The following is a 456,323-nucleotide window of genomic DNA, read 5'->3' as shown; positions in this document are numbered from 1 at the left end:
GATTGCCCAGGGCGAGCACATCGGCCGGAATGTCCTTGGTGACGACCGCCCCGGCGCCGATGACGGAGTTGTCGCCGATGGTGACCCCCGGCAGCACGATCACGCCACCGCCGAGCCACACGTTGTCGCCGATGGTGATCGGCTTGGCCGCCTCCAGCTTGTCACGCCGAGGCCCCGGCTCCAGGGGGTGGGTGGGGGTCAGCAACTGCACCTGGGGGCCGATCTGGCAGTCCTGCCCAATGGTGATCCGCGCCACGTCCAGGGCGGTGAAGTTGTAGTTGATGAAGGTGCGGTCGCCGACCGAGATATAGGTGCCGTAGTCGACGAAGAGCGGTGGCCTGATGTGGGCGTCCGTGCCGAGATCGCCGATCAGCTCGCGGATGATCGGCTGCGCGCCCTCGACGTCGGCGGCGTACGCCGCCTGGTAGTCGGCGGCCAGGCGGGCCGCGCGCTGCTGAGCGCGGAGGATCTCCGGGTCATCGGCGATATAGAGATCCCCGGCGAGCATGCGCTCGTGGTTGGTGCGGGAGTCCCCGGCGAAGTAGTCCGTCACCCAGCCGAGACTACACCCCGGGTGTACGAACGTACATCCGTCCTGACCAGGCGCTTTGTTTCCGAACGCGGCCGGTCGTCGGCGGATCGCCAGGCGTCCGCCTCGCTGACCGGCCACTGTGCCGCCTCCGCACGGGCCACGGAAACCGGTCACTCGACGGTGGGCGCCGGCCGTCGGCCGCACCGGCTCCACGCGGGTGTCCGTCCGCGTCCCGGCCCCGTTGTCCATAAGTCAACTCTGGGCGCAAATCGACTTGGTGACCGTGGGCAAGCATGCTACGGCTGTCCGTATGGACACCTCACCCAAGCATGTGGCGATCGTGACCGGCGCCAACCACGGCATCGGAGCCGCCGTCGCCGAGATGCTCGCCGACAACGACATCGCCGTGCTGTGCACCTATCTGCGCACCAAGGACGAGGAGGGCGGCGCCCACGCCGACAAACGCGCCGGCCACTACGCCCGCTACTACAAGGACCGCACCACCTCCGGCGAGGAGGTCGCCCTGGAGATCCGCGACCGGGGCGGCCGGGCCGCCGCCCTTGAGGTCGACCTCCGGGACCCCACCGCCCCGGCCCGGATCTTCGACACGGCGGAGGAACTCCTCGGCCCCGTCGACATTCTGATCAACAACGCGTCAGGTTGGGTTCAGGACACCTTCCGGTTCGATGGCGAACCCGATCAGTTCGGTCGCACCACGGTCCCGGTCAACCACGAGACGATCAGCCAGCAGTTCGCGGTGGACGCCCACGCCCCGGCCCTGCTGATCGCCGAACTCGCCCGCCGCCATCGGGCCCGCGAGGCCAACTGGGGCCGGGTCGTCGGCCTCACCTCGGGCGCCGAACTCGGCTTTCCCGGCGAGGTCTCCTACGGCGCGGCGAAGGCCGCCCAGACCCACTACACGATGTCGGCCGCGGTCGAGCTGGCCCCCGAGGGGATCACGGCCAATATCGTGCACCCGCCGGTCACCGACACCGGCTGGGTCACGGAGGAGGTCCGCGACTCCGTGCGGGCCAGCTCGACCCACTTCCATATCGCCAACCCGGCGGAGGTCGCGGCCACCATCCGGTTCCTGATCTCCTACGACGCCGACCTGATCAGCGGCAACGTCATCACCATGCGCTGACCCCCGCCACCCACCCAGGCCGCCGGCCCCTCGGGGCCGGCGGCCGTTTACATCAGGTTCATGTGGTGGGGAGTTGAATGCTGATGTTGGCGTCGGCGGCGTCCAGGGCTTCCTGGATGGCCTGGTTCTCGCCGAGGGTGGTGATGGGGGCCCAGCGGGCGTGGGGGTGGGTGTCCTCGGTGGCGTCGGGGACGGTGTCGTGGACGCCGCCGTCGAGGATCCAGAGTTCGCCGTCGTTGTCGGGGCCGATGGAGCGGACGGTCCAGGCGTGGGTGATGTCGGCGAGGTGTCCGGTCTGGCGGGCGAGGGTGAGCCTGCCGGTGAGGGCGAGGTTGCCGTGGTTGGGGACGGTGGCCTGCGGCAGTTGGTCGCGGTGGAGGAGGACGTATCCGTTGCGGGTGATGACGAGGACGATCACTCGGGTCTGCGGTGCCATGTTCTTCTCTCTGCTCAGGTGTAGGCGGCGTCGGGGCGTTCGCCGTTGATGAGTACGGGCACGCGGCGCCGCTGTGCGGCGGCGGTGAGGGCGTAGCGGACGATCGGGGGTGGTTCGTGGAGTTCGCGTAGCGGGAGCCAGCCGGCGTTGGGCGGGAGGTGCTTGTGCGCGCCGGCGGGGATGGTGGGGGTGTGTCCGCCGTCGAGCACATAGGTGAGGGACACCGGGTCGGTGTGGGTGACGCTGATCGCGTAGGCGTCGGTCACCCCTCGGTCGTAGCCGGTGGTGTCCATCAACGTCTGCCGGGCGGTCAGGACGGGACAACTGCCGGGCGGGACCGTGCCGTTGGGCAGCGTCCAGCCGTCAGGTCCCTGGACCATGAGGAGGTGGCCGTCCCGTGTGGTGGACAGCGTCATAAAAGTGATGCGCACGAAAGGGGGTTGTCCTTGCTGGTCAGTTGAGGGCGATGAGATAGCCGGTCAGGGCGGTGCAGAGACACATCAACCCGACGAACGCGGGCCCGAACGCGCGGTCCAGAAACGCGACCACGGGCTTCTGCGGCGCCGGCCCCGGGCTCTCGTCCTCGTGCCGACGGCGTACGACACGCCAGTGCTTCTCGGCGCGGGCCAGGAACAGGTCATGGTCCGGCTGTTGGGCGGTGTGCTGGATCGCCCAAACGGCAACCGGGTGCGCGTCGTTGTCGAACAGCGGCGAACGAGCGGTGCACGTCATGCACTCGACGGCATAGATGCCATCGGGCGCCCCGGGTCCGAGCTCGTCGGTGAGCACCCAGTCCGCACCCTTGATAATCGGCTCGCCGCTCACGTCCCCATCGCCTCGAACCGGTAGGCCCGCGTAATGTGTTCGCGATAGGCGAGGTGCTCCGGATGCAGGGCCAGGTGCTGCCCGGCCCACTCCGCCCCGTCCTCCACGTCCTGCCCCTTCGGCCCGAAGAACCCACAGGCAGTGCATTCCATGACGAACGAGGTCGGCTGATCCGAATCGAGAACGAGCTCCGCCAACCTCACGGCAACTCCCCGCTCTTGATCCGATAGTTGATCTCACTGGCCGCATTCCGCTCCCGCAACCGTGCGAGCAACTCCGCATGCGGGTCGGGCTCCGACTCGGCTTCCGGCGGCTCGTCCTCGATGTCAGGCGAGGAAACCGAGTCCTCTCTAGGTGTGGTCATCCCGCTCACCCATCCTTCTCGTGCTCCTGGTCTGTGGCGGGAGACGGATTCGTCATCCCGCTGCGTGGTGATCCGGTCACAGCGTGATGTGTCGGTCGCTACGCTGACCAGAGGAAATGGCCTGACAACATCTGGGTCAGGTACGGAAGTTCAGCTAGGAGATCCGCAGATGGCCGCTCGACAACCCCCCACACTGCGTAAGAAGTACGGTGACGAGCTGCGCCGACGCCGCCTCGCCGCCGGGATGACCCAGGAGGAGCTCGCCCTCGAAGTGGTCTGCTCGCCGACCTTGATCAGCCACTTCGAAGCCGGTCGCCGCCTCCCCAACCCCGACGACGCCAAGCGGATCGACAAGGCGCTGAACACTGACGGCTGGTTCTCCCGGTGGCTGGAGGACTTGAATCAGCGGTACGCCGACCATTTCGCCGAGGCGGCGGAGCTTCAGCAACAGGCCACGGAGATCCGACAGTTCAGCGGTCTGCTGATCCCCGGCCTGCTCCAGACCGAGGCGTATGCCCGTGCGGTCTTCCAGACGTTTCAGCCGAACTACCGGCCCGAGGTGGTTGACCAGCAGGTAGTCAATCGAATGGAGCGGGGCCGCATCCTGGAAGGCGCGCAGGCGCCAGTACTGTGGGTGGTGCTCGATGAGGGGGCGCTTCGCCGGAGGGTGGGCGGAGGCCGGGCCATGGCCGAACAACTGGGCAAGGTCTCGGATATGGCGGAGTCGGGTCGGCTACGTCTCCACGTACTCCCCTTCGCTGTCGGGGCGCATTCCCTGCTGGAGGGCATGATGATGCTGATGAGCTTTGAGGACGCCGCGCCGGTGGCCTATGCCGAGAGTGTTCTGTCGGGACATCTCCTAGACGATCCGGCCCTGTTGGCCAAGTGCCATGCGGCCTACGATGTCGCTCTGAGCGATGCTCTGCCCCAACGCGAGTCCCTAGCCCTCACCAGGGCTATTGCAGAGGAACACGATGAACCCTGAACCGACCTCCGTACCCGACGCTTCCGCACTCACGGGCTGGCGCAAGTCCAGCTACAGCGGCGGCAGCAATGGAGACTGCCTGGAGGTCTGCCCCGACCACGCCACCGCCGTTCCGGTTCGCGACAGCAAGCGACCGACCGGGCCGGCGGTGGTCTTCTCCCGTGCCTCTTGGACGGCCTTCGTCACTGCCGTCCGCTGACAGCGGCCAGCGACAAAGGACGAGGCGACCACCGGCCGCCTCGTCCAGTTTCACTCCCAACGGTACCCGTGTGATCACACTGAGGCGCAGAGAGTCAGGTTCTTGTGATCACTTCGGCCAACTCCGTCAGGCTGTCCACGCTCCAGGTTGTCGTCGCTCGTACCTCAGGGGCGTCCGCCCAGAGGTGGCCCCACGGCCCACGTCGCAGGTGTGCTGTGGCCAGGCCAGCTTCCCGGGCTGGGTAGATGTCGTTCGCCGGATGGTCGCCGACGTAGACGATCTCGTCAGGTTCGGCTTCCGCCAGGGCGATGACCCGGGCGAAGAACTGATGGCTGGGCTTGGCGGCACCCCACTCGGCGGAGACCGTGAGAGCGTCCACCGGTAGGTCCATCGCACGCAGCAACTCGCCTGCGCGTGAGGTCTGGTTGCCGGCCACAACCACCCGCACCCCTGAGCTGCGGAGTGCGGACAGCGCTGGTCGCACGTCCGGGTAGAGGTCGGCTTCCCCCAGTTGCTCACCGCGCCCAGCGGCCTCCCGCGCGGAGTACTCCGCCGCCAGATCGATACCGGGCCGCAGCATCCGCAACGCGTCGGCGTTGTCCCTTCCCTGGGCCACCACCGCACCGACCAGGGCGGACAACGTGTGGCGCGGTACCTCCAGCCATTCCGCCCAAGCTGCCCAGTACCGATCGTCACGGGTCAACGTCTCGCCGATGTCCAGAGCCACACACTTGATCACGGCGCACAGCCTAAAGCGCCCACGCCCAGTGGCGAGGCACCGCCGAAGAGCCACTGACCTGCCCCTGGCGCTACCTGATCAGTCCCGAGCGGGTACAGCGGGAGTGGTTCTTGGCAAGCGCACCGAGTGGCAACGCACCTACCTCCGCACCACCCCGCCGCGCAGGGTTCACCCAGCTGGAACTTGCTGACGCCGTCAACGCCGACCTCTGTGCTGCCGGCTACGAGGGGACCGTGAGCGACCGCACCGTTCGAAACTGGCTGACCGGAAAGACCAGGTGGCCGCACCAACGCCAACGGGCAGCCTTAGAGGCAGTATTCAACTGCCCGATCAGCGAGTTGGGCTTCGCCCCGCGAAGTGGGCCGCCCACCTCGCGTCAGGTATCACAGGAGGACCCTGTGCGTCGACGCCGTTTCATCTCCGCCGCCACCGGTACGGCCATAGCCGTCACGACGCCGGCTGGTGCCGTGCAACCCCGGGTGGGGAGGAGCGACGTGGACCGACTCCTGGGCAAGTTTGCCTCTCTCATCGCCAGCGATCACCGACACGGTGGCAAGCTGACCATCGAGGCACGAGCCTCCGCCTTCTCCAGTGAGGCACTCGCGCTTCAGTCCCGGGGCGCGGCAAGCCAACGCGTTCGGTCTGCCCTGTACAGCTGTGCCGCGTCCTTTACTTCCAGTGCCATGTGGGCCGCGATCGACGGCCGGCGCTTCGACACCGCCCAACGTCACTTCGACCGCGCCGCGAGCCTCGCTGCCATGTCCGGGGACCCGGCCATCCAGTTCCGCATCTGGTCACATGCGGGCAGCCTCTATCGTCACCTGGAGCGGCCCGCTGACGCACTGGCGGCGAATGATGTGGCTCGCCGCCTCCCGATTGCCCGCCGTGACCCCTTCTTCGCCTCTCTCGGGCACGCTCGGCATGCCGCCATTCACGGCCTGACCGGGGACACCCGAGCCGTCCGACAGGTGCTCGGCCACGCACAGGAGGCGCTCCAGCAAGCCGATCCGTCCGAACAACGCCCCTTGTGGGCGAGCGCGTCCTACGATCAGGCGGAACTCGATGGTCTCGCCCAGACCGCGTTCCTCGCTCTCGGAAGCTATGGGGAATCGGAGGCCCACGCCCACCGGAGTCTCGCGTTCCTTCCCCCTCACATGCGGCGTGATCGAGCCATCGTCACGGCACGGCTCGCCCAGGCACAACTAGGGCAGGGCGACATCGAGCAAGCCGTAGAGACCGCCAGATCCCTGTATGACGACACCACCAGCCAGCATCCCCGAGTACAGGACATGTTGCAGGAGTTCACCAGCGCGCTGCACATTGTCGCAGCCGGGGCCCAGGTCACTCGGGACTGGGACTGCTTTATTCGCGAACAGCGGGCTTTTCGGTGACCAACGCTGTCTTTGGGATCTGCTGTGACGCCCCACTCCGAAGCATGTCCGCTCGTGTCCGGGGGAATTCACGCGATCGTGGAGGAGGGTGGGACCGGGAACTCGCCGGGGGGTGAAGTCGTTCAGGGGGCGGACGAGTTGGAGCGGCTGTTCCAGGGCAGTGGCGGGGCATCTGTGCTGGTGGGGGCTCCCGGAGGGCGAATCGAGCGGGGCCGAGTCGCGCTCCACGGCGGCGTTGAGCCATGGGCTTCGGGCGGGATGCCGGCCGGTCTCCATCTCGTGCGAAAAAGGGAAGTTCCCACTTATGGACAGGAGACGGGGCCATGGACGTGATGGTGTATCAATCGCCGGACGAGCGACTGGCAGTTCGTCATATGCGTATTCATGGAAGCAACGAAGAGATCGGGGAATCGCTTGGCCATATCGCTCGGTCCCGGTATCGGGTAGCGGCGGAAGAGCTGCTGCTGCCCGAGGGTGTGGCGGAAAGCCGCCGTGCGTGGGCTGTGCGGCACTATCCGGAGTTGGTCGCCCGTGGCGTGGGGATCGCGCGTGCGTTTGGATTGGACCCGGCGGACCCGAAGGTTGATGCGCTCGGTGTCGGCTACCACATGCAATTGCCCACGCCGCCTCAGAGGGTGGGCTGCTCGGTGCTCGCCGCGCCGACCGTGGATGCCGGCACGGTGGTGCAGCGGAACTTCGACTTCGGCTTTCTCTCGTTGCCGGACGCGGTCTTCGGCCCTGGTGCCTTTCCCGAAGCGCCCGCGATGCTGAGCGAGCCGTATGTGATGGAGATCCACCCCACCGACGGGGGGATGAGCGCGCTGTTCCTGTGTGCCTTCGATCTCTGCAACGGAGTGATCGACGGCATGAACGAGGCTGGCCTCGTCGTATCGATGATGCAGCTCATCGATCGAACGGCGTCGACCTTCAGCCCTCCGGATATCGAGCCGGGGTTGAACGAGTTGGAGGTGCTTCGGTTCATCCTTGACCGCTGTCGCACCGTCGAGGACGCCCAGCGTGTATTCGAGGAGCAGCAGACATATCTGTCCTGGATGCCCTGCCATTACATCATCGCCGATGCCGAGGGAGTCGTGATGTTGGCTGAGCCCGGAGACGACAACACGACGCACACGGTGGTGAAGCGCGACGGGACGATGCGATCCACCAACCACAGCCTGCTCCGGCAGATCCCCGAATCATGGGAGAACGACCCGGATATCCGCGGGTCCATCGAGCGTCTACAGCGGATGGACGCGCATGTCGCGGTCGACCCCGAGCATCCGTTCACCGCCGACCGCCTCGTCGATATCGCCGATCAGGTCGCCGTGAGCACCCAATGGCCCGAGTCCGGCGCGGTGCTCGGCGGAACTCTCTGGTCGGCTTCGTATCGACCACGAAGCCGTGCGCTCGCGATCCGATTCTGGACGGGCCCCGGGGCGGCCGGAAGCACACCGGATCTGTCACCCGAGATGCACTTCCGGCTTGACCCGGCCGCGTGACGACGCTTCTCCAGGGCGAACCCCCCGTCAGCGGTGGCCCAGTTGAGGCAGCCGTGTCCCGGTGAGGGTGGCGCGGAGGGCGGTTCCAAGCCGGTAGGCGATGGCGAGCCCCTCGACCGGCGACGCCGCGAGGTGGTGCACCGGGGCCGGGATCGTCCCGGCGTCGGTGTGGCTGGCGAACCCGCCGTCCCGGTAGGGGAATGCCGGGAGGGCGTCGGGAGTTGGGGCGTGGCATGAAGGCTATTGGTGTGTATGACTTCGGCGGTCCCGACGTGCTGCGTGTGCTCGATCTGCCGGAGCCGGTCGCGGGGCCGGGGGAGGTGCGGATTCGGGTGCGTGCGGCGGCGGTGAATCCGACGGATGTGCTGCTAAGGACCGGCGGGCACGCCGTGCGGATGGCGGACCGGCCGGGTCCGTTCGTGCCGGGGATGGACGCCGCGGGGGTGATCGACCAGGTGGGGCCCGGGGTCGGCGATCGGCTCGCCGTGGGGCAACGGGTCGCGGCCATGGTGCTGTTCACCAGCGAGCATGGCGGGGCCTATGCCGAGCAGGTCGTGGTGCCCGCCGCTTCGGTGGTGCCGGCGCCCGCCGGGGTGGACTTCCCGGCCGCGTCCACGCTGCTGATGAACGCGATGACCGCGCGGCTCGCGCTGGACGCGGTGGCGGTGCCGGCCGGGGGAACCGTCGCCGTGACCGGTGCGGCCGGTGCCGTCGGAGGGTACGCGGTCGAGTTGGCCAAGGCCGACGGGCTGACCGTCATCGCTGACGCCGCGCCCCAGGACGTCGAACGCGTTCGGGGGTTCGGCGCCGACCATGTCGTCGAGCGCGGTGCCGATGTCGCCGCCCGGATCAGGAAGGTGGCGCCCGAGGGGGTGCCGGGGCTGGTGGACGGTTCGACGCAGACGACCGAGGTGGTGCCGGCCGTCGCCGACGGTGGGACGGTGGCCGAGCTGCGGGGCTGGGCGGGTCCGGCCGAACGCGGCGTCCGGATACACCCGTTGATGGTGACGGACGGCATCACGGACACCCGTGGTCTGGACGCGCTGTGCCGTCAGGTCGAGGCCGGAACCCTCTCCCTGCACGTGGCCGAGGTGCTGCCCGCGGAGGAGGCGGCCGAGGCCCACCGCAGGCTGGAGGCCGGCGGGTTGCGCGGCCGGCTGGTGCTGGACTTCTCCTGACCGCCCCGGCCGAAGTCCGTGGGCGGCGGGGCACGCTGTCACCCACGGGCACCCATCGGGCCGGCACGCACCGGGCCAGGACGGCGACGTCGACCAGGCGCCGGAGCCGACCCACCTGAGCCGGAGTCACGCCCCGAGGGCGGCGTCGGCGAGGATCTCGTGGATCACATGGCGGGAGTTGGCCGCGAGGAGCGGGTTGGTGAGCCGGTAGTAGGGGAGCTGGATCAGCGAGATGGACAGCGCCCACGCCCGGCCCCGCGCCCAGGTCACCTCGTCGGAGCCCAGCAGCGAACGGAACGTCGGGCGGGCCTCGGCGGGCAACAGGTTCCACGCGACCATCTGTTCCACGCTGGGGTCACCGATGCCGACCACACCGAAGTCGATCACCGCGTTCAGCCGTCCGTCGGGGCCGACGAGCACATTGCCGGGCGAGAGGTCCCCGTGCAGCCAGTGGTCCCGGCCCTCGTACGGGGGCAGCGTCAGGGCCTCGTCCCAGATCCGCGTGATGGCTTCGAGGTCCAGCGGCTCGTCCTCCCGGTCCAGCGCGGCGAGTTGGGCCAGCGCGTCCCTGGTCGGCCCGTCCCGGTGGGCCAGCGGCACCCCACGACCGGCGCGAGGGCCCTCCCGGGCGTCGACGGCGCGCAGCGCGTTGACGAACTCGCCCAGATCCTCGGCGAGATGCAGCGGGGCGACGACCTCGCCCGCCACCGGATTGACGCCCGGCAGCCAGCGGTGCACCGACCAACGCCAGGGATAGCCCTCCGCCGGCTCGCCCACCTCCAGCGGGACGGGGATCGACACCGGCAGATGGCTGGCCAGCACCGTCGGCCAGCGGTCCTCGGTCTCCACGGTGCCCGCGGCCCAGGCGGTGCGGGGCAACCGCACCACCAGCGCCTTGCCCAGCCGGAACATCGCGTTGTCCGTGCCGGAGGACGGCACGGGCACGACGGGGAGCCCGTCCCACCGGGGGAACGTGACGGCGATCAGCCGGCTGACCAGCGACGCATCGATATCGGGCTCATCGTCGTGCATCTTCGCCGCACACATAGGTACCTTCTCTGGCCGGTCCTGAGGGCTTCTCAACGGTCACGGGGGGAACGGTCGTTCCTGGTCCGTCGCGCCCGACGGCCGCCCCGGCGGCGGAGCGCCGACGGCGCGCGGGGCAGGGGCGAACGGCGGGTCGTCCTGCCGCCGAGCCGCACCATCCGACCAGGTCACGAGGGCCCTGTCGAGCTGATTTCCCCCGCCGATAATCCTTGGACAACGGGCGGGCCCCGGCAGTTGGATGGTTCGGCTCGGCGGCGCCGGCCCGCGCGACGACGCCTGACCGGGAGAAGCGGGGCAGGAAAGGAACCGGATCACCGTTGGCCGTCACAGAACCCCCCACCCCCACCACGCCGGAGATCGACGAGGGACTCGTCAGGCGACTGCTGGCCGACCAGTATCCGAGCGTGGCCGAACTGCCGCTGCGGCGCTTGACCCCGGGCGGATCCGACCATGTCATCCACCGCCTGGGCGACACCATGTCCGTGCGGCTCCCCAGGGGCGACTGGGCCGCCGGGCAGGCGGAGAAGGAGAGCCTCTGGCTGCCGCTGCTCGCCCCCCGGCTGCCGCTCGCCATCCCCGAACCGCTCTTCGTCGGCCGCCCCGACCACGGCTACCCGTGGCGCTGGTCCGTCACCCGCTGGCTGGACGGCGCGCAGGCCACTCCCGCCGCCCTCGTCGACCCGGCCCGGACCGCGCGGCGGCTGGCCGAGTTCCTCACGGCGCTGCACCGACTGCCGCCCGCCGAGACCCTGGCCCCCGGGCACGCCGGGCAGGACCTGGCCGACGTCGGCCTCCCGGAGCGCGACGAGGCGACCCGCGCCGACATCGAGGCGCTGAAGGACACGTTCCCGGCCGAAGCGCTCACCGACCTGTGGGAGGCCGCGCTGCGCGCACCGGCCTGGGACCACCCACCCATGTGGTTCCACGGCGACTTCCACGTCGGCAACCTGCTCACCCGCGACGGCGACATCAGCGCCGTGATCGACTTCGGCGGCCTGGGGCAGGGCGACCCGGCCTGCGACCTGGTGATCGCCTGGACGCTGCTCACCCCCGAGGCCAGGCCCCTCTTCCGCGAGACCCTCGGCATCGACGACGCCACCTGGACCAGGGGCCGCGCCTGGGCCCTGACCACCGGCCTCAACGCCCACCGCGGCTACGCCGCCACCCGCCCCGACGTGGCCCTGGCCACCGCCCACCAGATCACCGAGGCCCTGCGCGGCTGACCCCGGCGCGCGGCACTACGACAACCACAGCTCGCCGATCACCTGCCCGCCCATCGTCTCCCCCGTCGGCCGGAAACCGAGGCGGAGATAGAACTCCTCGGGGCCGTGCTCGTGCGGCAGCCACATGACCGTCACCCGCCGCTGCCCCCGGCGGCGGGCCTCCGCACAGACCGCCTCGACCGCGAACCGGCCATAGCCCTTGCCCTGATGCCCCGCGGCTATGTTGAGCCGCCAGATGCCGCACCGGAACGCGTCCACCGGGCAGTCCGGCTCGAATCCGCCCATGACGAAGCCCACCAGCTCCGCACCGTCGAAGACCACCCGGGGCCAGGCGGTCTCGGGCGACGCGTACGCCTCGGCCAGCGACATGACGACCGGGGCCACCACCTTCTCCTGCTCCGGGCGTATCCGCAGGGCACAGGCGGCCTTGACGTTCTCCGGGGTGACCTTCTTCAGGGACAGTGCTGAGGACATGTGGCCACCCTAGAGGCGGGCACTGACAATCCCTGGCGTGCTCAGTCGAGTTGGGTGGCCGCGTTCCAGTACTCGGCGAAGCGGCCGTCGCGGATGCGAAGAATGTCGTTGCCGACAAAGCGCGCCTCACCGCCGGGGGTGTCCAGCCGCCCCCGCCAGCGGCCCGCCACCAGATCACCGGCGGCGAACGGGCCGACCTCGATCTCGAAGTGCGCCGAGTCGGCGATGTCATGGGTCTCCGCGATCGCCGCGACCAGCTCGTCCGGACCCCTGACCTCGTAGTCCGGCCAGTGCCCCACGAAGTCCTCGGTCACCAGCGCCCGCGCGGCCTCGGGATACCCGTTCCACACCTCGTCGATCCACCGTTGGAAGAGCGCCTGAGCTTCGTTTGCCGGGGTTTGCGTCATGGAACACACCCTAGTGCCGCATCAGCCAGGGTTTGCCCCGCGCAAACCCCGACCGACGCGGCACTGGAGTCCGCAGCGGGCGGACCGTACCGAAGCGGCCAGCGTGGCATGGGCCTAGGCTGCCCACATGATCGGGTTTCTGCATACCGCGGCCGTGCACCAAGCCTCGTTCCAGGGTCTGCTCGACGAGCTGGCACCGGGGACACCCGCCGAGCATCTGATCTCCGAACGGCACCTGGAGCGCGCCCGGGAACACGGCCTCGACGAGGTGACCCGCGCCGAGGTGCGCCGCGATCTGGACCAACTCGCCGAGAACGGCGCCGAGGTGATCGTCTGCACCTGCTCCAGCATCGCCGGCCTCGCCGAGGAGTACGGCGCCCAGGCCGGCGGCCCGCTGCCCGTGCCGGTCCTCCGTGTGGACCGGCCGATGGCCGAGGCCGCCGTCCGCGCCGGCCGCCGGATCGCGATCATCGCCACCAGCGCCTCCAGCATCGACCCCACCAGCCAACTGCTCGACGCGTGCGCCCGAGCCGCCGGCCGCGAGGTCGAACTGGTGCCCGCGCCCTGCCTCAGCGCCTGGGAGCTGTTCACGGCCGGCGACACCGACGGCTACGCCCGCGAAGTGGCCACCCACGCCCGTCGACTGGCGACGGACGTCGACGTGCTGGTGCTGGCCCAGGCGTCCATGGCCCCGGCCAAGGACCTGCTGACCGACCTCCCAACCCCCGTCCTCAGCACCCCGAGGCTCGGCGTCGAGGGCGCACTGCGACACCGCGCCGCCTGACCACGCGAGACGACGGTCGGCGGTACGGCGTCAGCGGTGGTGGTAGTGCGCGCCGCCATGTCCCGGCCAGTCGAGGTTCCAGCCGTCGGTCCGCCACCGCCGCCCCGGCGGCAGCCGCACGATCAACAGCACCACGGGGATCGCGACCACCACCGACCAGCCGATCCGCTGCGTCCTCTTGGCGTCACACGCGGCGTTGATCCTCCCCTGTTCCTCGCCGCTCACCCGGCCCGACTGCCTGTCCCAGGCGGTGCCCAACGCATCGGAAGGGCCGCCGAACAGGACGGCGTCGCAGCTGATCGACCGCGCGTCAGGGCCGCCGCGCAGGCCACCCGTCGGCCAGCCGTTCGCGGGCAGCGCCAGCAGCGATATCAGCGCCGCCACCCCCACCGTGATCAGCGACAGATGGCCCCGTCGACGCCAGGGGGACGGCTCTTCCTCGGTGGTTGGCTCCATGGCCGACACCCTAGGTTCCACCCCCGAACCCCGGCCAGGGACGTCAACACCGCTCGGGAGCCCCGCCTTCGCGCGCACCCCCGTCCCTCTCGGCATCCTTCTCGACGGCGACCGCGCCGGCCGAGAGAAGCGTCGCACCGGCCAGACCACCCCAGAGCGCGACCGAGCCATGAGGGGCCAACGCGGTGAAGACCATCGGCGACACCGCGAGACCGAAGCCCGTCGACAGCTCGAACCGCGCGAGCGTACGCCCCAACACCCGCGCCGGGGCAAGGACCGTGACCAACGCCGTGGCGGTGCCCGCGTAGACGATCTCCCCGAGCGTGCAGACCACCGAGACCAGGGCGACGGCCGGCGGCCCCCAGCCGGGACCCAACGAGGTCGCCGCGAGAAAGCCCAGGTAGGACACGGTGAGCACCACACCACCCGAGGCCAACACCGCCCGCCGGGAGAAACGGGACAACAGCAGGGTGACCGGCACCTGGAGGGTCACCACCAGCACCGTGTTGGCCACGAAGATCGCCGCCGACCACATCGGGGACGCGTCCAACCTCGTGACCAAGATCAGCGGCAGCGCGATCTCGGGCACCTGGAGGCAGAAGGCGTAGATCACGTTGGCGGCCAACAGCGCGCGCATCCGGGGCGCCGCCCCCTCATCCCCACCCCCGGCCGGCGGAGCGACCGGCCGCACCCGCAGCCGCACCGACCACGTCAGAGCCGCGGCGGCCAGACACGCGAGCCCGGTGATAGCCGCCAACACCCGCAGCGCGGCGGGGCCGCCCGCCAGACACACGGTCGCGAGCAGCGCGCCCACCCCCATGCCGGCGTTGCGCAGCGCACGGCCCCCGGCCAGCGCGGTGTCACGTTCCCTGCCATGCGCGACCGTGGCCACCAGAGCCGCATGGGCGGCCGGCCACGCCTGGTTGCCGACGCCGAGCAGCAGCGCCGCCGCCGCGAACAGCCAGACGTTCCCCACCGGCGTGGCCAGCAGCAGCGCCACCCCCAGCACCCGCACCAGCATCGACGCCGCCACCACCGCGCTGCGCGCGCCCCGGTCCAACCACCAGCCCACCGCCGGCATGCACACCAGACCCATGACGATGCCGAGCGTCATGGCGATGCCGGTGGCCGGCGCCGAAAGCCCCAGCACCAGCACGCCGTAGAGCAGCAGAAACGGCCGCAGCAGGCCCGTGCCGAGCGCGTCGACGGCCAGCGCGACGGCATAGCGCGGCCCCCCGGAGGCGCGGACGAGCGCGCTGAGCCTGAACGTGGTGGTGGACGCCATGGCGGCAACGGTGCGTCCGGCCGCCGCGCGGGCCATGTCGGTTGACCGACAACGTCAACCGACGCCGACCCCGACCGTCCGACCGGTGATGATGAATGGGTGACGTTGAGGATCGACATCAGCGGCCCGCCGTCCCAACGGCTGTGGTTCGCCGCCTCCCCGCTGGCCGAACTGACCGCGATGCTGCATGTGCTGGCCGAACCGGGACACCATCAGCGACGCGCCGGCTGGGCCGCGGACACCTGGGCGGAACTGCGGCCCGAGCTGGCCGAGCGGCTGCGGGAGGCCGAGTTCCTCTGGCGCTCCTCCCAGGCCGACTTCCTGATCCCCGCCCGGCCCCGACCCACCCTCGCCGAGGAACTGGACGACGTCGACCGGATCGACGACGAGGCATATGTGACCGCCGCGCTCGTCGCCACCTGTAGCAGCAGCCGCGTCCCCCTCGCCCGTTCTTCGCCGCTCACCGACGCGACCGCGCGCGAGCGGGCCCTGTACCTGGCCCAGGCCGGCGGCGCGCGACAGGAAGCGTTCGCGGAACGGCTGCTCGCGGACCCCAAGGTGGTGCGGGCCTGGGTGCGCGAGACGCTCGAACAGTGCGCCGAGGCCTTCTTCGACGCCGCCTGGGCCGGCGCCGCCGCACGGCTCGCCACCGACGTGCGCCTGAAGAACGACCTGCTCAAGCGGCAGGGCATCGGCCCCGCACTCGCCTCCGTCTCCGGGGCGATCACTCTGGCCCCCGGCGGCGACCGGATCGTCATCGACAAGCTTCAGGACCGGGCCACCGCCCCCGACGGCTCCGGGGTCACCTTCATCCCCAGCGTCTTCGTCCGCCCCCATCTGGTGGTGGTCCAGGCCCCCGGATGGCAGCCGGTGGTGCAGTACCCCGTGGCGGAACCCAGCCCCTCCGAACCAGTTTCGCTGGAAACCGTCACCGCACGGTTGGACGCGGTCGCCCACCCGCTGCGGCTGCGGCTGCTGCGCACCCTGGCCCGCGGCCCGCACACCACGGGGGAGCTGGCCCACGCCTGGGAACTCACACCGCCCGAGGTGTCCCGCCACCTCGCAGTGCTGCGCCGATCGGGACTGCTCACGGCCAGACGGGACGGTCGGTATGTTCGTTACACCCTCAACGTTCCCGATCTGACGGCGCTGGGCACCGACCTGCTGGCAGCCGTGCTGCGCTGACGTTCCTCAGCCGCGCTCCCCGTTGCCCACCGCCGCCTCGATCACCTGGTCGAGGACCTCCCGACTGATCTCCAACTCGGCGATCAGCCGGTCGAGCCGGGCACGGTGCTCGGTCAGATCGGACATCAGCAGCGGCGTCGCACGGCCGGAGGGGCCGCCGTCCTCGTCCCGCAGGCAGGGCAGCACCTGCTCGATCTTCGAACTGCACATCCCGGCCGCGAAAAGCTCCTGGATGCGGATCACCCGGTGCACCGCGCGCTCCGGATACCGCCGATGCCCGCCGGGCGAACGTTCGGCCACCAGCAGGCCCTGCTGCTCGTAGTAGCGCAGCGACCGCTCGCTCACCCCGGTGTGACGCGCCAACGCGCCGATGGTGAGCCGGGGTTCGGCGCCCCCGCCCTCGCCCATGGCCGGCGCCGGAACCGGACTTGAATCTGACACTGGTGTCACCTCCTACCGTCCAGCCATGACCAACACCACGCTTTTCACTCCGTATTCCCTCGGCCCGCTGACCCTCCCGAACCGGCTGGTCATGGCCCCGATGACACGCTACCGAGGTACCGAGGACGGCGACCCGCTTCCGATCGTCGCCACCTACTACGCGCAGCGCGCCAGCGCCGGACTGATCATCACCGAAGGGCTCTGGCCCAGCGTCCGAGGGCAGAGCGGATGGCGGATCCCCGGCCTTCAGACCCCGGCCCACGCCGCCGCCTGGCGCCGCGTCACCGACGAGGTCCACGCGGCCGGCGGACGGATCTTCGCCCAGCTGATGCACGGGGGACGGCTCGGCCACCCCGGCGGACGCATCGACGGCTCGCAACCGGCGGGACCCTCCGCCGTCGCCCCGCCCGAACGCGTCACCCTGCGCGGCGGCGAACGGGAACTCGCCCCGGTGCCAAGGGAGATGACGGAGGAGGACCTGGACATCGCCGTCGCCGACTATGTCAACTCGGCCCGACTCGCGGTCGGCCCCGCCGGATTCGACGGGATCGAGCTCCACGGTGCCAACAGCTACCTGCTGCACCAGTTCCTCGCCGACAACACCAACCTGCGCACCGACGCCTTCGGCGGTTCCCCCGAGAACCGGACCCGGTTCCCGCTGCGGGTGGTGCGCGCGGTGGCTGACGCGGTGGGCGGCGCACGCGTCGCGCTGCGCATCTCGCCGGGAAACCCGCAGTTCGGGATGGTGGAGGCGGACCCGGGGCCGGTCTACCGACTCCTGGTCGACGCGCTGCGTGAGGTCGACCTCGCCTATCTGCATCTGACCGACAACGACCGCTATCCGGCCCTCGAAGAGCTGGGCCCGCGCTGGTCGGGCACGCTGATCGCCAACGTGGGGGAGAACGGGCCGGCCACCACCAGGGAACAGGGAGCCGAACTGCTCGCCTCCGGCCGCGCCGACCTGGTCTCCTACGGGCGCGCGTTCCTCGCCAACCCCGACCTGCCGGCGCGGTTCGCCGCCGGCGCCGAACTCAACGCGATCGACACCGGGCGGCTCTACACGCGGGGGGCCGAGGGCTACACCGACTACCCCTCGTTGGCGGAGGCCGACCGCGAGGCGACGCCGGCGGGTTGAGGGAACGGCGGGGGCGGGATCGCGGGCGGGGCCGAGGGGGGTGGTGGGACGGTGGGGCGGGGCGGTGCCGGAGGCCGTAACGGCAGCGGCGGGAACGCGGGCGGGGGCGGGACACGTATCGCCCCGTCGCCGCCACCGGAGTCGGCCGCGTCGCTGCCGGCGGCATCCCCGCCAACGGCGGAACCACCTGCAACGGCGGAACCACCGGCAACGGCGGAACCACCGGCAACGGCGGAACCACCGGCCGCCGGGCGCGACGAAGCGGCGTTCGGCGGTGATGTGTTCGGCGGGGACATGTTTGGTGGTGAAGGGGTGTTCGGCGGTGATGTGTTGGGCGACGAAGCGGCGTTCGGTGGTGATGTGTTCGGCGGCGACGTGTTCGGCGGGGACATGTTTGGTGGGGGCGACGGCGGCGGGGCCGGCGCTGGCCCGCCGGGTACGAGACCGTTTCGTTCCCGCTGGCCCTCGGGGGTGCCCTGCGCCGAAGGCGGGCCGCCCGGTACGACACCGTTTCGTTCCCGTTCGTTCTCCGAGGCCCGATCGCCCTGCGGTGACCCCTCGGGTACGACACCGTTTCGTTCCGTTCCCCCCTTTCGGGGACGGCCTGCCGGCGGTGCGCCAACTGGTACGAAACGGTTCCGTTTCGCTTCCTCGGTGCCGGTCGCGGTGAGCGATCCCCGCGCCGACTTGGCCAGTTCCGCGTTGAACTGGGCGCCCGAGAGCAGGGCCAGGTTCGACACCCAGAGCCACACCAGGAAGACCACGATGCCGGCCAACGAGCCATAGAGCCGGTTGTAGGTGGTGACCTGCGAGGCATAGAGCGCGAAGCCCGCCGAGGCCACCAGCCACAGCGTCACGGCCAACGCGCCACCCGGCAGCCCCCGGTAGGGCGGCCTGGCCCGGTCGGGACCGGTGCGGAAGAGCATGAGCACCAGCGTCGCCACCAGAACGACCAGCAGTGGCCATTTGAGGACCGTCCATGCCGTGGTGCCGCCCTCGCCCATGCCCAGTATCCGGCCGATCGCCCGCACCGCGCCGCTGGTCAGGATCAGCGCCGCCGCGCTGGCCACCAGCAGGCCGAGCAGGCCGAGGGCGGTCAGCGTGGTGCGCGGGATGGCGCGCAGCGGCGGGCGCTGGTCGGCGACGCCGTGCATCGCGTGCAGCACCCGTCGGAAGATGCTCAGATAGTTGTACGCGGCGAGCACCGCGCTGGCCGCGCCGATCACCGTCAACAGCCAGACACCGGAACCGGGTTCGGCCACATCGGTCAGCGCGTTGTAGACGTCCTCCCGGGAGTTGGCCGGAACCAGCGCGCTGACATGCCCGATCAGTTCGGGTCCTGCCGCCGGATGAGCGAAGTTGAGCAGTGAGAGCGCGACAAAGAGCGTGGGGAAGATCGCCAGCACCGAGTAGTAGGTGAGGGCGGCGGCCCAGTGGTCGATGTCGTCCCGCCACAGCGACACCGGGGTGCGGCGGAGCGCCAGCCACCAGCGGCGGCTCCCGCCCCCCGCACCTTCCGGGTCACGCGGATCGGCGTCGGGCCGGTCCGGGGTTCGTGCTTCGGTCACCTGCCGGCCGCCTGGACCATCTGAACCAGCCAGATCGCGAGCCCGGTAAACACCACGGCCAGCGCGGGGAGGCGACGTCGCGACCAGTGGTCCTGATGCGCCCCGCCGTCGCCGTGGCGGACCGCGCCGCCACCACGGCCGGGGTCACCGCCACCGTGCTCGCCCAGGCCACCGTGCCCGCCCAGGCCGCCGTGCCCGCCCAGGCCACCGTGTCCGCCCAGGCTCCCGTGCCCGCCCGGGCCGCCGCCGTCCTCGCGGCGGGCGGCGCCGAGGTCTCCACCGTGCTCATCCCAGCTGTGCATTGTTGCCCCTTACCGGTCCGCACCACTCCGCATCGGTTCCCACACGGTCGTTCTCACTGCACCCGAGGCTCGTCGTCGTGGAGTTCCTCGTCCGGCAGCCGGACATCCACAATCGCGATATTGACTTCGATCACCTCAAGGCCGGTCATTCGTTCAACGGCCACGATCACGTTCTCTCGCACCTCGCGGGCGAGATCGGCGATCGGCACGCCGTACTCCACCATCACATCGAGGTCGATGGCGGTCTGCCGCTGGCCGACCTCCACCTTGACACCCCGGCTGACCTGGGCCCGGCCGCCGGGAACCCGGTCCCGGACGGCGCCAAGGGTGCGGGAGAGGGTGCCGCCGAGGGCGTGCACACCGGGAACCTCGCGCGCCGCCATTCCGGCGATCTTCTCCACGACCCCGCCGGCGATCGAGGTGCGCCCCCGCGTCTCGGCGGGCTCCTGCGCGCCCGACGCGCCCTCGCTGACGGTGGTCTCACTCTCGCGGCCGGCGTTCTGCTGGGGGAGGCGAGCCTCGCCGGTCTTCCCCTCCCCGCTCTTCCCCTCAGGGGCTTGCTCCGCCGTGCGGTCGGTGGCGCTGTGGGAGGCTGTCTTGGTTGCCATGGCCTGCCTTTCGTTGCGTTGGCCGCGACCAGGTGCGGTCGCGCTGACACCTGGTAGGACACCGGAGTACCGGAAACGTCACGCACAATCCGGAATCCCGTTGTCTTTCGGCCAAGGAGCCTGGCCACGGGGCTATGGCCAGGCGCTGAGGACATGGTGCGCCTCGGGAGGCGATGGGTAAAGCCGGGAGCGGAAGACGTCAGTCAGCGTCAATCAGCATGGAGGACGAGCAATGACCACCGAAGACGACTGAGAATCGACTGAGAGACGATAAGGGTCATCGTGGACCACAAAGGAGCCATGGGTGGCGGTTGAGGCCGATGACGCGCTGTTGGCGGTGCGTGCCGCCGAGGGTGACGAGGCCGCGTTCGAGGTGTTGGTGCGACGGCACGGTCCGCCGCTCCTGCGGCTGGCGGGACACCTGTTGGGCGGTTCGGCCGACGCCGAGGACGCCGTGCAGGACGCGCTGGTCAGCGCGTGGCGGCGGCTGCCTGAGTTCCGTGGGGACTCGTCCTTCCGGAGCTGGATGTACCGCATCGTCACCAATCGCTGTCTCAATCTGCTGCGCTCCCGACGGCCGGTCGCGCAGCTTGAGGCGGTGCCCGAACCGGCCGCACCGGCCGCGCAGGCATCTCCGGAACGCACGGTGGAGAACCTGGTGGCGGTGCGGGCGCTGCGTGAGGCGCTCACCGGGCTGTCGCCGGAGCAGCGTGCCTGCTGGGTGCTGCGCGAGTTCCACGGGCTGTCCTACGACGAGATAGCCGAAGCGGTCGGCATCACCCGACAAGCCGTCCGGGGCCGGCTCTTCAGAGCCAGGCGTTACCTGATGGAGGCGATGGAAGCATGGCGCTAGACGGAGACGGCGCCTGGGGCGAGGACGAGGGCGACGCGCCGCGACGGCGTCGGGACGACGACCGGGGCGGTCAGGACGGCCTGGACGGTCAGGGCGGTCCTGAGGGGCGGGGCGGTCCGGAGGGACTGCCGCACGAGGCGGAGCTCTGGCCATCCGCCGTGCCCGCCGATGACGAGGAACTGTTGGCCTGCGGGCGTTCGCTGGTCGAGTTGTGGGAGGCGTGGGACGAGGGCCGTGCCACGCGGGACCCCCATGTGGTGGGCTGCCCCTACTGCGGTGCCGCGCTGGCGGAGCTGCGTTCGCTCGGCGAGTTGGTGGCGCGCAGCCGCGCCGAGGAGGACCGGGTGCCCGAGGCGCCCGGCCTGGCGTCGCGGGTGACCGCCCGCGTGATGGAGATCGTCCGTCTGGAGCTGCGTCCGGGCCGGACGCTGCCGCTCGGCGAGCCCAACGAGGACGCCTGGATCGTGGAGGCGGCCGTCTCCCGGGTGTTCCGTTCCGCCGTCGAGGAGTTGGACGGGGTGCGGGCCGGCAGCTGTCGGATCGCGCCGATCAGCCGGGTGCCGGTGGGTGAGGGTCCGCCGCGTGGGCCGGTCGCGGTGCGGATCGAGGTGGTGGCGGCGCTGTCCTGGTCGGTGCCGGTGCTGGCCGAGGCGATCCGCCGCCGGCTGGCCGTGGCCGCGGACGAGGAACTTGGCCTGGATGTTCGCACCATCGATGTGCATGTGCTGGATCTCACGGACGAACCGCCGCGTGGCGACAGGAGGTTGCGGTGACCCGGAACGGGTGGGAAGGACGGCCGCGGCGCGCGGCGGGCTCGGGCACCGTTCGGGAGGTGGCGCGGTGAGCGGCGGGGAGACGGAGGCCCGGTTGCGCGAGGTGGTGGCGTCGGCGGTGCGCCGGGTGCCGGGGGTGGCGTTTCCGGCCTCCGGCATCGGCGGGTTGCTGCGTGGCGGGCAGCGGCCGGTGGGCGGGCGCTCCTCGGGCGGGGTGCGGGTCACCGCGCTGCCCGGCGGCGGCTTCGGGATCCGGGTGGCGGTCGCGGTGCGCCGGGGCCATCGGGCGCTTGAGGTGACCCGCGCGGTACGGCGCGCGGTGACGGCGGCGGTGGGCGACGAGGCCCCCGGCGGTCCGTTGGGCGTCACCGTCACGGTGACCAGCGTCGGCTGAGCCCTGCCGGGCCAGCGGATTGCGATCACCAGGGCGCGGCTCCCGATCGCGTTCTGATCATCTCCGACCGTTCCGTCCGGCCAACTGACCGTTCTGCCCGGCCGACTGGCTGTCCCGACCGGCCCGGCGGCCGGCCCGGCGACCGGCCACCGTCGGTGGACGGGCTCCGTTCGCTAAACCAGTCGGGCGTCGGATGAGACACGGATCACGCCGCCCGATCCGCGGCCGAAGCGGGCGCCGCGGGGGCGTCCGATGCCGCCGCGCCCGCCCGGCCCCCACGCCACGGTGGCCCGCTGGCCAGCGCGAACGCCGGCCGGGACGGTCTCCAGGACCGGCCACGGCGGCCCGCCCGTGGCGGTCATCGGACGGGCTAAACCCAGAGGCGTGAGGAGCGGGTCATGGGATGATTGGATCGTCCTAACGATTCCCGGAGAGGTGCATGACTCAGCTCGGCCAGACCCCAACGGCCGTACCAGGTCCCGACGTTCGCCCACCCAACGCTTCCGAGATATCCACCGGGATCACTCCCGGGATATCCACCGCCGCTCTCACCACCCCGCAGCCCGCTCCCCAACTCTCCAGGCGCCGGCGCGCCGGACTGCTGATCGTCCTCATCCTCGGCAGCCTCTCCGCCCTCCCCCCGCTCTCCATCGACATGTACCTGCCGGCCCTGCCGGAGGTCGGCAACGCGCTGGGCACCGGCGCGGCCACCGTTCAACTCACCCTCACCGCCTGCCTGTTGGGCCTCGGCCTCGGGCAGCTGGTGGTCGGCCCGATGAGCGACCAACTCGGTCGTCGCTGGCCGCTGATCGGCGGCATGAGCTGCTATGTCATCGCCTCCCTGGCCTGCGCCTTCGCGCCCAACGTCGAATCGCTGACGGTGTTCAGGTTCCTCCAGGGGCTGGCCGGCTCGGCCGGTGTGGTGATCGCCCGCGCCGTGGTCCGCGACCTCTACTCGGGCGTCGCGATGGCCAGGTTCTTCTCCACCCTGATGCTGGTCTCCGGCGTGGCGCCCATCCTCGCGCCGGTCTTCGGCGGGCAGTTGATGCGGTTCACCGACTGGCGCGGGATCTTCCTCGTGCTCTCCGGCACCGGTCTTGTGCTGATCCTGGTGGTGCTCCGCTGGCTGCCCGAGACGCTGCCGCCGGAGCGACGCCACAGCGGGGGAGTGCCGGCGGCGCTGCGCGCCATGGGCGGGCTCTTCAGGGACCGCGTCTTCGTCGGCCATCTGCTCGTCGGCAGCCTGGTCTTCGCCGCGCTGTTCGCCTACGTCGCCGCCTCGCCCTTCGTGGTCCAGGAGATCTACGGCGCCTCGCCGCAGACCTACAGCATGCTGTTCATGGCCAACTCCATCTCGCTTGTGCTGATGAGCCAGGTCAACGGCAAGATCCTGGTCGGCCGGGTGCCCGTGCACCGGATCATGTCCGTCGGTCTCGTCCTCGTGTTCCTCTCCGCCGTCGCGCTGCTCGTCATGACCAGCGGACTCTTCGGCGAGGCGAGCCTGCTGGCGATCTCCATCGGCCTGTTCTGCCTGATGGGCGCGATGCCGCTGGTGCTGCCCAACGCCAACTCCGAGGGGCTCGACCGCACACCCCACGCGGCCGGCGCCGCCTCGGCGCTGCTCGGCGCCTCGCAGTTCTTCGTCGGCGCCATCGCCTCCCCGCTGGTGGGCGTCGCCGGCGAGGAGACGGCCGTCCCGATGGCCGTGGTGCAGGTCTCCTTCGTGCTGGCCGCCATCGGCTGCTACGTCGCGCTCTGCCGGCCGAGGCGCTCACCCACCGGGCCTACACTTCCCGGGTGACCAGCACGTCCCAACAGTTGCGCGCCGCTCTCGACGGGCTGCTCGACGGCCTGCCGCCCAGCCGGGCGGCGGGCGCGGTCGAGCGGCTGATGGCCGGCTACCGAGGCACGACGCCGGGGCCGGCCCCCGAGCTCAGGGACCGCGCCGACGCGGCTGCCTACGCCGCCTACCGGATGCCGGCCACCTTCGAGGCGGTCTCGTCGGCCCTGGCCGAGCTGGCCGCCCGGCTGCCCGACTGGGCACCGAGCGGCCATCTCGACCTCGGCGGCGGCACCGGCGCCGCCGCCTGGGCCGCCGCCGGCGTCTGGCCGGGGGAGCGGCCCACCCAGGTCCTGGACCGGGCGGGGCCAGCGCTCGACCTCGGCCGCGAGCTGGCCGGCGCGGCCGGCGCCCCGCCGCCGCTGCGCGGCGCGGACTGGCGGCAACACCGGATCGGCGCCGCCCTGCCGGCCGCCGAGCTGGTCACCGTCTCCTATGTGCTGGGCGAACTGCCCGAACCCGAGCGGACGGCCACCGTCGAGGCGGTGGCCGCCGCCGGCCGGGCCGTGGTGCTCGTCGAGCCCGGCACCCCGGACGGGTATCTGCGCATCAGGGCCGCCAGGGACCAGCTGCTCGCCGCCGGGCTCACCGTGCTGGCGCCCTGCCCGCACGGCGCCGGCTGCCCGATCGCGGTGGGCGACGACTGGTGCCACTTCGCCGCCCGGGTCAGCCGCTCGGCGCTCCACCGCCGGGTCAAGGGTGGGCAACTGCCCTACGAGGATGAGAAGTTCAGCTATGTCGCGGCGTTCAGGGACCCGCCGGCGCCGGCCCCGCCTGCCCCCCGGGTGGTCCGCCGCCCCCGCCTCCGCAAGGGCCAGGTCCTGCTGGACCTCTGCCACCCGGACGGCACCCTGGCGGACGAGGTGATCACCCGACGCCGGGGCGCCACGGCCTACCGTCAGGCCCGCGACACCGCCTGGGGCGACGCCTTCCCCTACCCCTAGGCGAGCTAGGCGAGCCGCCGGGCGGGGGGCCGGCACGGTCCGGCCCCCCGCGCGGTCAACGTAGCTCAGCCGTGCAACATTTGACGCTCCCGCCGCCCTTCAGCAGTTCGCTGAGGTCGATCGGGATCGGCTCGTAGCCACGGGTGCGCAGGGTCGTGAAGAGGCCCTGGGCGGCCTGCGGCACCACCACGTGGTGGCCGTCCGAGACCGCGTTGAGGCCGAGGGCCAGGGCGTCCGCCTCGCGGGCGAGGATCGCGTCGGGGAAGAGCCGCGCCAACACCGCTCGGCTGCCGGGCGAGAACGCCTCCGGGTAGTACATGACGGCGTCGTCGCGCTGGTCGTCCAGCACACACAGGGCCGTGTCGAGGTGGTAGAACCTCGGGTCGACCAGGTCGAGCCCGATGACCGGACGGCCGAAGAACTCCTGGGCCTCCTGGTGCGCCTGCGGGCTGCTGCGGAAGCCGTGTCCGGCCAGCACCCAGCTGGCCGTCACCGTGAAGTCGCCCTCCCCCTCGTTGGTGTGTTGAGCGCGTTGAAACTCTCCGTGGCCGTGCGCGAGATGCCACTCCTCGTGCACCCTGGCCTCGCCGAACCGCTCGGGGTGGGCGAAACGCGCGCCCAGCACCCGGCCGTCCAGCACCAGCGCGCCGTTGGCGGCGAAGACCAGATCCGGCAGCTCGGGGCGCGGCTCCAGCTCCGCCACCGTGTGGCCGAGCGAACGATAGAGGTCGCGCAGATCGCTCCACTGCGCCAGGGCCAGCCGAGAATCGACAGGCTTGGTCAGATCCATCCACGGATTGATCGAATACGTGACACGGAAGTGCTCCGGCGGGCACATCAGATAGCGACGAGCTGTATACACCGAGGCTCCTTGAGGGTGTAAGGGGCGGCGCGCGGATGCGGTGTGCACAGTGTGCCCAGTCCCGGGGCGCGATCACCAGGGTTCCCCCGATTACCCATCCCGGGACGTGACAGGGCAGGATGAGCGCCAACCCGGTGGAATAAGACCGGGCCCCCGAGCGCTGGTGTGCACACGGGACGGAAGTGAGGCGGTAGGCACCTGATGGCACGCGAGAGCAGAATTCCCCGCTGGATGCGTCGTGGAGGACGAGGTGCCGGCGATGGGGCCGCTGCCGCGCTGCTGCGTGAGGAGTCACTGCTCGCCGTCGCCGAGGCCGGGCTGCCGGTCGCCCCGGCCGCGCACCCCGAGGGGTTCGGCTGTTCCTGTGCGCGGATCGGCTGTCCGACGCCGGCGCGCCACCCCGTCTCGCTCACCTGGAACAACGAGGCGACCACCGAACGTGAGCAGGTGCTGCGCTGGCTGCGGGCCGCCCCGGAGGCGAACTTCGTCACCGCGACCGGGCGGATCCACGATGTGCTGGACGTACCGGTACCCGCCGGTCAGGCCGCGCTGGAACGTTTGGCCGCCGACGGCGTCGAGGTGGGCCCCGTGGCCGTGGTCGACCCCGACCGGATGCTCTTCTTCACCGCCACCCGGGGCACCCCCGACGACGAGGACGAGTGGTGGCCCTGCGAGCTGGACTGCCACCCCGAGACGATGGACGAGCACCCCGGGCTGCGCTGGCACTGCCGGGGCAGCTATGTGCTGCTGCCGCCCTCCAGGCTGAGCGAGGACGGCGCGGAGGGCGTGCGCTGGCTGCGCGGCCCGGAGCACCCGCTGCCCGACCCGCTGGCGCTGCTCGAAACCCTCACCGACGCCTGCGCCAGCCACCGCGAGCCCGCCTGGCCCGCCGGCTGACGAACGCCGGCCCGTTGGCGAACGCCGGCAGGCGCACCCGCCCGCCGACACACGACGAGGGCGGCACCCCGTGGGGGCACCGCCCTCGGCCATATCCCGTCCGGGACCTGACCGTTGCTCGCGTCGGTCGCTCGCCTCGGTCGCTCGCCCCGGTTACTCGCCCAGCGCGTTGAACACGCCCATATGCCGGGCTCGCAGGTCCACCGGGTCCTCGCCCTCGGGCACATAGGCGGTGAAGTTGGCGTACCGCTGGAGCGTGACCGCGCGGTCGGCCGTTCCCTGCATCAGCGGCTTCACCATCGGGTCCACCACCGGCGTCTCGCCCTCGGCCCAGGTCTGCTTGTCGTCCATCCGCAGGGCGAACAGCACCAGCGCGCCGCCGTCCTCGGTGCGCACCGCGACCGTGGGGTACTCGTCCTCCGAGGTCGTGGTGTCCGAGAACTGCGTCTGCGACGCCGGGCTCTCGTTGGCCGCCTCCCGGGCCGCCACCACGTCCGTGGTGTAACGGCCGCCGAGGAACGGGCCGTTGCCGGTGTTCAGATACTCGGTGTAGGCGGTGCCCAGCTCGCCGGGCGCCACGGAGAGCCCGGTGGACTCGCTGGCCACCTGCAACTCCTGGAGATAGCCGTCGTCGTCCGTCGCGAACTCCGGGATGGCGGACGGCTCAAGCGCCGACACATAGCGGACGTTCCAGGGCTCGTCGACGCTGTGCCGGGTGAAGGTGAGCAGCCAGTGGGTCTCGTTGTCCACGATCTCCGCGTCCACCATGAAGAACTTGGGCCAGCCGGCCTGCTGCGGAATGTGGAAGCGCGGGTTCTCGTACTCGATCGGGGTGAAGTCGTCCTCGGCGGCCTCCTCCTGCGCCGCCCCGTCCTCGCTGGCCTCCTCCTCGGCCGCCGCCTCCTCGTTGACGGCCCCCTGGGCGATCAGCACGGCGCCGTTGATGTCGGCCAGGGCGCCCGTCTCCACCGTGGCGTTCAGCTCGGCGTCATAGGTCCTTCGAGCCTCGTTGCGGACCTCGAAGTAGCGTTCCAGGGCTTGTTCGGCCTCCGTCTCGGTGGCCGCCGGTACCACGGCGGTCTCGCCGCGCACCGTCATGCAGCCCGACAGGGACGTGACCGTCGCCAGGGCCACCAACAGCCCCGTCGTGGTCGTCGTCAGTCGTGCGCGCAGCCGCATTCTGGGCCCTCCCCGTCGTTTTTCGCTCCGGCCCACGCATCGTATCCGTGTGACGGGTCCGCCGGAGCAGCGGATGCGCGGGCGACGGGCCGTGGAACGCCGTGGAAGGATGCCACCCATGGTGGGGACGGGGCGGGCCATGGGTTACCGGACGGCGCTGGAGCGGCTGCGTGCGGCGCAGAAGTCCGCCAAGGGGGTGTCCCTCTACTCCCGTTATGTCAACCGGCCGGTCGGCCGGCGGTTGGCGGCGGCGGCCTACCGGCTCGGCCTCACACCCGACCACGTCACGTTGCTCAGCGCGCTGTGCAGCGGCGCCGCGCTGGCGGCCGTGGCGCTGTGCGCGCCGTCCTGGCCGTTGGGCGTCGCGGTCTGGGCCGGGCTCTTCCTGGGCTTCGCGCTGGACTCGGCCGACGGCCAACTGGCCAGGCTGCGGGGCGTGTCCAGCCCGGCGGGCGAGTGGCTCGACCATGTGGTGGACTGCGCCAAGATCACCGCGCTGCACGGCGTGGTGCTGATCTCCTTCTACCGTTTCTTCGAACTCCCGGGCGACGGCTGGCTGTTGCTGCCCCTCGGCTTCCAACTCGCGGCCGTGGTGATCTTCTTCGGCGGTCTGCTGACCGACCAGCTCAAGCGCCGCGCGCCGCGTCCCGACGGGCCGGGCGCGCCCGTCTCCCGGCTGCGCGCGGTGGCGCTGCTGCCGGTCGACTACGGGGCGCTCTGCCTGCTGTTCCTGCTGCTCGGCGACGAACGGGCGTTCCGCTTCGGCTACGCCGCCCTCGCCCTGGTCTACGGCCTGTTCTGCGCGGCGTTCTCCGTGAAGTGGTTCCGCGAGCTGTCGGCGCTCAGCGCGTCCAGCGCGCCGCGCAGCTGAGTGCTTGAGGTGTGGACGGTGTAGGGGAAGTAGACGACGCGCACCCCGACCTCGGCGAAGTCGCGTTCCAACTTCTCGCCCTTGGCCGTGCCGCGCCAGTCGTCGCCCTTGAACAGCACGTCGAACCTGACCTGTTGCCAGGTGTCCAGCTTGTCGGGCACGGTCTCCACGAACGCGGCGTCCACATGGCGGATGCTGCGGACGATCTCCAGCCGCTCCACCAGCGGGATCACCGGCGGCCTGCCCTTGGCCAGGAGCGCCATCTCGTCGGAGACCACGCCGGCGACGAGGTAGTCGCAGTGGCCGCGCGCATGGCGAAGGATGTTGAGGTGCCCCACATGGAAGAGGTCGTAGACCCCCGGTGCATAGCCCACGGTCTGCATACGCCCGAACCCCCCATGGCCGGTCGTGAAGCGGAACTCGCCCTGTCGATCCCCGTATACGGACCACTCGCCCTGTCCGTCCCCCGTCCCGCAGCCTAACCCGGACGGTCGGCCGGCCGGACCGGAATGGCGAGACCCGCCCGGGATGGTCCAGGATGGCGGGCAACGCGGCCCGCGCGTCCGGGTCCTGACGCACAGTAGTGTTCTCCCATGAGGCGCGGATAGGCTGGGCGCCACCGCTGCCGGGGGAGTTCTCCGCTGCCAGGGGAGGGCCCAGAGGGAGGACAGTCGTGCGCAATCCGCCGGGCTCTGGCGGCGAACGTCTGCTGCTGGTATCCACCAACTTCGCCCCGGAGCAGGCCGGGATCGGCCCCTACGCCACCCAGCTCGCCGAGCACTGGGCGCACGAGCGGGGCGCGGAGGTCCATGTCCTCGCCGGCCTTCCGCACTACCCGGCCTGGCGCACCGACCCCGACTACCGGGGGCGTTGGCGGCTCGTCGACGATCACGCCGGCGTGCTGGTGCACCGCCGAAGACACTATGTGCCGGCGCGCCAGAGCGCGCTTCGGCGCGCCGCCTACGAGGGCACCATCCTGGGCCACGGGCTGCTGGCCCCGCCCCGGATCGCGCGCCCCGACGCGGTGGTCGCCCAGGTGCCGAGCCTGGCCGGCGGGTTGCTGGCCGCCCGCCTCGCCCGCCGCTACGGCGTCCCGTTCCTGCCCGTCGTGCAGGATCTGATGGGCGCGGCTGCCGCGCAGAGCGGCATCAGCGGCGGGGGGCGGGTGGCCTCGGTCGCCTCCTCGGTCGAGCGGCGGATGCTGGCCGGCGCCACCCTGGTCGGGGTGATCCACGAGAGCTTCCGGGAGCGCGTGCGGGCCCTCGGCGTGCCGGCGCACCGCATCCGGCTCACCCCCAACTGGTCGCATGTGCGCCCCCCTTCGCGCCCGCGCGCGGAGACCAGGGCCGCCCTGGGCTGGCCCGAGGGCCGGACGGTGCTGCTGCACTCCGGCAACATGGGCCTCAAGCAGGGCCTCGACGTGCTGATCGACGCCGCCAGGATCGCCCCCGAGCTGCTGGTGGTGCTGATGGGCGACGGCAGCGTCCGTGGCCATCTCGAACGGCTGGCCGCGCCGCTGCCCAACGTCCGGCTGCTGGACCCGGCCCCGGCCGACGAGTTCCCCGAGATCCTCGCCGCCGCCGACGCGCTGGTCGTCACCCAGCGGGCCAGCGTCCTGGACATGAGCGTGCCCTCCAAGCTGACCTCCTACTTCGTGGCCGCCCGCCCGGTGATCGCCTCCGTCGCCGGCAACGGAGGCACTGCCCAGGAGCTGCGCCGGTCCGCCGCCGGCCGGCTCGTGCCGCCCGAGGACCCCGGCGAACTCGTCGCCGCCGCCCGGGCGTTGGCCGCCGACCCGGCGGCGGCCGACGCGCTGGGCGCGCGCGGCGCCGCCTACGCCGCCAGCCACCTCTCCCGCGCGGCCGGCCTGGGGCGGCTCTCCGCGCTGCTGGACGAGGCCCTCGCCACCGAGCCGGCGCCCGTGCGCGCCGCGCGCCGCGCCGCGCCGCCCGAGGGAGCGCCCGCGTGAGCGCCGGCGGCGGCCAGGAGCCGCGCGCCGGCGGTCACCAGCACCAGCCGCACGACGAACCCGACCTGCTGCGCGACCAGTTCCGCCAGCTGCTGCGCTACCGCACGCTGATCATCTGCGGCATCCTCATCGGCCTGGCCGGCGGCGCCTGGCTCGGCCTGACCGCCAACGAGAGCTACGTCGCGACCAGCGAGGTCACCGTCCGCACGCCCACCGCCGACCCGTTCACCGCCACCTCCATGGACCGGGTCGCCATGGGGTCCGAACGCCGCACCGCCGTCAGCGACATCGTCGCCGAGCGCGCCGCCCAGGCGCTCAACACCTCCGAGAGCCTCGGCCGCCTCAAGCGCGGTCTCCAGGTCACCAACCCGCCCAACACCGAGGTGCTGCGCTTCGCCTACTCGGCGAGCGACCCCGAGGTCGCCGCCCAGCGCGCCAACGCCTTCGTCGCCGCCTACCTCGCCAACCGGCAGGCCGACGCCGACGACACCATCGCGCGGAACGTCGCATCCCTGGAGGGCCAGCGCGAACCCCTGCTGGAGCGACGCGACCAGCTCCAGGCCGAGTTGGAGACCCTGGTCGAGGGCGGCTCCGCCTACGACCTGGCCGTCGCCGACCTCTCCCAGGTGGTCGGCCGGATCTCCGAGCTCAACTCCGACATCTCCGCCGCGCGCGCCCTGGACACCAGCGGCGGCCGGGTCATCACCGAGGCCACCCCGCCCGGCAGCCCGGCCGGCCCGGGGCTGCCGCTGCTGCTCGGCCTCGGCTATGTCGTCGGCATCGGCCTCGGCCTGCTCGCCGCCTGGGTGCGGCTGGTCTTCGACCCCACCGTGCGCTCCGCCGGCGATGTCACCCGCGCGCTGCGCGCCCCCGTCCTCGGCGTCCTGCCGCGCGCCGGGCGCGGCGACCCCGAGCAACTCCTCGCCGAGGGCCGCCTCGCCGAGGAGTACCGCTCCATCGCCTTCCGCCTCGCCTACGACGAGGCGTTCGCCGGGCGCCGCCGGCTGCTGGTGCTCGCCCCGCGCGGTGGCATCGAGACGCCGCTCGCCGCCGCCGTCAACATCACCGCCGCGTTCGCCGAGATGGGGATGGACGCGCTGCTGGTCGAGGCCGATCTGCGTACCCCCACGCTGATCAACCAACTCCGGCACGCCGACGGCGTCCGCCCCGGCTGGGCACGCACCCCCGCGCGGCTGGACGGCGGCGGCTGGCCGGCCGGGCTGCGCGTCCCCATCGACGCCGGCGAGTCCGGCATCTTCGACCTGGTCCCCGGGCGGCGCGTGCGCAATGTGCCGCGCGCCCTCACCTCGCGCGCCGCCACCGAACTCATCGGCCACGCCGAGGCCAAGGGCGCCGTCGTCGTGGTCCTCGCCCCGCCCGTCCTCTCCTACGCCGACGCCATCGCGCTCACCGACCGCGTCGACGGCGTGCTGGTCGTCTGCGACCCGAGCGAGGTGCGCCGCGAGGACCTCGCCCGGGTCCGCGAACTGGTCGTCGGCGCCGGCGGGTTGCTGCTCGGCGCCGTGCTCCACTCGTGGGGCAACGGCTCCGACGACCCACGCGGCCAGGCCACCGGCGCCTCCCCCGATCCGCCGCCCCCAGCCCACCAGCCGAGGTCCGAACGGCCCGCCGGCTCCCACCGGGCCACCGCGCCCGACCACCACCGCGACCCCAACTCGGAGACCATGGGCCTGCGCGTCCTCGACCCCGCCGACCTGGAGGACGGCTCCTCCCGGTAGCGCACGCCCGCCGCGCCCCGCCGCCGGCCGGAGTGGCGTGGCCACGCGGTGCCCGGAGAACACACCAGAAAGTGCCAAGAGAAAACAGACAGTGACCAGAGAAACCGGCGCGAACACGCCATCGGCCGCGACACCCGCCCCCCGAACGTCCCTCACCTCGCTGGCGGCCGTCGCCGACCAGGGCGTCTCCGCGCTCACCAACATCGTCGTGGTGATCTTTGTCGCCCGCCAGTCGACGGCCGACGACTTCGCCTCCTTCGCCGTGGTCTACACGGTCATCGCGCTGCTGCTCGGCGCCACCGGCGCCTACGTCGGGCAGCCGCTGGTGCTCCGCAAGGGCGCCGACCTCACCCTGCACCGGCACTGCCGCGAGGCCGCCGCCTTCACCCTCGTCGGCGCGGTCGCGCTCGGCGCCCCGCTCGCGCTGGTCACGTTCGCCCTGCCGGGTGAGACGGCGGCCGGCTTCACCTCCGTCGGCCTGGTGCTGCCCATCGTCCTCACCCAGGACGCGCTGCGCTACGCCTGCTCCCTCCTCCTGCTTCCCCACCTCGCGCTGGCCGGCGACGTGCTGCGGCTGGCCGTCGTGGTGCCGGTCCTGGCCGCCCAGTCCCACGGCACGGGCCCGGGACAACTCCTGCTGCTCTGGGGCCTTTCGGCGCTGCCGGCGCTGCTGCTGTGCGGCGGGGTGCTCGCCTGGCGCACGCGGGGCGTGCGGGGCGTGCGCCCCACCCGGCTGCTCGGCCACCGCCATCTGGGGCGCCGCTTCGTCGTGGAGTTCGGGGTCGGCAACGCCGGCTCCCAACTGGCCATCGTCGGCCTCGGGTTGCTCGCCAACCCGCTCGCGGTCGGCGCCCTGCGGGGGGCCAGCACGCTCTTCGGACCGCTCAATGTGCTGCTCAACTCGGTCACCGCCTTCGGCCCGCCGCTGCTGAACCGCAAGCCGGGCGCGCACCACCAGGCGCGCGCCGCGTTGGGCGCCGGCGGGGGCCTCGCCGCCTTCGCGGTCTGCTGGGCGCTGGTGCTCACCGTGCTGCCCGACAGCGTCGGCCGCGAACTCCTCGGCGACACCTGGGACTCCGTCTCCGGCATCCTCACGGCCACCGGCAGCCAGTACGCCTTCATAGCCCTGGGCACGTGCGCGCTGCTGCTGCTGCGGGTCCTCACTCCTCGTGCCACCCTGCCCATCCAGCTGATCTTCTCCGCGGTGTCGGTGATCGCCCTGCTCACCGGCTACGCCATCGGCGGCATCCTCGGCGCCGCCTGGGGCCTGGCCATCGGCTCGGCCGCCAAGGCCGCGGCCTCCTGGCTCCGGGCCGCGCTGGAACTGCGCACCGTCGTCCGGGCCTGACCGCGCAGGCCGGCCCTTCGCGCAGGCGGTTTGCGAAGCTGGGGGTGAACGGAGGTGGCCGCCATGCCCCCACTCCCACGCGGGACGCCGGACATCGAGATCCCGCCGTCGCTGGTCGCCGCGCACGGCACCTACTTCGGCGCGGCGGGGCGCCCCTGGCTGGGCGCGCTGCCGGCCCTGGCCCGAAGCTGCCTGCGCCGCTGGGAGCTTCGGCTCGACGGGCCGGCCGGCAGCGGCGCCGTCGCCCTGGTGCTGCCGGTGCGGCGGCTCGACGGATCGCCGGCGGTGCTCAAGCTCCAGCCCGTCGACGAGGAGACCGCGGGGGAGCCCGCCGCCCTGCGGGCCTGGGACGGCGACGGCGCGGTGCGGCTCCTCGCGCACGACCCAGGGTCCGGCTCGATGCTGCTGGAACGTCTCGACGCCGGCCGCTCGTTGGGCGGCGTCGTCGACGAGGAGGCCGCCCTCACCACCCTCTGCGAGCTGCTGCTGCGGCTCAACGCGCCGCCGGCTCCCGCCGGGACGCGGCGGCTCGCCGACATCGCGGCCGATCTGCTGGACCGTGCTTCGCGCGCCGGCGCCGGAGCCGGCTTGGACGCGGGCGTGCGCGCCGGTTCGCGCGCCCGCCTGGGCGCCGGCTCCGGGGACGTTCGGGCGCTGATCGGGTGCTGCGCCGGGGCGCTGGCCGAGGTCGCCGGCGACGGCTGCGGTGACCGGCTGCTCCACTGGGACCTGCACTACGACAACGTGCTCGCGCCCCTCCCGGACGGCGACCGCCGCGCCCCCTGGCTGGCCATCGACCCCAAACCGCTCGCCGGCGACCCGGCGTTCGAACTGCTGCCGGCCCTCCACAACCGCTGGGACGGCGTGCTCGCCACCGGCGATGTCACCCGGGCCGTGCTGCGGCGCTTCGACCTGATGACCGACGTCCTCGGGCTCGACAGGCCAGGGGCCGTGGCCTGGACGCTGGCCCGCGTCCTGGAGAACCTGCTCTGGGCCGCTGAACGGGACGACGGCAGCGCGCACCTCGACCCGGACCGTGCGATCGCCGAGGCGCTGCTGACGCATCGCGCCGGCGTTGTCAGACCCCTGCTCTAGGGTCCCGGACATGAACAACTTCGTACTGGTACCGGGTGCCTGGCTGGGTGCCGAAGTCTGGGACGACGTGGTGGCCGAGCTGCGGGCCGCCGGGCAGGAAGCACATGCGCTGACGCTCCCCGGCCTCGCCGAGCGGAGCGCCGAGCCGGCAGGGCAGCAGGCCCATGTGCGGGCCGTCGTCGACGAGATCGAGCGCCTCGATCTGCGGAACGTCGTCCTCGTCGGCCACAGCTACTCGGGGACTCCGGTGGGCCAGGCGGCCCTGCGGATCGGCGACCGGCTGGCCCGCGTCGTCTTCGTGGACGCCAATGTGCCGGCCGACGGCGAGCCGTTCGCCAACCCGGCCCGCGGCTTCGCCGCCGCCGTGGTCGACGCCGTCGTCGACAACGACGGCTGGTGGCCCCCGCCGCCGGCCGAGGAGTTCGCGGGGCAGGGCCTCACCGAGGAGGAGATCGGCCGCCTCCTGGCCGGCGCCACCCCGCACCCGGGCGCCAGCCTCACGGAGCCGGCCGTCCTGGAAGGATCGCTGGCCGAGCTGCCCGCCAGCTACGTCAAATGCCTCCTCGACGGCGAGCAGCCCACGCCGGACGTGGTCGAGCTGCTCGCGGGCGAGAGCTGGCGCCTGGTCCGGATGGACACCGGCCACTGGCCGATGTTCTCCCAGCCGCGCGAGCTGGCCCGCGTCCTGCTCGACGAGACGGCCCCGGGCCGTGGCTAGGCTTCGCCCCGGCCCACCAGCAGGGCGGCGAACTCCTCCGGGGCGGTGGCCCGATGCAGATCGCTGACCTGGGCGTCGCCGACCTCCACCACCCGCCAGCCGCCGTCGTCCCGGCGGGCGACATCCGTGGTGACAAAGCGGGCGCCCAAGTCCCGCACGGGGCCTCGGAGATGATCGAGCTCCGGCGTGGCCACGGCGTGCGCGTCGCTGTCCGGGTGCGGGGTCAGCAGGCGCGGCTCGCCGTCCAGCCACCACACCCGCGCCTCCTCCCCGACGAACCGCTCGAACGCGCGGAGCACCACCCCACCGGCGAGGAACTCCCCCTGCGACTCCACCAGCCGGGCCACCACCCGCCGCAGCCCCGCCACATCCGTCAGATCGGGCACGAAACACGCCTCGTCCCACTCGTGCTTACGGGACTTGACATAGTCCTTCACGATGCCGGGCCCGGCGGGCAGCGCCTTCGCCACCCGGGCCAGCTCCGCCGCGTCGGGGACGACGCCCGGCGCGGTCGGCAGCCAGGCGCTCGCCGGCGTCACGGCGGCGAACGTCTCGTACCAGCCGGGGAGATGGTGCGCGGAACGATAGCGCTCGGGCGGGACGACCAGATCGGCGTCACGCGCCCGAAGGGCCAGGTGCAGCGCGGCGTAGTCGTCCGCCGGGATCATCCAGCCGCGATACCAGAGCTGGCCGAGGCCGCGCGGCACCCGGGCCACGGCCAGGGCGGCGTCCCCGGCCAGCAGCGCGTCATGGTCGATCAGCGCGACGCTCCCGCCCAGCGCGCGCACCTGACGGGCCTCGGGCGCGAAGTGCCCGTCCACCGTGCGGGGGTTGAGCGGGTCAGCACAGAAGAGCACCGGTGTCGACGACATGCCCCCACGCTACGTCGTCCGGGCGCCCCGGGCTCAGCGGAGCTCGGCGCGCGGATGGTGACGGAAGGTGGTGACCAGCGCGAGACAGAGCACGGCGATGCCGATCCGTCCTGACGCCTGGAGAAGCGACCCCCGCAGCAGGATGAAGCTGTAGCCGGCGAGCACGGGCACCACCACGGCCAGCACATTCCCCGGCGAGGGATCGTCCAGTGTGCGGCGCACATAGCGGCGGTCCGTGCGGGCCGAGAGGTAGCCGATCCCGACGAAGGCCAGCGTCATGCCCAACGGGCCGAAGTCCAGCCAGAGTTCCGCCCACAGAGGGGAGGAGAGATTGGCGCTGTCGGTGCCCATCCAGCCACCGACGAGAAAGCCGGTGTCCTCCGGCTTGTCACCCCAGACGCCACGCGGCACGAAGAACAGCGCCGCGCCCGCCAGCTGCTCGCCGTACGAGTGGCCATGGCCGTCCCCGGCGAAGGTGATGGTGTTGGCGAACATGTTGAGCTGGTCGTAGTCCTTGACGACCAGCGGCTCCAACACCGAGTCCGTCTCCAGCGGCCTGCGTCCCTCGTCGTCGTAGCGGAAGCGGTCGGTGAAGGGGAAGACCAGCAGCGCCACTGCCAACCCCAGGGCCAGCGCCGCCCGGTACATCACCGAACTGCGGGGGAAGACCGTGAACAGCAACGCGAACATCACCGTGAGAAACCAGTAACGCGGGTTGGAGATCGGGTTGTTGACGATCGCGTTGATCACCAGCAACCCAGCCCAGGGCAGCAGCACGGCCGGCCGGTGCCGGGCCGCCCTTGAGGTGACCAGCCAGCGGGTCAGGAACAGCAGCGCCAGCATCGCGGGCACCGTGCCGAAGCCGCGCAGCAGCGCGCTGCCCGCCTCCCCGCCGCCCTCGGCGCCGGGCCCGCCGGGGGCGCCCGTCGCCTCGGCCAGGCTGGCGCTGATCTCCTGCCGGCTGCTGAAGAAGACGGCGGGCCCGCCGAGTTGGACGATCAGCAGCCCGCTGGCCGCGTAGGCGAACACCACCAGGCAGGCCAGCCTGCCCCGGTGGACCGTCGCGGGACGCCGCCGCTCCCGCCCCGCCGGGCGCTGCCGCGCCAGCAGCGCGCCCACGTCGAAGGCCACCATGCCGCACAGCACCAGCGCCGTCGCCAGCTGGGTGTCCTCGCGCGGCCCGAGCACCGGCGTCGGATCGCGCCCCAACACGCTCTGCGCCAACGGCGCGATGCCCATGGCCAGATAGCCGAAGAGCCAGAACGCGCCCTGCACCAGGCGCCGTCGTCCGGAGAGCACCATCGCGCACAGCCGCACTCCGGCGTAGCAGGCCACCACCAGCTGGAGCCAGAAGGTCGTGTCCCGCAGCCCGGTGCCCGGCTGCGCGGCCACGGCCAGGGGTAACGCGCCGACCACCGTGGCGATCAGCGGAACCGAGAGCGGTCGGGAGAGCACCGCCCTGCGGGGCACCTCGATCGCCACCCGTTCCCCCTCCGCCGGGCCGCCCAGTCTATGCGGAGGGGGCGGTCGCCGAGGCGGTCTCCCGGGCCCGGCCATGGCCTCAGGGGACGACCGCATAGGAGACTGAAGGCTCACCTTCCCACGGAATCGCACACAACCAGACGAGGTGCCGTGACCGCCATGACCGAACCGCACCCCCATGACCCGGAATCCGCCCCGTCCCAGGACGCCCCCGAAGAGCCCCGACTCCTCGACTACAACGGCTGGCTGTTCTGGCAACGGGCCGACGACGAGCAGAAGGCCGCCCAACTCGCCCGGCAGCAGGCCATCCTCGCCCGCTGCCCGGGCCGGATCGGCCCGCGCGGCTTCGTCTCCGAACTGGCCATGGTCAGCCCGAGCAGCCTGCGCCTGGGGGCCGACTGCTATGTCGCCGCGCACGCCTATGTGACGGGCACCATCCACGCCGGGGACGACTGCACCGTCAACCCGTTCACCGTGCTGCGCGGCACGGTCACCCTCGGGAACGGGGTGCGGATCGGGGCGCACAGCTCGATCCTCGGCTTCAACCACTCCATGGCGCCCGACCGGCCCGTCCACCGCCAGCCCACCAGCGAACGCGGCATCACCATCGGCGACGACGTCTGGATCGGCTCCAACGCGGTGCTGCTGGACGGGATCACCGTCGGCTCGCACGCCGTGATCGGCGCCGGCGCCGTGGTCACCCGCGACGTCCAGGACTGGGCCGTGGTCGGCGGCAACCCGGCCAGGTTCATCCGCGACCGGCGCACCCCCAAGGGCGCGCCGGCGCCCGACCCGCGCGCGAAGCTGGCCGCGCGCCTCGCGGAACTCGCCGACCGGGCCAGGGAACAGAGCGACACGCTGATCGCCCGCAACTGGGAGCCGGCGGGCATCGCACCCGACGGCACCCCCACGGGGCGTTACCTCGACGCCCCCGACGCCCCGCCCACGCTGCGCGCCCACGCCGACGCCGTCGAGATCTCCTTCCTGCTGGGCGGCCGGCCCCCGGCCCAACTGCCGGCCGAGGAACACGTGCGCCGGCTGCGGCGGGGCCAGGATCCGACGACCGGGCTCACCCCGCCGCTCGGCCGGGACGGCCGGCCGGGGCCGCCCGTCGCCGGGCTCGGCGCGGACGGCGACGCCGACTACCACCTGCTGAGCCTCGGCTACGCGCTGGACCTGCTCGGCTCCGGATTCGCCCACCCGATCGGCGCCCTCGCCGCCCTCGGCTCCGACGAGCTGGCCGACTGGCTCGCGGCGTTGCCCTGGCGCGACGCCGGCTGGGCGGCGGGCGCCGGCGTCGACACCCTCGGCACGGCGCTGCTGTGGAACCGCGACCGGCCCGGGGCGCGGCGCCAACTCGACACCTTCTTCGGCTGGTTGCTCACCCGCGCCCGCCCGGACAGCGGGCTCTGGAGCCCGCCGAGGGCCGGCGACGGACTGCTCCAACCGGTCAACGGCTACTACCGGGCCACCCGCGGCTCGTTCGCCCAGTTCGGCCTGCCCGTGCCGCACCCCGACCTGGTGATCGACACGGTGCTCCGCCACGCCGAGGACCAGCGCCACTTCGGTCCGGGGCGCACCACGGCCTGCAATGTCCTCGACGTGGCCCACCCGCTGTGGCTGGCCCGCCGCCAACTCCCCGACCACCGAAGGGAGGACGTCGCCGCCTGGGCCGCGGAACAGGCCGGCCAGCTGTGCGAACGCTGGGTCGACAACGAGGGCTTCCCGTTCCGTTTCCCCCCGCTGGCCGGCCCCCGCGACCGCTCACACCGCCCCGGCGCCCAGGGCACCGAGATGTGGCTCGCCACCCTCTGGTACCTCGCCGACCTCCTGGACGTCGCCGAATCCCTCAGCTACCGCCCCCGGGGCGTCCACCGCCCGGAACCGGCGATCACTCTGGACTAGGCCGTGTCGTCTCCCGCTCGTGGCGGCGGCGGGCCTCCAGGACCGCCGGCATCTGGGATTCGAGGTGGTCGATGAAGGCCAGCAGGTGGTCGGCGGTGCTCTCGCCCATGGGGGTGAGGGAGTAGTTCACCTTGGGCGGCAGCACGGCGAGCACCTCGCGGTGTACGAAACCGTCTCGTTCCAGGGCCTGGAGGGTCTGCGCGAGCATCTTCTCGCTGACTCCGTCGACCCGGCGGCGCAGGTGGTTGAAGCGGGCGGGGCCCTTGCGGAGGCCGGCGAGGACGAGGGCGCCCCAGCGGCCCGTGACATGCTCCAGCACCCCCCGGGACGGGCACTCGCGGGCGAAGACATCGAACGCGAACTCTGCCGCCCGGCGCTCCTCCTCGGCGCTCAGCTCCGTCATGCGCACCCACCTCCCTGACGTCCGTTCCCTGGCCAGCCTACCGCCGGGGTGCACTGTCGAAAAGTTTGTGCTTTCTTTTTGAGTGTGTACCTTGGGGTGGCAACCAGAAGCGGGCTCACGAGGAAGAAGGCATGACGTGATCGTTGTCACCGGAGCCACCGGCGGCCTTGGCCGCGCGACCGTCGAGGGGCTGCTCGCGCGCGGCGTGCCCGCCGAGCGGATAGCGGCCGTGGTGCGGGCGCCCGAGCGGGCGGCGGACCTCGCGGCCCTGGGCGTCCAGGTGCGGCGGGCCGACTACACGCGCCCCGAGACGCTCGCGCCGGCGTTCGGTGACGCGGAGAAGCTGCTGTTCGTCTCCTCGACCGGCCCCGACGAGGCGCGCGTCGCGCAGCACCGCGCCGTCGTGGCCGCGGCCACCGAGGCCCGGGTCGGACTGCTCGCCTACACCTCCGTGTTCGCCGCCGACACCAGCCCGCTGGCGCTGGCCGAGGTGCACCGGGACACCGAGCGGGCCATCGCCGAGAGCGGGCTGCCCTCGGTGCTGCTGCGCAACGGCTGGTACACGGAGAACCACGCCGCCGGCCTGCCGAGGGCCGTGGACAGCGGCGTGCTGCTCGGCAGCGCCGGCGAGGGCCGCGTCGCGTTCGCCGCCAGGGCGGACTACGCCGAGGCAGCCGCCACCGTCCTGACCCGCGACGACCAGGCCGGGAAGGTCCACGAGCTCACCGGCGACACCGCCTATGGCCTCGCCGACCTGGCCGCCGAGGCCGCCTCCCTCTCGGGCCGGCCCGTCGGCTACGAGGACCTCGCCCCCGAGCGGTACGCCGAACTCCTCGGCTCCGCCGGGGTGCCCGACTTCGGCGTCGCCCTCCTCGTGGACGCCGATCTGCGCATCGCCGAGGGGGCCCTGGCGACGGTGACCGGGGATCTCGCCGAGCTGCTGGGGCGCCCCACCACCCCGCCGTCCGTCACCATCGCGAACATCCTGGCCGCAGCCTGACCGCGCCCGGCCGGCCGCCCGCCCGCCCGGCCGCCCGGAAGATGACCTCGGAAGACGAAGAAGGAGTCGAGGAGTCGAGATGACCATGCGCGTCGACATCTGGGGGGACATCGTCTGCCCCTGGTGCTATATCGGGACCGCCCGCTTCGATCGGGCGCTGGCCGGGTTCGAGCACCGGGAGCGGGTCACCGTCGCCCACCGCTCCTTCGAGCTCGACCCGACCCGCGACCCGGGGCGGACCGAGCCGATCGAGCGGATGCTGGCCCGGAAGTACGGCCCCCGAGCCGCCGAAATGGAGAGCCGGGTCGCCGAGTTGGCGCGCGACGAGGGGCTCGACTACCGCACCGACCGGATGGTCGGCGGCACCAGGGACGCCCACCGGCTGCTGCACTTCGCCGACGAGCACGGATTGCGCCACCGGCTGCTCACCCAGCTCTACGAGGCCAACTTCGGCCAGGGCGAGAGCGTCTTCACCTCGGACGCGCTGGTGGCCGTCGCCGAGCGGGTCGGCCTGGACGCCGACGCCGCGCGCGCGGTCCTCGACGACCCCGAGCGCTATCTGGACGCGGTCCACGCGGATCAGCGGGAGGCGGCCCGACTCGGCGCGAACGGCGTGCCGTTCTTCGTGCTCGACGGGCGCTACGCCGTCTCCGGCGGGCAGTCGGTCGACACCTTCGAACAGGCCCTGCGCCGCGCCTGGGGCGACCGTCCGCTGGACACCCTCGGCGACGCAGACGGCGACGTCTGCGGCCCCGACGGCGCCTGCTGACCGCGCCCAGCCGACGGGCGTCGCGCCAGGACCCGGCGGTGGCGGGACGAGGGCGCGGCGTCGGCACCGGGAGCGGGATGTGCCCGTGCTGGTACGGCCGTTGGGCGGCCCCGCCCCTTCCGGGCCGAGGGCCCCGTGCCACCCCCCGCCCGTCACCGCCTCGGTGCGGCGTCGTTACCGTGATCGGTGCGGCGTTCGCCGTCAGGCCGGTGACCAGGGAGGAACGGTGGCCATGCCCCGGATCAGCGCGTTGTTCAGCTACCCGATCAAGGGGTGCGCCGGGGTGCCGCTGAGCACCGCCGCGCTCACCCCGGCGGGGCTGCCCTACGACCGGTCCTGGATGGTGACCGACCCGGCCGGCACCTTCCGCAGCCAGCGCGCCGACCCCCGGCTCGCCCTGGCCCGCCCCTCGCTGACGGAGGACGGCGGCCGGCTCACGCTCCGCGCCGAGGGCCTGGAGCCGGTCGCGTTCGAGGTGGACGCCACCGGGCCAAGCCGGCCCGTCTCGCTCTTCGGGCAGCCGTTCACCGGCATCGACCAGGGGCCCGAGGCCGCCGACTGGTTCACCGAACTCCTGGGCCGCCCGAGCCGGTTGGTGCGGGTCCCGCCCGACCACCGGCGGGTCACCGACGGCCGCACCCCCGGCACCTGCGGCTACGCGGACAGCGGCGCGGTGCTGGTGGCGAGCCTCGCCTCGCTCGCCGAGCTGAACCGGCGGATCGTCGCCGGCGGCGGGCGACCGCTGCCGATGGACCGCTTCCGCCCCAACGTGGTGCTCGACGGCCTGGATCTACCGCACGGCGAGGACGGCCACGCCGCGCTGGAGACGGACACGGCCCGCCTGGAGCACGCCAAACTGGCCATCCGCTGTGCCGTCACGTTGGTCGACCAGCGCGCCGGGGTGCGCGGCGGCCCCGAGCCACTGCGCACCCTTGCCCACTATCGGCGCATGGCGGGCGGCGGGGTCGCCTTCGGCGTCAAGTTCTCCGTCACCCGGTGCGGCACCCTCGCGGTGGGGGACAGGCCCCGGATCACCGCCCTCGACGCGGCGGAGGTCTGACCCGGGAACCTCGACGCCGTGCCCGCTGACATCATGGCCGGATGAACGGACCGAACAGGGACGAACGGCTGGTCGAGGCGATCCGCGTCCGCGCGGCCGGACAGCACCAGCTGGCCAGGGAACAACTGGTCGCGCTGGCCGGCGAGTTCCCCGACGATGTCGAAGTGGCCTTCCACACCGCCTGGGCGCATGATCTGCTGGGCCTGGAGGCAGCGGCCGTGCCCTTCTACGAACGCGCGCTCAGCCAGGAGGGGTTGTCCCCGGAGGACCGTCAGGGCGCCTTGCTGGGCCTCGGCAGCACCTACCGGGTCCTCGGCCGGTACGAGAGCGCCGTGGCCACCCTGCGGCGCGGCGTCGACGAGTTCCCCGACCACGCCGGCCTGCGCACCTTCCTCGCGATGGCCCTCTACAACACCGGCGAGCACCGGGAGTCCACCGGACTGCTGCTCCACCTCCTCGCCACCACCAGCCAGGACCCGACGATCACCGACTACCGGCAGGCCCTCGACCGCTACGCCGACCACCTCGACGAGACCACCGACTGACCGCCGACGCCGGGCTCATCCCCGGCTTGACGGCGCCGGCACACCCTGGACCGGCACCGGCCGCGTTCGCCGGCCGAGCGGGGCGAGGCGCGGCGTCCTGGGGGGCGAGCCGACTGGTTAGGGTGGCCGGATGTCCACCCCCGCGCCCGTGCTCCGCCCCGCCACCCCGGACGATCTGCCGGCCGTCGCGGAGATCTACGCGCACTATGTCGCCCACACCGTGGCCACCTTCGACGAGCAGCCGCCGGCCCTCGACGCCTGGCGCATCCGGCTGGCCGACGCCGGCGAACGAGGGCTCCCGTTCCTGGTGGCCGAGACGGTGGCCGAGACGGCGGGGGAGATCGCGGGGGAGATCGCCGGCTACGCCTACGCGGGGCCCTGGCGGCCCAAGCCCGCCTATCGGCACACCGTCGAGGACAGCGTCTACCTCGCCCCTGGCCGGACCGGGAACGGTCTGGGCGGTCTGCTGCTCGCCGCCCTGATCACCGGCGCGACCGAGGCCGGGGCCCGGCAGATGGTGGCCGTGATCGCCGACGGCGGCGGACGCACCTCCGTCGGACTCCACCGCCGCCTCGGCTTCGCCGAGGTCGGCCGGCTGGTCGGCGTCGGGCACAAGCACGGCCGCTGGGTCGACACCCTGCTGATGCAGCGTCCCCTCGCCGTCGACCGGGCCGCCACCGGATGAGCCGTCCCCGGGGCGCGGCCGGGCCCTGATCCGGTGCATGCCACCGGGACGCGCCTGCCATGCTAGGAGTGGCACCCGCGCACGCGAGGTGCGGATCGACTCCCCGGGGAAGAAGTACACGAAACATGGTGGAACAGGTACGGCCGCTGGCCGACGAGGTGGCCGCGGCGGTCTCCGCCGCGATGGAGAAGACCCTGCCGGCCGAGCTGGCCTCGGCCGACCCGCTGGTGCGCCCCTCCGACCGCGCGGACTTCCAGGCCAACGTCGCACTGTCCATGGCCAAGCGCCTGGGGCAGAACCCGCGCGAGCTGGCCGGCGCGCTCCGTGACCACCTGCTCGCCAACGGTCAGGGCATCGCCTCGGTCGAGGTGTCCGGGCCCGGCTTCCTGAACATCGACCTCACCGACGCCGCCCTGCTGGAGCGGCTGGCCGTCCGGCTGACCGCGCCCCGCCTCGGCGTTCCCGCGTCGCAGTCCGGCGAGTGCGCCGTGATCGACTACTCGGCGCCCAACGTCGCCAAGGAGATGCACGTCGGGCATCTGCGGTCCACCCTGATCGGCGACGCGCTGGTGCGGGTGCTCGGCTATCTCGGCGCCCGGGTGGTGCGGCAGAACCACATCGGCGACTGGGGCACCCAGTTCGGCATGCTGATCCAGTACATCTTCGAGCACCCCGAGGCCAGTTGGCGCAGCGAGGACGCGGATGTCGCCGACGCCGGCACGGGCGGCGCGGTCTCCGCGCTCGACGCGCTCTACCGCGCCTCGCGGCAGGAGTTCGACGCCGACGCCGAGTTCAAGGAGCGCGCCCAGCGGCGGGTCGTCGCCCTCCAGTCGGGCGACGAGGAGACGGTCACCGCCTGGCGGGAGATCGTCGCCGAGTCCGCGCGGGCGTTCCAGCAGGTCTACGAACGGCTCGGGGTGCTGCTCACCCAGGACGACATCGCCGGCGAGTCGTTCTACAACCCCTGGCTGGACGAGGTTGTCGACGAACTGACCGACAAGGGCATCCTTGAGGACAGCGAGGGCGCCAAGGTTGTCTTCTTCGACGACATCAGGGGCCCGGAGGACAAGCCGGTGCCGATGCTGGTGCGCAAGCGGGACGGCGGCTACGGCTACGCCGCCACCGACCTGGCCACCCTCCGCCACAGCGTCCAGGAGCACGGGGCCACCCGCCTCATCTATGTGGTGGACGCCCGGCAGTCGCAGCACTTCGACATGCTGTTCCGCGTCTCCCGGCGGGCCGGCTGGCTCACCGACGAGGTCGAGGCCGTGCACGCCGCCAACGGCACCATCAACGGCCCCGACGGGCGCCCGTTCAAGACCCGCGCCGGCGGCACCGTCCGGCTGGCCGACCTGCTGGACGACGCGCTCGCCCAGGCACGCCAGGTCGTCGCGGAGAAGGACCCGGGGCTGACCCAGGAGGAGCTGGACCAGGTCGCCGAGGTGGCCAGCGTCGGCGCCGTCAAGTACGCCGAGCTGTCCACCTCCCGGGTCAAGGACTACTCCTTCGACGTCTCCCGGATGGTGTCCTTCAACGGCCAGACGGGCGTCTACCTCCAGTACACCCACACCCGGATCGCCTCCATCCTGCGCAAGGCGGAGAGCGTGGAGGGCCCCTCCGCCGCGTTCCACCCCGAGCTGACGCTGGAGCCGGCCGAGCACTCCCTCGGCCTGGCCCTGGACGCCTTCGGCCGCGCGCTCACCGAGGTCGCCGACACCCTGGAGCCGCACCAACTCGCCGGCTACCTCTACAACCTGGCGAAGTCGTTCACCGGCTTCTACGAGTCCTGCCCGGTGCTGAAGGGCGTGGCGCCCGAGGTGCGGGCCAACCGGTTGGCGCTCTGCGAGCTGACCCGGGCGACCCTGGCGCAGGGCCTGGGGCTGCTGGGCATCGCCGCGCCCGACCGGATGTGAGGCGCGGGTGCGGGTCCTGCACGCGGTGACGTTGCACACCCCGAGCCACGCGTTCGGCGGGCCCACCAGGGTCGCCCTCGGCCTGTGCCGCGGGCTCGCCGAACGCGGGGACGACGCCGTTCTGTTGGCGCTCGGGGACGGGTTCCCCGCCGGGCCGCTGCCGCGCGCCGTGGAGGGCGCGCGGGTCAGGCTCCACCGGGCGCGGCATGTGCTGCCCCGCTTCGAGGTCAGCGGGATCACCTCGCCCTCGCTGCTGGCCGGCGCGGCGCGCGCGGTGCGGACCGCCGATCTGGTGCACGTCCACCTGATGCGGGACCTGGTGACGCTGCCCGTGGCGCTGCTGGCGCTGCGCGCCGGCACCCCCCTGGTGTTGCAGACCCACGGCATGATCGACCCGACGGAGAACCGGGTGGCGCGGCTGGTCGACGGTCTTGGCGTGCGGCGGGTGCTGCGCCGCGCGGACACGGTGCTGCACCTCACGGAACGGGAGCGGCGGGAGACGGCGGCCGTGGTGGCGCCGGCGCCCATCGCGCCGGCCCGCCGCCTGGTCAACGGGGTGCCGGCGCGGGAGCGGGCGGCGGCGCCGCAGGGGCCGCCCCGGCTGCTCTATCTGGCCAGGGTGCAGGAGGGGAAGCGGCCGGGGGACTTCGTCGGCGCGATGCCGACGGTGCTCGCCGAGCATCCACAGGCGCGCTTCGTCCTGGCCGGGCCCGACACCGGGGCGCTCCCCGAAACCCTCGCCCGCGCCGAGGAGTTGGGGGTGCGGCACGCGCTGGACGTGGTCGGCGCGCTGGACGGGCCCGAGGTGCTCGACGCGCTGCGCGGCGCGAGCGCCCTGGTGCTCCCTTCGGTCCAGGACGCCTTTCCGCTTTCCGTGCTGGAGGCGATGTCGGTGGGCACGCCCGTGGTGGTCACGGACACGACCGGGCTCGCCCCGGATGTGGCCAGGGCCGGCGCGGGGCGCGTGGTGCCGGCCCGCCCGGGGGGCGAGAACGGCCAGGCCATCGGGCGCGCGGTGCTGGAGCTGCTGGCACCGGCGGCCAGGGAACGGGCGTCCAGGGCCGCCTGGGAGCTGGCGCGCGCGGAGTTCACCCTGGACACGGTGCTCGACCGACTGACCGGGATCTACCGCGAGGTCCTGGCCGCCCGCTGAACCGATGGCCCGCCGGGCGGACCTGCCACGGGCTCACACCTTCGGCTCCGCCTCGCTCCGGAGAGCGCCGCTCGGCGGCTTCGGTCGGGCGCTGTCAGGCGGCTGTTCGGCGGTGGCCGTCTCGCGGGCCTTGAGGCCGATCTGCCAGCGGTAGAAGCTCATCGCGAGGGCGTAGTCGAGGCCGGCGCGGCCGTCGAGGAAACCCCGGCGGTAGAGGTAGGCGTAGCCGAAGGAGAGCAGCGGCTTCAGCGGGGCCCGGTGGAACAGCTGGCCCTGTCGGGTCTTGGCGACCCTGATCTCCTCGCGCACCTCGGGGTGCCGCTCCAGCCAGGCCTCCCAGTCGGAGTAGCGGTTGTGCCGCTCGAACCAGGTGCGGACCGGATCCAGATCCCGGTGCTCGATGGTGACCCGCAGCCGATGCACCGGATCGGCCAACGGCTGGTAGTGGCCCTCCTGTTCGCCCATGCCGGGCGCGGCCAGATCGGCCGGCTCGGGGAAGCGGGCCCGGGTGCGGTCGAGCAGGGCGCGCTTGACGATGGTGTGGCCGTGCCGCAGCCGGCGGCCGGCGAACCAGTAGCCGAGCGGGATGTCGAAGGCGGCCGGGCGCACCCGCCGTCCGGCCAGGAAGATTCGGCGCAGCTCGGCCAGCAGCTCGCCGCTGGGCGTCTCGTCGCCGTCCAGGAAGAGCACCCAGTCGATGTCGGTGCGCACCCGGTCCAGGCACCACTGCTTCTTCTTCGGGTAACCGCCGTCCCAGGTGTAGGAGATGACCTCGGCGCCCTCTGCCTTGGCGAGCTCCCTGGTGTCGTCGTCGCTGTCGGAGTCCACCACGATCACGGCCGCGAAGTGGCCTGTGACCGACCGCACCGTGGAGACGATGTTGGCCGCCTCGTTCTTGGTGGGGATCACGACCGCTATCGGTAGTCGGGTCACGCTGCTCCTATCTCCGTAAGAAGGGCTCGGGCGGACGGGGGGCCGCGCCGCCGACCGGCGGCGGCGCGGCGCTCAACGGGTGGGCGCCAGCAGTTCGGCGTGCTCCGGGCAGAGATGCTCGACGGCGGCCTCGGCCCCCGGGATCTCGCCGGCCTCGACGGCCGGCGCCGCCGCGGCCGGATCGTGGCGGGAGAGATAGCCGAGGCGATCGCAGGCTGCCATCCCCAGATCCAGGATGGCGCCGGGCTCGACCCCGGTGGGGACCCGCTCGGCCAGGTAGTCCCGCTGCTCCTCGGTGAACTCGCCGTCGGGCGGGGCGAGATCCTCGGCGGAGAGGGTCTCATCGGGCACGCCGTCGTCCGCCGACGCCGCCGGGCCCTCGCCGTCCGGAGCCGGATCGGAGGGATCGGACGGGTCAGCCGGCTCGGACGGTGCCGTGGCGGAGGGCTCGGCCGACGCGGTGGCCTCGCCCTCGGGAGCGGCGCCGTCGTCGGACGAACCGCCGCAGGCCGTCAGCGTCGCGAGCAGCAGGGCCACGAGCGGCACCAGGGCACGGGCGGGGGCGCGGCGCATCAGGGCGCTCCGAAGGTCAGCAGCAACTGGGGGCGCACGGCCGTCTGTTGGCTCTCCCGGGCGCGGAGCCACAGGCTGTCCGTGCCCTCGCCGGTGAGCGCCAGGCTCAGCTCCTCGCCGAGGGAGGAGGCTATCTCCGCCGTGTCGAGCGGCGCCGTATAGGAGCCGCCCACCGCCTCGGGGGCGCTGAGCGTGCCCAGCACCTCATCCGCCAGGGCCGGGCGGTTGGCCCAGGTGGTCTCGGCCTCCGACCAGGCTTCGGCGGTGCGCCGCACGGCGAAGTCGTCGGCCGAGCCGGCCGCCGCGTCGTCGCTGACCCGCACGCGCAGCGTCGCGTCCTTGAGCACCGTCCCGGCCGGCGCCTCCGGCAGGGTGAAGGAGAGATAGCTCTCGTAGGGGCTGGAGCCGCGCACCGCGAGCTGTTGGTGGGTGCCGTGGTTGGCGTTGGCCGCCGCGCCGTTGACGTAGGTGTCGGCGTCCGGGGTGAGCTGGGTGAGGGTGTCGGTGGGCTGGGAGGCCGCCGCGTAGTGCGCCGCGATCCTGGCGGCGGGCAGCTGCGGGGCGTAGACGGCCGTCTCGTCCAACAGGCCCTGGTAGTGGTCGCTGCTGGGGCGGTTCGGCCAGCTCTGGAGGCTGTCGCCGCCCGTGCGCCAGTATCCTTCGACCTCCCGGCTGGCGGTGATCGAGGTGTTCACGGCGACCTGCTCGCCGTCCAGATAGAGCCGCATCCCGGCCGGGCCGACGGAGGCCGCCGCGTGGTGCCACTCCCCGTCGTGGTAGCTGTTCTGGCTGATCACCGTGTGGTAGCGGCCGTCGTAGACGCCGAAGGCCACCCGGCCGTCGTTGAGCAGATAGATGTTGTTGTCCCGGTTGGCGCTTGGCTGGAGCGTGCGGTCGCCGAGGCCGATCAGCTTGCCGCCCCTGGTGGTCGTGGTGTTGAACCAGGTCTCCAGGGTGAACTCGCTCATCCCGCCGTAGCGGACGTTCCCGTAGGTGTAGTCGTCGGAGCCGTCGTAGCCGATGGCGGCGGCGCCGGGGCCCGGCACCGCGGGCGGGGTGGCGCCGCGCTGGGGGCCGCCCCGGTGCACGCCGCCCGAGTCGTTCCCCGAGGAGTCGGAGGCGAAGTTGTTCGCCGGCTCGTCGTACCGCCAGTAGAGGAGCGGATCGTCCGCCAACACGGCCTCCACATAGGGCTGTTCGCCACTGGCCGTGGTCACGGAGACCGGCGCGGAGAGCGCGCTGGTGTTGCCGGCGCCGTCCGTGGCCGTGACGCGGTAGCTGTGGCTCAGGCCCGGGCTGGTGTCCGTGTCGGTGAAGCTGAGCTGCGGGCGGCGCCAGGGCACGGACGACTCCCGCACCGTGTGGATGGGCGTCGCCCGGCCGTCCCGGTAGACCTGGTAGGTGAGCAGGCTGTCGTCCAGATCGACACTGGCGCGCCAGCGCAGCTCGACCTCCCCGGCCGCCGTGGACACGGCGTGCGCCTCGGGGACCGTGGGCGCGCCGATGTCCGGCTCGGAGGCGAACCGCGTCAGCCCCCACTGCGGCTGGCCGTTGACCGTGGTGAAGCCGCCGCCCACCCACAGGAAGTCCCGCTCGTCCTCGGGGTGGTCGGTGACCACGGCGAGGGCGCGGGGCCCGAGCTGCTCGCCGAGGCCGTCGTTGGTGTTGGGGAACCAGCCCAGCAGCGCGGGGTCGTCCACGCCCTGCCCGAAGAGGTGGTAGCGCTCCTGGTTGGGGAACTCGCCCATGCTGGAGCAGTCGTGCGCGTGGTGGGCGCTGTAGAGGACCTCCTGATGGACGGCCACGGCCTGGGTGGCGCCCAGGCAGGTGTCCCGCCAGCGTTCCTCGAAGGTGTCCAGATCGAGCGCGATCCGGCCGTCGAAGACGCCGCCGCCGGTGCCCTCGTTGCCGGTGTAGAAGCCGTCGGCGTCCACCTCGATGGCCTGCACGGTGGAGCGGGGGTCGATGAAGCCGTCCGAGTAGGCGTGGGCGATCGAGCCGGTGGCCGCGCTGACCACGGCGAGGGCGTGCGACCTGGTGCCGTTGACCGTGAAGAAGTCCCCGCCGAGCAGCACATGCTCGCCGTCGGGGGTGACCCGGACGGCCTTGCCCGCCTCGTCGGCGTCGGCGCGCCAGCCCAGCACCTGGCCGGCGGCGTCGACCGCGCCGAACTTCGCTCGCGGCTGACCGCTCAACTGGCCGAAGTCGCCCCCGAGATAGACCGTGTCGTCGGTGGCCGTGAGCGCGCGGACGATGCCGTTGGCCGCCACGGGGAAGGGCTTGCGGGCGCAGCCGGGAAGCTCGAAGGCGGCCACGCTTGAGGCGCCGGCGCCGGCCACCGTGCCGAAGGTGCCGCCGGCGTAGAGGGTGGAGCCGTCGGGGGAGACGGCCAGGGCGCGCACCGAGGCGCTGCCCGAGCCGACCGTGAACGCCAGGGAGCAGTCGGCGACGGGCGCTCCGGTGGCGGCGTCCAGCGCGACGAAGTTCACCGCCGGCTGCTCCTGGGTGCCCGAGCCGGCTCCCGGCGGCCTGACGGTGGAGAAGGTGCCGCCGACATAGACCACACCGTCGGACTCGGCCAGCGCGTAGACGATGCCGTTGGTCTGCCAGGTGGGCAGCTCGTCGGCCGTGATGGCGACCGGGGGCGTGACGGCGCCGGCGCCACCGGAGACGGCGCCCTGCGTCAACAGGCCGGCGCCCAGCGCCAGCGCTGCCCCCACCGCCACGGCCCGCCGCGAGCGGCGCCCGCGGTGCCGGGCGGACGCGCCGCCCGAGCGGCCCGACGTGCGTGCGTACCACGCGATCCGCGACGGCCGCGAACGATGCGTCAGTCGACGCCAACCACCCCTGAGACTCACCTAAGTCGCCCCTTTCACAACCACGTCCCCCATACTCCTTCACGGCACTGACACTCGACAGCCGAAAGGGGCTTTGCCCGGGTACTGGACCCCTGGGACAGGGCGCACGTTGTCGGCGCACGGTGGTGCGAAGGGCGCATTCAGCCTCATGCGCCCCGCGGTTCACGCCCCACCGCTCGTCTCCCGAGTGCCTCGGCGGTCCCACCAGACCCTCCAATCCCGGCGGCCCCACCGCCCCCCGGTGCCCTCGGTCTCACCGGTCGACCCGCACCCTGCTGCCGCTCAACTCCGCTGCCAGCACCTCGACATCGGCGGCGACCATCAGCTCGGCCAGCTCCCGCCAGTGGGTACGGGGCCGCCAGTCGAGCAGCTCGGCCGCCTTGCTCGGGTCGCCGATGAGCGCGTCGACCTCGCTGGGCCGCTCGTACTTCGGGTCGAAGCGGACATGTTCCTCCCAGTTAAGGCCGCCGGCGGCGAACGCCGCGTGGAGGAAGTCCCGCACGCTGGCCGCCACTCCGGTGGCCACCACGTAGTCGTCGGGCGTCTCCCGCTGGAGCATCAGCCACATCGCCTCGACATACTCGGGCGCGTAGCCCCAGTCCCGAACCGCGTCCAGATTGCCCAGATAGAGGCGGTCCTGGAGCCCCGCCCTGATCCTGGCGACGGCGCGGGTGATCTTCCGGGTGACGAAGGTCTCGCCCCGGCGCGGCGACTCGTGGTTGAAGAGAATGCCGTTCACCGCGAACAGGCCGTACGCCTCCCGGTAGTTGACGGCCGACCAGTAGCCGTAGACCTTGGCGCAGCCATAGGGGCTGCGCGGATGGAACGGGGTTCCCTCATGCTGGGGTGGCGGCGCCGCGCCGAACATCTCCGACGAGGACGCCTGGTAGAGCCGGGTGTCGATGCCGCTGGCCCGGACCGCCTCCAACAGCCGCAGGGTGCCGAGCCCGGTGGCGTCGGCCGTGTACAGCGGCGCGTCGAAGGAGACCCGCACATGCGACTGGGCACCCAGGTTGTACATCTCGTCCGGGCGAATCTCCCGCAGCAGATTGACGAGGGCGACGCCATCCGTCAGATCCGCGTGGTGCAGCACCAGGGTGCGCTCGGGGTGCTGCGGGCCCTGGTAGATATGGTCGATCCGCTCGGTGTTGAACGACGACGAGCGACGCAACAAGCCGTGCACCGTGTACCCCTTGGCCAGCAGCAGCTCGGCCAGATACGAGCCGTCCTGCCCGGTGATTCCGCTGATCAACGCCGTCTTGGGCATGGTGCGCCCTCTCTCGTTGGTGTCTTCGGCCGAGTCGGCCCGAACGGCCCCTCGGGACCGGTCGCGCGGTGCGACCGCCTCGGCACTGTCAGTGCCGCCTGGCAGAATCCCGTGGCATGGAAACGCTGTTGCCGCCGAACGCGCGGATCTTCGTCGCCGGGCACCGCGGGTTGGCCGGCTCCGCCATCGCCGCCGAGCTGGCGGGCGCCGGCCATGAGGTGATCACCAGGACCAGGGAGCTGTTGGATCTCCGCGACGCGGAGGCGACGGAGAGCTTCCTGCGCGCCACCCGGCCGGACGCGGTGGTGCTGGCCGCCGCCCGGGTGGGCGGCATCATGGCCAACGCCATGGAGCCGGTGGCCTTCATCGAGGACAACCTCCGCATCCAGCTGAGCGTCATCGCCGGCGCCCACGCGGCGGACGTCAACCGGCTGCTCTTCCTCGGCTCCTCCTGCATCTACCCGCGGCTGGCGCCCCAGCCGATCCCCGAGGAGGCGTTGCTCACCGGCCCGTTGGAGCCGACCAACGAGCCCTACGCCCTGGCCAAGATCGCCGGCATATCCCAACTGCGCTCCTACCGCAGGCAGTACGGCCGCTCCTATGTGGCCGCCATGCCCACCAACCTCTACGGCCCGGGGGACAACTTCGACCCGCGCACCGCCCATGTGCTGCCCGCCCTGTTGCGCCGGTTGGACGAGGCCAGGCGGGACGGGCGCGATGAGGTGACGCTCTGGGGCAGCGGCACGCCGCGCCGCGAGTTCCTGCACAGCCGGGATCTGGCCCGTGCCTGCCTGCTGATGCTGCGCGTCTACGACGAGGAGTTGCCGCTCAACGTGGGCTGTGGCGCCGATCTGTCGATCGCCGAGTTGGCCGACGCGATCGCCTCGGTGGTCGGCTTCCGGGGCCGGATCGGCTGGGACACCGGGAAACCGGACGGCACCCCGCGCAAGTTGCTGGACATATCCCGGCTGCGCGCGCTGGGCTTCGAGCCCCACGTCCCGCTGGCCGACGGCCTGGCCGACACCTATGCCTGGTGGCGGGAGCGGCCCGCCGGATGAACGTGCCATCAGTAGGCGCCCCGCCCGTTGACCACCGCGCGGACGGTGCGCGCCAGCACATCCAGATCGCCGGTCAGGGTCCAGTTGTCGGTGTAGGACAGGTCCAGCGCCAGCCCCTCGTCCCAGGACAGCTCGGAGCGCCCGCCCACCTGCCAGGGCCCGGTCAGCCCGGGTTTGACGCGCAGCCGCCGCAGCTCGACCGCGCTGTAGCGGGCCACCTCGTCCGGCAGCGGGGGCCGGGGCCCGACGAGCGCCATCTCGCCACGCACCACGTTGACCAGCTGGGGGAGTTCGTCCAGCGAGGTGCGCCGCAGCAGGCGGCCCACGCGGGTGATCCTGGGGTCGGAGCGGATCTTGAAGAGTGGCGTCGCGGCGTGCTCGTTGGCCGCCTCAAGCGCCGGCCGGTGGCGCTCCGCGTCGGGCACCATGGTCCGGAACTTCCACAGCGTGAACGGTGTGCCCCGGTGGCCGATGCGGGTCTGCCGATAGAGCACGGGCCCCTTGGAGTCCCACCGCACGGCCAGTGCCAGCAGCGCCAACAGCGGGGCGAGCAGGACCAGCGCCCCCGCCGCCACCACCCGGTCCGCGGCGGATTTGACGGTGGTCCTGGTGCCCGAGCGCGGCGGCGGGGCGACATGGAGCAGATTGAGCCCGGCGGCGCTGGTCAGCGTCAGCCGGTGGCGTGCCACCTCGGTCAGTCCCGAGGCGACGACCAGGCTGAGCCCGGCGTCCTGCACCGACCAGCTGAGCCGGCGCAGCCGCTCCCCGGCCAGCCGGGCGCCAGGCACGAGAAGCACCAGGTCGGCGCACTGCTGGCGGGCGGCGGCGAGTACGCGGGAGCCGTCGGTGCCGGCCGGGATGAGATCGGGGATGTCGGGGTCCGGCGCCGGCGCCTGGAGCGGCAGCCGCGCCAACGGCGTCACCCCGCTGGTGAGTTCGCCGGGGCCGAGCAGCACGGCGCCGACCGTCACATAGGCGTGGTCGGTTCCCGCGGCCAGCCGCGCCGTCACCAGGTCGACCGTGTTCGGCTCGCCCACCACCAGCACCCGGCGCACGGCCTGCGCCTGGTGGCGCTGTCCGGTCAGGTGCCGGTGCAGTCCGGCGGCGGTCAGTCCCGTCACCAACGGGGCCCAGACCAGCGCCAGCAGCGCCGCCGACACCTCGGAGCTCTCCCCGGTCAGGGCCCGTGCCACGGCCAACAGGCCGAGCAGCGACAGCCAGTCGCGGGCGGAGGCGAGGAGCCCCCGGCTCTCGCCCAGGCCATGGCGTCGATAGCGGTGGTGCGCCGCGCGTAACCCCAGCCACCCCAGGGTGGCGACCAACGCCGAGGCCAGCGGGCGCGGTTGGGCGGTGAGGTGGTAGACCAGCAGGACCGGCACGAGGACGCCGAGCGTGTCGGCGGTCAGCGCGACCGGCGCGTACCAGCGTGCCGTACCCGGCGGCGACGCCGTGCGACCGGCGGCGACCCGCGGTCTTCGTGCGGCTCCGGAGCGTGAGATGTCTGGATGGCGCATATCCCCCCCGAACGGTGATGTGAGCGGCGCCGGGCGACGAACGACGGGACCGACGAACGACGGGCCGGGCGATCGAGGTGAGTGAGGCGAGGGACCGTGCGGATGACACGGACGGGCGAAGGCGGGGCTCCTACGAGCGGAGGCGGGGCTCCTACGAGCGAAGCGGGGCTACTACGAGCGAAGCGGGGCTACATCGAGCGACAGCGGACTACAGCGCGAAGGCGCGTCCTCATCTCCCCGTGAGTGCGCGCCCTTGCCGCAGAAAAGGCTAGGGCATCGCACCGCCGTTTGCCCGCGGTTCGCCGGAACTTCCCGCCGACCACGGCGCGCGCCGGCCGCCGTTCACCTGGCTCAGTCGTGCGCGGGAGGGCCGGGGCGCGCCGGGCGTTCGGGGACGATCAGCGGGGCGTCGGTGTCCGGGTCCCGCAGCACCCGCACCGGATGCTGGTACACCTCGCTCAACAGCCCCTCGGTGAACACCTCGTCGGGGGTGCCGGTGGCGGCGAGCAGCCCGTCGTGCAGCACGGCGGTGCGGTCGGCCCAGGCGGCGGCCAGGCCCAGGTCGTGCAGGACCACCACCACTCCGCGTCCCACGGCGGCCCGCTCGCGGCAGATCCGCAGCACCTGCTCCTGGTGGCGCAGGTCGAGCGCGGCGGTCGGCTCGTCGAGCAGCAGCAGCGCGGTGCGCTGCGCCAGGACCCGGGCCAGCGCGACCCGGGCGCGCTCCCCGCCGGAGAGCGCGGCGAACGGTCGGTCGGCGAAGGGCAGGACCTCGGTCAGGTCCATCGCCTCGGCGACCGCCTCGTCGTCCTCGTCCTCCGCCTCGGTGCCCACCCATGGCGCGCGGCCCATCCGGACCACCTCGGTCACGGTGAACGGGAAGGACAGCGTGGCGGCCTGCGGCAACACGGCGCGGCGCAGCGCCAGTTCACGCGGCGTCCAGTCGGCGGTCGGCCGTCCGTCGATCAGCAGCTCGCCGTCCGAGGGCGTCAGGTCGGCGGCCAGGGCGGCCAGCAGCGTGGACTTGCCCGCGCCGTTCGGGCCGACCAGCGCCAGCACCTCGCCGGCCCGCACGGTCAGGTCGATGTCGCGCAGCACCTGGCGCTCGCCCAGCGACACGGCCAGCCCGGCCACCTCGGCCAGCACCGCGCCCACGGCCGGTTCGGTTGGCCGTTCGACGATCCGGGAACGGAACCTGATCACGCCCAACCTCCCTGGCGACGGCGGGTTCTGCGGAGCAGCCAGAAGAAGAAGGGGCTGCCGATCAGCGCGGTCAGCACGCCGAGCGGCAGCTCGGCCGGCGCGGCGGCGGTGCGTGCCACCAGGTCGGCGCCGAGCAGCACCAGGGCGCCGCCCAGCGCGCTGCCCGGCAGCAGGAAGCGGTGCCCGGGGCCGGCGACCATGCGCAGCAGATGCGGGACCAGCAGCCCCACGAAGGTGACGATTCCGGCCATGGACACGGCCGCCGCCGTCAACAGCGCGGTGACCAGGATCAGCGTCACCCGCAGCCGCTCCACGTCCACGCCCAGGTGCCGGGCCGGCCGTTCGCCCAGCGCCAGCAGGTCGAGGCGGCGCGCGTACCAGGGGGCGACCACCAGGCCGACGAGCGCGCAGGGCAGCACGGCCAGCACCTTGGGCCAGGTGGCCTGGGCCAGCGAGCCCAACTGCCAGAAGGTGATCTCGGAGATCTGCGCGTTGTCGGCGAAGAAGATGAACAGACCGATCAGGGCGCCGGCGAAGGCGTTCACCGCGATGCCGGTCAGGATCAGCGTGACCACTTCCGTGCGGCCGTCCGATCGGGAGAGGACATAGACCAACATCACCGTGCCAAGGCCGGCGATAAAGGCAAACACGGTGATCGTCCAGTTGCCCAGGAAGTCAAGGCCGAAAGCGATCGCCGCCACCGCGCCCACCGCGGCGCCCGAGGAGATCCCGATCACCCCCGGCTCGGCCAGCGGGTTGCCGAAGACGCCCTGCATCAGCGCGCCAGCGCACCCCAACGAGGCACCCACCAGCAGCGCCAACACCACGCGCGGCATACGCGCGTTCCACAGCACGCTCTCGCCGACCTGGTCCAGCGGCTCGCCGCCGAGACCGACCCGGTGCAGCACGGAGTCGATCACATCGCCCAGCGGGATGGCGTAGGCGCCGGTGGCCACGGCGACCAGCGCGAGCACCACCAGGGCCCCGCTCAACCCCACCGTCAGCGCGGTGATGCGCCCCACCCGCCCGGAGCGTGGCACCCGCGGCTTCTCGGCCCGGCCCGCCGGCCCGGACGGCGCGCCCCGTTCGACCGCGGTCGGCGCGGTCACGCCGCCGGGCCTTCGTCGTGGATCTGTTCGGCGAGCGAGGCGAGCACCGCGTCCGTGCGCGGCCCGTAGTTCAGCAGCACGCCGTCGTCGACGGAGGCCACCCTGCGGTTCATCCCGGCCGGGGTCTGCGCGATCCCGGGGATCTCCACGAGGCCGTCGACCCCACCGACCGATTCGAGCCCCTTGGTCATCACGAGGATCACATCGGGCGCGGCGGCGGCCAGCGCCTCGCTGGTGATCGGCGTGAAGTCCTTGTCGAGCCCCGACTCCTGGCCCGCGTCCACGCCGCCGGCCGCCTCGATCAGCGAGACCGCGCCCGACTCGGCGCCGCCCAGCAGATACACCGAGGCGCTGCCCCGCAGGTAGAGGAACGCGACACGCGGCCGGTCCCCTTCCGTCGGCAGCTCGGCGCGGACCGCCTCGATCCGCTCGTCCGTGCGGGTCGCCAGCGCCTCGCCGGCCTCGGGGACGCCCAACGCCTCGGCCACCGCCTGGATTCGGCGGTTGACGTCGTCGAGTTCGAGCGCGGGTTCCAGGACCACCAGCGGCACGCCGGCGGCGCGGATCTGGTCGATGGCCTCGTCGGGCCCGGTGGTGGACTCGGCCAGCACCAGATCGGGGCGCATGGAGAGCACGCCCTCGGCCGAGACGTCATGCCCCCTGGTCACCACCGGGAGGTCGGCGGCCTGTTCGAAGGTGGCCGAGACGTCGCGGGCCACGACCCGGTCGCCGTGCCCCAGGCTGAAGACGAGCTCGGCCAGCGACCCGGAGAGCGGCACCACCTTGTCGATGGCCGTCACGGTGACCTCGTTGCCGTCGGCGGACTCCACCGTCACCGGCAACGTCGGCTCGGCCGGCGGCCCTTCGAGCGGCTCCACCCGGTCCGGCGTCCGCGCCGGCGCGTCGTCCGCGTCGTTCCCGCCGCCCTTGGCGTCGCCGCCGCAGCCGGTGACGGTCAGGGCCAGCGCCAGCAGGGCCGCCCATGTGCTGAGCAGTCGTCCGGATCGAAGGGCCACCGTGCGTCCGCCTTTCTGGCTGTTGTGGTGGGCGGGTTGGGGTGAGGGGGTACCACCCGAGCCCGGGAGTAGCTTAGGTTAGCCTAACCTGGCTAATTGATCCCGGGTTGCCCTAGGAGGACGTTCGATGCTGCCCACGATGCCGCGCAAAGCCGCATTCATGCTGCTGGCCATCCTCCTCTCCCTGGCCCTGATGCCCGGCACCGCTCTCGCCGCGCACGCCGCCGCCGAGCGTCCGGTGGCCGGCGGACGGTTGGACTGGGGGATCAAGACCTCGTTCCAGACCTATATCACCGGCCCGATAGCCAGCGGGAGTTGGAGCCTGTCCGGCGGCGCCGCCACGGTGGGGCAGAACCAGTTCCGGTTCCACTCGGCCAACGGGGGCTACGACCCCGACAGCGGCACGCTCGACGCCGCGTACAGCGGGGGCGTTCACTTTGTCGGCCACCAGAAGGACGACGGCAGCTATGAACTGGACCTCACCATCAGCAACCCGTCACTGTCGATATCGGGCCAGAGCGGGACGCTCTTCGCGGACATGCGCTCCAAGGAACGCGGCACGGGACAGGTCACCGAGAGCAGCCAGGTGCCGCTGGCCTCGCTGGATCTGAGCGGCGTCGACCTGCGCGGCGGCACCCAGATCGCGGTCACCGGCGTGCCCGCCACCCTCACCGGCGAGGGCGCCACCGCCTTCGCCGGCTACTACCAGGCCGGCGACCCGCTGGACCCGGTGAGCTTCACCGCCGACAGCCAGGAGCCCACGGAGCCGGAACCCGACCCCGAGCCCGAGCCCGACGACACCGACAACGACGGCGCGGACGAGGACGAGGACGAGAACCCGGACGCCGCGGCCGAACTCGCCGACGGAGCGGTGGACTGGGGAGTGCGGCGCACCTTCCGCGAGTACGTCACAGGCCCGATCGCCGAGGGCGCCTGGGAGCTGACCGACGGTGCCCAGGACGGCGGCGCGCTCTTCCGCTTCGGCGCGGGCGAGGGCACCGTCGACCCCGAGGCCGGCACCGCCGAGGCCGCGTTCACCGGCGCGGTCCGGTTCACCGGCACCGATCTCGACCTGAGCCTCGGCACGTTGCGGGTCACCGTCGCCGACGGCGTCGGCACCCTCCACGCGGATGTCACCAACGCCGGTGAGACCGCCGACGACCAGCCGTTGATCACCTTCGCCGCCGAGGACCTCACCCCGGAGGACGGCCTGGTGCTGCTCGCCGAGGTGCCGGCCGAGCTGACGGAGGAGGGCTCCGCCGCCTTCGGCGGCCTCTACCCGGCCGGCACCGCCATGGACCCGCTGACGTTGGCGCTGGCCGTGGCCGACGGCGCCGAACTGCCGCCGCTGCCCGACCTGGGCGCCGAGCCCTCGGCGCCCGCCGAGCCCGCCGCCGACCCCGAGCCGGCCGCCGAACCCGAGGCCACGTCCTCAGGGGACGGCGGCAGCAACACCCCCACCCTGATCGCGACCGGAGCGGGCGCCCTGCTGGCCCTCGCCGCCGCCGCGTACTGGTTCACGCGCCGCAACCGCCGCGCCGCCCCCACAGCCGAACCGGCTGACTCGTCAGCCACATCCGAGAACTCCGAGGAGACACCGCGCTCATGACCCCGCCCACGATCCCGGCCACGGCCGACAGACCTCACAGGACCCGCGCGGCGCGCGGGGGCGTGACCATGCTCACCGTGGCCTGCGCGACGGTGCTCGGCGTCACCGCCCTCGCCGGCCCGGCGGCGGCGGACGACACCCGCCCGGCGCAGGTCATCGACCTGGTCGACGGCACCCTCGACTGGGGTGTCAAGGACTCCTTCCGCCGCTACATCACCGGCCCCATCGCCGGCGGTTCCATCGACCTCGCCGACGGCGCCGAGACCACCGACACCGGTTTCCGCTTCACCGGCGGCACCGGCAGCTACGACCTGACCACGCATGGCGTCGACACCGCGTTCGACGGCAGCGTCCACTTCACCGGCCACCACGGTGAACTCGACCTGAGACTTGCCGATCTGAAGGTCGTGACCGAGGGCACCACCGGTGCCATCGTCGCCGATGTCACCGTCGCCGGTCAGACCACGGAGGACGTCGAGTTCGCCGCGCTGGACCTCAGCGGCGCGACGCGCGGCTCCGGCGAGGACGGCGCGATGGTGTTCGCCGACATCCCCGCCACCCTCACCGCCGACGGCGCCACCGCCTTCGAGTACAACGGCAGCCCGATGTACGCCGAGGGCACCGAGCTGGACCCGGCGACCCTCTCCGTCACCCCCGACAGCGGCGATCCCGGCACCGACCCCGGCACGGACCCGGGCACCGACCCCGGCACGGACCCGGGCACCGATCCGGGCACCGACCCCGGCACCGATCCGGGCACGGACCCCGGCACGGATCCGGCGGACGTGCCGGGCACGGTGGTGGACGGGCAGCTGGACTGGGGCGTCAAGGAGTCCTTCCGCACCTACGTCACCGGGCCCATCGCCAACGGCGAGGTCGAACTCTCCGGCGGCGCCACCGAGTTGGTCGACGGCTACCGTTTCCCCGACGGCAGCGGCCAGTTGGACGCCGAGGCCGAGACGCTGGACACCTCCTTCGCCGGCGGCGTCCGCTTCACCGGCCACGACGGTGCCCTGGACCTCCAGTTCAGCGATCTGGCCGTCGAGATCAACGGCGCCGAGGGCGAGTTGCTCGCCGATGTGTCCTCCAAGGACCGGGAGACCGGTGAGGTCAGCGAGTACGACGACATCATCGTCGCCGAGTTCGAGGTGCCGGCCGACGCGCTGAACCCCGAGGACGACGTGCTGACGCTCTCCGGGCTGCCCGCCTACCTCACCGCCGACGGCGCCCAGGCGTTCGCCGGCTTCTACGAGGAGGGCGACGAACTCGACCCGGTCAACTTCTCGTTGGCGCTCAGCGACGACGCCCAGCTCCCCGGCGGCAACGGCCCGGGCGGCGGTGACGGCAACGGTTCGAGCGGCGGCCCCGGCCCGCAGGGCGGTGCCTCGGGCGGCGCCCTGGCCGCGACCGGCGCGGGCGAGACGCAACTCGCGCTCTTCGCCGGCGCCGGCGTGCTCCTCCTGGCGGGAGCCGCCACCGTGGGCCTCTCCCGCAACCGGCTGCGTCACCAGGTCTGACGGGCCCGACAGAGAAGGAGAGCCGACGCCGGCGGCTGGGCCCCACCTCGGGGGGAGGGCCCAGCCGCCGGCGTCCGTTCACGGGCTGGGCCGCCCGTTCCGGCGGGCGAGATGAACGGTGAGGTCCGCGTCGATCGCCACCGTCTCGGGCAGCACCCGCGCGATCTCGTCGAGCGCCCGCTCGCGCTTGGCCGGCGGCAGCACCAGATAGGCCGAGACGGTCGAGAGATGGCCGACCCAGTCGTCAGCGGTCATCGTCAATCGCCGTTCGATCAGGGACTGCTGCACATCGGAGAACCACGGGGATCGCAGCAGCTCCGTGCCCGGCCACTGCATCAGCTCCTCCGGGGGCGTCCCGTCCGGCGACGGCACCTCGTCGCTCGCCAGATACGGCGACCGCGCCGCCAGGACCGCCTCCTCGACGGCCGGGTCCGCCAACCGGACGGGCCCGCCGAACGACGCGAACACGCCACCGGGAGCCAGCAGTTCGGCCATCCGCGCCCACCGCCCCTCGGGGGCCGTCCAGTGCAGCGCCGCCGCCGCGTAGACCAGCCCGTACCGCTCATCCGTCGGCAGCTCCTCGAACGCGGCCCGCACCGTGCGGACCGTCGCGGGGACATGCCGACGCAGCGCGGCGAGCATGGACTCGTCCGGCTCCGTCGCCGTGACCGCGAGCCCCCGGCCGGCGAACAACCGGGTCGCCTTCCCCGTTCCCGCGCCGATCTCCAGCACGGTCCGCACCGGCCGGCCCGCATAGGCCAGCACCACCCCGGCGAGCTCCTCCGGATACCCGGGCCGGAACCGCTCGTACGCTTCCGCCATCACTCCGAAACTCAACGCGCGACCAGGCATGCCGTGCATCCTGACACGGACCGCGCCGCTTCCGGCGCGCGATGGTGCTCAGTCCGGCTCGGTCCAACGCTGCTCGGCGACCGTGTCCGCCAGCACCGCGCCGAACGCCGCCACCGGCTCGGCCGGCGGCGAGGTGCCGTAGACGGCGAGCGAGACCCGCCGGGTCTCGTCCGACAGCCGCTCCACCCGCACCCGCTCGTTCCGGTGCGCCGCCAGCGTCAGCCCCGGCAGCACGCTCACCCCCAGACCCGCCGCCACCAGCGACTGGACCGCCACATAGTCGTCCGTCTCGAAGGTGATCCGAGGGGTGAACCCGGCCCGCTCGCATATCGAGACCAGATGCGCCCGGCACCGCTCGCAGCCGGCGATCCAGCTCTTGTCGGCGTGCCGGGCCAACTCCCCTGGCGTGGCCGCCGGTTCGCAGTCGGCCGGGGTCACGAGAAAGAGGGGCTCCCGCATCAGCGGCACCAGCGTGGTGTTGCGCTGGTCACCGGCCGGCGGCTCGTCATGGGCGAAGACCAGCGCGGCGTCCACATCGGCGTTGCGCAGCGCGGTCAACGCGGCCGGCGGCTCCGCCTCCGTCAACGCCAGCTCGACGCCCGGGTGTTCGGCCGCCAACCGGGCCACGGCCGGCGGCACCAGGGTGGCCAGCGACGAGGGGAACGCCGCCAGCCGCACCCGCCCCGTGCGCAGCCCGGCGTGCGCGGCCACCTCGGCCCGCGCCGACTCCACCCGCCCCAGGATCTCCTCCGCCCGCGCCACCAGCAGCCGGCCCGCGTCCGTCAGCAGCACCCCGCGCCCCGCCCGGCGCACCAGCACCACACCCACCTCGGCCTCCAGCCTCGCCAGGTGGTGGCTCACCGAGGGCTGGGCATAGTGCAGCGCCTCGGCCGCCCCCGTGACCGAGCCCTCCCTGGCCACCGCGACCAGCACCCGCAGCCGGGTCAGATTCCACATACCCGCAGGGTAGGCACAACCCATAGATCAGATCTATGGAAGCAGAGAAATTCAGCATTGGAGCTATGTGTCCCCTTCGTGGGACAGTGCCGACATGCGCCCGCCGACCATCTCCGACGCGCTGGCCGCCCGCCACACCCTCGCCGGTCAGCTGCCCCCCACCCCCATGTGGAACTATCCGGCCCTCGACGCGAGCGTCGGAGCCGAGGTCCTGGTCAAACACGAGAACGTGCAGCCCACCGGTGCCTTCAAGGTGCGCGGCGGGCTGACCCTGCTCGCCGGACTGGACGCGGACGAACGCGCGGCCGGCATCGTCGGCTACTCCACGGGCAACCATGCCCAGTCACTGGCCTACGCGGCCAAGCGGTACGGGGTGCCCTGCACCATCGTGATGCCCACCGACCCCAACCCGACCAAGGCCGCCGCGGTGCGCGCGCTGGGCGCCGAGCTGATCGAGGCCGGCCGGGACATGACCGAGGCCGCCGAGCGGGCCCGGGGGATCGCCGAGGAGCGCGGCAGCCGGCTGGTCAGCGCGGCCGACGAGCCGGCGCTGGTCGCCGGCGTCGCCACCACCTATCTGGAGATCTTCGAACAGGCGCCCGATCTGGACGCGGTCGTGGTGCCGGTCGGCGGCGGCAGCGGCGCGGCGGCGGCCTGCCTGGTCGCGGCGGCGCTGGCGCCCCGCTGCCGGGTGATCGCCGTCCAGTCCGCCGCCTCCCCGGCCGCCCACGACTCCTGGCGCGCCGGCACCCTGCTCAGCCGCCCCAACCGCACCCGCGCCGAGGGCCTGGCGATCGGCAGCGGCTTCGCCCTCACCCAGGGCTTCCTCCGGTCCCACCTCGCCGATTTCCTGCTGGTCGACGACGCGACCATCGGCGCGGCGCAGTGGCTCCTGCTCCGCGACGCCCACACCCTCGCCGAGGGCGCCGGCGCGGCCGGTCTTGCCGCCCTGATCGCCCACCCCACCGTCTTCACGGACCAACGCGTCGCCGTCGTCTGCACCGGCGCCAACGCGAGCGAACACGAACTCCGCACCCTGCCCCTGGCCACGGCGGCCTGACGGCGCGCGCTCCGCTCAGGCGAGCGGCACCCGCCGGAGCGCCGCCCTGATCGTCTCGGCGGGATCGGGCACGGCCACGCCGAGCTGGCGCAGCCAGGAGACCACCTGCGTGAGGGAGGTCTCCCGTTCCAGGGCGGCGTGGTGGAGGTAGTGGAGCGGGAAGTGGCCGGGCTCGGGGGGTTCGTACTCCTCCAACTCGTGGGCCCGGAGGAGATCCAGGGCATCGATGAATGTGAGGCCCCGCGGAAGATCCTCGCGGGACGTTCCCACGCCATAGGCCTTCAGCCGTCCGGCGATCTCCCGTGGTGTCGCGCCCAACTCGCGTGACGCCAGGAGGACGCGGTTGAACGGAACCGGTTCGTCGGTGGGGAGGCGCCACCAGATGAAGGGGCCGGAGCCGCTCAGAATCTCCCGATCCAGGCGGCTCGGGTAGTCAGGCACCCGCAACGGGATGTCGAACCCGTAGTCCCGCAGGCGGCTCAGCTTGTGGCGCAGTTCCTCCAGGTCAGCCGTCTTCTCGACGACGGCATCGTAGGAGAGGGGCCCGGGAGGGCGCGCGGGAGCCTCGGCTGACTCGTCATACAGGTACGGCAGGTCGGCGGGGCTCGCATCGGCCGGCGGTGGCACCGAGGGCGCAAAGCCCAGTTCGGCCAGCTGCTCCACTACCTGACCCACCGGGAGTTGGAGGGTCTCCGCTGCTCGGAGCACGGCTTCGGGGACCACCCGTTCCCCCGGGGCCAACCAGGGAGGCCGCCCGTCTCCGTCCTGGCTCAGCAGCACCGTCATGGCCGGGGCAGGACGGTGTGGCAGCGGGCCCTGGTCTATCTGCAGCCCATAGGCCGCGAGCCGTCGGCGGACCTCCGGCACAGGTAGGTCGAAGGCCCGACTCACGTTCGCCACATGGCCCAGAGAGACAGGCACTTGGGGGTCGAGACAGCCGAGGGAGGAGTTGGCGGGGTCCTTCCACAGCAGTCCATCGCCCTCCAGGGCGGCATGGGCGACTCGCACGTCCTCGTCCGTTACCAGGACCCCGAACTCCCTGAGCCGGGCGGCCACCACGGCCGGGCTCTTCTCGGCGTCCCGAGCCGCTGCGAGCAGGTCGCTCGCGGGGAACGGTTCGCCCGGCGCGGGGAGGGAGGTGTTGACGAACCCCCTGGCCAGCTCCCCGGTAAGGGGCGCCGCCGCTGACCAGCGTTGGGGTTCGGTCTTGACAAGTCCCAGAGCCAGCAGTCGCCGTGCGATGACCGGCGGGGTCGACCTCAGCGTCTCGCTGATCCCTGCCAGTTGGCGCAGTTCCAGAGTCAGCGGCGCAGCCATGAACGTTCGACCGCCACCCCACCGCCGGTAGATCAGCCACTGGTCGGATGGTCTCGCCCTGTGCACGGGCCCCACGGCGTCGATCTCCGGGCAGAGCGCGGTCAGCTGGGCGAGCAACCGGGTGGGGCGGTGGGCGAGTAGCCGCCAGAGGTAGATATGGTCCGGGAGGGAACCTAGCCTCCTGGTCCAGCCGTTGGCGGAGTATCCGGAACCCCTGATCAGCCCGGAGCGGAGTAGGTCGGGGTCGCCGGGGAAGAGGCCGCTCTCGGCGACATCGATCCTCCAAGCCCGGTCGGCGAACCCTCTGCCCGCTGCCAGGAGGGCCTCTCCCAGGAGGTCGGCCAGCAGAACACCGAAGTCGGCGACCCGGCAGAACCACTCGAAGCTGGGCAGTTCACTCGTCATCAGGGCGTCCGTGCCCGCACTCAACAGGTCGTCCAGGACCGGCCGAAGGTCGTCGATCACCTCTCTGCGGTCCACCGACAGCTGAGCGGGGGCACGCCGCCCGATGAGGTTGACGACCGCGCCGACCAGCTTGCCCCCGTACCGGTTGTTGGTCCCCACCAGCAGGCCGTCCACCAGTACCGCGCCGCCGTGTTCGCACCAGATGATCTGGCTGTCCTCGGGCGGGTCCGGGCAGGGGACCAGCGCGCCGTGGGCGTTGAGACCGAAGTCCTCCCGGTGCGGATCCACCTTCCTGGTCCGCAACACCCCTGGCTCCCAGACGCTGTTCCTGGACCCCTTCCGCGCGATGGTCGTGAACTCCGCGATGCCCAGGAGGCGTTCGAGCACATCCACGGCCGACCAGTCGGCCGGCAGGACGTCAGCGCGGAGGAACAGCCGGACCGTGGTGCCGGGGTGGCCCCGGTCGGAGAGTCGGACGATGCGGAAGAGATGGTCCGGGCCGCAGATCGAGACTTCGAGGAGGGGGCCGGGGACGCCGTTCTGGCCCATGCGGCAGGTGGTGACGCGGATCTCGTCGGCCAGCATGAAGTAGCTCAACACCCCGATGCCGAAACGGCTGTTGGGGTGGAGCCGCACCGGCGGGTCCAGGGCCTCCCACTCCGCGCGTTCCAGGGTGAACTCCAGCTGTTCGGCGAAGCGCGCGCCCGCGCGGGAGAAGACGCCGCGCAGTTCGGACTCGCCCATGCCGACGCCGTTGTCCACGCAGTCCAGGAACGGCCGGCCCTCCTCGTCCACGCCCTGCTCGAAGGCGATCTCGCCGGAGTAGACCGTCTCGCCCCCGCCCGTGCGGCCGAGGTACTCGGTGCGGGCCCTGCGGTAGCGGCAGGCGTCGAGCGCGTTCTGGTACAACTCCCGGACCGCCAGGTCACGTTCCTTGTAGAGCTGAACGCCCATCGCCATGTTGAGCAACTGGCGGCCTTCGTCGCGGAACTGGCCGTAGTTGTCGAACGTGCCCTGGGCCGGGGCGACCTCGTGAGCGGAGAGGCGGGTCGGCAGGGTGGGCATCGGTGGCGGGACGCGTTCCCGCACCGTGCGGCGCACCGCGTGCAGCAGTTCGTCGACGCGGCCCGCGTACTCGCGTAGCCCCTCGACCACCGCCTCGTGGTGGCATTCGGCGCGCAGCACGGGGAGTTCGGGGGAACCACCCCAGTGTGCCGCGTCCAGCGTGGCGCGCAGCGCGGCGAGGTCCACGGGGTGGGGGGTCGCCAGATGCTCGACCACGATATCGGGGAGGGCGGTCATCTCGATCGCCATCCCGTGGGCCAACGCCGCGATCAGGGCGAGGCGTTGGTCCCTGATCCGCTGGTGTCCGCTGATACAGCGGACCGTGTCCTCGGCGGGGAGCGTGCCGAGGAACTCCGGATGGCAGACGTCGGGGCCCCGCCGCAGGCCATGGAGCAGTGCGGTGACCCGGCGCGGGGCGAGCGCTTCGCCCAACTCCCGGGCGCAGGGGCCGAGATCGGTCAGCAGAAGGCTCAGTCCGGACAGGTCGTCCCGCTGGGCCAGCCGCCGGTGGTGGAGCCACCAGCCGACCGCCGGCTCGGCGCCCGGCCTGCGCAGGGCGCGTCGGACCAGGGACCGGTGCGCGTCGGCGAACGCCTCGAAAGCCTTCCGTTCGTCCTCGGGCGCGGTCGCGGGCGCGGGCTCGGGAGTCAGCGAGTCGGGGCGGGCGCTCGGCGCCGACTCCGCCGCGCGGCGCAGGTTGTGCGCCTGATGGAGAAAGGGCAGCAGGACCAGCAGCGCGGCCTCGGCCGGGTAGAGGTCCAGGCCGGGGGGTGGGGCGTCCAGCAGGCGTCCCAGGTTCTCCAGGAAGCGGTGCGGGAATCCTTCGTCGGACCATGGGTCCTCGGCGAGCGGCTCGCTCGACGCGTCGCGCAGCCGGGCCAGTTCGACGGCGGTGGCGACGGCCGCCCGTCGGTGGTCGGTGTGCTCCCGGTCCGAGGGGATCCGCCGCCACACGGGGGAGTCGGCGACCGCGCGTGCCCACGGGTCCACGGGCACGGGCGCCGCCGGCGGTTGCTGCCCGTGGAAGTGCACGGACCCGACCGTCTGAGCCTGGACCAGGCCGCCGACGCTCGCGTTCCCCCCGACCACGTTCCGGGTCCCATCCTGCCGCAACGCCCCGCCTCCCCACTGTCCCCGTCCGAACCTAGACCAACGACGGTAAGCCGAGGGCCACTTCGGTCACCCGAACGAGTGAGGGACAGCGGGGGGTGGCGGTGCGCCGGAGGCTAGTAGCGGCGGAGGCGGGCTGCCGCGAAGTTGCCGATGAGGGCGTAGACCACGGCCGCCAGACCGTAGCCGCCCACGACGCGGGCCCATTCCTGATCGAAGGTAAAGAGGTCGTGTGACCAGCTTGCCAACCAGCGCGACGCGTCATGGCTGAAATCGACCAGGGCGTTATCGGGGTTGGCGTCCAGGAGGTAGAGCAGTATCCACAGGCCGATGATGGAGGCCACCACGTTGGCGACAACCGCGATCACCGATGCCAGCGGTCCGAGCTTCACTCTTGAAGAGGCCATGCCTATCGCCTAGCCGCTTCCGGCTGGCTCAAACGCAACGGTTCGCAAGTCGCGACCCTTCGAGGCCCGCGCCCGGTCACAGCGTCCGCCCGCGCAGTCGGGTGTGGCCGATGAGGGTCACCGCGCCGGAGGCGGCGGCTGCCAGGGCCATCGGCAGGGCCAGATGGGCGTGGAGCAGCAGGGCGCCCACCACGGCGCCGAGGAAGATGGCGAGGATGGCCGCCATCCTGCGGTTGAACAGGGCCGCCCGGCCGCCCCGGGGGAAGGACTCGCTGGCCAACATCGTCAGCGTCGAGGTGACGACCACCGTGGTCATCTCGGCCACCCCGACCCTGCGGGCCACCGCCGCCTGGCTGCCCATCGGCGCGGCCGTGCCGGCGGCGATGGCGAGTTGGGCCAGCGAGCCGGGGTGCTCGTCCACCAGCGCCAACGCCAGGGTCAGCGCCGCGAGGATGCCGGTTTGCGCCCCCAACAGCGCGGTGACGCGGCCCGACCAGCCGGCGGGGCTCGCCCGGAGCAGCAGGCCGGCCGTCAGCGCGCCCGCCGCGAAGGCCACCAGCGCCACCGAGGGGCCCAGCACCGGCAGTTCGTCGGCGCCGGCCGCGCCCATGCCGAGGATGACGATATTGCCGGTCATATTGCCGGTGAAGACCCGGTCAAGCCCCAGAAAGCCCACGGCGTCCACCACGCCGGTGACAAAGGTGAGCACCACCATCAGCACCAGCGCCAGCCGCGCCGGTCGCGTCGAACCCACCGAAGACTCCTCCATCAGAACCGGTCAGTACTTTTCGGCACTCGTCAGGACGCCAGCGCGGCCAGGGCCGCCCGGGTCAGGGCACCGTCGGGGGAGGCCAGTTCCCCCAGCACAGTGAAATGGTCGCGATCGCGAATCGGCATCAGATCGCCCGGGGCGCCGGCCGCCGCCCGCAGCCGCGCCAGCGCCTCGGCGTCGGCGACCAGGGCCGGCAGCTCCCCGGTGCCGTGGGCGATCGTCAGCGGCTTGGGCACGGGCGGCAGCCGCAGCGGGGAGAGCCGTGCCACCTCGTCGTCGGTCAGGGCCAGCGCCTCGTTGAGCGCCGTGTCCCGCAGCGGGCCCAACTCGTAGACGCCGGAGATCGCCAGCCCGGCGCGCACCCCCGGGTGGTCGAGGACGAGCGCGGCCAGCTGCGCGCCGGCCGACCAGCCGGCCAGCAGCAGCGGGCCGGCGATGCCATGGGCGGGGCCGTTCGCGGTCAGCCAGTCGAGGGCCAGCCTGACCTCGGCGACGATCTCCGTCAACGAGGCGGCCGGGGCCAGGGTGTAGCCGGGCAGCGCGGCCGACCAGCCGTGCCGGCGCACGCCGGCCGCGACGGCGGCGAAGCCCTCCCGGCCGTTGCGCTGCCAGTAGCCGCCGTGCAGGAAGACCAGGCAGGGCGCCTCGGGGTGGGCCCCCCGATAGAGGTCGACGCGGTTCCTCTCCCGTTCGCCATAGGGAATATCCAGGCCGTGGGGATGCGCCGAACGGTAGGCGGCGGAGGCCGCGTCGCGCTCCCGGACCAGGGCGGCGCTGTCCGCGACGGCCGCGTTGTTGTCATAGGCGGCGGTCCGGTCCGGCCGGGACCGGCGGGCCCCGGGATCAGCGCCGCTCACGCCGGCACGGGCTCGGGCGTCGGCAGCAGCGGCGAGTCCGCGTCGAACCGCTCCCCGGCGCGCAGGCAGAACGCGGGGCGGAGCAGCCGGTCGGTGACGACCTCGGTGCCCTCGTTGTCCCGCAGCAGGAAGGCGCCGCGCTCGTCGTCGAGCACCGTGACATCGGCGGTCCGGCCGGGTGCCAGTGAGCCCAACTCGTCCTGGAGGCCCAGCATCCGTGCCGGGTTGGTCGTCACCATGGGCACCACCTCGTTCAGTGGCAGCCCCAGGGCCAGCAGCGAGCTCATCGCCTGCACCAGGCTGAAGCGGGCCTGTCCGAGGAACGGGTGGTTCTCGTCGTCCGGATGCTCCTCGGGTGTCCCCGGGGGTGCCGGCACATGAGTGTTGTAACCGTGCATATCGGCGCCCAGTGTGTCAGGTATGACACCGGCCCGAAGCGCGGTGCGGGCCAGCCGGTAGGAGAAGTGGCTGCCGTGGCCGACGTCCACCTTGAGCCCCCGGTCCAGCGCGGCCCTGATCACCGTGTGCACCTGGCCCTCCCGGTTGACGAAGCCGCCCGGGTGCCGGGTGAACGGGTGCGCCAGCACATCGCCCTCGTCCAGCAGGGGGATGACCCGCTCGATGATGGTGTCCGCGTCCTCCCCGTTGTTGCCGCTCTCCGGAAGGCCCCAGAGCTGACCGAAGTGAACATAGAGGGGCAGCTGTGCCTGGTGGGCGATGTCCGCCGCCAGTTCGATGACCCGGATGCCCCAGCGGGCGAAGCCGCCGATCTCGGCGTGTGCCTTGATGCCGCGCACCAGGTCCTGGTTGGCCAGCGCCGACGCGACGGTCGCCGCGACATCGACGCCATCGGGGCTGTAGAGCTGGCTGTAGAGGTGCCCTTCGAGCCCTCCGACCAGGTAGGCGGAGAGAAAGGCCAGGCAGCGGGTGCGCGAGGTCTCGGCGACATGGTGGCGGTAGCCCGGCAGCGTCATGCAGGACGGGCCGCCCTGGTCCACCACCGTGGTCACGCCCGAACGCACCCCGACCAGATCGGCGTTGAGGCCGAAGCGGCCGGTGACATGCTGGTAGATATGGCCGTGGGTGTCGATCAGTCCGGGCAGCACCAGTCGGCCGCCGACCTCCACGACCGTGCGGGCGCCGGCGGGGGAGAGGTCGGGGGCGACGGCGACGATCCGTCCCTCGGCGATCGCCACATCGCGCACCTCGTCGATGCCGGCGGCCGGATCGACGACCCGTCCGCCTCTCAGCAGCAGGTCGAACGGTCCCTCGGGGGCGTGGGGCTGGGGCATGGTGGCTCTCGTTCCTGAGGTGGTGACGGGGGGTGGGTCAGGCCGCGGCGGCCTCGTTGCCCTGGTGGACCAGGGCGTCGATGCGGCGCTTGAGCGCGTTGAACTCGGGTGAGGTGGTGTCGCGTCCGGCCGGCAGCTCGATGCCCACGACCTCCCTGACATAGCCGGCGTTGCCGTGCGCCGAGCCGCCGGCCATCACCACCACCCGGTCGGCGAGGTAGACGGCCTCCTCGATGCTGTGGGTGACGAAGACGACGGTCACCCCGGCCTCGCGGTGGATGCGCTGGAGCTCGGCCTGCATGGCGGAACGGGTCAGCGCGTCCAGCGCGCCGAACGGCTCGTCCATCAGCAGGACGGCGGGGTTGTTGGCCAACACCCGGGCGATGGCCACGCGTTGCTGCATGCCGCCGGAGAGCTGATGGGGGAACGACCGCTCGACCCTGGCCAGCCCGACGGCGTCCAGCGCCCGCGCGGTGCGCTCGCGCACGGTCGCCTTGGGCAACCCGGCCTGCTTGGGCCCGTAGGCGATGTTCTCGGCGACGGTCAGCCAGGGGAAGAGCCCGTAGTCCTGGAAGACGACGGCCCGGTCGGGCCCCGGGCCCTTCACCGGCTGGCCACCGACCCGGACGGTGCCCTTGGTCGCGGTCTCGAAGCCGGCCAGGATGCGCAGCAGGGTTGACTTTCCGCACCCGCTGGCTCCGACCACGCAGATGAACTCGCCCTCGGCGATATCGATGGTCACCCCGTCCATGGCGAAGGCGGCCGAGCCCGGGTAACGCTTGCCCAGGTCGTCGATCGCGATGCCGGCCGGCACGGCCTGCGGGGTGGATGGGGATGTCGGCACGGTGGCGCGCTCCTTCGCTCGTCGTGGTCCGGTACACGCGGTCCTCCGGGAACGGGGGGCCGCCGGGGGTCAGTTGATCAATGGGCGCCGGCCGCCGATCAGGCGGACGAGCAACATCAGAAGCCGGTCCGCCAGGAAGCCGGCCAGACCGATCACGATCATTACGGCCACGATCAGATCCGTGCGGGACTGCTCCCTGGCCTGGGTGATCATCGCGCCGAGACCGGTGCTGATCCCCACGGTCTCGCCGACCACCAGGATCACCCAGGCCAGGCCGAGCGCGATCCGCAGCCCGCCGATGATGCTGGGGATGGCGGCCGGCAGCACCACCTTGTAGAGCGCCCGCGCCGGCCGGGTGCCCAGCATCGCCGCCGCCTCGATCAGCCGCTCCGGCACCTCCCTGACCCCGGCGATGGTGTTCAGCAGGATCGCGAACACCGAGGCCAGGAAGACCAGGAAGATCGTCGACTGGTCGCCGAAGCCGATGATCAGCAGCGACAGCGGCGCCCAGGCGGTCACCGGAATGGGCCGCACCAGGTTGATCGTCGGCTCCAACAGGCGGAAGACCGTGCGGGATCGGCCCATCACGATGCCCAGCGGAATGGCCACCGCCGCCGCCAGGGCGAACCCCTGGAGCACCCGCTTGGTGCTGGCCCAGAGGTGTTCCCAGAGCGTTCCGCTGTAGGAGTCGTCGATGATGCCGCCGACGGCCAGGTCGGCGAACCGGCGGGCGACCTCGTACGGCGTCGGCAGATGTTCCATCTGGATGCCGAACGGCAGCAGCCAGGCGCCCTCGACGCCCCGGTCCCAGAGGATCACCAGCAGCACGGGGACGGGCAGCGCGTACAGGGTGGAGACCAGCGCGGAGCGGACACGGCCGGCGCGGCGGGGCGGGATCCCGGCGGGCCCCGCCGGCTTCGACGCGGCGGTCGGCGGCGCGGCCGACGCCACGGGCGCGGTTTCGAGGGATCCGGTCGAGGTGGTCAAGGGAACTCCTTCGGGTCGCGGCGGCAGGGTCAGTCGGCGAAGCTGCTCGCCTCGACGAAGGTGCTGTCGAAGACGGTCTCCAGATCCGGCTCGCCGGAGATCTGGTCGAAGGCCACCATCTGTTCGGCGAGCGCGGTGGCCTGGGCCCGGTACTCCTCGTCGAGCGCGTAGCGGGGCGTGATGTTCTCGACGGAGCTGGCCGTCACCTCCGGGTCGAGACCGAAGGTCTCCACCACGCCGTCGACCCACGCCTGGGGGTCCTCGTTCATCAGGCCGATCGCCTGGATGAACGAGTCGGTGACGGACTGGACCAGCTCGGGATCGTCCTCGATGGTGTCGGCGCCGGTGGCGAAGACGATGTTCACGCCGCCGATGGGCGTGTCATAGGGCGAGAGGATCTCGTGCGCGCCCGCGTGGAGGGCGATGGAGACGCCGGTCTCGGCGCCGAGGAAGGCGTCGATCTGCCCGGACTCGTAGGCCGGGGCCATGTCGGGGTAGGGCAGGTTGACCAACTCGACGTCCTCGTCGGGGTCGATCCCGTTGGCCTCCAGGGTGAGCTTCAGCAGGATCTCCTGGGACGAGCCCGCCGGGAAGCCGATGGTGGCGCCCCTGAGGTCCTCAGGGCCGGTGATGTCGGGGCTGCCGACGAAGCCGGAACCGCCGTTGGCCGCCGAGCCGATGATCCGGATGTCCTCCCCGGCCGCCGAGCCGGCGAGCATCGAGGGGGCGCCCAGCACGGCGAAGTCGATGGCCCCGCTGGAGAGGGCGTTCTTGATGTCGGGGGAGTTGTCGAAGGTGGCGATCTCGTAGGTGACGCCGTCCTCGGCGAACTGCTGCATGAAGTAGGGGGAGTAGAGATGGGGCTGGCTGCGCAGGGTGCCGATCTTGACGGTGCCGCCCGCGTCGCCCCCGTCGCCCGCCTCGCCCGACGAGGTTCCGCAGCCAGCGAGGCCGGCCGTCAGGGAGAGGCCGAGCACGGCGGTCACGCTGGTCTTGAGCAGTCGGTGGTTCATCGGGGTTCCTCCTGTGGTGCGTGGGACGAGCGGCCGGCCGCCTTGGCCGTGGCGCTCAGGGCGAAGCGGATCAACGCGCGGTCGGAGCCGGGCGGGCCCACCAGCCCGAGGCCGACGGGCAGCCCGGAGGCACGTCCGGCGGGCACGCCGGCCGGCATGGTGAGCGCGGGCAGGCCCGCCAGGGACGCCAGGCAGGTCAGCCGCAGGGTGCGGTCCCTGACCTCGGCCAGCGCCTCGGGGGCGGTTCCGGTCGCCGGCGGCGGCCCGGTGGGCGTGGCGGGCAGCAGCAGGAACCGGCCCTCGACCGTGGTGCGGATGGCTTCGCTGGCATCCGCCAACTCCCGTCGCGCGGAAGCGTGTTCTTCTTCGGTGAGCAGGGCGGCCCGGTGGAAACGGGCCGCCACGTCGGCGCTCAGCGCGCCGGGGTGGGCGGCGATCCAGGAGCCGTGGGCCCGCCATGCCTCCCAGCCCTGGACGGTGCGGAAGGCCGCGTACCAGGAGTCGAGATCCCACGCCGGGTCCAGGGGGACGGCGCCCAGGGCATCCGCCATGCCCTGTACCGCCTCGGTGATCTCCCGGTCGGCCTCGGAGTTGAGCGCGGGCATGGTGACCAGCTCGGCGTGCCCGGTGAGGGCATCCACCGGCAGCAGCGCCTCGGCCACCGCCAGCAGCGTCTCGCCGTCCCTGGCGAGCCAGCCGACCGCGTCGAAGGACGGCGCCAGCGGCAGCAGCCCCTCGGTGTCGACACTCCCCGTGGTGGTCCTGATGCCCCAGAGCCCCTGGTACGAGCCGGGCACCCGGATCGATCCGGCGGTGTCGGTGCCCAGGCCGAAGGCCACCTCGCCCCTGGCGACCGCGACCGCCGGGCCGCTGGTCGAGCCGCCGGGCAGCCGTCCTGGCGCGGCCGGGTTGTCCGGGGTGCCCTGCCGCCCGCCGCGCCCGTGGACGCTGTAGGCGAACTCGTCGGTCTGGGCGATCCCGGCGACCGAGGCGCCCGCGTCCAGCAACGCGCCGACCGCGTGGGCGTGTTCGGTCCGCACGGGGGCCTGGGCCAGGTAGTCGGCGACACCGGCGCCGACAGCGTGCCCCGCCACCGCGAAGAGGTCCTTGACGGCGAAGGTCAGCCCCCGCAGCGGCCCCGCGTCGCGCCCCGGCACCAGCGGGGCGCCCAGCACCCGCCACACCGTGCCGTCCAACGGCCGTGCCGGCGCCGTCACATGGGCGGCGCCGACCCGCCAGCCGTCCGCGCCGCGCTGCCAGAGCTGGGTCTGGAGCCCCGGCGCCCCCGCCGGCGAGACCACCTCGGCGACGATCAGCGCCACCCCGTCGGCCGGCAGCCGCACATGGACCCGCGCCACCCGGCGGTCCGGGACGGCGGTGCGCGCGGCCCGGAACTCGCTGATCGCCAGGTGGCCGACGACGACCCCGGAGCCGTCGGCCCGCAGGGTGTCGGCGCCCGCCGCGAAACTGCCGTCCAGCGCCGGGACATCGTTGGCGAGCAGGGCGCGGTCATAGGCCCAGAAGGCGTCCATCAACCCCGCCGGAAGGGGGCCTGGGCCCAGGATCTCCACGCTCGTCGCCGCGCTCATCGGGCGTGCTCCAGGATCCGCCGCGCGAGCCGGCCGGTGCCGCCGGCCTCGGCCACGAAGTCGGCCACCCGCAGCTCGCCGTGCACGCCGGCCACCAGGTCGACGGCCTGCGACACCTGGAAGTCCGCCGCGGCGCTCAGATAGAGGTACGCCTGCCGTCGCTCCATGCCGAACACCGCGCCGAGCAGCGCCACCGCGTTGCGCACACAGCGGCGCAGCGCCTCGTTGAGGTCGGCGTCGAGCCCGGTGGGGATCAGCAGCCCGTGCCCGGCGGCGAACGGGCCCCTGACGCCGCCGAGTTCCTCCTGGACCTCGTCCGCCGGGAGCAGTTCGACGCTGATCCTGGCCCGCAGCGGCGCCTCGAAAGCGGTCAGTGCCACCTCGCCGTTGCCCTGCGCGTAGTGCGGATCGCCCACATAGAGCAGCGCCTCGGGCACCTGCACCGGCAGGAAGAGGGTGGCGCCCGGGGTCAGCAGCCGGATGTCGACGTTCCCGCCGTGCGGGCCGGGCGGCACCGAGTTGGCGCGTTCCGCGGTGTCGGTGGCGACGCCCACCAGGCCGAGAAAGGGCTCCAGGGGGAACGTCGCCATCGCCTCGTCGTCCCGTCCGGTGGGCAGGGTGCCGAGCCAGCGGCCCCCCGGGCCGGCCAGCACCCCGCAGAACGCGTGGTAGTCGCCACCCAGTCGGGGGTCGTCGGCGAGCACGCCCCGGCCGTGGCGGGTGGAGATCACCCCGTAGGGCGCGCGCATGGTGAGCTGCTCGGTGCGGACCGCCAGCAGATCCCCCGGACGGGCCCCCTCGACCGCGATCGGCCCGGTGACCACGTGTGGACCGTCCGAGCCCGCGTTCCGTCGCCCCGTCGCGGTGATCTCGACGGCGTCGGCGAGCACCTGGTCCGGCTCGACGCCATGGCGCCCGAAGAAGGCGACGGGATCGGAGCCCTGGTCCTCCAGGATGCCCTCATGGCTGACCGTGTCGACCACGATGCTCCCGCCCGAACGCAGCGTCGCCACCGGCTTGTCCCCGGCGCGGGGGAGGCGGCCCCAGAGCACCCGGTCGGGGTCTGCGGGCAGGTAGTCGACGCCCGTGGGGAGCCCCTCGCCCGGTTGGAGAACGGGGAAGGCCCCCGCTGCCGTTGTCTTCACTGGTTCTCGCGCCCCTCGCTGCTCGCCCGCTGAGTCCCGCCTGCGACGTCCGCCGGCCCGAGCTGATTGGTCTGACCATCCGACGTCCCGGCCACAGTAAGTGGGCCCCGGTGGGGGGAGTCCAGGGCCGGCGGCGAACGTAATGGCGCTTTTACCTGGCCGAAACGGCGCCGGCCGCAGGGGCGTCGACCCAGGTGGGAACGGAAACGCGCCGGATATCCACGGTTCCAGGCCAACCGGGAGGGCGCGCGTCAACACGCCTTGCGGCGCCGCGAGTCGGGGTGGTACAGATTGGTCAGACCAGTGGTCCTTGCCGGGTGGCCCCCAACAGATGGAGCCGGAATTGAGCTTCGCGTCCATCCCACCCATGCTGCGTCGTTCGCGCAGCGTCGGCGCCGAGGTGGCGGCGCATCTGGAGCGGCTGATCACCAGCGGGGAGCTGGCCGCTGGCGATCGCCTGCCCGCCGAGCGGGAGTTGGCCGCCAGCCTCCAGGTCTCCCGGGCGTCGCTGCGGGAGGCGATGTTCGAGCTGGAGTCCAAGAAGCTGATCGAGCGCCATCAGGGGCGCGGCAGCGTGGTCGCCGACATCTCCGAGGATGTCGCCCAACTCTACGAGAACCTCTCGGAGTTGGATGTCGAGATCGCCAACGCCACCGAGCTGAGGGATCTGGTGGAGCCGCGGATAGCGCAGCTCGCCGCGCTGCGCGCCGCCGACTCCAACCTGCTCTCCCTGGAGGACGTGCTGGCCCGCTCCCAGGAGGATCTCGGCCCGGCCGAATCCCTCGCGCTGGATGTGGAGTTCCACACCCTGCTGGCGCACGCCGCACAGAACCCGCTGCTGGTCACGCTCTGCACGATGACCACCAACTGGACGCGGAGGACGCGCGAGCTCTCCCATGAGACGGAACAAGGCCGCCGGATCTCCGTCGAGGGCCATCGGGCGATCTACGGGGCGGTGGTGGCGCGCCGGCCGGCGCCGGCCGGCGCCGCCATGGAGCGGCATCTGCGGGAGATCCGTGCCATCAGCACCGAGCACGGCCATCGCCGCGCCCCGTCCTGACCGGGGGGCCGGCGCCGTCGCCGGCCCCCCTGGCCGGCCGTCAGCCGCGCAGGTCGAAGACGCCGTAGCCGAAGCCGGCCGCCGAGATCCCGTCCGGGCCCACCGTGACGCCCTCGCCCAGCAGCTCGCGGGCGGTCGCCAGATCCGGCCGGGGCAGTGGGTGGTCGGCCCGCTCGCGGCGCGGGTTGACGACCACGAGGAAGCGCTCGCCCCGCAGATAGACCAGCGGATAGCCGGTGTGGAAGACCTCCACGCCGCAGTGCGCGCCCAGCTCGGCGTGCGAGCGCCGCAGCGCGATCAGCCGCCGCACCAGGTGCAACAGCGAGCGCTCGTCGGCCCGTTGGGCGGCGACGTTGGGCCGCTCCGGATCCGGGTCGATCGGCAGATAGAGCTGGTCGGCCGGTGCGCTGGAGAAGCCGGCGTTGGGCGAGCCGTCCCACTGCATCGGGGTGCGCGAACCGGCCCGGTTGTAGCGGGGGCCGAGCCGGCTCCCCTCGTGGTCGGGCAGGTCGGGGATATAGCGCATCCCGATCTCGTCGCCGTAGTAGATCGCCGGCAGCGACGGCCAGGTCAGATGGAAGGCGAACGCCGCCGGCAGCTGCTCGGCGGTGCGGTCACCGCAGGACAGCCGGGAGAAGTCGTGGTTGGCGGTGGGCAGGGTGACATAGCCCAGGTCGGCGACGACCGCGCCGACCGACTCCCAGGCGCTGACAAAGGTGCCGGCCGAGGCGGAGCCCTCGGCGGCAAAGTAACAGTGCTCCTGAGTCCAGTGTTCGGCCACCGTGCCCTGGCCGTTGTTCCACAGCGACCGCAGCGGCAGTCCGTCCGATGGCCCGCCGAACTGGAGGAAGAAGTCGGAGTGGAACCCGGCCGGCACGGAGACCGAGGGATCGCCCCACTCGGCCAGCAGCGCGGCGCTCGGATGCGCCTCGTCCAGCCAACCGCGCAACTCCGCCCAGAGTTTGCTGGTCTCCACCATGCCCTGATCGTCCTTGACCAGGGAATGCGCCATGTCCACCCGGAAGCCGGCCAGGCCGAGCCCCAGCCAGTGGTCCATCACCTCGCGCAGCGCCGCCCGGTTGGCCCGTGGGCCCGCCGCGTCCACCGGCTGCCGCCAGGGCTCGTCCGGGTCGGTGCGCGCATAGCCGAAGTTCAGGGCGGGCTGGCTGTCGAAGAAGTTGGGCAGATAGCCGCCCGGCCGGCTGCCCGGCGAGGTGACGAAGCCCTTCGGCAGCCGCTCGTCGGCCAGCGCGGTCCAGATGTAGCGGTGGTCGTCCGGATCGTCCACGGCGGCCTGGAACCACGGGTGCTGGTCGGAGGTGTGCCCGGCCACCAGGTCCAGCATCACCCGGATCGACCGCCGCGCCGCCGCCTCGACCAGCTCGCCCAGCTGCTCCTCGGTGCCGTAGCGGGGCGCCACCGACAGATAGTCGGAGACGTCGTAGCCGGCGTCGTTGAACGGCGAGGCGAAGCACGGGTTGAGCCAGATCGTGTTCACGCCCAGCCAGGCCAGATGGTCGAGACGCTCGGTGATGCCGGCGAAGTCGCCGATCCCGTCGCCGTTGGAGTCGGCGAAGCTCTGCGGATAGATCTGGTAGAGAACGGCGTCGGCGAGCCAGCTGGGAGCGGGGCGGAAGGGCGACATGCGGGGGACGACCTTTCGTACGGTACGGGGCCGCGTCGCGCGGCGGTCCGGGACGTTCGACACCGTCTCAGACGTTCGACACAAACGAGACGATCATCGCCGATCACCCCCCGCCCGGCCTAGGCCCCGGGTGAGGCCCCGTCAGCCCTTGACCGCGCCCGAGGTGAGGCCGGAGACGACCGCGCGCCGGAAGACCAGGACCAGGAGCGCGATGGGGAGGACGGAGACCGTCGCGGCGGCGAAGATCGTGCCGTAGGGGACGGTGAAGGTGCTGCCGAAGAGGGCCACGCCCACCGGCATCGTCCGGTAGCTGTCGGCGGTGTTGAGGGTGAGCCCGATCAGGAACTCCGTCCAGCAGGCGGTGAACGTGAAGATCGCGGCCGTGAACATCCCGGGCCGTGCCTGCGGCAGGATCACCTTCAGCACGGTGCGCACCGGCGACGCGCCGTCCACCCAGGCGACCTCCTCCATCTCCTTGGGGATCTGGAGGAAGAAGTTCCGCAGGATCCAGATCGCGAACGGCACGTTGAGCGCCGTGTAGACGAGGATCAGCCCCTGATAGCTGTTCAGCCAGCCGATCTCCCGCATCAGCAGGAAGAGCGGCGCGGCCAGCGCGATGGTGGGGAAGAGCGAGATCATCAGCAGCGCGATCATGATGGGCGACTTGCCGCGCAGTGGCAGCCGGGCCAGCGCGTAGCCGGCGAACGAGCTCAGCGCCAGCACGACGCCGGTGGCCAGCAGCGAGATGATCGCGGAGTTCAGCAGATAGACCCCGAAGTGGTTGTCGGCGAACGCCTGCCGGTAGTTCTCGAAGGTGAAGCGTTCCGGCCAGGCGGTCGGCGGGTTGGCGCCGACCTCCTCCATGGGCTTGAGCGAGCTGACCGCCATCCAGTACAGCGGGGCGGCGACGAAGAGCGCCACCAGCAGGGCTGCCAGGTGGACCCACCGGAACTGGAACCGCACAGCGGGCCGTCTCACGTCTGTGTCTCCTCGTCTCCGACCCGGGCCGTGAAGGCCCGGAGAAAGATCAGGCAGCCGACCAGCACCAGAGCCGCCGTGCTGGCGGCCACGGCCGCGCCAGGGCCGAAGTCCAGGTTGGTGAACATCACATGCCAGCCCAGCAGCGCCAGCGACTCCGTGGCGTCCCCCGGGCCGCCGCCGGTCAGCACGAACGGCAGGTCGAAGATGCCGAACGCCTGGAGGATGCGGAAGAGCACGGCGATCACCAACGCCGGGCGCAGCAGCGGGAGTCGAACCTTCCAGAACGCCGTCCAGGCGCTGGCGCCGTCCACCCGGGCGGCCTCCACCACATCGCTGGGCAGCATCATCAGGCCGGCCAGCACGATGATCGCCACGAACGGGGTGGTCTTCCAGATGTCGGCGGCGGCCATCGACAGCACGGCGGGCGTCGGCGTGCCGAGGAACTGGAACGGGGTGCCGGTGAGCCATTCGGAGAGGGCGGTCAGCACCCCGTAGACCCCGTTGTACATGTAGGCCCACAGCTGGGCGGAGACCACCGTGATCATCGCCCAGGGCAGCAGGAGCAGGGCCATCATCCAGCCCCGGCCGCCGGAGAGCTGCTCCAGCACCAGGGCGATCAGCGTGCCGAGCACCAGCTCGGCGATCACCGTGCCGATGGTGTAGAGCACGGTGAAGACCACGGCGTGGCGCCAGCGGTCGGAGCCCAGCAGCAGCGAGTAGTGGTCGGTGGTCATCCCCGACAGCTGGAACCCGTTCGCCGAGACCGTCACATGGCTCAGGCTCATGGCCACCGAGAAGGCGATCGGGAAGAGCGTGACGGCGAGTACCACCACCAGCGCGGGTGTGGCGAAGCCCCAGCCCAGGCGCGCGAACTTCCGGTCGAGCGCGGATCGTCCGGACTCCCGCGGCGTCGCCCGACGCACAGTGCCACCGCTCATAGGGCCCGGTCCTCCAGCGCGCGTTGGATGTCGTCCGCCGCCGAGCGCAGCGCGCTCGCTGAGGTTGCCGAACCGGCGAGCGAGCCGTTGATGTTGGTGTAGATGCCGTGGCTGATCTGGGGGTAGCGGGGGGTCTTCGCCGGTCGGGCGACGAGGTCGAGATCGGCGGCGACCTCAAGGACCGGGTTCTCCCGCTGCAACGCGCGGTCGTTGAGGACCTCTTCGCTGGCCGGCAGGACCGAGTTCTCCGCCATCATCCGCTGCGCGTCAGGCCCGGTCATCCAGTCGATGAAGACCAGGGAGGCGCCGATGGCCTTGCTGTGCGGGTTGACCATCAGGTTCCAGCCGCCGGCCGCCGACGGGCCGACCTCCTCGCCGCCGTCGAAGCCCGGCAGCGGCATCACGCCGACCTTCTCCACGACCTGCGAGGCCAGCGGATCGTTGGCCATGCCCCAGCCGTGGGACCAGTTGCGGTGGAAGGCGGCCTCGCCCTCGACGAAGGTCTGGAGGGACTGCTGTTCCTGGAAGCTGGTGCTGGCCGACGGGACGATGCCCTCGTCCATCAGCCGCCGCATGAAGTCCAGCACCCGGCGGTTCTCCGGTGAGTCGATGGCCGCCTCGTCGTTGTCCGGGGCGACGCTGCGCCCGCCGGCGGCGGCCGACAGCTCCGTCCAGTTGACGGTGAGGCCCTCGTAGTTGGCCCACTGCCCGACATAGCCGTAGTCGACCTCGTTCTCGTCCTGGAGGAACTTGGCGGTCTCGGCCAGCTCCTGCCAGGTCCCCGGCACCGGCAGATCGTGCTTCTCCAGCAGGTCCTCGCGGTAGTAGAGGAAGCCCGAGTCCACATAGAGCGGCGCCGCCAGGTGTTCGCCCTGGTACTCCGTGAGGTCGGCGCGCTCGTCCGGGTAGCGGTCCCAGAAGTCGTCCGGGAGGTGTTCGTCCAGCGGCATCGCCAGTTGGGCGTCGCCGAACTGGGCGGGCCAGACGAGATCGGCGTTGTAGACGTCGATGCTGCTGGAGCCGCCGGTGATCTCGGTGGTGAGGGTGGCCCGCATGGTGTCGGTGTTGTTGGGCGCCGGCTGGAAGTCCACGCTGATCTCGGGGTGGGCCTTCTCGAAGGCCGCGATCAGCTGTTCGGGGAAGCCCTCGGGGCCGAAGTTGATGGCGTACCAGGTGATGTCGCCGCTGGCCGGCCCGACGTTCCGGGGATCGACCGATGCCGCGTTGGCACCGGCCGAGCCACAGGCGGTGGCGGTCAGCAGAACGGACACGGCCCAGAACGCCCCTGCGCTGCTGCCGATCGACGTACTCAGGGCGTGCTCCTTGAGGAAGACCCGCGTTCCAAGGAGCCTCAGCGTCCCGTGTCCACCACCTCATACCAAGCTAAAAACGCGCTTATCAGAAATATTCACCGAAAAGGCCCCCGGCACCACCGGGTTCCCTTCCGGTGGCGCCGGGGGCCTCGATCGGGCGTCCCGGGGGAACGCGCGGGTCAGCGCGTGGCGGTGGCGAGGTCGGCGAAGAGCGCGGTGTTGAGCGCGAACGCGCGGCGGCACTCGTCCACTATCCGCAGCCGCTCCGGCGCGTCCACCGGCACCGCGTCCAACAGGGCGCGGTACTCGCGCTTGAACGAGGCCGGGTTGGCGATGCCGTCGAAGACGTAGAACCGCACGCCGTCGCCCTTGTGTTCGAAGCCCCAGGTCTTCTCCGCGATGGAGCGGATCACCTGGCCGCCGGAGAGATCGCCCAGGTAGCGCGTGTAGTGGTGGGCGACATAGCCGCCCGGCCAGCCGTTCGCCACCTCGAGGACGCGGGCCGCGTAGGTCTCGGTCGCGGGCAGCGGGCGGAGCGAGGAGCGCCAGTCGGCGCCCTCGTGCAGATGGTCGAGGTCGCGTTCGAGGGCCGAGGTGCGGAAGAGCTCGGGGCGGAGGAAGGGCGCGGCCACCGGATCGCCGGCCAGGGTGTCGGTGACGCCCTCAAGGGCGCGGTAGACGAACCACAGCTGCTCGGTGTACCGGCGGTAGGCGGAGACGCCGAGCCGGCCGGAGAGCAGATCGCTCATGAAGGTCGAGTTCTCCGCCTCGGTGTGCTGCGCCTGCGAGGCTTCGCGAATCTGGGTGGAGAAGGGGGCGGTGGCGTCGAGCACGGACACGGGTGACCTCCAGGGCCGTGGCGGCGGGGCGCGCCCAGGGCGGGCCGCGCCTCGCCATCCTGTCGACTTAGGCTTACCTAAGTCAAGCAGTTGCCGACAGTCTGTCGGTAAAACATGTCGGCGGACGTGCGACGGGACCCGCCCCCACCGGGGCTCAGGGCAGCGTCAACACCTCGGCGCCCTGCTCCGTGACCACCAGGGTGTGCTCGAACTGGGCCGAGCGGGCACGGTCCTTGGTGACCACCGTCCACTCGTCGGCCCACATCTCCCACTCGTGGGTGCCCAGATTGAGCATCGGCTCGATGGTGAACGTCATCCCCGGCACCAGCACCGTGTCCGCGCTGGGCTCGTCGTAGTGCGGGATGATCAGCCCCGAATGGAACGAGCTGTTGATCCCATGGCCGGTGAAGTCACGGACCACGCCGTAGCCGAACCGTTTCGCGTAGGACTCGATCACCCGGCCGATCACATTGACCCGACGGCCCGGGCGCACCGCCTTGATGGCCCGGTTCAACGCCTCCTCGGTGCGCTCGACCAGCAGCCGGGACTCCTCGTCCAGCGCCTCGGGACCGCCCACCGGATAGGTGGCGTTCGTGTCGCCGTGCACCCCGCCGACAAACGCCGTGATGTCCAGGTTCACGATGTCGCCGTCCCGCAGCACCGTGGAGTCGGGGATGCCGTGGCAGATCACCTCGTTCACCGACGTGCACAGCGACTTGGGGAAGTTCCGGTAGCCGAGCGTGGACGGGTAGGCCCCGTGGTCGCAGAGGAACGCGTGCGCCACCGCGTCCAACGCGTCGGTGGTGACGCCCGCTTCGATATGCCGGGCGGTCTCGGCCATCGCCCGCGCGGCGATCCGGCCGGCCACCCGCATGCGCTCGATCGTCTCCTGATCCTGCGCGTCGGGCCCGGTGTAACGGGCGGGGGCGGCCTTGCCCACATAGGCGGGGCGAGGGATGACGGAGGGAACGGAGCGCCGCGGCGAGACCGTGCCGGGCTGGAGAAGCGACTGGCCAGACATGCGCCCGAGTCTACGGGCGGGCGGAATTGCGGGCAGGATAAGGGACATGGCTCTCTTCAAGCGCAAGGCCACCGGCCAACCCGGCGAGTGGTACTACTGCCTCAAGCACCGCAAGGTCGAGGAAGGCCCGGAGTGCCCGGCCAAGGACCGGCTCGGCCCCTATCCGAGCCGCGCCGAGGCGGCCCAGGCCATCGAGACCGCCAGGGAACGCGACGACGCCTGGCGCAACGACCCGCGTTGGGCCGAGAACCCCGACGAGGCCGAGGACGCCGGCGAGGCCGAGGACGCCGGCGAGGCCGAGGACGCCGGTACCGCCGAGGACGCCGGCGAGCCCGGCAAGGCAGGCAAGGCCGACAAGCCCGACACCGGGGGCCGGGGGCCGGCCGACACGGAGTGATCAGCGCGACAGTCCATCGGGAAACTCTCCCCCCGGTGGCACCATTTGGCGTATGACCACACGTGATGACGCCGCACCCCCCAAGCGGGACCCCTGGGACCTCCCCGACGTGTCCGGGCTGGTGATCGGCGTACTCGGCGGCACCGGCGACCAGGGGCGCGGCCTCGCCTACCGGCTGGCCAGGGCCGGCCAACAGGTGATCATCGGCTCCCGCTCGGCCGAGCGCGCCACCGCGGCGGCCGAGGAACTCGGCAACGGCGTGCGGGGCGCCGACAACGCGAGCTGCGCGGCCCAGGCGGACGTGGTGATCGTGGCCGTCCCCTGGGACGGGCACGCCAGGACCCTCTCCTCGCTCACCGCCGAACTCGCCGGCAAGCTGGTCGTCGACTGCGTCAACCCGCTCGGCTTCGACAAGCGCGGCGCCTACCCGATCGTCCCCGAGGAGGGCAGCGCCGCCCAGCAGGCCGCCGCCCTGCTGCCGGAGTCCCGGGTCACCGCCGCCTTCCACCACCTCTCGGCCGTGCTGCTCCAGGACCCGTCGATCGAGCGGATCGACACCGATGTGATGGTGCTCGGCGAGTCCCGCGACGACTGCGCCGTGGTCCAGGCCGTCGCCCAGCTGATCCCCGGGATGCGCGGCGTCTTCGCCGGCCGGCTGCGCAACGCGCACCAGGTCGAGGCGCTGGTCGCCAACCTGATCTCGGTGAACCGCCGCTACAAGGCGCACGCCGGTATCCGGCTCACCGACATCTGACCCCACGCGCGACAATGGCGGTCGTACGCCGTGCGCGTACGACCGCCATCCGCCGTCTCCCAGCGCTCCGGAGCCTCGCCCATGTCCTCACCGGCCCCGACCGGCAACCCTCGCCGGCTCGCCAGCTATGCCGCCGTGCTCTGCCTGCTCACCGCCGTGGCGGCGGTGGTCTCCTTCACACAGGGCCACTGGCTCGGGATCGTCTGGGTGCTGATGGCCGGGCTCTCCTCCAACATGGCCTGGTACTACGGGCGGAAGGCCAGGGCCGCCTGAGCCCCGTCAGTGGAAGCTGTGCTCCTCGGCGGGGTAGGCGCCGCCCACCACGTCCTCGGCGAACGCCCTGGCCGCGTCGCCGAGCGCCGTGCGCAGCTGCCCGTACTGCTTGATGAAACGGGGCGTCCGGCCGCCGGGCCAGTCCGTCATCCCCGCCATGTCCGTCCAGACCAGCACCTGGGCGTCGCAGTCGGCGCCCGAGCCGATGCCCACGGTCGGGATGTAGAGGCTGCGCGTCACCTCGGCGGCCAGCTCGGCCGTCACCAGCTCAAGCACCACGGCGAACGCGCCCGCGTCCTGCACCGCCTTGGCGTCCCGCAGCAGCTGCGCCGCCGCCTCCTCGCCGCGCCCCTGCACGGGGTGGCCGCCGAAGGCGTGGACGGACTGCGGGGTCAGGCCCACATGGGCCATCACCGGGATGCCGGACTCGACCAGCAGCCGCACCTGGTCGGCCGAACGCTCGCCGCCCTCCAGCTTGACCGCGCCGACGCCCGCCTCCTTCACCAGGTGCGTGGCGCTGCGCAGCGCCTGCGTGGGCCCCTCCTGGAAGGTGCCGAACGGCAGATCGCCCACGATCAGCGCCCGGCTGGTGCCGCGCACCACCGCCGCCGACAGCATCGTCATCTGCTCCAGGGTGACCGGCACCGTGCTCTCGTAGCCGAGCGCCGTGTTCCCCATGGAGTCGCCCACCAGCATCACCGGGATGCCCGCCTCGTCGAAGACCGAGGCGGTCATCGCGTCGTAGGCGGTGAGCATGGGCCACTTCTCGCCGCGCCGCTTGGCCGCCGCGATGTCCCTGACCGTGATCCGACGGCTGCTCTTGCCGCCGTAGAGCCCTGGCCGCTCCGGCTTGGCCGGTACCTGGGCAGGAGTGTGCTGCGTCATCACGCTGCTCCCTGTTCTTGGTGATCTCGAAGCGCCGTAACGGCGTCCCCGGACTTCCTCCATCGTCGCACCGACCGCCGACGGCGGGAAGTGGGGGGCGAAGATCGCGACTGATATAACGGAACCCCGCGCCGTTCCGTGGCCGTCTTGTCCCTTTGAAGCAGCGCGGATTCGAGCGGCGGAGCCCGGACGAATGCACGACGGTCAGCGAGGGCGCGAATGGCACATGTGGACACCCCGAAGGCAGGCCGGAGGGCGCTCGACGTGACAGCCGAGACGACCACCGACGAAGCGGGTGCCCCGAAGCCACGGTGGAGCGATCGGGTGGGGCGCTGGCGGCGCGGCCTGGTGCCCGCCGGGCTCGCCCTGGCCCTGGCGCTGCTGCTCATCGTGCACGCCAGGGTGCCCAACAAGATCGGCAACCTGGGCAGCCTGCTGGAGACGTTCCTCCCCTGGACCGGCCTCGCCGTCCCCGTGCTGGCGCTCTGCGCGGTGCTGCGCCGCTCCACCACGGCGCTGGCGGCGCTGCTGGCCCCGGTCCTGGTGTGGAGCAACCTCTTCGGCGGCCTGCTGTTGGACAAGACGGGGTCGGGCGGCGCGTTGATGGTGGTCAGCCACAACGTGGACGAGGGCAACGCCGACCACGCCGCCACGGCGGGCCAGCTGGCCGAGAGCGGCGCCGACGTGATCGCTCTCCAGGAGGTGCCGCAGCGGGAGCTGGCCACCTATGAGGAGGGGCTGGCGCGGGCCTATCCCTACCACGCCGTCGAGGGCACCATCGGGCTGTGGAGCCGCCATCCGATCGACGATGTGGCGCCGGTGGACACCGGGATGGGCTGGACGCGCGCGTTCCGTGGCACGGTGGCGACGGACAACGGTCCCGTCGCCGTCTATGTGGCCCATCTGCCGTCGGTGCGGGTGGAGTTCAGGTCGGGCTTCACCGCCGAGCGGCGGGACGAGGCGGCCGAGCTGCTCGGTCAGGCCATCGCGGACGAGCCGGTGGAGCACGCGGTGCTGCTCGGCGATCTCAACGGCACCATGAACGACCGGGCGCTGGCCCCGCTCACCTCCCAGCTGCGGTCCACCCAGGGGGCCGCGGGCGCCGGCTTCGGCTTCAGCTGGCCGGCTGACTTCCCCATGGCCAGGATCGATCAGATCCTGGTGCGGAGCCTGGAGCCGGTGTCCTCCTGGACGCTGCCATCGACCGGAAGTGATCATCTGCCGGTCGCCGCCCGCGTGGACTTCTGACGCGGTTCCGGCCCGGGGGTGACCGTTCGCACGGGGACGGTTGCCCTGGGTTGTCCCGGTCTCGTGCGCCCGCTCCCGCCTTCTCCCGTTGTTCTGGTTTTTGCTCCGGTTGTTTTACTTTTGAGAGACGTCCGGGAGTTGTGAGCTTCTTGGGAAGGGAGCGGTATGGCACGCACGCGGTTCGCCTCCGATCACGGCCTCACCCGTCGCATGGTGCTCACCATGTTCCTGATCGGGCTGTTGTACGTGGTCTTCGTGGGTGTGCTGATCGCCGCCTTCGGCCAGGCCTGGCCCCTGATCCTGGTCCTCGCCGGCGGGTTGTTCTTCGTCCAGTTCTGGTTCAGCGACCGGATCGCCGCCTACAGCATGGGCGCCCGGGAGGTCACCCCCGAACAGGCCCCCGAGCTGCACGGCGCCGTCGACCGGCTGTGCGCGCTGGCCGATATGCCCAAGCCCAAGGTGGCCATCGCCGACACCGACGTCCCCAACGCCTTCGCCACCGGGCGGAGCCAGAAGAAGTCCATGGTGTGTGCCACCACGGGCCTGCTCCGCCGGCTGGAGCCCGACGAGCTGGAGGGGGTGCTGGCGCACGAGCTGTCCCATGTGGCACACCGGGATGTGGCGGTGATGACGATCGCCGCGTTCCTGGGCGTGCTGGCCGGTCTGATCACCAGAATGGCCCTGTGGACGGGGCTCACTCGCGGTGGGCGTAACAATCAGAATGTGCTCTTCCTGCTGATCCCCCTGATCAGCGCTGTCGTCTATGTGATCAGTTTCCTGCTGACCCGGCTGCTCTCCCGCTACCGCGAGCTCTCCGCCGACCGCGCCGGGGCGCTGCTCACCGGCCGTCCCTCGGCGCTGGCCTCCGCGCTCACCAAGGTCTCGGGGCAGATGGGCCGCATCCCCACCCGCGATCTGCGGCAGGCCGAGCCGTTCAACGCGTTCTACTTCGCCCCCGCGCTCTCCGGGAACGGGGTGAGCAAGCTCTTCGCCTCGCATCCCACGCTTGAGCAGCGGCTCGACCGCCTCGGCCGGCTCTCCGCCGAGCTGGGCCGCCCCTGACCCGCCGGCCCCGCTGCCCCCCGACCCGACGGCCCTCTGACCCGCCGGCCCACTGACCCGCCGGCCTCGCTGGCCTCAACGAACCGACAGAAAGGCAGGCAAGCGACCACGTGGGCTTTCTCGACGCGATCCTTGGCCGACGCAAACCGGTCAAACCCGATCTGGACCAGCTCTTCGCCGTTCCCTCGGCCGCCATCACCCTTCAGGCCGGCGGGGGCTTCACCCCCACCGGGGCCGGCTCCGTCTGCTTCGCCAGCGTGGAGGGCGGGGCCTTCGCCGGGGTCCGCGACGAGGTGCACCAGCTGCTGGACGCCGATGTCGCCCAGGGGTCGACGCCCGTGGAGTTCAGCCAGGACGACCACGGCTACACCTGGCTGCTCGCCCGCCACCCCGCCGAGCGGCTCGCCGATCTGGTCAACGACCTGCACGCGGTCAACACGCTGCTGAAGGACGCCGGGTTCGGGCCCCAACTGCTCTGCTCGCTGGTCGGCTTCCGCGACCCCGAGGGCCAGCCGCTGGCCCTGGTCTACCTCTACAAGCGCGGCACCTTCTACCCGTTCGCGCCGCTGGCCGGCGGCAAGGAGCGCCGGGACAACGGCCTTGAGCTGCGGGTCCGCGCGCTGCTCGCCGACGACCTCAGGGTGGAGAACGACCTCAGCCGCTGGTTCCCCGTCTGGGGCGCGCCCGGCCTGTAGAGGCCGGGGCCGGTGAACGGCGGGCCGCCGCCCGAGGGGACGGCGGCCCACCGCGCGTGTCAGGCGGTGTGCAGGGTCAGCCCGTAGACCGAGAGGATCTCGTTGAGCGGCTGGTACCAGGTCTCACCGCCGCTGGAGCAGTTGCCCCAGCCGCCCGAGGTCACGCCCTGGCCCTGGTCGCCGCTGATATAGGCGCCGCCCGAGTCGCCGCCCTCGGCGCAGACGCTGGTCTTGGTCAGCTCGTGGACGAGATCGCCGTTGCCGTAGTTGACCGTCTCGTTCTTGGCCAGCAGGGTGCCGCAGTGCCAGCCGGTGGTCGAGCCCGAGCGGCAGATCGAGGCGCCGACCGGCGCCTCGGCCGAGCCGCGGACGAGCTGGTCGGAGACCGCGCCCCAGCCCAGTACGACCGGCTCCGTCCACCAGCCGCTGCCCACGCTCACCCAGGCGTAGTCGTTGCCGGGGAAGGACGAGCCCTGGAACTGCCCGATGTGCGAGCGGTCCCAGCCGAACACGTCCGCGCCCCGCGGTCCGCAGTGCCCGGCGGTGACGAAGCCGCCGTGCACGGAGAAGCCGATGGAACAGCGGACGTTGCCGGTGTAGTACGGGTCGCCGCCCACCGTGCCGGCGGCGAACGTCTGCGGCGCCTCGCCCACGGTGCGGACGGCGACGGGGCCCGCCTCCCGCGCCTCGTCGAGGAAGGCCGCGACCTCGGCCGTCGACTCGGTGCCCTCGACGACGTTGACCACCACGCTGTTGGCGCGGGGGTCGACCTGCCAGCTGGCCACCGCGTCGGGCGCGCCGACGCTGCCGGCGAGGGTGTCGATGGAGGCCATGGTGGTGTTCAGGGCCGCCTCGCTGTGCCGGACCAGCGTCGTCCTGGCGCCGGCCTCCTCGACCGCGCCCGCGTGGTCGTCGTCGGTGACGGCGACCACCAGGTCGCCGCTGGCCGGGTCGAACCAGCTGCCGCCGAACGCCGAGCCAGCCGCCTGCCGGGCGGCTGGCTCGATCTCGGTGGCGGCGGCCTCGTCGGCGAGCCGCTGCTCGGCCTGCTCGGCGGTGAGGCCGTAGTCCTGCTGGAGGGCCGTCAACAGGCCCTCGCCGGCGACCGGTTCGTCCGCCGAAGCGGTGGCGGCGCCGGTGCCGGCCAGCGCGCCGGCGACGAGCAGCGCGGACAGGCCAAGGCGCATGCCTCTGGTGCGTCTCATGGTGGGGGTTCTCCTTCGAGTGCTCTACCTGTGATGGGGCGGAACAGCGGAGACCGAGAGCGCTCTCATACTCTGCGGGGAGCAGCGTAGAACTATGTCGTGGACATGTCTAGACCAAGGGCGCCAACGACGGACACGGGCAACGAGGGGGTTCGAAACGGGCAACGGGCAACGGCCCGGTGCAGGCGGCGCGTTCAGTCGCCCTCGCGCCAGCCGTTGGTGATGGGCAGCCTGCGGTCCTTGCCGAAGCCCTTGGGGGAGATCTTGGTGCCCGGCGGGTACTGGCGGCGCTTGTACTCCGCCCGGTCGACGAGCCGCAGCACCCGGGTCACCAGCTCGGGGTCGAAGCCGTCGTCCACGATCGAGGCGCGGCCCTGGTCCCGGTCCACATAGCGCTCCAGGATCGCGTCCAGGGTGTCGTAGTCGGGCAGCGAGTCCGTGTCCACCTGCCCTGGGCGCAGTTCGGCGCTCGGCGGCTTGGCGATGGAGTTCTCCGGGATCGGCGGCGTCTCGCCGCGCCTGGCCGCCGCCTCGTTGCGCCATCGGGCCAGCCGGTAGACGCCGGTCTTGTAGAGGTCCTTGATCGGACCGAACGCGCCGACCGAATCGCCGTAGAGCGTGGAGTAGCCGACGGCCAACTCGCTCTTGTTGCCGGGGGCCAGCACGATCTGGCCCTCCTGGTTGGAGACCGCCATCAGCAGCGTGCCGCGCAGCCGGGACTGGAGGTTCTCCTCGGCGAGCCCGGTCAGCTCCACCTGGCTCAGATAGGCGTCGAACATGCCGCCGATCGGCACCGTCCGCAGGTGGAGGCCGGTGCGCCTCGCCAACTCCCGCGCGTCGTCGACGGAGTGCTCCGAGGAGTAGCGCGAGGGCATCGCCAGCCCGAAGACCCGTTCGGCGCCCAGCGCGTCGACGGCGATGGCCGCGCAGAGCGCCGAGTCGATGCCGCCGGAGAGCCCGATCAGCACCGAGTCGAAGCCGTTCTTCACCGTGTAGGCGCGCAGCCCCGTGACCAGCGCCCGGTATGTCTCCTCCGCCTCGTCGAGCCGTTCGGCCAACCCGCCGGGGTACGCGGGTTCATAGGGCGCGAGCGGCTCGGCGGTCAGCGTCAGATGGTCGATGGTGAGCCCGTCGTCGGCGCGCCCGGTGGGCGGCTCGTCGGGCGCCGCCGGCAGCGACAGATCCACCAGCAGGCACTCCTCGGCGAACTGCGGGCCCCTGGCGAGGACTTCGCCGTCCGCGTCCACCACCAGCGAGTCCCCGTCGAAGACCAGCTCGTCCTGGCCGCCGATCATCGCCAGATAGGCCAGCGCGCAGCCCGCCTCCCTGGCCCGCTTGCGCACCAGCTCCAGGCGGGTGTCCTCCTTGGCCACCTCGTAGGGCGAGGCGTTGATGGCCAGCAGCAGGCCGGCCCCCGCGGCGCGGGTGGCCGGCACCCGGCCGCCGTCCTGCCAGAGGTCCTCGCAGATCGCCAACGCCACGTCGACGCCGTGCACCCGCACCACGGGGAGCGTGTCGCCCGGGACGAAGTAGCGGTACTCGTCGAACACCCCGTAGTTGGGGAGGTGGTGCTTGGCGAAGGCCAGCCGCACCCGGCCGCCCTGGAGCACCGCCGCGGCGTTGCGCGGGGCGCCGGCCGGCTGCCCCACCTGCGGCTCGGCCTGCTCGGTGCGGTCCAGATAGCCGACCACCACCGGCACCTCGCCGAGGCCCTCGGCGTCCAGCCGGGCGGCCAGCTCGCGCAGCGCGGCCCGGCTGGCGGCGACGAACGAGCCGCGCAGCGCCAGGTCCTCCACCGGATAGCCGGTGAGCGTCATCTCGGGGAAGGCCACGAGGTGCGCGCCCCGCTGGACGCTGTGCCGGGTCCAGCGCAGCACCGCTTCCGCGTTGCCGGCCAGATCACCGACCCGGGAGTCGATCTGATTGAGGGCAAGTCGTAGCTGAGGCACGGGAGCGAGTGTAATCGTCCGACTGACGCAATGGGGGGCGTGGACGTCTCGTTTCGGTCGTAATGCGTGCCGGCGCGCGCCCCGTCACCTGCGGTGATCTCGCGACTACCGAAGCGATCCGGCCAGCGGCGGAAGGGTCCGCCGGTTGCCCGTGCGGCGGTTGGGGCAGAGCTTGGGCACGCGCATAAGGGGGTTGGCACATGCCGCAGGACGTGCGGTTCTTCCTGCCGTTCCCGCGCCGGGTCAATCCGCTGGGCGAGCGGTCGCGGGCGCACCACCTCGCCTGGGTCCGCGCCCATGGGCTGGTGGCCGAGGGGCCCGCGCTGCGCGCCTACGCCGACTGGCGCCTCACCGATCTGGCCGCCTACGCCTATCCGGACGCGAACGCCGAGGACATCGAGCTGGCCACGGACGCGGTCTGTCTCGGCTTCCCGCTGGACGACCAGTTCGACGGTGAGCTGGGGCGCAGCCCGAGCAGCGCGTCGCGGCTGAGCACCGCGCTGGCCGGCATCCCCTACCGGCCGCCGGGCGAGCGCCCGGCCGTGGATCTGCCGCTCACCCGCGCCTACGCCGACATGTGGCGGCGTGCCTCGGCCGGCATGTCCGACGCCTGGCGGCAGCGCGCCGCCGGCAACCTCACCCGCTTCTTCCGCTCCTATGTGGGCGAGGCGCGCAACCGCCTCTCGGGCGCCCCGCTGGACGAGAACGCCTATCTGTCGCTGCGCCGCCAGGCCGTCGGCACCGCCCCCTGCTTCGACCTGATCGAGCGCGCCGGCCGCTTCGAGGTGCCGGCCCGCGCCTACTGGAGCCGCGAGGTGCAGATCCTCACCCGCTGCGCCGGCGACGTGATCTTCCTCTGCAACGACGTCCACTCCCTGGAGCGCGAGGAGGCCCAGGGCGATCCGCACAACCTCGTGCTGATCCGGCAGCGCGCCCAGGGCTGCACCAGGGCCCAGGCGGTGCGCCAGGTCACCGCGCTGGTGCGGGGGCGTGTCGAGATGTTCCTCGAACTGTCGGGCCGGGTGCCCAGGATCGCCGCCCGCCTCGGCCTGGACACGGCGGGCCGGGTGGCCGTCGAGCGCTATCTGGAGGGGCTGAGCTGCTGGATGGCGGGGAACCAGCGCTGGGGCGTGGCCTCCGCCCGCTACGGGGGCGGCGCCGCCGGCCGGAGCGTGATCGGCGATCTCACCGTGCCGGGGGCCGCCCTGGGGCCCGCGGCCCCGCCATCCGGCGAGGTCAGCGGCCCCGCCGTTCCGGTGGGTGCTCGGCCCGCCGCTCCGCCGGCGCCGCCTCCGCCGAGCGGCTCAGCAGGCCGCGCAGCGCCGCCCAGAGCGACCGTCGCCCGCTAGCCGCCGGCGCGGCCCGCGCCGTCTCGGCCGCGTCGGGCGGCCCGGAGCGGCGCCGCCCAGGCGCCGCGCGGCGGCCGGGCGCCGGCGGCACGAGCGACAGCCGCTCGGCCCGGACGCGTGGCGTGAACTCCACGGGCAGCGCGACGAGATGGCGGGACCAGGTGGACGAGGACCAGGTCAGTTCGTCGGGCTCCAGCATCAGCCGCAGATCGGGCAGCCGGGAGAGGAGCACCTCGATGCCCGTCACGGTGATGGCCCGTCCGATGTCCTGGCCAGGACACTCGTGCGGCCCGCTGGTGAAGGAGAGATGCGAACGGTTGCCGTGCATCGGGGTGCTGGGGGAGGGGCGGATGGCGGGATCGGCGTTGGCCGCCGCCAGGCCGAGCAGTAAGAGATCACCCTTCCGGACGTTCTGTCCGCCCAACTCCACGTCCTCGCTGGCGAATCCGCCGGGGCAGACGGAGATCGGCGGCTCGTCCCAGAGGACCTGCTCCACCGCGGCCGGCAGCGTCATCCGGCCGCCGTGGAGCGAGCCACGGAACCTGGGGTGGGTGAAGACCACCCGCAGGGTGTTGACGATGAGGTTGGTGGTGGTCTCGTTGGCCGCGACCATCACCAGCCGAAGATGGTGCAGCACCTCGTCGTCGGAGAGGTCGGCCGGGTGCGCGATCAGCCAGGACGCCAGGTCGTGGCCGGGGGTGGTGTGCTTGGTGGCCACCAACTCCGTGAGGGCGTGCTGGAGATAGCGGTCGGCCTCCACCGCCTTCTCGGTGCCGATCAGCAGCTGTCGGCTGGCCTCGACCAGCTTCGGCCCCTCCTCCTCCGGCAGGCCGAGCACCACGGTCAGCACCAGCATCGGCAGCTGCTGCGCGTACTGGCTGAGGATCTCGGCCCGGCCCTCCGACGCGAAGCGGTCGATCAACTGGTGCCCGTAGACCTGCACATAGCGCCGCAGCCCGCGCCGGTCGAAGCGTTCGAGCGACTCGTTGACCGCGCCGCGCAGCCGCTGGTGGGTGCCGCCGTCCTGGTGGGTGCAGTCCGGGCCCCACAGCAGCACCGGGCCGATCGGGGAGTCGGCGCCGATCTCGCCGCGCTGCCACGGCGACCAGGCCCTGCCGTCCCTGCGGAACCGCCTGGGGTTGCGGGTGACCTGCAGGATCTCGTCGTAGCCGAGCACCAGCCAGGCCGGCAGGTCCCCTTCGAGCAGCACCGGGGCGACGGGCCCGTGCTCGGTGCGCAGCCGTTCGTACAGGCCCATCGGATCCGCCGAGGCGGCGGGGCCGTAGAGCCGTTGCACGCCGCCGGGGCCAGGGGCGCTCTGGTGGGCGGGGCAGCCGGGCGGCGGGCCGCCGGGCGGGCCAAAGGCGCGTGGCGGTTCGGGTGTGGCGGTCACGGTGCCTCCGAGGGGTGTGGGGGAGTGGCGGTGGATGCGGGCGCGGGTGTGGGGCCGGGGTCGGCCGGGGCGTTCTCGGTGGCTCGGCTGTAGAGGTGGCGCAGCAGGGTCAGCAGCACGTCCCGGCTGGAGTCGAACTTGCGGGCGTCGCAGCTGACCACCGGCACCCCCGTCGGCAGATCGAGGGCGGCACGCAGCTCGGGCACCGGGTACAGCGGGGCGTCGGGGAAGTTGTTGACCGCGACGACGAAGGGGACGCCGCACTCCTCCAGGCGGTCCATCGCCTGGAAGCTGTCCTCCAGGCGCCGGCTGTCGACCAGCACCACCGCGCCGAGCGCGCCCTCGATGACGCCGTTCCACAGGAACCAGAACCGCTGCTGCCCCGGGGTGCCGAAGAGGTAGAGCACCAGCCGTTCGTTGAAGGTGATCCGGCCGAAGTCCATGGCGACGGTCGTCTCCGTCTTCCGCTCCACGCCGGCCAGGTCGTCCACCCCTGCCCCCGCCTGGGTCATGGTCTCCTCGGTGGTCAGCGGGCGGATCTCGCTGACCGCGCCGACCATGGTGGTCTTGCCCACGCCGAAGCCGCCGACGACGACCACCTTGACCGACTGCTCGGCCGAGCTGGGCAGCAGGTCCTCCTCGCGGGGCCCAGGGGTGAACTCAGAGTCGTTGTAGGCCATCGATCAGTGCCTTCAGGGTGTCGAGGTCGGGATCGGCGGCGGCTGCGTGCTGTTCCACCCGGGTCTGCCTGACGTCCACCTGGGAGGTGTCGAGCAGATCCATGAGCAGCACGATCACCGCACTGAACGGAAGGCCGACGTAGGCCGAGATCTCCGCCACCGAGATGGGGTAGCGACACATGCGCAGCAGCGCGGCGTGCTCGGGGGACTGGCCGGCCTGGGGACCGGCCCTGGCCACCACGAGGGTGACCAGGTCGAGCGCCACGGCGTCCTTGGACTCGCTGCGGCCACCGGTCACCACATAGAGCGGAACGGGCTGGTCGTCGTCCGGCTTGCGGCGCGACGGCGATTCGTCCTCCTGTCCCCCGTCGGCGACGATCACGGGGTGGCCTGCTCGGGTGTCCTGGTGCCGGTGGAGAGGTGCTCGCCGATCCGCAGCACCAGATCGCGCATCCGCTGGCTGATCAGCCCCGGGTCCACCTCGGCGTCGGCGGTCACCGCCAGATAGGAGCGGTCCCCGGCCGACATCAGATAGAAGAAGCCGCCGGTCAGCTCCAGCAGCACCATCTTCACATCGCCCTCGTCGCCCGGGAGTTCGGTGGCGATGGACTGGGCCAGGCTCTTGATCCCGGAGGCGGCGGCTGCCAGCCGGTCCCCGCTGTCCCGCTCGCTGCCGTGCTGGGCCATGCACAGCCCGTCCGCCGACAGCACCACGATGTGCCGGATACACGGGACGGAGGCGGCCAGGTCCCTGAGCATCCAGTCCATGTCCTTGAACCGACGCTGTGTCACGTGCTTCTCACCCTTAATTCCGACTTGATCCGAGATGTGCGCCTTCGAGATAGCTTTCGAGGCAGCCTGAGCGACGGCCTTCGAGCCGCGTTCTGAGGCGGCGGTTGAGGCGGCGGCGAAGCGGCGACGGCGCCGTGCGGGTGCCATGGCCGCCGCGGCCCCGGCGCCCTCCTGGGCGCCCTCGCTAGGGGCTCGGCCGGTCGGCCTCGCCCGGCCCCTCGGCGGGCGGCGAGCCGTCGGGCTCCGACCTGATGCCGGCGAAGAACGCGTCCACCCACAGGCCCGACTCCCGCCGTTCGGGCGCCGGGCGCCGCGCGGCCTTGCGGGGCGGCGCCTGCCGGGGGGCCGGCCCGCCGCCGTTCGGCTCGGCGTGCCGACGCCTGCGGCGCTGCGGCAGACCGTTGGCGTTCCGCTCGTACTGCGGGGCGTCCTCGTCCAGTTCGCCGATCGGCAGATGCCACTGCGGGGTGGGGCGGATCGCCGGGATCGGGTACTTGGGCGGTGGGACGGCGGTGAGCAGGTCGTTGGGCAGGAAGACCACGGCGCGAACCCCCGCGCAGGTGGAGGGGCGCAGCGAGATCCGGACGCCGTGGTGGCTGGCCAGGATGCCGGCGACCCGCAGCCCGATGCGGGCCGTCTCGCCCAGGTCCTCCAGATCCAGACCGTCCACACCCTGTTGCAGCAGGAACTCGGCGCGCCGCCGCGACTCGTCGGTGAGGCCGGCGCCCTTGTCCTCGATGGACACCTCGATGCCCGACGCCACCTCCTCGGTGTTCATCACCACGCTGCTGCTGGGCGGGGAGTAACGGGTGGCGTTGTCGAGCAGCTCGCCCATGATCATGATCAGCGGTTCGACGGCGTGGCCGACCACCGCCGTCTCGATGACGCGGTGCTGCTCGACCCGGAGGTACTCGTTGATCGGGCCCGAGCCGGCGCGCATCACGTCGTGCAGCGAGATGGGCCTGGCCCAGCGCCGCACCGGGGCGCCGCCGCCGACCACAGCGAGGCTGGTGGCGAACCGGCCGGTGACGTTGATGCGGTGCTCCAGATGCATCAGATCGCTGAGCACGTCGGGGGTGCCGTGCCGGAACTGCATCTTGGCGATGTCGTCCTGGAGGCGGTGGATCTCGGACTGGATGCGGTGCGCGATGTTGACGATGGCCCGCTTGGCCGAGTCCCGCTGCAACTCCTTCTCCCGCAGCACGTCGAGGATGCCGTAGGCCATGCCCTCGAAGGCGGCGACGAGTTGGGGGTCCGAGGTGGTCTCCTCCGGCAGCTGGGGGATGACGTCGTCCTCCAGATCGCCGTTCTTCATCCGGTCGAGCGCCACCGGCAGCAGGTCGTAGGCCATCAGGTCGGCGTCGGCGAGATGGCGGCTCAGCCGGTCCTCGAGAAAGGCTATGGCCCTGCCCCGGCGCGCGGTCTCGCCGACGATCAGCAGCACCGCCGCCGTGGCCAGTCCGCCGCACCAGAGCACAGCGAGGCGGGCGTCGGCCGGGACCACGAACACGGCGCCCAGCGCGCCGAGCGCCACCAGGACCGGCGGCACGAACCACCGTCCGCTGGGCGGGACGGGTCGGCTGGTTCGCTGTAATGAACCGACGTGCACCATGGGGCTTCCTCACTGGCCTGCGACGGACGGACGGATACGACGGTGGCCCATGCCACTGACATAGGCGACAACTGGCCGTAGCGACCACAACTCGCTATGTGACACAGGAGAGTAGAGGTCCGCCGTCCCGCGCCGCAGGGACTTGCGCGAAGCTCCCCCGATCGGGCGGCCCGATCCACCGCCGAACGCCGTTCCGCTCCCGGAAGGCCCGGCGCTGACCTGCCGGTTCGCGCGAGCGCCCGGGTCGTCGGGGACGAGTGAGGCCAAGGCCCGAACTTTCCGGGTGCCGGCCCGGTGACCGCCGGCTGACCGGCCGGTCGCTGACCGCCGCCCGATCTCGGTCGACTTCGGCGCGGTGCCCCACAATGGACTCGAACGGCTCCCGGGCCGTCCGGTCGTCGAACCGCAATGCGGCGGAAATCCTGTGATGGGATGCTCTTCGGGCCCCGTCGGGCCCCGCAGCCGGGGACAGAGCCGTCTTACCAGCGAGGATGGGTGGAAATGGAGAAGCAGCAGGAGTTCGTGCTCCGCACGCTGGAGGAGCGGGACATCCGTTTCGTGCGGCTGTGGTTCACCGACGTGTTGGGCTTCCTCAAGTCCGTCGCGGTCGCTCCCGCCGAGCTGGAGCAGGCCTTCGAGGAGGGCATCGGCTTCGACGGCTCCGCGATCGAGGGCTTCGCCCGGGTGTACGAGTCCGACATGATCGCCAAGCCCGCGCCCAGCACCTTCCAGATCCTGCCCTGGCGCGCCGAATCCCCCGGCACCGCCCGGATGTTCTGCGACATCCTGATGCCGGACGGCTCCCCCTCCTACGCGGACCCGCGCTATGTGCTCAAGCGCGCGCTGGCCAGAAGCTCCGATCTGGGCTTCACCTTCTACACGCACCCCGAGATCGAGTTCTTCCTGCTCAACAAGAAGCCGGTGGACGGCACCCGGCCGACCCCCGCCGACTCCTCCGGCTACTTCGACCACACCCCGCAGAACGTCGGGATGGACTTCCGCCGGCAGGCCATCACCATGCTGGAGTCGATGGGGATCTCGGTGGAGTTCTCCCACCACGAGGGCGCCCCGGGGCAGCAGGAGATCGACCTGCGCTACGCCGACGCACTCTCGACGGCCGACAACATCATGACGTTCCGGCTGGTGATGAAGCAGGTGGCGCTGGAGCAGGGCGTGCAGGCCACGTTCATGCCCAAGCCGTTCTCCGAGTTCCCCGGCTCCGGGATGCACACCCACCTCTCGCTCTTCGAGGGCGACCGCAACGCCTTCCACGAGACCGGCGCGGAGTACCAACTCTCCAAGGTCGGCCGTTCGTTCATCGCCGGCCTGCTCCGGCACGCGGGGGAGATCTCGGCCATCACCAACCAGTGGGTCAACTCCTACAAGCGGATCTGGGGTGGCGCCCAGCGCACGGCCGGGGCCGGCGGCGAGGCCCCCAGCTACATCTGCTGGGGCCACAACAACCGCTCCGCGCTGATTCGGGTGCCGATGTACAAGCCGGGCAAGACCGTCTCGACGCGGGTCGAGGTGCGCTCGCTGGACTCGGGCGCCAACCCCTACCTCGCCTACGCGGCGCTGCTGGCCGCGGGCCTCAAGGGGGTCGAGGAGGGGTACGAGCTCCCGCCGGGCGCCGAGGACGACGTCTGGGCGCTGACCGACCGGGAGCGCAGCGCCCTGGGCATCGAGCCGCTGCCGCAGAACCTGGGGGAAGCCATTCAGCTGATGCAGCGCAGCGAACTGGTCGCCGAGACCCTCGGCGAACATGTCTTTGATTTCTTCCTCCGCAACAAGCGCCAGGAGTGGGAGGAGTACCGCTCCGAGGTGACCGCCTTCGAGTTGCGCAAGAACCTGCCGGTCCTCTAAAGGGTCGGCGGCCGGCGGGTGGGCGTACCCGGGGGCGCGCGTGGGTAGCCGTGCGCTCCCTGGTGATGCGGCGACGCTCATACGAGGGATGTAAGACGGCCCTCCTGGCCTCAAGACTGTGTGCTCCCCAGCGCACTTCCGAGAGGACCTCACGTGCCCGCCCATCCGCTCGCCGAGCAGCTCGCCCGGCACCTGCGCGGCGCCGTGTTCGACCCGGGCGACGCGAGCAGCGCCGCCTCCGAACCCGCCGCCCCGCCCGCCCCCTTCAACGGCATCGCCCGCCACCGCCCCGCGCTGACCGTCGCCGCCGAGGACCGGGACGACATCCGCACCGCCGTCGCGCACGCCGCCGAGCAGGGGCTGCCGGTCGCCGTCCGGGCCACGGGGCACGGCATCACCAGGCCGGCCGACGGGGGCCTGTTGATCAGCACCCACCGGATGAACGAGGTCCGCGTCGACCCGGCCACCCGCACCGCGCGGGCCGCCGCCGGGGTCCGCTGGGAGCAGGTGATCAGGGCCGCCTGGGCACACGGCCTGGCCCCGCTCAACGGATCGTCCCCGCTGGTCGGCGTCGTCGGCTACACCCTGGGCGGCGGCCTGGGGCCGCTGGCCAGGCGCTACGGCTACGCGGCCGACCTGGTCACCCGGATCGAGGTGATCACCGCCGACGCCCGGGTCCGACAGGTCAGCGCCGGCGACGACGCCGACCTCCACTGGGGGCTGCGGGGCAGCAAGGACAACCTCGGCATCGTCACCGAGCTGGAGTTCGGCCTGGTCCCCGTCGACCGGTTCTACGGCGGCGGCCTCTACTTCCCGGGATGGGCGGCGGCGGAGGTCTCCCACACCTGGCGGCAGTGGACGGCCACCGTCCCCGAGACCATGACCAGCTCGCTGGCCCTGGTGCGGCTCCCCGACTGGCCCCAGCTCCCCGAGCCGCTGCGCGGCGCGCACACCGTCCATCTGCGGGTCGCCCACACCGGTCCTGTCGCCGAGGGCGAGGCGCTGCTCGCCCCGCTGCGCGCCGTCACCAGGCCGCTCTACGACACCGTCACCGAACGCCCCTATCTGGAGATCGCCCGGGTGCACGACGACCCCGTCGAACCGCTGGACCACCACGCGCACTCGGTGATGCTGCGCGACCTCGACGCGGCGGCCGTCGACCAGGTGCTGACCCTGGTCGGGCCCGAGGTGTCCCAGTGCCCCGCCTACATGGTCGAACTGCGGCACCTGGGCGGCGCCGCCGGACGTCCCCCCGCCGTGCCCAGCGCCGTCGGCAACCGGGACGCCGCGTTCAGCCTGATGGTGATCTCCCCGCCCGGCAGCACCAGCGCCTACGCCGACGCGCTGCTCAAGCGCATGATCCCGTGGTCCACCGGCCGCGCCTACGTCAACTTCCTCACCGGGCCGCTCGCCATCTCCTCGGCCCCCGAGGTCCACGACCCCTGCGATCTGGCGCGGCTCGCCGAGCTGAAGCGCCGCCACGACCCGGACAACATGTTCCGTTTCAACCACAACATCACCCCGGCCAGGGAGCGCGGTGCCTGAACCGGCGAGCCCGGAGCATGGTTACCCTCTATGCCGGAGACGCCGACAGGACCGGCCGGCGAGAACGGGCGGCCGGTCGTCGGGTCAGCGACCGAGAGGGGACGACCACGGTGCCGGTCGGAGGGCGACGGGACAGCCGCTTTGGACAACTGGCGCGCCGCGGGTTCACGGACCCGTCCGCCGCCGAACGCCTGCTGGAGACGACCCCGCTGCGCCCCGCGGCCCAGCACACCGCGCTGCTTGACGCGCTGGGCGCCACCGCCGACCCCGACCAGGCGCTGCGCGCCCTCGCCCGGCTGGTCGAGGCCCAACCCACGGACGAGCGCGCCCGCCTGCTGGACACCCTGCTGGCCGCCAAACCCCTGCGCGACCGGCTGCTCGCCGTGCTGGGCGCCTCCGAGGGGCTGGCCGACGAACTGGTGCGGCACCCGGCCACCTGGAAGGCGCTGCACGCTTTCGAGACCGCCGACCTCCACCCCGGTACCGAGGAGTTCGGCGCCGCGCTCGCCACCGCCCACGACCGGGACGCCCTCCGCGTCGGCTACCACCGCGCGCTGCTCACCATCGCCGCCCGCGACCTCACCGGCACCGCCGGCTTCACCGAGACCGCCGCCGAACTCGCGGACCTGGCCACCGCCACCCTCAGGGCCGCGCTCCGGATCGCGGGCGCCGGCGCCCCCGCCGACGTCGCCCAGTGCCGTCTCGCGGTGATCGCCATGGGCAAGGCGGGCGGCCGGGAGCTCAACTACGTCTCCGACGTCGACGTGATCTTCGTCGCCGAACCCTTCGAGGGCGTCGAGGAGGAGGTCGCCCTGCGCGCCGCCACCCGGCTGGCCTCGGCGATGATGCGGATCTGCTCCGACCGCACAGCCGAGGGCACCATCTGGGAGGTCGACGCCAACCTCCGCCCCGAGGGGCGCAACGGCCCGCTGGTGCGCACCCTCAGCAGCCATCTCGCGTACTACCGGCGCTGGGCCAAGACCTGGGAGTTCCAGGCGCTGCTCAAGGCCCGCCCGGTCGCCGGCGACCCCGAGCTCGGCGCCGCCTACTGCTCGGCCGTCGCCCCCCTGGTGTGGCAGGCGGCCGAACGGGAGAACTTCGTCCCCGACGTGCAGCGGATGCGGCGCCGGGTGGAGAGCTCCATCCCCGCGGCCCAGCTGGAGCGCGAACTCAAGCTCGGCCCCGGCGGGCTGCGCGACGTGGAGTTCGCCGTCCAACTCCTCCAGCTGGTCCACGGCCGCGCCGACCCCGAGCTGCGGGACGCCACCACCCTGGACGCGCTGGCCGCGCTCGCCGCCGGCGGCTATGTCGGCCGCACGGACGCCGCCGACCTCGACCGCTCCTACCGCTTCCTGCGCACCGTCGAGCACCGCATACAGCTCTACCGGCTGCGCCGCACCCACCTGATGCCCACCGACGCCGCCGACCTGCGCCGACTCGGCCGCTCCCTCGGCTTCACCGTCGACCCCGTCAAGGAGCTCACCGACACCTGGCGCCGGCACACCTCGGGCGTCAGGCGACTCCACGAGAAGCTGTTCTACCGGCCGCTGCTGGACGCGGTCGCGCGCCTTGAGGTCGGCCAGCAGGTCAGGCTCGGCGAGGGCGCGGCCAAGGAACGCCTTGAGGCCCTCGGCTACACCGACCCGGCCGCCGCGCTGCGCCACCTCTCCGCCCTCGCCTCCGGCGTGACCCGCAAGGCGGCCATCCAACGCACCCTGCTGCCCGTCCTGTTGGACCGGTTCGCCGACTCGGCCGACCCGGACGCCGGACTGCTCGGCTTCCGCAAGGTCTCCGACGCGCTGGGCAGCAGCCCCTGGTACCTGCGGCTGCTGCGGGACGAGGGCGCGGCGGCCGAGAACCTCGCCCGGGTGCTCTCCGCCGGCCGGCTCGCCCCCGACCTGCTGCTGCGCGCGCCCGAGGCCGTCGCCCTGCTCGGCGACCCCGCCGGGCTCGAACCGCGCGGCCGGACCGCGCTCACCCAGGAGGTGCGCGCCGCCACCCGCCGGGCCAGCGGCCCCGAGGCCGCCGCCACCGCGGCGCGCGGCGTGCGCCGACGCGAGCTCTTCCGCACGTCGGCCGCCGACATCATCGGCGCCTACGCCCCCGAGGGCACGCCAGGCTCGGCCGCCGACGTCGCCGCCGGCCTCGACCAGGTGGGCGACGCGCTCACCGATATCAACGCGGCGACGCTGGTCGGCGCGTTGGACGCGGCCCTCGCCGCGCGCGGCGACGCCGAGCCGCTGACCCGCCTCGCGGTGATCGCCATGGGCCGGTTCGGCGGCGGGGAGCTGTCCTACGGCTCGGACGCGGACGTCGTCCTCGTCCACGAGCCGCTGCCAGGCGTCGACGAGCGGGCCGCGGCCGACGCCGCCAGAAGCCTGGCCAACGAGATGATCCGGCTCCTCCAACTGCCCAGCGTCGACCCGCCGTTGCTGGTTGACACCGATCTGCGCCCCGAGGGCCGCAACGGGCCGCTCGTCCGCTCGTTGGCCAGCTACGCCGCCTACTACCGGCGCTGGTCGCTGATCTGGGAGAGCCAGGCCCTGCTGCGCGCCGAACCGGTCGCCGGGGACGCCGGATTGGGCCGGCGGTTCATCGAGCTGATCGACCCGATGCGCTATCCGCGCGAGGGCGTCAGCCAGGACGCGGTGCTGGAGATCCGGCGCGTCAAGGCCCGGATGGAGGCCGAACGGCTGCCGCGCGGCGCCGACCCCACCACCCACACCAAGCTGGGCAGGGGCGGCCTCTCCGACATCGAGTGGACGGTCCAACTCCTCCAGCTGCGCCACGCGGCGGAGGTGCCCGAGCTCCGCGTCACGGGCACCCGTCCCGCGCTGGCCGCCGCGACCTCCGCCGGCCTGCTGGCCGCCGACGACGCGGAGATCCTCGACGAGGCGTGGGTGCTGGCCTCCCGGGTGCGCAACGCGGTGATGCTGGTGCGGGGCCGCCCGCTGGACACGTTCCCCAACGACACCAGGGAGACGGCGGCGGTCGCCCGCTACCTCGGCTACGAGCCGGGCACGGCGGGGCGCATGCTCGACGACTACCGCCGCGTCACGCGCCGAGCGCGCGCCGTGGTGGAACGCCTCTTCTACGAATCCTGACCCGCGGCGCCCTCGCCGGGCCGGCCAGCCGCCACCGGGTCGGTGCCCTGGCGCCCCTCGCCTCGGCCGGCCCGGCCAGGGCCTACCGGGCCGTGTCCGGAAAGTCCCGGCCGGGCCCGCGACTCTCCCAGCGGATGGGGGCGCCCCCCAGACCGCGTCAGGCCCCAAGGGCCTGGGAGAGCACCGCGTCTGACACCGCGGGCCGATCCGACGGGATTTTCGGGGACACGGCCTAGCCGGGCCTACTGGTCCGGGCCGGCGCGCTCGGCGCCGGTCGCCGTGCCACCGCCGGAGGCGACCTCGCGGGGGAGGCGGTAGCAGAGACGGCCGTACCAGACGCGGGCGATCAGGTAGCCGGCGGCGAGGCAGATCACGCCGCCGACCGCGTCCAGCCAGAAGTGGTTGGCGGTGGCGACGATCACCAGCAGGGTGACGATCGGGTAGAGCACCCCGAGCGCCTTGATCCACAGCGGCCTGGCCAGCACGGCTATCGTGATGCCGCACCAGACGGACCAGCCGATGTGCATGGACGGCATCGCGGCGTACTGGTTGGAGACCGAGGCCATCGCGCTGTCCTCGGCGGAGAGCGAGCCCCAGGTGTCGTGGACGAGCGCGGTGTCGATGAAGTCCATGCCCTCCATCAGCCGGGGCGGCGCCAGGGGGAAGAAGTAGTAGCCGAGCAGCGCCACGCCCGTGGTGGCGAAGAGCACCAGGCGGGTGGGCCCGTAGCGGCCCGGGTGGCCGCGGAAGAGCCAGACCAGCACGGCGATGGTGACCACGAAGTGCAGCGTGGCGTAGTAGTAGTTCATCGAGACGATCAGCCAGGTCACGCCCTCCACCGCGTGGTTGACCGAAAGCTCGAACGCCAGCCCGAGATGCCCCTGGATGTCCCAGATCCACTGGGCGTGTTTCTGGGCGTCGCCCACCCGGTCGGGGGCGGCGTTGCGGATCGCCGAGTAGATGGCGTAACTGACGCCGATCAGCAGCAGTTCGAACCAGATGCGCGGTCTGCCGGGCAGCCGCGAACGGGAGAATCGTCTGGTGGGGGCGGTCTGGCTCGCTTCTCGGTCGGGCACGGACACGGCCGCTTCTACTCGTTCACTTTCAGGACTGACGCTGGTTGCCCCCATGGGCCACTAGTCTGCCAGAGCGATGCCGTCCGCCCGATCATCCTCCGGTCTGGTCTTCGGCCCGGTGGTTCTCCGTCGTACGGGGGAGATGTCCCGGTCAGGGTCGCCGGCCCGCCGGCGCGGCGGCGGTGGAGCCGCGCACCACCAGCTCGGGGAGGAAGACGAACTCGCTGGGCGGCGCCGGGGTGCCCCCGACCTCCTCCAGCAGCGCCCGCACCGCGGCCTGGCCCATGGCCGTGACCGGCTGGCGAATGGTGGTCAGCGGCGGGTCGGTGAAGGCGATCAGCGGCGAGTCGTCGAAGCCGATCACGGAGCAGTCCCCCGGGGCGGCGAGCCCGCGCTGCCTGGCCGCGCGGATCGCGCCCAGGGCCATCATGTCGCTGGCGCAGATCACCGCGGTGCAGCCGGCGTCCAACAGGGCGCCGGCCGCGGCCTGTCCGCCCTCCAGGGTGAAGAGCGAGTGCTCGATCAGCCGCTCGGCCCGTTCGGCCGGCACGTCGAGCTCGGCCGCCATGGCGCTGAGGAAGCCCTCGACCTTGCGCCGCACCGGGACGAACCGGATGGGCCCGAGGGCGAGGCCGATCTCGCGGTGCCCGAGCGACGCGAGATGCGTCACGGCCAGGCTCATCGCCGTCCGGTCGTCGGGGGAGACGAACGGGGCGCGCACGCTGGGGGCGTAGCCGTTGATCAGGACGAAGGGAACGCCGCCGGCGCGCAGTCGGTCGTAGCGCTCCATGTCGGCCGAGGTGTCGGCGTGCAGGCCCGAGATGAAGATGATCCCGGCGACGCCACGCTCCACCAGCATGCTGGTCAGCTCGTCCTCCGTCGAGCCGCCCGGGGTCTGGGTGGCGAGCACGGGCGTGTAGCCCTGACGGGTGAGCGCCTGGCAGATGACCTGGGCGAACGCGGGGAAGATCGGGTTCTCCAGCTCGGGGGTGATCAGCCCGACGAGGCCGGCGCTGTGCTTCTGGAGGCGGGAGGGGCGTTCGTAGCCCAGCAGATCGAGCGCGGCCAGCACGGATTCGCGGGTGCCCGAGGCGACGCCCGGCTTGCCGTTCAACACCCGGCTGACGGTTGCCTCACTGACCCCCGCCTGGGCTGCGATATCGGCTAGCCGTGCGGTCACGCTTCCGGACCTTACCGGTCGCCGCCGACCGTGCCCACCGCCCTGGGGAGTCTGTGGGTGAATGTGGTGATTTCTCGGAACCCTGACGGGGGGAACGCCGTCCGCCGGGCGGACAACTGTGCGCTCCGTGGTGGGAAAAGACCTGTACAGCGCACCCTTGCAGAAATTTGCCGCAAGGTCTTTCCAAAATCTTGCGGCACTGTTACGTTCCTGCTCGGCCCGGCGTCGCAGTGGCGCGGCGCATAGGGTGGGACATATCGCCCTGATTCGGGCGTAACGGTTGAAGGAGTTCACATGCGGCGCAGCATAGGGACCACGGCCGTGCTGGCAGCACTGGCTGTTGCGGCAACAGCTTGCGGCGGGGACGACGGTGGCGACGGCGGGGGTAACGGCGGGGGCAGCAGCTCCGAGGGGGACGGCAAGCTCTCCGGCACGGTCACCTACTGGGACACCTCCAACGAGACCGAGGCCGCGGTCTTCCAGGCCGTCGCCGAGGAGTTCGCCGACGAGCACCCCGGGGTCACGGTCGACTACGTGAACGTCGGTTTCGACGACGCGCAGAACCGGTTCAAGAACGCGGCCGGCGCCAACGAGGCCCCCGACGTGATGCGCACCGAGGTGGCCTGGGTCGCCGACTTCGCCAGCCTGGGCTACCTCTACCCGCTGGACGACACGGCCGCCCTGGACAACCAGGACGACTTCCTCGACGAGCCCTGGGCCAGCACCCAGTACGACGGCCAGACCTGGGCGGTGCCGCAGGTCACCGACACCCTGGCGCTCTTCTACAACAAGGAGCTGCTGGCGGAGGCCGGGGTCGAGGTGCCCGAGTCGCTCGACCAGATCCGGCAGGACGCCGACGCCTACGAGGCCGTCGGCACCGTCCCGCTCTATGTGCGCGGCGACGACCCGTACTGGTTCTTCCCCTTCCTCTACGGCGAGGGCGGCGACTTGGTGGACGCCGACGCCGAGCGGGTCACCATCGACGACGAAGCCGGCGTCGCCGCCTTCGAGCAGATGAACGACCTGATCGAGTCCGGTGCCGCGATCACCGACACCAGCGACGGCTGGGAGAACATGATGTCCGGGTTCGCCGGCGGCGACGTGGCCATGATGATCAACGGTCCCTGGGCGATCGCCGACGCCACCGAGGCGCTGGGCGACAACCTCGGCGTGGCCCCCGTGCCGGCCGGCAGCCAGGCGCAGGGCTCCCCGCTGGGCGGCTGGAACTACGGCATCTACGCGGGCACCCCGGACGCCGAGGCGTCCATGGAGTTCGTCAAGTACATGAGCTCGGCCGAGACCCAGGCGCGGATCACCGAGGAGCTGAGCCTCCTGCCCACCCGCGAGTCCGTCTACGCGGAGCCGGCGGTCGAGGCCAACGAGATGGTGCAGTTCTTCAAGCCGGCGGTCGACGTCGCCCACGAGCGGCCCTGGATCCCGCAGGCGCAGTCGCTCTTCGAGCCGCTGCGGATCTCCATCGAGTCCATGCTGACCGGCTCCGCCTCCCCCCAGGAAGCGGCCCAGGACACCGGGAACACCTACCGTGACCTGCTCGAAGACTGGAGCTGACCGGGGCCTCGGCAGGACGGAGGGCCGACACCATGGCTGACGCTGTGCACACTCCCAGCACGCCGACTCCCGAGCCGGGCCCGGCTCCGGCCGGGGCGGAGGGCGCCCCGCGCGCCCGCCGCCCCGGCGCGGGGCGCCCGCCGCTCCGCCACCGGCTGGGCGACTACTGGTACGCCTGGGCGATGATCGCCCCGGTGGTCGCCGTGATCACGGTGATCATCGGCTGGCCGCTGGTGCGGGGGGTCTATCTCTCGCTCACCGACGCGGACGAGTCCAACGTCGAGCGGCGGATCGGTGTCAACACCATCGAGGCGACCTACGAGTTCGTGGGGCTGGAGAACTACAAGGACATCCTCACCGACAACACCTTCTGGGACCGGCTCGGTTGGACCGTGCTGTGGACGGTGGCCTGTGTCGGCATCACCTTCTGTATCGGCCTCGGCCTGGCCAACATGCTCAACCGGGCGTTCCGGGGCCGCACGCTCTACCGGATGGCGCTGATCCTGCCCTGGGCGATCCCGGCCTTCGTGTCGATCTTCGCCTGGCGGATGCTCTTCAACGAGCGCAACGGCATCCTCAACGGGATGTTGGAGAAGGGCGGCATCGAGGGCATCGCCTGGCTCTCCGACCCGACCTGGGCCAAGATCGCCGTGATCGGGGTCAACGTCTGGCTGGGCGTCCCGTTCATGCTGATCGCCATGCTGGGCGCGCTCCAGTCCATCCCCGCCGAGCAGTACGAGGCGGCCGAGATGGACGGGGCCAACCCCTGGCAGCGGTTCCGCAACATCACGCTGCCCGGGGTGCGTCCGGTCGCCATGACGGTGGTGCTGCTGAGCACCATCTGGACGTTCAACATGTTCCCGGTGATCTTCCTGCTGACCCGGGGCGGCCCGGCGGGCTCCACCGACATCCTGGTGACCGAGGCGTACCGCCTGGCCTTTATCGCCAGCCCACGGGACTTCGCCTCCTCGGCGGCCTGGGGCGTGTTGATTCTGCTGCTACTGGTGCTGTTCGCGATCGCCTACCGCAGAGCGCTGCGCCGACAGGGAGAGGTGTGGTGAACATGGCGACCGATACCACCCGGGTTGACGGCTCCGAGCCGCTGCCGGTGCCGGGTCCGGCGCGCCCCGCCGGCGGCGGCCGGGACGCCGGGCGTCCCCGGCGCGTCAGGCGGCGCGGCGAGCGCGGCCCGCTGGCCTCCTTCGGGCTGCACGCGACCCTGCTGGTCGCCGCGGTGATCGCGGTGTTCCCGCCGCTGTGGCTGCTGGTGACCTCGTTCAAGCCGAAGAGCGAGACGTTCTCGCTCTCGCTGATCGCCGACTTCACCACGGACAACTACGACCATGTGATCAACAACACCGCGTTTCTGACCTGGTTCGGCAACTCGGTGCTGATCGTCGCCATCACCACCGTGATCGGCGTGCTGATCTCCTCCACCACCGGCTACGCGCTCAGCCGCTTCAGGTTCCCCGGGATGCGTTCGCTGATGTGGACGCTGCTGATCACGCAGATGTTCCCGATGGCGGTGCTGATCGTGCCGCTGTACAACCTGATGGCGCGCTACGGCCTGCTCAACCAGCCGGTCGCGCTGATCGTCACCTACCTCACCATCGCGGTGCCGTTCTGCGCCTGGATGATGAAGGGCTTCTTCGACACCATCCCGATCTCCATCGACGAGTCGGGACGGGTGGACGGCCTCAACCCGTTCGGCACCTTCTGGCGGCTCATCATGCCGCTGGCCCGTCCGGGGCTCGCCGTCACCGGCTTCTACACCTTCGTCACCGCCTGGGCCGAGGTGGCCTATGCCACCGCCTTCATGACGGGCGAGGACAACCTCACCCTGGCCGGCGGTCTCCAGACGTTCGTCAACCAGCACACCCAGGACTGGCATCTGATGACGGCCGCCGCCGTGCTGATCGCCGTCCCCGCGACGCTGGTCTTCGGATACGCCCAACGACATTTGCAGTCCGGGCTCACCGCCGGCGCCACCAAGTCCTGACGCCGGCCCCTCGCCCCCCGACTGCCCGAACCCACAGGGATGTCATGACCCAGCACCTCGCTGACCGCACCCAGCCGACCAGCGATGCCCCCACCCCGAACCCCGGGGCCCACGCGGCCACGCCGGGCGTCCCCACCCCGCCGGAGTGGTGGCGGCACGCGGTGATCTACCAGGTGTATCCGCGGTCCTTCGCCGACGCCAACGGCGACGGGATGGGCGATCTGGCCGGGATCAGGGCGCGGCTGCCCTATCTGGCCGGGCTCGGCGTCGACGCCGTCTGGCTCAGCCCGTTCTACGCCTCCCCCCAGGCGGACGCGGGCTACGACGTGGCCGACTACCGGGCCATCGACCCGATGTTCGGCGATCTGCACGACGCCGACGCGCTGATCCGCGACGCCCACGACCTGGGCCTGCGGATCATCGTGGACCTGGTGCCCAACCACTCCTCCGACCAGCACGAGTGGTTCCAACGCGCGCTGCGCGACGGCCCCGGCTCCCCGCTGCGCGACCGCTACCACTTCCGGGCCGGCAAGGGCGAGTACGGCGAAGCGCCGCCCAACGACTGGGAGTCCATCTTCGGTGGCCCCGCCTGGACCAGGGTGGCCGACCCGGACGGCACCCCCGGCCAGTGGTATCTGCACCTCTTCGCGCCCGAACAGCCCGACTTCAACTGGGAGAACCCGGCGGTCAGGGACGAGTTCCGCTCCGTGCTGCGGTTCTGGCTGGACATGGGCGTCGACGGGTTCCGGATCGATGTGGCCCACGGCCTGGTCAAGGCCCCGGGGCTGCCCGACATGGGTCACGCGGGACAACTGCGCCTGCTGGGCACCCAGAAGCTGCCGTTCTTCGACCAGGACGGGGTGCACGAGATCTACCGCTCCTGGCGGGAGATCCTCGACGAGTACCCGGACCAGCGGATCGGCGTGGCCGAGGCGTGGACGCCGACGGAGGACCGCACGGCGCTCTACGTCCGCCGCGAGGAGCTGAACCAGGCGTTCAACTTCCACTATCTGAACACCCCGTGGGACGCGGCCGAGCTGCGCCGGGTGATCGACTCCTCGTTGGACTCGATGCGCCCGGTCGGCGCCCCCACCACCTGGGTGCTCTCCAACCACGACGTGGTGCGGCACCGCACCCGGCTCGGCGGCGGCGTCGAACGGGCCCGCGCCGCCTCGCTGTTGATGCTGGCGCTGCCCGGTTCCGCCTATGTCTACCAGGGCGAGGAGCTCGGCCTGCCCGAGGTCACCGACCTGCCGGACGAGGCGCGCCAGGACCCGGCGTTCTTCCGGCGCGGCGCGGGTGGCGACGGCCAGGACGGCCAGGACGGGCTGCGGGACGGCTGTCGGGTGCCGATGCCGTGGAGTCGGGACGGCGCCTCGTTCGGCTTCGGCGGCGTGGGCGGCTGGCTGCCGCAGCCGGGCGACTGGGGCGCGCTCTCCGTCGAGGCGCAGACCGACGACCCCGGGTCCACGCTGGAGCTGTACCGGCGGGCGTTGGCCGAGCGGCGGGCGCGCTCCGCGCTCGGCGCCGGCGACGGCGTCGAGTGGCTGGAAGCGGCGGACGGCGTGCTGGCGTTCCGCCGGGTCGGCGCGGACGGCCGGGCGGTGCTGGTCGCCGCCAACACCACGGACCGCGCCGCCCCGTTGCCCGGGGCCTGCGCCTCGGCGCGCGGCCAGGTGCTGGCCAGCGGCCCCTACCGCCAGGGTGAGCCGCTGCCGGCGGACACCACCGTCTGGTGGGAGGAGTGACCCTGCCCGCGTCCGCGCTTCCGCAGCCGGCCCGGCTCGCCGACATAGCCGGGCAGGCGGGGGTCAGCGAGGCCACCGTGAGCCGGGTGCTCAACGGCAAGCCAGGCGTGGCCGCCGGCACCCGGCAGCGGGTGCTGGCGGCGCTGGACATCCTCGGCTACGAGCGGCCCGTCCGGCTGCGGCAACGCAGTGCCGGGCTGGTCGGGTTGGTGATCCCCGAGCTCACCAACCCGATCTTCCCCGCCTTCGCCCAGGTCATCGAGCAGACCCTGGCCGGCTACGGCTATACCCCCGTGCTCTGTACGCAGAGCCCGGGGGGCGCCACCGAGGACGAGTTGGTCGACCAGCTGGTCGAGCGCGGGGTCACCGGCATCGTCTTCATGTCGGGGCTGCACGCCGACACCTCGGCCGATCCGTCCCGCTACGCCAGGCTGGCCGGGCAGGGAGTGCCGTTCGTCCTGATCAACGGCTTCAACGACCGCGTCAAGGCGCCGTTCGTGTCGCCCGACGACGCGGCGGCCAGCCGGATCGCGGTGCGTCATCTGCGCGCCCTCGGCCACCGCAGGATCGGCCTCGCGGTCGGCCCGCAGCGGTTCGTCCCGGTGCGCCGGAAGGTCGCCGGGTTCGAGGGCGAGATCGAGGAGCAGCGGGAGCGGGCGCTGGCCGCGGGCGAGCCGCCGGTGGACGGCGTGGTGCGCCACACCCTCTTCAGCGTGGAGGGCGGACAGGCCGCGACCGCCGCGCTGTTGGACGCCGGCTGCACGGGCGTGGTCTGCGGCAGCGACATGATGGCGCTCGGCGCGGTGCGCGCCGCGCGGCAGCGCGGGCTCACCGTCCCAGACGACTGCTCGGTGATCGGCTTCGACGACTCCCAGCTGATCGCCTTCACCGACCCGCCGCTGACCACCGTCCGCCAGCCCGTCACCGCGATGGCCAACGCGGCGGTCAACGCGCTGCTGGAGGAGGTCGGCGGCAACCCGGCGCAACACACCGAGTTCGTCTTCCAGCCCGAGCTGGTGGTGCGCGGCTCCACGGCCGTCGCCCCCGGCTGAGCCGGCCGACGCGCTGGCCGTCAGACGGCGGCCAGCGCGTCGATCTCCACCAGCATGGCCTCGTTGGGGAGTTCGACGAACACGGTGGTGCGGCAGGGCAGCACCCCGCTGGGGCAGTGCTCGCCGACGAACGCGCCATAGGCGTCGTTCATCGCGGCGAAGTCCGCCCGGCGGGTGAGATAGACGCGGAACATCAGCACGTCCTCCACGTCGGCGCCGCCCGCGTTGAGGATCGCGCGCACGTTGCGCAGCGTGCGCAGCGTCTGCTCCCGGACGTCGCCCGGGTACAGATAGGCGCCGGTGGCCGGATCCTGCGGGCCCTGGCCCGACACCTGGAGCAGCGGGCCCTTGCGCACGCCCTGGGAGAAGTTCCACGCCGGCGCGGGGGCCTGGTCGGTGGTCAGCCGGGTCTTCCGCTCCTGCGGGCGCTCGTCCATGGTGCCTCTCGCCTTCCGTCGGGCTTTCTCACGCGGTCGCCGTCACGGTAGCGGGTGTCGCCCTCTGGTTCGTTCCGTGAATGATCTCTAACCTGTGCGCAATAGTCGCGTACATGTCACTAGGGAGACCGTCTCGATGCGTCCGAACCGACGAAGTCCGCTGGCCGTGACCGGTATGACCCTGCTGTTCGCCTTGCTGCTCGGGGCCCTCGTGCCCGCGTCGACGGCGCAGGCCCTGCCGGCCTGGCCGTCCATCAGCCAGGGCGCCAGCGGCGCGAATGTCACCACCGCGCAGTATCTGCTGCGCCACCACGGCCATGACATCGCCGCCGACGGCCAGTTCGGGCCCGCCACCGCCGCGGCCGTGACCGGCTTCCAGAGCAGCAGGGGCCTGGCCGCCGACGGAGTGGTGGGCGCCCGGACCTGGCCGCAGCTGGTCGTCACCGTCCAACAGGGCGCCGGCGGGGACGCGGTCAGAGCGGCCCAGACCCAGCTCAACAAGTACGGCGCCGGGCTGTCCGTCGACGGGAACTTCGGCGCGCTGACCGACAGCGCCGTGCGTTCGTTCCAGAGCTCACAGGGCCTGGCCGTGGACGGCCAGGTGGGGCCCGCGACCTGGCAGAGCCTGCTCGGCGGCGGCGGAGGCGGCGGCCCGTCAGGACACGCGCTGCCGCTGGACCGTTCCGCCGCGCCCCGGAGCGACTACGCCCAACCGCACTGGGGCACCACCCCAGCCATCGACCTGATCGTGACCAACCTCCCCACCTACGCCGTCACCGGCGGACGGGTCGAGCACTACAGCAGCACCAGTTGCGGCATCGGCATCCGGCTGCTCCAGCCGGACGGTTCGCGGTTCGTCTACTGCCACCTCTCCGCCCGCTCCACGGCCGACGGCGCCCAGGTGTCCGCGGGGACCCGGGTCGGCACCACGGGCGACACCGGCAACTCAGGGGCCCCGCACCTGCATATCGAGATCAGGACCAGCGACGGCCTCGCCCGCTGCCCGCAGAACTACCTGCTGGCGATCTGGGACGGCCGACAGCCGCCCGGCCTCACCAGCCTGCCGACCAGCGGCTGCACCACGGGCTGAAACCTCCGAGGGTCCGCCCCGACCGGGGTGCGGCAGGCTGGGGGCATGACCGATCTGGTGATCAGGGGTGCGCGGCTGTTCGACGGGACGGGCGGGCCCGAGCGGCGGGCGGACGTCGCGGTCACCGCCGGGCGGATCGAGGCCGTGGGCGGCCCGCGGCTCGGCGGGCGCCGGGTGCTGGACGCCGAAGGGCTCGCGCTCGGCCCCGGCTTTGTCGACATGCACGCGCACTCCGATCTGGCGCTGCTCACCGAGCCCGACCACGCGGCCAAGGTCGCCCAGGGCGTCACCTGCGAGGTGCTGGGCCAGGACGGGCTCTCCTACGCCCCCGTCGACGAGCGGACCCTGCCCCAGGTGCGGCGGGCCGTCGCCGGCTGGAACGGGGACCCGCCCGGGTTCGACTGGGACTGGCGGAGCGTCGGCGGCTATCTGGACCGGCTGGACCGGGGGATCGCCGTCAACGCCTGCTATCTGGTGCCGCACGGCAGCGTCCGGATGCTCGCCATGGGCTGGGAGGCCAGGCCCGCCGACGAGGCCGAACTGGCCCGGATGCGGCAGCTGGTGGCCCAGGGTCTGACGGAGGGCGCCGTCGGCCTCTCCGCCGGGCTCACCTACCCGCCGGGCATGTACGCGCCCGACACCGAACTCGTCGCGCTCTGCGCGGTGGTGGCCGCCCACGGCGGTTTCTTCGCCCCGCACCACCGCTCCTACGGCGCGGGCGCGCTGGCCGCCTACGCGCAGATGATCGAGGTGGCCAGGCGCGCCGGCTGCCCCCTGCACCTGGCCCACGCCACGCTCAACTTCGCCGTCAACAGGGGGCGTTCGGGCGAGCTGCTGGCGCTCCTCGACGCCGCCCTGGACGCCGGCCTCGATCTGACGTTGGACAGCTACCCCTACCTCCCGGGATCCACCACGCTGGCCGCGCTGTTGCCCAGCTGGGCAGCCGAGGGCGGCCCCGAGGCCACCCTGGCGCGGCTGCGCGACCCCGCGGCGCTCGCCAGGATCCGGCACGATCTGGAGGTGGTCGGCTCGGACGGCTGCCACGGGGTGCCGGTGGAGTGGGAGACCCTCAGCGTCTCGGGGTCGCGCGATCCGTCGGCCGTCGGCCGCACCCTCGCCGAGCTGGCGGCCCGCGCCCGCCGGGCCCCGTTCGACATCTACCGCGAGCTGCTGCTGGCGGACGAACTCTCCACCACCATCCTCCAGTCGGTCGGCGACGAGGCGAACGTGCGCGCCGTGATGCGGCACCGCGCGCACACCGGCGGCAGCGACGGGCTGCTCGGCGTCGCCCGCCCGCACCCCCGCGCCTTCGGCACCTTCCCGCGCTATCTCGGGCACTACGTCAGGGAGTTGGGCGTGCTGGGCCTGGCCGAGTGCGTGGCGCACCTCACCGGCCGGCCGGCCCGCCGGCTCGGCCTGGCCGGCCGCGGCCTCGTCCGCCCCGGCCACCACGCGGATCTGGTGCTCTTCGATCCGGACACGGTCGCCGACACCGCTACCTTCGAGGAGCCGGGGCAACGGCCGGTCGGGCTGCCGTTCGTCCTGGTCGGCGGCGTCGCCGTGGTCGACGAAGGACGCCTCACCGGCGCCCTGCCCGGCCGCGCCCTACGCCGCCGCCCCGACGGCACGGTGCGCTAGAACACGTCGTTCGGATCCTCACCGACGCGCACCCGCCGGGCCCGGGGGAGCCGCGCGCCGGCCACGGACGACGCACCCCGGTGGCGCGTCAGGCCCAGGCGCCGGCGGCTGCCGCGTCGGCGGCGAAGGCCGCGAAGCTTCGGGGCTCCCGGCCCAGGGCCCTCCGCACGCCGTCGGAGAGATGCGCGTCAAGCCCCCTGGCCAGCGGGGTCAGCGCCAGCCCGAACTCCCTGGCGTCCTCGGCGTCCCAGCCGTCCGCGACCAGCTCGGCGGTGAACGCGTCGAGGGTCAGCGGGGTGTAGCCGACCTTCGTCCCGCTGGCCTCGGAGATCTCCGCCATGGCCTCGGCGAGGGTGAGCGCGGCGGGCCCCGACAGCTCGTAGGTCGCGCCCTGGTGCCCGTCCTCGGTGAGCGCGGCCACCGCGACGTCCGCGATGTCCTCGGCGTCCACGAACGCCGCCGCGGCGTCGCCCCCGGGAATCCGCAGATCCCCCGAGCGCACCCCGTCGCTGAGGAAGCCCTCGCTGAAGTTCTGGCTGAACCACGAGGGACGGATCACCGTCCACTCCAGATCGCTCGCCCGCAGCGCCTCCTCGCCCGTGACATGGACGATCCCGCCCGGGTGCCCGGCCGGCAGGTAGTCCGGGTTGTCCACGCCGCGCCCGGAGAGCAGCACCACGCGCTCCACACCGGCCTCGGCGGCCCGCTGGAGGAAGGGGCCGGTGAGCCGCGTCCCCTCCAACGGGACGAGATAGAGGCGCCGCACCCCGGCCAGGGCGGCGGGCCAGGTGTCGGGGGCGTGCCAGTCGAAGGGCCTGGCGGCGGAACGGGAGGCGACGCGCACGGGGTGCCCCGCCGCGGTCAGCCGCGCGGCCACCCGCCGGCCGGTGACGCCGGTGCCGCCCACCACGAGTATCGGGTTCTCGCTCGTCCTGGCTGTCTTGGCTGTCTGGGTCTCGGTCATGTCACCAGCCAACGGGACCGCGCGGCGCCCGGCCATGTCCAGCCGGCTCGTGGGGATGTCCAGGCGTCTACCGTGAAGGCATGACGCGGATCGTCGCCGACCGGCCGGCCGAGGCGCCCGACGTGCTGGCCCAACTCCTCGACGGGGTGCGGGCCAGGGGCGCGCTCTTCGGCGAGGCCGGGCTCGACCCGCCGTGGGGCCTGCGGTTCGCCACCGGCGCCTCGGTGACGCTCACCACCCTGCGCAGCGGCGCCGGCTGGGTGGTCCCGGCCAGCGGGGCTCCGGTCGCGATCGGCCCCGGCGACGTGGTCCTCTCCCGGGGCCCCGCCCCCTTCACCGTCGCCGACCGGCCGGCGACCCCGCCGCCCCGGCGGGTGACGGGCGCCGACTACTGCGCGGACCCGCCCGGCCGCTCCTGCCGGGTGGGTCCGCGCGGCGACACGGTGCTGTTGAGCGGTGCCTACCAGGGCGGCGGCGCGGTCGCCGAACGGCTGCTGCGGACGCTGCCCGAGACCATCCTGCTGCCGGCGGCGGCCCGCCCCGAGCCGGTGCTCGACCTCCTGGCGACCGAGCTGCGGCGCGAAGGAGCCGGCCAACAGGCCGTGCTGGACCGGCTGTTGGACCTCGCGCTGGTTTCCGTGCTGCGCGCCTGGCTGGAGAACGCCGGGCCGGCCGCGCCCCGCTGGCACACGGCGGGCGCCGACCCCGTGGTCGGCCGGGCCCAGGCCCTGCTGCACGCGGCGCCAGAGCACCCCTGGACGGTGGCGGGGCTGGCCCGGGCGACGGGGGTGTCGCGGGCCTCCCTGGCCCGCAGGTTCGCCGGCGCGGTCGGCGAGCCGCCGATGGCCTATCTGACGGGGTGGCGGATCGCCCGCGCCGCCGACCTGCTCCGCGAGACCGACGCGACGGTGGCCTCCGTGGCGCGCGAGGTCGGCTACGCCGACGCGTTCGCGCTGAGCGCGGCGTTCAAACGGCTGCGCGGCGTCTCCCCGTCCGCCTACCGCCGCGCGGTCGCCGGCTGAACCCGGGAGCCGAAGCGGACACCAACGACGTCGGGCCCCTCCCTGCCGGAGAGGGGCCCGACGCGCCCGTGCGCCGGGCCTGTTGAGATCTGAGGGGGAGGCCGCCGAGGGCATCAGGATCACACAGACCGCTGATGGAACACACCAGAAAGTAACGGAAGAACGCGAAGTTGACTAGGCAACACGTTCACATCCGTTGGTACCTGAGCACTTCGCGGCCCAGGGGGACACCACGACCCCGGCCGAGCGGGCGCGTGAGGCCCTGACGGCCCTCCGCTCGACCGGGATCCGACAGGCAAGCTAGCAGCCCGCAAGATTTTGCGAAAGACTTTGCGAAGCGGGTGACTTCGATGCCGCCGACTGTGCGCGCCGCCGGCCCGGGAGGTAGAACCTGGTCATGCAGAACTTCGCGATCACTCCGATAGGCACGGTCCGCAACGACCGTACGGACATTCAGCACACGGACAACTGGGGTGCCGTCCGCAGCACGATCACTGTCGACGAGCGCTTCGGCGAGGCATGCCTCCAGGGCCTCGACGGCTTCTCCCATGTGGAGGTCCTCTTCGTCTTCGACCAGTTCCCCGAGGTCGACGACCACCGCGAACCCCGGCCCTACCGAGGCCGTTCCGATCTCCCGCCCGTCGGGGTCTTCGCCGGCCGTGGTCCCCGCAGGCCGAACCGCATCGGGGTGACCTGCTGCGCCATCGAATCCGTCCACGGCCGGTCACTGATGGTGGTGGGCCTCGACGCGGTCTCCGGCACCCCGGTCATCGACCTCAAGCCGGCGATGGTGGAGTTCGGCGCGGTGGACATCAGGCAGCCGGAGTGGGTCAGCGATCTGATGTCGGAGTACTTCCAGCCGTAGCCAGCAGTACTAGTCGCCCAGCATCGCCAGCTCGCCGCCGTCCGTCAGCTTCCCCGTCAACCGGGACTGGGCGCCCTCATCGGCGGGCAGCGCCAGCGTCCGGCCCTCGCCGCGCCCCGTCACCCCGCCGTGCGCGACGATCTCCGTGACCTGTTCGCTCCCCGCCGCCAACAGGAACCACGACTCCTCGGGCGAACGCCACAGCAGCCCGCTGAGCACCCCGGGATCGCGCGGTCCGCAGGCCGTCCCGTCCTCGACCCTCGCCGTCACCACCCCCTGGCCGCCCGCCTCCGCCGACGGCTCGACGAACTGCGTCCACGTCCGCGCCCCCGTGCCCCGCCAGGTCTCCGCCCGGCCGCACACCCAGCGCGCCGTGCCCCCGTCCTGCGGCAGCGTCTGCTCGGCGAACTCCCAGGCGTTCACGGACCGCACCCCGGCCCCGCTCACCTGCGGCAGCTCGCAGGCCACCCGCGCCCACTGCCCTCGGGACGAGGCCAGGGACGCGCCGTCCTGGCCCACGCCCGGCGCCCCGTGCGTCAGCAGCGCCGGCGTCAACTCGCCGAGATCCGCCAGCAGATACGGCCGCTCCACGCCCTCCGCCGTCAACTCCAGGGCCGCGAAACCAGAGCACTCGGCGGCCCCGGCCGAGGTGTGGATCGGATCCGTCACGCCCTGTTCGTCCACCGCCAACCCGGCCGCCGGACGCTGCGGGTCGAGCAACTCGGCCACCGAGGCGCCCGTCACCCAGGGGGCCGTCAGATAGCGGGTGTTGCCGTCCCCGCGGTGCAGCACCACCGCCGACGAACCGGCCAGCTCGGCGCCGTCCACCCGGGCCAGATCCAGCGCCACGGCGCCCTCCCTGGCACCGCTCGGCTCCGCGTAGCGCACCAGCCGCAGCCCGTCGTACAACAGCACGACGGAGACGCCGCCCGTCTCACCGGCGAACAGCAGCTGCGCGGGGCCCGGCGGCGGACCCGTCTGCGTCCCCGGCGTCGACGACACCGTCACCTCGTCGCCCGGCCGCGCCCAGACCGCCAACGCCCGGCGCAGCAGGCCCGTGTCGTCCAACGACGAGCCGCGCGCCGGCCACACCGAGAAGTCGGTGCGCGCCGCGTGGAGCCAGCCGTCCGCCGGGATCCGCCGCAGCCCCTGCGGATCGAGCGCCGCCTCGGCCGCCGTGTTCTCGCTGTACAGCGGCGCGGCCGGCCCGTCGGGGCCCCAACCCTCCGGCAGAAACGCCATGGTGGACAGCACCAGCGCCAACGCGCCCCCACCGATCAGCGCCGTCCTGGTGTACTGGCGGCGGCGCAGCAGATCCGTCGGCCGCGCCTGGAGCGCGCACGGATCCGTCAACGGCACCGCGCCCTCCACCCCGTCGGCGGCCCGCAGCGCCGCGTCGATCCGCTCCTCCGGCTCGCCGGCCGCAGCCAGCAACAGCCGCGCCTCCGAGGCCGCCAGGCCGTCGATCCGCCGCAGCGCGTAGACCGCGCGCGCCGCGGGATCCAGCGTGCCGAGCCGCTGCTCCCACGCGATCTCGTCCGTCTCGCCGGCCCGGGGGAACAGCCGCAGCCCCCACACCCGGGGCAGCGGCGAAGGCGCCCTCGGCAGCCAGCGCAGCTCGCGCCCCGCCACCCGCGCCGGCCGCTGCGCGGCGAGCGCGGCGCGCACCACCCGCAGCCGCAGGAAGACATAGCCGGCGTCGGTGCCGCGCCCCTGCTCCGCCGAGCCGTCGCGCTGCGCCGGCAGCACCGGCGGCACCTCGTCGGCCTCCGTCGACTTGCCGCGCGGCAGCGCCCGTTGGGCCAGCGCGTGGGCGCTGAGCACCCGTCGATGCCGGCCCAGGGAGTGCGGCAGAATCAGATAGCCGAGCCTGACCAACCTCGGGTAGTGCTCGACCAGCGCGGCCTCGGCCTGCTCAAGCGCCAGGGCGGGCGCGGCGCGCCGGGTGTCCACGGGGGAGATGTCACTGGAAGCCACACCCGCCCAAACGAGCCGCCCACCGGACGGTTACGCGTCACGGCCTGCCAGCCGCCGGGGCCTGAGGACACCGCCGGGCCGTCATCTGGCGTGAAAGTACCCCATGGTGTCATCGCAGACTCTGCCCCGCCGTGGTCGGCGCACGGCACGGTGGCAGGCATGAACCCCGAGATCCTCGCGCAGGAGGGCTACACCTCCGTCGCGGTCGACGAAGCCCCGGTCCGTGAGCTCTTCCCCGGAATCCGGCTGCGCCCCCTGTGGCGGGGGCCGTCCGGATCGCACGCGGGCGTGCTGGAGATGGACCCGGGCACCTCCTGGCCCCACCGCGACCGCCACGACCCCGGCCCCGAGGAGGTCTATGTGATCGCCGGCACCTTCAACGACGGAGCCCGCGACTACCCACCCGGCACCTTCCTCCACGCCCCCGCCGGCTCCTGGCACATCCCCTCGACCACCACCGGCTGCACCCTCTTCCTCTTCTACCCCGCGGGCTGATCCACCCACGGCCCGTTGCCGGGCATGACGTGCCGGCGCTTGCTCCGGCAGGTGGGGCCGCCGCCTGCTCCAGCCCCGGCCGGTGGCCGGGCACGGTCCGCCGCCCCTGCGGTCTGCCGGTGCGTGTCGGGCCCGCGGCCTGGTGCGGCTCTGGCGTGCCGGCCTCGGTCAACCGGCCCGGCTCACGGAGACCTGCGGCCCGCAGCCCACCGACCGGTATCCGCCCGGCACTTCCGCGTACCGCCCACTGGCCCCGGCCTACGCGGCCTCCTCCCACCCCCCCGGCCCCTGCCTGTTCCGGCCTACCGCCCCGGCCCACCGGGTCGGGCGGGCCGTCGGGTGGCCAGGCGCTGCCCGCGTTCGGGCCCGCGCTCGGGCCTCAGCGTTCGAGGTACGCCAGGACGGCGAGGACGCGGCGGTTGTCGTCGTCGGACGGGGGGAGGCCCAGCTTGGCGAAGATGTTGGACGTGTGCTTGGCGACCGCGCGCTCCGTCACCACCAGCCGTTCGGCGATCGCCGCGTTCGAACGGCCCTGCGCCATCAGCTCGATGACCTCCAGCTCGCGCGGAGTCAGCTTCTCCAGCGGCGAGTTGTGGCTCTTCTGCGCCAACAGCTGCTGGATCACCTGCGGATCCATCGCCGTGCCGCCGCTGGCGACGCGGCGGACCGCGTCGATGAACTGTTCTGCGTCGAAGACCCGGTCCTTCAGCAGATAGCCGACCCCGCCGTGGCCGTCGGCCAGCAACTCCCGCGCGTAGAGCCGCTCCACATGCTGGGAGAGGACCAGCACCGGCAGCCCCGGCTGCTCGCGGCGCGCCTGAAGCGCGCACTGGAGGCCCTCGTCGGTGAACGACGGCGGCAGCCGGACGTCGACCACCGCGACGTCCGGCTTCAACTCGGCCAGCGCGCGGGTGAGTTCGGGCCCGTTGTCGACGGCTGCCGCCAGCTGGAAGTCATGCGCCTCCAGGAGCCGGACCAGACCGTCCCGGAGTAGAAACAGGTCTTCGGCGACCACAACCCGCACGGAACTCTCCGTCTCTCGAACCAAGCCCGACCGGCCCCACCCTATGCGGTCCGGGGCCGGTCTCCCCGCCTTCCCGCCACGCCGGCGGGCACCCCGCTCAGTGCGGGACGACGGTCGCCAGGACGGACGGCAGCCCGTGCCAGTCGGAGCTGGCCACGGCCGCGCCACCGGCCGCCAGCTCGTTCACCCGGCCGAGCGCCTCGGCCTCGGTCGGGTTGGTCGCGTCGATCGGCGGCGCGACGTTGTGCGCGTTGGTCATGACCAGCAGATAGCCGCGCTCGGTGTACCAGCCGGTGTCGACGTCGGGGCCGAGGAAGACGTTCGCGTCGCCGTCGAAGACGACGAACCACGGCCGGATGGACTCCTCCGGGTAACGGGTCTCCCGGGGGTCGCCCGCCTCCGCGTGGTGGACCGCGGGGAACGCCGTGGCCTGTGCCAACGAACCAGAGGCGGCCAGATCCCGCAGGTGCCGGGCGTACTCCACGTCCGTCCAGAGGTTGTCGAACGGGTTCCCCTCCTCGACCGTGCCGGGTATCAGGTGGATCAGGAACCTGCCCGCCAGCTCGTCCCTGGTCGGCCAGCCTTCGGCGGTCACGGCCGCGTCCAGCGTCGGGTGGCCGCCGGCCAGGTCGCCAGGGCCGAAGACCGCGTCGCCGAGGGCCTCGTTCACCAGGGAGTCGAAGGCGGCGGGGCCGCGCCCGAGGTTGTCGGCGAAGCCGTCCTTCATCTCGATCTTCAACAGGATCGGGCGGTGGCCCGGGTTGGCGTCGTGCCAGGTCCTGATGTCGGCCAGGCAGCCGGCCAGGTTCTGGTTCCGCGAGCCGGACCTGAGGTCCTCGGGGCTTGTCGCGCCCACGCAGTTGTTCTGGTTGCCGAACGGGTTGTCGTGGCCGACGCGCCAGCCGGAGCCGAAGAAGTTGGTCCAGACGTCGATCTCCAACATGCCGGCGCCCGAGTCCAGGGCGTCGGCGAAGTAGGGAAAGGCACTCTGCAGATAGGCGTTGTGCACGCCGACCGAGGTGCTCGCCGAGTAGGCCGCCTGGCCCGGCTCGGCGGCGTGCACCCCGCTCGCCGCGACGAGCACCCCGACACCGCCGGCGGCCACCGCTCCGCCGACCCATCGCATCCTTGTCGTCCGCCGCATCGAATCCGCCTTCGCTGTGTGGGTGGGGGAGAGCCGCAACACGGCGTCAGCGTAGGACAGTTGGCATGCACGCGAAATGATCCGGAGCCAAACACCCGGGACACACCGGATGTCGGACACCCCCCGGCCCCAACTCGGGCCTATTCGAACTCGTACTGAAGCTCGTACAGATGTCCCGCCTTCACCATCACAGTGGCCTCGATCGGACGCTCGCCCTCGCTGTAGACCACGCGGAGCGTACGTAGAACGGGGAGGTCGGTGGGGAGTTCGAGGAGCTCGTACTGCTCCTGGGTCGGCACCCGCGCCGATACCCGATCGACGGTGAGCTGAGGGGGATGGCCCAGCTCCGACAGCAGGGTCGGGGTTCCCCCACGGATCTTGCGTGAGCCCGCCAGTGGAGTGCCGGCGGCAAGGGAGAGCGGGTAGTAGGAGTGCACCAACTCGACGGGTTCGCCGTTGAGCGAGAGCACCTGGCGGCGCACGATCGCCGTTCCGTCGTCGGGCAGTTCGAGACAGGCCGCCACATCCCGAGGCGGGCGCACCTCTGAGACGGCCAGCAGTTTGGCGCTGCCCTTCCTGCCTCTCCCGCTGGCCTCCGTGAGCCACCGATAGGGCTTGCCCTGTTCGACCGGCCTCCCGAAGTCGGCGGGCCGCACCGTCCCTTGGCGGTGCTCTCGAACGGTGACGGCGGCTCCGGCTCGCCCCACGACCAGGCCCTCGTCCTTCAGGAGTTGCAACGCCTTCTGGATCGTGGCGTTGGAGGCCCCGAAACGTTCGCGCAAGCGGAGCGTGGAAGGCAGGCTCGCGCCGGGCGCGGGAGTCCCCGACAGTATGTCGTCGCGCAGGTCGGCAGCGATCCGTTCGTGAAGAGGCCGCCGATCGGCGGCCCGCTCATCGGGCATCGGCATTCAGGGCATCCTTGGCTCGGGGCGTCAGGCCAACTCGTGGTCGGCAGTGAGTTCGCGACCGCTTCCCAAGTAGTCGATCGCGTACTCGGTCACGTCCCCGTGCTGATCCCAGTAACAGTTCGTCATGGTCAACACCGGCGTGCCAGCGGGTACTTCGAGGATCTCGGCGACGTCATCCGGGGCGGGCCTGATCGCCACCACATCCCGGCGGCGGACAGCGCGGCGCCCGGTCCGTTCCTCGATCAGGCCGAAGGTCATCGTCGGCAGCGGGGTGACATCCAACAACTCCGGTGCCGACTCGGCGAACGGCCCCGGCAGCCACGAGGCGGAGAGGGCGACCACACCCTGGCCGTCGGTGTACACCCGCTCGCGCTGCACCACGGCCACGCCCTCGGGAACGCCGAGAGCCTTCGCGACGGTGTCGGGCGCCGGGACCAACTCCGCTCCCAGCACCTTGGCCTCCTCGCCCGACCGGAATCCGTCCCCGCCGGACCTGAGCAGGGCGAGCCGGTCCGGGCCGGTGGTCTGCCTCGGCCGTGCCGTGACGATGGTGCCGATGCCGGGCACCGACTCCGCGAGTCCCTCGCTCCGCAGCACCGCCGCGACTCGGGTCGCAGTGGCGGTCGAGACGCCTTCGGTGCGCTCGATCTCCCGCACTGACGGCACCTTGTCGCCGGGACGCAGCGCTCCCTGCTCGATCTGCCGTCGGATCTTCGCGGCGATGCGCTTGTACGGCGCCAGCGCCTGAGCCTCCTCGACCATGACCCTCCGCTCCATAGTGCTCTAGCACAGTCTTGACTTCGCGTAGTGCTCTAGAACACTCTAGAGCTGCGTTCGGCGGAGGAACAGTCCGGGACAAGCCAAGCTGCGCGCTCGCGCGCAAGTGGGGCGCGGTGACTGCCGGCCAAAGCGAACACCGCGCCCCCTGATCCCTCGAAAGGGGTGACCCCATCATGCATGAGTTGAGGGCCGACCTGTCGTACGCCGATCGGGGCCGAAGCACCGCCGGAGGGGGTGGCGTGAACGGGCCGCCCCTTGGCACGCTTCCCCGGCCCGACATCGTGCCGTACATCGCCCAGTGGAGCGAGGAGCGCGACGTGGACGCGGTGGTCGTCTGCCGGGCGGGGGGCATCGGGTACGCGGACGAGATCCTTCAGGACCGTGACGAGGACGGCGTTCTGTGGTCGCGCATCGGTTCCCGTCCGGGGCGGGGGCGGCCGGAGTTCGGCAGGGTTCACGGCCTGCGTCAGCGCAGGGCCATGCGCAAGGTGTTGTGTCAGGTGTGCGCCGAGCCGGCTGAACGAGAGCGAGGACGGTGTGCTCTGGCTGCTCGGTGAGGACCCTGACGACCCGGCGTCCTGGCCCGAGGAGCTGCTCACTTCGCACCCGCCCGTCTGTCTCCCGTGTGCGGTGAAGGCGGTGCGGTTCTGTCCCCATCTGGCCCGACGGTATGTGGCGCTTCGAGTCTGGCAGTTCTCCATCGTCGGCGTGTGGGCCGCGCTCTACCGGCCGGGGTTCCCGTTGCCCGTCGCGGTTGACGCGGCGGGTGTGGCGTATGACGACACTCGTGTCCGCTGGCTCAGGGCGAGTCAACTCATCACTCGCCTGGAGACGTTCACGGTGGTGGACCTTCCGGGGGCGGTGGTCTGAACGTTGGCGCCCCAGCCGGCGCCTGAGGAGGCGCCGGCGCCGGCGGCGTCAGCCGCTTCCGCCGTTGACGGACGCGGTGCCGATGCCGGATTCGGGGATGCCCCAGCGGTCGAGGAGGGTGGCGTAGGTGCCGTCCTGGATCAGCAGGTCGACGGCCGCGGCCAGGGCGTCGCGCAGTGCCGGCTGGTCCGGGGGGACGCCGATGCCGCGGAATCCCTTCTCCGCGGAGTCCAGCGCGACGGACAGCCCCAGGTCGCCGTGTTCGTGGGCGTAGCGGGCGCCCTGCGAGTAGAGCAGCACCGCGACGTCCGCCTCGTCCAAGGCGATGGCCTCCGCCATGTCGTCCCTGCTGGGGACGGGCAGCCACGTGGGCGGCTCCGCGCAGCCCCCGGTGTTCTCCTCGATCACCTCATGGAGGAACTCGTCGTCGTAGGAGGTGACCCGCAGCCCGCAGAGCAGGCCCAACTCGCCGGAGCGGCCGGGATCGTCGCTCAGCACGGCGAAGCCGTCGGCGAAGTGGTTGACGAAGTCGAGGCCCAACTCCGCGCGCCGCTGCGGGGCGTCGGTGAACCCCGACATCACCACGTGCCCCGGGGCCTCCGCGCTGTTGCGCAGTGCGCCGTCGACGGCGGTCGGCCGGTCGTCGACCAGGGTGAACACCGGCTCGACGCCCAGCCGTTGGGCCATCGCCACGGCGAGGTCCACCTCGAAACCCACCGGCGCACCCTCCTCCTCGAAGAGCACCGGGTTGTGCCGTTCGGCGACCCAGACCGTGAGCTCGCCGGCCGCCCGCACCTCGGCCGGCAGCAGGTCGGCCAGTGGCGCCTCGGCGGGGTCGCCGCCGGCGCCGTCCGAACCGCCGTCGTCACCACCGGAGTTGGCCAGCGCGATCAGCGGTAGGGCGACCCCGACGGCCACCGCCCCCGCCACGGCCGCCAGCACCGCGCGCCGCCGCTTCCCGGGGACGGGAACCGGAACGGTGACGGGGGCGGCGGAGGGGGCGGGCCCGGTCGAAGGGGCCGGGCCAGGGGGCGGGACGGCCGGCGGTTCGTCGAACTCCAGCAGGGCGGCGGCGTCCTGGCCCAGCCGCGCGGTCAGCGACGCCGGCAGCCAGAAGTCCGCGCCGACCCGCTCCCTGGCCAGCGGCCCGATCTCGGCCAGCGTCGGCCGCGCCCCCGCGTCCCTGGCCAGGCAGCGCGCCACCAGCGCCCGCAGCTCCCCCGTCAACGGACCAGCGTCGGGCCCGAGGGCGGGCTCCTCGTGGAGCACGCGATAGAGCACGGTGTGGGTGGCCGCGCCGTCCCAGCTGAACGCGTGCTGTCCGGTCGCCGCGTACGCCAGCAGCGCGCCCAGCGCGAACACGTCGCTGGCGCCGCTCAGCGGCTCGCCCCTGATCTGCTCAGGCGGCATGTAGCCGGGGGAGCCCACCATCGACCCGGTGCGCGTCACCACGCTGGCGTCCACGGCCCGGGCGATCCCGAAGTCGATGACCTTCGGCCCCTCCAGCGTCACCATCACGTTCGACGGCTTCAGATCGCGGTGGATCAGCCCGACCGCGTGGATGTCCCGCAGGGCCTGCGCCAGGCCCGATGCCAGCCCTCACAGCGAACCCTCGGGCAGGGGACCGTGCAGCGACTCCACGACCCTGGTGAGCGGCGGGCCGGCCACATAGCCGGTGGCCACCCAGGGCACGGGCGACTCGGTGTCGCTGTCCAGCACCGGCGCCGTCCACGGGCCGCCGACCCGGCGCGCCGCCTCGACCTCGGCCCGGAACCGCCGGCGGAACTCGGGCTCGGCCGCCAGATCGCCGCGCACCACCTTGAGCGCCACCATCCGGCCGCCGATCGACCGACCCAGATAGACCTGGCCCATCCCGCCGGCGCCCAGCCGCCCCAGCAGCCGGTAGGGGCCGATGTCCCTCGGGTCCCCGGGGCCCAGGGGCGCGGGCCCTGAGGCGCCACCCGGTCGCGTCTCGGCCACGCCGCCTCCTCCTGGACGGCCACCGCGCCCGTCCGTCGCCAAGCGATGGTAACGGTCCGACTCCGCAGCGCGAGGAATCTCCACAGAACCCGCCGCTACCGGCACAGTTGACCGGTCGGTCGGTGGCTTCCGCTGGTGGCCGGGTGCGTCGCCTCGTCCGGGGGAGGGCCGGCGTCAGTCCGTCCTGACCTGGCCCTGCTGGGTCAGCGCGCAGGGGATCTCGATGGTGACCAGCGTGGGGCCGCCCTCCGGGCTGCTGACGGCGAGGACCCCGTCGAAGGCGCCCAGACGGCGCTGGAGGCCACGCAGTCCGCTGCCGCCCTCCAGCGTCGCCCCGCCCTGACCGTCGTCGGTGACGGCGATCCGCAGGGTGTGTTCCTTGTGGTTGTAGTAGATGTCCAGCCAGGCGCGTTCGGCCTGGGCGTGCTTGGCCGCGTTGGTGAGCACCTCGCTGATCGCGAAGTAGGCGGCCGACTCCACCGACTCGTCGAGGCGCCCCGGCAGCTCCACATCCACCTCGACCGGCAGTTGCATCCGCAGCGCCAGCGCCCTGGCCGCGTCGCCCAGGCCGCGTTCGGCCAGCACCGGCGGGTGGATGCCGCGCACCAGGTCGCGGAGTTCGGTGAGCGCCTCGGCCGAGTTGGCACGCGCCTGCGCCAGCAGCTTCTTGGCCTGGTCGGGATCCTTCTCGATCAGCGCCTCGACCGCGCCCAGGCTCATGCCCATCGCGACCAGCCTGGCCTGCGCCCCGTCGTGCAGATCCCGTTCGATGCGGCGGAGTTCGGCCGCGGAGTTGTCCAGCGCGTCGTGGCGGGTCTCCTGGAGCCTGGCCACCCGCTGCGCCAGCAGCTGCTTCTCCGGCGCGCCGATCAGCACCCGGGTGAAGTGGAAGTGCACATGCAGGATGAGCGGGTTGTACCGCAGCCCCGCGGTCAGCAGCAGGAGGCCGATCAGGCCGGCCAGCAGGGCGGTGAGCAGGTTGCTCACCGGGACGAAGGCCCACCAGTAGGTGCCCATCGCGTTCACGATGGGCACCCAGACGCCGGCCGCGAGGACGGGACCCCAGAGGCCGTAGCCGAGCAGCATGAACGGCAGCATGGCCAGGGTGAAGCCGACGACCGCGTCGGGCAGCAGCCACAGCCCGTCGCGCCAGGTGGCCGGGTCCTTCAGCAGCCGGATCGCCCGGTCGACCTGGCCGGCGATCCCGCCGCGCGCATCGTGCGGCACCGGCCGGTAGGCGACCGGAATCGTGATGTCGTACCAGTCGCCCGAGTACCTCCTGCGCAGGTTGGCGTGCGCCCGGATGGCGGCGATCACCACCGGCATGGCCAGCAGCCCGACGCCCAGCGGCACCAGGACCAGGCACACCACGAACAGGACGAACAGCAGCAGCGACGCGCCGATCGTCAACACCATCAGCAGCAGTCCGCGTGCCGCCGCCAACAGGCCGTCTCGCGCCCGGTACCGGTTCATTGTGCCTGTCCAACCCTTTCGTACCTCGCCGTGCGGCGCGGTGCTCCGTCCGCGACCACCCGCGACCACAGTCTGTCGCGTTCCCGATGCGAACGTAACGGGGGGAGACCCCGGGAGGGCGGTGGTGCTGAGTACACCCGGTGTGCGCCGTGTGCGCCGGGTGAGGGGGCGCGCGGGCATACCGAAGGCGCCCGCCGAGCCGGCGAGCGCCTTCGGTGTCCCTCCGATGCCACGCCCGAGCTGCGACCGTGGGCCGAAGGGAGTCCGGGGGTTGCTCAGGAACCCCGGGGGAGCAGGGTCAGACCAGGCCCGCCCTGTCCAGTTCGGTGCAGCAGGTGTCCACCATCAGCCTGGTCACCACATACGGGTCACAGTTGGCGTTGGGGCGACGGTCCTCGATGTAGCCCTTCTTGTCCCGCTCCACCTGCCACGGGATGCGGACGGAGGCGCCCCGGTTGGAGACGCCGTAGCTGTACTCGTTCCAGGGGGCGGTCTCGTGCGCGCCGGTCAGCCGGTCCTCGACGCCCACGCCGTAGTTGGTCACATGCTCCAACGGCTTGCCCTCAAGGCCCAGGGCGTCGCAGGCGGCGATGATCGCGTCATAGCCCTCGCGCATCGCCTTGGTGGAGAAGTTGGTGTGCGCGCCGGCGCCGTTCCAGTCGCCCTTGGCCGGCTTGGGGTCCAGGGTGGCGGAGACGCCGTAGTCCTCGGCGGTGCGGTAGAGCAGCCAGCGGGCCACCCACAGCTGGTCGGAGACCTCCAGCGGGGAGAGCGGGCCGACCTGGAACTCCCACTGGCCCGGCATGACCTCGGCGTTGATGCCGGAGATGCCGAGACCGGCCTTGAGACAGTTCTCCAGATGCGCCTCGACGATCTCCCGGCCGTAGATCTCGTCCGCGCCGACGCCGCAGTAGTAGCCGCCCTGCGGCGCGGGGAAGCCGTTCTCGGGGAAGCCGAGCGGGCGGGAGCCCTTGAAGAAGGTGTACTCCTGCTCTATGCCGAAGACCGGCTCCTGGGCCGCGAACCGCTCGGCCAACGGGCGCAGCAGCGCACGGGTGTTGGAGGCGTGGGGCGTGTCGTCGCCCGTGTTGTAGACCTCGCACAGCACCAGCCGGTGCGCGCCGCCGCGGATCGGGTCCGGGTAGCTGGCGACGGGCTTGAGGACGCAGTCCGAGGCGTGGCCCTCGGCCTGGTTGGTGCTGGACCCGTCGAAGCCCCACTCCGGCGGCTCCGTGCCGTCCGCCAGGATCTTGGTCTTGGAGCGGAGCTTCGCGGTCGGCTCCGTGCCGTCGATCCAGATGTACTCGGCCTTGTAGCTCACGGTCCTGCTCCTTGGGAGGTCGACGGGGTCAACGGGTCAACGGGTCAACGGGTCAACGGGGAGGTCTTCGCGGGTGCGTCCTACGCCTGCCGCCACCTTCGCCAGGGACGATTGCCTTCCAGTTGCCCGGTTGTTAAGGCGTTGTGAACGAGGGCTCAGGTTGCCCGGGGCGGCTCCGTGCGGGGCCGGGCGTCCGCCTGGTTAGGGTGGGGCCGCGGTCGAAACGGAGGATCGCGTTCAGGGGGAGACGGCCGGGGGACGCCCGTGGGGCGGCCGTGGGAACCCCGGGAAGATCAAGGAACACCAAGCAACACCGACGAACACCAAGGAAGAGGGGCACACCGGGATGAGGATCGGCCTGCTCGGCACCGGACCATGGGCCCAGCGCACGCAGGGCCCCGGGCTCGCCGGGCATCCCGAGGTGGATCTGGTCGGCGTCTGGGGGCGCCGCCCCGAGGCGGCCGGCGAGCTGGCGACGACGCTGGGGAGCCGTGCCTACGCGGACGCCGACGCGCTCTTCGCCGACTGCGACGCGGTCAGCTTCGCGCTGCCGCCGGACGTCCAGGCGCCGCTCGCGGTGCGCGCCGCGCGGGCCGGCTGCCATGTGCTGCTGGACAAGCCGGTGGCCACCTCGGTCGCCGCCGCCCGCGAGGTGGCGGACGCGGTCGCCGAGGCGGAACGCGCCTCCGTCGTCTTCTGCACGCTGCGGTTCGCTCCGGAGACGGCCGCCTGGGTGGCCGCGCAGCGTGGCTCAGACGACTGGCTGACGGGGCGGGCCGACTGGTACTCGGCGGCGTTCGGCGGCGCGGACTCGCCGTATGCCGACTCGGTCTGGCGCCGGGAGCGCGGCGCGCTCTGGGACATCGGGCCGCACGCCCTCTCCCTGCTGCTTCCGCCGCTCGGCGATGTGGCCGACCTCGGGGCGGTGCGCGCGGCGCACGGCCCCGGCGACATGGTGCACGCCACCCTGCGGCATGTCTCGGGGGCGTCGAGCACGATATCGCTGAGCCTCACGGTGCCCCCGCAGGCCGCCGGCGTCACCGTCGAACTGCGGGGCGCCGCTGGGGTCTCGACCCTTCCCGAACGGGGGGACGGCGGGCCGGTCCGCCCGTTCCAGCGGGCCGTGGACGCGCTGATCGAGTCGGCCGGCGGCGGCGCCGCCCACCCGTGCGACGTCCGGTTCGGGCTGCGGATCACGGAGATCCTGGCGGCGGTGGAGCTGGCCCTTCCCGGCGAGGTCGACGGCTGAGGTCGAGGGTCCAGTTCTGGCCGATCTCGGGGCGGCCGAAGGCGGTGTGGGGGGCGCTGTCGGTCAGGGTGAAGCCGGCGGCCAGATAGATGCTCCGGGCGTGGGCGAGGGACTCGTTGGTCCACAGGGTCAGCCGCGCGTATCCGGCGGTCCTGGCGAAGTCGACACACCGCTCGGTCAGCGCCGCGCCGATGCCCAGGCCCCTGGCGTGCGGCTCGACCAGCAGCAGGCGCAGCCGGGCGGTCCCCCGGGAGCGCCCGGGACCGTCCGCGTCGTCCGGCTGGTCCGGCTGGTCCGGCTGGTCCGGCTGGTCCGGCTGGTCCGGCTGGTCCCGGCGGTCCGGCTGGTCGGCGACGCAGAGGACCGAGCCGACGGGTTCTCCGTCCGACTCGGCGATCCAGGCGGCCTCCCTGGCCGGGTCGCGGTGCTTGGCGTAGCGGGCGACGACCTCGGCGACCAGCGCCTCGAAGGCGCCGTTCCAGCCGTACTCCGCCGCGTAGAGCGCGCCGTGCCGCTGCACCACCCAGCCCAACTCGCCGGGCGCCGGCGGCCGGAGCCGGAGGGGGCCGGCGGGGCGCCCGGCCAGGCCGAGCAGCCGCGACAGGGTGCGCAGCGCGGCCAGCAGGCTGTCCCGCTCGGCGGGCGAGAGCCGCCGCACCAGGGCGCCGGTGACCTCGTCCGACCTGCGGTCCAGCAGCGCCGCCGCCTCCCGGCCCGCGCCGCTGAGCGCGATCAGCTGCCGACGGCCGTCGTCCGCGTCCCGCTCCCTGACCAGCAGGCCGGCCGCCTCGGCGCGCGTCAGCAGCCGGCTGAGCTGGCCGGCGTCCATGTCCAGCCGCTCCCGCAGCGAGCCGACCGGCACCCGGCGGCCCGCGGCCAACTCGTAGAGCACGCGCGCCTCGGGCAGCGAGTACGGCGTGTCCAGCCGGTGCCGGTAGTCGAGGGCGCCGATCAGACGGGTGTAGTCCCGGTTGAACTCCCTGAGGGCACCGATGGCCTCCGCAAGTGCTTCACCGTTCATTGACTCAGTCAAACGTATACGGCGGACCCTCGTCAACGCCCCCGCGGTCGCTGCCTGTCACCGAGGGGCCGGCCGGCCGCCGGCGGGTGTCCGACCGGCGGCCGGCCCCTCGCGTCCGGGGCCTCAGGCCCGGGGGTGATGGCCGAGAGCGACGGCCACCTCCTGCACGTTGTGGTAGGCGTGCTCGCTCGGCAGATCGTGGCGCACCGTCTCGACCAGCGGCTCCGGGGCGTGGTTCTGGTCGAGCGCGGCCAGCACCTCGGGCCGGTCGGCCGGAAAGTCCGTACGCCGCAGATAGCGGGCGAGTTCGAAGCGGAACGCCTCGTCGTCCCGTTCCCGCGCGTCGTTGCCCGTGCCGGGCCGCACGGGGCCAGCGGCCAGCGGCGGATCGTCGTCCGCGGCCGGTTCGGGGTCGTGCCACTCCTCGGCCCTGGTCGGTTTCTCGCCCCGCAGCATGCCCTGAAGCTCATGCTTCATCTCGTCGTCGAGACGCGGGCTGTGCTGGTCGCTACCACGCTGTCGCATGGCTTCCTCCTAGCCGTTCGGGAGCGCCCCGGGTACCCGGGGCGGCGCGTTCCACACGGGTTCGCGCCCCGCTCCCTCGGGCCGTCGGACCACGGAGGTGTTTGCCCCGCCGCCGGGCGGGGAACTCGATCAATCCGGGTCGGTGAGCGGCCTTGCAGAAGAGAAAGAGGCTCCGGGGCGGGGAAATCAGGGGCCCCTCCCGGAGTGCTTCTCGCGTGAAACCGCCACCGGTCCGTCCGAAGTCCCCCGGGGACGCGACACCCACCGCGCCTCGCGTCCTCCGGCCGGGACCCGCCGCTGGTTCAGTCCTCGCCGCGTCCGGTGCCGGCGCCCAGCAGGGACGCCAACTCCGAGTCCAGGCAACGGTCCTCGTCCAGCACGGCGTCCGGCAGGACGCCCGGTATGGCGCGGGCCAACTGCGCCCGGCCCAGCTGGCCGCAGTAGGCGCGTGACGCGCGCAGCCTGGCGTCCTCGTCCGAGAGGTTGAGTGCCGAGCGCAGCAGGCCGGTCAGCGCGTCGAGGCGCAGCGCTATCACCCGCTCCAGGACGGCCGCCACCCGTGGCTGGTCGGCGGCGGCGAGCAGGGCGACCTCGGACCGGTCCAGGGTGGCCCGTTCGGTGATCGTGCGGAGCAACTCCCTTACCCGCCCCGCTGGTTCGATCCCGTCGGTGTCCAGGGTCTGGCTCAGCTCGCGGGCCGAGCGGGCCTCCCACTCGGCGAGCGCGGCGTCGATCAGCGCGTCCCGGCTGGCGAAGTGCCAGTAGAAGCTGCCCTTGGTCGCGCCGAGCCGCGCCGCCAGCGGCTCGATGGCGATGGCGTTGAGGCTTCCCTCGTCCCGCAGCGCTTCGAGCGCCGCGTCAGCCCAGTCCGCAGCCGTCAAACGGCGTCGGTCTCCCCGTCGTTGTGGCATGGGAGAAAGGTAACGTAAAGTTAAAACCATGCGGTTGCGTATGGCTGTTTGTCCGCATATCCGCATGTCTACCACCGGGAACGGCGCGAGGGGCGCGACCCGGCCGGGCCCCTCGCGGCGGAGCACTAACGGTCCTGCTTCTCCAACGCGCTGCCCTCAAGGCCGTCCAGCGTGGCCGGCGCCGGGCCCTCCGTGCGGACCTGCTCCACCCCGTGCAACGACTCGCGCAGATCGGCGAGCCAGGTGTCCGTGTGCCGCTCCACCAGGCGCACGCACCAGGCCAGCGCGTCGCTGCGGCTGCGGGCCACGCCCCCGGCGATCAGCGTGTCGAGGACCAGCCGCTCGGGCTGCTTGAGCCGGGTCATCACCGGAGCCGAGATGTGGGTGAACATCTCCTGGCTGTGGCCGCAGCGCGCACCCCACGAGAGCTGCCGCCGGAAGCGGAGTTGCGCCTCCCGCGCCACCTCGACGCGCTGCATCCTGGTGCGCTCGCGGAACTCCGTGATGCGGCCCTCGCAGGCGGCCTCGAACTCGGTCGTCGGGGTCCCGGGGGGCAGCTGTGGCTCAGGTATCCGGCCGATGAGAGTGATCTCCTCGCGGTCGGCCGAGACCTCCACGAGTTCGGTGAACCAGGACTCCGGCAGCCGCCCGGCGAACCAACCACGCAACTCCTGCCGCCCCTTGTCTGTAATCATGTAATCAATATTACGCCAGCGTCGGTGCGGCAGCCGGGGCAGGGGTGCCACAGGTTTGTACCAACGCCCCGTGAGCGCCCGGCAGTTGGCCGAACGCCCACGGGGACGGCGGGATCAGCGCTGTCGGTCGCGGAACTGGTAGGTCGCCCGCTGGTGCCGGACGATGGCCTTCCGCCGCTGCGCCAGCTCGGCGCGCAGGCGCGCGTCGGTCCTGGACGCGGACCAGACGTTCTCCCGCAACAGCTTGCGGTAGCTGGCCAGTCGCCGCTCCGGCAGCTCGCCGGCGTCGATGGCGGCCAGCACCGCGCAGCCGGGTTCGGCCTCGTGCGCGCAGTCGGCGAACCGGCAGTCGGCCGCCAACTCCTCGATGTCGGCGAAGACCTGCCCAAGGCCCTCGGCGGCGTCGAAGGGGCCCACACCGCGCAGCCCCGGGGTGTCGATCAGCACCCCGCCGTTCGGCAGCGGCACCAACTCGCGGCGCACCGTGGTGTGCCGGCCCTTGCCGTCCTGGTGGCGCACTGAGCCGGTGGCGAGCAGCTCCTCGCCGAGCAGGGCGTTCCCCAGCGTCGACTTGCCGGCGCCCGAGGCCCCGAGCAGGGCCACCGTCCCGGTGAGCAGCGCCAACAGAACGTCGATGCCCTCGCCGCTGACGGCGCTGGTGGCCACCACATCGGCGCCCGGCGCCACCGCGCCGGCCTCCTCGGCCAACTCGGGCCCGGCGACGGCCTGATCCATCTTGGTGAGCGCCACCACGGGGTGGGCGCCGCTCTCCCAGGCCAGGGCCAGCAGGCGTTCAAGCCGGCCGGCGTCCAGGCGCTGGGCGGCGGAGACCGCGAGCACCACGGTGTCCACGTTGGCGGCCAGCACCTGGCCGCGGGAGTCGCGGGCCGCCGAGGCCCGCACGATCGCCGTCCGGCGGGGCAGCAGCGCCACCAGCCGGGGTTCGGCGCCCGGACGCAGCGCCGCCCAGTCGCCGGTGCAGGCGCCGGGCACCGCGCCGCTCTCGGCGCGGGACGCGCCCTCGGCGGTGAGCACCTCGCACTGGCCGCGATCGACCCGCACCACCCGGGCGGGCACCAGCCCGTCCCGCCGGTGCGCGGCGAACGCCCCGTTCAGGGATTCGTCCCAACCGTAGGCGGACAGCCCGGAGTCGGGGGAGTGCACATCAGAAGTCATGAAGGAGAGACCCTTGGGAAAGGGGTCCCGCGCGTGGCGACGTCCGTCAGGCCGGGACCCGGGAAACGAGGACTTTCCGGGTGCTGCGCAGGGCAGCCGTCATCAGCACAGTCACAGTCCTCACCTCCCGTCCTCAGGGCGCCCTCATGCGGGCCGCCGCCGTCAGTGCCGGGCAAATCTACCACCGCTGCGCCCCGCCGCCCATGGCGAAGGGCGGGCGGGGCACGGTCCCGGGCACCTCGGTGCTCGCTCAGTGCTTGAGGAACGTCAGCAGGTCCTCGTTGAACTTCTCCTTGAAGCCGGGCACGCTGGCCAGCCCGTGCGGTGCGCCCGGGTAGACCTTGAGGGTCGCGTCCGGGATGATCTCCGCCGACTTGCGGGCGGACGCGTCGATCGGCACGATCTGGTCGTCGTCGCCGTGGATCACCAGCGTCGGGACGTCGATCCGGCGCAGGTCCTCGGTGAAGTCGGTCTCCGAGAAGGCCGCCACACAGTCCAGCGCGCCCCGGACGCCCAGCTGCATGGACATCCGCCAGAACGCGTCCCTGTTGCCCTGGGTGACGTTGTTCCCCGGGCGGTTGGCGCCGAAGAACATCTCCGACAGGTCGATGTAGAACTGCGACCGCTCGTTGCGGATGCCGTCCCTGATGCCGTCGAACACGTCGATCGGCGTGCCCTCCGGGTTCTGCGGGGTCTTGAGCATCAGCGGGGGCACCGCGCCCAGCAGCAGGAGCCGGCTGACCCGGTCGGTGCCGTGCCGGCCGATGTAGCGGGTGACCTCGCCGCCGCCGGTGGAGTGGCCGACCAGCGTGATGTCCCGCAGGTCGAGCTGTTCGATCACCTCGGCCAGGTCGTCGGCGTAGGTGTCCATGTTGTTGCCGTGCCACGTCTGGGTGGAACGGCCGTGTCCGCGTCGGTCGTGGGCGACGGCACGGTAGCCGTTCTCGGCGACCAGGTTGAGCTGGTCGTCCCACACGTCGGCCTGGAGCGGCCAGCCGTGCGAGAAGACCACGGGTGGGCCGATGCCCCAGTCCTTGTAGTAGAGATGCGCCCCGTCGCGGGCCTTCACAAAGCTCATCGGTGCCTCCTTGAGCGCCGTTCGGGCGGTCGTACGGTTCGACGGACCGCGCGCTGTCCCGCGCGCAAGGGCCGTCCCTTCGAACGTAGGAGCATCCGCCATTCGGCGCAAAAGCGGGGATACCGGCCGGTAGCGGGCGGGTCCGGCTCCCGTGCGACGTGCGACGTGCGACGTGCGGCGTTCGGCGTGCGGCTGGACAGCGCGCGGGGAGATTTGACACCGTGGGGCCGCCGTCCGATATCGAACGTGTGAGCGATGTCTGCCGGTCTACTCGCGCTTCTCGCACGTCTTCGACTCCGGGGGCCGCCGTGCCGTCAGCCGTTCGCCTCGACCCCGAGGCCGCCGCCTTCTACACCGCCCAGAGCGTCTTCTCCGACCCCGGCGCGCTGGTCGCGCGCTACGCGGACCTGCCGGCCGATCCGACCCGACTCGCCCATATCGCGCGGGGGTTGGTGATCCACCGGCTGGAGGGGGACCACCTCGACCACGCCATACCGACCGAACGGCTGCACCACGACGCCGAGACGCGGTACGTCGACGACATCCTGCGGATCATCGTGGAACGCGACGATGCGCCACTGGATCGGGAACGCCCGTACTCCGACCGCTTCGTGGGCATCTGCCGCGACTTCGCGCTGCTGTTCTGTTCGTTCCTGCGCCATGTCGGCATCCCGGCCCGGCTGCGCTCCGGCTTCGCCGACTACTTCGCCGACGACGGCTTCCACGCCGACCACGTGGTCACGGAGTACTGGGACGGGGCCAGGGGCTGGCTGCTGGCCGACCCGAACGTCGTGGCCTCGCCGCCGGACGGCGTCGACCCGCTGGACGTCCCCCGCGACCGCTTCGTGGTCGCCGGCGCGGCCTGGCGCGCCATCCGCGAGGGCCGGGCCGACCCGGCCGCCTTCGGCCTGCGGCTCCCGGACCTCTCCCTGGTGGGGGAGTGGTTCGTCTGCGGCAACGTCCGCCTCGACCTCGCGGCGCTCAACCGCGCCGAGACCCTGCTCTGGGACATCTGGGGCGAGGGCGCGGACGACGACGCGTCGATGACGGACGAGATCCGCGTCCTCTACGACCGCGTCGCCGAACTCACCCACGACGCCGTCCCGTTCGCCGCCGCCCGGGAGCTGTACACCACCCACGACGGCCTCCGCACCCCGAGGACCGTCCTCTCGCGCGCCCCCTACAACGGCCCGTCCCTGGTCACCCTCAGATGACGCCGCGAGGGCCGCCACCCCCAGCCGTGGGGTGGCGGCCCTCGCCGTTCGGCGCCGTGCGCGGCTCACACGTCGAAGTACAGCTCGAACTCGTGCGGGTGCGGGCGCAGCTGCATCGGCGCGATCTCCTTCTCGCGCTTGAAGTCGATCCAGGTCTCGATCAGGTCGGAGGTGAAGACGCCGCCGGCCTGGAGGTACTCGTTGTCCTGCTCCAGGGCCTCCAGGACGGCCGGCAGCGAGGTCGGCACCTGCGGGACCCCGGCGTGCTCCTCGGGGGCCAGCTCGTAGAGGTCCTTGTCGATCGGCTCGGCCGGCTCGATCTTGTTCTTGATGCCGTCCAGACCCGCCAGCATCAGCGCCGAGAAGGCGAGATACGGGTTCGACGAGGGGTCGGGCGCGCGGAACTCGACGCGCTTGGCCTTCGGGTTGGAGCCGGTGATCGGGATCCGCATCGCCGCGGAGCGGTTGCGCTGCGAGTAGACCAGGTTGACCGGGGCCTCGAAGCCGGGGACCAGCCGGTGGTACGAGTTGACCGTCGGGTTGGTGAACGCCAGCAGCGACGGCGCGTGCTTGAGGACGCCGCCGATGTAGAAGCGCGCGGTGTCCGAAAGACCGGCGTAGCCCTGCTCGTCGTAGAAGAGCGGGGTCTCGCCCTGCCAGAGCGACTGGTGGACGTGCATCCCTGAGCCGTTGTCGCCGAAGATCGGCTTCGGCATGAAGGTGGCGGTCTTCCCGTTGCGCCAGGCGACGTTCTTCACGATGTACTTGAAGAGCATCAGGTCGTCGGCGGCGGCCAGCAGGGTGTTGTACTTGTAGTTGATCTCCGCCTGGCCGGCCGTGCCCACCTCGTGGTGCTGGCGCTCGACCTCAAGGCCGGCGGCGGCCAGTTCGAGGGAGATCTCGGCCCGCAGGTCGGCGAAGTGGTCCACCGGCGGGGCCGGGAAGTAGCCGCCCTTGTAACGGACCTTGTAACCCCGGTTGCCGCCCTCCTCGATGGCGCCGGTGTTCCAGGCGCCGGCCTCGGAGTCGATGTAGTAGTAACCGGCGTTCGACCTGGTCTCGAAGCGCACGTCGTCGAAGACGTAGAACTCCGCCTCGGGGCCGAAGTAGGCCGTGTCGGCGATACCGGAGGAGGCCAGGTACGCCTCGGCCTTCTTCGCCACGTTCCGCGGGTCGCGGCTGTATGCCTCGCCCGTGATCGGGTCGTGAATAAAGAAGTTGATGTTGACCGTCTTGTCCTTGCGGAAAGGGTCAACCCGCGACGTCGAAAGATCGGGAACGAGCGCCATGTCGGACTCGTGGATGGCCTGGAAGCCACGGATCGACGATCCGTCGAACATCAGGCTGGCCGTCGGGTCGAAAGCCTCGGCCGGGACGGTCACATGCTGCATGATGCCCGGCAGGTCGCAGAAGCGGACGTCGATGAACTTGACGTCGTTGTCCGCGATGTACTTCTTGATCTCGTCGGCGTTTCGGAACATCCGGATGTCCTCCTAGCCCCGACCCGGGAAGGCGGGGGATGTGCAGCTCGGGAATGGCCCGTCGCGCGGGCCTGCCGGGGCCGACCCTAAGGACAGGCCATTTCTCGGGCATGACCCACTTGTTTCCCCAGTGTTAACCGGACTTCTCGCCGGATACCGGCGGCACGCCGGGAGGCGGCGCGCGCTACGGTGGGGGTGTGGACAACGGGCAGGCAATGGGATCGCGGCCCTCCGACCCCCGTGCGGCGGCCGAAGGAGTGGGAAACGACCTCGACTATCGAGGTGAGCGGCTGGGGTTGCCCCAGGAGGGCCCCGGCTCCGCCGCCTCGCTCGGCCGCCGCCTCGCGGCGATCTGTGTGGACTGGGGGCTCAGCGCGCTGATCGCATACGGTCTCATCGCCGACGGCTCCGTCACCGCCACCAACAACTGGACGCTGGTCGTCTTCACCCTGATGGCCATGTCGACCGTGGGAACGGTGGGCATGACACCGGGCAAGCGCCTGTTGGGGGTGCGCCTGGTGCACCTCAGCGGGCAGCGGCTGACCTTCCCCCGCGCCGTCCTCCGCACCGCGCTGCTGGCGCTCGCCATCCCCGCGCTGATCTGGGACCGCGACGGACGCGGCCTCCACGACCGCGCGGTGGGCTCCGTCCAGGTGCGGCTCGGCGGCACGGTGGCGGCACGGCCGCCGGAAGCGGCGGCCTGACCGGTTCGCCCCGGTTCAGTCATGGGGCGGTCGACTCCGATCATTCCGGCGACCGCGTCCCGGTGGGAGCCCGGGGAAGAACGATCACCTCTGCGCACCAGCGAAAGCCTGCCGGTGGACCGGTTCGGCCCGGTTCGGCGCGAGGTGATCGACTCCGATCATTCCGGGCGCTGAGGCCCGGCGGGAGCCTGGTCGAGAACGATCGTCTCCCTGGGACAGCGGAGGCCGCCGGCTGACCCGTTCGGCCCGGGCGGAGCGCGCCGCCGCTCAGGAGGCGCGGAAGCTCACGAACTCGCCAGCCGCGAAGGTCCGCAGGGTGCCAAGCCCGGTGGCCTGTCCCGAGCAGTCGGCGGTCCGGTACGCGGTCACATCGGTGACACCGCTCCAGCCGATCAGCAGCGTGGCGGTGGCCGGGAACGCGGTGCACTCGCCCGACGGGTCGGGGAAGTGCGCGACCGGCGAGCCGGTGTCGCCGGCATAGAAGACGAGACCGGACGCGTCCGCGGGAGCGGACGCCGAGGCGGGGGAGGCCGAGGCGGGGGAGGCCGCGAACCACAGCGCGGCGGCAGCGGTGGCGGCGGCGACAAGGCCCAGGGCGTTGCGCGGGACGTTTCCGGACATGGGGTTCCCTCCTGAGTCACCTACGGGACCCCATGATTGTTGCGGATTCAACGACAAAGACAACCCCCTCGGGAGGCACCAAACGGCCGTTGGCCGTGGTCCCGGACCCCTGAGGTCCGGCACCACGGCCAACGGCCGCGTGCGATTCGTCGCCGGCGGGCTCAGCGGCCCCGGCGGGGTGCCTGGTTGTTGCCCTTGAGCCGCATCCCGCCCTTGGGCAACGGGCCCTTCGGGATCGGCATGTTGTTCATCAGATCGCCCATGGCGCGCAGCCGGTCGTTGACCTCGGTGACCCGGGGGCCGGCCAGCACCTTGGGGTACTTGACGATCTTCTTGCGCAGGTTCTTCAACTCCACCTGGCCCTCGCCGGTGCCCACCACCACGTCATGCACCGGAACGTCGGAGACCACGCGGTTCATCCGGCGCTTCTCCGCCGCGATCAGGCCCTTGACCCGGTTGGGGTTGCCCTCGGCGACCAGCACCACCCCGACCTTGCTGACGGCGCGGTGCACCACGTCCTGCTGGCGGTTGACCGCGACGGCCGGAGTGAAGACGACGCCCCGCTTCATGTTCTCCAGGACGGCCGCCGCCGCGCCCGGCTGCCCCTCCATCTGGCTGAACGCCGCCCGCTCGGCTCGGCGGCCGAAGACGATCGCCGTGGTCAGCAGCGCGACCAGGAAGCCGAGGATGCCCAGGTAGATCGGGTGTCCCCAGAGAATGCCAATGCCAAGAATGATCCCGAACGTGCCCAGGAAGACCAGAATCAGCCACAGGCCGATCCATCGATCGACCCGCTTGGCCATCTTGTATGTCAGGCCGATCTGCTTCAATCGCCCCGGGTTCTCGGAATCCTGTTCCTTTTTTTCCTTCCGCGCCATGCGGGCAAGTCTACGGCGCCGCAGGGCCTGTGGACGCCCGGGGCGTCGGCTGGGGGGCGGGCGCCGCCGCCGGCGCGGCGGGGACGGCCCCCGTCGCGCGCAGCGCGCGCTCCGCGTCCCGGTGCGCCGCCGCCCGCTCCTGGTCCTCCCGCACCGCGGACCAGGCATTGCGCAGCGCCGTGCGCTGACCGCCGGCCAGCAGCCGTTGTTCCAGCGCCCGCAGCGCCCCGCCCACCGTGGGCCGCTCGCGGTGAACCTGATGAATGTGCCGCACCATTCCCACCACCGCGCCCCCACCCAGCCGATCGGACTGCCAGGACTGCCTGGACAACACTTTCCCCCTCATCGTCCTCGAACGGTGTTTCCACCCCATGACCCCGGGGTCAACAACGGGCTGCCGCCGCCTTGCCGACCCCCGACATCAGGCCGCCCGCGCCGCCGCACGCCGCTCCATCGCCTGCCGGTAGAGCCGACCGGCGCGGTAGGACGAACGGACCAGCGGACCGGAGAGCACTCCGGCGAAACCGATCTCCTCCGCCTCCTGTTGCAGCTCCACGAACTCCTCCGGCTTCACCCAGCGCTCCACCGGGTGGTGCCTCGGGGTCGGCCGCAGGTACTGCGTGATGGTGATCAACTCGCAGCCGGCCTCGTGCAGATCGCGCAGCGCCTGGCTGACCTCGTCCCTGGTCTCGCCAAGCCCCAGGATCAGGTTGGACTTGGTGACAAGGCCCGCCTCCCGGGAGCTGGTCAGCACCCCGAGCGACCGCTCGTAGCGGAACGCCGGCCGGATGCGCTTGAAGATCCGGGGCACCGTCTCCACGTTGTGGGCCAGCACCTCGGGGCGGGCGGCGAAGACCTCGGCGAGCTGCTCGGGGACCGCGTTGAAGTCCGGGATCAGCAGCTCGACGCCGATGCCGGGCATCGCCGCGTGGATCTGCCGCACCGTCTCGGCGTACAGCCAGGCGCCGCCGTCCTCAAGATCGTCCCGGGCGACGCCGGTGACCGTGGCGTACTTGAGACCCATCTGACGCACCGAGTCGGCCACCCGGCGCGGCTCGTCACGGTCCAGATCGGCGGGCTTGCCCGTGTCGATCTGACAGAAGTCGCAGCGCCGGGTGCACTGTTCCCCGCCGATCAGGAACGTGGCCTCCCGGTCCTCCCAACATTCGAAGATGTTCGGGCAGCCGGCCTCCTGGCAGACCGTGTGCAGACCCTCGCGCTTCACCAGGCCGTGCAGCGCCTGATATTCGGGGCCCATCTTGGCCCGGGTCTTGATCCACTCCGGCTTACGTTCGATCGGGGTCTGACTGTTCCGGACCTCAAGACGCAGCATCTTGCGGCCGTCAGGCGCGACAGCGGACACGTCCGGCTCCCTACCACTTTCGATTCTGATGCGATCTACAGCCTACGCCTCTGGATATGTGGGTGATTCGGGTCACACGGCCCGGGGCAGCAGGGTGGCGCCCGCCCATACCTCCCGCAGCTGCCGCTCGACCACGGGCAGCACCTCGGTCACCCCGATATCCCGCCCCAACTCCTGTGAGAGCGACGTCACTCCGGCGTCCCTGATGCCGCACGGCACGATCCGGTCGAACCACGTGTTGTCCGGATCGCAGTTCAACGAGAAGCCGTGCATCGTGACGCCCTTGGCCACCCTGATGCCGATCGCGGCCAACTTGCGGTCCTCGTGCCGCTGGCCCGCGTTGGACGGCGCGTACTCGGGCCCGTTCAGCCGCGGGTCGAACTCCTCGTCGTTGAGGCGGGGATCGAAGTCCAACGCGAGACCGCCCAGCTCGGGCCGCGCCCCGCCCGGCATCTCCTCGCCCAGCACCCAGACGCCGCTGCGCCCCTCGATCCGCGTGGTCGCCAGACCGAACTCGGCGCAGACCCGGATCAGGGCGTCCTCCAGACGGCGGACATGGGCCACCACATCGACCGGACGTGGCAACTTCATGATCGGATAGCCCACCAACTGGCCAGGCCCGTGCCAGGTGATCTTTCCGCCGCGATCGACATCGATCACCGGGGTTCCATCGAGGGGGCGCTCGTTCTCCTCCGTGCGCCGGCCGGCGGTGTACACCGGCTGGTGCTCCAGGAGCAGACAGGTGTCGGGGATCTCCTCGGCGAACCGGGCGGTGTGCACCCGGCGCTGCTCCTGCCAGGCGGTGTGGTAATCCACCGCCTCGGCTCCGAACCCCAGATGGACAAAGCGCAGCTCGTCCACTGCAACTCTCTCTTTCCGTACACGTGCTTGGCATACACGTTCTGGTGAGACGCACTGGCGTCCCGGAATCAACTCTAAGCCCGTCCCGAGGCGACGATGGGGGTGGCCTCCGGCTCACACATACGGATGAATCATCGGCCGCTGCGGCGTTGCGACCTGGCAGGACCGGTACGTTCACGCCGTTCCAGCCGCACAGCCGTAAGGCAGGAGACCGCATCGCCGATGTCTACGGAACGACCCGGAGGCCCGGCCTCCCCGCAGTCCGCCACGCCGCGCAACCCGAACCGCCAGCTGGCCGCCCTGATCGCCGAAGCCGGCTTCTCCCACGCGGGGCTGGCCAGACGAGTCGACCAGCTCGGCCTTGAACACGGCCTCGACCTCCGGTACGACAAGACCTCGGTCACCCGCTGGCTACGCGGTCAGCGCCCGCGCGGCACCACCCCGGCGCTGATCGCCGAGGTGTTCACCCGACGGCTCGGCCGACGTCTCTCCGCCCAGGACCTGGGCCTTGAGGCGTGCGCCCCCGTCTACGCGGGTCTGGAGTTCGCCGGCAGCCCGGCCGAGGCGGTGGACATCGTCGCCGGCCTCTGGCGCAAGGACACCGGCGGCTACGCGGAGCTGCGCAAGATCGCGTTCACCCCCGCCGGCCTCGTGGTCCCCAGCCGGGACTGGCTGATCGGCCGCCCCGACGAACGGGTCGCCAGGGGCGAGACCCTCGACGGCGGCACCGCGCACGACCCCCCGCCACCCACCATCCGCGTCCCCGAACAGCTCCGTGGCCACGGCCCGTTGGCCCCCGGCGGCCGGCCGACGGCCAGGGTGGGCCGCCCCAACCGCATCGACCGGGTGGAACGCGGCCCGGGCCAGCGGGTCACCGCGGGGGACATCGCCGCGCTGCGCTCGGTCGCCGACCTCTTCCGCGGCCTCGACCAGTCCTACGGCGGCGGCCACGCCCGTCAGGCGCTGGTGCGCTATCTGGAGCACGAGCTGGAGCCGATACTGCGCGGCGGCTACGGCGAGCAGACCGGCCGAAAACTGTTCTCCGCGGCGGCGGAGTTGACCCGGCTGGCCGGCTGGACGGCCTACGACATCGCCGCCCACGGGCTCGCCCAGCGGTACTTCGTGCAGGCCCTCCGGCTGGCCCAGGCGGCGGGCGACCGCGGCTACGGCAGCTATGTGCTGGTCTCCATGAGTCGGCAGGCGGTCTATCTCGGCCATGGCCGCGAGGCCGTCCAGCTGGCGCGGGTCGCCCAGCAGGGCATCGCCAGCTCGGTCGCGCCCGTGGTGCAGGCGCTGCTGCACTCGGCCGAGGCGCGCGGGCACAGCCTGCTCGGCGAGGTCAGATCCTGCACCGCCGCCATGGCCAGAGCGGAACGGGCCCTGGAGGCGGCGCGACCGGGCGAGGACGTTCCCCGCTGGGCGCGGTTCTTCGACGAGGCGCAGCTGGCCGACGAGTTCGGGCACTGCAACCGCGACCTCAAGCAGTATCGGGCCGCGGCCCGGCACGCCGAACGCTCCCTCCAGCTGCGTCCTCCCGAGTACGCGCGCAGCCGGCTCTTCTGCCGGGTCGTCCTGGCCTCGGCCCGGCTCGGCCTCGGCGACGTCGAACAGGCCTGCGTGCTGGCCGCCGAGGCGGCCCAACAGGCCAACGAGATGCGCTCCGCCCGCGCCCACGAGTACGTACAGGAGTTCGAACGCCGCCTGGAGCCCTTCCGCGACGCCGCAGCGGTCCGCACCTACCGCGAGAAGACGTCGGTCCTCCGCTAGGCCGGGGGCCCGGCGGCCTCAGCAGCGCCCCCGGCCCTGGCTCTGGCCGCCGTCCGGGGGGCCGGGGTGCGTTCGTCTGGATCCTCGTGGACAGCTCTCGTGACGCGGGTGCGTCGCAAGGCCCCGAGGGACTGGGGCCCGATCGTTGCTCGTACGGGTGGGGCCCGGACGAGGTCCGGGGGAGCCCTCGCGCGATCCGGTGGCCGCCTGGGGCCTGGGAGGTGCCCCCACCCGCCGGGGGCGCCGTGCCCGGGCCCGGGCGGGCTGAGCACGGCACGCCAGGTACGCCGGACGTCCCTGCCCCGGGGCGGGCTGTGCGCGGTATACCAACCGGTGGTTGGGGCGTGCCGGGTGCGTCGGGCTTCCCTGGTCGCGGCAGGGGTCGTGCGGACGGGATGCGCCCGGGGTGGTGCCGGGCATGCCGTGGTGAGCACGGGTACGCCAGCCGGCGGTCGGGGCGTGCCGGGTGCGTTGGGCTTCCCTGGTCCGGGGCGGGCTGTGCGTGGTCCACCGGCCGGTGGTTGGGGCGTGCCGGGTGCGTTGGGCTTCCCTGGTCCGGGGCGGGCTGAGCGCGGCATGTCGGCCGGCGTCGCCGCACCGGGGTGACCGGTCCCGGGGTGGTGGTGGCGGCGAGGCGGAGCGCGGGTGAGCGCCGACGCTCGGGGCTCCGGCTGCCGGGCGGGCCCGTTCCGTGACGTGGGCTGTTGCCCCGGCGAGTTCTCTCCCTTCCCCCAGGCCGCCCCGCCGCCCCCCTTGGCCCGGTCCCGGCCGGGGGCGTGGTTGCTTGGCAGCCGGGCTCCGGCTACGCCGCGTGGGTGGTGGGGAGGCCGAGGTCGGTGAGGAGGGCCTCGGTGGTGCGGCGGGCGGAGGCGAGGTCGCCGGTGATGCCGGGGGTGTCGCGGTGGTCGCCGCAGACGTACAGGCCGTCCAGCAGCCGGACCGGGCGGCGGCCGGGGTGGGGCGGGGGGAGGGCGGGGACGGCCCAGGGGTCGTGGTGGGCCGCCAGGAGCCGCCAGTCGTCGGCGGACACGCCGTACAGCTCGCCCAGTTGGGGCCGCGCGGCCTTGTCCAGCAGATCGGCTGGCTCGGCCGCCTGGGGGCCGAGGATCACGGAGGTCAGCAGGGTGAAGCCGGCGGGTGCCCGGGTGGGGTCGGCCGCCGAGGCCGCCATCGTGTGGGCCACCGGCCCCCGCGCGCCCGCCTCGACCAGCAGCGCCGGCCTGGCCACCGGCAGGGCCGGCGCCGCGTGGTGGAGGACGGTCATCTGGTGGAAGCTCGGTATCCGCAGCCCGGGCAGCAGCCGCGCCGCGGTCGCCGCGCCGGTGGCGACCACCACGGCGCGGCAGCGGAACTCCCCGTGGGACTCCGTCTCCACCACCGTGGTCGCCGCCGAGGTGACCCTGGTGCCGGTGCGGACCGAGCCGGGCGGCAGTTGGGCCGCGAGGGCCTCGGGCAGCGCGGCGGCGCCGCCCTCGGCGAGGGCCAGCCCGCGCCGCGCGAAGGCGCGGAGCACGGCGTCGCCCAGGCGGCTCGACGTGGCCAGCTCGGGGTCGTGCAGCAGCGCGGCCAGCAGTGGCCGCAGGATCTCCTCCGCGATCCTGGCGGGGATGTCCCGGCTGGTCAGGGCCTCGGCGGCGGTGACCTCCGGACGTGCGTCGAGCTGTTCGTCCGGCAGCTGGCCGAGACGCGCGAGGTTGGCGCGCAGCCACAGCTGGTCGAACGAGGCGGGGGCCGCTTCCTGGGTGTCGGCGGTGGCTCCGAGCCGCGTGGTGGGGCCGGCGCCGTGCAGCTGGACGCCGCCGGTCAGTCTGCGCAGCGGGACCTGACGCGGCAGCTCGGCCAGCGCGGGGGAGTCGGGGAAGGCGAGCTGGCTGGTGCGGTCCAGGCGGAAGCCGTCCCTGTGGTCGGTGACCAGCCGGCCGCCGATCCGGGGGGCCGCTTCGAGGACGGTCACCGCGAGCCCGGCGGCGCTCAGGCGGTGGGCCGTGGCCAGCCCGGCCGGGCCGCCTCCGATGATGACAACGTCGGTGTCCGTGCGTCGCGTTCGGCTGCTGAGCACTGGGCCTCCTGGTGAGGTGGTCGGTGCGTCGGAGCGGCTGTTCAGGCGAGTGACCGGTCGGCCTTCGTACCTGATGCCCACTGAGGGGCGAGCAATGCGTTCCGAACCGGAGCCGACCCTCTCACGCCGTACCGAAACCGACAGAGCGCATGGACCGGGCATGGGCGCACGGGGGTGGCACGGTTGCCGCCCCCAGCGTCCCGCGGCGCCTCGGAGCTCAGCGCGACGGTTCCGCCAGGGCGGCGGTGACCGCGTCCGCCACGGTCGGGTGCTGGAAGGTGAAGCCGGCGGACTGGAGCCTCGCGGGCAGCACCCGTTGGCTGCCCGTGACGTCCTGGGCGAACTCGCCGAGCACCAGGCGCAGCGCGGCAGCGGGCACGGGGAAGAGCGTCGGACGGTGCAGCACCCGGCCCATGACCTTGGTGACCTCACGGTTGGTGGCCGGGTGGGGGCCCGTGAGGTTGACGGGCCCGGCCAGCTCGTTGTCCGCCTGGAGCAGGAAGCGCAGCGCCGCCACATGGTCGGTGAGGGAGATCGCGCTCCAGTACTGTCGCCCGTTGCCGAGCCGGCCGCCCAGGCCGGCGCGGAAGATCGGGAACAACTTGCCCCAGGCGCCGCCCTTGCGGGCGACCACCAGGCCGGTCCTCAGCTGGACCGTGCGGACGCCGGCGCGCCGCGCGGGCTCGGCCGCGGCCTCCCACTCCTGCGAGAGGTCGGCGAGGAAGCCGGTGCCTGGGCCCGCGTCCTCGTCCACCGCGCGGTCCCCGGTGTAGCCGTAGTAGCCGATGGCGCTGCCGCACAGGAAGACGCGCGGCGGCGTGGGCTGGGCGGCGATGGCGTCGGCGATCGCGGTGGTGCCCAGCACCCGGCTGTCCCTGATCCGCCGCTTGTAGCCCTTGGTCCAACGGCGGTCGGAGACGCCGGCGCCGGCCAGGTGCACCACGGCGTCGCAGCCCTGGAGCGCGGCGACGTTCGCCGCCCGGTCCTGGCCGCTCGGGTCCCAGCGGGCCTCCTGGTCGTCCCGGGGCGCGCGGCGGACCAGGCGGCGCACCTCCGTGCCGCCCTGGGCGCGGAGGGAGGCGACGAGCGCGCCGCCGATCAGCCCCGAGGCGCCGGTGACCGCGACGTGTTGGGGGAGCCGGGAGGTGTACGGGGTGTCAGCTGCCATGGCGTCATCCTGGCCGATCAGACGGTGGCCGGGCCACCCGGGACGCCCGGGATGTCGGGCCTGGCGCGAAACCGCGCCCACAGCCGCGGGTAGGCGTCGGCCAGCCCGGGCTCGTCCGCCAGGTCGACGGGCTCGCCCCCTGGCTCGACGCCGGGCTCGGGCAGTCCCGGGTCGGGGAGTTCGAGGCCGGTGAGCTGCTCGTAGGCGTCGAACGCGGCGTAGCCGATCTCCTCGGCCTCGCCGTCGACGCGTTCGTCGAACGTGGGGAGCAGCTCGGCGAGCGCGTCCGCGTCGGCCAGCGCGCCCTCGAAGACGCGCCGGCCCTGGGCGATCAGCCAGCAGCGGAAGTTCTCGAAGGTGTCCTCGTCGGCGCCGCCCAGCAGCACCAGGGCGGCTCCCCTGAGGTCCCAGCGGTAGGCGCGGCTGAACCTGGTCTCGAAGTGCCGCGCGAAGTCGTGGACCGTCTCGGGGTCCAGCTCGACGAGTCGTTCCACCAGCAGCTCGGCGTGCGTGTCCGGGTCGCCGCCGGCCGCGACCCGGGTGCGGTCGATCAGCGCCCAGAACTCCGTCTCGTCCATCACGGAAACAGGATCGGTGCCGGGGCGCCCCGCCGCACGCCGGGTTCACCCGTTCGGCCGCCGGTCGGGGCGCGAAAGGGGCGAGGGTTCCCGGAAAGCCGGACAGAAGGTGTCGGGATTGGCTGTCAGGGTCGCATCCATGGGGCCGAGCGAGGCTTCGAACGGATCGACAAGTCGATCAACCGACTGTGGAGGACATGCGCGTGACGGAGCAGGACAGGCCGCTGGCCGGACGGATCGCCCTGGTGGCGGGGGCGACGCGGGGCGCGGGCCGTGCGATGGCGGTGGAGCTGGGCCGGGCGGGGGCGACCGTCTATGTCACCGGTCGCACCACCCGCTCCCGGGTGAGCGAGGTGGGGCGGACCACCGAGACCATCGAGGAGACGGGGGAGCTGGTCACGGCGGCCGGTGGCGAGGGCGTCGCCGTGCCGACCGACCATCTGGAGCAGGACCAGGTGCGGGCGCTGGTGGACCGGATCGACCGGGAGCGTGGGCGGCTCGACATCCTGGTGAACGACGTCTGGGGGGCGGACCATCTGCTGGATGTCGCCTTCGCCAGGAAGCTCTGGGAGCTGGATCTGAAGGAGGGCCTGCGGATGCTCAGGCTCGGTGTGGAGACGCACGTCGTCACCAGCTACTTCGCCCTCCCGCTGCTGATCAGGAACCCGGGCGGGCTGGTCGTCGAGGTGACGGACGGCACGGCGGAGACCAACAGCGCGTACCGCGAGCAGTTCTTCTACGACCTCGCGAAGTACGCGCCGCTGCGGATGGCGCTGGGGCTCGCCGAGGAGCTGAAGGGGTCCGACTGCACGGCGGTCTGCGTCTCGCCCGGCTTTCTGCGCTCCGAGGCGATGTTGGACACCCACTTCGAGGTCACGGAGGAGAACTGGCGCGACGGGATCGCCAAGGACCCGCACTTCGCGATCTCGGAGACGCCGACCTACCTCGGGCGCTGCGTCGCCGCGCTGGCCGCCGACCCGGAGCGGCACCGGTGGAACGGTCGCTCGCTGGACAGCGGCGGGCTGGCCAAGGAGTACGGCGTGACGGATGTGGACGGTTCGCAGCCGGACAGCTGGGCCTACATCGGCAGGGTGACGGCGGGCGAGGAGGCCGACGCGGCGGACTACCGCTGAGCCTCCCCCGGGGCGGGCCGTCGCGCCGCCGGCTCGCCCCGGGGCGAGCGGACCGCGTCGAGGACCAGCGCGAGCAGCCGCGCGGGGGGCGGCTGCCGCACGCCGCCCTCGGCGTCTCTCGCGGTCACCAGGGCGACGCCGACCACCAGGGTCAGCAGCTCGTCGACGGTGAGGTCGGGGCGGGCGGTGCCGTCCCGTTGGGCCCGGGTGAGGACGGCGTCGGCTGCGTCCCGCAGCCGCTGGTGGCAGTCGAAGCCGAGCCCGCCGGCCTCGGCCAGCAACAGGGCGCTGCCCAGGCCCTGTTGGTTGCGCGCGTGGTCGAGGAAGGCGCGCAGCCAGTCGGCGAGTGCCCGGTCGGCGTCGGGCTCGTCCCGCAGCGTTTCGGCGTGGCGGCAGAGTGTCTCGATCCGGTCGGTGAGGACGGCGGCCAGCAGCTCCGTGCGGCCGGGGAAGTGGCGGTAGAGCGTCCCCGGCCCCACGCCGGCGCGGCGGGCGATCTCGTTGAGGGAGGCGTCGGGCCCGTCCGCCGCGAAGGTCTCGCCGGCGGCGAGGAGGATGCGGGCGCGGTTGCGCCGCGCGTCCGAGCGGCGGCCGGCGGCCGACGCTCCCTCGGGGGCCTGCTCCGTCACTGCCTCGTCCATGCGCCCATCCTGCACCGCCGACGGACGGGCGCGCGCGGGGAAGGACCGGGGGGTGCTCAGCGCCGCCCATCCGGAGAGGGTCTCCGGATGGGCGGCCTTCGGATGTAGGGTGGCGCGACAGAGAATCGGAGAGGTTCTCCGTTTTCTGTTCACGAAGGAGCGGGGTATGACGGTGGGGTCAGCGGAGACGGGGACGGCGTCCTGGCGGTCGCCCGGCGGGTTCGGCTCGGTGGGTCTCTGGACGTTCGCCCTCGACGCCCAGCCGGCGGGCCGGGTGCGCGAGGCGGCGGCCGAGGTGGAGGAGCTGGGGTGGGGAGCGCTGTGGTTCGGGGAGGGGTTCGGGCGTGACTCGGTGAGCCAGGCGTGGCTGCTGCTGTCCGCGACCCGACGGCTCGCGGTCGCCTCCGGGATCGCCAACATCACGCTGCGCGACCCGATCGCCCTGGCCGGCGCGGAGCGGGCGCTGGCCGACGCCTTCCCCGGCCGCTATCTGCTGGGCCTCGGGGGCCACCGGGTGGACGACACGGTGCGTCCGCTGGACGGCTACCCCATGCCGGCCAAGGGCCACGCGATCGCCACCCTGCGCGCCTACCTCGACGCCATGGACGCCGTGCCCGCGCACGGGCCGCCCCCGGTGACCCCGCCCCGGCGGGTGCTCGCCGGGCTCGGGCCGAAGATGCTGGCGCTCGCCGCCGAACGCACGCTGGGGGCGCACCCCTACTTCGTGCCCGTCGAGCACACCCGGCGCGCGCGGGAGGTGATGGGCCCCGACGCGTTCCTCGCCGTGGAGCAGGCGGTGGTGCTCGACCGCGACCCGGGCCGGGCGCGCGAGGTGGCGACGGCCCATGTCGCCGGCTATCTGGCGGCGCCGCACCACCTGCGCAACCTGCGCGGGTTGGGCTTCACCGACGCCGATCTCGCGCCGGGACCCAGCCGGCGGCTGGTGGACGCCATCGTCGCGTACGGGGACTCGGACGCCGTCGAACGGCGGGTGCGTGGGCATCTCGCGGCTGGCGCGGATCATGTCTGTCTCCAGGTGCTGACCGCCGATCCGACGGCTCTTCCGCTGCCCGAGTGGCGGGAGTTGGCCCCGGCGTTGGTCGGCGTCGCCGCCGGGCGGGACTGACCGCCCCGGTCAACCCAGCGGCGGCGGGTCGCCGGTGTGCCAGATCGGCTCGATCGCGAGCGAGTCGAACCGCCAGCCCCCGGCCGTCCGCACCAGCGTCCCCCGCCAGTAACCGCCCACCACGAAGAGCGGGTTGGCGTCCGGGCGCCGCTCGCGCAGCGTCGAAGCGTGGTGCGCGTGGGTCATCAGCGCGTTCCATCCGGCCCGTGCCGTCGCCCCGTCCGGGGCCACCTCGACCAGCAGATCGGTGGCCTGGTGCTGGGTGCGGTCGAAGCGGCCCAGCGCCTCCGCGTTCAGCCGTGCCACCTCGGCCCTGCCCCGCGCGGCGCCGACGGGGGTGGTGAGGTGGACGTCGTCGGCGATGAACCGGGCGGTCGCCTCCTCGTCGAGCTCCCGTTGGTCGTACGAACGGAACATCCGGCTGACGAGATCGGCGATCTCCTGGCGGTCCCGAGGGTCCTGGTGTGCTGCCTCCGCTGTGGTCATGGGAGCGATCGTGCTACCTCAACCACGGTTGAGGTCAATCGCCCCGCCGCAGGTAGAGCGCCGCCGCCTCCGCCGTGGCCCGGGCGAACCGGCCGCGCAGCCCGGGCGGTTCGAGCACCTCGGCGTCCGCGCCCAGCGCCAACAGCTGCTCGAAGGCGACGTTCAGGGACTCGACGGCCAGCGTGACGGTCATCCGGCCGTCCGCGTCCGGCCCCTCCGCGTGGGCGACGGCCTCATCGGCCGCCGTCCGGTCGGTGTGGTGGCGCAGCCGCCGGACGCCGGCCTCCGTGAGCCGCAGCCGGACATGTTCGCGCAGGATCGCGCGTGCGAAGGCGGCGGCCTGTCCCGCCCAGAACGCCGGCAGGTCGAACCCCGGATCGCGGTCGAACGGGCCACCGCCGAGCGCCACTTCGGAGAACCGCGCCACCCGGTAGATCCGGTGCCCGTGGCCGTCGTCCCCCGACGGGCGCGCGGCCAGATACCAGGCGCCGGCCTTGAGCACCAGGCCGTAGGGCTCCCACTCCCGCTCCACCCCCGAACCGTCGCCCCTGCGGTAGCGTCCCCGAAACCGCAGGTCACCCCAGATGGCCTCGGCGATCAGCGGCAGTTGCTCCGGCGTCTCGGGGGCCTGCCACCAGTGCGGGGCGTCCAGATGGAAGCGCTGGGCGGCGCTTTGCTCGGCGTCCCGCAGCTCGGGCAGCAGCGCCGCCGAGACCTTGAGCCTGGCGGCCGAAGCGGTGTCCGCCAGGCCCATGTCCCGCAGCGCTGACGGGACCCCGGAGAGGAAGAGGGCCTCCGCCTCGTGGCGGCCGAGACCGGTGAGCCGGGTGCGGTAGCCGCCGACCAGCCGGTAGCCGCCCGCGCGGCCCCGGTCCGCGTAGACCGGGACGCCGGCCTCGGAGAGCGCGGCCACGTCCCTGGCCACGGTCCGCTCCGAGACCTCCAGCTCAGCCGCCAACTCCCCGGCGGTCATCGACCGTCGCGACTGCAACAACAGCAACAATCTGATCACCCGGGCCGCGCGCATCCCCCTACTCTCGCGGAGTGGGGCACGACCGTCCACGCCGGGTCCCGGCAGGCGGGACGCGCGAGGGCGGTTCGTCGGAACGGCGCGCGGGGCGGACGGGTTCTGGCAGGTTGGGCCAGTGCCTGCTTCCCGGGTCGTCGCGAGCCCGCGAAGATCGAGGAAGCCGGCCCTGACCGTGAGGGCCGGGTCCCTGGGATCGTTGGCGCGACGTTGGGGACCCGGGCCTCGGGTAGAGCCGCGCCACTGGGCAGGACAGGTGCTTGTGTGGCGCGGCTCTGTCTTCTCCGGAACTCTAAGCCTCTGATCGATGATCGATCAAAGCTTTCGGCGAAATTGACACCCTGTGCCAGGGCATAGCGGGACGAACCGGGGGAGATCAGGCACGGGGTGCACAGTTCAGGACATGATCCTTGACCAGTTGGCCGATATGTGGGTCGCGGCGCAGGAAGGCGTCGATCAGCTCCTGGTGCTCCTCGGCGTAGGAGCGCTGGCGGGTGCCGAGCCAGCGGATGGAGAGCGCCGTCCAGATCTCGATGCCCAACGACTCCCAGGTGTGCAGGAGCACGCTGTTCCCCGAGGCGCGCACCAGCGTGTGGTGGAAGGCCACGGTGTGCCCCACCTGGGCCTCCGCGTCTCCCCTCAGGTCCGCCTCGGCGAGCGCGGCCACCTCGGGCAGCAGCGCGGAGGCGTCGTCGGCCAACCGCTCGGCCGCCAGCTCCGCCGCGATCTGCTCAAGACCGGCGCGCACCGGGTAGATCTCCTCCAGATCGGCCGCGGTCAGCTTCCGCACCCGAACGCCCTTGTTGGGGGCCGATTCGATCAGCCGGAGCGTCTCCAGCTCGCGCAGGGCCTCCCGCACCGGCGTCTGGCTCACCTCCAGCTCGACCGCGATCCTGCGCTCCACGATCCGCTCGCCCGGCTGCCAGCGCCCGCTGACGATGCCCTCCACGATGTGCTCGCGGATGCGCTGCCGCAGCGAGGGGACGATGGGCCGGCTCATGGCATGCTCCTGTCCGGCCCTCGGGGGCCGCACCGCTGTTGACCTTTTCTTGACCCCCCGGGACAACGGGCCGCGCCCCGCCCGAACTGCTTCGGGCGGGGCGCGGCCTGCGTCGGCTCAGAGGCCGAGTTCACCCTCGAAGGCGCCGGCTTCCAGCCGGACCTTGATCTCCGTCAGATAGCGGGCCGCGTCGGCGCCGTCCACCAACTGGTGGTCGTAGGACAGCGTCAGGTACACCATGTCGCGGATCGCGATCGTCTCGCCCAGATCCGGGTGGTCGACCACCACGGGCCGGCGCACGGTGGCCCCGATGCCCAACTCGGCGACCTGCGGGTAGTTCACGATGATCGTGTCGAACAGCGCACCGCGCGAACCGGTGTTGCTGATCGTGAACGTGCCGCCCGCCATGTCGTCGGGGGCCAGCCCGCCCTTGCGGACCTTGCCCGCCAACTCGGCGGTCTTCTTGGCGATCCCGGCCAGGCTCAGATCCCCGGCGTTCTTGATCACCGGGACCATCAGGCCCTTCTCGGAGTCCACCGCGATGCCCACGTTCTCGACATCGTGGTAGGTGATGGTGCCGTCGTCGTTGATCTTGGCGTTGATCACCGGGTGCACCTTGAGCGCCTCGGCCGCCGCCTTCACGAAGAACGGCATGGGGGAGAGCTTGACCCCCTCGCGGGCCAGGAAGGACTCCTTGGCCTGCGCGCGGAGCCGCATCACCCGGGTGACGTCGACCTCGACCACCGAGGACAGCTGCGCCTGGTTCTGTAGGGCGCGGATCATGTTCTCGCCGATCACCTTGCGGATGCGCGGCATCTTGACCGTCTGGCCGCGCAGCGGCGAGGGCTGGGCCGGGGCGGGCGCCTTGGCGGCCGGGGCCGCCGACGGAGCCTTGGCGGCTGCGGCCTTCGCGGCCTCGGCGGCGGCGAGCACATCCTGCTTGCGGATGCGACCGCCGACGCCCGAGCCCTTGACCTGGGCCAGGTCGACGCCGTTCTCGCTGGCCAACTTGCGCACCAGCGGGGTGACATAGGCGCCGTCAGCGCTCGGCGCGGCCGTGGCCCTGGGGGCGACGGCGGGAGCCGGGGCCGGGGCCGGGGCGGGGGCCGCCTGCGGCTTCGGCGGCGCCGGGGCGGGCGGGGGCTTGGGCGCCTCGGCCTGCGCCGGCTTGGGCGCCGGGGCGGGCTCGGGTGCGGGCTCGGGCGGGGCGGGAGCGGCGGCGGCGGCGCCGGCGGCACCGATCACGCCGAGCTTCGCGCCGACCTCGGCCGTCTCGTCCTCGCCGACCGTGATCTCCAGCAGGGTGCCGGCGGTCGGTGCCGGGATCTCGGTGTCGACCTTGTCGGTCGAGACCTCCAGCAGCGGCTCGTCGGCCTCGACCTCCTCGCCGACCTCCTTCAGCCAGCGGGTGACGGTGCCCTCGGTGACGCTCTCGCCGAGCGCGGGGAGCAGCACCTCGGTGCCCTCGGCCGCGCCGCCCGAGGGGGCGCTCGCCGGCGCGGGAGCCGCCGGCGCGGCCGGGGCCTCGGCCTGGGCCGGCTCGGGCGCCGGCGCGGCCTCGGGGGCGGACTCGGCCGCGGGCGCCGGCGTGGCCGCCGGGGCGCCCGAGCCGTCGTCGATCACGGCCAGCTCGGCGCCGACCTCGACTGTCTCGTCCTCGGCCACCTTGATGGCCGACAGAACACCGGCGGTCGGTGCGGGGATCTCGGTGTCGACCTTGTCGGTCGAGACCTCCAGCAGCGGCTCGTCGGCCTCGACATGGTCGCCTTCGGCCTTCAGCCAGCGGGTGACGGTGCCCTCGGTCACGCTCTCGCCGAGCGCCGGAAGGGTTACGGAAACCGCCATGGTTTCTGTTGCTCCTTACGAAATGTGGCAGTGGGTTACGCGCGCTCTGGGGTACGCGGCCAGGTCAGTCGTGGGAATGCAGCGGCTTGCCGGCCAGGGCCAGATGGGCCTCGCCCAGCGCCTCGTTCTGAGTCGGGTGTGCGTGGATGAGCTGCGCCACCTCGGCGGGCAGCGCCTCCCAGTTGTAGATCAGCTGGGCCTCGCCCACCTGCTCGCCGAGCCGGTCACCCACCATGTGCACGCCGACGACGGCTCCGTCCCTGACCCGCACGAGCTTGATCTCGCCCGCCGTCTTCAGGATCTTGCTCTTGCCGTTGCCCGCGAGGTTGTACTTCAGGGTGACCACCTGGTCGGCACCGTACAGCTCCTTGGCGCGCGCCTCGGTGACCCCCACCGAGGCCACCTCCGGGTGGCAGTACGTCACCCGGGGCACCCCGTCGTAGTCGATCGGGACGGGGGAGAGCCCCGCCAGCCGCTCCGCCACCAGGATGCCCTCGGCGAAGCCCACATGGGCCAGCTGGAGGGTGGGGATCAGATCCCCCACGGCGGAGATGGTGGGGACGTTCGTCCGGCAGTACTCGTCGACCTGGACGAAGCCGCGGTCCGTCGCGACCCCGGCCTCCTCGTAGCCGAGGCCCTGCGAGACCGGGCCGCGGCCGATGGCCACCAGCAGCACCTCGGCCTCGTAGGTCTTCCCGTTCTCCAGGGTGACCCGCACACCACTGTCGGTGTACTCGGCGTTCTTGAAGAAGGAGCCGAGCGAGAACGCGATACCGCGCTTGCGGAAGGCGCGCTCCAGCAGCTTGGAGCTGTTCTCGTCCTCAACGGGCACCAGGTGCTTCATGCCCTCGACGATGGTCACGTCGGCGCCGAAGGACTTCCAGACCGAGGCGAACTCGACGCCGATCACGCCGCCGCCCAGCACGATGGCCGACTTGGGCACCCGGTCCAGGACCAGGGCGTGGTCGGAGGAGATGATCCGGTCGCCGTCTATCGTCAGGCCCGGCAGGGACCTGGGCACCGAGCCCGTGGCCAGCAGCACGTGCCGGCCGGTGTAACGCTGTCCGTTCACATCGACCGAGGTGGGGGAGGAGAGCCGGCCCTCGCCCTCCACATAGGTGATCTTGCGGGAGGCGACCAGCCCCTGAAGCCCCTTGTAGAGGCCGGAGACCACGCCGTCCTTGTACTTGTGGACGCCCGCGATGTCGATGCCGTCGAAGGTCGACCGCACGCCGAACTCGGCGCCCTCACGGGCCGCGTCCGCGATCTCGCCGGCGTGCAGCAGGGCTTTGGTGGGAATACAACCCTGGTGCAGACAGGTGCCGCCCAGCTTGTTCTTCTCGATCAGGGCCACGTCCAGACCCAGCTGGGAGGCGCGCAGGGCCGCGGCGTAACCACCGCTGCCGCCTCCGAGGATCACTAGGTCGAAAACGGTGCCGGCGTCGTTCGCCACGTCACGTTCCTCCATGGATGGGGTACACCTGCCGGTCCGCGCCGACCGGTCGGTGTCGTCTGTGGGCCGCGGGTAGTGCGGCTTGTTGTGGCTCGCCTGGGTGGTTGAGCCTGGCCCTGTCCTGCCGGAACACCATCTTCGCACCTGCCGGACGGTGGTGGGACGGCGGGCTGGTGACGACCGCCACACCTGGCGCCCGTCGTGACGGCCGCTCCAGCCCGCGTCCCGTCCCGGCCCGCTCCGGGCCGGTGGGCACGTCAGCCCAGGTCACCGTCCTCGGCGCGCTCAGCGAGCCGCAACAGGGTGCGGATCGCCACGCCCGTGCCGCCCTTGGGCGTGTAGCCGTGCGGGGAACCGTCGTTGAACGCCGGGCCCGCGATGTCGAGGTGTGCCCAGCGCACGTCGTCCGTGACGAACTCCCGCAGGAAGTGGCCGGCGAACAGCCCGCCGCCCATCCGGCCTGCGACGTTCTGGAGGTCGGCGACCGGCGACTTCAGGCCATCGGCGAGCTCGGCCGGCATCGGCATCGGCCAGGACGCCTCGCCGACCTCGGTCGCCGTCTCGTGCACCAGGTCGCGGAACTCGTCCGTGCCCAGCACCCCCATGGTGCGCTCGCCGAGCGCCACCACCATCGCGCCCGTCAACGTGGCCACGTCGACCAGCGCGTCGGGGCTCTCCTCGCACGCCTTCACCAACGCGTCGCCCAGCACCAGCCGGCCCTCGGCGTCGGTGTTCAGCACCTCGACCGTCTTCCCGCCGTACATGGTGAGCACGTCGCCAGGACGGGCCGCCGTGCCCGACGGCATGTTCTCCGCCAGCGCCAGCCAGCCGGTCACATGGACCGCGAGCCCCAGCCGGGCCGCCGCCAGCACCGCCGCGTACACGGCGGCGGCGCCGCTCATGTCGCACTTCATCGTCTCGTTGTGGCCGGCCGGCTTCAGCGAGATGCCGCCCGAGTCATAGGTGATGCCCTTGCCGACCAGCGCCAGCGTCCTGGTGGCCCCGGGGGCGCGGTAGGCGATCCGCACCAGCCGGGGCGGGTTCCCCGAGCCCTGGCCCACGCCCAGCAGCCCGCCGAAGCCGCCCTCGGCCAGCGCCTCCTCGTCCCACACCTCGACCTCCACGCCGAAGCCCGGCGCCGCCGCCACCACCGCGTCGGCGAAGACCGTGGGATTCAGCGCGTTGGGCGGGGTGTTGATCAGGTCGCGCGCCCTGCCCACCTCCTCGGCCAGCACCAACGCCCGCTGCGCTGCCGTGGTGTGGGCGTCGTCGGCCGCGCCCTCGTCCAGCACGGTCACCTGGCTCAGCGGCGCGCTGTCGGCGCCGTCGAACTCCCGGCCGCGGAACGCCGTGAACGCGTACGCGCCCAGCAGCGCGCCCTCGGAGACCGCCGCCACCGCGGCGACGTCCGCCACCGGCAGCGCGAACGCCGCGTGCGTGGTGCCGGCCAGCGCCCTGGCCGCGGCGCCCGCCGCGCGGCGCAACGTCTCGGGGTCGAACGCGCCCCCCTCGTCGGGGACGGCGCCCAGGCCGACGGCGAGCACCAGCGGGGCGGCCACGCCTTCGGGCGAGGCGACCTTGGTGACCTCGTTCGCACCGCCCTTCGCGCCGAGGGTCTTCAGGGTCGCTGCCAGCGTCCCGCCGGCGGCGGCGTCCACGGCGGCGGCCGGCGCCGAGCCGGCGGCCAACACGGGCCCCGACTCGCCCTTGGCGACGCCGATGACGACGGCGTCCGCCGGGACGGTCGCCGCGGAGAGGTTGCTGAGCGTCAGTGCAGTCACGGTGATGGGGTTCCGTCCTCGTGTACGTGGTGTGCTGGTGGGGTCGGTGTGACCGGAGAACGGCTGGAAGGACCCCAAAAGGGGGCCGGCGCCCGGCCATCCGGCACAGAAGACTACGCCGCGCCCGCCGGGGGCCAGGGGATCAGGTCGCGCCCACCACGAGGGTGACCAGGACCACGGCCGTCGCCGTCTCGCTCACCGCGCCCAACACCTCGCCGGTCAGCCCACCCAGCCGGCCGCGCGCCTGCCAGAGCACCAACTCGGCGGCGGTCAGCCCCAACACCACCGCGCTCGCCCCGACCACCGCGCCCGCGCCCGGCTCCCCCGCCGTCCACGCGCCGGCCGCGCCGGCGACGACGACCGCCAGCGCGGCCAGCAGCACCGCCGCCCCCGTCGACACGGAACGGGCCACCAGCGCACCCAGCTCCGCCGGCCCGCCCGACCCCGCCGGCGGCAGCTCGCGACAGGCCCAGGCCACCGCGGTGCGCGAGGTGAACACGGCGACGACGACCGACATCGCCGCGTAGTCCCGGCCCTCGCCCGCCAGTTCGTGCACGGCGGCGATCTGGGTCAGCACGGCGAACAGCAGCGCCAGCACCCCGAGCCGGCCCACGCCGGGGCCGCGCGCGATCCGCCGCGCCTCGTCCGCCGGCCGATCGCCGGCGAGCGCGTCGGCGACCCCGGCCAGCCCTTCGAGCGCGACACCCCGGGTCAGCAGCGCCAACACGGCGAGAGTCAGCACGGCCGTGAGCAGCCAGCCGGCCTTGAGGACCAGCAGCACCCAGCACAGCCCGCCGGCCGCCAGGCCCAGGGCGAGACCGACCAGCGGCGCCAGCCGCATCCCCAGCGCGGCCACCGCCCGCTCGCGGAGCGGGGCGCCGACCGGCAGCGCCGTCATGGTGCCGAAGGCGAAGCGCAGCCCCTCGCGGGGTGCCGCCATCCCGGTGGTCGGCGGTGGTCCTGGCGGCGGCAGGGGAGGTAGCGGCGGCGTGGCGTTCATCAGTCCGCAGCGTAGCGCCGGAACGCTGATCGGTCATGGGCGACTGGTGGTATCGCAACATCGTGGAACCGGGCAAGCTGCCGCTGCTGCTCGCCCTGTTGGCCTTCGTGCTGACCTTTCTGATCACCCGCTGCGTGACCAGGCTGATCCGGGCGGGCAAGGGCCCGTTCCACGACATCTCGGCCGGCGGCCACCATGTGCACCATGTGGTGCCCGGGGTGGTGCTGATGCTGGTGGGCGGCTTCGGCGGGGTGGCCACCGGCGGGCGCGGCTGGGCGGCCTTCCTGCTGGCCGCGGTCTTCGGCATCGGCGCTGGGCTCGTACTGGACGAGTTCGCGCTGCTCCTCTACATGCAGGACGTGTACTGGTCCGAACGCGGCCGGCAGAGCGTCGAGGTCGTGCTGCTGACCACCGCCCTGGGCGGGATGCTGCTGGTCGGCTTCCTGCCGCTGGGCGTCGACGGCCTCTCGCCGGACGACAGGGACGACCGGGGCAACCTGATCGGCACGCTGCTGCTGCACTTCGTCTGCGCGCTGGTCTGCCTCGTCAAGGGCAAGCCCAAACTGGCCGTGTTCGGCGTGCTGGTGCCGGTGATCTCGATCGTCGGCGCGCTGCGCCTGGCCAGGCCCGACTCGCCCTGGGCGAAACGGCTCTACCGCCGCCGCCCGCGCACCGTACGCCGCGCGGAGCGGCGCGCGCGGCGGCACGACGCCCGCTGGGCCGGCCCCACCCGCCGCCTCCAGGACCTGGTGGGCGGCACCCCCACCGGCGAACGGGAGGGAACGTGAGACGCGGCCCGACCGGCTGACGGAACGTCAGCCGGCCGCACCGCCGGCGACCGTCTCCGGCTCGCCCTCCGGCTCGTCGGCCGGCTCCTCGCGCACCGGCAGCTCCGCCGCCAGCGCGGCAGCCGCGCGGACCAGGGGGAACGCCAGCAGCGCGCCGCTGCCCTCGCCGGCCGTCACGCCGTGGTCGAGCAGCGGCACCAGGGTCATCCGGTCCAACGCCTTGGCCTGCGCCGGCTCGCCGCTCACCTGCCCGGCCAGCCACCAGTCGGGCGCGCGGAACGCCACCCGCTGGCCGACCAGCGCGCAGGCCACCGACACCACGCCGTCCAGGACGACCGGGGTGCGGCGCACCGCGCACTGCAACAGGAAGCCCGTCATCGCCGTCAGATCGGCCCCGCCCAGCGCGCCGAGCAGCCGGAGCTGGTCCCCCAGCACGGGGCGGGCGCGCCGCAGCCCGTCCCTGATCGCGGCGCACTTGCGCATCCAGGTCAGATCGTCGATCCGCACCGCGCCGCGCCCGGTGACCACCGAGGCGTCCGTGCCGCAGAGAGCGGCGATCAGCGCGCCGGCCGCCGTGGTGCCACCGACCGAGAGATCGCCGAGGACCAGCAGATCGGTGCCCGAGTCCGCCTCCTCGTCCGCGATGGCCATCCCGGCGCGGAACGCGGCCTCCGTCTCCTCCTCGGTGAGCGTGTCCTCGATGTCGAGACGCCCCGAGCCGCGCCGCACCCGGTGCCGCGTGACCTCGGTGGGGAACGCGTCCTCTGGGCAGTCGACGGACATGTCGACCACCCGCAGCGGCACGCCCGCCTGACGGGCCAACACGGCCGCCGGGCTGACGCCGTCCAGGACCGCCCGCACCAGGTCGGCCGTCCCGCCGGGCCGCCGCCCTGACACGCCGAGCTCGGCGACGCCGTGATCGCCGGCGAACAGCAGCGCCCTGGGCTGCTCGATCGGCCGCACCGGCACCTGGCCCTGGGCCGCGGCCAGCCAGGCGCCGACCTCGTCCAGCCGGCCGAGCGCCTTGGGCGGCACCGTCAACGTGGCCCGGTGCCGCTCCGCCAGGCGGCGCAGGCGTGAGCTGGGACGTTCGATCAGTTCGCCGAAGTCGTCGAGTCGCAGACCACCCTCACTCATGCGCACGAGACTACCGCCGTGCCCGCCGCGTCCGGCGCCCGCACGGGGCGTGCGACCATCTGCCCGGCGCGCACGAGGAGTTCGCGCCGGGGGGCGGCCTCGTTCGCCCGCGTGGTCGGGGTGGTGCGGAAGCACGCGGGGTGCGCCTGTTCGCATCGCGCGCGGTGGTGCGTCCTGGCGCGAGGCGTGATTTAGTCTGCGAGCAAGGCAGTCACGGCGGTGAGTGGAGGCTTCGCATGGCCTGGGAGTGGCGCTTCGAGAGGGCGGACGGCTCGACGACCGAACCGCCGCAGGATCCGGGGGACTTCGGCACCCAGGGCGACGCGGAGTCCTGGATCGGCGAGATCTGGCCGGAACTGATCGACGGGGGCATCGACCAGGTGACCCTGCTGGAGGACGGCAGCAAGGTGTACGGGCCGATGAGCCTGCACGGCGCCGCCGACGACTGACCGGTCGGCGACCGATCCACCGACTCGGCGGCGGGGCCGCCCGGGGAGGTCACGCCTCGCCCAGCGTGACCTCGGCGCCCCGCCGCTCGTCGTTGCGCAGATACCGCACCTCCACGTCGCGCCCGGGGCGCTGCGTGGCCAGCGCCTCGGCCAGCGAGACCACATCGGTCACCTCCTCGCCCGCCAACTCCACCAGCACATCGCCGGCCCGCAGCCCCGCGCGGTCGGCTGGGCCGCCCTCGGTGACCTCCACGACGGCGGCCCCGGCCGGCTGGAAGCCGTCGCCCAGCACGGTGCGCACCGAGATCCCCAGCGCGGCCCGGCCCGAGTCCACCACCCGGCCGTGCTCGATCATCTGGTCCGCCAGAAAGGTCACCGTGGAGGCCGGGATCGCGAAGCCGATGCCGGGCGCCTGCCCGCCGCCCATCCCCGGGTCGCGGGCGGCGAGCGTGGGGATGCCCACCACCTGCCCCGAGAGGTTGACCAGCGCGCCGCCGCTGTTCCCCGGGTTGATCGCGGCCGAGGTCTGCACCATGTTGCCCAGCGTCGCCTCGCCCTCGCCCTCGCTGACCGCGCGGCCGACCGCGGAGACGATGCCCTGGGTGACGCTTGAGGCCAGCCCCAGCGGGTTGCCCATCGCCAGCACGATCTGGCCGACCGCCACCTTGGACGAGTCGCCGAAGGTGGCGGGACGCAGCCTGTCCGGCGGGTCGGACAGCTCGATCACCGCGAGGTCCTGCTCCGGGTAGGAACTCACCAGCACCGCGTCCAGGGGCTGTCGACCGGTCGCCAGGGTGACCTGGAACGCGTCCTCGCGGCCGACCACATGCGCGTTGGTGACGATATGGCCCGCGTCGTCGTAGAGCACCCCCGAGCCCTGCTGGTCCGAGGTGGTGATCTGCACGACGGACGGCAGCACCTCGTTGACCACGTCCTGGTAGGTGCGCTCCAGCTCCCCGGTCACGGTGGGCTCGGGCGCCTCCACCCGCTGCTCGGGGCCCGAGCCGGCGGCGTCGCCGGTGCAGCCGGCGATCAGTGCGCAGAGAAGGACAACGGTGGGACGAAACGGGTGCGGGGTGGCCATAACGGGCATTGTGGCCGCTGCCCCGCCGCCGGCGGCGGAGGGCAGCTAGGGTGCGTCGTTTGGATCTTCGCGAGCCCGCGAAGATCCAAACGACGTGCCCTAGGCCGTTCGGGGCCACTGTCCTCCGCCCGCGGCCCGCGTCAGCGCGGCGGCTCGCCGCGCTTGACCTGGGCCCTGGGCAGCCGCATCCGCCGCATCTGCAGGGTGCGCATCAGGGCGTAGGCCTTGGCGCCGCGCAGGCTCTCGTCGGGGAAGCGCTCCGTCAGCTGCCGCTTCAACTTCCTGGTGAGCAGGATCGAGTCGAAGACGATGCCCAGGATGACGCCCATCCACAGCAGCAGGGCGATGTTCTTGGCCGCGATGGACGGCACCATGCTCATCACCAGGATCAGCACGGCGATGGGCAGGAAGTACTCGGCGATGTGCCACTTGCCGTCCACATAGTCCCGCGCGTAGCGGCGGACCGGGCCCCGGTCGCGCACCGGGAGGTGCCGCTCCTCGCCGGTCAGCAGCGCCTGGCGCTGCTTGTCCAGTGCCTCGCGGCGCAGCTTCTTGGTGCGCTGGGCGGCCTCCTTGCGGCTGGTCGCCGGCTTGGCGACAGCCTTGCGCAGGGCCTCGGCCTCGCTGCGCTTGGGCGTGGGACGACCCTTGGGCGCCTGTGGGTCACGGCCCGACGGAGCCTCGGGCTCGCTCCGCGACTCCGTCTTGGCGTCTTCTTTGGCACGACTTCGGAACACGTTCACCAGCCTACGGTCTGTTCGGCGCGTCTCGGCCGGGGCCCCGGGGAACGATCCTGCAACGTCCCCGGTGGGGCGCCGCATGGCGTCCCGCCTACTCCCAGGGCGGGAGAGCCGTGGACAGTGATCGTCCTTGGGGAGGAGTCATTCCCGGCCGAGCGGTGCGCTAATGGATACCGGCCCCGTAGGGTAGTAGGGGATCAGCAGGAAATGGCCATTGGTTCGAGCCCGGCATGAAGGGGGCGCGCGAAGCCCATGAGCGGTGTCATGAAGCGGATGGGGATGATCTTCCGCGCGAAAGCTAACAAGGCCCTGGACCGGGCCGAGGACCCGCGCGAGACGCTCGACTACTCGTACCAGAAGCAGTTGGAGCTGTTGCAGAAGGTGCGGCGAGGCGTCGCCGACGTCGCCACCTCCCGCAAGCGGCTCGAACTTCAGCTCAACCAGCTGAACACCCAGTCGGGGCGGCTTGAGGACCAGGGCAAGAAGGCGCTGGCGCTCGGCCGGGAGGATCTGGCCCGCGAGGCCCTCACCCGGCGGTCCGCGCTGACGCAGCAGATCAGCGATCTCCAGCAGCAGCACGAGACGCTTCAGACGGAGGAGAACAAGCTCACCCTGGCCGCCCAGCGGCTCCAGGCCAAGGTCGACGCCTTCCGCACCCGCAAGGAGACCATCAAGGCCACCTACACGGCGGCCCAGGCGCAGACGCGGATCGGCGAGGCGTTCTCCGGCATCTCCGAGGAGATGGGCGACGTCGGGATGGCCATCCAGCGGGCCGAGGACAAGACGGCCCAGCTCCAGGCCCGCTCCGGCGCCATCGACGAGCTGCTGGCGTCCGGCGCGCTGGACGACCAGACCGGCACCACCAAGGACGATCTGTCCGCCGAGCTGGACCGCATCTCCGGCAACGCGGACGTCGAGTTCGAGCTGGAGCGGATGAAGGCCGAGCTGGCCGGCGGTTCCTCGTCGGACCGGCAGGCCATCGAGGGCGGAGCGGCGACGCCGCAGCAGGAGCAGCAGCAGGAGAGCCCGAAGTTCGACAAGCAGTGATCACGGGGGTCACTGCGGACGACGGGGATCGCGGGATGGTCGGAATCACCGAAAGAGCCGGGAGAACATCGTGATCGTGCGGATCATGGGGGAGGGGCAGGTGAAGCTGGACGACAGCCACTTCCCCACGCTCAACGGACTGGACGACGAGCTGCTCGCCGAGGTGGAGTCGGGCGACGAGGCTGGCTTTCGTCGCACGCTGACCGCCTTGTTGGAGGCCGTCAGGACGTTGGGTGCGCCGCTGCCGGAGGACTCCCTTGAGCCCTCCGAGCTGATTCTGCCGGCGCCGGAGGCCACCATCGACGAGGTGCGGGCCATGCTGACGGAGGACGGGCTGATCCCGGACTGAGCCGAGAACGGCCGGCGCGCGTCGCGCGCCGGCCGTTTCACTCTTCTGGCGGCTTGGGTAGGTCTGGCCTGCTCAGGGCAGTGCCAGCATCCGCTCCAGGGCCAGCTTCGCGAAGTGCTCGGTCTCCCGGTCGACCTCGATGCGGTTGACGACCTTGCCCGCCGCCAGGGACTCAAGGGACCAGACCAGATGCGGCAGGTCGATGCGGTTCATGGTGGAGCAGAAGCAGACCGTGCGGTCCAGGAAGACGATCTCCTTGCCCTGGTCCGCGTAGCGGTTGGCCAGCCGGCGCACCAGGTTGAGTTCCGTGCCGATCGCCCAGCGGCTGCCGGCCGGCGCCGCGTCCAGGGTGGCGATGATGTGCTCGGTCGAGCCCACCTGGTCGGCGGCCTCCACCACCTCGTACTGGCACTCGGGGTGCACCAGCACGTTGACGCCCGGGATCCGCTCGCGGACCTCCTTGACGGAGTCGAGCGTGAAGCGGCCGTGCACCGAGCAGTGCCCCCGCCACAGGATCATCCGGGCCCGGCGCAGCTGGTCGGCGGTGAGCCCGCCGCCCGGGCGGTGCGGGTTGTAGACCACGCAGTCGTCCAGGGAGAGGCCCAGCTCCCTGACCGCCGTGTTGCGGCCCAGGTGCTGGTCCGGCAGGAAGAGCACCTTGCCGTCGGGCCCCGCCTGCTCGTAGGCCCAGTCCAGGGCGCGCCTGGCGTTGGACGAGGTGCAGATCACCCCGCCGTTGCGGCCGGTGAACGCCTTGATGTCGGCCGAGGAGTTCATGTAGCTGACCGGCACCGTGACATCCGCCACGCCGGCCTCCGTCAGCACGTCCCACGCCTCGGCGACCTGCTCGGCGCTGGCCATGTCCGCCATGGAGCAGCCGGCGGCCAGGTCGGGGAGGATCACCCGCTGGGCGTCCGAGGTGAGGATGTCCGCCGACTCGGCCATGAAGTGCACGCCGCAGAAGACGATGAACTCGGCCTCGGGCCGGGCGGCGGCGTCCCTGGCCAGCTTGAACGAGTCGCCCGTGACATCGGCGAACTGGATGACCTCGTCGCGCTGGTAGTGGTGCCCCAGCACGAACACCCGGTCGCCCAGGCTGGCCTTGGCGGCACGGGCCCGCTCCACGAGGTCAGGGTCGGAGGGGGCCGGCAGGTCCCCCGGACAGTCCACACCGCGCTCGCTCGCCGGGTCGGACTCACGTCCGAGGAGCAGCAGGGCCAACGGGGTCGGCTTGACGTCAAGGGGCTGGGCGCTGGTCACGACAGACACCCTTTCTGTTGCGGTTCCGGCCATCATCGTCCGGTTTCTTAGACGGTCTTTTCGTCGTATTGACGTTATGGAGCATAACTCCTTCGCGTCAGTTTGACGATGCCGCTTGCCCGCCGATCGCGTCACTCCCGCCCCGGGCCCTGGAGCCGGGAGCCATGTTCCGATGCCGCGCGGTGTGCGAGCATGAAGGGGACAGGCAGAACGGGGAGAAAGAGCACGGCGAGCCGGGAATAAGCACGGTGGGCCGTCCGTTCCCGCACTCAGCAGAGCATTCCGTACTACCCGGGAGAGACGCAGATGTCCGTAACGGAAACGACCGCTGTGAACGACGGCATCATCCTTTCCGACACGGCCGTGGCCAAGGTCAGGGGCCTGCTGGAGCAGGAGGGGCGCGACGATCTGGCGCTGCGCGTGGCGGTTCAGCCGGGCGGTTGCTCCGGTCTGCGCTACCAGCTCTTCTTCGACGAGCGTTCGCTCGACGGCGATGTGTTGAAGGACTTCGACGGGGTCAAGGTGGTCACCGACCGGATGAGCGCCCCCTATCTCGGCGGTGCCTCCATCGACTTCGTGGACACCATCGAGAAGCAGGGCTTCACCATCGACAACCCCAACGCCACCGGCTCCTGCGCCTGTGGCGACTCGTTCAGCTGACGGAACCCCGTCACCGCGCGCATGACGCGAGGGGCGGCGCCCGGGTCACCCCGGTGCGCCGCCCCTCGCCCCGTTCGGCGCTCGTCGACCGCCCCCTCAGCGGACGGCGAGCGCCGCGCCCTGGCCGTCGACCAGCGCGCGCTCTCCCACCGGGGAGTCCAGCGTCACCTCGGCGCTGTGCTCCTCGGCCAGCATGATGCAGGCCCGTTCCGGATCCGGGTCGACCACGGAGACGGAGAGGGCGACCCGCTCCTCCGACTCCTCGGCGACGATCTCGTACTCGTCGCAGACGCCGCCCCAGAAGTGCACCGTCAGCGTGCGGTCGTCGGGGGAGTGGCCCGCCACCCGCATGCCGCCGGTCGGCAGCTCGGTCGGCTCCTGGGGGGCGACCTCCGCGCCGTTGTCACCGGGCGAGGCGGGCTCGGACTGGCCCTCGTCCCCCGTCTCGCCGTCGTCGGCCGGCTCGTCCGCGCCGGTGCCGGGACGCTCGGCCGCGTCCGAGCTGGGCCGCACATCGTGCTCGACCGCCGGCTCGGCGACGGTGTGGCCGTAGCCGTCCTCGCCGCCGACGCGGAAGAGCCAGGACGGGACCAGCAGCGGCGCGCCCTCGGACCGCTGGAGCGAGAGCCCGAACTCCACCGTGGCCGAGGCGGGTTCGGCGGCCACGGGCTCTCCGCAGGGCAGGTCGGGCAGGGCCGGCTCGGCCATGCCGATCGCGGGCTCCTCCACCGGCTCGCTCGGCAGCTCCCCGGGCTCGGGCGCGTCCGCCGGCTCGGGCAGCAGGCACGGCTGCCCGATATCGCGCGCCGCCGCCGCGTCGTCCCCGACGGCGGTGCCCGCGTTCACCCGGTCGAGCGCTCGCTGGGCGTCCGTCACCGCGCGCTCCTCGTCGGCCGCCGGCAGGCCGAGGACGCCGCTCGCGGACTCCAACGTGCCGTCGGGGCCGACGCCGAACTCCATGTCCATACCGGCCACCGGCAGCCCGTCCACCACGGGCTCCGCGCGCACCAGCCGCTGGGGGCCGGCCGTCGCCGAGGCGTCGACCCGGCCGTCGGTCAGGCCGAGCGCCGCCAGCAGCGGTTCGGCCGCGGCGAGCGCGTCCTCGACGGAGGGGGCGGGCGTGCCGTCGGCCGCCGGCATCTCGTCCGAGGAGACCGAGGAGTCCGGATCGCTCGCCGCCTCGCCCACGGGATCGCTCGCCGTCTCACCGGGCATGAGGCCCGGCTCCGTCAAGGGGTCGCCGCCGTCCGCGATGATGTCCGCGTCGTGCACGGTGTAGAACCAGTGGCCGGGCGCCTCCTCGGCGACCAGCAGCGCGCCGGCCCGCTCGCCCTCCGGCGCGCCGACCACCGTCCAGCTGCCGCCCTCGACCTGCTCGGCCTGCCCGTCCAGGCCCAGTCCGGCGGCGAGTTCGGCGACCTCGTCGGCCGTCACGGCGGGCTCGTCGAACCGGTACACCGAGGCGCTCTCCGGCCCCTCGGGCAACTCGCCCGCCACGACCAGGGGCCCGCTCGGCCGCGCGGCGTGGGTCAGCGCGCCGTCCTCCGCGACGGCGAACTCCTCCACGGTGTCAAGCGGCAACGGCCCGCCGGCCCGCCCCGCCGCGTCCTGGGCGTCGTCGCCCCTGAGCGCCCCCACGCCGTAGACGCCACCGGCGAGCAGAACGACCGTCGCGGCCACCGCGGTCACGGCCGGCCAACGCCGACGCGCCCCCTCCTGGCTCTCCTCGTCCGTCACGTCGTCCGTCACGCTGTCTCCCTGGCTCGATCACCGCGTACAGCCGTTTGACGATGTCTGATCACCGTCGGTTCCCCGCGCGATAGCCTGGACCGGTCGTCCGCTGACCCTTCCTGGGAGTGACCTCGTCATGCGTATTGCTGTCTCAGGCTCGATCGCTAATGACCATCTGATGACTTTCCCAGGTCGGTTCGCCGACCAGCTGGTGGGGGACCAGCTGCACACCGTCTCGCTCTCCTTCCTGGTCGACGCGCTTGAGGTACGGCGTGGCGGGGTCGGCGCCAACATCGCCTTCGGCATGGGCCAGTTGGGCGCCAAGCCCATTCTGGTGGGCGCGGCGGGGCAGGACTTCGACGAGTACCGCGCCTGGCTCGACCGGCACGGCGTGGACACCCAGTCGGTCCGGATCTCCGAGGTGCTGCACACCGCGCGCTTCGTCTGTACGACCGATGCGGATCACAATCAGATTGGTTCCTTCTATACCGGGGCGATGAGTGAGGCGCGTGCGATCGAGCTGAAGGCGGTTGCCGACCGGGTCGGCGGCATCGACCTCGCCCACATCGGCGCCGACGACCCCGAGGCGATGCTGCGGCACACCGAGGAGTGCCGCGCCAGGAACATCCCCTTCGCCGCGGACTTCTCCCAGCAGCTGGCCCGGATGCCGGGCGACGAGATCAGGCTGCTGACCGAGGGCGCCGCCTACCTCTTCAGCAACGAGTACGAGAAGGCGCTCATCGAGAGCAAGACCGGCTGGAGCGACGAGGAGGTCCTGGCCAAGGTCGGCACCCGGGTCACCACCCTCGGCGCGCGCGGCGTGCGGGTGGAGCGCACCGGCGAGTCGCCGATCGAGGTCGGCTGCGCGCAGGAGGAGGCCAAGGCCGACCCCACGGGCGTCGGCGACGCGTTCCGCGCCGGCTTCCTCTCCGGCCTCAGCTGGGGCGCCTCCCTGGAGCGCTCCGCCCAGCTCGGCTGCATGCTCGCCACCCTGGTCATCGAGACCGTCGGCACCCAGGAGTACACCCTCAACCGGGGCTCGTTCATCGAACGTTTCGCGAAGGCCTACGGCCAGGACGCGGCCGACGAGGTCCTCCCCCACGTCGTCCCCTAGCCGGGGTCACGCCACCCCCGCCCCGGCCGCCCCGCGGCCGGGCCGGGGCGGCGATACGACCGGCCCGCGCGGCCCGGCACTCCCCGCCCGCTGGCGGGCAACGACCAGGGGGCCTTGTCCCCGCCCCGCCGGCACTCCCCGCCCCGCCGGAGTGGGCCAGGGCCCGGGGGCCCTTGGCCGTCCGCCGGCGCTGGTCATATGTGTCGGCACCTCTGACACCGCCCCCTGCCCGCAGGGCCATGTGGTCGGTGCCGGTTCACGTTGTGCGGCTTCCCCGCCTCGCCGGCACTCCCCGCCCCGGTGCGGTCGGCCGCCGGGATGGCCAGTGCCGGGGGCCCTTCGGCCGTTTTCTGTCGCGTGGCCATCAGCCGGCGCCGGTCACCCTGGCCGCCGTGTCTGCCGGCCCGGCCCGCCCGCGTGGCCAGCGTTCCGTGCGCCCTTGGTCGTTCCCCGCCCTGGAGGCCGTGGGCCGTGGATCTGCGGACACGGCGTTCCGCGCCCGCCCGCGCGGCCAGCGCTCCGTGCCCCGATGCGGTCGGCCGTCCGGCCGTTCCCCGCCTTGGAGGCTGTGGGCCGTGGATCTGCGGCGTGGTCATCAGCCGGCACCGGTCACCCTGGCCGGCCTCGCCGGCAGGGCGGACACGGCGCTGGTCCTGTTGGCAGGCTTGGTTGTCCGTGCCGCCCGCGCGGCCAGCGTTCCGTGCGCCGTTGGCCGTTCCCCGCCCTGGAGGCCGTGGGCCGTAGATCTGCGGCGTGGTCGTCAGTCGGCGCCGGTCATAGTGGCGGGCTTGCCGGCCGGCGCTGCCCGCCGCCGGTGCGGTACCGGCTCCGCGCCCGCCGGGGCCGTGGGCCGGTGTCTGTGCGTGGTCGTATGTGTCGGCGTCGTTGCCCGGCCGTCCTGCCGGCCGCGCTCCGCGCCGCCCGCGCGGTCCGGCGTTCCCCGCCCCGCCGGAGTGGGCCAGGGCCCGGGGGCCCTTGGCCGTCCGCCGGCGCTGGTCATATGTGTCGGCCCCTCTGACGCCGCCCCCTGCCCGCAGGGCCATGTGGTCGGTGCCGGTTCACGTTGTGCGGCTTCCCCGCCCCGCCGGCACTCCCCGCCCCGGTGCGGTCGGCCGCCGGGATGGCCAGTGCCCGGGGCCCTTCGGCCGCTTTCTGTCGCGTGGCCGTCAGCCGGCGCCGGCCATACTGGCCGGCCCCGCTCGCAGGGCGGTGCGCGCTCCGTGTCCGCCCCGCCCCCGGAGGGGCTAGTGGAGGCGGCGGATCTGGTGGGCGAAGGGTGCTGTTACTTCGCCCAGGTACGCGTGGCCGCGGAGTTCGCACCAGGCGGGGATGTCGAGGCGGGCCGCGACGTCGTCGGCGAGGACCGTGATGATGCCGTCGACCGGCACCCGGCCGATCGCCCTGGCCAGTTCGATCACCGGGATCGGACAGAGCCGCCCCAGCGAGTCCACCACCAGCCCCGGCCCCCCGCCGGCGGGAGCCGCCGTCTCCTCGGTGGGCGGGACCAGTTGGGAGCGGACCTCGGACACCACCCCCGGCAGCACGTCGAGCAGCCGCTCGACCTCGTCCCCGCCGGTGCCCGGCGGCAGCGACACGCGGACGTTGCCCTCAGAGAGCACGCCCATCGCGTGCAGCACATGGCTGGGGGTCAGCGTGCTGGAGGTGCAGGAGGAGCCGGAGGAGACGGAGAACTCCGCCCGGTCCAGCGCGTGCAGCAGTGTCTCCCCATCGACATAGAGACAGGAGAAGGTCACCAGGTGCGGCAGCCGCCGGACCGGGTCGCCGACCACCTGCACGTCGGGGACCAGCTCCGGGACCCGCCGCCTGATCAGCTCGACCAACTCCGTCAGCCGGGCCGCCTCCGCGTCGGCCTCCTGGCGGAAGGCGCGCAGCGAGGCCGCCGCCGCCACGATCCCCGGGATGTTCTCGAAGCCCGGCACCCGCCCCGACTCCCGTTCGTCCACCGGGGCCGCCGGCGCGAACCTGGTGCCCTTGCGCACCGCCAACAGGCCGACGCCGCCCGGGCCTCCCCACTTGTGCGCGCTGGCCGCGAGCAGCGACCAGTCGCCCGGCACCCGGCCCCAGCCGAGCGACTGCGCCGCGTCGACCAGCAGCGGCACCCCCGCCGCCCGGCACCGTTCGGCGATCTCGGCCACCGGCTGGACGGTGCCCACCTCGTGGTTGGCGGACTGGACGCAGACCAGCGCGGTGGGACCGGGCGCCGCGTCGAGCGCGGCCGTCACGGCCTCGGGAGCCACCCGCCCGGCCCGGTCCACCGGGATCTCGGCCACGCCGCCGCCCGCCGCGCCGTGCGCCTCGGCGGCGTGCAGCACCGCGGAGTGCTCGACCGCCGAGACCAGCAGATGGCGACCGGCCCTGGCCCGACCGGCCAGGGCGCCGGCGACACCCCGGTGCAGGGCGTCGGTCCCCGAAGAGGTGAAGACCAACTCGTCGGGCCGGCAGCCGACCGCGTCCGCGGCGGTCTCCCTGGCCGCGTCCAACAGCAGGCGCGCGCGCCTGCCCTCCCGGTGGGGGCGAGCGGGGTCGGCCCACCCGTCCTCCATGGCGGCCACCAGGGCCTGTTGGGCAACCGGGTGAAGGGGCAGCGCCGACGCCGCGTCGAAATAAGCCACGTTCGACACGCTAACAACCCCTTAGAGGCCCGCCTCGGCGCGTTGGGCACCCTCCCCGCGTGACGCCCATAGGCGTCCAGTAGGGTTTGGACCGCATAAACATCCAAACCCTGCCCGTGCCAGGGCCGGCCCCGCTCCGTGCGAAGGCAGCCCGGACCATGGGCGAGACTCTCGGGAAGGCGCTACGTGAGTCCCAACGGCTCCGACCGCTCGTCGCGGCGCCCGATGCGGCGGGTTCTGCCGCAGGCGCTGATCGCGGGCCTGGTCCTGGCAACCGCGACAGGTTGCACATCCGAGGACTTCCCCCGTCTCGGTATGCCCACCCCGGTCACGGAGGAGGCGCCCCGCATCCTGGCTCTGTGGCAGGGGTCCTGGGCCGCCGCACTGGTGACCGGGGTACTGGTCTGGGGTCTGATCCTGTGGAGTGTCTTCTTCCACCGGCGGTCCAGGACCAAGGTCGAGGTTCCTCCGCAGAACCGGTACAACCTGCCCATCGAGGCGCTCTACACGCTCGTTCCGCTGATCATCGTGTCGGTGCTGTTCTACTTCACCGCGCGAGACCAGACGGAGCTGCTCAAGACCTCCGACGAACCCGACCATGTGATCAACGTGGTCGGCTTCCAGTGGAGTTGGGCCTTCAACTACCTGGAGCCCGTGGGCGCCTCCAACGACTACGCCCATGACGCACCGGAGTTGGAGTCCATCCCCGACCGCATGATGGAGCGTGTGCCGGAGAACGCGGACGGCGTCTACGACATCGGCACCCCCGCCGACCGTGACCCGAACACCGGCAACCCCGGCCCCACCCTGGTGCTGCCCCGGGGCGAGACCGTCCAGTTCATCATCACGTCCCGCGACGTGGTGCACTCCTTCTGGGTGGTTCCGTTCCTGATGAAGCTTGACGCGATCCCGGGCCACACCAACACCTTCGAGGTGACCCCGGACCGGGAGGGCACGTTCCTGGGCAAGTGCGCCGAGATGTGCGGCACCGACCATTCCCGCATGCTCTTCAACGTCAGGGTGGTGTCGCCCGATGAGTACGACGCCTACCTCCAGGACCTGGCGGACAGGGGCCAGACCGGCTTCGCCCCGGCGGGCATCGAGCAGACCGACGCCGCCGTGAACGCCGAGACGAACGAGGGGCGCTCGTGACTTCCGTCGAGGAATCCAACGCTTCGGTGAGCGCGGAGGCGACCCCACCGCAGCGCCCGAAGAAGCCGGGCACAGCCGGCTCCATGGTGATCAAGTGGCTGACGACCACTGACCACAAGACGATCGGCACGATGTATCTGCTGACGTCGTTCTTCTTCTTCATCGCGGCCGGCGCCATGGCGCTGATCATGCGGGCCGAGCTGGCCAGGCCGGGCACCCAGGTGGTGTCGAACGAGCAGTTCAACCAGCTGTTCACCATGCACGGCACGGTGATGCTGCTGCTCTTCGCGACCCCGCTGTTCGCCGGGTTCGCCAACTGGATCATGCCGCTCCAGATCGGCGCGCCCGACGTGGCGTTCCCGCGTCTGAACATGCTGGCCTACTGGCTGTACCTGTTCGGCGGCCTGATCGCGGTTGGCGGCTTCTTCACCCCGCAGGGCGCGGCCAGCTTCGGCTGGTTCGCCTACTCGCCGCTCTCCGACGCGATCCGTTCGCCCGGAGTCGGCGCCGACATGTGGGTGATGGGCCTCGCGCTCTCCGGCTTCGGCACCATCCTGGGCGCGGTCAACTTCATCACCACCATCATCTGCATGCGCGCCCCCGGCATGACGATGTTCCGGATGCCGATCTTCACCTGGAACGTGCTGCTCACCGGTGTGCTGGTGCTGCTGGCCTTCCCGGTCCTGGCCGCCGCGCTGTTCGGGCTGGCAGCCGACCGATTGTTCGACGCACATATCTTTGACGCGGCGAACGGCGGAGCCATTCTCTGGCAACACCTCTTCTGGTTCTTCGGACATCCAGAGGTGTACATCATCGCCCTGCCCTTCTTCGGGATCGTCTCCGAGATCATTCCGGTGTTCAGCCGGAAGCCGATCTTCGGCTATATCGGCCTGGTGGCCGCGACGATCACCATCGCCGGTCTCTCGGTGACGGTCTGGGCGCACCACATGTATGTCACCGGAGCGGTGTTGCTGCCGTTCTTCTCCTTTATGACGTTCCTCATCGCGGTGCCAACCGGGGTGAAGTTCTTCAACTGGATCGGCACCATGTGGAAGGGATCGCTGAGTTTCGAGACGCCGATGCTCTGGTCGGTCGGCTTCCTGATCACCTTCCTCTTCGGTGGCCTGACGGGCGTCATCCTGGCCTCGCCGCCGCTGGACTTCCATGTCTCCGACAGCTACTTCGTGGTGGCCCACTTCCACTACGTGGTCTTCGGCACCGTCGTGTTCGCGATGTTCGCCGGATTCCATTTCTGGTGGCCCAAGTGGACCGGCAAGATGCTGGACGAGCGGCTCGGCAAGATCACCTTCTGGACGCTCTTCATCGGCTTCCACGGCACCTTCCTGGTGCAGCACTGGCTCGGCGCCGAGGGCATGCCCAGGCGGTACGCCGACTACCTCGCGGCGGACGGGTTCACCACGTTGAACACCATCTCCACCGTCAGTTCGTTCCTGCTCGGCCTGTCGATGCTGCCGTTCTTCTACAACGTGTGGAAGACCTGGAAGTACGGCGAGTACGTCAACGCGGACGACCCGTGGGGCTACGGGCGGTCCCTGGAGTGGGCGACCTCCTCGCCCCCGCCACGGCACAACTTCACCACCCTGCCCAGGATTCGCTCCGAGTCGCCGGCGTTCGACCTGCACCACCCCGAGGTTGCGGCGCTCGACCAGTTGGAGAACGAGGCCCGCCACGAGGCCGAGGCGCTCACCGGAAAGGAGGCCGGCGAGTGAGGATCCAGGGACATCTCTTCAGCTGGCTCGCGGTCTTTTTGCTGGCTGTCGCCGTCGTCTACGGCGTCTGGTCGAAGGAGCCGGTGGGCACCACCGCGCTCTTCCTCTCCTTCTCGCTGGCCGCGATGGTCGGCTTCTACCTGCTGTTCACCGCCCGCAGGGTGGATGTGGGCGCGCAGGACAACAAGGAGGCGGACGTCGCCGACGACGCCGGCGAGCTGGGCTTCTTCAGCCCGCACAGCTGGGCGCCGCTGGTTCTGGCCGGCGGTGCCGCGCTGGCGTTCCTCGGCCCGGTCTTCGGCTGGTGGTTCCTCTTCTTCACCCTCCCGGTGCTGGCCGTCGGCCTCTGGCTGTGGGTCTTCGAGTACTACCGGGGCGAGAACCAGACGCAGTGACCCGGCGTCCGGCCATCGGCCGGCCCCCTCGTCCGCTGCCCGTCTGTCCTTGACGGGTGGGCCCCCGGAACGCGCGTGTTCCGGGGGCCCACCCGTTTGCAGGCAGCCGCCGGGCCCTTTCGGGGCAATCTTCGTATTTTGTGGCTATGAGCCTCTCGACGTGGACCGCGCGGACCGCGCGGACTAAGTTCCGGTGCACGCTGATACTCGCCCCGCTGCTGGCCGGCGTCACCGCGTGCGGTGCCAACGCCAAGTCGCTGAGCGACCAGCCCTACGACGCCCTCGAACATCTCTCCTTCGGCGGCGCCGGCGGCGTCGCCGAGGTCGACCCCGACGCCCCGCTGAAGATCAGTGCCAAGGCCGCCGGCGCCCGCATCACGGACGTGGAGGCCGTCGACGCGGCCGGGCGCCCGCTGGCCGGCGAACTGTCCGCCGACGGCCGCGCCTGGGCCAGCAGCGACCTGCTGACCGCCGGCGCCGACTACACCGTCCGGGTGAGCACGGAGAACGGCGACGGGGAGCCGGGCAGGGGCGAGCACGCATTCCGGACGGCCGGCTCCCAGGCGGACCGCGTCGACGTCACCTTCGGCCCGGACCAGGGCACCTACGGCGTCGGCCAGCCGATCACGGCCGAGCTGAGCGAGGAGGTGTCCGGGCAGCGCGAACGGGCCCTGGTGGAGGCGGCGTTGCGGGTCACCAGCGAACCCGAGGTGACCGGCGCCTGGCACTGGGTCGACGACAAGGAACTGCACTACCGGCCGAAGGACTACTGGCCGGCCGACACCAGGATCACGGTCAGCTCCCAGCTGGAGGGCATGGCCATAGCTGACGGCCTACGCGGTGGAAGGGCCGACGCCGTCGAGCTGCGCACCGGCGAGCGGCTGGAGGCGGTGGCGGACATCAGCACCCACACCATGACCGTCTACCAGGACGGCGAGGAGGTCCGCACCCTGCCCATCACCACGGGCAAGGAGGGCTTCCGCACCCGCAACGGCAAGAAGGTCGTGCTGGGCCAGGAGCCCAACGTGCGGATGACCGGCACCAGCATCGGCATCCCGGCCGGCAGCGCCGAGTCCTACGACATGGACGTGCAGTGGGCCACCAGGCTCACCTGGAGCGGCGAGTACGTGCACGGTGCGCCCTGGTCGGCGGCCTCGCACGGCTCGGCCAACGTCAGCCACGGCTGCACGGGGATGAGCACCGAGAACGCCCAGTGGCTCTTCGACCTGCTCAAGCCGGGTGACGTGGTGGAGCACGTCAACGGCGACGGCGAGGACATGGCGGCGTTCGGCAACGGCTTCGGGGACTGGAACCTCTCCTGGGACGAGTGGCTGGCGGGCAGCGCGCTCCAGCAGGAGGGCGACGACCACGCCCAGCCCGCCTCGGGGCGGGCGCGTCCGAGCGTCTGAGGCCCGGCCGCGCCGCCTCGGGGCGGTGCCGACGGCCCTCAGGCCGCCGAGGGCAGCCGCTCCCGCAGCAGGCCCGTCAGGGCCGCGGTCAGCTCCGCCGGGTCGAGCGGGTGGGCCACCGCCGCCTCGGCACGGCTCCAGGAGGCCAGCCAGGCGTCCTGGGCCCGCCCGATCAGCAGGAGCACCGGGGGGCATTCGAAGATCTCGTCCTTGATCTGCCGGCAGGCCCCCATGCCGCCGGCCGGGGCCGCCTCCCCGTCCAGCACGCAGACGTCGACACCGCCCCGTTCCAGGATGGACAGGAGCGCCGGCAGGGTCGCGCACTCGATGTACTCGACGGCCGGCAGATCCGTCGCCGGGCGCCGTCCCGCGGCGAGCCGCACCTGCTCCCTGGTGTTGACATCGTCGCTGTAGACCAGCACCGTGGCGCTGCGCTGCATCGTTCCTCCGCCCGCTGGGTGGTTGTTCGTTGCGCGGATGCTACTCCGTCCGGCGGGACTTAAGGCAGGGGCACGGGCCCTCAACACACCGAACCCCACCCCCGAGACAAGCCCCGGAAAAGCGACCGACATAATGACGGGCGTGGCGACAGCAACAGCAGTAGACACCGGGCATGCGATCCCCTCGGTCAACCGGCCGAACGTCACCAGTGTGGGGACGGTCATCTGGCTGAGTTCCGAGCTGATGTTCTTCGCGGCCCTCTTCGCGATGTACTTCACCTTGCGATCGGTGATGGGCAGCGATTACTGGCAGGAGAGCGCCGACGCGCTCAACCTGCCGTTCTCGATGACCAACACCACGATCCTGGTGCTCTCCTCGGTGGCATGCCAGCTCGGTGTGTTCGCCGCGGAGCGGGGCGATGTGAAGCGGTTGCGCCGCTGGTTCATCGTCACCTTCGTGATGGGCGCCATCTTTGTCGGCGGTCAGGTCACCGAGTACGTGGAGCTGGTGGCCCACGAGGGCGTGACGTTGGCCTCGGGCCCCTACGGCTCGGCCTTCTACCTGACGACCGGCTTCCACGGCCTTCATGTGGTCGGCGGGCTGTTCGCCTTCCTGTTCGTACTCGGCAGGACCTACGCCGCCCGACGGTTCACGCACGAGCAGGCCACCACGGCGATCGTGGTGTCCTACTACTGGCACTTCGTGGACGTCGTGTGGATCGGACTCTTCGCCACGATCTACCTGATCAAGTAGCCCATCGCCGCACCGGGCGTTTGTCCCAAGCACCGACGCAGAAGATCCTGACACCGGGGTAATCCGTGAAAAAGCTCTCCGCACGACGGCGCCATCCACTGGCGGTGTTCGTCGTCCTCATCCTCGCGCTGGCGGCCACCGGGGGGCTGTATGCCGCGTTCGCGCCCGCAGACGAGGCACAGGCCGGGAACTCGGCCCAGTCCCTTGCCATCGAGGAAGGTGCGACGCTCTACCAGGTCGGCTGCTCCAGTTGCCACGGCCGGGGCGGTGAGGGCGGCAGCGACGGCCCCAGCCTGGTGGGCGTGGGCCCGGCAGCCGTCCACTTCCAGGTCGGCACCGGCCGGATGCCCATGGCCTCGCCCTCGCAGCAGGCCGACGAGAAGCCGAGGGTCTACACCCAGGCCGAGATCGAGCAACTCGCCGCCTTCATCGGCGCGCTCGGCCCGGGCCCGGCCATCCCCGAGGCGTCGGCCTACGACCCCGCGGAGGGCGACGCGGCCCGAGGCGGCGAACTCTTCCGCACCAACTGCTCGCAGTGCCACAACTTCACCGGCCAGGGCGGTGCCCTGACGCACGGCAAGTTCGCGCCCGACCTCAACGACGTGGATCCGATCTACATCTACGAGGCGATGCTGACGGGCCCTCAGAACATGCCCTCCTTCCCGGACACCACGCTGCCCGAGCAGGAGAAGCGCGACATCATCGCTTGGCTGGACGCGGTCAACACCTCCGAGTCCCCCAACCCCGGTGGGCTCACGCTGGGCGGCTTCGGCCCGGTGAGCGAGGGCCTCTTCGCCTGGACCATCGGCATCGGCGCGCTGGTCTCCCTGACGGTGTGGATCGGGGCCAGGAGCGCTAAGGCCAGGAAGTCATGAGCGACCGCGACCAAGACACCTCCCCAGACCCCCAAGAAACGGAAACGCGAAAAGACGTGTCCGACGATCACCTCCCGGGTGAGCGGCGGCCCGGCGAACTGGCCGTGCCGGACGATCCGTTCGCCGACCCGGGCCTGCCCCCGCACGAACCCCGGCGGCAGGACATCGACGAACGAGCCGCCAAGCGCTCCGAGCGCACCGTGGCGCTGCTGTTCACGGTCTCCATGCTGGCGACGATCGGCTTCATCGTCTCCTATGTGACGATCCCGATCGACCGGATCGTCTACATCTGGCCGCTGGGGCACATCGGCGCGCTGAACCTCGCGCTGGGCATGACGCTCGGTCTCGCGCTCTTCGGCATCGGTGCCGGCGCCATCCACTGGGCGCGCACCCTGATGTCGGACGAGGAGCTGTCGGAGGACCGGCACGCCGTGTCCGCCTCCCCCGAGGTCAAGGAGCGCGTCCTCGCGGACTTCAAGAAGGGCGCCGAGGAGTCGCAGCTGGGCCGCCGCAAGCTGGTGCGGAACACCCTGTTCGGCGCGATGGCCCTGGTGCCGCTCTCCGGCGTGGTGCTGCTGCGGGACATGGGCCCGATGCCGGGCGACAAGCTGCGGCACACCAAGTGGCGCGACGGTTCGCTCATCGTCAACGAGAGCACCGGCGAACCGCTGCGGCCCGAGGACATCACGGTGGGCTCGCTCACGCAGGCGATGCCGAGCGACCTCGACCGGCACGACCACGACTTCCACGCGCAGATCGCCAAGGCGTCGGTGATGCTGGTCCGTCTGGAGCCCGAGGACATCAAGGACGAGCGGTCAGCGGAGTGGGGGCACGAGGGCATCCTCTGCTTCTCCAAGATCTGCACCCACATCGGTTGCCCCGCGACGCTCTACGAGCAGCAGACGCACCACGCGCTCTGCCCCTGTCACCAGTCCACCTTCGACCTCTCGGACGGTGCGCGGGTGCTCTTCGGCCCGGCGGGGCACCCCCTGCCGCAGCTGCGGATCACGGTGAACGACGAAGGCTTCCTCCAGGCGCTCGGCGACTTCGAGGAGCCCCCCGGCCCGAGCTTCTGGGAGCGCGGATGAGTACGGCAACGGAACCCCGGAAGAGCACCAGGGGGAAAGCCCCGGCGGGCGAGAAGCTCGCCGACTGGGCGGACGGCCGGGTGGGCCTCTACACCCTGGCCAAGGCCAACATGCGCAAGGTCTTCCCGGACCACTGGTCGTTCCTGCTGGGTGAGATCGCGCTCTTCAGCTTCATCATCGTCCTGCTGTCCGGCGTCTATCTGACGCTCTTCTTCGTGCCGAGCATGGGCGAGGTGGAGTACACCGGCTCGTTCGCGCCCATGCAGGGCGTGATGATGTCGGAGGCGTACGCGTCGACGCTGGACATCAGCTTCGACGTGCGCGGTGGCCTGCTGGTGCGGCAGATCCACCACTGGGGCGCGCTGCTCTTCGTGGTCGGCATCTTCGTCCACATGATGCGGGTGTTCTTCACCGGCGCCTTCCGCAAGCCGCGCGAGATCAACTGGGTCTTCGGCTTCCTGCTGCTGGTCCTGGCGATCTTCACCGGACTCACCGGCTACTCCCTCCCCGACGACCTGCTCTCCGGTGTCGGCATCAGGTTCATGGAGGGCGCGATCCTGGCCGTGCCGGTGGTCGGCACCTATCTCCAGATGTTCCTGTTCGGCGGCGAGTTCCCCGGCCACGACATCATCCCGAGATTCTTCATCGCGCATGTGCTGCTGCTACCCGGGCTGATGGTGGCGCTGGTGGTGGGCCACCTGATCCTGATCGTCTACCACAAGCACACCCAGTACGCCGCTCCGGGGCGCCACAACGACAACGTGGTGGGGATGCCGTTCCTGCCGGTCTACATGGCCAAGGCCGGCGGCTTCATGTTCATGATCTTCGGCGTGATCGCCATGATCGCGGCGACGGTCACCATCAACCCGGTGTGGGTGCTGGGCCCCTATCGACCCGACCAGATCTCCACCAACGCGCAACCGGACTGGTATCTGGGCTTCTCCGAGGGCCTCGTCCGGATGATGCCTGGCTGGGAGTGGGTGATCCCCGGCGGCTACACGCTGAACTTCGGCCTGCTGGTGCCGTTGGCGGTGTTCCCGGCGATGCTGGCGGTCATCGGGATCTATCCGTTCTTCGAGTCCTGGGTCACCAAGGACCAGCGCGAGCACCACATCGCGCAGCGTCCGCGGAACAACCCGACCAGGACCGGGATCGGCATGGCGTGGCTGACGGCCTTCTTCATCGCGATGGTGGCCGGCGGCAACGACCTGTGGGCGATCAACTTCCACCTTTCGATCAACGCCATCACCTGGTTCTGCCGGATCGGCTTCTTCGTGCTGCCGGTGCTGGTCTTCTTCGCCACCCGCCGTGTCTGTCTGGGTCTCCAACGCAGGGACCTGGAGAAGGTGCTGCACGGGCGGGAGTCCGGCATCATCAAGCGGCTGCCGCACGGCGAGTTCATCGAGGTGCACGAGCCGCTGCCGCAGGACCGGCTGTACACGCTGGTCGCCCACGAGCAGCACAAGCCGGCCGAGATCGGCCCGGCGACCGACGAGAACGGGGTGCGTCGTCCGATCAACCCCGTCGAGCGGGTACGGGTCCGGCTCAACAAGTCGTACTACGGCGAGCAGGCGCAGATCTACAAGCCGACCGTCGAGGAGTACAGGGAGCTCACCGAGGGACACGGCGACCACCACTGAGTCGACGCCCCCGGCGCCCCGTGCGGCGAACGGCCGTGGGGGGGCGGGGGGGGCCCCCCCCCGGGGGGGGGGGGCCCCACGGCCGTCTGTGCGTCCGTCGGGGCGCCGCCCGTCCGAGGACCGAACAGGTGGCGGCCTGGGCGGGGCGCGCCGCTAGGCTTCGGTGCCACGGCTCCGTCCCCGGCGCCGGTCGGGCGCGGGACCGTGCGGGCTGCCCGTTCTCGCCTTCGTCGTTGCTTTTGCTGTCGCTTTTGCTGTTGCTCTCGTTCCGTCTCGTTCAGCTATCTCGCCAGGAGTGATTCCCATGAGCGTTGTGACCCCCGCCGGAGGCGACACCGGGGCGGCACGCACCTGGCCGGACGTGCTGAACACGCTGCTCGCCGGCCGGGACCTGTCCAGCGGCGACACCGCCTGGGCGATGGACCGGATCATGAGCGGCGACGCGGGCGAGGCCCAGATCGCAGGCTTCGCGGTGGCGTTGCGCGCCAAGGGCGAGACGGTCGCCGAGATGACGGGTCTCGTCGAGGCGATGTACGCGCACGCCAACCTGATCGAGGTGCCGGGGCCCTCGGTCGACATCGTGGGCACCGGCGGCGACCGGGCCCGCACGGTGAACGTCTCGACCATGTCGGCGATCGTGGTGGCCGGCACCGGCACCCGGGTGGTGAAGCACGGCAACCGGGCGGCGTCGAGTGCCAGCGGCTCGACCGACGTGCTGGAGCGGCTCGGGGTGAACCTGGACCTGTCGCCGGAACGGGTCGCCGAGGTGGCCGTCGAGGCCGGCATCACCTTCTGTCCCGCGGTGCGGTTCCACCCGGCGCTGCGGCACGCGGGCGCCGCGCGCAAGGCGTTGGGGGTGGCCACCGTCTTCAACTTCCTCGGCCCGCTGACCAATCCGGCCCGGGTCACCGCGCAGGCCACCGGCGTCGCCGACGCCAGGATGGCGCCGATCCTCGCCGGGGTGCTGGCCGAGCGGGGGAGTTCGGCGCTGGTCTTCCGGGGCGACGACGGCCTGGACGAGTTGACCGTCACCGCCACGTCCACGGTGTGGGTGGTCCGCGAGGGCAAGGTCACCGAGGAGTCCTTCGACCCGCGTTCGGTCGGGGTGGCGCTGGCGCCCGTCGAGGCGTTGCGCGGGGCCGACCCCGGCTACAACGCGGAGGTGGCGCGGAAGGTGCTCGCCGGTGAGCCCGGCCCGGTGCGGGACGCGGTGCTGCTGAACTCGGCGGCGGGGCTTGCCGCGTTGGAGGCGGACGACGCGCCGCTGGAGCGGCGGATCGCGGCCGGGATGGCCCGCGCCGCCGAGTCCATCGACTCGGGCGCGGCCCGGGCGGCGCTGGAGCGGTGGGTCGCGACCACCCGGCACGTCGCCGGCGCCCAGGGCTGAGGCCGGGAGGAGGCCGCGTTCGCCAGCGGGCCTTGGCGCGCTAGGAGTCCAGGCCGATGGCGAACGCGGCCTCAAGGTCGTGCTGGGAGTAGGTGCGGAAGGCGATATGGGTCTCGGTGGACGTCACGCCGGGGATCTTGCTGATCCGCGCGGGGATCACCTCGGCCAGGTCCTCGTGTTGCCGCACCCGGACCAGGGCGATCAGATCGTGCGGGCCGGTCACCGAGTACACCTCGCTGACCCCTTCGAGCGCCGCGATCCGCTCCGCGACCTCAGGGACCCGGTCCACGGCGGTCTTGATGAGCACGATCGAAGTGATCACGGCTTGGCCCCTCTTGTCGTCCGGCCTGTCGTCCGGCCTTCCGGAAACCGGTGGTCTCATACCAGGGCACACCCTAGCCCGAGCGCGACATGGGGGCGCCGAGCGGCCGGGGCCCGCAGACGTGGCGCGTACCAAGCCGTAGGGTGAACCCGCGGGGCGATGGACATACGCAGTGACGGGGGGTGCCCGGCCGGCAGGCCGGCGCTCGACTCGATGGATGGTGTGCAGCGGTGGTGGAACCCTCGGATGGTGAGGAGGCCAGGGAACAGGCCGAGCCCGAAGCGTCGGAGCCGGCCGAGACCCTGGACCGCCCGCTGCCCGAACGGGTGAGAGGCCGGGTCATCGCGCTGGCCGGTGAGGCGTTCGACGGTCTCACCCTGGCTGATCTCCCGCCCACCTTGCGGCAGTATGCCCGTTTCACTCCCTCCCGTCGGGTGAAGTTCGGCGGCTCGGCGATGGCCGCCGCGCTGGAGAGCGACACCTTCTTCCGACACCGCGTGGGGGCCGTGCAGCGCGCCGTGCAGCCGGAGTTGGCGGACGCCGTGGAGCGGGGCGCCCCGCTGCCGGCGGCCGATCCGGTGGAGGTGGCGGCGGCGGCCTTCCTGCTGCGCCCGGTCGGCTGGACCAAGCTGGTCGCCGCCGCCGGCGAGGAGGCGCAACGCGCCCAGGAGGAGCGCGCCGGCCAGGAGCGTGAGCGCGAACTGCGGGAGCTGCGTGAGGAGTTGGCGCGGCTGCGGGAGACGGCCAAGGGTGAGCAGGACCGGCTGCGGCAGGAGCTGGAGAACGCCCGCAGGGAAACGGACGCGGTGCACCGCAAGTTGCGCAGCGCGCTGGCCGATGTGCGGCGCGGCGAGGCCGCGACCCGCAAGTCCCGCGCCGAGTTGGAGGAGGTGCGGGCGTCCACCGCCTCGGCCAGGGCCGTGGCCGACGGCGAGGCGCGCCGGCTGCGCGCCCGGTTGGCGGAGGCCGAGGCGGCGCTTGAGTCCAACCGGAAGTCGGTGCGGGAGGGGCGAGGCATCGAGGAGACCCGGCTGCGGCTGCTGTTGGACACGGTGTTGGACGCGGCCCAGGGCCTGCGCAGGGAACTCGCCCTGCCGCCGGCCCGGCTGCGCCCCGCGCAGACCGTGGACGCGGTGCGCCCGGGCGAGCCGGGGCCGCAGGACATCGCGCGCCGCGCGCTGTCGGGGGACGATCCGGCGCTGCTGGACCAGCTGTTGGCGCTGCCCCAGGCCCATCTGGTGGTCGACGGCTATAACGTCACCAAAACCGGTTATCCGACGATGCCTCTGGAGAAGCAGCGGGTGCGGCTGATGGGGGGGCTCGCCGTGCTGGCCGCGCAGACCGGGGCCGAGATGACCTGCGTCTTCGACGGGGCCGAACTGGCCGCCCCGGTGCTCCTGACCCCGCCGCGCGGGGTGCGGGTGCTCTTCAGCCGGCCGGGGGAGACCGCCGACGAGCTGATCCGCCAGCTGGTGCGGGCCGAACCGCCGGGCCGCCCCGTCGTCGTGGTGTCGACGGACCGCGAGGTCGCCGACGGGGTGGCCAGGTCCGGCGCCTGGCCGGTCCGCTCCACCCTGCTCCTCAACCGCCTCTCCCGGACCTGAGCGCCCCCCTCGCGGAGAAGCGGAACGTCGCGCGGTGGGCGGGTCCGCCGCTGTCGACTCCGAGTTGGCCGTGCCGGACGGCGGCGTTCGCCTCCGGCGGATGCCCCCGTCCGCTGTCCGTCGTGCGCCCGCGTTCCGCTGTTCCGGCGGCCGGCCGAGCCGGGGGCCGCGCCTGTCCCCCAAGGGGCGCGCGCCGTTGGGCGATACGGCCGAATAGCGGGTGAAGATCTCCTTGCGGTGGTTCATCCGGTTGGTGGGGTTTGCTGTCGGCTTGTTCTCCACAGACGGTGGGGAGACGGCAACGGGCAGTGTGAGGTAAGTAAAATATGGCCGACAGGATTTGAACCAGATAAAGGCATCTCGCTAGGGTCACCTCGAACCTTCGCGCGGTAGATCACCCATCCCGGGTGGCCGTGAGGGTACCGCCTAGTCCGTGCAGTCTCGCGGAGCCGGAGTTCCACGCGTCCCCCGGCGGGCGGCTGAGGAAGAAGGAGATCGCCCCAGTGGCGTCCCACCGTCGTCCCAAGCAGCCAAGCCGCGCACGTCTGACGCTTCTCGGCGCTGCTGCCTCCGCCGCCGCCACCGTCGGCGTCACCGCTACCAGTGCCTCCGCCGATCCGGGCCAGAGCATCGACGACGTCCGCGAGGAAGTCGACGAACTCCACCACGAGGCCGAGGAGATCACCGAGGAGTACAACGGGGCCAAGGAGCGCGAGACCGAGCTCCAGGCCGAGATCGAGGAGCTCCAGGACTCCGCCGCGCGCGGCCAGGAACGGCTCAACGAGCTGCGCAACGGCATGGGTTCGATGGCCGCGGCGCAGTACCGCAACGGTGGCCTCGACCCGTCCATGCAGCTTTTCCTTTCTTCTGACCCCGATGCCTTCCTGGACCAGGCCTCCGCGCTGGACCAGCTCTCCGCCAAGCAGGCCGAGTCCCTGCGCCTGATCCAGGAGCAGCAGCGCACCCTCGACCAGCAGCGCGAGGAGGCTGGCGAGCGGCTGGCCGAGCTGGAGGACGTCCGCTCCACGCTGAGCGAGCAGAAGGACACCATCCAGGGCAAGTTGGGCGAGGCCCAGTCCCTGCTCAACCAGCTCACCGAGGAGGAGCGGCAGCAGGTCGCCGCCGCCGAGCAGGCCGAGGCCGAGGAGGCCGCGCGGGCCAGCCGCTCCGAGGACCGCGCCACCACGGACCCGTCGAGCGGCTCCACGTCCGACGCCGCCGCCTCCTCGCGTGGCCAGGCCGCCCTCAACGCGGCGGCCACCAAGCTGGGCGCGCCCTATGTGTGGGCCTCCGCCGGACCCAACTCCTTCGACTGCTCGGGCCTGACCTCCTGGGCCTACGCCCAGGCGGGCGTCTCCCTGCCGCGCGTCTCGCAGGACCAGGCCAACGCCGGCACCCGGGTGAGCATGAGCGAACTCGCCCCCGGCGACCTGGTGTTCTTCTACCCCGAGCTGACCCATGTGGGGATCTACGCCGGCAACGGCCAGATGCTGCACGCGCCGAGGCCGGGTGGCAACGTCGAGTACGCCAGCATGAGCATCATGCCCTTCCAGTTCGGCACCAGGGTCGGCTGAGCACCGAACTCCACGCGGCCCCACGCCCCCTGAGCCGGCGTCGCGTCAACTCCACCAACCAGGTGATTCTCCGGGGCGGGTCAGTACCCGCCGCCCCGGTGTGACCTGCGGTTGCGCACCCGCGGCAGGGCCGCGCGGTGTCGCCTTGCCATGACTTCGGTCGGGACGCGGCTACATTCTGCTGCGCTCGGGTCCCCATCGAAGGAGCGCGGCTCGCAGTGGTTTCTCATGGACATTTCCCGAACGGACTCCTCCCCTCCGCCGGCGGCCGGTTGAGGACGCGGCTGACCGCCTTCTCGGCCGCGGCGACCGCCGCGGCCCTGCTCTCCACCGCCCCGGTGCTGGCCAGCCCGGGCCAGGACGCCGAAAGCGCCGACGTGGCACGGCAGGTGGACCGCCTCTTCGCCGAGGCCGACCGCGCCGTGGACGCCTACAACGGCGCGGCGGAACGCGTCGCCGCCCTCGAAGCCGAACTCGCCCTCCGCCAGGAGCAGGTGGAACGCCGGCAGCAGCAGGTCAACGAGCTGCGCGCCGCGGTCGGTTCGGCGGCGGCGGCCCACTACCGGGCGGGCGGCCTGGACGCCTCGCTGGCGCTGCTGCTCTCCGACAGCCCCGACGACTACCTCGCCCGGTCCGCTTCATATGAACGGATGAGCGCACGCCGGGGGAGCGAACTGGCGGAGCTCCTCTCCGCGCAACGCGGCCTGGCCCAACGCAGGGACGAGGCCGACCAGCGCCTCGAACTCCTCACCGAGGAACGGGCCGAGCTGGAACGTCGCAAGGAGGCCGCCGAGAACCGCCTGACCGAGGCCAGGGAGCGCCTTGAGGAACTGACCGAACGCGACGAGCGGGAGGAGGGGGAACGTCGCGCGGAGAGCGAACAGCGCGAGGAGAAACGTGCCGCCCGCGCCGCCGAGCGCGACGACGCCACCGGCACGGGACCACGGAACGCCACAGCGGCCCCTAAGACGCCCCCGACGCCCGGCGCCGACGCCGCCTCCCCGTCCTCGGGGCGGGGCCAAACCGCCCTGGCCGCCGCCCAGACCGTGTTGGGCCGCCCCTACGGCTGGGGACAGGCGGGCCCCGACGCCTTCGACTGCTCCGGGCTCGTCCAGTGGGCCTACGCCCGCGCCGGCGTCTCGCTGCCCCGCACCTCGCAGGCCCAGGCCGGCGCGGGCCGAGGCGTCCCGCTCGACCAGGCCCAGCCGGGCGACATCGTGGTCTACCGCGCCGACGCCAGCCACGTCGGCCTCTACGCCGGCGACGGCCAGGTCCTGCACGCCCCCTCCACCGGCTCCACCATCCGCTACGACCCGGTCGGCATGATGCCCGTCTCCTCGGTGGTACGGCCCTGATCACGGATCGGTAGTCTTCGGGTGATGCGAAAGACCCTGATCGTGACCAACGACTTCCCGCCCCGGCCGGGAGGCATCCAGGCCTTCCTGCACAGCATGGCGCTGCGGATGGATCCGGGTCGCGTGGTGGTGTACGCCTCCAGCTGGCGGCGGGACGCCGAAGCCGTGGCGGCCACCGGCGAGTTCGACGCCGAGCAGCCCTACCCCGTCTACCGGGACCGCTCCTCGACGCTGCTGCCCACCAGAGCGACCACCCGCAGGGCGGTCGCGCTGCTGCGCGAACACGACTGCACCGCCGTCTGGTTCGGCGCCTCGGCGCCGCTCGGCCTGATGGCACCCGCGCTGCGCGCCGCGGGCGCGGAGCGGCTGGTGGCCACCAGCCACGGCCACGAGGCGGGTTGGGCCGGCATCCCCGTGATGCGCCAGATCGTGCGCCGCGTGGGGGAACGCAACGACGTCCTCACCTACCTCGGCGAGTACACCAGGAAGCGGATCGCCGGCGTCCTCTCCCCGGCGGCCGGCGCCCGCATGACCCAGCTCACCCCCGGCGTCGACGAGAAGCTGTTCCACCCGGGCTCGGGCGGCGAGGCGCTGCGCGCCAGCCTCGGCCTCGCGGACCGGCCGGTGGTGGTCTGCGTCTCCCGGCTGGTCCCGCGCAAGGGCCAGGACACCCTGATCCGCGCGATGCCCCAGGTGTTGGCGGCCAGGCCGGACGCCGTGCTGGCCATCGTCGGCAGCGGGCCCTACCGCGCCGACCTGGAACGGCTCGCCGCGCGGCAGGGCGTCACGGACGCGGTGCGCTTCCTCGGCGAGGTCTCCTGGTCCGAGCTGCCGGCGCACTTCGGCATCGGCGACGTGTTCGCCATGCCCTGCCGCACCCGGAACCGGGGCCTCGACGTCGAGGGCCTCGGCATGGTCTACCTTGAGGCGTCCGCCACCGGACTCCCCGTCATCGCCGGCGACTCCGGCGGCGCGCCGGACGCCGTCCTCGACGGCGAAACCGGCTGGGTCGTCCGCGGCGGCGGCCCGCACGCCCCCCGCGAAACGGCCGAACGCATCGTCACCCTCCTCCAGGACCCCGAACTCCGCACCCGCATGGGCACCCGAGGACGCGCCTGGATCGAAGAACACTGGCGCTGGGACCTCCTCGCCGAACGCCTCAAACACCTCCTCACCTGACGCGGGACGCTGGCCGCTGTGGCTTGGCCACTTGGGGTAGCGGGGGTCCCTGTGCCGCCGGGCATCGTCGGGGCGCGGGGCGCTGGCCGCTGTGGCTTGGCGGCGTTTGGGGGGATGGTTGTGGTGGCGTGGGCTGTGGGGTGTTGGTGCTTCGGGGCTGCTGTGTTGCTGGCGGCTGTGCCTTGGCCACGTCCGGGGCGACGGCCACGGTGACGTTGGGCGCGAGGCGCTGTGGCTTGGCCACTTGGGGTAGCGGAGAACCTGCGCCGCCGGGCATCGCCTTGTCCGCGTTGGGGGGTGATGGACGCGGGGCGCGGGGCGCTGGCCGCTGGGGCTTGGTGGCGTTTGGGGGGTGGTTGTGGTGGCGTGGGCTGTGGGGTGTTGGCGCTTCGGGGCTGCTGTGTCGCTGGTGGCCTGTGCCTTGGCCACGCCCGGGTTGACGGCCACGGCGACGCTGATCGCTGGCCGCTGTGGCTTGGCCACGTCGGGAGGATGGTCGTGGTGGGCGCGGGGCGCCGGCTGCGAGGCTTGGCCACTTGGGGTAGCGGGGGTCCCTGTGCCGCCGGGCATCGTCGGGGCGCGGGGCGCTGGCCGCTGGGGCCTGGTGGCGTTGGGGGTTAACGGTCATGGTGATGCGGGGCTCTGGAGGTTGGGGCTTGGTGGCCGCTGTGTTGCCGGGCGTTGGGCGGAGGGTTTTGTCCTGGGGGAGGCGGACGGGCGCCGAGGCCGTGGCCGTTGTCCGGGCCGGTTCGTGTCGAGGCTCCGCACGAGCCGTCCGGCAGCGCGCCCGCCTTGCCGCGCCCGGCCGTGCGTTCGGTCGTCCCCATCCCTCGCGGGCACGCTCCCCGCTGGCACCGCTGCGGGCTCCGCCCCGGGCGGTCAGCTGTTGATGGCCGCGCCAGCGCATCCGCCGCCCCGGGGGCGGTCGCCTGCCGCAGGCAGCTTCCCGTCCGGCCGCCTGGCAGTGTCGCTGGTGCTTCGTCTTCGGTGGTTGGGCGCGGCGGTCGGCTGTCGCTGATGGTGCGGTGGCGCCACCCCGCTTTGGCGTGCGCCAGCGCGCCGGCGTCGGGTCTGCGCGCGAAGCACGGCGATCCGACGAACTGGGCGGTCAGCTGTCGCTGATGGTGCGGTGGCGCCTCATCCCTCGTTGTTCGGGGTTGCGGCGCGCCAGCGCGTTCGCTGGCCCCGGGGTGGCGGGCTGACGCGGGTACCTTCCCGTCCGGCCGCCTGGCAGTGTCGCTGGTGCTTCGTCTTCGGTGGTTGGGCGCGGCGGTCGGCTGTCGCTGATGGTGCGGTGGCGCCACCCCGCTTTGGCGTGCGCCAGCGCGCCGGCGTCGGGTCCGCGCGTGAAGCACGGCGATCCGACGAACGCGGCGGTCGGCTGCCGCTGGTGGCGTGGTGGCGCCTCATCCCTCGTTGTTCGGGGTTGCGGCGCGCCAGCGCGTTCGCTGGCCTCGGGGGTGGCGGGCTGACGCGGGTACCTTCCCGTCCGGCTGCGCGGCAGTGTCGCTGGTGCTTCGCCTTCGGCGGTTGGGCGCGGCGGTCAGCTGTCGCTGATGGCGCGGTGGCGCCTCATCCCTCGTTGTTCGGCGTTGCGGCGCGCCAGCGCGACCCGCGCGTTGCGGCGCGCCAGCGCGTTCGCCGGCCTCGGGGGTGGCGGGGTGACGCGGGCTCCTTCTCGTCCGGCCGCGCGCCAGCGCCGCCCGCCTTCGCCGCGCGCCAGCGCGGCGGGCGCGGCTGCGCCGCGCAGCGCGCCGCGCGCAGCGGTCAGCGGCGCGCAGCGTACAGCGCTTCGATCTGGGGGGCGAAGTCGCGGGCCACGGCGTGGCGTTTGAGCTTGAGGGAGGGGGTGAGGTGGCCCGACTCCTCCGTGAAGTGGCCGGGGAGGACGCGGAAGGCGCGGACGGACTCGGCGCGGGAGACGGCCTCGTTGCCCTGGGCGACCGCCTCGTCGAGGGCCGCCAGGAGGCGGGGGTGCGCCAGCAGCTCCGCGCGGTCCAGGTCGGCGAGGCCCCGCTGCTCGGCCCAGCGGGGCAGGAAGTCGTCGTCGACGGTGAGCAGCGCGCCGACGAAGGGGCGGCCCTCGCCGACCACCATGCACTCGGCGACCAGCGCGTGGGCCCTGATCCGGTCCTCAAGCACGGCGGGGGCGACGTTCTTGCCGCCCGCGGTGACCAGGATCTCCTTCTTGCGGCCGGTCACCCGGAGGTAGCCGTCCTCGTCGAGGGCGCCCAGGTCCCCGGTGTGGAACCAGCCGTCGCGCAGCACCTCGTCGGTGGCGGCCTGCGCGTTCCAGTACTCGGTGAACAGGTGGTCGCCGTGGAGCAGTATCTCGCCGTCGTCGGCGATCCGTATCGCGGTGCCGGGCACCGGGCGGCCGACGGTGCCGATCCGGGGCGCGTCCCACGGGTTGAACGAGGTGGGCGCGCAGGACTCGGTGAGCCCGTAGCCCTCAAGCACGGTGAAGCCGATGCCCCGGAAGAAGTGGCCGAGGCGCTCGCCGAGCGGGGCGCCGCCCGAGATGGCGTGGGTGGCCCGGCCGCCGAGGACCGAGCGGAGCCGGCGGTAGACCAGCCGGTCGAAGACGCGGTGCCGCAGGCGCAGCGCGAGCCCGGGGCCGCCCGGGGCGTCCAGGGCGCGGCTGTAGGCGATCGCGGTGTCGGCGGCGCGGTCGAAGACGGCGCCCTTGCCGCCCTGTTCGGCGGTGGCGCGGGCGCTGTTGTAGACCTTCTCGAAGACGCGGGGGACGCCCAGCATGATCGTGGGCCGGAACGAGGCCAGATCGTCCGTCAGCCGGCTGACGTCGGGGACCAGGCCGAGCCTGATGGGCGCCAGCAGCGCGGCGACCTGCACGATCCTGGCGAAGACATGGGCCAGCGGCAGGAACAGCAGCACCGAGCTCTCGCCGGTGCGGAAGAGCGGGCCGAGCGCGGCGACCACGTTGCCGCAGTCGGCGAGGAAGGCGCGGTGGCTGAGCACACAGCCCTTGGGCCGGCCCGTGGTGCCCGAGGTGTAGACGATGGTGGCGGGGGAGTCGGGGGAGACGGACGCGGTGGCCTGGGCGAGCCGCTCGTCGCTGATCGGGGCACCGGCGGCGGTGAGCAGTGCGACGGCGCCGGGCCCGGCGGCGGGTTCGAGACACCAGCGCCTGGTGAGCGCGGGCAGCTGGTCGACCAGGGACTCCACCGTGGCCAGCCGCTCCTCCGTCTCGACCAGCACGGCGACCGCGCCCGAGTCGCCGAGGTTCCACGCGATCTGTTCGGCGGAACTGCTCTCGTAGACGGGGACGGTGACCGCGCCGGCCGTCCAGATGGCGAAGTCGAAGAGGGTCCACTCGTACCGGGTGCGGGAGAGGAGCCCCACCCGGTCCCCCGGCCGGACGCCGGACCTGACCAGGCCCTTGGCCACGGCCTGGACCTCGGCGAGGAACTCGGTGGCGGTCAGATCGTGCCAGACACCGTCCCGCTGGCGGGAGATCACCTTCGTGTCCGGATGGCGTTCCGCGTTGGACCGCAGCAGGTCCGGCAGGCCGCCGTCCACCGGCACCGTGTACAGAGCCGGCAGGCTGAACTCGCGCACCGCTTCTCCTCCTCTTCCGGTACTTATTCTCATATGTATCCGTTCGCGCCCCCTTGCTGCGCAGGGTACTCCCCAGTAGGAACGAGGGGTCGGCCGGCGTCGTCAGGTGCGATGTCAGGCGGTCCCGAGGCGGCCTGCCAGGCGCGATAGCCTTCCCCGGGACGGCACCGGGAGATAAGCGCGAGGAGCCAGATCCGATGGCCGAACACACCAGGTCGAGCATCACCATCGAGGCCACCCCGGCCGAGGTCATGGCGGTGATCTCCGACTTCGACCGCTACCCGGAGTGGACCGGGGAGGTCAAGGAGGCCGAGGTGCTGGCCAGGGACGAGCGGGGCAGAGCCGAGCAGGTGCGGCTGCTGCTCGACGCGGGGGCCATCAAGGACGAGCACACCCTGGCCTACCAGTGGGAGGACGCCGACGCGGTCAGCTGGTCGCTGGTGAGGTCGCGGATGCTGCGGTCCCTGGACGGCTCGTACCGGCTGGCGCCGGTCGCCGGCGGGAAGCACACCGAGGTCACCTACCAGCTGACGGTCGATGTGAAGATCCCCATGCTGGGCAGCATCAAGCGCAAGGCGGAGAAGGTCATCATCGACCGCGCCCTCGCCGGGCTGAAGACGCGGGTCGAGGGCGGCACGGGCGACGCCGGGTGACCGATACGCCCCACGGGGCCTCCCGCACGCTGCTGGTCACCGGGCCGGGCGGGGACGGCGTCAGCAGCGTGGCCGCGGCGACGGCGCTGGCCGGGGCGCGCGCCGGCCGGTTGACGCTGCTGCTGAGCCGGGAGCCGGCCGACCGGCTCGCCGCGCTGCTCGGCGGGGCCCCGGTGCGGCCCGACGGGAGGCCAACCGAGGCGGCGCCCGGGCTCTGGGTGGCGCGGATCGACCCGGCCGCCGACTTCCGCGCCGCCGTGCTCGCCGCGCAGCGCACGGCCCGCTCCACGCTGGCCACGCTGGGCTCGGCCACCCTTCAGGACGACGAGCTGACCGAGCTGCCGGGCGCCGAGCCGCTGGCCGTGCTGGCCGCGCTGCGCGCCGCGCACGCCGCGGAGCGCTGGCCGCTGATCGTGGTGGACCTGCCGCCGGCGCTGGACGCCGTCAGGCTGCTGGCGCTGCCCGAGCAGCTGCGCCGCTATCTGCGCCAGCTGTTGCCGGGGGAGCGCCGCACCGCCAGGGCGCTGCGCCCGCTGCTGGCGCAGATAGCCAGCATCCCGATGCCGGCGGACGGGCTGTTCACGGCGGCGGAGGGCTGGGACGAGGCGCTCGCGGAGGGGCAGCGGCTGATCGAGGCGCCGGGGACGGCGGCGCGGCTCGTCTTCGAGCCGAACGCGCGCTCGGCCGCCACCGCGCGCACGGCGCGCGCCGGGCTGGCGCTGCACGGCGTCGGCGTGGAGGAGATCATCGCCAACCGGCTGGTGCCCCAGGGGTCCGATCCCTGGCTGGCCGGCGTCGCCGCCCGGCAGGCGGCCGTGCTGGCCGAATTCGCGGGGGCGGCGCTGCTGGCCGAGCCGCCCCGGCGGCTGCCGATGCTGGTGGCCGAGCCGGACGCGGCGGCGCTCGCCGAGCTGCTGCCGCCGCCGCCCACGGCGGACGTCGCCCGTCAGACGCCGGTCCTGGAGGACCGGCTGGCGGACGAGGGCCTGCTGGTGTGGCGGCTGCCGCTGCCGGGCGCGGCCAAGGAGAGCCTGGACCTGGTGCGGCAGGGCGACGAACTCGTGGTCACCGTCGGCCCGTTCCGCCGGGTGCTGGCGCTGCCGTCGGCGCCCCGCCGCTGCACGATCGCCGGCGCCGCCTTCGCCAGCGGCGAGCTGACCGTCCGCTTCGCCCCGGATCCCGCCCGCTGGCCGGAGCGTTCGCCCGGGTAGGGGCGTGGGGGTCTTGGGGTGTGGTTCGGGCTTCCCCGGCCGTGGGGGTGCGCTTCGCCCCGGATCCCGCCCGCTGGCCGGAGCGTTCGCCCGGGTAGGGGCCCGGGGCTTTCTCGCCGGCCCGGGCCGCCGGCCAGGGTGGGGCGCGGCGGTGTTCCGGTAACGTCGAAGGGGACGCGCACCCTTCAGGAGGCCGCGATGAGCAGCGACGTACCCGAGCACCCCGAGCACCCCGTCGACGAGCCGGCCGCCCGGCCGGCGGACGAGGGCGATCCGTGGGCGGCGGCCTGTGCGGAGGATCTGGCCGCCGAGCAGGCAAGGCGGCGCGCGCGTTACGGGCCGCAGCCGGGGGACGCCGCCGAGGAGCTGCGTCGTCTGGCGGACACGCTGGCCGAGCGCCTCGGCGATCTCGGTTCCCGTCTCGGGCCGCAAGTCGGCCTGTTCGCCAAGCCGTTGGCGCGGCAGGCGCGGTCCGCCGTGGAGCCGGTGATCGAGCGCAACGCGGAGGCGTTCGAGCATCTCGCCTCCGCCGGGCAGGAGTTGCTGGCCGCCTACCGGGCCGCCGTGCTGGACCAGGAGGGCCGCTGGGCCCGCCCCTCCGCGAGCGCCGACCAGCCGGCCGAGGCGTCCCGGCCGGAGCCGGGGGCGGATCCTGGCAATCGTGATGACCCGGATGATTCCGCTGGATCCGGTGGCGCCCACCGTATCGACCTCGACTGAATGCCGGGGGACGCCCCCGCCCACCTCCGGTAACGTGGACGGGAGGCGGGTACCACCGACATTCACTTGAGGGACAAATGGGACTGACGATCGGCGTCGACATCGGCGGTACGAAGATCGCGGCCGGTGTGGTCGACGAGGATGGTTCGATCCTCGGCACTTCTCAGGTTCCGACCCCGCCCACCCCCGAGGGCGTGATCGAGGCCATCGCCGCCGCCATCAAGGCGGTGGGCGAGGGGACTTCGGCCGACGCGGTGGGCATCGGCGCCGCCGGGTACGTGGACGACAAGCGGGCCACCGTGCTCTTCGCCCCCAACATCCGCTGGCGCCACGAGGCCCTCAAGGACAAGATCGAGCAGCGGGTCGGCCTCTCCGTCGTGGTGGAGAACGACGCCAACGCCGCGGCCTGGGGCGAGTATCGCTTCGGCGCCGGCGCCGGCCACGACGATGTGGTCTGCATCACGTTGGGCACGGGGCTCGGCGGGGGCATCATCATCGGCGGCAAGCTGCACCGCGGACGCTTCGGCGTCGCCGGCGAGTTCGGCCACCTGCGGGTGGTGCCCGACGGCCTGCTCTGCGGCTGCGGCAGCCAGGGCTGCTGGGAGCAGTACGCGTCGGGGCGGGCGCTGGTCCGCTACGCCAGGCAGCGCGCCCATGCCACCCCGGAGAACGCCGAACTGCTGCTCGGCATGGGCGACGGCACGCCCGAGGGCATCGAGGGCCGGCATGTCAGCGACGCGGCCCGGCAGGGCGACCGGGTCGCCGTCGACTCCTTCCGGGAGCTGGCCCGTTGGGCCGGCGCCGGGCTCGCCGATCTGGCGTCCCTCTTCGACCCGTCCGCGTTCATCGTCGGCGGCGGGGTCTCCGACGAGGGGGATCTGGTCCTCGAACCGATCCGCAAGTCCTTCCGCCGCTGGCTGGTCGGCGGCCGGCACCGCCCGCACGCCCAGGTGCTGGCCGCCCAACTCGGCGGCCGGGCGGGCCTGGTGGGCGCCGCCGACCTGGCCAGGCAGGGCTGAGGAAGAGCCGGAGCGGCGTTGTCCACCACGATCAGGTTGCTCAGCTACAACGTCAGATCGCTGCGTGACGACCGGCAGGCCGTGGCCCGGGTGATCCGGGCCACGGCGCCCGACGTGGTCTGCCTCCAGGAGATGCCGCGCTTCTTCCGCTGGCGCAAGCACGCCGCCCGGCTGGCCAGGGAGAGCGGCCTGGTCACGGTCACCGGCGGGGCGCCGTCCTGCGGCACCATGATCCTCTCGCGGCTGCGGGTCGCCGTCGAGCGCGCCGAGGACCTCACCTTCCCGCTCACCAGGGGCGCCCACCGGCGCGGGCTCGCCACGGCGGTGCTGCGCCTCGGCCGGGACACCAGGCTGGCGGTGATCAGCTGCCATCTGAGCCTTCTCGCCGCCGAACGCCGCGCCCAGGGCGAGCTGTTGCTGCGGCGGCTGGCCGCGATGGACGTTCCCGCCGGGGTGGTGGCCGGCGATATCAACGAGCCGGCCGGCGGGCCCACCTTCCGGCGGCTGGCGGGCGCACTCACGGACGGCTGGGAACGGGCCCCCGCCGGCGGTGAGTTCACCTATCCGGCCGGGGCGGGGCGGCGCCGGATCGACGCCGTGCTGTGCACCGAGGCGGTCACCGTGCGCTCCTGCGGGGTGCCCACGGCGCCCGCGGCCGACGACCTCGTCCGCGCCTCCGACCATCTCCCGGTGCTGGCCGAGCTGACCGTCTGAACACGGCCCGCGTCAGACCACCGCGCCGTTGCCCGGGTCCTGCCAGTCGTCCTCGCCGTCGCGCAGCCGGGAGACCAGGGTGGCGAAGCCGCCGAGGAATCCGCCCACGCCCAGCGTGACGACCCACCAGGACATCCGCTGCTGGAGCAGCACCGTGACGATCAGCAGCAGGGGCCCGCCGAGCACCGCCATCCAGGCCACCTTGGTGGTCAGGTCGGTCTCCGGCAGCGGCGGCGGGTCCGGCGGCTCGAAGTGGCCCTCGTCCTCCTCCTCGGCCACCCAGTCGCGCGGGCCGAGATCGCGCGGCCCCGCCTCCTCCTGCGGCCCCGCCGCGCGCGGCGTGAGATCGGGCGGAAGGTCGTTCAGCACCTCTTCGGGCAGCCGGTCCGACCGCTCGATCGGCTCGACGTCCTCCGCGCGTGGCCAGACGCCCGGCGGGTCAGCGGGCTCCTCGCCGTAGCCGGCGACGATCTCCGCCCAGGCGGCTTCCTCGTCGATCGGATCGCGGCCGTCACCGCGCTCCTGGTCACGTTCCGTCACGGGCAGTCTTCCTTGTCACGAGGCGAGTGATGAAGGCGTCCGTCTCCTGCAAGATACGCTCCGCGTCGTGGTCCAGGGTGGCCACGTGGAAACTGTCCGTCAGCACCACCTCCCGCACATCGACGGAGGAGACCGAGGACAGCAGCAGCGCCGAGTCCGACGGCGGCACCACGTGGTCCACCGCGCTGTGCGTCAGGAGCAGCGGCTGGGTCACTTGCGCGAGTTCGGCGCGCACCAGGGAGAACAGCTCGCGCAGCGAGTACGCGGCGTGCGAAGGCACCCGGTCGTAGCCCACCTCGCGCACCCCCGGCCTGGCGATATCGCCCACCAGACCCGGCGTGCTGGGCACGAGATGCCGCAACACCCCCAGGGCCGCGCCCTTGACGGCGGGAAAGGTGAGCGCCGGGTTAACCAACGCCAGGGCGTGGACATTCCCCGGCTGGCGCGCGGCCAGCCGCAGCGCCAGGGTGCCGCCCATCGAGAGGCCGCAGACCACCACGCGCCCGCAGATCTCGTTCAGCCTGAGCAGCTCCCGGTGCACCACCGTGTACCAGTCCTGCCAGCCGGTGTGCCGCATGTCCTGCCAGCGCGTTCCGTGACCTGGCAGCAGCGGCAGCGAGACGGCGAAGCCCTGGGCGGCGAGATGCTCGGCCCAGGGCCGCAGCGACTGCGGGCTGCCGGTGAAGCCGTGGCAGAGCAGCACTCCCACCTGGGCCCCTTCGTCGGGGATGTGGTGGTAAGGCTCGGCGCCGGGCAGAAGGCGCATCGGCGACGGCTCCCTTCGACTGGGTACCCGTCAGGGGTACAAGCGGGTCTTGCCAGCCTACGTGGGCCGTTCCGGGGCGCGCCACGGATGGGAAAGCCCAGTAGGGTCAGCACCGATCACACGGGAGGTACGTCTTGTTGTACGGAGCGATGAAGATGTCCGTGGGGGCGGGGCTGAAGGCGGCCTTCCGACCCTGGGTGGAGGGCAAGGAGCACGTGCCCGCCGACGGGCCCGCGATTCTGGCCAGCAACCACCTCTCGTTCTCCGACTCCTTCTTCCTGCCGGCGGTGCTCGACCGCCGGGTCACCTTCATCGCCAAGGCGGAGTACTTCAACGCTCCCGGGGTCAAGGGGAAGTTGACGGCGGCCTTCTTCAAGGGCGTGGGGCAGCTGCCGGTGGACCGCTCCGGGGCGCGCGGCGCGGGGGAGGCGGCGATCAGCAGCGCGATAGCCGTGTTGGAGCGCGGCGAGCTGTTCGGCATCTACCCGGAGGGCACCCGCTCGCCCGACGGCCGCCTCTACCGGGGCAAGCCCGGCGGTCTCGCCCGGGTGGCGCTGGCCACGGGGGCGCCCGTGCTGCCGGTCGCCATGATCGACACGGAGAAGATCCAGCCGCCGGGGAAGGTGGTCCCCAAGCTGATGCGGCCCGGCATCCGGATCGGCGCCCCACTGGACTTCAGCCGCTACCAGGGCATGGAGGGCGACCGCTTCATCCTGCGCTCGCTCACCGACGAGGTGATGTACGCGATCATGAGGCTCTCCGGCCAGGAGTACGTGGACGTCTACGCCACCGTCGCCAAACGGGAGTTGGCCGAAGCCGCCAAGGGCGGCGCCCAGGAGCGCTGAGCCCCGCCGGCGACCGTCGCGCCGACGGGGCTCGTCGCGTTCCGCCTCAGGCCACCGGTCTTGGGTTGGCCGTGGCGCTCAGCAGCTCCGCGACGATCTCGGGGCCCCGCAGGGTCAGCACCGACTCCGGGTGGAACTGCACGCCGGCGAAGCCGGGGCCGCGCAGCGCGTGCACCTCGCCGCTGGCCTCGTCCACGCTCAGCCGCACCCCGCGCGCGGCCAGCCGCTCGGCCGCCGCCGCGTCACAGCGGGCGGTGTAGGAGTTGTAGAAGCCGACCACCCGCTCGGTGCCGAAGAGATCGATCCGCTCCTGGGCGCCCTGGTAGGGCACCCGCTTGCGCACCACGGGCAGCCCCAGCTCGGCGGCGATCAGCTCATGGCCGAGGCAGACCCCGACCAGACCGTGCCGGTGCCGCGCCAGCAGGTCGGCGGTGAGCGTGCGCAGCGTCCGCATCCTCGGGTCGTCCGCGTCCCCCGGATCCCCGGGCCCCGGGCCCAGCACCACCCGGCCCCGATGCGCCAGCGCGCGCTCCCGCACGCCTGGCTCGTCATAGCGGATCAGGGCCACGTCCGCGCCGGTCGAGCGCAGCAGATGGGCCAGCATCGAGGTGAACGTGTCCTCGCCGTCCACCACCAACACCCGCGTCCGCACGGCTGGTTGACGGGCGGCGGGCACCGCATCCCGCAGCCGGAGCCAGAACGGGGAGAGCTGCGCCCTGCGGCCGGCGAGGGCCGCGAGCACCGCCGGGTGCCCGGCCAACCCGGGGCGCTCGCCGGTGGTGCGCGCCGGCGCGGGCGCCGCGTCGATCTCCTCCCGGGCGGCGCCCAGCGCGGCCAGCACCCCGGCGGCCTTGGCATGGGTCTCGGCGACCTCGCCCTCGGGGTCGGAGCCACGCACCAGCGTGGCGCCCACCGGCACCCGCAGCCGGCCGCTGGCCGCGTCGATGTCGGCGGTGCGGATCAGGATGGGGGAGTCCAGGGTCTGCGCGCCGCCCGCGTCCCGGCCCAGCAGCGCGAGGGCCCCCGCGTAGTAGCCGCGCCCGCCCGTCTCGTGCCGCGCGATCACCCGGCAGGCGTTCTCCACCGGGCTGCCGGTGACGGTGGGCGCGAACATCGTCTCCCGCAGCACCTCGTGCACATCCCGGGAGCTGCGACCGCGCAACTCGTACTCGGTGTGCGCCAGATGGGCCATCTCCCGCAGCCTGGGCCCGACCACCGTGCCGCCCTGGTCGCTCACCGCGCACATCATCTTGAGCTCCTCGTCCACCACCATGGACAGCTCCTCGATCTCCTTGCGGTCGCCGAGGAACGTCAGCAGCCCGGCCAGGGAAGGCCCTGCGGCGGGATAGCGGTAGGTGCCGCTGATCGGGTTCATCACCACCGTGCCGCCCGTCATCCGGACATGCGCCTCCGGGCTGGCCCCCACCAGCACCCGGTCCCCCGTGTGCACCAGGAAGGTCCAGTAGGCGCCGCGTTCGGCGGTCAGCAGCCGGCGGAAGAGCGCCAGCGCGTCGCCCCGGTCGAAGCCGTCGAGCACTCCGGTGAAGGTCCGCCTGATCACGAAGTTGGCGCCCTGACCCGAGCCGATCTCCTCGGCCAGCACCGCGCGCACGCTCTCGCCGTACTCCTCGTCCGAGACGTCGAAGGCGCCGCCGCGCACCGCCACCCGGTGCGTCGGGAGCGCGGCCAGCGCCTCGGCCAGCGGCAGCTCGCGCACCCGCTCGGGGAGCAGCACCGTCAACGGGGTGCCGTCGTCGGTCACCTCGAACCCGCGCTCGGCCAGCTGGCGGAAGGGCAGCAGCGCCAGCGCCGCCGGGCCCCTGGCATCCGGCGGCAGCGGGATCTCGTCGATCCGGTCGACGGTCGTCACCGGTCCGGTGAGCACCTCGACACAGTCGGCGTCACGCCCGGGGGTGCGGCGCCTGAGCAGGGCGAACGGGCCGTCGCCTGCGTCGAGTCCGGCCAGCGGTGCGGACGCGTCGGGGGCATCCTGCGAACGGTTCACGATGGGCCTCTTCCGTGGTGGGAGGAGGCGAAGACCCTCTTCGGGAGGGCCGGGCGCGCGCTGCCACGAACGCCGAAGGCCGCCCCTCGGGCGGCCTTCGCGTCGGTTGCTGGGAACGCGCGGTCAGTGGGCCGCCGGAGTAGCGGTCCACCACCAGGTGGTGATCAGTCGCGCGTTCATGCCCCGCACTGTAAGGCACTCACGCCGGCGCGCGCCAGCTTCCGGGCGCCCCCTGTGGCTCCCGTCTCACAGGGCGAGCGGATGGAAATTCCCCCGACCCCACCCCGTAATCTGGAGGAGTGACCGTGAACGCTGACAGCAGCTCCATCGACTCCTGGCGAGACCTGCCCGCAGCACAGCAGCCGGAGTATCCGGACCCGGCTGCCCTGCGCGCCGTGACCCAGGAGCTGGCGGGCTATCCGCCGTTGGTCTTCGCCGGCGAGTGCGACCAGCTGAGGGCGCGGATAGCCGAGGTCGCCCAGGGCCGTGCGTTCGTCCTCCAGGGCGGGGACTGCGCGGAGGCGTTCGACCAGGTGGGCGCTGACCAGATCCGGGCCAAGCTCAAGACGCTGCTCCAGATGAGCGCCGTGCTCACCTACGCGGCGGCGGTGCCCGTGGTCAAGATCGGCCGCATCGCGGGCCAGTACTCCAAGCCCAGGTCCAAGCCGACCGAGACCAGGGACGGCGTCACCCTCCCCACCTACCGGGGCGACTCGGTGAACGGGGCCGAGTTCACCGAGGAGGCCCGCGTCCCCGATCCGCGCCGGCTGCTGCGGATGTACAACAGCTCGGCGGCCACGCTCAACCTGGTGCGCGGCTTCACCACCGGCGGCTACGCGGGGCTGCACCAGGTGCACTCGTGGAACCAGGACTTCGTCCGCAGCAGCGCGGCCGGGCAGCGCTACGAGGCGCTGGCCAGGGAGATCGACAACGCGCTGAACTTCATGAAGGCGTGCGGCGCCGAGCCGGCGGAGTTCCAGTCTGTGGAGTTCTACGCCTCGCACGAGGCGTTGCTCCTCGACTACGAGGCGGCGCTGACCAGGACGGACTCCCGCAGCGGCCGGCAGTACGACGTCTCGGGCCACATGGTGTGGATCGGCGAGCGCACCCGACAGCTGGACGGCGCGCATCTGGAGTTCGCCTCCAGGATCGAGAACCCGATCGGCGTCAAGCTCGGGCCGACGACCACCCCGGAGGAGGCGCTCACGCTGATCGAGCGCCTCGACCCGGACCGCCGTCCCGGCCGGCTCACCTTCATCACCCGGATGGGCGCCGACAAGGTCCGCGACCGGCTGCCGACGCTGGTCGAGAAGGTGACCGCGTCGGGCGCCCAGGTGGCGTGGGTCTGCGACCCCATGCACGGCAACACCTTCGAGGCGGCCTCCGGGCACAAGACCCGCAGGTTCGACGACGTGCTGGACGAGGTCAAGGGCTTCTTCGAGGTCCACAAGGCGCTGGGCACCCACCCCGGCGGCATCCATGTGGAGCTGACCGGCGACGACGTCACCGAGTGCGTGGGCGGCGGCGACGAGATCTTCGTCGACGATCTGCACCAGCGGTACGAGACGGCCTGCGACCCCCGCCTCAACCGCAGCCAGTCGTTGGACCTCGCCTTCCTGGTGGCGGAGATGTACCGCTCCTGACGGGGCCGGCCGGCGCGTGAAACCGCCCCGGGACGTGGTGCTGACCACATCCCGGGGCGCTTCTCTCCCCGACGGAGGGGATAGTAAGGTTAGGTTTACCTCACTGATCCTGTTCGTGTCATGTTGTCGCAGGTCCGTCGCTGTCCGCCCGGCCGGCATCCTCCAGGGAGTAACGCGTGTACGTCTGCTCGTGCTTCGGCGTCACCGAGGAACAGGTGCGGAGCCACGCGGCGGCCGGTGCCTGTACGCCCAGGCGGCTGGCGGCCGAGTGCCGGGCCGGCACGGACTGCGGCTCCTGTGTCCGCCGCATCCAGGGGCTGCTGAGCCGGAGCCGCCCGCCGGCGGAGGCCGTCGCCGCCGCGCCGGCCGCGCCTCCCGTCCCGCCCCGGGCGCCGGCCGTCCGTCCCGCGCTGGTGCCGGCGGGGCTGACGCTCTGATCCCGCCGACGGTCGGGGCGCGAGCGGCTCAGGCCTCGCTGGGCTGTTCGATCTGCTGAGCCAGATAGAGCGCCTCGCCCAGCTTCTCCAGCAACTCCAACTGGGTGTCCAGATAGTCGATGTGGTGCTCCTCGTCCTTGAGGATCGCCTCGAAGATCTTGGCCGAGGTGATGTCCCCCTTGGCCCGCATGACCTCCACTCCGCGCCGGAGCCGGTCGATCGCCTCCACCTCGATCTGCCGGTCGGCCTGGAACATCTCGGTGACGGACTGGCCCACCCGAACGTGGAAGAGGCGCTGGTAGTTGGGGAGCCCCTCCAGGAAGATGATGCGGTCGGTGAGCACCTCGGCGTGGCGCATCTCGTCGAAGGACTCGGCCCTCGTGTACGCGGCGAGCTTGGTCCAGCCGTAGTTCTCCTGGAGCTTGGCGTGCAGGAAGTACTGGTTGATCGCCGTGAGTTCGGCGGTGAGCTGCTCGTTCAGAAACTCGATGACCTCGGGATCGCCCTGCATGCTGGACATACTCCTTCCAGGGGCCGCAGCCTGGTTTCGCGACGTTCTGTCGCCGCATCGTGGCACTGGTACGGCAGTTCGTCCAGTAAGCGAAGGCTTACCGAATTGACCGGTAATTGACCTGATTCCCGTCGCCGGGGGTGGCGGTGCGAGCCGGCCGACGAGGTCTGTCACCATGGAGGCATGAGTCAGCCGGAGAACCGCGGGGACCGGCTTCCGCCGGGGCAGCGGCTGCAACGAGGCTGGCCGGTGACGCATTACGGCCCGGTGCCCAGGTTCCGCCCGGAGCGCTGGGAGTTCCGGGTCTTCGGCGCCACCGCCGACGGGGACAAGCACTGCTGGGACCACGAGGAGTTCTCCGCGCTGCCCTATCGCACGGTCGTCGCCGATCTGCACTGTGTCACCAAGTTCAGCATGATGGACGTCGAGTGGGGCGGGGTGCCGGCGGGGGAGATCCTGCGGCTGGCGCCGCCCGCCGACGGCGTGACCCATGTGATGGTCTGGGCCGAGTACGGCTACAGCGCGAACGTCCGGATGGCCGACTTCGCCGCCGACACCACGCTCTTCGCCACCCACAGGGACGGCGAGCTGCTCACCGCCGAACACGGCTTCCCGGTGCGGCTCGTGGTGCCGGCGCTGTATGCCTGGAAGGGCCCCAAGTGGGTGCGCGGCGTGGAGTACATGACCGCCGACCGCCGGGGCTTCTGGGAGGAGCGCGGCTACCACAACGTGGGCGACCCCTGGCGGGAGCAGCGCTACTCCTATCAGGAGACCCCCGGCGACGGCCCCGAGCCCTAACCGCCCTGCGGGCGCTCGCCGCGTTGGCGGACCCCCAGGAAACGTGGGCTCCGCCTCGCGCGTCAGGCCGGTTGGCCGCGTTCCGGCGGCCAGCCGCCCTCGCGCAGGCCGATCAGCCGGGCGATGTCGGCGGTGTGGCCCGCCGGGCCGCCCGGGGTCTCGATCACCAGCGGCACACCGGCCGTGCTCGGATGGCCGAGCAGCTCGGCGAAGGCCGCCGCGCCGATCGCGCCGGCGCCGATGTTCTCGTGGCGGTCCAGGCGGCTGCCGACGCCGGCCTTGGAGTCGTTGGCGTGGATCAGCCCCAGCCGCCCGGGACCGGCGACCCGCGCCAACTCGTCCAGCAGCGCCGTGGCCCCGCCCGGCGCGGCCAGATCGTGGCCGGCGGCGAACGCGTGGCAGGTGTCCAGGCAGATCCCCACCCGGGGGTGGTGGTCGACGGCGGCCAGATAGGGGCCCAGGTCCGCGGCGAGGGAGCAGAGCGAGAAGCCCTGCCCGGCCGTCGGCTCCAACAGCAGCCGGGGGCCGGCGTCGGGGAGTTCGTCGAGCAGCGGCAGCAGCAGGCGGCGTATCTGGGCCAGGGCCGTCTCCCGGGATCTGCCGCCGGTGGCCGATCCGGTGTGCACCACCACGCCCCCGGCGCCGATCGCCCCGGCCCGGCGCAGGGAGTGCCGCAACGAGACCACCGAACGCTCGGCCGTGGCCTCGTTGTGCGAGCCGAGATTGATCAGATACGGCGCGTGGACGTAGGCCGGCAGCCCGTCGGCGGCGCAGGCGGCGGCGAACCGCTCGTCCTGCGCCGGGTCGCCCGGCGGGGTGGCCCAGCCGCGCGGGTTGGCGACGAACACCTGGAGCGCCTCGGCCCCGACGGACCGGGCATAGCGCACCCCGACGGCGGCCAGGCCCCCCGCCACGGGGACATGACCGCCGATCGGATTGCGAACTCGACCCGCCACTGACGGTGTCTCGGCTGCTCGCCGTGCCTCTCGCTGCACGGGCCAAGCCTGCCAGAGAGCTGTCAGAGGCTCAGTACGGCCCGTTCACATTGTCGATGGAACCGTAGCGGTCCCAGGCGTAGTTGGCGGCGGCAACGATGTTGGCGACCGGGTCGTAAAGGTCGTACGGCGTGCCCGGAACGTGATACGCGTCAAACGTCGGCTGAATCACCTGGAGCAGGCCGATGGACGGGGTTCCGTTGATCGCGTTGATATCCCAGAGATTGATCGCGTTGGGGTCGCCGCTGGACTCCCGGATGATGTTCCGGTGAAGTCCGTCATAGCTGCCGGGAATTCCGTGCGCGGCCATGATGTCCAGCGCCTCGCTGATCCAGCCGTCGAGGTTGTCCGCGTACTGCGGGGTCACGGGCTCGGGGGCCGGTTCGGGCTCGGGCTCGGGGGTCGGTGCCGGCTCGGGCTCGGGCTCGGGCGCGGGGGCCGCCGCCGGCTCGGCGGCGGGCTTGGCGTCGGCCGTCGCCTCGGGGGCCGGCTTCCTGGCCCGCTCGGCGCTGCGGCTCGCGGCCTGCTCGGCCGCTCGCTCCTCGGCTGCCTGGCGCTCTATCTCGGCCTGTTCGGCGGCCTGGACCTCGGCGAGCTGGGCACTCTGCCGGCGGAGTTCGGCCACCTCGGCCAGCGCCGACGTCGGATCGGACGCCTCGTCGGCCGAACGGGAGGGCTCGGGCGCGGTGTTGGCGGCGGCGGCCTGTCCAGGCACATCGGCCGCCTTGATATCCCAGGAGATGTCGTCGCCCTGGGGGGCGGCGGTCCCCTCGGCGGAGCCGGCGGCGACCGGCGCGACGCTGAGGGCGACGGCGGCCAGGCCCGTGGTGGCGAGCGCGGCGGTGGCGGTCCGTCGCCAGCGCGTCTTGCTGGGCGTATTGCTGGTCCCGGCGGGACCTGGGTGAGCGGGCATTCAGGGGTCCTCGTGTTCTCGCGTGTTTGTCGCGCGGATCGCGATGGCCCTTGTTAACAGCCCTTAAAAACGAAATGCAATAACCCTATGTACTAGATGGCGTAGTGTGGCGCGATCCCGAGAACCCGATTGGCGGCGTTATGGCTTGGCCCTGGAACTCGAAAAGAGCACTAACCGCTTTCGTATAGGACCTTGGTCCTGTGACGCGCGTCACGTTATCCCCCGCTGTGCGGAGGCAAAGGGTCCGGGCGTGTGAATTGGTGGATTCTGCCGCTGATTGGCGGTGTTCAGCGCACCCAGATGGTGATCGTCGAGCCGCGCGGCGCCTCGTCGTCACGGATCGACTGGTTGAACACCGTGCCGGTGAAGAAGAGCTGGTTGACGTTCACCCGGAAGCCCAGATCCTCCAGGGTCTCCTTGGCGTCGCCCTCGCTCATCCCGCGCACATCGGGCACCAGGATCATCTCCGGCCCCTTGGAGATGGTGAGTTCGACGGTGTCGCCCTCGGCCGCGCTCTCCCACGCCTCGGGGGACTGTTCGGCCACGGTGCCGGCCTCCTCCTCGGAGTGCACGCGCTCCGGGATCACCTCGACCTCGAAGCCCGCCTCCGTGAGGCGCTGGATCGCCGTGCCCTCGGCCTCGCCGACCACGCCCGGCACCGGGATCTCCTGCCCCCTGCTGACCACCAGATCGATGGCGGTGCCGGGACGGCGCTCGACGCCGGGCTCCGGGTCCGTCTCGATCACCGAGCCCTGCGGCACCTCGGCGGAGAACTGCCAGTCCTCCTCGCCGGCCGCCAACCCCACCTCGGCCAGCTGCTCCTGGGCCTCCTCCAGCGGGACCCCCCGCAGGTTGGGCACCTCGGAGATCGGCGGGCCCTGCGAGACCACCAGCGTCACCGTGGCGTTCTTGCGCACCCGCTCGCCGCGCTCCGGATCGGTGGAGATCACATGCCCGGCGTCGACGCCGTCCGAGAACTCCTCCGTCACCCGGACCCCGAGCCCGGCGTCCCGCAGCACCTGCTCGGCCTCGGCGCGCGGCAGATCGTAGACGCCCGGGGTGCGCAGGAACTGACCGGAGTTGATGTACCAGATGCCGAGCGCGCCGGCGAGCAGCAGCACACCGGCGATCACCAGCGAGAGCACGCCGCGCCGGGAGAGCCGACGCCGGCGGACGGAGGGCTCCTCGGATGGTGGCGGCGGCGCCGAGGCCGGCAGCTCGATCCGGGTGGTGCGGTTGGTCTCGCCGGCCTTGGCGGCGGCCGGCAGCGGCACCCGCGCGGTGGCGTCCTCCGGGCCCGACTCCTCGCCCTCGCGCGGGGCCGAGGGATCGTCGTACTCGTGCGTCGGCGGCAACGCGTCCAGCTGGGCGTCGGTCAGCGCGGCGCGGGCCTGCCGCGTCTGGCCCAGCATCGCCGCCGCGTCCGCCAGCCGACGCGCGGGAACGCGGGCGGTGGCCGCGGCCACCAGCAGGTCGAGTTGGACGGGCAGCTCGGGAGCCGCCTCGGACGGCGCCGGAACGTCCTTGTTCACATGGGCGAAGAGGACCTGGGCGGGCGAGTCCCCCGCATGCGGCTTGCCGCCGGTCAGCATCTCGTAGAGCAGCACCCCGCACGCGTACACATCGGTGCGGGCGTCGACCGCGCCGCTCTCGATCTGCTCGGGCGCCAGGTAGGAGACCGTGCCCAGCAGCGATCCCGTATGCGCTGAGGTCTGGGTGTCCACCGTCCTGACCAGGCCGAAGTCCGCCACCTTGACCCGGCCGTCGGCGCCGATCAGCACGTTCTCCGGCTTGATGTCCCGGTGCACCAGACCCGCGCGGTGCGCGGCGGCGAGACCGGCCAGCATCGGCTCCAGGATGTCCAGCACCGCGCGCACCGGCAGCGCGCCCCGCTCGCGCAGCACGTCGCGCAGCGTGCAGCCCGCGACATACTCCATCGCCAGGTAGACATAGGCGCCGTCGGCGCCCTGGTCCAACACCCCGACGATATTGGGGTGGTCGAGGCGTGCCACGGACTTGGCCTCGCGGATGAACCGCTCCACGAACTCGCTGTCGCCGACCAGCGAGGGATGCATCACCTTGAGGGCGAGCGTGCGGTCCAGCCGGGTGTCCACGGCGCGGTACACCGTGGCCATGCCGCCCACGGCGATCCGCTCGGCGACCTCGTACCGGCCGTCGAGCACGCGTCCGATCAGCGGGTCATGCACGGTGGTGTCCACAGCGCCCGATTTTACGACGGGGCGAGGGGGCGTCCGGCCCCCGCTGACCGGTTGGCAGCAAAACCGCAGCAGGACCGCAGCACAACCACAGCAGATCCTTAGCGGAATAGTGACGGAAATCGACACCGATCGAAAGCAAACGGTCCTGTTCGGCTGTCGGTTGGGATGTCGGGATGGCTGGGGTCAGCCCAGGGAGAGGCCGAGGGCCTGCCGGATGTTCAGCTCGACGTCGATGCCCATCGTGGCGTACCCGTCGTCGACCGCCATCCAGAAGTCGTCGCCCTCGGCCTCGGTGGCCGCGTTCCAGGAGGAGAGGCTGGACTCCCGGGCGGCCAGCAGCGACTCGATCTCGCCCCCGACCAGCGACCACTCGACGGCCGAGAGCGCGGCCATCTCCGCGTCGATCGCGTCGACCAGGCTGCCCGCCCACGCCTGTAGGGCCGACGTGTCGTCGTCCGTCAGCGGCTCGTCCAGGAAGGCCAGCTCCAGCGGCATGGTGAGTTCGAGATAGGTCAGCGCCTCCTCGTCCAGCTCCGCCGGATCCCGCCGCAGCGCCTCGTCGAGGGTGCCGCCGTCCACCCGGCCGAAGAAGCAGAGGATCTCCCGGTCGCCGATCCGCCAGCTGGTGGCCTCGGGGTGGTAGTAGTACGGCTGGGCCTCGATCGGCAGCGCCCAGGTGTCGAGCACATAGGGCTGGACCAGCGCACGGCACTCCTGGTCGGCCAGGCCGGCCAGCTCCTCGGAGCCGGGGAACGCCCCGTATCCGGTCACGTCGAACTGGCCGTACACCTCGGCCTCGTGCGGCTGGTCGCACGGGACCACCGAGACCGACTGCTCCAGCGCGCCCTCCTCCTCGTAGGCGCCGAGGCCGCCGGGCGGATCGAAGCAGTCGCCCACCCGGAGGTCGAAGACGATGGTGTCCACGCCCTCGTCCCCCGGCTCGTCGTCCCCCGGCTCGGGATCGTCGGGCGGCTCGGGCGGCTCCTCGTCGACCCGATCCTCGGACGTCTCCTGGCTCTCGGCCTTCGTGTCGTCGGAGTCGTCGAGCGCCAGCGGGACCAGCACGGCGAGCGCCACGATCTGCGCCGAGGCCAGGCAGATCGCCGTGATGGCCAGGCCCTTGCCGCGCTCGCGGCTGGTGCCGACGCGGCCCAGCGCGATGATGCCCAGCACCAGCGCCGCCGGGAACAGCAGCACCAGGGACAGCACGAACGCCGTCACCGCCAGCGTGTTCATCGGCGCCTTGGGCGGCGGGCCCCAACCGGGCGGGCCGCCGGGCGGGCCGTACCCCGGGCCGCCGGGATAGCCGCCGCCGGCCTGGCCGGGGCCGCCCGGCGGAGTGCCAGGACCCGTGGGGGGATGCGGCGAGCCGTAGCCGGCGCCCGGGTAGGGCGGTGGCGGCGGCTGCGACGCCGGGTGGCCCGGCGGACCGCCGTCCTGGTGCCCCCCCGGCTGCGACGGTGTGCTCAACTGATCCCCCAAGGTCACGTGGTGTGTCGTCCCCCCATCCCGGGGCGAGCAGCGGAATCGTATATCAGTACGAGAAAGCCGGGCGTTCGGGGTCGAGAGCGGCCAACCCGTCCATCGGGGACGACGCTTCGGCGAAGTGGCGGCGGGGGATCCGCCCCGCCAGCCTGGCCCCTCGTCCGGCCGTCACCGCGTCGCGCATCGCCGCCGCCATCAACGCCGGGCGCCGCGCCCTGGTGACCGCTGACGCCAGCATCACCCCCGCGCAGCCCAACTCCATCGCGAGCGCCGCGTCCGAAGCCGTGCCGGCGCCGGCGTCCAGGATGACCGGGACGCCGGCCCGCTCCGTGATCAGTTGGAAGTTGTGCGGATTGCGGATGCCGAGCCCCGAGCCGATCGGCGAGCCGAGCGGCATCACCGCGGCGCAGCCCACCTCCTCAAGCTGGCGGGCCACCACCGGATCGTCGTTGGTGTAGGGCAGCACGGTGAACCCGTCGTCCACCAGCGTCTCGGCCGCCTCCAGGGTGGCCACCGGGTCGGGCAGCAGGAGGCGCTCGTCGGCGATCACCTCCAGCTTCACCAGCTCGGTGCCCAACGCCTCCCTGGCCAGCCGGGCGGTCAACACCGCCTCGCCCGCCGTGTGGCAGCCGGCGGTGTTGGGCAGCACGGCGATGCCCAACCGGGTCAGCAGCGAGAACACCGAGCCCTGGGTGCCGGGGGCCACCCGGCGCATCGCCACCGTGGTCAGCTCCGTGCCCGAGGCGCGCAGCGCCTCCTCCAGCACCCGGAGGCTGGGCGCGCCCCCGGTGCCCATGATCAGCCGCGAGGAGAGCCGCGTCCCGCCGAACACCAGCGGCTCGTCGTCGGGGACGCCGTCCCCTGCGGGGTTCTCGTGCACGGGTTCAGCCTCCCTGGACAGCGGTGAGCACCTCGACCCGGTCCCCGTCCGCCAGCGTGGTCTCCGGCCAGCGGCCCCTGGGGACCACCGCCTCGTTCACCGCCACCGCGACCCCGGCCGTGGCGCTGGTCAACTCGCCGACCAGCGTTGCCAGTACGGTACCGCCGGGCAGGGCGCGAGGCTCCCCGTTCACCCGGACGGCCACCCGATTCTCCGTGCGTTCGGTCATGCCGGCACCCTTCGTCCGGTGTCGCCGGCGAAGCGGCCGGCGTGGAACGGGCGTGCGTACTCGGGGAGTTCGCCGCTGGTCAGGGATGCGGCCAGCGCCTCGCCCGTGATCGGCGCGAGCAGAATCCCGTTGCGGTGGTGGCCGGTGGCCAGCTGGAGCCCGGGGAGCGCGGTCGGGCCCAGCAGGGGAGCGTTGTCCGGCGTGGTGGGACGGAGCCCGGCGCGGGTCTCCAGCAGCGGCAGCTCGGTGATGCCGGGCACCAACTCGTGCGCGTCGCGCAGCAGTTGGTAGACGCCCCCGGCGGTGACCCGGGTGTCCCAGCCGCGTTCGTCCGAGGTGGCCCCGACCACCAGCTCGCCGCTGTCCCGGGGCACCAGATAGACCTCGGCGCCGCGCACCACCGCCCGCACCGTGCGGTGGAGCAGCGGCGGCCGGCCCGGCAGATCGCGCAGCCGCAGGATCTCGCCCTGCACCGGCCGCACCGGGACCGCCACCTCGGGCGGCAGCCCGGCCAGCGCGCCGCTGTGGCAGCCGGCGGCGAGCACCGTCTGTCCCGCGGTCAGCCGGTCGCCGCCGGCCAGCGCGACGCCCACCGCGCGGTCGCCCGAGACCAGCAGCTCCGTGGCCGCCTCCCGCCGCCAGCCGACGCCGGCCCGCTGACAGGCCGTCCGCAGGGCCGCGACCAGCGGTCTCGGGTCGACCTGGTGGTCCCCGTCGACCCGGAGCCCGCCCCGGACGCCGGGCGCCAGCATGGGCTCCAGGCGCCGGCACTCCCGGCCGGTCAACCAGGCGACCTCCAGGCCGCATCGGCGCTGGAGCAGGTGCGACTCCCGCAACTGCGCGCGGTCGTCGGCGTCCAGCGCCACGGCGAGGGTGCCGCAGGCCCGGTAGCCGACGTCGGTTCCGGCCGCCTCGGTCAACTCGGCGACGAAGGCGGGGTAGCGGTCGGCGGAGGCCAGGTTGAGCCGGAGCAACGTCTCCTCGCCGTGGTGGAGTTCGGTGACCGGGGCCAGCATCCCGGCCGCCACCCCGGCCGCGCCGCCGCCGGGGCGCGGGTCGACCACGACCGTGGCGAGGCCCCGCAGCGCCGTCCGCCAGGCGGTGGCCAGGCCGATCACCCCGCCGCCGACCACCACCACATCGGGGGCTTCTCGCCCTGCTCGGCCTGTGTCGCGCGCGGCCATCGCGCCTCCTCCCTTCGCCGGCATGACCCGGATCAGGTGCGTACGGTCGGAGGCCGATCAGCCTCCCTCTCAGCCCGGTTCGCCGGGCTCCCGTGGGTTCGTTCCGTCGGCCAGCGTAGTACCGGCGCCGTCCCCGGGGCCCGGCGGGCTTCCTGGCGCGCTTCCCGGGACCAAGATCAGAGAGCGCTCTCTGATCTTGGTCCCCGCGCACCTCACCGGCGGTCGGCGATGCCGGTGGGCGCGTCGGCCCTGGTTCCGGGAATCTGCGGGACTCCTTGACGGTGCCTCGTGGCACTTCTATGTTCCGCTTCCAGAGAGCGCTCTCTGGCCTCTTGCTCGATCACCGGAGTGCGAGTGGCCCCCCACATCCCCCAAAAGGAGAGCCGTGAAAAAGACCCCATCTCTCACCGCGTTGTGGAGCAGACCACGACGTCTCCTGCTGGCCTCGCTGGCCTTCACCGGACTGCTGGCCTCGCTGGTGGTCGCCGGTACGGCCGGCGCGGCCGAGACGGACCGGTCCGCCGAGGTCGCCGCCGAACAGGTCGACGCCGACGCCGTGTACGTCGCCGAGTTCCTGGCCGAGTGCGAGTTCAGCCACCGGCTGCCCGACGACCCGATCGTCTTCCCCGGCCTGCCCGGGGCCTCGCATATGCACAGCTTCTTCGGCAGCACGGTGACGAACGCCAACACCAACCTGGGCGACCTGCTGAACTCGTCCAGCACCTGCGACCCGAACATCGACCTCTCCTCCTACTGGGTTCCCACCCTGTTCGTGGACGGTCAGCCGGTCGAGCCGCAGAGCGCCACGTTCTACTACCTGGGCGAGGGCGTCAACGACTCGGTGGTGGCCCAGACGCAGCCGCTGCCGCAGGGCCTGGAGATCGTGGCCGGCAACGCGACCGCCACCTCACCGGAGGGCACGATCGCTCGCTGGTCCTGTCTGCACGCGGGGCATGTGAATCCCTCGCAGGACTTCGTGCACTGCCCCGAGGGCACCGCCCTGGAGTCGTACCTGGACTTCCCCCAGTGCTGGGACGGCGTCAACCTGAGGTCGGCCGACTTCAAGAGCCACATGTCCTACCCGGTCGCGGGCGAGTGCCCCTCCACCCACCCGGTGGCGGTGCCCAAGCTGCGCCAGGTGCTGCGGTACCCGGTGAACGGTGATCCCTCTCGCTTCGAGTTGGCATCCGGACCCGGATACACGATGCACGGTGACTTCTTCAACGCCTGGCCCGAGGACGAGATGCTCCGTCGCGTCGAGGACTGCATCCGCCCCGTGATCAAGTGCGGCGCGGACGGCATCCCGGGCTGAGCGCTCCCGCACCGAACCGGCGTCGACAACGCCGGGAACCAACCGAACGAACCGTGAAGAACCGGAAGTGACAAGGCATCGGCTCGTCGTCTCGCACGGGCCGATGCCGGACCAGGGAGGCCGGATGACGGGCAAGGCGGTCACGGGAGTTGTCGGAGTGCTGCTCGCCGCGCTGCTCCTCGGCGGCTGCTCCTCGGACGGGGAGACGGCGGCGGACGCCGACCCGACGCCCACCGAGGACGCGGGACCGTCCGGCGATCCCGCCCCCGACGCCCAGGAGTCCGACGCCGCTCCCGATGACCCGGGGAACCCGGAGGCCACCGGCGACGGCGGCGTCGGCGGCATGAGCGCCACCGACCTCGCCTGGACGCAGCTGATGATCCCGGTCAACGAACGCCTGGAGCCGCTCCTCGAAGCCCTCGGGGAACGCGGCGACGACCCCGGCCTACGGGCCTACGCCACCGACCTCGTGCCCCAGGTCCAGGAGGAGACCACCGCCCTGCGCGCCCTGTTGGCGGAGGCCGGCGTGGCCTACGAGGACCTGCACCGGGGGCACAACATGCCCGGCATGGTCACCGAGGAGGAACTGACCGCGCTGGACGCCCTGGACGGAGCGGCCTTCGACGAGGAGGCCCTCGCCCACCTGCGCGAGTTCCTGGAGCAGACCGCCGAGGTCTCCCGTTCGGAGATGGACGCCGGCACCCACCCGGGAACGATCGCCCTCGCCGCCGACCTCGACCGCGTGCGCACGGAACAACTCGCCGAGCTGGAGCGCGTCATCGGCTGAACCGCCCGACGGCGGTGCCGAACCACCGCCGTCCGGCCACCCCACCGACTCGGTGGTCGACCCGCCATCCGTCCCTTCAGACGGCTCGTCGGCCACCACCCCCCACCGGAAAGGATCAGGACGAGATCATGCATGTCAGAAAACCGAGGAAGCTCAGGTCAGCCATGGTCGCCTCGGCCGTCGCCGGCCTGGCCGTCGCCCTCGGCCTCGGCACCCTCACCTCGCCCGCCACCGCGGCCATCGATCCCGACGCCGTGCTGCTGTCGTACAACAAGCCCGCCGAGGCATCCACCGAGCAGAACGACCCGCAGTGTTGGGAGTGCTTCCCGGAGCGCGCCTTCGACTTCGACCCGGCCAGCCGCTGGGCCACCTCGGAGGAGGGCGGCTGGGTCGACGACGGCTGGATCTCCGTCGACCTCGGCGCCCCCGCCGAGATCAGCCATGTGGTGCTCCAGTGGGACCCGGCGTACGCCACGGGCTACGAGATCCAGGTCTCCGACGACAACCAGAGCTGGCAGAGCATCTACTCGACCACCTCGGGCTCCGGCTTCAAGGAGACCATCGAGGCGGAGGGCAGCGGGCGTTACGTCCGGATGCTCGCCAACCAGCGGTCCAGCCCCTACGGCTACTCGCTCTGGGAGTTCCAGGTGTACGGCACCGGCGGTGACCCGGAGGCCCCGCCGACCACGCCGGACCCGCAGGAGCCGCTTGAGCTGGTGTTCAGCGACGAGTTCGACGGCGCGGCGAACAGCACGGTCGACCCGGGCAAGTGGACGTCCGACCCAGGCACCGCGCAGAACAACGAACTCCAGGTGTACACCGAGGACGCCAACACCCGGATGGACGGGGACGGCAACCTGGTGATCGAGGCGCGCCGCGAGGAGACGCCGGGCACCACCTGCCCGGTCGACCCGCTGAGCGGCTCGACCACCTGCCAGTACACCTCGGGCCGGATCAACACCTACGGCAAGTTCGACTTCACCTACGGCCGCGTCGAGGCCAGGATCCAGGTGCCCGAAGGCCAGGGCATCTGGCCGGCGTTCTGGATGCTGGGCTCCTCCTTCTACGACGACGGGCGCCCCTGGCCCTACACCGGTGAGATCGACATCATGGAGTACGTCGGTCTGGAGCCGAACACCACGCACTCCACGCTGCACGCCCCCGCGTACTTCGGTGCCGGCGGCTACGGCAACTCGTTGGACCTGGGCGAGCCGGTGGGCGCCGACTTCCGGGTCTTCGCGCTGGACTGGGACAGCCAGGGCATGGTGTTCACCGTGGACGACCAGGTCGTGCACACCGTGGACCGCGAGGAGCTGGAGAGCACGGTCGGCCCCTGGGTCTTCGACAACAACCAGTTCCTGATCCTCAACACCGCGGTCGGCGGCGACTGGCCCGGTCCGCCGGACGGGTCGACCGTCTTCCCGCAGCAGATGAAGGTGGACTACGTCCGCGTCTACCAGTGACACGCACGGCTGACGACTGACGGCTGACTCCCGGGCCCGGTGTGGCGCTCACCCTTCGAGCGCCACCCCGGGCCCGGTGTCGCGTGGGCTACGCCGAGCCGCGGACCACCAGCGACGGGTGGAAGACCACGGACGGCAGCGGGCGCCCGCCCGCCTCCGTCTGCCGCAGCAGCAGCCTGGCCATCTCCGCGGCCATCTCCTCCACCGGCTGACGCACCGTCGTCAGCGGCGGATCGCAGGCCAACGCCGAGACGCTGTCGTCGAAACCGACCACGGCCACATCGTCGGGCACCGAACGGCCCTGCCGGAACAGGGTGGTGACCGCGCCCAGCGCCATCAGGTCCGAGGCGACGAACACCCCGTCCAGATCCGGGTGTTCGGCCAGCAGCGTCTTCATCGCCGCCGCCCCGCTGGCCTGGGTGAAGTCCCCCTCGATCCACGGCACCTCGCGGTGCCCGCGCGCCGCCATCGCCGCCCGGAACCCGGCCAGCCGCTCCTGCGCCAACGGCATGTCCTGCGGCCCGGCGATGGTGCCGACGCGCCGCCGACCGATCGCCAGCAGCCGCTCGGCGGCCAGGGTCGCGCCCGCCCGCTGGTCCACGTCCACATACGTGATCGGCGTCGGCGCCGCAGGACGGGCCGCCAGCACGGCCGGCAGCGCGGTGCCGGACAGCAGCCCGGGCAGCGGGTCCTCGGCGTGCGAGGAGATCAACACCACCCCGTCCACATGCCCCTGCTGTAGGTAGCCCAGCAGCTGACCGCGCGACGCCTCGTCGTCCGCCAGCGTCAACATCACCTGGATCCCGCGCGGGCGCAGCACCTCAAGCAGGCCGGTGAGCACCCGGCCGAAGTAGGGGTCGGTGAAGATCCGGCCGACGAACGGGCCCGTCACATCGCGCTGTTCCTGCTCGGACACCACCAGCGCCACCGAGTCGGTCCGCCGGGTGACCAGCGAACGCGCGGCCCGGTTGGGCACGTAGCGGGTGCGGGCGATGGCCTCCTCCACCAGCTTGCGCAGCCGGGGGTCGACGGTGGACTCGCCGTTGATCACCCGGGAGACCGTAGCCCTGGACACCCCGGCGGCGCGCGCCACATGCTCCAGCGTCACGGGCCGGGAGGTCGAGGACGGCTCCATGGTCACCCAGCCTTTATACCCTCGCTCTCCCGCCCCATCGACGGCCGGGCGGCGGTGGGGAGGACCGGAACCCCTCAGGCGCCCTCGTAGGCTGGCGGCGTGACTCAGGGACACGTCGTGATCGTCGGAGCCGGACTGGCGGGGGCCACCACGGCCCGCGCGCTGCGCGAAGGAGGCTGGCGCGGCCGGGTGACCCTGCTCGGCGCCGAGCCGCACCGCCCCTACGACCGGCCGCCGCTCTCCAAGGAACTGCTCCTCGGCCAGCCGGCGCCGCTGGACCTCGACATCGACTTCGAGGCCCTCGACATCACGCTGACGCCGGGCCGCACCGCCACCCGACTCGACGCCGGGGAACGGCGGTTGGAGACGGACGCCGGAGAGCTGCGCTACGACGCCCTCGTCCTGGCCTGCGGGGCCCGCGCGGTGCGCCTCCCCGGCACCGATGGCCTGGCGCGGGTGTGGACCCTGCGCACCAGGGACGACGCCGAGCGTCTCCGGGCGGTGCTGGACGCCCGCGGCAGCCTGGTGATCGTCGGCGCCGGCTGGATCGGCGCCGAGGTGGCCGGCGCGGCGCGCGCCGCTGGCTGCCAGGTCACGGTGGTGGAGGCGGGCGAGCATCCCCTGGCCGGCACGCTGCCGGCCGAGGTCACCGCCCCCATGCGCGCCTGGTACGCCCAGGCCGGCGCCGAGCTGCGCACCGGACGGCCGGTGACCGCCGTGCGGGACGGCGAGGTGGAGCTGGCCGACGGCACGGTGCTGCGCGGGGACGCCGTCCTGGTCGGCATCGGCTCCCGCGCCGACACGGAGTGGCTGGCCGGCTCCGGCGTCCCGCTCGACCCCGACGGCTCGGTGCGCGCGGACGCCGCGCTGGCCACCGGGGTGCCCGGCGTCTACGCGGTCGGCGACTGCGCCTCCTACCCCTCCGCCCGCTTCGGCCGCCGGCTCGCCGTGCACCACTGGGACAACGCCCTGGTCGGCGCCCGCACGGTGGCGGCCACCCTGCTGGGCGAGCGGGCCGGCCACGATCCGGTGCCGTACTTCTGGTCCACCCAGTTCGGCCGCCATCTCCAGTTCGTGGGCCGCCCCGACGCCGGCGACCGGCCGCTGTGGCGCGGCGACCCGGCCGCGGACGCCACCTGGAGCGTCTGCTGGACGCGCGACGACCGGCTCACCGCCGTCCTCGCCGTGGACCGCCCGCGCGATCTGGCGCAGGCCAGGCGGCTGATCGGGCGCGGCGTCCCGGTCGATCCCGACCGGCTCGTCGACCCGGACGTCCCCCTCAAGGCGGCCGTGCGCTGACGGCTGTCAGTGGAAGATGGCACGCTTGAGGGGTGACCGAGATTGATGCGAAGACAGACGCGCTCATCCCCGCCTGGCTCACCCTCCCCGACATCGCCGAGGAGCTCGACATCGAGGTGACCCGGGTCCGTCAGCTGGTCAGGGAGGGGCAGGTGATCGCGGTGCGCCGTGGCGAGAACCGCGTCCTCCAGGTGCCCGCCGCCTTCATCGGCGAGGGGAAGGTCGTCCGTGGCCTCGCCGGCACCCTCACGCTGCTGCGGGACGACGGATTCACCGACGAGGAGATGCTGGAGTGGCTCTTCACACCGGATGACAGCCTCCCCGGCACCCCGGCGCAGGCCCTGCGGGAGAATCGTGGCACGGAGGTGAAGCGTCGCGCCCAGGCGCTCGCCGTGTAAGCCACCAGCCGGTGGCGGTGGCCCGCCACCGCCACCGGCGCCACCCTCAGGGGGGATCGCCATGCTCGCCGACGCGCGGCTCTATCTCTGCACGGACGCCCGCCGGCGGCAGGGGGACCTGCCCGCCTTTCTCGACGCCGTGCTGGCCGGCGGCGTGGACATCGTCCAGCTGCGTGACAAGGAGCTGGAGGCGGCCGAGGAGCTGGAGTACCTCCAGGTCTTCGCCGACGCCTGCCGGCGGCACGGCCGGCTGCTCGCGGTCAACGACCGGGCCGATGTGGCGCACGCAGCCGGCTCCGATGTGCTGCACCTCGGGCAGGGAGACCTGCCGGTGCCGGCCGCCCGGGCCGTCCTGGGCGAGGGCCCGCTGATCGGCCGTTCCACCCACACCCCCGACGAGGTGGCGGCGGCGCTGGCCGATCCCGAGGTCGGATACTTCTGCGTCGGTCCCTGCTGGCCCACGCCCACCAAGCCGGGACGCCCGGCGCCAGGGCTCTCGCTGGTCCGCCATGCCGCGTCGCTGAACCCGACGCTGCCCTGGTTCGCCATCGGTGGCATCGACGCCGAGCGACTGGACGCGGTGCTGGACGCCGGCGCACAGCGGGTCGTCGTGGTGCGGGCGATCACGGAGGCCGACGATCCGGGCGCCGCCGCCGCCTCGTTCGCGCGCCGTCTCCGTCGGGCGTCCGACTCCCGGACGACACCCCCGCCGAGCCGGGGCGCTGGGTAGCCTGCTGGCATGGCCCTAGGGATTCCCAGCACCATGTCGGATCGCGCCGCGACCGTCCGTGATCTGCTCGCCGCCGGCAAGCGATCATTCTCCTTCGAGTTCTCACCGCCCAAGACCGCACGGGGCGAGCAGACGCTGTGGAACGCCATCAGGCGAGTGGAGGCCGTCGGCCCCACATTCGTCTCCGTCACCTATGGCGCCGGCGGCGGTTCGCGGGAGCGGACGGTGCGGGCCACCGAGCGCATCGCCACCGAGACCACGCTGACCCCGGTGGCGCATCTCACCGCCGTCCAGCACTCCGTCTCCGAACTCCGCAACATCATCGGCCAGTACGCCGACGCCGGCATCCGCAACATGCTGGCGCTGCGCGGCGATCCGCCCGGCGACCCGATGGGGGAGTGGATCAGACACCCCGAGGGCGTCACCTACGCCGCCGAGCTGGTGCGGCTGATCAAGGAGTCGGGCGACTTCTGTGTGGGCGTCGCCGCGTTCCCCGAGATGCACCCCAGGTCCACCGACTGGGAGACCGACATCCGCCACTTCGTGGCCAAGTGCCGCGCCGGCGCCGACTTCGCGCTCACCCAGATGTTCTTCTACCCGGAGGACTACCTCCGGCTGCGCGAGCGCGTGGCCGCCGCGGGGTGTGAGACGCCGATCATCCCCGAGATCATGCCGATCACCCACGTGCGGCAGATCGAGCGGTTCCAGCAGCTCAGCAACACCGCGTTTCCCGCCGAGTTGAAAAGGCGCATCCTCGCGGTCAAGGACGACCCGATAGCTGTACGCTCGGTCGGGATCGAGTTCGCCACCGAGTTGTGTGCGCGGCTGATGGACGAGGACATTCCTGGCCTGCACTTCATCACGCTGAACACGTCGAGCCACTCCACGGCAACGCTGGACGTCTACAAGAACCTGGGGCTGCACACGCGGTCCTGACTCTGTGCGGAGAGGGGCGTAATGGGCTGGACGGTCCTCTACATCGCGTTTGGCTTCGTCGCCCTGTGGCTGCTCGGTGAGGTCCTGCTCCAGTACAAGGCGCGGCTGCGCTGGCGATTGGTCGCCTTCTTCGGCTTCCTCGGCGTGGTGATCGGGGTGTTGGTCAACGCGGTGCCGGTCATCGCCCTCGGCGCCGCGGCCTTCGCCACCGGTCAGACCTTTGTCACGCTCTCCTTCCGCCGGGGCTTCTCCACCGGCTGGGCGCTGGGCGGCAAGCCCGGCACCAGCCGGCGCCGCCGGGCGTCCAGGGGCGAGGAGGAGCCGGCCGGCGAGGAGGCGGGCGAGCACGGCGCCCCGCCCTTCCCGCCCCCGCCGCCCCCCGCCCCGTCCGAGGCCCCGGAGAGCGCCGAACCGGCGTACGCCGGCGCGGAGTTCGGCGGCGAGATATACGGCGGACAGCCCTACGCCGAGCCCTACCAGGAGGGCTACCGGGAGCCGGCGGCCGAGGCGTCCTACGGCGAGCCCTACCCCGGCGCCTACCAGGAGAACTACGCGGCGGCCACCGGCTACACCGAGCAGGGGCAGTATCTGGCGGGCGGCACCGACGGCTACGGCTACCAGACCGGCTGGGAGGGCTCGGGGGAGTACGCGGCGCAGGCCGACCAGCTGGGCCAGCCCACCGGGTTCGGCGGCGCCGAACCCCCCGGCTACACCGACGAGTCGTCCGTCGGCGGCCAGTGGGGCCAGGGCGGCGGCACCCCCACCTACCAGGAGACCCCGCCCGGCGGCGTCTGGGTCCCCCAGCAGCGCGAGCCCGCGCCCGACGACGCCGAGGGCTACGGCTGGGCGCAGCAGCAGCCCGAGGGCTACCCCCAGCAGACCGGCTACGACTCCTCGGGGCAGGGCTACTACTACAACAACGACGGCCGCTACTGAACCGCCGCCGCCGCTGAACGACTGCCCGAGCCCGCGCGGTTGAGCCGATCCACGGAGCTTTCCGGCCATCCTCGGCCGCGTTCGGGGGCGCCGGCCGCTCAGTACGAGCCGCGCCAGTCCTGGCCCTCCACGATCAGCCCGGCCGCCAACGCCCCCGACATCCCCGCGTGCGCCAGCCCGCCGCCCGGGTGGGCCAGGCCCCCCACCCGGTAGGCGCCCGCCAGCCGCCCCGTGTTGGGCGCGGCCAGGAACGCCCCGTCCGCCCCGGCGAGCGCCGGCGGGCGCACCGCGCCGCCGGGCACCCCGGTGTCCCGTTCGACATCCCTGGGCGTGCGCGAGAGATGCCACCGCATCCGCGCGCGCGGCGCGAGACCGGCCGCGTCGGCGGCGTCCAACAGCCGCTCGGCCTGCGCCTTCGCGACCTCGGGCGCCGTCCAGTCCACTCCGCCGGGGCCATGCGCCGGCACCAGTGTCGAGAGCACCGCCGTATGCCCCTCGGGGCCCGGCCACAGCGCGGCGTCGTCCGGGCGCAGCACGGAGATCGCCGGCCCCTCCCCGTGCAGCACCGCGCGGTGCGCGGCACCGGCGGGGCGGGCGCCGTCCAGGGCCACGAAGAGGCTGAACCTGCCGAGCCCGGCGGCCTCGTCCCCCGGGCGCGCGGCGCCCCACACCACCGCGTCCGCAGCGAGCGTCTCCCCGCCCGCCAGCCGCACGCCGGCCGCCCGGCCCTCCCCGGCCAGCACCTCCTCGACCTCGACGCCGAACTCGAACCGCACGCCGCGCTCCCGACAGCGCTGGAGGAGCGCGTCGGCCAACGCCCGCATCCCGCCCGCCGGATACCAACTGCCGAAGGTCTGCTCGACATAGGCCAGCACGGCGGCGCTCGCCGGCGCCCGCCGCGGGTCGAGGCCGTACTCCTGCACGAGCCCGGTCAGCACCGAGGCCAACCGCTTGTCGCGGAGCTCGGCCCCGGCCAACTCGGCCAGGGTGGGCGCGCGCCGGCGCAACACCCCGCGCCGGCGCGCCGGAAACGGATCGCGCAGCAGCGCCGCACGCTCCCCCGCCGAGGTCAGCGGCTCCTCCAGCAGCGGACGCCTGGTCGCCTCCCAGGTCTCCCTGGCCCGCCCCAACAGCGCCCCCCACCGCTCGCCGGCACCGGCCCCCAGCGTCTCGTCCAGGGCCCGCCGCACCCCACCGGGCGAGAACCCCGGCAGCCGCAGCACCGTGCCGTCCGCGAACCAGTGCTCGACCGCGGGATCGGCCAACCGCTCAAGGCGCACACACTCCGCCAACTCCCCGGCGCCGCGCCGCCCCCTGACCCTCGGCGCGGTCTTCAGGAAGAGGTCTCGCCAGACCGCCGGCAGATGCAGCACCCCCGGCCCCGTGTCGAAGACGAACCCGTCCCGCTCCAGCCGCCCCACCGCGCCCCCGTGGGTGGCACCGCGCTCGACCACCGTCACCCGGCGGCCGGCCGACGCCAGCCGCGCCGAGGCGGCCAGGGCGCCCATCCCCGCGCCCACCACCACGACGTCGCGCACCTCGGCCCCGTCGCTCATCGCGCGCCCCCCTCGGCCGGCCCGCCCTCGCCCAACCTGCCCCGCACCACCGTCGACAGGGCCAGCCGCACATCCTCCAGATCCCGCTCCGGATGGAACGTCAGCCAGTCGAGGCCCCCCAGCACCACCATCCCGACCAGGGCACCCGAGATCAGCTCGATGTCCAGGTCGGAGCGCAGCTCCCCGGACTTCACCCCGTCGGCCAGCACGTCCTCCACCACCCCCGCCACCTGCCGACGCACCGCCAACAGGCTCGGATACCAGGCCCGGTTGGTGCGCCACTGCTCGGCCACCAGCAGCCGGGTGAAGTCGGCGTTGTCGGTGATGAAGACCAGGCCAGCCCGTGCCATCGCGTCCAGCGCGTCCAACGCGCCGCCGGGCGCCGCCGCGGCCGACCGCCGCAGCGCCGACGTCAGCGGCTCCACCCCGTCCCGCAGCAGCGCCTCGAAGAACTCCGTCTTGCTGGAGAAGTTGTAGTAGACGGTCCCCTTGGCGACGCCGGCCCGTTCGGCGATCTGCTCGACGGTGGTGGCGGAGAGGCCCTGCTCCGCGAAGAGAGTGACGGCGGCCCGGTAGAGCCGCTGTCGGGTCGCGCTGCGCCGAGGGCTCGAAGCTGTCATGCAGCGATTGTCTCTCCCCTGGCCAGAGCCGTGCGCCGGGGATTGTCAGTGCCATGCGCCACCATGTGCACAACTGCGCTGACCGCGTGGAACCGTCGGACCGTTGGACCGCTGAATGGCGACTGACTGGAGGCTCGTCATGACCGGATTCCCGACTGATGTGCACCCCGTGCCGCGCCGGGCCCCCGCGCCCCCCGCCGCGCTCGATCTACTGGCCCAGGCCGAACGCGGCCTGGCCGAGGCGGCGGTGGCGCCCGATCCGGGCGACGCGTTCGTCGCCGCGCACCTCGCGGCGCTGCGTGCCGCCGCCGCCGTCCTCGCGGTACGCGCGCGGGCCGAGGTCACCCCCAGGGGCCGCCGGCGCATCCGCAGCGTCTGGGAGGTGCTGCCCGAGGTGGCGCCCGAGCTGATGGAGTGGAGCGTCCTGTTCGCGGCCAGCGCCGAGCGGCGGGCGCGGATAGACGCCGGCATCCGAGGCGTGGCCACCCGGGCCGACGCCGACGAACTGCGCCGCGCCGCCGGGTTCTTCCTCCGCCTGGTGGAGGAGATGCTGCTGCGCCAGCCGGTGCTGCGCGCCGACCACGGAGCCGGGGGGTCGACCGCGAAGTAGGCTGGGGGAGCCCCTTCCCCGTCACAGCGAGGAGCCCCGCGCCATGCCGTCACAGTCGAGCGCCCGTCACGCGGGTGATCCGCTGTCCGGGCCGCACGCCACATCGCGTACGGGGGTGGTGTGGGATGTCCTGCGGCGGGCACTGCTGGACCGCTCCGAGCGGGCCGGCAGCGCCTCCTTGGAGGTCCTCGACATGGGCGGCGGCAGCGGCAGCTTCGCCGTCCCGGTGGCCGGCCTCGGACACCGGGTCACGGTGGTCGATCCGAGCCCCGACGCCCTCTTCGCCCTGGAGCGCAGAGCGGCGGAGAAGGGCGTCGCCCACGCCGTGCGCGGGGTCCAGGGCGACACCCACGACGTGTTGGAGGTCGCCGGGCGCGGCGGGTTCGATCTGGTGCTCTGCCACGGCGTGCTGGAGTACGTGGACGATCCGGCCGCCGGCCTGCTCGCCGTCTCCGGCGCGCTGCGCCCTGCCGGCGGCACGCTGAGCCTGCTGACGGCCGGCGTCGGCGGGGCGGTGCTCTCCCGGGCGCTCGCCGGCCGGTTCACGGAGGCCAGGACGGCCCTCGCCGCCCCGGCCGGCCGCTGGGGCGCGGGGGACCCGGTGCCGCACCGCTTCACGGTGGCGCGGCTCACCACGCTCGTCACCGGCGCCGGCCTGGTGCCCGGCCAGGTGCACGGGGTGCGGATCTTCGCCGACCTGCTGCCCGGCACCCTGCTGGACGGGGCGTCGGACGGCGTGGAGGCGCTCGCCCGCCTGGAGGCGGAGGCCGCCGCGCACCCGGCCTTTCAGGCGGTGGCGGGACAGCTCCATGTGTTGGCCGAGCTTCCGGGCGAAGCATAGCCAGACTCCTCGTATCATCGGGATCAGCCCTCCGGCATGACCGATGGCAACCAGGGGAAGAAGAGGACCATCCCCGGGGTGTCCCGCGTGCTGGTTGGTGGGCGATATTGGCGTACAGGGGTGGGTTTCACAGGAACACTTACCTGCCTATCCTTGAAGGGTCGGAAACGGTCGCCACCGCGACCGACGAGTAGGAGGACTCCGTGCCGCTCTCGGACCACGAGCAGCGCATGCTCGAACAAATGGAGCGCGCGCTGTACGCCGAAGATCCCAAATTCGCGACAACGCTTGAGGGCACCGAGCTGCGCACCGTCACGCGCAAGCGGGTCTACCAGGCGATCGCCGGCTTCGTGCTGGGCATCGGCCTCCTCATGGGGGGCATGGTCGCTCAGCTCATCTGGTTGAGCGTGATCGGCTTTCTGATCATGCTCGGCTGCGCGGTGATCGCGGTCACCGGATGGCGCAGGGTGCCCGTGCAACAGGGCGAGCCGCAGGGCCGCCCGGCCACGGGCGGTCGCCGCCAGCGCGGCACCAAACGGCGGTCCATGATGACGCGGATCGAGGACCGCTGGCAGCGTCGCAGGGACGCGCGCGACGAGTGACGGCCGGGCCACCCGGCACTTCCCGAAGCGCGCCACACCAGGGGCCGCCCTCGCAGGGGCGGTCCCTCGCCATGTCGTACGCCTTCACTCCTTCGGAGTAGATGCCCCGAACGGTGCTCCGCCGGCGGCCGGACGCCTTGCCTCGGAGTCTCCGGCGAGGACACCGCCGCCGCCGGCGGCCATGCCGGTTCACCCGACTGGCGCCGCCGCCCGGAGATCCACGAACCGCGCACGCCACCGGGCCCCGCGGGCCGGTCCGGCCGAGACCCAGCGCGCCACGCCACCGCCGCGCGGGGCGGCTTCCCCCGGGGGCGTTCGCCGTTGACGCGGGCTGGCCCCGCCGCCGGGTGGGCCGAGGCCATCCGTGCCACGCCGGTGCCGGGCCGTGCGGTGGCAGGGCGGCGAGGGGCGGGTGCCCCGGAGCCCCCGCCGGCCTCGCCGTGGCGCGCCACGGCGGGACCGCCGCCCGGGTCGGGCACCGCGCCGCCTGGCGTGTCGCGCCCGCGCCCGCCGCCGGCGGCACAGCCCTCCCCGCCCGGACGCCGCCCGGGCGGGAACGGGCCGGTCCTCGGCCTGGCGCACCGCCGGTGCGCGGCCCGGGGGTGCGTCGTTGGTTCTTCGTGGCCAGCGAGCGGCTGCCCCGGCCTGGCGTCCGGGAGTTCCCCCGGGCACCCCCCGGACGAAGGCTGGGGAGTTCCGAGTCCGCTAGCCGCCGGCAGGCGTGGAGCGGGGGAGGAGGCGGGCGCGGAGGCGGGTGAGGAGGGGGAGGTCGGTGGCCAGGCCGGTGCGGGCCGCCGTGATCTGGGGGGTGTAGCCGGCCGAGGACGGTGCCCGGTCCTCCGGTGGCGCGTACAGCTCGGCCTCGACCGCCGTGGCCAACTCCCGGACGCCGGCCGCCGACTCGGGGGGCAGCTTCGCGACCCGGATGATCCGTTCGGCCGTCTGCCGGGGCGTCTCGCTGGCCACCGGCGTGATGCCGTAGTCCCAGGCGCTGGCGGTCAGTTCGCGCCAGGCGCCGAGCGGGCCGGCGTCCGGCCGCAGCCGCCGGGCCCGTTGCCTGGCCCGCCACAGCAGCGGGCCGGCGAGGACCAGGGCCAGCAGCAGCCCGCCGCCGCCCCAGGCGAGCGGCCAGAAGGCGAAGCCGGCCTCGTCCCGGTCCTGCTCGGGCGTGACGGGTTCGTCGCCGCAGTTCCCGTCGACGGCCGGGTCGCAGCGGTCCGGGGTGGTGGGCGAGGGGGAGGGGGAGGGTTCGGTCGGCTCGGGGCGTTCCGAAGGCTCCGGCTCGGGCGTGGGCCCGTCGTCGGGCTCGACCCGCTCGGGGAGGGTGTAGCCGGGCGCGTTGCCCTGTCCCGGCGTCGGCTCGAACCGGACCCAGCCCACACCCTCGAAGTACAGCTCGGGCCAGGCGTGCGCGTTGTGCGCCCCGACCTGGTAGTAGCCGCCCGGTGTCGCCCTGCCGGGGGTGAACCCGACCGCGACCTGGGACGGGATGCCAAGAGTCCGTGCCATCGACGCCATGGTGAAGGCGAAGTGGACACAGAAACCTTCCTTCTGATTGAGGAAGTTGACGATCGCGTCGTTGCCGCTGCCCGACTCCACCGTGGTGTCGTAGCGGAAGCCGCCGCTTGAGGTGAACCACTCCTGGAGCGCCACCGCCCGCTCGTAGTGGTTGGTGGTTCCCGCCGTGACCTCCTCCGCGGTCGCGGCGACCTCCTGCGGCAGCGTGTCCGGCACCCGGGTGTAGTACTCCTGGAAGTCCTCGCGGGGCTCGGGCGCCCCGGCCAGCTGTTCGCGGGTCGGCGTCACCACGAGGTGTTCGACCCGGTAGCGCAGGCCGCTGGTGGTCAGCGAGGAGTTGTGCGAGACGAGGGTCTGCGAGCCCCGGTCGAAGGACCAGTCGCCCTCGGCCCGCACCGAGATCGCCGGATAGGGCACCGGCAGGGACCGCTGGGCGTAGGCGGCGGACGCCTCTATCTCGGTCACCGCGCTCTCCACCGCCACCTCGGGCGACAGCCCCGGCACCGCCCAGGGCGCCGGGGGCGCGTCGTCCTCGTGCCACTCGGACGAGGCCCACTGGGTCCCGTTGAACTGGTCGAGCGCCACCAGCCGCAGATAGATGTCCGAGGGCGTGGCGAAGTCCGTGCGGTGGCTCAGCAGTTCGAGGTTCTGCGGCTGGTTGAGCTGGTCCTGGAGGGCCACCACCGGGTTGACGGCGACGCCGGCGGCGTTGTTGGCGCCCCCGTCCCCGTTCAGATCCAGCAGGCCCTCGTCCAGGGTGGGGAGCAGCGTCGGGGCCAGCAGCGCGACGCCCAGGGTCACCGCGCCGATGCGCCGCCCGCTGCGCAGCCGGGGGCCGGCGGCCTGGGCGTGGTCCCTGGCGGTCATCCACCGTCCGCCGCCGAGGCTGCCGAAGAACAGGCCCCACCGCGTCACCCGTTCTCGGCCCTCGCTGAGGAGCAGCAGCAGATAGCCGGCCGCCGCCAGGCCGAAGTAGCTCCAGCCGGCGGCGCCCTGGCCGACGCCGGCCGCGACCGAGTACAGCGCCAGCAGCGGCAGCCCGGCCGCCGCCGCGTTGCGGAGCGCGCCGGAGAGCAGGTCGACCAGCAGGCCGATCAGCAGCACCCCGCCGATCACCATCAGCCGGATGCCGGTGGTGGCCGGCGCCGGGGTGGAGTAGCGGCCTATGTCGTCCGCTCCGATGCTGATCAGCTGCCCGAACCGGTCGAACACGGCGGGCGACGGCAGAAAGCCGGCCACCGCGTACTCGCTGGCCGTGGCGGCGGTGAGCAGCACCAGGCTCAGCAGGAGTTGGCAGAGCGCGATCAGGCCGGCGGGGAGCCGCGTCAGCCGCAGCAGGACGCCGGCCCCCGACACCACCGCCAGTAGCAGCCCGGCCTGGAGCAGCCAGTCGCTGTCGTCGACCAGCGGCAGCAGCGAGGCGGCGGCCAGCAGGGTGGCCAGCCAGGCCGCGGCGGTCGTCCTGATGTCGCCGTATCCGGGGGTGCCGGTCACGCTCGCCCTCCGCCCGTGCTCGACAGTTCGCCCGCCGCCTGCTCCCAGAGGGAGGCCAGCGGCACACCCGGGTGCTGGGCGAGCGCGATCCAGCCGGCCCGCCGCAGCGCCGCCAGCCGTTCGTTCTCGATCGCCGGATCCAGTTGGCCGGCCGCGACGAGGGCCACGCCGCCGGTGGACCGCTGCCGCATCCTGCCCAGCAGCGCGGCCGAGCCGGCGTCGACCGAGCCGAGGAAGGCGAGCAGCAGTTCGGGATCGGCACCGCGCGGCGCGGCCAGCGCCCGTTCGAAGCCCGGCTCGTCGGAGTGGTCCACCACCGCGAGGAAGTCCATCAGCCGCGCGGCCAGCTCCATCGCGTCCCCACCGCCGCCCGGCGGGGGCAGCTGGGCGCCGGTGTCCGTCAACAGCGTGACCTCGTAGTTCTGTTGCGCCAGATGGGAGATGACGGAGGCGGCGGCCGACACGGTCCGCTCGAACGGGGCCGACGTGCCGCCCAGCACATAGCCCGCGCGTCTGGTGTCCAGCAGCACCGTGCACCGTGCCTGGTGCGGGGACTCCTCGCGGCGCACCATCAGGGCGCCACGGTGCGCGGTGGACCGCCAGTGCACCCGGCGCACATCGTCGCCGTGCCGGTAGGCGCGCGGGATCAGATCGTCCTCGCCGGCCAGGGCCAACGCCTGCCGGCGCCCCGCGCCCGCCCCCCGGGCGCCGCCGCCGAGCCGCACCTGCGGCAACGGCTCGATGGCGGGCAGCACGGTCATGGTGTCGTGGGCCCGGAACGATCTGGTCAGTTCGACCATGCCGAACGGGTCGGCCAGCCGCAGCTGGAGCGGCCCCAGCGGATAGACGCCCCGCAGCTGGGAGCGGACCCGGTAGCTGACCTCGCGCCGCCCACCCGGCTCGATCCGGTCGAGCACGAAACGCGGCCGGGGCCCCAGCACGTAGGGCACCCGGTCCTGGAGCATCAGCACCCCGCTGGGCGTCCGGGTGGTGTTCTCCATCCGCAGATACACCCGGCACTCCTGCCCGGCCGGCACCCGGGTGGGCTCCAGCCAGCGCGTCGCCGTCACCCGGCCCCTGGTGCGGTACAGCGTCAGCACGGCGATCACCGGCAGCAGGTACAGCAGCGCGCCGACCCGCAACAGGTCGGGCTGGCCCAGGACATAGGCACAGGCCGCCGACGCCACGCCGGCGGCCAGAAACGAACGCCCGCGCGTCGTCAGCCCGGCGAACGCGGCCCGCAGCGGGCCCCGCTCCTCCGCGTCCTGGCTCACCGGCGTCCCGGCACCTGCGCCGGGCCAGGAGGCGGCCATCAGTAGCCCCGGGGCCGCTGGGCGCCGTAGGGGTCGGGCATCGGGGTCTGCCGCAGGATGTCCGCCACCAGCTGCTCCGTGCTCCGCCGGTTGAACTGGGCCTGAGGGCTGGGCAGCAGCCGGTGGGCCAGCACCGGGATGGCCAGTCGCTGTACGTCGTCGGGGAGCACGAAGCCACGCCCGGCCAGCGCCGCCGCCGACTTGGCGGCCTGGAGCAGGTGCAGCGTGGCACGCGGCGAGGCGCCGAGCCGCAGCTCGGGGTGGTTGCGGGTGGCCACGGCCAGGTCGACGGCGTAGCGCCGCACCGGGTCCGAGACATGCACCTGCCGCACCGTCTCGATCAGTTTGAGGATCTCGTCCGCGTGGGCGGCCGGGCGCAGCGCGTCGATCCGCGGGCCGCCCGCCTGGTGCTCCAGCATCCGCACCTCGGCCTCCGGGCTCGGATAGCCGACGGATACACGCGCCATGAAACGGTCCCGCTGCGCCTCGGGCAGCGGATAGGTGCCCTCCATCTCCACCGGGTTCTGGGTGGCGATCACCATGAAGGGCTCGGGCAGTTCGTAGGTGTGCCCGTCGGCGGTGACCTGGCGCTCCTCCATGGACTCCAGCAGCGCCGACTGGGTCTTGGGCGAGGCGCGGTTGATCTCGTCGCCGATCACGATCTGCGCGAAGATGGCGCCCGGCTTGAACTCGAACTCCTTGCGCGTCTGGTCGAAGACGCTCACGCCGGTGATGTCCGACGGCAGCATGTCGGGGGTGAACTGGATGCGTTGCACCGAGCAGTCGATCGACCGGGCCAGCGCCTTCGCCAGCATGGTCTTGCCCACCCCCGGCACGTCCTCCAGCAGCAGGTGCCCTCCGGCGAGCAACACCGTGAGGGACAGCTGGACCACCTCCGGCTTGCCCTCGATCACGCTCTCCACGGCACGGCGCACCTGCTCCGTCGTGGCGCTCAGATCGGTGACCTTCGAATGGTCCTCATAGGTCGTCAACCGGCCATCCTCCACCCTTGTCCATGCCCCGGTCCGAGGCACCGGCGCCCCCGGAGGGGACTTCTCATCCACCCGCCGACCCCCTGCCGACCTCGGCGTTCACCCGCGCGACCGCCGTCCGAAGGCGGGCACGCGCGGCTCACCGGCTGGAGGCGCCGGACGGGTCGATCTCCCGCAGGAGACCGGTTGTCACTTCGAACACGAAACCGCGTACGTCATCAGTGTGGAGGAGGAAAGGCGATGTCCGCACACGGGCCATCGACTGCCGCACGTCCTGGTCGAGGTCGGTGAAGGACTCCACGGCCCAGCTGGGCTTCTGCCCGACCTCCCGCTCCAGCTGCTGCCGGAAGTCCTCGGTCAGTTCCTGGAGTCCGCAGTTGGTGTGGTGGATCAGCACCACGGAGCTCGTGCCCAGCGCGCGCTGACTGATCGTCAGCGATCGGATGATGTCGTCCGTCACCACTCCACCCGCGTTACGGATGGTATGACAGTCGCCCAGGTCCAGGCCAAGCGCGGCGTGCAGGTCGAGCCTCGCGTCCATGCACGCGACGATCGCGACCTTGCGCACGGGGCGGGCGTTCATCCCGGGATCGGTGAAGTCCTGCGCATAGCGCAGATTGGCGTTGACCAACTCGTCTGTGACCGTCTTCGACATACGCGCGACGGTAGTACGAGCATCGCGGGCGAACGCCCGGAACAGGGGTGATGCGGCTCACAGCGCCTCGTTCGGCGGGCCCCTCGCCGACGTGACGTTCGCCGTTTCGGCGAAACGGCGAAACGCCGCACCCGATCAACCTCAGTGATTGACCGGGGAAACAGGTGGGCTAGTGTGACGCGCACGGGGAGGCGTGCGAGCAGGCCGCCGTCATCGCCCGCCACATGCCGCACCTCCCCTCGGAACCTCCCTTCGAACACGGCGCGTGATCCCCTTCGGAAGGCGCATGACGACCAGCAACGACCGGCCGCCGGAAGTCCGGCACAGCCCCGTGATGCTTCACCGCTGTCTGGAGCTGCTGGGCCCGGCGCTGGGTGCCCCGGGGGCCGTGGTGGTGGACTGCACCCTCGGCCTCGGCGGCCACAGCGAGGCGCTGTTGGACGGCTTCCCGAGCGCCCGACTGATCGGCCTGGACCGCGACCCGCAGGCGCTCCGCCTGGCCGGCGAGCGGCTGGCCCGCTTCGGCGACCGCGCCACCCTGGTGCCCGCCGTCTACGACGAACTGCCCGATGTGCTGGCCCGGCTGGGGGTGCCGGGAGTCGCCGGCGTCCTCTTCGACCTCGGCGTCTCCTCGATGCAGTTGGACGAGGACGAGCGCGGGTTCTCCTACGCCAGGGACGCCCCGCTGGACATGCGGATGGACCAGACCGGCGGCCCCAGCGCCGCCGATGTGCTCAACACCTACCCGCCGGGCGAGCTGGTGCGGGTGCTGCGCGCCTACGGCGAGGAGAAGTTCGCCCGCAAGATCGTCGAGGCGGTGGTGCGGCGCCGGGCGAACGCCCCCTTCACCACCAGCGCCGAGCTGGTCGCCCTCATCAGGGAGGCGCTCCCACAGGCGGCCAAGCGCACCGGCGGCAACCCGGCCAAGCGCACCTTCCAGGCGCTGCGCATCGAGGTCAACGGCGAGCTGACGGTGCTGGAACGGGCCATGCCGGCCGCCGTCGACGCGCTCGCCGTCGGTGGCCGGATCGCCGTCCTCTCCTACCACTCGCTGGAGGACCGGCTGGTGAAGCGGGTCCTGGCGGCCGGCGCCGCGCATACGGCGCCCCCCGAACTGCCGGTGATCCCGGAGCAGTACCAGCCCCGGCTGCGGCTGCTCACCCGAGGCGCCGAACAGGCGTCCGAAGAGGAGGTCCAGGCGAACCGGCGCGCCGCGCCCGCGCGGCTGCGCGCCGCCGAGCGCGTCCGGGAGGCCGGATGAGCCGGCGCGCGGGACCTCAGACCCGGTTGGCCCGGATCGCCGGGCTGGCCCCCGGGCAGGCCGCCACGGCCGCCCGCACCCCGTTCGTGCTGCTGGTCGTGGTGCTGCTGGGCGCCGGCATGCTGGCGCTGCTGATCCTCAACGCCTCCCTGAACCAGGGCTCGTTCGAGCTGAGCGAACTGCGCCGTGAGACGCAGGAGCTGACCGACGAACAGCAGCGGCTCCAGGCCGAGGTCGACGGCCACTCGGCGCCGGGCGCGCTGGCCGAGCGCGCCGAGGAGCTGGGCCTGGTCCCGGCCGGACCGCCGGCCTTCCTCGGCCCCGACGGGACCGTGCTGGGCGACGACTCCCCGGCCCCCGCGCCCGAGCCGGAGGAGCCGGAGGAACCGGCGGGAGAAGGAGAGGAAGGGGCGGAGCAGCCGGCCGAGCCCGCCGACGAGCTCCCGCGCGAGCCGATCGCCCCCCAGGCCGAGTCGGCCGACCAGCCCCTGGCTCCCGCGCCGCCCGCCGAGCAGCCGGCGCCCGAGGCCCCTGCCGCCGACCCCGACCCCGACCCCGACGACGACGCGCCGGCACCGGTCGAGCCGACGCCCGGTGCCACCAGCCCGGCGGACGCGCCCGCCACCGCGCCCGCCGAAGGACAGACCCCGTGAACCACGCCAGGACGTCGGCCCGTTCGTCCACGCCGGCGGCGGCCGTCAGGGACCATCCACCGAAGGGGAGGTGCCATGAGTTCCCCCAGACCACCACGGCCACGGCGGGGGCGCGCTGAGCGCGGCGGCTCCGGCGGGCTGCCGCTGGCCAACCCGCGCCCCCGGCTGCGGCTGGTGGGCCTCGGCCTGACCCTGGTCATGCTGGCCTTCGCGGTCCGCCTCGTCCAGGTGCAGGCCGTGGGCGCCGCCACCTACACCGAGCAGGCCGCGCTCAACCGCTATGTGACGGTGCCGCTGGCCGCCGAACGCGGCGACATCACGGACCGTTCGGGCACCTCGCTGGCCACCACCGTGGACGCGTACGACATCACGGCCGACCCGCTGCTCTTCAGCGAGGCGGAGTCGGGGGTGCCGGACGCGCCCGAGCAGGCCGCCGCCCTGCTGGCGCCGATCCTGGGCCGCGACGAGGCCGAGCTCGCCGATCTGCTCGACGACCAGGACAGCCGCTACGCGGTGCTGGCCAGGGCGCAGACCCCGCAGACCTGGCGGCAGATCCGCGATCTGCGCGGCACCCTCGCCGAACAGGCCAGCAAGGGCACGGGCGATCAGGTGCTCTCCGGCGTCTTCGCCACCGAGACCGCCAAACGGGTCTATCCCAACGAGGATCTGGCCGCCGCCGTGCTCGGCTTCGTCAACAGCGAGGGGGAGGGCGCCGGCGGTCTTGAGGCGCAGCTCAACGCGGCTCTCGCCGGCGAGGACGGACTCGTCACCTACGCGCAGTCGGGTGGCCGGCGGGTGCCCACGGCCGGCGAGCGGGAGCAGCCGCCGGTGCCCGGCTCCGACATCGAGTTGACGCTGGACCGCGACATCCAGTGGGCCGCGCAGAACGCCATCGCCCAGCAGGTGGCGCGGTCCGAGGCGGACGGCGGCTATGTGGTCGTCCAGGAGACCACCACGGGCGAGATCCTGGCGCTGGCCAACAGCCCGGGCTACGACCCCAACGACGTGGCGAGCGCCAACCCCGACGCGCTCGGCAACCCGGCGCTCCAGGACGCCTTCGAGCCGGGCTCGACCAGCAAGCTGATCACCATGGCCGCCGTGCTGGAGGAGGAGGCCGCGGCCACCGACACCCATGTCACGGTGCCCAACCGCCTGCCGCGCGCCGACCGGAGCTTCGCCGACCACGAGGAGCACGAGACGCTCTACCTCACCCTCGCCGGCGTGCTCGCCCACTCCAGCAACATCGGCACCATCCTGGCCGCCGAGGAGCTGGGCGAGACCCAGCCGGAGGCCAACGAGGTGCTCCACTCGTATCTGGACGCCTTCGGCTTCGGCCGCCCGACCGGGCTCGGCTTCCCGGGCGAGACGGCGGGCATCCTCGCGCCGCCAGGCGACTGGAACGCCTCGCAGCAGTACACCGTCCCGTTCGGCCAGGGTCTCTCCGTCAACGCGGTGCAGGCGGCCTCGGTCTACTCCACGGTCGCCAACGGCGGCGAACGGATCGCGCCCACCCTGGTGCGCGGCTGGAGCGGCGAGGACGGCGAGTTCGAGCCGGCCCCCGAGCCGGAGCGGACCAGGGTGGTCGGCGAGGAGACGGCCGAGCAGCTGTCCCGGATGCTGGAGACGGTGGTGGCCAGCGAGGAGGGCACCGGCTCCGCCGCCCGAATCCCCGGCTATCGGGTGGCCGGGAAGACGGGTACCTCCAACCGGGTGGATCCGGAGACCGGCGCCTACTCGGGCTACACCTCCTCCTTCGCCGGGTTCGCGCCGGCCGACGCCCCCCGCGTCACCGTCTACTGCGCCGTCCAGAACCCCACCGAGGGCGCCTACACCGGCAGCGAGGTGTGCGGTCCGGTCTTCAACGAGGTGATGGCGTTCTCGCTGGCCGCGCTCCAGGTGCCCCCGACCGGAACGGAGTTCGCCGGCCTGCCCGTCACCTTCGACCCGGAGGAGTAGTTCCCGGCCGGTGAGTGACCACGGACCGACAAGATTCGGACCAACCTGATCCTGGGACAGTCCTCGGACGAACACGACGCGGATGAGACCAGACGAGTCCCGACCAGACGCGAGACACCCCCGTGGCCAAGGACACGCGGAGCACCCCATCCGACGAAAGCGGAGCACAGGCACGTGAGAACCACCACCGACCGGTCCACCTCGTTTCGCTCCACCCCCGGCCCGCCCGGTACGCTCACCGCCGTGGCACAAGCTGATCATTTCCCGGCGGCCCCACGTCCCCGGCAGCTGCGGCCGGTGCCCCTGGCGGCGCTGGCCTCGGAGCTGGGCGCCGAGCTGCCGGACGGACCCTCGGTCACCGGAATCACCCACGACTCCCGTGCGGTGCTCCCGGGCGACATCTACGCGGCCCTGCCAGGGGCGAGGTTCCACGGCGCCGACTTCGCCGCCCAGGCCGCGAGCCTGGGCGCGGTCGCCGTGCTCACGGACCCCAGCGGCACCGACCGCGCGGCGGCCACCGGTCTTCCGGTGCTGACCGTGCCGGAGCCGCGCGCCCGGATGGGCGCGCTGGCCGCCGCCATCTACCACGAGCCGGGCCGGGACCTGCTCCAGATCGGGGTCACCGGCACCGCGGGCAAGACCACCACCGCCTATCTGATCGAGGGCGGGCTGCGGGAGGCCGCCAAGGAGGGCGAGAGCACCGGGCTGATCGGCACCGTGGAGACCAGGATCGGCGACGAGCGGGTGAAGTCCACCAGGACGACCCCCGAGGCCACCGAACTCCAGGCGCTCTTCGCCGTGATGCGGGAGCGCGGGGTGCGCTCGGTGGCCATGGAGGTCTCCAGCCACGCGCTGACCATGGGCCGGGTGGACGGCTGCGTCTTCGACATCGCGGTCTTCACCAACCTCAGCCCCGAGCACCTGGACTTCCACCTCGACATGGAGGACTACTTCCAGGCCAAGGCCAAGCTGTTCACCAAGGCCAGGTCCCGGGCCGGCGTGGTGAACCTGGACGACGAGTGGGGCCGCCGGCTGGCCGCCGAGTCAGGGGTGCCCGTCACCACCTACTCGGCCGAGGGCCACCCGGACGCCGACTGGCGCGCCGACGACGTCGAACTGGGCGCGGTCGGCTCCACGTTCACGGTGCTCGGCCCCGGCGGCGTCCGGCTGTCGGCCACCGCGCCGCTGCCTGGCCCCTTCAACGTCTCCAACGCGCTGGGCGCCATCGCCGCGCTGGACGCCGCCGGGGTCGACCCGGAGGTCGCCGCCCGTGGCATCGCCGCCGTGCCGGGGGTGCCCGGCCGGCTCGAACGGGTGCGGGCGGGCCAGCCCTATCTGGCCGTGGTGGACTACGCGCACAAGCCGGCCGCCGTGGAGTCCGTGCTCCAGGCGCTGCGCAAGGTCACCGAGGGACGGCTGCACGCGGTGCTCGGCTGCGGGGGGGACCGGGACCCGCACAAGCGTCAGGCGATGGGCGCCGCTCTCGCCCGACTGGCCGACACCGCCGTGCTCACCTCGGACAACCCGCGCTCCGAGGATCCGCTCGCGATCCTCGCCACGATGCTCGCCGGCGCCGCCGAGGTGCCGGTGCACGAGCGTGGCACCGTCCTCCTGGAGGAGGACAGGTCAGCCGCCATCGGCGCCGCCGTGGCCCGTGCCGAGCCGGGGGACACCGTGCTGGTGGCCGGCAAGGGACACGAGCAGGGCCAGGACATCGCCGGCGTGATCCGGCCCTTCGACGACCGGGTCGAGCTGCGCGCGGCGATCGAACGTGCCGTGGGGGAGCGGCACATCACCCAGGACCACCGAGCGAAACCCCCGACCACCCATCCGAAGCCAGGCGAGGCCCGCTGAAGTGATCCCCCTTTCCGTTGCTCAGCTCACCACGGTCGTGCGGGGAGAGCCGCACGACATACCTCAGGCGCCGCCCCGCGTGACAGGCCCCGTGGTCATCGACTCCCGGCTGGTCGAGCCCGGCTCGCTCTTCGCCGCGCTGCCAGGCGACCGGGTGGACGGGCACGACTTCGCCGAGCGCGCGGTGGCCGACGGCGCCGCCCTGGTGCTGGCCGGCCGACCGGTCGGCGTGCCGGCCGTGGTGGTGGACGATGTGGTCGCCGCGCTCAGCGCGCTGGCCCGACACGTGGTGCGCACCCTGGACCCCACGGTGGTCGCACTCACAGGCTCCGCGGGCAAGACCAGCACCAAGGACCTGATCGCGCAGCTGCTGCGGCGCGTCGGGCCCACGGTCTGGACCCCGGGCTCCTTCAACAACGAGATCGGCCTGCCGCTGACCGTGCTCGGCGCCGACGAGACCACCCGCTACCTGGTGCTGGAGATGGGCGCCAGGGGAGTCGGCCATATCCGCTCCCTCACGGACCTGACCCCGCCGCGGATCGGCGCGGTGCTCAACGTGGGCACCGCGCACATCGGCGAGTTCGGCGACCGGGAGACCATCGCCCGCGCCAAGGGCGAGCTGGTGGAGGCGCTGCCGCCGGCCGACGACGGCGGCGTCGCCGTGCTCAACGCCGACGATCCGCTGGTGCGCGCGATGAGCGAGCGCACCCGGGCGCGGGTGGTCCTCTTCGGCGAGTCGGAGAACGCGGACATTCGTGCGGAGAACGCCCGACTGACACCTGAGGGCCGCCCCACGTTCTCCCTCAGAACCCCCACCGGGTGCGCCGATGTGACGATGCGGTTGTACGGTGAGCACCATGTGTCGAACGCGCTTGCCGCGGCGGCCGTGGCGCATGAGGTAGGCATGTCGGCGTCGGCCATCGCGGAAACCCTGGCCGAGGCCGGCCCGCTCTCGAAGTGGCGGATGGAGGTCACCGAGCGAGCGGACGGCGTGGTGATCGTCAACGACGCCTACAACGCCAACCCGGACTCCATGCGCGCCGCGCTGCGCACGCTGGTCCACATGGGCGGCACCACCAGGAACGAGGGTGGCCGCACCTGGGCCGTGCTCGGCGAGATGGCCGAGCTCGGCGACGACGCGTTCGCCGAGCACGACGCCGTCGGACGGCTCGCCGTCCGGCTCAACGTCAACAGGCTTGTGTCCGTGGGCGGTCGCGAGGCCGCCTGGCTGGACATGGGCGCCAAGAACGAGGGTTCGTGGGGTGAGGAGTCGGTGCGTGTGTCCGACGCTCAGGCAGCCGTCGAGCTGCTGCGTGGTCAGCTACGACCGGGGGACGTGGTGTTGGTGAAGGCGTCCAGGTCGGTGGGGCTCGAACAGGTGGCCCTGACGTTGGCGGCCGACGTCGATGGTGAGGTCGCGGCCCGATGAGGCAGATCCTCTTCTCCGGAGCCATCGGGCTCTTCCTCACCCTGGTCGGCACCCCGCTGCTGATCAAGGTGCTCGCCCGCCGCGGCTACGGCCAGTACATCAGGGACGACGGGCCGAGGGACCACCACAGCAAACGCGGCACCCCGACCATGGGCGGCATCGCGTTCATCCTGGCCACCCTGATCGCGTACACGGTCACCAAGGTCGTCACCAGCTCACAGCCCACCATCTCGGGGCTGCTGGTGCTCTTCCTGATGGCCGGCATGGGCCTGGTCGGCTTCCTCGACGACTACATCAAGATCGTCCGCCGGCGGAGCCTGGGCCTGCGGGCCGGCGCCAAGATGCTCGGCCAGTTCATCGTGGGTGTCGCCTTCGCGATCCTCTCGCTGAACTTCGCCGACTCCCGGGGCCTCACACCGGCCTCCACCCACCTCTCCTTCACCCAGGACTTCAGCTGGTCCATCGGCCCGGTGCTCTTCGTGCTGTGGGCCCTGTTCATGATCCTGGCGATGTCCAACGGGGTGAACCTCACCGACGGACTCGACGGACTGGCCACCGGCGCCGCCGTGATGGTCTTCGGCGCCTACGTCTTCATCGGCGTCTGGCAGTACGGCCAGACCTGCGCCGAGTTCGCCACCGCCGGCGCGAGCTGTTACGAGGTACGAGATCCGCTCGACGGGGCCGTGGTGGCGTCGGCCCTGATGGGCGCGCTCTTCGGCTTCCTGTGGTGGAACACCTCACCAGCCAAGATCTTCATGGGCGACACCGGCTCGCTGGCCCTGGGCGGCGCGCTCGCCGGCCTGGCCATCGTCTCCCGCACCGAGCTGCTGGTCGCCGTGCTCGGCGGACTCTTCGTGCTGATCACCATGTCCGTGGTGATCCAGGTCGGCTCGTTCAAACTCACCGGCAGACGCGTCTTCAAGATGGCACCGCTCCAGCACCACTTCGAGCTGAAAGGCTGGAGCGAAGTGCTGGTGGTGGTCAGATTCTGGATCATCCAGGGCATGTGCGTGATCGTCGGCATCGGCATCTTCTACGGAACCTGGGTGGCCGACTGGTGAACGGGACGGTGCGGGAGACCGAGTTCGCCGGCCGCCGGGTGACCGTCGCCGGCCTGGGGGTCAGCGGCGACGGCGCGGCGCGCGCCCTGCTGGCCAGGGGAGCCGAGGTGACCCTGGTGGACGGTGGGGACGGCGAACGGCGGCGCGCCCAGGCGGCCGAGCTGACCGCCGCCGGTGTCGAGGTGCGTCTGGGCGACGGCGACACCCTGCCCAAGGGCACGGAGCTCGTCGTCACCTCGCCCGGCTGGCGCCCCGAGCACCCGCTCTTCGCCGCCGCGGCCGAGGCGGGCGTGCCCGTCTGGGGCGACGTCGAGCTGGCCTGGCGGCTGCGCGGGCCCGGCGCGGCGCCCTGGCTCGCGGTCACCGGCACCAACGGCAAGACGACCACCACCAGGATGCTCGCCGCCATCCTGGCGGCGGCCGGGCTGCGGACGGCGGCGGTCGGCAACATCGGCGTCCCCGTCGTGGACGCGGTGCTGGCCGACCCGCCGTACGACGTGCTCGCCGTCGAGCTGTCCAGCTACCAGCTGCACTGGGCGCCCTCGCCGCGCGCGCACTCGGGCGCGGTGCTCAACCTCGCGCCCGACCACCTGGACTGGCACGGCTCGATGGCGGCCTACGCCGCCGACAAGGGCCGGATCTACGCCGGCAACGAGGTGGCCTGCGTCTACAACGTCGCGGACCAGGCCACCGAGGAGCTGGTGCGGGCCGCCGACGTGGTCGAGGGATGCCGGGCCGTCGGGTTCACCCTCGGCCCGCCGGCCCCCTCCCAACTCGGCGTGGTCGAGGGCCTGTTGGTGGACCGCGCCTTTGTGGAGCGGCCGGATGTGGCCGAGGAGCTGGCCCAGGTCGGCGACGTCGACCCGCCGGCCCCGCACAACGTCGCCAACGCGCTCGCCGCCGCCGCGCTGGCCAGGGCCTACGGGGTCCCGGCCGACGCGGTCCGCCGGGGCCTGGCCGACTACCGTCCCGACCCGCACCGGATCTCGCAGGTGGCGACGGTGGCGGGCGTCGCCTACGTGGACGACTCCAAGGCCACCAACACCCATGCCGCGCTCGCCTCGCTCAGCGCCTATCCGTCGATCGTCTGGATCGCCGGCGGCCTGGCCAAGGGCGCGACCTTCGACGAGCTGGTCGCGGCGTCGGCCGACCGGCTGCGCGGCGTGGTGCTGATCGGCGCCGACCGGCGGCTGATCGCCGAGGCGTTGGCGCGACACGCGCCGGATGTGCCGGTCGTGAACCTCGACCGGACCGACACTGGGGCGATGGCGGCGGCGGTCTCCGAGGCGGCCCGCCTGGCCCGCCCCGGGGACACCGTGCTGTTGGCGCCGGCCTGTGCGTCGATGGACATGTTCACCAACTACAACGTCCGCGGCGACGCGTTCGCCGCCGCCGTGCGTCAGCTGGCCACGGACCCCGTGGACCAGGAACCGAACGAGCAGTAGCCCACCGGCGGCCCGCGCCCGCCGTCGCGGGCCCGAGGAGGGGACGACATGAGGTGGCCGCCGGCCGCGACGGCACACGTCCTCGGCCCCGCCGCCGTCGGCGCCCTGGCGCGCGCCGGCGCGCCGGCCGGCCGAGCCGGGCGCGGCGCCCAGCGCGAGCGCCCGCCCCGGCCCGCGCCCCGGCGCCAGGCCCGGCGCGCGCCGGTGCCGCGCCCCCCGCGCCGGCCGCGCTTCCTGGAGCGGCTCCGACAGGCCTGGGACCGCCCGCTGACGGCCTACTACGTGATCCTGGGCACCACCCTGCTGATCACCCTGCTGGGCCTGGTGATGGTCTTCTCCGCCTCCCAGATCCAGGCGCTGCGCTACCAGCACCCGGTCACCTTCTACTTCCGCAAGCAACTGCTCGCCGCGGTGCTCGGCGGCGTGCTGCTGCTGATCGCCTCCCGGATCCCCGTCCGGCTGCTGCGCGCGCTCACCTACCCGTTCCTGGCCTTCGCCGTGCTGCTGCTGGTGCTGGTCCAGGTGCCCGGCATCGGCGTCGAGGTCAACGGCTCCACCAGCTGGATCGCGGTGGGCGGATCGTTCCAGCTCCAGCCGAGCGAGTTCGCCAAGCTGGGCCTGCTGCTGTGGGGCGCCGACCTGCTGGCCCGCAAGGGCGAGCGCGGCCTGCTGACCCAGTGGCGGCATCTGCTGATCCCGCTGCTGCCCGGGGCGCTGCTGGTCTTCGGCCTGGTCATGGTCGGCGGCGACATGGGCACGGTGATGATCCTGGTGGCCGTGCTGTTCGCGCTGCTGTGGCTGGCCGGCGCCCCCACCCGGCTCTTCGTCGGGGTGCTGCTCGCGGCCGGCGTGCTGTTCACGCTCTTCATGGCCACGGCTCCGCACCGGATGGACCGCCTCGCCTGTCTCGGCGCCACCGATCCGGGGCCGAACGACCGCTGTTGGCAGGCGGTGCACGGCATCTATGCGTTGGCCTCGGGCGGCTGGTTCGGCTCGGGCCTCGGGGCCAGTGTGGAGAAATGGGGCGAACTGCCCGAGCCCCACACGGACTTCATCTTCGCCATCACCGGGGAGGAGCTGGGCCTGGCGGGCACACTGTCCGTACTCGGCCTCTTCGCGGCTCTAGGCTATGCGGGTATCCGCGTGGCCGGACGCACGGAGGACCCCTTCGTGAGGTACGCCGCGGGAGGGGTGACCGCGTGGCTGATGACCCAGACCGTGATCAACATCGGTGCGGTGCTGGGTCTGCTGCCCATCGCCGGTGTGCCCCTGCCGCTGTTCTCCTACGGAGGTTCCGCCCTGCTGCCGACCATGTTCGCCGTCGGACTGCTGATCGCCTTCGCGCGCGGCGAGCCGGCGGCGAAGGCCGCACTGGCCATGCGGGGACCTGGGCTGAGAAGAAAGACGATGAGACGGCGCGCGAAGTCGGCGCCGTCCGGAGAGCGGTGAAAATCGGTGCATGTAGTCCTCGCTGGCGGAGGGACCGCCGGCCACATCGAGCCCGCGCTCGCCCTCGCGGACGCCCTGCGCAGACATGATCCGACGGTGGGCATCACGGCGCTCGGCACGGAGCGCGGCCTGGAGACCCGTCTGGTGCCCGAGCGGGGTTACGAGCTGGGGCTGATCCCCGCCGTGCCGCTGCCTCGGAAACCCACCCCCGAACTGATCACGGTCCCGGGGCGGTTGCGGGGCACCATCAGGGCGGCCGAGGAGATCATCGAACGCACCAAGGCGGACTGTGTGGTCGGCTTCGGCGGCTATGTGGCGCTGCCCGGCTATCTGGCGGCCAAGCGGCAACGCGTGCCGATCGTGGTGCACGAGGCCAACGCCCGCCCCGGGTTGGCCAACCGCATCGGCGCGCGCTACACCAAGTTCGTCGCCGTCTCCACGCCGGACAGCAAGCTGCGGCACGCCCGCTATCTGGGCATCCCGCTGCGTCGCTCCATCGCCACGCTGCAACGCGCCGCCGTGCGGCAGCAGGCCCGTTCGTACTTCGGTCTGGACGCCAACCTGCCGACCCTGCTGGTCTCCGGCGGTTCGCAGGGCGCCCGCCGGCTCAACGAGGTGATCGCCTCGGCGGTGCCGGTGCTCCAGCGTTCGGGGGTGCAGGTGCTGCACGCGGTCGGCCCGAAGAACGAGCTGCCGCAGCCGGACACCATGCCGGGCATGCCGCCCTATGTCCCGCTCTCCTACGTGGACCGGATGGATCTCGCCTACGCGGCGGCGGACATGATGCTCTGTCGGGCCGGCGCGATGACGGTCGCCGAGCTGTCGGCGGTCGGTCTGCCGGCGGCCTATGTGCCGCTGCCGGTGGGCAACGGCGAGCAGCGGCTCAACGCGCAGCCGCTGGTCAAGGCCGGCGGTGGGCTGCTGATCGACGACGCGGAGCTGACCCCCGAGTGGGTGCGGGACAACGTGCTCCCCGTGCTCACCGACCCGGGCCGGCTGACGGCGATGTCCGCCGCCGCCGCCGAGTTCGGCCGTCCGGACGCGGACGATCTGTTGGTCGGCATGGTGCACGAGGCGATCGCGGCGCGCAGGGCGTAGCCGAGGGACGGGAGTTGGGGAGCGTGGCCGGAGTAACCACCGCGGAACGCGGCGGAGACCGCCGTCAGTCGGATTCCGGTCCGCCCCCGACCGGTCCCGAGGGGCGCCGCCCCCGCTGGCTGCCCAGGCCCTGGGTGCTGCTGCTCGGCGCGGGGCTGCTCGTCGGTCTGGGCGGCTTCGGTGCCTGGGCGCTGTACGGCTCCGACTGGCTGCGCGTCGATCGGGTCTCGGTGAACTGGACGGAGGGCCCACGGGAGTTGACGGAGGAGCAGATCCTCACCGCCGCCGCGGTCCCGGTCGGCTCCCCGATGGCCTCGCTGGACAAGGGGGCCGTCAGCGAGCGGCTGCTGGCCGCCCTGCCCAGGCTGGACACGGTGCGGGTGGTGCGGGCCTGGCCGGACGGCGTCTCGCTCAAGGTGGTCGAGCGCGAGCCCGTCCTCCAACAGCCGACGGCGGACGGCTTCGCCGAAGTGGACGACGACGGCGTCGCGTTCGCCGAGAGCGCCGAGGCGCTCTCCGGAGTGCCCCTGCTGGAGCTGGAGGTGGCGGACAGTCCGAGCTGGCGTCGGTTCGGGGAGGACCGGGTCAGGGCCGAGGCGGCCTCGGTGCTGCCCGCGTTGCCCGAGTCGGTCCGCTCCGATCTGGAGGTCCTGCGGGTCGCCTCCTACGACTCCATCACCCTGGAGTTGTCCGGCGACCGCACCGTGCGGTGGGGGAGCGCGGAGGACTCCGAGGCCAAGGCGGCGGCGCTGGAGACGGTCCTCAACGTGGCGGGCGACGCCCGACACTTCGACGTCCAGGCCCCCAGCGTGCCCGCTGTGGCGGGTGGTTGACCGGGTGCCACATCGGCGCAGGCCACACCCTGGTTGACTGACCCGGAGCGTGATCACATAGGGTGAAAAGAAAAACAGGAGGTTCGGCGTGTTCGTTGAACGCGCACCACTTATCGACTTAGTGTCCGTTCCTAGGAATCCAAGGAACGACAGGCACAGGTAACCCTAAACTTGAGCGATAGGGTTCGGGGCGGCTTATCCATCCGTCCCATCGGCATCAGTCGGCGCGCTGCGGCTTCACGCGGAGCGGCGACACGTAAATCGAGGCGAGAGGCCTTCGACGTGGCAGCACCGCAGAACTACCTCGCAGTCATCAAGGTCGTCGGTATCGGCGGCGGTGGCGTCAACGCCATCAACCGGATGATCGAGGTCGGTCTCAAGGGCGTCGAGTTCATCGCGATCAACACCGATGCTCAGGCGCTGCTGATGAGCGACGCCGACGTCAAGCTGGACGTCGGGCGCGAACTGACCAGGGGGTTGGGCGCCGGCGCCAACCCCGAGGTGGGACGCAAGGCTGCCGAGGACCACCGCGAGGAGATCGAGGAGGTCCTCAAGGGGGCCGACATGGTCTTCGTCACCGCGGGCGAGGGCGGCGGCACGGGCACGGGGGGCGCCCCGGTCGTGGCGAACATCGCGCGCTCGCTTGGCGCGCTGACCATCGGCGTCGTCACCCGCCCGTTCACCTTCGAGGGCCGCCGCCGTGCCAACCAGGCGGAGGACGGCATCGCCAGCCTCCGCGACGAGGTCGACACCCTGATCGTCATCCCCAACGACCGTCTGCTGTCGATCTCCGACCGCCAGGTGAGCGTCCTCGACGCCTTCAAGTCGGCGGACCAGGTGCTGCTCTCCGGTGTGCAGGGCATCACGGACCTGATCACCACCCCGGGCCTGATCAACCTCGACTTCGCCGACGTCAAGTCCGTGATGTCCGAGGCGGGTTCGGCGCTGATGGGCATCGGCTCCGCACGCGGGGACGACCGGGCGGTGGCGGCGGCCGAGATGGCGATCTCCTCCCCGCTGCTGGAGGCGTCCATCGACGGTGCCAGGGGCGTGCTGCTCTCCATCTCCGGCGGCTCCGACCTCGGCCTCTTCGAGATCAACGAGGCGGCCCAGCTGGTCAGCGAGGCGGCGCACCCCGAGGCCAACATCATCTTCGGTGCCGTCATCGACGACGCGCTGGGCGACGAGGTGCGGGTCACCGTGATCGCCGCGGGCTTCGACGGTGGCCAGCCGCCCTCCCGCAACCGGGACAAGGGGCTCGGTGCCTATGGCGGCAAGGAGGAGTCCGCCGGGCTCGGCGCCGAGCGCGCGGCCGAGCCGGAGCCGGAGCGCCCCTCGTTCGGCAGCCTGGGCACCCTCTCGGGCCGGGAGCCCGCCTCGCTGTCCGACCGGGAGAGCGACGCGGGGCACGACTCGTCCGCCGAGTCCTCCCGTGACCAGGCGAAGACCCCTCCGCAGGTTCCCTCGGCCCGCCCCTACGAGGGTGGTCAGGTCGAAGAACTCGATGTGCCCGACTTCCTGAAGTGATAACCCGACAGAGCACCGCGAGCGGCGCGCACTACGCCTTCACCGATCTTCGAGGCGGAGTGAGCGCCGCTCCGTATGCCACCGCGAACCTGGGCGACGCGGTGGGGGACGACCCGGCGGCGGTCGCCGCCAACCGGGAGCGCGCCGCCCACGCCCTGGGCCTCGTCCCGGCCGATGTGCGCTGGATGCGGCAGGTCCACGGGGGCGAGGTCGCCCTCGCCGACGAGCTCGCCCCCGGGGGGCCGCTGCCCGAGGTCGACGCCCTGGTCACCGCCAGCCGTGGGGTGGCGCTCGCCGTGTTGACGGCGGACTGCACCCCCGTGCTGCTCGCCGATCCGGTCGCCGGCGTCGCCGGCGCTGCGCACGCCGGGCGGCCCGGGCTGCTGGCCGGCGTCGTCCCGGCGACGGTCAAGGCGATGCGCGCGCTGGGCGCGCGCCCCGAGTGCATCGTGGCCCGCACCGGCCCGGCCATCTGCGGGCGGTGCTACGAGGTCCCCGACGAACTGCGGCGCCTGGCCGAGGAGACCGCCCCCGGCAGTGGCGCCACCACGAGCTGGAACACCCCGGCCATCGACATCCCGGCGGGGGTCGGCCGGCAGCTGGCGGACGAGGGCGTCACCGATATCGCCTTCTCCCCGGTCTGCACCCGGGAGTCCGCCGACCACTTCTCCTACCGCCGCGCGTCAACCACCGGACGGCAGGCCAGCTATGTGTGGGTGGCGCGATGACGGATTCGGGGGCGCGCGAGGCCGAGTTGGCCACCAATCTCGCCCGTGTGGAGCAGCGCGTCACTCGTGCGTGTGCGGCTGCGGGGCGCGCGCGGTCCGAGGTGACCCTGGTGGTGGTGAGCAAGACCTATCCGGCCGAGGACGTCAGGTTGCTGGCCGGTCTCGGGGTGCGGGAATTCGCCGAGAACCGCGACCAGGAGGCCGCGGAAAAAGCAGCCGCCTGCGCGGATCTGACGCTGCGATGGCACTTTGTGGGGCAGTTGCAGACAAATAAGACGCGTTCGGTCGTCGAGTATGCGGATTATGTGCATTCCGTGGACCGGATAAAGCTGGTCGACGCCCTCTCGGCAGCGGTGCGCCGACGCTCCCGCCCCTCGCTGAACTGTCTGATTCAGGTGGCTTTGGAAAAGGACTCCGGATGGGGCGAGGGCCGCGGGGGCGCCGCCCCCGAGGGGGTCGGCGAGCTGGCGGCGGCCGTCGCGGAGGCGCCGGGGCTGCGTCTCGCCGGCCTGATGACGGTGGCTCCGCTGAGCGGTCCCTACGCCAACTCCCCGTCGGCGGCCTTTGCTCGGCTGATAGAAATCTCCAGGGACCTGCGCGTGACCGCTCCTGCTGCCACCATGGTCTCTGCCGGTATGAGCGCCGATCTGGAGGAGGCGATCGGCGCGGGGGCGACACACGTACGCGTCGGGAGCGCGGTGCTCGGTGTGCGACCCACCCTCGGGTAACGTCGCCAAACGAGCGGCCAGAGTCGAAAATATGGTCATTCCCGATCAATTCGGGCGGATTGCGGATTAATGTGGATCTCCCCGGCCCAGTTGGCCGAAGCCGATCCACCACAGAGCGGAGGACGCAGCGATGGCTGGCGCGATGCGCAAGATGGCGGTCTACCTCGGCCTCGTGGAGGACGACGGCTACGACCGACCGGGGTACGGCCCCGATGACGAGTTCGAACCCGAGCCGGAGCCGGAGCGGAATCGGCGTCAACCGACGCACGAACCACCCGCCAGGGAGCGCGCGGAGGAGCCGGCGCGGGTGATGCACCCCCCGGCGCAACGGGAGACGGAGCCAACACCCGCCCCCGTGCTGACGGACAGCAGACGGCCCGGGAGGATCGCTCCCGTGTCTTCCATCACACCAGAACGCCAGAACGTGGAGAAGAGCGCGCCGGTGATCATGCCCAAGGTCGTGTCCGAGCGGGAGCCGTACCGGATCACGACACTCCACCCCAGGACCTACAACGAGGCCCGTACCATCGGGGAACACTTCCGCGAGGGTACCCCGGTGATCATGAACCTGACCGAGATGGACGACACCGACGCGAAGCGACTTGTCGATTTTGCGGCTGGTCTGGTCTTCGGTCTGCATGGCAGCATCGAGCGGGTGACACAGAAGGTGTTCCTCCTGTCGCCTGCTAACGTCGATGTAACGGCGGAGGACAAGGCCCGTATCGCTGAGGGCGGGTTCTTCAACCAGAGCTGACAGCAGGCGCTTCGGAAGAGCAGAGATGTGCCCCGGCCGACCGGTCGGGGATGGACCAGGGGAGAGGTACCAGCGGGATGGGCATCGTTCAACAAGTGCTGTTGATCGCCTTGTACTGCTTCCTGGCGTTGCTGCTCTTCCGTTTGGTGATGGACTGGGTGCAGATGTTCGCGCGCTCATGGCACCCCGGCAAGCCCATGATTGTCGCCCTGGAAGCCACCTACACTGTCACGGATCCGCCACTGAAGACGCTGCGGAAGGTCATCCCTCCACTGCGCTTCGGGGGTGTGGCGCTTGATCTGTCCTTCTTCGTGTTGATGATCATCGTCTACATCCTGATCAACGTCGTGGCCAGCCTGTGAACCAGTACGGTCTTGCCGATATGCCGACGAATTACGCTGAGGTGAAGAGATGCCGCTGAGCCCCGAGGACGTGCGGAACAAGCAGTTCACAACCGTCCGTCTGCGAGAAGGCTACGACGAGGACGAGGTCGACGCCTTCCTCGACGAGGTCGAGGCGGAGCTGACCCGGCTGCTGCGCGAGAACGAGGATCTGCGCGCCAAGCTGGCCGCGGCCACGCGAGCCGCCGCACAGAACCAACAGAACATGCGGAAACCCGAGCCGCAGGAGCAGCGCCCCGGCGGGCCGATGCCGGCCATATCGGGACCGCAACAGCCGCAGCAGCAACAGCAGATGGGCGGCCCACCGCAACTGCCGGCGGGCCCGGGTGGTCCTGGTCCGATGGGTGGTCCCGGTGGTCCCGGCCCGATGGGCGGCCCGGGTGGCCCCGGCGGTCCCGGCGGTCCCGGTCCCATGGGTGGACACGGCGGCCCCGGTCCGATGGGCGGCCCCGGCGGTCCCGGGCAGCAGCAACACCCGGGCGCCCCGGTCCCGATGGGCGGTCACGGCGGCCCGGGTGGTCCTGGTCCGATGGGTGGTCCCGGTGGTCCCGGCCCGATGGGCGGCCCGGGTGGCCCCGGCGGCCCTGGTCCGATGGGTGGCCACGGCGGCCCCGGCCAGATGCCCCAGCCGAGCGGTGGCAACGAGAGTGCCGCGCGCGTGCTGTCGCTGGCGCAGCAGACCGCCGACCAGGCGATCGCGGAGGCCCGTTCCGAGGCCAACAAGATCGTCGGTGAGGCGCGCAGCCGCGCCGAGGGCCTGGAGCGGGACGCCCGCGCCAAGGCCGACGCCCTGGAGCGGGACGCGCAGGAGAAGCACCGCGTGGCGATGGGCTCGTTGGAGTCGGCCCGCGCGACGCTGGAGCGCAAGGTCGAGGACCTGCGCGGCTTCGAGCGCGAGTACCGCACCCGGTTGAAGTCGTATCTGGAGAGCCAGCTGCGCCAGTTGGAGAGCCAGTCGGACGACTCGCTCGCGCCGCCGCGCTCGCCCGCCGCTCCCGCGCCCTCCCTGCCGCCGTCCCCGCAGCCCTCGTTGGCCTCCGCGGGTGCGCCGACGGGCGGTCCCGGCAACGGCACCCTCGGCGGGCACCAGTCGCTCGGCGGGAACCAGCAGATGGCCTCGCACGGCGGTGGGCACGTGGGGCATGGCTCGCACGGTGGTCCCGGCGGTCCCGGCGGCCCCCCCTCCTACGGCGGTCAGCAGCAGATGTCCCCGGCCATGACCCAGCCCATGGCTCCGGTCAGGCCGCAGGGTCCGCAGCCGATGCAGCAGGCGCCGTCGCCGATGCGTGGCTTCCTGATCGACGAGGACGACAACTGACGGTGGATCGCGCCGGCTGAGCCGGCGTCGACCGCCGGCACCGGCGGAAAAGGGGCGGGGCCCGGACGTGAAGTCCGGGCCCCGCCCCTTTGGGCGCTTCCTCGCGGGGCGCCCTCAGACGCGACGCAGCCGGAAGGTGGCGCCCAGCGTCTCCTCGCCGAACGGGGCGAGGTATGTGTCGTCCCCCTGGCCCTCGGCGAAGTCGGGCGCCAGCACCTCGCTGCTGATCAGCGCCTGGTGGTCGACGAGCGCCCGCGCCAGCTCCGGGTCCTCGGCCTGCCAGCGCACCGCGATCCGGTCGGCGACCTCAAGGCCGCTGTTCTTGCGCGCCTCCTGCACCAGCCGGATCACATCCCGCGCCAGCCCCGCTCGCCGCAACTCCGGGGTCACCTCCAGGTCGAGCGCCACCGTGGCACCGGTGTCGGAGGCCACCGACCAGCCCTCGCGCGGGGTCTCCGTGATGATCACCTCTTCCGGCGTCAGCGCCACGGTCTCGCCGTTCACCTCCACGGTGGCCGAGCCGACGCGCAGGGCGGCGGACAGCTCGGCCGCGTCCGCCTCGGCGATGGCCTTCGCCACCGGCTGGGTGCCTTTGCCGAAGCGACGGCCCAGGGCGCGGAAGTTGGCCTTGGCCGAGGTGTCGACGAGCGAGCCGCCCATCTCGGCCAGGCCACCGAGGGCCACCACGTTCAACTCCTCGGCGATCTGTTCCCGCAGGTCGTCGCCGAGCAGCTCGAAGCCCTGGGCGGCGACCAGCGCGCGGGACAGCGGCTGCCTGGTCTTCACGCCCGACTCGGCGCGGGTGGCCCGGCCCAGCTCCACCAACCTGCGCACCAGCAACATGTCACTGGAGAGGTCTGGTTCGACCAGCGAGAGGTCCGCCTCCGGCCAGGAGGACAGGTGCACCGAGTCGGCCGCCCCCGGGGTGACCGGGACCACCAGGTCCTGCCAGACGCGTTCCGTGATGAACGGGACCAGCGGGGCCATCAGCCGGGTGACCGTCTCCAGCACCTCGTGCAGGGTGCGCAGCGCCGCCGGGTCCGCCTGCCAGAAACGACGCCGGGAGCGGCGCACATACCAGTTGGAGAGATCGTCGACGAAGGTGGAGATCAGCTTGCCGGTGCGCTGGGTGTCGAAGTTCTCCATGGCCTCGGTGACCATCTTGACCAGCGCGTTCAGCTCGCTGAGCACCCAACGGTCCAACAGCGGCCGGTCGGCGGGGGCCGGGTCGCCCCGGCCGGGCGACCAGCCGGCGGTGCGGGCGTAGAGGGCCTGGAAGGCGACCGTGTTCCAGTAGGTGAGCAGCGTCTTGCGCACCACCTCCTGGATGGTGCCGTGCCCCACCCGGCGCGCGGCCCACGGGGAGCCGCCGGCCGCCATGAACCAGCGCACCGCGTCGGCGCCGTGCCGCTCCATCAGCGGGATGGGCTCCAGGATGTTGCCCAGGTGCTTGGACATCTTCCGGCCGTCCTCGGCCAGGATCAGCCCCAGGCAGACCACCGACTCGTAGGGCGACCGGTCGAAGACCAGGGTGCCGACGGCCATCAACGTGTAGAACCAGCCACGCGTCTGGTCGATGCCCTCGGAGATGTACTGCGCCGGGTAGTGCCGGTCGAACTGCTCGCGGTTGCGGTACGGGTACCCCCACTGCGCGAACGGCATCGCGCCGGAGTCGTACCAGCCGTCGATCACCTCCGGCACCCGCCGCGCCGTCTGCCCACAGCTCTCGTCCGGGCAGTCGAAGGTGACCGCGTCGACGAAGGGGCGGTGCGGATCGAGCTCGGACTGGTCGACCCCGGTCAGCTCGGTCAGCTCGGCGCGCGATCCCACACAGGTGAGATGGCCGTCCGGGCAGGTCCAGATGGGCAGCGGCGTGCCCCAGTAACGGTTGCGGGAGAGCGCCCAGTCCACGTTGTTGCTGAGCCAGTCGCCGTAGCGACCGTGTTTGACCGACTCCGGATACCAGTTGGTGCGCTCGTTCTCGCGGAGCAACTGCTCCCTGATCCGGGTGGTGCGGATGTACCACGACGGCTGTGCGTAGTACAGCAGCGGGGTGTGGCAGCGCCAGCAGTGCGGGTAGCTGTGCTCGTACGCCACATGCGCGAAGAGCAGGCCGCGCGCCGCCAGGTCGGCGGTCAGCGCCTCGTCGGCCTTCTTGAAGAACTGGCCGCCGATCAGGCCGAGCCCCTCCTCGAAGGTGCCGTCGGAGCGGACCGGGTTGAGCACCGGCAGGCCGTAGCGCCGGCAGGTGAGCAGGTCGTCCTCGCCGAAGGCGGGCGACTGGTGCACCAGGCCCGTGCCGTCCTCGGTGGTGACGTAGTCGGCGGTCACCACGTAGTGCGCCTCCGCGCCGCCGAAGTCCAGCAGCTCGAACGGGCGTTGGTAGCCCCAGCGCTCCATCTCGGCGCCGCTGAAGGACTCGCCCGTCGGCTCCCAGCCCTCGCCGAGGGCCTTCCCGACCAGCGCCTCGGCGACGACCAGGCGCTCCTCGCCGTCGGTCGCCACCACATAGGTCACCTCGGGGTGCGCGGCGACGGCCGTGTTGGAGACCAACGTCCACGGCGTGGTGGTCCACACCAGCAGCGCCGCCCGACCGGCCAGCGGGCCCGAGGTGAGCGGGAGACGGACGAAGACGGACGGGTCGACGACCGTCTCGTAGCCCTGGGCCAGCTCGTGGTCCGAGAGGCCCGTCTCACAGCGGGGGCACCAGGGCGCCACCCGGTGGTCCTGGGCGAGCAGCCCCTTCTCGAAGATCTGCTTGAGCGACCACCACACCGACTCGATGTACTCGGGATCCATCGTGCGGTAGGCGCCCGGCAGGTCCACCCAGTACCCCATGCGGGTGGTGAGCTCCTGGAACACGTCGGTGTGGCGGGTCACCGACTCGCGGCATCGGGCGTTGAACTCCGCGATGCCGTACGCCTCGATGTCCTGCTTGCCCGTGAAGCCGAGCTCCTTCTCCACGGCCAGCTCGACCGGCAGGCCGTGGCAGTCCCAGCCGGCCTTGCGGGTGACATGGAAGCCGCGCATGGTCCGGTAGCGGGGAAAGACGTCCTTGAAGACCCGGGCCTCGATGTGATGGGTGCCGGGTCGGCCGTTGGCGGTGGGCGGCCCCTCGTAGAACACCCACTCGGGGCGCCCCTCGGACTGCTCCAGGCTGCGAGCGAACGTCTTGTCCCGCTCCCAGAGGTCGAGCACCTCGTGTTCGAGGGCTGGCAACTCCACCTGGGGTGGTACAGGGCGGTACTGCGTCATCGAGATCGTCCTCCGGCGGGACACACTGCGTTCTCCGTCCGGAGGGACGAGAGCGTCGTCGCTCCCGCGGTACCACCCTCCTTGGCCGGGGCGATGGCTCGCCTCGACCCTCTCTTCGGCCGCGATGCCGGATCTACTCACCCGCGTCGGGCTTTCCACCGGCGGCTCCGGGGTGATCTTCGCGCCGCGCTGACCCCCGGGCTCACACCGTCCCCGGGTCGCTCCTGGCCGCTCGACGACGCTACTCGTCCCCATCCGCGCCTCTCGCTGCGGCCAAGTGTACGGGGCCCGAAGGACCGTCGTTGACCGGTTATCCGGGGGGCCGGGCGGGGCACAACGGTGATGCGGAACGGCGTGCCCCCGTCGCCGCACGCCGTGGTCGACTTATCGTTCCGGTCACGATGTGCCAGCACGATCACACTATGTGATGGGGACGCGTCCTGGACGCTGGGCCCCCGGCAGACAGGAGCCAGGAAGTGGCAACCAAGAAGACCACGAGGGAAGAGCCGGATACCGGAGCGCAGCCGACGGGCACGATGGCCCCGGCGCCCCCGGGCGACCTCGCCGTCCGCGCGGGCGAGGACCCCTGGACCCCGGAGGAGGTGGCCGAGGCCCGCGCGGGGTTGGCCGCCGAGGCCGACCGGCTCCGCGAGGAGATCAGCGCCGCCGAGGAGGCACTCACCGGCCTGATGCGGGACTCGGGCGACGGCGCCGGCGACGACCAGGCCGACACCGGCTCCAAGAACGCCACCCGCGAGCACGAGATGGCGCTGGCCACCAACAACCGCGAGATGCTCTACCAGACCGAACGCGCCCTGGGCCGCATCGAGGCCGGTACCTACGGCCTCTGCGAGAACTGCGGCAACCCGATCGGCAAGGCCAGGATGCAGGTCTTCCCCCGCGCGACCCTCTGCGTGGACTGCAAGCAACGACAGGAACGCCGTTTCTGACGGGTTTCCGACGCTCGTACGGTCGTGTCGTACCCTCGTTGCGTGAGCGAGGCGGAGCGAACCATCGAGACACCCGACGATCCGGAGAAACCCTCCCAGGAGCCCGGAGGCGTTGTGCCCGACGACGGTGACGAGCCCGCCGCTCCACGGGGCAAGCGGCGGGTCGGGGTGCTGGCCGCCGTCGCCGTGGTCGCCTACCTCTTCGATCTGGCCACCAAGATCTGGACGGTCGAGTACCTGGAGAACCCCAACCCGAACCGCACGGTCGAGGTCTTCGGGGAGTGGCTGCGCTTCGACGCGGTCCGCAACTCGGGCGCCGCGTTCGGGATCGGCGAGGCGTACACCGTCGTCTTCACCTGCGTCGCCGCCACCGTCATCGTGGTGATCATCCGGCTCGCCCGCAAGCTGTACAGCGCCCCCTGGGCGGTCGCCCTCGGCCTGCTGCTCGGCGGCGCCATGGGCAACCTCACGGACCGGATGCTGCGTTCCCCCGGCGTCTTCGAGGGGCATGTGGTCGACTTCATCGCCCCCAAGCACTTCGCGGTGTTCAACCTGGCCGACTCGGCGGTCGTCTGCGGCGGCATCCTGATCGTGATCCTCTCCTTCCGGGGACTGGACCCCGATGGCACCGTGCACCGGGACTGACACCGTTTCGGGCATACTCGATCGGGTGAGCACCCTCCCCGAAACCCGAACCCTGCCCGTACCGGACGGACTGGAGGGGGAGCGGGTCGACGCGGCCCTCGCCAGAATGCTGGGCTTCTCCCGCACCAAGGCGGCGGAGCTGGCCGCCGCTGGGAAGGTCAGGCTGGACGGCGCCGAGGTCGGCAAGTCCGAGCGGGTGACCGGGGGTTCCTGGCTTGAGGTGGAGATGCCGGCGCCGCCGGCCCCGGTGCGGGTGGTCGCCGAGCCGGTCCCCGGCATGGCCATCGTCCACGACGACGAGGACATCGTCGTCGTCAGCAAACCCGTCGGTGTGGCCGCCCACCCCAGCCCCGGCTGGAAGGGCACCACCGTCATCGGGGGCCTGGCCGCCGCGGGGTTCCGCGTCGCCACCTCGGGAGCGGCCGAGCGACAGGGCATCGTGCACCGCCTCGACGTGGGCACCTCGGGGCTGATGGCGGTCGCCAAGTCCGAGCGCGCCTACAGCGATCTGAAGCGGCAGTTCCGGGAGCGGGTCGTGGACAAGCGCTACCACGCCGTCGCCCAGGGCCACCCCGACCCGCTCAGCGGCACCATCGACGCCCCCATCGGCCGCCATCCGACGGCCGACTACAAGTGGGCCGTGGTCGCCGAGGGCAAGCCGGCCGTGACCCACTACGACCTGGTCGAGGCGTTCCGCTCCGCCAGCCTGCTGGACATCAAGCTGGAGACCGGCCGCACCCACCAGATCCGGGTGCACATGGCCGCCCACCGGCACCCCTGCGTCGGCGACCTCACCTATGGCGCGGACCCCACCATCGCCAAGCGCCTGGGCCTCACCCGCCAGTGGCTGCACGCGGTGCGCCTCGGGTTCGAACACCCGGCGGACGGGCGATGGGTGGAGTTCGTCAGCGACTATCCGGACGACCTGCGGCACGCCCTGGACACCTTGCGCGCCGAGAGCGCGTAGGAAGAGGCGCGTGGACCAGCTGACCCTGCTCCTCGCCCTTCTCCTCGGCGCCGTGGTGCTGGTGCCGCTGGCGGAGCGCCTGAGCGTGCCCCCGCCCGTGCTGATGACCGTGTTCGGCGGGCTGCTGGCCGTGCTGCCCATGGTCCCCCGGGTGCAGATCCCACCCGAGTACATCCTTCCGCTGGTGCTCCCGCCCGTGCTCTACGCCGCCGTGCAACGCACCTCCTGGCGGCAGTTCGCCGCCAACATCCGGCCCATCCTGCTGCTCGCCGTGGCCCTGGTCTTCGTCACCACGGCGGCGGTGGCCGTGGTCGCCCAGTCCGTGGTGCCCGACATGCCGCTGGCGCCCGCCATCGCGCTCGGCGCGCTGGTGGCGCCGCCGGACCCGGTGGCCGCCACGGCGGTCGCCGGCAAGCTGGGCCTGCCCCGGCGGATGGTGTCGATCCTGGAGGGCGAGGGCCTCTTCAACGACGTCACCGCCATCACGCTCTACCACGTGGCCATCGCCGCCGCCGTGACCGGATCCTTCTCCGCGTTCGGCGCGGGCGGCGAACTGGTGCTCTCCGCCGTGGTCGCCATCCTGCTCGGCCTGGCCCTGGGCTGGTTGACCACCCGGGTCCTGACGCTGCTGGGCGAGGCCACCCTGCGCACCGGGCTGACCCTGCTCGCCCCGTTCGCCGCCTACGCGCTGGCGGAGGAGCTGCACGGCTCCGGCGTGCTCGCCGTCCTGGTCTCCGCGCTCTACCTGGGGGAACGGGCGGCCGACCCGGACGACGTCACCGGCCGGCTCACCGGCCAGAGCTTCTGGGGCGTGATAGACCTCCTGGTCACCGGCGTCGCCTTCGGGCTGATCGGCCTGGAGCTGAATGAGGTGCTGAGCGCCGCCACCGGGCGTTGGGGCGAACTGCTCCCGGCCGCCGGTCTGGTGCTGGTGACGGTGGTCGTCGTCCGGCTGCTGTGGCTGCTGCCGGCGGCCTGGCTGGCCAAGCGGCTGCACCACAGGGGCGATATCGACGAGGACATCCCGCTCAGCTGGCGGGAGACCGTGATCATGTGGTGGTCCGGGATGCGCGGCGTGGCCTCGGTCGCGCTGGCGCTGGCCGTTCCGCTCACGGTGGACGACGGCGGGACGTTCCCGGAGCGCGAGGCCGTCATCTTCATCGCCTTCGCCGTGGTGTTCGGCACCCTGCTGCTCCAGGGCCTGACCCTGCCGTGGCTGGCCACCCGCCTCGGCGTGCGCGGGGACAGCCGCGAGGAGGAGGCGCTGGAGCACGATCTCGCGGTGCGCGCGGCGAAGGCCGCGAAGGCGCGGCTGCGGGAGATCACCGCCGAGCGCGATCTCCCCGAGGACGTCACGGAGGCGCTGCTGCGGCGGGCCTACGACATCGGGATACGGATCTCCCCGCGCGTGGCGGAGGAGGACCGGCGCGAGCACGTCACCCAGAGGACCGAGCGGGTGCGGGAGATACAGCGCCTGCACGGCGAGTTGCTCTCCGCCGCCCGCGGGGCGGTGTTGAGCGCCCGCACCGAGCCGGGCACCGACCCCGAGGTCGTCGACCGCGTCCTCAACGGCCTCGACCGCCGGAGTCTCTGACCGGCGCGTCACGCCTCCGGCGGTCAGCCGCGGTCCCCGTCCCGGCCTTTTAGACGCCTGCGGCCGGGGCGGGGACCGCTCTGGGGTGGCTGTGGCGCCGGTGGGGCGGACTCCGTCGCGCCTCCGGCGGTGATCACGTGGCCCCGCGGACGGTCCGGCTCGCGGCCGGGTGCCCGGTGGACGGGACGGCCTGCGTGCCGCCGGTGGGCTGTCCCGGCCGGTGCGCGCTCGGCTTGTCTCGGGGCCGGGCCCTCCCAGCCGCCGGGCTGGGGAGTCCCCACCGGCACCCCAACCCCCCAACGAGTGGCCAGGGCCAGCCCGGGCCCGGGCTACGGCTTGGTCGGGGGGAGGGTGGCGGGGGCGGTGGCGATGCGGGGGAGGGCGTAGGGGTGGGTGTCCCTGAGCCACGCGATCAGTTCCTCGCGGACGGCGCAGCGCAACGTCCAGACGTCGCTCGCGTCGCGCGCGGACATCGCGGCGCGCACCTCGATCGTCGAGGCGGTGGTGTCCGTGATCACCAGGCTCCAACTGCGGCCGTCCCAGTCCTTCCGGCCGAGCAGGAACCGCTGGAGGTGCTTGCGGAGTTCGGGGACGGGCGTGCTGTGGTCCAGCTGGAGGAAGACGGTGCCGGTGATCTCGTGGCCGCCGCGTGACCAGTTCTCGTAGGGCCGGCTGTTGAAGTAGGAGACCGGCATGGTCAGCCGTCGGTCGTCCCAGACGCGGACGGTCAGGAAGGCCAACGAGATCTCCTCGACGGTGCCCCACTCGCCCTCCACGACGACCGTGTCGCCGATCTTGACGGAGTCGCCGAAGGCCACCTGCAACCCGGCGAACAGATTGCCCAGCATGGACTGCGCGGCGACACCGGCGATGATGCCGATGACCCCGGCCGACGCCAGCATCGAGGTGCCCAGGGCCCGCAGGCTGGGGAAGACCAGCAGGATGGCCACGGCCGCGGCGACCACCGCCAGGACCGAGGTGACCACCCGCCGCAGCATCGCCAGTTGGGTGTGGAACTGGCGCACCCTGGCGTCGTCGTCGGTGCGGGCCGCGTAGCGGGTGAGCACGTTCTCGGCGAACGCCCCCGCCGCCCGGATGGCCAGCCAGGCCGCCGACGCGATGGTGACCGTGGCCAGCACGCTGTGCAGCACGTCGTTGCGGCTCAGCTCCAGGTCGAACACGTCATAGGTGATCTGCATCGCCGCCGAGGCCAGCAGCACCTGGAGCGGCAGCTGGCAGCGGCGCAGCAGGCCCCAGATGCGGGTGTCGCTGTCCCTGGCGTCGGCCATCCGCAGCATGCGGTCGATCAGCCAGCCTATGAGCAGGGTGAGCGTGATGGTGCCGCTGATGACCAGCAGCGGTCGCAACACGTCATCCATGTCCTTGTCTCAGCTCCTCGGGTCGGCAGGTCGCCAGGTCGTCGCCCGCAAGGCTAGCTGGCAGGATGGGTCTCTTCCGTTCCATGAGTACCGCAGTCCAAGGAAGGCGACCTCAGACCGTGACCGATGTCATGCTCTTCCACTCCGCCTACGGCCTCAGGCCCGCCGTGCGCGAAGCGGCCCAGCGGCTGCGAGCCGCCGGGCACCAGGTGTGGACGCCCGACCTCTTCGACGGCCGAACGGCCGAGACCGTCGAGGCCGGGATGGAGATCAAAGACGAGATCGGGCGGGACGAGCTGCTGCGGCGGTCGATCGCCGCCACCGCGCCGCACTCGGACGGTGGCCTGGTCTACGCCGGCTTCTCGATGGGGGGTTCGCTGGCGCAGACGGTGGCGCTCGGCGACGCCAAGGCGCGAGGGCTGCTGCTTCTGCACGGGACGGCGGACATCGCCGAGGACGCGGTCGCGGACGATCTGCCGGTGCAGCTGCATGTGGCCGACCCGGACCCGTTCGAGCCGCACGACTGGGTGAGCGCCTGGTATCTGCGGATGCGGCGCACCGGCGCCGACGTGGAGGTGTTCCGCTATCGCGGCGCCGGCCACCTCTACACCGACCCGGGGCTGGCCGACTTCGACGCCGGTTCGGCGGACGCCACCTGGCGCACCGCGCTGGCGTTCCTCCGGGAGCTGGGCTGACCCCCGAGAAGATCCAGACGACGTGCCCTAGTCGTCCTTGACGCAGTCGCCGCTTCCGTCGGGGGCGCAGATCAGGGCCAGGTCCGCGCTGTCCTGGCTGAGGTAGCGGCCGACGCACTCGTTGCGGGTGGTGAGGCCCAACTCGTTGCAACGGGCGACCGCCTGGTGGCCGTCGGCGAACGGGCCGGGCGAGTAGATCACCCAGTACCCGGGGTTCAGCGAGGCGTAGTCGTCGCTGCGCAGCACCTGCGCCTCCGGCGCGTTGGCGCGGACGGCGGCGAGCCGCTGGTCGCGGGTGTCCGTTCCGGTGCCGACCGGTTCGGAGAACAGCTGGGCCACCCAGCGGTCCGTCGGCTGGGACGGGTCGGGATCCGGCCCCTCCTCCGAGGGGTCGGGCTCCGTGTCGGTTCCGGACTCGTTGGGCGATGGCGGCTCGGAGGCGTCCGGCCTGTCCGAGTCCTTGCTCGTGTCCCCGCTCTCGCCGTTGTCGCCGTCGCCGTCGGTGCCTTCGTTCTCGTCCTCGTCCTCGGCCGGCGGCGCCGTGGGGACGTCTCCGTCGGCGCCTGTCGACGGCTCGTCGTCGCGCAGCAGCACCCAGCCGGTGGGGACCGCGGCCAGCAGCAGCGCGCCGGCGATCAGGGCCGCGATCAGCGGTCCGCGCCGGCGGGACCCGGTGGGCCGCTGATCGGCCGTGGAGGCGGGAGTCGGCGGGGTGGCGGTCGGGGTCGGCGTCGGTGTCGGGGGTGGCACGGCGGGCGCCGTGGGCGACCACGGGATGTTCGGTGGAATGGGAGGGGGCGCGGCCTCCGGGGCGTCGGCGAGGCGGGTGGCCTCCACCAGCATCGCGTCCAGCGTGGCGGCGTCGGGGCGGGTCGCCGGATCCCGTGTCAGCAGCGCCTGGAGCACCCCGGCGAGCGGGCCCGAGCGGACCGGCGGCGGTATCGGGTCCTCCAGCACGGCGGTCAGCGTGTTGAGCGTGTTCGCCCGGCGCAGCGGGCTGTGGCCCTCGGTCAGCACATAGAGCGTGATGCCCAGCGACCAGAAGTCGGCCGACGGGTGGTCGGGCGCGCTGCGGACCCGTTCGGGCGCCAGATACTCGGGGGAGCCGATCACCCCGCCGGTCGCCGTGAGGGAGGCGGTGTCGGAGACCGCGGCGATGCCGAAGTCGGTCAGGACGGCCGAACCGTCCTCGCGCAGCAGCACGTTGGCCGGCTTGACGTCCCGGTGGTGGATGCCGGCGGCGTGCGCGGCGCTGAGCGCGGCCAGGATGTCGCGCCCCCAGCGGACGGCGTCGGCCACCGGCACCGGGCCGCGCCGGGCGAGGGTGTGCAGGGACTCCCCGGGGAGCAGCTCCATCACCAGCCAGGGGTGCGGCGCCACATCCACGATGTGGTAGATCCTGACCACGTGGGGGTGGTTGAGCCGGGCCAGGGCGCGCGCCTCGCGCAGCACCCGTTCCCTGAGCACCTCGGGCGGCGGCACCTGCTCGGCGCCCTCGGGCGGGCGGACCTCCTTGAGGGCGACCTCGCGGTGCAGCGCCAGGTCCTTCGCGCACCAGACGGTGCCCATCCCCCCGTGCCCGAGCCGCCGCAGCAGCTCGAAGCGACCGTCCACGATCTGTCCGCGTTCCGCCCCTGCCATGATGCCCAAGGGTATGGCACGGGAACGGGCGGGCGACCAGGGGTGGTTCGCCCGCCCGTCCCGGTGGGTCCGACTACTCGGTCTCCTCCTCGGCGTCCGCGTCCGCGTCGGCGTCGGCGTCGGCGTCCGCTTCGGCCTCGCCGCCGTCGGTCAGCGTGGTCTGGAGCATCGCGTCCCACGCCTCGGGGGTGCGGGGGGCCTCGACGACGGTGCCGTTGACCTTGACGGTCGGGGTGCCCTCGACGTCCGGGTCGGCCTGGAACTTGTCCGACATCTGGAGCGCCCAGGCGGCGAAGGTGCTGTCGTTGACGGCCGCCTCGAAGTCGGCGTTGCCCTCCAGCTCGGGGACGTTCTGCGCCAGCTCGATCAGCCTGGCGTCGTCGCCGAACTCGTCGGTCTGCTCCGTCGGGTGGTTCTCCACCGTGTACAGCTGCTGGTGGAGGCCCTGGAAGGCCTCGGGGCTCACGTCGAGCGCGGCGCCGAGGGCGGCCACCGCGTTGCGCGAGCCACTGCCGCCGAGGCGGTCGTCCAGGAAGGTGCCGAAGACGAACTCGACGTTGTAGAGGCCCTCCTCGACGTCCTGGTGGATCGTTTCGCCCACGCCCTGCTCGAAGTTGGCGCAGGACGGGCAGCGGGGGTCCTCGTAGAGGGTGATGGTGTTGACCGCGTCCGGGTCGCCGATCAGCACGGTGAGGCCGTCCTCGCCGCTGGCGTTGGCGGGCGCGTCGGTCGCGTACTCGACCTCACCCGGCTCGCCGTCGTCCAGCTGGCCGCGGACCGCGCCCCAGTCGGTCGAGTCCTCGCCGCTGCTGCTGTCCATGTTGGCGACGGCCACGCCTATGCCGGCGGCTATCGCCAGAATGGCCACCACCGAGCCGCCGACGGTTAGTTGCCGACGGACCTTGTCCTTCCTCTTCTGCTTCTGACGCTCGGCGAGGAGCCGCTCACGCGCGGCGCGCTTGGCCTCTTGGGAGTTGCGCTTGCTCATGGGGTGTTGATCTCCGTGTCTGGGTGGGGGCCGGGTCCGGCTGTTCCCACGGGGGTGCCGACTGGACGGGCGGGGCCGGTCCGCTCAGGACAGGCCGGTGGCCGGGACCGGCGGCCCCCGGCGGAGCACCGAGTGGGTCAGCGTCGGCGTGGTCGGCCGGGCCGGCTGACGGCGGACGGCCGCGGGGGCCGCCGGCTCGTCCACGGTCACCCGGTGTGCGGCGACGGCGATCAGCAGGGGCCGGAAGGTGGCGGCGCCGGCCGCGCGCAGCAGCCTGGCCACCGCGCGCTCGCCGCCGCGCAGCCAGCCGGCGGCGATCAGGCCGACGGCGATATGCGCGGCCAGCAGCAGCCAGGGACCGGCGGCGTGGCCGGCGGGCTCGGCCAGCGGCTCCTGGCCGGCGACCAGCCGGGCCAGCGGGGTGCCGAAGTCGCCTCCGGCACAGACCAGATCGACGCCGAAGAGCCGCAGCGGACCGACGGGCTGTCCCTGGCCCAGGCCGTAGCAGGCGTTCTGGCCGACGGTGAAGACGGCGTCGGCCGCCAGCTGGAGCGGGATCAGCAGCGCCGCGATGGCGGCGAAGCCGCGCTCCCGCTCGCCGGCGAGGGTCAGGGCGAGGATGAACACGCCCAACGTGACCATGATCACGGCCGGGGTCGGCAGCGGTTGGCCGGAGAGCAGGACATGGGCACCGGTGGAGAGCGTGACGCAGAGCGCGGCGAAGATCGCCGCGCGCAGCACGCGTATACCGGAAGTGGAGTCGCCCATCGAGCCGAGTGTGCCATGAGCGGCCGGGAGAGGGTACGGGCCGGTATCGATCCGGAACGTGGAGGCCCGGTGGCCGTGGGTGGTCGGCGGTGGGTTCCGGCCGGTTTCCGTCGGGGTCCGCGGACCTCGGCTGACCTCGGGAGTTACCCGATGCACCCACTGTGACCTGCGGAAACGCCCGGACGGTTGGAGCGGGGGAGGACGCGGTCAAGCCGTGGGACCAGAGGTAGGGTCGGTGTTCTGGCGCGCGCCCCTTTCGTGGGCGGTCCGCCCCTTCGACCCTGCCCCTGCTGCGGAAGGCCCGTGGAGTGACCCAGCCCTTCACCCACCTGCACGTTCACACCCAGTACTCGCTGCTGGACGGTGCGGCGCGGCTCAAGGACATGTTCCGGGCCTGCCAGGAGATGGGCATGTCGCATATCGCCGTGACCGACCACGGCAACCTGCACGGCGCCTACGACTTCTTCCAGCAGGCGAGGGCCGCCGACATCACGCCGATCATCGGCATCGAGGCCTATGTGGCGCCGGAGTCGCGGCGGCACAAGCGCCGGGTGCAGTGGGGCCAGCCACACCAGAAGCGGGACGACGTCTCCGGCTCCGGCGGTTACACCCACAAGACCATCTGGGCGGCCAACAGCACCGGGCTGCACAACCTCTTCCGGCTCTCCTCGGACGCCTACACCGAGGGCTACTTCGTGAAGTGGCCCCGGATGGACCGGGAGACGATCTCGCAGCACTCGGAGGGGCTGATCGCCTCCACGGGCTGCCCGTCGGGCGAGTTGCAGACCCGGCTCCGGCTGGGCCAGTACGAGGAGGCGCGCAAGGCCGCGGGCGAGTACCAGGAGATCTTCGGCAAGGACCGGTACTTCCTCGAACTGATGGACCACGGCCTGTCGATCGAGAGCCGGGTGCGCGAGGACCTGCTGCGGATCGGCCGGGAGGTGGGCATCCCGCCCCTGGTCACCAACGACTCGCACTACACGTACGCCCATGAGTCGGACGCGCACGACGCGCTGCTCTGCGTCCAGACCGGCAAGAACCTCTCCGATCCTGATCGTTTCCGCTTCGACGGGTCCGGTTACTTCCTGAAGTCGCCCGCCGAGATGTATGCGATCGACTCCTCCGACGCCTGGCAGGAGGGCTGCGCCAACACCCGGCTGGTCGCCGAACAGGTCGACATCAGCGGTTGGTTCGAGTCCCGCGACCTGATGCCCAAGTTCGATGTGCCCGAGGGCTACACCGAGGTCACCTGGTTCCAGGAGGAGGTCAAGCGCGGCATGGCCCGCCGCTACCCGGGCGGGGTGCCGGAGGACCGGCAGCGGCAGGCCGAGTACGAGATGGGCGTCATCATCCAGATGGGGTTCCCCGGGTACTTCCTGGTGGTCGCCGACTTCATCATGTGGGCCAAGGAGCAGGGCATCGCGGTGGGCCCCGGCCGGGGGTCGGCGGCCGGCTCGCTGGTCTCCTACGCCATGGGCATCACCGACCTCGACCCCATCGAACACGGCCTGATCTTCGAGCGGTTCCTCAACCCCGAGCGCGTCTCGATGCCCGACGTCGACATCGACTTCGACGAGCGTCGGCGCGGTGAGGTGATCCGCTACGTCACCGACAAGTACGGGGCCGACAAGGTCTCGATGATCGGCACCTACGGCACCATCAAGGCGAAGGCGGCCATCAAGGACGCCTCCCGGGTGCTCGGCTACCCGTACGCGATGGGCGACCGGATCACCAAGGCGATGCCGGCCGACGTGCTGGGCAAGGGCATCCCGCTCTCCGGCATCACCGACAAGGACCACCCCCGCTACAGCGAGGCGGGCGAGGTCAGGTCGATGTACGAGAACGAGCCGGACGTCAAGAAGGTGATCGACACCGCCAAGGGCCTGGAGGGCCTGGTCCGGCAGATGGGCATGCACGCCGCCGGCGTGATCATGTCCAGCGAGCGGCTGGTGGACCATGTCCCGCTGTTCGCGCCGAAGAACGACGGTGTGGTCGTCACGCAGTGGGACTATCCCACCTGTGAGTCCCTCGGCCTGCTGAAGATGGACTTCCTCGGCCTGCGCAACCTGACGATCATGGATGACGCGGTCAAGCTCATCAAGCAGAACAAGGGCGTCGAGATCAAGCTCCTCGACATGACGCTGGACGACCCCAAGACCTTCGAACTCCTGGGCAGGGGCGACACCCTGGGCGTCTTCCAGTTCGACGGCGGCCCCATGCGGTCGCTGCTGCGCATGATGAAGCCGACCAACTTCGAGGACATCTCCGCCGTCGGCGCCCTGTACCGCCCGGGGCCGATGGGCATGAACTCGCATATCAACTACGCGCTGCGCAAGAACGGCCAGCAGGAGAGCACCCCGATCCACAAGGAGCTGGAGGAGCCGCTGCGCGAGGTGCTCGACATCACCTACGGCCTGATCGTCTACCAGGAGCAGGTGCAGAAGGCCGCCCAGGTGCTCGCCGGCTACTCGCTCGGACAGGCGGACCTGCTCCGCCGGGCCATGGGCAAGAAGAAGAAGGAGATCCTCGACAAGGAGTTCGTCCCCTTCCAGAGCGGTATGCGGGAGAACGGCTACTCCGACGAGGCGATCCAGGCCGTCTGGGACGTGCTGGTGCCGTTCTCCGGCTACGCGTTCAACAAGGCGCACTCCTCGGCGTACGGCCTGGTCACGTACTGGACGGCCTATCTCAAGGCGAACTATCCGGCCGAGTACATGGCGGCCGTGCTCACCTCGGTGCGGGACGACAAGGACAAGTCCGCCGTCTACCTCAACGAGTGCCGCCGGATGGGCATCCGGGTGCTGCCGCCCGACGTCAACGAGTCCGAGGCGCACTTCACCCCGCGCGGGGACGACGTGATCGTCTTCGGCCTCACCGCCGTGCGCAACGTCGGGCAGAACGTGGTGGACTCCGTGGTCGCCACCCGGAAGGGCAAGGGAAAGTACAGCTCCTTTCCGGACTTCCTGGACAAGGTCGAGGCGGTGGTCTGCAACAAGCGGACGGTGGAGTCGCTGATCAAGGCGGGCGCCTTCGACGCGCTCCAGCACACCCGCAAGGGGCTCACCCAGCACTTCGAGTCGATGATCGACAACGTGGTGCAGGTCAAGCGCAAGGAGGCCGAGGGGCAGTTCGACCTCTTCGGTGGCATGGGCGACGCCGAGGAGCAGCGGGACGGGCCGGGGTTCGGCATGGACGTGGTCTTCTCCGAGGAGGAATGGGAGAAGACCTATCTGCTGGCCCAGGAACGAGAAATGCTCGGTCTTTATGTTTCCGATCACCCGTTGTTCGGTATTGAGCACGTTCTGGACGAAAAAGCCGATGCCGCCATCTCCGCGCTCACCGGCGGGGATTACTCGGATGGCTCGATCGTGACCATTGGCGGCATCATCTCGGGGCTTCAGCGCAAGATGACCAAGCAGGGGAACGCCTGGGCCATCGCCACCGTCGAGGACCTGGCCGGATCCATCGACTGCATGTTCTTCCCCGCCTCCTACCAGCTGGTCTCCACCCAGCTCGTCGAGGACGTGGTGGTGTTCGTCAAGGGGCGTCTCGACAAGCGCGAGGACGTGCCGAGGCTGGTGGCCATGGAGCTGATGGTCCCCGACCTGAGCGAGGCGTCGGCCAACGCGCCTGTCACCATCACCATCCCCACCGTCAAGGTCACCCCGCCGCTGGTGGAGCGGCTCGGCGAGGTGCTCGGCCAGCACCGGGGCGCGACCGAGGTGCGCGTCAAGCTCCAGGGCAGCCGCACCACCACGGTCCTCCGCCTCGACCGGCACCGGGTGCAGGCCGATCCCGCGCTCTTCGGCGATCTGAAGGCGCTGCTCGGACCCTCCTGCCTGGCGGGCTGAGCCCCGCCCGCCGGGCAAATATGCCACTCACCTGTTGGGTGGAAGATGGCGGTGGCTTTACCGATACGGGAACATTCGAGGTCTACCTTCGAAAGCGGAGAGAGGAAGTCACGGAGACCGGCGACGGGATTCCGTGGCGACTCTTGGGATAACCGTGGAAAAGGTGGGGCGCTGTGGAATCCCAGATGATCGAGAAAGCCGTGTTTCTGTTGCGGGAGGCGCACACGTCCGGGGAGGAGACGGTGCACGCGCTGGAGCGGTACTTCCCCGGATCGACCTACGAGGACCGCCTGCGCTGCACGCACGAGGCCGGGGACATCGTGCACCAGGGCAGGCCCCCGGTGGCGCGGGTGGCGTCCGAGGTGTCCGACGCCCGGTACTTCGCGGCGGCGCACGAACGGCACGCCTTCGGCAACTGACCCCCCTCGCCGGCGGGGACGCGCCGACGGGAACGCGCCGGCGGGAACGCGCCGGCGGGAACGCGCCGGCGGGCCCTCGCGGGGGTCGGCCGGCGCCTCGCTGCGCGGCGCCCCTGTGACTCCATGTAACGCTTTCCCCCTCGCCGCCCAAGTGTGGGTGTAAGGCAGGACGAGGACGGGAGAGCGCGCGTGCGCATCGTCACCCGAAGTCGCGGCGGCCCGAGGGCCGCCGCGCGTGACCCGAAGCTGTTCGAGGAGTTCTACCGCCGCCATGTGGAGGCGGTGAGCCGGTTCGTCGCCCGCCGGGTCGAGGATCCCCACACCGCCGCCGATCTGACCGCCGAGGTCTTCCTCGCGGTCATCGACTCGGGGCACACCTACCGCCCGCGCCTGGGCGACGAACGCGCCTGGCTCTTCGGGGTGGCGCGCAACGTCACCTCGGCGGAGCGCCGCCGCGTCGCCCGACAGCACGCGCTCAAGGACCGGATCGCCGGGCGCCGGCTGCTGGAGCCCGACGACATCACCCGCCTTGAGGAGCGGCTCGCCGCCGAGCGCCCGGGGCGCCGACTGCTCGCCGCCATGGTGGAGTTGCCCGAAGGCGAGCGTGCCGTTCTGGAGCTGGTCGCGGTGGATCAGCTCTCCGTCGCCGAGGCCGCCAAGGCGCTCGGCATCAGTCAGGTGGCCGCCAGGGTCCGGCTGCACCGGGCCAGGGGGAAGCTGCGGGCCCTGGTCGGCCCCCCTGAGGAAGTCCCGCCGCGCCGCGTCCAGCTCGCGAGGAGTGAGGCATGAGCAACTTCGAGGACCGTCTGTTGACCGAGCTGAAGCGGGAGGTCGCGCACGCGGCCGAGCATGCCGCCGCAGGGGCCGAGCCGGAGCCGGCGCGGCGCCCGGCCCGCGGCGTGCGCCGGGCGGGATGGGGGCTGGCCATGGCCGGCGCCGTGGCCGCCGCCCTGGTGCTGCTGCCTGGCGGCGGCGCCTCGCCCGCCTATGCGGTGGCGTCCGACGGCGCGGGCGGCATAGAGGTGCGGCTCTCCGACTGGCCGGACGGGGACGAGGAAATCGAGTCGTTCCTCGCCGAGTTGGCGGCGGCCGGGGTCACTCCGGTGCACGATCCGCCGGCCGGATACCAGTGCCGGCCGTTCCCCGATGGCGTGTTCTTCCGCTCCTGGCTTGGCAGTCACGACGAGACGTCGGCGTGGACGGAGGCGGACATGATCCAGGTCGGCGAGGCGCTGGGCGGGGCCATACTCGTGGAGCCCGAGGAGCCCCACACGGGCAGTTCGAGCGCCGCCTATTCCCGGAGCCCGGGGCGGGAGTTCCCCAGGGACGCCGTCTACCGGCTGTCGCCGGGCGACACCGTGGTGCTGGTGGACAAGCCCCAGTTCGGTGCCATCGCCTTTGTGGAGGGAGCCTGCGCGCCCCTGCCCGGCGCCGAGGAGTGATGTCGTCGTCGCCCCGGCCCACGGGCCGGGGCGACGACTCCGGGAGCGCTCTGCTCAGTTGTGACCGAACTTCCGCTCCCGCTTTCGGCCCCTGGACTCCTCGGTGGGCTCCTCGGCCCTGGCGGGCTCCCGGGGGCGCTCCGAACGGCCGGACTCGTCCGAGCGGTCGCGCTTCTTCTCCTTGGCCATGATCGCCTCCTGGCTGGGTGTTCCCCCACGGAAGTTGGCGCCGTCACCAGATTCACATGTGGCGCGATAGTTCGCATTCCGATCATGGGAACGCGGTTTGCCACGCCGAAGATCGCGTAGGACAGATAACGGCCGGCTCGTCGGGCAGACTCAGTGAAACGCTCGGCGAAGGGAAGGTGCCACGTGGACCGCTGCGTCGTGCTGGTTGATGCGGGCTACCTGCTGGGTGCCGCCGCCAGCCTGCTCGCCGGAGAGCCCGCGCGTCCCCGTATCACCGTGGACCACGCCAGACTCATCCAGGGCCTTCGCGACCGCGCCGAGGAGGACACCGGTTGCAGCCTGCTGCGGATCTACTGGTTCGACGGCGCCCCCGACCGCGTCCCGCAGCCGGAGCACCGCAGGCTCCGGGTGATGCCCCGAGTCACCGTCAGGCTCGGCGCGTTGACCCGCAGTGACGGCCGCTGGGCGCAGAAGGGCGTGGACGCGGCCATGCACGCCGAGTTGACGGAGCTGGCCCGCAACCGCGCCTGCGCCGACATCGTGCTGATCACCGGGGACGGCGATCTGCTGCCCGGCCTGATGTCGGCCAAGGAACACGGGGTCGCCGTCCATCTGTGGGCCGTGCAGGCCGCAGACGGCGACTACAACCAGTCCGAGGACCTGGTCGCCGAGGCCGACGAGCGCCGCGTGCTGGACCGCGCCTGGATCACCCGGGCGGTGCGGGTCAGCGAGCCGCAGTCCGCCGGCGGCATGGCGCGCCCCGATATCGCGGCCATCCTCTCCGCGCCGCTGCCGGAGAAGGCCACGGGCGCCGACTCCGCGTCCGCCGCCTGCGACCAGCCGGCCACACCGGCGATGCCCGCCGCGCCGAGCGCGCCCACGGTCCCGGTCAACGGCTCCTCCTCCGTCACCGCCTCGGTGCCCTACCAGCCGTCCCAGGAGGAGGAGCCCACGGCGCCGGCGGCCAAGGGGGTGCCGACCCCGAAGGATCTGGCCTCTCTGGGCCGCCCCGTCCCGCCGCCGCCCACCGCCACGCTGCGCTGGTCCTCGGACCGCGGCTGGGTGGAGCGCGGCCCGTCGGACGAGACGGCGGAGACGGCCGCGCTGCCCACCCTCGCGCAGCTGACCAGCGCCGAGCAGCGCTGGGCCGACCGCGAGGAGGACATCACCGCCGTCAGCGGGGACCCGTTCGAGGTGGGCCAGGTCTTCGCGCGCCGCTGGACGGAGCGCCTCGCCGGCGAGTCACCGCTGCGTCAGCTGTCCACCGAGTACCCGCGCATCCCCCACCGGATCGACGGCGAACTGCTCCGCTACGCCGCCAGGTTCGGCCTGCTCGCCCACAAGGACGACCAGATCGACGAGCAGGACAGATATGCCATCAGGGCCGGCTTCTGGCGCGAGGTGGACAGCCGTACCGGCGCCGAGCGCGCCCCGTCCTGACGCCGGCGGCCCGGCGCTGGCAGGGCCCGCCGTTCCGCGCTTCGTCGGCGCCACGTAGTCTCGTGGCCGTGGCCTCCTCCATCGGCCGGGCCGGGCCCCAGACCACGATGGCACCGCGCACTCCGGACTCCCCAGCGACCCCGCGCGCCGCGGTGACGGTGCGGGGCCTCACCAAGACGTATCGTTCCGGCCGCCGTGGCGGCGCGTCCGAGGCCGCCCGCCCCGCCAACGACGACATCACCCTGCGCGTGGCGCGCGGCGAGATCTTCGGCCTGCTCGGCCCCAACGGCGCCGGCAAGACCACCCTGGTGAAGCTGCTCACCGGGCTGCTGCGCCCCGACGCCGGCTCCGTCGCGCTCTTCGGCCACGACCTCGTCCGGCACCCCGAGCGGGCCGCCAGGCTGGTGGCCTACCTGGGGCAGGAGGCCACCGCGCTCGACGAGTTGACCGTGTCGCTCGCGGTCGGGACCACGGCCAGGCTGCGCGGCCTGAGCGCGTCGGCGGCGTGCGCCGAACGGGACGCGGTGCTGGACGAGCTCTCCCTCGGCGAGCTGGCCGACCGCCCGCTCAAGCGGCTCTCCGGCGGTCAGCGCCGGCTGGCGTGCCTGGCCGCCGCGCTGGTCGGCAGCCGCCCGCTGCTGGTGCTGGACGAGCCGACCACCAACATGGACCCGATGGCCCGCCGCGCGGTCTGGGCGGCGATCGACCGCCGCCGCGTCGAGCAGGGCACCACGGTGCTGCTGGTCACCCACAACGTGCTGGAGGCCGAGACGGTGCTGGACCGGGTCGCCGTGCTGGACGCGGGACGGGTGATCGCCTGCGACACCCCGAGCGGTCTGAAGACCCTGATCGACGTCCAGGTGCGGCTCGACCTCGTCTGGCGCGGCGAAGCGCCCCTCGGCGTGCCCCGGATCGCCGAGCTGCGCGCGGAGGCGACGGTCACCGGCCGCCGTTGGACGCTGCGGCTGCCGCCCGAGCGGGCCAGGGCCGTGGTCGCCACCGTCACCCAGGGCGAGGCGTTCGCCGCCCTGGACGACTTCACGCTCGCGACGCCCAGCCTGGAGGACGTCTATCTGGCGCTCGGCGGCCGGGGCGAGGGGCTGGTACGACAGTGACCCTGATCGAACAGGTGCGTGACCGGACGATGACCGAGGTCCCTGGGGAAGTCCCCCTCGCGCCGGCGGCCCGCTTCCTCCCGTCGCTGGCCGCCGTCTACCGGGCGCAGCTCTCCCGGACGCGGGTGGCCCGGGTGCCGCTGCTGTTCGTCGCCACCTTCCAGTCCATCGGGATCATGATCCTGATGCGCGGCGTGGTCGACGGGGGAGCGGGGGACGAGGCCAGGGCCGTGGTCGCCGGCTCGGCGGTGCTGGTGGTCGCGTTTGTCGCGCTCAACCAACTCGCCCAGTACTTCGGCCAGCTGCGGGCCACCGGGCTCGACCACTACGCGACCCTGCCGGTGCCGGCCGGCTCCGTGGTGCTCGGGGTCGCCGCCGCCTATGCCTCGTTCACGGTGCCTGGGGTGGTGGTGACGGCCGTCACCGGCGCGCTGCTCTACCAGCTGCCGCTGGGCGGCCTGTGGCTGCTGATCGCCGTGGTACCGCTCACCGGGGCGGCGCTGGCCGGGCTCGGCGCGGCCCTCGGCCTGCTGTCGCCCCGCCCCGAGCTGGCGACCCTCTGCGGCCAGCTGGGCATGTCGGCGGCGCTGCTCCTCGGCGTGCTGCCGGCCGCCCGGCTGCCCGAACCGCTGCGTTGGACGCGCGAGTTGCTGCCGTCCAGCTATGGCGTGGACGCGCTGGCCGAGATGTTCGGGCCGCGCCCGGACGCGGCGCTGATCATCGGCCACCTCGGCGTCTGCGCCGCCGTCGGCGTCGTCACGCTCGCCCTGGCCACGTGGGCCTACCGGCGTGCCGCGACCCGCTGACCAGCCGCCCCGATCAGCTGATCAGCCAAACGGTCGTCCCCACGGCCGAACAGGTGCCCGCACCTGGCAGGATGACGGGGTGGACTCTCCCCAGCCAGCACCGGATCCCCGCTCCGTCGCTTCGCCCCGGCCGGCCCACGACCCGTGGTCCCAGCCCGCCGACCCGCCGGCCGCCGGCCCCGACTGGGGGCGCGAGATACGTGCGGGGCTGCTGGTCGCCGCCCCTGTGGCGCTGGTGACCGGGGTGCTGCTCGGCGCGCTGTGGGCCTGGCGGGCGCCCAAGATCCCGCTGGTCCTGCGCGGCCAGGACGTGCTGCTGGCCAACTCCGAGGGACAGCAGGCGATCGCGGCGGACGGCGTCTTCCTGCTGCTGGCCCTGGGCGTGGGCGCGGTCGCCGGGGTGGTCACCTTCCTGCTGCGCCGAAGCGGCGGGGTCGCCGTCGTGCTCGGTCTCGCGCTGGGCGCCGGGGTTGGCGCCTGGCTGGCGTGGCAGCTGGGCATGTGGCTCGGCCCCACCGACGATGTCGCCGGCCGGGTCGCCGAGCTGGCCCAGAACGAGGTCTTCGACGCGCCCCTCGATCTCGGCGCCAGAAGCGTGCTGTTCGGGCTGCCCTTCGGCGCGCTCCTCACCCATCTGCTCTGCGTCGCCGGCTTCGGCCCCCGGGACCCGGCGCCGCGACCGGCCCAGACACCGCCGCGCTGGGACACCCCGGCGGGCCCGGCGGCCGGCTCCTGACCGATCCCGGCGGGCCGACGGCTCAGCGGGCGATGGACGCCACCCTGGCCGCCGTGAGGGCCGCCAGGTCCGCGGGTGCCAGCTCGATCTCAAGACCCCGGCGCCCGGCGGAGACCAGCACCGTGGGATGCGCGTCCGCCGAGGCGTCCAACACCGTGGGCAGCCGGCGGCGCTGGCCCAACGGCGAGATGCCGCCGAGCACATAGCCGGTGCCGCGCTCGGCCACCGCCGGATCCGCCAGGGCGGCCCGCTTGCCGCCGACCGCCGCGGCCAGCGCCTTCAGCGAGAGCGAGGCCGAGACGGGCACCAGCGCCACCGTGAGGGCCCCGTCCACCTCGGCCACCAGCGTCTTCAACACCCGCGCCGGATCGCTGCCGAGCGCCTCGGCCGCCTCCGCGCCGTAGGAGGGCGCCGCCGGATCGTGCGCGTAGCGGTGCACCGTGAACGGGACGCCGGCGCGGCTCGCCGCCACCGTCGCCGGGGTGCCGCCCGCGCCCCCCGCCCTGCCCTTCCGAGCCATCGCCCTCGCTCCCTCCGCCGTCTGGCACCGGTCAGTTGAGGCTGGTCGGCCTGATCGTGTACTCGGCGCCCGGCACCGAGGGCAGCTTGCTGATCAGCGCCGTCTCCTGCCGCAGCAGCCGCAGCTCCTCGGCGAGGCGGGTCGCGGTGTCGGCGGCCTGGAGCAGGCGCTGCTTGTCCGCGGTGTGCAGCATGGTCGCCGCGGCCACCAGATAGGAGACCACCGACGGGTCGTCGGGCAGCTCCTGGGCCGGGGCCAGGGTGCGCTCGTTGGCGCCGGCCAGCGCCTTCTGGTACTTCCGGAAGGCGCGGAGCACCCCCGACGCCAGCGCTCCCGCGCCCTCGCCCGCGTCCTCGTCGAGCGGCTCGATCTCGCCGGTCAGATAGGGGCCGCCGGCGTCGACCGAGAGCAGCCGGAACCTGGTGGTGCCGGTGGCCAGCACCTCGTAGCCGGTCACCTCCTCGTCGGCGGCCGTGGCGTCCTCCGCCTCCCCGGGGACCTGCCTGGCCCTGATGGTGGAGGCGTCGGCGACGCAGCCCACCTCGAAGAAGGAACGCATCGGGTCGTCGGCGAAGCCGGCGCCGGCGCCGGCCGGCGGCTCGGCGTCGTCCGGCAGGCCCAGGGCGCTGGGCGCCACCTCGTGCCCGTCCCTGATCGCGATCACACCAAACGGCCTGGGCTCGCCCTCCGGCAGGTCGAGGAGATCCCGCAGCAGCGCTCGGTATCTGGCCTCGAAGACGTTGAGCGGCAACACCAGCCCGGGAAACAGCACGGTATTGAGGGGAAACAGTGGCAGGCGGGTCGTCGTCACGACCGGCCAGCCTATCGGCTGGTACGCCCCGTCGGGACCGCATGGTGAAACGCGTCCCTGGCCTGTCGGACCCGTCTGCGAGACTGGCCCCGTGCTGAACCGAATCGATCTGCGCGCCGCCGCCTCGCCCGCCGAGGCCGTCGACCGCGCCCTGTTGCCCCGCGCCGAGCTGGACGTCGAGGCCGCCCTGGAGAAGGTGCGGCCCATCTGCGACGACGTACACCATCGCGGCACGGCGGCGCTGATCGACTACGCGCGGCGGTTCGACGGCGTGCGCATCGAGCGCACCCGAGTGCCGGCCGAGGCCCTCGCCAGGGCCCTGGCCGAGCTGGATCCCGCGGTGCGCTCGGCGCTTGAGGAGTCCATCCGCAGGGCCAGGCTGGTCCACCGGGAGCAGCGCCGCGACGACCACACCGTGCGGGTGGTCCCCGGCGGCACGGTCACGGAGCGCTGGATCCCCGTCCAGCGCGTCGGCCTCTACGTCCCCGGCGGCCAGGCGGTCTACCCGTCCTCCGTGGTGATGAACGTGGTCCCGGCCCAGGAGGCCGGCGTCGAGTCCCTCGCCGTCAGCTCCCCGCCGCAGCGCACCCCGGGGCAGGAGTGGAGCGACGGGCTGCCGCACCCCACGATCCTCGCCGCCTGCGCGCTGCTCGGCGTCGAGGAGGTGCACGCGGCGGGCGGTGCCCAGGCCATCGCGATGTTCGCCCACGGCACCGAGGAGTGCCGCCCGGCCAAGCTGGTCACGGGCCCCGGCAACATCTATGTCGCCGCCGCCAAGCGGCTGCTGAAGGGCGTCATCGGCATCGACGCCGAGGCGGGCCCCACCGAGATCGCCGTGCTGGCCGACGACACCGCCGACCCGGCGCTGGTCGCCGCCGACCTGATCAGCCAGGCCGAGCACGACGAGCTGGCCGCCGCCGTCCTGGTCACCCCCTCGGTCGCGCTGGCCGACGCGGTGGACGCCGAGCTGCGTGTGCAGGTCGCCGCCGCCAAGCACCACCAGCGGATCACCGAGGCGCTCACCGGACGGCAGTCCTGCGCGGTGCTGGTCGCCGACATCGAGCAGGGCCTCGCCGTGGTGGACGAGTACGCCGCCGAGCACCTGGAGGTGCAGACGGAGCACGCCGCCGAGGTCGCCGCCCGGGTGCGGAACGCCGGCGCCATCTTCGTCGGACCGCACGCCCCCGTCTCCCTGGGCGACTACTGCGCCGGCTCCAACCACGTGCTGCCCACCGGGGGCTGCGCCTGCCACTCCTCCGGCCTCTCCGTGCAGTCCTTCCTGCGCGGCGTCCATGTGGTCGAGTACGACCGCGAGGCCCTGGCCGAGGTCGCCCAACAGGTGGTGACGCTGGCCGAGGCGGAGGATCTGCCGGCCCACGGCTCGGCGGTCAAGGCACGTTTCGCATGGAAGGTCCCACACCGCAAGTGACCCGTATCGACGAGCTTCCCATCAGGGACGAACTGCGCGGCCAGAGCCCCTACGGCGCCCCCCAGCTGGAGGTGCCGGTCCGGCTCAACACCAACGAGAACCCGCATCCGCTCCCCGAGGCGCTGATCCAGCGCGTCGCCGAGCGGGTCGCCGAGGCCGCGCGCACCCTCAACCGCTACCCCGACCGGGACGCGATGGCGCTGCGCACCGAGCTGGCCGCCTATCTGACCCGCACCACGGGCCACGCCCTCAAGGCCGCCCAGGTGTGGGCCGCCAACGGCTCCAACGAGGTGCTCCAGCAGCTGCTCCAGACCTTCGGCGGCCCCGGGCGCACCGCGCTGGGCTTCGACCCGTCGTACTCCATGCACGCCCTGATCGCCCGGTCCACGGGCACCGGCTGGTTCTCGGGGCCGCGCACGCCGGAGTTCGACATCGACACCGAGGCCGCCGTCTCGGTCATCGCCGAGCACCGGCCCGACGTGGTCTTCCTCTGCTCGCCCAACAACCCGACGGGCACCGCCCTGACGGCCCCGAGCATCCTGGCGCTGCACGACGCCGCCCAGCGGGCCAGGGGCGGCCGTGGCGCGCTGGTGGTGGTGGACGAGGCATACGCCGAGTTCGGCCACCGCCCCTCGACCCTGCCGCTGATCGAGGGACGGCCGCGCCTGGTGTTCACCCGCACCATGTCCAAGGCGTTCGGCGCGGCCGGGCTGCGGCTCGGCTATCTCGCGGCGGACCGGGCCGTCGTCGACGCCGTCCAGCTGGTGCGGCTGCCCTACCACCTGTCGGCGGTCACCCAGGCCACCGCCCTCGCGGCGCTTGAGTTCGCCGACACGCTGCTCGGCTGTGTCGAGGAGCTGAAGGCCGAGCGGGATCGGGTGGTCGTCGAGCTGACGGCGCTCGGCGTCGAGGTCACCCCCTCGGACGCCAACTTCGTCCAGTTCGGCCGGTTCGCCGACGCGCGGGACGTGTGGCGTCGGCTGCTGGACCACGGGGTACTCGTGCGGGACAACGGCGTGCCAGGACGGTTGCGGGCCACCACGGGCACCAGGGCGGAGAACGACGCGTTCCTCGACGCGGTACGCGCAGTGACGAAGGAGATCAACGAATGAGCCGCGTGGGTCGCGTGGAACGCACCACCAAGGAGACCTCGGTCACCGTCGAGATCGATCTGGACGGCACCGGCCGGGTCGATGTGTCCACCGGGGTCGGGTTCTTCGACCACATGTTGGACCAGCTCGGCCGGCACGGTCTGTTCGACCTGGCCGTCAAGACCGAGGGCGATCTGCACATCGACAGCCACCACACCATCGAGGACACCGCGCTGGCCATCGGCGCCGCGTTCCGGCAGGCGCTCGGCGACAAGAGCGGCATCGTCCGCTTCGCCAACGCCTCGGTGCCGCTGGACGAGTCCCTCGCCCGGGTCACGGTCGACCTGTCGGGGCGGCCCTATCTGGTGCACCAGGAGCCGGCGGGCATGGCGCCCATGATCGGCTCCTACGACACCACGATGACCCGCCACATCCTGGAGTCCTTCGTCGCCCAGGCGCAGGTCGCGCTGCATGTGGAGGTGCCCTACGGGCGCAACGCGCACCACATCGTGGAGTGCCAGTTCAAGGCGCTGGCCAGGGCGCTGCGCTACGCCAGCGAGATAGACCCGCGGCAGACCGGCATCCCGTCCACCAAGGGTGCCCTGTGAACACGACGTCCACGCTGTTGATCGCCGCCGGGCTCTTCCTCGGCACCGGTGTCTACTCGTTCGTCAAGCAGGGGCTGCCCCGGGGCGTCGTCGTGCTGCTGGCCATCGCCAGCGCGCTCTGCCTGGTCGCCGGCGTGCTGCGGCTGGAGGTGTGAGGGGCATGGCGAGACGCAAGTCCGTGGTGGTCTTCGACTACGGCTTCGGCAACGTCCGCTCCGCCGAGCGCGCCGTGGCCAGGGCCGGCGCCGAGGTGGAGATCAGCCGCGACCTGGACGCGGCGCTGGCCGCCGACGGCCTGTTGGTCCCGGGCGTCGGGGCGTTCGCCGCCTGCATGGCGGGGCTGCGCGAGGCCAGGGGCGACTGGGCGGTGGAACGCCGGCTCGCCGGCGGGCGCCCGGTGCTGGGCATCTGCGTCGGGATGCAGATCCTCTTCTCCCAGGGCATCGAACACGGCGTCCGGGCCGACGGGCTCGACGAGTGGCCCGGCACGGTCGGCCCGCTCAAGGCCGAGGTCGTCCCGCACATGGGGTGGAACACGGTGGATGTCGCCGAGGGCTCCGCGCTCTTCGCCGGCCTGCCGCCCGACGCGCGCTACTACTTCGTGCACTCCTACGCCGTCCACGACTGGGAGTTGCCGCCTTCGGCGAGCGCGGCCATCGCGCCGCCCCTGGTCAGCTGGGCGACCCACGGCGACCCCTTTGTCGCCGCCGTCGAGAACGGCCCCCTCTGGGCCACCCAGTTCCACCCGGAGAAGTCCGGCGACGCCGGCGCCCGCCTCCTCACCAACTGGATCGAGAGCCTGTGACCTCCGCAACCCCCTCCCCGCCGCGCACCCTTGAGCTGCTGCCGGCCGTCGACGTCCGCGACGGGCAGGCGGTCCGCCTGGTGCACGGCGAGTCCGGCAGCGAGACCTCCTACGGCGATCCGCTGGCCGCCGCGCTGACGTGGCAGCGGGCCGGCGCCGAGTGGCTGCACCTGGTCGATCTGGACGCGGCCTTCGGCACCGGCGACAACCGCGCCAGGATCGCCGAGGTGGCCGCCGCGATGAACCTCAAGGTGGAGCTGTCCGGCGGCATCCGCGACGACGACACGCTGGCCGCCGCCCTGGCCACCGGCTGCACCCGGGTCAACCTCGGCACCGCCGCGCTGGAGTCCCCCGAGTGGGTCGCCAAGGCCATCGCCGAGCACGGCGACCGGATCGCCGTCGGCCTGGACGTCCGTGGCACCACCCTGCGCGGCCGGGGCTGGACGCGGGACGGCGGCGACCTCTACGAGACGCTGGCCCGGCTCGACTCCGAGGGCTGCGCCCGCTATGTGGTCACCGACATCAACAAGGACGGGACGCTTCAGGGCCCCAACCTGGAGCTGCTGCGCGATGTCTGCGCCGCCACCGACCGGCCCGTGGTCGCCTCCGGCGGGGTCTCCTCGCTGCACGATCTGACGGCCATCGCCGGGCTGGTCCCCGAGGGGGTGGAGGGCGCCATCGTCGGAAAGGCCCTCTACGCCCGGGCGTTCACGCTTCAGGAGGCGCTGGAGACGGTGGCCTCGGCATGACGGGCCAGGGGGAGTGGGAGCGGAGCCTCGGCAGCGCGCGGGCGGTCGCCGCCGGCGAGCTGGTGCTGGTCGGCGGCACGCTGCCGCCCATAGCCGGCTCCTCGGCGCTGGGCGACCCGTACGAGCAGACCCGCTCGGCGCTGGCGGACGCGGTGGCCGCGCTTGAGCCCTTCGGCCTGGACGCGAGCGCGGTGGTGCGCACCCGCCTCTATCTCGCGCACGCCAGGGACGGCGAGGACGCCGCGCGGGCCCATCGGGAGTTCTTCGGGGAGATCCGCCCGGTCAGCACGGTCCTGGTGGTCGGCTTTCCCGACTCCCGGGTGTCCGTGCAGGTCGAGTTGGACGCGTACGCGTCGGGAGGTGCGTGAGATGGGCGTGGCGGTCAGGGTCATTCCCTGCCTGGACGTGGACGCCGGCCGGGTGGTCAAGGGCGTCAACTTCGAGAACCTCAGGGACGCGGGCGATCCGGTCGAGATGGCCAGGATCTACGACGCCGAGGGCGCCGACGAGCTGACGTTCCTGGACATCACCGCCTCCTCGGGCGATCGGGAGACCACCTACGACGTGGTGCGCCGCACCGCCGAGCAGGTCTTCATCCCGCTCACCGTGGGCGGCGGCGTGCGCACCACGGACGACGTGGACCGGCTGCTGCGGGCCGGCGCCGACAAGGTCGGCGTCAACACGGCGGCGGTGGCCCGCCCGGAGCTGATCCGGGAGATCGCGGAGCGCTTCGGCCGGCAGGTGCTGGTGCTCTCCGTCGACGCGCGCCGGGTGAGGGCCGGTACGGAGACGGAGTCGGGTTTCGAGGTCACCACGCACGGCGGCCGGCGCGGCACCGGGATCGACGCGGTCGACTGGGCGCACCGGGCGGCCGGTCTTGGCGCGGGCGAGATCCTGCTCAACTCGATGGACGCCGACGGCACCAGGGACGGCTATGACACCGAGCTGACGGCCGCGGTGCGGGAGCGGGTCGCCATACCGGTGATCGCCTCCGGCGGCGCCGGCCGGCTGGCCGACTTCCCGCCGGCCGTCGAGGCGGGCGCCGACGCGGTGTTGGCGGCCTCCGTCTTCCACTTCGGCGATCTGCGGATCGGGCAGGTCAAGGAGACGCTGCGCGAGGCCGGCCACCCCGTTCGCTGAGCCGCTCGTCCCGCTCGGTGCCCGTGCCGGCCGTCAGGCCGGTGCGGGCGCGGCGGCGCGGTCGCGGTAGCCGCTCGGGCTGACCCCGTGGAACCGCTTGAACGCGGTGCTGAACCCGAACGCGTCGGCGTAGCCGACCCGCCGGGCCACGGCGGCGACGGTCGCCTCCGTGTCGGTCAGCAGCTCGGCGGCCAGCGACATCCGCCACTCGGTGAGGTAGGCCAGCGGCGGCTCGCCCACCAGCCGGCTGAAGCGTCCGGCCAGCGTGCTGCGGGACACCCCGGCCTCGACGGCCAGCGCGGCCAGCGTCCAGGGCTTCTCCGGTGCCGCGTGCATGGCGCGCAGCGCCGGTCCCACGGTGTCGTCGCCGAGGGCCCGCAGCAGGCCGCCGGAGACGGCCTCCGGCTGGTCGAACCAGTCGCGCAGGGTGCAGACCAACAGCCAGTCGAGCAGCCGGTCAAGCACGGCCTGCTGTCCGGGCGAGGGGTCCGAGACCTGCGCGCCCAACAGGTCCATCAGCGGACCGCACGTGTCGTCGCTCTCGTCCGGCACCACCAGCAGCGGGGGCAGCGCCGCCAGCAGCCGGCGGGCCACGCGGCCCCACACCCGGTAGGTGCCGACCAACAGCGTGGTGCGCGCGGGCGGTCGGGGATCCCCCGAGGCCCCTGAGATCCCCGGCACCGCCGCGCCCGTCGCCCGGTCGGTCAACAGGACGGGTGCCGGTCCGCGCACGATCGCCACGTCGTTGACGCCGAGCCGTCGCGGCGCCTCGGCGCCGTCCGCGTGGATCCAGCCCTCGCCGCGCAGCGGGGAGCACAGCGTCAGGGGCGCGCCCTCGGTGAGGCGCAGCGTCCACGGGGAGGACAGCTCCGTGCGGCGGAAGGCGACGACATCCGTGCGGACACCTCGGAGCAGATCGTCGTACGAGTGCATGGTCCTCACGTTAACCGTCGGACGATCGGACATGTTCCGTGTACGGCCGTCCATGTCGGCGGCGGGCGCGGGGCAGTTGACTCGGTGCCATGACAACCAACAGCGAGGACATCCTGGTACTGGCGGCGACCGGCAAGACCGGGCGTCGGCTGGTGCCCAGGCTGCGCGCGGCGGGCCACCCGGTTCGGGCGGCCTCCCGTTCCGCCGAGGTCCGCTTCGACTGGTCCGACCGGGACACCTGGCCGGCCGCGCTCCGGGGGGCGGCGACCGTCTATCTGGTGCCCTCCGGCGATCCGGAACCGACGGCGCCCTTCGTCCAGCAGGCCACCGAGGCCGGCGTGCGCCGCTTCGTCCTGCTCTCCGGACGCGGCATGGACCGGCACGCGTCGGGGCTCTTCCCGAACGTCGACGCGGCGGAGCGGGCGGTGCGGGACTCGGGCGTGGAGTGGACGATCATCCGTGCGAACAACTTCAACCAGAACTTCGACGAGGATCTGTGGCACGCTCCGCTGCGTGCCGGGCGGCTCGCGCTGCCCACGGGAGGGGTACCGGAACCCTTTGTCGACGTCCAGGACGTGGCCGACGTCGCCGCCGCGCTGCTGACCTCGGACGGGCACCACGGCCGGGCCTACGACATCTCGGGACCACGCGCCGTCACCTTCGAGGAGGCGGTGGCCACGATCGCCGCCGCGGCGGGGCGGGAGATCCGCTTCGAGGAGCTCACCCCGGAGGCGTACCGGGCGGAGCTGCTGGCGGACGGGGTGCCGCAGGAGGCCATCACCGAGGTCGGCAACGTCTTCGATGTGCTCCGCGCCCGCCATCTCGCGGACCCGGCCGACGGGGTGCGGCAGATCCTGGGCCGCGACCCCATCCGCTTCGAGGACTACGCGGCCAGGACGGCCGCCACCGGCGCGTGGTCCTGACCGGAGGGTGAGGGGGGCTGAGCCGGGCCGTTGCGTTGGGGACGTCGGCCCGGCTCCGCCGGTCTCAGACGCCCTTGCGCAGGGCCCGCAGATACTCGCGGTTCATGGTGGAGATCGACGACAGCGGAATGCCCTTGGGGCAGACCGAGGTGCACATACCGGTGTTGGTGCAGCCGCCGAAGCCCTCGGTGTCCATGGTCTCCACCATGTCCAGCACCCGGCTCTCCCGCTCGGGCGCGCCCTGCGGCAGAACGTTCAGGTGCACCACCTTCGCGGAGGTGAAGAGCATCGCCGACCCGTTGGGGCAGGCCGCCACACAGGCACCGCACCCGATGCACTCGGCGTGCTCGAACGCCGTGTCGGCCACCTCCTTGGGCACCGGCGTGGCGTGCGCCTCCGGGGCGCTGCCGGTGGGCGCCGACACATAGCCGCCCGAGCCGATCACCCGGTCGAAGGCCGAACGGTCCACCACCAGGTCCTTCACGACCGGGAACGCCGACGCCCGCCAGGGCTCGATGTCCACCGTGTCGCCGTCCTCGAAGTGCCGCATGTGCAGCTGGCAGGTGGTGGTGCGGTCGGGCCCGTGCGCCTCCCCGTTGATCACCATCCCGCAGGCGCCGCAGATCCCCTCCCGGCAGTCGTGGTCGAAGGCGACCGGCTCCTCGCCGCCGAGGATCAGCTCCTCGTTGAGGGTGTCCAGCATCTCCAGGAAGGACATCTCAGGGGCGATGCCGTCGACCTCGTAACTCCTCATGGAGCCACGCTCGTCGGGTCCGGACTGGCGCCAGATGCGCAGGGTGAGTCTCACGCGTAGCTCCGCTGGGTGGGGTGGACATAGGAGAAGTCCAGCTGTTCCTTGTGCAGCACCGGAGGCTGCCCGGGCTCGGTGAACTCCCAGGCCGCGGCGTAGGCGAACTCGTCGTCGCGCCGCTCCGCCTCGCCGTCCGGGGTCTGGCTCTCCTCCCGGAAGTGGCCGCCGCAGGACTCCGCGCGGTGCAGCGCGTCCAGGCACATCAGCTCGGCCAGCTCCAGATAGTCGACGATCCGGTTGGCCTTCTCCAGCGACTGGTTCAGATCCTGGCCCTTGCCGGGCACCTTGACCCGCTGCCAGAACTCCTCGCGCAGCGCGGGGATGCGCTCCAGGGCCTTGCGCAGCCCCTCCTCGGAGCGCGACATCCCGCACTCGTCCCAGAGCAGCTCGCCCAGCTCCCGGTGGAACGAGTCGGGCGTGCGGTCCCCGTCGTTGGAGAGCAGCCGCTCAAGCCGGTCGGTCACCTCGGTGACCGTGTCCGTCACCGCGGGGTGGTCCGTCGCCACATCGTCGTGCGGGTGCCTGGCCAGGAAGTCGGCCAGCGTGGCCGGCAGCACGAAGTAGCCGTCGGCGAGACCCTGCATCAGCGCCGAGGCGCCGAGACGGTTGGCGCCGTGGTCGGAGAAGTTGGCCTCGCCGACCGCGAAGAGCCCTGGCACGGTGGTGGCCAGGTCGTAGTCCACCCACAGGCCGCCCATGGTGTAGTGGATGGCCGGGTAGATCCGCATCGGCACCTGGTACGGATCCTCGTCGGTGATCCGCTGGTACATCTCGAAGAGGTTCCCGTAGCGGGCCTCCACCGTCTCCCGGCCCATCCGGGCGATGGCGTCCGCGAAGTCCAGGTAGACGCCCTGCCCGCCGGGGCCGACGCCGCGCCCCTCGTCGCAGACGTTCTTGGCGGCGCGGGACGCGATGTCCCTGGGCACCAGGTTGCCGAACGAGGGGTACTGCCGCTCAAGGTAGTAGTCGCGCTCGTCCTCGGGGATCTGGCTCGGCGGGCGCGTGTCACCCCGCTCCTTGGGCACCCAGATCCGGCCGTCGTTGCGCAGCGACTCGCTCATCAGGGTGAGCTTGGACTGGTGCTCCCCCGAGCGCGGGATGCAGGTGGGGTGGATCTGGGTGAAGCACGGGTTGGCGAAGTGCGCGCCGCGCCGGTGCGCCCGCCAGATGGCCGTGGTGTTGGAGTTCTTGGCGTTGGTGGACAGATAGAAGACGTTGCCGTACCCGCCGGTGGCCAACACCACCGCGTCCGCCATGTGCACGTCGATCCGCCCGGTGACCAGATCCCTGGCCACGATGCCGCGCGCCCGTCCGTCCACCACGATCAGGTCGAGCATCTCGGTGCGGGCGTGCATCTCCACGTTGCCGGCGCCGATCTGCCGGGAGAGCGCCTGGTAGGCGCCGAGCAGCAGCTGCTGCCCCGTCTGCCCCCTGGCGTAGAAGGTCCGCGACACCTGGACGCCGCCGAACGAACGGGTGTCCAGCAGCCCGCCGTACTCGCGGGCGAACGGCACGCCCTGCGCCACGCACTGGTCGATGATCTCCACCGACGCCTCGGCCAGCCGGTGCACGTTGGACTCCCGCGCCCGGAAGTCGCCGCCCTTCACCGTGTCGTAGAACAGCCGGCGCACCGAGTCGCCGTCGTTGCGGTAGTTCTTGGCCGCGTTGATGCCGCCCTGCGCGGCGATGGAGTGCGCCCGGCGCGGCGAGTCCTGGTAGCAGAACTGGATGACGCGGTAGCCCTGTTCGGCCAGCGTCGCGCCTGCGGCCCCGCCGGCGAGGCCGGTGCCGACGACGATCACCGAGTACTTGCGCCGGTTGGCCGGGTTGACCAGCTTGGCCTCGAACCGGCGCCTGGCCCACCGCTCCTCGATCGGACCTTCGGGCGCCTTGGTGTCCACCAGCGGCTCGCCCACGCGGTAGTCGAGATAACCGAGGCCGTGGGAGCCCCCTGAGGCGTCGGACTGCTGGGCGCTGCCCTGGGAGGGCTCGATGGGGGAGGTCATGGGTTACTCCACAATTCCGGTCATCACACCGATGGGTACCGAGAGGAAGCCGAGGGTCAGCACCAGGGCCAGACCGTTGGCGATCAGCCGCAGGGAACGGTCCCGGGTGGCGCTGCCGGCACCGAGGGTCTGGGCGGCGCTGAAGAACCCGTGCCGGATGTGCAGGCCCACCGCGATCATGGCCACCCCGTAGATGGCGTTGCCGTACCAGGTGCTGAACGTGGCCACGATGTTCTCGTACGGCTTGCCCGCCTCACCGTTGGGGTTGACCGTGTGCGTGGTCAGGTCCAGCAGATGCCAGACGATGAACAGGGCCAGGATCACCCCGCCCCAGCGCATGGTGCGGGTCGCGTAGCTGGTGCGGGCCAACGTGTGCTTGTACCCCACCGGACGGGCGGCGAGGTCCCGGCGGCTCAGCTGGTAGGCGGCGACCCCGTGGGCGATCACGGCGGCGAGCAGCACCACCCGGATGATCCAGAGCAGCCACTCGTAGTGGAGGACCGGCTCGCCGATCTCGCGCAGCCAGTGCGCGTAGTCGTTCATCTCGTCGGCGCCGAAGAAGACCTTGAGGTTCCCCACCATGTGGGCGATCAGGTACAGCAGCATCACCGCGCCGCTGACGGCCATGACCGTCTTCTTGCCGATGGTGGAACGCCACAACCTGACCACGGTCGGGGTTCGGCGCTCGGTGCGCGTCGCCAGTGCCATGAGACCCGAAGGTAGGCGGCGAGCGGGAATCGGTCCAAGACATAGATCGAGTGCTTTCGATAGCCTCTGTCTATCGGCCGGCTCCCGCCGGGCGCCTGGCGGGGCCCATGGGCGCCATCACGGGAGGTGAGGACGGTGCAGCTGCAACAGCTGAGGTACTTCGTCGCGGTGGCCGACACGCGGCACTTCACCCGCGCGGCCCGCCGGGAGCATGTGGCGCAACCCTCGCTCTCCCAACAGATCAAGGCGCTGGAACGGGAGCTGGGCGCCGAGCTGTTCCACCGGGCGCGCGGACACATCTCGCTCACCGACGCGGGCGTCGCGCTGCTGCCCCTGGCCCGCCGCATCCTGGCGGACACCGAGACCGCCCGCCGCGAGGTGCAGGAGGTCGCCCAGCTGCGCCGGGGGCGCGTGCGCCTGGGCGCGCCGCCCAGCCTCTGCGCCAGCCTGGTGCCCGACGTGCTCCGCCACTTCCGTGACAGCTACCCGGACGTCGAGCTGCTCGTCCACGAGGACGGTTCCCAGGACCTGGTCCGCGCGCTGGCCGCCGGCCAGTTGGACCTGGCGCTGGTGATCACCCCGCTCAGCGGGCAGGCCCCCGCCCTGACCACCGACGAGCTGCTGCGCGAGGAGCTGGTGGTGATCTCCTCACCCACCGAACGTGATCCGCTGCCGTCCGGACCCATCCGCATCCAGGACCTGCGCGACCGGCCCCTCGTGATGTTCCGGCACGGCTACGACCTGCGGGAACTCACCCTGGCCGCGTGCCATGCCGCCGGATTCGAACCCACCTTCAGCGTGGCGGGCGGCGAGATGGACGCGGTGCTCAGCTTCGTCCGCGCGGGGCTCGGCGTGGCCGTCGTCCCCAGCATGGTCGCCGCCCGATCCGGCCTCCGCACGGCCCGCTTCGCCCCGCCGGGCCTCAACCGCACCATCTCCCTGGCCCACCGGGGCGACGTCTCCCCGACCCGCGCCGCGCGAGAACTCCAACACATCATCCTGAGCGCGGCGGCGTAGCGCGGACGGCTGGCGCCGGGCCTGGGGGAGGGGGACGGTGTTGTCGGTGGTTGGTGCCGGGGGTGGGGTGTCGGTTGTGCCGGGCTTGGGAGGGGCCGGGCCGCTGGCGCGGACGGCTGGCGCCGGGTTTGGGGGACGGGTTCGGCTGGTGGTTGGTGCCGGGCTGGGGTGGGCGGGCCTTGTATGAGGCCCGGTTCGGGGGCTGTGGGTTCCATGGCCGCTCGGGGGCGAAGGGGCAGGTGGCGATCGACCCGTCGCCCGCGGTCACCCCGAGCCGGACCACACCGTGGGCGTCTGCCGACAGGACCCGCCCGGGGTGACGAACCACCGTCCAACGTCCGCCCCCAGGGGCCGCGCCCTACGCGTCGGCGTCGGCGTCGGCGTGCCGGCCTTGGTGGCGGGACTCGACGGCCAGGGCGGCGAGGGAGAGGAGGCCGCCCGTCAGGAGGAGCAGCGGGGGGAGCATCCACACGAACACTGCGCACATCAGCCAGCCGAAGGCCAGGAGGACGGAGCCGCCCGGGTCGCGGAGGGCGCGTTCGGCCGTCTCGCCGAGCAGCGTGCGCGGGCGTGCGCCCGGCCGCCAGTCGGCCGCGGTGCGCAGCAGCAGCACCGCGAGCGCCAGCAGCAGGAGCCAGGTCAGGGCCAGCAGCCCGGCCGACCCGGGCACCACCCCGGCCTGGGCCAGGGACAGGTTCCACAGCAGCACCAGCGCGGCGCCCACCGCGCCGAGGGCCAGCGGCCACAGATCGCGCACGGCCGTGGTGAAGTCCCGCCAGAGGTCGGCCATCCGGACGCTCTCGCCGGCCAGTTGACGCCGCAGATGGGCGGTGCCGGCGGCCAGCGCGGGCAGCGCGGTGACCAGGGGGAGGGCCAGCGCCGCCACCACGACCCCCGTGATCACCATCTCGCCGAACAGCGCCAGCGGGCCGCCCCACCGCCGACCGTTGGTCCCGTCCGTGGCGCTCGTCACCGCGACACCTCAGCCCTTCAGTCCCTGTGTGGCCACGCCCTCGACGATATAGCGCTGGAAAAGGACAAAGAAGAGCAACACCGGAACCAGCGCGAGCACCGCGGCGGCCATCTGCGCGCCGTAGTCCGACACCGTCGTCTGGTCGGTGTACTGGCGCAGCATCAGCGGCAGCGGATAGCTGTCCGGGCTGCGCAGATAGATCAACGGCGCCAGGAAGTCGTTCCAGCTCCAGATGAAGGCGAAGATCGACGCCGTCGCCAACACAGGGCGCATCAGCGGCAACACGATGGAGAAGAAGATCCGGGGATGCCCCGCGCCGTCGATCCGCGCCGACTCGTCCAACTCCCTGGGCAGATTCCGCATGAACTGCACCATCAGAAAGACGAAGAACGCCTCGGTCGCCAGGAACTTTCCGATCAGCAACGGACCGTAGGAGTCGGTCCAGCCGATCTCGTTGAACATGATGAACTGCGGAATGATCACCACATGGAACGGCAGCAGCAGGGTGCCGATCATCAGGGCGAAGAAGATCCGCCGCCCCGGGAAGTCGATTCTGGCGAAGGCATAGGCGGAGACCGAACAGGAAAGGCAGATTCCCATCACCGAACCGACGGCCAGAATCATGGAGTTCCCGAAGAACGTCCAGAACGAAATGCCGCCGATTCCCTCCAGCGCCTTGCGGAAGTTGTCCAGCGTGGTCTCGTCCGGGATCAGCCCGGTCTGCCCGATGATCTGGTTGCTCGGCCGGAACGCCGAGAGCAGCATCCACACGCCGGGATAGAGGATCACCACGGCCAGGCCCCAGGACAGCACGTGGAAGAGAACGGTCCGCGCCCGCCGCCGGCGCCTGGCGCGCCGCAGCAGTTCGGCGTGGACCGGGGAGGGCGGCACGGGCGGCTCGGTGGCCTCCGGGGCTTCCTGGGTGTGACTGACAGTGCTCATCGGCCGTCCCCCGAGTAGTGGACCCAGTACTTGGAGGTCTTGAAGAAGACCAGGGTGATGATGCCGACCACGATCACCAACAGCCAGGCCATCGCCGCCGCGTAGCCGAGCTGCCCCTGACCGAATCCGCGCTGGTAGAGGTAGAGGGTGTAGAAGAGGGTGGAGTTGGCCGGACCGCCGGTGCCGCCGGAGATGATGAAGGCGGAGGCGAAGACCTGGAACGAGTTGATCGTCTCCAGCACCAGGTTGAAGAACAGGACCGGCGAGAGCATCGGCAGCGTGATCCGGACGAACTGGCGCCAGGGGCCGGCGCCGTCCACCTGGGCCGCCTCGTACAGCTCGTTGGGGATCTGCTTGAGCCCGGCGAGGAAGATGACCATCGGCGCGCCGAACTGCCAGACCGCCAGCAGGATCATCATCGGCAGGGTGAGATCGGGGTTCCCCACCCAGCCGCCGGCCGGCATCCCGAAGAACTGTCCGATGTCGTCCACGATGCCCTGGTCGTTGAAGACCGCCTTCCAGACGATCGCGACCGAGACGCTCGCACCGATCAGCGAGGGCGCGTAGAACAACGAACGGTAGGTGCCCTGTCCCCGGCGCCTGGAGTTCAGCAGCATCGCCACCCCGAGCGCGGCGACCAGCTTGATGGGCGTGCCCACCACCGCGTAGATCGCCGTGACCTGGGCGGAGTCCAGGAATCTGGAGTCGTCGAAGAGTCTGCTGAAGTTGTCGAGCCCGATCCAACTGCCACCGCGGATCGGGTGGTAGTTGGTGAAGGCCAGATAGAGCGAGGCCAACATGGGGCCGGCGGTCAGGGCGATGAAGCCCAGCAGCCAGGGCGCGAGAAAGGCGTAACCGGCCCGGGTCTCGGCCGCCCGGCGCCGCGCGCCCGGGGGCTTGGGCCGGCGGGTCGGCCGGTCCTGCGGAGCACCCGGGGACGCCTGTTGCGTCAGGGACATGAACAGCTTCCGTTCACAGGGGTCGTCGAGGAGGAGGGGATGGCATCCCCTGGAGCGTGCGCCGCGACCGACGGGGGGCGGTCGCGGCGCACGCGGTCACCAGGAGGCCAGCAGGTTCTCGGCCTCGGAGAACCAGCGGCTGACGAAGTCGTCGACGCTGATCTGTCCGTAGCCGAACTCGCTGCCCAACACGTCGACGTACTCGGCCTCGACCGAGCCGAAGCCGTCCGGGTGGAACGGGGCGGCCTCCGTCATGTGGCCCTCGTCCCGCATCCGCTCCTCGAACTCCACGATCCGCTCGTCGGGGCTGCCCGGCTCGACCTCAAGCGAGTCGAGGCGCTCCTGCGAGGCGGGGATGCCCAGCTCGGTGCCGATGATGTCGCCCGCCTCGGGGGAGTTGATCAGGAAGTCGATCAGCAGCGCGGACTCCTCGGGGTGCGAGGAGTTGGCGCCGACCGACAGCTGCATGGTCGGCTTGAAGAACGCGTGCTTCTCACCGTCGGGCCCCGAGGGCAGCGGCATCAGCTGGAGGTTGTCGTGGTCGGCGTCGTGCGAGGACTGGCTCAGCATGTTGTCCCAGTTGACCTCGGCCGCCGACTCACCGGCGGTGAACCCGCTCTTCGGCGCCAGCTGCTCGGTGCGGTCGGCGGGGAACGTCACGTTCTCCGGCTCCCGGAGCGAGTCCGCGCTGGAGATGAACTCCCGCATGTCGTCCTCGGTGAAGTTCAGCTCGCCGGTGTCCGAGAAGGGCTCGATGTCCCGCTGGATCAGATGCGTCATGAACATCCACCAGACCATGGTGTAGTCGGTGGAGCCGTAGACCCGCGGCTGGAGGTCGGCGCCGGCAGCGCTGACCTCCTCGATGAACGCGTGGAAGTCGTCCCAGGTGTAGTCCCAGTCGGGAACCTCCACCCCCAACTCGTCGAGCAGGTCCGGGTTGTAGTGCAGGGACATCACATTGGTCCCGGTGGGCACGGCGACCAGCTGGTCGTTGGCCCGGCCCGAGGCCAGCAGGTTCTCCTCGATGGTCGAGGTGTCCAGCTGGTTCCCCTCGAACTCGCCGAGGTCGTAGAGGAGGCCGCCGTTCCCGTATTCGAGGAGCCGGGAGAGGTCCATCTGCATCACGTCGGGCAGCTCGCCCGAGGTGGCGTCGGTGTTGCGCTGCGTCCAGTAGTCGGCGAACTCCGCGAAGCTGGTCTGCACCGTGATATCGGGGTTCTCCTCCTCGAAGAGGTCGACGGCGGCCTGATAGCGGTCGGCCCGGCCCTCGGTGCCCCACCAGGTGAACTGGAGGGTGACCTTTCCGTCGCCGCCCCCACTGTCCCCGCCGCACGCGGACAACGTGAGCGCGCCGACCAGGGCCAAGGCGACACCACCCAGTGTGGTTTTCCTGATGGGCATCCCTAGAGCCTCCTTGCTCTGTCGTGTGAATAACTCGGCCGTGAATCGATTCATTCAAGAGGTGAAAAAAAGCACGGCACAGCGTGACCGGGTCGTGGGGGAAGAGGCGCCTGCCCCGCACAGGAACGCAAGCGCTTTCGGTTCCCGGAGTCTGGCAACGCCCCGTTGGCCGCGTCAAGAGCTGCGCACCCGTGGGTTCGACGAAGTTGCGCCACCGTGTTCTTCGTTCGATATGTCGCACAAGTGTGGTTCTCCCGCCAGTTGGGGGGCTCCGTCGTGGTCGCCGCAGAGGGCTGTCCTACCTGTACGTACACCCTGTGCGAAGGTGGGGAGCCACCCTAGGGAAGAGAGGATCTCGATGGCTGCGACCGCCAGGCAGATCGCCGACCGGCTGCGGAAACGCATCACCTCGGGCGAGCTGACTCCGGGGGATCGGCTGCCGGGCGAGCCCGCGCTGGTGCGCGAGCACGGCGTGGCCAAGGAGACGGCGCGGCGCGCGTTGACGCTGCTGGTCGCCGAAGGGCTTGCCGTGCGCCGTCAGGGCAGCGGCACCTATGTCCGGGAGTTCCGCCCGATCCGCCGGGTGGCCAACCGGCGGCTGGCCAGGGACGGTTGGGGTGGCGGGCGGTCCATCTGGGCCGCTGACCTGGGGGAGCGGGAGCTGTCCGTCACCGACGTGCGGGTGGCGGAGGCGGCGGCGCCGGAGTGGGTGCTGGGTCCGCTGGCGCTGGAGGAGGGTGCGGCCGTGCTGGTCCGGGAGCGGGTGTTCGTGGTCGAGGGGGAGCCCGTCCAGGTGGCTACCTCCTATCTGCCCGCCGAACTGGTGCGAGGCTCGGCGATCACCCGCGCCGACACCGGTCCCGGCGGGGTCTTCGCCCGGCTGGCCGAACTCGGCCTCGAACCGGTTCGTTTCACCGAGGAGTTGCGGGCGCGCATGCCGGGTCGTGAGGAGTCGGAGCGGCTACGGCTGGGCGAGGCGACGCCCGTGGTGGAGATCTGCCGCACCGCGTTCACGGCGGCCGGCCGCGCCGTCGACCTCACCCGCATGGTGCTCGACGCCGGCGTCTACGTCCTGGAGTACCACTTGGACGGATAGCCGTCCGGTCCACGCCGCATCGAGGGGAGTCCGCACATCGCGGACTCCCCTTCTCGTGCTCCCCGAAGGGCGCCTTGACATCCCTAGGGAGATTTCCTTGAATATCCCTAGGGATGTAACGCCGCGTCAGTAGGCGATCGCGATGAACTGGCGCGTTTCGGCGTGCACAGGTCCCGCGGCAGGTTCTCGCTCAGAAGAGGTGCACCCTCATGTCCGACACCGACACCGACACCGACACCGACACCGAAACCGCGCCTGGTGGTGCCTCCGGGCTACCGCTCCCACCCATGCGGTGGGGGCCACGTCAGCTGCCGATTCCGTATGCCGCCCGCTGGAGCGGCGAAGCCCCCGACCTGGGCATGCTCGCGCCTCGTCCGGACGGCCGGGGGATCTGCTATCGCGATGAGCGGCGGACGGATCGGGATGACAACGGTGTGCTGTGGTGCCGCTTGGACGACGCCCCGGGGCGGGGACGGCCCAACTTCGGGCAGATGCATCCGAAGCGGCAACGAGAGGCCCAGCTGGGGCGGTTGTGCCAGGTATGTGGCGGGCCGGCGAGCCGGACCTCGCGTGGGTGGCTGTTCCTGATGCCGCTGCCCGACCCTTCCGTGTGGCGGAACCAACCCGGCTGGCCGGAGGGTGCTCACTCCACCAAGCCGCCGCTGTGTGTGCGGTGCGCGGTCGACTCGGTGCGGCTGTGTCCCCACCTCAGGCGCCCCTTCGCCGTCCGGGCGCGGAAGGCGACACGGTACGGCGTGTTCGGGGGGTTCCTGCTGCCCGAGGCGGGAGGTGGTCTGAGGCCGTTGCCCGGGGACGAGTACCTGCCGTACGGGCATGCGGATGCCCCGTTCTTTCTGGCGCAACAACTCGTGGTGGAGCTTAGGCGGTGCACGCCGGTTGATCTCGATGACGAGCGCTCCTGACTGCGCCTCACTCCGGCTGGCAGAGGAGGGGGTTCTGGAGTTCCGTGCAGGGCCGGTGGCCGTGGGCGCGGATGATGTCGCGGCCCACCTCGTTGGTGAGGTAGCGCAGGAAGCTCGCGGCCAGCGAGTCGGCCGGCAGCTCGCCGTAGGTGTAGGCGAGTTCGGTTTCCCAGAACGGGTAGGCGCCGTGGTCGGCCGCCTCCGTGGCGGCGGCGTGGCCGTCGATGCGGAGGAGGGGTAGGTCGTCGCGTTCGGTGGCGGCGCCGAGTTCCGCGTAGCCGATGGCGCCGGGGGTGTCGGCGACGGCGGCCAACAGGTCGGCGGTGGTGCGGCGTTCGCAGCGGATGACCTGGTCGGTGGCGCCGGGGTCGCGGTCGCGGCAGTTGTCGGAGGTGCTGGCCGGCTCGCGGCGGCCGTCCAGGACCTGCCGTTGGAAGGTGCGGCGGGTGCCCGAGTCGTCGTGCCGGCTGACGAGGCGGATCGGGAGGTCGGCGCCGCCCAGCTCCGTCCAGTTGGTGTGGGTGCCGTCGAAGATCCGGCGGATCTGGGCGAGGGAGAGGTCCTGGACGCCGGCCTCCTCGTTGGCCACCAGGGTGAACAGGGAGAGCGCCACCGGGCGCGGCAGCAGGATGGGGTAGCCCTCCTCCTTGGGGCCGTCGGAGAAGGCGAGCGTCGCCGGGGCCCCGTCCTTATGGTCCCGGCCCGCGCGGTCGAGGGCGGCGAGGCCCTGGGCGCTGCCGCTGGTCGCGACGGTGATCTCCGCCTCGGGGCAGGTGTCCCGGTAGGCGTCGGCGGCCTGTTCCAGCACCGGGGCGAACGCGGTGGAGCCGGTGAGGGTGAGGTGGCCGGTCGCGCAGTCCAGCGGGGCCGTGGTGTCGTCCGAGGCGAGGGAGATGCCCAGCTGGGTGACGATGACGGCCGCGAGGAAGCAGATCAGCGCGATGGTGGGGAGGGAGGTTCCGGTGCGGCTTCTGGTCTCCGGGATGTCCCCGGAGCCGACCCCGCCCTTGACGGCGCCGACCACCTTGGGCGGGGCGAACTCCGTACCCGGCGGGCGGGGTTCGTCGTTCTCGCGCTCCAGTGCCGCCAACACCTTGTAGTGGGTGCCCCGGTTCATCGGGATCTTGGGCAACAGGATGGCGCCGTCGCGGACTTCGAGCCCCGAGTCGCCCTCGAACGACGGCCGCAGATGCTCGTTGCTCAGCTCGGTCACCACCATGCCCGCCACCCGCCGGCCGGGGAAGAGGACACGGATGCCGACCTTGTCCCCCTCGGGCACGGCGTAGTCGCTCTCGTCGACATGGGTCGCGCCGTTGTTCTCGAAGCGCAGCAGCACGAACGACGGATCGCGCAGCCGGCTGCCGTTGTCGTGTTCGAGGCGCTGGAGCGCGCCGCCGTAGGCGGAGTGGACCTCGTCGGTGGCGATGGTGTCCATCTGGACGCGGTAGCCGAGCCGTTTGCGGCCGACGAAGACGAACTCGTAGAGGGCGGCGATGATCGGCACCACCAGGCCAAGCACGGCGAGGGCGACGTCCCACCGAAAGTTGTCCACAAGGCGAATGTATGGGCGAATCTGACGGGCCGTGAGAGACGACGGCAAGGCTTCGACCGGTGTTCACCGGCGGGCAACCAGCCCTGCCCCGGGCTCCGTTGACGCCTCAGCCGGGAAGCTGGTCCGCCGTGCGGGCGACGGTGTCGGCCAGTCGGGTCAGCAGGATCTCCTCGGGCGCCGGCACGATGCCCAACGCCCGCTGGGCGGCGCGGAGCCGGTCGGGGCCGACGGGGGCGGGGGCGGGACGGCCCAGCCGTTCCGCCCACCGGGGGGCGCCCAGCATCAGCTCAAGCGCCTCGCCCAGGGTGTCGGCGAGCAGCGTCGACTCGCCCTCGGGGGAGGCGTACCACACCGCGCCGTCGACCAGGTGGTAGGTGCCGCCGGCCGCGCAGCCGGCGATGGCCGTGGGCGCAGCGCCGGGGGCGGTGCGGCCGATGTCGAAGTCGCACGCCGCGCCGAGCAGGCGCGCCAGCGCCGCGTCCGCCGCGATCCGGGCGAGCAGCGTCGCGTCGTCGGGCGGTCGCGGGGCGCCGAGGGCCCGCGCGGCGACCCGGTAGACGAGCTGGTCGGCCGAGCGCTTGTTCTCCTTGAGCAGGTGCAGCCGGTCGGGCCCGAACCAGTCGTACGTCGGATGCTTGGACCACTCCAGCCGGGGGCGGGACAGATCGCCCGTCACCTCCACCACGAAGTCCGCCTCGTGGCGGGGGCCGAGGCCGTCGTCGCCGACCCAGGTCTCGACGCCGAGGAAACGTGTCACCCGCCGCACCCGCCAGCCGGTCTCCTCCGCGACCTCCCTGACCAGGGCCGCCAGCAGCGTTTCGCCCGGCTCCACATGGCCACCGACCAGATCCCAGGTGTCGGGGAACAAGCGCCGTTCGGGGGAGCGGCGTTGGGCGAAGACGCGGCCCCTTCCGTCCAGGATCGCGGCACCGGCCACCCACACCTCGCCGGCGGCCGGGGTGGGGAACCGGACCCCCGCGTCGATCGTGACGGGCCCGGCGGGGGGTCGTGCCGTCAACGAAGCGCCTCCTCGGGCGTCCGCGCGGCGCCCGCCGCGTGCTCCCGCGCGAACGCGGCCGAGCCCAGCGCCGTCCGCGCCGCCTCGGCGGCGCGGTCCACGTCCCACCGCTCGGCCGGCGGCAGCGGGGCGCCGACCGCCCGGCGCGCGGCCTCGGCCGCGCCGAGCAGCCGGGCCGCGCGGGCGGCCCGGCCGAGCCCGGCCTCCGCGCCGGCCAGCCCCTCCAGGGCCAGCGCCACGGCGCGCGGATCCGCGACCGCGCGGGCCGCGCGATAGCCGGCGAAGTGGCGCCGCAACGCCTCGGCGTGGTCGCCTCTCAGCTCCGCGACATAGCCCAACTGGGCCTGGACGAAGGCCACTCCGGCGGTGCCCTCCACCCGGTCGAGCCAGCGCAGCCAGGTGGTGAGCAGCTCCTCGGCGGCGTCGAGCCGGCCCTCCCTGCGGGCGACCAGGGCCAGGCCCGTCTCGGCGAACTCCTGCCCGGTCCGGTCGGAACTCTCGACGGCCAGCCGCCTGGCCCGCTCCAACAGGCGGGTGGCGCCCGGCAGATCGCCGGTGAGCAGCGCCATCCGGCCGAGCCCCGAGAGGCGGGACGCCACCTCAGTCCACAGCCCGAGGCCCTCGGCTGCGGCGACATCGTCGCGCAGCCGGCGGGCCACCGCCCCGTACTCGCCCCTGATCTCGTCGACCACCCACAGCGAGTAGCCCGCCTCAAGACGCCCCCAGGCGTCGCCGAGCGCCTCGAAGAGGGTCAGTGACCGGCGGGCGTCGCGCTCCATCGCGTCCCAGGCGGCGTCCCCGATGGCGAGCCGGGCGCGCAGGCCGAGCGCCGCCGCCTCCCCCCAACGGTCGCCCAGCGCACGGAAGGTCGTCAGCGCCTCCTCGATGCGGTCGCGGTGCACGGCGGGATCGCCGTAGGCCCAGGTCAGCAGCGAGAGGAACCACTGGGCGTAGGCCCGGCCCGCCGGATCGTCCAGGGTGGCCCAGTGGCGCAGCACCTCCTCGCCGCGCTCCACCGGGCCGGCGCCGGCGTCCGCCCCGACGCCGCCGGAGAGCGCGACATACCAGGCCAGCGCCGTGGTGCGGGACGTCTCCCCGGCCTCGCCCCGGACGGCCAGCGCCCGCTCCAGGGAACGTCTGGCCTCGCCGTGCCGGCCGCGCAGGAACCACCACCAGGCGAGGGAGTCCACCAGCCGTAGCGCCTGGTCGGCCGCCCCGGCGCCGGCGGCCCACTCCAGCGCGCCGCGCAGGTTCGCCGTCTCGGCGTCCAACACGCCCATCCACCGCCGCTGTTCGGGCCCGCGCAGCAGCGGCGCGGCGCGTTCGGCCAACGCCAGGTGGTACGCGGCGTGCCGACGCCTGGCCTCGTCCTCGTCGCCGGCCTCACGCAGCCGCGCCAGGCCGTAGGCCAGCACCGACTCCAGCAGCCGGTAGCGGCCAAGGGCCGGGTCGGCGACCACGAGGGAACGGTCGACCAGCCGCGTCAGCACGTCGAGCACCGACCAGTCGCCGGCCGCCACCGCCTCGGCTGCGGCGAGGCTCCAGCCGTCCTCGTGCACCGAGAGCCGGCGCAGCACCGTGCGCTCAGGTTCGGTCAGCGGCTCCCAACTCCAGTCCAGCACCGCGCGCAGCGTCCGCTGGCGGGCCGGCGCGTCCCTCGGCCCCGAGGCCAACAGCGTGAACCTGTCGTCCAGCCGCGCCGCCAACTCCCCGATCTCCAGGGCCCGCACCCGGGTCGCGGCCAGCTCAAGGGCCAGCGGCAGGCCGTCCAGGCGGCGGCAGATCGCGGCCACCGTCTCGACGTTGTCGGGACGCACGGCGAATCCCGGCGCGGCGGAGGCGGCGCGGGCCGCGAACAGCCGCACCGCGCTGTACTCCTCCGACGCCACGCCACCGGCCGGCGGCAGCTCAAGCGGCGGCACCGCGCGCAGCGTCTCGCCGCCGACCGACAGGGGCTCCCGGCTGGTCGCCAGCACCCGCAACTCCGGCGCCGCCGCCAGCAGCCGGGCGACCAGCGCGGCCACCGCGTCCAGCAGATGCTCGCAGTTGTCCAGCAGCAGCAGCGCCCGGCGGGCGGCCAGCGCGCCGGCCAGCCGCTCCGGCAGCGACGCCGCCCCGCCGGAATCGGCTGTCTCCCGCACACCCAGCACCGCGGCCACCGCGTCCGGCACCGTGTCGGGGCCCTCGGCGGCCAGCTCCACCAGCCAGACGCCGTCCGGGAACGTCTGCGCGAGGCCCTCGGCCACCGCCAGCGCCAGCCGGGTCTTGCCGACGCCGCCTGGCCCGGTGAGCGTGACCAGACGCGCGGTGGAGAGCGTGCCCCGCACCTCGACGATCGCGCGTTCCCGGCCGATCAGCTCGTCGACCCGGGCCGGCAGATTGCCCGGCGGCCGGGCCGCGAGCGACGCGTCATGGTTGAGCAACGAGCGGTGCAGCGAGGCCAGTTCGGGGGACGGATCGGCCCCGAGCTGCTCGGCGAGGCCGGTCCGCAGCGCCTGGTAGGCGGCCAGCGCGGCGTCCTGCCGGCCCGCCTGGTACAGCGCCCGCATCCGCAGCCCCACCAGCCGTTCGTGCAGCGGATGCCTGGCCTGTGGCTCGGCGAGCTCAGCGAGCACGGCCTCGTGGTCCCCCAGGGCGAGCCGCGCCTGGGCCCGGTCGGCGAGCGCGCCGAGCCGCAGCGTATCCAGCCGGGCGATCACCGGCGCCAGCAGCGGCTGGTCGGCGAAGTCGGCGAACGCCTGGCCCCGCCACAGCCCCAACGCCCTCTCCAACGCGGCCAGTCGGGCCGCCGGCGCGGCCGAGCCGCCGGCCTCCGTCACCGCGTCGGCGAAGCCGCCCGCGTCGACGGCGTCCGGCGCGATGTCCAGGGCGTAGCCCGCGGGACGCCACACCACCAGCGCCCTGCCGCCCGGCTCCGCCCGCTCCAGGGCGCCCCGCAGCTGGGAGACCCGCGCCTGGAGCGTGCCGGCGGCGGCCCTCGGCGGGCGCGGCCCCCACAGCTCGTCGATCAGCAGATCCCGGGAGAGCGGCGCGCCGGGGTCGGCGAGGAGCAGCGCCAACAGGGCCCGGACCTTGGTGTCCGGCACCGGAACGCGCCGTCCCTGATCCGTCCACACGGCCAGTGGACCGAGCACCCCGAAACGCATCCGCCCAGGCTAACCGCCGCACCGGCCGACCCGTGGCGCACCCGTGGCGATCCCGAAGCGCCACCGCGCACAGTGCCGGCACGGCGAACGGGCCGCACGCACACCGGGACGACCCCGACGGCGACCCGCACGACCCGAACGACCCGAACGACATGAGCGATGACGAGGAGAACCACCATGGCGACACGTGAGCCGGTCACCGTGATCGGGCTTGGCCCGATGGGCACCGCGATGGCCGAGTCCCTGCTGGCCGCCGGGCACCCCACCACCGTGTGGAACCGCACGGCCAGCAAGGCCGAGCCGCTGGTGGCGCGCGGCGCCACCCAGGCCGCCAGCCCCGAGGAGGCGCTGCGCGCCGGCGAGTTGGTCGTGATCAGCCTGATCGACTACGCCGCGATGTACGCCGTCCTGACCACCGCCGAGGGCGCGCTGGCCGGCCGGGTGCTGGTGAACCTCAGCTCCGGCAGCCCCGAGGAGCTGCGCCGGGCCGGCGACTGGGCGGCCGGGCACGGGGCGCAGTTGGTCACCGGCGGCATCATGACCCCGCCGCCCGGCGTCGGAAAGACCGGCGCCTATGTCTTCTACAGCGGACCCGAGGCGCCGCTGCGCGCCCACGAGGAGGCGCTGGCCGCCCTGGGCCGGGTCGACCACATGGGGACCGACCCCGGTCTCTCGATGCTCTACTACCAGGCCATGCTGACCCTCTTCACCGGGACGCTGGTCAGCCACATGTACGCGAGCGCGCTGATCGCCTCGGGCGGGGACCAGCCCGAGGCGCTCTACCCCTACGCCGCCGAGATGGTGACCGGGCTGGCCGAGGAAGGCCCGATGGGCTATCTGCGGATCGTCACCGAGGAGGTCCAGGCCCGCTCCTACTCGGGGGAGGAGAACAGCCTGCACATGCAGGCGGCCGGCGCGCGGCATGTGGAGCAGGCCTACGCGGAGGCGGGTCTCGACGCGGAACTGCCGCGCGCCATCCGGCAGCTCTTCGAGCGCGCGGTGGACGCGGGGCTCGGACACCGCAGCCTGACCGCTTCCTACGAGGTGATCGAGAAGCCGGAGCCCCGGCCCGCCGGCTGAGCGGGGGCGCCCCCGCTCAGCCGAGGCCGAGCTTGGCGGACATGGCCCTGGCCACCGCGTCCTCGTCGCCCTCGAAGCCCACCCGGGCCGTCTCCTGCCGGCCGGAGGCGAACATCAGCAGCTCGCCAGGATCGCCGGTGACCGTCACCACGGGGGTGCCCTTGTGCGCCACCACCGTCTGCCCGTTGGGCCGGCGCAGCACCAGACCGACGGGGCTGCGCCGGCCCATGATCCGGCCGGCCGTCTCAAGGCGCTTCCACAGCGCGTCCGAGAAGACCGGATCGAGCGAACGGGGCTCCCAGTCCGGCTGGGCACGGCGGATGTCCTCGCCGTGGACATAGAACTCGACGACGTTGGCCGCCTCGTCGATCTGCTTGAACGAGAACGGGGACATCCGGGGCGGCCCGGTCCTGATCAGCTGGAGCAGCTCGTCGTAGGGCTTGGCGGCGAACTCGTCGCGCACCCGCTCCCCCCGGGCCGCGAGCGGCTTGATGATCGCCCCGCTCGCCGCGTCCGCCCGGCGCTCCCGCACCACCAGGTGCGCGGCCAGGTCGCGGGTGGTCCAGCCCTCGCACAGGGTGGGAGCCTCGGGGCCCGCGTTCTCCAACAGGTCGGCGAGCAGCAGACGTTCACGTTTGGCATGGGTAGACATGCGCACAAGGGTATGCGGTGCGCCCCCGTTTCCCGGGAGTTCCCGCGGTCGCGCGGGGCTTCCTGGCGGAAACGGGTCGGGCGCCGGCGGGGCAGAATGGGGGCATGTCCAGCACCCAGGCGCCCCGACTCGACCCGGCCATCGCCGCGCGGCTCAAGCGCGACGCGAACGGCCTCTTCCCCGCGATCGCGCAGCAGTACGACACCGGCGAGGTGCTGATGCTGGGCTGGATGGACGACGAGGCCCTCCGGCGCACCCTGGTCACCGGGCGGTGCACGTACTGGAGCCGCAGCCGCCGCGCGTACTGGGCCAAGGGCGACACCTCGGGCCATGTGCAGCATGTGAGGTCCGTGGCGCTCGACTGCGACGGCGACACCGTGCTGGTCCGCGTCGACCAGATCGGCGCCGCCTGCCACACCGGGGACCGCACCTGCTTCGACGCCGACGAACTCCCGCTGGGCGAGGGGGCGCAGGTCGCGCGGGGCATGGCCTAGGGTCAGGGGCCATGACGACTGAGGACATCGACCGCTTTCGGGTGCTCGCCAAGGAGCGGCGGGTCATCCCGGTGACCCGTCGCCTGCTCGCCGACGGCGACACCCCGGTCGGTCTGTACCGCAAGCTGGCCGCCGGCCGGCCCGGCACCTTCCTGTTGGAGTCGGCGGAGAACGGCCGCACCTGGTCCCGTTACTCCTTCGTCGGGGTGCGCGGCGCGGCCACGCTCACCGTGCGGGACGGGCGGGCCCACTGGGTGGGACGGCCGCCGGCCGGGGTGCCGACCGGGGGCGACCCGCTTGAGGTGCTGCGCGAGACGCTGCGGGTGCTGCACACCCCGCGCGACCCCGAACTGCCCCCGTTCACCGGCGGCATGGTCGGGTACCTCGGCTACGACGTGGTCCGCCGCCTGGAGGCCATCGGCGACTCCACCACGGACGATCTGCGGCTCCCCGAGCTGACGATGCTGCTCGCCGCCGACCTCGCCGTCCTCGACCACCGCGACGGCACCGTGCTGCTGATCGCCAACGCCTTCACCGACCCGCCGGCGCCGGGCGCCCCCGACGAGGACCGGCTGCCGGCGATCCACGCGGACGCCGTGGCCAGGCTCGACGCGATGGCGGCCGATCTGGCCCGGCCCCTCGCGCTGCCGGCCGTCGAGCTGCCGGCCAGCGAACTGCCCACGTTCACCGCGCGGTCGGGCGGTGCCAGCTACCGTGGCGCGGTCGAGGCGGCCAAGGAGTACATCAGGGCAGGCGACGCCTTCCAGGTGGTGCCGTCGCAGCGCTTCGACGCGCCCTGCACGGCCAGTGCCCTGGACGTCTACCGGGTGCTGCGCACCACCAACCCGAGCCCCTACATGTATCTCTTCCGGTTCGCCGGCGACGAGGCGGCCGGTGAGAGCGGGTTCGACGTGGTGGGCTCCAGCCCCGAGGCGCTGGTGAAGGTGGCGGACGGGCGCGCCATGCTGCACCCCATCGCCGGCACCAGGCCGCGCGGCGGGACACCGGGGGAGGACGCCGCGCTGGGCGAGGAGCTGCTGGCCGACCCCAAGGAGCGGGCCGAGCACCTGATGCTGGTCGACCTCGGCCGCAACGACCTCGGCCGGGTCTCGGTGCCGGGCACGGTCGAGGTGGTCGACTTCATGACGGTGGAGCGCTACAGCCATGTGATGCACATCGTCTCCACGGTCACCGGGCGGCTGGCCGAGGGGCGCACCGCCTTCGACGCGCTCACCGCCTGCTTCCCCGCCGGCACCCTCTCGGGCGCCCCCAAGCCGCGCGCCATGGAGATCATCGAGGAGCTGGAGCCGACCAGGCGCGGCGTCTACGCCGGCTGCGTCGGCTATCTGGACTTCGCCGGCGACGCCGACACCGCGATCGCCATCCGCACCGCCGTCCTCCGCGACGGCGTCGCCCATGTCCAGGCGGGCGCCGGGGTGGTCGCCGACTCCGACCCGGTCGCCGAGGACACGGAGTGCGCCAACAAGGCGGCGGCCGTTCTCAGGGCGGTGGCCACGGCGGGAAGGCTGCGCGGTAGCGTGGAGGGGTGACCCGTGACCCCTCCCACAGCCCGAGCGCCAGGGCGACGCGTCGGGCGCTCGGCCTGGCGCTGCTGTTCGGCGCCGCCGGGGCCGCCGTCGTCCTGATCTCGGCGGGGCAGACCTGGGGCGAGGGCGACGCCCAGGGCGGCGGCGCCGAACTGCCGGTGACGGCGAGCGGCAGCGCGGTCTCAGGACTGCCCAGCGCGCTGGCGCTGGTCGGTCTCGCCGCGCTGGTCGCGGTGTTCGCGGTGCGCGGAACGGGCCGGGTGGTCGTCGCCTCCGCGTTGGCGCTCAGCGGCGCTGGTTCGATCGGCGCCGCGCTGCTCGGCGCCGGCGACACCAAGGCGCTGGACGGCGTGGCGGTGGAGACCATCGGCATCACCGATGTCGCGGTCACCTCCGTGAGCCACACCGGTTGGCCCTGGCTCTCCGCGCTGGGCGGGCTGCTGCTGCTGTGCGCCGGGCTGTTGGCGCTGAGCTACGGACGCCACTGGCCGGCGATGTCCAGCAGGTACGAGCGCGCTGGCCGGTACGAGCGGGGCGGCCGGTACGACCGGGGCGGGCGCGACGCCGGCGACCAGGACCGCCCCGAGGACATCTGGCGGGCCCTGGACCGGGGCGAGGACCCCACCTAGGACTGTCGGCGTGGCCTGCCACAATGGGAGGTGGGCGAGGGAGACACCCGCTCAGGACCTTCCGTTCGTCGTTTCGTTTCCGAGGAGCACACACATGGCGGGCAAGTACCACCACGGCAACACCCCTGCCGCCTGGACCGGGGTGATCATCGCTTTCATCGGGTTCTGCGTCTGTAGCTACTTCACCGTTGTCGCCGAGCCGTGGGGCGTGGCCGCCGGCGGCGTGGTGCTCCTGCTGGCCTGCGTGGTCGGCCTGGTGATGCGCTCGATGGGCCTCGGCCAGGAGCCCGCCGTCTCCCGGAGCCCCAGGGAGCCGCGGGAGTCGGCCGCCGGATCGGTCGACGTCCCGGCGCAGTCCTCCGGCGAGCCCAAGCCGGCCGCCACCACCTGAGGGCCGTCGCCGAGCCGTGGTGAGTCTGGTCACAGAACGGCGCCCGCCGCTTCGGCCGGGTCCACCCCTGACCGCCGTCGCCCCGCAGGGCGCGGCGGTCGGCCATGTGGCGCGCGTCAACCCCGGGCAGGGCCGCGGCGCGCCGCCGGCCCGCCCGGCCATGGCGCCCGGAGGGCTCCAACGGGCCGCGCCCACCGCGCCGCGCACCCGTGCACCGTTCCCGGCCCTGGGCCTCTGACCTGCGCGAACGGCGGGCTCCAGGCGCGGGGACCGCACCGGCGCCGGGGGGTGTCCCCGCGCCGTGGGCGGGTGGTACGGGTGTCGGCGGTGCCCGATACTATCGATGGGGATTGCCCTCCCCACACCGACAGGAAGGGGCCGGTCGCGTGAGTGTGCTCGACGAGATCATCGACGGAGTCCGAGCCGACCTCGCCGAGCGGCAGGCACATGTCACCCTCGACGAGCTGAAGGAACGCGCCGCCTCGGCCCCACCGGCCAAGGACGGTGTCGCGGCGCTCAAGGGCGACAGTGTCACGGTGATCTGCGAGGTCAAGCGCTCCAGTCCGTCCAAGGGCGCGCTCGCCGCGATCGCCGATCCGGCCGCGCTGGCCGCCGACTACGAGGCCGGCGGCGCGGCGGCGATCTCCGTCCTCACCGAGCAGCGCCGGTTCGGCGGCTCGCTCGCCGACCTCGCCGAGGTCCGCGCCCGGGTGGACATCCCGGTGCTGCGCAAGGACTTCGTGGTCACCGCCTACCAGCTGTGGGAGGCCCGCGCGCACGGCGCCGACCTGATCCTGCTGATCGTCGCCGCGCTGGAGCAGCCGGCGCTGGTCTCGCTGGTGGAGCGCGCCGAGTCCATCGGCCTCACCCCGCTGGTCGAGGTGCACGACGAGGACGAGGTGGAGCGCGCCGTGGACGCGGGCGCCCGGATCATCGGGGTGAACGCGCGGAACCTGAAGACCCTGGAGGTGGACCGCTCCACCTTCGAGCGGGTGGCCCCCGAGATCCCCGGCGGCATCGTCCGGATCGCGGAGTCCGGGGTGCGGGGCCCGCACGATCTGATCGCCTATGCCAACGAGGGCGCCGACGCCGTGCTGGTCGGCGAGTCCCTGGTCACCGGCAAGGACCCGCGCGCCGCCGTCGCCGACCTGGTCGCCGCCGGCGCCCACCCGGCGCTGCGGCAGGGGCGCTGAGGCGCGGATGACCCCCGGACACCCGTACGGCACGCCGAGGCGCGGCGCTCCGCCGCCCGCCGGCGGGATCGCGGCGCGCGGCGCCCGGGGCGCCCGCCCGCGCGGCTGCCGCGCCCCGGCCCGCCGGGTGTTGGGGCGTCGGGTGCGGTACCACATCGGTGCCGAGCCGGGGCAGGTGCGAGGCCGCCGATGGCCGGCCGGTTCGAGGTCAGGGGCGTTCCGCCAGGGCTGACGCACGCCGGCACTCCGTGCCCGTGATGTCACGCGCCCCGGCGCGCCCGCGCCGAGGGGCGCCGCCGCACGCCTCCGTGCGTCCGTCCCTCCCCGGTCACCCCAGGCACCTCCCGGTGTCCTCGACACCCCCGCACGCCGCCCGGCCGAGCGCCCGCCGCGTGCCAGGGTGTCCCGTTCCGCTCCTCTTTCCGTTCTTCTGGGAAGGCACAGAGATCGATGCCAGCTGAGTACTTCCATCCCGACCCCGACAGTGGGGTGCCCGACGCGCGGGGCTACTTCGGCGCCTTCGGCGGCACCTTCGTCCCCGAGGCCCTGAGGTCGGCCATGGACGAGGTCGCCGCCGAGTACGAGAAGGCGAGGAACGACCCCGCCTTCCTCGCCGAGCTGGACGACCTGATGGTCAACTACGCGGGCCGCCCGAGCCCGTTGACCGAGGTGCCCAGGTTCGCCGAACAGGCCGGCGGCGCCCGGGTGTTCCTCAAGCGTGAGGACCTCAACCACACCGGCTCGCACAAGATCAACAACGTGTTGGGGCAGGCGCTGCTCACCCGCAGGATGGGCAAGACCCGGGTGATCGCCGAGACCGGCGCGGGCCAGCACGGCGTGGCCACGGCCACCGCCTGCGCCCTCTTCGGGCTGCGCTGCACCATCTACATGGGCGAGGTCGACACCGAGCGGCAGGCCCTGAACGTCGCCAGGATGCGGATGCTGGGCGCCGAGGTGATCGCGGTCTCCTCGGGCAGCCGCACCCTGAAGGACGCCATCAACGAGGCGTTCCGCAACTGGGTCGCCACCGTCGAGACGACCCACTACCTCTTCGGCACGGCCGCCGGACCGCACCCGTTCCCCGCCCTGGTGCGGGACTTCCACCGGGTCATCGGGGTGGAGGCCAGGCGGCAGATCACCGAGCGCGTCGGGCGGCTGCCGGACGCGGTGGTCGCCTGTGTGGGCGGCGGCTCCAACGCGATCGGCCTCTTCCACGCCTTCATCCCGGACGCCGGGGTCCGCCTGGTCGGCTGCGAGGCGGCCGGGCACGGCGTCGAGTCGGGCGAGCACGCGGCGACGCTGACCGCCGGCGAACCCGGTGTGCTGCACGGCTCGCGCTCCTATGTGCTCCAGGACGACGAGGGGCAGATCACCGAGCCGTACTCGATCTCGGCCGGCCTCGACTACCCGGGGATCGGCCCCGAGCACTCCTACCTCAAGGACAGCGGACGCGGCGAGTACCGGCCCGTCACGGACGCCCAGGCCATGGAGGCGCTGCGGCTGCTGTCCCGCACCGAGGGCATCATTCCGGCCATCGAGAGCGCCCACGCGCTCGCCGGCGCCCTCGAACTCGGGCGGGAGCTGGGCCCCGAGGCCGTGCTGGTGGTCAACCTCTCCGGGCGCGGCGACAAGGACATGGACACCGCCGCCCGCTACTTCGGGCTCTACGACGGCGAGGAGAACGACCGGTGAGCGGCAATCTGAAGCTGCTGGAGGCGGCGTTGGCGGGGGCGCGCGCCGAGGGGCGCGCGGCGTTGCTCGGCTACTACCCGGCCGGCTTCCCCAGCGTGGACGCGGGCATCCGCGCCGCGGTGGCCATGGTCGAGGGCGGCTGCGACATCATCGAGATCGGACTGCCGCACAGCGACCCGGTGTTGGACGGCCCGGTCATCCAGACCGCCGACGACATCGCGCTGCGCGGCGGGGTGCGGATCGCCGACGTGCTGCGCACGGTGCGCGAACTGCACGCGGCGACCGGCGTGCCGGTGCTGGTGATGACCTACTGGAACCCGGTGGACCGCTACGGTCCCGAGCGGTTCGCCGCCGAACTCGCCGAGGCGGGCGGGGCCGGCTGCATCCTGCCCGACCTGCCGGTCGAGGAGTCCGACGGCTGGTGCGAGGCCGCCGAACAGCACGGTCTCGCCACGGTGTTCGTGGTCGCGCCCAGCAGCGCCGACGCGCGGCTGGCCACCATCACGGCGGCCGGCAGCGGCTTCGTCTACGCGGCCTCGCTGATGGGGGTCACCGGCGGGCGGGCCGCCGTCAGCCAGGGCGCGGCCGGTCTGGTGGCGCGCACCAGGGAGACCACCAGGCTGCCGGTCTGCGTCGGCCTCGGCGTCTCCAACGGCACCCAGGCGGCCGAGGTCGCGGGCTTCGCCGACGGGGTGATCGTCGGCTCCGCCTTTGTCCAGGCGGTGCTCGACCGGCTGGCGGACGAACCGGCCGCCGTCGAACAACTGCGCGCGTTGGCGGGCGAGTTGGCCGCCGGGGTGCGGGCCGGACGGTGATCGGGGGCCGGGGCGCCGACGGCTGGTCAGCGCCCCGGCTGTCACTGGCTGCGGGTACAGTCGGGCCATGGCGAACGAGGGGACCTCGGCCGATCTGCCGTGGCAGCCGCCCACGAGCGTGGAGCAACAGCTCTATGACGCGGGGCTGAACAGCGACTGGACGCGTTACTTCGAGGTGCTGGCCGGCACGGATCTCTTCCTGCCGATGTCCAGGGAGTTGGCGGACGCGGTGCCGGGCCGGCTGCGGTTCAGCCCGTTCCACCACCCGGACGTCAAGGGCCCCTGCCTGCCGGTGTACACGCGGGGCATGCTGCCCCCGCCGGTGGCCGACCAGATCTTCGAGCGCTGCGAGCTGGCCGATCTCGCCAAGGGCTGGCCGCGCCCCGCCCGTTGGCTCGCCGTCAACCCGGGCACGCCGGTGGAGACGTTCCTCCCGGCCGATCCCCGCAAGTGGAAGCGGCGGGCGAGGAACGGCTCGGCCGAGAGCCCGTTGAAGACGCTCTGGACGGGCCACCGCACGGGGCCGATGGCGCACGGCCTGGCCTGTGGCGCCCTGCTGATGGTCAACAACGGCGCCATCTGGAACCACCTGGGCTGGCAGTCCGGCGGCTACTCGGAGGAGAAGGAGCTGCTGCGGGCCTGGTGGAGCGTCACCGGCAGGGGCCAGTGGCTGGAGATCCTGGAGCGCCTGCTGAAGGGCGAACTGATATCCCCCGCCTGGGAGTTCGTGCTCCGGGTGCGGCAGGCGATGATCCAGGAGTACGGCGCGGTGCCCGATCCGGTCGGCTGGCGGGAGGCCGCCGAGCGGGTGCTCCTCTCCCGCACCGCCGAGGTGGTGGACCGCACGGGCAAGCCCCCCGAGTTCGATCTGGACGCCGATATCGCGCTGGCCCACCAGCTGATCGGCCAGGTGCTGCGCTATGAGGCGCGCTTCCGCGCGGACGGCCTGATGGCGGCGGACGAATGCGTCCGCTCCGTCCTCGCCTGGGACTTCGGCCGCGCCTCCTGCATGGCGCGCTGGGGTCTCGGCGCCCGGCTCGGCGAGCTGGCCGAGACGGAGCGCGCGGTGCTGCACGCCAGCGAGGGCGCCCGGCAGGTGTACCAGTCCTGGGGGGACTACGCGACGGGCTACATCCTGGGCCGCTGTCTGCACTTCGACAGCGAGGAGTTCGGCGACTGGTACACGGAGATGGTCACGGTCTTCCGGATCCTCACCACCGATCCGGAGAGCCCCTGGCTGAGCGTTCCCTGGGAACACCCCGCGGTGGATCTCACGGAACGCTGACGCGCGGCGCCGGCTCCCACCGAGCCGGGGCGGCGCTCGCTAGCGTGACCGCTATGCGCGTATTGGTCACGGGAGGAGCCGGTTTCATTGGCTCCCATATCGTTCAAGCCCTGTTGTCCGCCGGCCATGAGCCGACGGTTCTCGACATCCGGCCGCCGGAGGCCGCGGGCGCGGCCGGCGTGCCGGCCGAAGTGCCCTGGATCCGCGCCGACGTGCGGGACGCCCAGGCCCTGGCCGGTGTCCTGCCGGGAGCCCAGGCCGTCTGCCACCAGGCCGCGATGGTCGGCCTGGGCAAGGACTTCGCCGACGCACCCGAGTATGTCTCGGTCAACGACCTGGGCACCGCCCGCCTGTTGGCGGCCATGGCCCAGGCCGGGGTGCGCGATCTGGTTCTCGCCGGATCCATGGTGGTCTACGGCGAGGGGCGCTACGACTGCGCCCGGCACGGCCAGGTCCGCCCGGGGCCGCGCCGGGTGGCGGAGTTGGACGCCGGCCACTTCGAACCGCCCTGCCCGGAGTGCGGGGCGCCGCTCCTGCCCGGGCTGGTCGACGAGGAGGATCCGGTCGATCCCCGGAGCGTCTACGCCGCCACCAAGCTGGCCCAGGAGAACCTGGCCGCCGCCTGGGCCAGGGATGTCGGAGGGCGGGCGATCAGCCTGCGCTACCACAACGTCTACGGCGACCGGATGCCCCGGGACACGCCCTACGCCGGCGTGGCGGCGTTCTTCCGCTCGGCGCTGGAGGCCGGCCGCCCGCCCAGGGTCTTCGAAGACGGCGCGCAGCGGCGGGACTTCGTCCATGTGACGGATGTGGCCCGCGCCAATGTCGCGGCGCTCGGCGCGCTGGCCGACCGCCCCGCCGGCGGGGCGCGGGCCTACAACGTCGGCAGCGGACAGCCGCACACGGTGGGCGAGATGGCCACCGCGCTGGCCGAGGCGCGCGGCGGCCCGGCCCCCGTGGTCACCGGCGAGTACCGACGCGGCGACGTTCGCCATATCACCGCCTCATCGGCTCGGCTCCAGAAGGAGCTGGACTGTTTCCCGCGCGTCGCCTTCGCCGACGGGGTGCGGAGCTTCGCCACCGCCCCCCTGCGTTCCCCCTGACGCAACGGCGTTCGGCGCTCGGCCCGTTGACGGGTCGGGCGCCGCGCGCGGGGGAGTGGGCGCCGGCGCGTGTCCGGGGGGCGGCGCGCCGGCGTGTCACATGTTCGAGACCGCCCCCGCGGAAACGTCAGCTCGGCTCCCCGAAAACCACCGGATCGAGTGGCTGGCCGGCGCGTTGGACCCGCGTCGCCCGGTGTGGCCCCGCCGGGCTGCCAGACTCCCCCCGCCATGCGTGGCGGTCGCCCGGCCGGATGCGAACACCGGGATTCATCAGCACTGTTGTACCGGTATGTGTTGTTTGTCTTTGTACGGTATGCCGGGTGAGTAACCATTCATCCGCGCGGGGCGACGTGGTACTGCCCTGCCTGAACGAGGCCGAGGCCCTTCCCTGGGTCCTCGACCGCATCCCTGACGGCTGGAACGCCGTCGTGGTGGACAACGGCTCCACGGACGACTCGGCCCGTATCGCCGAACAGCTGGGCGCGCGCGTGGTGTTCGAACCGCGCCGTGGCTTCGGCGCCGCCTGCCACGCCGGACTCCGCGCCGCCACCGCCGAGCTGGTGGCGTTCTGCGACTGCGACGCCTCCCTCGACCCCACCGAGCTGCCCCGGGTGGCCGCCCCGGTGGTTGACGGCGAGGCCGATCTGGTGCTGGCCAGACGCCAGCCCACCGAAAGAGGGGCCTGGCCGCTGCACGCCAGGGTCGGCAACCAGGCGCTCTCCCGGCTGGTGCGTCGCCGCACGGGGCTGAGACTCCACGATCTCGGCCCGATGCGGGTGGCCCGCAGAGCGGACCTGTTGGCGCTCGACCTCACCGACCGGCGCAGCGGCTATCCGCTCCAGATGGTGGTGCGCGCGGCCGACGCCGGCTGGCGGGTGGTCGAGACCGACGTGCCCTATCTGCCCCGCGTCGGCACCTCCAAGGTGACCGGCACCTGGCGGGGCACCTGGCACGCCGTTCACGACATGCGGGAGGTGCTCAGTTGACTCCTCCACCAGCCGAAGCGGGGGGAATCCCCGAAGGAGTCCCGATGCCCCTTCCACCGGTGGGTCCCACGACCCTGCTGGTCATCGCCAAGGAGCCGGTGCCCGGCCGGGTCAAGACCCGGCTGACCCCGCCGTTCAGCCCGGCCGAGGCCGCCGGGATCGCGGCGGCGGCCCTGGCCGACACCCTGGAAGCCCTGCTCCTGACGCCGGCCAGCCGCCGGGTCCTGGTGCTCGAAGGGCGCCCCGGCCCCTGGCTGCCCCCCGGCTACCGGGTGGTGCCGCAGTGCGCCGGCGGCCTCGACGAGCGGATCGCCGCCGCGTTCGCCGGGTGTACCGGGCCCACCCTGTTGGTGGGCATGGACACTCCGCAGCTGACCCCGCAGCTGCTGGCCCCGGCGACCGGGCTCGACAGCTGGCCGCCGGGGCGGGCCTGGCTCGGCCCGGCCGAGGACGGCGGGTTCTGGGCCCTCGGCATGGCCGAACCCCGCCCCGAACTGGTGCGCGGTGTGCCGATGTCCACCGCCCGCACCGGCGAGGAACAGCGCCGGCGGCTGCTCGCCGCCGGGCTCGACGTCCGCACCCTGCCGCCGCTGCACGATGTCGACACGGCCAGGGACGCGGAACGGGTCGCCGCCGCGCACCCGGGCGGCCGGTTCGCCGCCGCGCTCGCCGCCCTGGCCGGCGGCGCCGAGCGGCGGCCCGTCGGGGCGGCCCCCCACAAGGGAGGGGGGCGATGACCACCGCCACCACCACGGCCTGGTCGACCGACCTCTACACGCTGGCCCTGCGGGCCGGCCGGGGCCCGCTCTTCCTGCGCGCCGCCAACGGGGACCGGCTCCGCCTCGACGTCGAACGCTGGTGCCAGCGGCCCGACGCCGCCGACCGCACGGTGCTGGAGCGCTGCGTGGGCAGCGTGCTGGACATCGGCTGCGGACCGGGCCGGATGGTCGCGGCGCTGGCCAGACGGGCCAGCCCGGCCCTGGGCATCGACACCGCGCGCGCCGCCGTGCAGCGCACCAGGGCCAGGGGCGGCGCCGCGCTGCTGCGTTCGGTCTTCGACGCGCTGCCCGACGAGGGCGGCTGGGACAGCGTGCTGCTGATGGACGGCAACGTCGGCATCGGTGGCGATCCGCTGGCGCTGCTCCACCGCGTCGGCCAGCTGATCACCCCCGGCGGCCTGCTGCTGGTGGAGGCGGCGCAGTCCGAGGTGGACGAGCGGTTCGACGCCTGGCTCGACGACGACCAGGGGGGCACCAGCCCGGCGTTCCCCTGGGCCAGGGTCGGCGTCGACGCGCTCCGCGGCCAGGCCGAGGCCGCCGGCTGGACCACGGTCGCCCGCTGGTCCACCCACGCCCGCCCGTTCCTGGCGCTCCGCCGCGACGGCCTCGCCGGCCCGGCCCTCGCGGCGCCCCCCACCGCGCGGGCATCGGGCTGACCCCCACCGGGACGGCGGCCTGGGCGCCGCCGCCTGCCGGCGGGGCCCGGTCCCGGACCGTGTGGGTCGGGCCCCGCCGGCGAGGCGGCGGCGTTCGCGTGTGTGCCGAGTCGCCTCCCGCCGGGGACGGCTCGGACCAGCTCCCTGGGCTTAACGGCCGGCCCCCACCGGGAGCTGGGGCCGACGACGGCTACCCCCGGTGTCCCGCGTCCTGGCCGCTGCGGGCCCGCTGGCCTTCACCGCGGGTGCGGGAGTCGCACCGTGTGACGGTTCGAGTGGCGGTACCGCTGCCGCCGTGGCCCGGGTCAGCGCGGTGGTTCCCCCCGTTGGCCCGCACCGCGCCAGCGGGGCCGGCGGATCAGCATCACCGCCAGGGCCACGGCGGCCAGGGAGATCAGCAGACCGCGTGGGTAGTCGAGCGGCAGCGAGGTGGGGTAGCGGGGCGAGCCGGCGCGCAGCAGCGGCGGCAGCGCGACCAGCACCAGCGCCCCCGCGGCCAACAGCCCGCCGCGCAGCGGACCGCGCCACCGGCCGGCGGGCAGGGCGAGCCCGATCAGCGACACCAGCGGGGCCAGCAGCAGATCGTGCGCCAGCAGCGTGCCCACCAGCCAGCCGGCCACCTGGCCCGGCGTGCCGTCCGCCGTGCCGCTCCACAGCAGCCGCACCCCCACGCCGATCAGCAGCAGACCCAGCGCGCCCGACGCCAGCCGGACCGCCGCGATCGTCCGCCCACCGCCGGCGGCATCCGCGTCGGTCATTCCGTCACTCCGTCACTTCGATGGTCTCGACCCACTTCGTCTGCCACACCCCCGGCCGGTTGGGCGTGATGATCCGGGCCGGGAAGCCATGGTCCAGGCTCAGCACCTCCCCGTTGAGGCGCAGCGCCAGCAGCGTCAGCGGATCGGCCGTGTACTGGCCCGGCATCTCCATCACCCGGTAGCCGCCCGTGGTCTGCGCCGACCGCACCCGCAGCGCCGTCCGCGCCGGCGCGCCGGCCAGCTCCAGCAGATCCCGCAGCCGCACCCCCGTCCACTCGGCCGAGGCGCTCCAGCCCTCCACACAGGCGATGGGCAGCCGCTCCGTGTGCTGCCGCAGCGCGCCCAGTTCGGCCAGCGAGAGGGTGTACTCCAGCGGGCCCACCACCCGCAGCCGCCATCGCTCGGACGTCAGCTCGGCACGGTCGACGCCCGCCGCCCTCGCCGTCCGGTTGATCGGCAGCCCCTGCGTCCCCCGGTCGGGATCGCGCGGCGCCAACAGGACGAACGGGCGCAACGGCGGGAACGTCTGCCCCGCCGTCACCACCGTCACCGCCCCCACCCCGGCCGCCACGCCGAGCAGCAGCGACCTGCGGTCGGCCAGCTCGGGATCGGCCGGATCGCGCCGCCAGTGCCGCGCGACCAGCGGCAGGCGCACCGCCACATGCAGCACCACCGAGCCGACCAGCACCCAGGCCAGCGCGAAGTGCACCGGCTTGAAGGAGAACGGCCACGGATACCACTGGGTGATGTTGACCAGCCCGATCAGCACCTCAAGCAGCCCGACCGACACCAGCACGGCCACCGAGAGCCGGTCCAGCGCGTGCGGCAGCGAACGCACCGGCGGCCGGACCCAGAGCCGGGGATAGACCGCCCACAGCTTCGCCAACAGCAGCGGGACCAGCGCGATCCCGGTGGCCACATGGAGTCCCTGGCTCACCCGGTAGCCCCACACGGGGCGGGTCGGCAGACGCGGCTCCAGCCAGCCGGGCGGCGTCTGGAGCCCATGGCTGACCAGCCCGGTGGCGAAGCAGACCAGCACGCCCACCCCCAGCAGCCGCCCCACCGCGGTCGCCGTCCGCGCGTCGTGCAGCCGCCCACGGAAGCGCGGCCACCGGGCGACCTTCACCAGCTGGTCCGGTACACGTGGTTGACGGTCACCGCCATCACCACCTGGGCCGCCAGCCACCAGCGGGCCCGGTGCGGCGGCAACAGCGCCGTCACCGGCAGCGTCCAGACCACGAACGGCAGCCAGATCCGTTCCGTCTCCGCCTTGCTCATCCCGGAGAGGTCCGCCACCAGCAGCGCGGCCAGCGCCGACGCCACCAGCACCACCAGCGCGCCGTACCCCCGGGGCGGACGCCGCTCGGCCGTCAGATCCCGCAGCCCGCCCGGCAGCCTCGGGGCCCAGTGCCGCAACCCCGCCACCGTGGCGAGACCGACCGTCAACACCTGCGCCGCCACATTGGCCCAGACGAAGTACCCGTAGGGGCGCTGCCCGCCGGCGCCCGCGTAGTAGCGCTCCACCAGCACCTGGTAGCCCTCGTACCACCAGAAGCCGTTGGCGGTGAAGAGCGCCACCCAGGCCGCGACGCCAACCAGCACATACGGCAGCGGGCGCCACTCCCGCGTCAGCGCCAGCACGGCGACCCCGACCAGCGCCATCAGCGTCAACCCGTAGGACAGATAGACCAACCAGCCGAAGAGCACCCCGGAGCCCAGCGCCGCCCACCGCCACCCCCCGCCGGGCGACCGCCGCCGGACGCAGGCAACCGTCAGCAGCGCCACGGCCCAGGCCGCCACCGCCGCGAAGTAGGCGTCGGCCGAGACGCCGAGCCAGACCGCCGCCGGCGCCAGCACCAGGAACGGCGCCGCCCGCCTGGCCAGCCGCTCGCCGCTGAGCGCCCGCACCGTGAGCAGCACGGCGGCCGGCACGCTGGCCGCCCAGAGCACACAGAACATCGAGGCCCAGGTGCCACCGGAGAGCCCGATCCGGTCCAGCAGGACGAACGTCAGGGTCGCCCCCGGCGGATGGCCCGCCACATGCGCCGGCCAGTTGTCGGGCGCGTCGATGGGGATCTGGTGGACGAAGGTGTCCAGGAAGTGGCCCAGGCCCGGCAGCGCGTTGATGTCGTCGACCGACCGCAGGTACTCGTGCTTGGTCTCCAGGTTGTTGGTCACCCCGCGTCGCCAGCCGTCGATCGACGCCAGCGCGAGCAGCCAGCCGACCGAGCCCACCCAGGTGGACAGCAGCAGCCAGCGCCAGGGGAGCCGCCGCGCCAGCGACGGGCCGTAGAGCACCCCGAGCCCCGCCAACACCAGCGCCGGCACGGTGCCGGGGCCGACGTGCGGCGCCCAGCTGGCCAGCAGCGGCGGGGACTGGAGCCGCAGCCGGTCCCCGTCGTTGATGGCGGTGCCCAGCACCGCCGAGAGCGCGAAGAGCAGCGCGGCGCAGCCGGCCGCGATCAGCTCCCCGCGCGGCCCAGCGGCCGGCGGCCTGCGCGGGGGAACGGGCGCGGGCGCCGCCCCCGGGGCGGCTTCCAGCGGGGCGGACACGGGGGTGGGGGAGGACACTTTCTCGGGCATCACACCAGGAGGAACGAGGCCGGACGCCTCCCGTCACCTGCGCCAATCGTTGCGCGTGGCGTTCGGGCGTGTCCTGCCGGGCCCGGTGTCGTTGGCCAGGCGTGAGTGCACGGAATCGAGAGGGACAGCGCAGCGCCAGGGAGCGGCTGCGGGAAGAACGCGAGCGGGAGCGCGCCGGTGAGCGGAGGTTGCGCGTCCTCAAGATCGTCGGGGTCACCGCCGTGGTGCTGGCGATCGCCGCCGGCGTCGGCGTCCTGGCCGCCGGCGGAGGGCAGGACGACGACAGCGCGGGCCCCGCGGCCGACCCCGTCCGGGTGGGCGAGGCGTCCGCTCCGGCGGTGCTGACGGTCTTCGAGGACTTCCGCTGTCCGGCCTGTCAACACTTCGAGTCCACGTTCCGGGAGACGATCAACGAGCTGACGGAGGCGGGGCAGCTGCGCGTCGACTACCACCTGGTCACCATCATCGACGGCAACATGCGCGGCAGCGGCTCGAGGAACGCCGCCAACGCCGCCGCCTGCGCCCGCGACCAGGGCGCCTTCCCCGAATACCACGACCTGCTCTTCGACAACCAGCCGCCCGAGACCGACGACGCCTTCGCCGACAAGTCCCTGCTGATCGATCTGGCGCGGGGGATCGAGGCCCTGGACAACGAGACCTTCCAGGCGTGCGTCCAGGACGGCACCCACGACGACTGGGTCTCCCGCGCCAACGCGGACTTCCTCAACGGCGACCACGTCGCCACGCCCACCGTGTTGCTCAACAACGAGCGGCTGGGCCAGGACGGCGCCGGGCTGACCCCCGACCACCTGCGCGAACGCGTGGCCGAGTTGGCCGGCTGAGGGGCCGCCCCCGCCCGGGGCCTGGGGGGCGCGGGGTGACACGGGCGGTCAACCGGGCCACAGGATTCCACTGAGGGCGCGGGGCACGGTAGCGTCGGGGGCACCATGGAGATCCTTGCCTCTATCCCCAGTCCCGGCAGCAGCGAGATCGAGCTGGGGCCACTGCCCCTGCGCGGCTACGCGGTGTGCATCATCATCGGTGTCTTCCTGGCCATCTGGCTGGGTGGTCGGCGCTGGGTCCAACGGGGCGGCCGAGCCGAGACGGTGGCCGATATCGCGGTGTGGGCGGTGCCGTTCGGCCTGATCGGGGCGCGGATCTACCACGTGGTCACCGACTACCAGCGCTACTTCGACGAGGGCAGGAACTGGGTCGACGCGTTCAAGATCTGGGACGGCGGTATCGGCATCTGGGGCGCGATCGCCGGTGGCGCGGTGGGCGCCTGGGTCGCCTGCCGCAGGCGCGGCATCGCGCTGCCGCCGATGGCGGACGCCGTCGCGCCCGGCATCGCCTTCGCACAGGCGATCGGCCGCTGGGGCAACTGGTTCAACCAGGAGCTGTTCGGCCGCCCGACCGATCTGCCCTGGGCCGTCCGGATCAGCAACGAGGAGAACATCCCGCCGGAGTACCGGGGCATCCACGACACCTTCCAGCCGACCTTCCTCTACGAGTCGCTGTGGTGCGTGGGCGTCGGCGTGCTGGTGATCTGGGCGGACCGCAGGTTCCGCCTCGGCCACGGCCGGGCCTTCGCGCTCTATGTCGCGGGCTACACCGTCGGCCGCTTCTGGATCGAGTACCTGCGGGTCGACGAGGCGCACGAGTTCCTCGGCCTGCGGCTCAACAACTGGACCTCCGTGGCCCTCTTCCTGGCCGCCGTCGCCTATCTGGTGATCTCCCACCGCCGCGCCCCCGGTCGGGAGGAGGACGTCGAGCCGCGCCCCGACGACCAGCCCGACACCCCGGACGCCGAGGCCAGGGCAGGCGTGTCGGGTGTCGACACGAAGGACGTCGACACGAAGGACGCCGACGCCACGGCCGAGGGCGCCGGGAAGTCCGAGGGATCCAAGGGCGCCGAGGGCGCCGAGGGGTCGACGGCGAAGGCGCTCCTCGACAAGGACGGATCCGGGGAGAAGCCGGCCGCGCCGGAGGCGGGCGGCCCGGAGACGGCGCCCGCCACCTCCTCCTGATCCGATCCGCACGCCGATGTCAGGGGCCGAGGCGCACCACCGCCATCGCGATGTCCAGGGCGGCTGGCTGCGCCCCGCGGTCTTCGGGGCCATGGACGGTCTGGTCTCCAACCTCGGCCTGATCAGCGGCGTCGCGGGAAGTTCCGCCGCCAGCCAGACGGTGGTGGTCGCCGGGATGGCGGGGATGGCGGCCGGCGCCTTCTCGATGGCGGCCGGTGAGTACACCTCGGTCGCGGCCCAGCGCGAGCTGGTGCTGGCCGAGCTGGCGGTGGAGCGTCGGGAGCTGACCACCCATCCGGAGGCGGAACTCGCCGAGCTGGCGGCCGTCTTCGAGAACCGGGGCGTGGATCCGGAGCTGGCCCGTGAGGTGGCCGGGCAGCTCTCGCGCGATCCCGAGCAGGCCCTGGAGATCCACGCGCGGGAGGAGCTGGGCGTCGGCCCGGCCGACCTCCCCTCGCCCGCGGTGGCGGCTGGCTCCTCGTTCGTCTCCTTCGCGGTGGGCGCGGTGCTGCCGGTGGCGCCCTATCTGCTGGGGGCCCAGGAGCTCTGGCCAGCGGTGCTGGTCTCCCTGGTGGGGCTCTTCCTCTGCGGCGCGCTGGTGGCGCGGATCACCGCCCGCCCCTGGTGGTTCAGCGGTACCCGGCAGCTGGCGCTCGGCGCCGCGGCGGCCGGTCTCACCTATCTTCTCGGCTCGGCCTTTGGCACGGCCGTGGGCTGACCTACTCTGGGACAGGCCCGCCCGAGATCAGGTGAGACCAGCTGAGACCGGGCGGGATCGGGCGGAGTCGGGAATACGGCCGCGATGGGTCACGTTAGGTCACTTTGACGTGCTTCGGGGTGAGCTTTGTTTCCAAGGGGTTTCACTTCATGGACGTCGGGCAGGTGCTTGGACGCCCAACGGACAGTGGCGTCCACGCCAGCCAGGTGACAAGGGTGGTCATGTCGCCCATATCTGGCGCCAAGATCGGGCATGAAGTCCGTATCGTGGACTGACGTATCCGCTTCCCGGGAAACGGGCCATCGTGTAACCTGCGTGAAAATTTTAGCAACGCCAGGGCCAACGTCGTCCCTCGGAGCCACACAGACCAAGACGACGACGGGAGAGCCGATGCGTTCTGCGTCCCACCCGGTTAAGCAGGGGATGTACGACCCGCGCAACGAGCACGACGCCTGCGGTGTCGGCTTTGTCGCCACTCTCACCGGCGAAGCCAGCCATCAGCTCGTTGACCAGGCGCTCGCCGTTCTGCGCAACCTTGAGCACCGTGGGGCCACCGGCTCTGACCCGGACACCGGCGACGGTGCGGGCATCCTGATCCAGATCCCCGACGGGTTCCTCCGTGAGAACGTCTCCTTCGCGCTGCCGCCCGCCGGCCGGTACGCCGCCGGCCTGGCCTTTCTCCCCGCCGAGGCGGCGGCGGCCGAGGCCGCGGCCGCCCGGGTGGCCGAGATCGCGGCCGAGGAGGGGCTGACCGTCCTGGGCTGGCGTGAGGTGCCCGTCGCCCCCGATCTGCTGGGCGCCTCGGCCCGGGAGACCATGCCGTCCTTCCGGCAGCTCTTCGTCGCCGACCAGCGCGAAGGCCGCGAGGGTCGTGCCGACATCGAGCTGGACCGGATCGTCTTCGGCCTGCGCAAGCGCGCCGAGCGCGAGGCCGGGATCTACTTCCCCTCGCTCTCCTCGCGCACCATCGTCTACAAGGGGATGCTCACCACCGGGCAGCTGGAGCCCTTCTTCCCCGACCTCTCCGACCGCCGGCTGACCAGCGCCATCGCGCTGGTGCACTCGCGGTTCTCCACCAACACCTTCCCCAGCTGGCCGCTGGCGCACCCGTACCGCTTCGTCGCGCACAACGGCGAGATCAACACCGTCCAGGGCAACCGCAACTGGATGAGGGCCAGGGAGTCGCAGCTGGCCAGCGGCCTCTTCGGGGACCCGGAGCGGCTGGAGCGGGTGTTCCCGATCTGCACCCCGGAGGCGTCCGACTCGGCGACCTTCGACGAGGTGCTCGAACTCCTCCACCTCGGCGGCCGTTCGCTGCCGCACGCGGTGCTGATGATGGTCCCCGAGGCGTGGGAGAACCACCCGTCGATGGACCCGAAACGCCGCGCGTTCTACGAGTTCCACTCCACGATGATGGAGCCCTGGGACGGGCCCGCCTGTGTCACCTTCACCGACGGCAAGCAGGTCGGCGCCGTGCTGGACCGCAACGGTCTGCGTCCGGGCCGGTACTGGGTGACCGACGACGGCTTCGTGGTGCTCTCCTCCGAGGTCGGCGTGCTGGATCTTGAGCCGGCGAGGGTGGTCCGCAAGGGGCGTCTCCAACCGGGCCGGATGTTCCTGGTGGACACCGTCGAGCACCGGATCATCGAGGACGACGAGATCAAGGAGCGGCTGGCCGCCGAGCACCCCTACGAGGAGTGGCTGGCGGACGGTCAGATCGAGCTGGCCGACCTCCCGCAGCGCGAGCACGTGGTGCACACCCATGCCTCCGTCGCCCGTCGGCAGCAGACCTTCGGCTACACCGAGGAGGAGCTTCGGGTCCTGCTCACGCCGATGGCCAGTGCGGGCGCCGAGCCGATCGGCTCGATGGGCACCGACACCCCGATCGCCGCGCTCTCCGAGCGCCCCCGACTGATCTTCGACTACTTCACCCAGCTGTTCGCGCAGGTCACCAACCCGCCGCTGGACGCCATCAGGGAGGAGCTGGTCACCTCGCTGCTGTCCGCGCTGGGGCCGCAGGGCAACCTGCTGGAGCCGACCGCCGACTCCTGTCGCAGCGTGACGCTGCCCTTCCCGGTGATCGACAACGACGAGCTGGCCAAGCTCATCCACATCAACGCCGACGGCGACCTGCCGAGCTTCGCCTCCACCACGCTCTCCGGGCTCTACCGGGTCTCGGGCGGCGGCGCGGCGCTGGCGCGGCGTCTCGACGAGGTCTGCGCCGAGGCGGACGCGGCCATCGCCGAGGGCGCGCGGGTGATCGTGCTCTCCGACCGGCACTCGGACGCCGAGCACGCCCCGATCCCCTCGCTGCTGCTCACCTCGGCCGTGCACCACCATCTGATCCGCACCAAGCAGCGCACCCAGGTGGGGCTGCTGGTGGAGGCCGGCGACGTCCGCGAGGTGCACCATGTCGCGCTGCTGATCGGCTACGGCGCCGCGGCCGTGAACCCCTATCTGGCCATGGAGTCCGTGGAGGACCTGGCCATCCGGGGCACCTTCCTGCCCGGGGTCGAGCCGGCCGTCGCCATCGGCAACCTGATCAAGGCGCTCGGCAAGGGAGTGCTCAAGGTGATGTCCAAGATGGGCATCTCCACCGTGGCGTCCTACCGTGGCGCCCAGGTCTTCGAGGCGGTCGGTCTGGACACCGCCTTCGTCGAGCGCTACTTCCAGGGCACCGCCACCAAGATCGGCGGCGCCGACCTCGACGTGATCGCCAAGGAGGTCGCCGCCCGGCACGCCAAGGCGTATCCGGCCTCCGGCGTGACATCGGCGCACCGCACGCTGGAGATCGGCGGCGAGTACCAGTGGCGCCGCGAGGGCGAGCCGCACCTCTTCGACCCGGAGGCGGTGTTCCGGCTCCAGCACTCCACCCGCGAGGGCCGCTACGACGTCTTCCGCCAGTACACCCAGCGGGTGAACGAGCAGGCGGAGCGGCTGATGACGCTGCGCGGCCTGTTCCGGCTGCGGGACGGCGAGCGCGCGCCCGTGCCGCTGGACGAGGTCGAGCCGGTGAGCGAGATCGTCAAGCGGTTCTCCACCGGCGCGATGAGCTACGGCTCCATCTCCCAGGAGGCGCACGAGACCCTGGCGATCGCCATGAACCGGCTGGGCGCCAAGTCCAACACCGGTGAGGGCGGCGAGGACTCCGACCGGCTGCTCGACCCCACCAGGCGCAGCGCCATCAAGCAGGTGGCGTCCGGACGGTTCGGCGTGACCAGCGAGTACCTGGTGCACGCGGACGACATCCAGATCAAGATGGCGCAGGGCGCCAAGCCGGGCGAGGGCGGGCAGCTGCCCGGGCACAAGGTCTATCCCTGGGTGGCCAAAACCCGGCACTCGACGCCCGGCGTGGGCCTGATCTCCCCGCCGCCGCACCACGACATCTACTCCATCGAGGATCTGGCGCAGCTGATCCACGACCTGAAGAACGCCAACCCGGCGGCCCGTATCCATGTGAAGCTGGTCTCCGAGGTCGGCGTCGGCACCGTCGCCGCCGGCGTCTCCAAGGCGCACGCGGACGTGGTGCTGATCTCGGGCCACGACGGCGGCACCGGCGCCTCCCCGCTGACCTCGCTCAAGCACGCGGGCGGCCCCTGGGAGCTCGGCCTGGCCGAGACCCAGCAGACGTTGCTGCTCAACGGGCTGCGGGACCGGATCGTGGTGCAGACCGACGGCCAGCTGAAGACCGGCCGCGACGTGCTGATCGCGGCGCTGCTGGGCGCCGAGGAGTACGGTTTCGCCACCGCGCCGCTGGTGGTCTCCGGCTGTGTGCTGATGCGGGTATGTCACCTGGACACCTGCCCCGTCGGCATCGCCACCCAGAACCCGGCGCTGCGCGAACGCTTCGCCGGCAAGCCGGAGTTCGTGGTGAACTTCTTCGAGTTCATCGCCGAGGAGGTCCGCGAGCTGCTGGCCGAGCTCGGCTTCCGCAGCCTGGACGAGGCGGTCGGGCGCGCGGAGCTGCTCGACGTGTCCCGGGCCGTCGACCACTGGAAGGCGCAGGGGCTTGACCTGGCCCCGCTGCTCCACGTTCCGGAGCTGCCCGACGGCGCGGTCAGGCGGCGGGTCGTCGACCAGGACCACGGGCTGGCCAAGGCGCTGGACAACGAGCTGATCAAGCTGTCGGCCGACGCGCTCGCCGCCGAGCGGGCCGAGGACGCCCAGCCGGTGCGGGCCCAGGTGCCGGTGCGCAACATCAACCGCACCGTCGGCACCATGTTGGGCAACGCCGTCACCAAGCGGTTCGGCGGCGCCGGTCTCTCGGACGACACCATCGACATCACCTTCACCGGCTCCGCCGGCCAGTCCTTCGGCGCCTTCGTGCCGCGCGGAGTGACGCTGCGGCTGGAGGGCGACGCCAACGACTACGTCGGCAAGGGCCTCTCCGGGGGCCGCCTTGTGGTGCGCCCGGACCGGGGGGCCGAGCATCTGCCGGAGTTCTCCACCATCGCGGGCAACACCATCGCCTATGGCGCGACCGGCGGGGAGATCTTCCTGCGCGGCCGGGTCGGCGAGCGGTTCTGCGTGCGGAACTCGGGCGCCACCGTGGTCGCCGAGGGCGTGGGCGACCACGGCTGCGAGTACATGACCGGCGGCCGGGCCGTGGTGCTGGGCGACACCGGGCGGAACTTCGCGGCCGGCATGTCGGGTGGCGTGGCCTATGTGGTCGATCTCGATCCCGACCTGGTCAACACCGGAATGGTCGCGGTCGAACCGCTGGAGGAATCCGATCAGAGCTGGCTACGCGGGGTGCTGCGCCGCCATGCCGAGGAGACCGGCTCCACCGTCGCCGACCGGCTGCTCAAGGACTGGGACAGCGCCGTCGTCCGGTTCAGCAAGATCATGCCCACCACCTACAAGGCCGTGCTCGCCGCCAAGGAGGCCGCCGAGCGGGCCGGACTCAGCGAGTCCGAGACCCACGAGAAGATGATGGAGGCGGCGACCCATGGCTGATCCGAAGGGCTTTCTCACCACCGAGCGCGAGGGCGCCACGAGCCGCCCCGTCGCCGAGCGGGTCAGGGACTGGAACGAGGTCTACGTTCCCGGTTCGCTGCTGCCGGTGATCAGCAAGCAGGCCGGCCGCTGTATGGACTGCGGTGTGCCGTTCTGTCACAGCGGCTGTCCGCTGGGCAATCTGATCCCCGAGTGGAACGACTACGCGTACCGGGGCGACTGGGCCGCCGCCAGCGAGCGGCTGCACGCCACCAACAACTTCCCCGAGTTCACCGGGCGGCTGTGCCCCGCGCCCTGCGAGTCCGCCTGCGTCCTCGGCATCAACCGGCCGGCGGTCACCATCAAGAACGTCGAGGTGACCATCATCGACAAGGCGTGGGAGGCCGGCGACGTCACGCCGCAGCCGCCGCAGCGGCTCTCCGGCAAGACGGTCGCCGTCATCGGCTCGGGCCCGGCGGGCCTCGCCGCCGCCCAGCAGCTGACCAGGGCGGGGCACACCGTCGCCGTCTTCGAGCGCTCGGACCGCGTCGGCGGGCTGCTGCGCTACGGCATCCCCGAGTTCAAGATGGAGAAGCGGCACCTCAACCGCCGCATCGAGCAGATGCGCGCCGAGGGCACCAAGTTCCGCACCGAGGTGGAGATCGGCCGGGACCTGGACGCCACCAAACTGCGCCGCCGCTACGACGCCGTGGTGATCGCCGCCGGCGCCACCACCGCACGCGATCTGCCCGTGCCCGGGCGGGAGCTGAACGGCGTGCACCAGGCCATGGAGTATCTGCCGCTGGCCAACAAGGTGCAGGAGGGCGATCTCACCCGCGCCCCGATCACCGCCGAGGGCAAGCATGTGGTGGTCATCGGCGGCGGCGACACCGGCGCCGACTGCGTGGGCACCGCGCACCGGCAGGGCGCCGCCTCGGTCACCCAGCTGGAGATCATGCCGCGCCCCTCCGAGGAGCGCGCCGGCCACCAGCCGTGGCCCACGTTCCCCATGCTCTACAAGGTGACCTCGGCGCACGAGGAGGGCGGCGAGCGGGTCTACTCGGTCTCCACCACCCACTTCGAGGGCGACGAGGCCGGCGACGTCCAGTGGCTGCACCTGATCGAGGTGGAGTTCGTCGACGGCAAGCTCACCCAGAAGGCCGGCACCGAACGGCGTATCCCCGCGCAACTGGTCACCCTGGCCATGGGGTTCACCGGCACCGACCAGGAGAACGGCCTGGTGCGGCAGTTCGGCCTCGAACTGGACGCGCGCGGCAACGTCGCCAGGGACGCCAGCTACGCCACCAACGTCGACGGCGTCTTCGTCGCGGGTGACGCGGGGCGCGGGCAGTCGCTGATCGTCTGGGCCATCGCCGAGGGGCGCGCCGCCGCCCGTGGCGTGGACCGTTTCCTCACCGGGGAGAGCGCGCTGCCCTACCCGGTGCGGCCGACCGACCGCTCGTTGGCGGTCTGAACCGGCCCCTCACCCGTGCCGTACAACGTGGTACGGACACCCCACGGCGCCCGCCCCTCCCCGACCGAAGGGCGGGCGCCGTCATGTGGGCCGTTCGCCGGTCCGCGTGGCGCGATCAGGCCGGCGGCAGCTCGGCGCCGCTGACCGCGTCCACCACGGTGCGGTCGCCCAGCTCGTTCTCCAGCTCGACCGGGACCTCGTCCAACACCAGGATCTCGGCGCACATCTGGACCTCCGGGTCGGGCTCGATCCAGCCGCCGAGGATCACCAGGTCGTCCGTCTCGGCGACCCAGGCGCCGAAGCCGGCGTCGCACTGGCCGTGGCCGATCTGGACGGTCAGCTCGTCCGCCGTCGGGTCCGCCTCGGCGAGCCCCGTCAGCGGCGCGAGGTGCTCGCCCTCCTCGCCGGCCGGCTCCGGCTCGGGCCAGGTGTCGACCACGATCTGGGCGCGCTGTTGGAAGGCGGCCTGGCCGTGTTCGCCGTGTTCGCCGGATCCACCGTGTTCGCCGGATCCGCCCGACTCGCCGGAGTCGTCCGGGTCGGTTTCGTCGCCCGGCTGCTCCTCGTCGGGGTTCTCGTCGGGTGTCTCCTCCGGTGCCTCCTCGGGGGGAGCCTCGTTCTCCTGGCCGTCCCCGGCCGTGTCCTCCGAATCGGAAGAGCCACAGCCGGCCAGCAGCAGGCCGGCCAGCGCGACGGTCGGCACGATCATCTTCTGTCGCACGACGTACCTCCTTTGCGTGTGCCGATGGGACGCGCGGGGCCGGCCGCGGGTTCCGCCGGCCGCCAGAGGTCCAGCCCATAAACGGTGTTGCCCCTGAGGTGTGGAGCGACTCCCGGGTGGACAGCGCTGTCACATCCCCGCCGCGCGGACGCGGACGGGGAGGACGGTGAGGACGGGAGAGAGCAGTGACGCACACCTCCGGAAGACACCCTCGGCGCCGGCGCCGCCGGCTGATCGCCTGCGCCGCCGCCCTGACCCTGGGCGCGGCCACCGCCTGCGGCGGGGACGGCGGTTCGGCCGACTCCCTGGAACTCTGGATCATGGAGGGCACCAACCCCGACGCCCGGCCCTATGTCGAGGCGCTCCAGGCGGAGTTCATCGAGCGCACCGGGGCCACGCTCGATGTGCAGTTCATCCAGTGGGGCGACGCCCACGACCGGATCACCACCGCGATGGCCGGCGGCGAGCTGCCCGACGTGGCCGAGATCGGCACCACCTGGGCCCCGGAGTTCGGCGCGGCCGGCGCGCTGCGTGACCTCTCGGGGGACATCGAGGCGGGCGGGCTCGGCGACGACCTCGTGCCCGGTCTCCACGAGGCGGGCACGGTCGAGGGGGCCACCTACGGGATGCCCTGGTACGCGGGCGTCCGGGCGCTGATCTACCGGGCCGACGTCTTCGCCGAACACGGCCTCCAGCCGCCCACCACCTGGGACGAACTCCGCGATGTCGGCCTGGAGTTGCGGGAGCTGGAGCCGGAGATGATCCCGTTCCCCGTCTCCGGTGGCGCCGAGCACGGGCTGGCGCCCTTCATCTGGGGCGCCGGCGGGGAGATCGCCGAGCCGGACGGGGAGGGCGGCTGGCGCGCCACCGTCGCCGAACCGGCCGCCGTCGAGGGCATCGAGTTCTACACGTCGCTCGCCACCGAGCACGACCTCTCCGTCGCCGCCGCCCAGACCTGGCTGGAGACCGACCAGTTGGAGAGCTTCGAGAACGGCCAGGCGGCCATGGTGATCAACGGCAACTGGACGATCACCACCCTGCTGGAGTCCGATCCGACCTGGGCGGAGCGGATCGGCGTGGTGCCCGTCCCCGGCCGGGACGGGGGGTTCAGCCCCTCGTTCGTCGGCGGCTCGCTGCTGGGGGATTTCAACAGCTCCGAGCCCGAGCTGGCCTGGGAGCTGATCACCCTGATGAGCACCGGCGAGTTCGCCGCGTCCTGGGCCGATCAGACCGGCTACTTCCCGGGCCAGCAGAGCCTGTTGGCCGAGGTCCAGGCCAGGGACGAGCCGCTGGTCGCCCCCTTCGCCCAGCAGATGCTCGAAGCCGGCCGGAACCTGCCGGTCACCGAGAGGTACGGCGCGATCCAGGGTGAGCAGGTGCTCCAACGGATGCTCCAGTCCGTCCTCGCCGGCGACCGCACCGCCGCCGAGGCGGCGCGGGAGGCGGCGGCGACCATGGACGAGACCTTTGGCGACTGAGCCGCGCGCGACCGAGGCGGGGGCCGCCGCGCGCGCCAGGGCCCGTGCGGCCAGGGTGCGGGCGCTCCGGCCCTGGCTGCTGCTGGCCCCCGCCCTCGGCGTGCTCGCCGTGCTGCTGTTCTGGCCGCTCGCGCGGGTGGTGCTGCTGTCCTTCCAGGACTACGGGCTGCGGCAGATCAACACGGGCGAGAGCGACTACACCGGTCTCGACAACTACCGGGACATCCTGGGGGACTCCTTCCTGTGGACCACGGTGCTCCCCAACACCGTGCTCTTCGCGCTGAGTTGCGTGCTGCTCACGGTGGTGCTCGGCACCCTGGTCGCGCTGCTGCTGCGCCGCCTGGGGCCCGGCTGGCGGCTGGTCTGCTCCTGCGCGATCATGACGGCCTGGGCGATGCCCGCCGTCACCGGCACCTATGTCTGGATCTGGATCTTTGACCCGCTCAACGGCGTGGTGAGCGGCGGCCTCGACGCGGTGGGCGCGATCGAGCCGAGGGAGACCAACTGGTTCACCGACCGCTGGTCGTTCTACGCCATCGCCACGCTCAACGTGGTGCACCACGGCTTCCCCTTCGTGGCCATCACCGTCTACGCGGCGCTGCTCACCATCCCCAGGGAACTGCCGGAGGCGGCCCTGATGGACGGCGCGAACGCCTGGCAGCGGTTCTGGCGGATCACCGTGCCGACCATCCGTCCGGTCTTCCTGGTGGTCACCATTCTCTCCACCATCTGGGACTTCAAGGTCTTCGCGCAGATCTATCTGATGCCGGGCGGCGCGGGGGCCAACCAGGACGTGCTCAACCTCGGTGTCTGGTCCTATATCCAGTCCTTCAGCCGCAACGAGTACGGCATGGGCTCCGCCATCGCGGTGCTGCTCACCCTGCTGCTGCTCGCCATCACCGTGGGCTATGTGAAGGCCCTGTCCAGGGAGGGGGACCAGCTGTGAACCGGACGACCCCGCTGCGGCGTCTTGGCCTGGCGGTGGCCGTGGCCGCGCTGTTGGCGTTCACCCTCTTTCCCGTCTACTGGATGGTCTCCTCCGCCTTCGACCCGGCCGCCGACCACCGGGGCGCGGCCGTGCTGCCGCAGGGCTTCACCCTGGACCACTTCCGGCATGTGCTGGACACCGGCGAGTTCGGGCGCTACCTGCGGAACTCCGCGCTGGTCGGCCTCGGTACCGTGCTGCTCTCCGGACTGCTGGCGCTCTTCGCCGCCGTGGCCGTGGCCAGGTTCCGCTTCCGGCTGCGCACCAAGGTGCTGGTGATGATCCTGGTGGTGCAGATGGTGCCCCTGGAGGCGCTGGTGATCCCGCTCTTCCTCCAGATGCGCGATCTCCAGCTGCTCAACAGCCTGTTGGGGCTGACCATCGTCTATCTCGCCTTCTCGCTGCCGTTCGCGATCTGGACGCTGCGTGGCTTTGTCGCCGCCGTGCCCGAGGAGTTGGAGGAGGCGGCCTATCTGGACGGCTGCGGCTGGTGGCGGATGTTCCGCTCGGTGCTGTTGCCACTGGTGGCACCAGGACTTGTGGCCACCAGCGTGTTCGCCTTCATCGTCGCCTGGAACGAGTTCGTCTTCGCCTTTGTCTTCCTCCAGGACGACGCCAAGTACACCGCCGCCGTCGGGCTGCACCGCTTCTTCGGGCAGTACAGCACCGACTGGGGTGCCGTGATGGCGGGTTCGACGCTGATCACCCTGCCGGTGCTCGTCTTCTTCGTCCTGGTGCAGCGCCGCCTCGCCGCCGGCCTCGCCGCCGGCGCCATCAAGTGAGGGAAGGGCCCGCCATCGCTCGGGCGGTGGCGGGCCCGCCGTCAGGCCCCGCTCAGCTCGCCGGCCAGCCGCCAGGTGCGTCGGCGGGCCGCCTCGCCGCCCATGCCGGTCTGGGTCAGGATCACCTCGGTCGCGCCCGCGTTCCGGTACCGCCTGATCCCGGCGGCGACCGTCTCCTCGTCGCCGACGAGGGCCAGCTCACCGGCCCGGTCCGCGCCGCTCAGATCCAGCGCCCTGCGGTAGGACGGGATCGACTCGTAGAACGCCAACTCCTGCGTGGCGACCTCCCGCACCCTGGCCACCTCGGCGGTGACCACCGCCGGCACCAGCGCGACCACCCGGGGCGCCGGCCGCCCCGCCGCCTCGGCCGCCGCCGTCAGGGCCGGCACCACATGCTCGCCGAGCGCGCGCGGCCCGGCCAGGAACGGCAGCGTGCCGTCGGCGAGTTCGCCGGTCACCCGGAGCGCCTGCGACCCCATCGCGGCCACCAGCACCGGCGGCGGCTCGGCTCCCGGCAGGGAGACCGGCAACGTCGGCGCGGCGCCCAGCAGTTCGCCCCGGTAGTCGACGGTGCCGTCGGTGAGCAGGGGCCGGAGCGCCGTGAGGAACTCCCGCAGCAGGGCGACGGGGCGCTCGAAGGGGATCTGGAAGGCGCTCTCCACCAGCGGCTTGGCGCCCAGCGCGAGCCCCAGCTGGAAGCGGCCCCCGGTGGCGGCCTGCGCGGTCAGCGCCTGCCCGGCCACCAGCACCGGATGACGGGCGAAGACCGGGATCGCCGAGGTGCCCAGGGCCAGCCTCGGCACCACATGCCCGACCACCGCCGCCAGCGCGGCGGCGTCGTAGTCCAGCCGTTGCGCGAACCATCCGGAGGCCGCCCCGGCGGCCTCGGCCTCGCGGGCCAGGGCGACGACCGCGTCCACATAGTTGTCCCCGGCCACATTCGAACCCGTGAGCACCACTCCGATGTCCATGACAGGGCCAACGGGCCGCCCGGCGCCGCTATTCCCGTGCGCCCGGGGCGTGTTGGGCGCATTCGGTGCCCTCCCTGACCAGGCGGAGGAGTCGCTCGGCCTGCGGGGTGCCGGTGCCGGTGCTCGTGCCGGTGCTCGTGCTGGTCAGGGCGATCCCGCCGGCCAGGGCGAGCAGTTCGGACACGTCGAGGTCGGGGCGGGCGACCCCGGCGTGCTGCGCCCGGGCCAGCAGCGCGGACGCGACCGTGCGCAGGGAGCGGTGCCAGCGGTCGAACAGCGCGGAGCGTCCCCCGGCGGGGTCGTCGCTGATCGATGTGGCCAACGCCCGTTTGGCCGCGCCATGGACGATGAACTCCCGGAGCCAGTCGAAGAGAGGCGTCGCCCTGCGGGTCCGTGGCCAGCGGCGACTCCCCTCGGGCGTGGAGCGCGGCCACCTCCTCGGAGTAGACCGCGACGATCAGCTCGCGGCGGGACGCTCCGGGTCCGGCCAGCGCGGGGGCTGGTGGTTCTCGGCCCGCTGGAAGGCGATCCGCAGCCCGGTCGGGGTGGTCAACTCCACCCGGGGCGGCTCGCCGTCGGCCAGCTCCCCGCCGAGGATCTCGTGGTAGAGGGCGCCGAGGGCACGCGGATCGGGGCAGTCGACGACGACGCACTGAAGAGTCGCGATCAAGCCCGCGGCTTAGGGTGGTGACCATGGAGAACAGCAGCACGGGTGAGGGCGTCGTGGCGCGCGGTGGCCTGGACGACAGCGTGCGTGGCGAGCTGGCCTCGCTGCGCGACAGCATCGACAACATCGACGCGGCCGTGGTCCACATGTTGGCGGAGCGCTTCAAGTGCACCCAGCGGGTCGGGCGCCTCAAGGCCGACCACGATCTGCCGGCGGCCGATCCGGCGCGCGAGGCGCGGCAGATCATACGGCTGCGGGAGCTGGCCGAGAGCGCCAAGCTGGATCCGGCCTTCGCCGAGAAGCTGCTCAACTTCATCATCGCCGAGGTGATCCGCCACCACGAGACCATCGCCGGCGAGCGGCTCGCCAGGGACGAGGAGGGCGAGGGGGACCACGGCTGAGGGCGGCGCGCCCCTGCGGCGGGGGGCGGCGGAAAAGGCTGATAAGCGCCCCCATGAGGGGGTTGGGTAGCGGGTCCGCCCTGGGAATCATCCCCCTGGCGCAGTGTGCCCCCGAACCGGGGCCGCCTCATCTGCGGAGGGCCGCATGGCCACACCACTCAGCGCGGACGCACTGATCAAAGCCCTGAAGGCCGAGGGCGTACGCGTCGTCGAGTACAAGTCCTGGCGCACCAACAACCGCAACCACGTGGGGTCATGGGGCGGGGTCCACGGGGTGATGGTTCACCACACCGTCACCTCGGGCACCGCCGGCTCCGTCGAGCTCTGCTACAGCGGGCACTCCACGCTGCCAGGACCGCTGTGCCATGGCGTCATCGCCAAGGACGGCGCGGTCCATCTGGTCGGCCATGGCCGGGCGAACCACGCCGGCAGCGGCGACGGCGCCGTGCTGGACGCGGTGATCGCCGAACGGCCGCTGCCGCCCGACCAGAAGGCCGACACCGACGGCAACAGGTACTTCTACGGATTCGAGTGCGTCAACCTCGGTGACAACAAGGACCCGTGGCCGGCCGCGCAGGTCGAGGCGATCGTGCGGGCCTCCGCCGCGCTCTGTCGGGCGCACGGCTGGGGAAAGTCCGGGGACACCTCGGTGATCGGCCATCTGGAGTGGCAGCCGGGAAAGATCGACCCGCGTGGTCCCGGGGTCTCCATGGGCGATATCCGCAAGCGGGTCAGCGAACGCCTCAAGCACCCAGCCGACTGGAGCCCGGGCGGCTCCAACCCGCCCACGAAGGAGACACCCGTGCATCGGTATCTGGAGCGGAGCAACGGGGTCACGCTCACCCCGGGCGACTGGTACACGGTCACCTGGGACCGGCTCTATGTGCCGGGGAAGGGCTGGGCCGACCGACCACTGGAACAGACGCTGCTGTCCGGCGCCCATCTGTTCAGCCTCGACTTCGCGCTCCGCGCCGATGGGCTGGCGAGGGGCCAGGAGATCCAGCTGCGGGTGGCCCGCAACCACAAGAGGGGCGGGGTATGGGCCCGTGCCAAGTCGTGGCCGATCAACTCGCCGACGCATGACGCCGGCCGGGGCCACTTCACCCATCACTGGCAGGGGCACCTGCCGGGGACCGACGACAACCGGCTGGTGGCCGATGTCCTGGTGAACGGCGACGAGCCGGTGCGCGTGGACGAGCTGACCGCCTCGCTCCTGTACTGGCCGGCCTGACCTCGAGCGGACCGGCGGCGACAGCGAGAGCGCCCCGAGGGCGGGGCCGACCGGCCCCGCCCCCGGCGGTCGGGATCGTGGGTGGCCGGTGGATCAGGGGTAGGCGATGAGGTTGGCCACGTTGTTCTGGGCGTTGGCCGGACCGCCCGTGTCGTTGACGATGTGCTGGATGGTGCCGGTGCCGCCGCCCAGCGAGACCGCCACCATATGGGTGAACCTGACGCCGGGCGACTCCGGTACGTCGAAGGCGCGTTCGGCGACCACGCCCGGGTTGGCGTTGAAGAAGCAGTAGGCGCCGAGCCCCCACGCCTGGTGTTCGGTCACCGAGTCGGCCACCTGGTAGGCGGCGTAGCCCCGGGTGTCGCCGTCCATCCAGGCGGCCTGGTCGGGCGGGTCGTGGGGCATCTCGTTCTGGTAGAAGTAGGTGCGCCCGCGCTCGCCGTTCCAGATGGTCTGGGTCTTCTGGTAGTGCTCGACGAAGAGCCCGTACAGGGTGGCGTCGTCGCCGTTGACCACCAGGCCCGTGTCGGCGGTGTTCTGGTTCCAGCCGATGCCGGAGCCGTGGTCGCCGCGCCAGAGCCAGAGGTGGTCGCCGATCACGTCGTGGCTGTTGATCACCAGGCTGGTGGTGGCCCGGCCGACGTGTGCGCCGCCGATCCGGAAGAACACGTCGTGCAGCGAGATCGGGTTGTCCGAGTGGTCGGCGGACGAGCCCTCGGGGCCGACCTCCATCAGCCGTTCGGAGTTCTCCTCGCCGGCGTCGATCAGCAACCCGGCGACCTTGACGCCTGGCACGTCGGCGACCTCGATGGCGGTCACCCCGTGCCGTGGCACGAAGGTGGCCAGGCCCAGGCCGAGCACCACGGTGTCGGGTTCGGTGATCCGCAGGGTGTCGTCCAGATCGTAGACCCCGGGCGTGACCAGCAGGTGTTGGCCCCTCTCCAGCGCCGCGTTGATCTCGTCCGAGCCCTGCCCCGGCAGCACCACATGGAAGTCCTCGATGGGCAGCGACTCGCCGTCGGCCGCGCCGTCGGCCCAGCTCACCCCGGAGGTGTCGGTGCGCAGGGCGGGGACGAAGACCTGGTAGTCGCCGTTGTCGTCCACCGAGAGGAACGGCTTCTCGCGGTGCACGGGGGTGGTGTCGACGCGGGTGTACGGCGGGTCGGGGAAGTCGCCGGAGGGCGCGTTCTCCGCGCCGACGAAGACCATGTTCCAGTTGGAGCCCTCCCAGGCGCCCCAGTCGGTGTTGCGGGACAGCCACTGCTGCTGGGAGCCGGAGCGCACCGTCCCGTCGACCAGGGTGTCGGCCATGAAGCCGCCGCTCGACCAGCCGCCGTCGTCCAGCTGGAGGTCGCCGCGGACATGCATCCGCCGGTAGGGGGCGGCCTGCGAGACGGCCCAACGGTCGCTGCCCGTCGTGGGGTTGACGGAGAGGTTCTCGGCGGCGCGCCAGAAGTTGTGGGTGGCGTTGCCCTCGAACCAGTCGGCCTCCACATGGACGGCGCCGTTGATCGTCACATCGTCGGGGTGGAGTCCGAGCCCGGAGACCTGGGTGTAGTAGCCGACGTTCACATCGACGTCGTACGTGCCCGGGGCGAACAGGAACGCCTGCCGGCCGTCGCCGAACTGGCTGGTCTCCTGCCGCTGGAAGACCGCGTCGACCTCGCTCTGGATCTCCGCGTTCGACATCGACGGGTCGAAGACGCTGACGTTCGGGCCCAGATCGGGCACGGCGCGGGGCTCCTCGCCCGCCCGCGCGTTGGGAATCACCGCCACGCCGGCCAGTATGGCACCGAGCGCGACGGCCGGAACGGCACCGTGGCGGGGGCCCCCGCGGGGTGTTCGCGCCATCGCTCAGGCTCCTTCGGTGACATAGCGGGCCAGCACGTCGGTGAACTCCCACGGCTGCTGGTCCACTCCCGAGCAGCTGTCCGCGCCGCCGCCCTCGCAGGGCCGGTCGCGGTTGACGGACCAGAAGGTCAGGCGGGAGAGCCCGACCTCCCGCGCGTAGCCCAGCATGGTCTCGAAGTCGGCCACGGTGATGGTCTCGCCGACGTCGGTGACGCCGTTCATGGAGGAGATCCCCATGTGCTGGTACGCCTCCGCCTCGCCATAGCCGTAGGCGTCGATCAGCGCGCTCTTCAGGCCCTCGGACGCCTGGATGGTGAGCTGGCCCATGTCCTGGCCGTTCCCGCCGAAGTTGAACGGCATGATGGTCCAACCGTCCACGGTCAGGCCCGAGTCGGCGGCGCGGTTGATCAGGCTGGTGTCGGGGCCGTTTCGGCCGGTGCCGAAGGTGATGTACACCTTGATCCCGGGGTTGGCCGCCTGCACGGCCAACAGGGCGTCCACGGTGCGCTGTTGGGTCGCGGGGTCGTCATAGGCGGCGGCCTCGATGTCGATGTCGATGGCCGCCAGACCGTAGGCGTCGATCACCTGCTGGTACGCGTCGGCCAGCTCGCCCGAGGTGGCGCAGGAGCTCTCCAGCTTGTCGCCGCTCCAGCCGCCGAAGGACGGGATGACGTCGCCGCCGGCGGCCCTGATGGTCTCGATGGTGTCCTGGTCCACCCCGCCGGACAGCGGACGCCAGCCGTCCCACCGCGGATCGCAGTAGCCGTCGCTGAGGACGAAGGCGAGGGTGAACCACTCGACGCCGGTGGCGTCCATCACGGTGGTCGGGCTCGGCGGGTCGCCCCAGCCGTTGTAGAGGTAGGGCGCGACGGTCATCGGCTCGGCCGCCGGCCGGATCGCCTCGGTGGGTCCGGCGGTGGCCTCCTGGGCGCTGGCGCCGGGCAGTTGGCCGAGCGCGAGGCCGCCGGCGGCGAGCAGGGCGACCGCGGTGCCGGCGAGCCGGCGGGTGGTGCGGGCGTGGCGCTGTGTGGGGGACATGCGTTCACATCCGATTCCGGTGCGGGAGTGGGGGATTCCTCGGTGTGGGGGTGGGGGCGACGGGTTGGGCGGAGCCCGTCGCGCTGGCGTGTTCATGACCGTCGGATGACGGTCGGTGACCCCTTCGCTTCGGGCGTGATCTAAGGAGTGGCCCCCGGAGAGCGTCAAGCCTTTGGACTGGACCAATTCTGGCGTGGCTCCCCTCACACCACGCTGACCTGCGTCGTCCGCCCTTGTAGACGGCCGCGCGGCGAGTTCCGGTACCGACCGGCGCTCTTGGGGGGTACGGAGGGGCGCGCGCCGACAACTCGTTGGGTCCGCGCCGGGGCGGTGCGGCAGCATAGGGCGTCATGGCGACACTCACCCGTCTCGAAGCCGAGACCCGCGCCCGTCTGCTGGCCGTCGAGCGCTACACCATCGACCTCGACCTCACCCGGGGCGACACCGTCTTCGGCTCCACCACCACCGTGCGGTTCACGGCGCGCGAGCCCGGCGACACCTTTGTCGAACTACGCCCCACCGCCCTGCGCTCCGCCACTCTCGACGGCCAGGACCTGGCCGTCGAGAGCCTCGCGGACGGCCGGCTCCCGCTGCGTGGACTGGCCGCCGGCGAGCACGAGTTGACCATCGTGGCCGAGATGCCCTACTCCCGCACCGGCGAGGGGATGCACCGCTTCACCGACCCGGTGGACGGCCTCACCTACCTCTACTCCATGTGCTGCATGACCGACGCGCCGCTGGTCTTCGCCGCCTTCGACCAGCCCGACCTCAAGGCCGTCTTCGACGTCGCCGTCACCGCCCCGGAGGACTGGACGGTGCTGGGCAACGGCATCGCCACCCCCGTCGCCGACCAGCCGGGACGCTGGCGCTGCGCCGAGACCCCGCTCATCTCCACCTATCTGGTCGCCGTGGTCGCCGGCCCCTACCACTCGGTGCGCACCGAGCACGCGGGGCTCCCGTTCGGCCTGCATGTCCGGCGTTCGCTCGCCGCCCAGCTGGACCGGGACGCCGAGGAGATCCTCGACATCACCCGCCGCTGCTTCGACCGCTACCACGAGATCTTCGACGAGCCCTACCCGTTCGACTCCTACGACCAGGCGTTCGTCCCCGAGTTCAACGCCGGCGCCATGGAGAACCCGGGGCTGGTGACCTTCCGCGACGGCTATGTCTTCCAGTCGGCGGTCACCGACACCGAACGCGAGGTGCGGGCCGTCGTCATCGCCCACGAGATGGCCCATATGTGGTTCGGCGACCTGGTCACCCTGCGCTGGTGGGACGACGTCTGGCTGAACGAGTCCTTCGCCGAGTACCTGGGCTACCAGGTGCTGGACGAGGCCACCGGATACCGCCCGTGGACCGAGTTCGCCGTGGTCCGCAAGTCCTGGGGCTACGACGCGGACCAGCGCCCCTCCACCCACCCCGTCGCCCCCGAGCCCGACGCGGTGCCGGACACCGCCTCCGCCTGGCTCAACTTCGACGGCATCTCCTACGCCAAGGGCGCCTCCGCGCTGCGTCAACTCGTCGCCTGGCTCGGTCAGGAGGTCTTCCTCGCCGGCATCAACGACCACTTCGCCCGGCACCGCTTCGGCAACGCGACCCTCGCCGACTTCATCGACGCCATGGCCCGCGCCTCAGGCCGCCCCGTGCCCACCTGGGCCGACGCCTGGCTGCGCACCAGCGGCCCCGACACCCTCACCCCGCGCACCAGCGACGGCACCGACGAGTGGCGGCTGAGCCTCGCCCACAGCGGCGGCCGGCCGCACCGACTGCGGCTCGGCGCCTACGACATCGACCCCACCAGGCCCGAACGCGTGCTGTCCCGCGCCCAGTACGAGATCGAACTCGACGCCGCCGGCGGCACCACCGAGCACACCTTCCCCGGCGCCCGCCCCGACCTGCTCGTGGTCAACGACGGCGATCTCAGCTACGCCAAGGTCCGGCTCGACCCGCGCTCCTGGGAGACGGCGCTCGACACCCTCTCCAGCCTGCCCGACCCGCTCAGCCGCACCGTGGTCTGGAACGCGGCCCGGGACATGGTCAGGGACGGCGAACTCGCCCCGTCCGACTACCTGGAGGCGGCCCTCCGGCATCTGCCGAGCGAGCGGGAGACGCCGATCGTGGGCGGCGTCCTGGCCTTCGCCGGCGGCGTGCTGGCCGGCCGCTACGTGCCGGACGACCGCAGGGCCGAGGCCCTCGCCATGGTCCGGCGGATCACCGAACGGCTGCTCGTCGGCACGGGCGACGACCCGCGGCGGCTGACCGCGGCGCGCTCCGCGATCGCCGCCGCTGACGCGCCCGACACGTTGCTGGACTGGTGGCGCGAGGGCACAGTGCCCGGCGGCCCGACGCTCGACGCCGACCTCCGCTGGCGGCTGCTGCACCGGCTCGCCGTGCTCGGCGCCGCCACCGAGGAGGAGATCGAGGCCGAGGCCGAACGCGACCGGAGCGCGACCGGCGAGAAGGGCGCCGCCCGCTGCCGCGCCGCGCTGCCGGCGGCCAAGGCCAAGGAGGCCGCCTGGGAGGCCATGTTCGACCCGGCCGACCGCCTCTCCAACTACCTGTTCACGGCCACGGCCGAGGGCTTCTGGCATCCCGAGCAGCGTGAACTGCTCGCGCCCTATGTGGAGCGGTACTTCCCGGCCGCCGCCGCCCTGGCCGCCCGCCGGGGCCACGCGCTCGCCACGACCGTCGGCCACGCGGGCTTCCCGCACCCGTTCACCGAACAGCGCACCGTCGAGCTGACCGAGGCCGCCCTGGCCGGCGACCTCACCCCGGCGCTGCGCCGCCAACTGCTCGACCAGCTCGACGACCTGCGCCGCGCGCTGCGGGTGCGCGCCGCGAACTGACGCGTCGACCACCGGCCGCCGCGCGTCGGCCGGTGGTTAGGTATCCCTTACCACTCCGAGGGGGTGGCGCGCCGGCCCGCTTCGCTCTATCGAGGGAAAGCGGGCCGAAGTGACGGGTGGGGCAGGAGGCACCGCATAGCGTTTGGGCGTTCACAAACGTTCCCACGGTGCCGCCTGTTGGAGTACCCCATGCCTGCCCTTCGCCCGCACGATCCGACCGCGCTCGCGGGCGGTGGCTCAGGAGCCACCGCGCTGCGCCCGCTGCTGGACACGGTGCTGACCGCGCTGGCCGAGGGCGCCGCCGAACGCTGTGGCCCGCTGCCCGCCGGCGGCCCCACGTCCCGGCACGCCCGCTTCGGTGGAACGATCCTGCCGGCCCTGGGCACCGGCGCCCACGAGGCCCTCGACACGCTGGTCCAGGCGCTGGCCAGGGGCGCGGCCGATCCGGCCGACCCGCACTGCGTCGCCCATCTGCACTGCCCGCCGCTGGCCGTGGCCACCGCGGCCGACCTCGCGGCCAGCGCGCTCAACCCCTCGCTCGACTCCTGGGACCAGGCGCCCGCCGCCTCCGCCCTGGAGGCCAGGGTGACCGCCGAACTCGCCGCGCTCGTCCACCCGTCGGGCCCCGCCCCCGACGCGCTGGTCACCACCGGCGGCACCGAGTCCAACCTGCTGGGCGTGCTGCTGGCCAGGGAGCGCGATCCGGCGCCGCTCCGGGTCTGCTGCGGCGCCAACGCCCACCACAGCACCGCGCGCGCCACCTGGCTGCTGGGCCTGCCGCCCCCCACCGTCCTGCCGACGCCGCGCGGGGTGCTGGATCCGGCCGCCGTGCGCGCCGCCGTCGAGGCGCTGCCCCCGGGCGCGCACGCCCTGGTGGTGGCCACGGCCGGCACCACCGACACCGGAGCGATCGACCCGCTGCCGGCGCTCGCCGATCTGGTGGCCGCCCAGCGCCGGCACCGCCCAGCCAGCCTGCACATCGACGCGGCCTACGGCGGGCCGCTGCTGCTCAGCCCCCGCCACCGCGACCAACTCGCCGGCCTCGAACGCGCCGACACGGTCACCCTCGACCTGCACAAGCTCGGCTGGCAGCCGATCGCCGCCGGGCTGCTCACCGTCCCCGACCGGGCCATCCTGTTACCGCTGGGCTACCAGGCCGACTATCTCAACGCCGACGACGACACCGAGGCCGGGCTGCCCGACCTGCTGGGGCGCTCGCTGCGCACCACCCGCAGGGCCGACGTGCTCAAGATCGCCGTCACCCTGCGCGCCCTGGGCCGCGCCGGTCTTGCTCGGCTGATCGAGGACACCTGCGCCGCCGCCCGCCGGCTGGCCGAGCTGGTGCTCGGCGCGCCGGGCCTGCGGCTGCACGCCCGACCCACCATCAGCACCGTGCTGTTCCGCCCCGCGGGCGCCAGCGACGAACGGGTCGCCTCCGTGCGCCGACAGCTGCTCGCCGACGGCCGGGCGGTGCTCGGCCGGGCCTGGACCGAGGACGAGCGGGGCCGGCGCACGCTGTGGCTGAAGGCCACCCTGCTCAACCCGGGGGTGCAGGAGAGCGATCTGGCCGCCCTGCTCAAGCTGGTCCTGGAGCAGGCGGCCGAACCCGGCCCGCCACCACACCGCCCCTCCGCCGGCTCCCTGACCCCCCGCCCGTGACCCCCGCCCGTGACCCCCGCCCGTGACCCCTGTGATCCCCAGAAGGAAGAAGCAGCCCGATGACCGCCGCTGACCCTCGCTATCCCCTGGACCTCGTCGGCGTGGGCATCGGACCCGCCAACCTCTCGCTGGCCGCGCTCGCGGACGACCACCCCGACCTGCGCACCGCCTGGTACGAGCAGCGGCCCGACTTCAGCTGGCATCCGGGGCTGCTGATCGAGGGCACGACGCTCCAGGTCCCCTTCCTCGCCGATCTGGTGACCCTCGCCGACCCCACCAGCGCCTGGAGCTTCCTCAACTACCTCAGGCACCAACGGCGGCTCTTCCCCTTCTACTTCGCCGAACGCTTCCACAGCGACCGCGCCGAGTACGACGACTACTGCCGCTGGGTCAGCGAGCAGTTGCCGGCGCTCCACTTCCACCACCGGGTGGACGCCGTCCGCTGGAACGCCGAGCACGCCGTCTTCGACATCGACCTCACCCCGCTGGGCCGCGCCGACGAACGCGGGGCCACCGGCCGGGTCTACGCCCGCAACCTGGCCCTCGGCATCGGCACCGCGCCCCATGTCCCCGAGCAACTGCGCCCGCTGATCGACGCGTCGGCCACCGCGCCCGTGATCCACTCCGCGGGGTATCTGGAGCACCGGGACCGCCTTCTGGCCGCCGGGCATGTGACGGTCATCGGCGGCGGCCAGTCAGGCGCCGAGATCTTCCTCGACCTGCTGCGCCACCGGCCGGCCGGCGCCGAGCGGCTGCACTGGATCAGCCGCAGCCCGGCGTTCTCGCCGATGGAGTACAGCAAGCTGGGCCTGGAGCACTTCACCCCGGACTACACCCGCTACTTCCACGCGCTGCCCGAGCAGATCCGCGACCAGATCCGGTCGACGCAGTGGCAGTTGTACAAGGCGGTCGACGTGGACACGCTGGCCGCCATCCACGACGAGCTGTACCGGCGCTCGGTGCCGGGGGGCTGGCCCGACGTGGTGCTCACCCCCGGCGTGGGGGTGCGCACCGCGGGGCGCATCGGCGCCCACCAGTTGGAGCTGCACCTCGACCACCGACCCGAGGGCGGGCGCAGCCGGTTGCTCACCAACGCCGTGGTGCTGGCCACCGGATACCGGGAGCGTCCCCTGGGCTCGGTGCTGGCCGGTCTCGACGCGGACATCCGGACCGACGCCGCCGGCCGCCCCCTGGTCACCAGGGACTACCGGCTGGTGCTCGACCAGGGGATCACCGGCGGCATCTTCGTCCAGAACGCCGAACAGCACACCCACGGCGTCGGCGCGCCCGACCTCGGGCTGATCGCCCACCGCAGCGCCACCATCCTCAACTCGCTGACCGGCGAGCCGCGTTACCCGCTGCCGGAGCGGACCGCGTTCACCACGTTCGGGGCCAGGGCCCAGCCGGAGCCCGCGGCGCCCCACGGGTCAGGCGTCCCGGAACCGCGCGCCGCGGCGCCGTCGCCGCCGCCCCGGCACATCCCGGTGTGACCGGCGTGGGCCGCCGGGCGCCGGTGCGGCGGACACGGGCGGGGTTTGAGCGTGCGCGCGCCTGGCAAGGCTGTCCCCGCGCGCGCCTCGCCACGCGATAAAGCCGGCGGATCTCCTCATTTCGCTCGATTCGAGAGAAACGATAAGGCAGCACAAAGCTCAAAAGAGCGGCGTTGCGCTCATTCTGTTGTTTGTTGGTTCTCTGGTGAAAAGGCCGCCATCTCGTGGTCACTTCCGGATAGTCGGGTACTCGTCGGTAACTCCTAGGGTTGCCCCATGCGCCGAGCCAAAATCGTTTGCACACTGGGCCCTGCCACCGACTCGTTCGAGCGGATCACCGAACTGGTGGACGCCGGGATGGACGTGGCGCGCCTCAACCTCAGCCATGGCGCCCACCGCGAGCACGAGCTGCGCTACCAGCGGGTCCGGCGGGCCGCCACGGAATTGGGGCGCAGCGTCGGAATTCTCGCCGATCTCCAGGGACCGAAGATCCGTCTCGGCCGTTTCGCCGAAGGTCCGGTACTTCTGGAACGCGACGACGAATTCACCATCACCACCGAGGAGATCCTCGGTGACCACCGGCGTTGCGGCACCACCTACGGCGGACTCGCGCAGGACGTCCGCGCCGGAGAGCGCATTCTGGTGGACGACGGCCGGGTGACGTTGGAGGTCGTCGAGGCGACCGAGACTGAGGTGCGCACCCGGGTGGTCGAGGGCGGCCTGGTCTCCGACCACAAGGGCCTCAACCTCCCCGGCGTCGCGGTCTCGGTGCCCGCCCTCTCGGGCAAGGACATCGAGGACCTGCGGTGGGCGCTGCGCACCGGCGTCGACATCGTGGCGCTGTCGTTCGTGCGCGGTGGCGACGACATCAAGGACGTGCACCGGGTGATGGCCGAGGAGGGCCGCTTCCTGCCGGTGATCGCCAAGATCGAGAAGCCGCAGGCGGTGGAGAACCTCCAGGGCATCGTGGACGCCTTCGACGGCATCATGGTGGCGCGCGGCGATCTGGGCGTCGAGGTCCCGCTGGAGACGGTGCCGCTGGTCCAGAAGCGCGCCGTGCGGTTGGCCAAGCGGAACGCCAAGCCGGTGATCGTCGCCACCCAGATGCTGGACTCCATGATCGACTCCTCCCGGCCGACCAGGGCCGAGGCGTCCGACGTGGCCAACGCGGTGCTGGACGGCACCGACGCCGTGATGCTCTCCGGCGAGACCAGCGTGGGGCGTTACGCGGTCGAGACGGTGCGCACCATGAGCCGGATCGTGCTGGCCGCCGAGGCGGAGCTGCTGGCCGACGGGCTGGCGCCGCTCACCGACGAGAACAAGCCGCGCACCCAGGGCGGCGCCGTGGCGAGGGCGGCGGCCGACATCGGCGACTTCCTGGACGCGCGGCTGCTGGTGGCCTTCACCCAGAGCGGGGACACCGCCCGCCGGCTCTCCCGCTACCGCTCGCCGATCCCGCTCGTCGCCTTCACCCCCGATCCGGCCACCCAGGCCCAACTCAACCTGACCTGGGGGGTGGAGGCGCATCTGGTGCCCACCGTGACGTCCACGGACGAGATGGTCACCGAGATGGACGAGGAGCTGCTGCGGGTCGGTCGCTGCCGGGTGGGTGACGTGGTGGTGATGACGGCCGGCTCGCCGCCCGCCACGCCCGGCACCACCAACCTGGTCCGCGTCCACCATGTGGGCGAGGACGACATGCCGCGCTGAGCCGCGGCGGCTCCAGGACGCGGGGCACCGCCCCGGCCGTCGAGGCCGGGGCGGTGCCCTTGTCACCTCGGGCGGTGCGTGGTTGGCTTGCTGACCGATCGTTGAAAGCGCTTACCATCCGGGCCTCCCCCGGGGCCCGGTGTCCAGGATCGGGCCCAGGGAGAGCAAGTGACCGCGCAGTTCACCGTCCAGCACACACTCGGCGAGCGCATCGCCCTCGCGGTCGAGGGCGCCCACCGCACCGAGGTTCTCTCGTATGTCTACCGGCCCGATCCGGAGCCCTACGAGTCGCGCAAGCCGTACGCGCATCCGGTGCGCACCATCGGCGGACGGTTGGTCAGCGGCTACCGGCCCAACGACCACCGCTGGCACAAGGGTCTACAGATGACCGCGAGTCATCTTTCGGAACAGAACTTCTGGGGCGGCAACTCCTATATCCACGGGCGCGGTTACCAGCGCGTCCCGGAGCGCGTCGGCTGGATGCGGCACGACGGGTTCCCGACGGTCGAAGCGGCCGGCGAGCGGGTGACCGTGGCCGAGGACCTGACCTGGATCAACAACGGCGGCCAGGAGTGGGCCCGGGAGCGTCGCACCCTCACCGCGCACAGCGCCGACCCCGAGGCGGGCACCTGGGCGCTGGACTGGTCGATCCACCTCACCAATGTGCGCGGGGAGCCGCTGCGCTTCGGCAGCCCCACCACGGCGGGCCGAGAGATGGCCGGCTACACCGGTCTGCAGTGGCGTGGGCCGCGCGACTTCACCGGCGCCCGGGTGCTCACCCCGGCCGGCGTCGGCACCGACCAGGGGACCATGGGCACCCCGGCGGCCGAGGCGCCCTGGCTCGCCCTCACCTCGGCGCACGACGATGTGGACGCCCATTCGACGCTGGTCTTCGCGCACGCCCCGGAGAACCTCGGCCCGGACGCCGTCCACCCCTCGCACTGGTTCGTCCGCGCGGAGCCGGTGCCCGTGGTGGCCTTCTCCTGGGCGTTCTTCGAGGAGTTCGAGCTGCCGCCGGGGGAGTCCTTCGACTACCGCTACCGGGTGCTCGTCGCCGACGGCGCCCTGGACGTCGCGGACGTGGAACGGGCGCTGGCCCGCCACCGCTGGTAACCCGAGGGCGCGGGCGCGCGCGTGGAAAAGGGTGCCGGGTGCGGGATTCGAACCCGCAAGCCCTTTCGGGCAGAGGTGTTTGAGACCTCCGTGTATGCCATTCCACCAACCCGGCTGGCGGCGCCACGGCAGTCTAGCGGCTCTCGGCGACCGGCCGCGACTCAGGTCCGCCCGGTGGATCTCCGTGGGCTCGCGCGGCCCCGACGGGCAGACCGTGGGTACTCTCATGAGTGCCCCAGCGTGCGGAAAACCGAGGAGCATCGTGAGCACCCCCGACGTCCCTGACGAGCCCGTGATCCCGGCGGAGGCCGCCGAAGAGGCGGTCACCGCGGACAGCGCCCACGTCCCGCCCAACACCACCCGCGTCGTGATCGCCGAGGACGAGGCGCTGATCCGGCTGGATCTCAAGGAAATGCTGGAGGAGGAGGGCTACACCGTCGTCGGGGAGGCGGGGGACGGCGAGCGGGCCGTGGAGCTGGCCCGTGAGCACAACCCGGATCTGGTGATCCTCGACGTGAAGATGCCCGTGATGGACGGGATCTCCGCCGCCGAGAAGATCGCGGCCGACAACATCGCGCCCGTGCTGATGCTCACCGCCTTCTCCCAGCGCGATCTGGTGGAGCGGGCCAGGGACGCCGGCGCCATGGCGTACCTGGTGAAGCCGTTCAGCAAGAGCGATGTGGTGCCGGCGATCGAGATCGCCGTCTCCCGCTTCCAGCAGCTGCGGAGCCTCGCCGGCGAGGTGGCCGACCTGGCGCAGCGGCTGGAGACCCGCAAGCTGGTCGACCGGGCCAAGAGCGTGCTCCAGACCCAGTACGGGCTGACCGAGCCGGCCGCCTTCCGCTGGATCCAGAAGACCTCGATGGACCGCAGGCTCTCCATGCACCAGGTGGCCGAGGCCGTGATCCAGGACGCGGAGGAGAAGCGGCAGAAGCAGCAGAAGTGAGCCCACCGGGATCCTGGCCCGCTCCCTCGTGTTAACTCTCCGTAAACTGCGCCCCCTTGACGGCGCACGCCGGGGCATTAGCCTCGACGTGCGCCGCCCTTATGGAAATTGGTCGGCTCCTACCTCTGGACAGGTGTCCGGATCGTCCGCTAACCGGGCAGTTGTGTTCTGTTTCCGGCGTGTGCCGCAGGTCACGAGGCGATCACATCTGTCGCTCTGGTGTGTTCGTGCAGCTTGTGGGGCAATAGATTCCGCTGCACGCCGCACCAGTGTGCGTGGTGCATGGACGTCGTGCGGTGCCGACATGGCTGGGCTCGTTCCAGGGGGTTTTACCAAGTGCTCAACAAATCCATCGTGCGACTGGCGATACCGGTGGCTGCCGGTGCCCTGCTGCTTACCGGTTGTGGAAGCGATGATGACGAAGGCGGCGGCGGCAGCGGCGGTGGCGGCGGTGAAACCTACAAGATCGCCTACCAGGGACCGCTCTCCGGGCAGAATGTCGCGCTGGGCGAGAACATGCAAAACGGCGTGCAGCTTGCCATCAATGAGGCCAACGAGAACGACGAGTACGACTTCACCATCGAGTATGTCCCGGCGGACGACCAGGGCGCCGAGGGTCAGGCCACCTCGGCCGCGCAGTCGGCCATCGACGACCAGAGCGTGATGGCCGTCGTCGGCCCCGCCTTCTCGGGTCCGACGCATGTGTCCGCCCCGCTCTACGGGCAGGCCGGGCTCGCCGCGGTCTCCTCCTCGGCCACCGACCCGGCGCTGACCGAGGCCGGCTTCCCGACCTTCCTGCGCGCCGTGCCCAACGACAACGCCCAGGGCAAGGCCATGGCCGACTTCCTGGCCGAGCAGGACGGCGTGAACAGCGTCATGGTGATCGACGACGTCACGCCGTACGGCGAGGGCCTCGCGGACGTCGCCATGGAGGAGCTGGCCAACGCCGGTCTCGAAGCCCAGCGGGAGAGCGTGCCGGCCGACACGGTCGACTACGGCGGCGCCGCCCGTACGGTCACGACCGCGGGTGTGGACGCGCTGATCTACGCGGGTTACTACGAGGCGCTCGCGCCGTTCGCCACCCGGCTCAGCGAGTCCGGCTTCGACGGCATCGGCATCTCGGGTGACGGCTCCAACGACGACGAGCTGATCAACCTGGCCGGCGGCGCGGTCGAGGACTGGTACCTGACCTGCCCGTGCACCGAGGCCACCGCCGAGGACGCCACGGCGGACTTCGCGGAGCGCTATCAGGCGGAGTTCAACAAGGCCCCCGGCACCTACTCGGCCGAGAGCTACGACGTCACCAGCATGATCATCCAGACCATCGCCGAGCTGGACGGGGATGTGAACCGGCAGTCCGTGTACGAGGCCCTGGCGGGGGTCGAGTACGAGGGTCTGACGAAGACCTTCTCCTTCACGGAGACCGGCGAGTTCAACAACGAGGCGATCTTCCTCTACCAGGTTCAGGACGGCGTGCGCGGTTATGTGGGCGCGGTCGAAGAGCTGGTCGGCGGCTGACATTTCGTGAGGTCCGGTGGGGCGCTGACAAAACGTCACGCCTCACCGGACCTGTAATTCCCTGCCGCTCGTCCCCACAAGGAAGTTTCGTCCATGTCCCTTTCCGATATCTGGGACGTTCTTGTCCTGGGCTTGGTGCTCGGCTCGCTCTACGCCGTCATCGCCATTGGGTACACGCTGGTTTACGGCGTGTTGCAACTGCTCAACTTCGCGCACAGCGAAGTCTTTATGGCCGGTGGTTTCGGGGGCGTTATCGCACTGACCATCGTCGAACCGGTGGCCGATCCGTCTGGCTTCCAGTCGGTGTTCTATGTCCTGCTCGGTATGTGTGCCGGAGCACTGCTCGGCGGCGTGATCGCCTTCGGTCTTGAGAAGGCCGCCTACAAACCGCTGCGGAGACGGAACGCGCCGCGCCTGGTCTTTCTGATCACGGCCATCGGCGCGTCCTTCTTCCTCTACAACCTGGCGGGCAAGCTCTTCGGCCGCTATCCCCTCGCGATGCCGAGCATGTACGAGAACAAGACCGTGTTCACGGTCTTCGGCACCACGGTCAGCGTCACTCAGCTGCTGATCGTCTCCGCCGCCGTGGTGATGCTCGCCGGCGTCGACCAGGTCGTGAACCGCACCAAGCTGGGCTCCGGGATCAGGGCCGTCGCCCAGGATCCCGAGGTGGCGGCGCTGATGGGCGTGAACATCGACAAGGTGGTCTCCAGGACCTTCGTGCTCGGCGGCCTGCTCGGCGGCGTCGCCGGCTTCCTCTTCGGCACCAACCTGCAGGTCGAGTACACGATGGGCTTCCTGCCCGGTATCACCGCCTTCGCCGCGGCCGTGCTCGGCGGCATCGGCAACGTCCGGGGCGCCGTGCTCGGCGGCCTGCTGCTGGGCGTGGTCGAGGCGTTCACGGTGGAGATCTGGAGCGACGCCTGGCGCTATGTGGGCGCCTTCGCGGTCCTGGTCCTGGTGTTGATGTTCCGGCCGACCGGACTGCTCGGCGAGCGTGTGGGGAGGACAGCATGAGCCAGTCAGCCACGGAGGCGGCGACGCCGTCGGCAGCCCGGCTGAGAAAGGGCGCCTGGTACCAACAGCCTCGTTGGAAGCGGCTGTTCGCCATGATGGTGACGGCGGTGGTGTTGGCCCAGGTCACCGGCGAACAGGGAGTGCGTGGCGATCTGTTCTACGCGCTCAAGGAGAACTTCACCGGGACCGGTATATGGGTCTGGGTCGGGATCTTCCTGGCCATCTGGTTGGTGCGGGAGTTCCTGCGCGACTGGGCCAGTGCCCTTGTCGTCAAGTTCCGCACCGGGGTGTGGGACCGAAGCCCGGTGGTCGCGCAGGGGCGAAAGGTCTCCAAGACCGTTCGTACCGGCCGGTATTACCGCTGGGGCGGGATGGCGGCGCTGCTCGGCCTGCTGATCGCGTTGCCGCTGCTGGTCTCCACCTTCTGGCAGCAGGTGATGGTGGACCAGATCGGCATGTTCGTCCTGGTCGCCATCGGTTTGAATGTGGTGGTCGGCTGGGCCGGAATGCTGGACCTCGGCTTTATCGCGTTCTTCGCCATCGGTGCCTATAGCGCCGCGTTCTGGACGGGTGGTCTGCCGGTCGACCCACCGGTCGAGCTGAACAACTTCGTGGTGATGCCGGTCGCCGTCATCACCTGTCTGATAGCCGGCGTTCTGCTGGGCGCGCCCACGCTCCGGCTACGCGGTGACTATCTGGCGATCGTCACGCTGGGATTCCACGAGATCGTCTACCTCACCGCCAAGAACTGGACGGAGTTCACCGGCGGCCCGCGCGGCGCCTCTCCCGACCGCTTCTCGATCGACCTGGGTTTCTGGTCCTACGAGTGGGGCCTCGACCCGGCGCCCTACTACTGGCTGCAACTCGGCTTCGTCGTCGTGGTGCTGTTCCTGTTCATCCGGCTGGAGCACTCCCGCGTCGGCCGGGCCTGGACGGCCATCAGGGAGGACGAGGTGGCCGCCGCCGCCACCGGCGTGGACACCGTCCGCTTCAAGCTGCTGGCCTTCGCCATCGGCGCCTCCACCTCCGGCATCGCCGGCGTGATCTACGCGAGCAAGCTCGGCTTCATCAACTCCGAGATGTTCCTGGTGCTGTTGTCCGTGCTGGCCCTCTCCTATGTGGTCTTCGGCGGGATGGGTTCCCTGCCCGGCGTGCTGCTGGGCACCGCGATCCTGGTGTGGCTCCCCGAGTACCTGCGGGACACCGTGGACGCGCAGGACCGCTACATGTATCTGGGCGGGCTGCTGGTGGTCATGATGATCTACCGGCCGCAGGGCCTGTGGCCGTCGCGCCGTAGACAGCGTGAGCTACAGATGTCCCAGGAGGGCGTGAGCTCGGCCGACGGGCTGGGCGCGCAGCCGGGAGGAGCACAGGGATGAAGACCACACCGAGCCTCACGAAGCGGGACCAGCCCGAGGACGCGTCGGCCGACGTGCTGCACGCCACCGGTGTGACCCTGCGGTTCGGCGGGCTCACCAGCCTCAACAACGTCGAACTGCGGGTGGGCAGGGGCGAGATCCTGGCCGTCATCGGCCCCAACGGGGCCGGCAAGACGTCCCTGTTCAACTCGCTGACCGGCGCGTATGTGCCACAGGAAGGCAAGATCACCTTCCGCCCCCGGAACCTGCGCGGCGCCGAGGGGGGCGGCGCGAGCGGCCCCCTCGCGGCGCTGGGAAACCTCTTCCGGTCCGGCGGTGACGGAACCCACGAGCTGCGCGGTCGCAAGCCGCACAAGGTGAGCCGCCTCGGGGTGGCCAGGACGTTCCAGAACATCCGGCTGTTCGGCGCGCTCACCGTGTTGGAGAACGTCAAGATCGCGATCGAGACCCGGCAGAAGACGGATCCGATCTCCATCATGCTGGGCCTGCCCAACGCGCGCAGGGACGAGCGGGAGAGCGACCGCAGGGCCCACGAGGTGCTCTCCTTCGTCGGCCTCGAAAGCCGGATCAACGAGTTGGCGTCCTCGCTCAGCTACGGCGAGCAGCGTCGACTGGAGATCGCCAGGGCGCTGGGCACCGAGCCCGAACTGCTGCTGCTGGACGAGCCGGCGGCCGGCACCAACCCGACCGAGAAGCACGACCTGGAACGGTTGATCCGGCGGATCAACACCGATCTGGACATCAGCGTGCTGCTGATCGAGCACGATATGCGGCTGGTGATGTCGGTGGCCGACCGGGTCGCGGTGCTGAACTTCGGCAAGAAGATCGCCGAGGGGACACCGGCCCAGGTGCAGCAGGACCCGGCGGTGATCGAGGCCTACCTCGGCGTCTCGGGGGACGAGGAGAGCGACGCCGTCGTCGAGATGGTCGCTGAGCAGGCCGAACACGCCGAGGCCGCCCGGGTACAGGCGGAAGCGGAAGCCGAGGCCGAGGCGGAGGCCGAAGTAGAGGCCGAGGTCAAGGCCGGGGCCGGGGCTGACGCGGCGGACGACTCGGAGGCCGGTTCGCAGACCGAGGAGAGCGCGGGTGCGGAGGACCGGTCCTCCGGCACCGGCGGCCAGAAGGAGCGCGAATGAGCACGACAGCGGACCAGGAACAGCGCCCCGACGCGGAGGCGGCGGCCGGTGACGGCACCACCCCGCTCCTGGAACTGCGCGATCTGCGCGTCTTCTACGGCGCCATCGAGGCGCTCAAGGGCATCAGCCTGTCCGTCCCCGAGGGGCAGGTGGTCGCGCTGCTCGGCGCCAACGGCGCCGGCAAGTCCACCACGCTCAAGGCCGCCTCCGGCATGTTGGCGCCCAGGTCCGGCGCCGTGCTGCTGCGCGGCGAGCGGGTGGACGGCATCAAGTCCCATGAGCTGGTCCAGTTCGGCATCGGGCATGTCCCGGAGGGACGACGGGTGTTCGCCCGGATGTCCATCCTGGAGAACCTCAAGATGGGCGCCTACCGGCTGCGTCGGCCCGACCCGGCCGACCTGGACCGGGTGTTCACCCTCTTCCCGGTGCTCGCCCAGCGGCGCAAGCAGATCGCCGGCACACTCTCCGGCGGTGAGCAGCAGATGCTCGCGATCGGCCGCGCGCTGATGGGCAAGCCGGAACTGCTGCTGCTGGACGAGCCGTCCATGGGTCTCGCACCGCTGATCGTCCAGCAGATCTTCGAGATCCTGCGGGAGATCAACGAGCAGGGCACCACGCTGCTCCTGGTGGAGCAGAACGCCTCGCAGGCGCTGCAACTGGCCGACCACGGCTATGTGTTGGAGACGGGAGCCGTGGTGATGTCCGACCGCGCCCCGGCGCTGCTCTCCGACCCGAGGGTGCGCGCCGCCTATCTGGGCGAGGTCGTCGAGTAACGCCACCCGAGGCGAACGACGGAGACGGCGGCGGGCTCAGGCCCGCCGCCGTCACCGTCTGACGGGCCGGGGCCGTGCCGGGCGAGCCCGACGCGGCACTAGGCTCCCGGCATGAGCGACTTCACCTGTCCGCGCTGCGGAAGCAACCAGCAGGAAGAGGGATTCGTCGAGGACAGCGGGCAGAGCTCCCAGGGCTACGCGCGCTGGATCGCCGGCCCGTTGCGCCGCGGCCCGATGGGCGGGGCACGGCGGCTGGGCAAACAGCGCTGGGAGATCGAGGCCTGGCGCTGCACCGGCTGCGGTCGCCTGGAACTGTACGCCCGCCAACCCATCTGACCCCCGGCCCCCCCGACCCCGTTCGCCCACCACCACCCGCCGCGCAGGCGTGGCCAACCTGCTGTTCGGCCCGTCGCCCGTCGCCCGCTCCCTCGCGGCTCGGGGCTTGGTTTCGCCGCCGTGCGTGTGTGGCCAACCCCGTTGTCGGCTCGCGCCGTTCGTCACGGTTGGCTGGTCACCGGGGTCTTGCCGTACCTGGTCTGCCTCGGCTCGTTTCCGCCGCGTCGCTGACCGCCGCCGCGCAGGCATGGCCAACGCGGTTGTCGGGCCGCGCCGTTCGGCCCGTCGCCCGTTCCCTCGTGGCTCGGTTTCGTCGGGGCGCTGGCCGCCGCCGCGCGTGCGTGGCCAACCCGCCGTTCGGGCCGCGCCGTTCGGCCTGCCCGGCTAGGGCACGTCGTTTGGATCTTCGCGGGCTCGCGACGACAGCGGATGGGGGCACCTCCCAGGCCCTCAAGGGCCTGGGGGAACCTCGCTGCGTTACCGAATCGCGCGAGTACGACCAAGTACGAGCTGCGATCCGGCGCCTTGCGATGCACCGCATCTGACGCCGCTCGCTATCCACGAAGATCCAAACGACGCACCCTAGGGCGCCGCGCCCACGCGGCCAGCCCGCACCGTTCGGGGCGTGCGCCGCGCCGCGTAGGCGCCCGGCGTAGGCGCTCCGCTCAGCTCGCCGCAGGCGAGCCCGCCGCGTTCTGTTGGGCGGCTGGCCGCAGTGCGCAGGTCAGCCGGGCGGTGCAGACGCGCTTCTCCTGCTCGTCGGAGATCACGATCTCGTAGCTCGCCGAGGTGCGCCCCGCGTGCACCGGGGTGGCGACTCCGGTGATCAGGCCGGCACGCACCGGCCGGTGGTGGGTGCAGTTGAGATCGACTCCCATCGCCACCTTGTTGGGGCCGCCGTGCAGCATCGCGGCGACGGAGCCCAGCGTCTCCGCCAGCACCGCGGAGGCGCCACCGTGCAGCAGGCCGTACGGCTGGGTGTTGCCCGCCACCGGCAGCGTGCCCACGACGCGCTCGGGAGCGGCCTCCAGCACCACGAGGCCCATCCGTGACCCCAGATCACCGGCCGAGAACAAGGCCGGCAGATCGATGCCGAGCCCCGCCCACTGGTCGATCACCTGCGGGGAAAACAGCGTGTTGGTTCTCTCACCCATGGCCGACGTTCTATCAGGTCTCACTGACAAGCGGCCCCGGGGGTGAGGCGGATCACCACCGACTTGCTGGCCGGGGTGTTGCTGGTGTCGGCGGTGGCGTCCAGCGGGACCAGCACGTTGGTCTCCGGGTAGTAGGCCGCCGCACAGCCCCGCGCCGTCGGGTAGTGGACCACCCGGAAACCGGGCGCCACCCGCTCCGTGCCGTCCGTCCACTCGCTGACGAGGTCGGCGTAGTCCCCGTCGGTGAGGCCGGCTTCGGCCGCGTCCTCGGGGTGCACCAGCACCACTCGGCGCCCTCCGGTGATGCCCCGGTAGCGGTCGTCGAGACCGTACACGGTGGTGTTGTACTGGTCGTGCGAGCGGAGCGTCTGCAACAGCAGCCGACCGGCCGGCAGCCTCGGGAAGGTGACCGGCTCGGCGGTGAAGTTCGCCTTCCCCGTGGCGGTGGGGAAGCGGCGCTCGTCGCGTGGGGCGTGCGGCAGGGTGAAGCCGCCGGGCCGGGAGACCCGCTCCTCGAAGTCCGTGAAGCCCGGTATCACCCGGGCGATCCTGGCCCGGACGGCCGCGTAGTCGGCCTCGAACTCCGCCCAGGGCGTGGCGCTCCGCTCCCCGAGCACCCGGCGGGCCAGCCGGCAGACGATGGCCGGCTCCGACAGCAGCGCCTCGCTCGCCGGCCGCAGCCGTCCGCGCGAGGCGTGCACCACCCCCATCGAGTCCTCCACGGTGACGAACTGCTCGCCGCCGCTCCCGACGTCCCGCTCGGTGCGCCCCAACGTCGGCAGGATCAGCGCCCGCGCGCCGGTGACGCAGTGCGAACGGTTGAGCTTGGTGGAGACATGCACCGTCAACCTGGCTCGGCGCATCGCCCGTTCGGTGACCTCGGTGTCGGGGCTGGCGGCGACGAAGTTGCCGCCCATCGCGAAGAACACCTTCGCCTGCCCGTCCCGCAGCGCCCGGATGGCGTTCACCACGTCGAACCCGTGGTGGCGCGGGGGTTCGAAGCCGAACTCCGCCGCCAGCGCGTCCAGGAACGCCGCCTCGGGGCGCTCCACGATGCCCATGGTGCGGTCGCCCTGCACATTGCTGTGCCCCCGCACCGGACAGACTCCGGCGCCCGGACGACCGATATTGCCCCGCAGTAGAAGGAAGTTGACCACTTCCTTGATGGTGGGCACCGCGTGCTTGTGCTGCGTCAGCCCCATCGCCCAGCAGACCACCACGCTGTCGGCCGCCAGCACCATCTCCAGCGCGCGCTCGATCTCCGCCCTGGTCAGCCCGGTGGCCTCCAGCGTCTGATCCCAGTCGGCCGCGCGCGCCGCCTCGGCGAACCCGTCGAAGCCATGGGTGTGCTCCCGGACGAACCCCTCGTCCACGGCGCCGTCCCGTTCGATGATCAGCTTGTTGAGCAGTCGGAAGAGCGCCTGGTCGCCGCCGAGCCGCACCTGGAGGAAGAGATCCGTCAGCGCGGTGCCGCCGCCCACCAGGCCACGTGCCGTCTGCGGGTTGCGGAACCGCTCAAGACCCGCCTCCGGCAGCGGGTTCACCGTGATGATCCGCGCGCCCTCGGCCTTGGCCCGCTCCAGCGCCGTCAACATCCTGGGGTGGTTGGTCCCCGGGTTCTGCCCGGCCACCACGATCAGGTCCGCGCGGTACAGATCCTCAAGCAGGACACTGCCCTTCCCGACCCCCAGCGTCTCCGTGAGCGCGGAGCCCGACGACTCGTGGCACAGGTTGGAGCAGTCGGGCAGGTTGTTGGTGCCGAACTCGCGGGCGAACAGTTGGTAGAGGAAGGCCGCCTCGTTGCTGGTGCGCCCCGAGGTGTAGAAGACCGCCTCGTCGGGCGAGTCCAGCGCGGCCAACTCGTCCGCGATCAGCTCGAAGGCCGCGTCCCAGCCGATCGGCCGGTAGTGCTCGGCCCCCTCGGCGAGATACATCGGCTCGGTCAGCCGGCCCTGCTGCCCCAGCCAGTAGCCGGAGCGCTCGGACAGCTCGGCCAGCCCGTGCTCGGCGAAGAACGCCGGCGTCACCCGCCGCAGCGTCGCCTCCTCGGCCACCGCCTTGGCGCCGTTCTCACAGAACTCGGCGCGGTGCGGCTTCTCCGGCTCGGGCCAGGCACAGCCGGGACAGTCGAACCCCCTCGGCTGGTTCACCCGCAGCAGCGTCAACGCCGTGCGGCGCGCGCCCATCTGCCGGCCGGCCACGCGCAGCGAGTGCGCCACCGCCGGCAGCCCGGCCGCCGCGCGCAGCGGCTCGCCGACCTCGGGAGCGTCCTGGACCGGGTCATCCGCCGGCGGCTTGGCTGACATCAGTGACCTTCCTCGGTGTCTCTCGGCGTCTCTCGGTGTGTCCCGTTGTTTCGCGGTGTTTCCCGTTGTCTCCAGGGGACGCTCGGTACCCATGCGGCGCCGCCGTCCCCGGGCCCGTGGCCACCGGCGACGAGCCGTCGCAGGGCCGATGGTCGCACGGCTGAGGGCGAGTGTCAGTGGTCCGTGGGAGTATCGACGACGTGGTTGAGAAAGCATCGCAACAGACCCAGACGCCCCGCCTGCTCCTCCTCGACGGGCATTCCCTGGCCTATCGCGCCTTCTTCGCCCTGCCGGCGGAGAACTTCACTACCGCGGTCGGCCAGCCGACCAACGCGATCTACGGGTTCACGTCGATGCTGGCCAACACCCTGCGTGACGAGGCGCCCACGCATCTCGCGGTGGCGTTCGACGTCTCCCGCAAGACGTGGCGCTCCGAGCGCTACGCCGAGTACAAGGCCACCCGATCCGCCACCCCTGACGAGTTCAAGGGCCAGGTCGAGCTGATCGGCGAGCTGCTCGACGCCATGCGGGTCCGCAGGTTCGCCGTGGCCGGCTTCGAGGCGGACGACGTGATCGCCACGCTGGCCACCCAGGCCGCGGGCGAGGGCTTCCAGGTCTCCATCGTGACGGGGGACCGGGACGCGTTCCAGCTGATCACGGAGCAGATCACGGTCCTCTACCCCACCAAGGGCGTCTCCGAGCTGACCCGCTTCACCCCGGAGAAGGTCCTGGAGAAGTACGGCCTCCCGCCCGCCCGTTACCCGGACTTCGCCGCCCTGCGGGGCGACCCCTCCGACAACCTCCCGGGCATCCCGGGCGTGGGCGAGAAGACGGCCGCCAAGTGGATCAACCAGTTCGGCTCGCTGGACGACCTGATCGCCCGCGCCGACGAGGTCAAGGGCAAGGCCGGCCAGAACTTCCGCGACCATGTGGCCTCCGTCCAGCTCAACCGCCAGCTCACCGAGCTGGACCGCGAGGTCGAGCTGGACTGCCTCCCCGCCGATCTGGCCCGCGAGCCCTATGACAACGCCGGGGTCAACGGCCTGCTCGACGCCCTGGAGTTCCACAACGTCAGCCTCCGGGACCGCCTCTTCGCCGTCGATCCCGGAGCCGACGAGGCGGCGCCGGCGCTCGCCGACAGCGTCGAGGTGGCGGGCGTGCTGGTCGCCGGCGACGAGCTGGCCCCCTGGCTGGCCGCCCACGCCGCCGCGCCGCTCGGCCTGGCCATGCTCGACAGCTGGCAGTTGGGGGCGGGCGGCGTGCACGCCGTCGCGCTCGCCACCGCTGAGGGGCCCGCGGCCTGGTTCGACCCCGCCGAGCTCACCCCGGGCGACGAGCGCGCCTTCGCCTCCTGGGCCGCCGATCCCGAGTGGCCCAAGGTGCTCCACGGCGCCAAGGACGCCCTCCGGGTCTTCGCCGAGCACGGCTGGGGGATCGAGGGCGTCACCATGGACACCGCCCTCGCCGCCTATCTGGTGCAGCCTGGCCGCCGTTCCTTCGCGCTGGACGCCCTGAGCGTGGAGTTCCTCGGCCGCGAGCTGGACAAGCCGGCCGACGACAACGGCCAGCTCGCCTTCGGCGCCGACGACGCGGCCGAGGCCCACACCCTGATGCGCCAGGCCCGCACGATCCTCGATCTGGGCGAGGTCTTCCAGGGCCGGCTCGCCGAGGTGGGCGCCGCCGAGCTCCTCACCGACCTCGAACTCCCCGTCTCCGCGCTGCTCGCCCGGATGGAGCGCGCCGGCATCGCCGCCGAGCGCGCCCATCTGACGGCGTTGGAGGGCCAGTTCGCCGCCGCCGTGGCGCAGGCGATCAGCGAGGCGCACGCCTCCGTCGGCCACGAGTTCAACCTGGGCTCCCCCAAGCAGCTCCAGGAGGTCTTCTTCGGCGAGCTCGGCCTGCCCAAGACCAAGAAGACCAAGACCGGCTACACCACGGACGCGGACGCCCTGCTCTGGCTGGCCGGCCAGACGGAGCACGAGCTGCCGGTGATCATGCTCCGCCACCGCGAGCAGGCCCGCCTGCGCACCACGGTCGAGGGCCTGATCAAGACCATCGCGGCCGACGGGCGCATCCACACCACCTTCCAGCAGACGGTGGCCGCCACCGGGCGCCTCTCCTCCACCGACCCCAACCTCCAGAACATCCCGGTCCGCACCGACGAGGGCCGCGCGATCAGGGGCGGCTTCGTCGTCGGCGAGGGCTTCGAGACGCTGCTCACCGCCGACTACAGCCAGATCGAGCTGCGCGTGATGGCCCACCTCTCCGAGGACTCCGGCCTGATCGAGGCGTTCACCTCGGGCGAGGATCTCCACACCACGGTCGCCTCCCAGGTCTTCTCCGTGGCCAAGGACGCGGTCGACGCGGAGATGCGCCGCAAGATCAAGGCGATGAGCTACGGCCTGGCCTACGGGCTCTCCGCCTTCGGGCTCTCCCAGCAGCTGTCCATCGCCCCCGACGAGGCGCGCAAGCTGATGGACACCTACTTCGAGCGCTTCGGTGGCGTGCGGGACTATCTGCAGCGGGCGGTCAAGGAGGCCGCGATCGTCGGCTACACCCAGACCCTGATGGGCCGCCGCCGCTACCTCCCCGACCTCGGCAGCTCCAACCGCCAGCGCCGTGAGATGGCCGAGCGCATGGCGCTCAACGCCCCCATCCAGGGCACCGCCGCCGATATCGTGAAGATCGCGATGCTGCGGGTGGACGAGGCCCTCTCCCGGGAGGGGCTCGCCAGTCGGATGCTCCTCCAGGTCCACGACGAGATCGTGCTCGAAGTGGCCCCGGGCGAGCGGGAGTCGGTGGAGGCGCTGGTGCGCCGCGAGATGGCCGGTGCCGTCCAGCTGCGTGCCCCGCTGGATGTCTCGGTCGGCTGTGGCCGCACCTGGGAGGCCGCCGCGCACTGACCGTTCTGTCCCGTTCCTGCGCGCGTTCTCCGTATCGTCACAGCAACCACGCGCCCCGTTCGCGTCGTGGGAACCAACCGTGTCGTACGGTCGTCGGTCACTGGGGGAGAGGTGTCAACGAGGGGAAGTACGCGTGGGGTTGCGCATCACCAAGATCCGTAGAGGGCTTTCCGGTTCGGCGGTGGCGGCGGTCGCCATGGCCGCGCTGACGGCCTCTCAGGCGTCGGACGTCTTCGGCCAGGGGTCCGCCCCGCCGCCCGAGCCGTCCGACCGGCCCACCACCCAGCGGCCCGACGAGCCGCCGCCGGAGGAGGGGGTCGAGCTTCCGTACCACACGGATCTGCCGCCCCTCGACACGGTGGACCCCGAAGCGGACGGCACCGAGCCGGGCCAGGGCGGCGGCTCCGGGGTTGCCGACGGCTCCGGTATCCCCGCCACCGTGCTGGACGCCTACCAGCGGGCCGAGGCGCGGCTCGCCGAGACCACCCCGGGCTGCCGCCTCGAATGGCAGGTGCTGGCCGCCATCGGCAAGGTCGAGTCCGGCCATGCCAGGGGCGGCGATGTGACGTCCGACGGCACCACGGTCAGCCCGATCCTCGGCCCGGCGCTGGACGGCAACGGCTTCGCCCACATCGCCGACACCGACGGCGGCAGCTGGGACGGCGACACCCGGTACGACCGGGCGGTCGGCCCCATGCAGTTCATCCCCTCCACCTGGGCCAGCTGGAGCGCGGACGGCAACGACGACGGGGTCAGCGACCCGAACAACGTCTACGACGCCGCCCTCGCCGCCGGCAACTACCTCTGCGCCAACGGCCGCGACCTCTCCGACTCGGACGAGCTCGACCAGGCCCTCCTCAGCTACAACCGCTCCTGGGACTACGTCCGCACGGTCCGCTCCTGGCTGGAGTACTACCGCGAGGGTGTCCACGAGGTCCCCGACGGTCAGGGCGCGCTGCCGGACAGCCCGGGCGCGGGCAAGCCGGCCGGCCCCGCGGACCGCCCCGCCGAGCGGCCGGACCGCGGCAGTGGCGGCGGCCGGGAGCAGGACGACCCGTCGGACCGCGAGGGGGAGCGCCCGCCGCCCCCGCCCGCCGAGTCCGGCGGCGAGGTCCGCCCCGCCCCCGACCCGGACGAGGAGGAGCCGGGCGGCGAGGAGCCCGGTGAGCCCGAGGAGCCAGGCGGCGAGGAGCCGGAGGAGCCGGGCGAGCCCGAGGAGCCGGGCGAGGAACCCGGAGAGCCGGAGTGCCCCGACGACCCGGACGACCCGGAGAACCCGGACGACCCCGAGAACCCCGAGAACCCGGACGAGCCCGGGAGCCCGGACGGGCCGGACGACCCCGAGAACCCGGACGGGCCCGAGAGCCCGGATGAGCCGGGTGACGGCGACGAGGGCGACGGGCGCCCCGGGGACGGCGGCGAGGAGGGCGACGAGGACGAGGGCGCGGGGGAGTGCCCCGATCCGGAGAACCCCGAGGAGCCCGAGGACCCGGACGCCCCGCAGGACCCCGAGGATCCGGACATCCCCGAGGAGTCGGGGCAGAGCGGCCCCGACGGTCTCCTCGGAACGCGCCGCGCCCTGTGACTGACGGCCGCCGCGCCGGTGACGGGCGCGGCGGCCGGTCCCGTGGGCGAGGAGATGCGCGAGTGAGATGGGTGAGTATGCGCGAGTTCAAGCCGCTCCGCACGCCTCGTGGGGCGAACCGCGCATTGACCCTGGTCGGATGCCCCCGTATGCTATAAGACGCGCTGCGGGCTTGCGCGCCTCGGACGGAGCAGGTCGCGCTCGTAACTGTTGTATGTCTCCTCGGTTGGCGAGGCGCGTGTCCGATCCCTCGGGATCGAGATTCGCGCTTCTCAGGCTGTCCGGCTGCGGCAGTGCGATAGGGGTCTTCGGCGTAGCAGTGCCTACCAATATGTCCGTACCGGAGCCCTTTACCACATGACGAGCAGCACCGAGACCACCGCGACCACCCCGCAGGTTGCGGTCAACGACATCGGTTCCGAGGAAGCCTTCCTCGCCGCGATCGACGAGACGATCAAGTACTTCAACGACGGCGACATCGTCGACGGCGTCATCGTGAAGGTCGACCGGGACGAGGTCCTGCTCGACATCGGCTACAAGACCGAGGGGGTCATCCCCTCGCGAGAGCTGTCGATCAAGCACGACGTGGACCCCAACGAGGTTGTCGCCGTCGGCGATGAGATCGAGGCCCTTGTTCTCCAGAAGGAGGACAAGGAAGGCCGCCTCATCCTGTCGAAGAAGCGCGCCCAGTACGAGCGTGCCTGGGGCACCATCGAGAAGATCAAGGACGAGGACGGCATCGTCACCGGTACCGTCATCGAGGTCGTCAAGGGCGGCCTCATCCTCGACATCGGTCTTCGTGGCTTCCTCCCGGCCTCCCTCGTGGAGATGCGCCGGGTCCGCGACCTCCAGCCGTATGTCGGCAAGGAGCTGGAAGCCAAGATCATCGAGCTGGACAAGAACCGCAACAACGTGGTTCTCTCCCGCCGCGCCTGGCTGGAGCAGACGCAGAGCGAGGTCCGTCAGACCTTCCTCACCACCCTCCAGAAGGGCCAGGTGCGCTCCGGCGTCGTCTCCTCCATCGTCAACTTCGGTGCCTTCGTGGACCTGGGTGGCGTGGACGGCCTGGTGCACGTCTCCGAGCTGTCCTGGAAGCACATCGACCACCCCTCCGAGGTCGTCGAGGTCGGCCAGGAGGTCACCGTCGAGGTGCTCGACGTGGACATGGACCGCGAGCGCGTCTCCCTGTCGCTGAAGGCGACCCAGGAAGACCCGTGGCAGCAGTTCGCGCGGACGCACCAGATCGGTCAGGTCGTTCCGGGCAAGGTCACCAAGCTCGTGCCGTTCGGCGCGTTCGTCCGGGTGGACGAGGGCATCGAGGGCCTGGTGCACATCTCCGAGCTGGCCGAGCGCCACGTGGAGATCCCGGAGCAGGTCGTCCAGGTCAACGACGAGATCTTCGTCAAGGTCATCGACATCGACCTGGAGCGTCGTCGGATCAGCCTCTCGCTGAAGCAGGCCAACGAGAACTTCGGCGCCGACCCGATGGTGGTCGAGTTCGACCCGACTCTCTACGGCATGGCGGCGTCCTACGACGACCAGGGCAACTACATCTACCCCGAGGGCTTCGACCCGGAGGCGAACGACTGGCTGGCCGGCTTCGACAAGCAGCGCGAGGAGTGGGAGCGCCAGTACGCCGAGGCGCAGTCGCGCTTCGAGCAGCACCAGGCGCAGGTCATCAAGTCCCGTGAGGCGGACGCGCAGGCCGAGGCCGAGGCCGCCGGTGGCGGCGGCAGCGCCCCGCAGGCCGGTGGCGGTTCGGGCGGCGGCAGCTCGTACTCCTCCAGCCCGGCGGAGGACTCCGGCGCGCTGGCTTCGGACGAGGCGCTCGCCGCGCTTCGCGAGAAGCTGGCCGGCGGTCAGAGCTGACCCAGCGTTCACGGGCATGTCCCGTGTCCAGGGGCCCGTTTCCTTTGGGAAACGGGCCCCTGGCCGTTTGGTCGGCCTCCCGCTCCGCTGTTTGACAACGGAGCGCGGGCGCGGCCATGTTGACCGCGGGAATGCGCTCCGCTTGCGCGGCGTTGACCCGTCAGATGGCAAGCATGCGAGAACACCGGAAGGAGAACGGGGACGGTGCGTGATCCGCAGGAGTTGTACGCATGGGAGCCCGACGGGGTGGCGCGAGTGGAGGAGGCCGTCGGGGGAGCGGACAGCGCCGGGCCCGTCCTGCTCTACCACTTCGACGGTTTCATCGACGCCGGCGACACGGGCGGCCAACTGGTGGAACAGCTGCTCGCCGGCCCCACGGTGACGGTCGCCCGGTTCGACCACGACCGCCTGGTGGACTACCGCGCCCGGCGGCCGACGATGACGTTCCGCAGGCAGCGCTGGACGGCCTACGAACATCCGGCGCTGGAGCTGCGCCTGGCCCGGGACGCCACCCACCAGCCGTTCCTGGTGCTCTCCGGGCCTGAGCCCGATGTGGAGTGGGAGGGCTTCGCCGCCGCCGTCGGGCAGCTGGTCGAGCAGCTCAGGGTCCGTCTCGCCGTCACGTTCCACGGGATCCCGATGGGCGTGCCGCACACCCGCCCGGTCGGTCTCACCCCGCATGGCAACCGGGCCGAGCTGATCCCCTTGCAGCGCTCCATGTTCGAGGAGGCACAGGTGCCGGGCAGCGCGGCGGCGCTGGTGGAACTGCGGCTCGAACAGGGCGGGCACGATGTGGTGGGCGTCGCCGCCCATGTGCCGCACTACATCTCCAGGTCCCGTTACCCGGACGCGGCGCTGGTGGTGTTGGAGTCGATCACGGCCGCCACCGGTCTTGTGCTCCCGGACGCCGCCCATGTGCTGCGCAACCAGGCGCTGAAGACCCAGGACGAGATCGAACGCGAGCTGTCCGAGGGCGAGACGGACCTGGTGGCGGTCGTGCGCGGCCTTGAGCAGCAGTACGACGCGGTCGCCGGGGCGACCACCCGGGGCAACCTCGTGGCCGAGCCGGCCGAGCTGCCGTCGGCGGACGAGCTGGGCGAGGTCTTCGAACGCTTTCTCGCCGAGCGCGAGGACGGCGACGGAACGCCGTAGCGTAGCCTGCCCGCATGGTGGCAGTGGGGTTGACCGGGGGTATCGGCTCCGGCAAGAGCGAGGTCGCGCGCGCTCTGGCGCGCCGGGGCGCGGTGATCGTGGACTCCGACCGGATCGCGCGCGAGGTGGTGGCCCCGGGAACGCCGGGGCTGGCGGCGGTGGCCGCCGAGTTCGGCGCTGAGGTGCTCGGTGCCGACGGTGCGCTCGACCGGGAGCGGCTGGGGCGCATCGTCTTCGCCGCCCCGGAACGCCGCAAGGCGCTGAACGGCATCGTGCATCCCCTGGTGGCGCGGCGCTCCGCGGAGTTGCAGGCGCGGGCTCGGCCCGGGGCGATCGTGGTGCACGACGTGCCGCTGCTCGCCGAGGAGCGGCTCTCGCACCGCTATGCGGCGGTCGTCGTGGTGGATGCCTCCGAGGAGAGCCAACTGGCCCGGCTGACGGGTTCGCGAGGGATGAGCGAGGCCGACGCCCGCGCCAGGATGGCGGCCCAGGCCACGCGCGAGGAGCGGCTGGCCATCGCCGACTTCGTGGTGGACAACGACGGCACGCTCGCCGAACTCGACTCCCGGGTAGGCGAGTTGTGGGAGTGGCTGGTGGAGCTGGTGGGGCGCGACTGATCGGACGGTCCCGTGGCGGCGCGAGGGTCGGGGCGGCTACCGTTGCCCCATGGACCTTCAATCCGTTGTCGGGCTGGTCACCACGGCCGCGGCGAGTGTCGCCGGCGAGGCCGGCCGGCAGGCGTGGGACGCGCTGCTGTCCCTGACCCGCAGGGTCACCGGTCGGGCGGAGCCGGATCCCGAGCCCGTCGATCCGTCGGACGACGAGGCGGTGCGGGCGCTGGCGCGGCGCCTCGCGCAGCGCGCCGAGGGGGACGAGGAGTTCGCGGCCCAGCTGCGTGACTGGGCGCGCACGCACCGGTCCGCGCTGGACGGCGGCGTCCACAACGAGGTCTCCGGCGAAGCGCGGGTCACCGGCCCGGTGATCCAGGCGGGGACCATCAACGGGGGCATCTCCTTCGGGTCCTGATCCCCGTCATGGCCGTGACGCGCCTCGCGGTCAGCTGGTGCGGGCCCGCCGCAGGCGTCTGGCGCGGCGCTGGAGCCGTTCGAGACGGCGGCGCATCCGGTAGAGGCGGGGGTACTGTTCGCGCTCCTCGCGGGAGACGCGGTCCAGCTCCGCCGCCAGGTTGGTGGAGCGCTTCTGGATGTCCAGCTCCTCCAGCATCCGGTCCACCTCGGCGAGCAGCGAGCCGTGCCACTGCCACTGCTTGGGGTGTTCCTGCACCCGGGCCAGCAGCAGCTTGGCGACATGCTCGCGGGAGATCCGCGCGGCGTCCAACTCCACTTCCAGGAATGCCTCCGCCTCGTCCGCCGCGCTGCTGACCTGGCTGGTGATGACGGTCGCGAAGCTGTCGACGGCACCCGCCAGGTTGGTGAGCAGCTCCCGCATGGCGGGGGCCACGTCGTCGGGGAAGAGCGGTTCGTCGGTGCGGCGGGCGGCCAGGTCGCTGAGGTTGCGGGACATGGTCCGCAGGATCACCGCGCAGACCTCCAGGGTGTCGAGGCCGGTGCGCAGCACGATGCGGGTCAGCAGCGGCTCCTTGGCGCGCGGGTTGAACCGCAGGCTCTCCTCCGCCTGGGTGAGCGAGGCGTCCACCTGGGCGACGTCCTGGTCCAGCCGACGTGCCTCCTCCAGCTTGTCGGGCAGCCGGTTGTGCGGCGCGTCGTTCTCGTCGGCCTCCTCGCTCAGCCGGATGAGGAGTTGCCGCATCCGTCGGGCCTGCTCCTCGATGTCCTCGCCGGCCGAACGCACCCAGACGGGCGGGATGAAGACCAGGTTGAACAGCAGTCCGACCACGGCGCCGATGACCGTCTCCACCACGCGGTCCAAGGCGGTCTCGGCGACCTGGGTCACGCCGAGCACCAGCATGGCGCTGATGGCCACCTCGGGTACGAACTCGCTGACCCGCACCAGATGGCCGGCCGTGAGCGCGGCCAGGATCAGCAGGCCCAGGCTCCACCAGCTGAGGCCGACCACCGCGCTGAAGGCGGAGGCCAACAGCACACCGGTGACCACGGCGTTCACCCGGCGCACGCCGGTGGTGATGGTGGCGAAGAGGGTGACCTGCACGACGAGGAGCGCGGTCAGTGGGGCCAGCAGCGGGGCGGTGACATCCGTCAACCAGCGAGCGGCCATGTAGGCGAGGGTGGCCGCCGCGGTGGATCGGAGGGTCTGCACCACCACGGGCTCCGTGCCCCGCCTGGCGAGGCCGGCGATATGCTCGGAGACATCCGGCATATATCTCCCCTTTCGCTCCCTGTGGTGTTATTCGGGAAACACCTAGCAAAAAGATGACACCCACCGGCCCGGTCGGGGGGAATCCCGGGGAGGTCTGCGCGTCCTCGCGGTCGCGGTGGGCTGGCGTCAGGGAGCCAAGGGGATCTCGGAGGTGGTCGGCGGCGCCTCGGCGTCGGCGGTGGGGTGACGGCTGGTCAGGGGGTGGTGGTGAGGCGCATCAGGGTGAGCATCTCGTTCTGGAGCTCGGCGGTGAAGGGCTCGCGTTCGCCGGGCGGGTGGGGCATCAGGGGGAGGCGCAGGGCGCCGCCGTTGGTGAGCAGGGCGTGGAAGGTGCGCATCAGCAGGATGAACTGCTCCGGGGGTAACCGGGCGCGGAGCACCTCCACATAGGGCTCCAACTGGACTGGTTCGCTGTGGTGGGTCATGGCTCTATCGTGCGGCGCGCGGCGCACGGAGGGAAGAAGGCGCCCCCCAGGGTGGCCCCCGGGGTGCGGCGCGACGCCGTGGCAAGGGTGCGGTGAGAATGGGATGATGCGACTGGAGGCGATCACCTGGGAACGGCTGGCCACGGAGCTGACGGAACGCGTCCTGGCCCCGACGCCCGGGCGGGACACCGGGGAGGAGGGCCGGCCCGAACCGAGCTGGCGGCGGGTGCTGGTCGACGGGGCCCCGGTGGCCGGCGGTGGCCGTCTGGCGCGGGCCGTCGCCGAGGAGCTGAGGCTGCGCGGGCGGTCGGCGGTGGTGGTCGACACCGAGGGGTTTCTCCGGGCCGCCTCGCTGCGCTATGAGTTCGGCCGCCACGACCCGGACGCCTACCGGGAGTCCTGGTGGGATGTGAGCGCCCTCTGGCGCGAGGTGCTGACCCCGCTCGACCCGGGCGGCACCGGGCGGGTGTTGCCGGATCTGTGGGACGGGGAGCGGGATCGGGCCACCCGCAGCGAGTATGTCGAGCTGCCGCCGGGCGGTGTGCTGTTGCTCCATGGGACCTTCCTTCTGGGCCGGTGGTTCCCGGCCGATCTCGTCGTTCATCTGAGCCTCTCCCCCGGCGCGCTGGCCCGGCGCACGCCGGGGGAGTGGCGGTGGACCCTGCCCGCCTTCGCCGGGTACGCCGCCGATGAGCGGCCCGAGGAGGTGGCGGACGTGGTGGTGCGGGTGGACCATCCGGAGCGTCCCGCGTGGAGCGGGGGGCCATGACGCCCAAAGGAGGGAGTCTGGGCGGAGCTTGGCGAACCGGCCCATCCGACCGACAAACCTGACACACTGTGTGTGCTGCTGATCAGCGCACAGTGGGCAGGGAGTTGGGGCGTGGACGACGCGGTCAGGCCGTACAGCAGGGATGAGGTGCTGCACGCCGTAGCCCTTATCAAGGCCCATCTCGCCGAGGACGAGGAGGCCGTGCGGGCGCTTCAGGACGAGACGGACGAGAGCGCGCGGCAGTGCGCCCGTTCGATGTTCGCGTTGGCGCACATCATCGTCTTCGGCCAGATCGTCCCCGATATGTGGGTGATGCGGCGGAGCCTGGACTTCGGCCACACCGATCGCGTGCCCGAACTGAACCTCGCCATCCATGTGTTGAAACGCATGGAGGAGCGCGTCGGCCTGGCGCACGTCCACCCCGTGGTCGGGGCTCTGTCGGCCGGTGATGTGATGGATCTGATCGTGCAGTGCACGGGGACGACGATGGAGGACGTGCCCGTCTTTCTCGACAACATTCGCGAACGCACCCTTCGTTCCGCCGACTTCTGAAGGCCACCGTGAGCCTGGGAGCGGCTCGCGCGCCGGCCGTTGCCAACGCCCTCGCCAACGCCCCTGACCACGGCCGAAGTCGACTACCCGAACGTTAGCCCCCGCCACTGACAGTGGGGTCGGACAGCGGCGATACCGTGGGCCCATGGACCGCATCGAGACAGACGAGATACCCGGCCGCCAGGGCGCATCCGCCACCGTCGAGGTCGAGCCGCGCGGGATCGGCGCCGTGCGCACCGAGTACGCCCCGGAGCCCGACGGGGACCCGGATCCCGGCGAGATCGTCTGGACCTGGGTCCCCTACGAGGAGGGCGACGGCCGGGGGAAGGACCGCCCGGTGCTGGTGGTGGCGCGTGAGGCCGAACGGGAGACCCTGCTCGCCGTGCAGCTCTCCAGCCGCGTCAAGGAGGGCGACGACGAGTGGCTTCCGCTGGGCTCCGGCCCCTGGGACCGCTCAGGACGCGACTCCTGGGTGCATTTGGAGCGCGTGCTGCGGGTTCATCCCGACGGCATGCGCCGGGAGGCGTGCGCCCTGGACCGCGCGCGGTTCCAGCGCGTCGTGCACAACCTCCAGGCGCGCCACGGCTGGCGCTGAGCGCGCCCCGCGCCGTCCGTCGATCTCTCGGAACCCATAGCCCTCATGGCTCCCCTACCGAGCGACATACTTCGCGCCCACCGCTTCGTGGTGCTCGACTGCGAGACCACGGGGCTGGCACCCGAACGGGGCGACCGCATGGTCTCCCTCGCCCTGGTCACCGTGGCAGACGGTCGGATCACCGATCGCTGGAGCACCCTGCTCGACCCGGGCCGGGACACCGGCCCTGTGCATGTCCACGGGATCACCACGGCGCAGAGCACCGCGGCCCCGCGCTTCGCCGCCGTGCTGCCCCAGCTCGTCAGCAGACTCGAAGGCGCGGTCCTGGTCGCCCACAACGTGGGCTTCGACCTGCGGTTCCTGGCCATGGAACTGGAGCTGGCCGGGGTCGGCCGGCTGCCCGAGACGGCGTTGGACACGTTGGCCCTGGCCCGCCGCTACCTGCCCGAGCTGGCCAACCACCGGCTGACCACCTGCGTCGCCTCGTTGGGCATCGCCCATCGGGCGCATCGGGCGGACTCCGACGCCGAGGTGACCGCCGCGCTCCTCTTCGAGCTGCTGGCGAGGGCCGAGGCCGACGGCCACACCGAGCTGGCGCGGCTCACCGAGCCCACGGCCGAGGTGCTGCGCCGGGAGCGTCGTGGACGCGCCCGCTGCGATATGGACACCGACGGGCTGGGCGAGGAGCATCGGGCGGCGCACCGGCTGATCGCCCACTGGCAGGGGGGCGCGGATGCCTGGACGCGGGCGCTGACCACCCTCCAGCGGGACGGCTGCCCCGAGGCCGGGCGACTCTGGGGGTGGTTCGGCGGCATGGTCAGCGGGCCCACCGCCGTCTTCGGGCCGCCACAGCCCGAGCTGGCGCGTGCGGCGCTGCGCACCGCGCTGCGTCTGCTGCTGGCGGACCCGAGGACCGCACGATCGGATGTGGCGCCCGTGCTGACCTGGCTCGCCGCCCTGGACCAGGGCGCCGAACCCCCGAGCCACCTGCTGGACCTCTTCCCCGAGCCGGCCGCCGCCATCGCGGCGCTCGCCGACTGCGGCGGCTGCTGGTCGTGCGCCACGCTTGGCCTCTGCGCCACGGGCAGCGCGGGCGCCGCGCTGGTCTCCCACTACGGGGACGACCCCGCCTGGGCGGACGAGCTGGCCGCCACGCTGCCGCTGCTGCGGGCCGCGGGCGACCTGGCGGCGCTGGGCCGGGCCGCGCGCTATGTCGGCCAGGCCCTCGAACGGCGGGGGCGAGGGGCGGACGCCGCCCTGCTCTGGCAGTCGGCCGTGGACGACGGAGTGCGGGATCTGGTGGTGTTCAACAGGCTCTCCCTGCACCACGAGCGCCGGGGCGCGTACGCCGTGGCGCTCGCGCTGTGCGAGCGGGCGCTGGCCTTCCGGCGGGGTGAGGGCGCCCAGGCCGCGTGGGAGACGCTGGAGCGCCGGGCCGGACGCTGCCGGCTACGGCTCGCCGGGGCGGAACACGGCGCTGGTTAGGGTGAGCGGGCTCCCGCTGGGTCCCGTCCGCCGTCCCTCGGCGAGTGGCACGGGGCCCGCCCCGTCAACCGTGAGGAGACCGCGGTGCCCGACCAACTGACCCCCCTGCCCCTGGACTGGCGAAGGGCACTGGCCGTCGTCGCCCACCCCGACGACCTGGAGTACGGGGCCTCAGGAGCGGTCGCCGAGTGGACCGAGGCGGGGAAGGAGGTGACCTATGTGCTGGTCACGAGGGGCGAAGCCGGCATCGACGGCGTCGAGCCCGTCGAGTCGGCCCGGATCAGGACGGCCGAGCAGGTCGCCAGCGCCGCCGCTGTGGGTGTGGGGACCGTGGAGTTTCTCGACCATCGCGACGGTGTCATCGAGCCGGGCCCGGGACTGCGGGCCGATCTCGCGGCGGCCGTGCGCCGGCATCGCCCTGAGCTGCTGCTCACCCTCAACCACCACGACACCTGGGGCGGCCGGTCCTGGAACACCCCGGACCACCGGGTGGTCGGCCGCGCCGTGCTGGACGCCGTCGGGGACGCGGGCAACCGCTGGATCTTCCCCGAGCAGCTCGCCGACGGCGGCCTTGAGCCCTGGGGCGGGGTGCGCTGGGTGGCGGTGGCGGCGTCCCCGCATCCCACGCACGCCCAGCCGCTGAGCCAGCGGGCGCTGGACCGCGGCATCGCCTCGCTCGCCGAGCACCGCGCCTACATCACGGGCCTGGGCGACCACGAGCCGCTCGGCTACGCGCGGGAGCTCCTCACCGGGGCCGCCGAAGCCGACGCGCCGCGTTTCGGCGGGCGACGGTGCGCCACTTTCGAGGTGTATCCGAGCTGACGGAACGAGCTCACGAAAGGGTGAAGGGACATCTCCGCACCGGCCTGAGCAACGCGAATTCGGCCCCTTGTCCGGCCCGCTCACCGCATTCCATGTGACGGTCGACACAGCCCACCGGGCACCTACGAACGCGGATAGGGAGTTGGGGTGACCAAAGGCCCGGGACTTTCGGTCCAGCCCGATGGGAATTTCGCCCGGCACACTCGTTGACTTCCGGACAGTCGGAAGAAATGACAGGTCAGCGGCGTGCGCCGGGCCTTCTCATGGGTCAGGCGGGTTCCCATCGCTGTTTCGGGCCCTTCTCGGCGCCCCTGATTCGGGCGGCTATTCCAGCCGTTCCGACTACGGGGGCGCCTAGTAATGAGGGTTCTTGTGCTCGGGGGAAATGCCCGTTATCAATGAGATTCGCCCGGCTGGTTTCGGTCGGGATGCCCCCGAATCGCAGAGGTTGTCCCTTCATGCTGAACACCACCACCATCACGACGCGCACCCCCAAGACCCTTCGTGCCCGGGCCGCCGCCGCGGTCGTGGCCGGCGCCTGCGCCACGGTCGCGCTGACCGGTGCCGCGGTGGCCGCCGAGGGCACTCAGGCCGACGCTTTCGCCTCCGGCACCGCGATCGAGCTGGCCGACAGCACGCGCGGCCAGGCCGAGGCGCTCCGGGCCGCCGCCGAGTCGGGCGAGACCACCGCCGAGGCCGCGCCCGCGAAGGCCGCCAAGGCCGCCGAGGCCGCCAAGGACTGGGTGTCGCCGATCCCGGGTGACTACGAGCTGTCGGCCACCTACGGGAACAGCGGTGACCGCTGGACCGCCAAGCACAGTGGCCAGGACTTCGCCGTGCCGAGCGGTACCAAGGTGCACGCCGTCCACGACGGCACCGTGGTCAAGGCCGGCGGCAACGGCGCCGGGGACGGTCCCGCGTACGGCAACGCCGTGGTGATCAAGCACGACGACGGCACCTTCAGCCAGTACGCGCACCTGTCGCAGGTCGACGTCGAGGTGGGCCAGGACGTCTCCGCGGACGAGCGGATCGCCCTGTCCGGTAACACCGGTAACAGCAGTGGTCCCCACCTGCACTTCGAGATCAGGACCAGCGCCGACTACGGCACCGCCATAGACCCCATGAAGTTCCTGCGTGACCAGGACGCCGAGGTGTGAGGCGACTGATCGACCGATCGCCGACCCGCCCGGTCAGCCTCCCTCCGGGACATCCCCCAGCGCGGCGGCCCGTTGTTCCCGGCACTCCGCCCGGAGTGCCGGATAGGCCCCCGCGATCGCGTCGTAACACCGCTCGGTGAGCAGCCGCCGGCCCTCGGCCCGGCTGTCGCCGGGCGGTAGCGCGTTGAGCAGCGCGGCGTAGGGGAGCAACGCCTCCCACAGCCAGCGCACCTCCCATCGGGCCAGCTCGGCCGGCGTCAGCTCGTCCACCGTCCGCGGGCGCGGCCGATGGCCCCAGGAGAGCGCGGCCCGCTGGGCGTCCCGCAGATTGCGGTGGGCCACCGCGCGCTCCGCCAGCTCCGCCTCGGTGAGGCGAGGGAGCTCAAGCGGCTTCGCGAGGATCGTCGCCAGCCCCTCCGCCCGACGCCGCTCGCCCGCCTCGCGCTGCGCCCGCGCCCGGCGCCTGCGCAGCTCCCGGGCGGCGAGGAACGCCGGCAGCGACTCCGCCTCCCTCACCCGGGCGCTGAGATACAGCTCCACCGGCGCCGTGCGGTCCGGCTGGCCCAGAAAGCCCCGGACCAGAAACGGGGTCCAGCCACGGGCGCGCAGCGCGTCCAGCGAGCAGTAGGTGATCGTCGGCCGATCCGGGGCCCCAGCCATCGTCGCCCTCCTTGCCTGGGGCCGGACGACGCTCGGCGTCGGGCTCGCGCCTGGCGAGGCCGCCGAGGAGAACCGCGGACCCGGCGTCGGCCCCGGTGCCAGTATCGGTACAGAAGGGCGGAGATCGCCTCCTCAGAAGAGTGGGCTGGGCAGCACCCCCTCCAGGGCGAGCAGCTCCCGCTTGGTCTCCAGACCGCCGCTGAAGCCGCCTATGCCCCCGCCGGACGCCACCACCCGATGGCAGGGGACCACCACGGGCAGGGGATTCGCCCCCATGGCCCCGCCCACCGCCTGCGCCGCGCCCGGCTCACCCACCCGCCGGGCGAGCTCCTGATACGTGACCACGCCGCCCAACGGCACCGATCCCGCCAGCTCCCGCAGCACCCGCTCGGTGAACCCCGACGTCAGCGACCAGTCCAGCGGCAGCTCGAAGGCCCGCAGACGGCCGGCGAAGTAGGCCGCCAGCTGCTCGGCCGCCGCCGTCAGCACCGGATGCCCGGCGGGCGCCGGCTCCGCCCGGACACCCAGCTCGTCGGCCAGCCGCGCCAGCGCCCGCCGTACCAGAGGGGGATCGGCGTGGAAGGCGACCTGGACCAGCCCGCGGTCCGTGGCCACCAGCAACAGGGGGCCGATCGGGCTCTGCTCGACGGCCCAGACGCAGCCGCTCTCCTCAGTCATGGCGCTCAGCCTAGGGCGGCCCACTGACAACGCCGGTCGGTGAGCCGCCGCGCTCCCCCGGCGCTCAGGAGGCGAGCGCCTCCCGTACCACCTCGGGGACGTCCGAGATGATCCCGTCCACGCCCAGCTCCGCCACCCGGGTGGCGAGTGCCCCGTCGTTGACGGTCCAGGTGTAGACCTTCAGCGGCCGGCCGTGCGGTCCCCGCACCGCCTGCACGCTCTCCACATAGGCAGCGGTCAGATCGGCGTGACGCGGGTTGATCTGGTCGGCGAACTCGGCGTAGGCCGGGATCTCGGCCACCGGGGGCGTGCCGAGGAAGCCCGTCTCCACGCGGGGGGCCAGCTCGTGCACGGTGCGGACCGAGTCGGCGTCGAAGCTCTGTAGCACCAGCCGCTGCCCCGGGTACCACTCGTTGAGCCAGCCCCGCTCGCCCAGCTCAGCGAGGATCTCCTCCTCGATACCCGGGTAGTCCTCGGGGGCCTTCAGCTCCAGCAGCAGCCGCTGACCGTTGGCGGAGAGCCGGTCGAGGTACTCGGCGAGGGTGGGGACGCCCTCACCGGCGAAGTCGGCGCCGAACCAGCTGCCGGCGTCCAACCGCTCGATCTCCGCCGAGGTGAAGTCCGCCACTCGCCAGGGCGCGCGGTCGGGGAAGACCTCCTCCACATCGGTGGTGCGGGTCAGGGTGGTGTCGTGCAGCAGGATCAGCTCGCCGTCCCTGGTGCGCTGCACGTCGGTCTCCACCCAGACGGTGTCCAGATCGGCGGCGGCATCGGCCGCGGCCAGCGTGTTCTCGGGGGCGTGGCCTGAGGCGCCCCGGTGGGCGACGATCAGCGGCCCCGGCGCGGCCGGCGAAGCGACCGTGGCGCTCGCCGGCGCGGCGGACGCGGCGGCGGGGGAGAAGCCGTGGCCCGACAGCTCGCTGACCGAAAGCGCGGTGACGGCGACGGCACCGAGCAGCCAGCCCGGCCAACCGGCGGTGGCGTAGCTCATGGGGAACTCCTCGCATCCGTGGGGGAACGGCGTCCGTGTGGGAACGCGAGGAGCCTGCCCGCCGTGGGGAAACCGCTGGGTACGCGCATGGTGACTGTGAGTTGAACAGCGTGAGACCGGGCGGGGACGAGACGCGCCGAGGCCGGTTGTCAGTGCCGCGTCGTACCGTGGGGACCATGCGGCCCGTCTCAGACATCGAACGCTCGTCGACCCCCTTCGAGGTGGTCAGTCCCTATCAGCCCAGTGGCGACCAGCCGGCGGCCATCGCCGAGCTGGAGAAGCGCGTCTCGGGCGGTGAGAAGGACGTCGTCCTGCTCGGCGCCACCGGCACGGGCAAGTCCGCCACCACGGCCTGGATGATCGAGCGGTTGCAGCGGCCGACCCTGGTGATCGCCCCCAACAAGACGCTCGCCGCTCAGCTGGCGAACGAGTTCAGGGAGCTGCTGCCGAACAACGCCGTCGAGTACTTCGTCTCGTACTACGACTACTACCAGCCCGAGGCGTATGTCCCGCAGTCGGACACCTATATCGAGAAGGACTCCTCGGTCAACGAGGAGGTCGAGCGGCTGCGCCACAGCGCGACCAACTCGCTGCTCACCCGCCGGGACGTGGTGGTGGTGGCCTCCGTCTCCTGCATCTACGGCCTGGGCACGCCACAGGAGTACGTGGACCGCATGGTGCCGCTGCGGGTGGGCGAGGAGATGGATCGGGAGGCGCTGCTGCGGCGCTTCGTGGAGATCCAGTACACCCGCAACGACCTGGCGTTCACCCGGGGCACGTTCCGGGTCAGGGGCGACACCATCGAGATCTTCCCGGTCTACGAGGAGCTGGCCGTCCGGATCGAGATGTTCGGCGACGAGATCGAGGCGCTGTCCACGCTGCACCCGCTCACCGGCGAGGTCATCTCCCAGGACCAGCAGCTCCACGTCTTCCCCGCCTCGCACTATGTGGCCGGCCCCGAGCGGATGGAGCGCGCGATCTCCCGCATCGAGGCGGAGCTGGTCGAGCGGCTGGAGACGATGGAGGGGCAGGGCAAGCTGCTGGAGGCGCAGCGGCTGCGGATGCGCACCACCTACGACATCGAGATGATGCGCCAGATCGGCACCTGCTCCGGCATCGAGAACTACTCGCTGCACGTGGACGGCCGGGAGACGGGCAGCCCCCCGTACACGCTGCTTGACTACTTCCCCGACGACTTCCTGCTGGTCATCGACGAATCCCACAACACGGTGCCGCAGATCGGCGCGATGTACGAGGGCGACGCCTCCCGCAAGCGCACCCTCGTGGACCACGGCTTCCGGCTGCCCTCGGCGCTGGACAACCGCCCGCTGCGCTGGGAGGAGTTCCAGCAGCGGATCGGGCAGACGGTCTATCTCTCCGCGACGCCGGGATCCTACGAGCTCTCCCGGGGGGACGGCGTCGTCGAGCAGATCATCCGGCCCACGGGCCTGGTGGACCCGGAGGTCGTGGTCAAGCCCACCGAGGGCCAGATCGACGATCTGGTCCACGAGATCCGGGTGCGGGCCGAGCGGGACGAGCGGGCGCTGGTCACCACGCTGACCAAGAAGATGGCCGAGGACCTCACGGACTACTTCCTGGAGCTGGGCATCCGGGTCCGCTATCTGCACAGCGATGTGGACACCCTCCGCCGGGTCGAACTGCTGCGGGAGCTGCGCGCCGGCGAGTTCGACGTGCTGATCGGGATCAACCTGCTGCGGGAGGGCCTCGACCTGCCCGAGGTCTCGCTGGTCGCCATCCTGGACGCCGACAAGGAGGGCTTCCTCCGCTCGGGCACCTCGCTGATCCAGACCATCGGCCGGGCGGCGCGGAACGTCTCGGGACAGGTCCACATGTACGCGGACCGGATCACGCCCGCGATGGAGAAGGCCATCGACGAGACCAACCGCCGCCGCGTCAGGCAGCTCGCCTACAACGACGAGCGCGGCATCGACCCGCAGCCGCTCCGCAAGAAGATCAACGACATCGTCGCGTCGATCGCGCGCGAGGACGTCGACACCCAGCAGCTGCTGGGCACGGGCTTCCGGCAGGCGGTGGACACGGCCAGGGGCAAGGCGCCGGTGCCGAGCGTGCCGGCGGGCGGCAAGGCCAGGGGCAAGGCGAAGGAGCCCGAGCAGTTGACGGAGCGGCCCGCCGCCGAGCTGGCCGAGACGATCGAGCAGCTCACGGAGCGGATGCGGGCGGCGGCGGCCGAGTTGCAGTTCGAGATCGCCGCCCGGCTGCGGGACGAGGTGTCCGACCTCAAGAAGGAGCTGCGCCAGATGCGGGAGGTCGGCCTGAGCTGAGAGCGCGCCCCCGTGGCGGTTGCCACGGGGGCGCGGATCGGGGGCGGGGTGTCCCGGTCAGCGGGTGATCCGCACCTCCGTCTCCCGGGTCTCCCCGTTGACCGTCACCTTCAGGGTCGCCTCACCGGGCCGCAGGGCGGTCAGTTCGCCGGTGGTCGGGTCGAAGGCGGCCACCGCCCGGCGGCCGGCGTCCTCGGCCGGGCCCAGGTGCAGCGTCCGCGAGCCGTCCCAGTCCGCGCTCACCAGCGGACCGACCGGCACCTCGCGCGGCCCGCCCGCGCCGTCCTGTCGGACGGTGGCGCCGGCGGTGGTCGTCTCGCCCGTCGCCAGCCGGTCGGGTGCCGTCAGCGTCAGCCCGTCGACCCGTGCCATGGTGCGCACGGACAGCCAGTCCGGCAGTGGCCGTTCCGGGAAGCGCCGCGCCTCGCCCTGCTCGGCGCGGGACACGGCGTCGACTCCCACCAGCAGCCAGCCGTTGAAGCCGCCCTCCTCGGGGACCGTCGCCGGCTCCTTGCCCGAGTTGCCGCCGATCACATAGGGCACGCCGTCCAGCCGGTAGGTGTCGAAGATGCCGACGTGGGCGCCGAAGTAGGCCACTCCCTTCCCCGACCGCTGGCGGAAGTCGGTCAGCCAGCGTTCCAGCACCGCCGCCTCCATGCGGTCGGTGAGCTGGCTGGCCGGCTGCGCCATGGTGTCCCGGGGCGGCACATGTCCCAGCACCACCACCGAGTCGACCGAGCGGTCCCCCGCCGCCTGGTCCAGCTGGGCGCGCAGCTCCTGGATCTGTGCGAAGCCGCCGCCCCGCAGGGTCAACGAGGAGGTGTCCAGGGTGATGAACCGGGTGCCCCGATGGTCGAACGTCTGCTGGGTCGCGCCGAACTCGTCGCGGAACGCGTCGATGGAACCCCCCATCACCTCGTGGTTGCCCGGCACGTAGTACCAGGGCAGGTCCTCGCCCAGCTCCTCCTCGATCACCTGGCGGGCGAACGCGAGGTCCTCGGGCGACCCCTCGTCCACCAGGTCCCCGTTGATCACCACCAGATCCGGATCGGCCGCCCTGGCCTCGCGGAGGCTGCGGCGCGCGGCGGCGACCAGCTCGCTGTCCGGGTCGCGCGCCACGAACTGGGCGTCGGAGACCACGGCGAACCGCCAGTCCCGCCCGTCGGTCCCCTCGGCCGAGTCGATCAACGGCTGGGCGGCGGGGGCCCGTTCGGACAGCTCGACCTCGGGCGGAGTCAAGGCGTGCAGCTCGTCCAGGACCACCTCGCTGACATAGCTCTGCTCGGGACGGGTCTCGGCCAGGTACAGCCGGTGCACCGAGACCGGATACGCGGTGCCCTCCGGTACCTCGAAGCTGAGCTGCCGCCAGCCCTCGAAGTCCAGATGGTCGCTACGGAGGATCAGGTCGGTGCCGCGCGCGTCCCGCAGTTGGAGCGAGGGCCACGCGCCGTGGCCGTCGCCCAGCACCCAGAGCGAGAAACGGGACGGCTGCCCCGGTACGGCGATATCCGACGGCGGATAGGCGTAGGCCGCGCGGGTCGCGGTGCTCAGCGAGAAGTCGTAGGAGAGCCGGAGGCCCTCGCCGTCCACCCCCTCGGGCTCGGGGGCCACCGATCCATCCCCCCTGGCGTGGTCGAACGTCCACTCCCCGGCGTCGGAGAAGTCGGCGACCGTCGCGTCCTCAAGGCCGACCGTGATGGCCAGCACGGTGGAGACGCCGCCGACCGTCACCGTGACGAGGTCGGACGCGGAGTCGACGGGGCCGGCCGTCACGGTGAACCCGCCGCCGGCGACGTTCGGTTCGATGCTGAGGAGCTCCTGGTCGTAGTCCAGCTGGACGTCCGTCGGCTCGATCGGCGCGGAGGTGCCCGCCGCGTCCACCCCCAGCACGCCGAAGGAGCCCCGGGCGCCGGCGCCCGCCAGGCCGAGGCGCCGGGTGGTCGTGGAGATCTCCGTCAACTCGCCGATGACCGTCAGCTCCGTCGTCCCGCTGATCCCTCGCTGCCGCGCGCTGATCTCGACACCGCCGGACGAGCGGGCCCGGAAGACCCCGCCCTCCACCGTGCCGACCCGGGGCCGGTCGGAGTGCCAGCGCGGGTCCGCCTGGGCCGGGCCGTAGCTCTCGTCATGGCCGACGGCGGACAACACCCTGGTCAACCCGGGGAAGACCCGCTCCGGATGGCCGCCGGGAACGGGGTCGGCGGTGGGTGCGTCGGCCGGCGAGACCGCGCTCTCCACCCGGATGCCGGTCAGCTCGCCGCCGCCGGTCGGCGCGGTGATCGCGAGCCCGTTGGGCACCTCGCGCTCCTGCCCGTCGGACGGGCTGTTGATCAGCTCGGGTTCGGCGGCGCCCGGCAGCCTGGCCAGCAGGGTGCTGGAGCCGCCCCCGTCCAGGTTGAGCGCGCTGTAGGCGCCCAGATCGGCCATCAGCACGGCCAGTTCGGTGAGCGTGGTGCCCCCCGAATGGGCCTGCCGGCCGTCCACGCTGAGCACGTACATCTCCTGGCCGTCCCGGGAGAAGCCCACCGCCGTGCGCGGCGCGGTGGCGTTGTTGGGCCGGTCCTCCCAGTTCTGCGGCTCGCCCTCGACCACCAGCACGCCACGGCCACCGACGGCGGTGTCCGGCAGTTCGGAGCCGTCCTCGGTGCGCGGCGCGTACTCCAGCTCCACCGGATCGCCGGCCTCCAGGGTGGCCAGGGCCCTGGCTCCGGCCTCGCGGCCCAGCAGGACGACGGCGCCTTCGGGGACGGGAGCGGAGCCGGGCTTCTCGGCGACCGAGATCACCTCGCCGTCCTCGACCGTCACCTCCGTGGTCTCCTCGGCCTCGGCCACCGGGAGCGCCCGGTCGGCCTCGCCCCACCGGGGAGTGAAGACCCCGATGCCGTCCGGCGGCACCTCGGGGGAGTTGTAGCCGTCCAGCCCGGCCGCGCCGTCGGGGAAGGTCGCCGTGCCCTCGAAGTACAGGCCAAGGACGCGACCGGCGCCGTCGGGGCCGATCCCGACCGCCTCGGCTGAGCCGTGCGCTGAGCCGTGCACCAGCTCGCCCGCGTCGAGACCGGGGCCGAGCGGCGCGTTGGTCGCGTTGATGTCGAAGAAGTCCGCGTTGATGGCGGCCACCGTGGTGCGGCCCTCGCCCGGGTCGTGCCCGGCGACCAGCTCGCTCACCGGCGCGGCGTCGGCGACATGGGGCGGGCCGAGGTACTCGACGCCCAGATCGGCGGTCAGGTCGATGCTGAGCGCGTGGGCGCTCAACCACTTGTCGGACTCCAGCCGTTGATAGCTGGTCAGCTCCGCACCAGGCGCCAGCGGCTGCTCGGTACGGGACAGCTCCATCCCGTCGCGCTCGACGATCCCGGTGGGAACGGACGGGACGAGGGCCGGGGCCCGTTGTGGGGGTGGTGTGACCGCGCCCGCGGGCTGGACCAACCCCATGGCCAGTGCGGACGCGGCTCCCACCGCGATCAGTGAGGGTGCGCGAAACGCTCGACGCACCATGAGTCTTTGCAAGGGGACTCCCTAGGAACGCTTGCCGTGTGCGCGCGTAAGGCGCGCCCAGCGGCTCAGCGTTCCAAGGGAGTTGACGCTTTGCCAGACTCTGACCGGGAACTTCCGGGAAACAACGCGACGGGATACGTCAGCGTTTGACAGCCGCCCTCCTTCGGGCGGGCTTTGCGACCGCACCCGATGCGCGGGCCCCGTCCTTGCCTGCCGCTCCGCTCTTGCCGGTCTTCCTGCCGGCGGCGCGCGGCGCGACGGGGGTCGCATCGCTCACCGCGTCCCCCAGGATCTCCCGGAGGAACTTCCCCGTGTGGCTGGCCGGAACGGACGCCACCTCCTCGGGCGTGCCCTCGGCGAGCAGCAGCCCGCCGCCGGCGCCGCCCTCCGGGCCCATGTCGAGCACCCAGTCGGCCGTCTTGATGACATCGAGGTTGTGCTCGATCACCACCACGGTGTTGCCCTTCTCCACCAGGTCGGACAGCACCGTGATCAGCTTCCGGATGTCCTCGAAGTGCAGCCCGGTGGTGGGCTCGTCCAGCACGTACACCGTGCTGCCGGTGGCCCGCTTCTGGAGCTCGGAGGCGAGCTTGACGCGCTGCGCCTCGCCGCCGGAGAGGGTGGGCGCCGGCTGGCCCAGCCGGACATAGCCGAGGCCCACGTCGTTGAGGGTGCGCAGATGGCGGGCGATGCCGGGGACCGCGGCGAAGAACTCCAACGCCTCCTCGATCGGCAGATCGAGCACCTCGGCGATGGACTTGCCCTTGTAGTGGACCTCCAGCGTCTCCCGGTTGTACCGGGCGCCGTGGCAGACCTCACAGGGCACATAGACGTCGGGCAGGAAGTTCATCTCGATCTTGATCGTGCCGTCGCCCGAGCAGTTCTCGCAGCGACCGCCCTTCACGTTGAACGAGAAGCGACCCGGCAGATACCCGCGGACCTTCGCCTCCATCGTCTCGGCGAAGAGCCGCCGGATGTGGTCGAAGACACCCGTGTAGGTGGCCGGGTTGGAACGGGGGGTGCGGCCGATCGGCGACTGGTCCACATGGACCACCTTGTCCACCAGATCGTCCCCGGTGACCCGGGTGTGCCGGCCCGGCACCGACTTGGCGCCGTTCAGCTCCCGCGCGAGGTGCGTGTACAGGATGTCGTTGACCAGCGTGGACTTCCCCGATCCCGAGACGCCCGTGACCGCGGTCAGCAGCCCGATGGGGAAGCTGACGTCGATGCCCCGCAGGTTGTGTTCGCGCGCGCCGTGCACCGTGAGCAGGCGGTCGGGGTCGACCGGCCGGCGGATGGCGGGGGTGGGGATCACCCGCGCGCCCGAGAGGTACTGGCCGGTGAGGGACTCGGCGTTGGTGAGCAGCTCCGCGTACGGACCGCTGTGCACCACCTTGCCGCCGTGCTCGCCGGCGCCCGGGCCGATGTCCACCACCCAGTCCGCGGTCTTGATGGTGTCCTCGTCGTGCTCGACGACGATCAGCGTGTTGCCCAGATCGCGCAGCCGCACCAGCGTCTCGATCAGCCGGTGGTTGTCCCGCTGGTGCAGGCCGATGGAGGGCTCGTCCAGCACATAGAGGACGCCGACCAGGCCGGAGCCGATCTGGGTGGCCAGCCGGATGCGCTGGGCCTCGCCACCGGAGAGCGAGCCGGCGGCGCGGTTGAGCGAGAGGTAGTCGAGGCCGACGTCGACCAGGAACTTCAGCCGCTCGTTGACCTCCTTGAGGACCCGCTCGGCGATCTTCCTCTCGCGGGCGGTGAGCCGCATCTGGCCGAGGAAGTCGGCGCACTCGCTGATCGACATGCCCGCCACCTCGGCGATCGACCGGCCCTGGACCGTGACCGCCAGGATCAGCGGCTTCAGCCGGGTGCCCTGACAGGCGGGGCAGGGCACCTCGCGCATATAGCCCTCGAAGCGCTCCCGGCCCGAGTCCGTCTCCGCCTCGGCGTGCCGCCTGCGGATGAACGGAAGCACCCCCTCGAAGGCGGTGCTGTACGCCCGCTCCTGGCCGTGGCGGTTCTCGTAGCGGACCTCGATCTTGGTCTTGTGACCGTTGAGCAGCGCCTTCTTGGCCCGCTGCGGCAGCCCCTCCCAGGGGATGTCGCTGCGGAAGTTCAACGCGTCGCCGAGGGCGCCGATCAGCAGGTTGAAGTAGCCCTTGGTGTGGCCGTGGGACCACGGATGGATCGCGCCCTCCTCCAGCGTCTTCTCCGGGTCGGGGATGATCAGCTCCGGGTCGACCTCCATCTTGGTGCCGATGCCGGTGCACTCGGGGCAGGCGCCGAAGGGGGAGTTGAAGGAGAACGAGCGCGGCTCCAACTCCTCGAAGGAGAGATCGTCGTACGGGCAGTACAGATGCTCGGAGAACATCCGCTCGCGCTGCGGGTCGTCCTCGGGGAGGTCGACGAAATCCAGGATGACCATCCCGCCGGAGAGGCCGAGGGCCGTCTCCACCGAGTCCGTCAGGCGCCGCTTGGCGCTGTCCTTCACCGTGAGGCGGTCGATCACCACCTCGATGGTGTGCTTCTCCTGCTTCTTCAGCTTGGGCGGATCGGCGAGCTGGATCGTGGTGCCGTCGACCCTGGCCCGGCTGTAGCCCTTGGTCTGAAGGTCGGCGAAGAGGTCGACGAACTCGCCCTTCCGCTCCCGCACCAGCGGCGACAACACCTGGAACCGGCTGCCCTCGTCGAGCCCGAGCACCTTGTCGACGATGGCCTGGGGCGACTGCCGCGCGATGGGCCGGCCGCACTCCGGGCAGTGCGGCTTGCCGATCCTGGCGAAGAGCAGCCGCAGGTAGTCGTAGACCTCGGTGATCGTGCCCACCGTGGAACGCGGATTGCGCGAGGTGGACTTCTGGTCGATGGAGACGGCGGGGGAGAGACCCTCGATGAAGTCCACATCCGGCTTGTCCATCTGCCCGAGGAACTGCCGGGCGTAGGCGGACAGCGACTCGACGTATCTCCGCTGGCCCTCGGCGAAGATCGTGTCGAAGGCGAGCGAGGACTTGCCCGATCCCGACAGCCCGGTGAAGACGATGAGCGAGTCGCGGGGCAGGTCGAGCGAGACATTCCGAAGATTGTGCTCGCGAGCGCCACGAACGATGAGTCGGTCGGCCACGCCGGATGGACCTTTCGTTGTTGATCTGCGTTTACCTGAGTTCATCTGGGTCGATCAGGGTCGATCCGGATGCGTTCGCTGCTGGAGGCGAGCGCCTGTCCCAGGGTATGGGGGACCACTGACAAACGATGTCGGATGCCGAGTCCCGCGCTCCGCAGCCTATAGCACGTGCGTTCGATTGCCGGTGGCTTCCGCGTCCTTTCACTCGATGGAGTGGCGAGCTAGCGTGTGATCATGACCGCACCCGAAAGCGACCTGGCGGCTGTCGCGGACGCCACCGCCCAGCTCCTGGACACAGCCGCCGGGCTGGGGCCGGCGGAGCTCGCCGCCCCTTCCCTGCTGCCGAACTGGAGCCGGGGCCATGTGCTCGCCCATCTGTCGCGCAACGCGGACGCCCTCACCCGGGTCCTCGCCGGCCAGCCCATGTACCCGGACGAAGAGGCCAGGAACACCGACATCGAGCGGGACGCGCCCCGCCCGCCGACCGCCCAGCTGGACGACCTGCGCACCAGCTCGGAGCGGTTCCTGACCGCCGCCAGGGCGCTCGACGAACAGCGCTGGGCGGAGGTGGTCGCCCTCCGCAATGGTGTCACCGATCTCGCGTCCAGCCTGCCGTTCCGCCGCTGGGTCGAGGTCGAGCTGCACCATATCGACCTCGGCGCTGGGCGGACCGTCGCCGAGCTGCCGGGCGCCTTCCTCGACCGGGCGTTGCGCTACCTCGCCGACCGGTTCGCCGGCAACCCCGCCCTCCCGCCGATCGAGCTGCGCGCCGAGGACGGCCGGCACTGGCGCACCGGAGGGGCCGAGGGCGAGTCGCGGACCGTCGCCGGCACCCCGGCGGCCCTGGTCGGCTGGCTCTCCGGCCGCACCCCCGGCAGCGGCCTGACCAGCGCGGAGCCGCTCCCCGAACTGCCCCCGCTCTGAGCGACGCCCGAAGCGACCTTCTGAGAGGCACCACGAGCATGCCGTACACAGGGAACGTCACCGTCGGCGGTCCTGCCGACGCGCACGAGCTGGCCCATCTGGTGATCAGCAAGATCGCCGTGGGGCCCATGGAGAACAACGCCTATCTGCTCCGCTGCCGGGCCACCGGCGAACAGCTGCTGATCGACGCAGCCAACGACGCCGCCGCCCTGCTGGAGCTGATCGGCCAGGACGGCGTCGTCGGAGTGGTGACCACGCACCGGCACGGCGACCACTGGCAGGCGCTCGACGAGGTCGTGCGCGCCACCGGCGCACCCACCTACGCCGGACGTCTCGACGCCGAGGGCATCCCGGTGCCCACCTCGGTCCCGTTGGACGACGGCGACGAGGTCGCCGTGGGCCGCTGCCGCCTCACCGTCCGTCATCTGGTCGGGCACACCCCGGGCTCCGTCGCGCTGGTCTACGACGACCCCGACGGGCGCCCCCATCTCTTCACCGGGGACAGCCTCTTTCCCGGCGGGGTCGGCAACACCCATGGCGACGCGGCGGCGTTCGCCAGCCTGCTGCACGACGTCGAGACCAGGCTGTTCGCCCAACTCCCCGACGAGACCTGGGTGTACCCGGGGCACGGCGCCGACACCACGCTGGGCGCCGAACGACCGAGCCTGCCGGAGTGGCGCGAGCGCGGTTGGTAGCCGCCCAGGACGCGCGCGCTTCGCTCACTGTCAGTTGGCGGCAGTAGGGTTGCGGTCATGGCCGATCCTTCCAGCTACCGCCCGAGGCCGGGCGAGATTCCCGACTCGCCCGGCGTCTATCGGTTCCGCGACGAGCACCGCCGGGTGATCTATGTCGGGAAGGCGAAAAGCCTGCGTCAGCGCCTTTCTTCCTATTTCCAGGACATCTCAGGACTGCATCCCCGCACCGCCACCATGGTCACCACGGCTGCCTCGGTGGAGTGGACGGTGGTGGGCACCGAGGTCGAGGCCCTGCAGTTGGAGTACTCCTGGATCAAGGAGTACGACCCCCGATTCAACGTCAAGTACCGCGACGACAAGAGCTATCCGTCACTCGCGGTGACCATGAACGAGGAGTTCCCCCGCGTCCAGGTGCTGCGCGGCGCCAAGCGCCGGGGCGTGCGCTACTTCGGCCCCTACGGGCACGCCTGGGCCATCCGCGAGACGGTGGATCTGCTGCTCCGCGTCTTTCCCGTGCGCACCTGCTCCGCCGGGGTGTTCAAACGCGCGCACGCCATCGGGCGCCCCTGCCTCCTCGGCTATATCGAGAAGTGCTCGGCGCCCTGCACCGGCCGGGTCAGCCCCGAGGAGCACCGCGCGCTGGCCGAGGAGTTCTGCGACTTCATGGCCGGGCGCACCGGCACCTACCTCCGTCGCCTGGAGACGGAGATGGCCGAGGCCGCCGAGGCCCTGGAGTACGAGCGGGCCGGCCGGCTGCGCGACGACATCGAGGCGCTGCGGCGCGCCATGGAGAAAAACGCGGTGGTCCTCGCCGACGCCACCGACGCCGATCTGATCGCCCTCGCCGAGGACGAGCTGGAGGCGGCCGTGCAGATCTTCCATGTGCGCGGCGGCCGGGTGCGCGGACAGCGCGGCTGGGTCACCGACCGGGTGGCGAACGTCACCACGGGTGAGCTGGTGGAGAGCGCCGTGCAGCAGCTCTACGGCGAGGAGAGCGGCGAGAGCGTGCCCAAGGAGGTCCTGGTGCCCGCGCTGCCCGAGCCCCCGGGGCCGCTCACCGACTGGCTCACCGAACGCCGCGGCTCCGCGGTCAACCTCCGCGTCCCGCAGCGCGGCGACAAGCGCGATCTGATGACCACGGTCGAGCGCAACGCCCGGCAGGCGCTGGTGCTGCACAAGACCAGACGCGCCTCCGATCTCACCACCAGGTCCCGCGCGCTGGAGGAGATCGCCGAGAACCTCGGCCTGGACTCCGCGCCGCTGCGCGTCGAGTGCTTCGACATCTCCCATCTCCAGGGGGACGACGTGGTCGCCTCCATGGTCGTCTTCGAGGACGGTCTCGCTCGGAAGAGCGAATACCGCCGGTTCCAGATCAAGAGCTTCGCCGGACAGGACGATGTCCGGGCCATGCACGAGGTGGTCTCCCGGCGGTTCCGCCGCTATCTGCGCGAGCGCGAGCGCACCGGGGAGTGGGCGGTCGAGGAGGAGCCGGACGACGCGTTCCCCGCCCCGGTGGAGGACGACGGCCGGCCCAAGCGCTTCGCCTACCCCCCGCAGCTGGTGGTGGTCGACGGCGGCCAGCCGCAGGTGGCGGCGGCCCGCCGGGCGCTGGACGAGCTCGGCATCGACGATGTCGCGGTCTGTGGCCTGGCCAAACGGCTGGAAGAGGTCTGGCTGCCCGGCGAGGAGGATCCGGTGATCCTCCCGCGCACCAGCGAGGGGCTCTATCTGCTGCAGCGGGTCAGGGACGAGGCGCATCGCTTCGCCATCCGCTATCAGCGCGGAAAACGGTCACAATCAATAAGAAAGGGTCCTCTCGACGCCATTCCCGGCCTCGGGGAGACCCGTAAGAAGGCGCTGCTCAAGCACTTCGGCTCGGTCAAGCGGCTCCGTGCCGCCACCGTGGAGGAGATCAGCGAGGTGCCCGGCATAGGCCGCAAGACCGCCGAGACGGTCGCGGCGGCCCTCGCCGGTCAGGCCCAGGCCGCCCCCGCGGTCAACACGGCCACCGGCGAGATCGTCGAGGACTGAGCGAGCGCGGAAGAGGCAACCCACAACGACCCACTTCACAAAGGAACAGGCGGGGGATTGAGCATGATGAGTGAACACACCAGAGGCGAGGAACCCACCACCGGGCCGGCCGGCGGCGAGGAGGCCGTCACCACCCCGGAGCTGGTCATCATCTCCGGCATGTCCGGAGCCGGCCGCAGCACCGCGGCCAAGTGTCTGGAGGATCTCGGCTGGTTCGTGGTGGACAACCTCCCACCGGCCCTGATCCCCACCATGGTCGATCTCGGCGCGCGCTCCCAGGGCAACGTCGCCCGGATCGCCGTGGTGGTCGACGTCCGGGGCCGCGGGTTCTTCGACAGCCTGCGCGAGTCGCTCACCGATCTGGAGACCAAGGGCGTCACCCGGCGCATCGTCTTCCTTGAGGCGTCGGAGAACGCCCTCGTCCAGCGGTTCGAGTCGGTCCGCCGCCCGCATCCGTTGCAGGGCGAGGGCCGGATCGTCGACGGCATCGCCGCCGAACGCGATCTGCTGCGCGAGCTGCGCGGCGACGCCGATCTGGTGATCGACACCTCCAACCTCAACGTCCACGAGCTGCGCGCCAAGATGGACGCCCAGTTCGCCGGCGGCGACGAGCCCGAGCTGCGGGCCACCGTGATGTCCTTCGGCTACAAGTACGGCCTGCCCGTCGACGCCGACCACGTGGTCGACTGCCGCTTCCTGCCCAACCCGCACTGGGTGCCGGAACTGCGCCCCTTCACGGGGACGAGCGAGGAGGTGTCCGGGTACGTCTTCAACCAGCCGGGCGCCAAGGAGTTCCTGGACCGCTACGCCGAGCTGCTCCAGCTGATCGCCGCCGGCTATCGGCGCGAGGGCAAGCGCTATGTGACCATCGCCGTCGGCTGCACCGGCGGCAAGCACCGGAGCGTCGCCATGTCCGAGCGGCTGGCCCGCCGGCTGTCGGCGGAGGGAGTGGAGACCGTGATCGTCCATCGTGACATGGGACGCGAGTAGGGATGCCGCGCAAGGCGATAAGACAGCGTCGCGCGGCCTCGGGCGGCGCCCCCCTGTTGGGGCGCCGCTCCCTCCGCACGGCGCGGGGCGGCCGTCGTGGGGCCCAGCCCAAGGTCGTCGCGCTGGGCGGGGGCATGGGCCTGTCCGCCTCGCTCACCGCCCTGCGTCGGATCACCGGCGATCTCACGGCGGTGGTCACCGTCGCCGACGACGGTGGCTCCAGCGGGCGGCTCCGTGACGAGCTGGGCGTGCTGCCCCCCGGGGATCTGCGCAAGGCGCTGGCCGCGCTCTGCGGCGACGACGAGTGGGGCCGCACCTGGTCCGAGGTGATCCAGCACCGCTTCCAGAGCGAGGGCGCGCTGCACGACCACGCGGTGGGCAACCTGCTGATCGTCGCGCTCTGGGAACAACTGGGCGACCACGTCGGCGCCCTGGACCTGGTCGGCAAGTTGCTGGGCGCCCATGGGCGGGTGCTGCCCATGTCCGCGGTGCCGCTTGCCCTGGAGGCCTCGGTGCTCGGGCACGATCCCGCCAGCCCCGACGAGTTGGCCCGGGTCCGTGGCCAGGCGGCCGTGGCCCTCACCCCCGGGGAGGTGCGGGAGGTGATGCTGGTGCCGCACGACCCGCCCGCCGTGCCGGAGGCGGTGGAGGCGGTGTTGGACGCCGACTGGGTGGTTCTCGGTCCGGGCTCCTGGTTCTCCTCCGTCATCCCCCACCTGCTGGTGCCCGAGCTGCTCCAGGCCCTGGTCAGCACGAAGGCCCGCAGGGTGCTCTCGCTCAACCTCGCGCCCCAGCCCGGCGAAACTGATGGCTTCTCACCGCAGCGTCATGTGGAGGTTTTGGTACAACACGCCCCTAAACTCGCCTTCGACGTGGTGCTGGCAGATCGGGCCGCCGTCCCCGACGGAGAGAGCCTGAGCCAGGCCGCCGCCGAACGGCTGGGGGCCGATGTGGTGTTGGCACCGGTGGCCGCGAGCGGTGGCTCCGGTGCCGGCGCTGGCTCTCCTCGGCACGACCCTGAGCTACTGGCCGCCGCGTATGACCGTGTTTTTCGGATGCATGGAAGGATCGGCCCATGGCGATGACGGCTGCGGTGAAGGACGAGATCTCCCGTCTTCCCGTCACCCGCACCTGCTGCCGCAAGTCGGAGGTGTCGTCCATCCTGCGCTTCGCGGGCGGCCTGCACCTGGTGAGCGGGCGGATCGTGATCGAGGCGGAGCTCGACACCGGAATCGCCGCCAGGCGGCTTCGCCGGGACATTCTGGAGATCTTCGGGCACTCGTCCGACCTGGTGGTGATGGCCCCCGGCGGACTGCGGCGGGGCAGCCGCTATGTGGTGCGGGTGGTGGCCGGGGGTGACCAGTTGGCCCGGCAGACCGGGTTGGTCGACGGCCGGGGCAGGCCCATCAGAGGGCTGCCGCCCCAGGTGGTCTCCGGGGCCACCTGTGACGCCGAGGCCGCCTGGCGCGGTGCCTTCCTGGCGCACGGCTCGCTCACCGAGCCGGGACGTTCCTCCTCCCTTGAGGTCACCTGCCCGGGACCCGAGGCGGCGCTGGCCCTGGTCGGTGCCGCCCGGCGGCTCCAGATCGGGGCGAAGGCCCGCGAGGTGCGCAGCGTTGACCGGGTGGTCGTCAGGGACGGTGACGCGATCGGCGCGCTGTTGACGCGCCTCGGCGCGCACGAGTCCGTGCTGGCCTGGGAGGAGCGGCGGATGCGGCGCGAGGTGCGCGCCACGGCCAACCGCCTGGCCAACTTCGACGACGCCAACCTCCGCCGTTCCGCCCGGGCGGCCGTCGCCGCCGGGGCCCGGGTGCAACGCGCGTTGGAGATCCTGGGCGACGAGGTCCCGGACCACCTCGCGGCGGCCGGCCGGCTCCGGATGGAGCACAAGCAGGCGTCCCTTGAGGAGTTGGGCGCGCTCGCCGAGCCGCCGCTCACGAAGGACGCGGTGGCGGGCCGGATCCGCCGGCTGCTGGCGATGGCCGACAAGCGCGCGCAGGATCTGGGCATTCCGGGGACGGAGTCCAACCTCACGGAGGAGATGGTCGGCTGACCGCGCCCGGAACCGGTGTCGGAGGCCCGCGGTTCCGGGGGCCGAACACGCCTGGGCGATGTCTCTCCCCGGACGTCGGCGCGGTAGGGTCGGAGACGGTCGGGGACATCCCAATACAGCATCGCCGGTATCTGTTTCGCCGGCGTACCAACGAGGAGATCGGTTCGTGACGATCCGCGTAGGAATCAACGGCTTTGGCCGTATCGGTCGCAACTACTTCCGCGCGCTCCTTGAACAGGGGGCGGATGTCCAGATCGTCGGTGTCAACGACCTGACCGACAACGCGACTCTGGTTCACCTGCTGAAGTACGACAGCATCCTCGGCCGCCTCAAGGAAGAGGTCAGCCACACCGACGACACCATCACGGTCGGCAACCAGACGTTCCGCACCCTGGCCGAGCGCGACCCGGCCAAACTGCCCTGGTCCGAGCTGGGCGCCGACATCGTGATCGAGTCCACCGGCATCTTCACCAAGCGCGAGGACGCCGCCAAGCACCTCGCCGCCGGCGCCAAGAAGGTCCTCATCTCCGCCCCGGCGAAGAACGAGGACATCACGATCGTGATGGGCGTCAACCAGGAGCAGTACGACCCGGCGGCGCACGAGGTCATCTCCAACGCCTCGTGTACCACCAACTGCGTGGCCCCGATGGCCAAGGTGCTCGACGAGAGCTTCGGCATCGTCAAGGGCATGATGACCACGGTGCACGCGTACACCAACGACCAGCGCATCCTGGACTTCCCGCACAAGGACCTGCGTCGGGCCCGCGCCGCGGCGGAGAACATCATCCCCACCACGACGGGCGCCGCCAAGGCGACCGCGCTGGTCCTCCCGCAGCTCAAGGGCAAGTTGGACGGCATCGCGATGCGCGTCCCGGTGCCCACCGGCTCGGTCACCGACCTGGTGGTGGAGTTGGAGCGCGACGTCACCAAGGAAGAGGTCAACGCGGCGTTCCGCACCGCCGCCGAGGGGCAGCTCAAGGGCTACCTCGACTACACCGAGGACGCGATCGTCTCCTCGGACATCGTCAACTGGCCGGCCTCCTGCACCTTCGACTCGTCGCTGACGATGAGCCAGGGCAAGCAGGTCAAGATCGTCGGTTGGTACGACAACGAGTGGGGCTACTCGAACCGCCTGGTGGACCTGACGGTCTACGTGGGCGAGCGGCTCTGACCCGCTGTTGAACGTGGCGCCGCCCGGCCGCCGGATGGCAGGCCAAGGGCCCGCGGAGCGCGCGAAGCGCTCGGCGGGCCCTCGCCGCGTCCGCCACGTCGGATGGGGACAGAAGCGGTTCTCGAGTGCCTCAAGGAGTCCAGACAACCATGAAGACCATTGACGACCTGAGCGTCGCCGGGCAGCGGGTGTTCGTCCGCGCCGATCTGAACGTCCCGCTCGCGGACGGCACCATCACCGACGACGGCCGGATCAGGGCCGCCGTGCCGACCATCAGCAAGTTGATCGAGGCGGGCGCCAGGGTCGTCGTCGCCTCGCACCTCGGCCGCCCCAAGGGCGCGCCGGATCCGGCGTACTCGCTGGCCCCCGTCGGTCGCCGGCTCGGCGAGCTGCTCGGCCAGGATGTCGTCGTCGCCACCGACACGGTCGGCGACAGCGCCGAGGCCGCCGTCGCCGGGCTGGGCGACGGACAGGTGGCGCTGCTGGAGAACCTCCGTTTCAACGCGGGGGAGACCAGCAAGGACGACGCCGAGCGCGGCGCCTTCGCCGACCGGCTCGCCACCCTCGCCGACTTCTACGTCGGCGACGGCTTCGGCGCCGTGCACCGCAAGCACGCCTCCGTCTTCGACCTGCCGGCCCGCCTGCCCCATGCGGCGGGTGGCCTGATCGCGAGCGAGGTGGGCGTGCTCAAGCAGCTCACCGAGGACGTCAAGCGCCCCTACGCGGTGGTGCTCGGCGGCTCCAAGGTCTCCGACAAGCTGGGCGTGATCGACCATCTGTTGGAGCGCGCCGACCGCATTCTGATCGGCGGCGGCATGGCCTTCACCTTCCTGGCCGCCCAGGGCCACGAGGTGGGCGACTCGCTGCTCCAGACCGACCAGATCCCGACCGTCCAGGAGTATCTGCGGCGGGCCCAGGAGAAGGGCGTGGAGTTCGTGCTGCCCGTCGACGTGGTGGCGGCCAAGGACTTCCCCGACCTCAGGACCAAGGCCCCGGCCGGTCCCGTCGAGGTGGGCGCCGACGCCATTCCCGCGGGCCTCATGGGTCTTGACATCGGCCCGCGGACGAGGGAGCTGTTCGCCGCCAAGGTGGCGGACGCGGCCACCGTCTTCTGGAACGGTCCGATGGGCGTCTTCGAGCACCCGGACTTCGCCGAGGGCACCAGGGCCGTCGCCCAGGCCCTGGTGGACAGCGACGCGTTCACCGTGGTCGGCGGCGGGGACTCGGCGGCGGCCGTGCGACTGCTCGGCCTGGACGAGAACGGTTTCGGCCATATCTCCACCGGCGGCGGCGCGAGCCTGGAGTACCTGGAGGGCAAGGCCCTCCCGGGCCTGGCCGCGTTGGAGGACTGAGATGGGGCAGTCGAGCCCCCACACCAGCACGTCGCGCGTCCGCGCGCCGTGGGCAGCCAGGACAGCAGGGAAGAAAGGGGCGGGCGCGTGAGTCAGCGCACTCCGCTGATGGCGGGCAACTGGAAGATGAACCTCAACCACCTTGAGGCCATCGCCCATGTGCAGAAGCTCGCCTTCGGCCTCGCGGACAAGGACTACGAGGACGTCGAGGTGGCCGTGTTGCCGCCGTTCACCGATCTGCGCTCGGTGCAGACGCTGGTGGACGGCGACAAGCTGAAGATCAGGTACGGGGCGCAGGACATCTCGGCCTTCGACTCGGGCGCCTACACCGGCGAGATCTCCGGACCGATGCTGGCCAAGCTCAACTGCTCCTACGCCGTCGTCGGCCACTCCGAGCGCCGTCAGTACCACCACGAGGGCGAGGAGATCTGCAACGCCAAGGTGAAGGCCGCCTACCGGCACGGCATCACCCCGATCCTCTGCGTGGGCGAGCCGCTGGAGGTGCGCAAGGCCGGTGGCCAGGTGGCGCACACCCTGGCCCAGCTCGACGGGGCGCTCGACGGCCTGCCGGCCGAGCAGGCCGCCAGCATCGTGATCGCCTACGAGCCGGTGTGGGCCATCGGCACCGGCGAGGTGGCCACCCCCGACGACGCCCAGGAGGTCTGCGCGGCGATCCGGGTCCGGCTCGGTGAGCTGTATGACGGCGCGCTGGCCGACGGGGTGCGTATCCAGTACGGCGGCTCGGTGAAGTCGGGCAATGTCGCGGCGATCATGGCGCAGCCGGACGTGGACGGCGCCCTGGTGGGCGGGGCGGCCCTCGACGCCGAGGAGTTCGTCAAGATCGTCAGGTTTCGTGATCAGTAGCCCCTGGGGCCACACCCCGAGCTAGCGGTACCCTGTCCGGGGGCCGGCCGCAGGCCCTGTGCCGCCCTGGTCGGCTCCCGGAATTGTCCGTCGTTCGTCGTCGTAGAGAGTTGGTCCAGTCGTGGAAACGGCGTTCCAGATCGCGCTGATCGTCTTCAGCTTCCTGCTGGCACTTCTCGTGCTGATGCACAAGGGCAAGGGCGGCGGCCTCTCCGACATGTTCGGTGGGGGTATGCAGTCCTCGGTCGGCGGGTCGTCGGTCGCCGAGCGGAACCTGGACCGGATCACGGTGGTGGTCGCCCTCGCGTGGGTCGCGATCGTCGTGGTGCTCGGTCTGCTGATGAAGTCATAAGTCAGTAACTCCCAGCACTGGACGTGCGTTGAGCCTTGCATAGACTGAGGACTTCGCAGGATGGCAGGCAGGGAGTAACGACCGTGGCAGGTGGCAACGCGATCCGAGGCAGCCGGGTCGGGGCGGGGCCCATGGGTGAGGCCGAGCGCGGGGAGACCGCGCCCCGGCTGAGGGTCTCCTTCTGGTGCGCGAACGGGCACGAGACGCAGCCCAGCTTCGCCAGCGACGCACAGATCCCGGAGACCTGGGACTGTCCGCGTTGCGGGTTCCCCGCAGGCACCGAGCGCGACGATCCGCCGGACCCACCGCGTACCGAGCCCTACAAGACCCATCTCGCCTATGTGCGGGAGCGGCGCAGCGACGCCGACGGTGAGGCGATTCTCGCCGAGGCGCTCGCCAAACTACGCGGTGAGATCTGATCGGACGCGTCCTCGGTGAAGGAGTTCGGCCCCGGCATCCTGTGCCGGGGCCGAACCGCTGTGCGGGCCGGTCGAGTTCGGGTCCTGGCCCACGGCGACGACCTGGAGCGCTCCCCGACCGGGCCGCCGCCCGGGCGCGGTCGATCGACTAGCGTGGGGCGGGACGTCAGCACAAGGGATAACCGAGGCGAACATGACTACAGGTGGCCGGGGCCGTCTTGACCAACTGCCCGAGTGGAGCGCGCTGGTGAAGCACCGCGCCGAGCTGGGCGAGGTGGGCCTGCGGAAGCTGTTTGACGAGGACCCGGGGCGGGCCGAGCGGTATGGCCTGACGGTGGGCGGCCTCTATCTGGACTACTCCAAGCAGCTGGTGACCGACGAGACACTCCGCCTGCTCCAGGCGCTGGCGCGGACCACCGAGGTGGCCCGGCTGCGGGACGCGATGTTCCGAGGCGAGCGGATCAACGTCACCGAGGACCGCGCGGTCCTGCACACGGCGCTGCGCGCGCCGGCCGACGCCGTGGTCGAGGTTGAGGATGGAGAGAACCGCGAGAATGTCGTGCCGGCCGTGCACGCCGTGCTGGACCGGCTCTCGGAGTTCGCCGAGCTGGTGCGCTCGGGGGAGTGGCGCGGTCACACCGGGGAGCGGATCGGCACCGTCGTCAACATCGGTATCGGCGGTTCCGACCTGGGTCCGGCGATGGCCTACGAGGCGCTCCGCCCCTACAGCCTGCGGGAGATCGACTTCCGCTTCGTCTCCAACGTGGACGGCGCCGACCTGCACGAGGCGCTGCGCGATCTGGACCCGGCGACCACGCTCTTCATCGTCGCCTCCAAGACGTTCACCACCATCGAGACCATCACCAACGCCACCTCGGCCCGGCAGTGGCTGCTCGACGGCCTCGGTGGCGACCCCGCGGCCGTCGCCCGGCACTTCGTCGCCGTCTCGACCAACGCCGAGAAGGTCGCCGCCTTCGGCATCGACACGGCCAACATGTTCGAGTTCTGGGACTGGGTCGGCGGACGTTACTCCTTCGACTCGGCGATCGGGCTCTCCCTGGTGATCGCCATCGGCCCGGAGCGTTTCCGGGAGATGCTGGGCGGCTTCCGGCTGATGGACGAGCACTTCCGCACCGCGCCGCCGGAGGAGAACGCGCCGCTGCTGCTCGGCCTCCTGGGCGTCTGGTACGGCGCCTTCTTCGACGCCCAGGCGCACGCGGTGCTGCCCTACAGCCACTACCTCGGGCAGTTCACCGCCTACCTCCAGCAGTTGGACATGGAGTCCAACGGCAAGCGGGTGGACCGGCGGGGCCGGCCCGTCACCTGGGAGACCGGGCCCGTGGTGTGGGGCACGCCGGGCACCAACGGGCAGCACGCCTACTACCAGCTGCTCCACCAGGGCACCAAGCTGATCCCGGCCGATCTGATCGGCTTCGCCCGCCCGGTGGCCGAACTGCCGCCGGCGCTCGCGGCGCAGCACGACCCGCTGATGGCCAACCTCTTCGCCCAGGGCCAGGCCCTGGCGTTCGGCAAGACCCCGGACGAGGTGCGCGCCGAGGGGGTGGCCGAGGAGCTGGTGCCCCACCGCACCTTCCCTGGGAACCGCCCGACCACCACGATCCTGGCCGATGAGCTGTCCCCCGCCGTGCTGGGGCAGCTGATCGCGCTCTACGAGCACAAGGTGTTCGTCCAGGGCGCGGTGTGGGACATCGACTCCTTCGACCAGTGGGGCGTGGAGCTGGGCAAGGTGCTCGCCAAGAAGGTCGAGCCGGCCCTGACGGAGGGCGCCGAGGTGCCGGGGCTCGACGCCTCGACCGCCGGCCTCGTCGCCCGCTACCGCGCGCTGCGCGGCAGGTGAGCGAGGAAACCGGCGGTCGGGAGGCGGTCAGCCGGCCGTGGCCGCCTCGGGCAGCTCGGTGGCCGCCGCCTGGTCGACCAGCAGCAGCGTCTCCCCCGTGCCCCTGACGCCGGCCGCCGGCGTCAGGGCCTGGTCGGCGCCGCGCATGACCCGCGCTGCGGCCTCGGCCTTGTCCGCGCCGGCCGCCAGCAGCCAGACCCGGCGGGCGGCGTTGATCGCGGGCAGGGTGAGGCTCAGCCGGGTGGGCGGCGGCTTGGGGGCCTCGCGCACGGCGACGACCGTCCTGTCCCGCTCGCCGACGGCCGGCAGCCCGGGGAAGAGCGAGGCCACATGGCCGTCCGGGCCGACGCCCAGCAGCAGGACGTCGAACGGGTCGGTGGCGGCGTCCAGTTCGGCGGCATAGCCCTTCGCCGCCGCCTCCGGATCGTCGCCGAAGGGCCCGTCCGACGCGGGCATCACATGGACCCGGCCCGGTTCGAGCGGGACCGCGTCCAGCAGCGCCTGGGCGGCCTGGGTGTGGTTGCGGTCCTGGTGGCCCGCCGGCAGGAACCGCTCGTCGCCCCACCAGAGGTCGAGGCGGGAGAAGTCGACGGCCTCCCTGGCCGGGGCGGCGGCCAGCGCGGCCAGCAGGCCGTTGCCGTTCCGCCCGCCGGTCAGCACCACGGACGCCGAACCACGGGCGGCCTGGGCGTCCTGGATCGTGGTGATCAGGCGGGCCGCCGCGGCCTGGGCCATCAGCTGCTGGTCCCGGTGGACCAGCAGCCTCGGCACCGTCACGAGTCCGACCCCGCGGCCTTGCCGACCCGCTCCTGGGGCTTGCCGACGGCGGCCTTCGGCCTGACCGCGGCGGCGGGCCTCGCCGCCGGGCCGCCGTGCCCGTTGCCGCCGGCGACGCGGCCGGCGGCCCCGTGGAACCGGACGGCCTGGGCGTACGCCTCGTCCGGGTCGAGCCGGCGCAGCTCCTCGGCGATCAGCTCCGAGGTGGGGCGTCGGTTGAGCGCCACATGCCGGTCCGGCTGTCCCGGCACCGCGAGGGTGGCCAGCGAGCTGTCCGGACGCTCCAGCCGGATCGTCCCGTCCTCGACGGTCAGCCGTACCGCGGTGATGCCGGGGCCAGGCGAGACCACCCGGGAGACCGGCACGCCAAGACGCACGCCGAGCCAGTCGGCCAGCAGCTCGGTGCTCGGGCTGTGATCCTCGCCCTCCACCTCGGCGGCGGAGATCGGGGCGTGCTTCTGGTCCAGCGCGGCGGCCAGCACGCTGCGCCACGGGGTGATCCTGGTCCAGGCCAGGTCCGTGTCGCCGGGGGAGTAGACCGCCGCCCGGCGCGCCAGCTCGGCCGCCGGGTCCTCGCTGGTCGCCGCGTCCGTGATGCGCCGCTGCGCCAGCGCGCCCAGCGGGTCGTCCGAGGGGTGCGCGGGCGCGTCCTCGGGCCACCACACCACCACCGGCGCGTCCGGGAGCAGCAGCGGCAGCACCGCGCTGTGCGCGTGCGCGGCCAACTCGCCGTGCAGGCGCAGCAGCACCGTCTCGCCGATGCCGGTGTCGCCACCGACCCGCACCTCGGCGTCGAGGCGGGCCGAGGCCCGCTCGCGCCGCGAGCGTCCTGGCCGGCCGATGACCACCAGGGTTCGGGAGGGGTGCTCCTTGGACGCCTCGTTGGCCGCCTTGAGCGCGTCGTAGTGGTTGCCCTCGTCGGTGACGATGACCATGGTCAGCACCATGCCGACGGCCGGCGAGCCCGTCGTCCGACGAGCCCTGATCAGGGCGGAGTTGATCTGGCTCGACGTGGTGTCCGTGAGATCGATGTTCATGGCCGCCGCCAGCTCCGTCCGTCGCGCGCCAGCATGTCGTCCGCCGCCTTGGGACCCCAGGTGCCGGCGGTGTAGGGCTCGGGCTTGCCGTGGCGGGCCCAGAACTCCTCGATCGGATCGAGGATCTCCCAGGACCGCTCGACCTCCTGGTGCCGGGGGAAGAGGTTCGCGTCGCCCAGCAGCAGGTCGAGCAGCAGCCGTTCATATGCTTCCGGGCTGGACTCGGTGAAGGACTCGCCATAGGCGAAGTCCATGGTGACGTCCCTGATCTCCATCTGGGTGCCCGGCACCTTGGAGCCGAAGCGCACCGTGATCCCCTCGTCCGGCTGCACCCGGATCACCAGGGCGTTGCGCCCCAACTCCTGGGTGTCGGTGGTGTTGAAGGGGGAGTAGGGGGCGCGTTGGAAGACCACGGCGATCTCCGTGACCCGGCGGCCGAGCCGCTTGCCGGTGCGCAGGTAGAACGGGACGCCGGCCCAGCGGCGGTTGTCCACCTCCAGCTTTATGGCCGCGTAGGTGTCCGTGGCGGAGGCGGGGTCGATGCCCTCCTCCTCCAGATAGCCGGCGACCTTCTCGCCGCCCTGCCAGCCGGCCGCGTACTGCCCGCGCACCGTGTGCCGGCCCAGATCGGCCGGCAGTTTCACGGCGTTCAACACCTTGAGCTTCTCGGTCACCAGGGTGTCCGCGTCGAACGACGCGGGCTCCTCCATCGCCGTCAGCGCCAGGAGCTGGAGCAGGTGGTTCTGGATCACGTCCCGGGCGGAGCCGATGCCGTCGTAGTAGCCGGCCCGACCCCCGATGCCGATGTCCTCGGCCATGGTGATCTGGACATGGTCCACATAGGAGCGGTTCCAGAGCGGCTCGAACATGGTGTTGGCGAACCGCAGCGCCAGGATGTTCTGAACCGTCTCCTTCCCGAGGTAGTGGTCGATCCGGAACACCTCGTGCGCCGGGAAGACGTCGTGCACCACCCGGTTCAGCTCCTGCGCCGAGGCCAGGTCGTGCCCGAACGGCTTCTCGATCACGGCCCGCCGCCAGCTGTCGCCCGACCCCTCGGAGAGGCCGTGCTTCTTCAGCTGCCGCACCACCGTGGGGAAGAACTTCGGCGGCACCGAGAGGTAGAACGCGAAGTTGCCCCCCGTGCCGCGCTCCTTGTCCAGCTGGTCGATGGTGCCGCGCAGCCGGACGAACGCCTCGTCGTCGTCGAAGGTGCCCTGGACGAAGCGCATGCCCTCGGCCAGCTGCCGCCAGACCTCCTCACGGAACGGGGTGCGCGCGTACTGCTTGACCGAGTCGTGCACCACCCGGGTGAAGTCCTCGTCCGCCCAGTCCCTCCGGGCGAAGCCGACCAGGGAGAACCCCGGCGGCAGCAGACCGCGGTTGGACAGGTCGTACACGGCCGGCATCAGCTTCTTGCGGGAGAGGTCGCCGGTGACCCCGAAGATGACCAGGCCCGAAGGCCCCGCGATGCGGGGCAGTCGGCGGTCCTGCGCGTCGCGTAGCGGGTTTGTGTGGTTCCCGATACCGCTCACCTTGGGTCTCAACCCTCCCCGCGGGCCAGGCGTTCCAGCTCCGCCTGGGTGGATTCGAGCAGCGCGACCCAGGCGGTCTCGAACTTCTCCACACCCTCGTCCTCAAGCACCCGCACCACGTCGTCGTAGTCCACGCCGACCTTGGCCAGCGCGTCCAGATCGGCGCGCGCCTGCTCGTAGGTGCCGCGGACGGTTTCCCCGGCGATCTCCCCGTGGTCCTCGGCCGCCTTGAGCGTCGGCTCCGGCATGGTGTTGACCGTGCCGGGCGCCACCAGCTCCGTGACGTAGAGGGTGTCGGGGAGGTTCGGGTCCTTCACCCCGGTGGAGGCCCACAGCGGGCGCTGCGCGTTGGCGCCGGCGCGCTCCAGCGCCTGCCAGCGGTCGGCGGCGACGACCTCCTCGTACGCCTGGTACGCCAGCCGGGCGTTGGCCAGGGCGGCCTTGCCGCTCAGCGCCTCGGCGTCCGGGGTGCCGATCGCCGACAGCCGCTTGTCGATCTCGGTGTCGACCCGGGAGACGAAGAACGACGCCACCGAGTAGATCGAGCCCAGGTCGAGGCCGCGGGCCTTCGCCTGCTCAAGACCCGTCTGGTAGGCGTCCATCACCTCGCGGTAGCGGTCCAGCGAGAAGATCAACGTCACATTGACGCTGATGCCGCGCCCGATGGTCTCCGTGATCGCGGGCAGCCCGGCCCTGGTGGCCGGGATCTTGATGAACGTGTTGGGGCGGTCCACCAGCCAGGCCAGCTGCTTGGCCTCGGCGATGGTCGCCCGGGTGTCGTGGGCCAGCCTCGGGTCCACCTCGATGGAGACCCGGCCGTCGAGCCCGTCGGTCGACTCGTGCACCGGGCGCAGCACATCGGCGGCGTCCCGGACATCGGCGGTGGTGATCATGCGCACCGCCTCCTCGACCGTCACCTTGCGGGCCGCGAGGTCGGCCAACTGCTCCTCGTAGCCGTCGCCGTGTGAGATCGCCTTCTGGAAGATGGTCGGGTTGGTCGTCACACCCACCACGTGCTGGGCGTCCAGCAGCTCGGCGAGGTCGCCGGACGAGATCCGCCTGCGTGACAGATCGTCCAGCCAGATCGCGACACCCTCCTCGGAGAGGCGCTTGAGTGCGTCAGTCATGGAATTCGCGTCTCCTGCTGTCTCGTGTATCGGTGTCAGCGCTCGGCGGCCGTCAGGGATTCCCGCGCGGCCTGGGCGACGGCCTCGGGGGTGATGCCGAACTCCCGGTACAGCGTCTGGTAGTCGGCCGAGGCACCGAAGTGCTCCAGCGAGACCACGCGGCCGGCCTGGCCGACGTAGCGGTGCCAGGTCAGGCCGATGCCGGCCTCGACCGCGACCCTGGCCCGCACCTCGGGCAACAGCACATGATCCCGGTACGCCTGGTCCTGCTCCTCGAACCACTCGGCGCAGGGCATCGACACCACCCGAGTGGGCACCCCCTCGGCCTGGAGCGCCTCCCGCGCCGCCACCGCCAGATGCACCTCGGAGCCCGTGCCGATCAGGATGACCCGCGCGGGGCCCCCCTCGGCCTCGGTGTGCACATAGCCGCCCCTGGCCGTGTTCTCGTCGGCCGCGTAGGTCGGCACGTTCTGCCGGGTCAGCGCGAGGCCGTGCGGAGCCGGGGCGGTCCGATGGCGCCTGAGGATCTCGCGCCAGGCGATGACCGTCTCGTTGGCGTCGGCGGGACGCACCACGTTGAGCCCGGGGATGGCCCGCAGGCTCGCCAGGTGCTCGACCGGCTGGTGGGTCGGGCCGTCCTCGCCCAGACCGATCGAGTCGTGCGTCCAGACATAGGTGACGGGCAGCCCCATCAGCGCGGCCAGCCGCACGGCGGGGCGCATGTAGTCGGAGAAGACCAGGAAGGTGCCGCCGTAGATCCGGGTGTTGCCGTGCAGCGCGACGCCGTTCATCGCGGAGCCCATGGCGTGCTCGCGGATGCCGAAGTGCACCGTGCGGCCGTAGGGGTCGGCGACCGACAGCGGGTTGCCCTCGGGGAGGAACGACGAGGTGGCGTCGATGGTGGTGTTGTTGGACCCGGCCAGGTCGGCGGAGCCGCCCCACAGCTCGGGAAGCACCCCGCCCAGCCGCTTCAGCACCTGGCCGGACGCCTTGCGGGTGGCCACGTCGGTGCCCGCGTCGAAGCTGGGCAGTGCGCTCTCCCAGCCCTCCGGCAGCTCACCGGCCCGCACCCGGTCGAACAGGGCGGCCCGCTCCGGGTTGGCCTCCCGCCAGCCGACCAGCTCCTTCTCCCAGTCGGCGCGCGCCGTCTGACCGCGCTCGACGGCCCCCCTGCCGTGCCGCAGCACCTCGGGGGCGACCGCGAAGTGCGCCTCCGGGTCGAAGCCCAGCACCGTCTTGGTGGCCGCGACCTCGTCGGCGCCCAGCGCCGAGCCGTGCGCCGCCTCGGTGTTCTGCGCGTTGGGCGCCGGCCAGGCGATGATCGAACGGGCGGCGATGATGGACGGGCGGCCCGTCTCGGCGCGCGCGGCCAGGAACGCCTCGTGCAGCGCCTGGGGGTCGAGGTCGCCGTTCTCCCGCGGCGCGACCCGCTGCACATGCCAGCCGTAGGAGGCGTAGCGCGCCAGCACGTCCTCGGAGAACGCGGTCTCGGTGTCGCCCTCGATGGAGATGTGGTTGTCGTCGTAGAGCAGGACCAGGTTGCCCAGCTTCTGGTGGCCGGCCAGCGAGGACGCCTCGGCCGCCACGCCCTCCTGGAGACAGCCGTCGCCGGCGATGACCCAGATGGTGTGGTCGAACGGGGAGGCGCCCGGCGCGGCCTCCGGGTCGAAGAGCCCACGCTCGTACCGCGCGGCCATCGCCATGCCGACCGCGTTGGCCACGCCCTGGCCCAGCGGGCCCGTGGTGGTCTCGACGCCGACCGTGTGCCCCTGCTCGGGGTGGCCGGGGGTGCGGGAGCCCCAGGTGCGGAAGGACTTCAGATCGTCCAACTCCAGGCCGTAGCCGGCCAGGTAGAGCTGGATGTAGAGGGTCAGGCTGGAATGGCCGACGGAGAGCACGAACCGGTCCCGCGCCGCCCAGTCGGGGGCCGATGGGTCGTGCCGCATCAGCTTCTGGAAGAGAAGGTAGGCGGCCGGGGCCAGGCTCATCGCCGTGCCCGGGTGGCCGTTGCCCACCTTCTGCACGGAGTCCATGGCCAGGACGCGGGCTGTGTCAACGGCCCGCTGGTCCAGTTCGGTCCATTCGAGATCTGAGGTCGTCGGCTTCTCGCTCACCCTGCGTCAGGGCTCCTCTCCGGAGTTCTGTGGCTGGTGACATGACATACCCGCCCTGCGACGGAGTCGGACTCACCTGGCCGTGTCGAGCCTACCTCTGGCACTGTCGGCGACTCCCGTGCCGTTCGGACAGGCGTCCCCAGTCCTCCCCCAGCCTCCTCGGGCGGTCGGCCGGCGGGACGCGGGTCGATGCCAACACGGCACCCCCGGCGGCGGGCGGACGAAGTCGGGCGACTACAGTGACGGGGTGTGTGGGGGTCTCACCCGCCGGCCCTCGGGCCGGCAGGGACCCGCCCAGCCAGCTCCCGGCAGACCCGTTCCACGGGCTCGGGGGTTGCCCTCCGATCGCTGATGTCGCACATCCAGAGGTGCCCGTGACGGCCGTTGATTCCCACCCTGTGGCAGGGTCCGCTCCGGACTCCGGCCATTGGTCAACGGGAGATCGGGTCAAGGCGTTCATCGCGCTGACGAAGCCCCGCATCATCGAGCTGCTGCTGACCACCACCGTTCCGGTGATGTTCCTGGCGGCCCAGGGGGTGCCCGACCTCTGGCTGGTGCTGGCCACCTGCGTCGGCGGCTATCTCTCGGCCGGCGGCGCCAACGCGCTCAACATGTACATCGACCGGGACATCGACGCGCTGATGGCGCGCACCCGGAACCGGCCGCTGGTCACCGGGGTGGTCTCGCCGGGCGAGTGCCTGACGTTCGGCGTGACGCTCGCCGTCGTGTCCACCCTCTGGTTCGGCCTCACCGTCAACTGGGTGTCGGCCTGGCTGGCCCTGGCGGCGCTGCTCTTCTACGTCGTGGTCTACACGATGCTGCTCAAACGGCGCACCAGCCAGAACATCGTCTGGGGCGGCATCGCCGGCTGCCTGCCGGTGCTGATCGGCTGGTCCTCGGTGACGGGTGAGCTGTCCTGGGCGGCGGTGATCCTCTTCATGGTGATCTTCTTCTGGACCCCGCCGCACTACTGGCCGCTGTCCATGAAGGTCAAGGAGGACTACGCCCGGGTCGGCGTGCCCATGCTGCCCGTGATCGCCAGCAACAAGGTGGTCGCCCGGCAGATCGTGCGCTACAGCTGGGTCATGGTGGCGGTCTCCCTGCTGCTGTGGCCGCTGGGCTACACCGGCTGGTTCTACCCGGTGGTCGCCACGCTGGCCGGCGCCTGGTGGCTCCGGGAGGCGCACGCGCTGAACGCGCGCGCCCGCGCCGGCGTGACCGGCGCCGCGCTCAAGGAGATGCGGCTCTTCCACTGGTCCATCTCCTATGTCTCGCTGGTCTTCCTCGCGGTGGCCATCGACCCCTTCCTGCGCTGAGGAACCAGCGCCCACCGGGGCTTACCGGCGGGTAGCATACGGGCCATGGCTGACACCGCGCAGGACACGGCAGGGAACGAAGAGTCCGGTTCCGTCCCCGAGGACGCGCCGCCCAGCAGGGCGGCCGAACGCCGGGTGGCGCGGGTGACCAAGCGTCTGCGCGCCTTCACCGCCGAGCACGGGGCGGACACCGAGGGGCAGATCAGCTATCTGGGGGAGCGCGGCCACCGGCTGGTGCTGGTGGGCCGGGACGGCGCCTTCGGCGACCAGGTGGCACCGCGCCGGGAGATCCTCGTCGAGGCCGCCGAGCGTGCCGGCGTCACGCTGCGCGAGAGCTTCGACGGCGAGATGGCCGCCCGGGTCCGGATCGGCCCCAACGAGTGGAGCAGGATGGCGGGCTCGCAGCTCGGCGGACCGCCCAACCCGAGCTGAGCCGGCACCGGTCCGTTCCCGCGGCCCGGCCGCCGCCTCGCCGCCCCGGCCCGACTGTCAGTGGCATGCGGCACGATGAGCGGCATGGTCGAGGAACCTGTTGAGAAGCCCGCCGCGAGGGCTGTGGGGCGAACCGCCGCGAAAGCCGCTGGGAGAGCCGCCGCGGCCGAGGACGCCGTTCCGGTCCTGCGGGTCGGTCAGGTCCTCGCGGCGCTCGCCTGGTACGCCCGTCTGGGGTTTCTCCTGAGTTGGGAGCACCGCTTCGGGCCGGGCTTCCCGGTCTTCGCCGAGGTGGCCAGGGGCCGGCTGCGGCTGTTCCTCTCCGAGCACGAGGGGGACGCCCCGCCGGGCGGCCTGGTCTTCCTGCGGCTCGCCGATCTCGACGCGGTGGCCGAGGAGTTCGCCGTGGTGCCACGGGACGAGCCCTGGGGGCGGGAGGTGGAGCTGACCGACCCCGACGGCAACCGGCTCCGAATATCCGACGCCGCGCCGGCGAGCCCGGAGGGCTGAGCGCCGGCGCGGCGGGGACGTGCTCAGGAGCTGACGGTCGTCGCCAGGGGTGGGCTGGGCTCGGGGGCGGGCGCGGCTGGGGCGAGGTGTTCACGCTCGCGGGTGGCGAGCAGCAGGCGCAGGGTGGCGATCCACACCAGCGTGGCGCCCAGCAGGTGCATCCCCACCAGGAACTCGGGCTCGTCGAGGAAGTACTGGACGTAGCCGATCACGCCCTGGGCCAGGAGCACCAGGAACAGCTCCCTGGCCCGCGCCCGGACGGCGGGGGGAGCGTCCACCACGCGCAGCGCCGCCCAGATGGCCAGCGTGCCCAGCACCACCGCCCAGGCCAGGGCGGAGTGCAGCTGGGCGATGGTCTCCCAGTCGAACGGCATCCGCTCGATATCGCCGTCGTCGCCCGCGTGCTTCCCCGAGCCGGTCACGCCGGTGCCCACCACCACCAGGGCGGCGGAGAGCAGCGTCAGTCCCACCGCCGCGCGTCGCAGCGGCACCCCCACCAGCGGGCGCGGCGGCGCGTCGCCCTCCCTGGCGCGCACCCAGCTGAGGGTGGTCACGGTGACCAGCGCGGTGGCGGCGAGGAAGTGCCCGGCGACGATGAAGGGGTTCAGCTCGGTCAGCACGGTGACGCCGCCGACGATCCCGTTGGCGGCCACCACCCAGAACTGCGCCCAGCCCAGCCGGGTCAGGGAGCGCCGCTCCGGCTTGGCCGACCTGGCGGCGACGATGAACCAGCCGACGGCGGCGCACACCACATACGTCATCAGCCGGTTGCCGAACTCTATGGCGCCGTGGAAGCCCATCTCCGTGGTGGCGACGAGGCTCTCGTCGCTGCACTTGGGCCAGGTGTCACATCCGAGCCCTGAGCCGGTCAGCCGCACCGCGCCGCCGGTGACCACGATGACCACGCTCATCACCAGGGCGGCCAGCGCGGCGCGGCGCACCGTCCCCGGGCGCGGCGTCCAGCGGGCGGCGACAAAGGCAAGGGGGTTTCGCACGACTTCCTTGAGCACCCACACATGGTAGGCCCATGCTTGTGCGCGGATTCACGAGCCCCCGCCGGACGGGCCCGCTACTCCCAGCGGAAGAAGCGCGCGGCCCCGCCCAGGCCCACCACGGCCCAGCCGGCCAGCACCCCGAGCTGCTGCCAGTCGGGCCAGCCGCCCTCGCGCAGCACCTCGCGCAGCCCGTCGGAGAGCGCCGAGACCGGCAGCAGCTCCAACACCGTCCGCACCCCGTCCGGATACTCCGTCAGCGGGACGATCACCCCGCCGAAGAACAACAGCAGGAGGAAGACCAGGTTGGCCGCCGCCAGGGTGGCCTCGGCCCGCAGCGTGCCCGCCATCAGCAGCCCCAGCCCGGAGAGCGCGGCGGTGCCCAACAGCAGCAGCAGCGCCACCGCGAGGGGGTTGCCCGTGGGGGACCAGCCGAGCGCCAGCGCCACCGCCGTCAGCAGGACCGTCTGGAGGGCCAGGGTCAGCAGCACCGCCCCCGTCTTCCCCGCGAGCAGCGCCCACCGGGGCAGCGGGGAGACGCCAAGCCGCTTGAGGACCCCGTAGCGCCGCTCGTAGCCGGTGGCGATGGCCTGCCCGGTGAACGCCGTGGACACCACGGCCAGCGCCAGCACGCCGGGGGCCAGGAAGTCGATCCGCTCCCCAGGGCCGGTGTCGATCAGCTCGACGGAGCTGAACAGCGTCAGCAGCAACACGGGGATGACGATGGTGAGCAGCAGCTGCTCCCCGTGTCGCAGCAGCATCCTGGTCTCCAGCGACGCCTGGGCCAGGATCATCCGGGACGGCGGGGCGGTGCCGGGGCGGGGGGTGTGGCGGCCGGTGGCGGCGGTCATCAGCGAAGTTCCCTGCCCGTCAGTTCCAGGAAGACGTCCTCAAGGGTGTGGCGCCTGGTGGTGATCCGGTCGGCCAGCACCCCGTGCTGCGCGCACCAGGCGGTGACCGTGGCCAGCAGGCGGGGGCCGACGTCCCCGGTGATCCGGTAGCTGCCGGGGGTGGGTTCGGACACCTCGCTGTCGTCCGGCAGCGCGGAGCGCAGCGAGGCGAGGTCGAGCCCGGGGCGGCCGGCGAAGCGCAGCACGTCGGCGGCGCCGCCCCGGCACAGCTCGGCCGGGCTGCCGTGGGCGATCACCCGCCCGGTGTCCAGGATGGCGACCTCGTCCGCCAACTCCTCGGCCTCGTCCATCAGATGGGTGCTCAGCACCACGGTGACCCCGTCGGCGCGCAGTTCCCTGATCAGGTCCCAGGTCGCCTTCCTGGCCTGCGGGTCGAGCCCAGCCGTCGGCTCGTCGAGGAAGACCAGCTCGGGGCGGCCCACCACGGCCATGGCCAGCGCCAGGCGCTGTCGCTGCCCGCCGGAGAGCCGGCGGTAGGGCGTCCTGCCGCAGGAGCCGAGGCCGAGGCGCTCGCTCAGCGCGGTCACATCGAGGGGGTGGGCGTACAGCCGGGCCATGTGTCGGAGCATCTCGTCGGCGCGCGCTCCCGGATACACGCCCCCGTCCTGCAACATCACACCGATGCGGGAGCGCAGCGCAGCGCTGTCGGCGGCCGGGTCGAGACCGAGCACCCGCAGCCGCCCCGCGTCCGGGCGTCGGTAGCCCTCACAGGTCTCGATGGTGGTGGTCTTGCCGGCGCCGTTGGGGCCCAGGACCGCCGTCACCGTGTGGGCGGGGACGGTGAGGTCCAGGCCCTGGACCGCGACGCGGTCCCCGTACCGCTTGACCAGGCCGACGGCCTCCACGGCCGGTGGCTCCCCCGTGCTGCGCATGGCGCCGAGTCTAGGTGGGCCCGCGCGGGCGCCGGTGGCCCGGGTGGCCGCGCACGGGCCCACCCGGCCCGCCGTCCGCTCAGTCGGCGATCCGGCATCCGCCGTCGACCAGCCGCACCGGGGCGCCGGTGCGGGCCGACTCGTTGGCGGCTACCCCCGTCAACACGCTGCGGATACCGGCCGGATAACCCGCCTGTCGGCCCAGCGGATCGTCCGACGCGCCTCGGAAGACGTCGTCGAGCAGCAGCCGGTCGCCGCCCCCGTGTCCGCCGCTGCCCTGTTCGATGCGGATCTCCTCGGGGCGTTCCCAGTGCCGGTGCAGGGTGAGCCGCTCCCGGTAGCCGTCGTCGAAGGCGTGCGCCGCCGCGCTCGGGTCGACGGCGGCCTCCCTCGGCGTCCAGGCCCGCTCGACCACGTCCAGCTCCAGCCGGCCCGCGGTGCCGTTGAAGACCACCCGGTACCCCTCCCAGGGGGCGTACGCGTGCAGCGCGTAGGTCAGCTGGGCCCGGTTGTCGTAGCGGACCAGCAGCGACATGGTGTCGGCGATCTCCACGCCGGGGGAGAAGACGTCCCGGTCACGGAGGTAGCCGTCCTCGTGTTCGGCGTCCAGGTAGAGCGCCTTGAGGGTGGGGTCGGCGGCGAGGTCGAGCAGGAACGGGTCCTGGCCGAGCCCGGGGGCGCCGTGGCCGCGCGGCGGGCGTGGGCCGAACTCGGCGGCCGGGGGGTTGGCGTCGCCGTAGAAGCGGAGGCCCTGCTGGGCGAAGACGAGCTCCGGGCTGGCGTCCAGCCACCAGTTGACCAGGTCGAAGTGGTGGGTGGACTTGTGCACCAGCAGCCCGCCGGAGCTCTTCCGCTCCCGGTGCCAGCGGCGGAAGTAGTCGGCGCCGTGCAGGGTGTCCAGGGACCACTCGAAGTGCACCGCGGTCACCTCGCCTATCCGCCCGTCGGCGAGCACCTGGCGGACGGTGGAGTTACGGGGTGAGTAGCGGTAGTTGAAGGTGACGACCAGCCGGCCGGAGGAGCGCTCCGCGGCCTCCGCGATGGCGGCGCAGCCGGCGGCGTCGGTGGTCATGGGCTTCTCCACGACGACGTCGCGGCCCGCGTCCAGCGCGGCGACGACATACCGGGCGTGGGTGGCGTCCACGCTGGTCACCACGACGACGTCCGCGGCGTCCAGGACGGTGGCGAACGCGTCGGGGGCGTAGGTGGGGACGGGGGGCAGCCCCGCCGCCTGGATGCGACGGTTGTGGTGCGCCATACGGGTCTGGTTGCTGTCACACAGTGCGACGATCTCTCCGGTGTCTCGCCAGTCCCCGAGCAGCGCGTCCACATAGACGTGGGCGCGGCTGCCGAGTCCGACCAGAGCGTAGCGGCGTGTCATCCGAGGGTTCTCCCAGAAACGGTGGTGCGGGGGCGGTGCGGCGCCTGCCGTGGTGCCCGCGGTGCGATGACGGCGAAACCGACGGCAGGGTGACGGGGATAGGAGGCCAGGTGGCTCGAAAGCGCTTTCTGCAACCCTTTCCCCCGTCCCGCGATCACGTCAAGAGGGGGGCGTCGCGCGGCCCGGATCGTCAGGCGCGGGGCGGGCCAGGTTAGGTTCGCCTTACGTGACGCACGGCATCCCGGCTGGTCAGGACGTGGCTTGCCCGGCCCGCGCGAATTACGCAACAATGGCGTTGTGAAAACCGGGAGCGACGGACACGAGACCCCGATGGCCAGGCGGGCCACCGGTGGCTCCGCGCCGTCTCCGGTATCCGACGAGCAGTCCGGGACGCGACGCAGGGTGGCCCGTTCCATCCTCGATCACGGCCCTTCGACCGCGGCGCAGCTGGCCGAGCGTCTGGGGCTCACCCAGGCCGCCGTCCGGCGCCATCTGGACGCCCTGGTGGCCGAGTCGCTGGTCGAGTCCAGGGAGAAGCGCGTCTACGGTTCGCGTGGCAGGGGCCGGCCGGCCAGGGCCTTCGCGATCACCGATCTGGGGCGGGACGCGTTCGACCAGGCCTATGACGAGCTGGCCGTCGAGGCGCTGCGCTGGATCGAGCGCGCCGCCGGCGGCGGCGAGGATGGCGCGGCGGCCGTTCTCGGCTTCGCCCGCGCCCGGGCCGCCGCCCAGGCCGAGCGGTATCGTTCGCTGGTGGAGCGGGTGCCGCCGGAGCAGCGCGCGCAGGCGCTGGCGGAGGCGTTGTCCCGGGACGGCTATGCCGCCGCCGCGCGCGGTGTGGCGGCGCCGTCGGGGGAGCAACTCTGTCAGCATCACTGCCCGGTGGCGCACGCCGCTGTGTCGTTCCCCCAGCTCTGCGACGCGGAGACGGAGGTCTTCTCCGCGCTGCTGGGCACACACGTACAGCGGCTGGCCACCATCGCGCATGGTGACGGCGTCTGCACCACCTTCGTCCCACACGCCTCGGTCGGCCCCTCGCGGGCGGATCGCGAGCGGCCCGCCGCCGCGCCAGAGCCCACGGCGTCCGACGCCGCCGCGCCCGAGAACGCCTCACCGTAGGACCCGCCAGACCCGTACGACCCCGTCACACCGTCAGGACCACCGCACAAGCACGCATCGCCGGGAGGAACCCCGCATGACTCTCCCCACGGAGACCGCCCACCCCGAGCTGGAGGGGCTGGGTACCTACGAGTACGGCTGGGCCGACTCCGACGCGGCCGGTGCCGCTGCCAAGCGCGGCCTGTCCGAGGAGGTCGTCCGCGACATCTCGGGCAAGAAGTCCGAGGCGGAGTGGATGCTCAAGCTCCGCATGAAGGGGCTGAAGCTCTTCGGCAAGAAGCCCATGCCGTCCTGGGGCTCGGACCTCAGCGGCATCGACTTCGACAACATCAAGTACTTCGTGCGGTCCACCGAGAAGCAGGCCCAGAGCTGGGAGGACCTGCCGGAGGACATCAAGAACACCTACGACAAGCTGGGCATCCCCGAGGCGGAGAAGCAGCGTCTGGTCGCCGGTGTCGCCGCGCAGTACGAGTCGGAGGTCGTGTACCACCAGATCCGCGAGGACCTGGAGAAGCAGGGCGTGATCTTCCTCGACACCGACACCGCGCTGCGCGAGCACCCCGAGCTGTTCCAGGAGCACTTCGGCACGGTCATCCCCGCCGGCGACAACAAGTTCGCCGCGTTGAACACGGCCGTCTGGTCCGGTGGCTCCTTCATCTACGTCCCCCCGGGCGTGCAGGTGGACATCCCGCTCCAGGCGTACTTCCGGATCAACACCGAGAACATGGGCCAGTTCGAGCGGACGCTGATCATCGTCGACGAGAACGCCTACGTGCACTACGTCGAGGGCTGTACCGCCCCGATCTACGACTCGGACTCGCTGCACTCCGCGGTCGTGGAGATCATCGTCAAGAAGGGCGGCCGGTGCCGCTACACGACCATCCAGAACTGGTCGAACAACGTCTACAACCTGGTGACCAAGCGGGCCGTGGCCTACGAGGGCGCCACCATGGAGTGGGTCGACGGCAACATCGGCTCCAAGGTCACCATGAAGTACCCGGCGATCTACCTGATGGGTGAGCACGCCAAGGGCGAGACGCTCTCCGTCGCCTTCGCCGGCGAGGGCCAGCACCAGGACGCCGGCGCCAAGATGGTGCACATGGCGCCGCGGACCTCGTCGAACATCGTCTCCAAGTCGGTGGCCAGGGGCGGCGGGCGCACGTCGTACCGCGGTCTGATCGAGATCGCCGAGGGCGCCGAGGGCTCGAAGTCCAACGTGCTGTGCGACGCGCTGCTGGTGGACACGATCTCCCGCTCCGACACCTACCCGTACACCGACGTCCGCGAGGACGACGTGACGATGGGCCACGAGGCGACGGTCTCCAAGGTCAGCGACGACCAGCTCTTCTACCTGATGAGCCGCGGCCTCTCCGAGGACGAGGCGATGGCGATGATCGTGCGCGGCTTCGTCGAGCCGATCGCCAAGGAGCTGCCCATGGAGTACGCCCTGGAGCTGAACCGGCTGATCGAGCTGCAGATGGAGGGCTCGGTCGGCTGACCGTCCCACGTCCAAGCCACCCCCTGTGGCCCGGCCCCGCTCGTGGGCGGCCGGGCCCCGAAAAAGAGAGCGAGCACGACGACACCCATGGCTGAGGCCCAGAGTATGCCCGGTGCCGACAGCGCAGGCGCGGCGGTCGCGGCGGCCGTCGAGTCCTCCGTGGTCACCCGGACGAGCGCCCCGCCGTCCTTCGACGTGGCGGACTTCCCCGTGCCCCACGGCCGTGAGGAGGAGTGGCGCTTCACTCCTCTGGAACGGCTGCGGGGTCTGCACGACGGCACCGCCACGGCGGACGGCTCGATAAAGGTCTCGATCGAGGCCCCCGACGAGGTCACCGTCGAGACGGTCGGTCGGGACGATCCGCGCGTCGGCCGCGCCGGCACCCCGGTGGACCGGGTCGCCGCGCAGGCGTTCAGCTCCGTCGAGAAGGCCACCGTGGTCTCGGTGCCCAAGGAGACGGTGCTCGCCGAGCCGGTGCGGGTCAGCCTGCACGGCGAGGGCGGCGTCACCTACGGGCACACGGTGTTCGAGATCGGCGCCTTCGCCGAGGTGGTGCTGGTGCTGGACCACACGGGCGACGCCGTCCGAGCCGCCAACGTCGAGTTCCAGGTCGGCGACGGCGCCAAGCTCACGGTGGTCTCCGTCCAGGACTGGGAGGACACCGCGGTGCACTGCTCCCAGCACAACGCGCTGGTCGGGAGGGACGCGTCGTTCAAGTCGATCGTGGTCACCTTCGGCGGCGACGTGGTCCGGCTGCACCCCCGGGTGAGCTACGCGGGTCCCGGCGGCGAGGCCGAGCTGTACGGGCTGTACTTCACCGACGAGGGGCAGCACCAGGAGCACCGGCTGCTGGTGGACCACAACGCCCCCAACTGCCGCAGCAACGTGGCCTACAAGGGCGCGTTGCAGGGCGAGACCGCCCGCGCGGTGTGGATCGGCGACGTGGTGATCAGGGTGACCGCCACCGGCACCGACACCTACGAGCTGAACCGCAACCTGGTCCTCACGGACGGCGCCCGGGTGCACTCGGTGCCCAACCTGGAGATCGAGACCGGCGAGATCGTCGGCGCGGGACACGCCTCGGCGACCGGCCGCTTCGAGGACGAGCAGCTGTTCTACCTGATGGCCAGGGGCATCCCGGCCGACGAGGCGCGCCGGCTGGTGGTGCGCGGCTTCTTCGCCGAGCTGGTCCAGCAGATCGGCGTCCCCGACGTCGAGGAGCGGCTGATCGCGAAGCTGGAGGCCGAGTTGGCGGAGTCCATCGGATGAGCGCCGACACCTTCCAGCGGGTCTGCGCACTCGCCGACCTGGTGGAGGACACCCCGCACCGGGTCGAGGTCGACGGCACCCCGGTCGCCGTCGTCCGCACCGAGGGGGAGGTGTTCGCGGTCAACGACATCTGCTCGCACGCGAACGTCTCGCTCTCCGAGGGCGAGGTCGAGGACTGCCAGATCGAGTGCTGGCTGCATGGCTCCAGCTTCGATCTGCGCACCGGAAAGCCCTCGGGGCTGCCGGCCACGCGCCCCATCCCCGTTTACCACGTCAAGATCGAAGGAGAGGGCCCGGCGGCGGCCGTGCTCGTCTCTCTCACCCAGGAGTCCTGAGGCATCCCCATGGCAAAGCTTGAGATCCAAGACCTGCACGTCTCCGTCGAGACGGAGACCGGCTCCACCGAGATTCTGCGGGGCGTCGACCTGACCGTCCAGCAGGGTGAGACGCACGCCATCATGGGCCCCAACGGCTCCGGCAAGTCCACGCTCGCCTACTCGCTGGCCGGCCACCCCAAGTACACCGTCACCGGCGGCACCGTCACGCTGGACGGCGAGGACGTGCTGGAGATGTCCGTCGACGAGCGGGCCAGGGCCGGCGTCTTCCTCGCCATGCAGTACCCGGTCGAGGTCCCCGGCGTCTCCGTCTCCAACTTCCTGCGTACCTCGGCCACCGCGATCCGGGGCGAGGCGCCGCGCCTGCGTACCTGGGTCAAGGAGGTCAAGGAGGCCATGGAGCGGCTGGAGATGGACCCGGCCTTCGCCGAGCGCAACGTGAACGAGGGCTTCTCCGGCGGTGAGAAGAAGCGGCACGAGATCCTCCAGCTGGAGCTGCTCCGGCCCAAGATCGCCGTCCTGGACGAGACGGACTCGGGCCTGGACATCGACGCGCTGCGGATCGTCTCCGAGGGCGTCAACCGCGTCCGGGAGACGGGCGAGGTCGGCACCCTGCTGATCACCCACTACACCCGGATCCTGCGCTACATCAAGCCCGACCACGTCCATGTCTTCGCCGGCGGTCGGATCGTGGAGTCGGGCGGCGCCGAGCTGGCCGACAAGCTTGAGGCCGAGGGGTACGAGCAGTACACCAAGGGGGCGGGCTCATGACAGACGGGCGCCCGGTGTCCGGCGGCCCGCTGGACACCGAAGCCATCCGCAAGGACTTCCCGATCCTGGACCGCGCGGTCCACGACGGGAAGCGCCTGGTCTACCTGGACAACGCGGCCAGCTCGCAGAAGCCGCGCCAGGTGCTGGACGCCATGTCGGACTACTACGAGCGGCACCACGCCAACGTCCACCGCGGGGTACACGTCCTGGCCGAGGAGGCCACCGCGCTCTACGAGGGCGCCAGGGACAAGGTCGCGCGGTTCATCAACGCGCCCAGCCGGGACGAGGTGATCTTCACCAAGAACGCCTCGGAGTCGCTCAACCTGGTCGCCAACATGCTGGGCCTGGCCGACGAGCCCTACCGGGTGGACTCGGGCACCGAGATCGTCATCACGGAGATGGAGCACCACTCCAACATCGTGCCGTGGCAGCTGCTGGCGCAGCGGACGGGCGCGAAGCTCAAGTGGTTCGGCCTCACCGACGAGGGCCGGCTCGACCTCTCCCGGATCGACGAGGTCATCACGGAGCGCACGAAGATCGTCTCGTTCGTCCTGGTCTCCAACGTGCTGGGCACGCTCAACCCGGTGGAGGCCATCGTCCGCCGCGCCCAGGAGGTCGGCGCCCTGGTGCTGATCGACGCCTCCCAGGCCGCACCGCACATGCCGATGGACGTGCAGTCGCTCCAGGCGGACTTCGTCGCCTTCACCGGCCACAAGATGTGCGGCCCCACCGGCATCGGGGTGCTCTGGGGCCGGCAGGAGCTGCTGGAGGATCTCCCGCCGTTCCTCGGCGGCGGCGAGATGATCGAGACGGTCACCATGAGCGCGTCCACCTACGCGCCGGCCCCGCACAAGTTCGAGGCGGGCACGCCGCCGATCGCCCAGGCGGTGGGCCTCGGCGCGGCGGTGGACTACCTCACCTCGATCGGCATGGAGCGGATCGCCGAGCACGAGCACGCCCTGACCCGTTACGCGCTGGAGCGGCTCACCGAGGTGCCGGGGCTGCGGATCGTGGGGCCGACCAGCCCGGAGGACCGGGGGGCCACCCTCTCGTTCACGCTCGGCGACATACACCCGCACGACGTGGGCCAGGTGCTGGACGAGCAGGGCATCGCGGTCCGGGTGGGGCACCACTGCGCCCGCCCGGTCTGCCTGCGCTACGGAATTCCGGCGACCACGCGAGCGTCGTTCTATCTGTACTCCACCCCGGCCGAGGTCGACGCCCTGGTCGACGGTCTTGAGTATGTGCGCGGCTTCTTCGGCTGAGCTGTTCCCTGGCCAGCGGAAGAAGTGAACCGGAACGGCGGCGGAGAAGAGAATCGGAACCAGGACGTGCAACTGCAATCGATGTACCAGGACGTGATCCTGGACCACTACAAGAACCCGCACGGCCGGGGCCTGCGCGAGGGGGACGCCGAGGTCCACCACGTCAACCCGACGTGCGGGGACGAGATCACGCTCCGGGTGCGCTACGACGGCGAGACCATCGCCGACGTGTCGTACGAGGGGCAGGGCTGCTCCATCAGCCAGGCCAGCGCCTCCGTGCTGAACGAGCTGCTGGTGGGCAAGGAGCTGCCCGCGGCCCTGGACATCCAGCGGACGTTCCTGGAGCTGATGCAGTCCCGTGGCCAGATCACGCCGGACGACGCGATGGAGGAGGTGCTGGAGGACGCGGTGGCCTTCGCCGGTGTCTCCAAGTACCCCGCGCGGGTCAAGTGCGCGCTGCTGAGCTGGATGGCCTGGAAGGACGCCACGGCTCAGGCGCTGGGCGAGGACACGGTCACGGCCGGGGACGAGCGGCCGTGACCGCCGAGGCGAACGAGAGAGGTGCTGTGGCATGACCGAGACCGAGACCGTCGCCAACCCGGCGAGCGAGGAGGAGGTCCGCGAGGCGATGATGGACGTCGTCGACCCCGAGCTGGGGATCGACGTGGTCAACCTGGGCCTGATCTACGGCGTGCACGTGGACGAGGGCAACGTCGCCACCATCGACATGACGCTGACCTCGGCGGCCTGCCCGTTGACCGACGTCATCGAGGACCAGGCGAAGTCGGCGACCGAGGGCCTGGTCAACGAGTTGAAGATCAACTGGGTCTGGATGCCGCCGTGGGGTCCTGACAAGATCACCGACGACGGCCGCGACCAGCTGCGGGCGCTGGGCTTCAACGTCTGACGGCGACACGCCCCGACGGCGTTCCCGCCCCCTGTCCCGACCCGCCGCTCGCGGGTGGGGCCGGGGGCGTTCGCATGCGTGGCGCCTGGCCGGCGCCGGTCAGGCGTGGTCGACCAGCTGGGCGTGGCCCTGGGTCCTGGCGCAGTGCGCGCAGCAGAAGAACTGGCCGTTCTCGGTCTCCAGGCCGTGCCCGAGGATGCGGCACTGGCAGTTCTCGCAGACCGGGGCCATCCGCTGGGCGGCGCACTCCAGGCTGTCGAAGACATGGACCTCCCCCGCGGCGCGCACCTCGAAGGCCATTCGGTAGTCGTTTCCGCAGACCTCGCACTGGGCCATGGTCTCGTCACTCCCTCTGGTTCAGCCGGCTTGTCCGACAAGCTGTCCGGAACACCCTGGCGTCCCACCGGGCGGGTAGGCCCGAAGCCTCCCGTGAGCCGTGGCGCGGCTCACCCGCCCGGCGGAGCACCGCTGTTGTGGACGCGTGTCCACAACGATGTGTACTCTCGTCCACATGGCCTATCTGACACTGTCCGGCGCCATCCTGCTGGAGATCGCCGCGACCACCCTGATGAAGCACAGCGATGGTTTCAACAGGCTCTGGCCCACGGTCGGCTCGTTGGCCGGCTACGCCCTCGCCTTCACCCTGCTCGCGCAGACCCTCAAGACGATGGACATGGGGACGGCCTACACCCTCTGGGCCGGCGTCGGCACCGCCCTGATCGCCGCCATCGGGATGCTCTTCCTCAACGAGCCGGCGACGACCGCCAGGTTCCTCGGGGTGGGGCTGGTGATCGCCGGTGTCGTGGTGCTCAACCTCGGCGGAGCGCACTGATGGTGCCGCGCCGACACGATCCGGACCGCCGCGAGCGGATCCTGGCCGCCGCCGTCCGGGTGGTGCGGAGCCGGGGCATCGACGGGGTCACCCACCGCGCCGTCGCCGCCGAGGCCGATGTGCCGCTCGGCTCCACCACCTACCACTTCGCAAGCGGTGACGCGCTGCTGCTGGCCGCCCTGGAACGGCTCAACGACGGCTGGCTGCGCTCCTTCGAGGAGTGGATGGCCGTGGCCGACGAGGCGCCCTCGCTCACCGAGCATCTGGTGCGGTTCGTCGACGTCTCGCTCGGGCCGCACCGCGAGTCGACCGAATCCGTCTACGCGGTCTACTTCGCCGGCCTCAACCGCCCGGTGGTGCGGCCGACCGCCGCGCGCTGCCTGGACGAGATGGTGCGGCTGCTCAGGCCCCTGGTGGCGGACGAGGGCACCGCGCGGGCGGTGGTGTCGCTGTTGGACGGTCTGACCATCCAACTGCTGCTCACCGGCCGTCCGCACCGCCCCGAGGAGACCAGGGAGTGGCTCGGCCGACTGCTCCCCGAGACCGGTTCGCGGCCGGCCGCCCCCACCGGTTAGCGTCGGGCCCATGACCGACGAGACCACCCGCACCACCACCACCGGCGCCGTCGCCGCCGGCCTCGCCACGCTGGCCGCCGACGGCACCGTGCTCGACAGCTGGTTCCCCACCCCCGAGTTGACCGAGGAGGCGGGGCCCGCCGGTACCGAACGCCTCACCGCCGAGCGCGCCGCCGTGCTCCTCGGCCCCGACGCCCCGGACGCGCTGGGCCCCGACCCGCGGCGTGGCGTGGAGGTGATCGCGGTCCGCACGGTCATCTCCTCCATCGACGACAAGCCGCTGGACGCCCATGACGTCTATCTGCGGCTGCATCTGCTCAGCCACCGTCTGGTCAGGCCGCACGGCCTCAGTCTGGAGGGGATCTTCGCGCTGCTGGCCAACGTCGCCTGGACCAGCGTCGGCCCGGTGCCCGTCGACGGGCTGGAGCGGGCCAGGCTCGCCGCCCGCGCCGCCGGTCTTTCGTTCTCGGTGAGCAGCGTGGACAAGTTCCCCCGGATGTCGGACTACGTGGTGCCCTCCGGGGTCCGGATCGGCGACGCCGACCGGGTCCGGCTGGGCGCGCACCTCGCGGCCGGTACCACCGTGATGCACGAGGGCTTCTGCAACTTCAACGCCGGCACCCTGGGCACCTCCATGGTCGAGGGCCGGATCAGCGCCGGCGTGGTGATCGGCGACGGCTCCGATGTCGGGGGTGGCGCGTCCATCATGGGCACGCTCTCCGGCGGCGGGACGCAGGTCATCTCGGTCGGCGAACGCTGCCTGCTGGGCGCCCAGTCGGGCCTGGGCATCCCGCTGGGGAACGACTGCGTCGTGGAGGCGGGCCTCTACCTCACCGCCGGCACCCGGGTCACCCTGCCGGACGGCGCGGTCGTCAAGGCGCTGGAGCTGGCCGGCGCCGACAACCTGCTCTTCCGTCGCCACTCCAGCACCGGAACGGTGCAGGCACTGGTCCGCTCCGGCAGTTGGGGCGGCCTCAACTCGGTGCTCCACAGCCACAACTGAGGCGCGCGGGTCGACCCCGGCGGCTGGTCCGCCGGGGTCGGCCCGGTGTGTGGCGTGGGTTGACCCTCGACCTGATCGAGGCCCCAGGGTGAGAGGCGTGGAGAGCGAACGACTCGGCATCGGTGAGCTGGCCAGAGCCAGCGGGCTGGCCGTCGGCACCCTGCGGTACTACGACGGTGTCGGCGTGCTGGTGCCCGCCTGGGTGGACCCGCACACCGGATACCGCTGGTACGACCCCGAACAGGTGGACGAGGCCCGGCTGTTGGCCCGACTCCGGCTGGCCGGCATGCCGCTGGCCGACATCCGGCTGGCGCTCGCCGGCTGGTCGGGGACCGATCCGGGCCTGGCGCCCCGGCTGCTGGGCGCGCGTCTGCGCCGCCTCGAACGGGACATGGCCACCGCCCGCCGGCAGCTCTCCGAGGTTCGGACACTGATCTCGCACCGGGAGAACCCCATGACCACACCACCTGAGAACCACGCCACCGCCACCCTGACGCTGTCGGCCACCGCACTCGCCAAGGCCCTGGACACGGTCCGGTTCGCCGTCGGAACCGACCCCGAGCTCCCCTCGCTGCATGGGGTGTTGCTGGATGGGGAGGGAGACGAACTGCGGCTGGTCGCGACCGACCGCTACCGGCTGGCGGTCGCCACGGCCGCCGTCACCGAGGGCGGGGGAAGCCGCTCCGTCCGGGCGTTGGTGCCGACGCCCCTGGTGGACGCCATGCGCGCACTGCTCGCCGAAGACGCGCGGGCCACCCTCACGCTGGCCCAGGACGATGTGTCACTGAACGTAGGCGGACGGCTGGCCTCGGGAGCCACCCTTGAGCACGAGTATCCGGACTACCGCCGGCTGATCAGGCTCCCCGCCGGGCGCCGATGCCAGGTGCACGCCCCCTCGCTCAGCGCCGCGATCGCCTCGGGCCGGGTGCGGGAGGAGCCCGGCGACCAGGACGGCGCCCGCACCGCGGTCACCGTGCTCGATATCGCCGACGACGGCGTGGTCCGCGTCGCGGACGAGGCCACGGGGGGACGGATCGCCGTCAACCGGGAGTTCCTCACCGAGGCGCTGGCCGCCGCCGGGCGCGAGCAGCTGGTGCTGGAGGTGTCGGGCGCCACCGCGCCCCTGGTCGTCCGCCTCCCGAGCGGCGACGACCACTTCTCGCTGCTGATGCCGGTGCGGCTGTCCGAGACCGTCTGAGAGGTGGTCTAGGCCCAAAGCACCAGGCACCGTGCCCGTCGGACGGAGGCGACGGGGGGCGGGCGTGCGGTGGGATGGGGGGATGACTCCGTCCCGCGTCCCGAGCGAGCCCGCCGTCCTGGCCCGACTGGCCCGGGACCGCAACGTCTGGCTCTGCACCACCCGCCCCGACGGCTCGCCCCATGTCACCCCCGTGTGGTTCGTGCTCCTCGGGCAGACCTGGTGGATCGGCGTGGACGGGAGCTCCGTCAAGGCGCGGAACATCGCGCACGCGCCGACGGTCTCCCTCGCGTTGGAGGACGGCCGTCACCCCGTGGTCGCGGAGGGGGAGGCCCGGCCGCACCGCGCCCCCTTCGCGGCCGAGGTCGTCGACGCCTTCGCCGCCAAGTACGACTGGGACGTCACCGTGCCGCACCGGCCAGGGGGCGCCCGGCTGCTGATCGAAGTGCCCGTGCGCCGCTGGCTGTTCGCCGGCTCGGCGGACTGACTGCGGCCTACGGCTGGGCCACGGCGCCGCGCAGCGCCGTCGCCAGCCGGGCGGTCAGCTCCTCGTCGGCGGGCAGCAGCGGCGGGCGCACCGGGCCGCCCGGCAGGCCGGCGGCGCGGAACAGCGCCTTGACGGTCACCGTGCCCGGTGCGTGCACGGTGAGCGCCGACACCAGGGGCAGCAGCGCGCGATGGCGTCGCGCGGCCGTCTCCCGCTCGCCGGCGGCGAAGGCGTCGATCACCGCCCGCACCTGCGCGCCCACCACGTTGGCCGCCGTGCTGACCACACCGCTGGCGCCGATGGCCAGCAGCGGCAGGTTCAGCTCGTCGCTGCCCGCGTAGTAGGCCAGCTCGGTGTCGGCGAGCACCGTGCCGGCCTTCAGCAGGTCGAACGAGCAGTCCTTGACCGCGACGATCTTCGGGTGTTCGGCGAGCCGGCGCAGCGAGTCGGCCGTCAGCGCGGTGCCCTCGCCGGTGCGGGCCGGGATGTCGTAGAGCATCACCGGCAGTTCGGTGGCGTCGGCGACGGTCAGCAGATGCTGGACGATCGCCTCCTGGGTGGGCCGGGAGTAGTAGGGCGTCACCACCAACAGGCCGTCAGCGCCGGCGGCTTGGGCGGCCCGCGCCAGCTCGACGGAATGCCGGGTGTCGGCCGTGCCGACGCCGGCGACCACCTTCGCCCGGCCGCCGACCGCGCTGGTCACCGCCCTGGTCAGGGCCGTCTTCTCGGCGTCGCTCGTGGTCGGCGACTCACCCGTGGTGCCGTTGATCACCAGGGCGTCGCAGCCGCCCCTGGCCACCAGATGGTCGGCCAGCCGCTCGGCCCCGGCCGGGTCGAGGGCGCCGTCCTCGGTAAAGGGTGTGATCATCGCAGCCGCGCAGCGGCCAAAGGGTCCCAGTCGCATGGCACGGAGTCTGGGCCCCTTCGGCCTTCCAGGTCCACTTAGAAGTGCTGCGCCCGATCGTTCAGCGGTACTACGGGGCCATCAGGGACGGAAGCGCAGCACTTGCGGATCGTGGTCGCTGGCCTGGTCCGCGAACTCGGCGTTGACATGGACGATGTCCAGCTCGGGGCGGCGGACGGTGGGGGAGACCAGCGTCTGGTCGAGCACCTGGGAGTTGCCCTCGTAGACATAGGTGTAGCGCTCCGAGGGCGGCAGTGTGCCCAGCGCGTTCACCAACAGTCCGTCGGCGGTCAGCTCGCGCGTCACGGCCGAGAACTCGAAGTCGTTGAGATCGCCCAACACCACGACGTTCGCCGGCCGTCGGGCATCGGCCGCGTCGATCTCCCGGACGAACTCCCGCACCGCCCTCGCCTGCGCGAGTCGCTGGGTCTCCGAACCACGGTTCGGCGGCTGGAAGCGGCCGTGCAGGGGCTGGTCGCCCCCCTTGGAGGCGAAGTGGTTGGCGATCACCAGCACCGTCTCGCCCCGGAACCTGAACTCGCCGGCCAGCGGTTTGCGGCTGTCCGTCCAGGCCGCGTCCGCCGGCGCGATCCGCCCGGGGGAGTGGCTCAGCGTGGCCACCCCGCCCCTGGTCACCACCTCCGTCGCGGTGGTGGCGTCGCCGCCCGGCCGGTCCACGAAGGACACCCGCTCCGGGTTGAACAGCAGCACCGCGCGGATGTTGCCGCCCGGCTGCCCGCCGTCCTCCCCGTCCGCCGGGTCCACGCCCCGCCAGGCGTAGCGCGGACCGCCCGCGGCGACGATCGCTTCCGTGAACAGCCGCAACGTCTCCGTGGCGGTCACGGTGCCGTCGTCGGCCGGCCCGCTGTCGTCCTGGATCTCCTCGACGGCCAGGATGTCGGGCGAGGCCAGGTTGGTCACCACGGCCTCGGCCAGTCGCTCGAACTTCTCCGCGGGATCGCCCGGGTTGAGGTTCTCCACGTTGTAGGCGGCGATCGCCAACTCGCCGCGCCGCTGCGGCCTGGTGCGCTCCGGCGTGAGCCCGCCGTCGGCCACGGTGCCCAACTCCCGGGCGGCGAGGGTGTATCCGCCGAACTCGTCGTAGTCCAGGGGGCCGACCGTCTCGCCCGCCAGCAGGTCGCCCACGTTCGCTTCGGGGAACGGCCGTTCGGCGAAGGGGATAAGCGACTCCACCTTGAGCCGCCCCGGGTTCGACGCCGCGTAGGAGGCGTAGCGGGTGCCGCCGCGCGGCGTGGGATGGTCACCGGGGCGCAGCGTCACCCACAGCTCGCCGTACTCCGTGCTCGGGCCGACCACCGGTGCGTCCAGGAGACGCACCACCATGCCCTCCCACGCCTCAAAGGCGTCCAGCGCGTAGACATCAGGGGCCAGTCGCAGTCCCTCGATGCTGCCGTCCGCCGCCGGATCGCCCTCGGGGGCATAGCGTTCGGGGATCGCCGAGGCGTCCAACTCCACCGGCGGCGGCAGCGCGTTCCCCGACGAGACCACCGTCACCTCGGGCCCGGTGAGCTGGGTCACCGACTGGCCGCCCCGCTCCGCACCGCCGGGGTAGTACTCGTCCACGGTGCCGGAGACCAGCACCTCGTCGCCCACCGCGACCGACGGCGCGTCGCCCGTGTAGACGAAGATCCCCTCGCTGGTGGCCGGATCCCCGTCCTCGTCCGGTTCCTGAACCCAGAAGCCACGCGAACCGAAGGCGCGCACCCCGGTCACCACCCCGGGGACGTCCTCGACCGACTGCCCCAGCAGCGGCGAGATCCTGGTGTCGCCCTGGATGTGGTGCACCCGCACCGTCTCCCGCTCGGCCGCCGAGGTCGGCTGCGCCAGCAGCGGCACACAGAGCCCGCCGGCCGCCAGGCCGACCAACACGGCCGCGCCACGCGGCCGTTGGGTTCTCGACTGGGTGCGGGCGGCTGGTTCGGTCGATCTCACGGGATCCTCCGGGTGGGGGAGACGGCAGTGGGGGAGGCCCACGCTACGCGGGTAAAGCCGTGCCCGGCAGGTGCGTTGCCACGCGTCAACCAGTTGTTAACCGGAGGCCGCGCGTCCCGCTTCCGCGTCGACATCGGTGAGTCCCGCCGCCCGGAGCGGGAGCGCGCCCCCGCCCGTACGCGCGACGTCCAGGTGAAGCGTGACGGAACCGACACGGAGGCGGGACGTTCGGTGGACAATCCCGTCTACGCTGGGGGCTCGCCCGATCACCCCAACCGCCGGCGGGGTCACCCCCTGCCCGAGGAGTTCGCCGTCATGTCGCTCGACCCCGGGGACGACCGTCCCGCCATGCCGCCCGTACGGCTGCCGTCCGAGGCCGAGTTGGCCAGGGAGGCGCTCGCCGCTCCACTGCTCTCCCGAGCCGTATGGCTGGCCAGGTGGGTCGGCGAGGGGACGCCGGTGGGCGCCGGTGGCGAGTTGCTCGCCCCCGGGCTCAGCGAGGCCGTTCACGAACTGGGCCTCACCGGTGCGCCCGAGGGGGAGGCTGAGGTGGTCGAGGCATGGAACTTCGCCGTGGACACCGGGCTGGTCACCATCACCGAGGCCGGCGACCTCCCGGAGACCCAGACCGGCCAGGCCAGGGCCTTCGCCGAACACGAGGACCACCCCGCCGTCGGCGTCGCCACCGCGGACGAGGAGCTGGCCCAGCTCCTCGACGGCGCGCCCGAGGACATCCTGGACCTGTGGGCCGACGGCCTGGACGCGGTGCTCTCCGACGTCGCCACCCCGTCCTTCGAGGACCTGCTCGGCGAAGTCGAGGGGCTGGAGGGGCTGTTCGGCGCGGACGGTCAACTCGACCCGGACGCCATCGACCTGGACGCCCTCGACTGGGACCCGGAGGCCGAGGTCGGCCTGCTGGACAGCGTGTTGGGCCACCTCTACGTCTTCGGCGTCACCGACGAGGACGGTCAGGCGGCCTCCCTGCTGCCGCTGCCCATGATCGCCGCCGCCACGCTCCTCCCCGACGAGATGGAGGAGTTGACCGACGAGGCGTTCCAGGACGTGTCGGCCCTGGTGGTGCGGTTGGACGAGCAGTTCCGGGTGCTGGCGGACACCGGGCTGATCGAGTACCACCCGATGGACGACACCGTGATCGGCGACGACGACGACGATGACGGCGGCGACGGCGATGGCGAGGGCGTCGGGGGGTTCCAGGACATCGGCGACGAGGACGTGGACGACCTGAGCCGGTACGGCCAGGTGCGGCTGACCACGCTCGGCCTCTACGGCGTGCGCCGGCGGATGCTGGAGGTCGGTCTCGACGTCCCGCTGGTCGGGGAGTTGGCCGACGCGCCGGCCGGGGCGCTCCTCGACGCGCTCACCGAACGTCCCGCGTCCGCCGCGACCGAGGAGGCGGAACGCTGGCTCGTCGGCCGTGACCCGGTGGCCGCGGCCGAGGAGCTGCTGGCCGCGGCGCGCGGCGCCGACCCGGCCGGCCCCGGGCGGCGGCTGGGCTGCCAGCTGACGCTCGCGCTGCTCGACCCCAGCGCCGAGCCGGCGCTGCGCGCGGTGCTGGAGGACGACGAACTCGGCGGCCTGGCCCGCGTCTGGCTGGCCGAGCGCGGCGCCACGGATGTGCCGCCGCCGTCGGAGGAGCTGGTCTTCTGGCTGACCATCGACACCCTGGCCGCGCAGCTGGGCAGCGGAGCCGAGGAGGAGAACCTGCCCGAGCTGCGTGATCTGGTGACCGGCCTGGTGGATCAGCACGGCGAGTTCTTCGACCGGGCCTGGCGCACCGACCACCCGGCCACGGCCGATGTCCTGGAGGCCGTGGGCCGGATGCACCCGGACCGCCTGCTCGCCAAGCAGGCGCGCAAGGCCGCGTTCAAGGCCCGCTCCCGAGGCTGAGCCTCGCCGCGCCCGGCCTGGGGGGCGCCGTTCGGGTCCTCGTGGATCAGCGGCCGGCGCCGTCCTCAAGCGCGGCCGTCACCAGGGCCTCCGCCGCGCTGAGCGTCGCCTGGGCGGCGTCGTCCGCGTCCGCGATCGCGGTGGCCACGATGGCGCCCTCGTGCAGGCTCAGCAGTTGCACGGCCAGGGTGCCGGCGGGCGTCGGCTTCACGCCGGCCTCGTTCAGCCGATCGTGGAAGAACGCTCGTAGCCACTTCTTCTCATCGGTGATCACCTTCCGCCCTGGATGATCAGTATCCGGAAGTTCGGCGAAGGCATTCACAAAGCTGCACCCTCGATCCGATTCGGTCAGCCACTCGGGCAGCACCGCGAACGGGACCAGCACCCGGCGGACGGCGTCCTCCCCCTCCGCCGTCAGCCGGGCGTCGATGAGATCACGCCAGCGGCGATCCCTGGTCTCCAGGTAGGTCGTCAGCAGGTTGTCCTTGGAGCCGAACCGGTTGTAGAGCGTGCGCTTGGTGACCCCCGACTCGGCCGCGATGGTGTCGACCCCCACGGCGTGGATTCCGCGCCGGTAGAACAGCTCCGACGCGACGTCGAGAATGCGCTGGGCGCCCGGCGTGAGACTCGTGTCGTCGGTACCCGATGAATCACCCGATGAGTCCCTGGGCATGGCGCGTATCCCCCTTGCGTTTACAGATCTGTGTACTACGCTTCCAGGTAGCTTTACAGATCAGTATACGAGGAGGCTGAGATGAGGCGAATCTCCCTGCCCTTTGGCAAGTTCATCAGAGAGTTCTCCCGTGGTGTGCACACCGGTCACGCCATCCGGCACGGCGTCCTGGGCGCCGCCGGAGGCCGGCTGACGCGCACCCCCGAGGCACCGCCCGCCGTCGCCGAAGCGACGCGGGGCGAGACCGCCGACGCGGCTCTCGGCGTCTGAGTGGGCGCACGACCACTTGTTCCGCGTAGCGACAACGGGGTCACCCCAGGTCCGCCGGGGTGACCCCTTCTCGCGGCCGGTTCGGAACGTTCCACCGCGCCCGAGCACGCACCAGTCGCTGAGCGCCCTCCACGCGGCCTGCGGCGCTTCCGCTCCCCGCCCACGGAACCGGCGTCGGGCAGGGGGCGTCGGAAACCACAGTGCGCGAAGGGGAAGTTGGGGGGAGACATGGCGAGACGCGGACGGCGGCCGGTGCCGTGGGTGATCGCGGGCGCGGCCCTGCTGGCGTCGCTGGCCATGGTGTTGGTGGTGCTGCTGGGAGGCGACGAGGGGCCCACCGAGGTGTGGCGGGCGGAGAGCGGGGGGAACGGCGGCGAGCTGGATCTGGCGCTGTGGGCCCACGACGGCGTGGTCACCCGCGTCGGCCCCACGGCCGCCGAGGACGTCACGGGGTACGACGCGGCCGACGGCACCGTCCTCTGGGAGACGCCGGCGCCGGTGGGGACGTACGGCCCCTGCGCGGCCAGCGAGCACACCAACGCCGAGGGCGTCGGCGCGGTCCTCCACCACTCCGGCGAGGCGGAGGGCTGCACGGTGGTGACGGTGATCGACACACACGACGGGGAGGTGCTGTGGTCGCGCGACCTCAGCGGTCTCGGCCCCTCGCCAGTGGACGACACCGTCACGGCGACGGTGGGCGAGGCCACGCTCACCGTCAACCTCTCGCCCGCGAACGCCGCCGCGTCCTTCCAGCGCTTCGACCTCGCCAGCGGCGAACCCCTGCCCGCGCTCGCGCCCGTGGCCGACGGCGACTGCGACCACGGCTGGACCCCGTTGAGCATCGACCACGCCGACGAGCGCGTCGTCACCCTGGCCACCTGCGAGGGGCCGTCGGGCGAACCGCTGACCCCGCCGCGCTTCGCGAACCACGTGCACGACACGGCGACGGGCGAGCATCTGTGGAGCCGCGACATGGCGGATGCCAACGAGGCCATCGCCGATGTCAGGTACGGCGAGCCCGGGGCCCCGCTGATCGTCGTCGAGAGCGGGCACCTGGTGGCGTACACCGAGACAGGGGAAGCCCTGTGGCGGCTGGCCACGGACGGACAGGGGCTCAGCGAGCGGGCCGTGGCGGACGGTGTGCTGATCGCCGAGCAACTGGACGACACCTCGGAGCCGGTGGTCTTCGAGGGGTACGCCGTGGACAGCGGCGAGCGGATGTGGCGTGGCGAGTTCCCACCCCTGACGAGTTTCCTCGGCGCGGACGACGCGGACGGCGTCGCGTTGCTGGGCTCGTACCACTACCAGCGGGGAGAGGGCGGGCAGTTGACGCTGACCTGGCTCGACCTGGCGGACGGCACGGGCAGCGACATCGGGACGGTGCCCTTCCCGCTGGAGCGCGGCCTGATCGCGTCCAGCGCCGCCATCGACGCCGACCGGCTCTACCTCGGCGGGCCACTGGAGCCGGAGGTCCGGCTCCGGGCGTTCGCGCGCTAGGGGCGGGTGGCCAGGCCGGCGTCGCCGTGGCCGTGTCGCGGGGACGGGCGGGCCACTCCGTCGGCGGTCGGGGCGTTGGCGGCTCCCGGCGCCACTAGGCTGCCGCCATGGTCCTACGCGTTACGGCTGACGCGGCCGGTGGCCGATGAGCGACAGGCGGAACCCCGATCCCCCGCCGGCTGGTGCCGACCCGGTGCCGGAGGTCGCCCCCGTGCCGGAGCGCTTCCCGGCGGACGAGGACGTGGTGCGTCGGCTGGTGGCGACGCAGTTCCCCCGGTGGGACGGGCTGCCGATCCGGCGGGTGGCGAACGAGGGGTGGGACAACCGGACGTTCCACCTCGGCGACGCCATGTCGGTCCGCCTGCCGAGCGCCGCGCCCTACGCCCTGGCGGTGGAGAAGGAACATCGTTGGCTGCCCGTGTTCGCGCCACGCCTGCCGGTGCCCGTCCCCGTGCCGCTGGCGAAGGGGGCGCCGGGGGAGGGATACCCCCATGTGTGGTCCGTCTACCGGTGGTTGGACGGCGAGCCGGCGCGCGCGGAGACGATCGCCGACCTCACCTCGTTCGCCGTTGACCTCGCCGCGTTTCTTTGCGCGTTGCGGGGCATCGACGCCTCGGCCGGGCCGCCCCCCGGGCAGCACAACTGGTTCAGGGGCGGGCCGTTGCACACCTACGACGGTGAGACCCGCCGGGCCATCGACACGCTGGCCGGTCGTGTGGACACCGAGGTCCTGCGCGGCATCTGGGCGGCGGCGCTGCGGGCCGAGTGGGACGGGCGGCCGACGTGGTTCCACGGCGATGTGGCCGCCGACAACCTCCTGGTGCGGAACGGGGCGCTTGCCGGAGTGATCGACTTCGGGACGTGCGGTGTCGGCGATCCGGCCTGCGATCTGTCGATCGCCTGGACGCTGCTGCCGGCGGAGAGCCGCGCGGCCTTCCGCCGGCGTCTCGACGTCGACGCCGGGAGCTGGGCGCGGGGGCGGGGCTGGGCGCTGTGGAAGGCCCTGGTCACCTGGGCGGGTTCGGCGACGGCCGGCCGGGACGGCGGGGGAACGGGGGACGGCGAGGGGGCGGGGGACGGCGGGTCAGGCGACGTCGTCCGGGCGCGGGAGGCGAGGCGGATCGTCGACGAGATCGTCGCCGACCGCGGGCGTGACCGCCACTGAGGCGGGTTCGGAAAGATCCCTCCGCATCTCTGTCGCCAAGCCCCCGACTCCTTTTCTCCCCGCTCGCGGTTCTCTCGCGGTTTTCGCCCAACTTTTCTCCGGGTTGGGCTTCCCCAGGCTACCCCCAAGCTGTTACTCTCGGTTACGAGTGGTGACTCGAAGAGGCTCTGTGGGGGGCGTGATGGTCGAGTTGGGATCGATGGCGGTGGCCGCCATGGTGTGGATGTTCCGCAGTGCCGGTGGTCGGTCCGGGTTCGCCCCGGATCCCGCGTTGGACGCGGCCGTGGAGCGCCTGCGGGCCACGGTCCGGGGGCAGTTGAGGTCGGATCCGGCGCTGGCCCGCCTGGAGAAGGAGGCGGTCGACGGGGCCCGGGCGCCGAGCGAGCACACGCGGCGGCGCGTGGTGGGCGCCCTGGAGGAGGCGGGTGGGCGAGACGCCGTTTTCGCGGCGGAGCTGCGGCGCGTGGTGCTGGAAGTCCAGGAGGTGGCGGCGCTCGGTGTGTCAACGGCGCCGGAGGGGATAGCGGTTGGTCGCCATCGCGACCTCGCGGCCGGCGACGGCTCCGTCGGCACGGGATCGCGACCGGCCCGGTCCGGCGGCTGAGCCGGCAGGCCCGCGAGCCGCACCGCCGGGGCGTGGCCGCTCCATCCGCGCCCCGCCGGACGCCGGAGCCTGAGCGCGACAGGCGCACTGCCGAGTCCCTTGCACACGGGAGGCCGAGGCGGTGCCACCACGGCTGCTCGGCGAACTCGGCCGGTCGAGCCCTCCAGCCCCGGGCACCGTGGCTGTCGAACGGCGGTCGGCGCCACGGCGCCCAAGGGGCAACGCGAGGCTGGCGACCACCCGCCAACCTGCCGCGCCTCGGGCCATGGCTGAACACCGCCCGCCCCGGCCGCCGTCAGGCGCCGAGCCCTCCCGCCCCGGCGCCAGCCCGTCCTTCGCCAGCCTGGGCGTCGGTCGGCTCCGGTCCGCCGCATGGCCGGTCCGCAGTCCAGCGACGGTTCGTTGCCGAGTCGAGTCGTGGGTTGGCTTTGGGTCGGTCTGTGCTGGTTGTTGGTGTAGTCGGTCTTCGGTCCGGTGTCGTTCGGGCGCCGGTTCGTTGCCGGGTCGGGCCGTCGGTCGGCTTTGGTTCGGTCAACGCCCCTCGGCGTCTGGGGTGTTGACCCGGTTCGGGCGCGGGCGCGCGGGCCCGCGCGCCCGCCCCCGGCTGGTTGTCCTGGCCCGCCCCCGGCCGGCTGTCCCGGCACTGTCGCCAAGGCCGGCCCGCAGTGGGCCACCGTGGGCCGCCGGCCGGCGCGACCCCGAGCCGGAGCGACCCCGAACCGGCCCGACGCCGCGAACCGCCTCGCACCAGCGCCGCGCTGCCCGCCTTATTGACGCGCTCCGGGGGTGACGGCATACTCGCCGCCAGTCAGCAAGCGCTTACCCAGTCGAGCCCAAGGCTTCGTCGGCATGGCGCCCGCGATGCCCCGACTCTCCCTCGCGGCCCGCGTGTTCGGATGTCCGAACCTCGTGTGCCGTGTTCCTGAGTCAGCGAGTCACCGCACCACCATCGAATCACCGAGATACAGGTCCCAGGACGAGGACGGTCTCAGCATGAATCGATTCACGCCCGCCCGGGCGCCATCCGGCTCCCCGGGGTTACCTGGCGTTCCCGGTCGGTGTGGCGGCCTCGGCTCGGGTGGCGAAGTGCTTGATCCCCCACCCCCCACGAGGAGTCATTCGATGGGAACAAGAGCCGCTTCCCTCTTCCGCCGGTCCCGGCGGCGCGAGCCGCTTCCTGGTAACCGACGCAAACTCACCCTGTTCGCCACCACATTGCTCGCGCTGGTGACCGGCGCCGCGACGCTGACCGGTTCGGCACATGCCGACCCCACCCAGGCCGCCGACCCCGGCACGCTGGCCTGCGGTGACGGCAGTTACCAGGCCGAGGCCGTGCGGAACGGGAACACCTGGACGGCCCCCGGATACTCGGGGACGGACATGCTGTCCGCGATGCGGGCGGCCGTGAACAGTCTCGATCCGGGACGCACCAGCAAACAGGCGGTGGTGGTGCGTGGTTCGGGTTCGGTCCCGGGCAACCAGTCGCTGGATCTCCCCAGTCACACGGTGCTGGATGTGTGCGGCAGCATCGATGTGACCGGGTCGGTCGGCGCCAACCACGCCCCGGTGCGGATCAGGAACGCCAACTCCGTCGAGGTGCGCCACTTGCAGGTCACCGGCGCCCCGTACTTCGGTGTCTTCGTTCGGAACGGCACGGACATCGCCCTGGGGCAGATCGACATGCGTCTCTCCGGCGGGCTCGGCATACGGATCGACAACCACGACAACCGCGACGTCCGCACCCGGGATGTTCGCATCGACGACGTCTTCGTCTCCGGCAGCGGCAGCCACGCCGTGGAGACCTACGGTGTGGACGGACTGACCATCGGCACGGTCACCGCCAGGAACACGGGCGAGTCCGGTCTGCTGCTCAACGACACCATCAACGCCACGGTCGACCTGGTGGACGGCGAGGGCACCGGCGCCGGAACCGGCTACGCCGCGTTCCGGATGGCCAACCGCAACGGCCGGGTCAGCGACAGCTACCCCGTCAACATCCGGGTCGGTGAGGTCATCGCCAGGGGTGGCGGGCGCGGGATCTTCTGCGTCTCGGAGAGCGGCGGAGCGGAGATCGGCCGGATCACCATCTCGAACACCGGCAGCAACGCCATCCTGATCGAGAACTGCTACAACGTGAACCTCGCGACCAACGGGGGAACCGTGCAGGGCCCCGGCGACATCCGCGTCGCGGCCCGCACGGAGTTCGCCAACACCCGCGACATCACGTTCCAGAACCTCACGATCACCAACTCGGCACTCAACGAGAACCCCTGTGGCACCAACATCACCTACCGCAACCTGACGTTCAACAACTCGCCTCGCAACACCTGTAGTTGAGCCAGCGCGGCGGGCCGCCGGCCCGCTGTTCGGCCCCGTCGAGCGGGCGTCTCACCCGAGGCGCCCGCTCCGACGCCTGCCCTCTCCCGGCCCGCCGCGAGGCCCCGGGGGCACCCCCGCCGGGGCCAGTTTTGTCAGAAGTGTTGACGCCGGCCCGGCGCGGTCCTAATTTCATCGGGCCGCACGTCGTACGCCATATGTCATATACGAGATGCCATATGCGAGCACTGAGACCCGAGAACTGAGGGCCATCCCGCATGAACGCACCCCTGTCCGGCGCCGCCCCGGTGCCCATCCCCTCCCGGACGCAGTTCGTCCTGGAGCATCTGACGCACGCCATCCTCACCGGAGGGCTGGCGCCCGGGACGGCTCTGGTGGAGACCGAACTCGCGGCGCAGTTCGGGGTCTCCAAGACCCCGGTGCGGGAGGCGCTCAAGACCCTGGCGGGTCGAGGTCTTGTGGTGATGAGCGAGTACAAGGGGGCCGCCGTCCGCACCGTGGACGCGGACATGGCCCGGGCGATCTACGACGTCAGGTTGCTGCTGGAGCCGGAGGCCATGCGCCGGACGGTGGACCGGGCCGCGGCGCTGGCCGCCGCGCACGCCGCGCTGACCCGCGCAGACTCGGCCGTGGACAGCGCCGAGCGTTCCCTGGCCAACCGGGACTTCCATCGCGCGCTCTATCTGCCCTGCGGCAATCCGCTGCTGGTGCGGATGTTGGACGATCTGCGCGACCAGGCCGCGCTGGTCTCCTCGTTCGTCTGGCAGACCGTCCCGACCTGGGAGCGGGAGGCGGAGGAGCATCGCGCGATTCTGGCCGCCGCCGAGGACGGTGACGCCGACCTGGCGGGCGAGTTGCTGGGCGGGCATATCAGAGGCTTCGTCAACCGCGCGTTCCCGCGCCAGCCGGATGCCGAAGCCCTGGACGGCGCCCCGCCCGCTGAGGCGGGCGGCGCGCCCCCGGCGGCAAGGCGGGCGCGCGCCGCGCGGCCCGCGCGGGTCACCGACGCGGACGGTGTCGAGGTGGGTTCGGCGGAAGGAGAGGGGCGGTCATGAGCGATTTCGCTCGACAACGCGAGGCGTTGGCGGATGTGGTGGCGATTCCCGTCACCCCGTTTACCGAGAACGACCGGTTCGATCAGGAGAGTTATCGCGTGCTGCTGCGGCGTCTTCTGACGTCCGGCGTGCAAGCGCTTACCCCCAACGGCAACACCAGTGAGTTCTACTCGCTCACCGCCGAGGAGCGCCAGATCGAGGTCGTGCTGACGGTGGCCGAGGTCGCCGAGGCCGGCAGTGGGGCGCAGATCCTGGTCGGGGTGGGGCAGGACGTGGGCACCGCCGTCTCCGCCTCGTTGGAGGCGCGCGCGGCGGGGGCCCAGATGGTGATGGTGCACCAGCCGGTTCACCCCTATGTCTCCCAGGAGGGTTGGCTGGCCTATCACCGCGCCATCGCGGACGCCGTCCCCGAGGTGGGCGTGGTGCCCTATGTCCGCAACCCGGCCATCGAGGGGGCGACGATCGCCCGGCTCGGCGCCGACTGCCCCAATGTGATCGGGGTGAAGTACGCGGTGCCCGATCCGGTGCGCTTCGCCTCGGTCGCGCGGGACGCGGGGCTGGAACGTTTCGTCTGGGTGGCTGGCCTGGCCGAACTCTCCGCGCCCTCCTACTTCGCCTCGGGCGCCACCGGGTTCACCTCGGGCCTGGTCAATGTGGCGCCCGCGGTCTCCCTCGCCATGCGGGACGCGCTGCGCGCCGGCGACTACCGGGCGGCGATGCGGGTCTGGGAGCTGATCCGGCCCTTCGAGGAACTGCGCGCGCGGGACCAGTCGGCGAACAACGTGACCGTGGTGAAGGAGGCGCTGGCCGCGCTCGACCTCTGCCGTCGCGATGTGCGCCCGCCCAGTTCGGTGTTGGCCCCCGAGGACCGCGCCGATGTCGCGGCGATGGTGGAAGGGTGGGAGCTGCCATGAGCGCCGACGCGGAGCCGACGCGGTCCCCGAACGGACCGGGCGACAGTCAACGACGTTTGACCAGCGAGGAGTTGCGCAGCCACCAGTGGTACGGCACCGACGGGCTCCGCTCGTTCAGCCACCGCGCGCGGACCAGGCAGCTCGGCTATCTGCCCGAGGAGCACCTCGGCAAGCCGGTGATCGCGATCGTGAACACCTGGTCGGATATCAACCCGTGCCACCAACACCTGCGGGAACGGGCCGAAGCCGTGAAACGGGGGGTCTGGCAGGCCGGCGGATTCCCGCTGGAGTTCCCGGTCGCGACCCTCTCGGAGACGTTCCAGAAGCCGACTCCGATGCTCTACCGCAATCTGCTCTCGCTGGAGACCGAGGAACTGCTCCGCTCCTATCCGGTGGATGGCGCGGTGCTGTTGGGCGGCTGCGACAAGACGACTCCGGCGCTGCTGATGGGCGCGGCCAGCGCCGACCTGCCGACGATCTTCGTGCCGGCGGGGCCGATGCTGCGCGGCCACTGGCGTGGCGAGACGCTGGGCTCGGGTACCGACATGTGGAAGTACTGGGACGAGAAGCGGGCCGGGCGGATCGGTGACCAGGAGCTTTCGGAGCTGGAGTGCGGGCTGGCCCGCTCGCCCGGCACCTGTATGACCATGGGCACCGCGTCCACCATGGCCTCGGCGGCGGAGGCGCTCGGCGTGACCATGCCGGGTGCCGCGGCCATCCCGGCGGTGGACTCGGCGCACAGCCGGATGGCCGCCTCGGCGGGCCGGCGGATCGTCGAGCTGGTCTGGACGGACGCCAGGCTCTCCCGTTTCCTCACCGCCGAGGCGTACGAGGACGCGGTGACCACCGTGTTGGCGCTGGGTGGCTCGACCAACGCCGTGATCCATCTGATCGCGATGGCGGGGCGATCCCATGTCCCCCTGAGCCTGGCCGACTTCGACCGGATCGCCCGCCGAGTTCCGGTGCTGGCCGATGTGCGGCCCGGGGGCCGCTTCCTGATGGAGGACTTCTACTACGCCGGCGGGCTGCCCACGCTCCTCGCCCGGCTGGGCGAGGAGCAACTGCACCTGGATCGGCCGACCGTGGCCCATGACTCGCTGCGGGAGCAGCTGGCCGGCGCCGCCACCCATGACGCCGAGGTGATCAGGACCTCGGACAAATCCCTCGCCGACCAGGGCGGGTTGGCGGTGCTGCACGGCAACCTGGCCCCCGACGGCGCGGTGATCAAGCACATCTCCGCCGATCCGAGGCTCCATCGACACACAGGCCCCGCCGTGGTGTTCGACGACTACCGCACCATGCAGGCCACCATCAACGAACCGGCCCTCGGTATCACCAGGGACAGCGTGCTGGTGCTGCGCGGCTCCGGCCCGCTGGGCGGTCCCGGCATGCCGGAGTACGGGATGTTGCCCATCCCCGACTATCTGCTGAAACAGGGCGTCACCGACATGGTGCGCCTCTCCGACGCCAGGATGAGCGGCACCAGCTATGGCGCCTGCGTGCTGCATATCGCGCCCGAATCGCACGTGGGCGGGCCGCTCGCCCTGGTCCAGGACGGCGATCTGATCACCCTCGACGTGTCCACGCGCACGCTGCGTCTTGAGATCGACGACATCGAGCTGGACCGTCGCCGGGCGGCGTGGACCCCGCCGGGGCCTCGCTACGGCCGAGGCTTCGGGGCGCTCTACCAGGACCACATCACCCAGGCCGACACCGGCTGCGACTTCGCCTTCCTCTCCCGGGAGGGAGAGGTCCCCGAGCCCTACGCGGGCTAGCCCGGCGGATCGGGACCCGATCCGCCCCGTCCACAACCGACCCGGGGTTTCGCCACCCCCTCGCGGGAGCGCTTCCACGCGCTTGCCGCCCGTCGAGAACGGAGAAGCGGTCATGGCCGACGCCGTAAGGGAACGGACCCGGCCGCGGCGCCGCCGTGCCGGACGTTCCCCACGTTCGCTGCCCTACCTGCTGCTCGCGCCCGCCGGTCTTCTGATGCTGGGCTTCATCGCCTACCCGATCATCAGCGTCATCTACTACAGCCTTCAGAACTACAACGTCACCAAGCCCTGGCGAAACGGGTTCGCCGGTCTGGACAACTTCCGGGAGATCTTCACCGACGACCCGTTCTTCTGGGACACGCTCATCTTCAGCGCCCGATGGGTGCTGGTGGAGGTCTCGCTCCAGCTGGTCTTCGGTCTGGCACTGGCCCTGATCATCAATCAGACCTTTGTCGGCCGAGGAGTCGCCCGCGCGCTGGTCTTCTCTCCCTGGGCGGTCTCCGGGGTGTTGACCAGCACCATCTGGATTCTTCTCTACAACCCCTCGACCGGGCTGAGCCGCTATCTGGCGGATGCCGGAATCGGGGAGTACGGAACATCGGTCCTGGCCAATCCGGGAACGGCCTTCTGGGGGGCGGTGATCGCCGAACTATGGCGCGGTGTACCGTTCTTCGCCATTCTGATCCTGGCCGATCTCCAGTCGGTCTCCAAGGACCTCTACGAGGCGGCCTCGGTGGACGGGGCGAGCCGGATCCGGCAGTTCTTCCATATCACTCTGCCGCATCTGCGGGACGCCATCGTGCTCTCCACCCTGTTGCGCGCGGTCTGGGAGTTCAACAACGTGGACCTGCTCTACACCCTGACCAACGGGGGGCCAGCGGGATCGACCACGACGCTACCCCTCTATGTGGCCCAGACCGGAATCCACGGTAACGAGTTCGGTTATGCGGCGGCGTTGACCACGGTGGCCTTCGTGATTCTCCTCTTCTGTTCGATCGTCTATCTGCGCCTGAGCAAGTTCGGAGGCGACGACAAGTGACCGCCGCACTCACGGAGTCGAAGGAAGCCTCCGCCCCGCCCGCGTCCCCGCCGGTCTCCAGGCGCAGGAGGCGCAGGTCCCTGGACGAGCCGCCGCGTTGGCAGATCTATGTCCCGCTCGGGGTCTACCTGCTGTTCACGCTGATCCCGTTCTACTGGATGGTGCTGTTCGCGCTGCGCGAGCCGGGCTCGGACTCGCTGGTGCCCTGGCCCATCACCGGGGAACACTTCGCCAAGGTGTGGAACGAGCGCGGGTTCGACACCTACTTCATCAACAGCATGTACGTCGGTATCGCCTCGATGCTGATGACCCTGCTGGTGGCCCTCTCCGGCGGCTATGCGCTGGCCAGGTTCAAGTTCCGGATGCGGATGCCGTTCATGTTGGCGCTGCTCTGCTCGCAGTTCATCCCGGGCGCGCTCATGCTGGTGCCGCTCTTCGAGATCTTCCGCGAACTACAGCTGTTGAACTCCCTGTGGAGCGTGATCCTCGCCGAGACGGTGTTCCAGCTGCCGCTTTCGATGATTCTGATCAGTGGCTTCATCCGCAATGTGCCGCCCTCCCTTGAGGAAGCCGCCTGGGTGGATGGATGCAGCCGCCTTCGGGCCTTTCTCGCCGTGGTGTTGCCGCTGCTGCGTCCCGGGTTGATCGCGGTGGGTTCCTTCGCCTTCGTGCACAGCTGGAACCATTTCCTGTTCGCGCTGATGTTCCTCAACTCGCAGGACAAGCAGACGATTCCGGTGGGGCTCAACTCCCTGCTCGGCTCGGACAGCGTCGATCTGGGCGCGCTGGCCGCCGGCGGTGTGGTGGCCGCGGTGCCGGTGGTGATCGTGTTCGCCTTTATCCAGCGCTGGTTGATCACCGGCTTCAGCGCGGGGGCGGTCAAGGGATGAGCGGCCCCGTCACGCTGGTGCTGGCCGGTGCCCGAGGGCACGGTCACTGGCACCTGTCCAACATCCGGCGGTTGACCGCCGCGGGACTGGTCCGGCTGGTCGGCGTCTGTGAGTTGACGCCGCTGGCACCGGAGGAACTCGAAGGTCTCGGCAGCCCGGAGCAGTCCGACGACCTGGCCGCGCTGCTGGATCGCACGGGTGCCGAGGTCGCGATCGTCTGCACCCCCATCCACACGCACGCCGAACTGGGCCTGATCGCCGCCGCGCGGGGCGTGCACCTGCTGCTGGAGAAGCCGCCCACCCCCTCGCTCGACGCCTTCCACCAGCTGCGGCGGGGCCTGGAGGAGGCCGGCACCGCCTGTCAGATCGGCTTCCAGTCGCTGGGCTCCGGCGCGATCGAACACATCAGGGGCCTGATCGCGGAGGGAGCGATCGGTCGGGTCACCGGCCTTGGCGCGGTCGGCGCCTGGGTGCGCGAGGAGGCGTACTGGCGGCGCGCGCCCTGGGGCGGACTGCGCCGTCTCGACGGTCGGGACGTCGTGGACGGGGTGCTCACCAATCCCCTCGCCCACGCCGTGGCCACCGCGCTGCGGATCGCCGACGCCGACCGGGCCGACGATCTGGCCGGGATCGAGCTTGAGCTGTTCCGGATCAACGACATCGCGGCGGACGACACCTCCTGCGCCCGGCTCCGCACCACCGCCGGCGGTCAGATCGTCACGGCGGTGACGCTCTGCGCCGAACGGCCGGGGGAGCCCTCCGTGGTGGTGCACGGGGAGGAGGGCCGGATCACCTTCTGGTACAAGGCCGACCGGGTGCTGCTGGAACGGCGCGGCCGGCCGCCGGTGACCACCGAGCACCCCCGTACCGACCTGCTGGCCAACCTGGTCGCCCATCTGCGGGAGGGCGTACCGCTGTTGGTGCCGCCCGAGCGGACCGGCGGCTTCATGCGGCTGGTCGAGGCGGTCCGCACCGCCCCCGACCCCGTGCGGTTGGCGCCGGAGCACTGGCGGGTGGAACGGGGCGAACACGGGCCGCGCCGGGTGCTGCCCGGCATCGACCAGCTGACCGCTGACGGCGCCGACCGGCTGGCGCTCTACTCCGAGCTGGGCGCCCCCTGGGCGGTCCCGGGGACACATAACGACTCGTAGCGAAACCGACAACCACACGTAACGACTCACAACGATCCGTGACACATCGCAGTACAGGGAGAAGTCGTATGAGAGCAAAGTGGACCCGTGGCGCCACCGTCGTCGCCACCGGGCTGGTCCTCGCCGTCACCGCCACCGCCTGTGGCGACTCCGGCGACGACGGCGGTGCCGAGGGTGAGGGTGCCGGAAAGATCGTCTTCTGGGACAACAACGGCGGGGCCCGCACCGACATCTGGAACGAGATCATCGACGCGTTCGAGGATGAACACCCCGATATCGAGGTGGAGTACGTCGGGGTGCCGATCGCCGACGTGCAGGCCAAGTACGACGCGGCGATCCAGGGCGGCAGCGGCCTGCCCGACGTGGGCGGCGTCTCGACCTCCTACCTCGCCAACCTCGTCGCCCAGGGCGCGCTCGACCCGCTGGACGAGCGGCTCGCGGAGAGCGGCCTCGCCGACGAGCTGGCGCCCAACATGCTGGAGAGCGTGCGCTCCACCGTGGGCGGGGGCGACGAGCTGTTCTCCGTGCCGACCTCGGCCAACCAGGGGGTGCTCTGGTACCGCACCGACCTCTTCGACGAGGCCGGCCTGGAACCGCCCACCACCTGGGACAACTTCTTCACCGCCGCCGAGACGCTGACCGACCGCGGCAACAACGCGTTCGGCTTCACCCTCAGGGGCGGTGAGGGCTCCATCGCCCACGCCCTGGACATGATGTACGCGCAGTCCGGCATCGACAGCTTCTGGGACGGCGACCAGACCACGGTCAACGACCCGGCGAACGTCGAGGCGTTGGAGCGGTATGCCGCGCTCTACGGCGTGGCCACCCCGGAGGCCGACCTCAACAGCGACTTCACCAACATGGTCGCCACCTTCACCGGCGGCTCGGTCGGCATGCTCCAGCACAACCTCGGCTCCTACGGGGACCACACGGCCGCCTTCGGCGAAGGCGTGGTGGACGGGCTGCCGATGCCGGCCGACGCCGAGGGCGGCAACCACACCTTCGTCTCCAACCCGGTGGACGGCCTCGGCCTCTTCCGCTCCAGCGACAACAAGGCCGCCGCCTGGGCGTTCATCGAGTTCGCCGCCTCGCACGCCATGAACAGCCGCTGGAACGAGTCGGCCGGCCAGATACCGGCCAACACCGAGGTGATGAACGATCCGTGGATCGCCCAGGCGCCGCCCACCCAGGCCGCCGTCGAGGCGCTCTACGACGAGAACACCACCATCGTCCAGCTGCCCTACTACCTGCCCGACTGGAACGACATCACCAAAGCCGGCACCGAGCCGAACTTCCAGCGGCTGCTGCTGGGCGAGATGACGGCCCAGGAGTTCGCCGACGACCTGGCGGAGCAGCTCAACGAGGCCCAGGCGGAGTGGCTGGAGCAGCGCTGACCGGCCCGGGGGCCGGCCTCGGCGGGACGACGCCCGGCCGGCCCCTCGCTCCATCCGATTTCCCCATCCTTCCTTCCCCCTCTCCCGGGAGTCGCCATGTCCAAAGAGAGAACCTCTCACCGCAGATCCGACACCAGATCCGACAGCGGACCAGCCGGTAGGTCCCGGCTGCTGCCGGTGGCAGCGACGGTCGGTTGCGCCGCACTCGCGCTGGTCGCCCTGCCGCCGCACGCCTCCGCCGAGGAGGCGTCGTTCGACGAGCTGACGTCCGACGCCGCCTCCACCGCCTCGTTCGGGTCCTGGCCGGGCTCCGGGCACCGCCTGGAGCAGGGCGTGCTGCCGGCACGCGACGGCTGGGGCTCGGCGGAGGGCGGGGTCACCGGCGGATCCGGTGCGCCGCGCGAGCGGGTCTTCACCGTCACCGACCGCGGTGAGCTGGCCGACGCCCTCGCCGCCCCGGGCGACGGGCCCCGGATCATCCGTGTCCAGGGCGCCATCGATGCCAACACCGACGCCGACGGCAACGCGCTGAGCTGCGAGGACTACGCCACCGACGGCTACAGCCTGGACGCCTACCTGGACGCCTACGACCCCGACACCTGGGGTCGCGACGAGGAGCCAAGCGGGCCGCAGGAGGACGCCCGCCTCGCCTCGGCGGCGGTGCAGAAGGAACAGGTGGTGCTCTCCGTTCCCTCCCACACCACCATCGTGGGGGCGGGGTCCGACGCCCGGCTGCTGGGCGCCACGCTGGACATCAGGGGCGTCGAGAACGTCATCGTCCGCAACCTGACGTTCGAGGACACCTTCGACTGCTTCCCCCAGTGGGACCCCACCGACGGTGAGTTCGGCGAGTGGAACTCGGAGTACGACAGCGCGGTGGTGTACGGCTCCCGCCATGTCTGGGTGGACCACAACACGTTCACCGACGGCCGTCGCCCCGACGCCGACCAGCCGCGTTACTTCGGGCGGCTGTTCCAGCAGCACGACGGCCAGCTCGACATCGTGCGCGGCGCCGATCTGGTGACGGTCAGCTGGAACGTGTTCACCGACCACGACAAGACGATCCTGCTCGGCAACTCCGACGGCGCCGCCGCCGACGACCGGGGCAAGCTGCGCACCACCTTCCACCACAACCTCTTCCACAACGTCAACGAGCGTGCGCCGCGCGTCCGTTACGGGCAGGTGGACGTCTACAACAACCACTACCGGCAGGACGCGGGCGTTCCCTACGGCTACAGCTGGGGCATCGGCATCGAGTCGGCGCTGGTCGCCGAGTACAACGCCTTCACGCTGCCCGCCGAGATCACTCCGGACCGGGCCATATACCAGTGGACCGCGAACACCGGCATGACCGAGCACGGGAACCGGGTCAACGGGCGCTCCGTCGATCTGCTGGGCGCCTTCCAGGCGGCCAACCCGGAGCACACCCTCGGCGACGACGCCGGCTGGCGTCCCGAGTTGCGGCGCGTGGTGCACCACCCGCTGCTGCTGCCCCTGCTGCTTGACATCCACGCCGGAGCCGGCCGACTGTGACGCATGGCAACTGAGACACCCGAGGTGAGCGGCGTCGCGACCGCCGCGTTCGAGCCGTTGCGCGCGGAGTTCGCGGCGGTGCTGGACGCGGATCCAGGGCACGCGGCGCAGCTCGCCGTCCATCTCCACGGCCGACTGGTGGTGGACCTGTGGGGCGGTCCCGATATCCAGGGGGACAGCCTGACGGGTGTCTTCTCCTCGACCAAGGGCATCGCCTTCCTGGTGGCCGCGCTGCTGGTGCGGCGCGGCCAGTTGGATGTGACGCGTGAGGTCCGCTCCTACTGGCCGGAGTTCGCCGCCGAGGGCAAGGGCGGGATCAGCGTGCACGATCTGCTGGCCCACCGCGCCGGTTCGATCGGCACCGAGGACGGCTTCACCCGGGAGGAGCTGGCCGACGACGCGGCGATCGCCGACCGGCTGGCCGGGCACCACCCCTACTGGCACCCGGGCCGAGCCTTCGGCTACCACTCCCTGACGGTCGGCGCGCTGACCGGGGAGATCGTCCGCCGGATCACGGGCCGCTCGCTGCGCGCGCTCTACGACGAGGAGATACGCGGGCCGTTGGGCGTCGACTTCCACCTCGGCCTGCCCGAGGCGGAGGAGCGCAGGCTCCGCACCATCCTCCCGGCCCCGCCCGGCGAGCCAGGGGCGTCCGAGCCGGCCGGTCCCCCGGACGGCATCGCTGGGATCGCCGGCAACCGGCACCGCGGAGACGCACCGACCGTGCTGCACGAGCTGCCCAACTCCCGGCGGTTCCGGGCGGGTGGCCAGTCCTCGGCCGGCGGCGTCGCCTCCGCCCGTGGCCTGTCCCGCCTCTACGCGGCGGCGGTCACCGGCGTCGACGGCGCCGAGCCGCTGCTGGACGAGGCGACGGCGCGGCTGTGCGGGCTGCCCTACTCGGTCGGGCACGATCTGGTGCTCGATATGCGGCGCGCCTACGGCCTGGGCTTCATGGTCGGCTTTCCCCACCTGCCGGCCGGCACCTTCGGCCACGACGGCGCGGGCGGCTCGGTCGCCCTCGCCTCGCCGAGCACGGGGCTCGCCTTCGGCTACACCCGCCGCGTCTTCGCCGGCGGCTCGGCCCCCGAAGCGGATCGGCTGGCCGCCGTGGCCCACGCCTGCGCCCTGCGGGCGGGCTGAGCCGGACGCCGCGCCGCGCCCCGGCCATCGATGCGCACGGCCACCCACCCGGGGCGAGCGCCCCGGCCCCCGGGCGGGCCGTCTGCGCTTGGCCGTTCCCTGCCCGGTCGTCCTGGCTGAGTGGCGGCCCACCGCACGGGCGCGGGGCGGGTCCCCACCCCGGTACCCCACCCGCGCGGCGGCCCCGGGCCGGGGGTGTTCCCCTCGCTCTGTGGCCTCCGCCGGGCGGTAGCCCGCCCGGGCGGGTGGCGGTGCGGGTCGGAGGTCAGGCCCTTGGGTGGTGCCTTGGCCGTCCGGCCCGCCGGATCGGGGGTGTTCCTCTCGCTCTGTGGCCTCCGCCGGGTGGTAGCCCGCCCGGGCGGGTGGCGGTGCGGGTCGGAGGTCAGGCCCTTGGGTGGTGCCTTGGCCGTCCGGCCCGCCGGGTCCGGGGGTGTTTCCCTCGCTCTGCGGCTTCCGCCGGCTGGTAGCCCGCCCGGGCGGGTGGCGGTGCGGGTCGGAGGGCAGGCCCTTGGGCGGTGCCTTGGCCGTCCGGCCCGCCAGGCCGGAGCGGTGTTCCCCCTGCTTTGCGGCCTCCGCCGGGTGGTAGCCCGCCCGCCCGCGCGGGCGGCGGTGCGGGTCGGAGGGCAGGCCCTTGGGCGGTGCCTTGGTCGTTCGGCCTGCCGGGTCGGGGGTGTTCCCCCTGCTTTGTGGCTTCCGTCGGGTGGTAGCCCGTCCGGGCGGGTGGCGGTTTGGGTTGGAGGGCAGGCTCTTGGGTGGTGCCTTGGCCGTCTGGCCTGCCGGGTCGGGGGTGTTCCCCCTGCTTTGTGGCTTCCGCCGGGTGGCAGCCCGCCCGCCTGGGGCGGTCCGGGCCGGAGGGCAGGCCCTTGGGTGGTGCCTTGGCCGTCCGGCCCGCCGGGCCAGGGGGTGTTCCCCCCGCTCTGTGGCCTCCGCCGGGTGGCAGCCCGCCGGCCCGGGCGGGCGGCGGTCCGGGCCGGAGGGGCGGCCTCCGGGCCGGACCGCGGGCGGTCCTCTGCCTCAGCCGGGGCGGCAGCCCTTCGCGGCAGCCCTTCGCTCAGGTGGAGGGGAGGCCGAGGTGCTCTCGTAGGGTGGTGCCGGTGTACTCGGTGCGTACGGCGCCTCGTTCCTGGAGGAGGGGGATGACCCGGTCGACGAACTCGTCGAGGCCGGTCGGGGTGAGGTGCGAGCCCAGGATGAAGCCGTCCGAGCCCTCGTTCTGGACGAAGGAGTCGAGCCGGTCGGCCACCTGCTCGGGCGTCCCGACGAACTCGGTGCGGGAGAAGAGGTGGATGGCCAACTCGCGCAGCGAGAAGCCCTTCGCCTCGGCCAACTCCCGCCATTCGGCGGCGGTCTGCCTGGCGTCCTGGTGGATGACGGCGCGTCCTTGGATGATCCTCGGCCCCTCCACGTCCGGTTCCACGTCGGGCAGCGGCCCGTCGGGGTCGTAGCCGGAGAGGTCGCGGTTCCAGACGGCCTCCAGCAGGATCTGCGCCGTCCGCCCGCTGACCTGCTGCCGGGCGATCTCCCGCTGTCGTTCGGCGGCTTCCGCCTCCGTGTCGCCGAGCACGAAGGACGCCGAGGGCAGCACCTTCACCGCTCCCGGCGGACGGCCGGCGCGGGCGGCGCGCCGCTGGATGTCCCGGTAGAACTCCTGGGCCTCGTCCAGGCGGTGGAACGGCGAGAAGATCGCGTCGGCCCTGGCGACCGCGAAGTCCCGGCCGTGGGGGGAGACACCGGCCTGGAGCACGACCGGCCTGCCCTGGGGCGAGCGCGGCGTGGTGAAGCGGCCCGCTATCTCGAACTGCTTGCCGCTGAACGCGAACCGGCCCGCGTCCGCGTGCTCAGGGCGTAGGAACCGACCGCTCTCCTTGTCCGCCTCGATGGCGTCCTCGGGCCAGGAGTCCCAGAGCTGACGCGCCACGGTGAGGAACTCGTCGGCCCGTACATAGCGGTCGTCCCGGTGCAGGAAGCCGCCCCGGCGGAAGTTCTGTCCGGTGAAGGCGTCGAACGAGGTGACCACGTTCCAGCCGGCGCGCCCGTCGGAGAGGTGGTCGAGGCTGCTGAGTTGTCGGGCGAGTTCATAGGGCTCGTTGAAGGTGGCGTTGATGGTGCCGATCAGCCCGAGGTGTTCGGTCACGCCGGCCAGGGCGGCGAGCACCGGGAGGGTGTCGGGGCGGCCGACGACGTCCTGGTCGAAGAACCGCCCGAGCCGCTCGCGGATGGCGAGCCCCTCGGCCAGGAAGAAGAAGTCGAACTTGCCGCGCTCGACGGTCTGGGCCAGGTGCCGGAAGGAGGAGAACGCGATCTGGCTGTCGGCCTCGGGGGCCGACCAGACCGTGTGGTGGTTGACGCCGCCGAGGTAGGCGCCCAGGATGATCCGCTTGCGCGGCTGCCGGGATGGCTGGGTCATCGTCGCTGTCCAATCTCACGCTCGCGCACGGTCGGGGAGGGGCTCAACCAGCGGGGGTGGCATAGCGGTTGGCCGGGTGCGGCAGTCCGAGGCGGGAGCGCAGGGTCTCCTCGCCGTAGGCGGTGCGGAAGGCACCGCGCCGTTGCAGTTCCGGCACCAGCCGGCCGACCACGGCGTCCAGGTCGTCGGGCAGCACGGCGGGGCGCAGCCGGTACCCGGTCAGGCCGGCGCGCTGCCACGCCAGCAGGGTGTCGGCCAACTCCGCGGCGGTGCCGGCGAAGACGAGCGCGTCGCTGGCGATCGGGGCGCCGGCCCGTTCGTCCAGGCGAGCGAGCCGCTCCTGGGCGGCTTCGGCCGTGTCGGCGAGGAGCACCACCAGGTCGGCGAAGACATGGACGGTGTCCCGTTCGCGGCCGGCGGCGCTCTGCTCCGCACGGATCTCCGCCACGATGGCCCGCGCCTGTTCGACGTCGCGCGGTGTCACGAAGACCACGTCCGCCTGCCGGGCACCCAGCCGGTAGGGCAGGCTCTCGTGCGCCAGCACCGCCACCGGCGGCTGCCCCTGCGGCGGCCTGGGCACGATGGACGGGCCGCGCACGCTGAACCAGCGGCCCTGGAAGTCGACGGTGTGCAGCTTGTCCCGGTCGATGAAGCGGCCGGTGGCGGCGTCTCTGATCTCGGCGTCGTCCTCCCAGCTGTCCCAGAGCCGCCGCACCACCTCCAGGAAGTCCTCGGCCTCGCCGAAGTGTTCGGCCACAAAGGCGCGCGCCGCCGGCGTGCCGGGGTCGGCGAGGCTGACCTCGCCCAACTCCCTGCGCCCGAAGTGCGCGTTCTCGACCGGGCGGGACACCTGGGCCCGCAGTCCCGCGCGGCCGAGGCTGACATGGTCCAGGGTCGCGATGGCCTTGGAGACGTGGAAGGGCTCGGTGTGGGTGGTGGTCGCCGTGGGGATCAGCCCGATGTGCCGGGTCAGCGGCGCGACCCTGGAGGCGATCAGCACCGCGTCCAGTCGTCCGCGCACCCGGTCGAGCCGGTCGTCGGGGCCGTCGGGCACGGTGGGCTGGAGGGCGAGGGCGTCCTCGATGGTGACCAGGTCGAGGAGGCCCGACTCGGCGGTGCGGACCAGATCGGCCCAGTAGCGGGCGCCGGTCAACTCGTCGGGGCGCGCCCGGGACTCACGCCAGGCGGCCGGATGCCAGCCGGCGCCGTCCAGGGCGACCGCCAGATGGAGGGGGGTGTCGAGGAGCGGAGAGCCGTTCGGGGGTAGGTGCGAAGACGTCACAGCGGGACCTCACAGGCCGACGGTTTCATCAGGAGCCGGACGAACCGGCATGGCAGCGCGCGGTGTTGCGAGCGCGGGGGCGCCCCGGCACGCCCGGGCGTTCGGCGACGCACGAAAGACGCGCACCGGACGGTGCGGGGCGGGGGAGGGGAGGGCCGGGCGGGCGACGCCGCGGCGGTGCTCAGCTACAGAGAGAGCTGGCCGATCGGCACAGATCGATGGGCAACTGTCGGGTCAACCGACGGGACACGGCAGTCAACTGCGGTGCTCCCACGGTCGGTTTCCCTTCGCCAGAGGTCGGCTCGCCAGGGGCTGGCGAGCCGGGGGTCGGCTCACTCCCGCGCGCGGCGGCACGCGCCACGCGGCACAAAACGGTAACGCGGCGACGCGCCGGCTGTCCATGCGGCCTCGGGCCGAACTCGGCGGCCCGGCCGCCGGGGCGGACGCGGCCAGCGGTGTCAGTGCGGCCAGATGGGCGGGTCGGTGACGAACGCGCCGCCGAGGTGGGCCTGGTCGGGCTTGGCGGTGTCGAGCTCGCCGTGGGCGGCGATCACTTCGGCGGCGAACACCTCCGAGTCGTCCTCGGAGACATAGCCGAGGGCCTCGGCGGGTGCCAGATCCCAGACCCTGCGCGTGTTGTCGGAGGAGCCGTAGACGACGGTGTGGCCCACGTCGGGCGCGCTGAGCGCCGCGTGGAAGAGCCGGGCGCCGTCGGCGGGGCTGAGCCAGACCGACAACATACGAGCCGAGTTGATCTTCGGGAAGCAGGAACCGATCCGGATGGAGACCGTCTCGATTCCGTACTTGTCCCAGTAGAGCTGCGCCAGGTCCTCGCCGAAACACTTGGAGAGGCCGTAGAAGGTGTCGGGCCGATGCGGGACGTCCACCGGGACCGGGGCGTCGCCGGGGCGGGGCCACGGGGTCATGCCCACGGCATGATTGCTGGAGGCGAAGACGATCCGGCGTACGCCCTCCTCGCGGGCGGCCTCGTAGAGGTTGTAGGTCCCCTCGATGTTGGCGCGCAGGATCTTCTCGAAGGACGACTCCAGGGAGATACCGGCCAGATGGAGAATCGCGTCGGTGCCGCGCACCGCCTCGCGCAGCGCGGCCCGGTCGGCGAGATCGGCGACGATCGCGTCCGGCTCGTCGGGCACCGGGACCATGTCCAGCGAACGGATCCGGTGGCCGTGCGCGGGGAGCAACTCCCGCATCAGCGTGCCGACGATGCCCGACGCGCCGGTGAGCAGCACGGTGGACGGGGCGCCCGTCTGTTCGGCATCTCGTTCAACGGGCTGATCTGCCGGCATGAGTTCCCCATCTCCGTGAGACCGCCGAGTGGCTCCGCTTTGCCGGCCCACGCTATGCGTTGACCTCGGGCTCGTCAACGGTCGGGTTGACCGGTCAAACCACGCTCATCTAGCGTTAGTTGTTCAGAAGTATGGACAGTGGTCATCATTATGCACGGTCGGAGAGAGGCACTATGACCGAAGGCACCCTGGCTCAGCGGCTGGACGGCCTGCTGTTCTTCCCCGTGACCGCCTACGGCCCCGATGGCTCCCTCAACCTCACGGCCTTCCGCGCGCACCTGCGCGCGGGCGTCGACGCGGGTGCCGGCGCGGTCTTCGTCTGCTGCGGCACCGGCGAGTTCCACGCCCTCACCCCGACGGAGTTCGCCGACTGTGTGGCCACGGCCGTCGACGAGGTCGCGGGCGCCGTGCCCGTGGTGGCGGGTGCCGGCTATGGCACCTCGCTGGCCAGCGAATACGCCCGGCTCGCCGAACGTGCCGGCGCCGACGGCCTGTTGGCGATGCCCCCCTATCTGGTGGTTCCCGACCAGCGGGGCCTGGTCGCGCACTTCGCGCGGCTGGCCGCCGCCACCTCGCTTGAGGTGATCGTCTACCAGCGCGACAACGTGGTGCTGACGCCCGCCGCGGCCGTCGAGCTGGCCGCCACCCCCGGCATCGTCGGCCTCAAGGACGGCCTCGGCGACCTCGACCTGCTCCAACGGATCATCTCGGCCGTGCGGACCAGCCACCCCGACCAGCCGTTCCGCTACTTCAACGGACTGCCGACGGCCGAGCTGACCAGCCTCGCCTACCAGGGGCTCGGCGTGCGGCTCTACTCGTCCGCCGCCTTCGCCTTCGTGCCCGAGGTCGCGCTCGCCTTCCATCGCGCGCTCCAGCAGGGCGACGAGGAGACGGTGGGCCGGCTGCTCGACGGCTTCTACCGGCCGCTGGTCGAACTGCGCGACCGGGGCAGGGGCTATGCCGTCTCCCTGGTCAAGGCCGGGGTGCGGATGCGCGGCCTGGACGTGGGGGAGGTGCGGTCGCCGCTGTCCGAGCCGCTGCCCGAGCATCTCGACGAGCTGGCCGAGCTGATCGACCGCGGCCTCGGGCTGGTGAACGGCTGATGCGCGCGGGCACCTTCGTCTACCCCTGGGACATCGCCGGGGACCCGGCAGCCGCCGAGCGGATCGCCGCACTCGGCGTGCGCCAGGTCACCCTCGCCGCCGCCTATCACTCCACCCGCGCGCTGACCCCGCGCCACCCGGCGCACCGGATCGTCACCGCGCGCCACTCCGCCGTCTACTACCCCTGGGAGCGGGCACGCTGGGCGGAACACCGGCTGCACCCCTACGACCAGGGCTGGCTCCAGGACGAGGACGCCTATGGGCAGGCCACACTGGCGTTGGCCGAGGCCGGTCTCGACGTGCACTCCTGGGTGATCCTGGCGCACAACTCCCGGCTGGGCGAGGAGTATCCGGAGAGCACGGTGGTCAACGCCGCCGGCGACCGCTACCCGTGGGCGCCCTGTGTGGCCAGGCCCGAGGTGCTCGCCTACGCCGAGGAGCTGGCCGCCGAGGCCGCGGTGCGCCCCGGCACGGCCGGCGTCGAGCTGGAGTCCTGCGGCTGGTACGGCCTCGACCATCTGCACGCGCACGACAAGATCGGCGGCGCGGCGCTCGGCGGCGTCGGCGGCTTCCTGATGTCGCTCTGCTTCTGCGAGGTCTGCGCGGCTGGCTATGCGGCGTCCGGCGTCGAGCCCGAGCGGCTGCGCGGTGCGGTGCGCGCCGCCCTGGCGCCCTACTGGGCCGGCACGGCCGCTCCCGCGCCCGCCGGGCGGGACGCCGAATGGGCCGGGGTGGTCGCCGCGCTCGGCGCGGAGCTGGCCGAGGCGGTGGCCGACTGGCGGTCGCGGACCGCCGACGCGTTCCAGCGGGCGACGGTAGCGGCGGTGCGGGCCGAGGCGGCCCGCCTCGGCCGCACGGACTTCCGGGTGCTGCTGCACGCCGATCCCGCGCCGCACCGCTGTGGCGCCAACGTCGGGGTGGTGCCCAGGAGCGTGCTGGCGCACGCGGACGGCGTGGTGGTGCCGTGCGCCGGTGGCGCGGCGGCGCGGGACGCGGCGTTGACGCCGTTCGTCACCGAGCGTGGTGGCGAGGGCGCGCCTCGTCGAGTGGTCGCGGCGAACTTCCCGGTGGTCGCGGGGATGGGGGGCTCGCCCGGCACGCTGGCCGCCGACGCGGCCCACGCGGCCGAGCTGGGCGCCGACGAACTGCGGCTCTACCACGCCGGATTGGCCACGGACGAAGATCTACGGGCGGTGCGCGCCGCGCTCCGGGCAGTGAGCTGACCAGGCTGGGCCGCTTGTATCAAGATCACCGACGAGCGTCGAGTTCCGCCATGAGGACGCAATTCCGTAACGGTGTTGCCCAATGTGACATGCACAAAACCCGAATGCGCGACTGAGCAGGCACAATCCCTGGGTCCCCAAACTCGCTCAGTCAAGGATTCGACAATGCCGGTAGAACGGCTGACCAAACTGGACAGCTTCTTCCAGATCTCGGAACGCGGGAGCACCTTCGGCCGCGAGGTGCGCGGCGGCTTCGCCACGTTCTTCACCATGGCCTACATCCTGGTGCTGAACCCGATCATCCTCAGCAGCGCCACGGATGTGCACGGCAACCAGCTCTCCCTTGAGCAGGTGTTGACCGTGACGGCCCTGGTGGCCGGCGTCATGACCGTGCTGATGGGAATCACCGCCAACCTGCCGCTCGCGTTGGCGGCCGGGCTGGGCCTCAACGCGATGGTCGCCTTCCAGATCGCGCCCCGGATGAGCTGGCCCGACGCCATGGGCCTGGTGGTGCTGGAGGGCCTGCTGCTCTGCGTGATCTCCTTGACCGGCTTCCGTGAAGCCGTGATGAACGCCATCCCCATGGCGCTCAAGCAGGCGATCGGCGTGGGCATCGGCCTCTTCATCGCCCTGATCGGCTTTGTCAACGCGGGCTTTACCGTGGGGCACGAGGGCTCCCCGCCGCTCACCCTGGGCGGAGACGGCGAGTTGGCCGGTTGGCCGGTGCTGGTCTTCTGCCTGGGGCTGCTGCTGACGCTGGCGCTGCTGGCCCGCAAGGTCAAGGGCGCCATCCTGATCAGCATCGTGGCGATGACCCTCTTCGCGATGGCCGTCAACGGCATCGCGGACATCGACGACGGCGCCTGGGGCCTGACCGCGCCCAACTGGCCCGATGCCCTGGTCGCCGCCCCGGACTTCAACCTGGTGGGCGAGTTCAGCTTGTTCGGCGCCTTCGGCGAGGTCAGCGCCATCACCGTGGTGCTGATCATCTTCACGCTGTTCCTGACCGACTTCTTCGACACCATGGGCACCGCCGTGGGCGTCACCAGCGAGGCGGGCCTGCTGGACGAGAACGGCCGGGTGCCGCGCCTGGGCCGGCTGCTGTTCGTCGACGGTCTGGCCGCCGCCGCCGGTGGCGCCGCCTCCGCCTCGTCCAACACCTCCTATGTGGAGTCGGCCGCCGGCGTGGGCGAGGGGGCCAGGACCGGCTTCGCCAACCTGGTCACCGGGCTGCTCTTCACCGCCGCGCTGTTCTTCTCGCCGCTGGCCACCGTGGTCCCGGCCCAGGCCGCTGCGCCGGCCCTGGTCGCGGTCGGCTTCCTGATGATGGTGCAGGTCGCGAAGATCGACTGGGCGGATCACACCCTGGCCATCCCGGCGTTCGTCACCATCGCCGTGATGCCGTTCACCTTCTCGATCACCAACGGCATCGGCGCCGGCTTTGTCGCCTATGTGGTGCTCAAGTGCGTCACCGGCCGCGTCCGCGAGGTCAACTGGCTGCTGTGGATCACCGCCGGGCTGTTCCTGATCTACTTCGCCATCGACCCGGTCCAGCAGGTGCTCGGCGTCAACTGACGCGCGTAGCTGCTCCCCTCGTCCCTACCCTGATGCCTCCGGCCGAACGCGGCCGGGAGGCATCGGGCTGGAGGAGCACGTCATGCGCGCGTCGGGACGGGTGTTGCTGGTGGACGGACAAGAGCGGCTGCTGCTCTTCCGGTCCACGGACGAGGCGGGTGCCGACCCGTACTGGATGACGCCGGGCGGTGGGAAGCGTCGCCGGGAGAGCCTGGCCGCCACCGCCGCCCGGGAGCTGTGGGAGGAGACGGGGCTGCGGGTGCGGCCGGCGGAGCTGGGCGCCCGCGTCGCCTGGACGGGGGGCTTCGCCGACCTCGGCTGGCGCGCCGGCCGCTTCGAGGACCACTTCTTCCTCCTCCGGGTCGACCGCCACGAGGTGGACACCCGGCACATGGAGCGGCACGAGCGCACCACCCTGGCGGAGCACCGCTGGTGGCCGGTCGACGCGCTGGCGACCGCCGAGGAGCCGATCGTCCCGCTCGGTGTGGCGCCGCTCGTCACCGATCTGCTGGCCGGCCGCCTCCCGGCCGAGCCGGTCCGGCTGCCCTGGCACCACTGACCGCCACGCCCCGCCCGTCCGCTCAGAGGTGCCGGGTGGCCAGGCTCAGCCGGTCGCGGGCGTCGAAGAGCGCTTCCTTGATCAACTGCTCGTGCCCCGTGGTGAGCCGGGCCACCGGCACCGAGCAGCTGATCGCGTCCCTGGCCGGGGCGCGGTAGGGGATGGCGATGCCGAAGCAGCGCAGCCCCAGGGTGTTCTCCTCGCGGTCGATGGCGTAGCCGCGCTCCCGCACCTGCGCCAACTCGCCGATCAGCGACTCCCGGTCGGTGATGGTGTGCTCGGTCAGCCGCTCCAGCGTCGCCGGCAGCATCGCCCGCACGCGCTCGTCCGGGTAGGTGGCGAGCAGCGCCTTCCCCAACGAGGTGGAGTGCGCGGGGAGTCGACGGCCGACCCGGGTGAACGGGCGCAGGTAGTGCTCCGACTGCCGGGTGGCGAGATAGACGACGTTGGTCCCGTCCAGGCGCGCCAGATGGATGGTCTCGCTGGTGTCCTCGGCGATGCGGTCCAACGTGGGGCGGGCCGCCGCGACCGCCTCGTCGCCGTCGATATAGGAGGTGCCGACGAGCAACGCCCGCACGCCGATGCCGTAGCGGGTGCCGGTGGCGTCGGTCTCCACCCAGCCCAACTCGACGAGGGTGCGCAGCAGCATATAGAGCGAGGACTTGGGGTACCCGACGGCCGTCTGGACGTCGGCGAGCGAGTGCATCCCGGGTCGACCGGCGAAGAACTCCAGCAGTTCCACCGTGCGGACCGCTGACTTGACCTGGGCACCGCCCGTCTCACCGGCTGACATCGACCTTGACCCCTTTGTTCGCAACGCTATAGAGTCCCAAGGAATTCACATATCGGGACGATGTTCAGTATCTCGAACGGTACTATAGCGAACCTCGTCCCTTCCGGAGCAGCCGTTCAGGAGGATCGATTCCGGTGGCAGTACCAGTGTGGAGCGTGGACCCCCGATCCGGAAACCAGCGTGAGCAGGTGGCCTTCGAGGCCACCGCCGGCGAGGTGGACGCAGCCGTCCGTGCCGCGCACGCGGCACGGGGCGCCCTCGCCGACCGGGATGTCCGGATCGCCCTGCTGCGCGCCGCCGCCGAGGAGTTGACGGCCGACGGGGAGCGGATCAAGGAGACGGCCGACGCCGAGACGGCCCTGGGCCAGGTCCGGCTCACCGGCGAACTCGGCCGCACCACGGGCCAGTTGCGCGCCTTCGCCGACGAGATCGAGGACGGCGGCTACCTCGATGTGATCATCGACCACGCCGATGACTCCCTCGCCCCGCCCCGTCCCGACCTGCGCCGCTACAAGATCCCGGTGGGCGTCGTCGCGGTCTACGCCGCCTCCAACTTCCCGCTGGCGTTCTCCGTGCCAGGCGGGGACACCGCCAGCGCGCTGGCCGCCGGCTGCCCGGTGGTCGTCAAGGCGCATCCGGACCATCCGGCGACCTCCGAACTGGCCGGCGCCGCGCTGCGCCGGGCCGCCGTCCGGGTCGGCCTGCCGGCCGAGGTGGTCACCGTGGTGCACGGCTTCGAGGCCGGCGTCGAGCTGGTCAAGCACCCGCTGGTCTCCGCCGCGGGGTTCACCGGCTCGGTCCGTGGCGGGCGCGCGCTCTTCGACGCGGCGGCGGCCAGGCCGACCCCGATCCCGTTCCACGGTGAGCTGGGCAGCCTCAACCCGGTGGTGGTCACCGAGCGCGCCGCAGCCGAGCGGGCCGACGAGATCGGCGCGGGGCTGGCCGGCTCGATGACGCTGGGCGTCGGCCAGTTCTGCACCAAGCCGGGCCTGGTGCTGGTGCCCACCGGCGAGCGGGGCGACGCGTTGGTCGCCACGCTGGCCAAGGCCGTCGCCGAGGTCGCCCCCGGCGTGCTGCTGGACGGCCGGATGCGGGACGCCTTCGTGGCCGGCGTCGCCGCCCGGGCGGAACTCGACGGCGTCAGCGCCCCCGTCGCCGCCGGCGAGGGCGAGGGCCGCACGGTCACCCCCGGCTTCCTCACCGTGGACGGCGCGCGGCTGACGGCGGCGGGGGAGCACGATCTGCTGTTGGAGGAGTGCTTCGGCCCGCTGACCGTGGTCGTCCGCCACGCCGACGCCGAGCAGTTGGCCACCCTCCTCGCCCGCTTCCCCGGCAACCTCACCGCCACCCTGCACCTGGGCGCCGACGAGGCCGGGGACCCGGCCGGCCAGGGCGCCCAACTGCTGGCCGCCCTCACCCCGTTGGCCGGCCGGGTGCTGGTGGGCGGCTGGCCGACGGGCGTCGCCGTCACCCCGGCCCAGCAGCACGGCGGCCCCTACCCGGCG

At 72.2% G+C, this 456,323-nt stretch carries 409 protein-coding genes, 1 tRNA gene, 5 pseudogenes and 1 riboswitch (2 of these 416 only partly in view); of the genes and pseudogenes, 239 read left to right on the top strand and 176 right to left on the bottom strand.

The window, feature by feature from the left end; all coding sequences use genetic code 11:
• On the bottom strand, positions 1-553 hold the 5' portion of the coding sequence (locus tag K4G22_RS06400) for a maltose acetyltransferase domain-containing protein (protein ID WP_228078753.1). It extends 26 nt beyond the left edge of the window; the window shows 553 of its 579 coding nt (coding positions 1-553); it begins with the start codon at positions 551-553; its stop codon lies off the left edge, out of view.
• A 289-nt stretch (positions 554-842) separates the two neighbouring features.
• Here K4G22_RS06400 and K4G22_RS06395 point away from each other — a divergent pair, with 289 nt between their 5' ends.
• Positions 843-1,676, top strand: coding sequence for an SDR family NAD(P)-dependent oxidoreductase (locus K4G22_RS06395; protein ID WP_228078750.1), 834 nt, complete (start codon positions 843-845; stop codon positions 1,674-1,676).
• 58 nt (positions 1,677-1,734) lie between these two features.
• Here the strand turns inward: K4G22_RS06395 and K4G22_RS06390 are convergent, their stop codons facing one another.
• From K4G22_RS06390 to K4G22_RS06370, 5 genes are read right to left on the bottom strand one after another with little or no spacing between them, the layout of a single operon-like run.
• Positions 1,735-2,112 carry a hypothetical protein gene (locus K4G22_RS06390; protein ID WP_228078748.1) on the bottom strand — a complete coding sequence of 126 codons (378 nt, stop codon included), beginning with the start codon at positions 2,110-2,112 and terminating at the stop codon, positions 1,735-1,737.
• A 14-nt stretch (positions 2,113-2,126) separates the two neighbouring features.
• A complete protein-coding gene (locus tag K4G22_RS06385) occupies positions 2,127-2,543 on the bottom strand; it encodes an NUDIX hydrolase (RefSeq protein WP_228078746.1) in 417 nt (138 codons plus the stop codon).
• Positions 2,544-2,565: 22 nt separating this feature from the next.
• A complete protein-coding gene (locus K4G22_RS06380) occupies positions 2,566-2,937 on the bottom strand; it encodes a DUF7848 domain-containing protein (RefSeq protein WP_228078745.1) in 372 nt (123 codons plus the stop codon).
• A complete protein-coding gene (locus K4G22_RS06375) occupies positions 2,934-3,140 on the bottom strand; it encodes a DUF7848 domain-containing protein (RefSeq protein ID WP_228078743.1) in 207 nt (68 codons plus the stop codon). Before K4G22_RS06375 ends, K4G22_RS06380 begins: the two co-directional genes overlap by 4 nt.
• Positions 3,137-3,301: a hypothetical protein gene (locus tag K4G22_RS06370; RefSeq protein ID WP_228078741.1), complete on the bottom strand. Its 165-nt coding sequence runs from the start codon at positions 3,299-3,301 to the stop codon at positions 3,137-3,139. Before K4G22_RS06370 ends, K4G22_RS06375 begins: the two co-directional genes overlap by 4 nt.
• A gap of 169 nt (positions 3,302-3,470) precedes the next feature.
• Between K4G22_RS06370 and K4G22_RS06365 the strand changes: the two genes are divergently transcribed.
• Positions 3,471-4,286 (top strand): helix-turn-helix domain-containing protein, encoded by an 816-nt coding sequence (locus K4G22_RS06365; RefSeq protein WP_228078740.1) that lies wholly within the window; start codon positions 3,471-3,473, stop codon positions 4,284-4,286.
• Entirely contained in the window at positions 4,276-4,485 is a 210-nt protein-coding gene (locus K4G22_RS06360) for a DUF397 domain-containing protein (RefSeq protein ID WP_228078738.1), read from the top strand. The genes K4G22_RS06365 and K4G22_RS06360 overlap by 11 nt, the downstream gene beginning before the upstream one ends.
• Before the next feature lie 94 nt (positions 4,486-4,579).
• Here K4G22_RS06360 and K4G22_RS06355 read toward each other — a convergent pair whose 3' ends face one another.
• Positions 4,580-5,224 carry an HAD family hydrolase gene (locus K4G22_RS06355; protein WP_342399146.1) on the bottom strand — a complete coding sequence of 215 codons (645 nt, stop codon included), beginning with the start codon at positions 5,222-5,224 and terminating at the stop codon, positions 4,580-4,582.
• Between the two features lie 110 nt (positions 5,225-5,334).
• On the opposite strand from K4G22_RS06355, the gene K4G22_RS06350 reads away from it, so the two are divergent.
• The 3 genes from K4G22_RS06350 to K4G22_RS06340 all read left to right on the top strand — a co-directional run bounded on the left by K4G22_RS06350 (position 5,335) and on the right by K4G22_RS06340 (position 9,292).
• On the top strand, positions 5,335-6,615 hold the full coding sequence (locus K4G22_RS06350) for an NsdA family TPR-like regulatory protein (RefSeq protein WP_483414795.1): 1,281 nt from the start codon (positions 5,335-5,337) through the stop codon (positions 6,613-6,615).
• Positions 6,616-6,938: 323 nt separating this feature from the next.
• Positions 6,939-8,114, top strand: a complete 1,176-nt coding sequence (locus K4G22_RS06345; protein WP_228078736.1) for a C45 family autoproteolytic acyltransferase/hydrolase — start codon at positions 6,939-6,941, stop codon at positions 8,112-8,114.
• A 233-nt stretch (positions 8,115-8,347) separates the two neighbouring features.
• The gene (locus K4G22_RS06340) at positions 8,348-9,292 is read left to right on the top strand and encodes a quinone oxidoreductase family protein (RefSeq protein ID WP_228078735.1); all 945 of its coding nucleotides are present in this window, start codon (positions 8,348-8,350) and stop codon (positions 9,290-9,292) included.
• Positions 9,293-9,418: 126 nt separating this feature from the next.
• On the opposite strand, the gene K4G22_RS06335 is transcribed toward K4G22_RS06340, so the two are convergent.
• Entirely contained in the window at positions 9,419-10,324 is a 906-nt protein-coding gene (locus tag K4G22_RS06335) for an aminoglycoside phosphotransferase family protein (RefSeq protein ID WP_228078734.1), read from the bottom strand.
• Between the two features lie 332 nt (positions 10,325-10,656).
• Here K4G22_RS06335 and K4G22_RS06330 point away from each other — a divergent pair, with 332 nt between their 5' ends.
• A complete protein-coding gene (locus K4G22_RS06330) occupies positions 10,657-11,562 on the top strand; it encodes an aminoglycoside phosphotransferase family protein (protein WP_228078733.1) in 906 nt (301 codons plus the stop codon).
• Positions 11,563-11,577: 15 nt separating this feature from the next.
• Here K4G22_RS06330 and K4G22_RS06325 read toward each other — a convergent pair whose 3' ends face one another.
• Together K4G22_RS06325 and K4G22_RS06320 are read right to left on the bottom strand one after the other, a co-directional pair.
• The gene (locus K4G22_RS06325) at positions 11,578-12,036 is read right to left on the bottom strand and encodes a GNAT family N-acetyltransferase (RefSeq protein ID WP_228078732.1); all 459 of its coding nucleotides are present in this window, start codon (positions 12,034-12,036) and stop codon (positions 11,578-11,580) included.
• Positions 12,037-12,077: 41 nt separating this feature from the next.
• Positions 12,078-12,443: an ester cyclase gene (locus K4G22_RS06320; RefSeq protein ID WP_228078730.1), complete on the bottom strand. Its 366-nt coding sequence runs from the start codon at positions 12,441-12,443 to the stop codon at positions 12,078-12,080.
• Between the two features lie 127 nt (positions 12,444-12,570).
• On the opposite strand from K4G22_RS06320, the gene K4G22_RS06315 reads away from it, so the two are divergent.
• Entirely contained in the window at positions 12,571-13,227 is a 657-nt protein-coding gene (locus K4G22_RS06315; RefSeq protein ID WP_228078728.1) for an aspartate/glutamate racemase family protein, read from the top strand.
• A 30-nt stretch (positions 13,228-13,257) separates the two neighbouring features.
• Here the strand turns inward: K4G22_RS06315 and K4G22_RS06310 are convergent, their stop codons facing one another.
• Together K4G22_RS06310 and K4G22_RS06305 are read right to left on the bottom strand one after the other, a co-directional pair.
• On the bottom strand, positions 13,258-13,683 hold the full coding sequence (locus tag K4G22_RS06310) for a hypothetical protein (protein WP_228078726.1): 426 nt from the start codon (positions 13,681-13,683) through the stop codon (positions 13,258-13,260).
• Positions 13,684-13,726: 43 nt separating this feature from the next.
• Positions 13,727-14,968 (bottom strand): MFS transporter, encoded by a 1,242-nt coding sequence (locus K4G22_RS06305; protein ID WP_228078725.1) that lies wholly within the window; start codon positions 14,966-14,968, stop codon positions 13,727-13,729.
• Between the two features lie 99 nt (positions 14,969-15,067).
• On the opposite strand from K4G22_RS06305, the gene K4G22_RS06300 reads away from it, so the two are divergent.
• On the top strand, positions 15,068-16,153 hold the full coding sequence (locus K4G22_RS06300) for a helix-turn-helix domain-containing protein (RefSeq protein WP_228078724.1): 1,086 nt from the start codon (positions 15,068-15,070) through the stop codon (positions 16,151-16,153).
• 6 nt (positions 16,154-16,159) lie between these two features.
• Here K4G22_RS06300 and K4G22_RS06295 read toward each other — a convergent pair whose 3' ends face one another.
• Positions 16,160-16,561, bottom strand: coding sequence for a MerR family transcriptional regulator (locus tag K4G22_RS06295; RefSeq protein ID WP_228083974.1), 402 nt, complete (start codon positions 16,559-16,561; stop codon positions 16,160-16,162).
• 58 nt (positions 16,562-16,619) lie between these two features.
• On the opposite strand from K4G22_RS06295, the gene K4G22_RS06290 reads away from it, so the two are divergent.
• Positions 16,620-17,729 (top strand): alkene reductase, encoded by a 1,110-nt coding sequence (locus K4G22_RS06290; RefSeq protein ID WP_228078723.1) that lies wholly within the window; start codon positions 16,620-16,622, stop codon positions 17,727-17,729.
• On the opposite strand, the gene K4G22_RS06285 is transcribed toward K4G22_RS06290, so the two are convergent.
• Genes K4G22_RS06285 through K4G22_RS06275 form a run of 3 tightly spaced genes read right to left on the bottom strand, consistent with a single transcriptional unit; the run spans position 17,681 to position 20,207 of the window.
• Entirely contained in the window at positions 17,681-19,297 is a 1,617-nt protein-coding gene (locus tag K4G22_RS06285; RefSeq protein ID WP_228078722.1) for a YihY/virulence factor BrkB family protein, read from the bottom strand. The two genes, K4G22_RS06290 and K4G22_RS06285, sit on opposite strands and share 49 nt — an antisense overlap.
• Positions 19,294-19,599 (bottom strand): hypothetical protein, encoded by a 306-nt coding sequence (locus tag K4G22_RS06280; RefSeq protein ID WP_228078721.1) that lies wholly within the window; start codon positions 19,597-19,599, stop codon positions 19,294-19,296. Before K4G22_RS06280 ends, K4G22_RS06285 begins: the two co-directional genes overlap by 4 nt.
• 53 nt (positions 19,600-19,652) lie before the next feature.
• A complete protein-coding gene (locus tag K4G22_RS06275; RefSeq protein ID WP_228078720.1) occupies positions 19,653-20,207 on the bottom strand; it encodes an Asp23/Gls24 family envelope stress response protein in 555 nt (184 codons plus the stop codon).
• 304 nt (positions 20,208-20,511) lie between these two features.
• On the opposite strand from K4G22_RS06275, the gene K4G22_RS06270 reads away from it, so the two are divergent.
• The 5 genes from K4G22_RS06270 (at position 20,512) to K4G22_RS06250 (ending at position 25,011) form a co-directional block, all read left to right on the top strand.
• On the top strand, positions 20,512-21,060 hold the full coding sequence (locus K4G22_RS06270; RefSeq protein ID WP_228078719.1) for an RNA polymerase sigma factor: 549 nt from the start codon (positions 20,512-20,514) through the stop codon (positions 21,058-21,060).
• Positions 21,051-21,833 carry an Asp23/Gls24 family envelope stress response protein gene (locus K4G22_RS06265; RefSeq protein ID WP_228078717.1) on the top strand — a complete coding sequence of 261 codons (783 nt, stop codon included), beginning with the start codon at positions 21,051-21,053 and terminating at the stop codon, positions 21,831-21,833. Before K4G22_RS06270 ends, K4G22_RS06265 begins: the two co-directional genes overlap by 10 nt.
• Before the next feature lie 67 nt (positions 21,834-21,900).
• Positions 21,901-22,227: an Asp23/Gls24 family envelope stress response protein gene (locus tag K4G22_RS06260; protein ID WP_228078716.1), complete on the top strand. Its 327-nt coding sequence runs from the start codon at positions 21,901-21,903 to the stop codon at positions 22,225-22,227.
• Positions 22,228-22,666: 439 nt separating this feature from the next.
• Positions 22,667-24,028 carry a Bcr/CflA family multidrug efflux MFS transporter gene (locus K4G22_RS06255; RefSeq protein ID WP_228078714.1) on the top strand — a complete coding sequence of 454 codons (1,362 nt, stop codon included), beginning with the start codon at positions 22,667-22,669 and terminating at the stop codon, positions 24,026-24,028.
• Positions 24,025-25,011, top strand: coding sequence for a small ribosomal subunit Rsm22 family protein (locus K4G22_RS06250; protein WP_228078712.1), 987 nt, complete (start codon positions 24,025-24,027; stop codon positions 25,009-25,011). The genes K4G22_RS06255 and K4G22_RS06250 overlap by 4 nt, the downstream gene beginning before the upstream one ends.
• Positions 25,012-25,066: 55 nt before the next feature.
• On the opposite strand, the gene ddaH is transcribed toward K4G22_RS06250, so the two are convergent.
• Positions 25,067-25,849, bottom strand: a complete 783-nt coding sequence (gene ddaH / locus K4G22_RS06245) for a dimethylargininase (RefSeq protein WP_228083973.1) — start codon at positions 25,847-25,849, stop codon at positions 25,067-25,069.
• Positions 25,850-26,074: 225 nt separating this feature from the next.
• Here ddaH and K4G22_RS06240 point away from each other — a divergent pair, with 225 nt between their 5' ends.
• Positions 26,075-26,770 carry a bifunctional DNA primase/polymerase gene (locus K4G22_RS06240; RefSeq protein WP_228078709.1) on the top strand — a complete coding sequence of 232 codons (696 nt, stop codon included), beginning with the start codon at positions 26,075-26,077 and terminating at the stop codon, positions 26,768-26,770.
• Positions 26,771-26,923: 153 nt separating this feature from the next.
• Here K4G22_RS06240 and K4G22_RS06235 read toward each other — a convergent pair whose 3' ends face one another.
• Positions 26,924-27,949, bottom strand: coding sequence for an SCO2278 family lipoprotein (locus K4G22_RS06235; RefSeq protein WP_228078708.1), 1,026 nt, complete (start codon positions 27,947-27,949; stop codon positions 26,924-26,926).
• A 118-nt stretch (positions 27,950-28,067) separates the two neighbouring features.
• Between K4G22_RS06235 and K4G22_RS06230 the strand changes: the two genes are divergently transcribed.
• A complete protein-coding gene (locus K4G22_RS06230; RefSeq protein ID WP_228078706.1) occupies positions 28,068-28,820 on the top strand; it encodes a CDP-alcohol phosphatidyltransferase family protein in 753 nt (250 codons plus the stop codon).
• Here K4G22_RS06230 and K4G22_RS06225 read toward each other — a convergent pair.
• Positions 28,736-29,203 carry an FAD synthase family protein gene (locus K4G22_RS06225; RefSeq protein WP_228078703.1) on the bottom strand — a complete coding sequence of 156 codons (468 nt, stop codon included), beginning with the start codon at positions 29,201-29,203 and terminating at the stop codon, positions 28,736-28,738. The two genes, K4G22_RS06230 and K4G22_RS06225, sit on opposite strands and share 85 nt — an antisense overlap.
• A gap of 290 nt (positions 29,204-29,493) precedes the next feature.
• Here K4G22_RS06225 and K4G22_RS06220 point away from each other — a divergent pair, with 290 nt between their 5' ends.
• The 5 genes from K4G22_RS06220 (at position 29,494) to K4G22_RS06200 (ending at position 35,689) form a co-directional block, all read left to right on the top strand.
• Positions 29,494-30,789 (top strand): glycosyltransferase, encoded by a 1,296-nt coding sequence (locus tag K4G22_RS06220; RefSeq protein ID WP_228078701.1) that lies wholly within the window; start codon positions 29,494-29,496, stop codon positions 30,787-30,789.
• Complete coding sequence (locus K4G22_RS06215) at positions 30,786-32,528, top strand: lipopolysaccharide biosynthesis protein (RefSeq protein ID WP_228078699.1); 1,743 nt, start codon at positions 30,786-30,788, stop codon at positions 32,526-32,528. The genes K4G22_RS06220 and K4G22_RS06215 overlap by 4 nt, the downstream gene beginning before the upstream one ends.
• A 91-nt stretch (positions 32,529-32,619) precedes the next feature.
• On the top strand, positions 32,620-33,876 hold the full coding sequence (locus tag K4G22_RS06210; protein WP_228078697.1) for an MATE family efflux transporter: 1,257 nt from the start codon (positions 32,620-32,622) through the stop codon (positions 33,874-33,876).
• 63 nt (positions 33,877-33,939) lie between these two features.
• A complete protein-coding gene (locus tag K4G22_RS06205; RefSeq protein WP_228078695.1) occupies positions 33,940-34,971 on the top strand; it encodes an aminoglycoside phosphotransferase family protein in 1,032 nt (343 codons plus the stop codon).
• Positions 34,972-34,981: 10 nt separating this feature from the next.
• Complete coding sequence (locus K4G22_RS06200) at positions 34,982-35,689, top strand: alpha/beta fold hydrolase (RefSeq protein WP_228078694.1); 708 nt, start codon at positions 34,982-34,984, stop codon at positions 35,687-35,689.
• On the opposite strand, the gene K4G22_RS06195 is transcribed toward K4G22_RS06200, so the two are convergent.
• Positions 35,686-36,561, bottom strand: coding sequence for an ATP-grasp domain-containing protein (locus tag K4G22_RS06195; RefSeq protein WP_228078693.1), 876 nt, complete (start codon positions 36,559-36,561; stop codon positions 35,686-35,688). The two genes, K4G22_RS06200 and K4G22_RS06195, sit on opposite strands and share 4 nt — an antisense overlap.
• Before the next feature lie 33 nt (positions 36,562-36,594).
• Entirely contained in the window at positions 36,595-38,118 is a 1,524-nt protein-coding gene (locus K4G22_RS06190; RefSeq protein WP_425336615.1) for a hypothetical protein, read from the bottom strand.
• A 531-nt stretch (positions 38,119-38,649) separates the two neighbouring features.
• On the opposite strand from K4G22_RS06190, the pseudogene K4G22_RS31920 reads away from it, so the two are divergent.
• Positions 38,650-38,805, top strand: a pseudogene (locus tag K4G22_RS31920) (DapH/DapD/GlmU-related protein); the annotation flags it as partial.
• Positions 38,806-39,934: 1,129 nt separating this feature from the next.
• Here K4G22_RS31920 and K4G22_RS06180 read toward each other — a convergent pair.
• On the bottom strand, positions 39,935-40,351 hold the full coding sequence (locus tag K4G22_RS06180; RefSeq protein ID WP_228078687.1) for a winged helix-turn-helix transcriptional regulator: 417 nt from the start codon (positions 40,349-40,351) through the stop codon (positions 39,935-39,937).
• A 136-nt stretch (positions 40,352-40,487) separates the two neighbouring features.
• On the opposite strand from K4G22_RS06180, the gene K4G22_RS06175 reads away from it, so the two are divergent.
• From K4G22_RS06175 to K4G22_RS06145, 7 genes are all read left to right on the top strand, one after another.
• The gene (locus K4G22_RS06175) at positions 40,488-41,351 is read left to right on the top strand and encodes an NAD(P)H-binding protein (RefSeq protein ID WP_228078685.1); all 864 of its coding nucleotides are present in this window, start codon (positions 40,488-40,490) and stop codon (positions 41,349-41,351) included.
• Positions 41,352-41,436: 85 nt separating this feature from the next.
• Positions 41,437-42,120 (top strand): DsbA family oxidoreductase, encoded by a 684-nt coding sequence (locus tag K4G22_RS06170; RefSeq protein WP_228083972.1) that lies wholly within the window; start codon positions 41,437-41,439, stop codon positions 42,118-42,120.
• Between the two features lie 232 nt (positions 42,121-42,352).
• Complete coding sequence (locus tag K4G22_RS06165; protein WP_228078683.1) at positions 42,353-43,180, top strand: MOSC domain-containing protein; 828 nt, start codon at positions 42,353-42,355, stop codon at positions 43,178-43,180.
• A gap of 41 nt (positions 43,181-43,221) precedes the next feature.
• On the top strand, positions 43,222-43,725 hold the full coding sequence (locus K4G22_RS06160; protein ID WP_228078682.1) for a tetratricopeptide repeat protein: 504 nt from the start codon (positions 43,222-43,224) through the stop codon (positions 43,723-43,725).
• A gap of 130 nt (positions 43,726-43,855) precedes the next feature.
• Positions 43,856-44,410 (top strand): GNAT family N-acetyltransferase, encoded by a 555-nt coding sequence (locus K4G22_RS06155; protein WP_228078680.1) that lies wholly within the window; start codon positions 43,856-43,858, stop codon positions 44,408-44,410.
• Between the two features lie 128 nt (positions 44,411-44,538).
• Positions 44,539-46,323 carry an arginine--tRNA ligase gene (gene argS / locus K4G22_RS06150; protein WP_425336781.1) on the top strand — a complete coding sequence of 595 codons (1,785 nt, stop codon included), beginning with the start codon at positions 44,539-44,541 and terminating at the stop codon, positions 46,321-46,323.
• A 7-nt stretch (positions 46,324-46,330) separates the two neighbouring features.
• The gene (locus tag K4G22_RS06145; RefSeq protein ID WP_228078676.1) at positions 46,331-47,476 is read left to right on the top strand and encodes a glycosyltransferase; all 1,146 of its coding nucleotides are present in this window, start codon (positions 46,331-46,333) and stop codon (positions 47,474-47,476) included.
• Positions 47,477-47,509: 33 nt separating this feature from the next.
• On the opposite strand, the gene K4G22_RS06140 is transcribed toward K4G22_RS06145, so the two are convergent.
• The 4 genes from K4G22_RS06140 to gmd form a co-directional block, all read right to left on the bottom strand.
• Positions 47,510-48,409: a glycosyltransferase family 2 protein gene (locus K4G22_RS06140; RefSeq protein ID WP_228078674.1), complete on the bottom strand. Its 900-nt coding sequence runs from the start codon at positions 48,407-48,409 to the stop codon at positions 47,510-47,512.
• Between the two features lie 72 nt (positions 48,410-48,481).
• A complete protein-coding gene (locus K4G22_RS06135; protein ID WP_228078672.1) occupies positions 48,482-48,982 on the bottom strand; it encodes a hypothetical protein in 501 nt (166 codons plus the stop codon).
• Positions 48,982-51,708, bottom strand: a complete 2,727-nt coding sequence (locus K4G22_RS06130) for a CBM96 family carbohydrate-binding protein (protein ID WP_265590216.1) — start codon at positions 51,706-51,708, stop codon at positions 48,982-48,984. The genes K4G22_RS06135 and K4G22_RS06130 overlap by 1 nt, the downstream gene beginning before the upstream one ends.
• A gap of 385 nt (positions 51,709-52,093) precedes the next feature.
• A complete protein-coding gene (gene gmd, locus K4G22_RS06125; protein ID WP_228078671.1) occupies positions 52,094-53,107 on the bottom strand; it encodes a GDP-mannose 4,6-dehydratase in 1,014 nt (337 codons plus the stop codon).
• Positions 53,108-53,223: 116 nt separating this feature from the next.
• Here gmd and K4G22_RS06120 point away from each other — a divergent pair, with 116 nt between their 5' ends.
• The gene (locus K4G22_RS06120; RefSeq protein WP_228078669.1) at positions 53,224-54,165 is read left to right on the top strand and encodes a GDP-L-fucose synthase family protein; all 942 of its coding nucleotides are present in this window, start codon (positions 53,224-53,226) and stop codon (positions 54,163-54,165) included.
• An 8-nt stretch (positions 54,166-54,173) separates the two neighbouring features.
• Here K4G22_RS06120 and K4G22_RS06115 read toward each other — a convergent pair whose 3' ends face one another.
• From K4G22_RS06115 to K4G22_RS06100, 4 genes are all read right to left on the bottom strand, one after another.
• Entirely contained in the window at positions 54,174-55,679 is a 1,506-nt protein-coding gene (locus tag K4G22_RS06115) for an exopolysaccharide biosynthesis polyprenyl glycosylphosphotransferase (RefSeq protein WP_228078661.1), read from the bottom strand.
• A gap of 351 nt (positions 55,680-56,030) precedes the next feature.
• The gene (locus tag K4G22_RS06110) at positions 56,031-56,882 is read right to left on the bottom strand and encodes a heme ABC transporter ATP-binding protein (RefSeq protein ID WP_425336614.1); all 852 of its coding nucleotides are present in this window, start codon (positions 56,880-56,882) and stop codon (positions 56,031-56,033) included.
• Positions 56,879-57,922, bottom strand: a complete 1,044-nt coding sequence (locus K4G22_RS06105; RefSeq protein WP_228078659.1) for a FecCD family ABC transporter permease — start codon at positions 57,920-57,922, stop codon at positions 56,879-56,881. Before K4G22_RS06105 ends, K4G22_RS06110 begins: the two co-directional genes overlap by 4 nt.
• Positions 57,923-57,987: 65 nt before the next feature.
• Positions 57,988-59,007, bottom strand: a complete 1,020-nt coding sequence (locus tag K4G22_RS06100) for a heme/hemin ABC transporter substrate-binding protein (RefSeq protein WP_228078657.1) — start codon at positions 59,005-59,007, stop codon at positions 57,988-57,990.
• Positions 59,008-59,146: 139 nt separating this feature from the next.
• Here K4G22_RS06100 and K4G22_RS06095 point away from each other — a divergent pair, with 139 nt between their 5' ends.
• Positions 59,147-60,616, top strand: coding sequence for an HtaA domain-containing protein (locus K4G22_RS06095; protein ID WP_228078656.1), 1,470 nt, complete (start codon positions 59,147-59,149; stop codon positions 60,614-60,616).
• The gene (locus K4G22_RS06090) at positions 60,613-62,133 is read left to right on the top strand and encodes an HtaA domain-containing protein (RefSeq protein WP_228078655.1); all 1,521 of its coding nucleotides are present in this window, start codon (positions 60,613-60,615) and stop codon (positions 62,131-62,133) included. The genes K4G22_RS06095 and K4G22_RS06090 overlap by 4 nt, the downstream gene beginning before the upstream one ends.
• Before the next feature lie 78 nt (positions 62,134-62,211).
• Here K4G22_RS06090 and K4G22_RS06085 read toward each other — a convergent pair whose 3' ends face one another.
• Together K4G22_RS06085 and K4G22_RS06080 are read right to left on the bottom strand one after the other, a co-directional pair.
• Positions 62,212-62,955 (bottom strand): class I SAM-dependent methyltransferase, encoded by a 744-nt coding sequence (locus K4G22_RS06085; protein ID WP_228078654.1) that lies wholly within the window; start codon positions 62,953-62,955, stop codon positions 62,212-62,214.
• A 78-nt stretch (positions 62,956-63,033) separates the two neighbouring features.
• Entirely contained in the window at positions 63,034-63,942 is a 909-nt protein-coding gene (locus K4G22_RS06080; protein WP_265590215.1) for a LysR family transcriptional regulator, read from the bottom strand.
• 94 nt (positions 63,943-64,036) lie between these two features.
• On the opposite strand from K4G22_RS06080, the gene K4G22_RS06070 reads away from it, so the two are divergent.
• Entirely contained in the window at positions 64,037-65,002 is a 966-nt protein-coding gene (locus K4G22_RS06070) for a threonine ammonia-lyase (protein ID WP_228078653.1), read from the top strand.
• Positions 65,003-65,017: 15 nt separating this feature from the next.
• On the opposite strand, the gene K4G22_RS06065 is transcribed toward K4G22_RS06070, so the two are convergent.
• The 10 genes from K4G22_RS06065 to K4G22_RS06020 form a co-directional block, all read right to left on the bottom strand.
• Complete coding sequence (locus tag K4G22_RS06065) at positions 65,018-68,902, bottom strand: wHTH domain-containing protein (protein ID WP_228078652.1); 3,885 nt, start codon at positions 68,900-68,902, stop codon at positions 65,018-65,020.
• Between the two features lie 113 nt (positions 68,903-69,015).
• Positions 69,016-69,291 carry a hypothetical protein gene (locus K4G22_RS06060; protein WP_425336613.1) on the bottom strand — a complete coding sequence of 92 codons (276 nt, stop codon included), beginning with the start codon at positions 69,289-69,291 and terminating at the stop codon, positions 69,016-69,018.
• A 91-nt stretch (positions 69,292-69,382) separates the two neighbouring features.
• Complete coding sequence (locus tag K4G22_RS06055) at positions 69,383-70,060, bottom strand: YoaK family protein (protein WP_228078650.1); 678 nt, start codon at positions 70,058-70,060, stop codon at positions 69,383-69,385.
• Between the two features lie 44 nt (positions 70,061-70,104).
• Positions 70,105-70,935, bottom strand: coding sequence for an alpha/beta hydrolase (locus K4G22_RS06050; RefSeq protein WP_228078643.1), 831 nt, complete (start codon positions 70,933-70,935; stop codon positions 70,105-70,107).
• Complete coding sequence (locus tag K4G22_RS06045) at positions 70,932-72,227, bottom strand: amidohydrolase/deacetylase family metallohydrolase (protein WP_228078640.1); 1,296 nt, start codon at positions 72,225-72,227, stop codon at positions 70,932-70,934. The genes K4G22_RS06050 and K4G22_RS06045 overlap by 4 nt, the downstream gene beginning before the upstream one ends.
• A gap of 37 nt (positions 72,228-72,264) precedes the next feature.
• Positions 72,265-73,071: an ABC transporter ATP-binding protein gene (locus K4G22_RS06040; RefSeq protein WP_228078638.1), complete on the bottom strand. Its 807-nt coding sequence runs from the start codon at positions 73,069-73,071 to the stop codon at positions 72,265-72,267.
• Positions 73,072-73,140: 69 nt separating this feature from the next.
• Positions 73,141-74,058, bottom strand: coding sequence for an ABC transporter permease (locus K4G22_RS06035; protein WP_228078636.1), 918 nt, complete (start codon positions 74,056-74,058; stop codon positions 73,141-73,143).
• Positions 74,059-74,087: 29 nt separating this feature from the next.
• On the bottom strand, positions 74,088-75,071 hold the full coding sequence (locus K4G22_RS06030) for an ABC transporter substrate-binding protein (protein ID WP_228078635.1): 984 nt from the start codon (positions 75,069-75,071) through the stop codon (positions 74,088-74,090).
• Positions 75,068-76,660 (bottom strand): AtzH-like domain-containing protein, encoded by a 1,593-nt coding sequence (locus K4G22_RS06025; protein ID WP_228078634.1) that lies wholly within the window; start codon positions 76,658-76,660, stop codon positions 75,068-75,070. The genes K4G22_RS06030 and K4G22_RS06025 overlap by 4 nt, the downstream gene beginning before the upstream one ends.
• The gene (locus K4G22_RS06020) at positions 76,657-77,805 is read right to left on the bottom strand and encodes an acetamidase/formamidase family protein (RefSeq protein ID WP_228078633.1); all 1,149 of its coding nucleotides are present in this window, start codon (positions 77,803-77,805) and stop codon (positions 76,657-76,659) included. Before K4G22_RS06020 ends, K4G22_RS06025 begins: the two co-directional genes overlap by 4 nt.
• Positions 77,806-78,172: 367 nt before the next feature.
• Between K4G22_RS06020 and K4G22_RS06015 the strand changes: the two genes are divergently transcribed.
• On the top strand, positions 78,173-78,865 hold the full coding sequence (locus tag K4G22_RS06015; protein ID WP_228078632.1) for a FadR/GntR family transcriptional regulator: 693 nt from the start codon (positions 78,173-78,175) through the stop codon (positions 78,863-78,865).
• Positions 78,866-78,905: 40 nt separating this feature from the next.
• On the opposite strand, the gene K4G22_RS06010 is transcribed toward K4G22_RS06015, so the two are convergent.
• From K4G22_RS06010 to map, 6 genes are all read right to left on the bottom strand, one after another.
• Positions 78,906-80,510: an alpha-amylase family glycosyl hydrolase gene (locus K4G22_RS06010; protein ID WP_228078631.1), complete on the bottom strand. Its 1,605-nt coding sequence runs from the start codon at positions 80,508-80,510 to the stop codon at positions 78,906-78,908.
• 141 nt (positions 80,511-80,651) lie between these two features.
• A complete protein-coding gene (locus K4G22_RS06005; protein WP_228078630.1) occupies positions 80,652-81,488 on the bottom strand; it encodes a carbohydrate ABC transporter permease in 837 nt (278 codons plus the stop codon).
• Entirely contained in the window at positions 81,485-82,429 is a 945-nt protein-coding gene (locus tag K4G22_RS06000) for a carbohydrate ABC transporter permease (RefSeq protein WP_228078629.1), read from the bottom strand. Before K4G22_RS06000 ends, K4G22_RS06005 begins: the two co-directional genes overlap by 4 nt.
• A complete protein-coding gene (locus tag K4G22_RS05995; protein WP_228078628.1) occupies positions 82,426-83,700 on the bottom strand; it encodes an ABC transporter substrate-binding protein in 1,275 nt (424 codons plus the stop codon). The genes K4G22_RS06000 and K4G22_RS05995 overlap by 4 nt, the downstream gene beginning before the upstream one ends.
• Positions 83,701-83,921: 221 nt before the next feature.
• A complete protein-coding gene (locus K4G22_RS05990) occupies positions 83,922-84,581 on the bottom strand; it encodes a biliverdin-producing heme oxygenase (RefSeq protein WP_228078627.1) in 660 nt (219 codons plus the stop codon).
• 154 nt (positions 84,582-84,735) lie between these two features.
• Positions 84,736-85,602, bottom strand: coding sequence for a type I methionyl aminopeptidase (gene map / locus K4G22_RS05985; protein WP_228078626.1), 867 nt, complete (start codon positions 85,600-85,602; stop codon positions 84,736-84,738).
• A gap of 46 nt (positions 85,603-85,648) precedes the next feature.
• On the opposite strand from map, the pseudogene K4G22_RS05980 reads away from it, so the two are divergent.
• The 3 genes and pseudogenes from K4G22_RS05980 to K4G22_RS05970 form a co-directional block, all read left to right on the top strand.
• Positions 85,649-85,873, top strand: a pseudogene (locus K4G22_RS05980) (hypothetical protein); the annotation flags it as partial.
• Positions 85,874-86,051: 178 nt separating this feature from the next.
• Entirely contained in the window at positions 86,052-86,753 is a 702-nt protein-coding gene (gene npdG, locus K4G22_RS05975) for an NADPH-dependent F420 reductase (RefSeq protein WP_228078625.1), read from the top strand.
• An 81-nt stretch (positions 86,754-86,834) separates the two neighbouring features.
• Positions 86,835-87,026 carry a hypothetical protein gene (locus K4G22_RS05970; RefSeq protein ID WP_228078624.1) on the top strand — a complete coding sequence of 64 codons (192 nt, stop codon included), beginning with the start codon at positions 86,835-86,837 and terminating at the stop codon, positions 87,024-87,026.
• Positions 87,027-87,032: 6 nt separating this feature from the next.
• Here K4G22_RS05970 and panB read toward each other — a convergent pair whose 3' ends face one another.
• Positions 87,033-87,911, bottom strand: coding sequence for a 3-methyl-2-oxobutanoate hydroxymethyltransferase (gene panB / locus K4G22_RS05965; RefSeq protein WP_228078623.1), 879 nt, complete (start codon positions 87,909-87,911; stop codon positions 87,033-87,035).
• A 219-nt stretch (positions 87,912-88,130) separates the two neighbouring features.
• Here panB and K4G22_RS05960 point away from each other — a divergent pair, with 219 nt between their 5' ends.
• From K4G22_RS05960 to pspAB, 3 genes are all read left to right on the top strand, one after another.
• The gene (locus K4G22_RS05960; protein ID WP_425336612.1) at positions 88,131-89,159 is read left to right on the top strand and encodes an endonuclease/exonuclease/phosphatase family protein; all 1,029 of its coding nucleotides are present in this window, start codon (positions 88,131-88,133) and stop codon (positions 89,157-89,159) included.
• A 165-nt stretch (positions 89,160-89,324) separates the two neighbouring features.
• A complete protein-coding gene (gene htpX / locus K4G22_RS05955; RefSeq protein WP_228078622.1) occupies positions 89,325-90,221 on the top strand; it encodes a zinc metalloprotease HtpX in 897 nt (298 codons plus the stop codon).
• A 110-nt stretch (positions 90,222-90,331) separates the two neighbouring features.
• Positions 90,332-90,916, top strand: coding sequence for a PspA-associated protein PspAB (pspAB, locus tag K4G22_RS05950; RefSeq protein ID WP_228078621.1), 585 nt, complete (start codon positions 90,332-90,334; stop codon positions 90,914-90,916).
• Between the two features lie 59 nt (positions 90,917-90,975).
• On the opposite strand, the gene K4G22_RS05945 is transcribed toward pspAB, so the two are convergent.
• Together K4G22_RS05945 and K4G22_RS05940 are read right to left on the bottom strand one after the other, a co-directional pair.
• Positions 90,976-92,121, bottom strand: a complete 1,146-nt coding sequence (locus K4G22_RS05945; RefSeq protein ID WP_228078620.1) for a S1 family peptidase — start codon at positions 92,119-92,121, stop codon at positions 90,976-90,978.
• 194 nt (positions 92,122-92,315) lie between these two features.
• Complete coding sequence (locus K4G22_RS05940) at positions 92,316-94,070, bottom strand: NAD+ synthase (protein WP_228078619.1); 1,755 nt, start codon at positions 94,068-94,070, stop codon at positions 92,316-92,318.
• Between the two features lie 200 nt (positions 94,071-94,270).
• On the opposite strand from K4G22_RS05940, the gene K4G22_RS05935 reads away from it, so the two are divergent.
• A complete protein-coding gene (locus K4G22_RS05935; RefSeq protein ID WP_228078618.1) occupies positions 94,271-95,419 on the top strand; it encodes a terpene synthase family protein in 1,149 nt (382 codons plus the stop codon).
• Here K4G22_RS05935 and K4G22_RS05930 read toward each other — a convergent pair.
• The 5 genes from K4G22_RS05930 to K4G22_RS05910 form a co-directional block, all read right to left on the bottom strand.
• Positions 95,307-96,812 (bottom strand): cytochrome P450, encoded by a 1,506-nt coding sequence (locus K4G22_RS05930; protein WP_228078617.1) that lies wholly within the window; start codon positions 96,810-96,812, stop codon positions 95,307-95,309. The two genes, K4G22_RS05935 and K4G22_RS05930, sit on opposite strands and share 113 nt — an antisense overlap.
• Positions 96,809-97,492: a GTP-binding protein gene (locus tag K4G22_RS05925; RefSeq protein WP_228078616.1), complete on the bottom strand. Its 684-nt coding sequence runs from the start codon at positions 97,490-97,492 to the stop codon at positions 96,809-96,811. The genes K4G22_RS05930 and K4G22_RS05925 overlap by 4 nt, the downstream gene beginning before the upstream one ends.
• Positions 97,473-97,874, bottom strand: coding sequence for a DUF742 domain-containing protein (locus K4G22_RS05920; protein WP_228078615.1), 402 nt, complete (start codon positions 97,872-97,874; stop codon positions 97,473-97,475). The genes K4G22_RS05925 and K4G22_RS05920 overlap by 20 nt, the downstream gene beginning before the upstream one ends.
• Complete coding sequence (locus K4G22_RS05915; RefSeq protein WP_228083967.1) at positions 97,871-98,260, bottom strand: roadblock/LC7 domain-containing protein; 390 nt, start codon at positions 98,258-98,260, stop codon at positions 97,871-97,873. Before K4G22_RS05915 ends, K4G22_RS05920 begins: the two co-directional genes overlap by 4 nt.
• Positions 98,261-98,468: 208 nt before the next feature.
• Positions 98,469-99,833, bottom strand: coding sequence for an ATP-binding protein (locus K4G22_RS05910; RefSeq protein WP_228078614.1), 1,365 nt, complete (start codon positions 99,831-99,833; stop codon positions 98,469-98,471).
• A 564-nt stretch (positions 99,834-100,397) separates the two neighbouring features.
• Between K4G22_RS05910 and glnA (K4G22_RS05905) the strand changes: the two genes are divergently transcribed.
• From glnA (K4G22_RS05905) to K4G22_RS05895, 3 genes are all read left to right on the top strand, one after another.
• Positions 100,398-101,759, top strand: coding sequence for a type I glutamate--ammonia ligase (glnA, locus tag K4G22_RS05905; protein ID WP_228078613.1), 1,362 nt, complete (start codon positions 100,398-100,400; stop codon positions 101,757-101,759).
• Between the two features lie 153 nt (positions 101,760-101,912).
• The gene (locus K4G22_RS05900) at positions 101,913-103,304 is read left to right on the top strand and encodes an FAD-binding oxidoreductase (RefSeq protein WP_228078612.1); all 1,392 of its coding nucleotides are present in this window, start codon (positions 101,913-101,915) and stop codon (positions 103,302-103,304) included.
• A 110-nt stretch (positions 103,305-103,414) separates the two neighbouring features.
• The gene (locus tag K4G22_RS05895; protein ID WP_228078611.1) at positions 103,415-106,408 is read left to right on the top strand and encodes a bifunctional [glutamine synthetase] adenylyltransferase/[glutamine synthetase]-adenylyl-L-tyrosine phosphorylase; all 2,994 of its coding nucleotides are present in this window, start codon (positions 103,415-103,417) and stop codon (positions 106,406-106,408) included.
• Between the two features lie 242 nt (positions 106,409-106,650).
• Here the strand turns inward: K4G22_RS05895 and K4G22_RS05890 are convergent, their stop codons facing one another.
• A complete protein-coding gene (locus K4G22_RS05890) occupies positions 106,651-107,490 on the bottom strand; it encodes a phosphatase PAP2 family protein (protein WP_228078610.1) in 840 nt (279 codons plus the stop codon).
• A 145-nt stretch (positions 107,491-107,635) separates the two neighbouring features.
• Positions 107,636-108,664, bottom strand: coding sequence for a LacI family DNA-binding transcriptional regulator (locus tag K4G22_RS05885; RefSeq protein ID WP_265590214.1), 1,029 nt, complete (start codon positions 108,662-108,664; stop codon positions 107,636-107,638).
• Positions 108,665-108,958: 294 nt separating this feature from the next.
• On the opposite strand from K4G22_RS05885, the gene K4G22_RS05880 reads away from it, so the two are divergent.
• The 5 genes from K4G22_RS05880 to K4G22_RS05860 are packed head-to-tail and all read left to right on the top strand — an operon-like array spanning position 108,959 to position 115,032.
• Complete coding sequence (locus tag K4G22_RS05880) at positions 108,959-110,233, top strand: extracellular solute-binding protein (RefSeq protein ID WP_228078609.1); 1,275 nt, start codon at positions 108,959-108,961, stop codon at positions 110,231-110,233.
• Positions 110,234-110,265: 32 nt separating this feature from the next.
• Positions 110,266-111,294, top strand: coding sequence for a carbohydrate ABC transporter permease (locus tag K4G22_RS05875; RefSeq protein WP_425336610.1), 1,029 nt, complete (start codon positions 110,266-110,268; stop codon positions 111,292-111,294).
• 2 nt (positions 111,295-111,296) lie between these two features.
• Positions 111,297-112,232, top strand: a complete 936-nt coding sequence (locus tag K4G22_RS05870; RefSeq protein WP_228078608.1) for a sugar ABC transporter permease — start codon at positions 111,297-111,299, stop codon at positions 112,230-112,232.
• Positions 112,233-112,276: 44 nt separating this feature from the next.
• On the top strand, positions 112,277-113,980 hold the full coding sequence (locus tag K4G22_RS05865; protein ID WP_228078607.1) for a glycoside hydrolase family 13 protein: 1,704 nt from the start codon (positions 112,277-112,279) through the stop codon (positions 113,978-113,980).
• On the top strand, positions 113,965-115,032 hold the full coding sequence (locus tag K4G22_RS05860) for a LacI family DNA-binding transcriptional regulator (RefSeq protein ID WP_425336780.1): 1,068 nt from the start codon (positions 113,965-113,967) through the stop codon (positions 115,030-115,032). The genes K4G22_RS05865 and K4G22_RS05860 overlap by 16 nt, the downstream gene beginning before the upstream one ends.
• 20 nt (positions 115,033-115,052) lie before the next feature.
• Here the strand turns inward: K4G22_RS05860 and K4G22_RS05855 are convergent, their stop codons facing one another.
• The gene (locus tag K4G22_RS05855; protein ID WP_228078605.1) at positions 115,053-115,469 is read right to left on the bottom strand and encodes a RidA family protein; all 417 of its coding nucleotides are present in this window, start codon (positions 115,467-115,469) and stop codon (positions 115,053-115,055) included.
• 175 nt (positions 115,470-115,644) lie between these two features.
• On the opposite strand from K4G22_RS05855, the gene K4G22_RS05850 reads away from it, so the two are divergent.
• Both K4G22_RS05850 and K4G22_RS05845 read left to right on the top strand, forming a co-directional pair.
• A complete protein-coding gene (locus K4G22_RS05850) occupies positions 115,645-116,559 on the top strand; it encodes a peptidoglycan-binding protein (protein WP_228083964.1) in 915 nt (304 codons plus the stop codon).
• A gap of 45 nt (positions 116,560-116,604) precedes the next feature.
• Positions 116,605-118,197, top strand: coding sequence for an N-acyl-D-amino-acid deacylase family protein (locus tag K4G22_RS05845; RefSeq protein ID WP_228078604.1), 1,593 nt, complete (start codon positions 116,605-116,607; stop codon positions 118,195-118,197).
• A gap of 88 nt (positions 118,198-118,285) precedes the next feature.
• Here K4G22_RS05845 and K4G22_RS05840 read toward each other — a convergent pair whose 3' ends face one another.
• A complete protein-coding gene (locus tag K4G22_RS05840) occupies positions 118,286-119,161 on the bottom strand; it encodes an NAD(P)H-binding protein (RefSeq protein WP_228078603.1) in 876 nt (291 codons plus the stop codon).
• An 80-nt stretch (positions 119,162-119,241) separates the two neighbouring features.
• On the opposite strand from K4G22_RS05840, the gene K4G22_RS05835 reads away from it, so the two are divergent.
• Entirely contained in the window at positions 119,242-120,183 is a 942-nt protein-coding gene (locus tag K4G22_RS05835) for an AraC family transcriptional regulator (protein ID WP_228078602.1), read from the top strand.
• A 397-nt stretch (positions 120,184-120,580) separates the two neighbouring features.
• On the top strand, positions 120,581-121,048 hold the full coding sequence (locus K4G22_RS05830; RefSeq protein ID WP_228078601.1) for an SAM-dependent methyltransferase: 468 nt from the start codon (positions 120,581-120,583) through the stop codon (positions 121,046-121,048).
• A 9-nt stretch (positions 121,049-121,057) separates the two neighbouring features.
• Here the strand turns inward: K4G22_RS05830 and K4G22_RS05825 are convergent, their stop codons facing one another.
• Entirely contained in the window at positions 121,058-123,025 is a 1,968-nt protein-coding gene (locus K4G22_RS05825; protein WP_228078600.1) for a hypothetical protein, read from the bottom strand.
• Between the two features lie 159 nt (positions 123,026-123,184).
• Between K4G22_RS05825 and K4G22_RS05820 the strand changes: the two genes are divergently transcribed.
• The gene (locus K4G22_RS05820) at positions 123,185-123,520 is read left to right on the top strand and encodes a cupin domain-containing protein (protein ID WP_228078599.1); all 336 of its coding nucleotides are present in this window, start codon (positions 123,185-123,187) and stop codon (positions 123,518-123,520) included.
• A 379-nt stretch (positions 123,521-123,899) separates the two neighbouring features.
• Here the strand turns inward: K4G22_RS05820 and K4G22_RS05815 are convergent, their stop codons facing one another.
• The 5 genes and pseudogenes from K4G22_RS05815 to K4G22_RS31910 form a co-directional block, all read right to left on the bottom strand.
• Positions 123,900-124,544: a response regulator transcription factor gene (locus K4G22_RS05815; protein ID WP_228078598.1), complete on the bottom strand. Its 645-nt coding sequence runs from the start codon at positions 124,542-124,544 to the stop codon at positions 123,900-123,902.
• A 97-nt stretch (positions 124,545-124,641) separates the two neighbouring features.
• Positions 124,642-125,688 carry a phosphatidylinositol-specific phospholipase C domain-containing protein gene (locus K4G22_RS05810; protein WP_228078597.1) on the bottom strand — a complete coding sequence of 349 codons (1,047 nt, stop codon included), beginning with the start codon at positions 125,686-125,688 and terminating at the stop codon, positions 124,642-124,644.
• A gap of 140 nt (positions 125,689-125,828) precedes the next feature.
• The gene (locus K4G22_RS05805) at positions 125,829-126,596 is read right to left on the bottom strand and encodes a GntR family transcriptional regulator (protein ID WP_228078596.1); all 768 of its coding nucleotides are present in this window, start codon (positions 126,594-126,596) and stop codon (positions 125,829-125,831) included.
• 24 nt (positions 126,597-126,620) lie between these two features.
• Positions 126,621-127,097: a UTRA domain-containing protein gene (locus K4G22_RS31915; RefSeq protein ID WP_425336779.1), complete on the bottom strand. Its 477-nt coding sequence runs from the start codon at positions 127,095-127,097 to the stop codon at positions 126,621-126,623.
• 102 nt (positions 127,098-127,199) lie between these two features.
• Positions 127,200-127,358, bottom strand: a pseudogene (locus K4G22_RS31910) (GntR family transcriptional regulator); the annotation flags it as partial.
• A 555-nt stretch (positions 127,359-127,913) separates the two neighbouring features.
• Here K4G22_RS31910 and K4G22_RS05795 point away from each other — a divergent pair.
• Entirely contained in the window at positions 127,914-128,246 is a 333-nt protein-coding gene (locus K4G22_RS05795; RefSeq protein WP_228078594.1) for a hypothetical protein, read from the top strand.
• 48 nt (positions 128,247-128,294) lie between these two features.
• On the opposite strand, the gene K4G22_RS05790 is transcribed toward K4G22_RS05795, so the two are convergent.
• From K4G22_RS05790 to glnII, 4 genes are all read right to left on the bottom strand, one after another.
• Positions 128,295-129,779 (bottom strand): serine/threonine-protein kinase, encoded by a 1,485-nt coding sequence (locus K4G22_RS05790; RefSeq protein ID WP_425336778.1) that lies wholly within the window; start codon positions 129,777-129,779, stop codon positions 128,295-128,297.
• Between the two features lie 66 nt (positions 129,780-129,845).
• Positions 129,846-130,226 carry a protein kinase family protein gene (locus K4G22_RS05785; RefSeq protein WP_228078593.1) on the bottom strand — a complete coding sequence of 127 codons (381 nt, stop codon included), beginning with the start codon at positions 130,224-130,226 and terminating at the stop codon, positions 129,846-129,848.
• A 174-nt stretch (positions 130,227-130,400) separates the two neighbouring features.
• Complete coding sequence (locus tag K4G22_RS05780) at positions 130,401-131,699, bottom strand: sensor histidine kinase (protein ID WP_228078592.1); 1,299 nt, start codon at positions 131,697-131,699, stop codon at positions 130,401-130,403.
• Between the two features lie 298 nt (positions 131,700-131,997).
• Complete coding sequence (gene glnII, locus K4G22_RS05775; RefSeq protein WP_228078591.1) at positions 131,998-133,020, bottom strand: glutamine synthetase; 1,023 nt, start codon at positions 133,018-133,020, stop codon at positions 131,998-132,000.
• Positions 133,021-133,366: 346 nt separating this feature from the next.
• On the opposite strand from glnII, the gene K4G22_RS05770 reads away from it, so the two are divergent.
• Positions 133,367-134,269, top strand: coding sequence for a Gfo/Idh/MocA family protein (locus K4G22_RS05770; protein WP_228078590.1), 903 nt, complete (start codon positions 133,367-133,369; stop codon positions 134,267-134,269).
• Here the strand turns inward: K4G22_RS05770 and K4G22_RS05765 are convergent.
• From K4G22_RS05765 to K4G22_RS05740, 6 genes are all read right to left on the bottom strand, one after another.
• Positions 134,214-135,290 carry a bifunctional helix-turn-helix transcriptional regulator/GNAT family N-acetyltransferase gene (locus K4G22_RS05765; RefSeq protein ID WP_228078589.1) on the bottom strand — a complete coding sequence of 359 codons (1,077 nt, stop codon included), beginning with the start codon at positions 135,288-135,290 and terminating at the stop codon, positions 134,214-134,216. The two genes, K4G22_RS05770 and K4G22_RS05765, sit on opposite strands and share 56 nt — an antisense overlap.
• 123 nt (positions 135,291-135,413) lie before the next feature.
• Positions 135,414-135,815: a DUF2795 domain-containing protein gene (locus K4G22_RS05760; RefSeq protein WP_228078588.1), complete on the bottom strand. Its 402-nt coding sequence runs from the start codon at positions 135,813-135,815 to the stop codon at positions 135,414-135,416.
• Between the two features lie 302 nt (positions 135,816-136,117).
• Positions 136,118-136,726 (bottom strand): TetR/AcrR family transcriptional regulator, encoded by a 609-nt coding sequence (locus K4G22_RS05755; protein WP_228078587.1) that lies wholly within the window; start codon positions 136,724-136,726, stop codon positions 136,118-136,120.
• Positions 136,727-136,851: 125 nt separating this feature from the next.
• Positions 136,852-137,421: a hypothetical protein gene (locus tag K4G22_RS05750; RefSeq protein WP_228078586.1), complete on the bottom strand. Its 570-nt coding sequence runs from the start codon at positions 137,419-137,421 to the stop codon at positions 136,852-136,854.
• A 114-nt stretch (positions 137,422-137,535) separates the two neighbouring features.
• Positions 137,536-138,597: a ribosome small subunit-dependent GTPase A gene (gene rsgA / locus K4G22_RS05745; RefSeq protein ID WP_228078585.1), complete on the bottom strand. Its 1,062-nt coding sequence runs from the start codon at positions 138,595-138,597 to the stop codon at positions 137,536-137,538.
• A 250-nt stretch (positions 138,598-138,847) separates the two neighbouring features.
• Positions 138,848-139,675: an alpha/beta fold hydrolase gene (locus K4G22_RS05740; protein WP_228078584.1), complete on the bottom strand. Its 828-nt coding sequence runs from the start codon at positions 139,673-139,675 to the stop codon at positions 138,848-138,850.
• 308 nt (positions 139,676-139,983) lie between these two features.
• Between K4G22_RS05740 and K4G22_RS05735 the strand changes: the two genes are divergently transcribed.
• Entirely contained in the window at positions 139,984-140,889 is a 906-nt protein-coding gene (locus K4G22_RS05735) for a transglutaminase-like domain-containing protein (RefSeq protein WP_228078583.1), read from the top strand.
• Positions 140,890-140,954: 65 nt separating this feature from the next.
• Here the strand turns inward: K4G22_RS05735 and glnA (K4G22_RS05730) are convergent, their stop codons facing one another.
• Positions 140,955-142,370 (bottom strand): type I glutamate--ammonia ligase, encoded by a 1,416-nt coding sequence (glnA, locus tag K4G22_RS05730; RefSeq protein WP_228078582.1) that lies wholly within the window; start codon positions 142,368-142,370, stop codon positions 140,955-140,957.
• A gap of 197 nt (positions 142,371-142,567) precedes the next feature.
• Between glnA (K4G22_RS05730) and K4G22_RS05725 the strand changes: the two genes are divergently transcribed.
• Positions 142,568-143,074, top strand: a complete 507-nt coding sequence (locus K4G22_RS05725; RefSeq protein ID WP_228078581.1) for an RDD family protein — start codon at positions 142,568-142,570, stop codon at positions 143,072-143,074.
• A 267-nt stretch (positions 143,075-143,341) separates the two neighbouring features.
• On the opposite strand, the gene K4G22_RS05720 is transcribed toward K4G22_RS05725, so the two are convergent.
• From K4G22_RS05720 to lipB, 5 genes are all read right to left on the bottom strand, one after another.
• Positions 143,342-143,695, bottom strand: a complete 354-nt coding sequence (locus K4G22_RS05720; RefSeq protein ID WP_228078580.1) for a hypothetical protein — start codon at positions 143,693-143,695, stop codon at positions 143,342-143,344.
• A gap of 161 nt (positions 143,696-143,856) precedes the next feature.
• Positions 143,857-144,573 carry a DUF4191 domain-containing protein gene (locus K4G22_RS05715; protein ID WP_228078579.1) on the bottom strand — a complete coding sequence of 239 codons (717 nt, stop codon included), beginning with the start codon at positions 144,571-144,573 and terminating at the stop codon, positions 143,857-143,859.
• Positions 144,574-144,583: 10 nt separating this feature from the next.
• Complete coding sequence (locus tag K4G22_RS05710) at positions 144,584-144,904, bottom strand: hypothetical protein (RefSeq protein ID WP_425336609.1); 321 nt, start codon at positions 144,902-144,904, stop codon at positions 144,584-144,586.
• Between the two features lie 90 nt (positions 144,905-144,994).
• On the bottom strand, positions 144,995-145,936 hold the full coding sequence (gene lipA / locus K4G22_RS05705) for a lipoyl synthase (protein ID WP_228078578.1): 942 nt from the start codon (positions 145,934-145,936) through the stop codon (positions 144,995-144,997).
• A gap of 72 nt (positions 145,937-146,008) precedes the next feature.
• Complete coding sequence (lipB, locus tag K4G22_RS05700) at positions 146,009-146,797, bottom strand: lipoyl(octanoyl) transferase LipB (RefSeq protein WP_228078577.1); 789 nt, start codon at positions 146,795-146,797, stop codon at positions 146,009-146,011.
• Positions 146,798-147,019: 222 nt separating this feature from the next.
• Here lipB and K4G22_RS05695 point away from each other — a divergent pair, with 222 nt between their 5' ends.
• Positions 147,020-148,564, top strand: a complete 1,545-nt coding sequence (locus K4G22_RS05695; RefSeq protein WP_228078576.1) for an NsdA family TPR-like regulatory protein — start codon at positions 147,020-147,022, stop codon at positions 148,562-148,564.
• Positions 148,565-149,366: 802 nt separating this feature from the next.
• On the opposite strand, the gene K4G22_RS05690 is transcribed toward K4G22_RS05695, so the two are convergent.
• The 3 genes from K4G22_RS05690 to K4G22_RS05680 all read right to left on the bottom strand — a co-directional run bounded on the left by K4G22_RS05690 (position 149,367) and on the right by K4G22_RS05680 (position 152,369).
• Entirely contained in the window at positions 149,367-150,623 is a 1,257-nt protein-coding gene (locus K4G22_RS05690; RefSeq protein ID WP_228078575.1) for an FAD-dependent oxidoreductase, read from the bottom strand.
• A 217-nt stretch (positions 150,624-150,840) separates the two neighbouring features.
• On the bottom strand, positions 150,841-151,791 hold the full coding sequence (locus K4G22_RS05685; RefSeq protein ID WP_228078574.1) for a TIGR01777 family oxidoreductase: 951 nt from the start codon (positions 151,789-151,791) through the stop codon (positions 150,841-150,843).
• Between the two features lie 17 nt (positions 151,792-151,808).
• Positions 151,809-152,369 carry a DUF4240 domain-containing protein gene (locus tag K4G22_RS05680; protein WP_228083961.1) on the bottom strand — a complete coding sequence of 187 codons (561 nt, stop codon included), beginning with the start codon at positions 152,367-152,369 and terminating at the stop codon, positions 151,809-151,811.
• 203 nt (positions 152,370-152,572) lie between these two features.
• On the opposite strand from K4G22_RS05680, the gene K4G22_RS05675 reads away from it, so the two are divergent.
• Positions 152,573-153,502 (top strand): SDR family oxidoreductase, encoded by a 930-nt coding sequence (locus K4G22_RS05675; protein ID WP_228078573.1) that lies wholly within the window; start codon positions 152,573-152,575, stop codon positions 153,500-153,502.
• On the opposite strand, the gene K4G22_RS05670 is transcribed toward K4G22_RS05675, so the two are convergent.
• Positions 153,493-154,143: a TetR/AcrR family transcriptional regulator gene (locus K4G22_RS05670; RefSeq protein ID WP_228078572.1), complete on the bottom strand. Its 651-nt coding sequence runs from the start codon at positions 154,141-154,143 to the stop codon at positions 153,493-153,495. The two genes, K4G22_RS05675 and K4G22_RS05670, sit on opposite strands and share 10 nt — an antisense overlap.
• A 166-nt stretch (positions 154,144-154,309) precedes the next feature.
• Here K4G22_RS05670 and K4G22_RS05665 point away from each other — a divergent pair, with 166 nt between their 5' ends.
• On the top strand, positions 154,310-155,269 hold the full coding sequence (locus tag K4G22_RS05665; RefSeq protein ID WP_228078571.1) for a TIGR03620 family F420-dependent LLM class oxidoreductase: 960 nt from the start codon (positions 154,310-154,312) through the stop codon (positions 155,267-155,269).
• A gap of 9 nt (positions 155,270-155,278) precedes the next feature.
• On the opposite strand, the gene K4G22_RS05660 is transcribed toward K4G22_RS05665, so the two are convergent.
• The 7 genes from K4G22_RS05660 to K4G22_RS05630 form a co-directional block, all read right to left on the bottom strand.
• Entirely contained in the window at positions 155,279-155,755 is a 477-nt protein-coding gene (locus K4G22_RS05660; protein WP_228078570.1) for a nuclear transport factor 2 family protein, read from the bottom strand.
• Positions 155,756-155,789: 34 nt separating this feature from the next.
• Positions 155,790-156,782: a helix-turn-helix transcriptional regulator gene (locus tag K4G22_RS05655; RefSeq protein WP_228078569.1), complete on the bottom strand. Its 993-nt coding sequence runs from the start codon at positions 156,780-156,782 to the stop codon at positions 155,790-155,792.
• A gap of 376 nt (positions 156,783-157,158) precedes the next feature.
• The gene (locus K4G22_RS05650) at positions 157,159-157,782 is read right to left on the bottom strand and encodes a GntR family transcriptional regulator (protein ID WP_228078568.1); all 624 of its coding nucleotides are present in this window, start codon (positions 157,780-157,782) and stop codon (positions 157,159-157,161) included.
• 117 nt (positions 157,783-157,899) lie between these two features.
• A complete protein-coding gene (gene sucB, locus K4G22_RS05645) occupies positions 157,900-159,627 on the bottom strand; it encodes a 2-oxoglutarate dehydrogenase, E2 component, dihydrolipoamide succinyltransferase (protein ID WP_228078567.1) in 1,728 nt (575 codons plus the stop codon).
• A gap of 64 nt (positions 159,628-159,691) precedes the next feature.
• Positions 159,692-161,080 (bottom strand): dihydrolipoyl dehydrogenase, encoded by a 1,389-nt coding sequence (gene lpdA, locus K4G22_RS05640; RefSeq protein WP_228083960.1) that lies wholly within the window; start codon positions 161,078-161,080, stop codon positions 159,692-159,694.
• Positions 161,081-161,337: 257 nt separating this feature from the next.
• On the bottom strand, positions 161,338-162,861 hold the full coding sequence (locus K4G22_RS05635) for a leucyl aminopeptidase (protein ID WP_228078566.1): 1,524 nt from the start codon (positions 162,859-162,861) through the stop codon (positions 161,338-161,340).
• A 142-nt stretch (positions 162,862-163,003) separates the two neighbouring features.
• A complete protein-coding gene (locus K4G22_RS05630) occupies positions 163,004-163,861 on the bottom strand; it encodes an adenosylcobinamide-GDP ribazoletransferase (RefSeq protein WP_228078565.1) in 858 nt (285 codons plus the stop codon).
• A gap of 35 nt (positions 163,862-163,896) precedes the next feature.
• Between K4G22_RS05630 and K4G22_RS05625 the strand changes: the two genes are divergently transcribed.
• The gene (locus tag K4G22_RS05625) at positions 163,897-164,649 is read left to right on the top strand and encodes a hypothetical protein (protein WP_228078564.1); all 753 of its coding nucleotides are present in this window, start codon (positions 163,897-163,899) and stop codon (positions 164,647-164,649) included.
• 27 nt (positions 164,650-164,676) lie between these two features.
• Here K4G22_RS05625 and K4G22_RS05620 read toward each other — a convergent pair whose 3' ends face one another.
• Positions 164,677-165,786: a nicotinate-nucleotide--dimethylbenzimidazole phosphoribosyltransferase gene (locus K4G22_RS05620; RefSeq protein WP_228078563.1), complete on the bottom strand. Its 1,110-nt coding sequence runs from the start codon at positions 165,784-165,786 to the stop codon at positions 164,677-164,679.
• A 236-nt stretch (positions 165,787-166,022) separates the two neighbouring features.
• Between K4G22_RS05620 and K4G22_RS05615 the strand changes: the two genes are divergently transcribed.
• Positions 166,023-166,235, top strand: a complete 213-nt coding sequence (locus K4G22_RS05615; RefSeq protein ID WP_228078562.1) for a hypothetical protein — start codon at positions 166,023-166,025, stop codon at positions 166,233-166,235.
• A 49-nt stretch (positions 166,236-166,284) separates the two neighbouring features.
• On the opposite strand, the gene K4G22_RS05610 is transcribed toward K4G22_RS05615, so the two are convergent.
• Complete coding sequence (locus K4G22_RS05610; protein ID WP_228078561.1) at positions 166,285-167,319, bottom strand: S1C family serine protease; 1,035 nt, start codon at positions 167,317-167,319, stop codon at positions 166,285-166,287.
• Between the two features lie 140 nt (positions 167,320-167,459).
• A complete protein-coding gene (locus K4G22_RS05605; RefSeq protein ID WP_228078560.1) occupies positions 167,460-168,056 on the bottom strand; it encodes a DUF3043 domain-containing protein in 597 nt (198 codons plus the stop codon).
• A gap of 255 nt (positions 168,057-168,311) precedes the next feature.
• On the opposite strand from K4G22_RS05605, the gene K4G22_RS05600 reads away from it, so the two are divergent.
• The gene (locus K4G22_RS05600) at positions 168,312-169,106 is read left to right on the top strand and encodes a PspA/IM30 family protein (RefSeq protein ID WP_228078559.1); all 795 of its coding nucleotides are present in this window, start codon (positions 168,312-168,314) and stop codon (positions 169,104-169,106) included.
• A gap of 70 nt (positions 169,107-169,176) precedes the next feature.
• Positions 169,177-169,455: a PspA-associated protein PspAA gene (gene pspAA / locus K4G22_RS05595; RefSeq protein WP_062211718.1), complete on the top strand. Its 279-nt coding sequence runs from the start codon at positions 169,177-169,179 to the stop codon at positions 169,453-169,455.
• A gap of 72 nt (positions 169,456-169,527) precedes the next feature.
• Here pspAA and nadA read toward each other — a convergent pair whose 3' ends face one another.
• A complete protein-coding gene (nadA, locus tag K4G22_RS05590) occupies positions 169,528-170,715 on the bottom strand; it encodes a quinolinate synthase NadA (RefSeq protein ID WP_228078558.1) in 1,188 nt (395 codons plus the stop codon).
• Positions 170,716-171,021: 306 nt separating this feature from the next.
• Between nadA and K4G22_RS05585 the strand changes: the two genes are divergently transcribed.
• Positions 171,022-171,375, top strand: a complete 354-nt coding sequence (locus tag K4G22_RS05585) for a HesB/IscA family protein (RefSeq protein WP_228078557.1) — start codon at positions 171,022-171,024, stop codon at positions 171,373-171,375.
• Between the two features lie 96 nt (positions 171,376-171,471).
• Here the strand turns inward: K4G22_RS05585 and K4G22_RS05580 are convergent, their stop codons facing one another.
• Complete coding sequence (locus K4G22_RS05580) at positions 171,472-173,124, bottom strand: hypothetical protein (protein WP_228078556.1); 1,653 nt, start codon at positions 173,122-173,124, stop codon at positions 171,472-171,474.
• Between the two features lie 118 nt (positions 173,125-173,242).
• Between K4G22_RS05580 and K4G22_RS05575 the strand changes: the two genes are divergently transcribed.
• Entirely contained in the window at positions 173,243-174,220 is a 978-nt protein-coding gene (locus tag K4G22_RS05575; protein ID WP_228078555.1) for a carbohydrate kinase family protein, read from the top strand.
• A gap of 1,244 nt (positions 174,221-175,464) precedes the next feature.
• Here the strand turns inward: K4G22_RS05575 and K4G22_RS05565 are convergent.
• Entirely contained in the window at positions 175,465-176,853 is a 1,389-nt protein-coding gene (locus K4G22_RS05565) for a cysteine desulfurase/sulfurtransferase TusA family protein (protein ID WP_228078554.1), read from the bottom strand.
• Positions 176,854-177,039: 186 nt separating this feature from the next.
• On the opposite strand from K4G22_RS05565, the gene ctaC reads away from it, so the two are divergent.
• The 4 genes from ctaC to K4G22_RS05545 all read left to right on the top strand — a co-directional run bounded on the left by ctaC (position 177,040) and on the right by K4G22_RS05545 (position 181,539).
• Positions 177,040-178,005 carry an aa3-type cytochrome oxidase subunit II gene (ctaC, locus tag K4G22_RS05560; protein WP_228078553.1) on the top strand — a complete coding sequence of 322 codons (966 nt, stop codon included), beginning with the start codon at positions 177,040-177,042 and terminating at the stop codon, positions 178,003-178,005.
• An 83-nt stretch (positions 178,006-178,088) separates the two neighbouring features.
• Entirely contained in the window at positions 178,089-179,735 is a 1,647-nt protein-coding gene (gene ctaD, locus K4G22_RS05555) for an aa3-type cytochrome oxidase subunit I (RefSeq protein WP_228083959.1), read from the top strand.
• Complete coding sequence (locus K4G22_RS05550; protein ID WP_228078552.1) at positions 179,732-180,130, top strand: cytochrome c oxidase subunit 4; 399 nt, start codon at positions 179,732-179,734, stop codon at positions 180,128-180,130. The genes ctaD and K4G22_RS05550 overlap by 4 nt, the downstream gene beginning before the upstream one ends.
• Positions 180,131-180,276: 146 nt before the next feature.
• Positions 180,277-181,539 carry a L,D-transpeptidase gene (locus tag K4G22_RS05545; RefSeq protein WP_228078551.1) on the top strand — a complete coding sequence of 421 codons (1,263 nt, stop codon included), beginning with the start codon at positions 180,277-180,279 and terminating at the stop codon, positions 181,537-181,539.
• Positions 181,540-181,577: 38 nt separating this feature from the next.
• On the opposite strand, the gene K4G22_RS05540 is transcribed toward K4G22_RS05545, so the two are convergent.
• A complete protein-coding gene (locus tag K4G22_RS05540) occupies positions 181,578-181,979 on the bottom strand; it encodes a DNA-binding transcriptional response regulator (protein ID WP_228078550.1) in 402 nt (133 codons plus the stop codon).
• A gap of 133 nt (positions 181,980-182,112) precedes the next feature.
• Between K4G22_RS05540 and ctaE the strand changes: the two genes are divergently transcribed.
• The 5 genes from ctaE (at position 182,113) to trpD (ending at position 187,723) form a co-directional block, all read left to right on the top strand.
• Positions 182,113-182,733 carry an aa3-type cytochrome oxidase subunit III gene (gene ctaE, locus K4G22_RS05535; RefSeq protein ID WP_228078549.1) on the top strand — a complete coding sequence of 207 codons (621 nt, stop codon included), beginning with the start codon at positions 182,113-182,115 and terminating at the stop codon, positions 182,731-182,733.
• A 65-nt stretch (positions 182,734-182,798) separates the two neighbouring features.
• On the top strand, positions 182,799-183,608 hold the full coding sequence (qcrC, locus tag K4G22_RS05530; RefSeq protein ID WP_228078548.1) for a cytochrome bc1 complex diheme cytochrome c subunit: 810 nt from the start codon (positions 182,799-182,801) through the stop codon (positions 183,606-183,608).
• A complete protein-coding gene (gene qcrA / locus K4G22_RS05525; protein WP_228078547.1) occupies positions 183,605-184,696 on the top strand; it encodes a cytochrome bc1 complex Rieske iron-sulfur subunit in 1,092 nt (363 codons plus the stop codon). Before qcrC ends, qcrA begins: the two co-directional genes overlap by 4 nt.
• Positions 184,693-186,336: a cytochrome bc1 complex cytochrome b subunit gene (gene qcrB, locus K4G22_RS05520; protein ID WP_228078546.1), complete on the top strand. Its 1,644-nt coding sequence runs from the start codon at positions 184,693-184,695 to the stop codon at positions 186,334-186,336. The genes qcrA and qcrB overlap by 4 nt, the downstream gene beginning before the upstream one ends.
• A gap of 304 nt (positions 186,337-186,640) precedes the next feature.
• Complete coding sequence (gene trpD / locus K4G22_RS05515) at positions 186,641-187,723, top strand: anthranilate phosphoribosyltransferase (RefSeq protein WP_228078545.1); 1,083 nt, start codon at positions 186,641-186,643, stop codon at positions 187,721-187,723.
• Positions 187,724-187,763: 40 nt separating this feature from the next.
• Here trpD and K4G22_RS05510 read toward each other — a convergent pair whose 3' ends face one another.
• A complete protein-coding gene (locus K4G22_RS05510; protein WP_228078544.1) occupies positions 187,764-188,045 on the bottom strand; it encodes an Lrp/AsnC family transcriptional regulator in 282 nt (93 codons plus the stop codon).
• Between the two features lie 302 nt (positions 188,046-188,347).
• Here K4G22_RS05510 and K4G22_RS05505 point away from each other — a divergent pair, with 302 nt between their 5' ends.
• The 4 genes from K4G22_RS05505 to K4G22_RS05490 all read left to right on the top strand — a co-directional run bounded on the left by K4G22_RS05505 (position 188,348) and on the right by K4G22_RS05490 (position 193,757).
• The gene (locus K4G22_RS05505) at positions 188,348-189,649 is read left to right on the top strand and encodes an NYN domain-containing protein (RefSeq protein ID WP_228083958.1); all 1,302 of its coding nucleotides are present in this window, start codon (positions 188,348-188,350) and stop codon (positions 189,647-189,649) included.
• Between the two features lie 503 nt (positions 189,650-190,152).
• Complete coding sequence (locus tag K4G22_RS05500) at positions 190,153-191,223, top strand: C40 family peptidase (RefSeq protein WP_228078543.1); 1,071 nt, start codon at positions 190,153-190,155, stop codon at positions 191,221-191,223.
• A 218-nt stretch (positions 191,224-191,441) separates the two neighbouring features.
• Entirely contained in the window at positions 191,442-192,578 is a 1,137-nt protein-coding gene (locus K4G22_RS05495; RefSeq protein ID WP_228078542.1) for a C40 family peptidase, read from the top strand.
• A 24-nt stretch (positions 192,579-192,602) separates the two neighbouring features.
• Complete coding sequence (locus tag K4G22_RS05490; protein WP_228078541.1) at positions 192,603-193,757, top strand: glycosyltransferase family 4 protein; 1,155 nt, start codon at positions 192,603-192,605, stop codon at positions 193,755-193,757.
• A 1,767-nt stretch (positions 193,758-195,524) separates the two neighbouring features.
• Here the strand turns inward: K4G22_RS05490 and K4G22_RS05485 are convergent.
• Positions 195,525-197,336, bottom strand: coding sequence for an AMP-dependent synthetase/ligase (locus K4G22_RS05485; protein ID WP_228078540.1), 1,812 nt, complete (start codon positions 197,334-197,336; stop codon positions 195,525-195,527).
• A 197-nt stretch (positions 197,337-197,533) separates the two neighbouring features.
• Here K4G22_RS05485 and K4G22_RS05480 point away from each other — a divergent pair, with 197 nt between their 5' ends.
• From K4G22_RS05480 to K4G22_RS05460, 5 genes are all read left to right on the top strand, one after another.
• Positions 197,534-197,989: an SRPBCC family protein gene (locus tag K4G22_RS05480; protein ID WP_228078539.1), complete on the top strand. Its 456-nt coding sequence runs from the start codon at positions 197,534-197,536 to the stop codon at positions 197,987-197,989.
• On the top strand, positions 197,986-199,200 hold the full coding sequence (locus tag K4G22_RS05475) for an ArsA family ATPase (protein ID WP_228078538.1): 1,215 nt from the start codon (positions 197,986-197,988) through the stop codon (positions 199,198-199,200). Before K4G22_RS05480 ends, K4G22_RS05475 begins: the two co-directional genes overlap by 4 nt.
• A 198-nt stretch (positions 199,201-199,398) precedes the next feature.
• A complete protein-coding gene (locus K4G22_RS05470) occupies positions 199,399-199,920 on the top strand; it encodes a DUF5304 family protein (protein WP_228078537.1) in 522 nt (173 codons plus the stop codon).
• 77 nt (positions 199,921-199,997) lie between these two features.
• Complete coding sequence (locus K4G22_RS05465) at positions 199,998-200,939, top strand: ROK family glucokinase (RefSeq protein WP_228078536.1); 942 nt, start codon at positions 199,998-200,000, stop codon at positions 200,937-200,939.
• Positions 200,940-200,957: 18 nt separating this feature from the next.
• Complete coding sequence (locus K4G22_RS05460; RefSeq protein WP_228078535.1) at positions 200,958-201,653, top strand: endonuclease/exonuclease/phosphatase family protein; 696 nt, start codon at positions 200,958-200,960, stop codon at positions 201,651-201,653.
• A 12-nt stretch (positions 201,654-201,665) separates the two neighbouring features.
• Here the strand turns inward: K4G22_RS05460 and K4G22_RS05455 are convergent, their stop codons facing one another.
• Entirely contained in the window at positions 201,666-202,193 is a 528-nt protein-coding gene (locus tag K4G22_RS05455; RefSeq protein ID WP_228078534.1) for a hypothetical protein, read from the bottom strand.
• A complete protein-coding gene (locus K4G22_RS05450) occupies positions 202,180-202,959 on the bottom strand; it encodes an alpha/beta hydrolase (protein ID WP_228078533.1) in 780 nt (259 codons plus the stop codon). The genes K4G22_RS05455 and K4G22_RS05450 overlap by 14 nt, the downstream gene beginning before the upstream one ends.
• Before the next feature lie 155 nt (positions 202,960-203,114).
• Here K4G22_RS05450 and K4G22_RS05445 point away from each other — a divergent pair, with 155 nt between their 5' ends.
• Complete coding sequence (locus tag K4G22_RS05445) at positions 203,115-203,804, top strand: lysophospholipid acyltransferase family protein (protein ID WP_228078532.1); 690 nt, start codon at positions 203,115-203,117, stop codon at positions 203,802-203,804.
• Between the two features lie 46 nt (positions 203,805-203,850).
• Here the strand turns inward: K4G22_RS05445 and K4G22_RS05440 are convergent, their stop codons facing one another.
• The gene (locus tag K4G22_RS05440; protein WP_425336608.1) at positions 203,851-205,809 is read right to left on the bottom strand and encodes an anthranilate synthase family protein; all 1,959 of its coding nucleotides are present in this window, start codon (positions 205,807-205,809) and stop codon (positions 203,851-203,853) included.
• 299 nt (positions 205,810-206,108) lie between these two features.
• On the opposite strand from K4G22_RS05440, the gene K4G22_RS05435 reads away from it, so the two are divergent.
• Both K4G22_RS05435 and K4G22_RS05430 read left to right on the top strand, forming a co-directional pair.
• Complete coding sequence (locus K4G22_RS05435) at positions 206,109-207,452, top strand: class II 3-deoxy-7-phosphoheptulonate synthase (RefSeq protein WP_228078531.1); 1,344 nt, start codon at positions 206,109-206,111, stop codon at positions 207,450-207,452.
• 176 nt (positions 207,453-207,628) lie between these two features.
• Positions 207,629-207,889: a (2Fe-2S)-binding protein gene (locus tag K4G22_RS05430; RefSeq protein ID WP_228078530.1), complete on the top strand. Its 261-nt coding sequence runs from the start codon at positions 207,629-207,631 to the stop codon at positions 207,887-207,889.
• A gap of 28 nt (positions 207,890-207,917) precedes the next feature.
• Here the strand turns inward: K4G22_RS05430 and bfr are convergent, their stop codons facing one another.
• A complete protein-coding gene (gene bfr / locus K4G22_RS05425) occupies positions 207,918-208,400 on the bottom strand; it encodes a bacterioferritin (protein ID WP_228083956.1) in 483 nt (160 codons plus the stop codon).
• A gap of 183 nt (positions 208,401-208,583) precedes the next feature.
• Between bfr and K4G22_RS05420 the strand changes: the two genes are divergently transcribed.
• Positions 208,584-209,198 carry a sulfite oxidase-like oxidoreductase gene (locus K4G22_RS05420; RefSeq protein WP_228078529.1) on the top strand — a complete coding sequence of 205 codons (615 nt, stop codon included), beginning with the start codon at positions 208,584-208,586 and terminating at the stop codon, positions 209,196-209,198.
• A gap of 62 nt (positions 209,199-209,260) precedes the next feature.
• Here the strand turns inward: K4G22_RS05420 and K4G22_RS05415 are convergent, their stop codons facing one another.
• The 7 genes from K4G22_RS05415 to thiO form a co-directional block, all read right to left on the bottom strand.
• On the bottom strand, positions 209,261-210,154 hold the full coding sequence (locus K4G22_RS05415) for a deoxyribonuclease IV (protein WP_228078528.1): 894 nt from the start codon (positions 210,152-210,154) through the stop codon (positions 209,261-209,263).
• Positions 210,155-210,224: 70 nt separating this feature from the next.
• The gene (locus K4G22_RS05410) at positions 210,225-211,106 is read right to left on the bottom strand and encodes a transglycosylase SLT domain-containing protein (protein ID WP_228078527.1); all 882 of its coding nucleotides are present in this window, start codon (positions 211,104-211,106) and stop codon (positions 210,225-210,227) included.
• A gap of 287 nt (positions 211,107-211,393) precedes the next feature.
• Positions 211,394-213,325, bottom strand: a complete 1,932-nt coding sequence (gene pknB, locus K4G22_RS05405) for a Stk1 family PASTA domain-containing Ser/Thr kinase (RefSeq protein WP_228078526.1) — start codon at positions 213,323-213,325, stop codon at positions 211,394-211,396.
• Between the two features lie 183 nt (positions 213,326-213,508).
• The gene (locus K4G22_RS05400) at positions 213,509-214,795 is read right to left on the bottom strand and encodes a DUF4190 domain-containing protein (RefSeq protein WP_228078525.1); all 1,287 of its coding nucleotides are present in this window, start codon (positions 214,793-214,795) and stop codon (positions 213,509-213,511) included.
• Between the two features lie 64 nt (positions 214,796-214,859).
• Entirely contained in the window at positions 214,860-215,690 is an 831-nt protein-coding gene (locus K4G22_RS05395; RefSeq protein ID WP_228078524.1) for a thiazole synthase, read from the bottom strand.
• A gap of 4 nt (positions 215,691-215,694) precedes the next feature.
• Entirely contained in the window at positions 215,695-215,919 is a 225-nt protein-coding gene (thiS, locus tag K4G22_RS05390) for a sulfur carrier protein ThiS (RefSeq protein ID WP_228078523.1), read from the bottom strand.
• Positions 215,916-217,103 (bottom strand): glycine oxidase ThiO, encoded by a 1,188-nt coding sequence (gene thiO / locus K4G22_RS05385; RefSeq protein ID WP_228078522.1) that lies wholly within the window; start codon positions 217,101-217,103, stop codon positions 215,916-215,918. Before thiO ends, thiS begins: the two co-directional genes overlap by 4 nt.
• 7 nt (positions 217,104-217,110) lie before the next feature.
• Positions 217,111-217,199: riboswitch (TPP riboswitch) on the bottom strand.
• 289 nt (positions 217,200-217,488) lie between these two features.
• Here thiO and K4G22_RS05380 point away from each other — a divergent pair.
• The 3 genes from K4G22_RS05380 (at position 217,489) to K4G22_RS05370 (ending at position 220,665) form a co-directional block, all read left to right on the top strand.
• A complete protein-coding gene (locus K4G22_RS05380; protein WP_425336607.1) occupies positions 217,489-218,415 on the top strand; it encodes a DUF1996 domain-containing protein in 927 nt (308 codons plus the stop codon).
• Between the two features lie 124 nt (positions 218,416-218,539).
• On the top strand, positions 218,540-219,202 hold the full coding sequence (locus K4G22_RS05375; protein WP_228078521.1) for a DUF305 domain-containing protein: 663 nt from the start codon (positions 218,540-218,542) through the stop codon (positions 219,200-219,202).
• 128 nt (positions 219,203-219,330) lie between these two features.
• Positions 219,331-220,665 carry a family 16 glycosylhydrolase gene (locus K4G22_RS05370; protein ID WP_228078520.1) on the top strand — a complete coding sequence of 445 codons (1,335 nt, stop codon included), beginning with the start codon at positions 219,331-219,333 and terminating at the stop codon, positions 220,663-220,665.
• A gap of 88 nt (positions 220,666-220,753) precedes the next feature.
• On the opposite strand, the gene K4G22_RS05365 is transcribed toward K4G22_RS05370, so the two are convergent.
• Complete coding sequence (locus tag K4G22_RS05365) at positions 220,754-221,800, bottom strand: LacI family DNA-binding transcriptional regulator (protein ID WP_228083954.1); 1,047 nt, start codon at positions 221,798-221,800, stop codon at positions 220,754-220,756.
• A 99-nt stretch (positions 221,801-221,899) separates the two neighbouring features.
• Here K4G22_RS05365 and K4G22_RS05360 point away from each other — a divergent pair, with 99 nt between their 5' ends.
• The 5 genes from K4G22_RS05360 to K4G22_RS05340 all read left to right on the top strand — a co-directional run bounded on the left by K4G22_RS05360 (position 221,900) and on the right by K4G22_RS05340 (position 226,099).
• The gene (locus tag K4G22_RS05360) at positions 221,900-223,099 is read left to right on the top strand and encodes an NAD(P)/FAD-dependent oxidoreductase (protein ID WP_228078519.1); all 1,200 of its coding nucleotides are present in this window, start codon (positions 221,900-221,902) and stop codon (positions 223,097-223,099) included.
• Positions 223,100-223,131: 32 nt separating this feature from the next.
• Positions 223,132-223,497, top strand: coding sequence for an Rv2175c family DNA-binding protein (locus K4G22_RS05355; protein ID WP_228078518.1), 366 nt, complete (start codon positions 223,132-223,134; stop codon positions 223,495-223,497).
• 61 nt (positions 223,498-223,558) lie between these two features.
• Positions 223,559-224,227 carry a thiamine phosphate synthase gene (gene thiE / locus K4G22_RS05350; RefSeq protein WP_228078517.1) on the top strand — a complete coding sequence of 223 codons (669 nt, stop codon included), beginning with the start codon at positions 223,559-223,561 and terminating at the stop codon, positions 224,225-224,227.
• Between the two features lie 9 nt (positions 224,228-224,236).
• Positions 224,237-225,163, top strand: coding sequence for a methylenetetrahydrofolate reductase [NAD(P)H] (gene metF, locus K4G22_RS05345; RefSeq protein ID WP_228078516.1), 927 nt, complete (start codon positions 224,237-224,239; stop codon positions 225,161-225,163).
• A 21-nt stretch (positions 225,164-225,184) separates the two neighbouring features.
• Positions 225,185-226,099, top strand: a complete 915-nt coding sequence (locus K4G22_RS05340) for a hypothetical protein (protein WP_228078515.1) — start codon at positions 225,185-225,187, stop codon at positions 226,097-226,099.
• Between the two features lie 98 nt (positions 226,100-226,197).
• On the opposite strand, the gene K4G22_RS05335 is transcribed toward K4G22_RS05340, so the two are convergent.
• Entirely contained in the window at positions 226,198-227,655 is a 1,458-nt protein-coding gene (locus K4G22_RS05335) for a phytoene desaturase family protein (protein WP_228078514.1), read from the bottom strand.
• Complete coding sequence (locus tag K4G22_RS05330) at positions 227,652-228,275, bottom strand: TetR/AcrR family transcriptional regulator (protein ID WP_228078513.1); 624 nt, start codon at positions 228,273-228,275, stop codon at positions 227,652-227,654. The genes K4G22_RS05335 and K4G22_RS05330 overlap by 4 nt, the downstream gene beginning before the upstream one ends.
• 139 nt (positions 228,276-228,414) lie before the next feature.
• Between K4G22_RS05330 and K4G22_RS05325 the strand changes: the two genes are divergently transcribed.
• The 3 genes from K4G22_RS05325 to K4G22_RS05315 all read left to right on the top strand — a co-directional run bounded on the left by K4G22_RS05325 (position 228,415) and on the right by K4G22_RS05315 (position 230,328).
• Positions 228,415-228,885, top strand: coding sequence for an SAV_6107 family HEPN domain-containing protein (locus K4G22_RS05325; protein ID WP_228078512.1), 471 nt, complete (start codon positions 228,415-228,417; stop codon positions 228,883-228,885).
• A gap of 43 nt (positions 228,886-228,928) precedes the next feature.
• On the top strand, positions 228,929-229,726 hold the full coding sequence (locus K4G22_RS05320) for a methyltransferase (protein ID WP_228078511.1): 798 nt from the start codon (positions 228,929-228,931) through the stop codon (positions 229,724-229,726).
• A gap of 203 nt (positions 229,727-229,929) precedes the next feature.
• Positions 229,930-230,328 carry a DUF3040 domain-containing protein gene (locus K4G22_RS05315; RefSeq protein WP_228078510.1) on the top strand — a complete coding sequence of 133 codons (399 nt, stop codon included), beginning with the start codon at positions 229,930-229,932 and terminating at the stop codon, positions 230,326-230,328.
• A 705-nt stretch (positions 230,329-231,033) separates the two neighbouring features.
• On the opposite strand, the gene K4G22_RS05310 is transcribed toward K4G22_RS05315, so the two are convergent.
• The 4 genes from K4G22_RS05310 to K4G22_RS05295 form a co-directional block, all read right to left on the bottom strand.
• Complete coding sequence (locus K4G22_RS05310; RefSeq protein WP_228078509.1) at positions 231,034-233,340, bottom strand: transglutaminase TgpA family protein; 2,307 nt, start codon at positions 233,338-233,340, stop codon at positions 231,034-231,036.
• A complete protein-coding gene (locus K4G22_RS05305; protein ID WP_228078508.1) occupies positions 233,337-234,653 on the bottom strand; it encodes a DUF58 domain-containing protein in 1,317 nt (438 codons plus the stop codon). The genes K4G22_RS05310 and K4G22_RS05305 overlap by 4 nt, the downstream gene beginning before the upstream one ends.
• Complete coding sequence (locus tag K4G22_RS05300) at positions 234,653-235,645, bottom strand: AAA family ATPase (protein ID WP_228078507.1); 993 nt, start codon at positions 235,643-235,645, stop codon at positions 234,653-234,655. The genes K4G22_RS05305 and K4G22_RS05300 overlap by 1 nt, the downstream gene beginning before the upstream one ends.
• A 139-nt stretch (positions 235,646-235,784) precedes the next feature.
• Entirely contained in the window at positions 235,785-236,300 is a 516-nt protein-coding gene (locus K4G22_RS05295; RefSeq protein WP_228078506.1) for a beta-class carbonic anhydrase, read from the bottom strand.
• A 286-nt stretch (positions 236,301-236,586) separates the two neighbouring features.
• Between K4G22_RS05295 and rsmH the strand changes: the two genes are divergently transcribed.
• The 16 genes from rsmH to K4G22_RS05215 all read left to right on the top strand — a co-directional run bounded on the left by rsmH (position 236,587) and on the right by K4G22_RS05215 (position 254,795).
• Complete coding sequence (gene rsmH, locus K4G22_RS05290; RefSeq protein WP_228078505.1) at positions 236,587-237,561, top strand: 16S rRNA (cytosine(1402)-N(4))-methyltransferase RsmH; 975 nt, start codon at positions 236,587-236,589, stop codon at positions 237,559-237,561.
• Entirely contained in the window at positions 237,558-238,214 is a 657-nt protein-coding gene (ftsL, locus tag K4G22_RS05285) for a cell division protein FtsL (protein WP_228078504.1), read from the top strand. The genes rsmH and ftsL overlap by 4 nt, the downstream gene beginning before the upstream one ends.
• Positions 238,215-238,289: 75 nt before the next feature.
• Positions 238,290-240,170: a peptidoglycan D,D-transpeptidase FtsI family protein gene (locus K4G22_RS05280; protein WP_228078503.1), complete on the top strand. Its 1,881-nt coding sequence runs from the start codon at positions 238,290-238,292 to the stop codon at positions 240,168-240,170.
• A 174-nt stretch (positions 240,171-240,344) separates the two neighbouring features.
• Positions 240,345-242,024 (top strand): UDP-N-acetylmuramoyl-L-alanyl-D-glutamate--2,6-diaminopimelate ligase, encoded by a 1,680-nt coding sequence (locus K4G22_RS05275; protein ID WP_425336605.1) that lies wholly within the window; start codon positions 240,345-240,347, stop codon positions 242,022-242,024.
• A 1-nt stretch (position 242,025) separates the two neighbouring features.
• Positions 242,026-243,453 (top strand): UDP-N-acetylmuramoyl-tripeptide--D-alanyl-D-alanine ligase, encoded by a 1,428-nt coding sequence (locus K4G22_RS05270; protein ID WP_228078501.1) that lies wholly within the window; start codon positions 242,026-242,028, stop codon positions 243,451-243,453.
• Positions 243,450-244,514 carry a phospho-N-acetylmuramoyl-pentapeptide-transferase gene (gene mraY / locus K4G22_RS05265; RefSeq protein WP_228078500.1) on the top strand — a complete coding sequence of 355 codons (1,065 nt, stop codon included), beginning with the start codon at positions 243,450-243,452 and terminating at the stop codon, positions 244,512-244,514. Before K4G22_RS05270 ends, mraY begins: the two co-directional genes overlap by 4 nt.
• The gene (gene murD, locus K4G22_RS05260; protein WP_228078499.1) at positions 244,511-245,959 is read left to right on the top strand and encodes a UDP-N-acetylmuramoyl-L-alanine--D-glutamate ligase; all 1,449 of its coding nucleotides are present in this window, start codon (positions 244,511-244,513) and stop codon (positions 245,957-245,959) included. The genes mraY and murD overlap by 4 nt, the downstream gene beginning before the upstream one ends.
• Positions 245,960-246,007: 48 nt before the next feature.
• Entirely contained in the window at positions 246,008-247,408 is a 1,401-nt protein-coding gene (ftsW, locus tag K4G22_RS05255) for a putative lipid II flippase FtsW (protein WP_228078498.1), read from the top strand.
• 6 nt (positions 247,409-247,414) lie between these two features.
• Positions 247,415-248,506, top strand: coding sequence for an undecaprenyldiphospho-muramoylpentapeptide beta-N-acetylglucosaminyltransferase (gene murG, locus K4G22_RS05250; RefSeq protein ID WP_228078497.1), 1,092 nt, complete (start codon positions 247,415-247,417; stop codon positions 248,504-248,506).
• A 23-nt stretch (positions 248,507-248,529) separates the two neighbouring features.
• Positions 248,530-249,339 carry a cell division protein FtsQ/DivIB gene (locus tag K4G22_RS05245; RefSeq protein ID WP_228078496.1) on the top strand — a complete coding sequence of 270 codons (810 nt, stop codon included), beginning with the start codon at positions 248,530-248,532 and terminating at the stop codon, positions 249,337-249,339.
• Positions 249,340-249,621: 282 nt separating this feature from the next.
• The gene (gene ftsZ, locus K4G22_RS05240) at positions 249,622-250,866 is read left to right on the top strand and encodes a cell division protein FtsZ (RefSeq protein WP_228078495.1); all 1,245 of its coding nucleotides are present in this window, start codon (positions 249,622-249,624) and stop codon (positions 250,864-250,866) included.
• Positions 250,863-251,594 (top strand): peptidoglycan editing factor PgeF, encoded by a 732-nt coding sequence (gene pgeF, locus K4G22_RS05235; RefSeq protein ID WP_228078494.1) that lies wholly within the window; start codon positions 250,863-250,865, stop codon positions 251,592-251,594. Before ftsZ ends, pgeF begins: the two co-directional genes overlap by 4 nt.
• A complete protein-coding gene (locus K4G22_RS05230) occupies positions 251,591-252,322 on the top strand; it encodes a YggS family pyridoxal phosphate-dependent enzyme (protein ID WP_228078493.1) in 732 nt (243 codons plus the stop codon). The genes pgeF and K4G22_RS05230 overlap by 4 nt, the downstream gene beginning before the upstream one ends.
• 130 nt (positions 252,323-252,452) lie before the next feature.
• Complete coding sequence (locus K4G22_RS05225) at positions 252,453-253,076, top strand: cell division protein SepF (protein ID WP_062211550.1); 624 nt, start codon at positions 252,453-252,455, stop codon at positions 253,074-253,076.
• A 77-nt stretch (positions 253,077-253,153) separates the two neighbouring features.
• Positions 253,154-253,438 carry a YggT family protein gene (locus K4G22_RS05220; RefSeq protein ID WP_062211545.1) on the top strand — a complete coding sequence of 95 codons (285 nt, stop codon included), beginning with the start codon at positions 253,154-253,156 and terminating at the stop codon, positions 253,436-253,438.
• Between the two features lie 49 nt (positions 253,439-253,487).
• Positions 253,488-254,795: a DivIVA domain-containing protein gene (locus tag K4G22_RS05215; protein WP_228078492.1), complete on the top strand. Its 1,308-nt coding sequence runs from the start codon at positions 253,488-253,490 to the stop codon at positions 254,793-254,795.
• Between the two features lie 114 nt (positions 254,796-254,909).
• Here the strand turns inward: K4G22_RS05215 and ileS are convergent, their stop codons facing one another.
• Positions 254,910-258,050 (bottom strand): isoleucine--tRNA ligase, encoded by a 3,141-nt coding sequence (ileS, locus tag K4G22_RS05210; protein ID WP_228078491.1) that lies wholly within the window; start codon positions 258,048-258,050, stop codon positions 254,910-254,912.
• 476 nt (positions 258,051-258,526) lie between these two features.
• Here ileS and K4G22_RS05205 point away from each other — a divergent pair, with 476 nt between their 5' ends.
• From K4G22_RS05205 to K4G22_RS05190, 4 genes are read left to right on the top strand one after another with little or no spacing between them, the layout of a single operon-like run.
• A complete protein-coding gene (locus K4G22_RS05205) occupies positions 258,527-259,000 on the top strand; it encodes a TraR/DksA family transcriptional regulator (protein ID WP_228078490.1) in 474 nt (157 codons plus the stop codon).
• Between the two features lie 42 nt (positions 259,001-259,042).
• Complete coding sequence (gene lspA, locus K4G22_RS05200) at positions 259,043-259,645, top strand: signal peptidase II (RefSeq protein WP_228078489.1); 603 nt, start codon at positions 259,043-259,045, stop codon at positions 259,643-259,645.
• Positions 259,646-259,670: 25 nt separating this feature from the next.
• Positions 259,671-260,612, top strand: coding sequence for an RluA family pseudouridine synthase (locus tag K4G22_RS05195; protein WP_228078488.1), 942 nt, complete (start codon positions 259,671-259,673; stop codon positions 260,610-260,612).
• A gap of 10 nt (positions 260,613-260,622) precedes the next feature.
• Positions 260,623-262,206 (top strand): Na+/H+ antiporter, encoded by a 1,584-nt coding sequence (locus K4G22_RS05190; RefSeq protein ID WP_228078487.1) that lies wholly within the window; start codon positions 260,623-260,625, stop codon positions 262,204-262,206.
• Between the two features lie 329 nt (positions 262,207-262,535).
• Here K4G22_RS05190 and K4G22_RS05185 read toward each other — a convergent pair whose 3' ends face one another.
• Positions 262,536-263,585: a mechanosensitive ion channel family protein gene (locus tag K4G22_RS05185; protein ID WP_228078486.1), complete on the bottom strand. Its 1,050-nt coding sequence runs from the start codon at positions 263,583-263,585 to the stop codon at positions 262,536-262,538.
• Between the two features lie 131 nt (positions 263,586-263,716).
• Here K4G22_RS05185 and K4G22_RS05180 point away from each other — a divergent pair, with 131 nt between their 5' ends.
• Complete coding sequence (locus K4G22_RS05180) at positions 263,717-264,280, top strand: dienelactone hydrolase family protein (protein ID WP_425336776.1); 564 nt, start codon at positions 263,717-263,719, stop codon at positions 264,278-264,280.
• Positions 264,281-264,307: 27 nt separating this feature from the next.
• On the opposite strand, the gene K4G22_RS05175 is transcribed toward K4G22_RS05180, so the two are convergent.
• The 3 genes from K4G22_RS05175 to K4G22_RS05165 form a co-directional block, all read right to left on the bottom strand.
• Positions 264,308-265,921, bottom strand: a complete 1,614-nt coding sequence (locus K4G22_RS05175) for a serine/threonine-protein kinase (RefSeq protein ID WP_228078484.1) — start codon at positions 265,919-265,921, stop codon at positions 264,308-264,310.
• Positions 265,922-265,994: 73 nt separating this feature from the next.
• Complete coding sequence (locus tag K4G22_RS05170) at positions 265,995-266,909, bottom strand: thioredoxin domain-containing protein (protein ID WP_228078483.1); 915 nt, start codon at positions 266,907-266,909, stop codon at positions 265,995-265,997.
• An 84-nt stretch (positions 266,910-266,993) separates the two neighbouring features.
• Positions 266,994-267,677: a hypothetical protein gene (locus K4G22_RS05165; protein ID WP_228078482.1), complete on the bottom strand. Its 684-nt coding sequence runs from the start codon at positions 267,675-267,677 to the stop codon at positions 266,994-266,996.
• A 308-nt stretch (positions 267,678-267,985) separates the two neighbouring features.
• On the opposite strand from K4G22_RS05165, the gene dnaE reads away from it, so the two are divergent.
• From dnaE to K4G22_RS05145, 4 genes are all read left to right on the top strand, one after another.
• A complete protein-coding gene (gene dnaE, locus K4G22_RS05160; RefSeq protein ID WP_228078481.1) occupies positions 267,986-271,528 on the top strand; it encodes a DNA polymerase III subunit alpha in 3,543 nt (1,180 codons plus the stop codon).
• A gap of 185 nt (positions 271,529-271,713) precedes the next feature.
• Positions 271,714-271,947, top strand: a complete 234-nt coding sequence (locus tag K4G22_RS05155; RefSeq protein WP_228078480.1) for a hypothetical protein — start codon at positions 271,714-271,716, stop codon at positions 271,945-271,947.
• Between the two features lie 189 nt (positions 271,948-272,136).
• Positions 272,137-272,736, top strand: a complete 600-nt coding sequence (locus tag K4G22_RS05150; RefSeq protein ID WP_228078479.1) for an RNA polymerase sigma factor — start codon at positions 272,137-272,139, stop codon at positions 272,734-272,736.
• On the top strand, positions 272,733-273,389 hold the full coding sequence (locus tag K4G22_RS05145) for a hypothetical protein (protein WP_228078478.1): 657 nt from the start codon (positions 272,733-272,735) through the stop codon (positions 273,387-273,389). The genes K4G22_RS05150 and K4G22_RS05145 overlap by 4 nt, the downstream gene beginning before the upstream one ends.
• A gap of 54 nt (positions 273,390-273,443) precedes the next feature.
• On the opposite strand, the gene K4G22_RS31615 is transcribed toward K4G22_RS05145, so the two are convergent.
• Positions 273,444-273,578, bottom strand: a complete 135-nt coding sequence (locus K4G22_RS31615; protein ID WP_265590213.1) for a hypothetical protein — start codon at positions 273,576-273,578, stop codon at positions 273,444-273,446.
• 183 nt (positions 273,579-273,761) lie between these two features.
• Here K4G22_RS31615 and K4G22_RS05140 point away from each other — a divergent pair, with 183 nt between their 5' ends.
• The 4 genes from K4G22_RS05140 to K4G22_RS05125 all read left to right on the top strand — a co-directional run bounded on the left by K4G22_RS05140 (position 273,762) and on the right by K4G22_RS05125 (position 277,675).
• On the top strand, positions 273,762-275,018 hold the full coding sequence (locus K4G22_RS05140; RefSeq protein ID WP_228078477.1) for an NYN domain-containing protein: 1,257 nt from the start codon (positions 273,762-273,764) through the stop codon (positions 275,016-275,018).
• Positions 275,019-275,125: 107 nt separating this feature from the next.
• Positions 275,126-276,133 (top strand): ABC transporter ATP-binding protein, encoded by a 1,008-nt coding sequence (locus tag K4G22_RS05135; protein ID WP_228083953.1) that lies wholly within the window; start codon positions 275,126-275,128, stop codon positions 276,131-276,133.
• A 29-nt stretch (positions 276,134-276,162) separates the two neighbouring features.
• On the top strand, positions 276,163-276,939 hold the full coding sequence (locus tag K4G22_RS05130) for an ABC transporter permease (protein ID WP_228078476.1): 777 nt from the start codon (positions 276,163-276,165) through the stop codon (positions 276,937-276,939).
• A gap of 79 nt (positions 276,940-277,018) precedes the next feature.
• Complete coding sequence (locus K4G22_RS05125; protein ID WP_228078475.1) at positions 277,019-277,675, top strand: DUF2567 domain-containing protein; 657 nt, start codon at positions 277,019-277,021, stop codon at positions 277,673-277,675.
• Positions 277,676-277,697: 22 nt separating this feature from the next.
• Here the strand turns inward: K4G22_RS05125 and ybaK are convergent, their stop codons facing one another.
• Positions 277,698-278,195, bottom strand: coding sequence for a Cys-tRNA(Pro) deacylase (gene ybaK, locus K4G22_RS05120; protein ID WP_228078474.1), 498 nt, complete (start codon positions 278,193-278,195; stop codon positions 277,698-277,700).
• 31 nt (positions 278,196-278,226) lie between these two features.
• The gene (locus tag K4G22_RS05115; protein ID WP_228078473.1) at positions 278,227-279,006 is read right to left on the bottom strand and encodes an LON peptidase substrate-binding domain-containing protein; all 780 of its coding nucleotides are present in this window, start codon (positions 279,004-279,006) and stop codon (positions 278,227-278,229) included.
• Between the two features lie 91 nt (positions 279,007-279,097).
• Between K4G22_RS05115 and hisD the strand changes: the two genes are divergently transcribed.
• Genes hisD through hisF form a run of 8 tightly spaced genes read left to right on the top strand, consistent with a single transcriptional unit; the run spans position 279,098 to position 284,828 of the window.
• Positions 279,098-280,435: a histidinol dehydrogenase gene (hisD, locus tag K4G22_RS05110; protein ID WP_228078472.1), complete on the top strand. Its 1,338-nt coding sequence runs from the start codon at positions 279,098-279,100 to the stop codon at positions 280,433-280,435.
• Complete coding sequence (locus K4G22_RS05105; RefSeq protein WP_228078471.1) at positions 280,432-281,547, top strand: histidinol-phosphate transaminase; 1,116 nt, start codon at positions 280,432-280,434, stop codon at positions 281,545-281,547. Before hisD ends, K4G22_RS05105 begins: the two co-directional genes overlap by 4 nt.
• Complete coding sequence (hisB, locus tag K4G22_RS05100) at positions 281,544-282,134, top strand: imidazoleglycerol-phosphate dehydratase HisB (protein WP_228078470.1); 591 nt, start codon at positions 281,544-281,546, stop codon at positions 282,132-282,134. Before K4G22_RS05105 ends, hisB begins: the two co-directional genes overlap by 4 nt.
• Positions 282,131-282,289 (top strand): hypothetical protein, encoded by a 159-nt coding sequence (locus K4G22_RS05095; RefSeq protein ID WP_228078469.1) that lies wholly within the window; start codon positions 282,131-282,133, stop codon positions 282,287-282,289. Before hisB ends, K4G22_RS05095 begins: the two co-directional genes overlap by 4 nt.
• A gap of 5 nt (positions 282,290-282,294) precedes the next feature.
• On the top strand, positions 282,295-282,939 hold the full coding sequence (gene hisH / locus K4G22_RS05090) for an imidazole glycerol phosphate synthase subunit HisH (protein WP_228078468.1): 645 nt from the start codon (positions 282,295-282,297) through the stop codon (positions 282,937-282,939).
• Positions 282,936-283,688, top strand: a complete 753-nt coding sequence (gene priA, locus K4G22_RS05085) for a bifunctional 1-(5-phosphoribosyl)-5-((5-phosphoribosylamino)methylideneamino)imidazole-4-carboxamide isomerase/phosphoribosylanthranilate isomerase PriA (protein WP_228078467.1) — start codon at positions 282,936-282,938, stop codon at positions 283,686-283,688. The genes hisH and priA overlap by 4 nt, the downstream gene beginning before the upstream one ends.
• A complete protein-coding gene (locus K4G22_RS05080) occupies positions 283,685-284,056 on the top strand; it encodes a Rid family hydrolase (protein WP_228078466.1) in 372 nt (123 codons plus the stop codon). Before priA ends, K4G22_RS05080 begins: the two co-directional genes overlap by 4 nt.
• A gap of 1 nt (position 284,057) precedes the next feature.
• Positions 284,058-284,828, top strand: a complete 771-nt coding sequence (gene hisF / locus K4G22_RS05075; protein WP_228083952.1) for an imidazole glycerol phosphate synthase subunit HisF — start codon at positions 284,058-284,060, stop codon at positions 284,826-284,828.
• Positions 284,829-284,861: 33 nt separating this feature from the next.
• Here the strand turns inward: hisF and K4G22_RS05070 are convergent, their stop codons facing one another.
• Positions 284,862-285,761 carry an AraC family transcriptional regulator gene (locus K4G22_RS05070; protein WP_228078465.1) on the bottom strand — a complete coding sequence of 300 codons (900 nt, stop codon included), beginning with the start codon at positions 285,759-285,761 and terminating at the stop codon, positions 284,862-284,864.
• 89 nt (positions 285,762-285,850) lie between these two features.
• Between K4G22_RS05070 and K4G22_RS05065 the strand changes: the two genes are divergently transcribed.
• Positions 285,851-286,684 (top strand): SDR family oxidoreductase, encoded by an 834-nt coding sequence (locus tag K4G22_RS05065; RefSeq protein ID WP_228078464.1) that lies wholly within the window; start codon positions 285,851-285,853, stop codon positions 286,682-286,684.
• Positions 286,685-286,748: 64 nt separating this feature from the next.
• Here the strand turns inward: K4G22_RS05065 and K4G22_RS05060 are convergent, their stop codons facing one another.
• The 3 genes from K4G22_RS05060 to K4G22_RS05050 are packed head-to-tail and all read right to left on the bottom strand — an operon-like array spanning position 286,749 to position 290,209.
• Positions 286,749-287,492: a succinate dehydrogenase/fumarate reductase iron-sulfur subunit gene (locus K4G22_RS05060; RefSeq protein ID WP_228078463.1), complete on the bottom strand. Its 744-nt coding sequence runs from the start codon at positions 287,490-287,492 to the stop codon at positions 286,749-286,751.
• Complete coding sequence (locus K4G22_RS05055; RefSeq protein ID WP_228078462.1) at positions 287,489-289,501, bottom strand: fumarate reductase/succinate dehydrogenase flavoprotein subunit; 2,013 nt, start codon at positions 289,499-289,501, stop codon at positions 287,489-287,491. Before K4G22_RS05055 ends, K4G22_RS05060 begins: the two co-directional genes overlap by 4 nt.
• Before the next feature lie 3 nt (positions 289,502-289,504).
• Entirely contained in the window at positions 289,505-290,209 is a 705-nt protein-coding gene (locus K4G22_RS05050) for a succinate dehydrogenase cytochrome b subunit (RefSeq protein ID WP_228078461.1), read from the bottom strand.
• A 135-nt stretch (positions 290,210-290,344) separates the two neighbouring features.
• On the opposite strand from K4G22_RS05050, the gene K4G22_RS05045 reads away from it, so the two are divergent.
• Positions 290,345-291,226: a LysR family transcriptional regulator gene (locus tag K4G22_RS05045; RefSeq protein ID WP_228078460.1), complete on the top strand. Its 882-nt coding sequence runs from the start codon at positions 290,345-290,347 to the stop codon at positions 291,224-291,226.
• A gap of 358 nt (positions 291,227-291,584) precedes the next feature.
• Here K4G22_RS05045 and K4G22_RS05040 read toward each other — a convergent pair whose 3' ends face one another.
• The 4 genes from K4G22_RS05040 to K4G22_RS05025 form a co-directional block, all read right to left on the bottom strand.
• Positions 291,585-292,199 (bottom strand): hypothetical protein, encoded by a 615-nt coding sequence (locus K4G22_RS05040; RefSeq protein ID WP_228078459.1) that lies wholly within the window; start codon positions 292,197-292,199, stop codon positions 291,585-291,587.
• A gap of 9 nt (positions 292,200-292,208) precedes the next feature.
• Positions 292,209-293,141, bottom strand: a complete 933-nt coding sequence (locus tag K4G22_RS05035) for a carbohydrate ABC transporter permease (protein WP_228078458.1) — start codon at positions 293,139-293,141, stop codon at positions 292,209-292,211.
• Entirely contained in the window at positions 293,138-294,100 is a 963-nt protein-coding gene (locus K4G22_RS05030) for a carbohydrate ABC transporter permease (protein WP_228078457.1), read from the bottom strand. The genes K4G22_RS05035 and K4G22_RS05030 overlap by 4 nt, the downstream gene beginning before the upstream one ends.
• 96 nt (positions 294,101-294,196) lie before the next feature.
• Positions 294,197-295,501, bottom strand: a complete 1,305-nt coding sequence (locus tag K4G22_RS05025; RefSeq protein WP_228078456.1) for an ABC transporter substrate-binding protein — start codon at positions 295,499-295,501, stop codon at positions 294,197-294,199.
• A gap of 358 nt (positions 295,502-295,859) precedes the next feature.
• Here K4G22_RS05025 and K4G22_RS05020 point away from each other — a divergent pair, with 358 nt between their 5' ends.
• Together K4G22_RS05020 and K4G22_RS05015 are read left to right on the top strand one after the other, a co-directional pair.
• Positions 295,860-296,597, top strand: coding sequence for a GntR family transcriptional regulator (locus tag K4G22_RS05020; protein WP_228078455.1), 738 nt, complete (start codon positions 295,860-295,862; stop codon positions 296,595-296,597).
• Positions 296,598-296,806: 209 nt separating this feature from the next.
• Positions 296,807-297,520, top strand: a complete 714-nt coding sequence (locus K4G22_RS05015; RefSeq protein WP_228078454.1) for a hypothetical protein — start codon at positions 296,807-296,809, stop codon at positions 297,518-297,520.
• Between the two features lie 7 nt (positions 297,521-297,527).
• Here the strand turns inward: K4G22_RS05015 and K4G22_RS05010 are convergent, their stop codons facing one another.
• The 3 genes from K4G22_RS05010 to K4G22_RS05000 all read right to left on the bottom strand — a co-directional run bounded on the left by K4G22_RS05010 (position 297,528) and on the right by K4G22_RS05000 (position 303,236).
• Positions 297,528-299,072, bottom strand: a complete 1,545-nt coding sequence (locus K4G22_RS05010; protein ID WP_228078453.1) for a substrate-binding domain-containing protein — start codon at positions 299,070-299,072, stop codon at positions 297,528-297,530.
• A gap of 106 nt (positions 299,073-299,178) precedes the next feature.
• Entirely contained in the window at positions 299,179-300,090 is a 912-nt protein-coding gene (locus K4G22_RS05005; protein ID WP_228078452.1) for an NUDIX hydrolase, read from the bottom strand.
• On the bottom strand, positions 300,087-303,236 hold the full coding sequence (locus tag K4G22_RS05000) for an ATP-binding protein (RefSeq protein WP_228078451.1): 3,150 nt from the start codon (positions 303,234-303,236) through the stop codon (positions 300,087-300,089). The genes K4G22_RS05005 and K4G22_RS05000 overlap by 4 nt, the downstream gene beginning before the upstream one ends.
• A 177-nt stretch (positions 303,237-303,413) precedes the next feature.
• Here K4G22_RS05000 and K4G22_RS04995 point away from each other — a divergent pair, with 177 nt between their 5' ends.
• Entirely contained in the window at positions 303,414-304,316 is a 903-nt protein-coding gene (locus tag K4G22_RS04995) for an NAD(P)-dependent oxidoreductase (RefSeq protein WP_228078450.1), read from the top strand.
• A 16-nt stretch (positions 304,317-304,332) separates the two neighbouring features.
• On the opposite strand, the gene K4G22_RS04990 is transcribed toward K4G22_RS04995, so the two are convergent.
• Positions 304,333-304,968, bottom strand: a complete 636-nt coding sequence (locus K4G22_RS04990; protein WP_228078449.1) for a TIGR03085 family metal-binding protein — start codon at positions 304,966-304,968, stop codon at positions 304,333-304,335.
• 104 nt (positions 304,969-305,072) lie between these two features.
• Here K4G22_RS04990 and hisI point away from each other — a divergent pair, with 104 nt between their 5' ends.
• From hisI to K4G22_RS04925, 13 genes are all read left to right on the top strand, one after another.
• Positions 305,073-305,462 (top strand): phosphoribosyl-AMP cyclohydrolase, encoded by a 390-nt coding sequence (hisI, locus tag K4G22_RS04985; RefSeq protein ID WP_228078448.1) that lies wholly within the window; start codon positions 305,073-305,075, stop codon positions 305,460-305,462.
• An 11-nt stretch (positions 305,463-305,473) separates the two neighbouring features.
• Complete coding sequence (locus K4G22_RS04980) at positions 305,474-307,012, top strand: anthranilate synthase component I (RefSeq protein ID WP_228078447.1); 1,539 nt, start codon at positions 305,474-305,476, stop codon at positions 307,010-307,012.
• Positions 307,009-307,638, top strand: coding sequence for a TIGR02234 family membrane protein (locus tag K4G22_RS04975; protein WP_228078446.1), 630 nt, complete (start codon positions 307,009-307,011; stop codon positions 307,636-307,638). The genes K4G22_RS04980 and K4G22_RS04975 overlap by 4 nt, the downstream gene beginning before the upstream one ends.
• Positions 307,639-307,732: 94 nt before the next feature.
• Entirely contained in the window at positions 307,733-308,029 is a 297-nt protein-coding gene (locus tag K4G22_RS04970) for an HGxxPAAW family protein (protein ID WP_228078445.1), read from the top strand.
• 386 nt (positions 308,030-308,415) lie between these two features.
• The gene (gene trpC, locus K4G22_RS04965; protein WP_228078444.1) at positions 308,416-309,222 is read left to right on the top strand and encodes an indole-3-glycerol phosphate synthase TrpC; all 807 of its coding nucleotides are present in this window, start codon (positions 308,416-308,418) and stop codon (positions 309,220-309,222) included.
• A 7-nt stretch (positions 309,223-309,229) separates the two neighbouring features.
• On the top strand, positions 309,230-309,454 hold the full coding sequence (trpM, locus tag K4G22_RS04960; RefSeq protein WP_228078443.1) for a tryptophan biosynthesis modulator TrpM: 225 nt from the start codon (positions 309,230-309,232) through the stop codon (positions 309,452-309,454).
• A 218-nt stretch (positions 309,455-309,672) separates the two neighbouring features.
• The gene (gene trpB, locus K4G22_RS04955; RefSeq protein WP_228078442.1) at positions 309,673-310,914 is read left to right on the top strand and encodes a tryptophan synthase subunit beta; all 1,242 of its coding nucleotides are present in this window, start codon (positions 309,673-309,675) and stop codon (positions 310,912-310,914) included.
• Positions 310,911-311,729, top strand: coding sequence for a tryptophan synthase subunit alpha (trpA, locus tag K4G22_RS04950; protein ID WP_228078441.1), 819 nt, complete (start codon positions 310,911-310,913; stop codon positions 311,727-311,729). Before trpB ends, trpA begins: the two co-directional genes overlap by 4 nt.
• A gap of 67 nt (positions 311,730-311,796) precedes the next feature.
• Positions 311,797-313,014: a DUF1266 domain-containing protein gene (locus tag K4G22_RS04945; protein WP_228078440.1), complete on the top strand. Its 1,218-nt coding sequence runs from the start codon at positions 311,797-311,799 to the stop codon at positions 313,012-313,014.
• Positions 313,015-313,067: 53 nt separating this feature from the next.
• Positions 313,068-314,117 (top strand): NAD-dependent epimerase/dehydratase family protein, encoded by a 1,050-nt coding sequence (locus tag K4G22_RS04940; protein WP_228078439.1) that lies wholly within the window; start codon positions 313,068-313,070, stop codon positions 314,115-314,117.
• 320 nt (positions 314,118-314,437) lie between these two features.
• On the top strand, positions 314,438-315,103 hold the full coding sequence (locus K4G22_RS04935; protein WP_228078438.1) for a glycosyltransferase family 2 protein: 666 nt from the start codon (positions 314,438-314,440) through the stop codon (positions 315,101-315,103).
• A gap of 44 nt (positions 315,104-315,147) precedes the next feature.
• Complete coding sequence (locus K4G22_RS04930; protein WP_228078437.1) at positions 315,148-315,840, top strand: TIGR04282 family arsenosugar biosynthesis glycosyltransferase; 693 nt, start codon at positions 315,148-315,150, stop codon at positions 315,838-315,840.
• A complete protein-coding gene (locus K4G22_RS04925) occupies positions 315,837-316,538 on the top strand; it encodes a class I SAM-dependent methyltransferase (protein WP_228078436.1) in 702 nt (233 codons plus the stop codon). The genes K4G22_RS04930 and K4G22_RS04925 overlap by 4 nt, the downstream gene beginning before the upstream one ends.
• Positions 316,539-316,843: 305 nt before the next feature.
• Here K4G22_RS04925 and K4G22_RS04920 read toward each other — a convergent pair whose 3' ends face one another.
• The 3 genes from K4G22_RS04920 to K4G22_RS04910 are packed head-to-tail and all read right to left on the bottom strand — an operon-like array spanning position 316,844 to position 319,879.
• A complete protein-coding gene (locus K4G22_RS04920; RefSeq protein ID WP_228078435.1) occupies positions 316,844-317,296 on the bottom strand; it encodes a hypothetical protein in 453 nt (150 codons plus the stop codon).
• A 4-nt stretch (positions 317,297-317,300) separates the two neighbouring features.
• Complete coding sequence (locus K4G22_RS04915) at positions 317,301-318,422, bottom strand: molybdopterin-dependent oxidoreductase (protein WP_228078434.1); 1,122 nt, start codon at positions 318,420-318,422, stop codon at positions 317,301-317,303.
• Positions 318,419-319,879, bottom strand: coding sequence for a hypothetical protein (locus tag K4G22_RS04910; RefSeq protein WP_228078433.1), 1,461 nt, complete (start codon positions 319,877-319,879; stop codon positions 318,419-318,421). Before K4G22_RS04910 ends, K4G22_RS04915 begins: the two co-directional genes overlap by 4 nt.
• Before the next feature lie 101 nt (positions 319,880-319,980).
• Here K4G22_RS04910 and K4G22_RS04905 point away from each other — a divergent pair, with 101 nt between their 5' ends.
• The 5 genes from K4G22_RS04905 (at position 319,981) to K4G22_RS04885 (ending at position 329,033) form a co-directional block, all read left to right on the top strand.
• A complete protein-coding gene (locus K4G22_RS04905; protein ID WP_228078432.1) occupies positions 319,981-320,721 on the top strand; it encodes a DsbA family protein in 741 nt (246 codons plus the stop codon).
• Between the two features lie 105 nt (positions 320,722-320,826).
• A complete protein-coding gene (gene lgt, locus K4G22_RS04900; RefSeq protein ID WP_228078431.1) occupies positions 320,827-321,906 on the top strand; it encodes a prolipoprotein diacylglyceryl transferase in 1,080 nt (359 codons plus the stop codon).
• A 16-nt stretch (positions 321,907-321,922) separates the two neighbouring features.
• Positions 321,923-322,624 carry a VIT1/CCC1 transporter family protein gene (locus K4G22_RS04895; protein ID WP_228078430.1) on the top strand — a complete coding sequence of 234 codons (702 nt, stop codon included), beginning with the start codon at positions 321,923-321,925 and terminating at the stop codon, positions 322,622-322,624.
• Positions 322,625-323,047: 423 nt separating this feature from the next.
• Positions 323,048-327,580, top strand: a complete 4,533-nt coding sequence (gene gltB / locus K4G22_RS04890) for a glutamate synthase large subunit (protein WP_228083951.1) — start codon at positions 323,048-323,050, stop codon at positions 327,578-327,580.
• Positions 327,573-329,033, top strand: a complete 1,461-nt coding sequence (locus K4G22_RS04885; RefSeq protein ID WP_228078429.1) for a glutamate synthase subunit beta — start codon at positions 327,573-327,575, stop codon at positions 329,031-329,033. Before gltB ends, K4G22_RS04885 begins: the two co-directional genes overlap by 8 nt.
• A 115-nt stretch (positions 329,034-329,148) precedes the next feature.
• On the opposite strand, the gene K4G22_RS04880 is transcribed toward K4G22_RS04885, so the two are convergent.
• Positions 329,149-329,754 (bottom strand): hypothetical protein, encoded by a 606-nt coding sequence (locus K4G22_RS04880; RefSeq protein ID WP_228078428.1) that lies wholly within the window; start codon positions 329,752-329,754, stop codon positions 329,149-329,151.
• A gap of 185 nt (positions 329,755-329,939) precedes the next feature.
• Here K4G22_RS04880 and K4G22_RS04875 point away from each other — a divergent pair, with 185 nt between their 5' ends.
• Genes K4G22_RS04875 through K4G22_RS04865 form a run of 3 tightly spaced genes read left to right on the top strand, consistent with a single transcriptional unit; the run spans position 329,940 to position 332,999 of the window.
• On the top strand, positions 329,940-331,232 hold the full coding sequence (locus tag K4G22_RS04875) for a sugar ABC transporter substrate-binding protein (protein ID WP_228078427.1): 1,293 nt from the start codon (positions 329,940-329,942) through the stop codon (positions 331,230-331,232).
• Positions 331,222-332,178, top strand: coding sequence for a carbohydrate ABC transporter permease (locus K4G22_RS04870; RefSeq protein WP_228078426.1), 957 nt, complete (start codon positions 331,222-331,224; stop codon positions 332,176-332,178). The genes K4G22_RS04875 and K4G22_RS04870 overlap by 11 nt, the downstream gene beginning before the upstream one ends.
• Complete coding sequence (locus tag K4G22_RS04865) at positions 332,175-332,999, top strand: carbohydrate ABC transporter permease (RefSeq protein WP_228078425.1); 825 nt, start codon at positions 332,175-332,177, stop codon at positions 332,997-332,999. The genes K4G22_RS04870 and K4G22_RS04865 overlap by 4 nt, the downstream gene beginning before the upstream one ends.
• Before the next feature lie 41 nt (positions 333,000-333,040).
• Here K4G22_RS04865 and K4G22_RS04860 read toward each other — a convergent pair whose 3' ends face one another.
• From K4G22_RS04860 to K4G22_RS04850, 3 genes and pseudogenes are all read right to left on the bottom strand, one after another.
• Positions 333,041-333,970: a TIGR03564 family F420-dependent LLM class oxidoreductase gene (locus K4G22_RS04860; protein ID WP_228078424.1), complete on the bottom strand. Its 930-nt coding sequence runs from the start codon at positions 333,968-333,970 to the stop codon at positions 333,041-333,043.
• A gap of 28 nt (positions 333,971-333,998) precedes the next feature.
• Positions 333,999-334,334 (bottom strand): annotated as a pseudogene (locus K4G22_RS04855) (SbtR family transcriptional regulator); the annotation flags it as partial.
• A 93-nt stretch (positions 334,335-334,427) separates the two neighbouring features.
• Positions 334,428-334,640: a VOC family protein gene (locus K4G22_RS04850; RefSeq protein ID WP_228078422.1), complete on the bottom strand. Its 213-nt coding sequence runs from the start codon at positions 334,638-334,640 to the stop codon at positions 334,428-334,430.
• 23 nt (positions 334,641-334,663) lie between these two features.
• Here K4G22_RS04850 and K4G22_RS04845 point away from each other — a divergent pair, with 23 nt between their 5' ends.
• Both K4G22_RS04845 and K4G22_RS31905 read left to right on the top strand, forming a co-directional pair.
• The gene (locus K4G22_RS04845) at positions 334,664-335,038 is read left to right on the top strand and encodes a chorismate mutase (RefSeq protein ID WP_228078421.1); all 375 of its coding nucleotides are present in this window, start codon (positions 334,664-334,666) and stop codon (positions 335,036-335,038) included.
• 145 nt (positions 335,039-335,183) lie between these two features.
• Positions 335,184-336,269 carry a peptidoglycan recognition protein family protein gene (locus K4G22_RS31905; protein WP_425336604.1) on the top strand — a complete coding sequence of 362 codons (1,086 nt, stop codon included), beginning with the start codon at positions 335,184-335,186 and terminating at the stop codon, positions 336,267-336,269.
• 93 nt (positions 336,270-336,362) lie between these two features.
• Here the strand turns inward: K4G22_RS31905 and K4G22_RS04835 are convergent, their stop codons facing one another.
• Together K4G22_RS04835 and K4G22_RS04830 are read right to left on the bottom strand one after the other, a co-directional pair.
• Positions 336,363-338,120, bottom strand: a complete 1,758-nt coding sequence (locus tag K4G22_RS04835; RefSeq protein ID WP_228078420.1) for a coagulation factor 5/8 type domain-containing protein — start codon at positions 338,118-338,120, stop codon at positions 336,363-336,365.
• A 3-nt stretch (positions 338,121-338,123) separates the two neighbouring features.
• Positions 338,124-339,059 (bottom strand): annotated as a pseudogene (locus tag K4G22_RS04830) (chitinase); the annotation flags it as partial.
• Between the two features lie 449 nt (positions 339,060-339,508).
• Here K4G22_RS04830 and pepN point away from each other — a divergent pair.
• The 5 genes from pepN (at position 339,509) to K4G22_RS04805 (ending at position 347,976) form a co-directional block, all read left to right on the top strand.
• Positions 339,509-342,004, top strand: coding sequence for an aminopeptidase N (gene pepN / locus K4G22_RS04825; protein ID WP_228078418.1), 2,496 nt, complete (start codon positions 339,509-339,511; stop codon positions 342,002-342,004).
• A 189-nt stretch (positions 342,005-342,193) separates the two neighbouring features.
• Positions 342,194-343,663, top strand: a complete 1,470-nt coding sequence (locus tag K4G22_RS04820; protein ID WP_228078417.1) for a pyridoxal phosphate-dependent decarboxylase family protein — start codon at positions 342,194-342,196, stop codon at positions 343,661-343,663.
• Positions 343,664-343,722: 59 nt separating this feature from the next.
• Positions 343,723-345,153, top strand: a complete 1,431-nt coding sequence (locus tag K4G22_RS04815) for a lysine N(6)-hydroxylase/L-ornithine N(5)-oxygenase family protein (protein ID WP_228078416.1) — start codon at positions 343,723-343,725, stop codon at positions 345,151-345,153.
• Between the two features lie 276 nt (positions 345,154-345,429).
• Entirely contained in the window at positions 345,430-346,863 is a 1,434-nt protein-coding gene (pyk, locus tag K4G22_RS04810; RefSeq protein WP_228078415.1) for a pyruvate kinase, read from the top strand.
• 168 nt (positions 346,864-347,031) lie between these two features.
• Positions 347,032-347,976 (top strand): DUF6807 domain-containing protein, encoded by a 945-nt coding sequence (locus tag K4G22_RS04805; RefSeq protein ID WP_228078414.1) that lies wholly within the window; start codon positions 347,032-347,034, stop codon positions 347,974-347,976.
• A gap of 32 nt (positions 347,977-348,008) precedes the next feature.
• Here K4G22_RS04805 and K4G22_RS04800 read toward each other — a convergent pair.
• Positions 348,009-348,091, bottom strand: a tRNA-Leu gene (locus tag K4G22_RS04800).
• Positions 348,092-348,268: 177 nt separating this feature from the next.
• Here K4G22_RS04800 and K4G22_RS04795 point away from each other — a divergent pair.
• The 7 genes from K4G22_RS04795 to K4G22_RS04765 all read left to right on the top strand — a co-directional run bounded on the left by K4G22_RS04795 (position 348,269) and on the right by K4G22_RS04765 (position 355,081).
• Positions 348,269-348,922 carry an ANTAR domain-containing response regulator gene (locus K4G22_RS04795; protein ID WP_228083950.1) on the top strand — a complete coding sequence of 218 codons (654 nt, stop codon included), beginning with the start codon at positions 348,269-348,271 and terminating at the stop codon, positions 348,920-348,922.
• Between the two features lie 354 nt (positions 348,923-349,276).
• Entirely contained in the window at positions 349,277-350,440 is a 1,164-nt protein-coding gene (locus K4G22_RS04790) for a branched-chain amino acid ABC transporter substrate-binding protein (RefSeq protein WP_228078413.1), read from the top strand.
• A gap of 93 nt (positions 350,441-350,533) precedes the next feature.
• Positions 350,534-351,457 carry a branched-chain amino acid ABC transporter permease gene (locus tag K4G22_RS04785; protein ID WP_228078412.1) on the top strand — a complete coding sequence of 308 codons (924 nt, stop codon included), beginning with the start codon at positions 350,534-350,536 and terminating at the stop codon, positions 351,455-351,457.
• Positions 351,454-352,836 (top strand): branched-chain amino acid ABC transporter permease, encoded by a 1,383-nt coding sequence (locus K4G22_RS04780; protein WP_228078411.1) that lies wholly within the window; start codon positions 351,454-351,456, stop codon positions 352,834-352,836. The genes K4G22_RS04785 and K4G22_RS04780 overlap by 4 nt, the downstream gene beginning before the upstream one ends.
• Positions 352,833-353,972 (top strand): ABC transporter ATP-binding protein, encoded by a 1,140-nt coding sequence (locus K4G22_RS04775; RefSeq protein WP_228078410.1) that lies wholly within the window; start codon positions 352,833-352,835, stop codon positions 353,970-353,972. Before K4G22_RS04780 ends, K4G22_RS04775 begins: the two co-directional genes overlap by 4 nt.
• Positions 353,969-354,745 (top strand): ABC transporter ATP-binding protein, encoded by a 777-nt coding sequence (locus K4G22_RS04770; RefSeq protein WP_228078409.1) that lies wholly within the window; start codon positions 353,969-353,971, stop codon positions 354,743-354,745. The genes K4G22_RS04775 and K4G22_RS04770 overlap by 4 nt, the downstream gene beginning before the upstream one ends.
• A 111-nt stretch (positions 354,746-354,856) precedes the next feature.
• Complete coding sequence (locus tag K4G22_RS04765; protein WP_228078408.1) at positions 354,857-355,081, top strand: hypothetical protein; 225 nt, start codon at positions 354,857-354,859, stop codon at positions 355,079-355,081.
• 665 nt (positions 355,082-355,746) lie between these two features.
• Here the strand turns inward: K4G22_RS04765 and K4G22_RS04760 are convergent.
• Entirely contained in the window at positions 355,747-356,235 is a 489-nt protein-coding gene (locus K4G22_RS04760) for a PaaI family thioesterase (RefSeq protein WP_228078407.1), read from the bottom strand.
• 20 nt (positions 356,236-356,255) lie between these two features.
• Positions 356,256-358,541, bottom strand: a complete 2,286-nt coding sequence (locus tag K4G22_RS04755) for an FdhF/YdeP family oxidoreductase (RefSeq protein ID WP_228078406.1) — start codon at positions 358,539-358,541, stop codon at positions 356,256-356,258.
• A 200-nt stretch (positions 358,542-358,741) separates the two neighbouring features.
• Here K4G22_RS04755 and polA point away from each other — a divergent pair, with 200 nt between their 5' ends.
• The 6 genes from polA to K4G22_RS04725 all read left to right on the top strand — a co-directional run bounded on the left by polA (position 358,742) and on the right by K4G22_RS04725 (position 367,076).
• A complete protein-coding gene (gene polA, locus K4G22_RS04750; protein WP_228078405.1) occupies positions 358,742-361,444 on the top strand; it encodes a DNA polymerase I in 2,703 nt (900 codons plus the stop codon).
• 133 nt (positions 361,445-361,577) lie between these two features.
• A complete protein-coding gene (locus K4G22_RS04745) occupies positions 361,578-363,029 on the top strand; it encodes a lytic transglycosylase domain-containing protein (RefSeq protein ID WP_228078404.1) in 1,452 nt (483 codons plus the stop codon).
• 357 nt (positions 363,030-363,386) lie between these two features.
• Positions 363,387-364,898: a 30S ribosomal protein S1 gene (gene rpsA / locus K4G22_RS04740; protein ID WP_228078403.1), complete on the top strand. Its 1,512-nt coding sequence runs from the start codon at positions 363,387-363,389 to the stop codon at positions 364,896-364,898.
• A gap of 204 nt (positions 364,899-365,102) precedes the next feature.
• Positions 365,103-366,050 carry a proteasome assembly chaperone family protein gene (locus K4G22_RS04735; RefSeq protein WP_228078402.1) on the top strand — a complete coding sequence of 316 codons (948 nt, stop codon included), beginning with the start codon at positions 365,103-365,105 and terminating at the stop codon, positions 366,048-366,050.
• Between the two features lie 14 nt (positions 366,051-366,064).
• Positions 366,065-366,667: a dephospho-CoA kinase gene (gene coaE / locus K4G22_RS04730; protein ID WP_228078401.1), complete on the top strand. Its 603-nt coding sequence runs from the start codon at positions 366,065-366,067 to the stop codon at positions 366,665-366,667.
• 49 nt (positions 366,668-366,716) lie between these two features.
• Positions 366,717-367,076 (top strand): death domain-containing protein, encoded by a 360-nt coding sequence (locus tag K4G22_RS04725; RefSeq protein WP_228078400.1) that lies wholly within the window; start codon positions 366,717-366,719, stop codon positions 367,074-367,076.
• Between the two features lie 30 nt (positions 367,077-367,106).
• Here the strand turns inward: K4G22_RS04725 and K4G22_RS04720 are convergent, their stop codons facing one another.
• Together K4G22_RS04720 and K4G22_RS04715 are read right to left on the bottom strand one after the other, a co-directional pair.
• Positions 367,107-368,348, bottom strand: coding sequence for an FUSC family protein (locus K4G22_RS04720; RefSeq protein WP_228078399.1), 1,242 nt, complete (start codon positions 368,346-368,348; stop codon positions 367,107-367,109).
• 194 nt (positions 368,349-368,542) lie between these two features.
• Positions 368,543-368,773 (bottom strand): hypothetical protein, encoded by a 231-nt coding sequence (locus K4G22_RS04715; protein WP_228078398.1) that lies wholly within the window; start codon positions 368,771-368,773, stop codon positions 368,543-368,545.
• Between the two features lie 106 nt (positions 368,774-368,879).
• Between K4G22_RS04715 and K4G22_RS04710 the strand changes: the two genes are divergently transcribed.
• The 6 genes from K4G22_RS04710 to K4G22_RS04685 all read left to right on the top strand — a co-directional run bounded on the left by K4G22_RS04710 (position 368,880) and on the right by K4G22_RS04685 (position 374,153).
• The gene (locus K4G22_RS04710; RefSeq protein ID WP_228083949.1) at positions 368,880-369,542 is read left to right on the top strand and encodes a nucleoside/nucleotide kinase family protein; all 663 of its coding nucleotides are present in this window, start codon (positions 368,880-368,882) and stop codon (positions 369,540-369,542) included.
• 72 nt (positions 369,543-369,614) lie between these two features.
• Positions 369,615-370,094, top strand: coding sequence for a DUF6224 family protein (locus K4G22_RS04705; RefSeq protein WP_228078397.1), 480 nt, complete (start codon positions 369,615-369,617; stop codon positions 370,092-370,094).
• 145 nt (positions 370,095-370,239) lie between these two features.
• The gene (locus tag K4G22_RS04700) at positions 370,240-370,689 is read left to right on the top strand and encodes a type II toxin-antitoxin system PemK/MazF family toxin (protein WP_228078396.1); all 450 of its coding nucleotides are present in this window, start codon (positions 370,240-370,242) and stop codon (positions 370,687-370,689) included.
• A 45-nt stretch (positions 370,690-370,734) separates the two neighbouring features.
• On the top strand, positions 370,735-372,174 hold the full coding sequence (locus K4G22_RS04695; RefSeq protein WP_228078395.1) for an exonuclease domain-containing protein: 1,440 nt from the start codon (positions 370,735-370,737) through the stop codon (positions 372,172-372,174).
• A gap of 84 nt (positions 372,175-372,258) precedes the next feature.
• Positions 372,259-372,996 carry a PIG-L deacetylase family protein gene (locus K4G22_RS04690; protein ID WP_228078394.1) on the top strand — a complete coding sequence of 246 codons (738 nt, stop codon included), beginning with the start codon at positions 372,259-372,261 and terminating at the stop codon, positions 372,994-372,996.
• A 458-nt stretch (positions 372,997-373,454) separates the two neighbouring features.
• Complete coding sequence (locus K4G22_RS04685) at positions 373,455-374,153, top strand: M23 family metallopeptidase (RefSeq protein WP_228078393.1); 699 nt, start codon at positions 373,455-373,457, stop codon at positions 374,151-374,153.
• Between the two features lie 33 nt (positions 374,154-374,186).
• Here K4G22_RS04685 and K4G22_RS04680 read toward each other — a convergent pair whose 3' ends face one another.
• The 3 genes from K4G22_RS04680 to K4G22_RS04670 form a co-directional block, all read right to left on the bottom strand.
• On the bottom strand, positions 374,187-374,813 hold the full coding sequence (locus tag K4G22_RS04680; RefSeq protein ID WP_228078392.1) for a hypothetical protein: 627 nt from the start codon (positions 374,811-374,813) through the stop codon (positions 374,187-374,189).
• Between the two features lie 132 nt (positions 374,814-374,945).
• Positions 374,946-375,491: a methylated-DNA--[protein]-cysteine S-methyltransferase gene (locus tag K4G22_RS04675; RefSeq protein ID WP_228078391.1), complete on the bottom strand. Its 546-nt coding sequence runs from the start codon at positions 375,489-375,491 to the stop codon at positions 374,946-374,948.
• Positions 375,492-375,555: 64 nt separating this feature from the next.
• On the bottom strand, positions 375,556-376,482 hold the full coding sequence (locus tag K4G22_RS04670) for a glycerophosphodiester phosphodiesterase (RefSeq protein ID WP_228078390.1): 927 nt from the start codon (positions 376,480-376,482) through the stop codon (positions 375,556-375,558).
• 176 nt (positions 376,483-376,658) lie between these two features.
• On the opposite strand from K4G22_RS04670, the gene uvrB reads away from it, so the two are divergent.
• Complete coding sequence (uvrB, locus tag K4G22_RS04665; RefSeq protein ID WP_228078389.1) at positions 376,659-378,785, top strand: excinuclease ABC subunit UvrB; 2,127 nt, start codon at positions 376,659-376,661, stop codon at positions 378,783-378,785.
• A gap of 57 nt (positions 378,786-378,842) precedes the next feature.
• On the opposite strand, the gene K4G22_RS04660 is transcribed toward uvrB, so the two are convergent.
• Both K4G22_RS04660 and uvrA read right to left on the bottom strand, forming a co-directional pair.
• Positions 378,843-382,241 carry a phosphodiester glycosidase family protein gene (locus K4G22_RS04660; protein WP_228078388.1) on the bottom strand — a complete coding sequence of 1,133 codons (3,399 nt, stop codon included), beginning with the start codon at positions 382,239-382,241 and terminating at the stop codon, positions 378,843-378,845.
• Between the two features lie 178 nt (positions 382,242-382,419).
• A complete protein-coding gene (gene uvrA / locus K4G22_RS04655) occupies positions 382,420-385,398 on the bottom strand; it encodes an excinuclease ABC subunit UvrA (RefSeq protein WP_228078387.1) in 2,979 nt (992 codons plus the stop codon).
• A 234-nt stretch (positions 385,399-385,632) separates the two neighbouring features.
• On the opposite strand from uvrA, the gene K4G22_RS04650 reads away from it, so the two are divergent.
• The 12 genes from K4G22_RS04650 to pgi all read left to right on the top strand — a co-directional run bounded on the left by K4G22_RS04650 (position 385,633) and on the right by pgi (position 398,107).
• A complete protein-coding gene (locus K4G22_RS04650) occupies positions 385,633-386,322 on the top strand; it encodes a maleylpyruvate isomerase family mycothiol-dependent enzyme (RefSeq protein ID WP_228078386.1) in 690 nt (229 codons plus the stop codon).
• Between the two features lie 38 nt (positions 386,323-386,360).
• Positions 386,361-387,017, top strand: coding sequence for an MBL fold metallo-hydrolase (locus K4G22_RS04645; RefSeq protein WP_228078385.1), 657 nt, complete (start codon positions 386,361-386,363; stop codon positions 387,015-387,017).
• Positions 387,018-387,074: 57 nt separating this feature from the next.
• Positions 387,075-389,048: an excinuclease ABC subunit UvrC gene (gene uvrC, locus K4G22_RS04640; protein ID WP_228078384.1), complete on the top strand. Its 1,974-nt coding sequence runs from the start codon at positions 387,075-387,077 to the stop codon at positions 389,046-389,048.
• Positions 389,049-389,114: 66 nt separating this feature from the next.
• Entirely contained in the window at positions 389,115-390,038 is a 924-nt protein-coding gene (gene rapZ, locus K4G22_RS04635; protein WP_228083948.1) for an RNase adapter RapZ, read from the top strand.
• 2 nt (positions 390,039-390,040) lie between these two features.
• A complete protein-coding gene (locus tag K4G22_RS04630; RefSeq protein ID WP_228078383.1) occupies positions 390,041-391,123 on the top strand; it encodes a gluconeogenesis factor YvcK family protein in 1,083 nt (360 codons plus the stop codon).
• Entirely contained in the window at positions 391,114-392,091 is a 978-nt protein-coding gene (whiA, locus tag K4G22_RS04625) for a DNA-binding protein WhiA (RefSeq protein WP_062211244.1), read from the top strand. Before K4G22_RS04630 ends, whiA begins: the two co-directional genes overlap by 10 nt.
• A 166-nt stretch (positions 392,092-392,257) precedes the next feature.
• Positions 392,258-393,262, top strand: coding sequence for a type I glyceraldehyde-3-phosphate dehydrogenase (gene gap, locus K4G22_RS04620; protein WP_228078382.1), 1,005 nt, complete (start codon positions 392,258-392,260; stop codon positions 393,260-393,262).
• A 149-nt stretch (positions 393,263-393,411) separates the two neighbouring features.
• Positions 393,412-394,614, top strand: a complete 1,203-nt coding sequence (locus K4G22_RS04615; protein ID WP_228078381.1) for a phosphoglycerate kinase — start codon at positions 393,412-393,414, stop codon at positions 394,612-394,614.
• Between the two features lie 87 nt (positions 394,615-394,701).
• Positions 394,702-395,478: a triose-phosphate isomerase gene (tpiA, locus tag K4G22_RS04610; protein ID WP_228078380.1), complete on the top strand. Its 777-nt coding sequence runs from the start codon at positions 394,702-394,704 to the stop codon at positions 395,476-395,478.
• A 121-nt stretch (positions 395,479-395,599) separates the two neighbouring features.
• Positions 395,600-395,830 (top strand): preprotein translocase subunit SecG, encoded by a 231-nt coding sequence (secG, locus tag K4G22_RS04605; protein ID WP_228078379.1) that lies wholly within the window; start codon positions 395,600-395,602, stop codon positions 395,828-395,830.
• An 83-nt stretch (positions 395,831-395,913) separates the two neighbouring features.
• Entirely contained in the window at positions 395,914-396,249 is a 336-nt protein-coding gene (locus tag K4G22_RS04600; protein WP_122181812.1) for an RNA polymerase-binding protein RbpA, read from the top strand.
• A gap of 193 nt (positions 396,250-396,442) precedes the next feature.
• Entirely contained in the window at positions 396,443-398,107 is a 1,665-nt protein-coding gene (gene pgi / locus K4G22_RS04595) for a glucose-6-phosphate isomerase (RefSeq protein ID WP_228078378.1), read from the top strand.
• 27 nt (positions 398,108-398,134) lie between these two features.
• Here pgi and pgl read toward each other — a convergent pair whose 3' ends face one another.
• Genes pgl through tkt form a run of 5 tightly spaced genes read right to left on the bottom strand, consistent with a single transcriptional unit; the run spans position 398,135 to position 404,694 of the window.
• Complete coding sequence (gene pgl / locus K4G22_RS04590) at positions 398,135-398,884, bottom strand: 6-phosphogluconolactonase (protein ID WP_228078377.1); 750 nt, start codon at positions 398,882-398,884, stop codon at positions 398,135-398,137.
• Positions 398,881-399,921 carry a glucose-6-phosphate dehydrogenase assembly protein OpcA gene (gene opcA, locus K4G22_RS04585; protein WP_228078376.1) on the bottom strand — a complete coding sequence of 347 codons (1,041 nt, stop codon included), beginning with the start codon at positions 399,919-399,921 and terminating at the stop codon, positions 398,881-398,883. The genes pgl and opcA overlap by 4 nt, the downstream gene beginning before the upstream one ends.
• A complete protein-coding gene (gene zwf, locus K4G22_RS04580; protein ID WP_228083947.1) occupies positions 399,918-401,444 on the bottom strand; it encodes a glucose-6-phosphate dehydrogenase in 1,527 nt (508 codons plus the stop codon). Before zwf ends, opcA begins: the two co-directional genes overlap by 4 nt.
• Positions 401,445-401,461: 17 nt before the next feature.
• Positions 401,462-402,580, bottom strand: a complete 1,119-nt coding sequence (gene tal / locus K4G22_RS04575; RefSeq protein ID WP_228078375.1) for a transaldolase — start codon at positions 402,578-402,580, stop codon at positions 401,462-401,464.
• A 35-nt stretch (positions 402,581-402,615) separates the two neighbouring features.
• The gene (tkt, locus tag K4G22_RS04570; protein ID WP_228078374.1) at positions 402,616-404,694 is read right to left on the bottom strand and encodes a transketolase; all 2,079 of its coding nucleotides are present in this window, start codon (positions 404,692-404,694) and stop codon (positions 402,616-402,618) included.
• Positions 404,695-405,062: 368 nt separating this feature from the next.
• Here tkt and K4G22_RS04565 point away from each other — a divergent pair, with 368 nt between their 5' ends.
• The 3 genes from K4G22_RS04565 to K4G22_RS04555 all read left to right on the top strand — a co-directional run bounded on the left by K4G22_RS04565 (position 405,063) and on the right by K4G22_RS04555 (position 406,952).
• On the top strand, positions 405,063-406,010 hold the full coding sequence (locus tag K4G22_RS04565) for a heme o synthase (RefSeq protein ID WP_425336603.1): 948 nt from the start codon (positions 405,063-405,065) through the stop codon (positions 406,008-406,010).
• A 45-nt stretch (positions 406,011-406,055) separates the two neighbouring features.
• On the top strand, positions 406,056-406,442 hold the full coding sequence (locus K4G22_RS04560; RefSeq protein WP_228078372.1) for a hypothetical protein: 387 nt from the start codon (positions 406,056-406,058) through the stop codon (positions 406,440-406,442).
• Between the two features lie 84 nt (positions 406,443-406,526).
• The gene (locus tag K4G22_RS04555; protein ID WP_228078371.1) at positions 406,527-406,952 is read left to right on the top strand and encodes a glyoxalase superfamily protein; all 426 of its coding nucleotides are present in this window, start codon (positions 406,527-406,529) and stop codon (positions 406,950-406,952) included.
• A 23-nt stretch (positions 406,953-406,975) separates the two neighbouring features.
• Here the strand turns inward: K4G22_RS04555 and K4G22_RS04550 are convergent, their stop codons facing one another.
• From K4G22_RS04550 to K4G22_RS04535, 4 genes are all read right to left on the bottom strand, one after another.
• Positions 406,976-407,962 carry a COX15/CtaA family protein gene (locus K4G22_RS04550; RefSeq protein WP_425336602.1) on the bottom strand — a complete coding sequence of 329 codons (987 nt, stop codon included), beginning with the start codon at positions 407,960-407,962 and terminating at the stop codon, positions 406,976-406,978.
• 59 nt (positions 407,963-408,021) lie between these two features.
• Positions 408,022-408,795 (bottom strand): ABC transporter permease, encoded by a 774-nt coding sequence (locus tag K4G22_RS04545; protein WP_228078369.1) that lies wholly within the window; start codon positions 408,793-408,795, stop codon positions 408,022-408,024.
• Entirely contained in the window at positions 408,795-409,727 is a 933-nt protein-coding gene (locus K4G22_RS04540) for an ABC transporter ATP-binding protein (RefSeq protein WP_228078368.1), read from the bottom strand. The genes K4G22_RS04545 and K4G22_RS04540 overlap by 1 nt, the downstream gene beginning before the upstream one ends.
• Positions 409,728-409,806: 79 nt before the next feature.
• Positions 409,807-411,108: a Gfo/Idh/MocA family protein gene (locus K4G22_RS04535; RefSeq protein WP_228078367.1), complete on the bottom strand. Its 1,302-nt coding sequence runs from the start codon at positions 411,106-411,108 to the stop codon at positions 409,807-409,809.
• Between the two features lie 330 nt (positions 411,109-411,438).
• Between K4G22_RS04535 and K4G22_RS04530 the strand changes: the two genes are divergently transcribed.
• From K4G22_RS04530 to K4G22_RS04495, 8 genes are all read left to right on the top strand, one after another.
• A complete protein-coding gene (locus K4G22_RS04530) occupies positions 411,439-412,227 on the top strand; it encodes a helix-turn-helix transcriptional regulator (RefSeq protein ID WP_228083946.1) in 789 nt (262 codons plus the stop codon).
• A gap of 76 nt (positions 412,228-412,303) precedes the next feature.
• Positions 412,304-413,725 carry a Fe-S cluster assembly protein SufB gene (gene sufB, locus K4G22_RS04525; protein ID WP_228078366.1) on the top strand — a complete coding sequence of 474 codons (1,422 nt, stop codon included), beginning with the start codon at positions 412,304-412,306 and terminating at the stop codon, positions 413,723-413,725.
• Between the two features lie 87 nt (positions 413,726-413,812).
• The gene (gene sufD, locus K4G22_RS04520) at positions 413,813-414,994 is read left to right on the top strand and encodes a Fe-S cluster assembly protein SufD (protein ID WP_228078365.1); all 1,182 of its coding nucleotides are present in this window, start codon (positions 413,813-413,815) and stop codon (positions 414,992-414,994) included.
• Positions 414,991-415,329 (top strand): non-heme iron oxygenase ferredoxin subunit, encoded by a 339-nt coding sequence (locus K4G22_RS04515; protein WP_228078364.1) that lies wholly within the window; start codon positions 414,991-414,993, stop codon positions 415,327-415,329. Before sufD ends, K4G22_RS04515 begins: the two co-directional genes overlap by 4 nt.
• A 9-nt stretch (positions 415,330-415,338) precedes the next feature.
• Entirely contained in the window at positions 415,339-416,100 is a 762-nt protein-coding gene (gene sufC / locus K4G22_RS04510) for a Fe-S cluster assembly ATPase SufC (RefSeq protein WP_228078363.1), read from the top strand.
• Positions 416,097-417,365, top strand: a complete 1,269-nt coding sequence (locus K4G22_RS04505) for a cysteine desulfurase (RefSeq protein WP_228078362.1) — start codon at positions 416,097-416,099, stop codon at positions 417,363-417,365. The genes sufC and K4G22_RS04505 overlap by 4 nt, the downstream gene beginning before the upstream one ends.
• A gap of 66 nt (positions 417,366-417,431) precedes the next feature.
• Entirely contained in the window at positions 417,432-417,905 is a 474-nt protein-coding gene (gene sufU / locus K4G22_RS04500) for a Fe-S cluster assembly sulfur transfer protein SufU (protein WP_228078361.1), read from the top strand.
• 31 nt (positions 417,906-417,936) lie between these two features.
• Positions 417,937-418,272 (top strand): metal-sulfur cluster assembly factor, encoded by a 336-nt coding sequence (locus tag K4G22_RS04495; protein ID WP_228078360.1) that lies wholly within the window; start codon positions 417,937-417,939, stop codon positions 418,270-418,272.
• Positions 418,273-418,371: 99 nt separating this feature from the next.
• Here the strand turns inward: K4G22_RS04495 and K4G22_RS04490 are convergent, their stop codons facing one another.
• A complete protein-coding gene (locus K4G22_RS04490; protein WP_228078359.1) occupies positions 418,372-418,608 on the bottom strand; it encodes a hypothetical protein in 237 nt (78 codons plus the stop codon).
• A gap of 175 nt (positions 418,609-418,783) precedes the next feature.
• Between K4G22_RS04490 and K4G22_RS04485 the strand changes: the two genes are divergently transcribed.
• The 5 genes from K4G22_RS04485 to K4G22_RS04465 all read left to right on the top strand — a co-directional run bounded on the left by K4G22_RS04485 (position 418,784) and on the right by K4G22_RS04465 (position 422,367).
• Positions 418,784-419,104, top strand: a complete 321-nt coding sequence (locus K4G22_RS04485; RefSeq protein ID WP_228078358.1) for a DMT family transporter — start codon at positions 418,784-418,786, stop codon at positions 419,102-419,104.
• Complete coding sequence (locus tag K4G22_RS04480) at positions 419,104-419,679, top strand: TetR/AcrR family transcriptional regulator (protein ID WP_322785075.1); 576 nt, start codon at positions 419,104-419,106, stop codon at positions 419,677-419,679. The genes K4G22_RS04485 and K4G22_RS04480 overlap by 1 nt, the downstream gene beginning before the upstream one ends.
• A 10-nt stretch (positions 419,680-419,689) precedes the next feature.
• Positions 419,690-420,682, top strand: coding sequence for a 2,3,4,5-tetrahydropyridine-2,6-dicarboxylate N-succinyltransferase (gene dapD, locus K4G22_RS04475; RefSeq protein WP_228078357.1), 993 nt, complete (start codon positions 419,690-419,692; stop codon positions 420,680-420,682).
• Positions 420,683-420,779: 97 nt separating this feature from the next.
• Positions 420,780-421,880 (top strand): DNA polymerase III subunit beta family protein, encoded by a 1,101-nt coding sequence (locus K4G22_RS04470; protein ID WP_228078356.1) that lies wholly within the window; start codon positions 420,780-420,782, stop codon positions 421,878-421,880.
• 82 nt (positions 421,881-421,962) lie between these two features.
• Positions 421,963-422,367: a pyridoxamine 5'-phosphate oxidase family protein gene (locus K4G22_RS04465; protein WP_228078355.1), complete on the top strand. Its 405-nt coding sequence runs from the start codon at positions 421,963-421,965 to the stop codon at positions 422,365-422,367.
• A 7-nt stretch (positions 422,368-422,374) separates the two neighbouring features.
• Here K4G22_RS04465 and dapA read toward each other — a convergent pair whose 3' ends face one another.
• Both dapA and K4G22_RS04455 read right to left on the bottom strand, forming a co-directional pair.
• A complete protein-coding gene (gene dapA / locus K4G22_RS04460) occupies positions 422,375-423,271 on the bottom strand; it encodes a 4-hydroxy-tetrahydrodipicolinate synthase (RefSeq protein ID WP_228078354.1) in 897 nt (298 codons plus the stop codon).
• An 81-nt stretch (positions 423,272-423,352) separates the two neighbouring features.
• Positions 423,353-425,224 carry an endonuclease/exonuclease/phosphatase family protein gene (locus K4G22_RS04455; RefSeq protein WP_425336601.1) on the bottom strand — a complete coding sequence of 624 codons (1,872 nt, stop codon included), beginning with the start codon at positions 425,222-425,224 and terminating at the stop codon, positions 423,353-423,355.
• A 315-nt stretch (positions 425,225-425,539) separates the two neighbouring features.
• Between K4G22_RS04455 and K4G22_RS04450 the strand changes: the two genes are divergently transcribed.
• Positions 425,540-427,132 carry a hypothetical protein gene (locus K4G22_RS04450; RefSeq protein ID WP_228078353.1) on the top strand — a complete coding sequence of 531 codons (1,593 nt, stop codon included), beginning with the start codon at positions 425,540-425,542 and terminating at the stop codon, positions 427,130-427,132.
• A gap of 46 nt (positions 427,133-427,178) precedes the next feature.
• On the opposite strand, the gene K4G22_RS04445 is transcribed toward K4G22_RS04450, so the two are convergent.
• Positions 427,179-427,805, bottom strand: coding sequence for a TetR/AcrR family transcriptional regulator (locus tag K4G22_RS04445; RefSeq protein ID WP_228078352.1), 627 nt, complete (start codon positions 427,803-427,805; stop codon positions 427,179-427,181).
• A gap of 81 nt (positions 427,806-427,886) precedes the next feature.
• Between K4G22_RS04445 and K4G22_RS04440 the strand changes: the two genes are divergently transcribed.
• The 14 genes from K4G22_RS04440 to K4G22_RS04375 all read left to right on the top strand — a co-directional run bounded on the left by K4G22_RS04440 (position 427,887) and on the right by K4G22_RS04375 (position 444,569).
• The gene (locus K4G22_RS04440) at positions 427,887-428,075 is read left to right on the top strand and encodes a hypothetical protein (RefSeq protein WP_228078351.1); all 189 of its coding nucleotides are present in this window, start codon (positions 427,887-427,889) and stop codon (positions 428,073-428,075) included.
• 228 nt (positions 428,076-428,303) lie between these two features.
• Positions 428,304-429,572, top strand: coding sequence for an outer membrane protein assembly factor BamB family protein (locus tag K4G22_RS04435; protein WP_228078350.1), 1,269 nt, complete (start codon positions 428,304-428,306; stop codon positions 429,570-429,572).
• A 145-nt stretch (positions 429,573-429,717) separates the two neighbouring features.
• On the top strand, positions 429,718-430,737 hold the full coding sequence (locus K4G22_RS04430; RefSeq protein ID WP_228078349.1) for an aminoglycoside phosphotransferase family protein: 1,020 nt from the start codon (positions 429,718-429,720) through the stop codon (positions 430,735-430,737).
• Positions 430,738-430,918: 181 nt separating this feature from the next.
• Entirely contained in the window at positions 430,919-431,341 is a 423-nt protein-coding gene (locus tag K4G22_RS04425; RefSeq protein WP_228078348.1) for a hypothetical protein, read from the top strand.
• 1,122 nt (positions 431,342-432,463) lie between these two features.
• The gene (locus K4G22_RS04420) at positions 432,464-433,678 is read left to right on the top strand and encodes a right-handed parallel beta-helix repeat-containing protein (RefSeq protein ID WP_228078347.1); all 1,215 of its coding nucleotides are present in this window, start codon (positions 432,464-432,466) and stop codon (positions 433,676-433,678) included.
• A 257-nt stretch (positions 433,679-433,935) separates the two neighbouring features.
• Positions 433,936-434,733 (top strand): GntR family transcriptional regulator, encoded by a 798-nt coding sequence (locus K4G22_RS04415; RefSeq protein ID WP_228078346.1) that lies wholly within the window; start codon positions 433,936-433,938, stop codon positions 434,731-434,733.
• Positions 434,730-435,647, top strand: a complete 918-nt coding sequence (locus tag K4G22_RS04410) for a dihydrodipicolinate synthase family protein (protein WP_228078345.1) — start codon at positions 434,730-434,732, stop codon at positions 435,645-435,647. Before K4G22_RS04415 ends, K4G22_RS04410 begins: the two co-directional genes overlap by 4 nt.
• Positions 435,644-437,422 (top strand): L-arabinonate dehydratase, encoded by a 1,779-nt coding sequence (gene araD, locus K4G22_RS04405; protein ID WP_228078344.1) that lies wholly within the window; start codon positions 435,644-435,646, stop codon positions 437,420-437,422. The genes K4G22_RS04410 and araD overlap by 4 nt, the downstream gene beginning before the upstream one ends.
• A 112-nt stretch (positions 437,423-437,534) precedes the next feature.
• Positions 437,535-438,461: a carbohydrate ABC transporter permease gene (locus K4G22_RS04400; RefSeq protein WP_228078343.1), complete on the top strand. Its 927-nt coding sequence runs from the start codon at positions 437,535-437,537 to the stop codon at positions 438,459-438,461.
• Positions 438,458-439,351: a carbohydrate ABC transporter permease gene (locus K4G22_RS04395; protein WP_228078342.1), complete on the top strand. Its 894-nt coding sequence runs from the start codon at positions 438,458-438,460 to the stop codon at positions 439,349-439,351. Before K4G22_RS04400 ends, K4G22_RS04395 begins: the two co-directional genes overlap by 4 nt.
• Entirely contained in the window at positions 439,348-440,502 is a 1,155-nt protein-coding gene (locus tag K4G22_RS04390; protein ID WP_228078341.1) for a Gfo/Idh/MocA family protein, read from the top strand. Before K4G22_RS04395 ends, K4G22_RS04390 begins: the two co-directional genes overlap by 4 nt.
• Positions 440,503-440,570: 68 nt before the next feature.
• Positions 440,571-441,896 carry an ABC transporter substrate-binding protein gene (locus K4G22_RS04385; protein WP_228078340.1) on the top strand — a complete coding sequence of 442 codons (1,326 nt, stop codon included), beginning with the start codon at positions 440,571-440,573 and terminating at the stop codon, positions 441,894-441,896.
• Positions 441,897-441,992: 96 nt separating this feature from the next.
• Positions 441,993-443,429 (top strand): pectate lyase family protein, encoded by a 1,437-nt coding sequence (locus K4G22_RS04380; protein WP_228078339.1) that lies wholly within the window; start codon positions 441,993-441,995, stop codon positions 443,427-443,429.
• A 3-nt stretch (positions 443,430-443,432) separates the two neighbouring features.
• Positions 443,433-444,569 (top strand): serine hydrolase domain-containing protein, encoded by a 1,137-nt coding sequence (locus K4G22_RS04375; protein WP_228078338.1) that lies wholly within the window; start codon positions 443,433-443,435, stop codon positions 444,567-444,569.
• Positions 444,570-445,620: 1,051 nt separating this feature from the next.
• On the opposite strand, the gene K4G22_RS04370 is transcribed toward K4G22_RS04375, so the two are convergent.
• The 3 genes from K4G22_RS04370 to K4G22_RS04360 all read right to left on the bottom strand — a co-directional run bounded on the left by K4G22_RS04370 (position 445,621) and on the right by K4G22_RS04360 (position 449,565).
• Positions 445,621-446,976 (bottom strand): NtaA/DmoA family FMN-dependent monooxygenase, encoded by a 1,356-nt coding sequence (locus K4G22_RS04370; protein WP_228078337.1) that lies wholly within the window; start codon positions 446,974-446,976, stop codon positions 445,621-445,623.
• Between the two features lie 43 nt (positions 446,977-447,019).
• Positions 447,020-448,258 carry an LLM class flavin-dependent oxidoreductase gene (locus K4G22_RS04365; protein WP_228078336.1) on the bottom strand — a complete coding sequence of 413 codons (1,239 nt, stop codon included), beginning with the start codon at positions 448,256-448,258 and terminating at the stop codon, positions 447,020-447,022.
• A 458-nt stretch (positions 448,259-448,716) separates the two neighbouring features.
• Positions 448,717-449,565 carry an NAD-dependent epimerase/dehydratase family protein gene (locus K4G22_RS04360; RefSeq protein ID WP_228078335.1) on the bottom strand — a complete coding sequence of 283 codons (849 nt, stop codon included), beginning with the start codon at positions 449,563-449,565 and terminating at the stop codon, positions 448,717-448,719.
• Between the two features lie 173 nt (positions 449,566-449,738).
• Between K4G22_RS04360 and K4G22_RS04355 the strand changes: the two genes are divergently transcribed.
• The 4 genes from K4G22_RS04355 to K4G22_RS04340 all read left to right on the top strand — a co-directional run bounded on the left by K4G22_RS04355 (position 449,739) and on the right by K4G22_RS04340 (position 454,025).
• On the top strand, positions 449,739-450,668 hold the full coding sequence (locus K4G22_RS04355) for a 5-dehydro-4-deoxyglucarate dehydratase (RefSeq protein ID WP_228078334.1): 930 nt from the start codon (positions 449,739-449,741) through the stop codon (positions 450,666-450,668).
• Positions 450,668-451,891: a hypothetical protein gene (locus tag K4G22_RS04350; RefSeq protein WP_228078333.1), complete on the top strand. Its 1,224-nt coding sequence runs from the start codon at positions 450,668-450,670 to the stop codon at positions 451,889-451,891. Before K4G22_RS04355 ends, K4G22_RS04350 begins: the two co-directional genes overlap by 1 nt.
• 165 nt (positions 451,892-452,056) lie before the next feature.
• Positions 452,057-453,466: an NCS2 family permease gene (locus tag K4G22_RS04345; RefSeq protein ID WP_228078332.1), complete on the top strand. Its 1,410-nt coding sequence runs from the start codon at positions 452,057-452,059 to the stop codon at positions 453,464-453,466.
• A gap of 82 nt (positions 453,467-453,548) precedes the next feature.
• Positions 453,549-454,025 (top strand): NUDIX hydrolase, encoded by a 477-nt coding sequence (locus tag K4G22_RS04340; RefSeq protein WP_228078331.1) that lies wholly within the window; start codon positions 453,549-453,551, stop codon positions 454,023-454,025.
• Positions 454,026-454,047: 22 nt separating this feature from the next.
• Here K4G22_RS04340 and K4G22_RS04335 read toward each other — a convergent pair whose 3' ends face one another.
• Complete coding sequence (locus K4G22_RS04335) at positions 454,048-454,818, bottom strand: IclR family transcriptional regulator (RefSeq protein WP_228078330.1); 771 nt, start codon at positions 454,816-454,818, stop codon at positions 454,048-454,050.
• Between the two features lie 134 nt (positions 454,819-454,952).
• Between K4G22_RS04335 and K4G22_RS04330 the strand changes: the two genes are divergently transcribed.
• Positions 454,953-456,323: the 5' portion of an aldehyde dehydrogenase (NADP(+)) gene (locus K4G22_RS04330; RefSeq protein WP_228078329.1), read on the top strand. 159 nt of this gene lie beyond the right edge of the window; only the first 1,371 of its 1,530 coding nucleotides appear in the window; the start codon lies at positions 454,953-454,955; the stop codon falls past the right edge of the window.

It is taken from the genome of Streptomyces profundus, from assembly GCF_020740535.1.
Classification (GTDB): domain Bacteria; phylum Actinomycetota; class Actinomycetes; order Streptomycetales; family Streptomycetaceae; genus Streptomyces; species Streptomyces profundus.
The sequence above is the reverse complement of the archived record's forward strand: the minus strand, read 5'-3'. Positions and strand labels throughout refer to the sequence as shown.

Excerpts from the sequence above, each read along its gene's own strand:
- K4G22_RS06395 (WP_228078750.1), top strand. The coding sequence starts at position 843 with ATGGACACCTCACCCAAGCATGTGGCGATCGTGACCGGCGCCAACCAC.
- K4G22_RS06390 (WP_228078748.1), bottom strand. The coding sequence starts at position 2,112 with ATGGCACCGCAGACCCGAGTGATCGTCCTCGTCATCACCCGCAACGGA.
- K4G22_RS06370 (WP_228078741.1), bottom strand. The coding sequence starts at position 3,301 with ATGACCACACCTAGAGAGGACTCGGTTTCCTCGCCTGACATCGAGGAC.
- K4G22_RS06365 (WP_228078740.1), top strand. The coding sequence starts at position 3,471 with ATGGCCGCTCGACAACCCCCCACACTGCGTAAGAAGTACGGTGACGAG.
- K4G22_RS06360 (WP_228078738.1), top strand. The coding sequence starts at position 4,276 with ATGAACCCTGAACCGACCTCCGTACCCGACGCTTCCGCACTCACGGGC.
- K4G22_RS06345 (WP_228078736.1), top strand. The coding sequence starts at position 6,939 with ATGGACGTGATGGTGTATCAATCGCCGGACGAGCGACTGGCAGTTCGT.
- K4G22_RS06340 (WP_228078735.1), top strand. The coding sequence starts at position 8,348 with ATGAAGGCTATTGGTGTGTATGACTTCGGCGGTCCCGACGTGCTGCGT.
- K4G22_RS06335 (WP_228078734.1), bottom strand. The coding sequence starts at position 10,324 with ATGCACGACGATGAGCCCGATATCGATGCGTCGCTGGTCAGCCGGCTG.
- K4G22_RS06325 (WP_228078732.1), bottom strand. The coding sequence starts at position 12,036 with ATGTCCTCAGCACTGTCCCTGAAGAAGGTCACCCCGGAGAACGTCAAG.
- K4G22_RS06320 (WP_228078730.1), bottom strand. The coding sequence starts at position 12,443 with ATGACGCAAACCCCGGCAAACGAAGCTCAGGCGCTCTTCCAACGGTGG.
- K4G22_RS06315 (WP_228078728.1), top strand. The coding sequence starts at position 12,571 with ATGATCGGGTTTCTGCATACCGCGGCCGTGCACCAAGCCTCGTTCCAG.
- K4G22_RS06310 (WP_228078726.1), bottom strand. The coding sequence starts at position 13,683 with ATGGAGCCAACCACCGAGGAAGAGCCGTCCCCCTGGCGTCGACGGGGC.
- K4G22_RS06305 (WP_228078725.1), bottom strand. The coding sequence starts at position 14,968 with ATGGCGTCCACCACCACGTTCAGGCTCAGCGCGCTCGTCCGCGCCTCC.
- K4G22_RS06295 (WP_228083974.1), bottom strand. The coding sequence starts at position 16,561 with ATGGGCGAGGGCGGGGGCGCCGAACCCCGGCTCACCATCGGCGCGTTG.
- K4G22_RS06290 (WP_228078723.1), top strand. The coding sequence starts at position 16,620 with ATGACCAACACCACGCTTTTCACTCCGTATTCCCTCGGCCCGCTGACC.
- K4G22_RS06280 (WP_228078721.1), bottom strand. The coding sequence starts at position 19,599 with ATGCACAGCTGGGATGAGCACGGTGGAGACCTCGGCGCCGCCCGCCGC.
- K4G22_RS06275 (WP_228078720.1), bottom strand. The coding sequence starts at position 20,207 with ATGGCAACCAAGACAGCCTCCCACAGCGCCACCGACCGCACGGCGGAG.
- K4G22_RS06265 (WP_228078717.1), top strand. The coding sequence starts at position 21,051 with ATGGCGCTAGACGGAGACGGCGCCTGGGGCGAGGACGAGGGCGACGCG.
- K4G22_RS06255 (WP_228078714.1), top strand. The coding sequence starts at position 22,667 with ATGACTCAGCTCGGCCAGACCCCAACGGCCGTACCAGGTCCCGACGTT.
- ddaH (WP_228083973.1), bottom strand. The coding sequence starts at position 25,849 with ATGTGCCCGCCGGAGCACTTCCGTGTCACGTATTCGATCAATCCGTGG.
- K4G22_RS06240 (WP_228078709.1), top strand. The coding sequence starts at position 26,075 with ATGGCACGCGAGAGCAGAATTCCCCGCTGGATGCGTCGTGGAGGACGA.
- K4G22_RS06235 (WP_228078708.1), bottom strand. The coding sequence starts at position 27,949 with ATGCGGCTGCGCGCACGACTGACGACGACCACGACGGGGCTGTTGGTG.
- K4G22_RS06230 (WP_228078706.1), top strand. The coding sequence starts at position 28,068 with ATGGTGGGGACGGGGCGGGCCATGGGTTACCGGACGGCGCTGGAGCGG.
- K4G22_RS06225 (WP_228078703.1), bottom strand. The coding sequence starts at position 29,203 with ATGCAGACCGTGGGCTATGCACCGGGGGTCTACGACCTCTTCCATGTG.
- K4G22_RS06205 (WP_228078695.1), top strand. The coding sequence starts at position 33,940 with ATGCCCCCACTCCCACGCGGGACGCCGGACATCGAGATCCCGCCGTCG.
- K4G22_RS06200 (WP_228078694.1), top strand. The coding sequence starts at position 34,982 with ATGAACAACTTCGTACTGGTACCGGGTGCCTGGCTGGGTGCCGAAGTC.
- K4G22_RS06195 (WP_228078693.1), bottom strand. The coding sequence starts at position 36,561 with ATGTCGTCGACACCGGTGCTCTTCTGTGCTGACCCGCTCAACCCCCGC.
- K4G22_RS06190 (WP_425336615.1), bottom strand. The coding sequence starts at position 38,118 with ATGGCCGGGCCCGGGAGACCGCCTCGGCGACCGCCCCCTCCGCATAGA.
- K4G22_RS06180 (WP_228078687.1), bottom strand. The coding sequence starts at position 40,351 with ATGACGGAGCTGAGCGCCGAGGAGGAGCGCCGGGCGGCAGAGTTCGCG.
- K4G22_RS06170 (WP_228083972.1), top strand. The coding sequence starts at position 41,437 with ATGCGCGTCGACATCTGGGGGGACATCGTCTGCCCCTGGTGCTATATC.
- K4G22_RS06165 (WP_228078683.1), top strand. The coding sequence starts at position 42,353 with ATGCCCCGGATCAGCGCGTTGTTCAGCTACCCGATCAAGGGGTGCGCC.
- K4G22_RS06160 (WP_228078682.1), top strand. The coding sequence starts at position 43,222 with ATGAACGGACCGAACAGGGACGAACGGCTGGTCGAGGCGATCCGCGTC.
- K4G22_RS06155 (WP_228078680.1), top strand. The coding sequence starts at position 43,856 with ATGTCCACCCCCGCGCCCGTGCTCCGCCCCGCCACCCCGGACGATCTG.
- K4G22_RS06135 (WP_228078672.1), bottom strand. The coding sequence starts at position 48,982 with ATGCGCCGCGCCCCCGCCCGTGCCCTGGTGCCGCTCGTGGCCCTGCTG.
- gmd (WP_228078671.1), bottom strand. The coding sequence starts at position 53,107 with ATGCCCAAGACGGCGTTGATCAGCGGAATCACCGGGCAGGACGGCTCG.
- K4G22_RS06120 (WP_228078669.1), top strand. The coding sequence starts at position 53,224 with ATGGAAACGCTGTTGCCGCCGAACGCGCGGATCTTCGTCGCCGGGCAC.
- K4G22_RS06115 (WP_228078661.1), bottom strand. The coding sequence starts at position 55,679 with ATGCGCCATCCAGACATCTCACGCTCCGGAGCCGCACGAAGACCGCGG.
- K4G22_RS06095 (WP_228078656.1), top strand. The coding sequence starts at position 59,147 with ATGCCGCGCAAAGCCGCATTCATGCTGCTGGCCATCCTCCTCTCCCTG.
- K4G22_RS06090 (WP_228078655.1), top strand. The coding sequence starts at position 60,613 with ATGACCCCGCCCACGATCCCGGCCACGGCCGACAGACCTCACAGGACC.
- K4G22_RS06085 (WP_228078654.1), bottom strand. The coding sequence starts at position 62,955 with ATGGCGGAAGCGTACGAGCGGTTCCGGCCCGGGTATCCGGAGGAGCTC.
- K4G22_RS06080 (WP_265590215.1), bottom strand. The coding sequence starts at position 63,942 with ATGTGGAATCTGACCCGGCTGCGGGTGCTGGTCGCGGTGGCCAGGGAG.
- K4G22_RS06070 (WP_228078653.1), top strand. The coding sequence starts at position 64,037 with ATGCGCCCGCCGACCATCTCCGACGCGCTGGCCGCCCGCCACACCCTC.
- K4G22_RS06045 (WP_228078640.1), bottom strand. The coding sequence starts at position 72,227 with ATGCCCCAGCCCCACGCCCCCGAGGGACCGTTCGACCTGCTGCTGAGA.
- K4G22_RS06030 (WP_228078635.1), bottom strand. The coding sequence starts at position 75,071 with ATGAACCACCGACTGCTCAAGACCAGCGTGACCGCCGTGCTCGGCCTC.
- K4G22_RS06025 (WP_228078634.1), bottom strand. The coding sequence starts at position 76,660 with ATGAGCGCGGCGACGAGCGTGGAGATCCTGGGCCCAGGCCCCCTTCCG.
- K4G22_RS06015 (WP_228078632.1), top strand. The coding sequence starts at position 78,173 with ATGCTGCGTCGTTCGCGCAGCGTCGGCGCCGAGGTGGCGGCGCATCTG.
- K4G22_RS06010 (WP_228078631.1), bottom strand. The coding sequence starts at position 80,510 with ATGTCGCCCTTCCGCCCCGCTCCCAGCTGGCTCGCCGACGCCGTTCTC.
- K4G22_RS06000 (WP_228078629.1), bottom strand. The coding sequence starts at position 82,429 with ATGAGCGGTGGCACTGTGCGTCGGGCGACGCCGCGGGAGTCCGGACGA.
- map (WP_228078626.1), bottom strand. The coding sequence starts at position 85,602 with ATGTCTGGCCAGTCGCTTCTCCAGCCCGGCACGGTCTCGCCGCGGCGC.
- npdG (WP_228078625.1), top strand. The coding sequence starts at position 86,052 with ATGACCACACGTGATGACGCCGCACCCCCCAAGCGGGACCCCTGGGAC.
- K4G22_RS05970 (WP_228078624.1), top strand. The coding sequence starts at position 86,835 with ATGTCCTCACCGGCCCCGACCGGCAACCCTCGCCGGCTCGCCAGCTAT.
- panB (WP_228078623.1), bottom strand. The coding sequence starts at position 87,911 with ATGACGCAGCACACTCCTGCCCAGGTACCGGCCAAGCCGGAGCGGCCA.
- K4G22_RS05960 (WP_425336612.1), top strand. The coding sequence starts at position 88,131 with ATGGCACATGTGGACACCCCGAAGGCAGGCCGGAGGGCGCTCGACGTG.
- htpX (WP_228078622.1), top strand. The coding sequence starts at position 89,325 with ATGGCACGCACGCGGTTCGCCTCCGATCACGGCCTCACCCGTCGCATG.
- K4G22_RS05945 (WP_228078620.1), bottom strand. The coding sequence starts at position 92,121 with ATGAGACGCACCAGAGGCATGCGCCTTGGCCTGTCCGCGCTGCTCGTC.
- K4G22_RS05935 (WP_228078618.1), top strand. The coding sequence starts at position 94,271 with ATGCCGCAGGACGTGCGGTTCTTCCTGCCGTTCCCGCGCCGGGTCAAT.
- K4G22_RS05925 (WP_228078616.1), bottom strand. The coding sequence starts at position 97,492 with ATGGCCTACAACGACTCTGAGTTCACCCCTGGGCCCCGCGAGGAGGAC.
- K4G22_RS05915 (WP_228083967.1), bottom strand. The coding sequence starts at position 98,260 with ATGGACTGGATGCTCAGGGACCTGGCCGCCTCCGTCCCGTGTATCCGG.
- glnA (WP_228078613.1), top strand. The coding sequence starts at position 100,398 with ATGGAGAAGCAGCAGGAGTTCGTGCTCCGCACGCTGGAGGAGCGGGAC.
- K4G22_RS05880 (WP_228078609.1), top strand. The coding sequence starts at position 108,959 with ATGCGGCGCAGCATAGGGACCACGGCCGTGCTGGCAGCACTGGCTGTT.
- K4G22_RS05875 (WP_425336610.1), top strand. The coding sequence starts at position 110,266 with ATGGCTGACGCTGTGCACACTCCCAGCACGCCGACTCCCGAGCCGGGC.
- K4G22_RS05870 (WP_228078608.1), top strand. The coding sequence starts at position 111,297 with ATGGCGACCGATACCACCCGGGTTGACGGCTCCGAGCCGCTGCCGGTG.
- K4G22_RS05865 (WP_228078607.1), top strand. The coding sequence starts at position 112,277 with ATGACCCAGCACCTCGCTGACCGCACCCAGCCGACCAGCGATGCCCCC.
- K4G22_RS05855 (WP_228078605.1), bottom strand. The coding sequence starts at position 115,469 with ATGGACGAGCGCCCGCAGGAGCGGAAGACCCGGCTGACCACCGACCAG.
- K4G22_RS05850 (WP_228083964.1), top strand. The coding sequence starts at position 115,645 with ATGACCCTGCTGTTCGCCTTGCTGCTCGGGGCCCTCGTGCCCGCGTCG.
- K4G22_RS05845 (WP_228078604.1), top strand. The coding sequence starts at position 116,605 with ATGACCGATCTGGTGATCAGGGGTGCGCGGCTGTTCGACGGGACGGGC.
- K4G22_RS05840 (WP_228078603.1), bottom strand. The coding sequence starts at position 119,161 with ATGACCGAGACCCAGACAGCCAAGACAGCCAGGACGAGCGAGAACCCG.
- K4G22_RS05835 (WP_228078602.1), top strand. The coding sequence starts at position 119,242 with ATGACGCGGATCGTCGCCGACCGGCCGGCCGAGGCGCCCGACGTGCTG.
- K4G22_RS05830 (WP_228078601.1), top strand. The coding sequence starts at position 120,581 with ATGCAGAACTTCGCGATCACTCCGATAGGCACGGTCCGCAACGACCGT.
- K4G22_RS05820 (WP_228078599.1), top strand. The coding sequence starts at position 123,185 with ATGAACCCCGAGATCCTCGCGCAGGAGGGCTACACCTCCGTCGCGGTC.
- K4G22_RS05810 (WP_228078597.1), bottom strand. The coding sequence starts at position 125,688 with ATGCGGCGGACGACAAGGATGCGATGGGTCGGCGGAGCGGTGGCCGCC.
- K4G22_RS05805 (WP_228078596.1), bottom strand. The coding sequence starts at position 126,596 with ATGCCGATGCCCGATGAGCGGGCCGCCGATCGGCGGCCTCTTCACGAA.
- K4G22_RS05780 (WP_228078592.1), bottom strand. The coding sequence starts at position 131,699 with ATGAACCGGTACCGGGCGCGAGACGGCCTGTTGGCGGCGGCACGCGGA.
- K4G22_RS05770 (WP_228078590.1), top strand. The coding sequence starts at position 133,367 with ATGAGGATCGGCCTGCTCGGCACCGGACCATGGGCCCAGCGCACGCAG.
- K4G22_RS05765 (WP_228078589.1), bottom strand. The coding sequence starts at position 135,290 with ATGAACGGTGAAGCACTTGCGGAGGCCATCGGTGCCCTCAGGGAGTTC.
- K4G22_RS05760 (WP_228078588.1), bottom strand. The coding sequence starts at position 135,815 with ATGCGACAGCGTGGTAGCGACCAGCACAGCCCGCGTCTCGACGACGAG.
- K4G22_RS05755 (WP_228078587.1), bottom strand. The coding sequence starts at position 136,726 with ATGCCACAACGACGGGGAGACCGACGCCGTTTGACGGCTGCGGACTGG.
- K4G22_RS05750 (WP_228078586.1), bottom strand. The coding sequence starts at position 137,421 with ATGATTACAGACAAGGGGCGGCAGGAGTTGCGTGGTTGGTTCGCCGGG.
- rsgA (WP_228078585.1), bottom strand. The coding sequence starts at position 138,597 with ATGACTTCTGATGTGCACTCCCCCGACTCCGGGCTGTCCGCCTACGGT.
- K4G22_RS05740 (WP_228078584.1), bottom strand. The coding sequence starts at position 139,675 with ATGAGCTTTGTGAAGGCCCGCGACGGGGCGCATCTCTACTACAAGGAC.
- glnA (WP_228078582.1), bottom strand. The coding sequence starts at position 142,370 with ATGTTCCGAAACGCCGACGAGATCAAGAAGTACATCGCGGACAACGAC.
- K4G22_RS05720 (WP_228078580.1), bottom strand. The coding sequence starts at position 143,695 with ATGTCCGGAAACGTCCCGCGCAACGCCCTGGGCCTTGTCGCCGCCGCC.
- K4G22_RS05715 (WP_228078579.1), bottom strand. The coding sequence starts at position 144,573 with ATGGCGCGGAAGGAAAAAAAGGAACAGGATTCCGAGAACCCGGGGCGA.
- K4G22_RS05695 (WP_228078576.1), top strand. The coding sequence starts at position 147,020 with ATGTCTACGGAACGACCCGGAGGCCCGGCCTCCCCGCAGTCCGCCACG.
- K4G22_RS05685 (WP_228078574.1), bottom strand. The coding sequence starts at position 151,791 with ATGGCAGCTGACACCCCGTACACCTCCCGGCTCCCCCAACACGTCGCG.
- K4G22_RS05680 (WP_228083961.1), bottom strand. The coding sequence starts at position 152,369 with ATGGACGAGACGGAGTTCTGGGCGCTGATCGACCGCACCCGGGTCGCG.
- K4G22_RS05670 (WP_228078572.1), bottom strand. The coding sequence starts at position 154,143 with ATGGACGAGGCAGTGACGGAGCAGGCCCCCGAGGGAGCGTCGGCCGCC.
- K4G22_RS05665 (WP_228078571.1), top strand. The coding sequence starts at position 154,310 with ATGACGGTGGGGTCAGCGGAGACGGGGACGGCGTCCTGGCGGTCGCCC.
- K4G22_RS05660 (WP_228078570.1), bottom strand. The coding sequence starts at position 155,755 with ATGACCACAGCGGAGGCAGCACACCAGGACCCTCGGGACCGCCAGGAG.
- K4G22_RS05655 (WP_228078569.1), bottom strand. The coding sequence starts at position 156,782 with ATGCGCGCGGCCCGGGTGATCAGATTGTTGCTGTTGTTGCAGTCGCGA.
- K4G22_RS05650 (WP_228078568.1), bottom strand. The coding sequence starts at position 157,782 with ATGAGCCGGCCCATCGTCCCCTCGCTGCGGCAGCGCATCCGCGAGCAC.
- sucB (WP_228078567.1), bottom strand. The coding sequence starts at position 159,627 with ATGGCGGTTTCCGTAACCCTTCCGGCGCTCGGCGAGAGCGTGACCGAG.
- K4G22_RS05630 (WP_228078565.1), bottom strand. The coding sequence starts at position 163,861 with ATGAACGCCACGCCGCCGCTACCTCCCCTGCCGCCGCCAGGACCACCG.
- K4G22_RS05625 (WP_228078564.1), top strand. The coding sequence starts at position 163,897 with ATGGGCGACTGGTGGTATCGCAACATCGTGGAACCGGGCAAGCTGCCG.
- K4G22_RS05620 (WP_228078563.1), bottom strand. The coding sequence starts at position 165,786 with ATGAGTGAGGGTGGTCTGCGACTCGACGACTTCGGCGAACTGATCGAA.
- K4G22_RS05615 (WP_228078562.1), top strand. The coding sequence starts at position 166,023 with ATGGCCTGGGAGTGGCGCTTCGAGAGGGCGGACGGCTCGACGACCGAA.
- K4G22_RS05610 (WP_228078561.1), bottom strand. The coding sequence starts at position 167,319 with ATGGCCACCCCGCACCCGTTTCGTCCCACCGTTGTCCTTCTCTGCGCA.
- K4G22_RS05600 (WP_228078559.1), top strand. The coding sequence starts at position 168,312 with ATGAGCGGTGTCATGAAGCGGATGGGGATGATCTTCCGCGCGAAAGCT.
- K4G22_RS05585 (WP_228078557.1), top strand. The coding sequence starts at position 171,022 with ATGTCCGTAACGGAAACGACCGCTGTGAACGACGGCATCATCCTTTCC.
- K4G22_RS05575 (WP_228078555.1), top strand. The coding sequence starts at position 173,243 with ATGCGTATTGCTGTCTCAGGCTCGATCGCTAATGACCATCTGATGACT.
- ctaD (WP_228083959.1), top strand. The coding sequence starts at position 178,089 with ATGGTGATCAAGTGGCTGACGACCACTGACCACAAGACGATCGGCACG.
- K4G22_RS05545 (WP_228078551.1), top strand. The coding sequence starts at position 180,277 with ATGAGCCTCTCGACGTGGACCGCGCGGACCGCGCGGACTAAGTTCCGG.
- K4G22_RS05540 (WP_228078550.1), bottom strand. The coding sequence starts at position 181,979 with ATGCAGCGCAGCGCCACGGTGCTGGTCTACAGCGACGATGTCAACACC.
- ctaE (WP_228078549.1), top strand. The coding sequence starts at position 182,113 with ATGACGGGCGTGGCGACAGCAACAGCAGTAGACACCGGGCATGCGATC.
- qcrA (WP_228078547.1), top strand. The coding sequence starts at position 183,605 with ATGAGCGACCGCGACCAAGACACCTCCCCAGACCCCCAAGAAACGGAA.
- qcrB (WP_228078546.1), top strand. The coding sequence starts at position 184,693 with ATGAGTACGGCAACGGAACCCCGGAAGAGCACCAGGGGGAAAGCCCCG.
- trpD (WP_228078545.1), top strand. The coding sequence starts at position 186,641 with ATGAGCGTTGTGACCCCCGCCGGAGGCGACACCGGGGCGGCACGCACC.
- K4G22_RS05490 (WP_228078541.1), top strand. The coding sequence starts at position 192,603 with ATGCGAAAGACCCTGATCGTGACCAACGACTTCCCGCCCCGGCCGGGA.
- K4G22_RS05480 (WP_228078539.1), top strand. The coding sequence starts at position 197,534 with ATGGCCGAACACACCAGGTCGAGCATCACCATCGAGGCCACCCCGGCC.
- K4G22_RS05470 (WP_228078537.1), top strand. The coding sequence starts at position 199,399 with ATGAGCAGCGACGTACCCGAGCACCCCGAGCACCCCGTCGACGAGCCG.
- K4G22_RS05465 (WP_228078536.1), top strand. The coding sequence starts at position 199,998 with ATGGGACTGACGATCGGCGTCGACATCGGCGGTACGAAGATCGCGGCC.
- K4G22_RS05450 (WP_228078533.1), bottom strand. The coding sequence starts at position 202,959 with ATGCGCCTTCTGCCCGGCGCCGAGCCTTACCACCACATCCCCGACGAA.
- K4G22_RS05445 (WP_228078532.1), top strand. The coding sequence starts at position 203,115 with ATGTCCGTGGGGGCGGGGCTGAAGGCGGCCTTCCGACCCTGGGTGGAG.
- bfr (WP_228083956.1), bottom strand. The coding sequence starts at position 208,400 with ATGCAGGGCGATCCCGAGGTCATCGAGTTTCTGAACGAGCAGCTCACC.
- K4G22_RS05420 (WP_228078529.1), top strand. The coding sequence starts at position 208,584 with ATGAGTCAGCCGGAGAACCGCGGGGACCGGCTTCCGCCGGGGCAGCGG.
- K4G22_RS05410 (WP_228078527.1), bottom strand. The coding sequence starts at position 211,106 with ATGCCCGCTCACCCAGGTCCCGCCGGGACCAGCAATACGCCCAGCAAG.
- thiS (WP_228078523.1), bottom strand. The coding sequence starts at position 215,919 with ATGACCGAACGCACGGAGAATCGGGTGGCCGTCCGGGTGAACGGGGAG.
- thiO (WP_228078522.1), bottom strand. The coding sequence starts at position 217,103 with ATGGCCGCGCGCGACACAGGCCGAGCAGGGCGAGAAGCCCCCGATGTG.
- K4G22_RS05375 (WP_228078521.1), top strand. The coding sequence starts at position 218,540 with ATGACGGGCAAGGCGGTCACGGGAGTTGTCGGAGTGCTGCTCGCCGCG.
- K4G22_RS05370 (WP_228078520.1), top strand. The coding sequence starts at position 219,331 with ATGCATGTCAGAAAACCGAGGAAGCTCAGGTCAGCCATGGTCGCCTCG.
- K4G22_RS05365 (WP_228083954.1), bottom strand. The coding sequence starts at position 221,800 with ATGGAGCCGTCCTCGACCTCCCGGCCCGTGACGCTGGAGCATGTGGCG.
- thiE (WP_228078517.1), top strand. The coding sequence starts at position 223,559 with ATGCTCGCCGACGCGCGGCTCTATCTCTGCACGGACGCCCGCCGGCGG.
- metF (WP_228078516.1), top strand. The coding sequence starts at position 224,237 with ATGGCCCTAGGGATTCCCAGCACCATGTCGGATCGCGCCGCGACCGTC.
- K4G22_RS05340 (WP_228078515.1), top strand. The coding sequence starts at position 225,185 with ATGGGCTGGACGGTCCTCTACATCGCGTTTGGCTTCGTCGCCCTGTGG.
- K4G22_RS05335 (WP_228078514.1), bottom strand. The coding sequence starts at position 227,655 with ATGAGCGACGGGGCCGAGGTGCGCGACGTCGTGGTGGTGGGCGCGGGG.
- K4G22_RS05330 (WP_228078513.1), bottom strand. The coding sequence starts at position 228,275 with ATGACAGCTTCGAGCCCTCGGCGCAGCGCGACCCGACAGCGGCTCTAC.
- K4G22_RS05325 (WP_228078512.1), top strand. The coding sequence starts at position 228,415 with ATGACCGGATTCCCGACTGATGTGCACCCCGTGCCGCGCCGGGCCCCC.
- K4G22_RS05320 (WP_228078511.1), top strand. The coding sequence starts at position 228,929 with ATGCCGTCACAGTCGAGCGCCCGTCACGCGGGTGATCCGCTGTCCGGG.
- K4G22_RS05305 (WP_228078508.1), bottom strand. The coding sequence starts at position 234,653 with ATGGCCGCCTCCTGGCCCGGCGCAGGTGCCGGGACGCCGGTGAGCCAG.
- K4G22_RS05295 (WP_228078506.1), bottom strand. The coding sequence starts at position 236,300 with ATGTCGAAGACGGTCACAGACGAGTTGGTCAACGCCAATCTGCGCTAT.
- rsmH (WP_228078505.1), top strand. The coding sequence starts at position 236,587 with ATGACGACCAGCAACGACCGGCCGCCGGAAGTCCGGCACAGCCCCGTG.
- ftsL (WP_228078504.1), top strand. The coding sequence starts at position 237,558 with ATGAGCCGGCGCGCGGGACCTCAGACCCGGTTGGCCCGGATCGCCGGG.
- K4G22_RS05280 (WP_228078503.1), top strand. The coding sequence starts at position 238,290 with ATGAGTTCCCCCAGACCACCACGGCCACGGCGGGGGCGCGCTGAGCGC.
- mraY (WP_228078500.1), top strand. The coding sequence starts at position 243,450 with ATGAGGCAGATCCTCTTCTCCGGAGCCATCGGGCTCTTCCTCACCCTG.
- ftsW (WP_228078498.1), top strand. The coding sequence starts at position 246,008 with ATGAGGTGGCCGCCGGCCGCGACGGCACACGTCCTCGGCCCCGCCGCC.
- K4G22_RS05230 (WP_228078493.1), top strand. The coding sequence starts at position 251,591 with ATGACGGATTCGGGGGCGCGCGAGGCCGAGTTGGCCACCAATCTCGCC.
- K4G22_RS05225 (WP_062211550.1), top strand. The coding sequence starts at position 252,453 with ATGGCTGGCGCGATGCGCAAGATGGCGGTCTACCTCGGCCTCGTGGAG.
- K4G22_RS05220 (WP_062211545.1), top strand. The coding sequence starts at position 253,154 with ATGGGCATCGTTCAACAAGTGCTGTTGATCGCCTTGTACTGCTTCCTG.
- K4G22_RS05215 (WP_228078492.1), top strand. The coding sequence starts at position 253,488 with ATGCCGCTGAGCCCCGAGGACGTGCGGAACAAGCAGTTCACAACCGTC.
- ileS (WP_228078491.1), bottom strand. The coding sequence starts at position 258,050 with ATGACGCAGTACCGCCCTGTACCACCCCAGGTGGAGTTGCCAGCCCTC.
- K4G22_RS05185 (WP_228078486.1), bottom strand. The coding sequence starts at position 263,585 with ATGGATGACGTGTTGCGACCGCTGCTGGTCATCAGCGGCACCATCACG.
- K4G22_RS05180 (WP_425336776.1), top strand. The coding sequence starts at position 263,717 with ATGCTCTTCCACTCCGCCTACGGCCTCAGGCCCGCCGTGCGCGAAGCG.
- K4G22_RS05175 (WP_228078484.1), bottom strand. The coding sequence starts at position 265,921 with ATGGCAGGGGCGGAACGCGGACAGATCGTGGACGGTCGCTTCGAGCTG.
- K4G22_RS05170 (WP_228078483.1), bottom strand. The coding sequence starts at position 266,909 with ATGAGCAAGCGCAACTCCCAAGAGGCCAAGCGCGCCGCGCGTGAGCGG.
- K4G22_RS05165 (WP_228078482.1), bottom strand. The coding sequence starts at position 267,677 with ATGGGCGACTCCACTTCCGGTATACGCGTGCTGCGCGCGGCGATCTTC.
- K4G22_RS05155 (WP_228078480.1), top strand. The coding sequence starts at position 271,714 with ATGATCGAGAAAGCCGTGTTTCTGTTGCGGGAGGCGCACACGTCCGGG.
- K4G22_RS05145 (WP_228078478.1), top strand. The coding sequence starts at position 272,733 with ATGAGCAACTTCGAGGACCGTCTGTTGACCGAGCTGAAGCGGGAGGTC.
- K4G22_RS31615 (WP_265590213.1), bottom strand. The coding sequence starts at position 273,578 with ATGGCCAAGGAGAAGAAGCGCGACCGCTCGGACGAGTCCGGCCGTTCG.
- K4G22_RS05135 (WP_228083953.1), top strand. The coding sequence starts at position 275,126 with ATGGCACCGCGCACTCCGGACTCCCCAGCGACCCCGCGCGCCGCGGTG.
- K4G22_RS05130 (WP_228078476.1), top strand. The coding sequence starts at position 276,163 with ATGACCGAGGTCCCTGGGGAAGTCCCCCTCGCGCCGGCGGCCCGCTTC.
- ybaK (WP_228078474.1), bottom strand. The coding sequence starts at position 278,195 with ATGGCTCGGAAGGGCAGGGCGGGGGGCGCGGGCGGCACCCCGGCGACG.
- hisB (WP_228078470.1), top strand. The coding sequence starts at position 281,544 with ATGAGCCGCGTGGGTCGCGTGGAACGCACCACCAAGGAGACCTCGGTC.
- hisH (WP_228078468.1), top strand. The coding sequence starts at position 282,295 with ATGGCGAGACGCAAGTCCGTGGTGGTCTTCGACTACGGCTTCGGCAAC.
- K4G22_RS05080 (WP_228078466.1), top strand. The coding sequence starts at position 283,685 with ATGACGGGCCAGGGGGAGTGGGAGCGGAGCCTCGGCAGCGCGCGGGCG.
- hisF (WP_228083952.1), top strand. The coding sequence starts at position 284,058 with ATGGGCGTGGCGGTCAGGGTCATTCCCTGCCTGGACGTGGACGCCGGC.
- K4G22_RS05070 (WP_228078465.1), bottom strand. The coding sequence starts at position 285,761 with ATGCACTCGTACGACGATCTGCTCCGAGGTGTCCGCACGGATGTCGTC.
- K4G22_RS05065 (WP_228078464.1), top strand. The coding sequence starts at position 285,851 with ATGACAACCAACAGCGAGGACATCCTGGTACTGGCGGCGACCGGCAAG.
- K4G22_RS05055 (WP_228078462.1), bottom strand. The coding sequence starts at position 289,501 with ATGACCTCCCCCATCGAGCCCTCCCAGGGCAGCGCCCAGCAGTCCGAC.
- K4G22_RS05050 (WP_228078461.1), bottom strand. The coding sequence starts at position 290,209 with ATGGCACTGGCGACGCGCACCGAGCGCCGAACCCCGACCGTGGTCAGG.
- K4G22_RS05035 (WP_228078458.1), bottom strand. The coding sequence starts at position 293,141 with ATGAGCACTGTCAGTCACACCCAGGAAGCCCCGGAGGCCACCGAGCCG.
- K4G22_RS05030 (WP_228078457.1), bottom strand. The coding sequence starts at position 294,100 with ATGTCCCTGACGCAACAGGCGTCCCCGGGTGCTCCGCAGGACCGGCCG.
- K4G22_RS05025 (WP_228078456.1), bottom strand. The coding sequence starts at position 295,501 with ATGCCCATCAGGAAAACCACACTGGGTGGTGTCGCCTTGGCCCTGGTC.
- K4G22_RS05020 (WP_228078455.1), top strand. The coding sequence starts at position 295,860 with ATGGCTGCGACCGCCAGGCAGATCGCCGACCGGCTGCGGAAACGCATC.
- K4G22_RS05015 (WP_228078454.1), top strand. The coding sequence starts at position 296,807 with ATGTCCGACACCGACACCGACACCGACACCGACACCGAAACCGCGCCT.
- K4G22_RS05000 (WP_228078451.1), bottom strand. The coding sequence starts at position 303,236 with ATGCGTTTCGGGGTGCTCGGTCCACTGGCCGTGTGGACGGATCAGGGA.
- K4G22_RS04995 (WP_228078450.1), top strand. The coding sequence starts at position 303,414 with ATGGCGACACGTGAGCCGGTCACCGTGATCGGGCTTGGCCCGATGGGC.
- K4G22_RS04990 (WP_228078449.1), bottom strand. The coding sequence starts at position 304,968 with ATGTCTACCCATGCCAAACGTGAACGTCTGCTGCTCGCCGACCTGTTG.
- hisI (WP_228078448.1), top strand. The coding sequence starts at position 305,073 with ATGTCCAGCACCCAGGCGCCCCGACTCGACCCGGCCATCGCCGCGCGG.
- K4G22_RS04980 (WP_228078447.1), top strand. The coding sequence starts at position 305,474 with ATGACGACTGAGGACATCGACCGCTTTCGGGTGCTCGCCAAGGAGCGG.
- K4G22_RS04970 (WP_228078445.1), top strand. The coding sequence starts at position 307,733 with ATGGCGGGCAAGTACCACCACGGCAACACCCCTGCCGCCTGGACCGGG.
- trpM (WP_228078443.1), top strand. The coding sequence starts at position 309,230 with ATGACCCCCGGACACCCGTACGGCACGCCGAGGCGCGGCGCTCCGCCG.
- trpB (WP_228078442.1), top strand. The coding sequence starts at position 309,673 with ATGCCAGCTGAGTACTTCCATCCCGACCCCGACAGTGGGGTGCCCGAC.
- K4G22_RS04945 (WP_228078440.1), top strand. The coding sequence starts at position 311,797 with ATGGCGAACGAGGGGACCTCGGCCGATCTGCCGTGGCAGCCGCCCACG.
- K4G22_RS04940 (WP_228078439.1), top strand. The coding sequence starts at position 313,068 with ATGCGCGTATTGGTCACGGGAGGAGCCGGTTTCATTGGCTCCCATATC.
- K4G22_RS04930 (WP_228078437.1), top strand. The coding sequence starts at position 315,148 with ATGCCCCTTCCACCGGTGGGTCCCACGACCCTGCTGGTCATCGCCAAG.
- K4G22_RS04925 (WP_228078436.1), top strand. The coding sequence starts at position 315,837 with ATGACCACCGCCACCACCACGGCCTGGTCGACCGACCTCTACACGCTG.
- K4G22_RS04920 (WP_228078435.1), bottom strand. The coding sequence starts at position 317,296 with ATGACCGACGCGGATGCCGCCGGCGGTGGGCGGACGATCGCGGCGGTC.
- K4G22_RS04910 (WP_228078433.1), bottom strand. The coding sequence starts at position 319,879 with ATGCCCGAGAAAGTGTCCTCCCCCACCCCCGTGTCCGCCCCGCTGGAA.
- lgt (WP_228078431.1), top strand. The coding sequence starts at position 320,827 with ATGGAGATCCTTGCCTCTATCCCCAGTCCCGGCAGCAGCGAGATCGAG.
- K4G22_RS04895 (WP_228078430.1), top strand. The coding sequence starts at position 321,923 with ATGTCAGGGGCCGAGGCGCACCACCGCCATCGCGATGTCCAGGGCGGC.
- gltB (WP_228083951.1), top strand. The coding sequence starts at position 323,048 with ATGTACGACCCGCGCAACGAGCACGACGCCTGCGGTGTCGGCTTTGTC.
- K4G22_RS04885 (WP_228078429.1), top strand. The coding sequence starts at position 327,573 with ATGGCTGATCCGAAGGGCTTTCTCACCACCGAGCGCGAGGGCGCCACG.
- K4G22_RS04860 (WP_228078424.1), bottom strand. The coding sequence starts at position 333,970 with ATGGACATCGGAGTGGTGCTCACGGGTTCGAATGTGGCCGGGGACAAC.
- K4G22_RS04845 (WP_228078421.1), top strand. The coding sequence starts at position 334,664 with ATGGAGAACAGCAGCACGGGTGAGGGCGTCGTGGCGCGCGGTGGCCTG.
- K4G22_RS31905 (WP_425336604.1), top strand. The coding sequence starts at position 335,184 with ATGGCCACACCACTCAGCGCGGACGCACTGATCAAAGCCCTGAAGGCC.
- K4G22_RS04835 (WP_228078420.1), bottom strand. The coding sequence starts at position 338,120 with ATGGCGCGAACACCCCGCGGGGGCCCCCGCCACGGTGCCGTTCCGGCC.
- pepN (WP_228078418.1), top strand. The coding sequence starts at position 339,509 with ATGGCGACACTCACCCGTCTCGAAGCCGAGACCCGCGCCCGTCTGCTG.
- K4G22_RS04820 (WP_228078417.1), top strand. The coding sequence starts at position 342,194 with ATGCCTGCCCTTCGCCCGCACGATCCGACCGCGCTCGCGGGCGGTGGC.
- K4G22_RS04815 (WP_228078416.1), top strand. The coding sequence starts at position 343,723 with ATGACCGCCGCTGACCCTCGCTATCCCCTGGACCTCGTCGGCGTGGGC.
- pyk (WP_228078415.1), top strand. The coding sequence starts at position 345,430 with ATGCGCCGAGCCAAAATCGTTTGCACACTGGGCCCTGCCACCGACTCG.
- K4G22_RS04785 (WP_228078412.1), top strand. The coding sequence starts at position 350,534 with ATGTCCCTTTCCGATATCTGGGACGTTCTTGTCCTGGGCTTGGTGCTC.
- K4G22_RS04780 (WP_228078411.1), top strand. The coding sequence starts at position 351,454 with ATGAGCCAGTCAGCCACGGAGGCGGCGACGCCGTCGGCAGCCCGGCTG.
- K4G22_RS04775 (WP_228078410.1), top strand. The coding sequence starts at position 352,833 with ATGAAGACCACACCGAGCCTCACGAAGCGGGACCAGCCCGAGGACGCG.
- K4G22_RS04770 (WP_228078409.1), top strand. The coding sequence starts at position 353,969 with ATGAGCACGACAGCGGACCAGGAACAGCGCCCCGACGCGGAGGCGGCG.
- K4G22_RS04765 (WP_228078408.1), top strand. The coding sequence starts at position 354,857 with ATGAGCGACTTCACCTGTCCGCGCTGCGGAAGCAACCAGCAGGAAGAG.
- K4G22_RS04760 (WP_228078407.1), bottom strand. The coding sequence starts at position 356,235 with ATGGGTGAGAGAACCAACACGCTGTTTTCCCCGCAGGTGATCGACCAG.
- K4G22_RS04755 (WP_228078406.1), bottom strand. The coding sequence starts at position 358,541 with ATGTCAGCCAAGCCGCCGGCGGATGACCCGGTCCAGGACGCTCCCGAG.
- rpsA (WP_228078403.1), top strand. The coding sequence starts at position 363,387 with ATGACGAGCAGCACCGAGACCACCGCGACCACCCCGCAGGTTGCGGTC.
- coaE (WP_228078401.1), top strand. The coding sequence starts at position 366,065 with ATGGTGGCAGTGGGGTTGACCGGGGGTATCGGCTCCGGCAAGAGCGAG.
- K4G22_RS04725 (WP_228078400.1), top strand. The coding sequence starts at position 366,717 with ATGGACCTTCAATCCGTTGTCGGGCTGGTCACCACGGCCGCGGCGAGT.
- K4G22_RS04720 (WP_228078399.1), bottom strand. The coding sequence starts at position 368,348 with ATGCCGGATGTCTCCGAGCATATCGCCGGCCTCGCCAGGCGGGGCACG.
- K4G22_RS04715 (WP_228078398.1), bottom strand. The coding sequence starts at position 368,773 with ATGACCCACCACAGCGAACCAGTCCAGTTGGAGCCCTATGTGGAGGTG.
- K4G22_RS04710 (WP_228083949.1), top strand. The coding sequence starts at position 368,880 with ATGCGACTGGAGGCGATCACCTGGGAACGGCTGGCCACGGAGCTGACG.
- K4G22_RS04700 (WP_228078396.1), top strand. The coding sequence starts at position 370,240 with ATGGACCGCATCGAGACAGACGAGATACCCGGCCGCCAGGGCGCATCC.
- K4G22_RS04695 (WP_228078395.1), top strand. The coding sequence starts at position 370,735 with ATGGCTCCCCTACCGAGCGACATACTTCGCGCCCACCGCTTCGTGGTG.
- K4G22_RS04685 (WP_228078393.1), top strand. The coding sequence starts at position 373,455 with ATGCTGAACACCACCACCATCACGACGCGCACCCCCAAGACCCTTCGT.
- K4G22_RS04680 (WP_228078392.1), bottom strand. The coding sequence starts at position 374,813 with ATGGCTGGGGCCCCGGATCGGCCGACGATCACCTACTGCTCGCTGGAC.
- K4G22_RS04675 (WP_228078391.1), bottom strand. The coding sequence starts at position 375,491 with ATGACTGAGGAGAGCGGCTGCGTCTGGGCCGTCGAGCAGAGCCCGATC.
- K4G22_RS04670 (WP_228078390.1), bottom strand. The coding sequence starts at position 376,482 with ATGAGCTACGCCACCGCCGGTTGGCCGGGCTGGCTGCTCGGTGCCGTC.
- uvrB (WP_228078389.1), top strand. The coding sequence starts at position 376,659 with ATGCGGCCCGTCTCAGACATCGAACGCTCGTCGACCCCCTTCGAGGTG.
- K4G22_RS04650 (WP_228078386.1), top strand. The coding sequence starts at position 385,633 with ATGACCGCACCCGAAAGCGACCTGGCGGCTGTCGCGGACGCCACCGCC.
- K4G22_RS04645 (WP_228078385.1), top strand. The coding sequence starts at position 386,361 with ATGCCGTACACAGGGAACGTCACCGTCGGCGGTCCTGCCGACGCGCAC.
- uvrC (WP_228078384.1), top strand. The coding sequence starts at position 387,075 with ATGGCCGATCCTTCCAGCTACCGCCCGAGGCCGGGCGAGATTCCCGAC.
- rapZ (WP_228083948.1), top strand. The coding sequence starts at position 389,115 with ATGAGTGAACACACCAGAGGCGAGGAACCCACCACCGGGCCGGCCGGC.
- K4G22_RS04630 (WP_228078383.1), top strand. The coding sequence starts at position 390,041 with ATGCCGCGCAAGGCGATAAGACAGCGTCGCGCGGCCTCGGGCGGCGCC.
- whiA (WP_062211244.1), top strand. The coding sequence starts at position 391,114 with ATGGCGATGACGGCTGCGGTGAAGGACGAGATCTCCCGTCTTCCCGTC.
- K4G22_RS04615 (WP_228078381.1), top strand. The coding sequence starts at position 393,412 with ATGAAGACCATTGACGACCTGAGCGTCGCCGGGCAGCGGGTGTTCGTC.
- pgi (WP_228078378.1), top strand. The coding sequence starts at position 396,443 with ATGACTACAGGTGGCCGGGGCCGTCTTGACCAACTGCCCGAGTGGAGC.
- opcA (WP_228078376.1), bottom strand. The coding sequence starts at position 399,921 with ATGAACATCGATCTCACGGACACCACGTCGAGCCAGATCAACTCCGCC.
- tal (WP_228078375.1), bottom strand. The coding sequence starts at position 402,580 with ATGACTGACGCACTCAAGCGCCTCTCCGAGGAGGGTGTCGCGATCTGG.
- K4G22_RS04560 (WP_228078372.1), top strand. The coding sequence starts at position 406,056 with ATGGCTGACACCGCGCAGGACACGGCAGGGAACGAAGAGTCCGGTTCC.
- K4G22_RS04555 (WP_228078371.1), top strand. The coding sequence starts at position 406,527 with ATGGTCGAGGAACCTGTTGAGAAGCCCGCCGCGAGGGCTGTGGGGCGA.
- K4G22_RS04545 (WP_228078369.1), bottom strand. The coding sequence starts at position 408,795 with ATGACCGCCGCCACCGGCCGCCACACCCCCCGCCCCGGCACCGCCCCG.
- K4G22_RS04540 (WP_228078368.1), bottom strand. The coding sequence starts at position 409,727 with ATGCGCAGCACGGGGGAGCCACCGGCCGTGGAGGCCGTCGGCCTGGTC.
- K4G22_RS04535 (WP_228078367.1), bottom strand. The coding sequence starts at position 411,108 with ATGACACGCCGCTACGCTCTGGTCGGACTCGGCAGCCGCGCCCACGTC.
- K4G22_RS04530 (WP_228083946.1), top strand. The coding sequence starts at position 411,439 with ATGGCCAGGCGGGCCACCGGTGGCTCCGCGCCGTCTCCGGTATCCGAC.
- sufB (WP_228078366.1), top strand. The coding sequence starts at position 412,304 with ATGACTCTCCCCACGGAGACCGCCCACCCCGAGCTGGAGGGGCTGGGT.
- sufD (WP_228078365.1), top strand. The coding sequence starts at position 413,813 with ATGGCTGAGGCCCAGAGTATGCCCGGTGCCGACAGCGCAGGCGCGGCG.
- K4G22_RS04515 (WP_228078364.1), top strand. The coding sequence starts at position 414,991 with ATGAGCGCCGACACCTTCCAGCGGGTCTGCGCACTCGCCGACCTGGTG.
- sufC (WP_228078363.1), top strand. The coding sequence starts at position 415,339 with ATGGCAAAGCTTGAGATCCAAGACCTGCACGTCTCCGTCGAGACGGAG.
- K4G22_RS04505 (WP_228078362.1), top strand. The coding sequence starts at position 416,097 with ATGACAGACGGGCGCCCGGTGTCCGGCGGCCCGCTGGACACCGAAGCC.
- K4G22_RS04495 (WP_228078360.1), top strand. The coding sequence starts at position 417,937 with ATGACCGAGACCGAGACCGTCGCCAACCCGGCGAGCGAGGAGGAGGTC.
- K4G22_RS04490 (WP_228078359.1), bottom strand. The coding sequence starts at position 418,608 with ATGGCCCAGTGCGAGGTCTGCGGAAACGACTACCGAATGGCCTTCGAG.
- K4G22_RS04485 (WP_228078358.1), top strand. The coding sequence starts at position 418,784 with ATGGCCTATCTGACACTGTCCGGCGCCATCCTGCTGGAGATCGCCGCG.
- K4G22_RS04480 (WP_322785075.1), top strand. The coding sequence starts at position 419,104 with ATGGTGCCGCGCCGACACGATCCGGACCGCCGCGAGCGGATCCTGGCC.
- dapD (WP_228078357.1), top strand. The coding sequence starts at position 419,690 with ATGACCGACGAGACCACCCGCACCACCACCACCGGCGCCGTCGCCGCC.
- K4G22_RS04465 (WP_228078355.1), top strand. The coding sequence starts at position 421,963 with ATGACTCCGTCCCGCGTCCCGAGCGAGCCCGCCGTCCTGGCCCGACTG.
- dapA (WP_228078354.1), bottom strand. The coding sequence starts at position 423,271 with ATGCGACTGGGACCCTTTGGCCGCTGCGCGGCTGCGATGATCACACCC.
- K4G22_RS04450 (WP_228078353.1), top strand. The coding sequence starts at position 425,540 with ATGTCGCTCGACCCCGGGGACGACCGTCCCGCCATGCCGCCCGTACGG.
- K4G22_RS04445 (WP_228078352.1), bottom strand. The coding sequence starts at position 427,805 with ATGCCCAGGGACTCATCGGGTGATTCATCGGGTACCGACGACACGAGT.
- K4G22_RS04440 (WP_228078351.1), top strand. The coding sequence starts at position 427,887 with ATGAGGCGAATCTCCCTGCCCTTTGGCAAGTTCATCAGAGAGTTCTCC.
- K4G22_RS04435 (WP_228078350.1), top strand. The coding sequence starts at position 428,304 with ATGGCGAGACGCGGACGGCGGCCGGTGCCGTGGGTGATCGCGGGCGCG.
- K4G22_RS04430 (WP_228078349.1), top strand. The coding sequence starts at position 429,718 with ATGAGCGACAGGCGGAACCCCGATCCCCCGCCGGCTGGTGCCGACCCG.
- K4G22_RS04425 (WP_228078348.1), top strand. The coding sequence starts at position 430,919 with ATGGTCGAGTTGGGATCGATGGCGGTGGCCGCCATGGTGTGGATGTTC.
- K4G22_RS04420 (WP_228078347.1), top strand. The coding sequence starts at position 432,464 with ATGGGAACAAGAGCCGCTTCCCTCTTCCGCCGGTCCCGGCGGCGCGAG.
- K4G22_RS04415 (WP_228078346.1), top strand. The coding sequence starts at position 433,936 with ATGAACGCACCCCTGTCCGGCGCCGCCCCGGTGCCCATCCCCTCCCGG.
- K4G22_RS04410 (WP_228078345.1), top strand. The coding sequence starts at position 434,730 with ATGAGCGATTTCGCTCGACAACGCGAGGCGTTGGCGGATGTGGTGGCG.
- araD (WP_228078344.1), top strand. The coding sequence starts at position 435,644 with ATGAGCGCCGACGCGGAGCCGACGCGGTCCCCGAACGGACCGGGCGAC.
- K4G22_RS04400 (WP_228078343.1), top strand. The coding sequence starts at position 437,535 with ATGGCCGACGCCGTAAGGGAACGGACCCGGCCGCGGCGCCGCCGTGCC.
- K4G22_RS04390 (WP_228078341.1), top strand. The coding sequence starts at position 439,348 with ATGAGCGGCCCCGTCACGCTGGTGCTGGCCGGTGCCCGAGGGCACGGT.
- K4G22_RS04385 (WP_228078340.1), top strand. The coding sequence starts at position 440,571 with ATGAGAGCAAAGTGGACCCGTGGCGCCACCGTCGTCGCCACCGGGCTG.
- K4G22_RS04380 (WP_228078339.1), top strand. The coding sequence starts at position 441,993 with ATGTCCAAAGAGAGAACCTCTCACCGCAGATCCGACACCAGATCCGAC.
- K4G22_RS04375 (WP_228078338.1), top strand. The coding sequence starts at position 443,433 with ATGGCAACTGAGACACCCGAGGTGAGCGGCGTCGCGACCGCCGCGTTC.
- K4G22_RS04370 (WP_228078337.1), bottom strand. The coding sequence starts at position 446,976 with ATGACCCAGCCATCCCGGCAGCCGCGCAAGCGGATCATCCTGGGCGCC.
- K4G22_RS04360 (WP_228078335.1), bottom strand. The coding sequence starts at position 449,565 with ATGCCGGCAGATCAGCCCGTTGAACGAGATGCCGAACAGACGGGCGCC.
- K4G22_RS04355 (WP_228078334.1), top strand. The coding sequence starts at position 449,739 with ATGACCGAAGGCACCCTGGCTCAGCGGCTGGACGGCCTGCTGTTCTTC.
- K4G22_RS04350 (WP_228078333.1), top strand. The coding sequence starts at position 450,668 with ATGCGCGCGGGCACCTTCGTCTACCCCTGGGACATCGCCGGGGACCCG.
- K4G22_RS04345 (WP_228078332.1), top strand. The coding sequence starts at position 452,057 with ATGCCGGTAGAACGGCTGACCAAACTGGACAGCTTCTTCCAGATCTCG.
- K4G22_RS04340 (WP_228078331.1), top strand. The coding sequence starts at position 453,549 with ATGCGCGCGTCGGGACGGGTGTTGCTGGTGGACGGACAAGAGCGGCTG.
- K4G22_RS04335 (WP_228078330.1), bottom strand. The coding sequence starts at position 454,818 with ATGTCAGCCGGTGAGACGGGCGGTGCCCAGGTCAAGTCAGCGGTCCGC.